The sequence below is a fragment of the Janthinobacterium sp. GW822-FHT07H11 genome, assembly GCF_058798615.1.
Genome location: NZ_CM179507.1, coordinates 1483866 through 1940054 on the forward strand (window position 1 = coordinate 1483866; position 456189 = coordinate 1940054).

General features: G+C 62.1%; 413 protein-coding genes, 4 tRNA genes, 1 other RNA gene and 3 pseudogenes (2 of these 421 running past the window's edge). 259 read left to right on the top strand and 162 right to left on the bottom strand.

The genetic code is table 11. The annotated features are described in order from the left end of the window. The 6 genes from AC3RCJ_RS06590 to tssF all read right to left on the bottom strand — a co-directional run. Positions 1–699, bottom strand: the beginning of a protein-coding gene (locus AC3RCJ_RS06590; protein ID WP_492959319.1) for a phospholipase D-like domain-containing protein. The gene continues 1254 nt to the left of window position 1, outside the view; only the first 699 of its 1953 coding nucleotides appear in the window; it begins with the start codon at positions 697–699; its stop codon lies beyond the left edge, outside the window. A gap of 31 nt (positions 700–730) precedes the next feature. Continuing rightward, entirely contained in the window at positions 731–3562 is a 2832-nt protein-coding gene (locus AC3RCJ_RS06595) for a type VI secretion system Vgr family protein (protein WP_492959317.1), read from the bottom strand. Positions 3563–3665: 103 nt separating this feature from the next. Then, positions 3666–4031, bottom strand: coding sequence for an AcrVA2 family anti-CRISPR protein (locus tag AC3RCJ_RS06600; protein WP_492965276.1), 366 nt, complete (start codon positions 4029–4031; stop codon positions 3666–3668). Then, positions 3950–4639: a hypothetical protein gene (locus AC3RCJ_RS06605; protein ID WP_492959313.1), complete on the bottom strand. Its 690-nt coding sequence runs from the start codon at positions 4637–4639 to the stop codon at positions 3950–3952. Before AC3RCJ_RS06605 ends, AC3RCJ_RS06600 begins: the two co-directional genes overlap by 82 nt. Before the next feature lie 86 nt (positions 4640–4725). Continuing rightward, a complete protein-coding gene (gene tssG, locus AC3RCJ_RS06610) occupies positions 4726–5883 on the bottom strand; it encodes a type VI secretion system baseplate subunit TssG (protein WP_492959311.1) in 1158 nt (385 codons plus the stop codon). Continuing rightward, the gene (gene tssF, locus AC3RCJ_RS06615; RefSeq protein WP_492959309.1) at positions 5847–7673 is read right to left on the bottom strand and encodes a type VI secretion system baseplate subunit TssF; all 1827 of its coding nucleotides are present in this window, start codon (positions 7671–7673) and stop codon (positions 5847–5849) included. Before tssF ends, tssG begins: the two co-directional genes overlap by 37 nt. Before the next feature lie 227 nt (positions 7674–7900). Between tssF and tssK the strand changes: the two genes are divergently transcribed. After that, positions 7901–9253, top strand: a complete 1353-nt coding sequence (tssK, locus tag AC3RCJ_RS06620) for a type VI secretion system baseplate subunit TssK (RefSeq protein ID WP_492959307.1) — start codon at positions 7901–7903, stop codon at positions 9251–9253. Between the two features lie 359 nt (positions 9254–9612). On the opposite strand, the gene AC3RCJ_RS06625 is transcribed toward tssK, so the two are convergent. Together AC3RCJ_RS06625 and AC3RCJ_RS06630 are read right to left on the bottom strand one after the other, a co-directional pair. Then, a tRNA-Pro gene (locus AC3RCJ_RS06625) sits at positions 9613–9689 on the bottom strand. Between the two features lie 54 nt (positions 9690–9743). After that, positions 9744–11837: an AsmA family protein gene (locus AC3RCJ_RS06630; protein ID WP_492959305.1), complete on the bottom strand. Its 2094-nt coding sequence runs from the start codon at positions 11835–11837 to the stop codon at positions 9744–9746. A 120-nt stretch (positions 11838–11957) separates the two neighbouring features. On the opposite strand from AC3RCJ_RS06630, the gene AC3RCJ_RS06635 reads away from it, so the two are divergent. Genes AC3RCJ_RS06635 through arsH form a run of 3 tightly spaced genes read left to right on the top strand, consistent with a single transcriptional unit; the run spans position 11958 to position 13489 of the window. Continuing rightward, on the top strand, positions 11958–12329 hold the full coding sequence (locus AC3RCJ_RS06635) for an ArsR/SmtB family transcription factor (RefSeq protein ID WP_492959303.1): 372 nt from the start codon (positions 11958–11960) through the stop codon (positions 12327–12329). Beyond that, positions 12326–12748: an arsenate reductase (glutaredoxin) gene (gene arsC, locus AC3RCJ_RS06640; protein ID WP_492959301.1), complete on the top strand. Its 423-nt coding sequence runs from the start codon at positions 12326–12328 to the stop codon at positions 12746–12748. Before AC3RCJ_RS06635 ends, arsC begins: the two co-directional genes overlap by 4 nt. Next, positions 12749–13489: an arsenical resistance protein ArsH gene (arsH, locus tag AC3RCJ_RS06645; RefSeq protein ID WP_492959299.1), complete on the top strand. Its 741-nt coding sequence runs from the start codon at positions 12749–12751 to the stop codon at positions 13487–13489. A gap of 47 nt (positions 13490–13536) precedes the next feature. On the opposite strand, the gene ispB is transcribed toward arsH, so the two are convergent. Further along, on the bottom strand, positions 13537–14526 hold the full coding sequence (gene ispB / locus AC3RCJ_RS06650; RefSeq protein WP_492959297.1) for an octaprenyl diphosphate synthase: 990 nt from the start codon (positions 14524–14526) through the stop codon (positions 13537–13539). A 292-nt stretch (positions 14527–14818) separates the two neighbouring features. Between ispB and rplU the strand changes: the two genes are divergently transcribed. From rplU to proB, 5 genes are all read left to right on the top strand, one after another. After that, positions 14819–15130 carry a 50S ribosomal protein L21 gene (gene rplU, locus AC3RCJ_RS06655; RefSeq protein ID WP_038500602.1) on the top strand — a complete coding sequence of 104 codons (312 nt, stop codon included), beginning with the start codon at positions 14819–14821 and terminating at the stop codon, positions 15128–15130. 40 nt (positions 15131–15170) lie between these two features. Continuing rightward, a complete protein-coding gene (gene rpmA / locus AC3RCJ_RS06660; RefSeq protein ID WP_070219281.1) occupies positions 15171–15443 on the top strand; it encodes a 50S ribosomal protein L27 in 273 nt (90 codons plus the stop codon). 113 nt (positions 15444–15556) lie between these two features. Beyond that, a complete protein-coding gene (gene obgE, locus AC3RCJ_RS06665) occupies positions 15557–16666 on the top strand; it encodes a GTPase ObgE (protein WP_492959294.1) in 1110 nt (369 codons plus the stop codon). A 73-nt stretch (positions 16667–16739) separates the two neighbouring features. After that, positions 16740–17090, top strand: coding sequence for a hypothetical protein (locus AC3RCJ_RS06670; protein ID WP_492959292.1), 351 nt, complete (start codon positions 16740–16742; stop codon positions 17088–17090). 17 nt (positions 17091–17107) lie between these two features. Next, the gene (gene proB, locus AC3RCJ_RS06675) at positions 17108–18226 is read left to right on the top strand and encodes a glutamate 5-kinase (RefSeq protein WP_492959290.1); all 1119 of its coding nucleotides are present in this window, start codon (positions 17108–17110) and stop codon (positions 18224–18226) included. Between the two features lie 46 nt (positions 18227–18272). Here proB and AC3RCJ_RS06680 read toward each other — a convergent pair whose 3' ends face one another. The 4 genes from AC3RCJ_RS06680 to rsxB all read right to left on the bottom strand — a co-directional run bounded on the left by AC3RCJ_RS06680 (position 18273) and on the right by rsxB (position 20591). Next, the gene (locus AC3RCJ_RS06680) at positions 18273–18590 is read right to left on the bottom strand and encodes a hypothetical protein (RefSeq protein ID WP_492959288.1); all 318 of its coding nucleotides are present in this window, start codon (positions 18588–18590) and stop codon (positions 18273–18275) included. Between the two features lie 8 nt (positions 18591–18598). Further along, positions 18599–19132, bottom strand: a complete 534-nt coding sequence (locus tag AC3RCJ_RS06685; RefSeq protein ID WP_492959286.1) for a DUF6232 family protein — start codon at positions 19130–19132, stop codon at positions 18599–18601. A gap of 80 nt (positions 19133–19212) precedes the next feature. Further along, positions 19213–19860 carry an endonuclease III gene (gene nth, locus AC3RCJ_RS06690; protein WP_492959284.1) on the bottom strand — a complete coding sequence of 216 codons (648 nt, stop codon included), beginning with the start codon at positions 19858–19860 and terminating at the stop codon, positions 19213–19215. Then, on the bottom strand, positions 19857–20591 hold the full coding sequence (gene rsxB, locus AC3RCJ_RS06695; RefSeq protein ID WP_492959282.1) for an electron transport complex subunit RsxB: 735 nt from the start codon (positions 20589–20591) through the stop codon (positions 19857–19859). The genes nth and rsxB overlap by 4 nt, the downstream gene beginning before the upstream one ends. 310 nt (positions 20592–20901) lie before the next feature. Here rsxB and AC3RCJ_RS06700 point away from each other — a divergent pair, with 310 nt between their 5' ends. From AC3RCJ_RS06700 to AC3RCJ_RS06710, 3 genes are all read left to right on the top strand, one after another. Beyond that, complete coding sequence (locus AC3RCJ_RS06700) at positions 20902–21717, top strand: substrate-binding periplasmic protein (RefSeq protein WP_492959280.1); 816 nt, start codon at positions 20902–20904, stop codon at positions 21715–21717. A gap of 128 nt (positions 21718–21845) precedes the next feature. Then, positions 21846–24407, top strand: a complete 2562-nt coding sequence (locus AC3RCJ_RS06705) for a TonB-dependent receptor plug domain-containing protein (RefSeq protein WP_492959278.1) — start codon at positions 21846–21848, stop codon at positions 24405–24407. A gap of 41 nt (positions 24408–24448) precedes the next feature. Beyond that, positions 24449–25126 carry a DOPA 4,5-dioxygenase family protein gene (locus AC3RCJ_RS06710; protein ID WP_492959276.1) on the top strand — a complete coding sequence of 226 codons (678 nt, stop codon included), beginning with the start codon at positions 24449–24451 and terminating at the stop codon, positions 25124–25126. Between the two features lie 65 nt (positions 25127–25191). Here the strand turns inward: AC3RCJ_RS06710 and AC3RCJ_RS06715 are convergent, their stop codons facing one another. From AC3RCJ_RS06715 to AC3RCJ_RS06730, 4 genes are all read right to left on the bottom strand, one after another. Next, positions 25192–26412 carry a polyhydroxyalkanoate depolymerase gene (locus AC3RCJ_RS06715; protein ID WP_070260064.1) on the bottom strand — a complete coding sequence of 407 codons (1221 nt, stop codon included), beginning with the start codon at positions 26410–26412 and terminating at the stop codon, positions 25192–25194. A gap of 292 nt (positions 26413–26704) precedes the next feature. Continuing rightward, the gene (gene fdxA / locus AC3RCJ_RS06720) at positions 26705–27028 is read right to left on the bottom strand and encodes a ferredoxin FdxA (protein ID WP_492959274.1); all 324 of its coding nucleotides are present in this window, start codon (positions 27026–27028) and stop codon (positions 26705–26707) included. Positions 27029–27357: 329 nt separating this feature from the next. Continuing rightward, a complete protein-coding gene (locus AC3RCJ_RS06725) occupies positions 27358–27645 on the bottom strand; it encodes a protealysin inhibitor emfourin (protein ID WP_492959272.1) in 288 nt (95 codons plus the stop codon). A gap of 60 nt (positions 27646–27705) precedes the next feature. Beyond that, positions 27706–29103: a hypothetical protein gene (locus tag AC3RCJ_RS06730; RefSeq protein ID WP_492959270.1), complete on the bottom strand. Its 1398-nt coding sequence runs from the start codon at positions 29101–29103 to the stop codon at positions 27706–27708. 197 nt (positions 29104–29300) lie between these two features. On the opposite strand from AC3RCJ_RS06730, the gene AC3RCJ_RS06735 reads away from it, so the two are divergent. The 4 genes from AC3RCJ_RS06735 to proX all read left to right on the top strand — a co-directional run bounded on the left by AC3RCJ_RS06735 (position 29301) and on the right by proX (position 33576). Next, positions 29301–29585 carry a polyhydroxyalkanoic acid system family protein gene (locus AC3RCJ_RS06735; RefSeq protein WP_492959268.1) on the top strand — a complete coding sequence of 95 codons (285 nt, stop codon included), beginning with the start codon at positions 29301–29303 and terminating at the stop codon, positions 29583–29585. A 590-nt stretch (positions 29586–30175) separates the two neighbouring features. Continuing rightward, positions 30176–31408 carry a glycine betaine/L-proline ABC transporter ATP-binding protein ProV gene (gene proV / locus AC3RCJ_RS06740; protein ID WP_086145175.1) on the top strand — a complete coding sequence of 411 codons (1233 nt, stop codon included), beginning with the start codon at positions 30176–30178 and terminating at the stop codon, positions 31406–31408. Then, positions 31405–32508 (top strand): glycine betaine/L-proline ABC transporter permease ProW, encoded by a 1104-nt coding sequence (gene proW / locus AC3RCJ_RS06745; protein WP_492959266.1) that lies wholly within the window; start codon positions 31405–31407, stop codon positions 32506–32508. The genes proV and proW overlap by 4 nt, the downstream gene beginning before the upstream one ends. A gap of 9 nt (positions 32509–32517) precedes the next feature. Further along, positions 32518–33576, top strand: coding sequence for a glycine betaine/L-proline ABC transporter substrate-binding protein ProX (proX, locus tag AC3RCJ_RS06750; RefSeq protein ID WP_492959264.1), 1059 nt, complete (start codon positions 32518–32520; stop codon positions 33574–33576). A 137-nt stretch (positions 33577–33713) separates the two neighbouring features. Here the strand turns inward: proX and AC3RCJ_RS06755 are convergent, their stop codons facing one another. Next, positions 33714–33968, bottom strand: a complete 255-nt coding sequence (locus AC3RCJ_RS06755; protein ID WP_071325159.1) for an acyl-CoA-binding protein — start codon at positions 33966–33968, stop codon at positions 33714–33716. Positions 33969–34168: 200 nt separating this feature from the next. After that, positions 34169–34525, bottom strand: coding sequence for an FKBP-type peptidyl-prolyl cis-trans isomerase (locus AC3RCJ_RS06760; RefSeq protein WP_034760263.1), 357 nt, complete (start codon positions 34523–34525; stop codon positions 34169–34171). 198 nt (positions 34526–34723) lie between these two features. Here AC3RCJ_RS06760 and AC3RCJ_RS06765 point away from each other — a divergent pair, with 198 nt between their 5' ends. From AC3RCJ_RS06765 to AC3RCJ_RS06795, 7 genes are all read left to right on the top strand, one after another. Further along, positions 34724–35695: a YVTN family beta-propeller repeat protein gene (locus tag AC3RCJ_RS06765; RefSeq protein WP_230538749.1), complete on the top strand. Its 972-nt coding sequence runs from the start codon at positions 34724–34726 to the stop codon at positions 35693–35695. Between the two features lie 86 nt (positions 35696–35781). Next, positions 35782–36570 carry a polysaccharide deacetylase family protein gene (locus AC3RCJ_RS06770; protein WP_492959437.1) on the top strand — a complete coding sequence of 263 codons (789 nt, stop codon included), beginning with the start codon at positions 35782–35784 and terminating at the stop codon, positions 36568–36570. Next, complete coding sequence (locus AC3RCJ_RS06775; protein ID WP_492959261.1) at positions 36567–37607, top strand: sterol desaturase family protein; 1041 nt, start codon at positions 36567–36569, stop codon at positions 37605–37607. Before AC3RCJ_RS06770 ends, AC3RCJ_RS06775 begins: the two co-directional genes overlap by 4 nt. After that, positions 37607–38434 (top strand): EI24 domain-containing protein, encoded by an 828-nt coding sequence (locus AC3RCJ_RS06780; protein WP_492959259.1) that lies wholly within the window; start codon positions 37607–37609, stop codon positions 38432–38434. Before AC3RCJ_RS06775 ends, AC3RCJ_RS06780 begins: the two co-directional genes overlap by 1 nt. Before the next feature lie 31 nt (positions 38435–38465). After that, positions 38466–39251 carry a competence/damage-inducible protein A gene (locus AC3RCJ_RS06785; RefSeq protein ID WP_492959257.1) on the top strand — a complete coding sequence of 262 codons (786 nt, stop codon included), beginning with the start codon at positions 38466–38468 and terminating at the stop codon, positions 39249–39251. 375 nt (positions 39252–39626) lie between these two features. Continuing rightward, positions 39627–42755, top strand: a complete 3129-nt coding sequence (locus AC3RCJ_RS06790; RefSeq protein ID WP_492959255.1) for a transglycosylase domain-containing protein — start codon at positions 39627–39629, stop codon at positions 42753–42755. Between the two features lie 64 nt (positions 42756–42819). Then, positions 42820–43200, top strand: coding sequence for a hypothetical protein (locus tag AC3RCJ_RS06795; protein ID WP_492959253.1), 381 nt, complete (start codon positions 42820–42822; stop codon positions 43198–43200). Here the strand turns inward: AC3RCJ_RS06795 and AC3RCJ_RS06800 are convergent. Beyond that, entirely contained in the window at positions 43197–43802 is a 606-nt protein-coding gene (locus AC3RCJ_RS06800) for a glutathione S-transferase family protein (protein WP_492959251.1), read from the bottom strand. The two genes, AC3RCJ_RS06795 and AC3RCJ_RS06800, sit on opposite strands and share 4 nt — an antisense overlap. A gap of 131 nt (positions 43803–43933) precedes the next feature. Here AC3RCJ_RS06800 and AC3RCJ_RS06805 point away from each other — a divergent pair, with 131 nt between their 5' ends. Continuing rightward, the gene (locus tag AC3RCJ_RS06805; protein ID WP_492959249.1) at positions 43934–45271 is read left to right on the top strand and encodes a TAXI family TRAP transporter solute-binding subunit; all 1338 of its coding nucleotides are present in this window, start codon (positions 43934–43936) and stop codon (positions 45269–45271) included. On the opposite strand, the gene AC3RCJ_RS06810 is transcribed toward AC3RCJ_RS06805, so the two are convergent. The 3 genes from AC3RCJ_RS06810 to AC3RCJ_RS06820 all read right to left on the bottom strand — a co-directional run bounded on the left by AC3RCJ_RS06810 (position 45268) and on the right by AC3RCJ_RS06820 (position 46530). Beyond that, the gene (locus tag AC3RCJ_RS06810) at positions 45268–45552 is read right to left on the bottom strand and encodes a helix-turn-helix domain-containing protein (protein WP_492959247.1); all 285 of its coding nucleotides are present in this window, start codon (positions 45550–45552) and stop codon (positions 45268–45270) included. The two genes, AC3RCJ_RS06805 and AC3RCJ_RS06810, sit on opposite strands and share 4 nt — an antisense overlap. Beyond that, complete coding sequence (locus tag AC3RCJ_RS06815) at positions 45549–45761, bottom strand: type II toxin-antitoxin system RelE/ParE family toxin (protein WP_492959245.1); 213 nt, start codon at positions 45759–45761, stop codon at positions 45549–45551. The genes AC3RCJ_RS06810 and AC3RCJ_RS06815 overlap by 4 nt, the downstream gene beginning before the upstream one ends. Positions 45762–46068: 307 nt before the next feature. Beyond that, positions 46069–46530, bottom strand: a complete 462-nt coding sequence (locus tag AC3RCJ_RS06820; protein ID WP_492959243.1) for a rhodanese-like domain-containing protein — start codon at positions 46528–46530, stop codon at positions 46069–46071. A 386-nt stretch (positions 46531–46916) separates the two neighbouring features. Between AC3RCJ_RS06820 and glnA the strand changes: the two genes are divergently transcribed. The 6 genes from glnA (at position 46917) to AC3RCJ_RS06850 (ending at position 54238) form a co-directional block, all read left to right on the top strand. Next, positions 46917–48332, top strand: coding sequence for a type I glutamate--ammonia ligase (glnA, locus tag AC3RCJ_RS06825; protein ID WP_076569084.1), 1416 nt, complete (start codon positions 46917–46919; stop codon positions 48330–48332). A 156-nt stretch (positions 48333–48488) separates the two neighbouring features. Continuing rightward, positions 48489–48998, top strand: a complete 510-nt coding sequence (locus tag AC3RCJ_RS06830; protein WP_492959241.1) for a DUF4124 domain-containing protein — start codon at positions 48489–48491, stop codon at positions 48996–48998. Further along, on the top strand, positions 48995–50083 hold the full coding sequence (glnL, locus tag AC3RCJ_RS06835; protein ID WP_492959239.1) for a nitrogen regulation protein NR(II): 1089 nt from the start codon (positions 48995–48997) through the stop codon (positions 50081–50083). Before AC3RCJ_RS06830 ends, glnL begins: the two co-directional genes overlap by 4 nt. 49 nt (positions 50084–50132) lie before the next feature. Beyond that, positions 50133–51623 (top strand): nitrogen regulation protein NR(I), encoded by a 1491-nt coding sequence (gene ntrC / locus AC3RCJ_RS06840; protein WP_492959237.1) that lies wholly within the window; start codon positions 50133–50135, stop codon positions 51621–51623. 147 nt (positions 51624–51770) lie between these two features. Further along, entirely contained in the window at positions 51771–52736 is a 966-nt protein-coding gene (corA, locus tag AC3RCJ_RS06845) for a magnesium/cobalt transporter CorA (RefSeq protein ID WP_076569087.1), read from the top strand. 134 nt (positions 52737–52870) lie between these two features. Then, entirely contained in the window at positions 52871–54238 is a 1368-nt protein-coding gene (locus tag AC3RCJ_RS06850; RefSeq protein WP_492959235.1) for an ATP-binding protein, read from the top strand. 18 nt (positions 54239–54256) lie between these two features. Here the strand turns inward: AC3RCJ_RS06850 and AC3RCJ_RS06855 are convergent, their stop codons facing one another. Beyond that, positions 54257–55885, bottom strand: a complete 1629-nt coding sequence (locus tag AC3RCJ_RS06855) for an NAD(P)/FAD-dependent oxidoreductase (protein WP_492959233.1) — start codon at positions 55883–55885, stop codon at positions 54257–54259. A 586-nt stretch (positions 55886–56471) separates the two neighbouring features. Between AC3RCJ_RS06855 and AC3RCJ_RS06860 the strand changes: the two genes are divergently transcribed. Further along, positions 56472–56795: a hypothetical protein gene (locus tag AC3RCJ_RS06860; protein WP_492959231.1), complete on the top strand. Its 324-nt coding sequence runs from the start codon at positions 56472–56474 to the stop codon at positions 56793–56795. A gap of 115 nt (positions 56796–56910) precedes the next feature. Here AC3RCJ_RS06860 and AC3RCJ_RS06865 read toward each other — a convergent pair whose 3' ends face one another. Beyond that, positions 56911–57645: a 16S rRNA (uracil(1498)-N(3))-methyltransferase gene (locus tag AC3RCJ_RS06865; RefSeq protein ID WP_492959229.1), complete on the bottom strand. Its 735-nt coding sequence runs from the start codon at positions 57643–57645 to the stop codon at positions 56911–56913. Positions 57646–57833: 188 nt separating this feature from the next. On the opposite strand from AC3RCJ_RS06865, the gene tkt reads away from it, so the two are divergent. Both tkt and gap read left to right on the top strand, forming a co-directional pair. After that, complete coding sequence (gene tkt, locus AC3RCJ_RS06870; RefSeq protein ID WP_492959227.1) at positions 57834–59831, top strand: transketolase; 1998 nt, start codon at positions 57834–57836, stop codon at positions 59829–59831. 78 nt (positions 59832–59909) lie between these two features. Further along, entirely contained in the window at positions 59910–60920 is a 1011-nt protein-coding gene (gap, locus tag AC3RCJ_RS06875; RefSeq protein ID WP_010395244.1) for a type I glyceraldehyde-3-phosphate dehydrogenase, read from the top strand. A 63-nt stretch (positions 60921–60983) separates the two neighbouring features. On the opposite strand, the gene AC3RCJ_RS06880 is transcribed toward gap, so the two are convergent. The 4 genes from AC3RCJ_RS06880 to glnE form a co-directional block, all read right to left on the bottom strand. Beyond that, positions 60984–61748: a YoaK family protein gene (locus AC3RCJ_RS06880; protein WP_492959225.1), complete on the bottom strand. Its 765-nt coding sequence runs from the start codon at positions 61746–61748 to the stop codon at positions 60984–60986. 104 nt (positions 61749–61852) lie between these two features. Continuing rightward, positions 61853–62233 carry a hypothetical protein gene (locus tag AC3RCJ_RS06885; protein ID WP_492959223.1) on the bottom strand — a complete coding sequence of 127 codons (381 nt, stop codon included), beginning with the start codon at positions 62231–62233 and terminating at the stop codon, positions 61853–61855. Between the two features lie 179 nt (positions 62234–62412). Next, positions 62413–65325, bottom strand: coding sequence for a TonB-dependent receptor domain-containing protein (locus AC3RCJ_RS06890; RefSeq protein WP_492965277.1), 2913 nt, complete (start codon positions 65323–65325; stop codon positions 62413–62415). Between the two features lie 947 nt (positions 65326–66272). Beyond that, entirely contained in the window at positions 66273–69026 is a 2754-nt protein-coding gene (gene glnE / locus AC3RCJ_RS06895) for a bifunctional [glutamate--ammonia ligase]-adenylyl-L-tyrosine phosphorylase/[glutamate--ammonia-ligase] adenylyltransferase (protein WP_492959219.1), read from the bottom strand. A gap of 260 nt (positions 69027–69286) precedes the next feature. On the opposite strand from glnE, the gene AC3RCJ_RS06900 reads away from it, so the two are divergent. From AC3RCJ_RS06900 to tldD, 3 genes are all read left to right on the top strand, one after another. Further along, entirely contained in the window at positions 69287–73465 is a 4179-nt protein-coding gene (locus AC3RCJ_RS06900; RefSeq protein ID WP_492959217.1) for a YhdP family protein, read from the top strand. Positions 73466–73501: 36 nt separating this feature from the next. Then, the gene (locus AC3RCJ_RS06905; RefSeq protein ID WP_492959215.1) at positions 73502–74302 is read left to right on the top strand and encodes a carbon-nitrogen hydrolase family protein; all 801 of its coding nucleotides are present in this window, start codon (positions 73502–73504) and stop codon (positions 74300–74302) included. Positions 74303–74480: 178 nt separating this feature from the next. Then, complete coding sequence (gene tldD, locus AC3RCJ_RS06910) at positions 74481–75941, top strand: metalloprotease TldD (RefSeq protein ID WP_492959213.1); 1461 nt, start codon at positions 74481–74483, stop codon at positions 75939–75941. 203 nt (positions 75942–76144) lie between these two features. Here the strand turns inward: tldD and AC3RCJ_RS06915 are convergent, their stop codons facing one another. Beyond that, positions 76145–79000, bottom strand: coding sequence for a TonB-dependent receptor (locus tag AC3RCJ_RS06915; RefSeq protein ID WP_492959211.1), 2856 nt, complete (start codon positions 78998–79000; stop codon positions 76145–76147). A 535-nt stretch (positions 79001–79535) separates the two neighbouring features. On the opposite strand from AC3RCJ_RS06915, the gene aroG reads away from it, so the two are divergent. Together aroG and AC3RCJ_RS06925 are read left to right on the top strand one after the other, a co-directional pair. Continuing rightward, positions 79536–80600: a 3-deoxy-7-phosphoheptulonate synthase AroG gene (aroG, locus tag AC3RCJ_RS06920; RefSeq protein WP_492959209.1), complete on the top strand. Its 1065-nt coding sequence runs from the start codon at positions 79536–79538 to the stop codon at positions 80598–80600. 203 nt (positions 80601–80803) lie between these two features. Continuing rightward, positions 80804–81031: a transposase gene (locus AC3RCJ_RS06925; protein WP_492959207.1), complete on the top strand. Its 228-nt coding sequence runs from the start codon at positions 80804–80806 to the stop codon at positions 81029–81031. Between the two features lie 83 nt (positions 81032–81114). Here AC3RCJ_RS06925 and AC3RCJ_RS06930 read toward each other — a convergent pair whose 3' ends face one another. Both AC3RCJ_RS06930 and AC3RCJ_RS06935 read right to left on the bottom strand, forming a co-directional pair. Further along, positions 81115–83985: a TonB-dependent receptor gene (locus tag AC3RCJ_RS06930; protein WP_492959205.1), complete on the bottom strand. Its 2871-nt coding sequence runs from the start codon at positions 83983–83985 to the stop codon at positions 81115–81117. Between the two features lie 256 nt (positions 83986–84241). Then, positions 84242–86920: a TonB-dependent receptor gene (locus tag AC3RCJ_RS06935; RefSeq protein ID WP_492959203.1), complete on the bottom strand. Its 2679-nt coding sequence runs from the start codon at positions 86918–86920 to the stop codon at positions 84242–84244. Positions 86921–87511: 591 nt separating this feature from the next. Between AC3RCJ_RS06935 and AC3RCJ_RS06940 the strand changes: the two genes are divergently transcribed. From AC3RCJ_RS06940 to AC3RCJ_RS07050, 23 genes are all read left to right on the top strand, one after another. Continuing rightward, complete coding sequence (locus AC3RCJ_RS06940; protein WP_492959201.1) at positions 87512–89350, top strand: ABC transporter substrate-binding protein; 1839 nt, start codon at positions 87512–87514, stop codon at positions 89348–89350. A gap of 40 nt (positions 89351–89390) precedes the next feature. Next, the gene (locus AC3RCJ_RS06945) at positions 89391–90329 is read left to right on the top strand and encodes an ABC transporter permease (protein WP_076569117.1); all 939 of its coding nucleotides are present in this window, start codon (positions 89391–89393) and stop codon (positions 90327–90329) included. Positions 90330–90338: 9 nt separating this feature from the next. Further along, on the top strand, positions 90339–91454 hold the full coding sequence (locus tag AC3RCJ_RS06950) for an ABC transporter permease (protein ID WP_492959198.1): 1116 nt from the start codon (positions 90339–90341) through the stop codon (positions 91452–91454). 9 nt (positions 91455–91463) lie between these two features. Continuing rightward, entirely contained in the window at positions 91464–93155 is a 1692-nt protein-coding gene (locus AC3RCJ_RS06955) for an ABC transporter ATP-binding protein (RefSeq protein ID WP_492959196.1), read from the top strand. 27 nt (positions 93156–93182) lie between these two features. Beyond that, a complete protein-coding gene (locus tag AC3RCJ_RS06960; RefSeq protein WP_492959194.1) occupies positions 93183–94145 on the top strand; it encodes a VTT domain-containing protein in 963 nt (320 codons plus the stop codon). A 363-nt stretch (positions 94146–94508) separates the two neighbouring features. After that, positions 94509–95555 carry a glucokinase gene (locus AC3RCJ_RS06965; RefSeq protein WP_492959192.1) on the top strand — a complete coding sequence of 349 codons (1047 nt, stop codon included), beginning with the start codon at positions 94509–94511 and terminating at the stop codon, positions 95553–95555. 398 nt (positions 95556–95953) lie between these two features. Further along, complete coding sequence (scpB, locus tag AC3RCJ_RS06970) at positions 95954–96742, top strand: SMC-Scp complex subunit ScpB (protein WP_492959190.1); 789 nt, start codon at positions 95954–95956, stop codon at positions 96740–96742. Next, positions 96735–98819: a 23S rRNA pseudouridine(2605) synthase RluB gene (gene rluB, locus AC3RCJ_RS06975; protein WP_492965278.1), complete on the top strand. Its 2085-nt coding sequence runs from the start codon at positions 96735–96737 to the stop codon at positions 98817–98819. Before scpB ends, rluB begins: the two co-directional genes overlap by 8 nt. A gap of 344 nt (positions 98820–99163) precedes the next feature. Continuing rightward, positions 99164–99652: a ribosome maturation factor RimP gene (rimP, locus tag AC3RCJ_RS06980; protein WP_076569239.1), complete on the top strand. Its 489-nt coding sequence runs from the start codon at positions 99164–99166 to the stop codon at positions 99650–99652. Beyond that, on the top strand, positions 99649–101214 hold the full coding sequence (gene nusA, locus AC3RCJ_RS06985; protein WP_492960258.1) for a transcription termination factor NusA: 1566 nt from the start codon (positions 99649–99651) through the stop codon (positions 101212–101214). The genes rimP and nusA overlap by 4 nt, the downstream gene beginning before the upstream one ends. A 46-nt stretch (positions 101215–101260) precedes the next feature. After that, the gene (gene infB, locus AC3RCJ_RS06990) at positions 101261–104119 is read left to right on the top strand and encodes a translation initiation factor IF-2 (protein ID WP_076569133.1); all 2859 of its coding nucleotides are present in this window, start codon (positions 101261–101263) and stop codon (positions 104117–104119) included. Between the two features lie 114 nt (positions 104120–104233). Further along, complete coding sequence (rbfA, locus tag AC3RCJ_RS06995; RefSeq protein ID WP_035825200.1) at positions 104234–104650, top strand: 30S ribosome-binding factor RbfA; 417 nt, start codon at positions 104234–104236, stop codon at positions 104648–104650. A 2-nt stretch (positions 104651–104652) separates the two neighbouring features. Further along, a complete protein-coding gene (gene truB / locus AC3RCJ_RS07000) occupies positions 104653–105588 on the top strand; it encodes a tRNA pseudouridine(55) synthase TruB (RefSeq protein ID WP_492960261.1) in 936 nt (311 codons plus the stop codon). A gap of 207 nt (positions 105589–105795) precedes the next feature. Then, the gene (gene typA / locus AC3RCJ_RS07005) at positions 105796–107628 is read left to right on the top strand and encodes a translational GTPase TypA (RefSeq protein ID WP_492960262.1); all 1833 of its coding nucleotides are present in this window, start codon (positions 105796–105798) and stop codon (positions 107626–107628) included. 187 nt (positions 107629–107815) lie between these two features. Continuing rightward, positions 107816–108481 (top strand): GNAT family N-acetyltransferase, encoded by a 666-nt coding sequence (locus AC3RCJ_RS07010; protein WP_492960264.1) that lies wholly within the window; start codon positions 107816–107818, stop codon positions 108479–108481. A 310-nt stretch (positions 108482–108791) separates the two neighbouring features. Beyond that, on the top strand, positions 108792–108983 hold the full coding sequence (locus AC3RCJ_RS07015; protein WP_492960266.1) for a helix-turn-helix domain-containing protein: 192 nt from the start codon (positions 108792–108794) through the stop codon (positions 108981–108983). 5 nt (positions 108984–108988) lie between these two features. Next, a complete protein-coding gene (gene dusA, locus AC3RCJ_RS07020) occupies positions 108989–110020 on the top strand; it encodes a tRNA dihydrouridine(20/20a) synthase DusA (RefSeq protein ID WP_492960268.1) in 1032 nt (343 codons plus the stop codon). Further along, the gene (locus AC3RCJ_RS07025; RefSeq protein WP_492960270.1) at positions 110020–110481 is read left to right on the top strand and encodes a hypothetical protein; all 462 of its coding nucleotides are present in this window, start codon (positions 110020–110022) and stop codon (positions 110479–110481) included. Before dusA ends, AC3RCJ_RS07025 begins: the two co-directional genes overlap by 1 nt. A gap of 535 nt (positions 110482–111016) precedes the next feature. After that, a complete protein-coding gene (locus AC3RCJ_RS07030) occupies positions 111017–112762 on the top strand; it encodes a methyl-accepting chemotaxis protein (RefSeq protein ID WP_492960485.1) in 1746 nt (581 codons plus the stop codon). A gap of 102 nt (positions 112763–112864) precedes the next feature. Beyond that, complete coding sequence (locus AC3RCJ_RS07035) at positions 112865–113194, top strand: energy transducer TonB (protein WP_492960272.1); 330 nt, start codon at positions 112865–112867, stop codon at positions 113192–113194. Between the two features lie 43 nt (positions 113195–113237). Continuing rightward, positions 113238–113573, top strand: a complete 336-nt coding sequence (locus AC3RCJ_RS07040; protein WP_492960487.1) for an energy transducer TonB — start codon at positions 113238–113240, stop codon at positions 113571–113573. 182 nt (positions 113574–113755) lie between these two features. After that, the gene (locus tag AC3RCJ_RS07045; RefSeq protein ID WP_492960274.1) at positions 113756–114328 is read left to right on the top strand and encodes a hypothetical protein; all 573 of its coding nucleotides are present in this window, start codon (positions 113756–113758) and stop codon (positions 114326–114328) included. Positions 114329–114479: 151 nt separating this feature from the next. Beyond that, positions 114480–114860 (top strand): hypothetical protein, encoded by a 381-nt coding sequence (locus AC3RCJ_RS07050; RefSeq protein WP_492960276.1) that lies wholly within the window; start codon positions 114480–114482, stop codon positions 114858–114860. Between the two features lie 330 nt (positions 114861–115190). Here the strand turns inward: AC3RCJ_RS07050 and AC3RCJ_RS07055 are convergent, their stop codons facing one another. The 3 genes from AC3RCJ_RS07055 to AC3RCJ_RS07065 form a co-directional block, all read right to left on the bottom strand. Further along, positions 115191–115640, bottom strand: coding sequence for a hypothetical protein (locus AC3RCJ_RS07055; RefSeq protein ID WP_492960278.1), 450 nt, complete (start codon positions 115638–115640; stop codon positions 115191–115193). A 248-nt stretch (positions 115641–115888) separates the two neighbouring features. Beyond that, positions 115889–116548 carry a DUF642 domain-containing protein gene (locus AC3RCJ_RS07060; protein ID WP_492960280.1) on the bottom strand — a complete coding sequence of 220 codons (660 nt, stop codon included), beginning with the start codon at positions 116546–116548 and terminating at the stop codon, positions 115889–115891. A gap of 319 nt (positions 116549–116867) precedes the next feature. After that, the gene (locus tag AC3RCJ_RS07065) at positions 116868–118982 is read right to left on the bottom strand and encodes a TonB-dependent receptor family protein (RefSeq protein ID WP_492960282.1); all 2115 of its coding nucleotides are present in this window, start codon (positions 118980–118982) and stop codon (positions 116868–116870) included. A gap of 289 nt (positions 118983–119271) precedes the next feature. Here AC3RCJ_RS07065 and AC3RCJ_RS07070 point away from each other — a divergent pair, with 289 nt between their 5' ends. Then, a complete protein-coding gene (locus tag AC3RCJ_RS07070; protein ID WP_492960284.1) occupies positions 119272–119718 on the top strand; it encodes a response regulator in 447 nt (148 codons plus the stop codon). 28 nt (positions 119719–119746) lie between these two features. Here the strand turns inward: AC3RCJ_RS07070 and AC3RCJ_RS07075 are convergent, their stop codons facing one another. The 6 genes from AC3RCJ_RS07075 to AC3RCJ_RS07100 all read right to left on the bottom strand — a co-directional run bounded on the left by AC3RCJ_RS07075 (position 119747) and on the right by AC3RCJ_RS07100 (position 123919). Continuing rightward, entirely contained in the window at positions 119747–120043 is a 297-nt protein-coding gene (locus AC3RCJ_RS07075) for an addiction module antidote protein (RefSeq protein WP_116743337.1), read from the bottom strand. Further along, entirely contained in the window at positions 120043–120342 is a 300-nt protein-coding gene (locus AC3RCJ_RS07080) for a type II toxin-antitoxin system RelE/ParE family toxin (protein WP_492960287.1), read from the bottom strand. The genes AC3RCJ_RS07075 and AC3RCJ_RS07080 overlap by 1 nt, the downstream gene beginning before the upstream one ends. Positions 120343–120548: 206 nt before the next feature. Continuing rightward, positions 120549–120624: transfer RNA gene (locus AC3RCJ_RS07085), tRNA-His, on the bottom strand. 142 nt (positions 120625–120766) lie between these two features. Beyond that, on the bottom strand, positions 120767–121612 hold the full coding sequence (murI, locus tag AC3RCJ_RS07090; RefSeq protein WP_492960289.1) for a glutamate racemase: 846 nt from the start codon (positions 121610–121612) through the stop codon (positions 120767–120769). Between the two features lie 67 nt (positions 121613–121679). After that, a complete protein-coding gene (locus AC3RCJ_RS07095; protein WP_086144995.1) occupies positions 121680–123221 on the bottom strand; it encodes a fumarate hydratase in 1542 nt (513 codons plus the stop codon). Between the two features lie 83 nt (positions 123222–123304). Beyond that, on the bottom strand, positions 123305–123919 hold the full coding sequence (locus AC3RCJ_RS07100) for a YqhA family protein (protein ID WP_070291168.1): 615 nt from the start codon (positions 123917–123919) through the stop codon (positions 123305–123307). A gap of 293 nt (positions 123920–124212) precedes the next feature. Here AC3RCJ_RS07100 and acs point away from each other — a divergent pair, with 293 nt between their 5' ends. The 4 genes from acs (at position 124213) to AC3RCJ_RS07120 (ending at position 128667) form a co-directional block, all read left to right on the top strand. Next, positions 124213–126219 carry an acetate--CoA ligase gene (acs, locus tag AC3RCJ_RS07105; protein WP_492960292.1) on the top strand — a complete coding sequence of 669 codons (2007 nt, stop codon included), beginning with the start codon at positions 124213–124215 and terminating at the stop codon, positions 126217–126219. Positions 126220–126432: 213 nt separating this feature from the next. Continuing rightward, positions 126433–126523, top strand: a tRNA-Ser gene (locus AC3RCJ_RS07110). Positions 126524–126743: 220 nt separating this feature from the next. After that, the gene (locus tag AC3RCJ_RS07115) at positions 126744–128033 is read left to right on the top strand and encodes a tyrosine-type recombinase/integrase (RefSeq protein WP_492960294.1); all 1290 of its coding nucleotides are present in this window, start codon (positions 126744–126746) and stop codon (positions 128031–128033) included. 10 nt (positions 128034–128043) lie between these two features. Further along, positions 128044–128667 (top strand): DUF4102 domain-containing protein, encoded by a 624-nt coding sequence (locus AC3RCJ_RS07120; RefSeq protein WP_492960296.1) that lies wholly within the window; start codon positions 128044–128046, stop codon positions 128665–128667. 38 nt (positions 128668–128705) lie between these two features. On the opposite strand, the gene AC3RCJ_RS07125 is transcribed toward AC3RCJ_RS07120, so the two are convergent. Next, complete coding sequence (locus tag AC3RCJ_RS07125) at positions 128706–129014, bottom strand: helix-turn-helix transcriptional regulator (protein ID WP_492960298.1); 309 nt, start codon at positions 129012–129014, stop codon at positions 128706–128708. Positions 129015–130111: 1097 nt separating this feature from the next. Between AC3RCJ_RS07125 and AC3RCJ_RS07130 the strand changes: the two genes are divergently transcribed. Next, positions 130112–130894, top strand: a complete 783-nt coding sequence (locus AC3RCJ_RS07130) for a hypothetical protein (protein WP_492965279.1) — start codon at positions 130112–130114, stop codon at positions 130892–130894. 25 nt (positions 130895–130919) lie between these two features. Next, the gene (locus AC3RCJ_RS07135) at positions 130920–132890 is read left to right on the top strand and encodes a patatin-like phospholipase family protein (protein WP_492960302.1); all 1971 of its coding nucleotides are present in this window, start codon (positions 130920–130922) and stop codon (positions 132888–132890) included. Positions 132891–133784: 894 nt separating this feature from the next. On the opposite strand, the gene AC3RCJ_RS07140 is transcribed toward AC3RCJ_RS07135, so the two are convergent. The 4 genes from AC3RCJ_RS07140 to AC3RCJ_RS07155 all read right to left on the bottom strand — a co-directional run bounded on the left by AC3RCJ_RS07140 (position 133785) and on the right by AC3RCJ_RS07155 (position 140194). Continuing rightward, entirely contained in the window at positions 133785–137207 is a 3423-nt protein-coding gene (locus tag AC3RCJ_RS07140; protein ID WP_492960304.1) for a TM0106 family RecB-like putative nuclease, read from the bottom strand. A gap of 91 nt (positions 137208–137298) precedes the next feature. Then, positions 137299–137628: a ubiquitination-like system serine protease family protein gene (locus AC3RCJ_RS07145; protein ID WP_080698846.1), complete on the bottom strand. Its 330-nt coding sequence runs from the start codon at positions 137626–137628 to the stop codon at positions 137299–137301. After that, positions 137625–139031 (bottom strand): ThiF family adenylyltransferase, encoded by a 1407-nt coding sequence (locus tag AC3RCJ_RS07150; protein WP_492960306.1) that lies wholly within the window; start codon positions 139029–139031, stop codon positions 137625–137627. Before AC3RCJ_RS07150 ends, AC3RCJ_RS07145 begins: the two co-directional genes overlap by 4 nt. Next, the gene (locus AC3RCJ_RS07155) at positions 139028–140194 is read right to left on the bottom strand and encodes a multiubiquitin domain-containing protein (RefSeq protein ID WP_492960308.1); all 1167 of its coding nucleotides are present in this window, start codon (positions 140192–140194) and stop codon (positions 139028–139030) included. Before AC3RCJ_RS07155 ends, AC3RCJ_RS07150 begins: the two co-directional genes overlap by 4 nt. A 308-nt stretch (positions 140195–140502) precedes the next feature. Here AC3RCJ_RS07155 and AC3RCJ_RS07160 point away from each other — a divergent pair, with 308 nt between their 5' ends. Further along, the gene (locus AC3RCJ_RS07160; protein ID WP_080698845.1) at positions 140503–141417 is read left to right on the top strand and encodes a WYL domain-containing protein; all 915 of its coding nucleotides are present in this window, start codon (positions 140503–140505) and stop codon (positions 141415–141417) included. A 109-nt stretch (positions 141418–141526) separates the two neighbouring features. Here the strand turns inward: AC3RCJ_RS07160 and AC3RCJ_RS07165 are convergent, their stop codons facing one another. Further along, positions 141527–142864, bottom strand: coding sequence for a deoxyguanosinetriphosphate triphosphohydrolase (locus AC3RCJ_RS07165; protein ID WP_492960311.1), 1338 nt, complete (start codon positions 142862–142864; stop codon positions 141527–141529). Between the two features lie 464 nt (positions 142865–143328). On the opposite strand from AC3RCJ_RS07165, the gene AC3RCJ_RS07170 reads away from it, so the two are divergent. After that, entirely contained in the window at positions 143329–143715 is a 387-nt protein-coding gene (locus tag AC3RCJ_RS07170) for a BPSL0067 family protein (protein WP_492960313.1), read from the top strand. A 10-nt stretch (positions 143716–143725) separates the two neighbouring features. Further along, positions 143726–144160, top strand: a complete 435-nt coding sequence (locus tag AC3RCJ_RS07175) for an STY0301 family protein (protein ID WP_492960315.1) — start codon at positions 143726–143728, stop codon at positions 144158–144160. A 184-nt stretch (positions 144161–144344) separates the two neighbouring features. Here AC3RCJ_RS07175 and AC3RCJ_RS07180 read toward each other — a convergent pair whose 3' ends face one another. The 3 genes from AC3RCJ_RS07180 to AC3RCJ_RS07190 all read right to left on the bottom strand — a co-directional run bounded on the left by AC3RCJ_RS07180 (position 144345) and on the right by AC3RCJ_RS07190 (position 148292). Next, positions 144345–145925: an isocitrate lyase gene (locus AC3RCJ_RS07180; protein ID WP_492960317.1), complete on the bottom strand. Its 1581-nt coding sequence runs from the start codon at positions 145923–145925 to the stop codon at positions 144345–144347. Between the two features lie 394 nt (positions 145926–146319). Continuing rightward, positions 146320–146919: a cysteine hydrolase family protein gene (locus AC3RCJ_RS07185; protein ID WP_492960319.1), complete on the bottom strand. Its 600-nt coding sequence runs from the start codon at positions 146917–146919 to the stop codon at positions 146320–146322. Positions 146920–146999: 80 nt separating this feature from the next. Then, positions 147000–148292, bottom strand: coding sequence for an MFS transporter (locus tag AC3RCJ_RS07190; RefSeq protein ID WP_492960321.1), 1293 nt, complete (start codon positions 148290–148292; stop codon positions 147000–147002). A gap of 331 nt (positions 148293–148623) precedes the next feature. On the opposite strand from AC3RCJ_RS07190, the gene AC3RCJ_RS07195 reads away from it, so the two are divergent. Beyond that, positions 148624–149367, top strand: a complete 744-nt coding sequence (locus AC3RCJ_RS07195) for a hypothetical protein (protein ID WP_492960323.1) — start codon at positions 148624–148626, stop codon at positions 149365–149367. A gap of 23 nt (positions 149368–149390) precedes the next feature. Here the strand turns inward: AC3RCJ_RS07195 and AC3RCJ_RS07200 are convergent, their stop codons facing one another. Beyond that, positions 149391–149909 carry a DUF1993 domain-containing protein gene (locus tag AC3RCJ_RS07200; RefSeq protein ID WP_492960325.1) on the bottom strand — a complete coding sequence of 173 codons (519 nt, stop codon included), beginning with the start codon at positions 149907–149909 and terminating at the stop codon, positions 149391–149393. 238 nt (positions 149910–150147) lie between these two features. Here AC3RCJ_RS07200 and AC3RCJ_RS07205 point away from each other — a divergent pair, with 238 nt between their 5' ends. The 10 genes from AC3RCJ_RS07205 (at position 150148) to AC3RCJ_RS07250 (ending at position 159804) form a co-directional block, all read left to right on the top strand. Then, on the top strand, positions 150148–150762 hold the full coding sequence (locus tag AC3RCJ_RS07205) for a hypothetical protein (protein ID WP_492960327.1): 615 nt from the start codon (positions 150148–150150) through the stop codon (positions 150760–150762). 94 nt (positions 150763–150856) lie between these two features. After that, on the top strand, positions 150857–151573 hold the full coding sequence (locus AC3RCJ_RS07210; protein WP_492960329.1) for an SDR family NAD(P)-dependent oxidoreductase: 717 nt from the start codon (positions 150857–150859) through the stop codon (positions 151571–151573). Between the two features lie 330 nt (positions 151574–151903). Then, on the top strand, positions 151904–152329 hold the full coding sequence (locus tag AC3RCJ_RS07215) for a hypothetical protein (protein ID WP_492960331.1): 426 nt from the start codon (positions 151904–151906) through the stop codon (positions 152327–152329). A gap of 75 nt (positions 152330–152404) precedes the next feature. Continuing rightward, a complete protein-coding gene (locus AC3RCJ_RS07220) occupies positions 152405–153361 on the top strand; it encodes a bifunctional helix-turn-helix transcriptional regulator/GNAT family N-acetyltransferase (RefSeq protein ID WP_492960333.1) in 957 nt (318 codons plus the stop codon). Between the two features lie 108 nt (positions 153362–153469). After that, on the top strand, positions 153470–154108 hold the full coding sequence (locus AC3RCJ_RS07225) for a TetR/AcrR family transcriptional regulator (RefSeq protein ID WP_492960335.1): 639 nt from the start codon (positions 153470–153472) through the stop codon (positions 154106–154108). 116 nt (positions 154109–154224) lie between these two features. Beyond that, positions 154225–155034: an alpha/beta fold hydrolase gene (locus AC3RCJ_RS07230; protein WP_492960337.1), complete on the top strand. Its 810-nt coding sequence runs from the start codon at positions 154225–154227 to the stop codon at positions 155032–155034. A 149-nt stretch (positions 155035–155183) separates the two neighbouring features. After that, positions 155184–157388, top strand: coding sequence for a TonB-dependent receptor (locus AC3RCJ_RS07235; protein ID WP_492960339.1), 2205 nt, complete (start codon positions 155184–155186; stop codon positions 157386–157388). A gap of 82 nt (positions 157389–157470) precedes the next feature. After that, a complete protein-coding gene (locus AC3RCJ_RS07240; protein ID WP_492960341.1) occupies positions 157471–158466 on the top strand; it encodes an extracellular catalytic domain type 1 short-chain-length polyhydroxyalkanoate depolymerase in 996 nt (331 codons plus the stop codon). Positions 158467–158680: 214 nt separating this feature from the next. After that, the gene (locus AC3RCJ_RS07245; protein WP_492960343.1) at positions 158681–159328 is read left to right on the top strand and encodes a hypothetical protein; all 648 of its coding nucleotides are present in this window, start codon (positions 158681–158683) and stop codon (positions 159326–159328) included. 41 nt (positions 159329–159369) lie between these two features. Next, positions 159370–159804 carry a DUF695 domain-containing protein gene (locus tag AC3RCJ_RS07250; RefSeq protein WP_492960344.1) on the top strand — a complete coding sequence of 145 codons (435 nt, stop codon included), beginning with the start codon at positions 159370–159372 and terminating at the stop codon, positions 159802–159804. Here the strand turns inward: AC3RCJ_RS07250 and bla are convergent, their stop codons facing one another. Both bla and AC3RCJ_RS07260 read right to left on the bottom strand, forming a co-directional pair. After that, entirely contained in the window at positions 159805–160698 is an 894-nt protein-coding gene (bla, locus tag AC3RCJ_RS07255) for a class A beta-lactamase (RefSeq protein ID WP_492960346.1), read from the bottom strand. Then, a complete protein-coding gene (locus AC3RCJ_RS07260; RefSeq protein WP_492960348.1) occupies positions 160691–163366 on the bottom strand; it encodes a hybrid sensor histidine kinase/response regulator in 2676 nt (891 codons plus the stop codon). Before AC3RCJ_RS07260 ends, bla begins: the two co-directional genes overlap by 8 nt. Before the next feature lie 515 nt (positions 163367–163881). Between AC3RCJ_RS07260 and AC3RCJ_RS07265 the strand changes: the two genes are divergently transcribed. Continuing rightward, the gene (locus tag AC3RCJ_RS07265) at positions 163882–166113 is read left to right on the top strand and encodes a TonB-dependent receptor (RefSeq protein WP_492960350.1); all 2232 of its coding nucleotides are present in this window, start codon (positions 163882–163884) and stop codon (positions 166111–166113) included. A 78-nt stretch (positions 166114–166191) separates the two neighbouring features. Here AC3RCJ_RS07265 and gluQRS read toward each other — a convergent pair whose 3' ends face one another. The 6 genes and pseudogenes from gluQRS to AC3RCJ_RS07295 all read right to left on the bottom strand — a co-directional run bounded on the left by gluQRS (position 166192) and on the right by AC3RCJ_RS07295 (position 170148). Next, positions 166192–167112 carry a tRNA glutamyl-Q(34) synthetase GluQRS gene (gene gluQRS, locus AC3RCJ_RS07270; protein WP_492960352.1) on the bottom strand — a complete coding sequence of 307 codons (921 nt, stop codon included), beginning with the start codon at positions 167110–167112 and terminating at the stop codon, positions 166192–166194. A 124-nt stretch (positions 167113–167236) separates the two neighbouring features. Next, positions 167237–167509: a hypothetical protein gene (locus AC3RCJ_RS07275; protein WP_492960354.1), complete on the bottom strand. Its 273-nt coding sequence runs from the start codon at positions 167507–167509 to the stop codon at positions 167237–167239. A 101-nt stretch (positions 167510–167610) separates the two neighbouring features. Further along, a complete protein-coding gene (locus AC3RCJ_RS07280; protein WP_492960356.1) occupies positions 167611–167862 on the bottom strand; it encodes a DUF4329 domain-containing protein in 252 nt (83 codons plus the stop codon). Then, on the bottom strand, positions 167834–168988 hold the full coding sequence (locus tag AC3RCJ_RS07285; RefSeq protein ID WP_492960357.1) for an RHS repeat-associated core domain-containing protein: 1155 nt from the start codon (positions 168986–168988) through the stop codon (positions 167834–167836). Before AC3RCJ_RS07285 ends, AC3RCJ_RS07280 begins: the two co-directional genes overlap by 29 nt. Positions 168989–169050: 62 nt before the next feature. Further along, positions 169051–169209, bottom strand: a pseudogene (locus tag AC3RCJ_RS07290) (type VI secretion system baseplate subunit TssF); the annotation flags it as partial. Between the two features lie 78 nt (positions 169210–169287). Beyond that, entirely contained in the window at positions 169288–170148 is an 861-nt protein-coding gene (locus AC3RCJ_RS07295; protein ID WP_492960489.1) for an outer envelope protein, read from the bottom strand. Positions 170149–170548: 400 nt separating this feature from the next. Here AC3RCJ_RS07295 and AC3RCJ_RS07300 point away from each other — a divergent pair, with 400 nt between their 5' ends. From AC3RCJ_RS07300 to AC3RCJ_RS07325, 6 genes are all read left to right on the top strand, one after another. Then, complete coding sequence (locus AC3RCJ_RS07300) at positions 170549–172063, top strand: ABC transporter ATP-binding protein (RefSeq protein WP_492960359.1); 1515 nt, start codon at positions 170549–170551, stop codon at positions 172061–172063. Continuing rightward, entirely contained in the window at positions 172056–173132 is a 1077-nt protein-coding gene (locus AC3RCJ_RS07305) for an ABC transporter permease (protein ID WP_492960361.1), read from the top strand. Before AC3RCJ_RS07300 ends, AC3RCJ_RS07305 begins: the two co-directional genes overlap by 8 nt. Next, positions 173125–174054, top strand: coding sequence for an ABC transporter permease (locus tag AC3RCJ_RS07310; RefSeq protein WP_492960363.1), 930 nt, complete (start codon positions 173125–173127; stop codon positions 174052–174054). The genes AC3RCJ_RS07305 and AC3RCJ_RS07310 overlap by 8 nt, the downstream gene beginning before the upstream one ends. A 21-nt stretch (positions 174055–174075) precedes the next feature. Further along, positions 174076–175152, top strand: a complete 1077-nt coding sequence (locus tag AC3RCJ_RS07315; protein ID WP_492960365.1) for a BMP family ABC transporter substrate-binding protein — start codon at positions 174076–174078, stop codon at positions 175150–175152. Between the two features lie 120 nt (positions 175153–175272). After that, positions 175273–176109: an HDOD domain-containing protein gene (locus tag AC3RCJ_RS07320; RefSeq protein WP_492960367.1), complete on the top strand. Its 837-nt coding sequence runs from the start codon at positions 175273–175275 to the stop codon at positions 176107–176109. A 137-nt stretch (positions 176110–176246) separates the two neighbouring features. After that, positions 176247–177878 (top strand): M28 family peptidase, encoded by a 1632-nt coding sequence (locus AC3RCJ_RS07325; RefSeq protein WP_492960369.1) that lies wholly within the window; start codon positions 176247–176249, stop codon positions 177876–177878. A 159-nt stretch (positions 177879–178037) separates the two neighbouring features. Here the strand turns inward: AC3RCJ_RS07325 and AC3RCJ_RS07330 are convergent, their stop codons facing one another. Continuing rightward, the gene (locus AC3RCJ_RS07330) at positions 178038–179252 is read right to left on the bottom strand and encodes an MFS transporter (RefSeq protein ID WP_492960371.1); all 1215 of its coding nucleotides are present in this window, start codon (positions 179250–179252) and stop codon (positions 178038–178040) included. Positions 179253–179459: 207 nt separating this feature from the next. Continuing rightward, positions 179460–180458, bottom strand: a complete 999-nt coding sequence (locus AC3RCJ_RS07335; protein ID WP_492960373.1) for an LLM class flavin-dependent oxidoreductase — start codon at positions 180456–180458, stop codon at positions 179460–179462. A 216-nt stretch (positions 180459–180674) separates the two neighbouring features. Here AC3RCJ_RS07335 and AC3RCJ_RS07340 point away from each other — a divergent pair, with 216 nt between their 5' ends. Next, positions 180675–182186: a dipeptidase gene (locus tag AC3RCJ_RS07340; RefSeq protein ID WP_492960375.1), complete on the top strand. Its 1512-nt coding sequence runs from the start codon at positions 180675–180677 to the stop codon at positions 182184–182186. Between the two features lie 191 nt (positions 182187–182377). Further along, positions 182378–183493: a M24 family metallopeptidase gene (locus AC3RCJ_RS07345; RefSeq protein ID WP_492960377.1), complete on the top strand. Its 1116-nt coding sequence runs from the start codon at positions 182378–182380 to the stop codon at positions 183491–183493. Positions 183494–183912: 419 nt separating this feature from the next. Here the strand turns inward: AC3RCJ_RS07345 and AC3RCJ_RS07350 are convergent, their stop codons facing one another. Then, on the bottom strand, positions 183913–184392 hold the full coding sequence (locus tag AC3RCJ_RS07350; RefSeq protein WP_492960379.1) for a hypothetical protein: 480 nt from the start codon (positions 184390–184392) through the stop codon (positions 183913–183915). A gap of 239 nt (positions 184393–184631) precedes the next feature. Between AC3RCJ_RS07350 and AC3RCJ_RS07355 the strand changes: the two genes are divergently transcribed. Beyond that, positions 184632–184928 (top strand): hypothetical protein, encoded by a 297-nt coding sequence (locus tag AC3RCJ_RS07355; protein WP_492960381.1) that lies wholly within the window; start codon positions 184632–184634, stop codon positions 184926–184928. 26 nt (positions 184929–184954) lie between these two features. Here AC3RCJ_RS07355 and AC3RCJ_RS07360 read toward each other — a convergent pair whose 3' ends face one another. The 5 genes from AC3RCJ_RS07360 to AC3RCJ_RS07380 all read right to left on the bottom strand — a co-directional run bounded on the left by AC3RCJ_RS07360 (position 184955) and on the right by AC3RCJ_RS07380 (position 188737). Further along, positions 184955–185368: a VanZ family protein gene (locus AC3RCJ_RS07360; protein ID WP_492960491.1), complete on the bottom strand. Its 414-nt coding sequence runs from the start codon at positions 185366–185368 to the stop codon at positions 184955–184957. Between the two features lie 560 nt (positions 185369–185928). Beyond that, positions 185929–186693, bottom strand: coding sequence for an SDR family NAD(P)-dependent oxidoreductase (locus tag AC3RCJ_RS07365; RefSeq protein ID WP_492960383.1), 765 nt, complete (start codon positions 186691–186693; stop codon positions 185929–185931). 70 nt (positions 186694–186763) lie between these two features. Then, positions 186764–187285 carry a TPM domain-containing protein gene (locus tag AC3RCJ_RS07370; RefSeq protein ID WP_492960385.1) on the bottom strand — a complete coding sequence of 174 codons (522 nt, stop codon included), beginning with the start codon at positions 187283–187285 and terminating at the stop codon, positions 186764–186766. Beyond that, positions 187285–188121, bottom strand: coding sequence for a TPM domain-containing protein (locus AC3RCJ_RS07375; RefSeq protein WP_492960387.1), 837 nt, complete (start codon positions 188119–188121; stop codon positions 187285–187287). The genes AC3RCJ_RS07370 and AC3RCJ_RS07375 overlap by 1 nt, the downstream gene beginning before the upstream one ends. Before the next feature lies 1 nt (position 188122). Then, positions 188123–188737, bottom strand: coding sequence for a LemA family protein (locus tag AC3RCJ_RS07380; protein ID WP_492960389.1), 615 nt, complete (start codon positions 188735–188737; stop codon positions 188123–188125). Between the two features lie 157 nt (positions 188738–188894). On the opposite strand from AC3RCJ_RS07380, the gene pyrF reads away from it, so the two are divergent. After that, a complete protein-coding gene (gene pyrF / locus AC3RCJ_RS07385) occupies positions 188895–189719 on the top strand; it encodes an orotidine-5'-phosphate decarboxylase (RefSeq protein ID WP_492960391.1) in 825 nt (274 codons plus the stop codon). Between the two features lie 109 nt (positions 189720–189828). Here pyrF and sbcB read toward each other — a convergent pair whose 3' ends face one another. Further along, entirely contained in the window at positions 189829–191271 is a 1443-nt protein-coding gene (sbcB, locus tag AC3RCJ_RS07390) for an exodeoxyribonuclease I (protein ID WP_492960393.1), read from the bottom strand. A 156-nt stretch (positions 191272–191427) separates the two neighbouring features. On the opposite strand from sbcB, the gene AC3RCJ_RS07395 reads away from it, so the two are divergent. After that, entirely contained in the window at positions 191428–192042 is a 615-nt protein-coding gene (locus tag AC3RCJ_RS07395) for a DUF5610 domain-containing protein (RefSeq protein ID WP_492960395.1), read from the top strand. Between the two features lie 32 nt (positions 192043–192074). Here AC3RCJ_RS07395 and AC3RCJ_RS07400 read toward each other — a convergent pair whose 3' ends face one another. The 5 genes from AC3RCJ_RS07400 to AC3RCJ_RS07420 form a co-directional block, all read right to left on the bottom strand. Then, positions 192075–193040 carry a GGDEF domain-containing protein gene (locus tag AC3RCJ_RS07400; RefSeq protein ID WP_492960493.1) on the bottom strand — a complete coding sequence of 322 codons (966 nt, stop codon included), beginning with the start codon at positions 193038–193040 and terminating at the stop codon, positions 192075–192077. Between the two features lie 253 nt (positions 193041–193293). Next, positions 193294–193671 carry an HPF/RaiA family ribosome-associated protein gene (locus AC3RCJ_RS07405; RefSeq protein WP_034781728.1) on the bottom strand — a complete coding sequence of 126 codons (378 nt, stop codon included), beginning with the start codon at positions 193669–193671 and terminating at the stop codon, positions 193294–193296. Between the two features lie 229 nt (positions 193672–193900). Continuing rightward, positions 193901–194566, bottom strand: a complete 666-nt coding sequence (locus tag AC3RCJ_RS07410) for a DUF1345 domain-containing protein (protein ID WP_492960397.1) — start codon at positions 194564–194566, stop codon at positions 193901–193903. Positions 194567–194606: 40 nt separating this feature from the next. Continuing rightward, positions 194607–195878, bottom strand: coding sequence for an MFS transporter (locus AC3RCJ_RS07415; RefSeq protein ID WP_492960399.1), 1272 nt, complete (start codon positions 195876–195878; stop codon positions 194607–194609). A gap of 84 nt (positions 195879–195962) precedes the next feature. Continuing rightward, positions 195963–196988, bottom strand: coding sequence for a CDP-6-deoxy-delta-3,4-glucoseen reductase (locus AC3RCJ_RS07420; protein WP_492960401.1), 1026 nt, complete (start codon positions 196986–196988; stop codon positions 195963–195965). Between the two features lie 12 nt (positions 196989–197000). Here AC3RCJ_RS07420 and AC3RCJ_RS07425 point away from each other — a divergent pair, with 12 nt between their 5' ends. The 4 genes from AC3RCJ_RS07425 to AC3RCJ_RS07440 all read left to right on the top strand — a co-directional run bounded on the left by AC3RCJ_RS07425 (position 197001) and on the right by AC3RCJ_RS07440 (position 199166). Then, the gene (locus AC3RCJ_RS07425) at positions 197001–197918 is read left to right on the top strand and encodes an SDR family oxidoreductase (RefSeq protein ID WP_492960403.1); all 918 of its coding nucleotides are present in this window, start codon (positions 197001–197003) and stop codon (positions 197916–197918) included. Between the two features lie 83 nt (positions 197919–198001). Beyond that, a complete protein-coding gene (locus tag AC3RCJ_RS07430) occupies positions 198002–198262 on the top strand; it encodes a hypothetical protein (protein ID WP_492960405.1) in 261 nt (86 codons plus the stop codon). A 176-nt stretch (positions 198263–198438) separates the two neighbouring features. After that, positions 198439–198684, top strand: a complete 246-nt coding sequence (locus AC3RCJ_RS07435; RefSeq protein WP_492960407.1) for a hypothetical protein — start codon at positions 198439–198441, stop codon at positions 198682–198684. A gap of 242 nt (positions 198685–198926) precedes the next feature. Beyond that, positions 198927–199166, top strand: coding sequence for a hypothetical protein (locus AC3RCJ_RS07440; RefSeq protein ID WP_029496207.1), 240 nt, complete (start codon positions 198927–198929; stop codon positions 199164–199166). A gap of 84 nt (positions 199167–199250) precedes the next feature. Here the strand turns inward: AC3RCJ_RS07440 and AC3RCJ_RS07445 are convergent, their stop codons facing one another. From AC3RCJ_RS07445 to AC3RCJ_RS07455, 3 genes are all read right to left on the bottom strand, one after another. Then, positions 199251–199949 carry a glycine-rich domain-containing protein gene (locus AC3RCJ_RS07445; RefSeq protein ID WP_492960409.1) on the bottom strand — a complete coding sequence of 233 codons (699 nt, stop codon included), beginning with the start codon at positions 199947–199949 and terminating at the stop codon, positions 199251–199253. A 239-nt stretch (positions 199950–200188) separates the two neighbouring features. Then, on the bottom strand, positions 200189–202036 hold the full coding sequence (locus AC3RCJ_RS07450) for a CHASE domain-containing protein (RefSeq protein WP_492960411.1): 1848 nt from the start codon (positions 202034–202036) through the stop codon (positions 200189–200191). A gap of 222 nt (positions 202037–202258) precedes the next feature. Next, the gene (locus AC3RCJ_RS07455) at positions 202259–204025 is read right to left on the bottom strand and encodes a glutamine--tRNA ligase/YqeY domain fusion protein (protein WP_492960413.1); all 1767 of its coding nucleotides are present in this window, start codon (positions 204023–204025) and stop codon (positions 202259–202261) included. A 162-nt stretch (positions 204026–204187) separates the two neighbouring features. Here AC3RCJ_RS07455 and AC3RCJ_RS07460 point away from each other — a divergent pair, with 162 nt between their 5' ends. From AC3RCJ_RS07460 to AC3RCJ_RS07475, 4 genes are all read left to right on the top strand, one after another. Next, complete coding sequence (locus AC3RCJ_RS07460; protein WP_010395442.1) at positions 204188–204481, top strand: DnaJ domain-containing protein; 294 nt, start codon at positions 204188–204190, stop codon at positions 204479–204481. 99 nt (positions 204482–204580) lie between these two features. After that, on the top strand, positions 204581–205093 hold the full coding sequence (locus tag AC3RCJ_RS07465; protein ID WP_492960415.1) for a hypothetical protein: 513 nt from the start codon (positions 204581–204583) through the stop codon (positions 205091–205093). After that, on the top strand, positions 205083–205874 hold the full coding sequence (locus tag AC3RCJ_RS07470; protein ID WP_492960417.1) for a hypothetical protein: 792 nt from the start codon (positions 205083–205085) through the stop codon (positions 205872–205874). Before AC3RCJ_RS07465 ends, AC3RCJ_RS07470 begins: the two co-directional genes overlap by 11 nt. Before the next feature lie 19 nt (positions 205875–205893). Then, positions 205894–206766, top strand: a complete 873-nt coding sequence (locus tag AC3RCJ_RS07475; RefSeq protein WP_492960419.1) for a hypothetical protein — start codon at positions 205894–205896, stop codon at positions 206764–206766. A gap of 121 nt (positions 206767–206887) precedes the next feature. Here AC3RCJ_RS07475 and AC3RCJ_RS07480 read toward each other — a convergent pair whose 3' ends face one another. Then, entirely contained in the window at positions 206888–207790 is a 903-nt protein-coding gene (locus AC3RCJ_RS07480) for a LysR family transcriptional regulator (protein WP_492960421.1), read from the bottom strand. Between the two features lie 108 nt (positions 207791–207898). Between AC3RCJ_RS07480 and AC3RCJ_RS07485 the strand changes: the two genes are divergently transcribed. After that, positions 207899–209191 (top strand): MFS transporter, encoded by a 1293-nt coding sequence (locus AC3RCJ_RS07485; RefSeq protein ID WP_492960423.1) that lies wholly within the window; start codon positions 207899–207901, stop codon positions 209189–209191. 6 nt (positions 209192–209197) lie between these two features. On the opposite strand, the gene AC3RCJ_RS07490 is transcribed toward AC3RCJ_RS07485, so the two are convergent. After that, positions 209198–209863, bottom strand: a complete 666-nt coding sequence (locus tag AC3RCJ_RS07490; RefSeq protein ID WP_492960425.1) for a hypothetical protein — start codon at positions 209861–209863, stop codon at positions 209198–209200. A 176-nt stretch (positions 209864–210039) separates the two neighbouring features. Between AC3RCJ_RS07490 and AC3RCJ_RS07495 the strand changes: the two genes are divergently transcribed. Continuing rightward, a complete protein-coding gene (locus AC3RCJ_RS07495) occupies positions 210040–210366 on the top strand; it encodes a hypothetical protein (RefSeq protein ID WP_492960427.1) in 327 nt (108 codons plus the stop codon). A 1-nt stretch (position 210367) separates the two neighbouring features. Here AC3RCJ_RS07495 and AC3RCJ_RS07500 read toward each other — a convergent pair whose 3' ends face one another. Continuing rightward, on the bottom strand, positions 210368–211213 hold the full coding sequence (locus AC3RCJ_RS07500; protein WP_492960429.1) for a LytR/AlgR family response regulator transcription factor: 846 nt from the start codon (positions 211211–211213) through the stop codon (positions 210368–210370). Beyond that, positions 211210–212313 (bottom strand): sensor histidine kinase, encoded by a 1104-nt coding sequence (locus AC3RCJ_RS07505; RefSeq protein WP_492960431.1) that lies wholly within the window; start codon positions 212311–212313, stop codon positions 211210–211212. Before AC3RCJ_RS07505 ends, AC3RCJ_RS07500 begins: the two co-directional genes overlap by 4 nt. Before the next feature lie 182 nt (positions 212314–212495). Between AC3RCJ_RS07505 and ugpQ the strand changes: the two genes are divergently transcribed. Continuing rightward, positions 212496–213239, top strand: a complete 744-nt coding sequence (gene ugpQ / locus AC3RCJ_RS07510) for a glycerophosphodiester phosphodiesterase (RefSeq protein WP_492960433.1) — start codon at positions 212496–212498, stop codon at positions 213237–213239. Positions 213240–213346: 107 nt separating this feature from the next. On the opposite strand, the gene AC3RCJ_RS07515 is transcribed toward ugpQ, so the two are convergent. Continuing rightward, positions 213347–215404: a TonB-dependent receptor domain-containing protein gene (locus tag AC3RCJ_RS07515; RefSeq protein ID WP_492960435.1), complete on the bottom strand. Its 2058-nt coding sequence runs from the start codon at positions 215402–215404 to the stop codon at positions 213347–213349. A 159-nt stretch (positions 215405–215563) separates the two neighbouring features. On the opposite strand from AC3RCJ_RS07515, the gene AC3RCJ_RS07520 reads away from it, so the two are divergent. From AC3RCJ_RS07520 to AC3RCJ_RS07545, 6 genes are all read left to right on the top strand, one after another. Then, entirely contained in the window at positions 215564–216010 is a 447-nt protein-coding gene (locus AC3RCJ_RS07520; protein WP_492960437.1) for a Fur family transcriptional regulator, read from the top strand. Positions 216011–216130: 120 nt separating this feature from the next. Then, a complete protein-coding gene (gene alaS / locus AC3RCJ_RS07525; RefSeq protein WP_492960439.1) occupies positions 216131–218743 on the top strand; it encodes an alanine--tRNA ligase in 2613 nt (870 codons plus the stop codon). A 207-nt stretch (positions 218744–218950) separates the two neighbouring features. Next, a complete protein-coding gene (locus AC3RCJ_RS07530; protein ID WP_492960495.1) occupies positions 218951–219208 on the top strand; it encodes a sulfurtransferase TusA family protein in 258 nt (85 codons plus the stop codon). A 256-nt stretch (positions 219209–219464) separates the two neighbouring features. Beyond that, on the top strand, positions 219465–220214 hold the full coding sequence (locus tag AC3RCJ_RS07535; protein ID WP_076567298.1) for an electron transfer flavoprotein subunit beta/FixA family protein: 750 nt from the start codon (positions 219465–219467) through the stop codon (positions 220212–220214). Positions 220215–220256: 42 nt separating this feature from the next. Beyond that, on the top strand, positions 220257–221189 hold the full coding sequence (locus AC3RCJ_RS07540) for an electron transfer flavoprotein subunit alpha/FixB family protein (protein ID WP_492960442.1): 933 nt from the start codon (positions 220257–220259) through the stop codon (positions 221187–221189). Positions 221190–221279: 90 nt separating this feature from the next. Next, on the top strand, positions 221280–223070 hold the full coding sequence (locus tag AC3RCJ_RS07545; RefSeq protein WP_492960444.1) for an acyl-CoA dehydrogenase: 1791 nt from the start codon (positions 221280–221282) through the stop codon (positions 223068–223070). 192 nt (positions 223071–223262) lie between these two features. Here AC3RCJ_RS07545 and AC3RCJ_RS07550 read toward each other — a convergent pair whose 3' ends face one another. Both AC3RCJ_RS07550 and AC3RCJ_RS07555 read right to left on the bottom strand, forming a co-directional pair. Continuing rightward, a complete protein-coding gene (locus AC3RCJ_RS07550; protein ID WP_492960446.1) occupies positions 223263–223889 on the bottom strand; it encodes a glycine zipper 2TM domain-containing protein in 627 nt (208 codons plus the stop codon). A 135-nt stretch (positions 223890–224024) separates the two neighbouring features. Continuing rightward, positions 224025–224459, bottom strand: a complete 435-nt coding sequence (locus AC3RCJ_RS07555; protein WP_492960448.1) for an NINE protein — start codon at positions 224457–224459, stop codon at positions 224025–224027. A gap of 277 nt (positions 224460–224736) precedes the next feature. On the opposite strand from AC3RCJ_RS07555, the gene rpsP reads away from it, so the two are divergent. The 8 genes from rpsP (at position 224737) to AC3RCJ_RS07595 (ending at position 229888) form a co-directional block, all read left to right on the top strand. Next, positions 224737–224988 carry a 30S ribosomal protein S16 gene (rpsP, locus tag AC3RCJ_RS07560; RefSeq protein ID WP_010395524.1) on the top strand — a complete coding sequence of 84 codons (252 nt, stop codon included), beginning with the start codon at positions 224737–224739 and terminating at the stop codon, positions 224986–224988. A 13-nt stretch (positions 224989–225001) separates the two neighbouring features. Continuing rightward, the gene (gene rimM, locus AC3RCJ_RS07565; RefSeq protein ID WP_492960451.1) at positions 225002–225559 is read left to right on the top strand and encodes a ribosome maturation factor RimM; all 558 of its coding nucleotides are present in this window, start codon (positions 225002–225004) and stop codon (positions 225557–225559) included. 50 nt (positions 225560–225609) lie between these two features. Then, the gene (trmD, locus tag AC3RCJ_RS07570) at positions 225610–226356 is read left to right on the top strand and encodes a tRNA (guanosine(37)-N1)-methyltransferase TrmD (RefSeq protein WP_492960453.1); all 747 of its coding nucleotides are present in this window, start codon (positions 225610–225612) and stop codon (positions 226354–226356) included. Between the two features lie 133 nt (positions 226357–226489). After that, the gene (gene rplS / locus AC3RCJ_RS07575; protein ID WP_492960455.1) at positions 226490–226873 is read left to right on the top strand and encodes a 50S ribosomal protein L19; all 384 of its coding nucleotides are present in this window, start codon (positions 226490–226492) and stop codon (positions 226871–226873) included. Positions 226874–227068: 195 nt separating this feature from the next. Next, complete coding sequence (locus AC3RCJ_RS07580; protein WP_492960457.1) at positions 227069–227728, top strand: CoA pyrophosphatase; 660 nt, start codon at positions 227069–227071, stop codon at positions 227726–227728. 97 nt (positions 227729–227825) lie between these two features. After that, positions 227826–228785 carry a CobD/CbiB family protein gene (locus tag AC3RCJ_RS07585; RefSeq protein WP_492960459.1) on the top strand — a complete coding sequence of 320 codons (960 nt, stop codon included), beginning with the start codon at positions 227826–227828 and terminating at the stop codon, positions 228783–228785. Positions 228786–229021: 236 nt separating this feature from the next. Beyond that, positions 229022–229357, top strand: coding sequence for a DUF3579 domain-containing protein (locus tag AC3RCJ_RS07590; protein ID WP_492960461.1), 336 nt, complete (start codon positions 229022–229024; stop codon positions 229355–229357). 81 nt (positions 229358–229438) lie between these two features. Next, a complete protein-coding gene (locus tag AC3RCJ_RS07595; protein WP_492960463.1) occupies positions 229439–229888 on the top strand; it encodes a CBS domain-containing protein in 450 nt (149 codons plus the stop codon). Between the two features lie 34 nt (positions 229889–229922). Here the strand turns inward: AC3RCJ_RS07595 and AC3RCJ_RS07600 are convergent, their stop codons facing one another. After that, a complete protein-coding gene (locus AC3RCJ_RS07600) occupies positions 229923–230468 on the bottom strand; it encodes a GNAT family N-acetyltransferase (protein ID WP_492960465.1) in 546 nt (181 codons plus the stop codon). A 65-nt stretch (positions 230469–230533) separates the two neighbouring features. Then, a complete protein-coding gene (locus AC3RCJ_RS07605) occupies positions 230534–231274 on the bottom strand; it encodes a GntR family transcriptional regulator (RefSeq protein WP_492960467.1) in 741 nt (246 codons plus the stop codon). Positions 231275–231696: 422 nt separating this feature from the next. Between AC3RCJ_RS07605 and AC3RCJ_RS07610 the strand changes: the two genes are divergently transcribed. The 3 genes from AC3RCJ_RS07610 (at position 231697) to AC3RCJ_RS07620 (ending at position 238455) form a co-directional block, all read left to right on the top strand. Then, positions 231697–234321 (top strand): TonB-dependent receptor, encoded by a 2625-nt coding sequence (locus AC3RCJ_RS07610; protein WP_492960469.1) that lies wholly within the window; start codon positions 231697–231699, stop codon positions 234319–234321. A 203-nt stretch (positions 234322–234524) separates the two neighbouring features. After that, entirely contained in the window at positions 234525–237224 is a 2700-nt protein-coding gene (locus AC3RCJ_RS07615) for a TonB-dependent receptor (RefSeq protein ID WP_492960471.1), read from the top strand. Between the two features lie 109 nt (positions 237225–237333). Beyond that, on the top strand, positions 237334–238455 hold the full coding sequence (locus AC3RCJ_RS07620) for an acyltransferase family protein (protein ID WP_492960473.1): 1122 nt from the start codon (positions 237334–237336) through the stop codon (positions 238453–238455). A 2-nt stretch (positions 238456–238457) separates the two neighbouring features. On the opposite strand, the gene AC3RCJ_RS07625 is transcribed toward AC3RCJ_RS07620, so the two are convergent. The 12 genes from AC3RCJ_RS07625 to AC3RCJ_RS07680 all read right to left on the bottom strand — a co-directional run bounded on the left by AC3RCJ_RS07625 (position 238458) and on the right by AC3RCJ_RS07680 (position 251656). After that, entirely contained in the window at positions 238458–239654 is a 1197-nt protein-coding gene (locus AC3RCJ_RS07625; protein ID WP_492960475.1) for a DUF5009 domain-containing protein, read from the bottom strand. Between the two features lie 85 nt (positions 239655–239739). Continuing rightward, positions 239740–241056 carry a tetratricopeptide repeat protein gene (locus tag AC3RCJ_RS07630; protein WP_492960477.1) on the bottom strand — a complete coding sequence of 439 codons (1317 nt, stop codon included), beginning with the start codon at positions 241054–241056 and terminating at the stop codon, positions 239740–239742. Between the two features lie 161 nt (positions 241057–241217). Next, the gene (locus AC3RCJ_RS07635) at positions 241218–242351 is read right to left on the bottom strand and encodes an ABC transporter ATP-binding protein (RefSeq protein WP_492960479.1); all 1134 of its coding nucleotides are present in this window, start codon (positions 242349–242351) and stop codon (positions 241218–241220) included. Positions 242352–242365: 14 nt separating this feature from the next. Then, positions 242366–243697 carry an MFS transporter gene (locus tag AC3RCJ_RS07640; protein ID WP_492960481.1) on the bottom strand — a complete coding sequence of 444 codons (1332 nt, stop codon included), beginning with the start codon at positions 243695–243697 and terminating at the stop codon, positions 242366–242368. A 48-nt stretch (positions 243698–243745) separates the two neighbouring features. Next, positions 243746–244804 (bottom strand): glycoside hydrolase family 3 N-terminal domain-containing protein, encoded by a 1059-nt coding sequence (locus AC3RCJ_RS07645; RefSeq protein ID WP_492965294.1) that lies wholly within the window; start codon positions 244802–244804, stop codon positions 243746–243748. After that, a complete protein-coding gene (locus AC3RCJ_RS07650) occupies positions 244801–245637 on the bottom strand; it encodes a carbohydrate ABC transporter permease (RefSeq protein WP_492965094.1) in 837 nt (278 codons plus the stop codon). The genes AC3RCJ_RS07645 and AC3RCJ_RS07650 overlap by 4 nt, the downstream gene beginning before the upstream one ends. Positions 245638–245650: 13 nt before the next feature. Further along, complete coding sequence (locus tag AC3RCJ_RS07655; RefSeq protein ID WP_492965095.1) at positions 245651–246520, bottom strand: carbohydrate ABC transporter permease; 870 nt, start codon at positions 246518–246520, stop codon at positions 245651–245653. A gap of 7 nt (positions 246521–246527) precedes the next feature. Beyond that, the gene (locus tag AC3RCJ_RS07660; protein WP_492965096.1) at positions 246528–247787 is read right to left on the bottom strand and encodes an ABC transporter substrate-binding protein; all 1260 of its coding nucleotides are present in this window, start codon (positions 247785–247787) and stop codon (positions 246528–246530) included. Positions 247788–247934: 147 nt separating this feature from the next. Further along, positions 247935–248948, bottom strand: a complete 1014-nt coding sequence (locus AC3RCJ_RS07665) for an SIS domain-containing protein (RefSeq protein ID WP_086148124.1) — start codon at positions 248946–248948, stop codon at positions 247935–247937. Next, the gene (gene nagA, locus AC3RCJ_RS07670) at positions 248938–250050 is read right to left on the bottom strand and encodes an N-acetylglucosamine-6-phosphate deacetylase (protein WP_492965097.1); all 1113 of its coding nucleotides are present in this window, start codon (positions 250048–250050) and stop codon (positions 248938–248940) included. The genes AC3RCJ_RS07665 and nagA overlap by 11 nt, the downstream gene beginning before the upstream one ends. Further along, entirely contained in the window at positions 250047–250781 is a 735-nt protein-coding gene (locus AC3RCJ_RS07675) for a GntR family transcriptional regulator (protein ID WP_492965098.1), read from the bottom strand. Before AC3RCJ_RS07675 ends, nagA begins: the two co-directional genes overlap by 4 nt. Before the next feature lie 2 nt (positions 250782–250783). Next, a complete protein-coding gene (locus AC3RCJ_RS07680) occupies positions 250784–251656 on the bottom strand; it encodes a glucosamine kinase nucleotide-binding domain-containing protein (RefSeq protein WP_492965099.1) in 873 nt (290 codons plus the stop codon). 348 nt (positions 251657–252004) lie between these two features. On the opposite strand from AC3RCJ_RS07680, the gene AC3RCJ_RS07685 reads away from it, so the two are divergent. Continuing rightward, a complete protein-coding gene (locus AC3RCJ_RS07685; protein ID WP_092714822.1) occupies positions 252005–252292 on the top strand; it encodes a hypothetical protein in 288 nt (95 codons plus the stop codon). A gap of 51 nt (positions 252293–252343) precedes the next feature. Here AC3RCJ_RS07685 and AC3RCJ_RS07690 read toward each other — a convergent pair whose 3' ends face one another. Continuing rightward, the gene (locus AC3RCJ_RS07690) at positions 252344–252628 is read right to left on the bottom strand and encodes a hypothetical protein (RefSeq protein ID WP_492965100.1); all 285 of its coding nucleotides are present in this window, start codon (positions 252626–252628) and stop codon (positions 252344–252346) included. Positions 252629–253044: 416 nt separating this feature from the next. On the opposite strand from AC3RCJ_RS07690, the gene AC3RCJ_RS07695 reads away from it, so the two are divergent. The 8 genes from AC3RCJ_RS07695 (at position 253045) to bufB (ending at position 260670) form a co-directional block, all read left to right on the top strand. Then, positions 253045–253566 carry a hypothetical protein gene (locus AC3RCJ_RS07695; protein ID WP_492965101.1) on the top strand — a complete coding sequence of 174 codons (522 nt, stop codon included), beginning with the start codon at positions 253045–253047 and terminating at the stop codon, positions 253564–253566. Positions 253567–253631: 65 nt separating this feature from the next. After that, a complete protein-coding gene (locus tag AC3RCJ_RS07700; protein WP_492965300.1) occupies positions 253632–255266 on the top strand; it encodes an AAA family ATPase in 1635 nt (544 codons plus the stop codon). A gap of 1 nt (position 255267) precedes the next feature. Continuing rightward, positions 255268–255975, top strand: a complete 708-nt coding sequence (locus AC3RCJ_RS07705) for a general secretion pathway protein GspB (RefSeq protein ID WP_492965301.1) — start codon at positions 255268–255270, stop codon at positions 255973–255975. Between the two features lie 113 nt (positions 255976–256088). Further along, positions 256089–257615, top strand: coding sequence for an alkaline phosphatase family protein (locus tag AC3RCJ_RS07710; RefSeq protein ID WP_492965303.1), 1527 nt, complete (start codon positions 256089–256091; stop codon positions 257613–257615). Between the two features lie 84 nt (positions 257616–257699). Then, the gene (gene mobB / locus AC3RCJ_RS07715; protein WP_492965139.1) at positions 257700–258224 is read left to right on the top strand and encodes a molybdopterin-guanine dinucleotide biosynthesis protein B; all 525 of its coding nucleotides are present in this window, start codon (positions 257700–257702) and stop codon (positions 258222–258224) included. A gap of 59 nt (positions 258225–258283) precedes the next feature. After that, on the top strand, positions 258284–258484 hold the full coding sequence (locus tag AC3RCJ_RS07720) for a YjfB family protein (RefSeq protein ID WP_492965137.1): 201 nt from the start codon (positions 258284–258286) through the stop codon (positions 258482–258484). 243 nt (positions 258485–258727) lie between these two features. Beyond that, positions 258728–259012: a BufA1 family periplasmic bufferin-type metallophore gene (locus AC3RCJ_RS07725; protein WP_492965135.1), complete on the top strand. Its 285-nt coding sequence runs from the start codon at positions 258728–258730 to the stop codon at positions 259010–259012. Between the two features lie 11 nt (positions 259013–259023). Further along, the gene (gene bufB, locus AC3RCJ_RS07730; protein ID WP_492965133.1) at positions 259024–260670 is read left to right on the top strand and encodes an MNIO family bufferin maturase; all 1647 of its coding nucleotides are present in this window, start codon (positions 259024–259026) and stop codon (positions 260668–260670) included. Here bufB and AC3RCJ_RS07735 read toward each other — a convergent pair. The 3 genes from AC3RCJ_RS07735 to fumC form a co-directional block, all read right to left on the bottom strand. Continuing rightward, positions 260667–260951, bottom strand: coding sequence for a DUF883 family protein (locus AC3RCJ_RS07735; RefSeq protein ID WP_492965131.1), 285 nt, complete (start codon positions 260949–260951; stop codon positions 260667–260669). The genes bufB and AC3RCJ_RS07735 overlap by 4 nt on opposite strands. Before the next feature lie 122 nt (positions 260952–261073). Next, on the bottom strand, positions 261074–261295 hold the full coding sequence (locus AC3RCJ_RS07740; protein WP_034781865.1) for an RNA-binding S4 domain-containing protein: 222 nt from the start codon (positions 261293–261295) through the stop codon (positions 261074–261076). A 94-nt stretch (positions 261296–261389) separates the two neighbouring features. Next, positions 261390–262784: a class II fumarate hydratase gene (fumC, locus tag AC3RCJ_RS07745; protein ID WP_492965130.1), complete on the bottom strand. Its 1395-nt coding sequence runs from the start codon at positions 262782–262784 to the stop codon at positions 261390–261392. Between the two features lie 158 nt (positions 262785–262942). On the opposite strand from fumC, the gene AC3RCJ_RS07750 reads away from it, so the two are divergent. After that, positions 262943–264013, top strand: a complete 1071-nt coding sequence (locus tag AC3RCJ_RS07750) for a type IV pilus assembly protein FimV (RefSeq protein WP_492965307.1) — start codon at positions 262943–262945, stop codon at positions 264011–264013. A 103-nt stretch (positions 264014–264116) separates the two neighbouring features. Here AC3RCJ_RS07750 and AC3RCJ_RS07755 read toward each other — a convergent pair whose 3' ends face one another. The 4 genes from AC3RCJ_RS07755 to AC3RCJ_RS07770 form a co-directional block, all read right to left on the bottom strand. Beyond that, positions 264117–264299: a hypothetical protein gene (locus AC3RCJ_RS07755; protein ID WP_492965122.1), complete on the bottom strand. Its 183-nt coding sequence runs from the start codon at positions 264297–264299 to the stop codon at positions 264117–264119. A gap of 108 nt (positions 264300–264407) precedes the next feature. Beyond that, positions 264408–264704, bottom strand: a complete 297-nt coding sequence (locus AC3RCJ_RS07760) for a flagellar protein FliT (protein WP_492965123.1) — start codon at positions 264702–264704, stop codon at positions 264408–264410. A gap of 177 nt (positions 264705–264881) precedes the next feature. Next, entirely contained in the window at positions 264882–265709 is an 828-nt protein-coding gene (locus AC3RCJ_RS07765; protein WP_492965124.1) for an HDOD domain-containing protein, read from the bottom strand. Between the two features lie 110 nt (positions 265710–265819). After that, entirely contained in the window at positions 265820–265969 is a 150-nt protein-coding gene (locus AC3RCJ_RS07770; RefSeq protein ID WP_492965125.1) for a hypothetical protein, read from the bottom strand. Between AC3RCJ_RS07770 and AC3RCJ_RS07775 the strand changes: the two genes are divergently transcribed. Beyond that, on the top strand, positions 265968–266621 hold the full coding sequence (locus AC3RCJ_RS07775; protein WP_492965126.1) for a class I SAM-dependent methyltransferase: 654 nt from the start codon (positions 265968–265970) through the stop codon (positions 266619–266621). The two genes, AC3RCJ_RS07770 and AC3RCJ_RS07775, sit on opposite strands and share 2 nt — an antisense overlap. Positions 266622–266774: 153 nt before the next feature. Beyond that, positions 266775–266960: a CsbD family protein gene (locus tag AC3RCJ_RS07780; protein ID WP_034759763.1), complete on the top strand. Its 186-nt coding sequence runs from the start codon at positions 266775–266777 to the stop codon at positions 266958–266960. Positions 266961–267035: 75 nt separating this feature from the next. On the opposite strand, the gene AC3RCJ_RS07785 is transcribed toward AC3RCJ_RS07780, so the two are convergent. The 3 genes from AC3RCJ_RS07785 to AC3RCJ_RS07795 all read right to left on the bottom strand — a co-directional run bounded on the left by AC3RCJ_RS07785 (position 267036) and on the right by AC3RCJ_RS07795 (position 271679). Then, entirely contained in the window at positions 267036–269246 is a 2211-nt protein-coding gene (locus AC3RCJ_RS07785; protein WP_492965127.1) for a S9 family peptidase, read from the bottom strand. Between the two features lie 186 nt (positions 269247–269432). Beyond that, positions 269433–270272 (bottom strand): PhzF family phenazine biosynthesis protein, encoded by an 840-nt coding sequence (locus tag AC3RCJ_RS07790; protein WP_492965311.1) that lies wholly within the window; start codon positions 270270–270272, stop codon positions 269433–269435. Positions 270273–270287: 15 nt separating this feature from the next. Continuing rightward, on the bottom strand, positions 270288–271679 hold the full coding sequence (locus AC3RCJ_RS07795) for an MATE family efflux transporter (RefSeq protein ID WP_492962472.1): 1392 nt from the start codon (positions 271677–271679) through the stop codon (positions 270288–270290). Positions 271680–271866: 187 nt separating this feature from the next. Here AC3RCJ_RS07795 and AC3RCJ_RS07800 point away from each other — a divergent pair, with 187 nt between their 5' ends. The 6 genes from AC3RCJ_RS07800 to AC3RCJ_RS07825 all read left to right on the top strand — a co-directional run bounded on the left by AC3RCJ_RS07800 (position 271867) and on the right by AC3RCJ_RS07825 (position 276334). Beyond that, entirely contained in the window at positions 271867–272532 is a 666-nt protein-coding gene (locus AC3RCJ_RS07800; protein ID WP_492962470.1) for a beta/gamma-crystallin, read from the top strand. Between the two features lie 177 nt (positions 272533–272709). Next, a complete protein-coding gene (locus AC3RCJ_RS07805; protein WP_492962468.1) occupies positions 272710–273027 on the top strand; it encodes a beta/gamma crystallin-related protein in 318 nt (105 codons plus the stop codon). A gap of 93 nt (positions 273028–273120) precedes the next feature. Next, positions 273121–274125 (top strand): beta/gamma crystallin family protein, encoded by a 1005-nt coding sequence (locus AC3RCJ_RS07810; protein ID WP_492962466.1) that lies wholly within the window; start codon positions 273121–273123, stop codon positions 274123–274125. A 170-nt stretch (positions 274126–274295) separates the two neighbouring features. Continuing rightward, positions 274296–274967: a beta/gamma crystallin-related protein gene (locus tag AC3RCJ_RS07815; RefSeq protein ID WP_492962464.1), complete on the top strand. Its 672-nt coding sequence runs from the start codon at positions 274296–274298 to the stop codon at positions 274965–274967. A 131-nt stretch (positions 274968–275098) separates the two neighbouring features. Then, positions 275099–276019: a DnaJ C-terminal domain-containing protein gene (locus tag AC3RCJ_RS07820; protein WP_492962462.1), complete on the top strand. Its 921-nt coding sequence runs from the start codon at positions 275099–275101 to the stop codon at positions 276017–276019. Between the two features lie 3 nt (positions 276020–276022). Then, positions 276023–276334, top strand: coding sequence for a chaperone modulator CbpM (locus tag AC3RCJ_RS07825; protein ID WP_492962460.1), 312 nt, complete (start codon positions 276023–276025; stop codon positions 276332–276334). Between the two features lie 7 nt (positions 276335–276341). On the opposite strand, the gene AC3RCJ_RS07830 is transcribed toward AC3RCJ_RS07825, so the two are convergent. Then, complete coding sequence (locus AC3RCJ_RS07830) at positions 276342–276569, bottom strand: hypothetical protein (RefSeq protein ID WP_492962458.1); 228 nt, start codon at positions 276567–276569, stop codon at positions 276342–276344. Positions 276570–276628: 59 nt separating this feature from the next. Then, on the bottom strand, positions 276629–277543 hold the full coding sequence (locus tag AC3RCJ_RS07835; protein ID WP_492962456.1) for a LysR family transcriptional regulator: 915 nt from the start codon (positions 277541–277543) through the stop codon (positions 276629–276631). Positions 277544–277673: 130 nt separating this feature from the next. On the opposite strand from AC3RCJ_RS07835, the gene AC3RCJ_RS07840 reads away from it, so the two are divergent. Next, positions 277674–278279, top strand: coding sequence for an FMN-dependent NADH-azoreductase (locus AC3RCJ_RS07840; protein ID WP_492962454.1), 606 nt, complete (start codon positions 277674–277676; stop codon positions 278277–278279). 114 nt (positions 278280–278393) lie between these two features. After that, entirely contained in the window at positions 278394–278948 is a 555-nt protein-coding gene (locus AC3RCJ_RS07845) for a nuclear transport factor 2 family protein (protein WP_492962452.1), read from the top strand. A gap of 17 nt (positions 278949–278965) precedes the next feature. Here the strand turns inward: AC3RCJ_RS07845 and AC3RCJ_RS07850 are convergent, their stop codons facing one another. Continuing rightward, the gene (locus AC3RCJ_RS07850; RefSeq protein ID WP_492962451.1) at positions 278966–279265 is read right to left on the bottom strand and encodes a hypothetical protein; all 300 of its coding nucleotides are present in this window, start codon (positions 279263–279265) and stop codon (positions 278966–278968) included. A gap of 187 nt (positions 279266–279452) precedes the next feature. Between AC3RCJ_RS07850 and AC3RCJ_RS07855 the strand changes: the two genes are divergently transcribed. Further along, positions 279453–279656: a hypothetical protein gene (locus AC3RCJ_RS07855; protein ID WP_492965317.1), complete on the top strand. Its 204-nt coding sequence runs from the start codon at positions 279453–279455 to the stop codon at positions 279654–279656. Here AC3RCJ_RS07855 and AC3RCJ_RS07860 read toward each other — a convergent pair. After that, positions 279638–279877: a TIGR02450 family Trp-rich protein gene (locus tag AC3RCJ_RS07860; RefSeq protein ID WP_492962447.1), complete on the bottom strand. Its 240-nt coding sequence runs from the start codon at positions 279875–279877 to the stop codon at positions 279638–279640. The two genes, AC3RCJ_RS07855 and AC3RCJ_RS07860, sit on opposite strands and share 19 nt — an antisense overlap. A gap of 72 nt (positions 279878–279949) precedes the next feature. Between AC3RCJ_RS07860 and AC3RCJ_RS07865 the strand changes: the two genes are divergently transcribed. Continuing rightward, complete coding sequence (locus AC3RCJ_RS07865; protein ID WP_492962445.1) at positions 279950–280813, top strand: cysteine hydrolase family protein; 864 nt, start codon at positions 279950–279952, stop codon at positions 280811–280813. Positions 280814–280892: 79 nt separating this feature from the next. Next, the gene (pncB, locus tag AC3RCJ_RS07870; protein ID WP_492962443.1) at positions 280893–282083 is read left to right on the top strand and encodes a nicotinate phosphoribosyltransferase; all 1191 of its coding nucleotides are present in this window, start codon (positions 280893–280895) and stop codon (positions 282081–282083) included. A 24-nt stretch (positions 282084–282107) separates the two neighbouring features. Here pncB and AC3RCJ_RS07875 read toward each other — a convergent pair whose 3' ends face one another. Then, complete coding sequence (locus AC3RCJ_RS07875) at positions 282108–282407, bottom strand: antibiotic biosynthesis monooxygenase family protein (RefSeq protein ID WP_492962441.1); 300 nt, start codon at positions 282405–282407, stop codon at positions 282108–282110. A 66-nt stretch (positions 282408–282473) separates the two neighbouring features. Further along, a complete protein-coding gene (locus tag AC3RCJ_RS07880) occupies positions 282474–282899 on the bottom strand; it encodes a hypothetical protein (RefSeq protein WP_492962439.1) in 426 nt (141 codons plus the stop codon). Positions 282900–283084: 185 nt separating this feature from the next. On the opposite strand from AC3RCJ_RS07880, the gene AC3RCJ_RS07885 reads away from it, so the two are divergent. The 4 genes from AC3RCJ_RS07885 (at position 283085) to AC3RCJ_RS07900 (ending at position 286517) form a co-directional block, all read left to right on the top strand. Beyond that, a complete protein-coding gene (locus AC3RCJ_RS07885; RefSeq protein ID WP_219133238.1) occupies positions 283085–283666 on the top strand; it encodes a DJ-1/PfpI family protein in 582 nt (193 codons plus the stop codon). Between the two features lie 69 nt (positions 283667–283735). After that, on the top strand, positions 283736–284968 hold the full coding sequence (locus AC3RCJ_RS07890) for a GAF domain-containing sensor histidine kinase (RefSeq protein ID WP_492962437.1): 1233 nt from the start codon (positions 283736–283738) through the stop codon (positions 284966–284968). 39 nt (positions 284969–285007) lie between these two features. Then, on the top strand, positions 285008–285655 hold the full coding sequence (locus AC3RCJ_RS07895) for a response regulator (protein ID WP_492962435.1): 648 nt from the start codon (positions 285008–285010) through the stop codon (positions 285653–285655). 166 nt (positions 285656–285821) lie between these two features. After that, positions 285822–286517, top strand: a complete 696-nt coding sequence (locus AC3RCJ_RS07900) for a Crp/Fnr family transcriptional regulator (protein WP_070221800.1) — start codon at positions 285822–285824, stop codon at positions 286515–286517. A gap of 3 nt (positions 286518–286520) precedes the next feature. Here AC3RCJ_RS07900 and AC3RCJ_RS07905 read toward each other — a convergent pair whose 3' ends face one another. Further along, a complete protein-coding gene (locus tag AC3RCJ_RS07905; RefSeq protein WP_492962433.1) occupies positions 286521–287708 on the bottom strand; it encodes an MFS transporter in 1188 nt (395 codons plus the stop codon). A gap of 90 nt (positions 287709–287798) precedes the next feature. Here AC3RCJ_RS07905 and AC3RCJ_RS07910 point away from each other — a divergent pair, with 90 nt between their 5' ends. Together AC3RCJ_RS07910 and AC3RCJ_RS07915 are read left to right on the top strand one after the other, a co-directional pair. After that, complete coding sequence (locus AC3RCJ_RS07910) at positions 287799–288251, top strand: winged helix-turn-helix transcriptional regulator (protein WP_492962431.1); 453 nt, start codon at positions 287799–287801, stop codon at positions 288249–288251. Continuing rightward, on the top strand, positions 288248–289483 hold the full coding sequence (locus AC3RCJ_RS07915; RefSeq protein ID WP_492962429.1) for a D-amino acid dehydrogenase: 1236 nt from the start codon (positions 288248–288250) through the stop codon (positions 289481–289483). The genes AC3RCJ_RS07910 and AC3RCJ_RS07915 overlap by 4 nt, the downstream gene beginning before the upstream one ends. Here the strand turns inward: AC3RCJ_RS07915 and AC3RCJ_RS07920 are convergent. The 3 genes from AC3RCJ_RS07920 to AC3RCJ_RS07930 form a co-directional block, all read right to left on the bottom strand. Further along, positions 289458–290537: a hypothetical protein gene (locus tag AC3RCJ_RS07920; RefSeq protein WP_492962427.1), complete on the bottom strand. Its 1080-nt coding sequence runs from the start codon at positions 290535–290537 to the stop codon at positions 289458–289460. The genes AC3RCJ_RS07915 and AC3RCJ_RS07920 overlap by 26 nt on opposite strands. A gap of 67 nt (positions 290538–290604) precedes the next feature. Further along, positions 290605–291639 (bottom strand): MerR family transcriptional regulator, encoded by a 1035-nt coding sequence (locus AC3RCJ_RS07925; protein ID WP_492962425.1) that lies wholly within the window; start codon positions 291637–291639, stop codon positions 290605–290607. Between the two features lie 69 nt (positions 291640–291708). Further along, positions 291709–292623, bottom strand: a complete 915-nt coding sequence (locus AC3RCJ_RS07930; protein ID WP_492962423.1) for a LysR family transcriptional regulator — start codon at positions 292621–292623, stop codon at positions 291709–291711. Positions 292624–292720: 97 nt separating this feature from the next. Between AC3RCJ_RS07930 and AC3RCJ_RS07935 the strand changes: the two genes are divergently transcribed. Beyond that, complete coding sequence (locus AC3RCJ_RS07935; RefSeq protein ID WP_492962421.1) at positions 292721–293788, top strand: SDR family oxidoreductase; 1068 nt, start codon at positions 292721–292723, stop codon at positions 293786–293788. A gap of 129 nt (positions 293789–293917) precedes the next feature. On the opposite strand, the gene AC3RCJ_RS07940 is transcribed toward AC3RCJ_RS07935, so the two are convergent. From AC3RCJ_RS07940 to AC3RCJ_RS07950, 3 genes are all read right to left on the bottom strand, one after another. After that, the gene (locus AC3RCJ_RS07940) at positions 293918–294862 is read right to left on the bottom strand and encodes an SMP-30/gluconolactonase/LRE family protein (RefSeq protein WP_492962419.1); all 945 of its coding nucleotides are present in this window, start codon (positions 294860–294862) and stop codon (positions 293918–293920) included. 63 nt (positions 294863–294925) lie between these two features. Next, the gene (locus tag AC3RCJ_RS07945; RefSeq protein ID WP_492962417.1) at positions 294926–295168 is read right to left on the bottom strand and encodes an Imm32 family immunity protein; all 243 of its coding nucleotides are present in this window, start codon (positions 295166–295168) and stop codon (positions 294926–294928) included. Continuing rightward, positions 295165–295953, bottom strand: a complete 789-nt coding sequence (locus AC3RCJ_RS07950; RefSeq protein WP_492962415.1) for a hypothetical protein — start codon at positions 295951–295953, stop codon at positions 295165–295167. Before AC3RCJ_RS07950 ends, AC3RCJ_RS07945 begins: the two co-directional genes overlap by 4 nt. A 221-nt stretch (positions 295954–296174) precedes the next feature. On the opposite strand from AC3RCJ_RS07950, the gene AC3RCJ_RS07955 reads away from it, so the two are divergent. Continuing rightward, complete coding sequence (locus tag AC3RCJ_RS07955) at positions 296175–296417, top strand: hypothetical protein (RefSeq protein WP_219313781.1); 243 nt, start codon at positions 296175–296177, stop codon at positions 296415–296417. A 48-nt stretch (positions 296418–296465) separates the two neighbouring features. On the opposite strand, the gene AC3RCJ_RS07960 is transcribed toward AC3RCJ_RS07955, so the two are convergent. Then, the gene (locus tag AC3RCJ_RS07960) at positions 296466–296963 is read right to left on the bottom strand and encodes a sensor histidine kinase (RefSeq protein ID WP_492962413.1); all 498 of its coding nucleotides are present in this window, start codon (positions 296961–296963) and stop codon (positions 296466–296468) included. A 73-nt stretch (positions 296964–297036) separates the two neighbouring features. Further along, positions 297037–297114: pseudogene (locus AC3RCJ_RS07965) on the bottom strand (hypothetical protein); the annotation flags it as partial. Positions 297115–297138: 24 nt separating this feature from the next. Here AC3RCJ_RS07965 and AC3RCJ_RS07970 point away from each other — a divergent pair. The 3 genes from AC3RCJ_RS07970 (at position 297139) to AC3RCJ_RS07980 (ending at position 298627) form a co-directional block, all read left to right on the top strand. After that, on the top strand, positions 297139–297639 hold the full coding sequence (locus tag AC3RCJ_RS07970; RefSeq protein WP_492962411.1) for a hypothetical protein: 501 nt from the start codon (positions 297139–297141) through the stop codon (positions 297637–297639). Positions 297640–297794: 155 nt separating this feature from the next. Next, positions 297795–298124, top strand: a complete 330-nt coding sequence (locus AC3RCJ_RS07975; protein ID WP_492962409.1) for a type II toxin-antitoxin system PrlF family antitoxin — start codon at positions 297795–297797, stop codon at positions 298122–298124. Beyond that, positions 298121–298627: a type II toxin-antitoxin system YhaV family toxin gene (locus tag AC3RCJ_RS07980; RefSeq protein ID WP_492962407.1), complete on the top strand. Its 507-nt coding sequence runs from the start codon at positions 298121–298123 to the stop codon at positions 298625–298627. The genes AC3RCJ_RS07975 and AC3RCJ_RS07980 overlap by 4 nt, the downstream gene beginning before the upstream one ends. Before the next feature lie 41 nt (positions 298628–298668). Here AC3RCJ_RS07980 and AC3RCJ_RS07985 read toward each other — a convergent pair whose 3' ends face one another. After that, positions 298669–299037 (bottom strand): hypothetical protein, encoded by a 369-nt coding sequence (locus AC3RCJ_RS07985; protein ID WP_492962406.1) that lies wholly within the window; start codon positions 299035–299037, stop codon positions 298669–298671. Between the two features lies 1 nt (position 299038). Further along, positions 299039–299503 carry a hypothetical protein gene (locus tag AC3RCJ_RS07990; protein ID WP_492962404.1) on the bottom strand — a complete coding sequence of 155 codons (465 nt, stop codon included), beginning with the start codon at positions 299501–299503 and terminating at the stop codon, positions 299039–299041. Positions 299504–299743: 240 nt separating this feature from the next. Between AC3RCJ_RS07990 and AC3RCJ_RS07995 the strand changes: the two genes are divergently transcribed. Further along, positions 299744–301345 carry a sensor domain-containing diguanylate cyclase gene (locus AC3RCJ_RS07995; protein ID WP_492962402.1) on the top strand — a complete coding sequence of 534 codons (1602 nt, stop codon included), beginning with the start codon at positions 299744–299746 and terminating at the stop codon, positions 301343–301345. A 359-nt stretch (positions 301346–301704) separates the two neighbouring features. Here the strand turns inward: AC3RCJ_RS07995 and AC3RCJ_RS08000 are convergent, their stop codons facing one another. From AC3RCJ_RS08000 to ompA, 5 genes are all read right to left on the bottom strand, one after another. Continuing rightward, positions 301705–302007: an HNH endonuclease gene (locus AC3RCJ_RS08000; protein WP_492962400.1), complete on the bottom strand. Its 303-nt coding sequence runs from the start codon at positions 302005–302007 to the stop codon at positions 301705–301707. 339 nt (positions 302008–302346) lie between these two features. Then, positions 302347–302707, bottom strand: a transfer-messenger RNA (tmRNA) gene (gene ssrA / locus AC3RCJ_RS08005). 119 nt (positions 302708–302826) lie between these two features. Beyond that, a complete protein-coding gene (locus AC3RCJ_RS08010; RefSeq protein WP_492962398.1) occupies positions 302827–303531 on the bottom strand; it encodes an HAD family hydrolase in 705 nt (234 codons plus the stop codon). A 66-nt stretch (positions 303532–303597) separates the two neighbouring features. Continuing rightward, positions 303598–304293: a bifunctional 2-polyprenyl-6-hydroxyphenol methylase/3-demethylubiquinol 3-O-methyltransferase UbiG gene (ubiG, locus tag AC3RCJ_RS08015; RefSeq protein ID WP_492962396.1), complete on the bottom strand. Its 696-nt coding sequence runs from the start codon at positions 304291–304293 to the stop codon at positions 303598–303600. 127 nt (positions 304294–304420) lie between these two features. Next, positions 304421–305131 carry an outer membrane protein OmpA gene (gene ompA / locus AC3RCJ_RS08020; RefSeq protein ID WP_492962394.1) on the bottom strand — a complete coding sequence of 237 codons (711 nt, stop codon included), beginning with the start codon at positions 305129–305131 and terminating at the stop codon, positions 304421–304423. A gap of 625 nt (positions 305132–305756) precedes the next feature. Here ompA and gyrA point away from each other — a divergent pair. From gyrA to AC3RCJ_RS08095, 15 genes are all read left to right on the top strand, one after another. Continuing rightward, complete coding sequence (gyrA, locus tag AC3RCJ_RS08025) at positions 305757–308435, top strand: DNA gyrase subunit A (protein WP_492962392.1); 2679 nt, start codon at positions 305757–305759, stop codon at positions 308433–308435. A gap of 154 nt (positions 308436–308589) precedes the next feature. After that, complete coding sequence (locus AC3RCJ_RS08030; RefSeq protein WP_492962390.1) at positions 308590–309174, top strand: DUF2059 domain-containing protein; 585 nt, start codon at positions 308590–308592, stop codon at positions 309172–309174. Between the two features lie 24 nt (positions 309175–309198). Then, the gene (serC, locus tag AC3RCJ_RS08035; RefSeq protein WP_492962388.1) at positions 309199–310290 is read left to right on the top strand and encodes a 3-phosphoserine/phosphohydroxythreonine transaminase; all 1092 of its coding nucleotides are present in this window, start codon (positions 309199–309201) and stop codon (positions 310288–310290) included. 83 nt (positions 310291–310373) lie between these two features. Beyond that, positions 310374–311444: a prephenate dehydratase gene (gene pheA, locus AC3RCJ_RS08040; protein ID WP_492962386.1), complete on the top strand. Its 1071-nt coding sequence runs from the start codon at positions 310374–310376 to the stop codon at positions 311442–311444. A gap of 130 nt (positions 311445–311574) precedes the next feature. Then, positions 311575–312681, top strand: coding sequence for a histidinol-phosphate transaminase (gene hisC / locus AC3RCJ_RS08045; RefSeq protein ID WP_492962384.1), 1107 nt, complete (start codon positions 311575–311577; stop codon positions 312679–312681). Between the two features lie 4 nt (positions 312682–312685). Then, on the top strand, positions 312686–313591 hold the full coding sequence (locus AC3RCJ_RS08050; protein ID WP_492962382.1) for a prephenate dehydrogenase: 906 nt from the start codon (positions 312686–312688) through the stop codon (positions 313589–313591). 15 nt (positions 313592–313606) lie between these two features. After that, a complete protein-coding gene (aroA, locus tag AC3RCJ_RS08055) occupies positions 313607–314962 on the top strand; it encodes a 3-phosphoshikimate 1-carboxyvinyltransferase (RefSeq protein ID WP_492962381.1) in 1356 nt (451 codons plus the stop codon). Between the two features lie 16 nt (positions 314963–314978). Continuing rightward, a complete protein-coding gene (gene cmk, locus AC3RCJ_RS08060) occupies positions 314979–315647 on the top strand; it encodes a (d)CMP kinase (protein ID WP_492962379.1) in 669 nt (222 codons plus the stop codon). Positions 315648–315766: 119 nt separating this feature from the next. Next, entirely contained in the window at positions 315767–317479 is a 1713-nt protein-coding gene (gene rpsA / locus AC3RCJ_RS08065) for a 30S ribosomal protein S1 (RefSeq protein WP_071650172.1), read from the top strand. A 20-nt stretch (positions 317480–317499) separates the two neighbouring features. Further along, entirely contained in the window at positions 317500–317805 is a 306-nt protein-coding gene (locus tag AC3RCJ_RS08070) for an integration host factor subunit beta (protein WP_492962377.1), read from the top strand. 236 nt (positions 317806–318041) lie between these two features. Further along, positions 318042–318347 (top strand): LapA family protein, encoded by a 306-nt coding sequence (locus tag AC3RCJ_RS08075; RefSeq protein WP_492962375.1) that lies wholly within the window; start codon positions 318042–318044, stop codon positions 318345–318347. A gap of 45 nt (positions 318348–318392) precedes the next feature. After that, on the top strand, positions 318393–319568 hold the full coding sequence (gene lapB, locus AC3RCJ_RS08080; RefSeq protein WP_492962373.1) for a lipopolysaccharide assembly protein LapB: 1176 nt from the start codon (positions 318393–318395) through the stop codon (positions 319566–319568). An 89-nt stretch (positions 319569–319657) separates the two neighbouring features. Beyond that, positions 319658–321025, top strand: coding sequence for a UDP-glucose dehydrogenase family protein (locus AC3RCJ_RS08085; protein WP_492962371.1), 1368 nt, complete (start codon positions 319658–319660; stop codon positions 321023–321025). Beyond that, positions 321022–321966 carry a D-glycero-beta-D-manno-heptose-7-phosphate kinase gene (gene rfaE1 / locus AC3RCJ_RS08090; protein WP_492962369.1) on the top strand — a complete coding sequence of 315 codons (945 nt, stop codon included), beginning with the start codon at positions 321022–321024 and terminating at the stop codon, positions 321964–321966. Before AC3RCJ_RS08085 ends, rfaE1 begins: the two co-directional genes overlap by 4 nt. Before the next feature lie 163 nt (positions 321967–322129). Beyond that, positions 322130–322795 carry a ComEA family DNA-binding protein gene (locus tag AC3RCJ_RS08095; RefSeq protein ID WP_492962367.1) on the top strand — a complete coding sequence of 222 codons (666 nt, stop codon included), beginning with the start codon at positions 322130–322132 and terminating at the stop codon, positions 322793–322795. Between the two features lie 128 nt (positions 322796–322923). Here the strand turns inward: AC3RCJ_RS08095 and AC3RCJ_RS08100 are convergent, their stop codons facing one another. Next, positions 322924–324489 (bottom strand): phospholipase D family protein, encoded by a 1566-nt coding sequence (locus AC3RCJ_RS08100; protein ID WP_492962365.1) that lies wholly within the window; start codon positions 324487–324489, stop codon positions 322924–322926. Between the two features lie 205 nt (positions 324490–324694). On the opposite strand from AC3RCJ_RS08100, the gene AC3RCJ_RS08105 reads away from it, so the two are divergent. Further along, the gene (locus AC3RCJ_RS08105; protein ID WP_492962363.1) at positions 324695–326050 is read left to right on the top strand and encodes a M20/M25/M40 family metallo-hydrolase; all 1356 of its coding nucleotides are present in this window, start codon (positions 324695–324697) and stop codon (positions 326048–326050) included. Here the strand turns inward: AC3RCJ_RS08105 and AC3RCJ_RS08110 are convergent. Then, entirely contained in the window at positions 326047–327816 is a 1770-nt protein-coding gene (locus AC3RCJ_RS08110) for an FAD-dependent oxidoreductase (RefSeq protein ID WP_492962361.1), read from the bottom strand. The genes AC3RCJ_RS08105 and AC3RCJ_RS08110 overlap by 4 nt on opposite strands. Positions 327817–328064: 248 nt before the next feature. Between AC3RCJ_RS08110 and cysM the strand changes: the two genes are divergently transcribed. Beyond that, a complete protein-coding gene (cysM, locus tag AC3RCJ_RS08115; protein WP_076567457.1) occupies positions 328065–328967 on the top strand; it encodes a cysteine synthase CysM in 903 nt (300 codons plus the stop codon). Between the two features lie 102 nt (positions 328968–329069). On the opposite strand, the gene AC3RCJ_RS08120 is transcribed toward cysM, so the two are convergent. The 5 genes from AC3RCJ_RS08120 to AC3RCJ_RS08140 form a co-directional block, all read right to left on the bottom strand. Then, on the bottom strand, positions 329070–329402 hold the full coding sequence (locus AC3RCJ_RS08120) for a hypothetical protein (protein WP_034751784.1): 333 nt from the start codon (positions 329400–329402) through the stop codon (positions 329070–329072). Between the two features lie 438 nt (positions 329403–329840). Continuing rightward, a complete protein-coding gene (mltB, locus tag AC3RCJ_RS08125) occupies positions 329841–331004 on the bottom strand; it encodes a lytic murein transglycosylase B (protein WP_492962358.1) in 1164 nt (387 codons plus the stop codon). Beyond that, entirely contained in the window at positions 330995–333022 is a 2028-nt protein-coding gene (locus AC3RCJ_RS08130) for a transglutaminase TgpA family protein (protein ID WP_492962356.1), read from the bottom strand. Before AC3RCJ_RS08130 ends, mltB begins: the two co-directional genes overlap by 10 nt. Next, the gene (locus AC3RCJ_RS08135) at positions 333019–333996 is read right to left on the bottom strand and encodes a DUF58 domain-containing protein (RefSeq protein WP_492962354.1); all 978 of its coding nucleotides are present in this window, start codon (positions 333994–333996) and stop codon (positions 333019–333021) included. The genes AC3RCJ_RS08130 and AC3RCJ_RS08135 overlap by 4 nt, the downstream gene beginning before the upstream one ends. A gap of 5 nt (positions 333997–334001) precedes the next feature. Beyond that, positions 334002–334910: an AAA family ATPase gene (locus AC3RCJ_RS08140; RefSeq protein ID WP_492962352.1), complete on the bottom strand. Its 909-nt coding sequence runs from the start codon at positions 334908–334910 to the stop codon at positions 334002–334004. Between the two features lie 242 nt (positions 334911–335152). Here AC3RCJ_RS08140 and AC3RCJ_RS08145 point away from each other — a divergent pair, with 242 nt between their 5' ends. Then, the gene (locus tag AC3RCJ_RS08145; RefSeq protein ID WP_492962350.1) at positions 335153–336079 is read left to right on the top strand and encodes a histone deacetylase family protein; all 927 of its coding nucleotides are present in this window, start codon (positions 335153–335155) and stop codon (positions 336077–336079) included. Between the two features lie 48 nt (positions 336080–336127). Here the strand turns inward: AC3RCJ_RS08145 and AC3RCJ_RS08150 are convergent, their stop codons facing one another. Next, positions 336128–336538: a hypothetical protein gene (locus AC3RCJ_RS08150; protein WP_492962348.1), complete on the bottom strand. Its 411-nt coding sequence runs from the start codon at positions 336536–336538 to the stop codon at positions 336128–336130. Between the two features lie 184 nt (positions 336539–336722). Further along, positions 336723–337508, bottom strand: a complete 786-nt coding sequence (locus tag AC3RCJ_RS08155; protein WP_492962346.1) for a hypothetical protein — start codon at positions 337506–337508, stop codon at positions 336723–336725. A 228-nt stretch (positions 337509–337736) separates the two neighbouring features. Between AC3RCJ_RS08155 and ylqF the strand changes: the two genes are divergently transcribed. Beyond that, positions 337737–338657 carry a ribosome biogenesis GTPase YlqF gene (ylqF, locus tag AC3RCJ_RS08160; protein ID WP_492962476.1) on the top strand — a complete coding sequence of 307 codons (921 nt, stop codon included), beginning with the start codon at positions 337737–337739 and terminating at the stop codon, positions 338655–338657. A gap of 72 nt (positions 338658–338729) precedes the next feature. Here the strand turns inward: ylqF and AC3RCJ_RS08165 are convergent, their stop codons facing one another. Beyond that, a complete protein-coding gene (locus tag AC3RCJ_RS08165; RefSeq protein ID WP_492962344.1) occupies positions 338730–339533 on the bottom strand; it encodes a DODA-type extradiol aromatic ring-opening family dioxygenase in 804 nt (267 codons plus the stop codon). 114 nt (positions 339534–339647) lie between these two features. On the opposite strand from AC3RCJ_RS08165, the gene AC3RCJ_RS08170 reads away from it, so the two are divergent. The 6 genes from AC3RCJ_RS08170 (at position 339648) to AC3RCJ_RS08195 (ending at position 344818) form a co-directional block, all read left to right on the top strand. Beyond that, positions 339648–340538 (top strand): LysR family transcriptional regulator, encoded by an 891-nt coding sequence (locus tag AC3RCJ_RS08170; RefSeq protein WP_492962342.1) that lies wholly within the window; start codon positions 339648–339650, stop codon positions 340536–340538. A 151-nt stretch (positions 340539–340689) separates the two neighbouring features. Beyond that, entirely contained in the window at positions 340690–342252 is a 1563-nt protein-coding gene (locus AC3RCJ_RS08175; RefSeq protein ID WP_492962340.1) for a TonB-dependent receptor domain-containing protein, read from the top strand. Between the two features lie 147 nt (positions 342253–342399). Beyond that, positions 342400–343071, top strand: a complete 672-nt coding sequence (locus tag AC3RCJ_RS08180) for a thiol:disulfide interchange protein DsbA/DsbL (RefSeq protein ID WP_492962338.1) — start codon at positions 342400–342402, stop codon at positions 343069–343071. A gap of 12 nt (positions 343072–343083) precedes the next feature. Then, on the top strand, positions 343084–343308 hold the full coding sequence (locus AC3RCJ_RS08185; RefSeq protein WP_492962336.1) for a hypothetical protein: 225 nt from the start codon (positions 343084–343086) through the stop codon (positions 343306–343308). A gap of 81 nt (positions 343309–343389) precedes the next feature. Beyond that, complete coding sequence (locus tag AC3RCJ_RS08190; protein WP_492962334.1) at positions 343390–344136, top strand: SDR family oxidoreductase; 747 nt, start codon at positions 343390–343392, stop codon at positions 344134–344136. Between the two features lie 139 nt (positions 344137–344275). Continuing rightward, a complete protein-coding gene (locus tag AC3RCJ_RS08195) occupies positions 344276–344818 on the top strand; it encodes an ester cyclase (protein ID WP_492962332.1) in 543 nt (180 codons plus the stop codon). A 9-nt stretch (positions 344819–344827) separates the two neighbouring features. On the opposite strand, the gene AC3RCJ_RS08200 is transcribed toward AC3RCJ_RS08195, so the two are convergent. From AC3RCJ_RS08200 to AC3RCJ_RS08230, 7 genes are all read right to left on the bottom strand, one after another. Then, complete coding sequence (locus AC3RCJ_RS08200) at positions 344828–345742, bottom strand: LysR family transcriptional regulator (RefSeq protein WP_492962330.1); 915 nt, start codon at positions 345740–345742, stop codon at positions 344828–344830. Continuing rightward, a complete protein-coding gene (locus AC3RCJ_RS08205; protein ID WP_492962328.1) occupies positions 345739–346635 on the bottom strand; it encodes an efflux RND transporter periplasmic adaptor subunit in 897 nt (298 codons plus the stop codon). The genes AC3RCJ_RS08200 and AC3RCJ_RS08205 overlap by 4 nt, the downstream gene beginning before the upstream one ends. A gap of 48 nt (positions 346636–346683) precedes the next feature. Further along, the gene (locus tag AC3RCJ_RS08210) at positions 346684–346884 is read right to left on the bottom strand and encodes a DUF1656 domain-containing protein (RefSeq protein ID WP_492962326.1); all 201 of its coding nucleotides are present in this window, start codon (positions 346882–346884) and stop codon (positions 346684–346686) included. Beyond that, positions 346874–349021, bottom strand: a complete 2148-nt coding sequence (locus AC3RCJ_RS08215) for an FUSC family protein (RefSeq protein ID WP_492962324.1) — start codon at positions 349019–349021, stop codon at positions 346874–346876. The genes AC3RCJ_RS08210 and AC3RCJ_RS08215 overlap by 11 nt, the downstream gene beginning before the upstream one ends. A gap of 10 nt (positions 349022–349031) precedes the next feature. After that, positions 349032–349538, bottom strand: coding sequence for a MarR family winged helix-turn-helix transcriptional regulator (locus AC3RCJ_RS08220; protein ID WP_070224646.1), 507 nt, complete (start codon positions 349536–349538; stop codon positions 349032–349034). A 72-nt stretch (positions 349539–349610) separates the two neighbouring features. Next, positions 349611–351023, bottom strand: coding sequence for an efflux transporter outer membrane subunit (locus AC3RCJ_RS08225; RefSeq protein WP_492962322.1), 1413 nt, complete (start codon positions 351021–351023; stop codon positions 349611–349613). 131 nt (positions 351024–351154) lie between these two features. Next, positions 351155–351472 (bottom strand): DUF4148 domain-containing protein, encoded by a 318-nt coding sequence (locus AC3RCJ_RS08230; protein WP_492962320.1) that lies wholly within the window; start codon positions 351470–351472, stop codon positions 351155–351157. Positions 351473–351758: 286 nt separating this feature from the next. Here AC3RCJ_RS08230 and AC3RCJ_RS08235 point away from each other — a divergent pair, with 286 nt between their 5' ends. From AC3RCJ_RS08235 to AC3RCJ_RS08245, 3 genes are all read left to right on the top strand, one after another. Beyond that, positions 351759–352097 (top strand): hypothetical protein, encoded by a 339-nt coding sequence (locus AC3RCJ_RS08235; protein WP_492962318.1) that lies wholly within the window; start codon positions 351759–351761, stop codon positions 352095–352097. A gap of 132 nt (positions 352098–352229) precedes the next feature. Beyond that, positions 352230–352535: a hypothetical protein gene (locus AC3RCJ_RS08240; RefSeq protein ID WP_492962316.1), complete on the top strand. Its 306-nt coding sequence runs from the start codon at positions 352230–352232 to the stop codon at positions 352533–352535. Positions 352536–352611: 76 nt separating this feature from the next. Further along, positions 352612–353100 carry a DUF2244 domain-containing protein gene (locus AC3RCJ_RS08245; RefSeq protein ID WP_492962314.1) on the top strand — a complete coding sequence of 163 codons (489 nt, stop codon included), beginning with the start codon at positions 352612–352614 and terminating at the stop codon, positions 353098–353100. 5 nt (positions 353101–353105) lie between these two features. Here the strand turns inward: AC3RCJ_RS08245 and mgrA are convergent, their stop codons facing one another. Then, positions 353106–354146: an L-glyceraldehyde 3-phosphate reductase gene (gene mgrA, locus AC3RCJ_RS08250; RefSeq protein WP_492962312.1), complete on the bottom strand. Its 1041-nt coding sequence runs from the start codon at positions 354144–354146 to the stop codon at positions 353106–353108. A gap of 130 nt (positions 354147–354276) precedes the next feature. Here mgrA and AC3RCJ_RS08255 point away from each other — a divergent pair, with 130 nt between their 5' ends. Next, complete coding sequence (locus AC3RCJ_RS08255) at positions 354277–355845, top strand: CYTH and CHAD domain-containing protein (protein ID WP_492962310.1); 1569 nt, start codon at positions 354277–354279, stop codon at positions 355843–355845. 94 nt (positions 355846–355939) lie between these two features. Here AC3RCJ_RS08255 and kdoO read toward each other — a convergent pair whose 3' ends face one another. The 4 genes from kdoO to AC3RCJ_RS08275 form a co-directional block, all read right to left on the bottom strand. Continuing rightward, a complete protein-coding gene (gene kdoO / locus AC3RCJ_RS08260) occupies positions 355940–356809 on the bottom strand; it encodes a Kdo hydroxylase KdoO (RefSeq protein WP_492962308.1) in 870 nt (289 codons plus the stop codon). A gap of 309 nt (positions 356810–357118) precedes the next feature. Beyond that, positions 357119–357697, bottom strand: a complete 579-nt coding sequence (locus tag AC3RCJ_RS08265) for a superoxide dismutase (protein WP_034751750.1) — start codon at positions 357695–357697, stop codon at positions 357119–357121. A 157-nt stretch (positions 357698–357854) separates the two neighbouring features. Beyond that, positions 357855–359216, bottom strand: coding sequence for an exodeoxyribonuclease VII large subunit (xseA, locus tag AC3RCJ_RS08270; protein ID WP_492965341.1), 1362 nt, complete (start codon positions 359214–359216; stop codon positions 357855–357857). Positions 359217–359542: 326 nt separating this feature from the next. Then, positions 359543–359686 carry a hypothetical protein gene (locus AC3RCJ_RS08275; RefSeq protein ID WP_492965343.1) on the bottom strand — a complete coding sequence of 48 codons (144 nt, stop codon included), beginning with the start codon at positions 359684–359686 and terminating at the stop codon, positions 359543–359545. A gap of 870 nt (positions 359687–360556) precedes the next feature. Here AC3RCJ_RS08275 and AC3RCJ_RS08280 point away from each other — a divergent pair. The 9 genes from AC3RCJ_RS08280 (at position 360557) to AC3RCJ_RS08320 (ending at position 367947) form a co-directional block, all read left to right on the top strand. After that, positions 360557–361162 carry a MotA/TolQ/ExbB proton channel family protein gene (locus AC3RCJ_RS08280; RefSeq protein ID WP_492961845.1) on the top strand — a complete coding sequence of 202 codons (606 nt, stop codon included), beginning with the start codon at positions 360557–360559 and terminating at the stop codon, positions 361160–361162. Continuing rightward, positions 361159–361602 (top strand): ExbD/TolR family protein, encoded by a 444-nt coding sequence (locus AC3RCJ_RS08285; RefSeq protein WP_492961843.1) that lies wholly within the window; start codon positions 361159–361161, stop codon positions 361600–361602. The genes AC3RCJ_RS08280 and AC3RCJ_RS08285 overlap by 4 nt, the downstream gene beginning before the upstream one ends. Positions 361603–361714: 112 nt before the next feature. Continuing rightward, positions 361715–362770, top strand: a complete 1056-nt coding sequence (gene lpxK, locus AC3RCJ_RS08290; protein ID WP_492961841.1) for a tetraacyldisaccharide 4'-kinase — start codon at positions 361715–361717, stop codon at positions 362768–362770. Beyond that, the gene (locus tag AC3RCJ_RS08295; RefSeq protein WP_092798445.1) at positions 362751–362927 is read left to right on the top strand and encodes a Trm112 family protein; all 177 of its coding nucleotides are present in this window, start codon (positions 362751–362753) and stop codon (positions 362925–362927) included. Before lpxK ends, AC3RCJ_RS08295 begins: the two co-directional genes overlap by 20 nt. Positions 362928–362930: 3 nt before the next feature. Further along, entirely contained in the window at positions 362931–363689 is a 759-nt protein-coding gene (kdsB, locus tag AC3RCJ_RS08300) for a 3-deoxy-manno-octulosonate cytidylyltransferase (RefSeq protein WP_492961839.1), read from the top strand. 273 nt (positions 363690–363962) lie between these two features. Beyond that, positions 363963–364619, top strand: a complete 657-nt coding sequence (gene adk, locus AC3RCJ_RS08305) for an adenylate kinase (protein ID WP_076567510.1) — start codon at positions 363963–363965, stop codon at positions 364617–364619. 194 nt (positions 364620–364813) lie between these two features. Beyond that, positions 364814–366937: a sodium-translocating pyrophosphatase gene (locus AC3RCJ_RS08310; RefSeq protein WP_492961837.1), complete on the top strand. Its 2124-nt coding sequence runs from the start codon at positions 364814–364816 to the stop codon at positions 366935–366937. 199 nt (positions 366938–367136) lie between these two features. Next, positions 367137–367544, top strand: coding sequence for a hypothetical protein (locus AC3RCJ_RS08315; protein ID WP_492961835.1), 408 nt, complete (start codon positions 367137–367139; stop codon positions 367542–367544). Between the two features lie 13 nt (positions 367545–367557). Beyond that, the gene (locus AC3RCJ_RS08320; protein ID WP_492961833.1) at positions 367558–367947 is read left to right on the top strand and encodes a glycine zipper family protein; all 390 of its coding nucleotides are present in this window, start codon (positions 367558–367560) and stop codon (positions 367945–367947) included. Here AC3RCJ_RS08320 and AC3RCJ_RS08325 read toward each other — a convergent pair. Then, entirely contained in the window at positions 367944–370019 is a 2076-nt protein-coding gene (locus AC3RCJ_RS08325; RefSeq protein WP_492961831.1) for a TonB-dependent receptor domain-containing protein, read from the bottom strand. The two genes, AC3RCJ_RS08320 and AC3RCJ_RS08325, sit on opposite strands and share 4 nt — an antisense overlap. Positions 370020–370319: 300 nt before the next feature. Here AC3RCJ_RS08325 and AC3RCJ_RS08330 point away from each other — a divergent pair, with 300 nt between their 5' ends. From AC3RCJ_RS08330 to AC3RCJ_RS08525, 40 genes and pseudogenes are all read left to right on the top strand, one after another. Then, a complete protein-coding gene (locus tag AC3RCJ_RS08330) occupies positions 370320–370745 on the top strand; it encodes a hypothetical protein (protein ID WP_492961829.1) in 426 nt (141 codons plus the stop codon). A gap of 154 nt (positions 370746–370899) precedes the next feature. Next, complete coding sequence (locus AC3RCJ_RS08335; RefSeq protein ID WP_492961827.1) at positions 370900–371658, top strand: 3-hydroxyacyl-CoA dehydrogenase; 759 nt, start codon at positions 370900–370902, stop codon at positions 371656–371658. A gap of 84 nt (positions 371659–371742) precedes the next feature. Next, on the top strand, positions 371743–373518 hold the full coding sequence (gene ggt, locus AC3RCJ_RS08340) for a gamma-glutamyltransferase (protein ID WP_492961825.1): 1776 nt from the start codon (positions 371743–371745) through the stop codon (positions 373516–373518). A 39-nt stretch (positions 373519–373557) separates the two neighbouring features. Further along, positions 373558–374727 (top strand): patatin-like phospholipase family protein, encoded by a 1170-nt coding sequence (locus tag AC3RCJ_RS08345; protein ID WP_492961823.1) that lies wholly within the window; start codon positions 373558–373560, stop codon positions 374725–374727. An 87-nt stretch (positions 374728–374814) separates the two neighbouring features. Continuing rightward, complete coding sequence (locus tag AC3RCJ_RS08350; RefSeq protein ID WP_492961821.1) at positions 374815–379044, top strand: hybrid sensor histidine kinase/response regulator; 4230 nt, start codon at positions 374815–374817, stop codon at positions 379042–379044. Positions 379045–379130: 86 nt separating this feature from the next. After that, positions 379131–379838, top strand: coding sequence for a response regulator (locus AC3RCJ_RS08355; RefSeq protein ID WP_492961819.1), 708 nt, complete (start codon positions 379131–379133; stop codon positions 379836–379838). A gap of 209 nt (positions 379839–380047) precedes the next feature. Beyond that, positions 380048–381667, top strand: a complete 1620-nt coding sequence (locus AC3RCJ_RS08360; RefSeq protein WP_492961817.1) for an AMP-binding protein — start codon at positions 380048–380050, stop codon at positions 381665–381667. Next, a complete protein-coding gene (locus AC3RCJ_RS08365) occupies positions 381664–384039 on the top strand; it encodes a bifunctional salicylyl-CoA 5-hydroxylase/oxidoreductase (protein WP_492961815.1) in 2376 nt (791 codons plus the stop codon). Before AC3RCJ_RS08360 ends, AC3RCJ_RS08365 begins: the two co-directional genes overlap by 4 nt. 1 nt (position 384040) lies before the next feature. Beyond that, the gene (locus tag AC3RCJ_RS08370) at positions 384041–384841 is read left to right on the top strand and encodes an SDR family NAD(P)-dependent oxidoreductase (RefSeq protein WP_492961813.1); all 801 of its coding nucleotides are present in this window, start codon (positions 384041–384043) and stop codon (positions 384839–384841) included. Between the two features lie 13 nt (positions 384842–384854). After that, positions 384855–385364, top strand: a complete 510-nt coding sequence (locus tag AC3RCJ_RS08375) for a MarR family winged helix-turn-helix transcriptional regulator (RefSeq protein WP_492961811.1) — start codon at positions 384855–384857, stop codon at positions 385362–385364. Positions 385365–385374: 10 nt separating this feature from the next. Then, on the top strand, positions 385375–386229 hold the full coding sequence (locus tag AC3RCJ_RS08380) for an enoyl-CoA hydratase family protein (protein ID WP_492961809.1): 855 nt from the start codon (positions 385375–385377) through the stop codon (positions 386227–386229). Position 386230: 1 nt separating this feature from the next. Continuing rightward, complete coding sequence (locus AC3RCJ_RS08385; protein WP_492961807.1) at positions 386231–387391, top strand: acyl-CoA dehydrogenase family protein; 1161 nt, start codon at positions 386231–386233, stop codon at positions 387389–387391. 26 nt (positions 387392–387417) lie between these two features. Next, entirely contained in the window at positions 387418–387807 is a 390-nt protein-coding gene (locus tag AC3RCJ_RS08390; RefSeq protein ID WP_492961853.1) for a RidA family protein, read from the top strand. A gap of 144 nt (positions 387808–387951) precedes the next feature. Then, positions 387952–388617 (top strand): PEP-CTERM sorting domain-containing protein, encoded by a 666-nt coding sequence (locus tag AC3RCJ_RS08395; RefSeq protein WP_492961805.1) that lies wholly within the window; start codon positions 387952–387954, stop codon positions 388615–388617. Positions 388618–388732: 115 nt separating this feature from the next. Next, a tRNA-Arg gene (locus tag AC3RCJ_RS08400) sits at positions 388733–388807 on the top strand. Between the two features lie 173 nt (positions 388808–388980). After that, complete coding sequence (locus AC3RCJ_RS08405) at positions 388981–390873, top strand: ATP-binding cassette domain-containing protein (RefSeq protein ID WP_492961803.1); 1893 nt, start codon at positions 388981–388983, stop codon at positions 390871–390873. A gap of 177 nt (positions 390874–391050) precedes the next feature. Continuing rightward, positions 391051–391713, top strand: coding sequence for a CAAX prenyl protease-related protein (locus AC3RCJ_RS08410; RefSeq protein WP_492961801.1), 663 nt, complete (start codon positions 391051–391053; stop codon positions 391711–391713). 41 nt (positions 391714–391754) lie between these two features. Further along, the gene (gene epsL / locus AC3RCJ_RS08415) at positions 391755–393011 is read left to right on the top strand and encodes an XrtB/PEP-CTERM-associated polysaccharide biosynthesis outer membrane protein EpsL (protein WP_492961799.1); all 1257 of its coding nucleotides are present in this window, start codon (positions 391755–391757) and stop codon (positions 393009–393011) included. A gap of 8 nt (positions 393012–393019) precedes the next feature. Further along, positions 393020–394402, top strand: a complete 1383-nt coding sequence (locus tag AC3RCJ_RS08420) for an undecaprenyl-phosphate glucose phosphotransferase (RefSeq protein ID WP_492961797.1) — start codon at positions 393020–393022, stop codon at positions 394400–394402. A 636-nt stretch (positions 394403–395038) separates the two neighbouring features. Continuing rightward, positions 395039–396031 carry an EpsD family peptidyl-prolyl cis-trans isomerase gene (locus AC3RCJ_RS08425; RefSeq protein WP_492961851.1) on the top strand — a complete coding sequence of 331 codons (993 nt, stop codon included), beginning with the start codon at positions 395039–395041 and terminating at the stop codon, positions 396029–396031. Positions 396032–396060: 29 nt separating this feature from the next. Then, entirely contained in the window at positions 396061–396849 is a 789-nt protein-coding gene (gene epsE / locus AC3RCJ_RS08430) for a polysaccharide export protein EpsE (protein ID WP_492961795.1), read from the top strand. Between the two features lie 57 nt (positions 396850–396906). After that, complete coding sequence (epsF, locus tag AC3RCJ_RS08435) at positions 396907–398316, top strand: chain length determinant protein EpsF (RefSeq protein WP_492961793.1); 1410 nt, start codon at positions 396907–396909, stop codon at positions 398314–398316. Positions 398317–398331: 15 nt separating this feature from the next. Then, complete coding sequence (epsG, locus tag AC3RCJ_RS08440) at positions 398332–399207, top strand: chain length determinant protein tyrosine kinase EpsG (protein ID WP_492961791.1); 876 nt, start codon at positions 398332–398334, stop codon at positions 399205–399207. Next, positions 399207–400124: an exosortase B gene (gene xrtB / locus AC3RCJ_RS08445; protein ID WP_492961789.1), complete on the top strand. Its 918-nt coding sequence runs from the start codon at positions 399207–399209 to the stop codon at positions 400122–400124. The genes epsG and xrtB overlap by 1 nt, the downstream gene beginning before the upstream one ends. Continuing rightward, positions 400121–400810, top strand: a complete 690-nt coding sequence (gene epsI / locus AC3RCJ_RS08450; RefSeq protein ID WP_492961787.1) for an exosortase-associated protein EpsI, B-type — start codon at positions 400121–400123, stop codon at positions 400808–400810. Before xrtB ends, epsI begins: the two co-directional genes overlap by 4 nt. Positions 400811–400949: 139 nt before the next feature. Further along, positions 400950–402458 (top strand): lipopolysaccharide biosynthesis protein, encoded by a 1509-nt coding sequence (locus AC3RCJ_RS08455; protein WP_492961785.1) that lies wholly within the window; start codon positions 400950–400952, stop codon positions 402456–402458. Then, a complete protein-coding gene (locus tag AC3RCJ_RS08460; protein ID WP_492961783.1) occupies positions 402448–403893 on the top strand; it encodes a Coenzyme F420 hydrogenase/dehydrogenase, beta subunit C-terminal domain in 1446 nt (481 codons plus the stop codon). The genes AC3RCJ_RS08455 and AC3RCJ_RS08460 overlap by 11 nt, the downstream gene beginning before the upstream one ends. Positions 403894–404018: 125 nt before the next feature. Further along, positions 404019–405593 carry a hypothetical protein gene (locus AC3RCJ_RS08465; protein WP_492961781.1) on the top strand — a complete coding sequence of 525 codons (1575 nt, stop codon included), beginning with the start codon at positions 404019–404021 and terminating at the stop codon, positions 405591–405593. 65 nt (positions 405594–405658) lie between these two features. Next, positions 405659–406897, top strand: coding sequence for a polysaccharide pyruvyl transferase family protein (locus AC3RCJ_RS08470; protein WP_492961779.1), 1239 nt, complete (start codon positions 405659–405661; stop codon positions 406895–406897). Position 406898: 1 nt separating this feature from the next. Continuing rightward, the gene (locus AC3RCJ_RS08475) at positions 406899–407903 is read left to right on the top strand and encodes a glycosyltransferase family 2 protein (protein ID WP_492961777.1); all 1005 of its coding nucleotides are present in this window, start codon (positions 406899–406901) and stop codon (positions 407901–407903) included. Between the two features lie 95 nt (positions 407904–407998). Continuing rightward, complete coding sequence (locus tag AC3RCJ_RS08480; RefSeq protein WP_492961775.1) at positions 407999–408205, top strand: hypothetical protein; 207 nt, start codon at positions 407999–408001, stop codon at positions 408203–408205. Then, positions 408142–408475 (top strand): annotated as a pseudogene (locus tag AC3RCJ_RS08485) (IS5/IS1182 family transposase); the annotation flags it as partial. The gene AC3RCJ_RS08480 and the pseudogene AC3RCJ_RS08485, both read left to right, overlap by 64 nt. A gap of 607 nt (positions 408476–409082) precedes the next feature. Then, entirely contained in the window at positions 409083–411347 is a 2265-nt protein-coding gene (locus tag AC3RCJ_RS08490; RefSeq protein WP_492961773.1) for a glycoside hydrolase family 5 protein, read from the top strand. Between the two features lie 359 nt (positions 411348–411706). After that, the gene (locus AC3RCJ_RS08495) at positions 411707–412789 is read left to right on the top strand and encodes a glycosyltransferase family 4 protein (protein ID WP_492961771.1); all 1083 of its coding nucleotides are present in this window, start codon (positions 411707–411709) and stop codon (positions 412787–412789) included. A gap of 25 nt (positions 412790–412814) precedes the next feature. Continuing rightward, a complete protein-coding gene (gene asnB, locus AC3RCJ_RS08500) occupies positions 412815–414683 on the top strand; it encodes an asparagine synthase (glutamine-hydrolyzing) (protein WP_492965359.1) in 1869 nt (622 codons plus the stop codon). 9 nt (positions 414684–414692) lie between these two features. Beyond that, complete coding sequence (locus AC3RCJ_RS08505; protein ID WP_492961767.1) at positions 414693–416687, top strand: heparinase II/III family protein; 1995 nt, start codon at positions 414693–414695, stop codon at positions 416685–416687. Between the two features lie 18 nt (positions 416688–416705). Next, positions 416706–418016, top strand: coding sequence for a nucleotide sugar dehydrogenase (locus AC3RCJ_RS08510; RefSeq protein ID WP_492961765.1), 1311 nt, complete (start codon positions 416706–416708; stop codon positions 418014–418016). Beyond that, positions 417997–419280 (top strand): glycosyltransferase family 4 protein, encoded by a 1284-nt coding sequence (locus AC3RCJ_RS08515; protein WP_492961763.1) that lies wholly within the window; start codon positions 417997–417999, stop codon positions 419278–419280. Before AC3RCJ_RS08510 ends, AC3RCJ_RS08515 begins: the two co-directional genes overlap by 20 nt. Before the next feature lie 42 nt (positions 419281–419322). After that, positions 419323–420504: a nucleotidyltransferase family protein gene (locus AC3RCJ_RS08520; RefSeq protein ID WP_492961761.1), complete on the top strand. Its 1182-nt coding sequence runs from the start codon at positions 419323–419325 to the stop codon at positions 420502–420504. Further along, positions 420501–421955 carry a mannose-1-phosphate guanylyltransferase/mannose-6-phosphate isomerase gene (locus AC3RCJ_RS08525; protein ID WP_492961759.1) on the top strand — a complete coding sequence of 485 codons (1455 nt, stop codon included), beginning with the start codon at positions 420501–420503 and terminating at the stop codon, positions 421953–421955. The genes AC3RCJ_RS08520 and AC3RCJ_RS08525 overlap by 4 nt, the downstream gene beginning before the upstream one ends. Positions 421956–421980: 25 nt before the next feature. Here AC3RCJ_RS08525 and AC3RCJ_RS08530 read toward each other — a convergent pair whose 3' ends face one another. Further along, complete coding sequence (locus tag AC3RCJ_RS08530; protein ID WP_492961757.1) at positions 421981–422364, bottom strand: serine O-acetyltransferase; 384 nt, start codon at positions 422362–422364, stop codon at positions 421981–421983. 434 nt (positions 422365–422798) lie between these two features. Between AC3RCJ_RS08530 and AC3RCJ_RS08535 the strand changes: the two genes are divergently transcribed. From AC3RCJ_RS08535 to AC3RCJ_RS08545, 3 genes are all read left to right on the top strand, one after another. Next, positions 422799–423356: an FxDxF family PEP-CTERM protein gene (locus tag AC3RCJ_RS08535; RefSeq protein WP_492961755.1), complete on the top strand. Its 558-nt coding sequence runs from the start codon at positions 422799–422801 to the stop codon at positions 423354–423356. Positions 423357–423443: 87 nt separating this feature from the next. Then, entirely contained in the window at positions 423444–424022 is a 579-nt protein-coding gene (locus AC3RCJ_RS08540) for an FxDxF family PEP-CTERM protein (protein ID WP_492961753.1), read from the top strand. A 139-nt stretch (positions 424023–424161) separates the two neighbouring features. Beyond that, a complete protein-coding gene (locus tag AC3RCJ_RS08545; RefSeq protein WP_492961751.1) occupies positions 424162–425184 on the top strand; it encodes a TIGR03790 family protein in 1023 nt (340 codons plus the stop codon). A gap of 147 nt (positions 425185–425331) precedes the next feature. Here AC3RCJ_RS08545 and AC3RCJ_RS08550 read toward each other — a convergent pair whose 3' ends face one another. Beyond that, positions 425332–426060, bottom strand: a complete 729-nt coding sequence (locus AC3RCJ_RS08550; RefSeq protein WP_492961750.1) for a PEP-CTERM sorting domain-containing protein — start codon at positions 426058–426060, stop codon at positions 425332–425334. A 444-nt stretch (positions 426061–426504) separates the two neighbouring features. Between AC3RCJ_RS08550 and AC3RCJ_RS08555 the strand changes: the two genes are divergently transcribed. From AC3RCJ_RS08555 to AC3RCJ_RS08570, 4 genes are all read left to right on the top strand, one after another. Further along, entirely contained in the window at positions 426505–429498 is a 2994-nt protein-coding gene (locus tag AC3RCJ_RS08555) for an ExeM/NucH family extracellular endonuclease (RefSeq protein ID WP_492961748.1), read from the top strand. Between the two features lie 10 nt (positions 429499–429508). Beyond that, the gene (locus tag AC3RCJ_RS08560; RefSeq protein ID WP_492961746.1) at positions 429509–430147 is read left to right on the top strand and encodes an NF038129 family PEP-CTERM protein; all 639 of its coding nucleotides are present in this window, start codon (positions 429509–429511) and stop codon (positions 430145–430147) included. A gap of 183 nt (positions 430148–430330) precedes the next feature. Then, complete coding sequence (locus AC3RCJ_RS08565; RefSeq protein ID WP_492961744.1) at positions 430331–431023, top strand: winged helix-turn-helix domain-containing protein; 693 nt, start codon at positions 430331–430333, stop codon at positions 431021–431023. Beyond that, a complete protein-coding gene (locus AC3RCJ_RS08570) occupies positions 431020–431706 on the top strand; it encodes a LuxR C-terminal-related transcriptional regulator (RefSeq protein ID WP_492961742.1) in 687 nt (228 codons plus the stop codon). The genes AC3RCJ_RS08565 and AC3RCJ_RS08570 overlap by 4 nt, the downstream gene beginning before the upstream one ends. A gap of 8 nt (positions 431707–431714) precedes the next feature. Here AC3RCJ_RS08570 and AC3RCJ_RS08575 read toward each other — a convergent pair whose 3' ends face one another. The 3 genes from AC3RCJ_RS08575 to AC3RCJ_RS08585 all read right to left on the bottom strand — a co-directional run bounded on the left by AC3RCJ_RS08575 (position 431715) and on the right by AC3RCJ_RS08585 (position 436199). Continuing rightward, positions 431715–432128 (bottom strand): protease inhibitor I9 family protein, encoded by a 414-nt coding sequence (locus AC3RCJ_RS08575; RefSeq protein ID WP_492961740.1) that lies wholly within the window; start codon positions 432126–432128, stop codon positions 431715–431717. Positions 432129–432257: 129 nt separating this feature from the next. Beyond that, a complete protein-coding gene (locus AC3RCJ_RS08580; protein WP_492961738.1) occupies positions 432258–435410 on the bottom strand; it encodes a S8 family serine peptidase in 3153 nt (1050 codons plus the stop codon). Between the two features lie 42 nt (positions 435411–435452). Further along, complete coding sequence (locus AC3RCJ_RS08585; RefSeq protein ID WP_492961736.1) at positions 435453–436199, bottom strand: NF038120 family PEP-CTERM protein; 747 nt, start codon at positions 436197–436199, stop codon at positions 435453–435455. Positions 436200–436662: 463 nt separating this feature from the next. On the opposite strand from AC3RCJ_RS08585, the gene gspG reads away from it, so the two are divergent. The 12 genes from gspG (at position 436663) to AC3RCJ_RS08645 (ending at position 446848) form a co-directional block, all read left to right on the top strand. Then, positions 436663–437106: a type II secretion system major pseudopilin GspG gene (gspG, locus tag AC3RCJ_RS08590; RefSeq protein ID WP_492961734.1), complete on the top strand. Its 444-nt coding sequence runs from the start codon at positions 436663–436665 to the stop codon at positions 437104–437106. Positions 437107–437144: 38 nt separating this feature from the next. Continuing rightward, positions 437145–438350, top strand: coding sequence for a type II secretion system F family protein (locus tag AC3RCJ_RS08595; protein WP_492961732.1), 1206 nt, complete (start codon positions 437145–437147; stop codon positions 438348–438350). After that, complete coding sequence (locus AC3RCJ_RS08600; protein ID WP_492961730.1) at positions 438347–440065, top strand: GspE/PulE family protein; 1719 nt, start codon at positions 438347–438349, stop codon at positions 440063–440065. Before AC3RCJ_RS08595 ends, AC3RCJ_RS08600 begins: the two co-directional genes overlap by 4 nt. After that, complete coding sequence (locus tag AC3RCJ_RS08605) at positions 440058–440879, top strand: hypothetical protein (protein ID WP_492961728.1); 822 nt, start codon at positions 440058–440060, stop codon at positions 440877–440879. Before AC3RCJ_RS08600 ends, AC3RCJ_RS08605 begins: the two co-directional genes overlap by 8 nt. Further along, on the top strand, positions 440876–441424 hold the full coding sequence (locus tag AC3RCJ_RS08610; RefSeq protein WP_492961726.1) for a hypothetical protein: 549 nt from the start codon (positions 440876–440878) through the stop codon (positions 441422–441424). The genes AC3RCJ_RS08605 and AC3RCJ_RS08610 overlap by 4 nt, the downstream gene beginning before the upstream one ends. Further along, positions 441421–441984 carry a hypothetical protein gene (locus tag AC3RCJ_RS08615; RefSeq protein ID WP_492961724.1) on the top strand — a complete coding sequence of 188 codons (564 nt, stop codon included), beginning with the start codon at positions 441421–441423 and terminating at the stop codon, positions 441982–441984. Before AC3RCJ_RS08610 ends, AC3RCJ_RS08615 begins: the two co-directional genes overlap by 4 nt. Continuing rightward, the gene (locus AC3RCJ_RS08620) at positions 441981–442502 is read left to right on the top strand and encodes a hypothetical protein (RefSeq protein ID WP_492961722.1); all 522 of its coding nucleotides are present in this window, start codon (positions 441981–441983) and stop codon (positions 442500–442502) included. Before AC3RCJ_RS08615 ends, AC3RCJ_RS08620 begins: the two co-directional genes overlap by 4 nt. Further along, positions 442502–444559 (top strand): secretin GspD/PilQ domain-containing protein, encoded by a 2058-nt coding sequence (locus tag AC3RCJ_RS08625; RefSeq protein ID WP_492961849.1) that lies wholly within the window; start codon positions 442502–442504, stop codon positions 444557–444559. Before AC3RCJ_RS08620 ends, AC3RCJ_RS08625 begins: the two co-directional genes overlap by 1 nt. Further along, a complete protein-coding gene (locus tag AC3RCJ_RS08630) occupies positions 444556–445050 on the top strand; it encodes a type II secretion system protein (RefSeq protein ID WP_492961720.1) in 495 nt (164 codons plus the stop codon). The genes AC3RCJ_RS08625 and AC3RCJ_RS08630 overlap by 4 nt, the downstream gene beginning before the upstream one ends. A 3-nt stretch (positions 445051–445053) precedes the next feature. Then, a complete protein-coding gene (locus AC3RCJ_RS08635) occupies positions 445054–445464 on the top strand; it encodes a type II secretion system protein (protein ID WP_492961718.1) in 411 nt (136 codons plus the stop codon). A 5-nt stretch (positions 445465–445469) separates the two neighbouring features. Next, a complete protein-coding gene (locus AC3RCJ_RS08640) occupies positions 445470–446102 on the top strand; it encodes a type II secretion system protein (protein ID WP_492961716.1) in 633 nt (210 codons plus the stop codon). 248 nt (positions 446103–446350) lie between these two features. Then, positions 446351–446848 (top strand): FxDxF family PEP-CTERM protein, encoded by a 498-nt coding sequence (locus AC3RCJ_RS08645; RefSeq protein ID WP_492961714.1) that lies wholly within the window; start codon positions 446351–446353, stop codon positions 446846–446848. A gap of 154 nt (positions 446849–447002) precedes the next feature. Here AC3RCJ_RS08645 and murJ read toward each other — a convergent pair whose 3' ends face one another. Further along, positions 447003–448550, bottom strand: a complete 1548-nt coding sequence (murJ, locus tag AC3RCJ_RS08650; protein WP_492961712.1) for a murein biosynthesis integral membrane protein MurJ — start codon at positions 448548–448550, stop codon at positions 447003–447005. Positions 448551–448847: 297 nt separating this feature from the next. Between murJ and rpsT the strand changes: the two genes are divergently transcribed. Further along, a complete protein-coding gene (rpsT, locus tag AC3RCJ_RS08655; protein ID WP_010395935.1) occupies positions 448848–449114 on the top strand; it encodes a 30S ribosomal protein S20 in 267 nt (88 codons plus the stop codon). A gap of 157 nt (positions 449115–449271) precedes the next feature. Here rpsT and AC3RCJ_RS08660 read toward each other — a convergent pair whose 3' ends face one another. Together AC3RCJ_RS08660 and AC3RCJ_RS08665 are read right to left on the bottom strand one after the other, a co-directional pair. Beyond that, positions 449272–449721, bottom strand: coding sequence for a DUF192 domain-containing protein (locus tag AC3RCJ_RS08660; RefSeq protein ID WP_492961709.1), 450 nt, complete (start codon positions 449719–449721; stop codon positions 449272–449274). A gap of 233 nt (positions 449722–449954) precedes the next feature. After that, positions 449955–450515: a pseudouridine synthase gene (locus tag AC3RCJ_RS08665; protein WP_492961707.1), complete on the bottom strand. Its 561-nt coding sequence runs from the start codon at positions 450513–450515 to the stop codon at positions 449955–449957. 313 nt (positions 450516–450828) lie between these two features. Here AC3RCJ_RS08665 and icd point away from each other — a divergent pair, with 313 nt between their 5' ends. Further along, positions 450829–452082, top strand: a complete 1254-nt coding sequence (gene icd, locus AC3RCJ_RS08670; RefSeq protein ID WP_492961705.1) for an NADP-dependent isocitrate dehydrogenase — start codon at positions 450829–450831, stop codon at positions 452080–452082. 121 nt (positions 452083–452203) lie between these two features. On the opposite strand, the gene cspE is transcribed toward icd, so the two are convergent. Continuing rightward, on the bottom strand, positions 452204–452407 hold the full coding sequence (gene cspE / locus AC3RCJ_RS08675; RefSeq protein WP_010395943.1) for a transcription antiterminator/RNA stability regulator CspE: 204 nt from the start codon (positions 452405–452407) through the stop codon (positions 452204–452206). 321 nt (positions 452408–452728) lie between these two features. Between cspE and clpS the strand changes: the two genes are divergently transcribed. The 3 genes from clpS to AC3RCJ_RS08690 all read left to right on the top strand — a co-directional run. Then, positions 452729–453031, top strand: coding sequence for an ATP-dependent Clp protease adapter ClpS (gene clpS, locus AC3RCJ_RS08680; RefSeq protein WP_034751577.1), 303 nt, complete (start codon positions 452729–452731; stop codon positions 453029–453031). Beyond that, entirely contained in the window at positions 453028–455328 is a 2301-nt protein-coding gene (clpA, locus tag AC3RCJ_RS08685; RefSeq protein WP_492961702.1) for an ATP-dependent Clp protease ATP-binding subunit ClpA, read from the top strand. Before clpS ends, clpA begins: the two co-directional genes overlap by 4 nt. 210 nt (positions 455329–455538) lie before the next feature. Continuing rightward, positions 455539–456189, top strand: partial view of a S41 family peptidase gene (locus AC3RCJ_RS08690; protein WP_492961700.1) — the 5' portion only. The gene runs 2706 nt beyond the window's last position; the window shows 651 of its 3357 coding nt (coding positions 1–651); it begins with the start codon at positions 455539–455541; its stop codon lies off the right edge, out of view.

Here is a 456189-nt window from a genome sequence, read left to right on the forward strand (position 1 = left end):
CACGTAGCCTGTCGCATTTACAGGATTTTCATAGTCAATCAGAAGCATTTTCTGGTGGTGGGCGGCATACGCTGCTGTTGCTCTCGCCATTCCTTTCGCCACCCATCCTGTCGGCTTGGGCTCACCTTCTAATGATGTTTTCAATACCGCCAGTGGCACTTCGCGTACGTGAAAGTGAATGTTTGGTATCGCATCGTCGCAAACTTGCGCATACCATTCGGCGTTATAGGCTTGATGGGATTCGCTGAAGTAACCGTGCGCGATGCCTCCAACGTTGGGAAACCGTCTGCCGTAATAGCCCGGATTACTCTTCATGAGCGTTTCGGATGCGACGTCATCGTGCCAAACCAGCAACCGGACCTTGACCGGATTGTTTGCCCGCGAAGCAATCTTTTTTAGCAAGTCTCCATAGCGTATCCCATCCTCGGGACTCTTCCCGCGCACCAGCACCATGCCGGGGTCGAATCCCCACGTGATGATATCGACACTATGCGTGGCTTTTTGCAGGTCCCTCGCGATTTTCTTAAAGACGGCCTCTCCGCAAATCAATGGTTCAATAAAACAGCGATAACGCGGCGGATGGACGGGATATGGAACATGAACAAACCAAGGCTGTGCGAGGCATTGGTAGGGCGCGTCGTTGTCGCGATAGGATAGAGTTTGCTTGTAGAGGTCTACGTTGCTGTTCATGCCACTCATGGTGCAGTCCTTAAAAAAGTCAGCGATGGCGTCATGCTTCGGATAAATCTTCGCCGTCGTCCAATGCGGGATTTGACAGCACACGACTCTGTTCCAGCGTCGCGTAGCCCTCGTTGGCAGCCCCGCCCGAATTGGTGTACCCGTGGTAGCCGATGCCAGCGCTCATTTCCTGTTTCTCGTCATGTGGGTTCGGCGCTACGGCATAGCGGTTGCCGTTGGGAAGCTCCAACTCGTAGGTGGACTGCTTTTCCAGCTCGTGCTGGAAAGTCATGTTGCCATCGTCGTCAAACACCCCTTGCTCCGTCAGCGCGCCATCCTTATAGAGTTTGTAGGGCAAGCCGGCATTGAGGGCGCCGCCCGCCGCCGGATGACTGTTCAAATGAAACGTACCCGCGCCCTTCAGTTGGGCCTGTGGCGGTTGCACCTGGGCTATCTGCATGTTCTTCGGGCCGAGCAAACTGTGGCTCACTGCGTGCGCGACAAAGGTGCCATTGCTACCTTGTTCGATGCCGCCGGCGCTGAACCTGGCGTAGCTGCCGCCGCCGTTGATGACCACTTCTTCCTTGGCGCTGATGGTGATACGGTTGGCCGTGTGCGTGATGTTGAGCTTGGCAAGGAGGTTGATGCTGTCCTTCAACGCCCGCACATCGATATCGCCGGCTGCCGCGACCAGCCGCATGCCGGCCTGCTGCACGAATAGGCGGAATGCTTGCCGCACGCTGGCGAACAGGCTGGCGCCGCTGGCGATGGACAGGTCTTGTCCGGTGGTAATGGCCGTATGCTGGTCGCTGGCCAGATGGGTGCTGCCGCGGGTCGTGGCCTCGATGCCGGCCGGGCTGGCCAGCACCAGGTGCGGCGCTGCCAGTTGGGGAAAGCTGCCCTTGGCGCCCGCGCCACCCCGGATGCTGTCGTTCTGCGCCTGGATGGCAGCCACTGCTTTGGCCTGGTCCTCGCCGTCCTGCGCACCCGATTGCTCGGCCAGCCTGGCTAGCGCCTCCTGCCGGGCATGGGCGGCGTTCAGGCGCAGCTGTGTCTCGCCCATGTCCTTGATGTGCGAGGCGCCGTTGGGACGCGCCTCGGTGGTGAGGAGCATACCCCGGTTCGCGCGCGCCACGCCCCAGGCATTGGTCGCCAGCTCCCAGCCGTCGCCGCGCGCATCCATGCGCCCGTCGGACGTGTCAATGCGGGTGATACTGCCCAGCGACAGCTGGCTGTGCTCGTGGTCGCTCTTGAGCTGGGCCTGCAGGGCACCCTTGGTATCGTCCAGCACCAGATGGTTGCTGTTGCCGTCGCCGCCGCTGTTCAATTCGCGGCTGCGCAATCCCGCCAGCGAGCGTTGCGCCGGCAAATGCCAGGGCGGCATGTTGTCGCGGTTGTAGACGACGCCGACGACGATGGGGTGGTCGATGTTCCCATCGAGGAACTGCACCACCACTTCCTGGCCGACGCGCGGCAAGCACATCTGGCCGAAGTACTGGCCAGCCATGGGCAGCATGACGCGTATCCAGGGCGAACTGGCCTGGTCGAATGTGCCCAGCCGGTCCCAGTGAAATTGCAGTTTGACCCGGGCCAGTTCATCGGTATAAATATCCTCGCCGGGCGGGCCGACGACGATGGCCGTCTGCACGCCGGGATGACCACACGGCACGCTGTTGTGCTGACGCCCCGGGCGCCACTGTATGTCGCGGCGTAGGCAGGTGAGGGTGTTGCTGTATTCCGATTTGCCGTCCGGGCCGGCGGGATAATTGTTGCTCGCGACATGTTCAACCGAGACGATGAGATAGTCGCGCGCACCGATACCCGGTTTCCTGTCTTCGCCGGGCGCCGGCGCCTTGACTTCCGCGCTGAAGTGGCCGCTCAGCTTGAACGTGCGGCCTGGCTGCGCGGCGCGGTCGTTGCCGCCCGCCTCGAAATACTGGGTGCGCTGGTCATGTTCTTCCATGCGGCGCTGCGCCAGGGTCTCGCCGTCACGCAGATTCGGGTAGCCGTAGGCGCCGGTGTTTTCGTAGAGTTCGTAGCCGTCCACGTCGCCCTGCGCGTTCAGGGAGCTGCCCTGGACCCGTTGCGGATGCGGGCTCTTATAGTTGAAACTGGCCAGTGTCAGTTTGCCGGAGCCGAGTTCCCGTACCGCTTGCCAGTCGTCAATCCCGTCCGCCTCCTCGGACCCGGCCTGGGCGCGAAACTGCATCTGGTCTGCAGCATCGGTGACATGCGCGTCGTCGATGGGCTCGGCCAGGGTGGAGTTGTCGCTGAGAATGAGCGTGTGGCCATCGGCCCGGTGCTCGTAGTGGTAATACAGTCCCGCGTCTTCCCAACGGCGATGCAGATGGTTGTAGTCCGTCTCGTTATGCTGGTTGGCGCAGGTCAGTTTTTTATCGTCGTAACCGGGGGCCAGCCTGGCCTTCCAGTCGCGCTGGCGGTAGTGCCCGAAGGTGGTTTCGGTCAGTTCGATGGTGCTGCGGTGGTGAAAGGAGACGTTGTCTTGGCGCAGCCTGGCGAAGGCCAGCCAGGGCGACAGCACCATCTGGTAATAGGCGAAGCCGCCGTCGGTGCGGACAAAACGGAAACTGCCGACGTAGCCGTTCATGTAGCGCAGGCTGCCGTTCTCACGCACCAGCGAAATGGTGACCATCCTGCCCATCATGCTTTTGAGGGGGATGCCGGTGTCATCCGACAGCACCTCGGCCTCGATGCGGAAGTCGCGCGACAACTCCTCGCGCATGCGCACCTTGTTGACCAGCATGACGGCATTCGCGGGACCGTCCGCCTGCGGGAAGTCCATGCGCATGAGCCGTTTGGCTTGCGATTGGGCGCCGAATACGGACAGCGCCGCCATGCCAGCGTCCACGATGTTGCGTATCATGCAGCCTCCGATGTGCTTCCCGCCGACGGCGGATGAGATGGGTCGTTATTGATGCTGTATCCGCCACTGTAGGTGCGTGTCGGGGGAGCCGTATTGAGGGGACTCAAGGGAGCTCATCAATAGTGAGCCGGTCCGCGCGCACTATCGTGGGGGAAATGAACATCACCTTGCGCAGCGACAGCCGCGGTCCGTGCGCCTGCATGCGGAAGTGGCCGCGCCGCCAGTGCGGCGACATCTCTCCGGACACGCCGTGCAGATGGGCCGGCAGCGTGTCCGGTCCCAATACCACGCGGTCATAGAGGCGTTCGGTCTGTCGGCGCAGCTTGGCGGCCTTTCTGGACCCCATGCCCTGCAAGCGCCGCAACGCGTCGCCATGCGGCGTCAGGCTTACATGCCGTGCCTGTTCGATGGCCCAGTACAGAAAAACCTTCGTGCAAAGCTGTGCCAGGGCCGTTTGCTGCGCCAGCAAGGAATCGGACTGTACCGTCCCCCGCACTGACGCCGGATGACGCCGAGCAGGGATTCCTGCTCGTCCTCGATGACAAAATCGAGGCTGCTGATGCCCAGGGGCTCGTCACGGCCCGCCGCATAAATCGCCACAATGGGAATGGCTCGTTTACCCTTGTACGTTGAGGCGAACACATAGCCACCTTGGATGCTATGAACGCCGGTCTCTGCGGGCAGCACGACTGCTTGCCGCATCGCCTCGCCGAATCGGATGTAGCAGGCCGCCATGCGCGGTCGCAACTGGGCGGCGGGAATGTCTTCGCCCAAGTCGGAACTCGTCAGCAGCCGCTCCAATGCCGGTGTCAACTCAATCACCACGTTGGGCCGCTGCCAGAACATCAGGGCCGCCGTGGTGAACATGGCGTCGCACTCGATGGCGTCCCGGGAAAAATTGCGAGGCGAGTGGCGCAGTAAAATATTGCGCACCAGGTCGTCGTTCTCGGCGAAGCGCAGATGCAGCCTGGCCAGCACGTCTGCGGCGCTCAACTGGGCGGCCCCGTCCTCGCGCTGCGCGGCGCATCGTTGCCATGTGTGATAAAAACCGATATTTCGCACATGCACAGGATGCACATCGTCGCCGCGCGCGGCAGACTGCTATTGCCATAAAGCAAGCCAACATGGCTGTGCTGCTTGCGTATGGAAGGGGTCTCACCGCGTTACTCCTGCTCAAAGGCCACTTGGCCGGATTGATGCATCTGTATCCCAGCCGCCTCCGGACTGTCGCCGCGTGAGCCTGCATCGATGGGCCGCAACAGGTAACCGGCCGTGTCTCTGGAAACTTTGCCATCTTGTCGCAACAGAAAGGCGTCCCAATTCAGACGCCGCCCCGCGCCGGGTTTGCTCGTCAGGATGAGGCGTTGCAGGCACGACGGCTTGAATAAAATCCGCACCTCGAATTGCAGATTGGACAGTCCGAACATCGCCAACCTTTGCGCCAGCCCCACGGAGGCGCTGCCGCGTGGGAGAAAACGCTCGGCATCGGTCTTGTCGAGGGGGCCGATGTTCAAGCGGACGCGCAGGTCCTTGCGCCGCAAGCGCCCGCCCAGCGCCGCGCCGAAACCCAGCCTGGCGACCCTTCCGCCGAGCTTGCTGCGTTTGTTTTTCGGGATGACGTCCCAGACTTCGACGAAAGGTTCGAGCTCGACCTGCACCCCGAAGTGATGTGTCAACACGCGCGAGACCGAGCTTGCCGCCACCGGCCGGGTGCGCAACAACGCGGCATAGAATCCCGTCATATCGCAGGCGGCATCGTCTGCGCCGCCGGGCAACGCGTCACGGCGAATACCCGCCAATGCCGTCAACAGCGGCAACTGGCCATCCTCGCCACCCATGTCGAGCCGGTGCTCCAGGCGATACTTGCCCCAGGCTTGAAAAAACATGGCCACCATGCGCTGGGAGAATAGGTCGATAAACGCGCGGGCGCTGTCGTCCCCGTCCCAGCGCTGCGCGGCGTTAATCCGCTCCGTGCGATGTAAAGGCAGGCCAGCGTTCACGCCAAGGAGCCCCAGGAACGCGGGGGTCAGGAATATCTTCGTGCCCAGCGCTTCCCGCATGGCCCGCAGCAATTCGATATCGGTCTCGCACGTCGCCGGCTGCGTCCCCAGTGCCTCGATTTGGCTGGCCGGAAAGCTCAGCGACAGGCTGTTCTGAAAGCGCAGTACCTGGGACAGCGCTTGCTCGTCGTCGTAAGACAGGCCGGCCTGGCGCAGCCAGCGTACCAGGATGCGCACAGCCTGGATAAAATGGAACCGCTGGGGTTCATCCATTAAACCCTGGATTACGCTAACGTCAGGTAGCCGCTTCTTGGCTTGCATCGCATGAGTTCCTTGTCGGATTGTTTGGATAGAACAACCAATTCGATGAAGCTGTTCACCTGCACATACAGGCCCAGGAACTGGTCGATGACTTCCACAAACAGCAGCAAGCCGCTGCCCACAAAAGCTTCTTCGTCGAGTGTCATGCGCATCTCGGTTCCGTGCACCAGCGCGGCGCCATGCTTGTGCCGCATCCAGGTCACCGTCGCCGCTTGTTGCAAGTCAGTGATGCCTTCTATCTGACGCCGCGAAATCGGCGAATGTGGCAAGTCGTACAGGGCCAGCATTTCGCGGAAAGCCGGCAATCCGCCTTGCGACAGTGCGTGCTGGTTCACCGTCAGATGGGAAATCAATCGCCATTGCTGGCTCCCTTTGGCAAAACGGTAAGTGCGGGTCGGCCGACGCATAAGGCGAACCGAGTAGCTGTCGGCGTCGCGCAGCGGCGTCAAGTCGCCGCCGGCCTGCCCGTATTTCAGCGCATTGGGCAAGTCCCTGTTGGTGCAGCTCAGCGCAATCGACAGGCTCGTCTTTTCGACCTCCATGGGGTTGAAGTCGCCGTCAATCAGGGTGATGCGCTTTTCATGACCGGGGCTGAGTGCAGCCAATTCGTCATCGCTGCGCAGCATCCAGTAATGCCCGTTCTTTGTGGACGCGTCCTCGCCGTGGCGCAGTGAATAAAACGGCCGGAATTCGGTCACTGCCTCCTTCTGTCCGCGCCGGCGCACCATCTTGACCGAGTCTATCGAGTACACCTCGAACGACTTGGCGTGCGCGGCATCCGCCACCACCGCATAGTCGGCGGTCAACTGCGTCACGGATATCGGCTGGCCCGGCCGCTGGAACAGGTTGACCACCGGGCTGCAACCGAGCAGCAAATTCGTCTCCGACAGGCTCGCCAGCATGCGGGCACGGGAGGAATCCGGCCGCAGGCCGGCCAAGGCCACATGGAGCGTAAAGCGACGGCATCCCTGTGGCAGCAGCGCCCGCAACGCCACCAGGTCGATGTCGAAGAAATTGAACTTTTCCGGAAAGACAAAATACTCGCTGAGCACCCGGTATGCCACGTGCGAGCGGGCGTCAAACGGGATGAGCGCCTCGTCCTCGGCGAAACCGACCGGCGCCAGTGGCACGGCCGGCAACGCCGTCCAGCGCCCCGGCTCGGTTTCCACATAGGCGCACACGGCGCGCATGAAAAGCGCGTCGCGCAGGGCTGCGCAAAACGAGGGCTCGCCATCGATGAACACGCGCAGGGCGGGGAGCTCGGCCGGCGCGGCGCCGTCGATGACGATGCTCAGTGCGGCGCTGGCAGATGTCGGCAAGGTGACGCAGGAGGGCGCGCGTACTACCGGGTCGAAGCGGGCGGCGGCCAGCGTCATCGACGAAAGCACGATGTCATAGGCGGTCTTGAAACTGCAGCGCACGCCGTCGACGGCGCTGGAGTCCATCTCGGTACCGCGCGGGATGGTCAGCATCGGTGCTTCGCCCGCTGACTTGACGGAAGGATACGTGGCGCGCACTATCGAACAGGAGGGGAAGGGTCTCAGGTAGTGCGGAAACAGCGTCTCCAGCAGAGCTTCGGTCAATTCAGGATAGCTGTCGTCGAGCCGCTTCGCCACGCGCGCGGAAAGCAGCGCGACGGACTGTATCAATTGTTCGACATGCGGGTCCGGGCAAGTGTCGTCGCCCAGCTGCAGGGCGCCTCCCACCCTCGGATAGCGCTCGTAAAATTCGCGGCCGAGGCGGCGCAGATACACCAGTTCACGCTCGAAATACGGCAGCAGGTCTTCCATCAAGCTCTCCTTGCCCCTCACGGACGAAAGCCGTGTGCAGATGTTCAAGTATCAATCAAGCGATGGTGAATATGTTGTGGTTGCGCAATACTGGTGACAGTGGCGGGTTTTGTTCGTCGTCATCGTGGCTACGGCCGGGCTTGGGACCTTTCTTGCGAAAACTCAATGAGTTTCCTAAATGCAGCGTCAAACTCTATCGACGAGCAATGCATTCCAATGGAGAGAACATGAGCATCTCATTAAAAGTCTTGTGGGCCGAAGGTCTCACGCTCGATGCGCAGCATTTCCAGCAGCTGGACCTGTATCACGAGGCCCGCTTGCGGCATATCGCCTCGGCCATCAATCCCTACACCTGGGGCGTCCAGCTTGCACGCTGGAGCATTGAAGGCGTAACGAGCAACACGTTGTATGCGCAGGCGCTGACCCTGATTTTCAAGGATGGAGAAATCTACCAGGCGCCGCTGTCCGATGAATTGCCCCTGGCGATAGACCTGGGCAAGCTGCCCGCGGATGAGCAAAGCTTTGTCTTTTACGCGGCGCTGCCTGTCGTCAAGGCACATGGCGGCAATCTGGCCAGCGGCGAGGCCCCGTACGATGACACCCGCTACGCGCCATTCGATGCACAAACGCTGGACCTCTACACCGATGCGCTCAGCACCAACGTTTCCTACATGAGAAAAAAACTGCGGCTGCTGTCGCATCTCGATATGCGTGACGCCTACGACTGCATCCCTCTCGTCAAGGTGCGTCGCAAGGAGGACAGCACCTTTGAAATCGACCCGACGTTCATGGCACCGAGCCTGTCGGTCGACGTTGACCCGGCCATGCGGGAAATGCTGCGCGGCTTGCTCGGCAAGTTGAGCGCAAAAGCCGAGGCACTCTACCGTCTGCAACGCCAGCCGCGGGGAAACGCCATCGAGGCGCACAGTGGCGACGTGTCTTCATTCTGGATGCTCAGCACTGTGAGCGCCGCGAACGCGTCCCTGGCCCATTGCGCCAAGTCGGGACGTTGCCATCCGGAGCGGCTGTTCGACAAGCTGATGGTGCTCGCGGGCGGCCTGATGGCATTTTCCCGGAAATATTCGGTAGCAGATTTGCCCTCCTACGACCACGAGTATCCGGCTCCCGGCTTCGATGCGCTCGCCGCCATCATTGGCGAACTGCTCGATACGGTAGTATCGTCGAGATACGTCGTCATTCCTCTTACTTTCGACAAGGAGTTAGGTCCCTACCATCAGGGGAAAATCGACCCTACCTTGACGGACCGGAAAGCCGGCTTGTATCTCGCCGTCACCGCCAATATGCCGGCACTCAATCTGGTCGCGGAAGTGCCTCGCCAGTTAAAAATCGCCTCACCGCACGACATCGAGGCGTTGATTCGCAGCGCCTTGCCGGGACTGCAACTGGTACACATGGCCCAGGTGCCGATGGAGGTGCCAGTCCGTCCGAACGCCTATTATTTCTCGATCGACCACCGTGGCGAGCTTTATGAGGCGATGGTGAAGGCGCAGGCGGTTGCAATTTATGCGCCAGGCACCTTCACGGAACTGCGGATGGAGTTGTTCGCCATTACCGATTAGACAGTTACATTTCGCGGATACGCATCAGATCTGGGCAAGTCCGGATGTATTTCTTTGTCCAGTTTGTCATGAGGAACAAACCTGGTTGGGGTACTTCAGCGAATCCCATCAAAGCTACAACGCCGAACGGTATGCGCAGGTGGCAGCGGGGAAGTGTCGAACATCCATATGCATGTCCACAGCGTTCCAATAACCTGTTGGAACAATCATTGGAAGGCGAAGTCGCGCCCACTGGAATCATGGCACAGGTCAATTGTATGACCTCGGCATCGCGCATGAAGACGTTTATGCAGGTGCGCAATGCGAACACAACCAGGATGTTCAGTTAAATTAGTGTCGGCTTACTCCGTTCGCGATGCTGGTCGGGGTGAGAGGATTCGAACCTCCGGCCTCTGCGTCCCGAACGCAGCGCTCTACCAGGCTGAGCCACACCCCGCTTTCCTTTATTACAGCAGATGGCGGGGCCGCTTTCAAGGGGCGGCATCAAGGTCTATTTCTTTTCCTGCTGCACCTTCTTGATGTCCGCTTCGCTGACTTTTTTTGCCGGTGCATGCGTCGCCGGCGAGCTTGGCGCCTTGCGCGTGGCGTTGGCCTGCGCCATGACGGCGGCGCAGTCCGTATCGGGAGCCTTGTCGACGTTGACCAGGGGCAGCAGGGCGGCCAGCGGGGTGACGACGGTGGCCAGGGCCACGGCGGCGCCCGCCTTCAGGGCCAGCGGGCCTTTTTGCGGACCCACGTCCGGGTTCTTGAACGTGCCTTTCGCGTACAGCGGCGTGCGCAGGGTGATGATGCGGGCGCCCTTGGTACGCGGGCGCACGTCCAGGTCCAGGGTTTCGTTTGCCAGGTTGACGTTGCCGGTGACATTTACCACGGCCGTGTCCGTGTCGAGCACGAAGCGGCGCACGTCGGCCTGGCCATTCGTGACGGCGAAGTCGCTGGCCAGGCAGTTCAGGTGCACTTGCTTGTCGCCAAAGATTTTCACGAACACGGCATTGGCCAGGTTCAGGCCGGCCAGTTCCAGCATGAACTGGCTGACGGAGCCTTCGCTGACGGTGGCCGCCAGCTCGCCATTCGCGCTGGCCAGCATCGCGGAAATGGAATTGCCATGGCCCGTCAGTGCCGCGTCGCCATACACTTCGCCGAAGCTCGCCTGCATCGATTGCAGCTTGGGAAACAGTTCGCGGATCTTGAGGTGGCGCGCCGCCACCTTCGCTTGTGCGGCGATGGTCTTTTGACGGCCGTCGAGCGTGATGTTCGAGGTGATGTCGCCGCCGGCCATGCCGAAGTTGAGCGGCGTCAAACTGAGCACCTTGTCTTTCATGTGGATGTGCGCGACGATGTCGTTGAGCGGGATATCGTGCGTGCGCACCAGTTTCTTGCCCGTGAATTTGACGTCGGCATCGAGCGCATCCCATTTCGCCGTGTTGAACTGTTCCACCGGCAAGGCTTTGTTGTCCGGTTGCACGGGGGCCTTGCCGCGCGCCTGTTTTTGCGCATTGCTGTCGGCGCCGATGGTGGGACCCAGGTCTTCCAGGCGCAGCTGCTGCGACGTCACTTCGCCGCGCAGCAGGGGGCGGGGCTGGCGCGGCAGGTATTGCAGGGTGCCGGCCAGGTCGCTCTGGCCCACGGTGCCCTTGAAATCCTGGTAGGTCCAGTGCCAGCTGGCGCCGTCCTTCTTGCCCAGCAGATGGCCTTTGGTCGCGTACTCCGGCGTTTCCGGCAACAGCACGCTCGTCAGCGGATACAGCTCGGCCATGCTGGCACCGGCCAGACTCAGCTGCAAATCGATGCCGGACAGCGAGCGCGGGTCGGTCAGGGTGCCGGCGATGCTGGCCTTGTTCTTGCCCAGTACGGCATGCGCCTGCACGGGATAGACGGTGTTGTTGTCGGTCAATGACAGCACGGCACCTGCTTTGCCGCCGCCCGTCACGGGCGCCTTGCGGTAGCTGCCGCCGAGGGTGAATTCGATGCCGTATTTCTGCACGGGCGCGTTGCCTGGCGCATCGCCCGGCGTGGCGTCGGGCGCCGTCGAGCTGACCTTGGCTTGCACGTCGAGCGCGATGCCCTCGTCCAGGTAGCGGATGGCGCCGTCGGCAAACGCCATGCGCTGGATTTCCACGTCCCATGCCGACGGGCCATTGTCTTTCAAGGTCCAGCTGTTGCTGCCGTCGGCGCGCCGCTGCAAGGCGATATTGGGTGCGTCGAGCGCCAGGTCCGTCAGCACCACGCGGTGCTGCAACAGGGGCAAGGGATGGATGGCCACGTCGATGCGTTTCGCGCTGGCCAGTTGCGGGCCGGCTGTCGCCCAGTCCGGGTTGCTCATGCGCACATCGTGCGCGCTGATGACAGGCCGCGGCACGTAGCGGCGCCAGCCCGGCTCCGTTTTGAGCCCTTGCTGCCATGTCACCTGCAGGTCGCCGCCGATGACGAAGCTGCGGCCCGTGCTTTCCGAGACCTTCTCGTTGATATAGGGGCGGGCGCGGTTCCAGTCGAAGGTCAATACGAAGAGCACGAGGAGGGCGACGAGGACCGCCAGGGCGGCCAGGCTCCAGCCGAGGATGTTGAGCGGGGTTGAGCGTGTCATGGTAAGCCAGTCGCAATGATTTTTTCATCACGGTAGACCAATAGGCCATGACGGTCGGTGCGCTGGGTTACGCAAGACGCCTTGCTTGAAATGATTCAATAATTCGACTATTATTGAAATATGGAAAATGAAAAGAGAATAGTCAACGAGGCGACGCCGCTGACGAGCGCTTCCGCCATCGCTGCCTTGGCCGCGCTGGCGCAGGAATCGCGGCTGGCCGTGTTCCGCCTGCTGGTGCAAGCGGGGCCGCAAGGCATGGCGGCGACGAAAATCGCCGACGCGCTGGCGATCGCGCCCTCGTCCCTGTCGTTCCACCTGAAGGAACTGGCACATGCCAATCTGGTGACGGCAAGCAAGGCGGGGCGCTCCATCATCTATGCGGCCAACTATGCGGGCATGAACGGCTTGCTGGCCTTTTTGACCGAGAACTGCTGCGCGGGCGCGCCTTGTTGCGTCAGCGAACCACATTTACAGAAGGACATCACGACATGACGATCACGATCTACCACAACACGGCCTGCGGCACCTCGCGCAATACCCTGGCCCTGATCCGCAACACGGGCGTCGAGCCCGTCATCATCGACTACGTCAAGAACCCGCCTTCGCGAGAGGAACTGGTCGACCTGATCCGGCGCGCGGGGCTGTCCGTGCGCGCGGCGATGCGCGACAAGGGCACCCTGTACGACGAGCTGGGCCTGGCCAATCCTGACTTGCCCGACGCGGCCCTGCTCGACGCCATGCAAGCCCACCCGATCCTGATCAATCGCCCCATCGTCGTCACGGAACTGGGCGTGCGCCTGTGCCGGCCGTCGGAAAAGGTGCTGGACATCCTGCCATTGCCGCAGCAAGGCGCGTTTGCCAAGGAAGACGGCCAGGCCGTGGTGGGCGCCGATGGCAAGCCGGTGGCCTGAATGAGTGATTTACCCAATGAGTTGCCCAACATCAGCGCCGCGCATCTGGACGTGCCGGATCTGGACAAGCTGGCACCGGTCAACGTTTCCATGCATGCGCCGCGCATCCTGCTGCTGTATGGCTCCTTGCGCGAGCGCTCGTACAGCAAGCTGCTGACCCTGGAAGCGGAACGCATCCTACGCCATTTCGGCGCCGACACGCGCGTGTTCGACCCGCACGGCTTGCCCATGGTCGACAGTGTCCCGCCCGAGCATCCGAAAGTGCAGGAGTTGCGCGAACTGTCGCTGTGGTCGGAGGGGCAAGTCTGGTGCAGCCCCGAGCGCCATGGCGCCGTCACCGGCGTCTTTAAATCGCAGATCGACTGGCTGCCGCTGGAAACGGGCAGCGTGCGCCCCACGCAAGGGCGAACTCTTGCTGTGATGCAAGTGTCGGGCGGTTCGCAATCGTTCAACGCCGTCAACGGCTTGCGCGTGCTGGGGCGCTGGATGCGCATGGTCACCATTCCGAACCAGTCCTCGGTGGCCAAGGCGTATCAGGAATTCGACGATGACGGCCGCATGAAGCCGTCGCCGTATTACGCGCGCCTGGTCGACGTGATGGAGGAGTTGTACAAATTTACCTTGCTGGTGCGCGACCGCCGCGACTACCTGGGCAGCCGCTACAGCGAGCGGCTCGAGGCCGAGCCGGCCATCGTCCAGGAATTGGCGGGCGCAGCGATGGAGCATGAGCGGCAGGAATAAAAACGGCGCCATCGGCGCCGTTGTCTTTGCTGTAACGCCCACCGTGATCAGTGATTGCGGTCCACGGCAAACGAGCACAGCTGCAGCATGGATTGCTTGTAGACACTGTCCGGCCAGCCGGCGATGGCATGGGCGGCGCGCTGGCCGGCGATTTCCGCCTGCTTGCGCGTGTAGTCGAGGGCACCGCTGCTGGTGATGGCCGTCAGGACGGCGTCGAAATGCTGCTCGTCACCCTGCTCGATGCAGCTGCGCACCAGTTCGCGTTGCTCTGGCGTACCGTTTTCCATCAGCCAGATCAGCGGCATGGTCGGCTTGCCTTCGCGCAAGTCGTCGCCCACGTTCTTGCCGATTTCGGCCGCGTCGCCGGCATAGTCGAGCACGTCGTCGATCAGCTGGAAGGCCGTGCCCAGCGAGCGGCCGTATTCGGCAGCCGCTTCGATATCGTCTTCGCTGGCGCCGGCGATCAGGGCGCCCAGTTGTGCCGACGCTTCGAACAGTTTCGCCGTCTTCGAGCGGATGACGTTCAGGTAGCTGTCCTGCGTCACGTCCGGATCATGCATGTTCAGCAACTGCAGCACTTCGCCTTCGGCGATCACGTTGGTGGCATCGGACAGGATTTGCATGACGCGCATATTGTTCAGCGATACCATCAGCTGGAACGAGCGCGAGTGCAGGAAGTCGCCCACCAGCACCGAGGCGGCATTGCCGAACAGGGCGTTGGCCGTCTGGCGTCCGCGGCGCATCGACGATTCATCGACGACGTCGTCGTGCAGCAGGGTGGCGGTATGGATGAATTCGACCACGGCGGCCAGCTCATGGTGCGCCGTGCCGCGATAGGCGTGGGCGTTCGCCACCAGCAAGATCAGCACGGGGCGGATGCGTTTGCCTCCTGCGCTGATGATGTATTCGGCGATCTGGTTGATCAGAATCACATCGGAATGCAGTTTTTGGCGGATCACCGTGTTGACTGCGTCCATATCGGCGGCAATCGTTTGCACGATGGTGTTTTGGTTAACGTGTTTGTTAGCGTCAGACAAGGCGAACCTGCAATAGATTGTGGGTGCCGCGATTATACGACATGGCTTGCGCGAACGTGACGTTTGCCTATGACTGCTGAGCAATTGATTGCCTTCATAGTCAAAGGCCGTCCATTTCTGTCGGCCTGACATCGTGTCCAGGTTGTCGACATACCACGATCGCCAAGCTTTGTGAATACTTTTTGACGCAATTTCTCAGTCCGTGTATAATCGCTGGTTCCCCCTGTTGTGTACGGCTTGCTTTGCGTGACAGTGGGGCAAATTCTTTCAACATTTGATGAGGTTTCAAATCATGTACGCGGTCATAAAAACCGGTGGCAAACAATACAAAGTTGTCGCTGGCGAAAAACTTAAAGTAGAACAGATACCGGCAGACATTGGTTCCGAAATCACCATCGATCAAGTTCTCGCAGTAGGCGCGGGCGACACCATTAAATTTGGTGCGCCATTGGTCGAAGGTGCAACGGTACTGGTTACGGTTGTGGCGCATGGTCGCCATGATAAGGTCAAAATTTTCAAGATGCGTCGTCGTAAGCACTACCAGAAGCATCAAGGCCATCGCCAGAATTTTACCGAAATCCAAATCGTTTCGATCAACGGCTAATCGCCGCTGTTTGAATTAATCAGCTATCAAGGAGTCTTAAATGGCACATAAAAAAGGCGGCGGCACAACGCGAAACGGCCGTGATTCAGAATCAAAGCGTCTGGGCGTTAAAGTCTACGGCGGCCAAGCTATCAATGCTGGCGGCATCATCATTCGTCAACGCGGCACCCCAGTGCGCGCCGGCGAAGGCGTAGGCATGGGCAAGGACCACACGTTGTTCGCGCTGATCGCGGGCAAAGTGAAGTTCGTTGTCAAAGGTGCCGGCTCGAAGCAATTCGTGACCGTTGTACCAAACGAAGCAGTACCAGCGTAATTCATCGCGGGGCGCCAGTTCGCTCCGCCATGATCGCATGATGTAAGGCGCAAGCCTTCAATCGAAAGGCTCTGCCCAAGGTAGAGCCTTTTTAGTTTTATGGCGGCAAAATTATGAAGTTTATCGACGAAGCAAAAATCGAAGTCATCGCGGGCGATGGCGGCAACGGCTGCGCATCTTTCTGCCGTGAAAAATTCCGGCCTTTCGGCGGTCCCGATGGCGGCGATGGCGGCAAGGGCGGGTCCATCTGGGCCGTCGCCGACCGCAATATCAACACGCTCGTCGATTTCCGTTTCTCCAAAATGCACAAGGCTCGCAATGGCGAGCCTGGCCGTGGCGCAGATTGCTATGGCAAGGGCGCCGATGACATCCACCTGCGCATGCCGGTCGGCACCTTGATCATCGACAACGCGAGCGGCGAAATCCTTGCCGATTTGACCGAGCACGGCCAGATCGAACTGCTGGCCAAGGGCGGCGAAGGCGGCTGGGGCAATATCCACTTCAAGTCCTCGACCAACCGCGCGCCACGCCAAAAAGGCGAGGGCAAGGAAGGCGAACGCCGCGAACTGCGCCTGGAACTGAAGGTGCTGGCCGACGTGGGCCTGCTGGGCATGCCGAACGCCGGCAAATCGACCTTCATTTCGGCTGTCTCGAACGCGCGCCCGAAAATTGCCGATTACCCATTTACCACCCTGCACCCGAACCTGGGCGTGGTGCGCGTGTCGCACGAGAAGAGCTTTGTGATCGCCGATATTCCCGGCTTGATCGAAGGCGCTTCCGAAGGCGCGGGCCTGGGCCACCAATTCCTGCGCCACTTGCAGCGCACGGGCCTGTTGCTGCACATCGTCGACCTGGCGCCGTTTGAAACCAATGTCGATCCTGTCAAGGAAGCCAAGGCGCTGGTCAAGGAACTGAAGAAGTACGACGAGTCGCTGGTCGACAAGCCGCGCTGGCTGGTGTTGAACAAGCTCGACATGGTGCCGGAAGAAGAGCGCAAGAAGATCGTCAAGGACTTCCTCAAGCGTTTCGCCTGGAAAGGTCCCGTCTTCGAGATTTCGGCGCTGAACCACCAGGGTTGCCCGGAACTGGTGAACGCGATTTACCAGCATCTGGAAGAGAAGAAACACAGCGAAAGCCGTGCCGAAGAAACGCAGATGACCGAAGAAGCACGCGGTATCTCGTCGATCGACCCGGATGATCCGCGTTTCAAGATTCTCTACTAAGCGACTTACCCTGATGTCGGTACAGGCGGACGCTGTCGCGCCAACGCGCAAGCAAGCGTGGCGGCGCCGTGTATTGCATCTGATCGCGTATGCTTACGGCTTGAGCGCGGTCGCCTGCCTGCTGTTCGCCGATGAGATGGCGGCCGGCATGGGCATCTTTCTCAATGGCGTCGATGGCTACAGCCAGTTCTACGCCAGTCATGTCGGCCTCCGGGGCGCTACCGCGCTCCTGGCGCTGTTCGCGGCACGGCACGGCGAACCGCCGGTCTTCGGCGATATCACTGCAATGTTGGTCCTGGCGCAGCCCGCCGGCCGTTTGTTCGCGGCCATCAGCTTCGGCTTGCCCCAGGGTTTTGTGTTGTTCATGTGCGTGATGGAACTGTTGGCGGGGCTGGCCCTGCTGCTGCTCCGTCCTGTGCGCTGACGGATAAAAAAGCCCCCATGGATTCCGTGATTCAAAAAGCAACCCGCATCATCATCAAAGTCGGCTCCTCGCTGGTTACCAACGATGGCCGCGGACTCGACCATGCCGCCATCGCGCGCTGGGCCGCGCAGATTTCCGGCTTGCGCGCGCTGGGCAAGGAAGTCGTGCTGGTCAGTTCCGGCGCCATCGCCGAAGGCATGCTGCGCCTCGGTTTCGAGCAGCGCCCCACCGATATCCACGAATTGCAGGCCTGCGCGGCCGTCGGCCAGATGGGCCTGGCGCAAATCTATGAAAGCAGCTTCCGCGCCCACCGCCTCGGCACGGCACAGGTGCTGCTCACGCACGCCGACCTGGCCGACCGCGAACGCTACCTGAATGCCCGCTCCACGCTGACGACCCTGCTGCGCCTGGGCGTGGTGCCCATCATCAATGAAAACGACACCGTCGTCACCGATGAAATCAAGTTCGGCGACAACGACACCCTGGGCGCCCTGGTGGCCAACCTGATCGAAGCCGATGCGCTGGTCATCCTGACCGACCAGCACGGCCTGTTCTCGGCCGATCCGCGCAAGGACCCGAGTGCCTACCTGATCACGCAAGGCGTGGCGGGCGACCCGGCCCTGGAAGCGATGGCCGGCGGCGCCGGCTCCAGCCTGGGGCGTGGCGGCATGCTGACGAAGATCCTTGCCGCCAAGCGCGCCGCCAAGTCGGGCGCCCACACCATCATCGCCTGGGGCCGCGACAGTGACGTGCTGAGCCGCCTGGCCCAGGGCGAAGCGATCGGCACCGAATTGCGCGCGCAAACGGGGCAATTGACGGCCCGCAAGCAGTGGATGGCCGATCATCTGCATACGGCCGGCGCCGTCGTGCTCGACGCAGGCGCCGTGCAAAAGCTGCGCCAGGAGGGTAAATCCCTGCTGCCGATCGGCGTGACGGGCGTGAATGGCGAATTCGGTCGCGGCGCCGTCATCACCTGCGTCGACGCGGATGGCGTGCCCGTGGCGCGCGGCCTGTCGAACTACACGAGTGGCGAAGCGCGCCGCATCATGCGCAAGCCATCCACGGAAATCGAAGCGATTCTCGGCTACATGGAAGGCCATGAACTGATCCATCGCGACAATATGGTCTTGCTGTAAGCGCCTGCTCGCCACGCCAGCGGCCTGGCGCCTGCGCGCGCTGCGCTCAGGCCTGCAGCGCGCGGGCGGCGAACACGGCCGCCGCCGGCAGTTCCAGCAGGGCCGGCAAGTATTCCAGCAATCCCTTCCACAAGGCTTTCAGCACCCCTGGCTCGGCATCCTGCCGTTCCAGTTCGCGGCTCAGTGCTTGCAGCGCCGCCTGCGCATCGCGATTGCCCGCGCGTTCGACCATGGCGATGATTTCCCGGTAGGCGTCCGCCACGGCCTGCCCATCCGTCTGCTGCAGGCGGTTCAGCGACCCTTCGATGTGCGAGCGGTTGATGATGGTGGCGCCGGCGCCGATGCCGCTGAAATGATCGCCCATATGCCCTCCTAGTGTTTTATCTCCGAGCGGTTGCTGATGTTGGTGCCGCTGCCTATATTGCTGAATTCGTCGCCAAACGTGACCTTGGACTGGTCCACATTGACATGGTAGGTGGCCGCGGTGGCGCGGTTTTCCATGACGTCGATGATGGCTTGCGCGATGGCTTCGATGCCTTTCCTGTCGCGCGACTGCAGCAGGCTGGAACTGCCTGCCGACGTTTCCACGAACAGGGTGTAGTACCTCAGTTGCGTGCGGTCCCACAGGCCATAGCAGGCGAGGGCAAACAATCCCAGGCCGGCCAGAACATACAGCCAGGCTGGCCAGCCTGGATGCCGCCCGAACCACTGCGACGCCAGGCGTTCGAGGATCAGCGGTTCTTGCAGGCACAACAGCCAGGCCAGTGCCAGGCACAGCAGGATGGCAAACAGGCTGAGGCGAGGCTGGCGCTTGCGTTCCTGCACATAGGTTTGCGTCAGGTTGTGGATGGGATAGACGCGCGCGCCATAACGCAGGGTATTGTTGGTGATTGTTAACTCGGCCATGGCGCCCCCGGCGTTCGTGCGTGTCTGCCCAGTGTGGGCCGCTAGCGGGCCGATTCTTTAATCTGGCGCAAACGGACGCGCTATACCACGGCAGGCAGCAGGGTTTTGCTCTTGTAGTCGCACAGGTCGGCGATCATGCAATTCCAGCACTGGGGCTTGCGCGCGATGCAGGTGTAGCGGCCATGCAAAATGAGCCAGTGGTGGGCGTCGAGCAGGAACTCTTTCGGCACGAATTTCAGCAGCTTTTGCTCGACGATATCGACATTCTTGCCGGGCGCGATGCCGGTGCGGTTCGCAACGCGGAAGATATGCGTGTCGACGGCGATGGTCGGTTCGCCAAACGCCGTATTCATCACCACATTGGCTGTCTTGCGGCCCACGCCGGGCAAGGCTTCCAGCGAAGCGCGGTCACGCGGCACTTCGCCGCCGTGCTGTTCCAGCAGGATCTGGCAGGTGGCGATGACGTTCTTCGCTTTCGTGCGGAACAGGCCGATGGTACGGATATAGCTGCTTAGTTCATCGACCCCCAGCGCCAGCATCTTGGCCGGCGTATTGGCGACCGGGTACAGCAGGCGGGTGGCCTTGTTGACCGAGACGTCGGTCGCTTGCGCCGACAGCAGGACGGCAATGAGCAGCTCGAACGGCGTCGTATATTCGAGTTCGGTTTTCGGGGAAGGGTTGGCGGCGCGGAAGCGCTTAAAGATTTCCAGGCGTTTGGCGGCGTTCATGCGTCTTTTTTCGGAATGGGAGGGGAGGGCTGTCCGGTCGTGGCCGGCGCATTGGCGGCCGCCTTGGCGCGCGCGCGCTCCATGGCGGCGGCGATGATGGCGCGCTTGCGCTCCTTCTCTGCCAGTTCATCTGGCGTGACGGGCACTTCCTGCGTCACTTCCTGCATCTTGGCAACGGCCTTGGCGGCCAGGCGCGCCTCGTTTTCCTCGATCTCGCGGCGCAGCCGCTGCGTGCGCAAGTCGTGGCGCGCGCGCGCGGCGTCGGCATCCATCTGGCTCCAGGCATCCCAGCCCGTGGCATCGCCGCTGACGGGGTACATGACGATGCAGTCGACGGGGCAGGGCGCCACGCACAGGTCGCAGCCCGTGCACAGGCCGCTGATCACCGTATGCATCTGCTTGGCGGCACCGACGATGGCGTCGACGGGACAGGCCTGGATGCACAGGGTACAGCCGATACACAGCGATTCGTCGATGTAAGCGACAGATCGGGGACGTTCCAGGCCATTGACGGGATTGAGCGGTATGATTTTCTTGCCCAGCAGGCCGGCCAGGCGCACGATACCTTGCGCGCCGCCCGGCGGGCACTGGTTGATGTCGGCATTGCCGGCGGCTATCGCTTCCGCATACGGGCGGCAGCCGGTGTAGCCGCATTTGGTGCATTGCGTTTGCGGCAGCAAGTCTTCGATCTGGTCTGCAAGTGAGGGAGGGGCAGGGTGCGGCACGGTCATCTTCCACGCTAAAACGTCATTATCGGCCATCCTGGCCGCGCACAACAAAAAAACCTGTGGCCCGGAAGGGAATAGAGCGCCATCGGGCGGCATAAAAGCGCGGACATTTCCCCTGGTTTTATTTCTCAATGGAACATCAAAGTGCAAATAAACAACTTTGAGAATTCTTTTTTTTGTGGGAGCATGATTTTTATCAAGAGAATCATTGAAAAAATGATCAAGTAAACCGACCGCCAGTCTGTGCGCGCGCCTGCACCGCAAGCTGCGCCAGCCATAGGAGCAGAGCATGTGTTTCCTCCGGACAGTTGGTTTGCCCTACTGTTTAGTCTTCATTTCCTCGCTTGCCGCCGCACAGGGACAGGCGGCCTCCGCCATTGCCGCACCGGCCGCCGTGCCGGGAGCGGCGGCCGCGCGCATCGTGCGTTTTGCCGCGGAAGACTGGCCGCCCTTCATTTCGCGCAGCCTGCCGGCCGACGGCATGTCGGGCGCCATGGTCAGCGCCGTCTTCGAGCGTCTCGGCGATGTGGTCAAGTATGAATACTTCCCCTGGAAGCGCGCCATGCAGCTGGGCCTCGCGAGTGCCCGCTATGCGGGTTTCCTGGCTGTCTGGCGCACGCCGGAGCGCGAAAAACTCTGCCATTTTTCTGTTCCCGTCGGCAATACGCAAGGCGTGCTGGCTTACCTGAAGGAGGATGGCGTGCCCGGCGCCGCCCTGGCCGACCTGGGCAAGCTGCGCATCGGCACCGTGGCCGGCTACTCGAATGGGGAGCAGTTCGATGGCATGGTGGCGCGTGGCGAACTGAAGACGGAGGAGGGCCTGAACGACACCACCAACTTGAAGAAACTGCTGATCAAGCGCTACCGCGTGATCGTTATCGAACGCCACGTCTTGCAGCATTTGCTGATGGGCCGCGGCTTCAGCAAGGCCGAGCGTGAGCGCATCGCCATGGTTGATACCGTGTTCAAGGAGCGCGCCGTGCATGTCTGTTTCAAGCGCGATGCCGAAGGCGCGCTGCAGCAAAAGCGCTTCAACGAGGCGGCCCGTGAAATCGACACGGCCCGCCTGGAGCGCGATTATTGGAAGCGGCTCGACCAGAGCCTGGCCAGCGCGCCTGCTGCGCCCTGAACCGCGCGCGCCACTGTTGTTCGTTGCCAAAACGAAATATCTAAATACGAAACCATTCGTTCTTGTTTGTTTGTCCCTCCTTTAGTCTGCCTCCACTGTGTTGACGACTCTTGAAAGGATGTTTTCGTATGTTAGAACTGTTTTGCAGGGAACGCGCCGCGCCGCGCTTGGGGCCGCTGGCGCAAGCCGTGTCCGCGGCCGTGCTCTTGCTGGCCATGCCTGGGGCGGCCCAAGCGCAGGCGGCAGCGGGCGACGGCGTGCTGGCCGCCGCGCCGCTGGACGCCGTCATCGTCACGGGCGCGCGCGGCACGGGACGCACGGTGGCCAACAGCGCCGCGCCGATCGACGTGATCAGCGCGCAGCAACTGGCGGCAACCGGCAAGCTGAACCTGCTCGATGCGCTGGACACGGCCTTGCCATCGTTTAACTTGCCCGCCAGGGTACAGCCCGACCTGGGCAGCATCGTGCGCGCGGGCCAGCTGCGCAACCTCGATCCCTCGCACACGCTGGTGCTGGTCAATGGCAAGCGCCGCCACACGACGGCCATCGTCAATGAAGATGGCTTTCCCGGTTCCGTCGCCACCGACCTGGCCCTGATTCCCACGGGCGCCATTGCGCGGGTGGAAATCCTGCGCGACGGCGCCTCGGCCATCTACGGCTCCGACGCCATCGCCGGCGTCATCAACATCATATTGAAAACGGATGACAAGTTCAGCTTCAGCACGCAACTCGGCTCGACCAACGAAGGCGACGGCACGAACGGTTCCGTACGCGTCGATGGCGGCACGCGCCTGGGCGAACATGGCTACGCCCATTTCGGCGCCGAAGTGCAGCGCCAGGGCATCGCCGTGCGCAACTTCGGCCTGAATCCTGGCTATCTGTCATATCCTGCCGTGCGCAACAGCGATGGCCAGCTGGTCAAATTGGGACCGAACAACAGCCTGCCGGCCGGCGCCTCGCCGAATCCGGCCGAAGCGCAGCGCAACAGCAATCCCTGGCGCAATACGGGCGTGCCGCAAAGCACGACCGCCTCGCTCAGCGCCAACCTCGGCTACGACCTGTCGAGCGAGGTGCAGCTGTACGGCTTCGGCACCTACGCGCACCGCGACGCCCGTTCGGCGCAGAATTTCCGCCTGCCCAATACTATTTTCAATAACAACAAAGGCTTGCTATCCGTATATCCCGACGGTTTCACGCCGTATGAAACGACGAGCGAAAACGATTTTTCGCTGACGGGCGGCATCAAGGGCGAAACGGCGGGCTGGGCCTGGGACCTGAGCACGACCTATGGCCGCGACGATATCGACGTGGGCGTGGAGCACTCGGCCAATTATTCGCTCACTTATCCGGGTGGCAAGACGGATTTTGACATCGGCAATCAGCGCTACAGCCGCTCGACGACGAACCTTGACGTGCGCCGTCCCGTGCTCCTGGGCCTGGCCGAAGCGGCCGACTTCAGCGCCGGCCTCGAGTATTCGCATGAAACGCAGCAGCGCAGCCCGGGCGAGCCTGCGTCGTACCAGGGCAGCGGCTCGTCGGCCCTGGCCGGCTACCTGCCCGTCGATGCATCGGACACGGCGCGCCACAGCTATGCGGCGTATGTGGGACTGGGGGCGAAACTGACGCCGCAATGGCTGCTCGACACGGCCCTGCGCGCCGAGAAATATTCTGATTTCGGCAGTAAGACGACGGGGCGTTTGTCCTCCCGTTATGACGTCACGCCCGCCGTGGCCGTGCGCGGCACCGTCAGCAATGGCTTCCATGCACCGAGCCTGGTGACGCAATCGTATTCGAACACCTCGGACCATGCGGGCGTGCCTTACACCCTGGCGCAACCGAATTCGGCCGCCGCCCGTGCCCTCGGTGCGCAAGCGTTGAAGCCGGAGAAATCGACGAACCTGTCGGCCGGGCTGACCTTCAATCCTACGCCGACCCTGCGCATGGCCGTTGACGCGTATCAAATCAAGGTCCGCGACCGCCTCGGCGTGTCGTCGAACATCGGCATCGACCGCAGCTCGGGCGTGGCGCTCGACGGTAGCGGGCGGCCCCTGACGGCGGCGCAGGCAAGCGTCATTGAAAACCTGCTGCGTTCGGCGGGCTTGACGGTGGGCAATGGCCTGGTCGCGCATTACTTTGCCAACGTGGGCGACACGCGCACGCGCGGCATCGATTTCACGGCCGAAGATGTGCTGCGCGTGGCCGACGGCAAGCTGCGCTGGACGGCGGCGGCCAATTTCAACCAGACCAGCCTGCTGGGCAAGGCCGCGCTGCCGGCCGTGCTGCAAGGCTTGCCGAACATCGGCACCCTGAGCAAATCGGCCGAGTATGACTTGCTGTACCGCGCGCCGCGCGACAAGGAAATCCTTACCCTGGCGTATGAAAAAGCTGGCTGGGCATTCAATGTACGCGAGACGCGCTACGGCAAGCTCAAGCGCCTGAACGCCATCACGGGCGGCGACTACCAGCTGAAGGCCGCCTTCGTGACGGATGTCAGCGTCGGCTACGACATCAGCAAGCGCATCAACGTGACGGTGGGCGCCAACAATGTCTTCGACCAGAAACCGAACCAGGTGCCGCGCGAGGCGCGCAGCGCCGCGAATCTGGCGCAGTACGCAGGCGCATATGACAACTCGGGGCCGCTTGGAGTTCTTGGCGCTTATTACTATGCCCGCGCCACGTTGTCATTTTGATTTGTCGCCTTCCCTCTATCATCAAGAACAGGAAATCCCCTATGTCTGACAAAGATCAACACGCGGCCATCGACCTGGAATGGGCCAATCTCCTCTCTCCGCAGCGCCGCACCGTCTTGCGCGGCGGCGGCCTGGTGGCGGCGCTGGCCGCCTCCGGCTTGGCGGGCTCGGCACTGGCGCAGGACGCGGTCGTCAAGCGCGCCAAGCCCGCTCCGGGAAAAAGTCCGTGGGGCGAGCATACGGACACGGCGCCCACGCCGCGCCCCGTCAGCGTGCGTCCCGGCGAGGCAACCTTGCCGTCGGCACCGCGCGCCTATACGGATATCGAGAGCTATCATGCGCATATCTATTTCGATGAAGATACGTACCAGAAGGCGGCATTGATACGCAAATGGGCGGCCGAGCGCTTCCAGATCGAACTGGGCGACTGGAACCTCGAGCCGCGCGGCCCGCACGTGACGCCGTCGTTCTATTTCGGTTTTACCAATGAACTGTTGCCGGTGATCGTGCCGTGGCTGCAATTGAACAGCCTGGGCCTGACGATATTGATACACCCGAATACGGAAGACCCGCGTGCCGACCATCTGTATTACGCGCTGTGGGTGAACCGCTCGCAGCCGGTGAATGGCTATGCGATGAAGAAGCCGGGGCCGGGTGAGCCGAGAGTCGAGCAGATCTTTGTCAATACGCGTCCGACGGTGAAAATCGAGCGCGCATGAAGCGGGCATGAAAAAACGGCACGCCAGGGTGACCTGGCGTGCCGTTTTGCTCGAAACAAGGCTTGTCAGCCGTGTTTTTGGATGAATTCGCCGATTTTCGGGCAAATGATCTCGCGCCAGCGGCGGCCCGAGAAGATGCCGTAGTGGCCGCATTTCGGCGCCACGAAGTCTTGCTGCATCTCGGCGGGGATGCCGGAGCACAGGTCATGTGCCGCCTGCGTCTGGCCGGCGCCGGAAATGTCGTCCAGTTCGCCTTCCACCGTGAACAGGGCCACGTTCGTGATGTCTTGCGGACGCACCAGCTGGCCGCCTACTTTCCAGGTACCCATCGGCAGGCTGAATTCCTGGAACACGGTCTTGATGGTTTCCAGGTAGTACTCGGCCGGCATGTCCAAGACGGCGTTGTACTCGTTGTAGAACTGGCGATGGCCTTCCGCCGGTTCGTCGTCGCCCGTCACCAGGTGCATGTAGAACTCGCGGTGGCTTTGTGCATGGCGGCCCGGGTTCATGGCGATGAAGCCGGCGTGCTGCAGGAAGCCCGGATAGACCTTGCGGCCAAAACCCGGGTAATTCGGCGGCACGGCGTAGATCACGGTGTTTTCAAACCACGAGAATTTCTTTTCCGTCGCCAGGTTGTTCACCTGCGTGGGCGAGCGGCGCGGATCGATGGGGCCGCCCATCATCGTCATGGTTTTCGGCATGTGCGGATCTTTTGCCGTCGCCATCAGCGAAATGGCCGCCAGCACGGGCACGGTCGGTTGACAGACGGAAATCACATGCAGGTCAGGCGCCAGCAGGCGGATGAATTCCTGCACATAATAAATGTAGTCGTCCAGGTGGAACGGGCCTTCCGTCAGCGGTACCATGCGCGCGTCCGTCCAGTCGGTGATGTAGACATCATGCTCGGCCAGCAAGCCGCGCACGGTATCGCGCAGCAGGGTCGAGTGGTGACCGGACAGGGGGGCAACCAGCAAAACTTTGGGCTGTTGCAAGCCAGTGGCTTCTTTTTTGAAGTGAATCAGGCGGCAAAACGGTTTTGTGACGACAACGTGTTCGCGGATGTCGACGCTCTCGCCCTGGACGAGAACGGATTGGATATCGAATTGCGGTTTTTCGTAGTCTTTGCCAAGGCGGTACATCAGCTCGTAGCCGGCTGCGATGCGTTGCGAAAACGGGGTGTGGGCCAGTGGAGAAACCGGGTTGGTAAATAACTTGGAGGACATGTCTGCCCATTGCATCACCGGAGTGAGGAAGGAGCGTTGCAGTTCGTGCAGTTGGTAAAGCATATAGAGTCCTTGTTTAATTCCAAGCGCCAATATCGGCTCAAATATCATAATCCAATTTTACGATATTTGTTGAGGACAAAATGTGCTTTACCGCGCACAGGGCCACAGTTTGCGCAGCTGTGTCCATCCGCGCCACACTCGCGTAGATAGATGGTTAAACATGTCTTAAAAGTAAAAAAGCAGCGTTGCCGCTGCTTTTATCGCTGCTCTTGACGGTCGCGGCGGGCCAGGGAGCGCGATGGCTTTCCCGGTCCAGGGCTCGCTTGCGACGGCGGGACGGGCGTGCGCCTGCTTAACGTACCAGCAGCTGCAGCTTGTCCTTGACGTCCTTGAATTCTTCCGCTTCAGGCAATGCCGCCTTCGTCTTGGTGATCGAGGGCCAGTTGCGGGCCAGGTCGACGTTGATCTTGATGAACGCCTGCTGGTCGCCCGGCACGTCTTCTTCCGCGAAAATCGCGTTCACCGGGCACTCTGCCACGCAGACTGCGCAGTCAATACATTCGTCCGGATCGATTGCGAGGAAGTTCGGGCCTTCCCGGAAACAATCTACCGGGCAGACATCGACGCAGTCAGTATAGCGACAGGCGATGCAGGATTCGGTGACAACGTGGGTCATAACAGTCCTATCAATATGGGGGAGGTGCTGTAGCGCTTGCAGGAATGTCAGCGGCGCATACTAAAGCAAAGCATGACATTTTAAGGCAATTCGCTATTTCTCACAAATCCGGCTTATATACAATACATATAAGCAAATTCATTTTTTGCTGGAAGCGCATGGCCGCACAGAGGAGCGTTCGGCGACTATCGACGACGTTGGCATGGAGAAGGCGTCAAGAAAACGACAGTCCGGCAAGTTGACGCGCCGTCGGGCGCGCCGGGACGCCTGTGACGTGTGCCTGTATCGTGGTGTTTTTGCTTTTTTTAAATCAAGGCTTTGGCGAAAACTCAGGCGATCGCACGTATTTGCGCCACCAGGCTTTGCCAGCGTTCATTTTCTGCACTGCCATCTTCGGCAAACGTGATCGTCCGGCGCGCGTTGGGCGCATCGACCGTGATGCGCCATTGGGCGATGTCGGCACCCACCGGGACGTGGGCGGGCGGGCTGTCGCTAAAGAAGCCGCTGCGGTTGAGTGCCGCTTCCAGCGTGCGGCCGGCTGGATGGGCCTGGGTATCGATTTCGTAATGTTCGTTCAGGCCGGCAAAGCCGCCGCTGCCGCTGGCTGAAATTTTCATGATGTTTCCTGTCGTTGCAGACGTGCTGGCGCCGGCCGGGCTGGCATGGCGCCGATGATCTTATCGGGGGCCATAGTTGCGGCACCATGCGGCCAGCGCCTGGCGCTCCGCTTCGAGCAACTGGTCCGACTCGCTGTATTCCGCATGGTTCATGGTACCGCAGCAGGCGCGCCTGTCCTGCACGGCACCTTCTTCGTCGACGACATCGGGGGCGAAGGTCATCTGGCCGTCGTCCGTCATCGCGTTCGCCTTGAACACTTCGCGCACGGTGAAGCTGTTGCGGATGAAGTCAAGATAGGCCGGCTTGCCGTCGGCCGTGGCCAGGGTCAGCATCTGTGTCGCCACATCGGCATAGGTGGCAGCCTGGTCGGGGGCGGCGACCAGGGCGCGCAAGACCAGGCCACGCAGGTAGTCGCCGCAGCGGTGCAGCACGGCCGCGTCGTCTTCGAGCTGCGGCTGGCGTTCGTGGGCGAAGATGTCGGCCAGGATATCGTAGATGGCACCTGTAAATACTTGCGAAATGGCATGCACTTCCGTGCCCGCTTCCGACAATTTGATGTCGTTGTCGGCATTGCGCAAGCCGTTGGGCCGCCCCAGCGCCAGGCCGAACTGCTCGGCCAGGTCGGCCAGGAAGGTCTTGTCGTGCAGGTCGGCTTTCGTTTGGGCGATGACGGCTTCCACCTGGTCCAGCTGTGACAGGGCCAGGAAGATGGCCGTCAGGTCGCCGAACGACTCGTGCAGGCCGCCCGTCTGCGGCGGGTTATTGCTGAGCAGCCAGTTCGGCTTCAGGCCATCGAGCACGGCATGCCCCGTTTCATGCGAGACGATGTCGAGCGAGCGGCAGGTGTAGACGCGCTCGGTGGCGCCGCTGGGGACGAAGTCGCCGAACTTGAGGGCCTTGTCGCTGCGGCTGTAAAACGCATTCATGACGTTGGGCAAGCCATGCGGAAACACGCGCAGGGGCGCCGTGTTGCTGGCGCTATTCCATTGCCATGGCAGCGGCGGCGCCGTGTCGTTGCTGGCCAGCGCGCGCTGGTACATGGTGAGCGTCATGCGCACGATGGCAAAGGTGTGGACTGCGTCGAACTGGTCGCTGTTGGGCGAGACGATGAAGTCGCCGAAGGCGTTCGGACTGACCTGGGCGATGCCCGGCTCGCCAAACGTGATGCGCGCGTCGCGCGGGCCTTGCAGGGTCAGGCCGGGCAGGAATACCTTGCGCGTGCCCAGGTCGCTGACGGACGGGTCTTGCTTCCAGATCAGCACGCGCGACCCCACGGGCGCGGCCGCCAGCGGACGCGTGGCAGCCTCGCTGAGCCGTGGTGGACCCGGCTGCAAGGTCAGCTGGACGTTCTTGCGGTGCTGGCGGTAGGGCGCCGATGGGGTGGGCACGTATCCGACAGGCAGGGACACGCATTTGGTCAGCACGGCTTCGACCGGCACGATGACTTTCTGGTCCATGGTAGCTCTCCAAGAACTCGCAACTGGAACTGAAATAGTCGGCCTGCTTGGGGAGCTTCGATTTGATGCGGCGCAAGCGATGCGTGGGCAAGGCGGTTTTTTTCCGCCTGTCGGCGCGTTTAGTGGTCGAGGTCGCCCTATGGCGGCTGGTATGATGCTGGCCGTGTTGCCCCCGTTTTTAATAAAAGGATCGTTTGATGGCGGATATAAATATAGTTCAGCAACATAAGCTGACAGCAGTAAAGGCGCGCGAAGCGGCGCAGCAAGTGGCCGACAAGCTGGCCCGGGAATACGACCTGGCCTGCGCCTGGGACGGCGACGTGCTGCGCTTCGAGCGCAGCGGCGTCGATGGCTCGCTGACCCTGGAAAAAGAGCAGGCCGAGCTCAATATCAAGCTGGGTTTCATGCTCAGCGCCTTCGCCGCCACGATCGAAGGCAAGATCGCGGAGAAGATGCGCAAGGTGTTTACCGAGCAAGCTTGATGGCCGGCCGCCGGCTTGTCCATTGCCATGTTTGGTGGTAGGGATGAGGTCCGGACGCGGGGCGGGAGAAGCGCCGAGCCAGGCTTTTTCCCGCCAGTTTTGCCCATGTTTTACGCTTGACTGTGCGTTAGCGAACATTGCTAGCACATTTCTATTTGGAAAGCTATTGGACTTTTGTGCATTTTTGCGCTATACTTGAGTCATATTTACAACAGCTTCATCGAGTTTCACCTTCTGCTTCGCAGTACTCCCACTTATTCGGTGGTGAATAATTCTTCAGGTTTTACACCTGCATCCAGTTCAAAGTACCTTGATCGTTTTTTCGGTCAAATACATTTGGTGCCATGTATTTGCATGGCGCTAGCGTTGTTAAAAGTCCTGAACCACAGCCTCTTTTAGCACGCACACGGCACCCCGGCACCGGCTTAGGCCATCCGCTGGTCACACGCGTGTCACCCCCTGTTTCCTGTCGCTCCCGTGCGCTTTTGCGCCGTGGCGTAGCCGACGCAACAGGGTTTGCTGATTCCCGCCGCAAGCTAGCAGGCTTGCTGGGTTTCATTCCATTCGTCAAATCGAGGGAGAACCACATCGTGGCAAAACAAATCATTATCGACCATGTGTTCAAAGTGTTCGGCGACAAGCCAGAAGAAGCACTTGAACTCGTCCGCCAGGGCGCCAGCAAGCAGGACATCCTGGCCAAGACCGACTGCACCATCGGCGTCTTCGACGCCACCTTTACCATCGAAGCAGGCGAGATCTTCGTCATCATGGGCCTGTCCGGTTCCGGCAAGTCGACCCTGGTGCGCATGCTGAACCGCCTGATCGAGCCGACCGCCGGCCGCATCCTGATCGACGGCAATGACATCAATACCCTGCCGGACGCCCAGCTGCGCGCCCTGCGCCGCAAGGACATCAGCATGGTGTTCCAGTCGTTCGCGCTGCTGCCGCAAATTACCGTGCTCGACAACACTGCCTTCGGCATGGAACTGGCCGGCATGCCGAAAGCCGAGCGCCATGCGCTGGCCCAGCAGGCGCTGGAGCAGGTCGGCCTGGACGGTTACGGCGCCAGCTATCCCGACGAATTGTCGGGCGGCATGCAGCAGCGCGTGGGCCTGGCCCGTGCGCTCGCTTGCGATCCATCGATTCTGCTGATGGATGAAGCGTTTTCCGCGCTCGATCCGATTATCCGTACGGAAATGCAATCGGAACTGCTGCGTTTGCAGCAGATCAAGCGCCGCACCATCGTCTTCATTTCGCATGACCTCGACGAAGCCATGCGCATCGGCGACCGCGTTGCCATCATGAAAGACGGCCATGTGGTGCAGGTGGGCACGCCGGAAGAAATCCTGCGTAAACCTGCCAACGATTACGTGCGCAATTTCGTGCGCGGCGTCGACGCGGCGGCCGTCTTCAAGGCCAGCGATATTGCCCGCAAGAGCCAGATCGTGGTGTCGGAGTCGCCAAGCCGCGGCTCGCGCGCCGCGCTGTCGATGCTGGAAGAGCAGGATCGCGCCTTCGCGTATGTCGTCAACCCGCAGCGCAAGTTCCTCGGCGTCGTCTCGGCCGATTCGCTGCGCAGTGCGCTCGACGGCCATGTCGGACCGCTGGGCCTGGCCCATGCCTATTTGCCCGACGTGCAGACCATCAATGCGGACGAGCCAGTCGCCGGCCTGTTCGGCCAGGTGGCGCAACTGCCTTACGCCGTCCCTGTGGTGGCCAATGACGGCAGCTTCCGCGGCGCCATCAGCAAGACGACCTTGCTGAAGTTCCTCGACCGCGACACGCCGGCCATTGCCGAACAACAACAGAAAGGACAAGCATGAACCCAAGCACCGTTTCCACAGTAGAAGCTGTTGTTGAACAGACTGAGCAGATCAATCCCTGGGCGCTGACGCCGCCGACCGACGCCAGCACCGCGTGGCTCGACGCCGCCGCGCCCGCCGTGCAGCCGGAACAGGCGACCGGTTTTCACCTGACGCAGATTTTCGACGGCTCGCTGCCGCTGGAAAGCTGGATCAACCAGGGCCTGGGCTGGGTCGTCGCGCATTTCCGCCCCTTCTTCCAGGCCGTGCGCGCGCCGATCGACAGCGTGCTGTCCGGCGTGGAAGGCGTGCTGCTGGCCGCGCCGTCGCTGACGGTGATCGCCATCATCGGCTTGCTGGCATGGCAATTCACGAGCCGCACGCTGGCCATCGGCACCGTGCTGGCGCTGCTGCTCGTGTCGATGCTGGGCATCTGGCCGGAAGCCATGACGACCTTGTCGCTGGTGCTGACGTCGCTGGCCTTCTGCCTGGCCATTGGCTTGCCGCTGGGTATTTTCCTCGCCAGCAGCGACCGCGCGCAGAATATCCTGCGCCCCCTGCTCGACGCCATGCAGACGACGCCCGCCTTTGTCTACCTGGTGCCGGTGGTGATGCTGTTCGGTATCGGTAATGCGCCTGGCGTGATCGTGACGATCATCTTTGCCCTGCCGCCGCTGGTGCGTCTGACCAACCTCGGCATCCGCCAGGTGCGTCCCGACCTGATCGAAGCGGCCCGCGCCTACGGCGCCTCGCCGTGGCAGTTGCTGACCCGCGTGCAGTTTCCGCTGGCCATGCCTTCCATCATGGCCGGCATCAACCAGTCGCTGATGCTGTCGCTGTCGATGGTCGTGATCGCCTCGATGATCGCCGTCGGCGGCCTGGGCCAGATGGTCTTGCGCGGCATCGGCCGCCTGGACATGGGCTTGGCAACGGTTGGCGGCCTCGGTATCGTGCTGCTGGCCATCACCCTGGACCGCTTGACGCAAGCGATGGGCCAGCCGCGCCGCGGCGTGCGCCATTGGTACCAGACGGGTCCGACCGGTTTCGTGCTGCGCCTGGTGCGCGGCAACACGGAAAAAAATAATGTTGAACAGCAAGCAACGCTGGTCAACGCACAATAAAGGAACCACATGCATCAAATCGAACATTTTAAAGTGACGCAAAAATCGCAACGCAAGTTCCAGTGGTTCTCGGCCCTGGCGATCGCCGCCATGGCGCTGACCACCAGCCTGGCCATGGCGCAGGCGCCCGCCGCGGCCGCCGATGCGCTGCCCGGCAAGGGCGTCAAGGTGCAGCCGCTGCAAAGCTCGATTGCGGAAGAAACCTTCCAGACTATGCTGGTCGACAAGGCCCTGCAAAAGCTCGGCTACGAAGTGCAGCCGATCAAGGAAGTGGAATATCCGACGGCGCATATCGCCATCGCCAACGGCGACGCCACGTTCATGGCCGTGCACTGGGACCCGATGCACAAGGATTTCTATAAGAATGCGGGCGGCGACGCCAAGCTGTCGCGCACGGGCCAGTATGCGGGGCCGGCGGCGCAAGGTTATCTGATCGATAAGGCAACTGCCGACAAGTACAACATCACGAATATCGACCAGTTGCGCGACCCCACCCTGGCCAAGCTGTTCGACCACGATGGCGACGGCAAGGCCGACTTGACGGGTTGCAACCCCGGCTGGGGCTGCGAAGCGCTGATCGAGAACCACATGGATGCGTATAAATTGCGCGAGACGGTGACGCACGTGCAGGGCAGCTATGCGGCCCTGATCGCCGACACCCTGGGCCGCTACAAGCGTGGCGAACCGATCCTGTACTACACGTGGACGCCGTACTGGGTCAGCGGCGTGCTGGTGCCGGGCAAGGACGTGGTCTGGCTGAAAGTGCCGTTCTCGGCCAATCCGGACAAGGCGAACACCCGCCTCGACAATGGCAGCGATTACGGCTTTGCCGTCAACACGGCCCGTATTGTTTCTAACAAGGAATGGGCGCAGAAAAACCCGGCGGCCGCCAAGTTGTTCGAAGTGATGCAGCTGCCCGTGGCCGACATCAATGCGCAGAACGAGCGCATGCGCCGCGGCGAAAACACGCAGGCCGATATCGCGCGCCATGCGGACGGCTGGATCAAGTACCACCAGCAAACGTTTGACGGCTGGATCGCGCAAGCGCTGGCGGCGGCAAAAAAGTAAATTACGGCTGATACCGGCGTAAAAGAGTGGCTACCGATTTGGTAGCCACTTTTGCGTTAACGGGCCGTTTGCGTGATTTTTGGTGAGTTTTCAGCCGTTTTCGGCCTGTTTCTCTGCAAAACGGCACTTGTCGCGCTTTAGTCCTTCAAGTCTTCGATCAGGTCGATGTATTGTTGTTGCGCCTCTTCCTTCGAGGTGCCGGCCAGGGCCGCCCAGGCGTCGAACTTGGCGCGGTTGACGAAGTCGGTCATGCCGGGACGCTCGCCCGTGGCGTCGCCGCTCGAGGCTTGCTTGAACAGCGCGTAAATTTTCAGCAAGGTCATATTGTCCGGACGCTCGGACAGGGTCTTGGAATCGAGCTGCGCTTGGTCGAATTGCTCTTGTAAACTCATGATGGCTCCTGTGTGCTGATGGAATCGCTGGAAAAGTGCGGCAGGCGCGGCGGAGTGGCCACCGTGCGTGCTGCAGTGCCTGACATCATAGTGAAAAAAGCGCGCCGTGCATTAGAGGACATACTCAAAACAAAAGCGCCGCCGCTGAATGAACAGGGGCGGCGCCTGGCGCAATCGCGGGATCGCAGCCTGGTCGGTTCTTATACGCCCAGCAGTTCGACGTCGAAAATCAGCGTGGCGTTCGGTGGAATCACGCCGCCGGCGCCGCGTGCGCCATAGCCCAGTGCTGCCGGGATGATCAGCTGGCGCTTGCCGCCCACTTTCATGCCTTGCACGCCTTCGTCCCAGCCTTGGATGACGCGGCCTGCGCCCAGCGGGAATTCGAACGGGTCGTTGCGGTCCTTGCTCGAGTCAAATTTCGAGCCGGCGCTGCCGTCGTCGTTTTGCAGCCAGCCCGTGTAATGCACGACAACATTGTTGCCGGCTTGCGCTTCCGCGCCTTCGCCGACGACGGTATCGATGTATTGCAGGCCGGAAGCGGTAGTGGTGGTGGTCATGATAATCCTTGTGTAGGCGATGAAAGCTTCAGATTGTAGAGCAATGAGTTGCAAAGCGCCATTCCAGGCCTGCTGCAGGGAAAATGGGGAGATTGCGGCGATGTGTGGCTGACGCTTGCATTTAAGGGGTGATTTCACACAATAAATACGGTGTTTCCACGTAAAATGCCTGTTTTGTATTTAACAGTGATTTTTGCCATGTTCCGCAGTCTACGCCGCCTTGTTTTTTCCTCGCTGTGCCTGGTTTCCGCAATATCGACGGCGCAAGCCGAAGTGGTGGTGGTACTCAATTCCCGTGATGCTACGGTGCAACTGCTGGACCAGAAAACCTACGCTCCCCTGTCTACCTTTGCCGTCGGCAAGGAGCCGCATCACCTGATGGAAACACCGGACGGCAAGTCGCTGATCGTCGCCAGTTCCGTCGGCAACGAGCTGATCTTCCTCGATCCCGTCTCGGGCCAGATCCAGCGCCGCATCAGCAACATCCTCGACCCCTACCAGATCGGCTTTTCGCCGGACCAGAAGTGGTTCATCTCGAATTCGCTGCGCCTGGACCGTATCGATCTGTACCGCTACGACGGCAAGAACCTGACCCTGGCCAAGCGCATCGCGCTGCCGAAATTGCCCAGCCACATGGCCTTCACGGCCGACAGCACCATGGCCTTTATCACCCAGCAGGGCAGCAACCAGGTCAGCGCCATCGACCTGGCCACGCAGACGGTGAAATGGACCATGCCCGTCGGCCCGGCGCCGGCCGGCATCACGATGACGCCCGACGGCAAGTATTTGCTGGTGGGCATCATGGGCAGCGATTACGTGGAAGTGATCGACTGGCGCACGCAAAAGACCGTCAAGCGCATCAAGGCGGGCGCCGGCACGCATAATTTCCGCGCGCTCGGTGACAACCGCATGACGTTCGTGTCGAACCGCGTGTCGAACACGATCAACATCATCGACCAGAAAACCCTGGAAAACGTCGGCACCATCAACGTGCCCGGTGGCCCGGACTGCATGGAAATCACGCCCGATGGCAAGACCATGTGGGTGACATTGCGCTGGATCAAGAAAGTGGCCGTGATCGATTTAACCACGCGCAAGGTGATCAAGACGATCCCCGTGGGCCGTTCGCCCCATGGCGTGTATTTCGCCACGCACTCGCCGCGCATGTGATGACGCAGGTGATGATGAAATACTTGACCATGCGCCGCCTGATTTCCCATGGCGGCGTACCCGCCATGCTGCTGTGCGCCAGCGCCATGTCCGCCCATGCGGCCACGCCTGTCGCGCCCGCTACTCCGGCCGTTCCGGCAGCCACAGCCGCATCTGCCCCGGCCGCCTGCAAGGGCACGATCTACATGACGTTCGACACGGGCAGCCAGTCGCAAGCGCAACTGATCGCCGACGTGCTGAACAAGCGCCATGTGAAGGCAACTTTCTTCCTGGCCAATGAAAAGACCACGCGCGGCGACTATTCGCTCGATCCCTCGTGGGCGCCGTACTGGAAAGCCCGGGTCGCCGAAGGCCATGCGTTCGGCACGCATACGTTCGACCACGTGTACTGGAAGAAGGATCTGGCCAACGGCTTGATCCAGGTCAAGCCCCAGTTCGGCAAGGACGGCGGCAAGCTGGCGTCATTGACGGATCAGCAATTTTGCGAGGAATTGCGCCGCGTCGATACGCGCTTCCAGGAACTGACCGGCCGCAAGCTCGACCCGTTCTGGCGCGCGCCGGGCGGCTACACGTCGCCGCGCACCCTGGCGGCCGGCAGCGCCTGCGGCTACCGGCATGCGGGCTGGGCGCCAGCGGGGTATTCCGGCGATGAACTGCCCAGCGACAAGTATCCGAACGCCATGCTGCTGAAAAAAGCGCTGGCGAACTTGCGCAGCGGCGACATTTTCATTGCCCACATGGGCATCTGGTCGCGCAAGGATGCGTGGGCGCCCGCCAACCTCGATGCCTTGATTTCCGGCTTGCAAGACAAGGGTTTCTGCTTTGCCACCTTGCGCGAACATCCAGCCTACGCGCAGAAGAAGGGCCAGCCATGATGGCCGCCGACATCGGCGCCTTCATCGCCCCCGCCATCGATGCCGTGGTCGACGCCTTTGGCGTGGCGCAAGGCTGGCTGTTCCAGACCGTGGTGAATCCCCTCGTCTACCACCTGGGCTTTGGCGAATTCACGGAAGAAGCGTTCGAGGGCACGGAATGGCTGCTGATCGGCCTGTGCGAACTGGTGCTGCTGTTTCTCGTGCTGCGCCCGCTCGAAGCCTGGATACCCGCGCAAAAGATCACCGACCCGCGCGCCCGCTGGAACGACTTTATTTACACGGTGCTGCACCGCATCGGCCTGTTTTCCGTGCTGGTCTTCTTCACGCTCGATCCGCTGATGGATGCCTTGGCGGGCGCCTTGCGTTTCGACAATATCCATCCATTGAACCTGGAGTCGCTGTTGCCCGGCATCAGTCCCTTGCTCAGCTTTATCATTTATTTTGTGATACTGGACTTCGTCGACTATTGCTATCACCGCGCTTCGCACCATTTCGGCTGGTGGTGGGGCTTGCACAGCCTGCATCACAGCCAGCAAAACATGAATTTGTGGAGCGATGACCGCAACCACCTGCTCGATGACTTCCTGCGCGACGTAGTGATGGCGCTGGTGGCGCTCGGCATCGGCGTGCCGCCGGGCCAGTATGTGCTGCTGGTGTCGATTTCGCGCATCCTGCAAAGCTTGCAGCATGCGAATGTAAGGATGCACTTCGGCCGCATCGGCGAGCGGCTGCTGATCTCGCCCCGTTTCCACCGCACGCATCACGCAATTGGCGTGGGGCACGAGTCGACGGGCAAGGGCAGCCTGGGCGGTTGCAACTTCGGCGTGGTGCTGCCGATTTGGGATATGCTGCTGGGCACCGCGAATTTCTCGGCCGGCTATGCGCGCACGGGCGTGCGCGACCAGCTGGCCCGCATCGACAGCGATGGCGTGGGCCGCCCCGGACGCGAGTATGGGCGCGGCTTCTGGCAGCAGCAATGGCTGGGCCTGCGCCGCATGGTGGAATTTGCAAGATTGAAACGAAAAGGACGCCGTTGATGCGTAATGTGCTGAATTCGTATGGCCGTGCTTTCCTGTCACAATTGCACGGCAAGATATTGCTGTTGAGCATAGCACCGTTCATCCTGTCGGTGGTGCTGTGGGGCGCCTTGCTGTATGTGGGCCTGCAGCCGCTGATCGACAGCCTGCACGCGCTGTTCACGCAATATGATTTCTTCCGCACCAGCGGCCAGGTGCTGGCCACCTTCGGCCTGGGCGTGCTGAAAGCCGTGATCGTGCCGCTGATCGCCATGTTCATGCTGCTGCCGCTGATGATCTTGACGGCGCTGATCTTCATGGGCCTGCTCGCCATGCCCGCGATTGCGCGCCACGTGGGCGGGCGGCACTTTCCGCAACTGGAAAAGCGGCATGGCGGCAGCCTGCTGGGCAGCGTCGCTACCTCGCTGGCCACCTTTTTGTTGTTCATCATCGCCTGGGTCGTCCTGCTGCCCCTGTACGCGTTCCCGCCCGCCGCTTTGGCCGGGCAAGCCGTGCTGTGGGGCTGGCTGACCTACCGCGTGATGGCGTATGACGCGATGGCCGACTATGCGAGCAAGGAAGAACGCCTGGCCATCATGCGCGAACAGCGCTGGCCGCTGCTGGCCATCGGCATGGTGTCCGGCGCGGCCGGCGCCGTGCCGGGCATGCTGTGGATGGGCGGCGTGATGTCGGTGGTGTTCTTCCCCTTCCTGGCGGCGTTTGCCATCTGGCTGTATGTGCTGATCTTTATCTTTACGGGTCTGTGGTTCCAGTATTACTGCCTGGAAGCATTGGCGCGCCTGCGGGGCCAGCGCGGCATGAGCGACGTGGCAGCCAAGGACGCCTGACCATTTTTATTGCATTCTACGAGGAAGCTTCATGGCTATCGGATTGATCATCATCGGCGACGAAATCCTGTCGGGCAAGCGCACTGACCAGCATTTCCCGAAAGTAGTGAGCATGCTCAAGCAGCGCGGCTTGCAGCTGAGCTGGGCGGAATACGTGGGCGACGAGCCCGCCCGCCTGGTCGCCTTGCTCAAGCGCAGCTTTGCCAGCGGCGACATCGTCTTCAGCTTTGGCGGCATCGGCGCCACGCCGGACGACCATACGCGCCAGGCGGCGGCCGACGCGCTGGGCTTGCCACTGGTGCTGCATCCGCAGGGCAAGCTCAATATCCAGCAACGGATCACGGAAATGGGCGCCGAGGCGGGCGTGCCGGCCGACTTGAATTCGCCGGAAAACCTGCACCGCCTGAAAATGGCGGAATTTGTCGAAGGCGCCGAGCTGATTCCGAATCCGTACAACAAGATTGCCGGTTTTGCCGTGCGCGAACATTATTTCGTGCCCGGTTTTCCCGTCATGTCCTGGCCCATGATCGAATGGGTGCTGGACACGCATTACAGCCATTTGTTCAACCAGGTGCCGCATGCGGAACAGGCCTTGCTGGTGTATGAAACGGCTGAATCGCTGCTCACGCCGCTGATGGTGCGGCTGGAAGCGCAGTATCCGCTGATCAAGGTGTTCAGCCTGCCCAGCGTGGGCGATGCGCAGACGCGCCGGCATATCGAACTGGGCGTCAAGGGTGAACCGGCGCAGGCGGCGGCCGCCTTCGCGGACATGTGTGCCGAGCTCGATGCCATGCAGGCGGAATACCATACCATCTGAACCCTGCCAGCACGGCGCCGGCGGCATTCATGCTGGCGCCCAGCCCGCCTTGCTCCTATGTTCGCGAGCGTACAGTCCAAGTCGTTGTTTTTTTGCGAAAATCTTCAATGAAGCAAGATTTTTGTGCGCGCTCGTCAGTCGTTTTCATGCCGATGTGGTGGAATGGTGAACAGGGGCGCGGCGTGTCAGACAGCTGGCTACGTGCCCGTGCGGTAATGCGTTTTTTTGATTCACCGGTCTGGACATCATGTTAAGCAAGCTTCGTTTTTCCCGGCCCCGCCTGGCCTTGGTCTTTCCTTGCGCCGATAGCGCCAGCGTGCGGTGTCGCTACCGCATTGCCGATCCCGTCCAACACCAACCTTATCCCAGCATCCCATGAAAGACACAGGCGTCAACCTGGCCGCGCAAGAGCAGCCGCAACCCGATCCCGTCCCCGCGGCGGGCGCCGACGCGCCCCTGCCGAGCGGCCCGCGCAAGAAGCGCCGCTCGAGGATCTGGCCCATCTTCCTGATCATCGTGCTGGCGCTGCTTGCCGGCGCGGCGTGGTTCATCATGCGCGAAGTGCGCACCTCGGCCCTGCAGGCGGAATTCTTTACCCGGCTTGACCGCCAGCTGACGTTCAGGGTCGAGCCCGGCCCCGCGCCGGCCGGCGCCATCCGCTATCCGCAGCATGGTCCGTATGACGAGCGGCTCGGCTATGCCAGCCTGCCCGACTTCATCACCAAGCTCAACGCGCGCGACTATGCCGTCACGGCGCAGGCGCGCATGTCGCCGAAGATGGTGCAACTGGTCGACCGGGGCATCTTTGCCACCTATCACGAGAAAAACCGGGCCGGGCTGTCCATCCTCGATTGCCGCGCCGCGCCCCTGTTTTCCGCCAGTTACCCCGAGCGCATGTTCGACGGTTTTGCCGAAGCGCCGCCGGCGCTGGTGCAAAGCCTGCTGTTCATTGAAAACCGCGAATTGCTCGACCCGGGCACGCCCGAACGCAATCCCGCCGTCGAGTGGGACCGCCTGAGCAAGGCGATTCTGGACAAGGCGCTGAACCTGTTCGGCGGCCACCGGGGCGGTGGCGGCAGCACCCTGGCCACGCAGATCGAGAAATACCGCCATTCGGAAGATGGGCGTACCAGTTCCATGCAGGATAAATTGCTGCAGATGATCTCGGCCAGCCTGCGCTCGTACCAGGACGGCGAAAACACCATGGAAGCGCGGCGCAAGATCGTCGTCAATTACCTGAACACGGTGCCGCTGTCGGCAAAGAGCGGCTTTGGCGAAGTCAACGGCATCGGCGACGGCATGTGGGTCTGGTATGGCCGTCCGTTTGCCGAAGTGAAAACCTTGCTCAGCGGGAAAATGGACCAGCCCGGCAGCGCGCTGGCCTACAAGCAGGCGCTGAGCCTCTTGATCGCGCAGCGCCGGCCTTCGCATTACCTGGTGGCGGGCGGCGCCGATCTGGAAGTGCTGACCAACAGCCATCTGCGCCTGCTGGCGCAGGCCGGCGTGATCACGCCGCAATTGCGCGACGCGGCCATCGCCGAGAAGCTGCGCCCGTCGACGGCTTCCGGCGTGCAGTCGGAGGCAGCCACCTCGTTTGTCACGCGCAAGGCCTCGAACGCCGTGCGCAACCACCTGGCCAGCATGCTCGGCGATCCGCGCTTGTACAACCTCGACCGCCTGGACCTGAAAGTGGTCAGCACGCTCGATGCGCAGGCGCAAAATGCCGTCACCAAGGTCTTGCGCGAGCTGCGCGACCCGGAAGTGGCAAAAGCAGCCGGCCTGACAGGCAAGGGCATGCTGGGCAATGGCGACCCCGCCAACGTGGTCTACAGTTTTACCCTGCTGCAAAAAGGCGACAAGGCCAATTTGCTGCGCGTACAGACCGACAATTTCGACCAGCCGCTGGACATCAACGAGGGCGCCAAGCTGGACCTCGGTTCCACGGCCAAGCTGCGCACCCTGGTGACATATCTGGACATCATCGACCAGCTGCACCAGCGCTACAGCGGCATGGGCGCCGCCGAACTGAATAAAATCGCCGTCGATCCCAAGGACATGCTGTCGCAGTGGGCGATTGCCTACCTGAAACCATTGCCGCTGGGCGAAGCGCGCAACCTGCCGGCCATGCTGGCGGCCGCCATGGAACGCAAGTATTCGGGCAACCCGGGCGAAGGCTTCTTCACGGGCGGCGGCTTGCATCACTTCGGCAACTTCTCCAAGCTCGACGACAGCCGCATCATGACGGTGCAGCAGGCGCTGCGCCAGTCGACCAACCTGGTGTTCGTGCGCCTGATGCGCGACGTGGCCCGCTACTACATGTTTTCGCGTCCCGATTCCTCGGCCTCGCTGCTGGCGGACGCGGACGATCCGCGCCGCGCCCAGTACCTGAGCCGTTTTGCCGACAAGGAAGGGCGCGAATTCTTGCACCGTTTCTACCAGAAATACCGCGGCAAGAGCGTGGACGAGCAGGAAAAGATTTTATTGGCCAGCATACGCCCGACGCCCGTGCGCCTGGCGAATATCTTCCGCACCATCAATCCGAAGGGCACGGTGGCGGAATTTGGCGATTTCCTCAACGCCAACTTGCCGTCGCAAAACGAAGTGCCGCCCGAGCGCGTGGCCAAGATGTACGAGCAGTATGCGATGGAAAACTGGTCCCTGGCCGACCGTGGCTATCTGGCCAATGTGCATCCGCTGGAACTGTGGATGGTGGCGTATCTGCGCCAGCACGAGGGGTCCACCCTGTCGCAGATGGTGGCGGCCAGCGAGAAGGAGCGCCAGGAAGTCTATAAATGGCTGTTCAATACGCATCGCAAGCATGCGCAGGACCGCCGCATCGCCAACCTGCTGGAAGTGGAAGGTTTCCTGGAAATCCACCGCCAGTGGAAGAAAATGGGCTATCCCTTCGATTCGCTGGTGCCGTCGTACGCCACCACCCTGGGCGCGTCGGCCGACCGTCCCGCCGCGCTGGCCGAGTTGATGGGCATCATCATCAATGATGGCGTGCGCAAGCCGAGCGTGCGCATCGATTCGCTGCATTTCGCGGCCAATACGCCGTACGACACCCTGGTCAAGCGGGGCGGCAAGGTGGAAGCGGAACAAGTGTTGTCGCCGGACGTGGCGCGCGCCGTCGCCAAGGCCATCCGCGAAGTGGTGTCGGACGGCACGGCGAAGCGGGCCAAGACGGCATTCGTCGGCGCCGACGGCGTGCCGATTCCCATGGGCGGCAAGACGGGGACGGGCGACCAGCGTTTCGACGTGTATGGCGCCGGCGGCCGTTTGATCGAGTCGCGCTATGTGAACCGTTCGGCCACGTTCGTGTTCAATATCGGCGAGCGCTTCTATGGCAGCATGACGGCGTATGTGCGCGGGCCGGAATCGAAGAACTACGATTTCACCAGCGCCTTGCCGGTGCAATTGCTCGTGTCGCTGGCGCCGAGTCTGATGCCGCTGATCGAGCCGCCCGCACCGGCCGAGGGCGTGGCCAGGCAGTGTACGAATTAAATCGTTGCTGCAATGAAAAGCCGGCCTGCATGGGCCGGTTTTTTTTATGGAAGAGAAAGAATCTATGGAAAGAACCCAGCAAATCTTTGCGCAATATCACCGCTTCGACGATGGCGCGCTCGTATCATGCGAGCACGTGTACGGATCGCAAGGCGTGCAAGCCGTGCGCATCGTGGTGTACGCAAGAAATCATGCGCTCGATGGCAATGTCTGGCGCAACGTCGCCATCACGGTGGGTGACGTGCGCGAAGTGTTGCTCAGGACGCCGGGCAACTTCATCAACCGCATCTGCTGCGGCGTGAAGCTGCTGCGTTTCGGCGACCTGTGGTGCGTCGACGTCGACGGCACCTACACGCACGACGATCCCTCCACGCTGGACGAAGTGCGCCGCGATGGCGACTGTTATGTCATCGGCGGCATGGTCGAGGCCATCGAACTCGATTAGCCGGCAAACACGGCCGTCTTACCTTCCAGGCGCGCGTGATACGCGGCGATGGCGGGATAGGCGGGACGCTGCATCGGCGCCATCAGCCAGCGCTTGACGGACAGGCCCAGCACGATATCGGCCACGGTGAACGCTTCGCCGCAGACAAACGCGCCCGTGCGCTGCAACTGCTGCTCCAGCACGCCCATCATCTTGTTCCATCCGGCAATACCGGCCGCCAGTTGCACCGCATCTTGGTGCGCCGGGCTGTGGCGCACCAGCGACATGAAGGCGTAGCGCCAGCTGTTGTTCAAATCGCCCATTTGCCAGTCCATCCATTTTTCCACTTCCGCGCGGGCGCGGGGATTACTCGGCAGCAAGTCGTCGCGGCCCGCCTGGGCGCACAGGTAGCGGCAAATCGTGTTCGATTCCCACAGCACCAGGTCGCCATCGAGCAGCACGGGCACCATGGCGTTCGGGTTCAGGGCCAGGAAGGCGGGGTCGTCGGTGCTGCGAAAGCCGCTGCCCCAGTCTTCGCGTTCGTAGGGCAGGTCGAGTTCCTCGCACGTCCACAGGACTTTACGGACGTTGATCGAGGCGGCTTTTCCAAGAATTTTCAGCATGCGGGACTCCAGATGGCAGGTGATCGATCTGCCACTGTAGCGGATTTGGCTACGCCGCGCCTGTGAAAGTGCCTTGCATAGTTGAGGTTTTCTTGGCATCGTAGCCACCCATGAAACCTATGCGCCACCACATGTCCAAAATCCTCGCGTTCAGCCGCTTTTCCGTGCGCGATTTCCTCGCCACCGCCGGTCCCACCCTGCTGCTGGTCGGCGCATTCTGCGCGCTCGCCTACTGGCTGGTCGACCCCGCGCCGCCGCGCCAGGTGAGCCTGTCGACAGGGCAGGACAATAGCGCGTACGAAGAATTCGGCAAGAAATACGCGGCCACCCTGGCAAAACACGGCATCAAGGTGAGCTTGCAGCCGTCGCTGGGCTCGCAGGAAAACCTGCAGCGCTTAAATGGCGGCAAGACCGATATCGCCTTCGTGCAAAGCGGCTCGACCGAACACGCCGATGCCGAGCGCCATGGCCTCATCTCCCTGGGCAGCCTGTTTACGGAACCCGTCTGGCTGTTCTTGCGCGAAGACAAGGCGGTGACGGAGCTGACGCAATTGAAGGGCATGAAGATCAACCTGGGGCCGGAAGGCACGGGCGTGCCCAGCCTGTTCCGGCAGTTGCTGTCCGTGAATGGTGTGGAAGCGAGCGAACTGACCGTCAGTGCCTTGCAAAACACGCCCGCCACGGTGGAACTGCTGGAAGGGCGCATCGACGGCCTCGTGTTCAGCTCGGCGCCGGAAGCGCCGCTGATCCAGATGCTGCTGCAAACGCCCGGCATCAAGCTGTTTGATTTTTCGCAAGCGGAAGCGTACACGCGGCGATTGCCCTTCCTCACGCATGTCGTCTTGCCGCGCGGCATCGTCGACCTGGGGCGTAACATCCCGGCGCAGGATTACCACCTGATTGCACCGACCGCCACCCTGGTCGCGCGCGAAGACTTGCATCCGGCCTTGATCGACCTGTTCGTGCAGGCGGCGGCCAGTATTCACGGCGGCACGGGCTGGTTCCAGCAGCAGGGGCAGTTCCCGTCCGCGCGCTACACGGAAATTCCCGTCGCGCCCGAAGCGCTGAAGTTCTACAAGGATGGCGCGCCCGTGCTGCAGCGCTATATGAGTTTCTGGCTGGCCAATTTTTTTGATCGCATGTGGGTGCTGGTGGTGGCGCTCGGTGCCTTGATATTGCCGCTGTCGCGCGTGGTGCCGCCGCTGTACGTGTGGCGCATCCGTTCGCGCGTGTACCGCTGGTATGGCCAGTTGCGCACGGTGGAGCAGGCGCTGGAAGACGTGCCGCCAGAGCAGCGCGCGCACGTGTATGCGGAGCAATTACAACGGCTGGACCAGATCGAGGAGATGGTCAACCAGATCTCGATACCGCTGTCGTTCGCCGATGGCTTGTATGGCTTGCGCAGCCACATCAATTTCGTGCGCAAGCGCATCTTGACCTTGATGGGCGAGCATCCCGAGGTAGTTTAGACGAGGGTGACCGACAGCTTGCGCCCGAGCAGCGCGGCGGCCCGCTCCAGGGTCGACAGGGTCACGTCGCTGCCGGGGTCGAGCAGGCGGTCGAGCTGCGAGCGGCTCGTCTGCAGCAAGGCCGCCATGCGCGTCTTCGACAGCGATTGTTCCTGCATTGCCTGTGTCAGTTGCCAGGCGATCACTTCCTTGATGGCGCGGGTTTGCGTTTGCTCAAAGATGCCTTCCTCTTTTAAAAAGTCGTCGAGGCTGCTGCCGAGGTGGGGAGCGGTGGTGTTCATGTCAGTTCCTTGTTGCGTTTGCGGGCCAGCGCCAGGTCGTCGTCCGGCGTCGTCCGGGTTTTCTTGATCAAGCCGTGCAGCGCCACCAGGCAATCGCCGTGATGGCAGATCAGCACGCGCGCGATGCGGTTGCCGGGCAAGCTGCTGCGCACTTCCGACAAGCCGTGCCCGAGAGGCCGGCACAGGGCATGCCCACGGGCCAGCGCCATTGCGCATGCATCAAGTCTTGCCCGATCACATGGCGTTCCTCGATGGGGAGCGACTTGAGCCAGTCGCGCACGGGTTCGCCGCCCTTGCCGTTCGCGTAGAACAGCAGGGTAATCTGCCGCAAGCCGGAAGCATCCATGACGCACCTCTACGTTGTACTATATAAGGTACATTTTTTCAAGGAGAATTGGCGCCGCAGTTGAAAAATCGGGCGCGCATGGAGGGTTGTAGCCGATGGCGGGCCATCGCGTGGCCCGCCAGATCAAACACTGTTCAGATAATTAAGCGGCTAGCATCAAGCGGCCAGCGTCAGGCGCCCAGCCACGGCAAGCCTGCCTTGCACCAGCCGCCGATCTGCTTGCGGTGGCCGTCCGCGTCCTTGTCGCCTTCAAAACCTTCGAGGATGTCGAAGCAGTTGACATAGCCGTGTTCGGTCGCCAGCTTGGCCGCATGGCGCGAGCGCACGCCGGAGCGGCACAGGAACAGCAGCACCTCGTCCTTGCCGGCCTGGGCGGCCAGTTGCGCGAGGAAGTCGGGATTCGGCACGCCGCCCGGGTAGGTGGCCCACTGCACCGCGCCATGCTGGGTATCGGCGATGTCGACCCGGCCGACCCAGTCGCGCTCGGCATTCGTGCGCACGTCGATCAGCTTGGCGGCAGCGTCCAGTTGCAGCAGCGCGTAGGCTTCCTGCGGCGTGACGGCGCCGGCATACGGCGTACCTTCATTGGCCCGGCTGCGGGCGGTGGTCAGGATGTCGGCGGCGGTAGTCATGGCGTCCTCGGTGAAAGTGGGCAGGTATGGTCGATTATAGTGCGCCGTCCGCGCCCCGCAAACGGGAATGCCATCGTGTACGGCCAATGCACCACAACGAGGCATTTTTCAAAAATCCGCACAGAATGCACGATAATGGTGCGTTATTCGTTTTTTGCACTTGCATAGTGCATTCTTGATTTGACGCAAACTCAGCAGGAAAATCGCGGGCAGGAAAACTTTCATTGGGATAGCCGGGTTTTGCCCCTGGCGGCCAGGTCTCTTCTGGAGCTGGCATGGAATCTGCTATGATCCTTATGAGTTTTGGTGGCACGCAATGTTTGCTTCGCTTCATCAGCCCAGACGCACTAAGGTCGGCTCACCCCACATTCATTTAGGAGATACGCATGGCAATGACAGCCGCAGAAGTCTTGAAGATGGTAGAAGAGAACGAAGTCAAATTCGTTGATTTCCGCTTTGCCGATACCCGTGGTAAAGAGCAGCACGTGACGGTTCCCGTGTCGCACTTCGACATGGACAAATTCGAGTCGGGCCACGCCTTTGACGGTTCTTCGATCGCTGGCTGGAAAGGTATTGAAGCGTCCGACATGATCTTGCTGCCGGACCCAAATACGGCCAATATCGACCCGTTCATGGAAGAAACGACCCTGTTCATGCAGTGCGACGTGATCGAACCGTCGGACGGCAAGGGCTATGACCGCGACCCGCGCTCGATCGCGAAACGCGCCGAAGCCTACCTGAAATCGTCGGGCATGGGCGACACCGCCTACTTCGGCCCTGAGCCGGAATTCTTCATCTTCGACAGCGTGCGCTGGAAGATCGACATGTCGGGCTGCTTCGTCAAGATCGGTTCGGACGAAGGTTCGTGGTCGACCGGCAAGGACATCGAAGGCGGCAACAGCGGCCATCGTCCTACCGTCAAGGGCGGCTACTTCCCCGTGCCGCCAGTGGACAGCTTCCAGGACATGCGTTCGGAAATGTGCCTGATCCTGGAGTCCTTGGGCATCCCGGTTGAGGTACATCATCACGAAGTGGCCGGCGCCGGTCAGAATGAAATCGGCACCAAGTTCTCGACCCTGGTCGAGCGCGCCGACTGGACGCAAAACATGAAGTACGTGATCTGGAACGTGGCGCACAGCTATGGCAAGACCGCCACCTTCATGCCGAAACCTATCGTTGGCGACAACGGTTCGGGCATGCACGTGCATCAATCCGTATGGAAAGATGGCAAGAACCTGTTCGCCGGCGACGGCTATGCCGGCCTGTCCGATTTCGCCCTGTACTACATCGGCGGCATCATCAAGCACGCCAAGGCACTGAATGCGATCACCAACCCGGGCACCAACTCGTACAAGCGCCTGGTACCAGGCTACGAAGCTCCAGTGAAACTGGCGTACTCGGCGAAAAACCGTTCCGCCTCGATCCGTATCCCGCACGTGGCCAATCCAAAAGGCCGCCGCGTCGAAGCGCGTTTCCCGGATCCACTGGCCAACCCGTACCTGTGCTTTGCAGCATTGCTGATGGCCGGCCTGGACGGCGTTGCCAACAAGATCCATCCGGGCGAAGCCGCCTCGAAAGATCTGTACCATCTGCCGCCAGAGGAAGATGCACTGATCCCTACCGTCTGCGCTTCGCTGGAAGAAGCCCTGGATGCCCTGGACAAGGACCGCGAGTTCCTGACCCGTGGCGGCGTGTTCAGCGATTCCATGATCGATGCTTACCTGGAACTGAAAATGCAGGACGTACAGCGCATGCGCATGACCACGCATCCGGCCGAGTTCGACATGTACTACTCGCTGTAATGGCGCCATGCCGGCAAGTTGCTGGCATTGAATAAAAAACGCGGGTGAGGCTATCGGTCTTTCCCGCGTTTTTTTATACGCTGCGCCCATGCACGCCAGTGCGATGTTGTATATTCAGCCCAGCATCGATGCGGTGCAAGCTGACAGGAGTTGAGATTGACGAAGCATTACCGGATGGCGCTGATGGCAGGATTGCTGGGCGCGGCGGCGCAAGCCCATGGGCAGCTGTATGTATGCGCCGATGCGCAGGGCCACAAGACCTACACGGACAAGCGCGACAACGCCGCGTGCAAGCTGCTCGACTTGCCAGGCGCGATGACGGCGCCACCGCGCAAGACGGCGCCGCTGGCCGCTTCGCCAGCGCGGCCGACGCTGCAGGCGGCAGGCACGCCGGCCGCCGTGGCGGGCGCGTTCCCCCGCGTCGACGGCGCCGAGCAGCGCGCGCGCGACCTGGACCGGCGCCAGATCCTGCAGGATGAATTGCGCAGCGAAGAGCAGAAGCTGGCAGCGCAGCGCCAGGAGTTCAACGAGGGCCAGCCTGAACGGCAGGGCAATGAGCGCAACTATGCGAAATACCAGGAAAGGGTGGCACAGTTGAAAGACAACATCAGCCGGACGCAGCAAAACGTCGAGGCCCTGAAACGCGAGATTGCGAATATCCGATGACCATAGACCACCACAGCAGCCGCCCCGCGCACCTGGCCGGCCTGGACCTGCTTGCTTCGGCCGTGATCGTGCTCGATGGCGACGGCCGCATCAGCTATGCCAATGCGGCGGCGGAAAACCTGCTGGAAAGCTCGCTCAAAGCCCTGTCGCGGCAAAAGCTGACGGCGCTGTTCCTCAATCCGGACGAGCTGGCCGGCATCTGCGCGCAGGCGCTCGAACATAAATTTTCCGACCTGCGCCAGGACCTGAGCCTGGAACGCCTGGGGCGCGAGCCGCTGCGCGTGCACAGCATCGTCAGCGCGCTCGACGCGCCGCGCGACGGCGTGCTGATCGAGCTGCGCGAAAACGTGCAGCAGTTGAAACTCGACCGCGAGGAGCGCATCCTCGACCAGAGCCAGGTCAACAAGGAACTGATCCGCAACCTGGCGCATGAAATCAAGAATCCGCTGGGCGGCATCCGCGGCGCGGCCCAGCTGCTGGAACTGGAGTTGCCGGCCCTGCACCTGAGCGAATTGCGCGAATACACGCAGGTCATCATCAAGGAAGCGGACCGGCTGCAAACGCTGGTCGACCGCCTGCTGGCGCCGCACCGCCGGCCGCATATCGTCGGCGACGTGAATATCCACGAAGTGTGCGAGCGCGTGCGCAGCCTGATCCTGGCCGAGTTTCCCAGCGGCCTGACCATTTCGCGCGACTACGACGCCTCGATTCCCGAGTTTCGCGGCGACAAGGAACAATTGATACAGACCGTGCTCAACATCGCGCATAACGCGGCGCAAGCGTTGTCCGAGCGCATAGAAGCGGGCGATGCGGAGCTGATTTTCAAGACGCGCGTGGCGCGCCAGGTGACCCTGGCCAAGGTCCGCTACAACCTGGCATTAGACTTGCATATCATTGACAATGGACCTGGCATCGCGCCCCAGATCCGCGACCGGATTTTCTACCCGCTGGTATCGGGCAGGGAGGGCGGCAGCGGGCTGGGGCTGACCTTGGCGCAAACCTTCGTGCAACAGCACCTGGGCGTGATCGAGTGCGAAAGCCGGCCTGGATACACCGATTTCAGGATCGTTTTACCCTTGCCATAAGCGAGGGCAGTATCCCACCCATGAAATCCATTGCGGGACGCACATACTAATGAAGCCAATCTGGATAGTTGACGACGACGAATCAATCCGCTGGGTGCTGGAAAAAGCCCTGGCGCGGGAAAATCTCGCCACCAAGAGTTTTGCCAATGCGCGCGACGCCATCGCCGCACTGGAACTGGACACGCCGCAAGTGCTCGTGTCGGACATCCGCATGCCGGGCGCGTCCGGGCTGGAATTGTTGCAGACGGTCAAGTCGCGCTTTCCCGGCTTGCCGGTCATCATCATCACGGCCTTTTCCGACCTCGACTCGGCCGTGGCGGCCTTCCAGGGCGGCGCCTTCGAATACCTGGCCAAGCCGTTCGACATCGACAAGGCGGTCGAACTGATCCGCCGCGCGCTGGAAGAAAGCCTGCGCGAGACCAGCGTCGAGTCGGGCCCGTCGGAAACGCCGGAAATCCTCGGCCAGGCACCGGCCATGCAGGAAGTCTTCCGCGCCATCGGCCGCCTGTCGCAATCGAACGTGACGGTGTTGATCACAGGGGAATCCGGTTCCGGCAAGGAACTCGTGGCGCGCGCGCTGCACAAGCACAGTCCGCGCGCGGCGCAGCCCTTCATCGCCCTGAACACGGCGGCGATACCCAAGGATCTGCTTGAGTCCGAACTGTTCGGGCATGAACGGGGCGCGTTTACGGGCGCGCAGACGACGCGCCGGGGCCGCTTCGAGCAGGCCGAGAACGGCACCTTGTTTCTCGATGAAATCGGCGACATGCCGTTCGACCTGCAGACGCGCCTCTTGCGCGTGCTGTCCGACGGGCATTTCTATCGCGTCGGCGGCCACCAGCCGATGAAGGCGAACGTGCGCGTCATTACCGCCACGCACCAGAACCTCGAGCAGCGCGTGCGCGACGGCCTGTTCCGCGAAGACTTGTATCACCGCCTCAACGTGATCCGCCTGCGCCTGCCCAGTTTGAGGGAGCGGCGCGAGGATATCCCCATCCTGGTGCGCCATTTCCTGGTGCAAAGCGCGCGCCAGCTGGGCGTGGAAGCCAAACGCATGAGCGAGCCGACGATGCAGTTCCTCAGCAGCCTGGATTTGCCCGGCAACGTGCGCCAGCTGGAAAACCTGTGCAACTGGATCACCGTCATGGCACCGGGGCAGACGGTGGAAATCAAGGACTTGCCGATCGAATTGACGCAGGGGCAGGGCGATGGCGCGGCCACTGCGGCGTCCGCTGACGTGGCGCCAGCAAATGTTGCCCATGCGCACGGCGGTCAGGTCTTCGAAGCGGCCGCGCCCGCCAACGGCGCGCCGCCGGGCTGGATCGGCCTGCTGGAATTGCAGGCGGCCGGCATGCTGGGCGCGGGACAGCAGGAAGTCATGGCCGTGCTGGGGCGGCAGTTCGAGTCGGCCCTGATCAAGACGGCGCTCAGGCATACGCACGGACGCAAGAATGACGCCGCCGTGCGCCTGGGCATCGGCCGCAACACCATCACGCGCAAGATCTCGGAGCTGGGCATCGACGGCGCCAAGGACGATTGACGCCTTGCCGGACGGGGACAACTCCCCCGTCCGCTTTTCCTCCCGGCGTCCATTGCACGCCACAATGCACACAACAAATGCAGGCGATAAGGTAAGCTGGCGCCTGCCGGACTGTTTCGTCCGGTCTTTATCTGACTGTGGAATTGTATGCTCATAAACTGCGTGGCCTACCAGGATGGCAAAAAACTGGCCGACTTGCCGATCGACGATATCAGCGACTACGTGGAGCGCCCCGACTGCTTCGTCTGGGTCGCCCTGCTCGACGCCACGCCCGATGAGCTGAAACAGATGCAGCACGAGTTTTGCCTGCACGAGCTGGCCGTCGAGGACGCGCAGCGCGGTCACCAGCGCCCGAAGATCGAGGAATATGGCGATTCCCTGTTTGCCGTCGTGAAAACCGTGGAAATGGTCGAGAATGACCTGGTGCTGGGCGAAGTCGATATCTTTGTCGGCGCCAACTATGTGCTTTCGTCGCGCAGCAACAGCTCGCAAGGCTTCCTCGGCGTGCGCGCGCGCGCCGAGCGCGAACCGCATCTGCTGCGCCAGGGCTCGGCCTTCGTGCTGTACGCGCTGATGGATGCCGTCGTCGACCGTTACTTTCCCGTGCTCGACGCGCTGGAATCGGAGCTGGAATTGATCGAGGACCGCATCTTCGACCGTGGTACCGAGCGCGACAATATCGAACGGCTATACCAGCTGAAGCGCAAGGTCATGGTCTTGCGCCACGTGGTGGCGCCGCTGATGGAGGCGGTGGGCAAGCTGCACGGCGGGCGCGTGCCGCCGCTGTGCCACGATACCCAGGAATATTTCCGCGATGTGCACGACCATCTGGCGCGCATCAATGGCACGCTCGATACCATCCGCGACACCATCAGCACGGCGATCCAGGTGAATCTGTCGATGGTGGCCATCGATGAAAGCGAAGTGAACAAGCAGTTGGCGGCCTGGGCGGCTATTTTTGCCGTCTTCACGGCCTTTGCCGGCGTGTGGGGCATGAACTTCAAGTTCATGCCGGAACTCGACTGGCAATATGGCTATCCGGTGGCCGTTGGCTTGATGAGTTGCGTCTGCGGTTATATGTACTACCTGTTCAAGCGTTCTGGCTGGCTATAAAAATTTCCTGCACATCTGTATTATTGGACAATATCCGGAGGTACAATCGCGGCAGGTCCGCTGACTCGTGCCCTTACTGAGGATCGCCGCGCCGGCAGTGTTGCCTGCGCTACCCGTGCCGTGCAGGAGCATTCATGAGTATTCCGTTGTTTGATGTGAATTCGCAAGAACCCCTGTTCGATCCCGAGCAGCGGCGCACCCTGGCGGAAGCGGCCCTGCGCTCGATCACCGCCTCGACGGCGCGCGCGCGCGGCGACGATTTCCTGCGCATCCTCGTCAAGGAACTGGCCGAAGCGCTCGACGTGCACTATGTGATTGCCGGGCGCCTGGTGCGCATGGAAGATGGCAGCGAAGGCATCCGCACCCTGGCGCTGTGGGGGGGCGACGGCTACCAGCCGAACATCGAATACAGCCTGCAGCATACGCCGTGCCAGGATGTCACCTGCCAGAGCATGTGTTTTCATGGCAGCGATATCCAGCGTCGCTTTCCATTCGATACCCTGCTGGTCGACATGCATGCGGAAAGCTATGTCGGCATGCCGCTGATCGACACCGAAGGCAAGACGCTGGGCATCCTGTCGGCCATCGACACGCGTCCCATCGATGAAAACAAGCGATTGCTGGCCTTGCTGCTGCTGTCGATCTTTTCGGCCCGCAGCGCGGCCGAACTGCAGCACCAGGAGCGTACCCGGCAGCTGGAAGAAATCGTGCGCCAGCGTACCGAGTCCTTGCTGGCGGCGCAGGCCAACCTGATCGAACAGGAGCAGATGGCAGCGCTGGGTTCGCTAGTGGCCGGCGTGTCGCATGAAGTCAACACGCCCGTGGGCGTGGCGCTGACGGCCGCGTCGAGCATGGGCAGCTATGTCGACCAGCTGGTGCAGCTGCTGGGCGGCGCCAAGGTCAGCCGTGCCGAGCTGATCGATATCGCGCAAGCCTTGAAGGGCGCGGCGGCCCTGGTCGAACGCAACCTGGCGCGCGCCGCTGAACTGATCGGCAATTTCAAGCAGCTGGCCGTGGACCAGGTCAGCGAATACGTGGCCGACCTGGTGCTGCATGAGTATGTGCATGGCCTGGTGTCGGCCCACAGCCCCGAACTGCGCAAGGCGGCCCTGAAGGTGGAACTCGACATCGCCCCCGATTGCCGGGTGCGCCTGGCGGCGGGCAAGCTGTCGCAGATCCTGTCGAACCTGTTGATGAACAGTGCGCGCCATGGCTATCCGCATGGCGGGCCAGGGCATATCGTCATCCGCGCGCGCATCGAAGCGCAGGAGGGGGACGCGCAGTGGCTGGCGCTGGAATTTTCCGATGATGGCGTGGGCCTGGCGCCGGCCGTGCGCGAGCATATGTTCGAACCGTTTTTCACGACCAAGCGGGGCCAGGGCGGCTCCGGCCTGGGCATGCATATCGTGTATACGATCGTGCAGCAGCTGGGCGGAGAGGTGCGTGCCATCGAGAGCGCGCCCGGTTGCCATATCCACATCAAGCTGCCGTTGGCGGCCTGATGTGGCGATGCCGCGGCGTCAGGCGGCGGCGATGGACAGCGCCACCGCCTCCGCCACCTTGATGCCGTCGACGGCCGCCGACAGGATGCCGCCCGCGTAGCCGGCCCCTTCGCCGGCGGGGAACAGGCCGCGCGTATTCAGGCTTTGCAGGTCGTCGTCGCGGCGCTTGATGCGGATCGGCGACGAGGTGCGCGTTTCCACGCCCGTCAGCACGGCATCGGCCTTGTAGTAGCCCTTGATCTGCTTGTTGAACGCGGGAAACGCCTCACGCAGGGCCGTGATCGCGTACTCGGGCAGCGAAGGCGCCAGGTCCGTCAGGTGCACGGCCGGCTTGTACGAGGGAATCACGCTGCCGAACTCGGTCGAGGCGCGGCCGGCGACGAAGTCGCCCACCAGTTGGCCCGGCGCATCATAGTTGCCGCCGCCGAGGGCGAAGGCGCGCTCTTCCAGTTCGCGCTGCAGCGCGATGCCGGCCAGCGGGTCGCCCGGATAGTCGGCCGGCGTGATGCCGACAACGATGGCGCTGTTGGCGTTGCGCTCGTTGCGCGAGTACTGGCTCATGCCGTTCGTCACCAGGCGGCCCGGTTCGGATGCCGCCGCCACCACCGTGCCGCCCGGGCACATGCAGAAGCTGTACACGGAACGGCCATTGCTGGCGTGGTGCACGAGCTTGTAGTCGGCCGCGCCCAGAATCGGGTGGCCGGCGCTGGGGCCGAAGCGGCAGCTGTCGATCAGCGATTGCGGGTGCTCCACGCGGAAGCCGATCGAGAACGGTTTCGCTTCGATGTACACGCCGCGGCGGTGCAGCATCTCGAAGGTGTCGCGCGCGCTGTGGCCGATGGCCAGCACCACGTGCTTGCTGGCGATGGTTTCGCCATTGGCCAGCACCACGCCGCGCACCTGGCCGCCATCGGCGCCGGGCACGATGTCGATGTCGACAACCTTGCTCTCAAAGCGGTACTCGCCGCCCAATTGCTCGATGTTCGCGCGCATGGCTTCCACCATCTTGACCAGGCGGAAGGTGCCGATGTGCGGCTTGCTGACGTACATGATTTCCTCCGGCGCGCCGGCCTTGACGAATTCCGTCAAGACCTTGCGGCCGTAGTGCTTGGGGTCCTTGATCTGGCTGTACAGCTTGCCATCAGAAAAAGTGCCTGCGCCGCCTTCGCCGAACTGCACGTTCGATTCCGGGTTCAGTTCGCGCTTGCGCCAGAAACCAAAGGTGTCGACCGTGCGCTCGCGCACCTGCTTGCCCCGTTCCAGGATAATCGGGCGCAAGCCCATCTGTGCCAGGATCAGCGCCACGAACAAGCCGCACGGCCCCGTGCCGATGACGATGGGACGCTGCTCATTGCTGTGGCCAGCCAGCTGTTCGCCGCCGGCGACGAATTTGTATTCGGTATCGGGAGCCGGCATCAGGTGCGGGTCATGCTGCAGGCGCGCCAGCACGGCTGCTTCATTCTTGACTTCCACATGCAGCGAGTAAATCAGGACCACGGCGCTGCGCTTGCGCGCGTCATAGCTGCGCTTGAAGACGGTGTAGCCCAGCAAGTCCGCAGGGGCGAGGTCGAGTCGCTTCAGAATTGCCTCGGTCAGCTCCGCTTCGGCGTGGGTCAGCGGGAGTTTTACTTCATTTAGTCGCAACATAATCCATCTTTTCAAAAAGCCGTCTATCAGCCGCTTTCGGCAGCGCACAAGGCGCTATTTTAACGTAATGGTGCGGCTGCCTGCATGGCTTGTGGTCCGGGCGGCACGCTGGCGGCCATGCGGGCCAAGGCCGGGGTGGCCGCTGTCATGGCGCGCGGATGGCTTGATCGGCAACAGGGACTGGGAAAGCATGATCGGCCGCACCGGCGGCGGCACATCGCGCCTGGGCGCTGAAATCGTGCAACTGCCGGGCGCTCCCATGGCCGTGGCATTCGGTGCTGAGTTGTGCCAGGAAAAATTTCCATCAAGTCGCTCGACAACGTGATGAGCGAGGAAATCATCGGTCTCGGTTCGCTGCGGATCGATGGCCTGCGCCGCCTGAGCGCCGCGCTCACGGAGTGAATGCGCCGGTGTTGACGTTCAACGGTGCCCTGCGCATGGACAAGACACCGGATTTCCCGGCCAATATTTTCCTCGAATGCGGATCTGACGCCGGAAACCTCGTGCAGCCTGGCCTTGGGTGTCGTGGCCGAACCGATCAAGAATTGCAGCGTGGCTGTCGATTACGTCAAGATCGAATGCAGGGATGAAATCAGCACGCGCGCCAAGCAACTGGCCCCTGGCGCCACCGGACTGGGCTGCAGATTCGTTGCACAAGAACGAGATCGCCACCGAAGCCACAAGCTGGGGCGAGGCCGGTTGCCGTACCGCACTCAAGGGTGCGGATCTGCCATGCAACGTGTCCAGCGATGTACGTACGGATGTGAACTTTGCTTACACAGGCTTCAAAAACCTGCGTCTGCTGGCCAATATCAACAACGTCTTCGACCAGGCCCGTCCGATCAACGTGCGTGACGGTTACGCGATGCGTCCGCGCACCCTGAAACTGGGTGCCGAGTACACGTTCTAATAGGAAAGAGCAGGGCGGCGCCTGAAATGGGTCGCCTGATGACTTGCTTGCGCGTAGCCGTTACGCGCAAGCTCAGGCGCAGTGCGGGTAACCGCGCTGCGCTTTTTTGTTGGTGTTATGCGTCTTGCATTCCGCCCCACAGGGCCGCCAGCGTGGCCAGCGCCGTCAGGCCCGCCGTTTCCGTGCGCAGGATGCGCGGGCCCATGGCCAGGCCGATGGCGCCGGCGGCCAGCGCCGCTTTTTCTTCCGTTTCCGAAAATCCCCCTTCCGGCCCCACCATCACAGTCACGGCCTGCGGCGGCTGGTGACGCGCCCAGTCGGCCAGCGACTGCTGCGCGCGCGGCGTTAAAATGATGCGTTTATGTAAATCCTGCTGGGCGCTCCAGCTATTAAAATCCTGCAATGGGGCCAGCTGCGCCAGGCGGTTGCGGCCGCATTGTTCCGATGCGGAAACGATAATGCCTTGCCAATGCGCGAGTTTCTTCTCGGCCCGCTCGCTGGACAGGCGCACGACGCAGCGCTGCGCCGCCAGCGGCACGATGCCGGCCGCCCCCAGTTCGATGGCTTTTTCGATGATCCAGTCCATCTTCGACGCTTCCGGCAAGGCCTGCGCCAGGGTCACGGCATATGGCAGCTCCGCCTCGCGCGCCACGTGGGCCTGTATTTCAGCCGTCACGCTGCGCTTGGCGACCGCCACCAGGCTCGCCTGCACTTCGCCGCCCTCGCCATTGAACAGGGTGATGACGTCGCCCGGTGCCAGGCGCACGACCTGGATATGGTGGGCGACGGCTTCGGGCAGGGAGACGGTGGTGCCGGCGACGAGCGGCTGTGGACAGAAAAAACGCGGCATGCAAATCCTCAACGGGGATGTAAGTGGGGTGGAAAGACATCAAAGTATAGCGATATGGCGGCAGAGTACGCTGCAATTCTAATTTGCGGCCCCCCAGTCTGGTAAAATAGTTGACTACAGAAAGCAGCCGGCTTCCCTGTCCGCGCTGTTGCAAACGAATCCCAAACTCGCGACTGACCCACACCATCATGACAACTACGCTCCCGACTACCAAAATGGCCAATGCGATCCGCGCACTGGCAATGGACGCTGTACAAAAGGCCAATTCCGGCCATCCAGGCATGCCGATGGGCATGGCCGAGATCGCAGTTGCCCTGTGGAGTGGTCACTATCGCCACAATCCCGCGAACCCGAAATGGCAAAACCGCGACCGTTTCCTGTTGTCGAACGGCCACGGCTCCATGCTGCACTACGCGCTGCTGCACCTGACCGGCTACGAGCTGTCGATGGAGGACATCAAGGCCTTCCGCCAGATGCATTCGAAAACCCCGGGCCACCCGGAAGTCGATATCACGCCCGGCGTGGAAACGACCACCGGCCCGCTGGGCCAGGGCATCGCCAACGCCGTCGGCATGGCCCTGTCGGAGCAGTTGCTGGCCGCTGAATTCAACAAGCCCGGCCACGACATCGTCAACCATTACACCTACGCCTTCGTCGGCGACGGTTGCCTGATGGAAGGTATTTCGCACGAAGTGTGCGCGCTGGCCGGCACCCTGGGCCTGAATAAACTGATCGCCCTGTACGATGACAACGGCATTTCCATCGACGGTAAAGTGGAAGGCTGGTTCACGGACGACACCCCGGCGCGCTTCGAAGCGTACGGCTGGAACGTCATCCGCTCCGTCGACGGCCATGACGTGGCCGCCGTGGCTGCCGCCATCGCCGCCGCCAAGAGCGCCAGCAAGCCAACCTTGATCTGCTGCAAGACCATCATCGGCAAGGGTTCGCCGAACCTGCAAGGCGGCGACAAGGTCCACGGCGCCGCGCTGGGCGACAAGGAAATCGCCGCCGTGCGCGAATACATCGGCTGGGATGCCGCACCGTTCGAAATGCCGGCCGACGTGTATGCCGCCTGGGATGCCAAGAAGCAAGGCGCCCTGCTGGAAGCGGACTGGAACGAGCGCTTCGCCGCCTACACCCGCGAATTCCCGCAGCAGGCCGCCGAATTGACGCGCCGCATGCAGGGCGAACTGCCACAGGCATTCGAAGCGGCCCTGAGCGCCGCCATCGCTTCCTGCGTGGAAAAGAAAGAAAACATCGCCACCCGCAAGGCCAGCCAGAACGCCATCCAGGCGCTGGCCTCGTCGCTGCCGGAATTTTTGGGCGGCTCGGCCGACCTGACCGGTTCGAACCTGACCAACTGGAAAGAATGCGTGGCCGTGCGTTCGGGCCAGCCTGGCAACCACATCAACTACGGCGTGCGCGAATTCGGCATGAGCGCCATCATGAACGGCATCACCTTGCACGGCGGCTACATCCCGTTCGGCGCCACCTTCCTGACGTTCTCCGACTACAGCCGCAATGCCCTGCGCATGGCCGCGCTGATGAAGCTGCGTTCGATCTTCGTGTTCACCCACGATTCGATCGGCCTGGGCGAAGACGGCCCGACGCACCAATCGGTCGAGCACGTCTCGTCGATGCGTCTGATCCCGAACCTGGACAACTGGCGTCCGTGCGACACCGTCGAGTCGGCAGCTGCCTGGGGCGCCGCCGTGCGCCGCAAGGATGGCCCGTCGACCCTGATCTTCTCGCGCCAGAACCTGCCGTACCAGGAGCGTAGCGCCGAACAGATCGAGAACATCTTCCGCGGCGGCTATGTGCTCAACGACGTGGTCGATGCCAAGGCGATCCTGATCGCCACCGGTTCCGAAGTGGAACTGGCCGTGGCCGCCGCCAGCGCGCTGGCCTCGGAAGGCATCAATGTGCGCGTCGTGTCGATGCCGTCGACCGACGTGTATGACCGTCAGGACGCCGCCTACAAGGCCAGCGTGCTGACGAAGGGCGTGCCGCGCGTGGCCATCGAAGCGGGCGTGACCAGCGTCTGGTACAAATACGTGGGCCTGGAAGGCGCCGTGGTCGGTATCGACACGTTCGGCGAATCGGCGCCGGCCGGCGTGCTGTTCAAGCACTTCGGTTTCACGGTCGAGAACGTCGTTGCCAAGGTGAAAGCCGTTATCGCTGGCTAATATTGATTTTGAGCAGACCCCGGCAAGGTAGTGCCGGGGGGCTGTGCTGATACCTTTTTTTTTAATCAGGAGCAGAGTATGACGATCAAAGTTGCAATCAATGGCTACGGCCGCATCGGCCGTAATGTGTTGCGCGCTTTCTACGAAGGCGGCAAGAAACAGGATATCCAGATCGTTGCCATCAACGACCTGGGCGATGCCAAATCGAACGCCCACCTGACCCGCTACGACACCGCGCACGGCAAGTTCCCGGGCACGGTTACCGTCGAAGGCGACAACATGATCGTCAATGGCGATCCGATCCGCGTATTCGCACAGCGCAACCCGGCTGAAATCCCATGGGGCGAGCTGGGCGTGGACGTCGTGCTGGAATGCACGGGCTTCTTCACCACCAAAGAAAAGGCTTCGGCTCACCTGAAGGGCGGCGCGAAGAAAGTCATCATCTCGGCACCAGGCGGCAAGGACGTCGATGCGACCGTCGTGTTCGGCGTGAACCACTCGGTGCTGAAATCGACCGACACCGTCATCTCGAACGCGTCGTGCACCACCAACTGCCTGGCACCGCTGGTCAAGCCATTGAACGACGCCATCGGCATCGAAACGGGCCTGATGACCACCGTGCACGCCTACACCAACGACCAGGTGCTGTCCGACGTGATGCATGAAGACCTGCGCCGCGCCCGTTCGGCCACCATGAGCATGATCCCGACCAAGACGGGCGCCGCTGCCGCCGTGGGCCTGGTGCTGCCTGAGCTGAATGGCAAGCTGGACGGCTTCGCCATCCGCGTGCCGACCATCAACGTGTCGCTGGTCGACCTGTCCTTCATCGCCAAGCGCGACACCACCGTGGAAGAAGTCAACGCGCTGATGAAAGCGGCGTCGGAAGGCGCGCTGGAAGGCATCCTGACGTACCAGACCGAACCGCTGGTATCGATCGACTTCAACCACAACCCGGCGTCGTCGAACTTCGATTCGACCCTGACCAAGGTGTCGGGCCGTCTGGTGAAAGTATCGTCGTGGTACGACAACGAGTGGGGTTTCTCGAACCGCATGCTGGACACCACCGTTGCACTGATGTCGGCCAAGTAATTGTTGACCGAATAAGAAAAAACGCCCAGGTAGTTGCCTGGGCGTTTTTTTTCGTCCGTATGATTAGAAACGGCGCCGGTAGAAGCGCCACAAGACGCGCAAGTCGCGCAGCACGGGCACGCCGGACAGGAAGGTCAGCGCGCAGGCGAGGATGATGGTGGCGGCCGGAAAGCCGATATGCTTGAAGGCGAGGGCGCCACTGACGCCGCCGATGAAGAAGCCGGCAATCAGCAGGCAGTGCGTTTTCAGCTTGCCCTGGTTGACCTTGACGACTCTGTCCGGCAACTGGCGCCGGTTGTAGTACGCCATCTTGCCCAGTTCGATACCGATATCGGTCGACAGGCCGGTCACGTGCGTGGTGCGGATGGTGGCCCCCGAGATCTTGGTGATGATGGCATTCTGCAAACCCATGACAAAGCACAGCAGCAAGATGGTGACGGGCCCCAGCACATCCGGCATGGTAGCGAGGTAGTTGCCCGTCAGGCCAAACAACAGGAGCAGCGCCGCTTCCAGCAGCAGGCTGGCGGCATATTGGCTGTGCAGGCGCCGGCGCCGGCCCCAGTTGACCATGATGGCCGTGACGGCCGCGCCGGAAACGAAGGCCAGCCAGGCGCCCAGCGCGGCCAGCGCTACCGTGACATTGCCCAGCGCCAAGTCATCGGCCATGCCCGAGACGATGCCCGTCATGTGCGAGGTATACCCGCCGATGGCGAGAAAGCCGCCCGCATTCACGGCGCCGGCCACCAGCGCCAGCACGCAGCCCAGTTGCAGGTTGGCGCGTTGGTCGCGCGTGGCGCCGCTCAGGCGTGACAAGTAATGCAAGGGCATGGTGAAATATATCCTCGGGCGAGACAGTGATGCTTTCATCATACGCCCCGCCGCCATGAGCTGCTTTCCAGAAAGATTTTTCCAGGCGTAATTGCCACCCTGCCTTACTGTATGCGCACTACCTTGGGCGAGCGCGAAGCACCTTCGATATCGAGGTAGATGGCGCCCAGCATGCCGCGCACCAGCGTGGCTTTCAAGTCCTTGCCAACCACCACGCCATCGCTGCCATCGACCACTTTCCAGCGCTGGCCGTTGGCCAGGGTGATGGTTTGTCCTGGCTGCCAGCCCTCGAACTTGCCCGGAATATGGCTGCTCAGGCTGGCCAGTTGTGGCGCCGCCATCGCATCGGCACGTTTTTGCCTGCCCTCCATGCCGAATGCCTGTTTTTGCTGTTCCACGGTCACGGGGGCGGCAGCCATGCCGGCCGGTGCGGCGCCCACCGGCATGGCGTCATAGCATGCCAGCCGTGCCGCTCCGTCTTGCAAGGTGCGACAGTGTAATGTCGCCGCATCGTTTGCCAGGGCGGGCCCACATACTGCCAGCAAAAGTAATAATTTATTCATATTCATTTCCCTTGTTTTCTTTTGCTGAAAAGAAAACGGCGCACCGTAGCGCGCCGTCGTTGCGAGGAGGGGAGAGCGGTGGCTCCCCATCCGGCGCGGAATTACATCGTCACGCGCATGCCGACATAGTAGCGGCGGCCGATAGGATCATACGTACCCGCGTTGGTGTTGGTGCCCGTGCTGTTGCCGGTCACTCCGCTCAGGATCGGTGCCGCCGACGTGTCGAAGGCATTGTCGATACCCAGGTACAGCTGAATTTGCTTCTTCACGTCGAAGGTGAGCTGGAAGTCCTGGTAGGTACGCGAGCCAACTTTCACCGAGTTCGCTGGCAGGTCGAATCGTCCCGACAGGAACTGGTCATCCAGCGACGAACGGCCGATATAGGTCGTGGTGCTGCTGATGCCGAAGCTGCCCCATTTGTAGGCCAGGTTCAGGTTGGCCTTGTTCTTGGCCGCACCGATTTCACCGGCAAACGGATCCTTGTCTTCACCTTTCAGCGGAATGACGTAACCCTCTTTCACGTAGGTATATTGCATTTTCGCGCTCAGGCGGCCTGGTCCGACCATATCCACCCACGAAGCGGTCAAGTCGATACCTTCGGTACCCAGGCCACCACTATTCGACGACGCCGAATCGATGTAGCTGAGCGTACCGATGTTGTTGCCGCCGCTGGTCGCCGCACGGCGCGTGATGAAGCTGCAGAATGCCGGATTGCCGCCGCCATAGCATTGGCTCAGCGCATACTGGCGCGGGGTGTCGACGATGGCATCGGAGATCTTGATGTCGAAGTAGTCCGCCGTGAAGGTGAACTTGCTCAGCATCGGGATCGAGCGCGGGGTCAGGACCACGCCGATGGTGGTCGAACGGCCTTGCTCCGACTTGAGCTCAGGATTGCCACGATCATAGCCGCTGATGCCTTGCAAGTCCGACTGCGTTTGCGAGAACACGCCATTGGCCTGGATATTGGCCAGCACGGACGGATTCGCACGGCAGCCCGCCGAGAACTCCGTGTTGGATGTCAATGTAACGCCTGAGCACGGATCGGAGATACCTGGTGGGAAGGTTTGCTTCGCCGGCGAATACAGTTCGTTGATATTCGGCGCGCGCGTCGAAATCGAACGCGTGGCGCGGAATTTCACATCCGATGTTGGCGCCCATTCCAGGCCCGTGTTCCAGCTGTTGGTGTGACCGACTGTCGAGTAGTCGCCCACGCGGTAGGCCGCGCGGAAGTCCAGCTGCTTGGCGAACGCCTTGTCTTTCAGCAGGGGTACCAAGGTTTCCAGGTATGCTTCCTTGACATTGAATTTGCCGTAGGTCGGAGGCGCGGCATTGCCGGCGTTCAAACCCGCCTGCGTCAGCGCATCAGCGACGCTGCTCGATTCCTCCTGGCGCCATTCGAAGCCACCCGACAGGCCGACTTTACCTGCGGGCAGCTGGAACAATTCGCCGCTCAAGTTACCACCAGCAATTTTTTGCGTGGTCGACGTGATCAGCGAACCTGGCGCCGCGACATATTTCGCTGCTTCAGGCGAAATCGTATTGTAGCCAAAGATGTTGATAGGTACGCAGCCTTGTGCACGTGCAATGGGGTCCGCGCACTGTACACCGCCTTTGCCGTCAGGAATTGCCAGCAGGGCATTGCGGAAGCTCATGACATTGACTTGACCGGTGGAATTCTGTGCTTCCTTGGTCTTGCCGTAAGACACGAAAGCTTCATAGTTCCAGTCCTTGATCGTGCCTTTCAGACCGGTCGCCAGACGGAAGGTATCGCGTTCCGCCGTGCTGCCGCGGGTACCGACTTCGGACAGGCGACGCGAGAACGAGTAGTCGCGAATGCCATCGCCATCGGTGTCGGTGGCGCGGTCATACAGATACTGTGGCACCAGCGGATTGCGTACGAAAGCGCCATTGACCATGGAGCCGGTTGGTACAGAGCCGTCGGGGAAAACGTTACTTGCTTGCAGGCCAAAAGGTTCCGTGCGCGACGTGACCTTGGTCGATGAATACGTACCTTCGAAGAAGGCGCTGTGGTCTTCGTTGAAGGCATGATTGCCATTAAGGGCAAACAGGAAGCGCTCGGTCGGTACGGCAATCGTACGGAATTCATTGCGGTTGAAACCAGTTGCTGCCTGGGTGGCCGAACCATTGGTATTCCATGGAATAACGTTGCCGGCCTTGTCGTAGGTAAAGTTACCCGCGGTTTTGCCACTACCGTACAGGAAGCGGCCCTGTGGGGCGAGACTCGAATAGAACGGTGCTTGCACCTTGAACAAGTCGGCCGGGTCGTTGGTGGATAAGGCCAGCGACTGGTTGTCGATGTCGGTGCCTGGACGGTTGCGCGAGTACACGGCGCCTTGCTTGGAGTAACCGAAGTGGCCCATGACATTGCTGGCGCCATCGGCGCTGTTGGTGCCGAAGGTGACTGCCAGCTTTTTCTTCGAATCGTCGTGGTAGTCGCTTTGGCCCAGCGATGCGTCGACCAGTACGCCACTGAAGTTGCGTTTCAAAATGATGTTGACGACGCCAGCCACGGCGTCCGAGCCGTAGGCCGCGGAAGCGCCACCGGTCAGCAGTTCCACGCGTTCGATGAAGTCGGTCGGGATGGTGTTCATGTCGACCGCGGATTCGCCCGGCACACCGGAGATAAAGCGGCGGCCGTTGACCAGCACCAGCGTACGCGACGTGCCCAGGTTGCGCAGGTCAACGGTGGCGACGCCGACGCTGGCCGTCTGGAAATTGGAATTGGTGCGGCTGATGCCTGGCGTCCCCAGTGTAGGGTTTTTCAACAGCAGCTCTTGCAAGTTGGTGGCACCGGAAGCGGCAATATCGGCCGAAGTCAGGATTTGCAGCGGGGATGGCGACACGGCATTTGGCGACGTCAGGCGCGAACCGGTGACTTGCACCTTGGTGACGTTTTCCTCTTGTGTCTGAGCAAATGCGGAGTGCATGGTGAGGGCGATACTGCCTGCGCATATGAGCCTGACGGAACGCGCTAGTACTGTTTCATTCAACATTGTCGATTCCCTTGTGTTGTAAGTTAATAGTTATGTTTTAAAAAACTTTACGACGGTTGACTGTACATAGGCGCTACTTTCAAGTCAATTTAATAGTTGCTATCACTAAAAATAACAACAGCTTGTCTTTGTGTTATTTCTATTTTGTAGGGCGATATTTACAAGGCGACTGACCTGAGTGGAGGCGGGCGATTTTGGCTGTCAAATTGCCTGTGACATTTTGTTTTTTAATACCATTCTACTCGGGCATATTCCTGCACAAGGAGGCCATATGTATAGACAATGTCATTCACATGCCCGTGGAATGAGTGTCTGCAATAAGGCGGGAGCATTATTTTTCCTTTATTGCAAAATGATGACAATTATATATTTCACACTATTTTTACTTGATTTTTGATGTTAATGAAGAAAAATAATGAATTTAAGATAATTTTTTCTGCCATTTCATGGTTTTAAAGTTGCATTATTGAAATATAGGTTGTCATTTTTAAATGATTTATCCTGCGTGTCACAGAGCTAGTGCCGTCGTCTGCAATGTTTGTCTCGCGCGCGAAGTCCCTGCAGGGAGGATGTAGGGGAAAATTGTTTTTCTATTGCTGGAAAAATAGGGAAAGGTGAATTGCCGTGGAAATGGAATGTGTTCCTGATTATCGCTGGCTATTTTCCGTAAATTGTATTGAGGTGTGCCGCTTGTATTGAATCTATATGGGATTGAGTTAATCGTGCTGGCCTGAATATTTTATGCCGAGCATATGCATGGGGATAAACTGGAATTGTGGGATGTATTCCCGATTACAGCATTTGGCAAGAAGTGAAAGGGCGCACCGGCGGTGTGACGCTGGCGCACCGAGCGGGCAGTTTTGTCGCTAGAATGACGAAGCTGCCAGCCTGATTTGCTGTGGTAAAGATGCTACAGCGACCTCGGGCCGGCCGCCAGATCGAACTGCTCAGCCGATGTCCTGGAACATGGTTTGCCACAGGCGCTGCACGTTTTCCGCATGCACGCGCACCCGTTCCGGCTCCACCCGTGCCAGGTCCTGCCCTTGCAGGCGCAGCTGGTGCTGCAGCTTGCGCAGCGCGCGGTAGGCGTCGGCCACCAGGGTCGCCAGTTGCGCGTCGATCAGCCCCAGTTCGCCGCACAGGCGCAGCAGGGCGATATTGCCCGAGTTGGCCGTCAGCTGCGGATAGCGGGCCGCATGCTGCAGCACCAGGTATTGCACCATGAACTCGATGTCGATCATGCCGCCCGGATCTTGTTTTAGATCAAAGCTGCCGGGGCGGGGCGGGTGCGCGTCGAGCATTTTCTTGCGCATGGCCACCACTTCGCCCTTGAGCGGGCCGTTTTCCGGGCGCTCCTTGCGCAAGATGGTGTCGCGGATGCGCTCGAAGTGCTTGCCGATGGTCACGTCGCCGGCGCAAAAGCGCGCGCGCGTGAGCGCCTGGTGCTCCCATACCCAGGCCGCGCTGCCCTGGTAGCGCTCGAACGCCTGCACGCTGGACACCAGCATGCCCGAGGCGCCATCGGGGCGCAGCGCGATGTCGATGTCGAACAGGATGCCGGCCGAAGTGTGCGAGGTCATCCAGGTGATGAAGCGTTGCGCCAGCTTGGCGTACAGGCCGGGCGCTTCCTGGTCGTCGTCGTCGAACAGGAAGATCACGTCCAGGTCGGAGACATAGCCGAGTTCCTTGCCGCCCAGCTTGCCATACGCGATGACGGCAAATTTCGGCACTTCGCGGTGGCGTGTCGGTAACGTTTGCCAGACGGCTTGCACGGTGGCGGCGACGATGATGTCGGCCAGCTGCGACAGGTAGTCGGCCAGTTTTTCCACGCTCAGGTCGCCCGCCAGGTCTTGCGCCAGGCACTGGAACAGCTGCGCGTGGTGTGTTTCGCGCAGGATATCCATCTGCCGCTCCGTGTCGCCGGGCGCGTCGTCGAGCTGGCGCTGCAGGTCCAGCGCCAGCGCGGCCGGGTCGGGCACCGTGTTGCGGATGCGTTCATCGAGCAGTTCATCGAGCAGGATCGGGTGCTGCGTGAGGAAGGTGGCGGCCCAGCCGCTGGCGCACACCATGCGCACCACACGCTCGAGCGTATGCGGGTATTCCGTCAGCAGCGATAGATAGGCCGAGCGGCGCGCGATGGCCTCTAAAAAATCGAGCAGCCGGCCCAGGGTGGCCAGCTGGCTGGCATTGCCGTTGGACACGGAGCAGTCGGTGATCAGGGGCAGGGCGGAATTGACGAGGGCCACCAGGCGCGTGCGGCTCGCTTCGGGCAGGGATTGCAGCCGCGGCGCCTGCCAGGTGGCCAGCAAACGGCGCGCGCAGGCGGCCGGCTCATGGAAACCCAGGGCGGCGAAGCGCGCTTCGATGGCTTCCTGCTGGTCGGAAGCGGCGCAGTCGTTCGAGGTCTGCGGGTCGATGCCGGTGTCGGCCGGCGGCGTGCCGCTGCTCTTGTCGCTGAACATCTCGTCGAACTGGCCGGCGACAAACACGCGGTGCGCTTCCAGCTGGGCCAGCAGGGTGGGCGTGTCGGGCAAGCCCATCATCTGCGCCACGGTCAGGCGGTCGGCCTCGTTGGCGGGCAAGGTATGGGTTTGCGCATCGTCCAGGTATTGCAGCCGGTGTTCGAGGTTGCGCAGGAAAGTGTAGGAACCGAGCAACTGTTCCACGATGGCCGGTTCCAATAGCCCCTTGTCCGCCACCGTGCACAGGGTGGCGCGCGTGGAGCGCTCGCGCAGCTCGGCGTCGCGCCCGCCCCGTATCAATTGAAACACTTGCGCAAGGAATTCGATTTCACGGATGCCGCCGCGGCCCAGCTTGACGTTGTTGCTGCGGTCCGGGTGCAGCCGCTCCTGGCGGTTGACCTCGGCGCGGATCTGGCCGTGCATGGTGCGGATGGCATCGATGACGCCGAAATCGAGGTAGCGGCGGAAGACGAAGGGGCGCACGATGGCGTCGAGCGAGGCAATGTCTTCCGCCTTGCCCGTCACGGCGCGCGCCTTGACCCAGGCATAGCGCTCCCATTCGCGGCCCTGCACGATCAGGTATTGCTCCACCATGCCCAGGCTGGCGGCCAGCGGACCCGAATTGCCGTTCGGGCGCAAGGCCATGTCCACGCGGAACGTAAAACCGTCCTGTGTGATCTCGGCCAGGGCGGCGATCAGTTTTTTGCCCATGCGAATGAAAAACTCGTGGTTGGACAGGCTGCGCTGGCCCGGCAAGGTCGCTTGCGTGTCGCCATCTTCCGGGTAGACAAAGATCAGGTCGATATCCGACGAAACATTCAGTTCGCCGCCGCCCTGCTTGCCCATGGCCAATACCATCAAGGCCTGTTCCTCGCCCGATTCCTCGCCGACAGGCATGCCGTGCAGGGCCACCATCTCGGCCATGATGAGTTCCACATGCGTGCGGATGGCGAAATCGGCAAAGCCCGTCATGGCCGTGACCACTTCATTCAAGTCTGCCTGGCCGCCAAGATCGCGCGCGATCAGGCCGCAGACGAGCAGGTTGCGCAGGCGGCGCATGGCCCGTTCGGCCGGCAGCGGCGGCGTGGCGGCGTTCGCCTGCTGGGCCAGCGCGGCGGCAAAATCGAGCCCGTCCAGCGGTGCGTGCACCAGTTGCGCTACCTGCGCGGCGCGCTCGGGGGCGGCGTCCAGCCAGCGCTGGTAGAAACGGGAGGCAAAGATCAAAGGCTGTGTGCTCATGGTATCGGTCAGGGTCTCGTGGATGCTGCGTGCATGTTCTTGTTTAACTTGGCTGCGAACGGCGGGGGATGCGGTAAAATTGTGCCGCCGACGCGAATGCCGCCGGCAGTGCGTGCCCTTCCGGACGATGGTAAGGGAGGCTTTGCTCAGACGCAAGCGCAAGGATGCAGGCGCGCACCACGAATGCAGACGATTTTTGCCATTATTTGACGCCGGGCCAGTTTATTAGCTTATTGATGCAAAAACCGCCAGAAGCAAGCGTGACAGAACATGTGCCATTGGCCCTGCGCTGGCAGCGGCTGCGTGCCGCCTATCGCATGGCCAACCTGGCCACTCACCATGTGCTGGGTTTTACCGTCAAGCTGGTCCTGCTCGCGTATTTCGCCTTTGCCGTGCTGTTTTTATTCCTGCGCTACGCCATCCTGCCGAATATCGATTACTACAAGGGCGATATCGAGCGGGCCGCCAGCCGTGCGCTGGGCAATCCCGTCAGCATCGCGCGTATTTATGCATCCTGGCATGGCGTGCGGCCGAATCTGTTCCTCGGCGACGTGACCCTGCGCGACCAGACGGGTCGCCAGGCGCTGAGCCTGCCGAGCGTGTCGGCCACCTTGTCGTGGTGGAGCGTGCTGGGCTCGGTGCGCTTTGAAACGCTGGAAATCACGCGCCCCGACCTGGACGTGCGGCGCAGCATGGACGGCAAGCTGTATGTGGCCGGCGTGCTGGTAGACAATACCCATGGCAGCGATGGCAAGGGCGCCGACTGGCTGCTGTCGCAGCACGACATCATCATCCGCGACGGCAAGGTGCGCTGGACCGACGAAGTGCGCGGCACGCCGGAGCTGGCGCTGGAGCAGGTTAATTTGCTGTTGCGCAACCGCTGGCGCAGCCATCGGCTGGGCTTGCAGGCAAAGCCGCCCGCTAGCCTGGCCGCGCCCATCGATGTGCGCGCTCACTTCACGCATCCGCCGTTCAGCACGCGCATTTCCGATGTGTCGATGTGGAAGGGCGAGCTGTATGCGGACCTGAAGAACGCCGACCTGGCCGCCTGGCGCCGCTACCTCGACTACCCGTTTGAATTGAGCCAGGGCAAGGGCGCCCTGCGCGCCTGGCTGAGCCTGGATCACGCGCGCCTGGCCGGTTTTACGGCCGACGTGGGCTTGACCGATGTGCAGGCGCGGCTGGGCGAGCATATCGCGCCGCTCGACCTGCTGTCGGTCAGCGGACGCATGTCGGCAAAAGAAGAGCTGTCGGCGCAGGTGCCCGATGGCAAGCCAACCTTTGGCGCGAATGGCCATCAGATCGCGTTGACGAATTTTGCGGTGGAAACACGCGATGGCCTTAGCCTGCCACCCACGACCTTGTCCGAACGCTACATTGCTGCCACGAAGCGCAAACCGGCGCGTACGGAGATCACGGCCAAGTCGCTCGATTTGCAAACCCTGGCCGCGCTGGCCGATAAATTGCCGCTGGGCGAGCAGCAGCGCCAGCGCCTCGACGCTCTGGCGCCGCGTGGGCGGCTGCAGGATTTTTCAGCGCAATGGGAAGGCGAGATGGCGACGCCCGCCAGCTACCGCCTGCGCGGCAAGCTCATCGATCTGGGCCTGAATGCGCAGCCGGCGCGCCTGGCCGTGGCCAAGACGGCCAGCAGTCCTGCGCAGGCGGCCGCACCGGCCATTCCCGGCTTCGACAAGCTCAGCGGCAGCATCGACGCCAGCGACAAGGGCGGCAGCATCGCCATCGATGCCCGCGACCTGGTGCTGCAATTGCCATCCTACCTGAGCGAGCCGGCCCTGCCGTTCGAACAATTCCAGATGCAGGCGCGCTGGGCTTTCGAAGCGGAGAATATGTTGCAGCTTGACCTGGACCAGCTCGATTTCGACCAGCAGGGCTTGCGCGTCGCCCTGCGCGGCACGCACCGCCTGCCGCTCGACGGCAAGAACCTGGGCCAGGTCGACTTGACGGGCACGATCGACAATTTCGAGATCAACACCATCGGCCGCTATCTGCCGCTGCAAACGCCCGAGCACCTGCGCCACTGGCTGACGGGCGCACTGGAAGGCGGCGTGGCGCGCGACGTGAGCCTGCGCCTACGCGGCGAACTCGAGCATTTCCCCTTCAAGGCCGACACCCCCGCCCAGCGCAATGCCGCCCAGCGCAACCGTGGCGACTTCCGCGTGGCCGGCAAGATCGAGAATGGCAAACTGAACTATGCTCCCGGCGAATTCGCGGACAGCGGACCGCAGGCGGGTAAGGCGCCGCTGTGGCCGCAGGCGGAAAAAATCCAGGGCAGCTTCGTCTTCGAGCGGGCGCGCATGGAAATCCGCGCCGACACGGCCACCACGGGCGGCGTGGCCTTGACGAATGTCAAAGCCGTGATCCCCGACCTGACCGTCTTCGACACCCTGCTCGATATCGAGGGCAACGCGGCCGGCCCGATGCAGGAATTCCTCAAGTACGTGACGGCCAGTCCCGTGCTGGGCTGGATCGAGCACTTCACGGATGAAACGACGGCCACCGGCAATGCCAAACTGGCGCTCAAATTGCACTTGCCGATAGAACGCATGCTCGATGCGACCGTGCAGGGCAGCTTGCAGCTGGCGGGCAACGACGTGGTGCTGTTCCGCGACATGCCGCCCGTGCTGGGCACGCAGGGCAAGATCGAATTCAACGAAAAAGGCGTCAACCTGAATGGCTTGAATGGCAGCCTGCTGGGTGGGCCGCTGGCCATCTCGGGCGGCAGCCAGCCCGACAATTCCATCCAGGTGAAGATTGCCGGCAACATGAGCATCGACGGCTTGCGCAAGACGTATCCGGCGCCCGTGCTGCAGCGCCTGGCGAAACATTTGAGCGGCGGCGCCCGCTACAGCGGCCTGATCACGGCGCGCGAGCACCAGCTCATCGTCAATGTCGAGTCGCCGTTGACGGGGCTGGGACTGGATTTCCCCGCGCCCCTGAAGAAGGCGGCCGGCGACAGCCTGCCCGTGAAATTCACGCTGACGGGCAATGCGGCCAATGGCGCCGGCCTGCGCACCGACGATATCCGCATTGCGCTGGGGTCCGGCATCACCGCCCGCTACCAGCGTCAGAAGCAGGGCAAGGATGCCTGGCGCCTGGTGCGCGGCGGCATTGGCGTCAACGTGCCGGCGCCTGAGCCGGACAGCGGCATGATGCTCAACGTCAACATGAAATCGCTGGATGTGGACAGCTGGATCGACGCCGGCAGCGCAATCGCCGGCAGCGGCGCAGGGCCGGCCGACAGCGGCGGCGCCGACGACGATGCGCCCGATATCGCGCAATATGTGGTGCCGGACATGATGGCGGCGCGTGCCAGCGAATTGATGCTGGGCGAGCGCAAGCTGGAAAACGTGGTGGTCGGTGCCACGCACCAGAAGGACGTCTGGCAAGCCAATATCGATGCGAAGCAGGTCTCCGGCTATGTGACCTGGCTGGAAACGCCGTCCGGCCTGGGCAAGATGACGGCCCGCCTGTCGTCGCTGATCATCCCGGAGTCGGCGGCCAACGACGTGAAAAATTTACTGGAGGGAAAGAGTGGCGCCCAGTCGATCCCTTCACTCGATATCGTCGCCGAGCAATTCGAACTGTTCAACAAGAAGATTGGCCGGTTGGAGTTGCAAGCCTATAACACCATGGCGGCCGGCGGGCGCGAGTGGCGCGTGGGCAAGCTGCAACTGTCGAATCCCGATGGTGCCCTGAGCGGCAATGGCAAATGGATCATCAAGGATGGGCAAAGCACGACCAGCCTGCGTTTCGGCCTCGATATCGTCGATGCGGGCAAGCTGCTCGACCGCTTCGGCTTTGCCGACACGGTGCGTCGCGGCAAGGGCCGCCTGAGCGGCGACATCGCCTGGAACGGCTTGCCGTATTCGCTCGATATTCCCACCCTGTCGGGGCAGATCGAGATGAACGTGGAATCGGGCCAGTTCCTCAAGCAGGACCCGGGCGCCGCCAAGCTGTTGGGCGTGCTGAGCCTGCAAGCCTTGCCGCGCTTGCTGAAACTCGATTTCCACGATGTGTTTTCCGAAGGCCTGGCCTTCGACGGCATCACGGCCAACGCCAGCATCAAGCGCGGCGTGGTGACCACCGACAACCTCAAGATGCATGGCGTGGCGGCCACGGTGCTGATGGATGGCACGGCCGATATCGCCAACGAGACGACCAACCTGCATGTGGTGGTGATCCCGGAATTCAACCTGGGCACGGGGCCGCTCGTGTATGCGCTGGCGGTCAATCCTGTGATCGGCCTGGGCAGTTTCCTGGCGCAACTGTTCCTGCGCGCACCCGTGATGAAGGCGCTCACCTACCATATGCAGATCGCCGGGCCATGGAAGTCGCCCGTGGTGACCAAGCTCGATGGTGGTAAATTGGAGCCTGTCGCCACGCCCGCAGCGGCGGCGAAGGATGCTGTGGCGAAATGAGTGCCATTCAGCCAGATCGACTGTACAAGAGGTGAAATGATGCACACAGTTGCAGCAATACAAATGATTTCCTCGCCTTCCGTGGCGGATAATCTGGCCACCGCGCGGCGCCTGGTGGCGCAGGCGGCGGCAGGCGGGGCCGAATTGGTGGTGCTGCCCGAATACTGGGCCATCATGGGCCAGCAGGAAACGGACAAGCTGGCCCATGCGGAACAGCCGGGCAGCGGTCCCATCCAGGATGGCATGGCACAGATGGCGCGCCAGCATGGCATCTGGCTGATCGGCGGCACCTTGCCCCTGGTCTCAGCGCAGGAAGGCAAAGTGTTGAACACCACCCTCGTGTACGACCCGCAGGGCGCGCCGGCCGGGCGCTATGACAAGATTCACCTGTTCGGCTTTACGCGCGGCGCCGAGTCCTACAATGAAGCGCGCACCATCGTGCCGGGCGCCCAGGTGCGTTCGATCGAAACACCGTTCGGCAGGGTTGGCCTGTCGATCTGCTACGACCTGCGCTTCCCCGAACTGTACCGGGCCATGGGCGATTGCGTGCTGATCGTCGTGCCGGCCGCCTTCACGCACACCACGGGCCGCGCGCACTGGGAAGTGCTGCTGCGCGCGCGGGCCATTGAAAACCAGTGCTATGTGCTGGCCTCGGCACAGGGGGGCCTGCATCCGAACGGCCGGCGCACCTGGGGTCACAGCATGCTGATCGACCCGTGGGGCGAAATCAAGGCCGTGCTGCCCGAAGGCGAGGGCGTGGTCAGCGGCGAGATCGATCCGCTGTTCCTGGCCGGCGTGCGCGAATCGCTGCCTGCCCTGGCGCACCGCACCATGTGAGGGTGCCTGACATAAGCTGCTGCGCGTCGCGCTCCGCGGCCTTGATGCCCACCGGCTCGGCAGCCCGTGCCAAGCACGGCTGCGCTTCCTGGCCACAAGGGGCGCTGCCGCTCGCTACGCTACTGTCAGGTACTGAGAATGCGTTGAATATAATTAGCTAATTAGCGAGTGCAAAGTCATGATCCCATTTGAACCGAATCTGTCCAGCCTGGCCGTGGCGCGCGAGATCCTGCTGACGCCCTTCGGCCTGGACGAAGACAAGCTGTTGAAAGCCCTGGGCACGATGTTTACGCACAAGGTCGATTATGCCGACCTGTACTTCCAGTCCACCAGGAGCGAAGGCTGGAGCCTGGAAGAGGGCATCGTCAAGACGGGCAGCTTTTCCATCGACCAGGGCGTGGGCGTGCGCGCCGTGTCCGGCGACAAGACGGCATTCTCGTATTCCGACGATATTTCGGAACGGGCGCTGCTGGAAGCGGCGGCGGCCACGCGCACCATCGCGCGCGTCGGCGCCGGCAAGGTCAAGGTGGCGGGCCGGGCCCTTGCGCAGGGCGGGCGCTCGCTGTACCTGCCCGATGATCCGCTCGCCTCGCTCGATGCCACGGCCAAGGTGCAACTGCTGGAACGCGTGGAAAAGATGGCGCGCGCGAAAGATCCCAGAGTGGTGCAGGTGATGGCGGGACTGGCCGGCGAATACGACGTGGTGCTGGTGCTGCGCAGCGATGGCGTGCTGGCGGCCGATATCCGTCCGCTGGTGCGCGTCTCGGTCACCGTGATCGCCGAGCAGAATGGTCGCCGCGAAACGGGCTCGGCCGGCGGCGGCGGGCGTTTCAGCTATGATTATTTCAGCGATGCCGTACTGGAACAGTATGCGACGGACGCCGTCAAGTCGGCGCTGGTGAACCTGGAGGCGCGCCCCGCGCCCGCAGGCCCCATGACCATCGTGCTGGGACCGGGCTGGCCCGGCATCCTGCTGCACGAAGCGATCGGCCATGGCCTGGAAGGCGATTTCAACCGCAAGGGATCGTCTGCGTTTTCCGGGCGCATCGGCGAGCGCGTGGCCGCCAAGGGCGTCACCGTGGTCGATGACGGTACCCTGGCTGGCCGCCGCGGTTCGCTCAATATCGACGACGAGGGCAACCCGACGCAGTGCACGACCCTGATCGAGGATGGCATCCTGAAGGGCTATATCCAGGACACCATGAATGCGCGCCTGATGAAGATGCCCGTGACGGGCAATGCGCGCCGCGAATCGTTCGCCCACCTGCCCATGCCGCGCATGACCAACACCTATATGCTCGGTGGCGACAGGGACCCGGGCGAAATTCTCGCTTCCGTGAAAAATGGCTTGTATGCCGTCAACTTCGGCGGCGGCCAGGTCGACATTACGAACGGCAAGTTCGTCTTCTCGGCCAGCGAGGCGTACATGATCGAGAACGGCAAGCTCAGCTACCCGGTGAAGGGCGCGACCCTGATCGGCAACGGCCCGGACGTGCTCAACCGCGTCTCGATGATCGGCAACGACATGCGCCTCGATTCAGGCGTGGGCGTGTGCGGCAAGGAGGGGCAGAGTGTGCCCGTGGGCGTGGGGCAGCCGACCTTGCGCCTCGACGGTATCACTGTTGGCGGCACGGCCTGATTTTTCTGGACACGGCGCGGCCAACACGGTTGTCGGATGACGCCCTCCGGGCTAATCCGACCTTTTCTGAGATGGCGCTCGCGTAGGTCGGGTTAGCGCAAGGCGCGTGACCCGACACCACTGCCGGCCGCGTCAACACGGTTGCCGGATGACGCGTGGCTTCGCCCCGCTAATCGGACCTATGCTTCCGCTTTTCCGATGTCTCAGAATTTGTATTTCACCCCCGCACTGATGAATCGTCCCGCCGCGCCCGCGTAGTCGAGCGGGTTGTAGCTCGTGGCGCCATAGGTCAACGGGTCCAGCGGGGCGATCTTGTCGAACAGGTTCTGGATCGAGGCAAACACTTCCAGCTTGGGCGTGGCCTGCCAGCGTCCCGTCAGGTCGATCGTCGTGAACGAGGCGATGCGGCAGCCGCGCGGCGCGTCCGTGCCATCGGCGAAATGCGTGGCGCAGCCATCGGGATCATTCTTGAACAGTACGTTGTCGAGCGGGGCGCGGTAGTTGACATTGGCCGATACGCGCCAGTTGCGGCGTTCCCAGGTGACGCCCAGGTTGACCCTGTCATCGGGCGTGCCCATGCAGTTTGATATATCGCAATTGCCATGCGTGCCGGCGAAATCGCGCTGCGTGCCATCCTGTTCCGTGCGCAGCCATTTGTACAAATGCGTCCATTTCACGTCGAACACCAGGCTGCCATAGTCGCCGCCCAGGTTGAAGCGCTGGCGGCCGTCGATGTCGATGCCGCGCACCGTCGTTTGCGCCGAATTGACATAGCTGGCCAGCACGGCCGTGATGGCGCCCGGATCGCCCGGGATGCCGGTGGCCGTCGAGGGGTCGCGCGCCACATGGCCGGCGAGTATGGCCATATCGGTCTGTTCCTGGTTGATTTCATTCTTGCGACGTATTTCCCACAGGTCGAATGAAATGCTTGTCCGCGGTAATGGATCCCAGATGGCGCCGATGGAATAGCTCTTTGAACGTTCGGGCGAGAGGTTGGGGTTACTTTTGGTAATGACCGCGATGTTGCTGGGGTCGCATGCCGCTTCGACGCCCAGCGCGCAGCGGACAGGATCGGTGCCGACAGCAAAGGCGGCCAGGCCGCCGACGCCATTTTCTGCCGCATTGGGTGCCCGGAAACCCCGGGCGAAGGTGCTGCGCAGGGCCAGTTCGCGTATCGGTGTCCATTTCACGCCCACCTTCGGCGTATAGGAATTACCGACATCGGTGAAATGGTCGGCGCGCAGGGCGCCCGACAGTTCCACTGTTTTCAGTACGGGTGCCAGCACTTCGGCATACAGGGCCGTCGCGTTGCGGCTGCCCTTGTAGGCCGAGTAGCCCAAACCGATGATGTTGCCGCGTTCGGTGCCGGTGGTTGGTTGGAGTTCTGTCGATTCGTGGCGGAACTCGGCCCCCACGGCCACGCCAAGCGTGCCTCCATCAAGCTTGCCAATATCGCGGCTGGCCTTGAAGTCGACTTGCGCGATGTGTGTCTTGCCATCACTGGAAATGCGCGGTGACAGGGCCGCATACAGCGCGGCGGAATTGAGGCCGGCATTTTCTGCGATGCGCCACACGCTACCGGGAGGCAGGGCGGCGTACGCCGGGTTGGCGCTGGCTGTCGCCACGTTGGCGGCGCTGGGGTTGAGCAGGGCGAAAGCCACGTCGCGTTGCAGATAGCCGCTGCTTTCGTTCGAGACCTTGTTGCGCGAATATAGCAGGGCGCTGTCGATATTCCAGCCCGCCAGCGTGCCCTTGATGCCGGCGGCGAAGCGGATGAAGGTCGAATCGACGTCGGATATGCGCGGGCCGACGTCGGCCGCCAGGTAGCGCAGCCGCGCGGTGCGCCCGAAATACGGGTTGTCAGGATGGTCTGCGCCGAGTGACACGCTGGCAGTGCTGATGGGGCCGCCAGGATAAATGATGGTTCCATTGATGCCTGCCGGCGTCGTGGCCGCTGTGGATGCGCTGTGGTAAACATTCAGTTCGGCATAGGTTTGCAGTTCCGGCGTCAATTGCCAGGCGCCGCGGCCGAAGAAATTGATGTGCTTTTGCCTGGGCTGGATCTGGCCGTATTGTTGTGCTGCGTCAATGAGGCAACCGCCGCCCGGGTCGCCCTGCGGATGGCTGGTGAAGTTGCCGCAGGCGGCGCCCGGGAAGGTGCGTGTGAAGCCCGCGCCGGCCAGGTTGCCGCGGTTGTAGTAGTCGAAGGTATCGGGGTTGCGGACATTGCCGTTGACGGCGCTGCCGGCCGCGTTGTTGGTGGTGATGGCGCCCGTGCCGCCGAGTGCTTCCTGGGCGCTGAAGCCCAGGTCGCGCAAGTCAGCGCGGCCGACGGCGCCGCGTCCTGCCCGGTCGCGGTTCCAGATGGCGGCCTTTTCGTTGTATTCGAGGTTCAGCAGCACGTTGTAGCGGTCCGTGTCGATGTCGCCGAAGCCGTGCGTGATGGCCGCATGCGCGTCGCGCCCGTCCCAGTCCCTGGTCTTGCCGTAGCTGCCCTTGATGGCCGTGCCCTGGTAGTCGCGCCGCAGGATCACGTTGACCACGCCGGCGATCGCGTCCGAGCCATAGATGGCCGAGGCGCCGTCCTTGAGGATTTCCACCCGTTCCACCGCTTCCAGAGGAATGATGTTCAGGTCGGCAAACACTTTCTGGCCATCGTCGGCCAGGCCATACGGCGCCACCCTGCGGCCGTTCAGCAGCACCAGGGTCGAGCTCGTGCCCAGTCCGCGCAGCGACACGCCGGAGGCACCGCTGGCAAAACCGTTGCCGAAGGTGGTGGGCACGGAGCCCTGGTTGTCGACGGCCAGGGTCTGCAGCAGTTCGGCCACGCTGGATTTGCCCGATTTTTCGATATCGGCCGCGTTCAGGGTTTGCACGGCCGATGCCGTTTCCGCCTGCGCGCGGCGGATGTTCGAGCCGGTGATTTCCACGCGCTGCAGGGGCGCGGGAGCGGCGTTGTCCTGCGCCAGGACGGGTAGGCTCAGCAATGCGCCGGCCAGGGCCAGGCCCAGGCGCGGCGGCGAAAAGGAAGCGGGGTAGACGGATGGTGTAGGGATCATGCTGTTCTCCGGAAAGGTCAGGCGGTCAAAGGTCATCGATGCGTCCTTGAGTCTTGTCCGTCCGTCCTGTCCGGGATTAGATCTTGATCAGTAGTGCGCCGCTTGGCGCCGCCAGCCTGGGCTTGCGTGGCGCGCTTGCCACGACGAACACAGCGCTAGCGTAGGTGGGCGGCAGGCTTGTGTCCGCGCCGCGGCAAGGTCGCCTGCGACGCAAACAGCGCGCAACTTTTTATGCTTTTTTGCGCACTTTGCAGTGTAAAACGGCAGCGGCATGCGGCTTTGCCGACAATTATGCTTGCCAACCCTTGCAATTTAGGTTTATAGTCGTTCATCACTTATGGATGACTCGCATGTTCGCTCGCCACTTTTTTACCGCTTATTTTTACTTTAGCAATTCCAACCCAAAGGCGGTGGAGTAGCGGTCGGTTCACGTAGCAGCAAAAAACGAGATCCCAGCAAATTCTAAAAAACCGCCACTGATGGCGGTTTTTTTTTACCCAGATGTTTTACCCTTGTTCAAATTTTGGAGAAAATGATGCCCCGCACCGATGATTTGCGTATTCGCGAAATGAAGGAATTGACTCCGCCGTCCCACCTGATCCGCGAATTTGCCTGCTCGGAACCCGCCGCCCGCACCGCGGCCGATGCCCGCATCGCCCTGCACCGCATCCTGCATGGCCAGGATGACCGCCTGATGGTGGTGATCGGGCCTTGTTCCATCCACGATACCAAGGCGGCCATGGAATATGCGCGCCTGCTGGTCAAGGAGCGCGCGCGTTTCGCCGGCGAGCTGGAAATCGTCATGCGCGTGTACTTCGAAAAGCCGCGCACCACGGTGGGCTGGAAGGGCTTGATCAACGACCCGTACATGGACAACAGCTTCCGCATCAACGACGGCTTGCGCATGGCGCGCGAACTGTTGCGCGATATCAATGAACTGGGCCTGCCTGCCGGCACGGAATTCCTCGACGTGATCAGCCCGCAATACATCGCCGACCTGATCAGCTGGGGCGCCATCGGCGCGCGCACCACGGAATCGCAGGTGCACCGCGAGCTGGCGTCCGGATTGTCGTGCCCGGTCGGCTTCAAGAATGGCACGGATGGCAATGTCAAAATCGCCGTGGAAGCCATCAAGGCCGCTTCGCAGCCGCATCATTTCCTGTCGGTCACCAAGGGCGGCCACTCGGCCATCGTCTCGACCAATGGCAACGAGGATTGCCACATCATCTTGCGCGGCGGCAAGACGCCGAACTACGACGCGGCCAGCGTCGATGAAGCGTGCAAGGCCATCGCCGCGCAGGGCCTGGCGGCGCGCCTGATGATCGACGCCTCGCATGCGAACAGTTCGAAAAAACCGGAAAACCAGATTCCCGTATGCGCCGACATCGCCAGCCAGGTGGCGGCAGGCGATGGCCGCATCGTCGGCGTGATGGTGGAATCGCACCTGGTGGCGGGCCGCCAGGATTTGATCCCGGGCAAGGAACTGCTGTACGGCCAATCCGTCACCGACGGCTGCATCGACTGGAGCGCCAGCGTGGCCGTGCTGGAAAACCTGGCGGCGGCCGTGAAGCAGCGCCGCCTGCGGGGCGACGAGGCGTAGCATCATTCTATAAGCGAAAAAAAGGTTCGTCGCGGTTGCTGGGGGAAGACTGGGGTGACGTTCTTAGCGGATGGGGGCAAGGATTCTGAATTGGTAAATTGATTGTCGCCAAACAAACGAATTGCCTTACACCCCTCGCCGCCATGCTCCTTGCTATGTCGCCCCTTCCATTTTGGGAAGGGCATTTCGTCGAATAACGATGGATGCGCCTTGCCGTCGCGAGTGAAATTGGACCGGTCATCCAATTCGCCAAACGGCTGCGAAAATATGTCCACGGCATCATCGCTTCGGCCATCTATCCCATGAATTCGTCCATCCTTGAAGGTGTCAGTAACCGGATCAAAGTCATCAAGAGGAGGGCCTATGGTTTCCGGGATTCAGCTTATTTCTTCCTAAAAATCAAGGATGTGTTTCTCGGAAAAGCGCGATGATCCAAAAAAAAGCCCCCAACGGAGTCGGGGGCTGCTGGCAAGACTGTCAACAGGGTGCCTCGGCGCCCTGTTCTTCATGCTGCTTACTTGAAGGTATAGCCCGCGCTGGCGTAGATGAAGCGGCCGCGTGGGTCATACTGGTTGATGTCATAACCCGACTGGAACTGGTTGCTGACCGGAACAAACATACTTGGTTGCTTGTCGAACAGGTTACGTACGCCAAAATTGAGCGTCAGTGCCTTCATCGGTTTGTAGCTGACGTTGGTGTCGTACAGTGCTTGCGCACCGACGAAGTTGCGTACGCCGTCGACTTGGCGATTACCGGTCTCATAGCGCGACGAGTAGTTCTGAGTCAGGGTGACAGCCCATTGACCTTGGCTCCAGGTGCCGCTCAGTGCATGCTTCCAACGCAATACCACACCGCCTTGATCTGCGCCCAATACAGGGTTGCCGTCTTTGTCAACGATGGTGCCGACCTTGTGCGAGATGTCGCCGCCAGGGCTGGTCTGGTCGTAGGTATCCATGTAGGTACCGTTCATGTTGACATCAAACCGGCCTACGCTGCTGTTCAGACGATAGTTGGCAAACAGGTCAATGCCGCGTACGGTGGCGTCGCCGGTATTGGCCAGCGTCGTGATAATGCTGTCGACGTTGTTGCCGTTCAGGGTCACCAGACCGGCATAGGCTTTGTCGCCAGCGCGGAAGCGCGACACGACTTCCTGTGCCGATGGGGTGGCCAGGATGTCCTTGATCTTGATCTGGAACCAGTCGGCACCGACGGTGAAGTTTTCGAATGGCGACAGAACCGCACCGAGCGATAATTGCTTCGATTTTTCCGGCTTCAGGTTAGGATTGCCGCCAGCCAGAGCATTGACCTGCAGCTGTGTCTGGTTCGTCGCCGGATCATTGAACAGTGCCGAATTTTGCAGCGATTGCGGGGTCCACAGGTCGGTCAGGCTAGGCGCGCGGAAGCCGGTGCCGCCCGATGCGCGCAGCAGGACTGCCTTGCTTGGCTGCCAGCGGCCGTTCAGCTTGAAGTTGGTCGAATGGCCGACATCGTCGTAGCGGTCATGGCGCACGGCCAAGCCCATGTCCAGCGTTTTCATCAGTGGTACATTGGTTTCGCCGAAGATCGATTTGATGACGCGATCACGATCCACCGGTGGCACGCCGCCGCCCAGGCCGGCAATGTCGCCCGATTCCAGGGCAGGGCTAGGCGAGGTCGTGTAGGTTTCCTTGCGTGCTTGCACGCCCACCGCGTATTGTGCCGTAATGCCGGCAATTTCCGGCAGGTCGCCGGCCAGCTTGGCATCGAAGATGGTGTTCTTGGATTTGGCGACCAGCGTATCGCCAGTGTACAGCGCGCTTTTCAGCTTATCGGCCAGGGCGCCCGTCTGCATGCCGCCATTGGCCCATGGGTTCCAATTGTTGCTAGGATCATTGATGATTTTCGCATACGCCACTTGCGAGAAATAGCCGCCCGGAACGGTACCATGCGTTTTGCTTTCGTTACTGGTCAGTGCAACTTCATAGTCTTGCTTGCCGATCGTGCCCTTGGCGCCCAAGACCAGGCGCGATTGGGTTGCTTCATCTTCGCTGATGCGGTTGCCGTAGTCAAACACGCGGCTGGTGATGGCCAGCGGCTTGCCGATCAGATCGTTATGGCCCTGGCTGGTCAAGTAAGGTACGGCGATCGATTGGTACACGGGGTTGCTTGGGTACAAGATCAAGCCTGGATAGACTCCCTGCTTGTCGAATTCGGCATCGGTGGTCAGGAAGCTGCGGCGCAGGGGGCTGCCTTGGAACGATTGGGTTACCGTACTCTTAGAATACAGCATGTCCGCGAACAGTTCGGTGGTCGAGTTCAGCTTGTACGTCGCATTGCCGGTGAAGTTGTTCAGCTTGCGTTTCGGGATCAGGCCGACAAAGGCATTGCTATCGAAGGCGCAATATGGCGAGCCGTGGGTGGTATTGCTGTCGTTCTTCACCATGTTGACCGTAGCGCAATTATTGCTGGCTGCCAGAGGGTTGCCGTAACCTGCGCCCGGGTTGTCGCCGAAGCCTGGCAGGCGATCATTGGGATACTTGCTTGGATCTATGCCGCCTTCGATATTGCCCTGGCCAGTGGCGCCAGCCGTGTAGTATGGTGACCTGTCGCCGGAAGCGGCGTACTTACGGTCTTTGGAGAACAGTGCTTTTTCATTTTCGGTCGAAGCCGACAGGACGACCGAGTAGCCATCCGACTCCAGGTTGCCGAAGCCGCCCGTGACCGACAATTTGTTGTTCTGTCCGCCGCCGCTGCTGCTTGGGCTGCCGTAGCCTGCGTTGACTTCGATACCCTGGAAGCTTTTCGACAGGATGAAGTTGACCACGCCTGCGACCGCATCCGAGCCATACACGCCGGAAGCGCCGTCTTTCAGCACTTCGACACGCTCGATGGCGGCCAGCGGAATGACGTTGACGTTGACGGCAGCGCCGCCGCCACCGGCAAAGGCGGCCAGGCGGCGGCCGTTGACCAGGATCAGGGTGCGTTCGGCGCCGAGGCCACGCAGCGAGATCGAGGACAGACCGTAGGTGGAGCTGCCTGCGCCTGTGGCGTTGGCAGTCGAACCAGACGAGGACAAGGCGGAAATCGATGTCAGCAATTCTTCCGTACTGCTGGCGCCTGTACGCGCAATTTCCGCTTTCGTCATGATCTGGACTGGCAGGGCCGTTTCGGAATCAACGCGTTTCAGCGAAGAACCTGTCACTTCGACTTTTTGCATGGCAGTCTCTTGTGCCATTGCATTGCTTGTAAATAATGCCATGCCGGCGACGACGCCGGTCGAGCAAATAATTCTGATGGAACGTGACAGCTTTTTCTCTTCGATCATTATTTTTTTCCAAAGTAGTAAGTTAATTCGGATATTGTATTGAATATCGATTTTTTGTTGGTAATTTGTCTTGAAACTCATACATTTCCATCATTATTCAAGGCGGGCTTGAATAAAATCAGGGTCTCATCAGACCACTTCTGTCTCCGCACTGTCAAGAAACTCAATTGAGCAATGAGACAAAAAAACAACAGACGTTTTTATGATTTTGCAGAAAAAAATGACAGGGAAAACCGCTTGCCAGGAATTTTGGCAAGCGGCTGCATGGATAGTTTCGACAGAATGACGGCAGCGGGGGCGTCGTTATATATCGGCTGACCAGGTGCCACGACAGGCGCTAAAAAGTATAGCTGCCGCGCAGATAATAAGCACGGCCGATCGGGTCCGTGTAGCGCGGGTCATAGCCTTTCTGGAACATCGTGCCCTGGTTCGAGAACGGCGGTTCCTTGTCCAGCAGGTTCTTCACGCCAGCCGTGAGCAGCAAGCCCTTCCACGCATAGCTGCCCGACAGGTTGAGCAGGCTGTACGACGGCACATCGTGCTTGTATTGGTCGGCAACATTGTTCTGGTCCGTATAGCCGGACTTGAACGATTGCGACAGGGTGGCGCCCCAGCTGCCCATGCGCCAGTTCAGCGCGGCCGTGTGCTTCCAGCGGAAGACGGGATTGTTGTCCGCATAGCGGCCCACGTTGGCAATGAATTCGCCGCCGCGCTCGTTCTGGTAGTCATACTTGTGGGTCCAGGTGCCGTCGACCGACAGGCTGAAATCGCCATAGGCGCTGCGTCCCAGGCGGGCATTGAAACTGACGTCGATGCCGTCCGTCTTGACTTCGCCGAGGTTGTCGTTCATGTCGAGAATCGCATACGGCGAGCCGTCGGGATTGCGCAGGAACAAGGCCTTGTATTTCTCGTAGTTGCCATAGATGGATTGCTCTGGCAGCGAGGAAATCTTGTCTTTCAGGTGGATGTTCCAGTAGTCGACGGCAACCGTGATTTCCTTGACCGGTTCGAGCACCAGGCCAAAGGCAAACGTGGTGGATTTTTCCGGCTTCAGCTTTGCATTGCCGCCTTGCAGCTTGAATTGCTGCAAGTCGCAGTCGCGCAGCGGATTGGCGCCCGGCTGGGGTACGCCGCCCGGGCACAGGATGGGGTCATTGTAGGAATCATTGGTGTCGTTTTTCGATGGCGGCGCGTTCTTTTCAAACAAGGTCGGTGCGCGGAAACCCGTGCTGGCCGAACCGCGCAGCACCAGCGTGCTGCTGGCCTGGTAGCGCAGGGCCAGCTTGGGATTGGTGGTGCTGCCCACGTCGCTGTAATGGTCGAAGCGGGCCGCCAGTTGCACTTCCAGGTCCTTGATCAGCGGCAAGTTGACTTCGCCGAAGATGGCTTCGATGTCGCGCGAGCCCGTCTTGGAGAGTGAACCGGACAGGCCGGAACTGGCAGCCTGGCCGGCGATATCGCGGTTCACGTTGAACTCGGCCTTTTCGCGCCGCAGTTCGCCGCCGAGGGCGATGGCCAGCGGGCCGCCGGCCAGTTGCATCAGCTCGCGGCTGCCCTTGATGTCGAAGCCCGTGGTGGTGACCTTGGCGTTCTGCACTTCGCCGCGCAAGGCCGTGCTGGCCAGGTAAGCCTTGCCGGCCGCATCCTGATCGCCGAAGGGATTGAGGATGCCATTGAGCACGCCGGCCGCGAACGACGCATCCTGCACATAGCCGCCCGTGAATTTTTCCGCCGACTTGCTGACCGCATGGCTCAGGCCGGTCTTGTAATCCCAGCCCGCCAACTCTCCTTCCAGCGCCAGCACCAGGCGGTCGGCCTTGCCGTCGGAATCGATCTGCCGCTGGCCCGCCTCGACGGGGCGCCAGTTGACGCTCAGCGGTTGCCCCGACAGCCCCGGCTGGGCCGGCACGCCGCCAGCATTGCCCGGATAGTATTTGCTGCTGATGGGCAGGACCAGGCCCGTTTGCGGTGGCGGCGCCGTGCGCGCCTTGACCTTGTTTTCCGAATGCAGGTATTCGAGCGTGGCCAGGTGGCCGCCGCCCAGCTTGAAGGCGCCCTTGCCGAAGAAGGCCACTTGTTCCTGTTCCGGCAGGTCGTCGATCTGGCGCGTGTAATCCTGGCGGCAAGTGCCACTGCCGGAGGGGATGGACAGCGGCGGCCTGCATCCTGCGGCAGCGTAGGGATTGCCGGCCAGGCCCTTGCCGCCATCCGCGGCCGCATCAAAGTAGTTGCCTGGGAAGGTGGTGCCGCTGGTACCTTTGGTCACGCTCACGCCCCGCTCGGGAAAGACGCCGGTTTTGGAGAACTCGCGGTCCTGCGAGGTCAGCACATTTTGCTTGTGGTAGTCGACCACGCCGAAAATATTGTAGCCGTCCGTATCGAGCTTGCCGAAGCCCGTCGACAGGTTGAGGCGGTGTTCGCCGCCCCCCTTGTGCTCGGGCGCGATGACCTCGGCCGTGATGTTGGTGACATTGACCGAGCGCTTGGTGATGAAGTTGATCACGCCGCCGATGGCGTCCGTGCCGTAGATGGCCGAGGCGCCGTCGCGCAGTACTTCGACGCGCTCCAGCGCGGCGATGGGGATGATGTTGAGGTCGACGCTGGCGCCGTCATACGGATGGTTGGCGATGCGCCGGCCGTTGAGCAGCACCAGCGTCTTGTCGCCGCCCAGGCCGCGCAGGTCGGCGCTGGCCTGGCCGCCCGTGGGCAGGCCGCTGGTGTTGCCGCCGACGGCATTGCCGCTACCCATGCTGGAGGAATTCGAGGGGATCTTGCTGAGGACTTCCTGGGCGGTGGTCAGACCCTGCTTGGCAAAGTCTTCGGCCTTGAAGATGGAGAGAGGGGTGGCTGTTTCCGATACGAGCCGCTTGATGGAGGACCCGGTGACTTCAACTCGCTGCATGCCGGCGGTGTCGCCGCTGTCTTGCGCCAGTGCCGGCTGGCTGAGGATGCCGGCGGCAAGGCCGCTGGCGCAGATCAAACGGATGGAACGGGACAGGCGTATTTCTCTAATCATGTTCAAGACTCCTGATAAAGCGGTTGGCTAAAAGGTCAAGAACGGTCGCGCCGGTAAGCGCGTCCGAGAATATTGAAGAAGCGAAATGATTTATCTCTTTTCAATTGATCGAATGTAATGATCTGTAAAACTCTTTGTCAACACTGCTTTGAACTTTGTGTTTTTAAACAACGCCTAGAAATAGGCATGTTGATTTAAAACAAACCTCCTCTGTTTTGTGATGCATTGCCTGCGCAATCCTGGTTTTTACCGCGCCGCGCAGGCCAGGGCAGTGAATGCTGTGCTGCAGCGCAGACGGCCGATTTTTGTATTTTGCCAGCGAAGTAAAAGCGCCATATTGCATCGCAGCAAATCAGGACGCGATAGCGGGCCGGGCGCGCGCAGGAAGGATTTCTCTTTGTCGGGGAGGGGGAATATGCGTTATCGTTACGCGTTTTTCAGACAGTCGGGAGCGCTCCGGCGAGCCCGGCAAACAAGGCATAGATCTTGCGAGGATGGACTGGTTTTGGCGGTGGAATCCTGTATCCCAGGGGGAAGCCAGTACAAGCGCACCAATACGGTGCGACGGATAATCGAGATGAAGGGTATTACATGAAGTCACCATGGATGCGGCGCGTGGCGCTGCTCGCCTGCCTGGCCGCCCTGCCGCTGGCCGCCACTGCCGTTGACGCTGGCCCCGCGGCCGCGCCGGTGAAAACCTTGCGCTATATCCTGCCGGCCGCCGAGACGGGCTTCGACCCGGCCACCGCGCGCGACCTGTATTCGAACCACATCACGCAGGCCGTCTTCGACACCCTGTACACGTATGATTACCTGGCCCGGCCCGTGAAGGTGGTGCCCGGCGCGGCGGCGGCCATGCCGGAAATCTCGGCCGACGGCAAGACCTATACCATCCGCCTGAAAAAAGGCATCCTGTACACGCCCGACGCCGCGTTCGGCGGCAAGCGCCGCGAACTGACGATGGCCGATTACGTGTATTCGTGGAAACGTTTGTTCGACCCGCGCCTGGCCTCGCCGCACAGCTGGCTGTTCGAAGGCAAGGTGGTGGGTCTGGACGAGCTGGCCAAGGAAGCGGCCAAGTCGAACAAGCTCGATTACAACAAGAAAGTGGCCGGGCTGGAAATCCTCGACCCCTACACCCTGCGCATCACGCTGACCAAGACCGATTTCAATTTCCCCATGATCCTCGCCTACGTGCCGACGGCCGCCGTGGCGCGCGAAGTGGTGGACAAATACGGCGACGTGAAGGGCGAGGTGGGCTCGAATCCCGTCGGCACCGGCTATTACACGCTCGGTGAATGGACGCGCGGCAACCGCATCGTCCTCAACCGCAACCCGCAGCACTTGCCGGAAACGTGGAATTTCATGGCCGGCGACGACCCGGACGACCAGCGCATCGTGCGCCAGATGCAAGGCAAGCGCATTCCCGCCATCGACCGCATTGAAATTTCCGTGATGATCGAAGACCAGTCGCGCTGGCTGTCCTTCCAGAGCGGCGGCACCGACGTGTTCTGGCTCGATGGCCCGCTGGCGCCGAAAGCCTTGCTGAACGGCAAGCTGCGTCCCGAGCTGGCGGAGAAGGGCGTGCAACTGTCGCGCCTGCTGGACCCGGAAATCAGCTATTACTACTGGAATATGGAAGACCCCACCCTCGGTGGCTTCAGCAAGGAAAAGATCGCCCTGCGCCGCGCCATTGCCATGGCGCACAATATCGACGAAGAAATCCGCATCATCTGGAATGGCCAGGCCAAGCGCCTCGACTATCCGATACCGCCCGGCGTCGTCGGCTACGATCCGCACTATAAATCCCTGCTGCAATACGATCCCGTGCTGGCGAATAAACTGCTCGATAAATTCGGCTACAAGAAGGGCGCCGACGGCTGGCGTACCTTGCCGGACGGCAAACCACTCTTGATCCGCTACGCGTCGCGCAACGAAGCCAATGGCGTGCTGCAGGCGGAAATGTGGCGCAAGACCTACAACTCGCTGGGCATCCGCATGGAAAACGACCGCATGATCTTTTCCGACATTTTAAAGACAGAAAAGCAGTGCAAGATGCAGACGCGCACGGCGCCATGGCTGGCCGACTATCCGGACGGCGACAACTTCATGCAGCTGTTCTACGGCCCCAACACGCACCAGAACAACAACGGCTGCTACCAGGACCCCGAGTACGATAAATGGTACGCGGCCAGCCAGGCCATGCCGGCCAGCCCCGAGCGCGACGAGCTGTTCCACAAGATGGCGCGTCGCCTGGAAGTCAATGCGGGCGCCCTGATCGGTTATGCGCGCTACCGCAACATGCTGGCGCAAAAGTCGGTGCAAGGCTACAAGAAGCACCCGATCCTGTTCCAGGAGTGGGCGTATATGGATATCGACAGCACGGGCGCGCCAGCGGCGCCAGCCTCTGCGGCCTCGGCGAATAAATAAGCGCGGCCGCTTATAACGCCATATACAACAAGGAATCATTATGTTTGCTTATATCCTGCGCCGCCTGTGGCAGATGCTGCCCACCATGCTGGGCGTGGTCCTGCTGGTGTTTATCCTGTTTAACTGGGTGGGCGGCGATCCTGCCTACATCCTGGCCGGCAAGATGTCTAGTGCGGAAAGCATCGCCAACATCCGCCGCCAACTGGGCGTCGACCAGCCATACTATGTGCAGTTGTGGATCTTCATCAAGCAGATCGTCACCTTTGATTTCGGCCAGAGCTGGGCCACGGGCGAAACCGTGTCGCACATCATCACGTCGCGCCTGGGCCCGTCCATGATGGTGCTCATTCCGCTGACCGTGCTGGAAACGTTCTTTGGCGTGGCGCTGGCGCTGGCCATCGCCTTCGTGCGCGGCTCGCTGACGGACCGCATGGTGATGATCGCCTGCACGGTGGGCATGTCGATTTCCATCCTCGTCTACATCATCGTCTTCCAGTACGGCTTCGCCTATAAGCTGGGCCTGTTCCCCGTGCAGGGCTGGGGCGACAGCTTCTGGGAAAACCTCTTGCGCTATTCGACCCTGCCGATCCTCATCGGCCTGGCCGTGTCGATTGCGCCGACGCTGCGCCTGTTCCGCACCTTCGTGCTGGACGAGGCGAACCAGGATTACGTGCGCACGGCGCGCGCCAAGGGCCTCAAGGAAGGCCGCATCATGTGGGTGCACGTGCTGCGCAACGCCGCCATTCCCATCATTACCTACGTGATGTCGAACTTGCCGGCCCTGCTGATCGGCGCCTTCCTGCTCGAGCGCTTCTTCGGCATCCCCGGCATCGGGCGTGAAGTGATCCTGGCCGTCGAGCGCAGCGACTTTCCGGTGATCAAGGCGATCACCGTGTATGTTGCCGCCGCCACCATGCTCTTCAACCTGCTCACCGACCTGCTGTACCAGGCGGTCGATCCTCGCGTACAACTGAAGTAGAAAGAGACGATGTCGAAACCTCATACATCGCCCGGCCTGTGGGCCCTGGCGTGGCGCCGTTTGCGCGGCGACAAGATTGCAATGGTATCGCTGGCCGTGGTCGGCGCCTTTTTCCTGCTGGTGCTGGCGTCCGCCAGCGGCCTGGTGGCGGCGAACTGGGAAGACGAAGTGGCCGTCAGCTATGCGCCGCCCACCTTTGTCGGCGCCGACAAGGATGTGGCCGGCGCCGCCGACGGCGCCATTCCCCAGTCCGACGAGCGCAGCGTGCCGACACCCATCAACGTGCTCGACCCGCTGGCCGACGATATCGCGGAACTGCGCGCGCAGATGGGCAGCAACCCCTCGGCTGGCGTCGAGATGTACGGCGTCACCGACCCGCTGGCCGACGACTTGACGGCCTTGCGCGCCGGCATGGGCAAGACGAAAAAATTGATCGCGCACAAGGCGGCGACACTGCCGTTCGGCGCCGACAAATGGGGCCACGACATCGTGCAGAAAACCATCAAGGGCGGCGAGACGTCGATCGTCGTGGGCCTGGTGGCCGCCTTGCTGGCCGTCGTGCTGGGCACCTTGTTCGGCGCCGTGTCCGGCTACTTCGGCGGCATCGTCGATGACTTTTTCAACTGGTTCTACAGCATTTTTACCTCAATTCCATCGATTTTGATGATCTTGACGGTGGCGGCCGTGCTGCAACAGAAGGGCGTGCTGACCATCGTGCTGATCCTCGGTTTGACGGGCTGGACGGGGCCGTACCGCCTGATCCGCGCCGAATACATCAAGCACAAGGCGCGCGAATACGTGATGGCGGCCGACGCCATCGGCGCTTCGCACTGGCGCAAGATGTTCTCGCACATTTTCCCCAACGTCAGTCACGTGGCCCTGGTGCAAATGTCGATTCTGGTGGTGGGTTTCATCAAGGCGGAAGTGATCCTGAGTTTCCTCGGCTTTGGCGTGCCCGTGGGCACCGTCTCGTGGGGCAGCATGCTCAACGAGGCACAAAATGAACTGATCCTGGGCAAATGGTGGCAGCTGACGGCCGCCGCCACGGCGATGGCCGTGCTGGTGACGGCGTTCTCGCTGTTTACCGATGCCTTGCGCGATGCGCTCGACCCCAAAGTGAAATAGGAGTTGCTCATGGACCAGAATAACCTGTTGGAAGTGCGTGACCTGCGCGTCACCTTCCGCCTGGACAAGAAGACCACGTTCGAAGCCGTCAAGGGCATCTCGTTCAACGTGCCGCGCAACAGCACCGTCGCCTTGGTGGGCGAATCGGGCAGCGGCAAGTCCGTCAGCTCGCTGGCCGTGATGGGCCTGTTGCCGCCGGATAACACCATCATCGACAAGCAATCGAGCATCCATTTCGGCGGGCGCGACCTGCTGCAATTATCGATCGCCGAGCGGCGCACCATGTGCGGCAAGGATATCTCGATGATCTTCCAGGAACCGATGTCGTCGCTGAACCCCGTGTTCACGGTCGGTTTCCAGATCGCCGAAGTGTTGCGCCAGCACATGGGCATGAACCGCAAGCAGGCAAGGGCCCGTACCTTGGCGCTGCTGGAAGAAGTGGGCATACCCGACCCCGCCACCAAGATCGACGCCTACCCGAGCCAGATGTCGGGCGGCCAGCAGCAGCGCGTGATGATCGCCATGGCGATTGCCTGCGAACCGAAACTGCTGATCGCCGACGAACCGACGACGGCGCTGGACGTGACGATCCAGAAGCAGATCATGGACCTGATCGCGGCGCTGCAAAAGAAACACCAGATGTCCGTGCTCTTCATTACCCACGACCTGGGCCTGGTGGGAGAGATCGCCGACCAGGTGATCGTCATGCGCCATGGCGAAGTGCGCGAAACGGGGGAAGTGCGGCAAGTGTTTGAAGCGCCGGCCGACGCCTATACCAAAGCCCTGCTGCATTGCCGTCCCTCGCTGGACCAGCGCCCGTGGCGCCTGCCCGTCATCGCTGATTACATGGACGGCAAGGCCGGCCCCGGTATCGAAATGAAGCAGCGCACGCGCGGCTATACGCCGGGCGACGAGCCCGTGCTGGTGGTCAATAAGCTCAGTAAAAGCTTTTACACGCGCGAAGGCCTGTTCGGCAAGCGCGAATTCCAGGCCGTCAAGGACGTGTCGTTCACTTTGCCACGCGGAAAAACGCTGGGCGTGGTGGGCGAATCCGGTTCCGGCAAGACGACGGTGGGCTTGACCTTGCTGCGCCTGCACCAGGCAACGAGCGGCACGGCCATGTTCCACGGCAAGGATCTGATCGCCATGCCGAACAAGGAATACCTGCCGTATAAACGCCGCATCCAGATCATCTTCCAGAATCCGTACGCCTCGCTCAATCCCCGCTTTACGGTGGGGCAGATCTTGCTCGAACCGATGCGCATCCACAAGATCGGCGCCAACGACCAGGAACGCATCGCCAAGGCCTACTGGCTGCTGGACAAGGTGGGCTTGCCGGAGCAGGCCTTCCACCGCTATCCGCACGAGTTTTCCGGCGGCCAGCGCCAGCGCATCGCCATTGCCCGCTGCCTGACCATGCAGCCGGAAATTCTGGTGTGCGACGAATCCGTGTCGGCGCTGGATGTGTCGGTGCAGGCACAGGTACTGAACCTGCTGCAGGACTTGCAGGATGAATTTGGATTGTCCTATATCTTCATCTCGCACGATTTGTCCGTCGTCAAATACATCGCCGACCAGGTGATGGTGATGCACAAGGGGCAGGTGGTGGAGCTGGCCGATTCGGATGAGCTGTACCGCAATCCCGTGCATCCGTACACGCGCACCCTGCTCAGCGCGATCCCCAAGGGCGTCCAGGTATAAGGGGATTTTTACGGTAAGATAGCGGCCATGCCCAACCTCATTTACCTGCTCGAACATTACGGTGTCCTGATTGTCTTTGGCATCGTGCTGGTGGAGCAGCTCGGCCTGCCGATTCCCGCCTTTCCCATCCTCGTGGTGGCGGGCGCGCTGGCTGTCGATGGCGACATGAATGGGGGGCTGGTGCTGGCCGCCGCGCTGGGCGCCTGCCTGATCAGCGACTTCACGTGGTTCCGCGCGGGCCGCCATTTCGGCAAGCGCATCCTGCGCCTGCTGTGCCGCATCTCGCTGTCGCCCGACTACTGCGTCAGCCAGACGGAAGACAAGTTCAAGCGCTGGGGCCCGAAAGCCCTGATCGTTTCCAAGTTCGTGCCGGGATTCAATACCGTGGCCGCGCCCATGTCCGGTGCGCTGGGCACGCCGGCGGGCCAGTTCTTCCTGTACGCGGGCCTGGGCGCCTTGCTGTGGAGCGGCACGGGCATCGCCGTCGGCGTGATTTTCCATGCCAGCGTACAGCAGGTGCTGGACTTGCTCAGCACCATGGGCAGCACGGCCTTGCTGGTGCTGGCCACCTTGCTGGGCCTGTTCCTGCTGTATAAATACCTGGAGCGCCGACGCTTCCGCCAGGCCTTGCAGATCGAGCGTATCGGCATCGACGAATTGCTCGAACTCATAGAGCAGGGCGAGGAGCCGCTGATGGTCGACGCGCGCAGCGCCACGGCGCAGGCGCTGGAGCCTGCCGTGCCGGGTGCCTTGTTCTTCAATGGCAAGGAGCCGGTGCCCGCCATGATCGCCATGGACAAGGACCGCCACATCATCGTGTATTGCAGCTGTCCCAACGACGTGACGGCCGCACAAGTGGCCAAGCTGCTGCACCAGCACGGCTTTCACCGCGCCAAGCCCCTGCACGGCGGCCTCGATGCGTGGAATGCCGCCTACCGCTCGGACCAGCCGGCGCCCGCCAGCCTGCTGGGCGAAGGCTTGCCTTCCTGATCCGCGCTGCCTCGTGCCCGCCGGACTGGCAATAAGCATCGGCAGTAAAAACCGGTAGTAATAATACGAAAGTGCCTTTCCCGGCCGGCCGGGACGGCAGCCCGCCATGGGCGCCGTCCCGTACAAAGCGGCTTTGCGCAAACTGCGGCATACTCTCCTTCAAGCGTCATTTCTGCTGCTGTGCAGCATGATTCATGCATGCATGGCGAGTGTGGGTGCTTACTATAATTCTTTAATTTCAGGCAATTTTTGCCTGGCCTGTTGCATTTGGAGTGGAACTACCAATAAAGGCCTGTTTTGATGTACTTAAACTACAAACTTTGCTTGCCTCCGGGCGCATTCATCCTTTAAGCTTGGCGTCCCATGCGTCCCACTTCATCATTTAAAATCATGAGCGCTTCGTCTTCTCCCGCACTGCCTACTTCCGCCTTCGCCGATGGACCGCGCCTGCTGGCCGACGTAGGCGGCACGAATGCCCGCTTTGCCCTGGAAGTGGCCGCCGGCCACATTACCCTGGTGGAAGTGCTGCCCTGTGCCGATTACCCGAGCCTGTCCGCCGCCCTGCAAGCCTACCTGGCCCTGCCCCACGTGGCGGCTGCGGGCGGGCAGGCCGTGCGCCATGCCATGATCGCCATCGCCAACCCGGTCGACGGCGACTTTCTCAGCATGACGAACCACCACTGGTCGTTCTCGATCCGCGCCATGCGCGAAGAGTGCGGTTTCACGACTCTGGACGTGGTCAACGATTTCACGGCCCTGGCGCGCGCCTTGCCGCAGTTGTCGAGCGAGCAAAAGCACCAGGTGGGGGCGGGCACGGCGCGCCCGAACACGGCCATCGGCCTGATCGGCGCGGGCACGGGCCTGGGCGTGTCGGGCCTGATTCCCTCGCACGGCGGCTGGATCGCCCTGCAAAGCGAAGGCGGCCACGTCAGCTTTGCGCCGTTCAATGAAACGGAAGTGAGCATCCTGCAATTTGCCTGGCGCGAATACGAGCACGTCTCGGCCGAGCGCCTGATTTCCGGCGACGGACTGGAACTGATCTACCGCGCCCTGGCCGACCGCGCGGGCGTGCCGGCCGAAGCCTTGCCGGCGGCGGAAATCACGCGCCGCGCGCTGGCCGGCGAATCCCAGTTGTGCGACGACGTCATCGAAGCGTTCTGCTGCATGCTGGGCACGGTGGCCGGCAACGTCGCCGTCACCTTGGGCGCCCTGGGCGGCATCTATATAGGCGGCGGCATCGTGCCGCGCCTGGGACAGCGCTTCGACCGCTCCGGTTTCCGCGCCCGTTTCGAGCGCAAGGGCCGCTTTGCCAACTATGTGTCGCAAGTGCCCACCTTCGTCATCACGGCACAGTATCCTGCTTTCCTGGGTGCATCGGCCATTCTCTCGGAGAAACTCGCCTCCCAGTGAGGCGCGCAGTCGCGCCCATGTGTCGCGCCATAACCGGGTAAAACATGTGTTTTGCCCGGTTTTGCGCTTTTCCGCTTTTTATCAGGTACAATTGGCATCGTTGGATGAAACGACGCCTGTCGCTTCCCTGCTTGGCTGGTCCGCCGCCACAGGAAAAGCAGCCGCTCCGGAGTTCGTTTCATTGCTGGTTATTTAAGGCCAGCACCATGGATCGCAGGACTTTCACTGCATCCGCAAGTCCCGCTTTGCGCGCATCGGCCAAGGCGTCGGAAAAACAGCCTCAACTAGTAACCCAGCACGGCGTCATCATCGATGTCTGCCATCTGTTACGTTGAAATGAACGTTTTTGATTTCTTTCTCTGCATACGAATTGCAACACACATCCGCACAGAATTGCTATGAATACAATTGAGGCTAAAAAAGTCCTCGAAACCGCGTTGCTGTGCGCTCGTGAATCGCTGTCGATCCACAGCCTGAAAAAGCTGTTCGTCGATGCGGACGAGAATGGCCGCGTGCGCGGTGTCGGCGTCGGTGCCGACACGATCAAGCAGTTGCTGGAAGAGTTGCGGCAAGAGTGGGAAGGGCGCGGCATCGAGATCGTCAGTCTGGCCTCGGGCTGGCGCTTTCAAAGCCGCCCGGAAATGAAGATGTATCTCGATCGCCTGACGCCGGAGCGGCCGCCCAAGTATTCGCGGGCGACCCTGGAGACCCTGGCCATCATCGCCTATCGCCAGCCGGTGACGCGCGGCGATATCGAGGAGATTCGCGGCGTTGCCGTCAATTCGCAGACGATCAAGATGCTGGAAGACCGCGGCTGGGTCGATGCGATCGGCTACCGCGACGTGGTGGGACGGCCGGCCCTGCTGGCCACCACCAAGCAGTTTTTGGATGACCTGGGTTTGCATTCGCTGTCCCAGCTGCCGCCTTTGCAGCAAATCAGCGAAATGCAGGGCAATGGGCTGGAAGCCCTGGAAGTGGCCCTGCAAGAAAATTTTGATAAAGCAACGAACGAAGTTGCCCTACAGCTTGGTGCAGGTAGCAATACGGCTGTGACAGATGTAACAGCAAGCCTTGATGCCGGCCCCGATGCTTCGCCCATGGACGAAGCCTTCACTCACGACCCTGCGCCAGAACTAACGGTTGACGCTGCGCCAGGTCAGCACAGCCAAGAAACGAATAATGAATAATCCGAACACTCCAGAGACAGTTACCGCCAGCGACGAAGCCATCGTTGCCAAGCCCAAGCGCCGCACCAAGGCGCAGATCGAAGCCGATGCGGCAGCCGTTGCCAGCGCGGGCGAAGCCGTCGCGGCCAAGCCGAAGCGCCGCACGAAGGCCGATGTCGCCGCCGAGGCAGTGGCCGGGGCGCCTGTCGCCGCCGCTGCCGAGGCAGCCCCTGTCGTCAAGAAAACCCGTGCCAAGCCTGCCCTGAAGGCCGTCGCCGAGGCGGCCGAAGCGGCTGCCGAGGCGGTTGCCGCCCCGGCACCGCGTCCGCCACGCGCCCGCGCCGCCGCCAAGGCCGCCGCCGCCGAGGTGGAATCCGCACCGGAAGCCGCTGCTGACAAGCCGGCCGAAGCGCGCCCGACGCGCGGTCCGCGCCAGATGCGCGGCGTGCAGGCGGAACGCGCCTTGCGCCAGCCGCCGCGCGCCGAAGCGCCGCAGGCCGCCGAAACCGCTGCTGCAGCGCCGGCCGCCGAGCAGGCTGCCGCGCCGGTCGCCGACGTGTTCGATGCCGAAGGCAATCTCGTGTCCGGCCCGCGCCTGCCGCGCGGTCCGCGCAATGACGTGCCGGGCGCCGGCAAGAATGCCGGCAAGAGCCGCAAGAAGGGCAAGGGCCGCCAGGCTGCGCCAGGCAAGCTCAGCGACGCTGATGCCGTGTTCTCGTTCGTCACCTCCGACGCCTTCGACAGCGAAGAAGGCGGCACGGGCCGCGTGCAGAAAGCGGCCGTGCGCCGCGACCTGACGTCCGACGACGACGCGCCCAAGCTGCACAAGGTGCTGGCCGAAGCCGGTCTCGGTTCGCGCCGCGACATGGAAGACCTGATCATTTCGGGCCGCGTGTCCGTCAATGGCGAGCCGGCCCACATCGGCCAGCGCATCCTGCCGAGCGACCATGTGCGAATCAACGGCAAGCTGATCCAGCGCCGCGTCAGCAAGAAGCCGCCGCGCGTGCTCGTGTACCACAAGCCGGCCGGCGAAATCGTCAGCCACAACGACCCGGACGGCCGTCCATCCGTGTTCGACCGCCTGCCGACCATGAAGGCCGGCAAGTGGCTGGCCGTGGGCCGCCTCGACTTCAACACCGAAGGCTTGCTGCTGTTTACCACCTCCGGTGACCTGGCCAACCGCCTGATGCACCCGCGCTATGGCATCGACCGCGAGTACGCCGTGCGTACCCTGGGCGAGCTGGAAGAGGGCATGCGCCAGAAGCTGCTGGCCGGCGTCGAGCTGGAAGACGGCCTGGCGCAGTTCTCGAAGATCGCCGATGGCGGCGGTGAAGGCATCAACAAGTGGTACCGCGTGGTGATCGGCGAAGGCCGCAACCGCGAAGTGCGCCGCATGTTCGAAGCGATCGGCCTGACCGTGTCGCGCCTGATCCGCACCCGCTACGGCGCCATGACCCTGCCGAGCGGCCTGAAGCGCGGCCGCTGGGAAGAAATGGATGAAAACACGGTGCGCGACCTGCTGACCGCCTACGGCATCGAAAAGAAAATGCCGGCATCGGGCGATCCCCGCGCCGCCGGTGCCGCCAAGGGCCGTGAAGCGCGCAAGGCCAGCCGCGATGACGAGCCGAATGGCAACCGCATCGATGTGAGCAACCGCAACGCCGATCCTTTCCCGGTCGCGCCGCGCCGTGGCCAGCCGCAAGGCCAGTTTGCGCGTCCGCAAGGCCAGGGCCGTCCAGGCGGCACCGGTCGCCCGGGCGAAGCGCGTGGTCCTGGTCGTGGCCAGCCGCAAGGCCCGTTCCAGGGTGGCCAGCCCCGTTCCTCGGCATCGTTCGACGGTGCGCAAGGCCAAGGCCAGGGCCGTCCGCCGCGTGCGGCAGGCCAGGGCCAGGGGCGCCCGGCCGGTGGCGAAGGCCGCGCGCCGCAGCGCGGTCCGCGCCAGCCCGATCCGCTGCAAACGGCCTTTGGCTTTGCCAACACGGGTCCGCGCCGCAATGCGGGCGGTGCCGGTGGCCAGGCGCGCTCCGGTGGCCAGCCGCGTGGCGGCATGGATCGTGGCGGCATGGATGGCATGCCGCGCCGCCGCAGCAAAGGTTAATCGGGAAGAGTTTCTTCTCGCGCGCCCGCTGATCTGCGGCGGGCGCGCGCTCTTGTAACTGTTGTAAGCCGGGCCGTTCCTCGTGTGCGGCATTGCGGCGAAGTTAATAAGAGGTTATAATCTGCAGCCTAATAAAAGTTCTCCGCAGGGTTGTTTGGTGGGGAGTGCTTTCATCTGGTTGGGGAAATACAAGAAGATGGGCAGATGCCCATTTTTTTTTTGTTGAACCGTTTGTGATGGCGCCCGCAGGGGGCCATATATGACAAGAATGCGTGTTTTTGCATGTTGCCGGCACTAAATGCAGTGCCGCGATGCCGAAAACGGGCCTTATTCTGGAGAATTTCTTGCAGCAGTTGGGATTAATTGAAAAGACAGTCACTGGCCTGGGCTACGAGCTCGTTGATGTCGAACGTGCCGAGCGCGGCCTGCTGCGCGTCTTTATTGATTTCAGCGCCGCGGATGCCGCTGAAAAAGGCCCGATCACGGTCGAAGACTGTGCCACGGTCAGTCACCAGTTATCGCATGTGTTGACGGTAGAGAACGTTCCTTACGAACGTCTCGAGATTTCTTCCCCGGGCCTGGACCGGCCGGTGCGCAAGCTGGAAGACTTTGTCCGTTTCGCAGGCCATGAAATCATCGTCAAGCTGCGCGTGGCGATGCCGGGTACGAACAACCGGAAGTCGTTCCAGGGGATTCTGCATGAACCCGTGGGCGACAATTTGTCGTTGGAATTTGAAGGTAAGGATGGTCCGGCGATGTTGGAGTTTACGCTCGCGGATGTGGATAAGGCACGCTTGGTGCCGCAGGTGGTTTTTAAGGGACGCAAAGCATGAGCCGCGAAGTTTTATTATTGGTTGACGCGCTGGCGCGCGAAAAAAACGTCGATAAAGATGTCGTCTTCGGCGCCCTCGAATTCGCGTTGGCGCAAGCCACGAAGAAACGGTATGAGGGTGAAGTAGACATCCGCGTTTCGATCGACCGCGAAACGGGCGAATTCGAATCGTTCCGCCGCTGGCACGTGGTGCCCGATGAAGCGGGCCTGCAATTGCCGGATCAGGAGATCCTGCATTTCGAGGCAAAAGAACAGATTCCCGATATCGAAGTCGATGACCACATCGAAGAACCGATCGAATCCGTCGAATTCGGCCGCCGTTTCGCCCAGGATACCAAACAGGTTGTCCTGCAGCGCGTGCGTGACGCCGAGCGCGAACAGATCCTGGTCGACTTCCTGGAACGCGGCGATTCGCTCGTCACCGGCACCATCAAGCGCATGGAACGCGGCGACGCCATCGTCGAATCGGGCAAGATCGAAGCACGTCTGCCACGCGACCAGATGATCCCGAAAGAGAATCTGCGTATCGGCGACCGTGTGCGTGCATACATCTTGCGCATCGACCGCAATATGCGCGGCCCGCAAGTGATCCTGTCGCGCACCGCGCCAGAATTCATCATGAAGCTGTTCGAGCTGGAAGTGCCGGAAATCGAGCAAGGCATGCTGGAAATCAAATCCGCCGCCCGCGATGCCGGCGTGCGCGCCAAGATCGCCGTCTACACGGCCGACAAGCGCATCGACCCTATCGGTACCTGTGTCGGCATGCGCGGTTCGCGCGTGCAGGCCGTGACCGGTGAACTGGGCGGCGAACGCGTCGACATCGTGCTGTGGTCGGAAGATCCGGCGCAGTTCGTCATCGGTGCCCTGGCGCCGGCGAACGTGTCGTCGATCATGGTCGATGAAGAAAAACACGCGATGGATGTCGTCGTCGATGAAGAAAACCTGGCAATCGCGATTGGCCGTTCCGGCCAGAACGTGCGCCTGGCCTCGGACCTGACCGGCTGGAAGATCAACATCATGACGGCCGAAGAATCGGCCGACAAAGCTGCCCAGGAAACGGCTGCCGTGCGCATCCTGTTCATGGAAAAGCTCGATGTCGACCAGGAAGTGGCCGATATTCTGGTGGAAGAAGGTTTCGCCAGTCTGGAAGAAATCGCTTACGTGCCAATTTCCGAAATGCTGGAAATCGAATCGTTTGACGAAGATACCGTCAATGAACTCCGTACCCGTGCGCGTGATGCGCTCGTGACCGAAGCGATTGCTTCGGAAGAGGGTCTGGAAGGCATGGACGAGGCGTTGGTGGGTCTGGAAGGCATGGACCGCGTCACCGCCGGCAAGCTGGGTCTGGCTGGTATCAAGACCGTTGAAGCATTTGCAGCACTGGCATATGACGAATTTGGCGCAATCCTGGCCTTGTCTGCGGACCGTGCGCGTGAACTGATTACAAGTGAATTTAAAGATGTGACCGACGATGAGATGAAGTTGGTTGACTCGAAATACGACGATCGTGCCAAGGCGCTGCAGGCCAAGGCATGGAGTCTGGCCGAATCCGCAAAGGCTTAATTTGAGTATCTTTATCATCTCCGCGACACATAGAAAAGAGGACTGAATGGCGAGTAACAACGTAGCCCAATTTGCCACCGAACTGAAGATGCCTGCAGATTTGCTGCTGACGCAGCTGCGTTCTGCCGGCGTCGAGAAAAGTTCGACGTCAGATCCATTGTCGAAAGATGATAAGGACAAGCTTTTGGATCATCTGCGCCGCACCCATGGCGCAGCGGCTGACACAGAAAAGAAGAAAATCACCGTGACCCGCAAGGAAACGACTGAAATCAAGCAAGCTGACGCCACCGGCAAGTCGCGCACCATCCAGGTGGAAGTGCGCAAGAAACGCACCTTCGTCCAGCGTGACGAAGCGGCGCCGGTCGCGGCAGAACCGGTCGCGCCTGCCGCGCCGGTGATCGATCCCGCCGACGTGGCGCGCCGTGAAGAAGAAGCCCGTAAACAGGCTGAACTGATCGCCCGCCAGGAAGCCGACCTGCGCGAAAAGCAGGAACGTCTGGCCAAGCTGGACGCGGAAAAAGAAGCCCAGGCGAAAGCCACGCAACAGGCTGAACTTGCTGCGAAGAAAGAAGCTGAAGCGGAAGCGAAGAAAGCGGCCGCCAAGGCTGCCGCCGCGCCTGTCGCCAGCGCCGCCGCGCCTGTCGTCGACGACGCCGCCGCCGAAGCGAAAAAAGCCGCTGCCGCCGAAGAAGCGAAGAAGAAAGCCGCTGCCGCTGCTGTTGCCGCCAAGGAAGCCGCCGATAAAGCGGAAGCCACCGAGCGTGCACGCAAGGCCGTTGCCGACGAAGTCGCCCAGATCAAGGCCATGATGAACGCGCCACGCCGCGCCATCAAGGCACCGGAACCCGTACCGGTTCCCGTCAAGCCGAAGGCGCCGGAAGGCACCCTGCACAAGCCTGCTGACAAGAAACCTGGCGACAAGCCGGGCGACAAGAAGCCTGCTGTTGCAGACAAGAAATCCATCAAGTCGGCCAATGTGTCGTCCACCTGGTCCGATGACGCGAAAAAACGCGGCACCACCGGTGGTCCCAAGCCACGCGGCAATAGCGGCCCGGGCGGCCGTGACAGCTGGCGCGGTGGCGCGAAGGGCCGTCGCCCGACGCACCATGACGACCGTGAATCGAACTTCCAGGCACCGACGGAAGCCGTCGTCAAGGACGTGCACGTACCGGAAACGATCACCGTGGCCGAACTGGCGCACAAAATGTCCGTCAAGGCATCCGAAGTCATCAAGCATTTGATGAAATTGGGCCAGATGTGCACGATCAACCAGGTGCTGGACCAGGAAACCGCCATGATTCTGGTGGAAGAAATGGGCCACAAGGCGTTCGCCGCCGAACTGGACGATCCGGAAGCGCTGCTGGCCGATGTGGGCGAACATGCGCACTTCGAAACCAAGCCACGCGCACCGGTGGTCACCGTCATGGGTCACGTCGACCACGGCAAGACCTCGCTGCTGGACTATATTCGTCGCGCCAAGGTTGCCTCCGGCGAAGCGGGCGGCATTACGCAGCATATCGGCGCTTACCACGTCGATACGCCACGCGGCATGATCACCTTCCTCGACACCCCGGGCCACGAAGCGTTTACCGCCATGCGTGCCCGTGGCGCCAAGGCAACCGACATCGTCATTCTGGTGGTTGCCGCCGACGATGGCGTGATGCCGCAAACGAAAGAAGCGATTGCCCATGCGAAAGCAGCCGGCGTACCGCTGGTGGTGGCGATCAACAAGGTCGACAAACCGGGCGGCAACGTTGACCGCGTGACGCAGGAACTGGTCGCCGAACAAGTCGTGCCGGAAGAATACGGTGGCGAATCGCCATTCGTGCCGGTGTCGGCCAAAACGGGCCAGGGCATCGACGACCTGCTGGAACAAGTGCTGCTGCAAGCCGAAGTGCTGGAACTGACGGCACCGGTCGATGCGCCTGCGCGCGGCCTGGTAGTCGAGGCGCGTCTGGACAAGGGCCGTGGTCCTGTCGCGACGATCCTGGTGCAGTCCGGTACCTTGCGCCGCGGCGACGTGATTTTGGCGGGCTCTTCGTATGGCCGCGTTCGCGCCATGCTGGACGAGAACGGCAAAGCCATCGCTGAAGCCGGTCCTTCGATTCCGGTCGAAATCCAGGGTCTGACGGAAGTGCCGGTTGCCGGTGAAGAAGTCGTCGTCATGGCTGACGAGCGCAAGGCGCGCGAAATCGGTCTGTTCCGTCAAGGCAAGTTCCGCGACGTGAAACTGGCGAAACAGCAAGCCGCGAAACTGGAAAACATGTTCGACCAGATGGCCGAAGGCGAAGTGAAAAACTTGCCATTGATCATCAAAACCGACGTGCAAGGTTCGCAAGAAGCGCTGGTCGGTTCGCTGCAGAAACTGTCGACCTCCGAAGTACGCGTACAAGTGGTGCACGCGGCCGTCGGCGGCATCACGGAATCGGACGTCAACCTGGCAGTCGCCTCGAAAGCGGTCATCATCGGCTTCAACGCCCGTGCCGACGCCCAGGCACGCAAGCTGGCCGAGTCGAATGGCGTGGACATTCGCTACTACAACATCATTTACGATGCGATCGACGAGATCAAATCGGCGTTGTCGGGCATGTTGGCACCAGAAAAACGCGAAACCGTCATCGGCCAGGTCGAGATCCGCCAGGTTATCCTGGTCTCGAAAGTGGGCGCGATTGCCGGTTGCCTGGTCACCGATGGCGTGGTCAAGCGTGCTTCTTCCGTCCGCCTGTTGCGCAACAACATCGTGGTGTGGAGCGGCGAGATCGACTCCCTGAAACGCTTCAAGGACGATGCGAAAGAAGTTCGCGCCGGTCTGGAGTGCGGCCTGTCGCTGAAGAACTACAACGACATTCAGGTTGGCGACACGCTGGAAGTGTTCGAAGTCCAGGAAATCGCTCGTACCCTGTAATCACAGCAGTAATGGCGCGGACATAGTGATGTCCGCGCAAACACGTGGGGCGCATTGGTCAACGGGCAACCGTTTGACCCATGCGCCCTGCGGCACTTAGGACAGCATAAAATCATGGCTAAACATAGCAAAACCATGCCGGCGCGCGGCTTGCGCGTGGCGGACCAGATCCAGCGCGATCTGGCCGAAATCGTCGCCTACGAATTGAAAGACCCGCGCGTGGGCACGATGATCACCATCACCGAAGTGCAGATCACGCCCGATTACGCGCATGCCAAGGTGTTTTTCACGATGTTGAAAGACAGCAAGGAAGCCATCAAGAACACCACCGAAGGCCTGATGGCAGCGTCCGGCTTCATCCGTGGCTTGCTGGGCAAGCGCCTGCACATCCACACCCTGCCGATGCTGCATTTCGTGCACGACAGCTCGACCTCGCGCGGCATGGAAATGTCGCTCCTGATCGACAAGGCCAACGCCACGCGCGCGGCCGACGCCGAGCCCGATGTCAAACCAGAAGCGGACGAGCAATAACAGTGGCCGGTCCGAAGAAACCGCCCGGCATCAAGCGGGTGCGCGACCTGGTCGACGGCGTCTTGCTGCTCGATAAGCCCGTGGGCTGGTCCAGCAACGACGCCCTGATCAAGGCCAAGCGCGTGTTGAACGCGAAGAAGGCGGGCCATACGGGCACGCTGGACCCGTTCGCCACGGGCTTGCTGCCGCTGTGCTTTGGCGAGGCGACGAAGTTCTCGCAGGACTTGCTGGAAGCCGACAAGACCTACGAAACCCTGGTGCACCTGGGGCAGACGACGGATACGGGCGATACCGAGGGCGAAGTGCTGGAAACGCGCGACGTGAACGTCACCACGGAGCAGATCGAAGCCGTGCTGGCGACGTTCCGCGGGCCGATTCTGCAGACGCCGCCCATGTACTCGGCCTTGAAAAGGGACGGCAAGCCCTTATATGAGTATGCAAGGGCGGGCATCACGCTGGAGCGCGAAGCGCGCCCGGTGACCATCCACAAGCTCGAGTTCCTCGGCTACGACGCCCCGTTCCTGAAATTGTCCGTGATGTGCAGCAAGGGCACGTATATCCGCGTGCTCGGTGAAGACATCGGCCATGCGCTCGGTTGCGGCGCCCACCTGAACGCCTTGCGCCGCACGCAAGTCGGCAGTTTGACACTCGATGGTGTCGTCACGCTGGACGAGCTGACGGCGCACGCCGCGCCGTTGAGCTTGCTGGCGCCCGTCGATGCCTTGCTGTCGAGCTTTCCCGCCGTCCAGCTGACGGACGAATTGGCCAAGCGCTTCCTGCATGGCCAGCGCATCGCGCTGGGCAAGGAAGACGTCGCCGTACCAGCCGAACCGGGCAGGGTGCGCGTGTATCACGATGCCAAGCTGCTGGGTACGGGCCAGTTGCAGGAATACAGCATCCTGGCGCCGGAGCGCCTGATCGCGACAGCACATCAATAAGTCACAGCAACGTCATATTACCCAGCGACACTCGTTAAACAGTGTCGCTTTTTTAAACAATCCGTCCCCGACTGCGGGAGCCGCCAGCATTTTTAGATAGCGTTGCAACGCAACATGCTATACTACGCGGTTCCGGAAATAGATTAGCATTCGGGTATCTCGTACATCTTGTACGCACTCCGCAGTTTTTCAGTAACTACTACGACCATGTCAAATACAAAACGCGCAATTCGTAATATCGCCATTATCGCCCACGTTGACCACGGCAAAACCACGCTGGTGGATCAGCTGCTGCGTCAGTCCGGCACCTTCCGTGAAAACCAAGCGGTCGACACCCGAGTCATGGACTCGAACGACCTGGAAAAGGAGCGCGGCATTACGATTCTGTCGAAGAACTGCGCCGTTGAGTACGAAGGCACCCACATCAACATCGTCGACACCCCAGGCCACGCCGACTTCGGCGGCGAAGTGGAGCGTGTCCTGTCGATGGTGGACTCGGTTCTGCTGCTGATCGATGCACAGGAAGGCCCGATGCCGCAAACCCGTTTCGTCACGCGCAAGGCGCTGGCACTGGGTCTGAAGCCTATCGTTATCGTCAACAAGATCGACCGTCCAGGCGCGCGCCCGGACTGGGCCATCAACCAGACGTTCGAACTGTTCGACAAGCTGGGTGCGACCGACGAACAACTGGATTTCCCTATCATTTACGCTTCGGGCCTGAACGGCTATGCCGGCCTGACCGAAGACGTGCGCGGCGGCGACATGAAGCCGATGTTCGACGCCATCCTGGAACACGTTCCAGTACGTGACGACAATCCTGAAGGCCCGCTGCAAATGCAGATCACCTCGCTGGACTACTCGTCGTACGTCGGCAAGATCGGCATTGGCCGCGTCAACCGCGGTACCGTGAAAGTTGGTCAAGACGTGCTGGTCATCAATGGCCCAGGCGCGACCCCGATCAAGGGCCGCATCAACCAGGTGCTGAACTTCAAGGGCCTGGAGCGCGTGCTGGTGGACGAAGCCGTCGCCGGCGACATCTGCCTGATCAACGGTATCGACGAAATCGGCATCGGTTCGACCCTGTGCGCCGTGGACACCCCGGAAGCGCTGCCGATGCTGACCGTCGACGAGCCGACCCTGACCATGAACTTCATGGTCAACAACTCGCCACTGGCTGGCCGCGAAGGCAAGTTCGTGACCTCGCGCCAGCTGCGTGACCGTCTGGAAAAAGAATTGAAAGCCAACGTTGCTCTGCGCGTAGCGCCGACCGACGACGACACGATCTTTGAAGTCTCGGGCCGCGGCGAGCTGCACCTGACGATTTTGATCGAAAACATGCGCCGCGAAGGCTTCGAGCTGGCCGTTTCGCGTCCACGCGTGGTGTTCAAGATGGTCGATGGCGTGCGCCACGAGCCGTTTGAAAACCTGTCGGTCGACGTGGAAGAAGTCAACCAGGGCGGCGTCATGGAAGAACTGGGCCGTCGTCGCGGCGACCTGCAAAACATGGAATCGGATGGCAAGGGCCGCGTGCGTCTCGAGTACCTGATCCCGGCGCGTGGCCTGATCGGCTTCCAGGGCGAATTCATGACCCTGACCCGCGGTACCGGCCTGATGAGCCACGTATTCCATGAATACGCGCCTGTCGACAACACCCGTGGCGAAATGGCTGGCCGTCGTAACGGCGTGCTGATCTCGCAAGATGACGGCGCCGCTGTTGCCTACGCTATCTGGAAACTGCAAGACCGCGGCCGCATGTTCGTATCGCACAATGACCCGGTCTACGAAGGCATGGTCATCGGCATTCACTCGCGCGACAACGACCTGGTCGTCAACCCGATCAAGGGCAAGCAGCTGACCAACGTGCGTTCGTCGGGTACCGACGAAGCAGTGCGCCTGGTACCACCTATCCAGATGTCGCTGGAATACGCAGTCGAATTCATCGAGGACGACGAACTGGTCGAAATCACGCCGAAATCGATCCGTCTGCGCAAGCGCTTCCTGAAAGAGCACGAGCGTAAAAAAGCGTCGCGCGACGCGTAATATGTAATGATGTAGTGCCAACATGGCCTGTGCGTCATGTTGCTTCCAAACCCGCTGCGCCGCATGACACTAACCGGTGATGCGCGCAGCGGGTTTGTCATTTGTGGTTTTTTTTCTTTGGATCAGATAATTTCCCTCTTTGTTTTATTTGCAGAAAGCAATTTTTAAGCTTCAATGCCAACGATATATGCATAAGCGTGATCGCATCTCTCAAAAGTTCTTTAACCAAGCAGCCATTACCTTGACGGTCGCGCCTTCTATCGACGAGGACGAGTTTGATGTCATTAACAATGTCGAGCTTCTAGCGCGTCTTGCCGGTGCGCCTGACGGAAGTCAGATCACGGTGTCACGGGGAGCCGGGGGAGCGGATACTGTCAACTTGCAAGTAAAAAATGCCTTGTTCAAGTACCCGTCAGAGTATTTCATCATCAACAGCGGTGGAGAGCTGCGTTTTGAATTGGCAGTGGACTCTATCTATGTGCGCGAAGAGTTTCAGGATCAAGGTATAGGTGTGCGTTCAGTAATGCTGAGCATTTTCCAGGCAAAAGAGTTGGGATTTCACTCCGTAACTTTATTTGCAGCTGGCAGTGCTACGAATCGTGGCATGTTTTTCGGATACCATGTATGGCCTACTTTAGGCTTTGACGCTCCCCTGACAGGTCAGATATCAGGGAAGCTTCCGCAGGCGCTGCAAGGCTGCGTCCGCCTTTCTGACATCATGCGCACAGACGAAGGACGAGATTGGTGGTACGATAATGGCGTGGCACTCGAACTATCGTTTGAGCTGGAGGGCGATAGTGTAAGCTGGCAGTTGCTGAACGAGTACGCCGAAGGAAAGGGGATCTTATTATGACAAGTAAATTTTTGCAGGCTTTGACGAAGTTAAAACCGTCTTCCCCTGGCAAGGTACATGCTGAGCGTAAAAAGTCGCCAACGAGTCCTCGTGGTGCTGTTGCTTTTCAAGCTGATGTATATCGCGGCAATGGCGTTCCTGCAGTGACGAATGTCCCAAGGGCGCCAGTCGCCGAGCATAAATGATTAAAAGCCACGCAAAACCGTGGCTTTTTTATTTGGACGTGACAAATGGAGTACTGCATGTACTCCTTCATAATAGCGGCCGCTTTTACTGCCGAGTGCGACACCTTCTCCTATGACGTGTCGAAATGCCAGGAACTTACCTGGCAGCCCAAGAGTGCGCGGTAGTGATGGCAATGTACGATGGCCAGTGCAGTATCCGAAATATTGCTCAATACCTTGGCCGTTCACCTAGTTCAATCAGCCGCGAAAGCGTTGGCAATGGCAGGCAGCCTGGTGTTCCACTGTATAATGACGACCCCATCTGTTTTTGCCACTGATCACCATGACCATCATTGACCAGCCGACCGTCGGAAGTGCCGCCGTAGCGGGAACCCTGCCTTCCCGCCGCCTCTCCGTCGCCCCCATGATGGACTGGACCGATCGCCATTGCCGCAAGTTCCACCGCGAAATCACGCGCCACACCTGGCTGTATACCGAGATGGTGACGACCGGTGCGCTGGTCTATGGTGACGTGGAGCGCCATCTGCGCTTCAACGAGGAAGAGCATCCGGTGGCGCTGCAGCTGGGCGGCAGCGATCCGACAGACCTGGCCACCAGCGCCAGGCTGGGCCAGCAGTGGGGCTATGACGAGGTCAACCTGAACTGCGGCTGCCCGTCCGAGCGCGTGCAGAAGGGCGCGTTCGGCGCCTGCCTGATGGCCGAACCGCAACTGGTGGCCGACTGCGTGAAAGCCATGCGCGACGTGGTCGACATCGACGTCACCGTGAAACACCGCATCGGCATCGATGACAGCGAGTCCTACGACTTCGTGCGCGACTTCGTCGGCACTGTGGCCGACGCCGGCTGCAAGACATTTATTGTGCATGCGCGTAACGCCATCCTGAAGGGCCTGAGTCCGAAGGAAAACCGCGAAGTGCCACCCCTCAAGTATGACTACGCCTACCGCTTGAAGCGTGATTTTCCGCAATTCGAGTTCATTATCAATGGCGGCATCAAGACCCTGGACGAAATCGACCTGCACCTGCAGCACCTGGACGGCGTCATGCTGGGCCGCGAGGCCTACCACAATCCCTATGTGATGGCGCAGTTCGACCAGCGCTATTACGGCGACGACACGCCCGTGAAGACGCGCGAGCAGGTGCTCGAGGCGATGATTCCGTATATCAGTGCGCAGCTGGCAAAGGAGGCGGGGCGATTAAAACTGAACAGCGTCACGCGCCACATGCTGGGCCTGATGCAAAACCTGCCCGGCGCGCGCGGCTTCCGCCAGACCCTGTCCGACTCGAAGAAGCTGGCCTCGGGCGATCCGCGTTTGCTGCTGGAAGCGGCGGCGCGCCTGTCGCTGCCCGCGTAATGGACGACTGCCACGGCCTTGCGCGCGTGATCGAGGGCTACCTGCTGGCCGTCAGCGCGCTCAAGGATGATGGCAGCCTCTTCGGGTGTACCTATCTGGGCGCGCAGCCGCCGCAGGCGTCCCTGGACGCGCTGTGCCGCGCGCTGAAAATAGCGCCGGACGGCTTGCGCCTGCAGCCGCTCGGGACAGTCGCGTGCAGCGGCGCCTTGTGCACGCCGCGCCAGTGGCTGCTCGAGCGCCTGAACCCGATGAGCGAGGCCGACCGCCGGCCGCTCGACGCGCGCCTGTTCGACGGTTTCCAGCGCGAACTGGCCGAACTGCTGCGCGGCGAGCCCCGCTGGTATCAACTGGTATCGTCTGGCCAGCGCAGTCTGGCCGCCCAATTGGGCGCCATCTGGAGCGTCTTTGTCTTTGGCACAGAGCGCCACGCCTATGTACTGCATTGCAGCTGGGACCGCTGACCTAAGTTGTCTATACCGCCGCCCCTGCGCACTGGTATTGTCCGTACTCCCCCTTCCTCTGAGCACCTCCCCCCAAACGATGCAATATGGCTAGGCCATGTGTTGTAAATGCGCTGTTTCGGCGCACGCCCGCACTGCCATGGGGCATTTCTATGGGGCAAGAATCGGCGTTGTTGCCATTTCCCCGAAGAAAGTTAATCTGCCCTTTATTCAGGTACTTATTGCTTGCTTTGAGGCAAAATTTACACCTATAATTGATTATAGACAAATATTTCTCATATGAATGTTTGATGTTGATCTCGCATCATCAGTGTCAAAATTTCAGCGTGCGGAACAAGTTTGCATTCGCAGTCACTGGGTTTTTCAGGGCTGGCGAAAGACCAGGAAGTACCTCGGGCTGCGTGCGGCCGGATACCGCCAGCATACCAGTGGGTAGAAGCGGAAACCGGCGTCACGCAGCCTTCGTCTTGTCGTGCCGGGCAAAATTCTTATCAATAGTTTCATTTTCCGAAGAGCCGAAATGAATTTAGCAAAAATGAAGGTTGGTACTCGCCTGGGCCTGGGATTCGCCCTGGTACTGGTTCTGCTGGTAGCGGTGACCGTCGTCGGCATCGCGCGCATGGCGCAAATCCAGGGACGTCTCGATCACGTGATCAATGTCAACAACGTCGTCACCCGCCTGGTGATCGATATGCGCGGCAATGTCAGTGATCGCATCACCTCGCTGCGCATCCTGACCCTGATGACGGATGCGGGCGACATGGAGCCGGAAATGGCGCGCATCAAGGCACAGACGAATACCTACCAGGAAACGCAGAAAAAACTCGAGGAGAAGTTCGCCATCGAGTCGACCGGCGAGGAAAAAGCCTTGCTTGCCTCGATCAAGGAATACGAGGCGGCGGCCATGCCGGCCATCGCCAAGGCGTCGGCACTGTGGATGGCCAACGATGCGGAAGGCGCCACGCGCGTGATGATCAAGGAAATCCGCCCGGTACAGAAAAAATGGATGGAAGCGCTGGAGCAACTGGCCTCGCTGGAAGACAAGCTGAACGAGCAGATGCAATCGGACGCCCGAAAGGCCTTCGACAGCGCGCGCCTGTTCATGATCATCCTCGGCGTGCTGGCCGTGGCGATGGGCGTGGCGGCGGCGCTGGTGATCACCCGCGGCCTGCTGAAGCAGCTGGGCGGCGAGCCTGACTACACGGCATCGATCGCCGGCAGCATCGCCAACGGCGACCTGTCGATCGGCATCCATACCCAGCCATCGGACAATTCCAGCCTGCTGGCGGAAATGAAGGAAATGCGCAACAGCCTGGTGGGCATCGTCGGCCAGGTGCGCGTCGGTACTGAAACCATCGGCACGGCGTCGCGCGAAATTGCCGACGGCAATATCGACTTGTCGTCACGCACGGAAATGCAGGCCAGCGCGCTGGAAAAAACCGCGTCGGCCATGGAAGAGCTGACCTCGACCGTGAAGCAGAATGCGGACAATGCGCGCGAAGCCAACAAGCTGGCCGCCACGGCCTCGGACGTGGCCCTGAAGGGCGGCTCCGTGGTGTCGCAGGTGGTTGACACCATGAGCTCGATCAATGAATCGGCGAAGAAAATTGTCGACATCATCGGCGTGATCGACGGCATCGCCTTCCAGACGAATATTCTGGCGCTGAACGCGGCCGTGGAAGCGGCACGCGCGGGCGAGCAGGGCCGCGGCTTTGCCGTGGTGGCGTCGGAAGTGCGCAACCTGGCCCAGCGCTCCGCTGGCGCGGCGAAGGAAATCAAGATCCTCATCGACGATTCGGCCGAGAAGACGGAACGCGGCACGCGCCTGGTGGGCCAGGCCGGCGTGACGATGGGCGAAGTGGTCGACAGCGTGCGCCGCGTGACCGACATCATGAGCGAGATCGCCAGTGCCAGCCAGGAACAAAGCGCCGGCATCGAACAGGTCAACCTGTCGATCATCGAGATGGATGGCATGACGCAGCAAAATGCGGCACTCGTGGAACAGGCGGCCGCCGCGGCGCAAAGCCTGCAGGACCAGGCGGCGGAACTGGCCCATGTGGTCAGCATCTTCAAGCTGGTCGAAGGCGAAGAGAAGCCGGCAGCCTACGTGCCGGCACCTGTCGCCACGGCGCCAGTGGCCGCGCGCAAGCCGGCACCGGCATTGCGCCCGGTCAAGTCGCTGACGCGCAAGACCGAGGCAGCCGCGCCCGTGGCCGCTGCGGCGCCGCGCAAGGCGGCGGCGGGCGGCGGCAGCAGCAATGACGAGTGGGAAGAGTTTTAAGGCAGGCGATGGCGGATCCGGCGGTCGCGCCTGCGGGCAGGCGTGGCCGGTTTGACGATTTTCTTTAACGTTGTTGAAAAGTGTAAAAGTGTAACTATGAATATGCGTAGTGTTATCGCAGCCGTACTCCTCTCCGGCGTGAGCGCCACGGTCCTGGCGGTGGAAGTGCCGGCGACCTTTGATGCAAAAAACTGCAAGGCCGAGTATCCGAAGGCTTCCCTGATCAATGAAGAGCAGGGCGACGTCTCGATGTCGTTCCTGGTGGCGGCCGACGGCAAGGTAGTCGAATCGAAAGTAGAAAAATCCAGCGGTTTCCGCAACCTGGACAAGGCGGCCCTGAAGGCCATCTCCGCGTGCAAGTTCAAGCCCGGCACCCGGGATGGCAGCGTGGCGCAGACCTGGACCAAGGTTGACTACGCCTGGAAGCTGTAACAACTCTGTCTGATCTAATATGGGGAAGCACATGTCTAAAAGTATGCGTTATGTGAGTGTTGCAGCAGCATTGCTGGTATCTGTCTCTTCCGCGGCGTTGGCGGCCGAGGTTCCGGCATCGTTCGATGCGAAGAACTGCAAGGCGGACTATCCGAAAGCCTCGCTGATGAACGAAGAGCAGGGCACCGTGTCGATGTCCTTCCTGGTCAATGCAGATGGCAGCGTTGCCGATTCCAAGGTCGAGAAAAGCAGCGGCTTCAAGAATCTGGACAAGGCCGCCATCAAGGCCATTTCCGCGTGCAAGTTCAAGCCGGGTACCAAGGATGGCGCCGCGGCGCAGACCTGGACCAAGGTCGACTACGCCTGGAAGCTGGACTGATCCTGCTGCGCCGGCCGCTGGCGTCCGGTACATTGCTTCACCCGCGACGGGCGGCGCTTGCAAGGGCGCTGCCCGTCCTGTTATGTGCGCCAGGCAACGTGGCATTCGCGCGCGCATCTGTTACCCTCGACCCCTATCATCACGGCACCCGCAAGCGGTCCCACCCTACAGAGAGGCCCACCATGCATTGCATCCTGAAATTGTCCACCATCGCCGCCGCCGGCATGCTGCTGTCCGCCTGCGCCTCCCTGGGCACGCCCGCCGGCCTGCAGCCGGGGCAGACCGTTGCCGTCGTCAATAGCCTGAGCTGGGATAATCCCTTGACGGGCAAGCGCGATGGCGTGCGCACCAGCTGGCCGGTCAAGCATGGCAGGATCGCCGCCGAAGACTTTCCGCTGGCGCAGCTGAAGCAGTGCGATGCCGCGGGCAGGGCGTGTGCCTGGGGCGTGATGCGCGCCCGGCGCGGCGCACCCGCGCTGGCCTACAGCGAGGCCGGCGTCGACCTGGCGCTGGCCGTGTCGATGGACGTGGCACGGCGCCAGGAAGCGCGCCAGGGAGAAGTGCAGACGGCCATGGCCATCCCGCAGGATGTGGCGGCACTGAGCGGCAAGCAAGAGCTGCAACCGAGATGGAAATTGAAGTATGGCAAGGTCGAGCAAGTCGACCTCGCGTACGGCGTGCGCTACCAGGTGTGCGTGCAGCGCTACGATGCCGCCGGCAAGGCGATCGACAAATGCGACATTCCCTTTATCTGACGGAACTGACTGTGGCGACTGCGCCACGTTTCATGTTGCGCTCTGCGTAGGGGTGTAACAATCGGTAAAAGCGCAGCAAAGCATCGCGTTATTTCTTATAGTACTTAATTAACGCAGTAGCGTAGAGAAGTGGCAGATGAGGAGAATGGCGATGAAAACCCTGTTGGCAGTACTGTCGTTGGCGGCCCTGGGGGGCTGCGCCGTGGCGCCGCCCGGCCCGGCCTATTATGGTTCGCGCGCGCCGCAGGCCGCCTACAACCCCTATGAGTGGCATACCGTGTCGTCCGAGCCGGTGCAGTCGAGCCGCGTGGTGGGCGAACCCAGGGTGGAATATACGAATGAACCGGTGTATGTGCAGCAGCCCGTGTACGTGCAGCAGCCTGTCTACGTGCCGGCGCCCGTGTATGCGCCGCAGCCGTATTATTACAACCCGCCCGTTTCGATCGGACTGGACTTCGTCTTCGGTTTCGGCCGCTATGGTGGACACCGTGGCGGCTGGGGTGGCCACGGCCGCTATCACGGCCGCCGCTGAGCTGTCCCGCCTTGGCGGCCTGTCGGCCAGGTGAATGCATCCCGTGCCGGGACAGGTTTTCAGTGGAAATAGACGGATGCCTGGTGCAGCACGTCCGCCGAGCACAGGAGATACATCGCCGCGCCTGCCAGACCTATTTGCAAGGCGCCAAAGCTGATCGGGATGAGGCGGGACATGTCGTACTCCTGGTAGCAAACTGTTAGGCGCGTGGGCGCGGTAGGTATGCTTCCATCATAGGATTATTTGGTGCTTATAGGCATCAGATGAATGTCCGCCACGGTGTAGGACAACATGCCGTCACTGGCGCCAGGCCTCGCTTTGCGGGCTATCCTAGCGATTTTTCCAGCGCACCACGGGCTCTTCCGGCGCCGTATCGAGCACATTCGAAATGGCCAGCCAGTGCGTCAGGCGTTCCGGATGCTTGATGTTGATGCCCATGCCATCGATGATGCCCACCTGTTCCAGCATGCGCGCATCGATTTTTGCCTTCGACACCGTGGGTGCGCCCATGACCATGCGGTCGTAGGCCTTGCGCGCCTTGTGCTCCCACTTGTGCAGATTGCTCTCGTCGAAGCGGTTGGCCTCGAAATAGACGGTCAGCGTGCCATCGAGGTTGCCGAAGCCGACAATGCCGGCGCCCTTGCGGATGGTGGTGGTGTTGTCGATATCGAATTCCGCGGTGGGCACGAAAATGCCGGCGCGGCCATCGATGTCGGGACGTCCCACGGGCGTTTCCTTGCCGTAGGAACTCGTTTCGGTAATGGTTTTTTCTTCAGACATGGTGCTTAGTGGGTGGTATCGCCGGGAACGGAAGCGGTCCTGGTTGCGCCAGCCATCCTGTTCAAAAAATGCGTGCTGTTGATCAAGGCGGATTCGCGGCCTTGGCGGAGCGATGCTTGGCATTGCTTGATATGGCTCTATTGTAGACCCAATTTAATTCCCTTGGGCAACATTCAGCAGGATTTTATGCCAGCGCGGGCATGAAAAAAGCCGCCCGTTTCGGGCGGCTCGACTGGGGCGGCGGCTGCCTAGGCGGCGCGCTTGCGGCGCGCCAGGCCGCCCAGCATGGCCAGGCCCAGCAGCAGCATGGCATAGGTTTCCGGTTCCGGTACGGCCGCCGTCACCGAGACATTGTCCAGGTAAGAGCCATAGGATGGCGAGGATGCGGGGCCGAGCGACTCGAAGCGCAGCGAAGTCGATGCTCCCAGCGCGGTCAGGGTCTGGCTGTACGTTTGCCAGGTACCGCCGTTATTGCCCACCAGCGCCGTTGGCGTGAGCAGGGTGGCACCCCAGTAGACATTCATCAGGCTGTTCGCGCCGCCCGGCGTGTCGGGACGGCCCGAGTAGGCGAACGACAGCGCATACGTGCCGCCAGCCGTGGTGGCGATCGTTTGCGATACCGACGTCAGGCGGTCCGTATTGAGTTCCAGGTATTGCGTGCCGCTGGCAGCGGCGGGATTGAAGCCGCCCAGGCCGCCCTGCGTGGCGCCTTTCTGGATTTCAAAGGCCGAACTGCCGCCGGCCGACGAGGTCCAGCCCGTCACGGCGCTGACGGGCGCCCATGCCGAGGCGATGGCGTCGCTTTCAAAACTGCCGTTGACCACCAGTTCGGTCGCGGCGTTGGCGTTGCCGGCGCTGACCAGGGTGGCCAGGGCGGCGATCTGCAGAAGGGTGGCAGGCGTTTTCATGAGGTGTCCAGTTTATTGTTTAAAGGATAATTTCATTTCTTGAATGACATTTAAAGAATATCACCAAAACTCACCAAAAGAACGGATGCTCGGTAAAAATAAGTGCAATTGTGAAATCATTTATGTCCATGTAGAAACTAATTTCTACCATGCATGTATTGCAATCGCATGCCAGAGTGGACGCTGCTGTTGATGCCATTGCATCACGGTATTTTTGTGACATGGGGGTGTAAAAAAACCTGCGCCATTACAACAATGACGCAGGTTTTCCATGCTGAACGTGCCTTGCGCACGATAGCGATTCGATAGGCGCTACTGATCAGAACGTCAGGCGGCCTTGCACATAGACCATGCGCGGCGCGCCCACCAGCTTGCCCAGATTGCCGTCCGAGGTGCGCGTGAAGTAGCGCTTGTCGGCCAGGTTGTTGACGCCGGCGACCAGCTCCAGGCCCTTCTGGCCCGGCACTGTCCATTTTACTTGCGTGTTCCAGGTGCGAAAGCCCGGGATGATGCCCAGGTTGCCGGCCGGGTTTTCCGCCACGGTATTGGCCTCGTCGGCGAACTGGCGGCTCTGGTGGCTGCTCGACAAATCGAAGCCCCAGGCGCCCAGCTGGTAGTGGGCGCCGACGGTATCCGTGGTGCGCGAATAGAAGGGCACGTCGTTGCCCGCGTTCGCGCCATCCTGCAGGGTCGCCTTGGTGTAAGTGTAGGTGGCGTAGGCGTTCAAGCCGGCCAGCGGGCCGGACTGGTCGAAGCGGTAGTCGACGGCCGTTTCCAGGCCACGGTGGTGCGTGGCGCCCACGTTGTAGAAGACGACGTTTTCGCCGCTGCCGATGGACTGGATCTGGTTGTCGAACTTGATGTTGAACAAGGTCGCTTCGGCCGACAGCTGGCCATTCTTCCAGCGCGCGCCCAGTTCGGCCGTTTTCGCCAGTTCCGGTTGCAGCGGGTTCTTGCTCGACTGCGCATTGAGCTGCGTATTTTGCACGGCGCCAAACGAGCTGTTGTAGTTGCCGAACAGGGTCACATTGTTGTTGAGCAAGTAGGCCACGTTCAGCGAGGGCAGGGCCTTGTTGTTGAGCAACTCGATCTGTTGGTCGACCGGCAAGTGGTTGTAGCGTTCCGTCTTGATGTGTTCATAGCGCACGCCGGGCGTGATGCGCCACGCGTCGATGGCGATCTTGTCGTCGATATACACGGCCTGGGCATCGGTCGAGTTGTTGGCAAAGCGCGTCGGCTTTTGTTGCACGCCGCTGGCGATGATCACATTGTAGATGGTTTCATCGGCCCGCTCGGCCAGGTAGCGGTAGCCGACGGTGACGTCCTGCGTGACCTTGCCGGTAATAAAACGCTGCGTATAGCGGGGCTCGATGGCCGTCGTTTCATAGTTGCGCGGCTGGTGGCCCAGATTTTTTCCGCTGATCAAGGTGCTTTCGCGCGAGCTCTTGTTGTAGTAGGCGCGCACCTCGAATTCCTGCGTGCCGGACAGGGCATTCAGGTAGCCGATGTCGAAGGCCTTGCGCTCGCCGCTCCAGAAGTCGGTCGGACGCGTGTTCTGGAACGGGTCCGCCTTGTACTGGGCGGCGGTCAGGCCGCCCGGCGTGCGCGACGTCACGTCGTAGTAGGACAGCTTGCCGTACACCTCGGCCGTGGGGCTCAGGTCGTAGCGGAATTTCAGGGCGAAGTCGTTGACCTTCTCATCGCTGCCGACGCGCCAGTCGCTGCCGCGGATGCCCGAGTACAGCACCGCCAGGCCCAGGCCGCTGTCGAGCTGGGTGCCGGCAAACACGCTCGCTTGCGTGTTGTGGCCCACTTCGCTGTACGAGTTGTAGCGCACCGTGGCGTCGCCCGTGATGCCTGGTGTGGTGGGCACGCGGCGCGTCTTGAAGTTAATGATGCCACCCACGTTCTGCGGGCCGAAGCGCACGGCGCCGCCGCCGCGCACCACGTCCACCGTCTCGACATTGGCCAGGCTGACGGGCGCGAACGACAGCTGCGGCTGGCCATACGGCGCCACCGACATCGGTATGCCATCGAGCAAGACCGTGCTGCGCGGCGAATAGCGTCCGGTCAGGCCGCGCACGCCGATGTTGAGCGACACGGCGCTGCCGGCGCTGCCCGAGTTGTCGCTGATCTGCACGCCGGGAATGCGGCGCATCACGTCGCTGACGCTGGCCGCGCCCGAGTTCTCGATGTCGTCCCTTTGCACCACCGTGCGGGCGCCCGCGAAATTCTTCGTGCTGGCGGCCATGCTGGTGCCCAGCAGATTGCCGCTGACCTGGATCGCTTCCAGGATGGGGCCGGCGCCATCGGCCGTACTGGCGTTGTTGGCGTCCTGTGCCTGCGCGGCAAGCGGGACACCCAGGCAGGCGAGGGCGATGGCCAGCGCGCATGGGCGCAGGGAAAACGGCAGGGTGAAAGGTGTGGCGGCCATGCATGGATCTCCGTAATGACAATGTTTGCGCGTTCGCTCAGGCGGCGCGACAACATCGTGGCGTAGGCATCCGGCGCAAGGGGGATAAGAATGATAATGATTCTCATTTTATCCGTCAATTGCGCACACTGCGTAGGGCAGGCTTTCTCCGCGCGGGGGTGGGGAAGTGTTGCTGGCGCGGTACAGCGGGGCGTCTGGATTGCTGCTTTGCACCATTGCTCGGGTGCGGCGGCATTGCGCGCGCTTCTTGTATACTCCCGTTTTTGCAGCCCTCAGACGTGAACGTACAATGAGCCAGACAACTGAAACGACACCAGGCAGTTCCTCCGCGGAGCGCCGCCAGGGCGACCAGCCAGCAAGTGCTGCGCGCAAACTCAATCTGCTGGTGGTCGACGACAACCAGGAAGTGGGCGAATCGCTGGCCATGCTGCTCGAAGCGCTGGGCCACCACGCGGTGGTGGTGCGCAACTGGCAGATGGCCGTCGAGCAAGTCAAGCTGTGCGTGCCCGATGCCGTCTACCTCGACATCGAAATGCCCGGCATCAGCGGCATCGAAATCGGCCGCCGCCTGCACCACAATCCCGAGACGGCCAACGCCGTGCTGATCGCCGTGACCGGCCACAGCCTGCCCATGTACATGGACGACGCGCTGGCCGTGGGCTTCCGCCACTTCCTCGTGAAACCCGTGCGCATGGAAGACCTGGCGACGACGCTGCAGTCGGTGCTGGCGGGGTAGGTTCTCCGCTGTTGTGACGGATGGGTGCTCAGGTGTTCAGCGCTGCGGCGCGAAATTGCAAGCCGAGCGCATGCGTCACCTTCAAAATGGTGTCGAAGCTCGGATTGCCTTCGCCGGACAGCGCCTTGTACAAACTTTCCCGTCCCAGTCCCGTGTCTTTGGCAAGTTGCGTCATGCCACGCGCCTTGGCAATATTGCCAAGCGCTTTGGCGATGAAGGATGCGTCGTCGCCAGCTTCTTCCAGGCAAGCTTCAAAGTAGGCGACGATATCCTCTTCGGTTTTGAGGTGCTGCGCGCTATCCCACTTGTTGAGTTTTTGTACCATCAGACCTCCTGGAGTGTTTGCGCGAGCTGCTGCGCCGTTTTGATATCTTTCGCTTGCGTTGATTTGTCGCCGCCAGCGAGAAGGATGATTATTTCCATGCCACGCTGGGTGAAATAAACGCGGTAACCTGGGCCACAATCAATTCGCATTTCCGAAACACCGCCACCGACAGGCTTGCAATCGCCGAAGTTGCCATCTTCGGCACGATCGATACGAGCCTGAATGCGGAAAAAAGCTTTCCGATCCTTCAGCTTGCTGAACCAATCATCGAACGTGGTAGTGGTATGGATGCTTTTCACGCATACAAGTGTATTCTTTGGGATACGACAAATCAAGTGTATGCATCAGGTTTCATTGTTGTGCACCGACGAGTTTCGTTCGCTGATGCGCTCGCCTGACATCTTGCTGAAAGGGGGAGGGCTGAAGCTGCCCCATGCAGGTGCGCGGAAATGAAAAAAGGGTTACAAGCCGAAGCATGTAACCCTTTTATCTACCGCTAATTCTGTGGGGTGGCTGATGGGGCTCGAACCCACGACAACAGGAATCACAATCCTGGACTCTACCAACTGAGCTACAGCCACCACTGTCTTACTTGCCTGTTTAGCTGTTTTGCTGAACAGGTGCCGAATTATACAAAGAACTCGGCAAAGTGGCAAATCTAAATGCAGTCTTTTTTCAAGAATCGAAAGATTGCATGAAAACGGCCGCTTTTGCCCGCACCGCTCACACGGACAGGTGCGCGACAGGGGGCTGCAAATCGAGCAAACCGGCGAAGGCTTGCGCCAGGGATTCGACCTTGGCCGTCGTGTAGCCCTGCAGCTGCGGGGCGTCGTTGTTGATGCGGCGCAAGCTGGCCGCGTCGAGCAAACGGGCCAGCTGGCGCGCCACGGCGTCGCCCGTGTCCACCAGGGTGATCGTTTCCTGCGTATGCGCGCGCACCGTGCGCTCGATGGCGTCCTGCACGAACGGGTAGTGCGTGCAGCCGAGCACCAGGGTATCGACGCCTTGTTCCAGCATGGGGGCGATGTAGCGATCGAGCATGGCGCTGGTGGCATCCAGCGGGTCGTGGCCCAGCTCGCACTGCTCGATGCGGTCGGCCAGGCCGATGCAGGGCTGCAGGATGAAGGTGGCGCCCGTCGCGGCGCTCACCTGTTCGCGCAGGGCCAGCAGCTTGTCGCCGCGCAAGGCGCGTTCCGTGGCCAGCACGGCGATCTTGCCGTTGCGGCTGATGGCGGCCGCCGGTTTCAGGCCCGGTTCCACGCCGACGATGGGCAAGTCCGGGTAGCGCGCGCGCAGCGCCTTGATGGCGGCGATGGTGGCCGTGTTGCACGCCACCACCAGTGCCTTCGCGCCTTGCTGCAATAGAAAGGCGGTGATCGCCAGCGAACGGGCGATGACTTGTTCTTCCGTCTTGTCGCCATACGGCGCGTAGGCGGAATCGGCAAAGTACATCAAATCTTCCTGCGGCAGCTGCGCGCGGATATGGCGCAGCACCGACAGGCCGCCCACGCCGGAGTCAAAAATGCCGATGGGCGCGTCTGGGCGGGCATTGCTTGCAATAGAAGTCATATAAAGCCGTTGAAGATAAAAAAACGCCGCGCTGGTGTTGCCGCGCGGCGTCTATGGTAGAGCTTGTTTAAGCGACCGTCACGGGAATCTTGCTGACGCTATTGAGTTGCTCGATCTTCGCCTGCCATTCTTTCGGACCCGTGTTGTGCACCGACGTGCCTTTCGCATCGACGGCCACCGTCACCGGCATGTCGACCACGTCGAATTCGTAGATCGCTTCCATGCCCATGTCGGCAAAGCCCAGCACCTTGGCGTGCTTGATGGCTTTCGACACCAGGTAGGCGGCGCCGCCCACGGCCATCAGGTAAGCCGACTGGTGCTTCTGGATCGATTCGATGGCGACCGGGCCACGTTCGGCCTTGCCGATCATGGCGATCAGGCCCGTCTTTTCCAGCATCATGTCGGTGAACTTGTCCATGCGCGTGGCCGTCGTCGGACCGGCCGGGCCGACGGCTTCGTCGCGCACGGGGTCGACCGGGCCAACGTAATAGATGACGCGGTTCTTGAAATCGACCGGCAACTCTTCACCCTTGGCCAGCATGTCCTGGATGCGCTTATGCGCGGCGTCGCGGCCCGTCAGCATCTTGCCGTTCAACAGCAAGGTCTGGCCCGGCGTCCACGAGGCGACTTCTTCTTTCGTCAGGGTGTTCAGGTCGACGCGCTTGGATTTTTCCGTGTCCGGCGTCCAGTGCACTTCCGGCCACGACGACAGCGATGGCGGCGTCATGTAGGCGGGGCCGGAGCCGTCCAGCACGAAGTGGCCGTGGCGCGTGGCGGCGCAGTTCGGGATCATGGCGACCGGCTTCGACGCGGCGTGCGTCGGGTGCATCATGATTTTCACGTCGAGCACGGTCGTCAGGCCGCCCAGGCCTTGCGCGCCGATGCCCAGCGAGTTGATCTTGTCGCACAGCTCGATGCGCAGTTCTTCCAGCTTGTTTTGCGGGCCGCGTTGCTTCAGCTCAAACATGTCGATGTCTTCCATCAACACTTCTTTTGCCATCAGCATGGCTTTCTCGGCCGTGCCGCCGATGCCGATGCCCAGCATGCCAGGCGGGCACCAGCCGGCGCCCATGGTCGGCACGGTCTTCATGACCCAGTCCACCAGCGAATCGGACGGGTTCATCATGATCATCTTCGATTTGTTTTCCGAGCCGCCGCCCTTGGCAGCGACTTTCACGTCGACGGTATTGCCTTCGACCAGTTCCATGTGGACCACGGCCGGCGTGTTGTCCTTGGTGTTCTTGCGGTCGAAATGCGGGTCGGCCACGATGGAGGCGCGCAGCTTGTTGTCGTCGAAGTTGTACGCGCGGCGCACGCCTTCATTGACGGCGTCGGTGACCGTGCCGGAGAAGCCTTCGAAGCGCACGCCCATGCCGATTTTCAGGAAGACGTTGACGATACCCGTGTCCTGGCAGATAGGACGCTTGCCTTCCGCGCACATGCGCGAATTGGTCAGGATTTGCGCGATCGCATCTTTTGCCGCCGGGCTTTGCTCGGCCGCATAGGCACGCGCCAGGTGCTCGATGTAATCAGCAGGGTGGTAGTAGCTAATGTACTGCAACGCTGCGGCGACGGATTCGATCAGGTCTTCTTGCTTTATGACAGTCATGGTGTTCTCGCGGTGGATAAGAAGGGTAGGACTTTGATGCTGTTTGCTGTTTGCTAATCAGTATAGGATAGGAGCGCCAGAACTTAGTGGGGTGCCCTGGCTTGATTCTGCGTCACCGTCATGATGCGGTCCGTGTACGCAATCGCCATCGCCGACAGGATGAAGACCATGTGGATCACCGTTTGCGCGATGATCACTTCGATCTTGTACGAGTTGGCGTTGATGAAGGTCTTCAGCAGGTGGATGGACGAGATGCCGATGATGGCCATCGCCAGCTTGGTCTTCAGCACGGACGCATTCACATGCGACAGCCATTCCGGCTGGTCCGGGTGGTCGTCGAGGTGCATGCGCGAGACAAACGTTTCGTAGCCGCCGATGATGACCATGATCAACAGGTTCGAGATCATGACCACGTCGATCAGGCCCAGCACCACCAGCATGATGGTCGCTTCATTGAGCTTGGTGGGCAGGGCGCCACCCGGTACGGCCACGGCCGTCAAGACGTGCTGCAGGGCCGCGTCATTGCCGAACACGGCGCCGATCAGGTCCGACAGTTCCACCCAGAAATGAAATACGTACACGCATTGGGCAAGTATCAGGCCCAGGTATAGCGGCAGTTGCAGCCAGCGCGACATGAAGATGAAGGCGGACAAGGGATGCAGTTTGCTATGTTTGGGCTTTTGTAAGTGGTCGATCATCTGGAGTTTCCTGGGGGTAAATACCAATTTTTGGTATGCCCGACATTTTACACTTGCTGATCCTCACTGCGCATGCCCTTGATTGCGGAAGAGGAACTTGATCGAGCGCAAACCAACACAAATTAAGTGCGAGCGGGACAAAAAAACCTGCATCATGCGTGGCCGCGCGCCGGTCGCCGACCGGCGGCCGCGAAGTTGGTTAGAATTGATGCGGTGAAAAACGCACCATGTAAGGCGTCCGTAAGACACGGGCGATATGGTGTTAGCAAACAATTACTACACTGGAGACTAGCATGGCCGGTACAGAGAACCAAGGGCAGGGCACACAGCAGCAGGGACCAGAAGAGTCGCGCGTATTCGAACCATCGGCGGCGTTTGCCGCGCAGGCAACGATTTCCGGCATGGATGCCTATCGCGCCATGGTGGCCGACGCCGAACGCGACTACGAAGGCTTCTGGGCCAAGCTGGCGCGCGAGAACCTGAGCTGGAAAAAGCCGTTCACCCGCACCCTGAACGAAGACAACGCCCCATTCTACAAATGGTTCGAGGACGGCCAGCTGAACGTGTCGTACAACTGCCTGGACCGCAACATCGAAAACGGCCTGGGCGACAAGACGGCCATCATCTTCGAAGCGGACGACGGCAGCGTCACCAAGGCCAGCTATACGGAACTGCACGCAAAAGTCTGCAAGTTCGCCAACGGCCTGAAAGCCAAGGGCATCAGCAAGGGCGATCGCGTCATCATCTATATGTCGATGTCCGTCGAAGGCGTTGCCGCCATGCAGGCCTGCGCGCGCATCGGCGCCACGCACTCCGTCGTGTTCGGTGGCTTCTCGGCGAAATCCTTGCAGGAACGCATCATTGACGCGGGCGCCGTGGCCGTCATCACGGGCGACGAGCAACTGCGCGGCGGCAAGAAGCTGCCCCTGAAAGCCATCGTCGACGAAGCGCTGGCGCTGGGCGGCTGCGATTCCGTGAAAAACGTCATCGTGTATCAACGCACGGGCAGCGACCTGCCGATGGTGGCCGGCCGCGACACCTGGCTGCACGACCTGGTCGAAGGCCAGAGCGCGCAATGCGAGCCGGAATGGGTCGATGCCGAGCACCCACTGTTTATCTTGTACACCTCCGGCTCGACGGGCACGCCGAAGGGCGTGCAGCATTCGAGCGGCGGCTACCTGCTGTGGGCCGCGCTGACAATGAAGTGGAGTTTCGACATCAAGCCGGACGACGTGTTCTGGTGCACGGCCGACATCGGCTGGGTGACGGGCCACAGCTATATCGCCTACGGCCCGATGGCCGTGGGCGCCACGCAAGTGGTGTTCGAAGGCATCCCGACCTACCCGAACGCGGGCCGTTTCTGGGAAACCATCAAGAAACACAACGTCAGCATCTTCTACACGGCGCCGACGGCCATCCGCTCGCTGATCAAGGCGGCCGACGTGGACCCGAAAGTGCATCCAAGCAACTACGACCTGAGCAGCCTGCGCCTGCTGGGCACGGTCGGCGAGCCGATCAACCCGGAAGCGTGGATGTGGTACTACAAGCACATCGGCGCCGAGAAATGCCCGATCGTCGATACCTTCTGGCAAACGGAAACGGGCGGCCACATGATCACGCCATTGCCGGGCGCCACGCCGATGGTCCCCGGTTCCTGCACCCTGCCATTACCGGGCATCATGGCCGCCATCGTCGACGAGGCGGGCCAGGACGTGCCGAACGGCCAGGGCGGCATCCTGGTGGTGAAGCGTCCATGGCCATCGATGATCCGCACGATCTGGAACAACCCCGAGCGTTTCAAGTCCAGTTATTTCCCGGAAGAACTGGGCGGCAAGATGTACCTGGCAGGCGACGGCGCCATCCGCAACAAGGAAACGGGCTACTTCACCATCACGGGCCGCATCGATGACGTCTTGAACGTGTCGGGCCACCGCATGGGCACGATGGAAATCGAATCGGCGCTGGTGGCCAACCCGCTGGTGGCCGAAGCGGCCGTGGTGGGCCGTCCGGACGACACGACAGGTGAATCGATCTGCGCCTTCGTGGTGCTCAAGCAAGCGCGTCCGACCGGCGAGGAGGCGAAGAAGCTGGCCCTGGAGCTGCGCAACTGGGTCGGCAAGGAAATCGGCCCGATCGCCAAGCCGAAGGAAATCCGTTTCGGCGACAACCTGCCGAAAACCCGCTCCGGCAAAATCATGCGCCGCCTGCTGCGCGTGCTGGCCAAGGGCGAGACGATCACGCAAGACGTCTCGACCCTGGAAAACCCGGCGATTCTGGATCAGCTGAAGGAAGCGTCTTAAGAAGGTCAGTCCCTGCGGGATCGGCCTGCGTCCCACTGGGACGCAGGCCCCCTGCAGGTCCGACCCCAGTCCTTCCGGGTTTGCTTTCGATGCCTGAATGTTTTACCCCACAGTAAATAACTTTGGCAGTCCGTAGAATCTTTGCTATAATCTGCGGCTTCGCGACAAGCGAGAAATAGTACGCAATGCGAGTAAGTAGACGCATTGCCTGCAGGAGAGGTGGATGAGTGGTTGAAGTCGCACGCCTGGAAAGCGTGTATAGGTTCATAGCCTATCGGGGGTTCGAATCCCCCTCTCTCCGCCAAGGATACAAATTGGCCAGTTCAAGGAAGTCCAAGAACGTCCACAAAAAACCGTTTTAGCCCGTGCTAAAGCGGTTTTTTTGTATTCTGGCGTCCAGTACTGTCCAGCTGCATCCAGCTCATCGGGGGGCATTACCCAGGTCGTATGCCCCCGGCTCTAGGAACCTTGCCCCCGGAAGTGGGTCAAAAGTAGTTTCCGGCATTGTGCCGAGGGAGACTACCATGGCCAAGAACAACGTTTCGCTGACCGAGATGCAGGTCAGGAATGCCAAGCCCAGGGAGAAACCGTACAAGCTATTTGATGGCGGTGGACTCTATCTTGAAGTCGCAACCAGCGGTTCGCGCATTTGGCGTTTGAAATTTCGCCAATTGGATGGCAAGGAAAATCGGCTCACCTTCGGCCCTTATCCAGAAGTCACGCTACAGGATGCGCGAGAAAAGCGCCTAGAGGCGCGCCGATTGCTGCTGAATGGAGTTGACCCCGCCAAGCACCGCGACGACATCAGGCGGCTCGCCGCCGAAAAAGCATCCAATACCTTCGAGAAAATCGCCCGCGAGTGGTACGCGAACAAGGTGCCGACATGGAGCGAGCGTACTGCCAAGAACATGCTGCAGCGCCTGGAAGCCGATATTTTTCCAAGCATCGGCGACCGGCCAATCACGGAAATCCGGCACCGCGAACTGATTGCCACGCTGCGCAAGATCGAGGAGCGCGGCGCGACCGAGATTGCACATCGGCTGAAAGCCGTCTGCTCGCAGATATTCAGCTACGCCATCCAGTGCGGCCTGGCCGACCGCAACCTGGTGGTGGACATGAAGGACGTCCTGAAGACCAAGCGCGCCTCGCACTACGCCGCCATCGACGCCGATGAATTACCCGCCTTCCTGGACACGCTGGCGCGCAACGAGGCGCGCATGTTCGAGCCGACGCGCATCGCGCTGCGCATGATGCTGCTGGTCTTCGTGCGCACCAGTGAACTGATAGAAACGCCATGGAGCGAAGTCGATCTGGAGAAGGGGGAGTGGATCATTCCCTGGCAGCGCATGAAGCGCGGCAAGCTGACCGTCAACCCCGACACGACCAATCACCACGTCTGCCTTTCGCGCCAGGCGCTGGCCTTGCTACGCCAGCTGCACACCATCACCGGCCGCGGCACGTACCTGTTTCCAAACCAGCGCGACCACGACAAGCCGCTGAGCAACAACACGCTGCTGGTGGCGCTGGCCCGCATGGGCTACAAGGGCCGCATGACGGGCCACGGCTTCCGGGCGCTGGCCATGAGCACCATCAAGGAGCGCCTGGGCTACCGCCATGAGGTGGTGGACCGCCAGCTGGCGCACGCGCCCAAGGACAAGGTGGCCAGCGCCTACGACCGCGCCCAGTTCCTGTCGGAGCGCCGCAAGATGATGCAGGAGTGGGCTGACTACCTGGAAGCCGTGGAGCGCGGTGATACGCCGCAGCCAGGCCATCATGGATCGCTGGAACTGGTGTGGCCAGCGCCGCGTCGTTAAGGAGACAGCCATGCCAAGACGAATTGAACCTCTGACTGAGCAGCAGCTGATACAGGCCGAGCCTGGAGACAAGCCATTCAAGTTATTCGACGGCTACGGCCTGTATGTTGAAGTCATGCCGACTGGCTCGAAGGTCTGGCGCATGAAATTTCGCCAGAAGGACGGCAAGGAAAATGCCCTGACATTCGGCCACTACCCGGAGGTATCGCCAACGCTTGCTCGATGCCGCCGCGCAGTCGCACGCCAGATGCTGCACGAGGGGCTGGACCCGCGCACAGAATTCGACGCGGCCCACATGCGTCCACCGAAGCCCGTCAGGCGGCATTGCCTGCTTCCAGTTGCCATGGACGATAGAAAGGTGGAGCGCTGCGTAAGCCAGGTTGGAAGGCAAGCGCTGGAGCGGTTGCACGGCCTTGTATTCCCGGCGCTGAGCCGCGTCGAGGCCGATGAAGCCGTGCGAAGCGACATGCAGGCCATGCTGGAGAAAATCCAGAAGGAGCGCAGCGTAGAGGTGATTGATTTGCTGTACGACTACTGTGCCGACATCATCTTTGGCTGCCTTGGATTGGGCATTGATGAAGATGACTTGATCGAGGCCATGAGGGATGCCAGGGTGGCGCAGCGGCGGAGGTGAGCGTCTCTATGCCGCCGGTATCTCCCGCTTCATTTGGCTCAGGCTCCTTTGTTACCGATTGGCCTGATGCTTGATGAATTGTCGATTATTGAGCATACCGTGTCTGCAGGTCTGTTGGCCTCGATACACGCTTGCATCCAGCGTAGCACCTCGCTCCTGAGCCAGGCTGAGGAGCGTCCTTGCAGCTTGACTGGGGCAGGGAATGTGCCTTCCTTGATGCCCGCATAAACGCTGCTGCGTGACTTGCCGCAGGTTGCCAGCACTTCGCCCAGGCGGATGAAGCGCTCTTCGCTCATGCGCGGTTCCACGCGGCGCTCTTTCAGGTATTCGGTTGTCGCTGCTTTCATGGCGTCCCCCTTCGTGAATCAAAAATGCCAGCGGCAGCACCGGGGCGGATGGCATATGCCGCAGACCTTACCCTGCGACCGATTCGTCCTTCGTCTAGATGCGCTCGCAATCATTATTCCGAAAACATGGGTCCAGTATCGAATGCCGTAATCGCTGGTGCAACAAGAATCGGCCTGCCATGCCACTTGGATCAAGCCTGCCGCGCACTATGTGTGAGATCAAGACTGGACACAGGAGCGGGTTCGTGGAAGCTTTAGCTGCTAAAAATTGGGCATTCGACAGCGCATTCTTCATGCGATAGATGCATTGGCGCGGCCCCGATTTTATTGGTCCTGTTTCTGTATCGCCGCCACATGTGCATGCGACTGCTGGCATCTCACGCCATCAATACCTGCCAGCAATCGTTTTGACCGCCTCCAAGGGGGCACTTTCTGTCCACGCGGAAAGGCGCAGCCATCGGAGGAGAAGTGCGCTATTGCCGTGTAGAACTCGTAAAGCAGACTATGAAAATTTGTTGCTGACATTGATCAAGGTCGGCTCAGATGCATGTCAAATGTTCCCACTTGAACGCTGCCTATTGCCGCTGATCAACCGTGCTACTTTCGGCATACATTCCTGCTAAATCTGCTCTCGTACCTGCAAAAAAATGGTTCGACCGAGGTATTACCCGGTGATTTAAGGGTTCAGTCGCTGCACGGGGCGGAACTACCGTGCTAGTTTCGGCATACATTCCTGCTAAATTTGCTCTCGTACCTGCAAAAAAATGGTTTGGTCGAAGTTGTGTCCGACGATTTTTGTGGTTTAGTCGCTGCGCGAAGCGGGGCAGGATAGGTGAAGTTAGCTAACCGGCGGTGCCGGTCAGCTAACTTCACTCCTGCCTTATTCGCACTTTGTGCTCAACGGAACAGAATTAAGGGGAGAGCCGTTGGTGCCATGATAAAAATTATTCTTGGTAAAAATGGCATTTTCGCTGTAGCCTGTGGTGTGTACACCATTTCCGCCCTAATTTTTCTTGGTTACCTCAAGAATTTCTAAAGAAAATTTAAATTAAAGTAGAATCGTGCATGGTTAAATTAATAAATTTATTTATGGAAAAATGATAACTCAACTTCCGGTTCTCCCCGTAAAGATTTTATCTTCCGATCGGCCTTTTCCTGCAAATAGAGAGTTGTCGTCGTCTTTGCTGGAGAAGTATGTCGAGTATATGCAGAATAAGTTCAATGAATTAATTTTCTCTGATCCGATTTTTTGCTTTCATATAAAAACTATGCAAAATAAGGGAATTAAGGCAGTCGTATTTGGCGGCTGGGCTCGCGATAGAATAGACGAAATAGTCAACTCCGTCATTCGTTCATCAAACGATATCGATATGGTTGCATCAGGAAGTAGTTCTATTGTAACGATATTAGGCGCGCAGGCTACGCCGACAGTATTTGGCGGCGCAGGAAGAAGGGAGTCAACTATTTATTTTGATGCTTGGGATTTACCCAATACTTATCATATTAAACGGCATTCTCTGGATGTTGATTTTAATACGCTTCCATTTACTGCGGACTATACATTTAATTCAATTATATTTAAGCCAGATCAATTTTTTGACAAGTCTGAAATATTTGAGATTGGTGCGATAGCTGCGATCCAAGATAAGGTTGTGGAATTTCAATCTGATGAAGTAATTTTGCCGCTAATTCAGGCATCTAGGGCAGTAAATCTAGCTGCAAAATTGGACTTTGAGCTTTCGGCAACAGTTAAGAATTTTTTGCGTGAGGTCTGCCAAGAGGAAGGAGCATTGGAGGATGTCTTGACTGGACTGGAAAAATATTGTCACCCAAGTCTGATTGAGGTTGCCAAAAATAAATTGGCTGATGCATTAGTATAATTAAATTATATATAATAAATTAAATATGTCTACAATATATTTTTCCCATTGCTGGGGTGTGTTTGAAGGTGGTGGGGTGCGGGCTTCGGCACACGCTGGTGCCTTTGCCGCTGCACGAAAAGCAGGAATTAATTTTGGTCGTGTTGCGGGTACATCCGGTGGTTCGATTGTAGCCGCATTGATTGCGGCTGGTTATGATGCGCCGCAGCTCAGTAAATTGATGGATGATACTGACTTTCCTTCTTTTATTATTCCTTCCGGCAAAAAAGAAGCGAACTTTTTTCGCAACTCATACTTGATTAGGACTGCTCGGTTATTTACTCGTGGGCGATGGAAGGAAGCTGCTACTATTGCGCTCAATTCTGGACTGCATAGCTCCTCAAAAATTGAATCCTGGATGGAAAAGCAATTGCGAGAAATTATTGGTCCGGAGCGTGGGTTAGGATTAGCTGGACCGATTACCTTTAAAGAACTTCGGTTGCCGCTTCACGTAGTTGCAACCGACTTGGTTTCTGGTCAACCGAAAATTTGGTCGCGGGAAACAACGCCTGACGACAGTGTCGCCTTTGCCGTCCGTTGTTCATCTACAATTCCATTTTTCTATAGGGCCGTCCCGTTTGGCTCGTCCCTACTCATTGATGGCGGCGCTGTAAGTAATCTTCCGTCTTATGTGTTTTCCACCAGGGCAGATGGCGAGTTGGATAGGGGCATTCTTTCAGAAATACTTGCGTTTAGACTTTGTGAAGAAGTTCAAGAATCAGAAAAACCAAGCAGGCTTTTGGATTTCTTGAAATCTTTGGCTAATGCTGTAATTTCGAGCGCGACTTACATTCAATCATCACTTCAACCGGATGTGTATGTTATTTCAATAAATACGGGTAATATACGGTCAACTGATTTTGACATTGATGCGAATAAAAAGAAAATTCTGCACGAGTCTGGCGAGAACTCAGTCGCTAATTTTTTGCGTAAAGAACGCTCAAAAATCCGGACTGATATTTCGACGCGAATTTATCAGGGGTATGATGAGAAGTTGTTGTTAATGATCAAATCGTTAAAGCAATGTGAAGAAAAATTCTACTTTGTTGGAGTTTCAACTTATTGGGTTGATTTTTCATTTTTAGCTATTTCGTCTGCTGCGAGGAGGGGCGTCGAAATCACATGTATTGTTTCAAAAACAAGCGATCGAAACGAATTGAGGCGAAGATCTTTGTTGAGTCAGCTTGGAGCTACGATATTTTCGGTCGATGATGAAAGTACTCTTCCGATAGATGGGTTTTTGTTCGATCTTCCATCAGCATATGGACGAGCAGTAATCAGCGATTTTCGCGGAAAAATTGGAGATGATAAAGATTATACTTCTGGTAAGTTGCGGCTGTATTCCTATGCAAATGACTCCGTTATTTTAGGTATTGTATCGAATGAAATAAGTAAATTTGTTTTTCCGAAAGAAATTAAAAAAATAAAATTCCCTTTTCTTGATTGTGCACCAGAAGAACTGTTTGATCGATTAAGAAAAATTTCATTTTATAAGAATGCTGAAATTTCTATTAAAAGCATCGATGTTTCAAGAGAAATATTGGTTCTACAAAAATCTGTTAAAGAATTTAAGGTGTTTCAAATGGAGCGGCATATTGAAGACTTAAAATCTCTTGGGTTGGATCTATTTGATTTAAAGAAGGTTTTATTAAATGATGGTTCGCACTCGATTATTTGCCCTCCAATTTTAGAGGAAATGGATGGCCAACTTATTGTGATCGACGGAAATACCAGACTCCTACATTGTTTAGTAAATAACGTAAAGAAAATTACGGTGATAGTGATTTCAGATGTTACGGCGCCGTTACCGGCATCAAATCCACGAAGCTTGTCTACACTAAATGTTGCATCGGCCACCAGAACTCTTCGATCTAATTATAAAGACATGGATGAATCGTTATTTCGACGAATCGATGAGGTAGTTCACCATCTTCCTTGGCATTTAGCTAACCCCTAGAGGTTTCTGGGGGGAGTAATTTTCGGCCTTTCTGCACAAATGCATCATGGTGCACTAAGCGGATGGAGCGCCGTGCTTTGCCACCCACTTGCCTAGAACGATGAGAACCTGCTCAATGCGGGCACGGGTTTGACGATCCGCTTGTCGTGCAATTCGCAACTGGTGTGGTGGTGCCTACCTCTCCAAGCCAGCACATCGTCCCGAACTCATACCGAAGCGCGCCTGGTGATCTTAATGTGTTAGGGGAATTCGCCGCATTTGGTGTTGACGTAGACGGTGTTGCGCCGTAAGCGTCGGCTCAGCACCGACTTCCCGTGAGCGCCGCATCTCTGAATCGCCACGGATTTCTCAGTAACGCAGGCCAGTGACAGCGGATCTACGGCTATCATTGCTGCAGAATGCTGCTTGCCATCCTTGCTCCTCGTGGGTCGAAAAGGTGTGTGAGTCACACCCCATGCACCCTGGGTAATTGGTCTCACCGCGATCAGGCTTCTAAAGGAGCGGATCGCGGCGCCATACGCGCATGCGGCGCGGGTAAGCAGTAGACGCACCCAATACACGAGCGCGGTGTCCTGAGACTTCTAAAAGACCGTCCTTGCTGCGGCAAGCACGGTGGCCAGAACACTTAACTGACTCGATCACCCCAAGTTTGATTTAAGGGTATGCGATGCCCGACTTAAGCCTTCAACTCAAGCAACTGTGCGGCCGCAATCACGATGGTACCTACGCCACGCAGTCTTGAACCACCGGACGTGGAATTAGGCGGCCGGAGAATAACAACCACTTGCCGATGCACCCGCTACTACGACAGTAAAGCTGTCGTTTTCGTTAGGAGCAGGGAACATTTAGCTTGTAGTCATACGCTCCCGTGGTGCCCTAGTCCATCATAGTTCGCTATTGCATTGCGGATAAACGAGAAAGGACATTTACCTTTTTCATCTGGCTGGGCGTCGAAACTCTAGTCGTCGCCAGTGAAGGACTCATCACAACAATAGCCAAACTCTTTGCCCTAGATATAGCAACATTGAGGCGGCGTTCGTCAAACAAAAAGTCTAACCCACGCGCAGATTCATTCGCATCGCTGCTGCACATCGATAAGAAAACTATGGCGGCCTCCTGTCCCTGAAATTTGTCAACACTTCCTACGCGAGCGGCCTCTCCACCGGGCAAACTAGCCAGCCTACTTTTGAGTTTGTTGACTTGAAAATTGTACGGGGCTACAAACAAAATATCCTCCCAAGTAACCAAACTTTCAGTCCCATCTCTCGCAATCATCGTCCGTCCAATCAACTCCTGCGTAAGAACGGCAATTTGATCAACCTCCTCGTCGCTCCCTTGAGTATTTCCGGCGTGTTCCACAGGTACGACTAGAACACCGGCCTCCAAGTTAAGAACTCCTTCGTAGCCGTTAGGGACCCGTACGACCTGACGCTCATTCCCTTCCGCTGCGGATAGTCTGCCCTCGTAAATTCCGTCTGAAATGAACTCATTCACATTAGGGTGCATGCGCCAAGTTGTTCCCAAAAAAATCCCTTGATCGTCGGGTATTGTTGCTTGCGAACCCATGTAATAGTCCAGTGCAGACATGCCGCTTTCTCCTGGGTGAGTTCCTTGCGTCGGTTGGCCAAGCTGCATTTGATCACCAATCAAAACGATGTTATTTGTTGCGCGGCTCATACCAACCAGATTCGCCACGCTTACCTGGCCCGCCTCGTCGACGAAGAGATAATCGAACTTCTTTTCCACGTCAGGACGGCAAAATCCCCACGCCGTTGTGCCAACGACAGTTGCCGGTGAAATACGATCAAGTAGTCCTTTGTTTTCGGTTACGACGACGCCTAGTTCACCTAGCCGATCATCCGTATTTGAGGTGCATGTGAAAGTTGCGGCAACTCCTTGCTTCTTACAAACCGTCGCTGCACCGATCAGCAGGTTGTTAATTGCCTTATGACTATTGCTGGTGATGCCTACCGTTTTTCCATCGCGCATCAGCTGCGCGATGACGTGCGATGCAGTGTAAGTCTTGCCAGTTCCGGGTGGACCTTGAATTGTAAGGCAAGTATTTTGCATGCCAACTACCGCAGCAATGGTTGCCTCAAGGCTATCGGTAGTCTCATCCGCTGAAAGGATAGCTTGCCCCCTTTCTATTCCAGCAATGTCCGGAGGCGTACGCTGCAGGTAATCCAAGATAGCGTCGATTCCGCCTGCAGACTGAAGATAACGCGTTGCGACATATTCGATCGCACTCGGTATAGGCAAAGGCCGCACGAATTCGTCGGGAATCAACGTGATACGTCGAGGCGGCTCTTTAGCTGACTTGACGCAAATAAGTCCAAGCGAAGTATCGATACTTACAACCTCTACCTTGTTGTCTTCCAATTGTCCAAGTATGTAGTAGGTGCCACGCTGACCCTTGCATTCTTGAGATGGGTCAAATTGATATTGGTATGTCAAGTTTCTGTCTCGAGGTCCCTGTTTAAACGGCGGAATTTCAGTACGCTCGCACCCCGAAACACAATCCAAATCATCAAACAAGTCCTCTTCATTTTTAGCCATCCGGTCGAACATTCGCCAAAACACAGGCTTGCTTTCACGGCGATGAAATTCAAGGAGCCAAGCCAGGATCTCGGCAACCCCGCCACTACCCGAGCTCGCGCTATTGTCGTTTATCGACTTGGCAAGCAACGCGTCCCTCAGCACGATGAGATTCGTAAGTTCCTCTGACTCGGGCGCCGCAACCACAACCTCTTTGCCTGAGTAGGCAATACTGTGTTGAGCCTGCTGCTCGCGGAGCCACACAACAAGCTCTTGTGTCGAATCGCAATCATCCTTGTTGTAGTCGCGTATGTTCGAAAGATCGCTTGAGGTCGTCCAAGAATCCCGAGGCGGAATTTCCCCAGGATTGTCACGGCGAAACTCTGTACGCCATCGTTCGTAGACCACCACGGAGTCCCCTCCATTGGCAACGTTAGTTGCCCGCTTCGGCCGGTAAAGACATTCGACGTTCTTGATCGAATACCGAGGCTCACCAAGCAGCAGTGCGTCTTTAACAATCCTATATAGATCAACGAATACTTCATTACGCAGCAGTTGATCAACTTCCATCTCACACACTCCATGTCGCCCCATTAGCTTCCTACATGCTGTGATCTCATAGCTTGCGTAGTGGTAGATGTGCATTGACGGGTCGGCGACCCAGCGGGCATATGCCCAAGTAATAAAATCAATGAAGCACTGCTTTTCTTGCTCGGCGTTGTGTGCCCACAAATCAAGAAATTTGCGCTCGTTGCCCTCAAAATATGCGCTACCCCATAAATATTCCAGTCCACCTTTCTCCAGCGGAAAGCCCTCGATGTCGAAGAAAATGTCATTCGGTGATGATGGCGGCAGAAGTGCAAGGCCCTGACCTGGGATTGCTCCGACGGAATAAAGCGGCTTGGGTAGCCCTTTGCTACCACACTGAATCGCCGCCTGCGCACGAAGGCGGGCTAACATCGGCCCGTTGATCCCCTTCACGTCGGCATTCGCTGGCAGCTCAGCAAGCTGAAGCATCGTTGCAATCCCAGCAGCATTTAGACGAACTATTTGGCTTCTTCGAATATTCGCGACTTGGATTAAATGGTCTCGTTCGACGAAAAGCTGGTTCGCAAAATCTGACCAATTTCCCCACGACTCCGACTTTCCTGGATCAGCATGATCGGCGCTACTAAAGTTGGCTTGGGCGTGGAGAAATTCGGCCTTGATCGCACGATAATATGACATGAAATCCAATGTCCGAAACGACTCATCAACGCCACTACCTAACGCAATGGTCAATGTTTCGGACAAGATGCCTTGCACAGCCTCAAGCATTTCGGCGTAACAGCAAGTCTGAAGTAGGTAAGTGGGCTTGACTATCGAAGAAAGCTTGGTGTCCCACACTACGTAGTGAAAGTCACCGAGCTTGGATCGGCCGGGAACTTTAACCAGAAAATCAGCGAAACCAGCAAACGGCGGCAGCGCGAGATAGGCCTGATATATAACGTCTGCACCAGAACGAAGTGCAACCTCTGTCGCGGCCAAGCGGTCTCGTGAAGAACCGCCCGTTGGTACCTCGAATATAGTGCGCCCCTCACTTCTGAACTGTTCAAGCTTAGCGCGCTCATGCTCGATTCCGCGCTCTCCAAGTAGGGTCATCAAACCATCGGGTTCGTCACGCTGGACCGCAGCCGACCGGTCCTCCAGCTCCGCACGGGCCATCCAACTGGCAAACGGGCTATCGACGAAAGTCGTCAGGTCGGTTGGTGAAACAACGAGTTCATGATCGATCTTCTGCATGGTACCGCCTCAAGTCAAATTTAAAACTGCCGTTGGGACAGATCACTCTGCGTGGTACTTTCTACGCAGAGTGATCTGCAGTGAAGAACGATTACACCCAAATTATCTTGCCACTACGAACGAAGAAATGTGAACAGCAACCTTCCCGTAACCAAATCGATGGATTCAAGGTTGGCTTTCCTCGCTTATCGAAATTGAGCTGCCAGCGAGGCCTCACCTCTTCTAGTAGCGGTAATTCGATTCGTTGCTTGCAACCACATGGACATCTCATACCGATACACCACTCCTCGCCGTGTAGACTACAAAGAACTAGATCCCGGCGGGGTAAGCATGACGGCACTTCATCCGAGTTCAACACTCGGAGCGCCCGTGTCGGAAGGACCGCGTCTTTTAGCTTAAGCCATAAGATTTTGAGATTCATCGCAGTCCCTTTTCATATCGCTGTCGGGCTGGTGCCAGTGTCGGCAGGCCAAGCAAAGGTTCGCATCCCCCGCGCGCTCGCAACTGATTAGATCCGATTAAAAAGTCTGCTTCCTTGCTGTGCTCTTCCAGTCCTTCGGCGAGCATAAATCGCGTCCGGGCATACTTTTTGTTAGGCTCATGTCGAAAAGGGTAGGCTCGTGCGATAAATTCCAGGACACATGCGCTCGCTGCTCGCATGTTCAAAGAGATAACCGATGGAGCCTGCTCAGGGATACTTTCAATGTATCCAGCACGGACCTGTACAGCGTGGGCATGTGGATCCGATTCCGCGAGGGCTTCGGCTTGTAATGTAGATGGTGTATATACCCCTCTATCAGCAAGCGTTGCACCTCCAGGCTTCACGTAATCAACCCGGCCCGTCACCTCATCAATCACGAAACGGTCTCCGGCCGCTCTTGTAGGGATTGCCACCCCGACGTCAAACAGCGGCATTAGGAATGACGATGCGATTCGATCAGCAACGGATCGTCCCCTGTGCGTGTCAACGCATGAAAAAATTACGTCTGCCTGAGATGCTGCAAGCACTGCCGTACGACTCAGTATGTTTTCGGAAATTCCCGTGACGAAGTCTTCGCTCCTAAACTGATTGGCGCGAGCCGCAAACGCGTGAGCTTTCGGGAGTCTAAGCCGTGCATCGAGATTCGTCATGTTAAGAATCCGGTTAAGATTCTTTTCCTCAACTATATCGTGGTCAATCAGGATGACCCGGCCAAAACCAAGTCGACAGACCTGCTCCGCGACAATCGATCCCGTCCCCGAAACGCCGATAACACATGCGGTTAAGCGAGAAAGCTCAGCCGTCATCGCTGAAGTAAATGCGACTGGTCGCTTGCCGGCACTTTTTAGGTCATCGTTCCACCAGAAGCGCAAATCGTCGCCAGCTATCGAGATCAGATCGACCGGGACGGTGATCCCATATTTATTGTAAAGCCGCGCCAGCATGGTGCCGTTTGGGAGGACCACGGCAGACCCATGGATATCACCTCCTGCTTCGAAGATACTCGTCATTACAGCACAATCACTCGCATCGTCCATCGCCGAAAAACTTGGATACCCAGTTGGATGTGAATGAACGAGCATTAGGCAAAGTTGCCCCTGTCCAGCTTGATCAATTGCACGCTCAATATAAGCGCCAGGCCAAGTTAATGACGATTCAGTACGGCGACCGCATTCTCCGTGGGGAACTAGGATGAGATCACGGGCCAGCAGCCGGACACGCGGCCCAGGTACGGTAGTGCAAACGAGGATTGCAGCAGCTTCTAGTCCGTCGCCCGGATACAAGTGGGCAAGAAGACGTGAGTTAGTACCCTCGTCCATGGTAAGTGTAGTTATCGGGATCATTCGCCGAACTCCCGGTCCAAGCAACTGTCGACCAGTGCCAGATGTGTAGCTACGTTATCCACAGCGGCGTCCCAAGCCGACGAACTGTTTCGGTGCCGGGACCACCCCTGAAACTCTGCACCTTTGATAGTGGCACGGACCTGTGTGCTTAGAATTGGATGCCCATCCATTCGACTCACTGCCGGCGCGAAGTAGAACATGTCAATTTGGGCGGCCGGATAGTCCTTTGGGATGTCAAGCGCGAGTGATACGAGTGCTGGTACGTAGCGCTCGCCCAGAGGGTAACCGTAGATGAGTAACCACCGACGATCTTCAGCGAGAATTGTCTCCCATTGCAACCCCAACCTGTCGAGATAAGCTGTGTCGGAATCCAGAAGCTCAAAGCCATGTACCGCCTCCGCGCTCAACCCATCTCCATTGTCCACGTTGCGTTGCATTAAGCGGATCTTTTCGATGCCGGGTGTGCGGAGGTCGATGATCGTGTCGATGGTCACCTCTTTTTTTGGCTGTCCCTCTACGATGAGAAAAATATGCCACGCTTTCGTCGGATCAAAGCCAGCACGCTTCATGGCGTCACTTACTTTGACGGAGTACTCCGTGTAATCCATAGTGACTGCTTGAACACGCAGCTTCCAGCTCCGCAGCTTCGTGTTTAGTACTTCAGTTCCAGGGAGATCTAAATCCACTAAATCACTGTCTGTCACAATTTCCAGCTTATCAGCAGAGCGCGTTAGAACAATGTCCCGCTCAACGCCAATCCGTCCCAGTGTCCGAATTGCATACCCGGAAATCAAGCGATGGGGCCATTCCAACTTTACCCCGTCGATGGTGAAGTAGTAGCTGCGGTCTGATCGAACGACCAAGAACTTGTTGCTAACTTCTAATGTTGGACTTTCTTGGAGACGAATGCCCTCCAATTCCCCGGTCGGTAACAGTTGAAGCAACACGGCATCTGAAAAAATAGATCCGACGGAAGCGATGAGAATTTGCTCGCCAGTTGGGCGGGTCGCTTCGACCTGAATTTCCTTGAAATCTAGACTCTCATCAGCGACGAGAACGGTACGCCAGGCATTGTGAGCTAGAGACTCTTTTGTGGAAGAAACGTTGTGCTCTGGCACAGTATTGAGGTGGTCAAGATTGACCGGTATGTTAAGTGATGTCATGGTGAGGATTTTCCTAGTTCGAATTTACATATCGACGTCCAAATAGCCGAACGGCGAGCCAACAACTTTGTTCGAAAACTTGACAAGGCAACCCAACGAAGACACACTCACGGTTCTCACACCCGAATCTGGCTTAACGCTAGGCTCACTCAGGGCAAGCTTTTTAGCTTGCCCTGTTTTATTTTTGCTGCATCATTTTTGCTCCTCTCAAATCGCTGTCATTGATGAGTATGGTATCGAATCATTTTGATTAGGTCAACCGATTTTTTCTGTTTGACGCAAGCTCTATCTTGTACGATACTAGCGAGATGCAAATTTCCTCCACTGACAAAAGCGCCGAACTGGCGCAGTTTTCTCACAATCAGCGCGAGCGCCTCGCGTACATCGAATTCAAACTGTATTTTTTTGGGCGTGTTGGGCGGCAAGACGTAATGGATCGCTTTGGAGTTGCCTCGGCTGGTGCGACGAGAGATTTCGCTTTTTATAAAGAGTTGGCCCCGAACAACATCGTTTTTGACAATGTCGAAAAGGCCTATGCAATCCGTGATGAATTCACGCCGATTTTCGAACATGTTCCAGAACGTGTCATAACCGCGCTCTCGCAAGGATTTGGCGACGGGATCAATCCTGTTGAGGGACCTTTGATGCCGTGTGAGCTCCCCCCAGCATTGAATCGCATAAAAATATCAATCCTAGCCCCAATCACACGAGCGATTTTCTTGGGCAAAGTTGTTGCAATAAAATATTTCTCAGCGACGAGTGGCGCCTCAGAACGCGAGATTGTTCCATTTGCCTTAGCGACGGACGGGCTCCGTTGGCACGTCCGTGCGTATGATCGCAAGCAAGAGAGGTTCCTTGATTTCGTCATCAGTCGAGTCGATCACGCTGGCTTGGTTGATTCCAGCGCGCCACAAAAATTGGAACAACCTTCACAGGATCATCAATGGAATCGTATCGTCGAATTGGATCTTGTACCTCATCCCGATCGTAAATACCCTGAAATCGTGAAAAGAGATTTCTCTATGGCGGATGGCGTACTTCATTTGAAGGTTCGCGCCGCCATGGCTGGTTACATCTTGCGTCAGCTACATGTTGATTGCTCCGCCGATCATAGTCTAGACGATGACGTATATCGCTTATGGCTCAAAGATCCGTTGGTGTTGTACGGAGTTGGGAGTGCTCAGCTCGCACCTGGTTACAAAACACAATCAGCAGCCTCGTAGCGTGTAGGTCCAGCTTTGCCGAGGCGTGGAAATTTAAATTTCCGCCAAGAGTAGGCTTCGAAGTCTGCTGAAGGTTTTTTGAGCAAGGAGGTGACACTGAATTGATCGGTCAGATTGAATTACCTGGAAGTTCAATCCCGTTTAGCCGGCGGAATAAGGTGAGCGCGAATGAATCAGTCATCCCCGAAATGTAGTCCGTAACTCCGAGTAGTTTTTCGTATGGCGTTCCGTCAACAGCAAACTGTTTGGGAACGATTTGCACCAGTTTTTTGTGGGCTGCTGTCCGTTCGGTTTTTGGCGTTAATAGAGCAGGAACGAACTTCCCCAGGAGGCCGCCAAGAATTTCGAAACCAGCGGCTTCAATTTGTAGCACCGCAGGCGTTGTGTAAATTTGCGTTTGAGAGAGTAGTGAAATTTTTTCAAGATCCGAGGAAAACGTACATTGACTAACTAAGCTTTTTTCAAATCGTCCTTCCATAATTTCATCGTAATTTGATTTGAAAACTTCTACAGTTGCAAGAATCAAATTTCCAATTGATCGCGCACGTAAGTATTCAATTTGGCCGGCTTTGTCTTCGATCAATTTATACGACGAACTAGGTTTTTGCTCCCCCGGAAATGCAATCGGCGACAACAGGTCGCACGCATCGGAAAAAGTGACCCGACCCAGTCGGTGGCCATCTTCGAGATCGACGATACCGTAGCAAATATCATCAGCGGCCTCCATCAGGAACGCCAGTGGGTGCCGTCCATAGGTACCTTCAGACTTCTTGTTTAGCCCTGTCTCGCTCGCGATTGCCTTGAAATTTTCTGCATCATGGGTGCAATATCCGAATTTTTTCTCGCTGACATATCCTTCTGTACGTTTCAATATTGTTGAGCCTCTGGGATATTTCGTATACGCAGCAAGTACGGCGTAGGTAAGCTGGAAGCCACCCCGATTTATAGAGCTTTGCAACCGTGTGATGAGTCGAAATCCTTGAGCATTGCCTTCAAACTTAAGGAAATCCAGTTTTTCGGAGGGCAACAACTCCAACAAGAATTCGTTGCCGTGAAGTGCAAACCACGACTGAATTGCATCCTCCCCCGAATGACCAAAAGGGGGATTTCCAATATCGTGCGCAAGGCATGCCGCTGCTACGATACTTCCGAAATCATGTGGCGCCATTTCTAATCTAGGAACCTTCTGCAAAATAAATTCACCACATAACGTTCCCAGAGATCGTCCTACAGACGAAACTTCGATGCTATGTGTCAGTCGCGTGCGCACGTAGTCGCTTTCGGATAAAGGAAAAACCTGAGTCTTATCCTGTAAGCGTCGGAAAGCGCTTGAATACACAATCCGGTCCCAATCGCGAAGATATTCGGATCGCGTGTCAGCGGCGCTAGGCGTAGATTCACGACCCAACCTTTTGGTTGATGTCAACAAGTTCCAGTCCATTGTCATTATTTATCTCTTTCGCGTAGTAATTCGTGAATCTAATTGCCAATATAGCATGATTTAAACTACATTAATACCTTGATGGAATGAATTGTCGGGAGTAAACGTATGTGAATGTGCCGCCCTCTGCCTATGAACAGAAAATGGCCGAAAGCGAACCTCTCGCTTGTGTCAGAAATTACTTAACCAGCGCCATTTTGACGTCTCTGCTTTGAGTCAGCTAGGGAGCTTAAGGCGAAGGGGCATATTTGGGGGCATGTACCAGGCAGAGTTATGTTGGTATGGAGGGGATTAAGGCGGAACCTCGATGATAGGAGTCCCCCTCTCCCATTTTTGAGCGGAACTCGGCGCTTCAGCGCAATATCCTAGTCCGCCGCCCCGAGTACCAAGCCCCCCAAACCTTATCCCACCTCAACCCCCTCACAGTTTCCCCCATGTATCGTCAGCCTCTCCCCCCCCCGGAGAGTCCCATGTCCTACACGTGCACCCAAGTCGACGACCTGGAAAAAACCGCCATGGTCGGCAACCATCAATGCGTGGCGCTGGTTCGCCATTACGGGGGGGGCCCAGCCACCCTGGCGTGGAAGCAGGGCGAGGCAGTGCTCGGTAACCGTTTGCTGCGCAAGGGCACGGCCATTGCCACTTTCGTCAACGGCAAGTATGCGAATCAGCAACATGGCAATCACGCGGCCCTGTATATGGGGCAGGCGCTGGACGGGATCCTTGTCATGGATCAGTGGAAGGACAAACGGCCCGCTCTCGTGACGTCGCGCACCTTGCGCTCCAAAGGCCAGTACAAGAATGGCTTGTATATCGATCCCAGCAACAATGCCGATGCCTTTTTGGTCATCGAATAGGGGAGCATCGATGCAACATCAACGTTGGTTGAGCGGCATCGCCTGCTGCCTGTTTCCTGTGTTCGCGCAGGCTGCGATGCCCGCCGCGCATGCTTGCCCGGAGAACGTGCCTGCGTCAACGATCAGCCTGAACGCCGTACCGGCCGGCTGGACGCCGTATATCGGCGGCCCGCTCTACCTGAGCGCCGCCGCGCCGATCGATGGCGCGCCGCAGCGTAGAGGGCAACTCGTGCCCAGCGGGCAGCGCACGAAGCAAGGGAAAACGACGCTCAGCTATCGGCTGGAAGGCCGTTATCCAGACGGCAAGTGGCTGCAATGCAGTTATGGCGTGCATGGCGAAGTCACGCTGTCGCGGAGGATGGACGACAGCGTCAGCCAGTGCGAGTTCACCTACAGGAAAGGCCGCAAGGCCGGGCAGAACGAGATCGATATCGATTGCCGGTAGTGAGTTTGGTAACCGCGCTATTGCCAGGGGGATCGCAGGCCGCAGCGCCCGATGCGCCTGCGCCTGTGCATGGTCGGCTTACGCGTTCCGCCAAGCCGACCTACGCAACTGCCGCCCGCCGGCGGCGCAGATGCAAAAAAGCCCGCCGAAGCGGGCTTGGTCACTCTACCGTCAAGCCAAAAGCTCAGAACTGGTTCATGGTGTTGTCTTTGCCGGCAGCTTTCAATGCCGCTTCGCCGCTGAAGTAATCCTTGTGGTCGTCGCCGATGTCCGAGCCGGACATGTTTTGATGTTTCACGCAGGCGATGCCCTGGCGGATTTCCTTGCGCTGCACGCCGGCCACGTAGCCCAGCATGCCCTGGTCGCCGAAGTATTCCTTGGCCAGGTTGTCGGTCGACAAGGCGGCCGTGTGGTAGGTCGGCAGGGTGATCAGGTGGTGGAAGATGCCGGCTTCGCGGGCCGAGTCGGCCTGGAAGGTGCGGATCTTTTCATCGGCCTGGGCCGCCAGTTCCGTCTGGTCGTATTCCACGCTCATCAGCTGGGCGCGGTCGTAGGCGGACACGTCTTTGCCTGCCGCTTTCATCGCGTCGAAGATTTGCTGGCGGAAGTTCAGGGTCCAGTTGAACGACGGGCTGTTGTTGTACACCAGCTTGGCGTTCGGGATGACCTTGCGGATTTCACTGACCATGCCGCCGATTTGCGCGATATGCGGTTTTTCCGTTTCGATCCACAGCAGGTCGGCGCCGTTTTGCAGCGAGGTGATGCAATCGAGGACGCAGCGCTCTTCGCCGGAACCGGCGCGGAACTGGAACAAGTTGCTTGGCAGGCGTTTTGGACGCAGCAGCTTGCCTTCGCGCTTGATGATGACGTCGCCATTGCCCAGCGCGTCGGCCGACACTTCTTCGCAGTCGAGGAAGGAGTTGTATTGGTCGCCCAGGTCGCCCGGTTCATTGGTGACGGCGATCTGCTTGGTCAGGCCGGCGCCGAGCGAATCGGTACGGGCGACGATGATGCCGTCGTCCACGCCCAGTTCCAGGAAGGCGTAGCGGATGGCGCGGATCTTGGCCAGGAAGTCTTCGTGCGGCACCGTGACCTTGCCGTCCTGGTGGCCGCATTGTTTCTCGTCGGATACCTGGTTTTCGATCTGGATGCAGCAGGCGCCCGCTTCGATGAACTGTTTCGCCAGCAGGTAGGTCGCTTCGGCATTGCCGAAACCGGCGTCGATGTCGGCGATGATGGGCACGACGTGGGTCACGTGGCCGTCGATCTTGGCCTGGATCGCTTGCTTCTCAGCACCTTGGGCCGCGTCCAGCTGGCGGAACAGGCCGCCCAGTTCGCGGGCATCGGCCTGGCGCAGGAAGGTATACAGTTCCTTGATCAGTGCCGAGACGGCGGTCTTTTCATGCATCGACTGGTCCGGCAGCGGGCCGAATTCGGAGCGCAGGGCGGCGACCATCCAGCCGGACAGGTAGAGGTAGCGGCGGTCGGTGCTGTTGAAGTGCTTCTTGATCGAGATCATCTTCTGTTGACCGATGAAGCCGTGCCAGCAGCCGAGCGACTGGGTGTATTTGGATGGGTCCGCATCGTAGGCAGCCATGTCGTTGCGCATGATCTTGGCCGTGTACTTGGCGATGTCCAGGCCCGTCTTGAACTTGTTCTGGGCGCGCATGCGGGCGGCGGACTCGGGATTGATGGCGTTCCAGGCGCTACCTTGTTGGTCTTTCAAACCGGCAACAGCCTTGATGTCGTCTTGATATTGGGACATGTGAATCTCCTAAAAAGAAAAGCTATGTTTGAGAAAATCGCCGAGTGCGCCACAACGTCTTGTCGAAGCAAACTGCATGACTAAATAGTAGGCTGATTCGCGCTGATCTTCAAGTCTTATATAAGACATATAACTTAAATTAAGTCTTTGTTTTTCAAAGGCTTAATTATTGTTTTTCATGATGTGGAATGAATTTTCAAAAAGTGAGAGGATTCATGGCTGAGTCTGCCGTTCGAAATTCCGCGATGTGAAATGTCTTTTCAGAATTTGGTGCAGCGCGACAAATCGGACGAAAAAAAACCGCCCTAAGGCGGCGCAGGCTTGTGTGTGCTTGCTGGCAAGGTGCCGAAGACCCGGTTGGCGATGCTTTTTCAGCGCCACTGTCGTGTGTTTGCTATCGCTTGGCGGGCAAGCTGGCATGCTGCTGCTGGGCAAGGGCCGCCAGTGCATCGATCACGTCCGCCGTGACCACGACTTGCGCATACTCGCCGTGCAAATTGGCCAGCGCCATCGCGTGCACCTCGTCCGCCGTTCTCGATGTGCCCGCATAATCGACTTGAGCAAACGCAAAACACGCATCGGCGACGACTTGCGTGTCAAAGCCCAGGTTGCCCGCCGTGCGCGCGCTTGACTCGACGGAATTGTTGGTGCTGACGCCCGCGATGACCAGCTTGCCGATGCCGCGCACGCGCAGCCAGCGTTCCAGTCCCGAGTGGATGAAGGCATCGGGCACATTTTTCTCCACGACATGCTCTTCGGGCAAGGGCGCCAACGCTGCCTGAAATTCCACGCCGGGCTGGCCGGGCCAGAACGGCGAGCCTGGCGTTCTGGACATGTGGCGCACATGCACGACGGTGGCGTCCGCTGCGCGCCAGGCTTGCAGCAGGGTGGCGATCCGGCGTTCCGCGGCGGGATTGTTGCGCTTGCCGGCGGCGGGACTGGCCATGCCTTGTTGCATGTCAATGATGATCAGTGCGCGATGTTGGACATGCATGCCGGTAGCCTGGGAGGGATGGCAGGCGCAACGGGCGCCTGCCTGGGGGAAGATTGCTGCAGTGATTGCCGCAGGGGGCGCTAGCGTCCCACGGTCTGCCGCTGATCCTTGATGAACAGCGCCGTCAGCATGCCGATCACGCACACGCCGATCACGTAATAGGCGGGACCCAGCACGTTGTTTTTCAGCATCAGTGTCACGACAACGGGCGTCAGGCCGCCGAAAATCGCATACGACAAGTTGTAGGAAAACGACAGTCCCGAGAAGCGCACTTGCGCCGGAAACGCTTGCACCAGCACATACGGCACGGCGCCGACGACGCCGACGCACAGGCCCGTCATCGCATACAGGGGCAGCAGCAGGTCGGGGCGGCTGCCGATGGTGGTGTAGAAGATATAGGTACTGATGGCCAGCAGCACGGAACCGGTGAAGATCACGCGCTTGCCGCCCAGGCGGTCGGCCAGCATGCCGGCGATGATGCAGCCGAAGGCCAGGCACAGGGTGGCCACGGTATTGGCGACCAAGGTGGTGCGCGGGGCGATGTGGTGGATCTTTTGCAGCAGGGCCGGTGTCATCAGGATGACGACGACGATGCCGGCCGACAGCATCCAGGTCAGCAGCATCGACACGGAGACGGCGCCGCGGTGGCTGCGCAGCACGGATTTCAAGGGCATTTCCGTGGCCAGCGCCTTGCGCTGCTGCATTTCCGCAAAGACAGGGGTTTCATGCAGCCAGCGGCGCAGATACATGGCGCCGAAGCCGAAGATGCCGCCCAGCAGGAAGGGATAGCGCCAGGCGCCATCGCTGATTTCTTGCGGCGTGTAGACGGTGTTCAGACCGGTCGCCACGAGCGAGCCGAGCAGGATGCCTACCGTCAGGCCGGCCGTCAGCACGCCGCAGGCAAAGCCCGTGTAGCGGCTGGGCACATGCTCGGAAACGAAGACCCAGGCGCCCGGCACTTCGCCGCCCACGGCCGCGCCCTGGAAGACGCGCATCAAGAGCAGCAGCAGCGGGGCCGCCAGGCCGATGCTGGCGTAGGTGGGCAGCAGGCCGATCAGCAAGGTCGGCACGGCCATCATCAGGATGGAGAGCGTAAACATGCGCTTGCGGCCGAGCAAGTCGCCAAAGTGGGCCATGACGATGCCGCCCAGCGGGCGCACCACGTAGCCGGCGGCGAAGATGCCGAAGGTTTGCAGCAAACGCAGCCAGTCCGGCATTTCCGGTGGAAAGAACAGCTGGCCGATGGCGTTGGCAAAGAAGACGAAGATGATGAAGTCGTAGAATTCCAGCGCGCCGCCGAGGGCGGCCAGCGACAGCGTCTTGTAGTCTTGTTGGGTCAGGGGGCGTGCCGCAGCATGATCGAAGGTAGGCATGAGTCTCGTTTATTTGTTTTATGGAAGAAAACTGCTTTACGCAGCATACGCATTTCCCTCCTTCGAGTAAACGTTGCCGGCACCGGCCGCTTTCGGAGCGCGCGGCCAGCGCCTGGTGCGCGGGCGCCGCGTTCGCATGCCGTCGCGTCGCGCGGTTTGCCAGGTGGAAAAGCGCCGCTTTGACAGAGGACAAGGCGGGTTTTTCTTGCATACAGCGCAGCTTGATACATGCGATAATCAGGCGATAATCCCAATCATGGCAAGTCTTGCCTGTGTTTTCGCGCAGATTTGACCACTGGCATCGCTAGCATAAAGTTAAACGTCTCTATCAATGAAATCCATCATATTTTGTACCAGCTACATCAAAGACCGCCAGGCATGGGATGACCGCTATCAGCGATGGCTCGATTACTACAATAATGAAAAGCCGATCAAGGCCGACAAGAAATTCATGATCGACGACGGCTCGCCATTCATGCCGCCGGAAACGATCATCAAGTCGGTGCCGCACGATGCGCCCTTGTCACTCGATGGCGATGACAACCTGATCATCCGCTTCAACGGCAACCTGGGCCGGCAAAATGTCTCGACTTATCCAGGATGGTGGCGCAGTTTCCTGCACTCCATCGAGATGGCCAAGGCCCTGGGCGTGGACAAGATCATCCACATCGAATCGGATGCGTATATCCTGAGCCAGCGCCTGGCGGACTTCATCAACGGGGTCGAGTCAGGCTGGCACGTGCTGTGGACGCAGCGCTATCGTTTTCCGGAAACGGCGATCCAGGTGATTTGCCGCGATCAGTTCGCCGCGTTTGAGAAATTCAAGGCCGATCATGCCGACATGGTGTTTCCGGACCTGGCCGAACGGCTGCTGCCGTTCACCTCGGTCGACCAGCAATTCAAGGGCGACCGCTACAGCGAGTTCAGGAAAAACAGGGGCATCTTCCGCTCCAAGAAATTCGACCGCTTTGCCATCTTCCAGCGCGATTTCTTCTGCGAACCGATTCCCGCCGATGCCGACTTCGTCACCCAGCTCCTGCCGCACCAGAAGATCGCGTTTCGCCGCAAGGGCTAGCTGCGGCCGGTAGGCGTGACCCGCTAGCGCCGCAGGTAGGCGAACATATGCTGCACATATTCGGCCTTTCCTAGCGGCACGCCGTTGTGGCGCAAGATGTTGTAGGCCGTGACCAGGTGAAAGTAGAACTGCGGCGTGGCCCAGTTCGCGGCGTATTCGTCGCCGCTCATGTCGAACGTCATGCCGTCCGGCAGCGCGATGGAGACTTGCCGCGCCGCCCCGCTGTCGATCTGCGCGCGATCCGCGCCGGCAAGGATGGCCAGGGTGCGCTCGATCAAGGCCCTGGCATCGTCCATGCTGGCCGGCGTGGCGAGCCGCGGCAGCGGCTGCCGCGTGAGCCGGCAGACGGCTTCCTGCGCCTGCGTGCAGCTAAATTCCACCTGTCTGGCCAGCGTATGCATGTCCGGTGCCAGCCGCGCATCGAGCAGGTTTTGGGCATCGAAGCCGCGTGCGCGGGCGTGCTCTTCTCCCTTGGCCAGCAGCGTGGTCAACGATCGCAGCATCTGTGCGAAACAGGGCAGGGTGACGGCGTACAGCGACATGCTCGATCCTTGTCGGACGGCTTGGGAAGGACTGGAATATTATCATGCTGGCACTTGGGGCCTGCCCCGGTGGATGAATGCATCTCCCGCTGGCGCGCCTCAGAAGCGGGGACTGCGTTGAGCGTCGTCGCCTGGCTCGTCACGTGTCCTGCCCACGCCTTGTCCGCGCTCCTGATGTGCTGCCAGCAGAAGACGCTCGCTACTGGGATGGACTCTTATTATTAATTGATAATATTGCGTGATCATGGTAAAGCTGGCCCTGCGCCACGCCTTCCATCCACGCACCGTCACCGACAGGATTTCCATGCACGCCTTTCCCGCCACCGTCGCCATCGCCATCCTGTCCCTCTGCATGGCGCCGCGCGCCGCGCAGGCGCAGGATGCGCGCGATCAATTCCTGGCCACCTTGAAAAGCCTGTGCGGCCAGCAATTTGAAGGCACACTCACGTATCCGGCGGACGCCGGCCATGATTTTGCCGGCAAGCGCCTGCTTGCCGATGTCGCCGTCTGCAGCGAGACCCAGGTCCGGGTGCCGTTTCACGTGGGCGCAGACCGCTCGCGTACCTGGATCATCAGCCGCACGCCATCCGGCCTGGCATTGCAGCATGAGCACCGCCACGCGGATGGCACGCCCGATGCCGTGACCATGTATGGCGGCATGGCAAGCGCCACGGGCTCGGCGCTGTCGCAATCCTTCCTTGCCGACGCTTACACGGCCGAACTGGTCAAGGGCGCGGCCACCAATGTATGGACGCTGAGCGTGAGCGCCGATGGCGGCACGCTGACCTATCACCTGGAGCGCGATGCCAGGCCGCGCGCCACCGTGGTGCTCAAGCGCCGCCTGCCCGGTTGAGCGCGCGCCTGCCTATCCGGCCTCAGCTTTCCTTAACAATGCGCCGCTATCATCGTTCCCGGGACAACTCGTGGAACACAGTGAAAGGGACGGCATGAAGATCATGATTATCGGCGCCAGCCGGGGACTGGGGCGGGCCTTCGTCGATGGCCTGAGCGCTGACGGCATGAGCGTCATCGGCGTGTCGCGCAAGCGGCCCGCCGACCTGGCTGCTGCCGATGGCGCCGCCGTGCAGTGGATCGAGGCGGACATGGCCTCGCCTGCGGACGCCGTCGAGCGCATTGCGCGCGAAGCGCCGGACCATCTCGACGCCGTGATCTACAACCTGGGCGTGTGGGAGGAAAAAGCCTTCAGCGACGAGTATGCTTTCCTCGAGGATGCGGACGAGGCCATCGCCGAGATGATCAATATCAACATCACGGCCACCATCCTGCTGCTCAAGCGCCTGGTGCCCAGATTGCTGAGCAGTAGCAAGCCCCAGCTGATATTGACGGGTTCTACTTCGGGCCTGCGCCAGAGCGGGCGCCCGGAAGTGACCTTCAGCGCATCGAAATTCGCGCTGAACGGCATCGCCGACGCCTTGCGCGAAGGCTTCAGGGAGCAGCGGCTGGCGGTGACCTCGCTGCAGCTGGGCTACCTGAATACGCGCGACCCGCTATCCGTGCCGCTGGCCGAGGCCGCGCAATGGGGCGAGGGCGAACTGGTGCCCGTGCACGATGTCGTCGCCGTCGTGCGCACCCTGTTGCAGCTGTCGCATGCCGCGTTCGTGCGGGAGCTGGTGATGCCGGCGATACGCGACGAACGCTTCTAGGCGTCCCGCATGGCTGCCCATACGCCCCCGGCAGAGATATCGGACCATCCCAGCCGCTCTTCCAGCCATGCGTCCACTTCGGACGAGTCCATCTGCAGCAAGAGCGCGGCCAGGCGCAGCCTGCCCCTGGCGCTGGCGGATGGTGCTTGCGCTGGCGCTCCCGTTCGAGCAGGGCAACTCGTCGGGCTGCCGGTAGCCGCCTTCCGGGCTGGGCCAGATGGGGTCAGGCTTGCCGTGGCGATTGTCCGGCAGGCCCGGGCAATGCGCGAGCCAGCCCGTGCTACAGTCCGCCATTGCCGCCTGTCGCGGCGCCTGCCTGGACCACTACCCATGCCCACCTGGACCTCTCCCCCGCAACTCGTCGCGCTGGCCGCCTTCTACGACGCCGCCCGTGCCCATCCTGACAGCGTCCCCGATGCGGCCTTCATCGCGGCCGTCGAACGCGCGCACTGGCCCACCAACTGCTGGAATTATGCCGAAGCATCGTTTGCCATCATTGCGCCCGCCTGCCTGATGCGGCCGCACCTGGCGCAGACCTTGATCGCCTTTCCCATCGACGCCATGATCGCCGGCGGCCTCGAAGATGCGGGGCAGGTCATCGCCCAAGGCGTGGCGTGCGCCACCCGCGACCGGCCTTACGTGGAGCCTAGCGCAGAAGGCAAGCTGTGGCTGACGCGGGAATGGCCGCGGCTGGGCGCGCTGGTCGATGCGGTGTTCCAGGCCAGGTGGCAGGCCTTGACGGCCGGGGATGACTGACGGGGCCGTGGTGCTTGACGGGGAAACATGGTTTACGTTAGGGTATACGTAACTACTTACATATATCCATCAGACATGTCTTCCAATCTGCAAACCTACGGCTCGCTGATGCTGGCCAGCCGCCTGCGCCGCCTTTCCGATCAACTGTATGCCGGCGTCGATGCCAGCTATGTGGCGGCGGGCGTCGAGCTGACCTCGCGTTGTTTTCCCTTGTTATTGCTGCTGCGCGACAACGGCCCCACGGCCATCACGGCGCTGGCCGCGCAGATCGGGCAGACGCACCCGGTGGTGGTGCAGTTGGGGCGCAAGCTGCTCGACGCGGGCGTGGTGGCGGAGTTGCCGGACGCCAGGGATGAGCGGCGCCGCCTGCTGGCGCTGTCGGAGTCCGGACTGGCCTTGCTGCGCAATATGGCGCCCTTGTGGGACGACGTGCGCGCCGCCGTCGACGCCGTCTTCGAGCAGGGCACGCCGCAACTGATGGCCAGCCTGGACCGGGCCGAAGCGCGCTTGCAGGCGCAGGGTTTCGGCGAAACGATCGCCGCCTGCCGCCGCCAGCGCGAACGGGCCGCCGTGGAGATCATCGACTACGACGCCGATTACGCGGCCGACTTCAAGCGCCTGAATATCGACTGGCTGGAACGCTATTTTTATGTCGAGGCGCTGGACGACAAGGTGCTGTCCGATCCGCAACGCTCGATCCTCGACGATGGCGGGCGGATTTTCCTCGCGCGTTTGGACGGCAAGATCGTCGGCACCTGCGCGCTGATCCGCGCCGCTGACACCAGCATCGAGCTGTCGAAGATGGCCGTCACGCCCGCATGCCAGGGGCTGGGCATCGCCCGCCGCCTGATCGAGCGGGCCTTCGACGCCTTCGAGGCCAGCGGCGCGCCGCTGTTGTTCCTGGAGTCGAACAGCAAGCTGCAGCCGGCCATCCGCCTGTACGAAAGCAGCGGTTTTACGCACGTGGCGCGCCCGGCCGGCGAGGCGCATTACCAGCGCGCCGATGTCTACATGGAATGGCAGGGCAGGTAGCACCCGCGAGGCTTGCCACGCGGCGCTCCCCATCGGCCGTCTCCCGCGTTACAATACGCGCACCCCATAACGGAACTTAGGTTCCACTATTCGAGACGCCGACGCCGCATGCCTTCCTTCCCGATGCCCTTCCCGCAAATGATCGTTCCTCCCGAGCCCACCCAGGCGCGCAGCAAGCAGGCCTTCGAACGCCTGCTGCAAGTGGGCGAACAATTGCTGGCGGAAAACCGTTTCGATGAAATCGGCGTGGCCGACCTGGCCAGGCTGGCGGAAACCTCGGTGGGCACCTTCTACCGCCTGCTGGGCGACAAGGACACCCTGAGCCGTTTGCTGCTGCAGCGCTTTTTTTCCGACATGGTGGAAAAGGTCGAGGCCCTGACGGAGCTGCGCCAGTGGGAATCGCGCAGCCTGGAAGAGTTCATCCGCGCCATGGTGGCCATGTTCGTGGCCGTGAATGGCGGGCGCAGCGGCGTGCTGCGCGCCTTGATCACGCGCGCCTCGCAGGATGCGCAGTTCCGCGACAGGGTGCACCAGATCAATCACCTGATCTCGCAGCGCACGGTGGCCGTGCTGGCCAGCAAGTCGGCCAGCATCGGCCACCCGAACCCCACGCAGGCGATGATGGTCGTGCCGCCCGTGCTGCTGGGCATCCTGAACCAGCATACCTTGACCGGTTCGCTGTCCTTCCTGTCGGGCGCGGCACTGGAAGATGAACTGGTGCGTGTTGCTTTAAATTACCTGAGCTGAGATATTTTTCGAATTAACTTGAAATCGGAATTCGGATTCCGTATTATGTTTTCCAACAGCAGGAAAACTTATTCCTGCACCTGAACACACAGCATGTTCAACAGCAAGGAGACAGAATGCGGCGTCACACGACATCCGATGTTCCATTGCATTACCTCGACCTCGGCAAGGGGCAGGGCGATCCCGCGCAGTCAGAGCCTATTTTTCTGCTGCACGGCCTCGGTTCCTGCGCCGCAGACTGGCGCCCGCAGATCGATGCCCTGGGCAGCAGCTACCGCCTGATCGTGCCCGATATGCGCGGCCATGGCGCCAGTCCCGCGCCTGGCGGCGACTGGCAGATCGGCGACTTCGCCAACGATCTCTTCAACCTGATGGACCAGCTCGACGTGCCGCGCGCGCACATCGTCGGCTTTTCCCTGGGCGGCATGGTAGGCCTGGAAATGGCCAACCGCGCGCCCGGCAGGGTGGCCAGTTTGTGCCTGATCAACTCGCAACCGTTCCAGGGCAGCAAGCCGGCGTCGCTGCTGTTTGCCTACTGGCTGCGCCGCACGGTGATCGCCACCGTGGGCTTGAAGCCCATGGGCAAGATCATCGGCAAGAAACTGTTTCCCGATCCGGCACAGCAGCCCCTGGTCGAGCGCTTCGCCACGCAGATGGCGGGCATGGACAAGCGCGCCTACCTGGCGGCGCTCGACGCCATCTTTCACTGGGATATAGAGCCCCATTTTGACGCCTTGGCCATGCCGCTCCTGATCATGGCGGCCGACCAGGATTACACGCCCGTCGAGAGCAAGCGGGCCTTTGCCGCACAGTTTCAGCATTGCGCGTTCGAAGTCATCGCGAACTCGCGCCACGCCACGCCCCTGGACCAGGCGCAGCGTGTGAATACCTTGTTGCAGTCCTTCCTCACTACCAACTCAAAATAAACAGGCCACTTGCCGCACGGGCAGGGGGCCGGAATGCAGTCGTCGCAGGGCAGGTGCTCGCTGGCAGCGCGCGGGTACCGTCACGTCTTGCGATCCTGGAAACCGGCCGTCCGTCTTGGTGGCAGGCAAGCCTGAAAACTGGAGACGCTATGAAACTTGCTTTGAAATTGATGCCCGCCGCCCTCGCCGTTGCCGGCGCCTTTGCCACCCAGGCCCAGGCGCAGGAGGCCGCTCCGGCCACTGCTGTCAGCGCCCAGGAAGCCAGCGACGCCAAGGAACGCATGGAAACCGTCACCGTTTCCGCCCGCCGCCGCGAAGAGCGGCTGCAGGACGTGCCGCTGGCCGTCACGGCGTTTTCCGCCAAGGCCCTGGAGCGGGCGAATATCCAGAACCTGGCCGACTTGCAGGAGCGCGTGCCGAACCTGACCGTGTACGCCTCGCGCGGCACCAATACCACCCTGACCGCGTTTATCCGCGGCGTGGGCCAGGCCGACCCCGTCTGGGGCGTGGACCCGGGCGTGGGCATTTATTTCGACGACGTCTACATGGCCCGCCCGCAAGGCGCGCTGCTCGACGTGTTTGACGTGCAGCGCATCGAGGTGCTGCGCGGCCCGCAAGGCACTTTATATGGCAAGAACACCATCGGCGGCGCCATCAAGTACATATCGCGTCCGCTGGCGAAGGAAAACGGCGCCTCGGCGGAAGTGGGCCTCGGCAATTACAATCAGCGCAACTTCAAGGCCGCCTTCAATGTGGCCAACGAGAGCGGCACCTGGCGCGCGCGCCTGGCCGCCGCCAAGCTGGACCGCGACGGTTTCGGCCGCAACACGTTTAACGGCGAACAGGTCAGCGACCAGGACAGCGCGGCCGCGCGCCTGTCCGTCGGCTACTTTCCGCAGGACATACCGCTCACCGTCGTGCTGAGCCTGGACGCCACGGACGACAAGTCGGGCGTGCGCGGCTTCCAGCGCATGGGCGTGAGCGCATTTGACCCGCTCAAGCGGCCCGCCAGCACCAGCGCCTACGATATCCAGAGCGGCATGCCTGGCAACAACTTCACGCACAACCGCGGCGGTTCGCTGGTGGCCAATTACACCTTGTCGAACGACTGGTCCGTGAAGGTGATCGGCGCCAAGCGGCGCAGCACGTCCGAGCAGACCATCGACTTCGACGGCTTGCCGCAGCCGATTGCCGACGTGTTTGGCGATTCGCGCGACGAGCAGAAGAGCCTGGAATTGCAGGCCTCGTACAGCGGCGACTATGGCGCCGGCGTGATCGGCCTGTACCGCTTCGAAGGCACGGCCGGTGGCGGCATCTACAACAACTTCCTGGGGCGCCAGTTCCAGGCCGCCGTCAGCACGGTGGAGACGGACAGCACGGCGCTGTACACGGACTGGACCTGGCCGGTGGGCAAGGCGTGGAGCATCAATGCGGGCTTGCGCCACACGCGCGAGGAAAAGCGCGCCATCGTGCTCAACCGCGCCTTTGCCGATGCCAGCTTTACGCGGCCCATCCAGACGGCGGCCGACTTCGACAAGTCCCTGTCGGTCAGCAATACCTCGCCGAAACTGTCCGTGCGCTATGAAGCGTCGAAGACGACGAATTTCTACAGCAACCTGTCGCGCGGCTTCAAGTCCGGCGGCTACAACGTGCGCGCCAACAACCTGGTGGTGCCCGATTCCGCGCGCCCCTACAAGGATGAAAAGCTCGACGCGCTGGAAGTGGGCATGAAGTACGCGGCGCCGGACGATACGTTTGACGCCAACGTGGCCCTGTTCTACAACCGCTACAAGGACATTCAATTGTCCGTCTTCACCAGCTACGTGCAGCCGGGCGGCCTGCCCGGCTTCTATGGCGACTTCACGAACGCGGGCAAGGCGACCGTGAAAGGCGCCGAGTTCGAATTCTCGTGGCGGCCCAACCGCCAGTGGGAAGTCAACGGTTTCCTGGCCCTGCTCAATGCCAGCTATGACGAGTTCATGAGCGGCGGCAAGAACATTGCGGATACGCAAAAGTTCAGCAATACGCCCGCCCGGCAAGTGGGCTTGAACGTGACGCGCACGGACCGCGACGTCTTCGGCGGCGCCTTGCGCAGCATGCTCGGCTACGGCTACCGCAGCAAGGTGTATCCGACCACGGACTTGAGCGAAACCCTGGCGCAGGGCGGCTACAGCATCTGGACGGCCGGTGTGGTCTGGGAAGCGCCGAAGAACTGGACCTTCAGCTTGCACGGCAGCAACCTGGGCAACAAGCGCTACCGCACGGATGGCTACAACATTCCGGCCGTGTTCATCCTCGACGGTTTCTACGGTCCGCCGCGCCAGATCATCGCCAAGGCTGCTTACAAGTTTTAAGGGTGTAGAAGTGCCGGCTTGACGGGCGTCAAGCCGGGTCGTTGTCGCTGTTTTCGTCGTGAATAATCATCAGGAGACTGGCATGGCACATCTGCATCAGCAACTGCGTCACTTATTCTCTGCACTGATCGCCGCCTGCGGCCTGCTGGCCGCGCTGCCGGCGGCGGCCGGGCAGTGGGACTTCGGCCTGTACGCAAGCCTGTGGGGCTCGCGCGAATACCAGGTCTGGCTGCCGAGCAATTACAACGCGAATACCCCGCTGCCCGTCGTGCTGATGCTGCATGGCTGCGGTTCCGAGCCCAACAGCATGGCCGCCGTCAGCCGCTACAACCAGCTGGCCGACAGCGAGAATTTCATCGTCGTCTATCCGCGCCAGAACGTCACGGCCAACCCCATGCGCTGCTGGAATTTCATGTTGCCGCTGAACCAGGAGCGTGGCACGGGCGAGCCGGCCGTGCTGATGGGCATCTTGAACAAGGTCAAGAGCAAATATGCGGTGCAGGACAGCCGCGTGTATGTGACGGGCATCTCGGCCGGCGGCGCCATGGCGTCCATCATGGCCGCCTGTTATTCCGACGTGTTCGCCGCCGTGATGGTGCATTCGGGCGGCATGTACAAGGGCGCCACCGGCCTGGTCACGGCGGCCGACTCGCTGTTCAACGGCAGCTCGTTCGACCCGAAAGTACGGGGCAAGGATGCCTGGCGCTGCTCCGGCTCGCCGCGCCGGCTGATGCCGACGATGGTGTTCCACGGCACTTCCGACATCGTCGTCAACCCCGTCAATGGCGAGCAGACCATCGAACAGTTCGTGCAGACGAGCGACTATGGCGACGATGGCCTCGACAATGACAGCGTGCGCTACCGTGCCGACAGCATCGTGCGCCAGACCGTGCCGTACGGCCGCAGCTATTCCATCGACACCTATTTGCACAACGGCGCCGTCATCGCGCAAAAGTACACGGTCGAGGGCATGAACCACGCCTGGAGCGGCGGTCCTCCCGGCTGGCCCTTCAGCGACGAGCTGGGCCCGGATGCCACCGTCATCAGCTGGAACTTCTTCAAGCATTACCAGCGCTGAGGCGTTGAGGGAATTGCAGCTTGTGCAATGGGGCGCAGCGATGGCGCCCCACTTTTATACTGGAACGTGGGCGATGCCCCGTCGCGCCCAAGGATGCCAGCTTGCGCACGTCCTGACGGCCGTCCGCCTGGCATTTCCTGGTAACTATATAATCGGCGCTTGGGCGATACCCGCCCTTGACTCCGATTGAAGGAATGCCATGCCAGGATATTTCATGCGCCCTGTCGCGCTCTTTGCCGTATCGGCCGTGTGTGCCATTGCCACTGCCGCCGATGGCGTGGCGGTGGATGCGCAGCAGCGCGCGTCCTTGCTGGAGTTTTATGCGCAGCAATATCCGGGCGAGGCGGCCGCGCGCACCGTGTTCGAGAGCGTGCGCGTGGTGGGGGGGCGTGGCAGCGAAGTCGTCGGCAGCGTGGAAGCGCCATCCTACCGTGGCCATGGCGCGCTGTGCCGTACGCAGCGGACCAAGTTCGTGCTGCACGGCGAGGGCCAGCGGGCGCGCTGGCAAGAGGCGGGCATGGAATATTTCGCCTGGCTCGACCGTGGTACCTGCCGTCCCGTGGCCGAACCCGTGCGCTTGCTGCAGCGCATCCCCGATGCGGAGTTGGAAGGCATTTTGCTGTACCAGAAACCCTTGCTGGCGCGGGCGCGCTTGCTGATGGCGGGCAATACGGCCTGCGCGCCGCTGCGCGCGCTGCCGTTCTCGCTGGCGGCCGTCGACGTGGGCGCGGCCGCACCGCGTGCCGAAGAGCGCTATGCGCTGGTGTTCAAGAGCGACCGCGACAGCTATGCCCGCGTCTGGCTGCGCAAGAGCGGCGCCCAGTTTGACGCCTGGAATGTGACTTGTCCCCCGGTGTTGTAAACTGCCTGCCCTTTGCCGATTCTTTTTTGACTGTTGCAACCATGAACCAGAATTCCACTTCCGCCCGCAGCTGGGGCACGATTGTCACGCATAGCGACGAGATGGCCATCATCTACCGTTATGTCGACGCCTTCCATGACGACTGGGACCTGTCGTCGCAGCCGGACCGGATCATCATCGCCTGGCGTTACGAAGACGAAACGGGCATGCCCGCGCCGAACGAGCGCGAGCATATGGAAGAGCTGGAAGCGGCGCTGGCGCCCGTGGTGGAAGCGGATGGCTTTGCCACCCTGGCGCTGGTATCGACGGGTGAAAACCTGCGCGAATGGATTTATTACACGCAGTCGGGCGAAGAATTCTTCAATCGCCTCAACACGACGCTGGCGCCGCATCCAAAATTTCCGATCGAAATCCGCAGCGCGGCCGACCCCGCCTGGTCGACGTACAGCGGCTTCATGGCCGCCCTGCCGAGGTAATCACGCCAGCGCGGCCATCACGATGCGCGTGGCGGCCGCGGTGATGTCCTGATTCGTGTCCGCGTTTTTCTGTTCGCGCGTGTAATACACGGCGATGACCAGCGGCGCGCCGCTGGCCGGGTAGGCCACGCCGATATCGTTGACGCTGCCGTAGGCGCCCGAGCCCGTTTTATCGGCCACCTGCCAGCCGGCAGGCACGCCGGCGCGGATGCGCTTGTCGCCTGTCGTGTTGCCGAGCATCCAGGCGTCCAGCTGCTGGCGCTGCGGGGCCGGCAAACTATTTCCCAATAATAAGTGCTGCAGGCTGTGCGCCATCGAGGCGGGGCTGGCCGTGTCGCGCACCTCGCCTGGAATGGCGCTGTTCAATTCCGTTTCCCAGCGTTCCAGCTGGAACATGGTGTTGCCGATGCTGCGCGCATACGCGGTCACGGCCTGCGGGCCGCCGAGGATTTTCATGAGGAAATTGGCTGCACTGTTGTCGCTGTATTGCAAGGTGGCGGCGCACAGCTCGGCCACGCTCATGCCGTCCGCCACATGTTTTTCCGTAATCGGCGAATACGTGACCAGTTCCTTTGCTGCATAGCGCACGCGCTTGCCCAGCATGTCCTTGTCGCTGGTGCTGCGCGCCAGCACGGCGGCCGCCAGCATGGCCTTGAAGGTGCTGCACAGGGGAAAGCGCTCGTCGGCGCGATAGGCGATGCGCAGTTCGCTGTCCTGGCGCCAGGCGGCAACGCCGAGGCGTCCGCCGGCGGCCTGTTCCAGCGCGGCCAGTTGCGCTGCGGCGTTAGCGGGGGAAACGGCAGGCGCGGCAAACAGCGGCGGCGCCGGGCACAGCAGGGCGGCGCCGCCTGCCAGCAGGAGGTGGCGGCGGACGGGGTTCGGGGAATCAGTCATGGTCTGGGTGTGTTGTTGGCGTGGAAAGGGCGGCCAGCAGTTCGCCGATGGCGAGCAGGTTGGCCGGTTTGGTCAGATGGTGGTCGAAGCCGGCCGCGCTCGATTGGCTGCGGTCGTTTTCGGCGCCCCAGCCTGTCAATGCGACGAGCACGGCGGCGGCGCCGGCCGCCGTCTGGCGCAGCGCGCGCGCCACTTCGTAGCCGTTCATGCCGGGCAGGCCGATGTCGAGAAAGATGACGTCAGGCAGGAATTGCGGCGCCACGGCCAATGCCCGCGCGCCATCGTGGGCCACGTGCGTGGCATGGCCCATCATGTCGAGCACGGCGGCCAGGGTGTCGGCGGCATCGACATTGTCGTCCACCACCAGCACGCGAAAATGGCGGCCAGTTGCGGTGGCGGCGGCGGGGCTGGTCTCGGCCGCGATGGCTGGCGCCTGCGCCAGCAGCGGCAGGCGCACGCTGAAGGTGCTGCCCAGGCCGGCGCCAGGGCTGGCCGCCGTGGCGCTGCCGCCATGCAGCTCGGCCAGGCGCCGCACCAGCGACAGGCCGATGCCCAGCCCGCCCTGGGCGCGGCCCATGTTCTGTCCCACCTGCGTAAACATGTCGAACACGGTGGCGATCGATTCGGCGGGGATGCCCACGCCGCTATCCTTGACCTCGATCAAGGCTTCATTGCCATCGCGTAGGGCGCGCAAGGCGATGTGGCCGCCGGCCGGCGTGTATTTGGCGGCGTTGTTGAGCAAATTGCCCAGCACTTGCGCCAGGCGCGTGGGGTCGGCGTCGAGCGGCAGCGGCTCTTCAGCGAGTTGCACCTGCAACTGGTGGCGGCTTGCCTCGATCAGCGGCATGCTCGTTTCCACGGCGCCGGCGATGATGCTTTTCAAGTCCGTGCGTTCCAGCCTCAGTTCGATCTGCCCCCGCGTGATGCGGGCCACGTCCAGCAAGTCGTTGACCAGGTGCACCATCTGGTTGACTTGCCGCTCCATCACGTCGCGCACTCTCGCCACGGTGGCGGGCTTGTCGGCGGCCAGGCGCATGATCTGCAAGCCGTTGCGGATGGGCGCGAGCGGGTTGCGCAGTTCGTGCGCCAGGGTGGCCAAAAATTCCGTCTTGCGCCTGTCCATTTCGGACAGGTTGTCGGCCAGCTGGCGCAGTTGCTGTTCCGAGCGCTTGCGCTCGCTGACGTCGCTGAACAGCACCGTCAGCAGGCGGCTGCCGGGGCCGCCCAGGCGCGCGGCGAAGACTTCGAACCAGCGCTCCATGGCCACGGCCTCGTTTTCGTAGCGCACGGGCTCGCCGGTCTTGACGACGTGGTCGTACAGGTCGAACCAGTGCTGGTCATGGTCGGGCACGAAGCTGCGGATGGTCTTGCCGATGGCATTGTCCAGCCCCGACTGCTTGACGAAGGCGGGGTTGCTTTCCAGGTAGCGGAAATCCACGGGCCGGCCTTGCTCGTCGTACAGCATTTCAATGACGCAAAAAGCCTGGTCCATCAGTTCGATCAGCGTGCTGTAGCGTTCCTCGCTGCTGCGCAGCGCGTCTTCCACCTGTTTCTGGCGCGTGATGTCGAGCAGGACGCCCGGCAATTGCAAGGGCGTGCCGTCCGGCGCATACTCCACGCGCCCCCGCGCGATGACCGAGCGGTAGCGACCGTCATGGTCGCCGACGCGGTAGCTGGCTTCGAAGGGCGCATGCGCTTGCACGGCCTGGGCAATCTGCGCGCTGACTTGCTCGCGGTCATCGGGGTGGATGATGTCCAGGTAGCGCGCCAGCGGCGCCGCCGTGGCCGCTCCGGTATTGACGGGGAACAAGCGCGCCATGTTGTTGTCGGCCGTGACGCGGTCGGCGACGATATCCCAGTTCCAGGTGGCCACTTCGCCGGCCGCCAGGGTCAGGCGCAGGGTTTCCTCGTTCTGCTTGCTGGCTGTCAGGTCGAGCGAGATGCCGGACAGGGCGATCACGTTGCCGGCGCCATCGCTGGCGCAAGTGCCACGCATGTGCGCCCAGTGCAGCGAACCATCGGACCAGCGCACGCGCAGGTCGATCTCGAAATCGCTGGCGTTGGCGATGGCGTCGTGCACCACCGCCTGCCATTGCTGCAGGTCGCCGTCGAGCATGGCCCCCGTCAGTTGCGCGTAATTAATGTTGCTGGCAGCTGGCCAGCCCAGATTGGCCTTGAATGCGTCGGAGCAGGTCATGCTGCCGCTGCCCAGGTCGATTTCCCACGTGCCCATGCGGCCGCCCTGCATGGCCAGGCGCAGGCGCTGTTCCGTCTGGCGCTGCAGGGTCACGTCGCAATGCGAACCGAGCCATTCAACGATGCTGCCGTCGGGGGCCAGCACGGGCAGCATGCGCACGATCACATTGCGGTAGGCGCCGCTGACGTGACGCAGCCGGTATTCCGCTTCGAACACGGTCGTCAGATGCGATGGCATGACGTAAGGCAAGTTGCGGTCGTCCGGATGCAGGGCATTGAGCCAGCCGCGGCCCAGCAGTTCGGCTTCCGTCTGGCCCGTGAAGGCGCGCCAGGACGGCTGGTCGGTATCGAACTGGCCGAAGGTTTTCGTGCTCCAGATGATGTCGCAATGGGCGCCCAGCAATAAATGCGCGGCCTGGGCTGCGGCGGGGGACGTGGGCAAGTCGTGGCTATGCAGGCTGGGTTCTGGCATGGATAGGGTGTAATGGTGCAATGGTGCGGTGCGCCGCCGCACCGGGATGTGGCAGCACGGCTGGGTCAGGTACGGCGATATTACAGTCAAAAGCCCATCCGGGGGTGTCCTTCAGGGGGCGCGTCACCGCTTTGCGGAAATGCCGGCCTCCAGGCTGGAAAACGGCAAAAAAGCACACTCATGCCTATATTGTGGCTGAATAACCACTAGTCAGCCTTGAATATTGGTGAATAAATATTTTACATAACAATATTCTTGCCGCGCATAAGCCGCTTGAATTAAATTGGCGCCTTGCTAAAAAGTTGGCGCTCATCAGACATCCCCTAGATGCGGCCGCTACCGCTGTCCGCTTGCGCGGCAGCCAGGGCAGAGCCAGGACGCCAAGAGCGGGGGAACATCCGCTCGCGCTGCCGCACCGTGATGGTGCAAACCATAGTCCAGCGCCGTATATAACCCGGAGACAGCTTGCAAGAAAGACAGATTTCGCAATTCTTTTTAAACTTCTGGGAAACCACATGATCAAGATGTCCAAGATGCACCAGCGTTTGTGCGCCAAAAGCGCCGCCATGCTGGCACTGTCCGCTGCCTTGCCTATCGGCTCGGCTTACGCTGATGAAGTCGCTGCTGATACGGCTCCCGCCGCCAGTCAGCTGGAAACCGTGACCGTCACGGCACAGCGCCGCAAGGAAAATATCCGCGACGTGCCCGTCTCCGTGTCGCTGCTGCGCGACGAGAAGCTCGACGTGCTGGTCTCCGGCGGACAAGACATCCGCGTGCTGGCCGGCAAGGTACCGAGCCTGAACGTGGAATCGTCGAATGGCCGCACCTTCCCCCGCTTCTACATCCGCGGCTATGGCAATACCGACTTCAACATCTTTGCATCGCAACCTGTTTCCCTGATTTACGACGACGTGGTGCAGGAAAACCCTATCCTCAAGGGCTATCCGATTTTCGACGTGGCTGGCGTGGAAGTCTTGCGCGGCCCGCAAGGCACCTTGTTCGGCCGCAACACGCCTGCCGGCGTGGTCAAGTTCGAATCCGTCAAGCCCAAGCTGGACAAGGTGGAAGGCTATTACAACGTCTCCACCGCCACGCACAACACCAGCAACTTCGACGGTGCCGTCAACGTGCCGCTGAGCAAGGAATGGGCGCTGCGCTTCTCGACCCTGCGCCAGCACCGCGACGATTACGTCGACAACACGTTTACGGGCCAGAAGAATGCGCTGGACGGCTACAACGAACACGCCGAACGCGTGCAACTGCTGTATGCGCCGAATACCACCTTCAACGCCCTTTTCAATGTGCACCAGCGCAATACGACGGGCAGCGCGCGCGTCTTTTACGCCAACCTGATCAAGCAGGGCACGAACGATATCGTCGATGGTTTCGACCCGAACAAGTCGTTCACGAACGCGCGCAATTTCCAGCGCCTGCGCACCAACGGCGCCAGCGCCCGCCTGAGCTGGGACCTGGACGGCGTCAAGCTGTACTCGATCACCGGCTTTGAACAGGTCGGCAATTACGTGTCGCATGGCGACATCGACGGCGGCACGCCGACGGGTCCGGGCGAGATTCCCTTCCAGGTTGAAACGGCTGACGGCATCAGCAGCGTGAAACAATACTCGCAAGAATTCCGTGTCGAGTCGAAAAATGCCGGCCCGCTGAACTGGCAGGCTGGCGTGTACTACTTCAACGAAAACGCCAACGGCTTCGCCGACAACTTCGATACCGACACGCACGTGCTGGCCACGCACCTGGCCAGCCGCCAGAAAAATAGTGCATGGGCCACCTTCGGTTCCGTGAACTACGCCGTCAACGACGATTTCATGCTGCGTGCCGGCTTGCGCTACACCAAGGACAAGAAGGATTTTGACACGGTATCGGTCTACAACATCGATCAAAAGAATCCGACCAGCGCCGATGTCAGCAAGTCCAAGGTCAACTGGGACTTGAGCGGCACCTACAAGTACAACAAGGACGTGAACTTCTACGCGCGTATCGCCACCGGTTTCCGCGCGCCAAGTATCGCTCCGGCCAGCGACAGGGTAGCCGTGACGGTGGCCGATGCGGAAACCATCACCTCGTACGAAGCCGGCGTCAAGGCCGACCTGTTCAACCGCCGCGCCCGCGTCGCCTTCAGCGTGTATGACTACCAGGTGAAAAACCAGCAATTGACGGTGGTGGGCGGCACGTCGAACGTGACGCGCCTGATCAACGCGGCCAAGACGAATGGCCGCGGCGCGGAACTGGAACTGGAAGGTTTCGTCACGCCGAGCCTGAAGATGTCCGTGGGCGGCAGCTACAACTTCACGGAAATCAAGGACCCGAGCCTGTCGATCGCTACGTGCGACAAAGCGCGCTGCACCGTGACCGATCCGATTAACGCCGCCGGCAACGCCATCATCAATGGCAACCCCCTGCCGCAAGCGCCGAAGTGGACCATCACGGCCACGGGCCGCTATTCGATCCCGATGGAAAACGGCGAATTCTTCGTCTTCACGGACTGGGCTTACCGCAGCAAGATCAACTTCTTCCTGTACGAGACAGCCGAGTTTACCGGCAAGCCGATGGTCGAAGGCGGCTTGCGCGTGGGTTATACCTGGGATGCCGGCAAGTATGAAGTGGCCGCGTTTGGCCGCAACATCACCGATACCCAGCGTATCACGGGCGCCATCGACTTCAACAACCGCACGGGCTTCATCAATGAGCCACGTCAATTTGGGGTGCAATTCAAGGGCAACTTCTAATTGCCTGATGCCTGGCGCCGGCCCTTGCGACTGGCGCCTGCTGCAACCCGCCGACGGCTCGCGCCGCGGCGGGTTTTTTTATGCGCGTTCGGGCAGGCGCGCCAGCCGCTGCGCCCAGGCGGGAATGGCTTGCCGCCAGAAGTCTTCCACGTTGTCGGCGCACACGTCGAGACCGAGGAAGCGGGCGGCCGGCAGCAGCGCCGACGCCAGCAGTTCGGCCGCATGGGTGCCCGTGTCGAAGGCGAGGGCGCCCGTCTGCTTCGACAGTTTCTCGCCGCTGGCATTGACGACGACGGGCACGTGCAAAAAGCCCGGATGGGGCAAGCCCAGCACGTCCTGCAGATACAGCTGGCGCGGCGTGGAATCGAGCAAATCCGCCCCGCGCACCACCTGCGTGATGCCCTGCGCGCCATCGTCGACCACCACGGCCAGCTGGTAGGCCCAAAAGCCGTCGCCACGCAGCACGATGAAGTCGCCCACGTCGCCGGCCAGGTCTTGCCGCTGCGGACCAGCCCAGCGGTCGCTAAAGCCGTACACGGCTTGCGGCCCCTGCGGTACGCGCAACCGCCAGGCCCGCGCCGCCTTGCCCGGCGCCAAGCCATGGCGGCAGGTGCCCGGATACACGGCGACGCCCCCCTTGGGCGCGCCCGCCTGCAGCACTGAATCCTGGATCTCCTTGCGCGAACAGCCGCACGCATACACGAGGCCATCGTCCTGCAACTGTTTCAGCGCCGCCTCGTACAGCGGCAGCCGCCGGCTCTGCCACGTCGCCTCGCCATCCCAGTGCATGCCGCAGCGCTGCAGGCTGGCCAGGATACCCAGATCGGCACCCTCGACATTGCGGTCATAGTCCAGATCCTCGATGCGCAGCAGCCAGGTGCCCTGATGTACCTTGGCATCGAGATAACTGGCCATGGCGGCAACGAGCGAGCCCATGTGCAGGGGGCCGGAGGGGGAGGGGGCAAAGCGGCCGATGTAGGGGGCGGTGGGGGAGGGCATGCGTGGATGTTTTATTTGGATATGATGTGCTGATTGTGTCGCTGAATGGCCTATCCTAAGGCAGTCAAAGCGAAGTATCGTTCAGCTTGAAAATCAAGTCAAACAGTTAAGAATTTTTCTGATGTCATCTATGATAATTTGACTTGATAATTTCTTTCGTTTTTTTTGAAATGGTGTAGGTGATGGATCTTCCCAATGATGTTTTTCCACCTAGTATTTTTTCGCCGGGCGCAAAATTTGGTGCGAATGTTATTTTAATATCTTCGCTGTTGTCCTGAATGTATATTTCAAAATCATAAATATTTTTTTGTTCTTTTTTGAATTCATTAAAAGCTATTAGTATTATTTCAAATTTTTTTCCGGAGATTTTTTCTTCTGAATTTTCTGTATTGGTCATATATTTTCTCGCATTTGTGTTGGGGGTGGAAAGATCTCTGGGAATACTTTTCTGGCTGATGAAAAATAGGCTGATCGAAAAAATACAAGATAGGATTTTTTTCATAATTCATAAGTGATTCCATTTTTTGAATTATATTCTTTAAATACTCCACTTGGAGTACCTACATATCCTCGATACTCTGTTTTTCCTTGGCCGCTTAATTTTGCCGCATTTTTATCATCAGGGGAAAAATCGTTGCTATTGAAGTAGTCATTTTCTTTTGTTGTTGGTGTTCCATCTCTTTTTGAATAATTTCCGTGTGTGTGCCAATATCCTGTTTCTTCACAGTTCTTGGCAATTTTTTTTGCCACTCCAAGGATCTACTCCATCAAGGTTGCCTCGCGTTGCTTTTGTGAAATCGTACTTCCCATTCTTTCCTTTGTAAATTAATCCGCCATATTCAAGGTTATCTCGAATTGATTTTGAGTTGTAGCGGATTAATGCTGCGCGAGCTGCACTGTCAGCACTTGAAAAACGCCCACCGAGGCAACATGTTCCACATTTTTTTTGTAGCCCAAGTGGATCAATCCACATTGTAGGATTTGGTGCATAGGAATATAAATTCATACCACCAGACAGCCCGGAAGGATCTTGATTTAGATATCTCGATGCGTCAGGATCATAGTAGCGATATCGGTTGTAAAACAGCCCCGTTTCCCCATCCTCATACTGCCCCTGAAACCGCAGCGGCTGCTCGATTTCCCCTTCCACATGCAGCAAACGCCCCCAGGCTTTGTAGCGCCCGCTCCAGACCACGTTTCCTAGCGCATCCGTCAGTTCGCGCGGCGTGCCCAAGTGGTCGCAGTGGTAGTGGGTGATACGGTCGTGTAGTGCCGCGTCATCGGCTACTGCTTGGGTACGCTGCCATGCCGACGCATGCCACACTTCGGTGTCCGCTTGTTCTTGCGCAATCGCTGCCTGCAGTTCGGCGTCGTCCCGGGTGGCGGGTAAATCCCATTGCGTCAGGCGCGGCAGATGTACCGCGCTTGCCTGGCGACAGGCTGGCGAAGCGATCCTGGCCAGCGGCACGAAGCTGTCCGGCTCGTACAGGTATGTGACTGTCTCTTCGTGTCCAAGTTCCTGCGCCAGCGTGTCGCCGTCCCAGACGAAGACGGTGGTGGTGGCGCTCGTGCGGGCGGGCTGGTCTTTGCTGATGTCTTGTTGCTTGCTCCAGCGTGCTTCTTCTACCCGCTTGGCGATGCGGCGGCTGAAGGCGTCATAAAAGTAGCTGGCGCGGTGGCGTGACTGGCGTTGCGTCCTGGTGGCCTGGTTGAGGCGGTTTTCGGCGTCGTATTGCAGCTCCAGCTCGCTCCAGGTCGACTCCCTGTCCGGCGGATGGAAGCGCTTGGCAGTGGCGTTGCCTTGCTCGTCGTAGGCGTAGTCGGTATCGTCGTGGTTGTGCAGGACGTTGCCGGGCGCGGGCGCCTTGTCGGGCAACTGGCCGCGCTGGTCGTGGCGGTAGCGCGTGACGTGGCCCAGGGCATTGGTGATGCTGACGGGGCGGCCCGCCGCATCAGCCGCTCGACGTGCGGGTCTTCGCAGGTGTCGCCGGCGATCAGCAGGCGGCCGGCCGCCTTGGGGAAGCGGCTGGAAAACTCGCGCGTGTACTGGCGGAACAGGCCCAGTTCGCGCTCGTAATACGGCAGTAATTGTTCCACGGTCGCGCTCTCCGCCAGCAGGAAAGCTTCATGCTGGCATCAGGCGCGCGCGTGGATGTTGATGTGTGACAATGATTCTTAGAAATGGTACTCGGCGCGTATCATCGGCGTCTTCGCCGTCTGGCCCACGTTGCCCGTGGTGGCGGCCGAGTTGCCGAACTTGTTCTTCCAGTACTGGTATTCCAGGCCCACGCGGAAGGTGTTCTTGGCGCTGCCCAGGGCCGCGCCCGCGTCGAACATCAGTTGCATGTCGATATTCGTTTCCACGGCCGTGTCGCGTCCCACTTCATCCTTGCCCTTGGCGTCGATCAGATTGAAATAGCCCTCGAACGAGAACAGCGGCGACAGCGGAATGCCCCAGGCGCCCGTCAGCATGGCATGCGTCTTGTACGTATAGCGGCCCGTCACTTGCGAGATGGGCGGGAAGGCGCCGCTGGGGGCATTGCTTTCGCGCAGCAACAGCAGGCTGGTATTGAAGAAGCCGGGCACGTCCCACATCAGGGTGGGGCCGGCCACCAGCATGCGCTTGCGCGAGTTGTAGCCGACATCGTTCTTGGTATTGACGTCAAAGCCCAGGGTCACGCCCACGCCGCGCACGGGGCCGAACTTGATGTCGCTGCCGCGCACCTTGCCGATGTCGATGGTGTTGCGGTACACCAGGTAGGCTTCCTGCGCGCCGGAAGTCTTGCCGAGTGCGCCAGGGTCCTTGCTGTCGGAAAGCAAAAAGTCCAGGTTGACGAAGTTGCTGCCGTATTTGTAGCCGCTGGCATGCGTGATGGCAAAGATGTTTTTCTTGATGTCATCGGGGTTGAACGGCTCGCGGTAGTCGTTGCCGGCGCGCCAGCTCAGCGCGGTATCGCTCCATTCGGCGGCCTGGGCGCTCGCTCCCAGGCCGAGGGTCGTGGCAAGGCACAGGCAAGGTAACAGACACGATATGATTTTTGGCACTTTCGGCTCCTGGTGACGGGTGTTGGAAAACGGATACAAAGGATGGCAGGGCGCGTAAAGCGCATGAAGCGCTGCGTTGCGACAGAATGCGCGCCGTTCAATCCATGATGCGAGAAGCGCCGTGCCGGACAATATGTGGTTTTTACATACTTACTATCATTTCCTGCATATAATCATCGCATCTTCCCGCCCTCCCGGGGCAAGGAGGGCGCCGCAAAGCGGCGAATTTTTTTCAAAATTGTATACAGGTGTTGTTTTTTTGCGGAAATAGAAACGGGCTGCCTAACGCCAGCCCCCAAGCATCCGCGGATGCCGATACGATAGCTATCGCGATGGCCTGGTGCCGCGCCGATCGATAGACGGACAACTTGTAGCGAGGCATATAAAAACAATGACGGCACGCCTGGAATTACACGACATCAGCAAGCGCTATCCGTCCGTGGTGGCCAATGACGGCATCCGCCTCACGGTCGAGCCTGGACAGATCCACGCCGTGCTCGGCGAAAACGGCGCCGGCAAGTCAACCTTGATGAAGATCATCTATGGCGCGGTGCAGCCCGATGGCGGCCGCATCGTGTGGAATGGCCGCGAGGTCGATATCGCCAATCCGGCGGCTGCGCGCGCGCTCGGCATCGCCATGGTGTTCCAGCATTTTTCCCTGTTCGACACCTTGACCGTGACGGAAAACATCGCCCTCGGTTTGCCCAGCGGCACCGACATGGCGGAACTGGCGCAGCGCATCGAAGACACGGCGCGCCAGTATGGCCTGGACCTCGAGCCGCAGCGCCACGTGCACACGCTTTCCGTGGGCGAATGCCAGCGCGTGGAAATCGTGCGCGCCTTGCTGGCCAAGCCGCAACTGCTGATCCTCGATGAACCGACGTCCGTGCTGACGCCGGGCGCCGTGGAAAAACTGTTTATGACCTTGCGCCAGCTGGCGGCCGAAGGCTGCAGCATCCTGTACATCAGCCACAAGCTCGACGAAATCCGCGCCCTGTGCCATACCTGCACGGTGGTACGCGCCGGCAAGAATGCGGGCGTGTGCGACCCGACCGAGGAATCGGCGGCCAGCCTGTCGCGCATGATGATAGGCGCCGAGCCGCCCGCCATTACGCGCGTGGCGCGCGCGCCCGGCGCCGCCATGCTGAGCGTGCGGCAGCTGGACTTGCCGAAGAGCCATCCGTTCGCCACGCAGTTGACGGATATCCATTTCGACGTGCGCGCGGGCGAGATCGTCGGCATCGCTGGCGTGTCCGGCAATGGCCAGCAGGAATTGCTGGCCGCCCTGTCGGGCGAGGACATGCGCGCCGCCGCCGCCAGCATCGTCCTCAACGGCACCGAGGCGGGACGCTTGCCGCCGGGACGCCGGCGCGCCCTGGGCTTCGGCTTCGTGCCGGAAGAACGGCTGGGACGGGGCGCCGTGCCCGATATGACGCTGGCCGACAATGTTTTACTCAGCTTGCAGACGCCGGCCACCATCCGCCACGGCTTCCTGCGCCACACGGTCATCGCACAGCGGGCGGCCGCCATCATCGCGCGCTTCCAGGTGAAGGCGGGCGGGCCGCAGGCGCTGGCGCGCAGCCTGTCGGGTGGCAACTTGCAGAAATACATAGTCGGGCGCGAAGTCTTGCGCGAACCCACGGTGCTGGTCGTGGCGCAGCCGACCTGGGGCGTGGACGTGGGCGCGGCCGCGCAAATCCGCGCCGAACTGCTGGCGCTGCGCGACGCGGGCTGCGCCTTGCTCCTTGTGTCGGAGGAACTCGATGAATTGTTTGAAATCAGCGACCGTTTGCTGGTGATGGCGAAAGGAAAGATATCGCCGTCCCTGGACGTGGGCGAGGCTAGCGTGGACCTCGTGGGGCAGTGGATGAGCGGGCTGTGGCCGCAGGAGCTTGCCCATGGCTAAGTTCGCCTTGCGCCTGGAAGCCCGGCCCACACCGTCGCGCCTGATGTCGTGGCTGTCGCCCGTGCTGGCCGTGCTGCTCACCGTGCTGTGCGGCGCGCTGCTGTTTGTTGCACTGGGCCATGACCCGCTGGCGGGACTGGCCGTCTTTTTTGTGGAACCCTTGCGCGACGCGCACGGCTGGTCCGAGCTGGGCCTCAAGGTGGCGCCGCTGCTCTTGATCGCCGTGGGCCTGGCCATCTGCTTTCGCGCCAACATCTACAACATCGGCGCGGAAGGGCAGCTGACCCTGGGCGCCATCTGCGGCGGCGCGGCGGCCCTGTACCTCGATGACGGAATCGGTGGCGCGGCCCTCATCGGCGTGTCCCTGCTGGCCGGCATGGCGGGCGGCATGGCCTGGGCGGGCCTGGTGGCGTGGCTGCGCGACCGCTACAACGCCAGCGAAATCCTCGTCTCGCTGATGCTGGTGTATATCGCGCAATTGCTGCTCAGCTATCTTGTGTACGGCGTGCTGCGCGACCCGGAAGGCTTCAACTTCCCTCAGTCGAAACTGCTGTCGGACGGCTTGCTGTTGCCGATGATTGTGACGGATACGCGCTTGCACGTGGGCATCGTGTTTGCCTTGCTGGCCTCGCTGGGCGGCTGGCTGTACCTGTCGCGCAGCATTGCCGGCTTCCGCCTGCGCGTGGGCGGCATGGCGCCGGCCGCCGCCCGGTACGCGGGCTTTTCCTCGCGCAAGACCTTATGGTCGTCGCTGCTGATCTGCGGCGCCCTGTCCGGCCTGGCGGGCGCCTGCGAAGTGCTGGGGCCGATGGGGCAGCTCACGCCCACCGTGTCGCCCGGCTACGGCTTTGCCGCCATCATCGTCGCCTTCGTCGGGCGCCTGCATCCGGTCGGCGTACTCTTTTCCAGCTTCGTCATGGCCCTGTTCTATATCGGTGGCGAACTGGCGCAATCGCGCCTGGGTCTGCCCAGCGCGATCACGGGCGTGTTCCAGGGCATCTTGCTGTTCGCCTTGCTCGCTTGCGACGTGTTGATCCAATACAAACTGCGCTGGAGGAAACATGGATAACCTGGCCCTGACGATAGCGCCCTTGATTGCCGCCAGCATCAACGCGGGCACGCCGCTGATGCTCGCCGCGCTCGGTTTGCTCGTCAATGAAAAGGCGGGCGTGGTGAACCTGGGCGCGGAAGGCATGATGCTGGTCTCGGCCATCACGGGCTTTGCCGTGGCCGTCAACACGGGCAGCCCCGCCCTGGGTTTCCTGGCGGGGGCGGGCGCCAGCATGGTGCTGTCCGGTTTCTTTGCCTGGCTGACCGTGTGGCTGGGCACGAACCAGTACGCGACGGGCCTGGCTTTGTCGCTGTTCGGCGCGGGCGCGTCCACCTACATCGGTTTGAAGTACGTGGGCAACAGCCTGCAGAACGGCCGCTTCGGCATCCCTTTCCTGGAAGATATTCCCGTGCTGGGGCCGGCCCTGTTCCGCCAGCATCCGATGGTGTATCTGTCGCTCCTGCTGTGCCTGGCCATCGCCTGGTTCTTGTACCGCACGCGGGCCGGACTCGTGCTGCGCGCCGTGGGCGAGTCGCCGGCGTCCGCACATGCGCTCGGCTATCCCGTGCGGCGCATCCGCCTGGCGGCCGTGCTGTTCGGCGGCGCCTGCTGCGGCCTGGCCGGCGCCTTTTTGTCGCTCGTGTACACGCCGCTGTGGGTGGAAGGCATGGTGGCGGGACGCGGCTGGATCGCGCTGGCGCTGACCACCTTTGCCACCTGGCGCCCGGCGCGCGTGGTGGGCGGCGCCTACCTGTTCGGCGGCATCACGATTCTGACCTTCCATGCGCAGGCGCTGGGCGTGCCCATCGCTTCGCAGCTGCTGTCGATGCTGCCGTATGTTGCGGCCATCGTCGTGCTGGTGCTCATTTCCAGCAATGCGAATTACATCAAGCTCAACATGCCCGCTTCGCTGGGGAAAAATTTCAATCCCGGAAATTAATCACTCACCACAAGGAAAACCATGTCCAAGAAATTATTGTGCGCCGCCGTCTGCAGTGCCATTTTGATGCCTGCCATGGCCGCCGCACCGGCCGCCGCCCCGCTGAACGTCGGTTTTGTTTACATCAGCCCCATCGGCGACGCGGGCTGGACCACCCAGCACGACCAGGCGCGCAAGGAAATGGAAAAGGCGCTGGGCAACAAGATCACCACCAAGTTTGTGGAAAACGTGCCGGAAAGCGCCGATGCGGAAAGGGTGATCCGCGACCTGGCGCAAACGGGCAGCAAGCTGGTCATCACGACTTCGTTCGGTTACATGAATCCCACCTTGAAAGTGGCGAAGCAATTTCCTAATGTGAAGTTCATCCACCTGACCGGCTACAAGACGGCCGCCAACGTGGCCAACACGAATGCGCGTTTCTACGAAGGCCGCTACCTGGCGGGCGTGTTGGCGGGCAAGATGAGCAAGACGCACGTGGCCGGTTATGTGGCGGCGTTTCCCATCCCGGAAGTGCTGCAGGGCGTGAATGCCTTCACGCGCGGCATGCGCAGCGTCGACCCGAAGGCGGAAGTGAAAGTGGTGTGGGTCAATAGCTGGTTCGATCCGGGCAAGGAGCGCGACGCGGCCATCACCCTGATCGGCCAGGGCGCGGACGTGGTCACCCACCATACGGACTCGACAGCCGTGGTGCAGGCGGCGGAAGAGAAGGGCAAGTATGCGATCGCCTACCACTCGGACATGAAAAAGTACGGGCCGAAGGCGCAGCTGGCCGCCGTCACCCACCATTGGGGCGAGTACTATACGAAGCAGGCGCAGGCCGTGCTGGACGGCACCTGGAAGTCCAGCAGCACCTGGGGCGGCATCAAGGATGGCATGGTCAAGCTGGAAGGCATCAATGCCGCCGTGCCTGCCGACGTGAAACAGTTTGTATTGGCACGCGAGAAAGACTTGGTGGCTGGCAAGCTCAATCCTTTCAGCGCCCCGATCAAGGATAACGACGGCAAGGTGCGCCTGGACAAAGGCGTGCTCGACGATGCGGCATTGACGAAGATGGATTATTTCGTGGAAGGCGTGGCTGGAAAAGTTTCCGGAAAGTAATGCGGCTGGATCTGGACTTGCTGTAATATTGCCGGAAACGGGAGCCGGGTCGGGAGCAGTGCGCGTTCCCGGCCCGTCCACACAGCAGAGCCTGCATAGGCCCGTACCGGAGATAGACTCATGGAAAGATTGGAAGTATTCAAGATTATCGCCTTGCAGGCCAGCAAGGGCGAGCTGACCTTCCCCGCCAACGTCAAGGCCACCTTGAAGTTGCAGGAAGCGCTGGACGACCCCGATTGCCATATCGAGGCCGCCGCCCGCATGGTCATGGCCGAGCCGCTGCTGTCGGCGCGGGTCGTGGCGCTGGCCAACTCGGCCGCCTACAACCGCTCCGGCAATGAGATCGCCAATGTGCGCGCTGCCGTTTCGCGCCTGGGCTTTGCCACCCTGAAGTCGCTGGTGGCGTCCGTCATCGTGCGCCAGCTGGGCAGCCAGATCACGGACCCGCAACTGCGCGCCAAGGCGGCCAGGCTGTGGGAACACACGGCCCATGTGGCCGCGCTGAGCCAGGTCATCGCCAGGAAAGTCACGCACGTGGATGTGGAAACGGCGATGTTTGCCGCCATCGTGCACGAAGTGGGCGGTTTCTATTTGCTGTCGCGCGCCGAGGAGTATCCGGGTTTGCTCGACGACAATACCGAAGACTGGATCGAATACGGCGAAAAACTGATCGGCCGCGGCGTGCTGCGCCAGCTGCAAGTGCCCGACATGGTCTTGCAGGCCGTGGAAGGCATGTGGCACGGCGGCAGCCCGTTCCCGCCCCGCACCCTGGGCGCGACCCTGGTGCTGGCCAACGACCTGTCGCCCGTCGGTTCGCCCCTGCATCCGCCGGAAAGCGCCGCGCGGCGCCAGGCGGCCGCGAAGATCGACTTCGGCATTGGCGGCAGCACCCTGCACACGATACTCGAGGAATCGGCCGAAGAGATCGAATCCCTGGCGGCCGCCCTGCTCGTGTAAATTACTCGTTAATGCAATCCCCGCCCTGGCCGCGGGGATTTTTTTCGTCCGCATTTTGATGCATTTTTCTCCATGGCATACAATCGCCGGCCCGGCTATCCGCCGGACTGAATGTCTCCTCTTACCCAAAGGATCTTATGCAGAAGCTGTTTTCTTCCCGCGCCTTGACGGCGCTCGCTTCCGGCCTGGCGCTGGCCTTTCCCGCTTATGCTGCGAATGACTTGCCCGTGGTGCAGGAAGCGCCCCTGCGCGCCCACCTGGCTTTCCTGTCCAACGACTTATTGGAAGGCCGGGGCACGGGCCAGCGCGGCGCCGACCTGACGGTGGCCTACCTGGAAACCCAGGCGCAGATGGCCGGACTGCAACCCGTGCGCGGCAACAGCTATCGCCAGCGCGTGCAGATCGCCGGCGTGAAATCCTTGCCGCAAGACAGCAGCCTGCAGGCGGTGGCCGGTGGCAAGCCGTTGCCGCTGGCGTTTGGCCCGGACTGGGTCTGGGCCACGGGCGACTCCGTTGCCACGCACACATTCGACGCGCCGCTGGTGTTCGTCGGCTACGGCATCACGGCGCCGGAAGAAGGCTGGAACGATTTCAAGGGCGCCGATGTCAAAAACAAGATCGTCGTCATGATGGTCAACGACCCGCAGCCGACCGCGCTTGATCCGAACCGCTTTGCCGGCAAGGCGCTGACCTATTACGGCCGCTGGACCTACAAATTCGAGGAAGCCAAGCGCCAGGGCGCGGCGGGCGTGCTGCTGATCCACACGAAACCGTCGGCCTCCTACGACTGGAGCGTCGTGCAGAACAGCTGGAGCGGCAGCGAACGTTTTCAATTGGCCGACCGCACGGCCGGCACGCCGCTGCAGGGCTGGATCGCGGAAGACGCGGCGCGCCGCCTGTTTGCTGCCGGCGGGCAAGACCTGGATGCCTTGCGCGCCAAGGCGGAAAGCAAGGATTTCCAGGCCGTCGCCCTGAACGCCAAGCTGTCGGGCGAGATGAAGTCCATCGTGCGCAAGGTGGAGCAATTCAATATCGCCGGCATGGTGCCGGGCACCGACCCGACATTGAAAGATGAAGCCGTCATCTACAGCGGCCACTGGGACCACCTGGGCAAGCAGGGTAATTCGGGCGACACCATCTACAACGGCGCCGTCGACAACGCCTCGGGCACGGCCGGCTTGCTGGCCATGGCGCAGGAAGCCGTGAAAAAGCCGGCGAAGCGCACGCAGATCTTCCTGTGGGTGGCGGCCGAAGAGCAGGGGCTATTGGGCAGCGCCGCCTACGCGGCCGACCCGCTGTGGCCCTTGAACAAGACAGCCGCCGCGCTGAACCTCGACAGCCTCAATTTCGTGGGCGCCACGCACGACATCGGCGCGCAGGGCAGCGAGCGCACGGAGCTGGGGGGCATGGCGGCGGCAACGGCCCAAGCCATGGGCATGCACATTGCTGCCGCGCGTCCCGACCTGGCCGGCGGTTATTTCCGCAGCGACCATTTCAGCTTTGCCAAGGCGGGCGTGCCCGCGTTTTCCATCAATGGCGGACGCGAGTACATCAAGGACGTGGCCGCATCGAAAGCCAAGGCGGCCGCCTACGGCCCACGCTACCATCAGGTGACCGACGAGTACGACGCCAGCTGGGATTTGTCGGGCATGACGCAGCAGGCGCAATTCACCCTGAACCTGGGGCAGGCCGTGGCCAACGCCGCGAAAATGCCGGCCTGGAAGGCGGGCGATGCGTTCGGCAAGGCGCGTGAGCAAGCCGCGAAATAAGACGTGGTCCGTGCATGTTTTGTCGGGTTACGCGCTGGCGCGCTAACCCGACCTACGCACTTGCTCCAAGCGAACAGGCGTAGGTCGGATTAGCGGGGCCGCCGAGGCGCGGCGAGGCCGCGCGTAATCCGACAACACGGTTGGCGCCGCAGCGCCGGATCAAGCCGACCGTTCCAGCTTGCGCTGCGCGTGGCGGTACTTGCTCCACACCAGCAACAGCAGCAGCGGCATGGCGCCGCCGACCATGCACAGGGCGGGCCAGCCGCCGGCGGCAAAGCTGGCGCTGGCCAGGGCCGAGCCAGCCGAGGCGCCGATGAAGCCGCCCGCGATGAAGACGGTGGTCACGCGCGCGCGCGCATGCGGCGCCAGCTTATAGATGATGGACTGGTGCGTCACCTGCAAGCCCATCACGCCCATGTCCAGCAGGACGATACCGATCAACAATAGCACGAGCGAATGGGCGCCAAAGCCGATCAGGGCCCAGCCCGCGATCGAGGCGACGGCCAGCAGCCACGTGGCCTGGCGCGCATAGCCGCGGTCGGCCATGCGGCCTGCCGTGTTGGCGGCCAAGGCGCCCGTGGCGCCCGCCAGGCCGAACAGGCCGATCTGCATTTCCGAATAGTGGTACGGCGCGCCGCTGAGCAAGAAGGTCAGGCCCGTCCAGAACACGCTGAAGGTACCCAGGCCCAGGCCCGAGAACAGGGCGCGCTGGCGCAGCAAGGGTTCCTGGCGGATGATCTCGGCCAAGGAGGCCATCAGCTTGCCGTATTGCAGCTTGCCACGCGGCGCCTCGTTCGGCAGGATGCGGCGCAGCATGACGAGCAGGGCGGCCACGACGATGGCGGCCAGCACGTAGACGCTGCGCCAGCCGCCGCTGATCTGCGACACGGTGCCGGAGACGGTACGCGCCAGCAAGATGCCCAATAATAAACCCGTCATGACGGTGCCCACCATGCGGCCCCGGCTGTGGTCGGGCGCATACGAGGCCACCATGGCCGTGACGACCATCAAGGCGCTGGCCGTGATCCCCATCAAGACGCTGGCGATGGCAAAGACGATAATATTCTGGCTGGTGGCGGCCAGCAGCAGGGCGCCGATCTTGGCGACCAGCATCCACGTCAGCAACTGGCGGCGGTTCAGCACGTCGCTGAGGGGCACCAGGAACACGATGCCCAGCACATAGCCGATCTGCGTGGCCGTCACCAGGTAGCCCGCCTGCGGCACGCTGACGCCAAACGAGGCGGCCAGCATGGACGTGAGCGGCTGCACGTAGTACAGGCTGGCGACGAGCACGCCGGCGGACAGGGCGAACAGCAGGATGCGGGTGGAACTGAGCAGGGCGCTGGCGTCGATGGAAGAAGGGGCGGATTTCATGCGATACAACTTTCTTGGAATGATGCTTTTGGATCAGCATGATAGCGGGGCTGCGTCGTTCTTGCCGGGCGCGGCCGATTTTGCGGCGTGGCGAGGGCAACACAGCAGGCAGCAGAGCCGGCAAAACGGCAGGCAAAAAAATCCCGGCGATCGTTGCCGACGGCCGGGAAAAGGGTATTTGGGGAAATACCGAGGAAGACAGTGAAGTTACTGCGCGCGCGCCAGTTCCGCATGCACCTGCGCCGTGATTTCATACGAGCGCAGCCGGTGCTGGTGCTCGAAGATCTGCGAGGTGATCATCAGTTCGTCGGCGCCCGTCTCGGCGATGAAGGCAGCCATCTTCGCCTTCACCGTGTCCGGCGCGCCGATGGCCGTGCACGACAGCACGGAGTCGAGCATGGCGCGCTCTTGCGGACCCAGTTGCTCCAGATAGCCGGGCACGGGCGGCTGCAGACGCGACGGGCGGCCCGTGCGCAGGTTGACGAACGCTTGCTGCATCGACGTGGCGCGCAGGTGCGCCTCGGCATCCGTATCGGCGGCGAACACATTAAAACCCAGCATCACGTACGGTTTTGCCAATTGTTTCGACGGCTTGAAGTGTTCGCGGTAATACGCCACGGCTTGCAGCATCATCTGCGGCGCGAAGTGCGAGGCAAACGCATACGGCAAGCCCAGGTGGGCGGCCAGCTGGGCGCCGAACAGGCTCGAGCCGAGTATCCACACGGGCACCTTCGCGCCCTTGCCGGGCACGGCCAGCACGCGCTGGCGCGGCTCGTCGGACATGTAGTCGATCAATTCCAGTACGTCCTGCGGAAACTGCTCGGCGTCGGACTGCAGCTCGCGGCGCAGCGCGCGCGCCGTCGTTTGGTCGGAGCCTGGCGCGCGGCCCAGGCCCAGGTCGATGCGGCCCGGGTGCAGCGCTTCCAGCGTACCGAACTGCTCCGCGATGACGAGCGGCGAGTGGTTCGGCAGCATGACGCCGCCCGCGCCCACGCGGATGGTCTTGGTGCCGGCCGCCACATGGGCGATCACGACGGCCGTGGCGGCGCTGGCGATGCCGGGCATGCCGTGGTGTTCGGCCAGCCAGTAGCGGTTATAGCCCCAGCGTTCGCCGTGCTGCGCCAGGTCCAGCGTGTTCTTGAACGACTGGCTGGCGTTGCTGCCTTCGGCGATGGGCGCCAGGTCGAGTATGGAAAATGGAATCATGGTAGCGATATCGGGACGTGGTGGAAAATCACAATGGACGATTTGTCTATCCCCTGACGCTGGCAGGGTCACCCATGACGGCGTGGCGGGGAAGACAGGCTGGACACATGATAATGCGAATCGGGAATTTGCGTACTGATCGGTAAAAAACTCATGTTGATTGGAAAGCGGGCAGGGCAATGCTAGAGTGGACTTCCCTATTTCATGTGCCGCCCCATGTTCAAGAAACTTGCCCGCCTGTCCCTGCTCAGCTTATTGATCCCCGCCGCTTTCTCCGTTCACGCCGCGTCCGTCAGCCCGCAGGCGCAGGACACGGCCCGCTACGCGCTGGCCACCTATCCCGAAGCGCTGATCGCCAGCCTGGCGCAGATGGTCAGTTTCAACACGGTGGCCGACCCGGCCGTGCCGTTTGCCGACAATCCCCAGCACACGGGTTTTAAACGCTACCTGGCGGCCGAGGCGCAGCGCCTCGGTTTCGATTTCCACGATCACGGCCACGTGGTGATCATCGGCATGGGCAAGGGCAGCGAGCGCGTGGGCGTGATCACGCACGGCGACGTGCAGCCCGTCAATCCCGCCAAGTGGGCCCGCTCGCCGTTCGAGCTGGACCGCAGCAGCGAACCGGGAAAACTGCTGGGGCGGGGCACGGAAGACGACAAGGGCCCGATCGCCACGGCCCTGTATGCGATGAAAGCCATCCAGGACCAGCAGTTGCCGTTGAGCAAGCGCATCGAGCTCTATGTCTACATGGCCGAGGAATCGGACTGGGAACCGTTGAAGCAGTTCCTCAAGACGCACACGCCGCCGCAGGTGAACATCACCCTCGATGCGGAATACCCGGTGGTGACGGCCGAGAAGGGCTATGGTTCCATCAAGCTGACCTTGCCGCCGCGCACGGCCTTGCCGGCCAGCGGCGGCCCCGTGCTCAAGAGCCTGAAGGGCGGCTTTTTCGCCAGCCAGATCCCGGAAGACGCCACGGCCGTCATTGAGCATGCGCCGGCCGCGCTGGAAGCGGCCATCCGCACCCGCGCGCAGCGGCAACAGGGCATGCGCTACAGCTACGCGCGCGATGGCGGTACCTTGACGGTGTCGGCGCTGGGCGTGTCGGCCCACTCGTCGAAGCCGGAAGACGGCGTCAACGCCATCGGCATGCTGGCCGACGCCCTGGCCGTGCAGCCGTGGCGGGGCACGCAAGCGGCAGACATGTTGTCATTCCTGAATGAACTGGTGGGTACCGGCATTTACGGCGAGCGCTTCGGCCAGATCGCCTACCGCGACGGTTTCATGGGGCCGATGACGGTGGCGCTAACCGTGCTCAAGCAGCAACGCGGCGAACTGGAACTCAATATCAATGTGCGCCGTCCGCAAGGCAAGACGGCGGCCGTGCTGCGCCAGCAGGTGACGGCCGCCTTCGATGGCTGGAAGGCGCGGCGCCAGGTGCCGGCCGCGCTGCAGGTGCAGATCGGCGAGCCGTGGCTGCAGACGGACGCGCCGCAGATTCCCACTTTGTTATCCGTTTTCGAGCACTACACGGGCATGGCGCAGCCGCAACCGGTCGCCATCGGCGGCGGCACCAATTCGCGCCTGTTCCCGAACGCCGTCAGCTTCGGCCCGGCCATGCCGCACACGGTGTACACGGGGCATTCCGAGCATGAGTTCATCACGGAAAAACAGCTGCTGCTGAACTTGCAGATGTACACGGCCGTGCTGATCGAACTGGCGCAATAAGGCTTGAAAAAGTAAACGGAAGTCATAGACTGCAACCCTGGGACAGCGCCGGGCGCCGAACTTTTCTTGCGCGCACGAGTCTTATGTCTCCATGTATGGGAGGGGGCAGTTATGCATAGCAAGCAAGGAGCCTGGCGGGCGGCAGGCAAGGCGGGACTGTGGTCGAGCCTGCTTCATGGCGGGGAGTGGCCATGAACTGGCCGCTGGAATTGGAAGTTGCGCACAAGCTGGCGCAAATGCGTGGCTGGCTGGAAGACCAGCATGCGGGCGCCGTGCGCCTGCGCGGCGTGGACTGGTTTGCCTGGGCCACGGCAGGGGCGTCGAACAGCCATTGCCATGCGGCCGAGAGCGGATGTGCGGAGGTACTGGTCACGCGCGATGCGGCGTATGTATTGACCGATGAGGCCGAGGCGCTCCGCCTGCGTGAAGAGGAAGTGCGCGGGCCGTGGACGTGGCAGGTGACGCCATGGATGCAGCCGCAGCAGTATGAATTGCGCGAGCATTTCGTGCAGCACGCGGCCGGTGGCGCGCCCATCCTGTCCGACCGGCCTGGCTTGCTCGAGCGCAGCCTGCCCGTCGCCTTGCGCGAAGAGCGGCTGGTCTTGCTGGAGTCGGAACAGCAGCGCTATCGCCAGGTGGGGCAGCTGGCGGCCAGCGCTGCCGCCGACGCCATGCGCCTTGCCCGGCCGGACTGGAGCGAACTGGAGCTGGCCGCTGCCTGCGTGCGCGCACTGTGGCTGCGCGGCTTGCAGCCCGTGCACGTGCTGGTGGCCGGCCTCGATCGCCAGCTGCGGTATCGCCGGGCGCCGCCAGCCCAGGCGGTTCTGGGAGGCCAGGTCGTGCTGGCGCTGTGCGCGCGGCGCTTCGGGCTGTGCGCCAGCTTGAGCCGTCAACGCTGCTTCAGCCCCGCGCCACGCGTGGGCAACAGGATGGGGGAAGCCGATGCCGCCATGCTGGCGCTGGAAGCGGTGGCGCTCGATGTGTGCGAGGCAGGCCATGCGCTGAGCATGGTGTATCACGCGCTCGACAGTGCTTATGCCTATGCGGGCCAGCCCGATACCGTGCGCACGTGCCGGCAAGGTGGCATCCATGGCTACCTGGCGCCCGAAGTGACGGCCGGCGCGCACACGGAAATCATCCTCAGGCGGGGCATGGCGCTGGCATTCCACCCCAGCTTGCCCGGCAGCATGGTGGAAGACACTTTCCTGCTGGACGGCAATCAATTGCACAATCTGACCCATGACCCGGCCTGGCCCTCGGCCGTGGTGCAGGGGCGCAGGCGCCCGCTGACCCTGGCACTGGATTAGCGTGGATTAGCGTGGATTAGCACAGTAGCCATCCCATCTGAGCGCAGTAGCCATCCCATCCGCCCCTCTGGCGAGGCCCCAAAGGCCAGGCACGGCATGCGACGCGCCAGCGGCGGCTCCGGACCACTGCCTCCAGCCACTGCGGACACTGCGCTCGCTACCTCCGTGGGGAGCTCCGTGCCATGTCCGCAGGCCGGCCCGGCCAGCATGACGCGGGCGTTGCCATGGCCCTTGGCGTGCGGCCGTCACTGCGTCACTGCGTCACTGCGGTACGCCGCGAACCAGGCCGGGTGGACCAGGCTGGCCCGCCGCACCGGGCATGGCGGCATGGTGCGCAGCACGACCGCCTGGCACGCGGTCCGGAGAGTCTCGGACCGGCGCCCGCCGTCACTGCCGCCGGCCGACGCCAGTAGTTGCCATCAATACTTCTGCATCACGCCTTTCTGCACGCTGACCCGGTCGCCGATCTGGAACGCGGGCTGGCTGTTCTGGACGAAGGTGCGCGTCGTGCCATCATCCAGGCGCAAGGTCACGCGGTAGATGACATTCGCCGAAGTGCTGCCCGCCGTGCCCGAGGTGCCCGCCTGCATGTCGCCCGTGCCTTGATCCATGCTGCGCGGTACGGCCTCTATCGATTGCACGGTGGCCGAGCTGATGTTCAGGCTGGCCTGGCCTGTGTCGCTGCTCATGGTGCTGCTCATGTTGCTACTCATGTTGGCATTCGTCTCGCTGCTGGCCGCGGTACTGGCCGGCATGGCGCTTTGCGGCGTGGTGCCCGCAGGCGCGGCATAGTTTTCACCGCTACTGCTGCGGGCCAGGCTGTTGCTGTCCGTGGAGTGGCAGGCGGCGAGCAATGCACACATCAGGCCCGCCAACAGCAGGGTTTTTTTTGAGTTCATCTTGGTCTCCTCATGGTCGAACACTAGGGGCAAACGATAGGGGCAAGCGCGGGGGGGACTGCGCACCGGCATGCGGCAACTACTGCATGTAAGAGCACGGCGGGCAGAGGATGTTCGCCGCCTGTCATGGCCCATTGAGCTATATCAAGCAGCTCAATTCTTGTGCTTGGTATAAGTAGATGCTTGCAGAAAACATTCCGTGCGCTCGCACGTTTCCTCACTGTTAAACAGGAGAAAAAATGTCATCAGGCCCTACCGAAAAAGTGATCGACGAATTGGTGTGCGCCGTCTTTGGCAGTACGCACGATGCGCGCGCGCGCCATGTGCTGGGCCAGGCCTTGCATGGCCTGGTGCGGCTGGCACGATCGGAGCAGTTGCTGGAGATGCAGCGCGATGCGGCGCGCGCCATGGGGGCCGGCAGCCGGCGCGAGATGCGCGCGCTGTTGCGGCGCATGGGCATGCGCGGCGGCCGCGAGGCGCCGGGACAGGGCCAGTTGCCGCTGGAGTTGCTTGGCAGCGAAAACGACCGGGCTTGACCGCCGTTGCGCCGCCGGCTGCGCGTCTATTGCGCCGTTCTGCCCAGGGCGGCGGCGGTCATCCTGGGCCAGAGGAAATACAAGGGCAGCACCACCGCCACGGCGGCCGTGATGTCGACCAGCCAGTCGCTCACGGCGCCATGGCGGTAGGGCAGGAAACTCTGGATGCCTTCATCGAGCGCGCCCATCGCCGCCACCATCAGCAGCGACAGCAGTGCGCGGCGGGCCATGCCGCCGCGTGTGCCGCTGAACAGGATCAAGGTCAGCACGCCGTAGCCAAACGAGTGCAGCACCCCTCCCGATGCATACTGGCCGACATCGGCGCGCACGCCGGGTATGTCGCCGATCAATATCACCAGCAGGTACAGCAGCAGTGCCGTGCGGTAGCGCAGGCGTTCGTATCGTTCGGAGAAGCACAGTTGGAGCAGGGCGGCGGGCATGGTCGGCAAGATCGTATCAAAGTAGGCAAAGAGGCAACCATAACATGTTGCGCACCGGGCGCACATGTTACTGCGCAATACGGATGGCCGGGACAAAAAAAGGCCCGCTGGAGAGCGGGCCAAAAACCCAAAAGGGTTCAAGAGTGATGCAATCTGCCTGTGTCGTGGCCACGCCGGGCCTTCGCCGCGCAGCGGGCCACGCCACAGTGCTGAAACGGAGTGGTGCGCCGGATGCGGCACACCGGTCTGTAGTCACGCATATCGGTTGCGTGTACTGCAGATGAAGCAAGTATAGGGGGCGAACATGACCGGCCTATGACACGGCGCAACATATTTGGGCGCAGCGTGAAAAACCGGTGCAATCACGGCGGGCATGGCCGGAACAGGAGGCGCGCCCAGGCGCAGGATAAAAAAAAGCCCGCTGGTGAAAGCGGGCTTAAAACTATTTTCTTGGAGGAGAATAGTGGAGACAGGTGCATTATGCTGCGTCGCACGATATGTGTCTAATGGTATTTTCAGATATCTATTATTGATTTTTGATATAACTCGAATGCGGCCGGCTATTCTTTCACGGGCACCGTGTAGTTGAGCGCCATGCGCCCGCCATCGACATAGATGGTCTGGCCCGTCATGTAGCTGGCGTCGTCGCTGGCCAGGAAGGCGGCGATGCCGGCCACTTCTTCCGGTTCGCCGCAGCGGCCCAGCGGCGTGCGCGACAAAATCGTGTGGCGCGCCTGCGGGCTCGACAACACCGCCTGCCTGGCCAGTTCCGTCAGGATGGTGCCAGGGCCGATGCCGTTGACGCGCACGCCGTGTGGCGCCAGGTTCAGGGCCATGACCTTGGTCAGCTGGTTGATGGCGCCTTTCGATACCACGTAGGGCACCTGGTTCGGAATGGCCAGCTCCGCATTCACGCTGGACATATTGATGATGCAGCCGCTGCCGCGCTTGACCATCTCGCGCGCCACGGCCTGGCCGCACAGGAACATCGATTTCAGGTTGATGCGCATGACGCGGTCGAAATCGTCTTCGCACACGTCGAGGAAATCGGCCGCGTGCGTCACGCCCGCATTGTTGACGAGGATATCGATATGGCCGAAGCGGGCCAGGGTTTCCTTCAGCATGGCGTCGACGTCCGCCTTCTGGCTGACGTCGGCGCAAAAGAAGTGCGCCTGCGGGCCGAGGGCGGCGGCCGCCTGCGCGCCTTCTTCCTTGATGTCGACCAGCATCACTTGCGCGCCCTCGGCGATCAGGCGGCTGGCGCAGGCCAGGCCGATGCCTTGCGTGGCGCCCGTGACGATGGCGGTTTTATCGGTCAGTCTCATGTTTTCTCCTCGGCGGGTGGGGGCGCCGCCATGCTGCGGGGCCATGGCGGATTTTAATCCCTGAACGCCATCAGAGGAGGATCGGTTCGTTTGGCAACTGGTTGCCGCGCGTGCCATCGGCCGGGAAGTGGCTTTGCAGCAAATCGTTCAGTTGCGCCAGGGCCTGCAAGGTGCTGTCATGGAAATTGCCGTCGGCAAAACCCGCCGTCATGGTGCGGCACACGGCTTGCCATTGCGCCGGCGTGACGCGCCGCCCCGCATTGCGGTCGGCCACGATATCGACCTGGTGCTCGGCCAGATTGATATAGATCAGCACGCCCACGTTGTCTTCCGTATCCCATACGCCATACTGGGCGAACAGTTCGCGCGCCCGCTCGCGGTTGCTCACGCCTTGATAGGCCATGCCCGGCGTCAGGGCCGCCTCGACGATCAGGCGCACTTCCGCCTGGTGTTTCTTTTCGCCGTCGGCAATCGCCGTTTCGATGGCTTTCAGTGTGCGTTCCGGAAACGCCTGGCGCGCCGTCGCCGGCGTGCCCCGCAAATGTTTCAGGGCGCGTCCGCAGCGTTGTCCGAATGTCAGTTGTTTCGTCATTACCAATCTCCCGAGGCGCCGCCGCCGTCAAAACCGCCGCCGCCGCCACCGAAACCACCGCCGCCACCGCCACCGCCAAATCCGCCGCCGCCGCCGAAGCCTCCTCCGCCACCGCGGTTGTTGAGTGCCTGGCTGAGGATGCTGCCCAGCACGACGCCCGTGGCGCCGCTGGACCAGTTGCTGCCGCGCTGCAGGCGCGTGGGGCCGCCGCGCGAGCGGAACAGGGTCAGCACGACGAGAAAGCCGAAGAACAGCAGCGGCAGCCAGAAGCTCAGGCCGCCCGCTTCCACGGTGGCCGGCGCTTTCTGCTGTGCGGGAGCGGGGAACTGCTCCTGGTTCAGCAAGGTGGCAATCGCCCCCACGCCAGCCACCAGGCCGCCGTAATAGTCGTTTTGCTTGAAATGCGGGGCGATCACGTCCTGCAGGATGCGTTTCGACTGCGCATCCGTCAGCACGCCCTGCACGCCGCGGCCCGCCTCGATGCGCAGGCGGCGCAACGCCGAGGGATTGTCCTTCGCCACCATCAGCAGCACGCCGTCGTCGACGCCCTTGCGGCCCAGCTTCCAGGCATCCGTCACGCGGATGCTGTATTGCTCGATGGCTTCCGGTTCCGTGCTCTTGACCAGCAGCACGGCGATCTGGCTGCCCGTCCTGGCTTCATAGTCGGCCAGCACGGCTTCCAGCGACGCTTTCTGCTTGGCATCGAGCATGGCGGCGTTGTCCGTCACGCGCGCGGCCAGCGGCGGCACGGGCTGCAAGCCCTGCGCGCCGGCCGGCGGCATCGTCCACAGCAGCAGGGCCGTCGCCAGCGCCGCGAGGTAGGACCAGGCTTTCATCTTATTTGCCGAAGTTGACGGTCGGCGCGGTCGAGATGGCTTTTTCGTTTTCCACCGTGAACGAGGGCTTGACCTTGTAGCCGAAGACCATGGCCGTCAGGTTGTTCGGGAAGCTGCGCGCATGCACGTTGTAATCCTGCACGGCGGCAATGTAGCGCTGGCGCGCCACGGTGATGCGGTTTTCCGTGCCTTCGAGCTGCGACTGCAGGTCGCGGAAGCTGGTGTCGGCCTTCAGGTCAGGATATTTCTCGGACACCACCATCAGGCGCGACAGGGCCGACGACAGCTGCCCCTGCACTTGCTGGAACTTTTCAAACGCGGCCGGGTCGTTCAGCACCTCGGGCGTGATCTGGAAACTGGTGGCGGCGGCGCGCGCCTTGGTTACCGCTTCCAGCGTTTCCTTTTCATGCGTCGCATAGCCCTTGACGGTGTTCACCAGGTTGGGGATCAGGTCGGCGCGGCGCTGGTACTGGTTGACCACTTCGCCCCAGGCGGCCTTGGTGGCTTCGTCCTTGCTCTGGAAATCGTTGTAGCCGCAGCCCGTCAGGATGCCGGCCAGGACGGTGACGCTCAGGGCCAGGCGCAGCCATTTGGTGAATTGATTGGTGATTTGCATGATGGGTTCCGTGCAGAGTAAAAGGGATGAGGCAAATATACCTGAAACGGCCCGCCATGTCGGTTTAATAAGCGCGGGCGGCTATCCGTGGCCGCCTTGCCGTGCCCGCGCCGCGTTACAATACGGGGTTTGCAACTGAATATAGAGAAGGTGTGCCGTGAATTTCATCAATAAATTATCCGCCGCATGGACGGCCAATAATTCCCTGCTGTGCGTGGGACTGGACCCCGACCTGGCGAAACTGCCGGCCGAACTGCGCGACTTGCCTGATGGAATCACCACCTTTTGCACGCGCATCATCGACGCCACGGCCGACCTGGCCTGCGCCTTCAAGCCGCAGATCGCCTACTTTGCCGCGCTGGGCGCGGAACAGCAGCTGGAAGACATTTGCCGCTACGTGCGCGAAAACTATCCGCACATCCCGCTGATCCTCGACGCGAAGCGGGGCGACATCGGCGCCACGGCCACGCAATACGCGCGCGAAGCGTTCGAGCGCTACGGCGCCGACGCCGTCACCGTCAATCCGTACATGGGCGAGGATTCGCTCGACCCCTACCTGGCGTGGGCGGACCGCGGCGTGATCATCCTGTGCCGCACCTCGAACCCGGGCGGCTCGGACCTGCAATTCCTGAATACGGACGGCGAACCGCTGTACCAGCGCGTGGCGCGCCTGGTGGCCGGGAAATGGAACAAGAACGGCCAGTGCGCGCTCGTCGTCGGCGCCACCTTCCCTGAAGAACTGGCGCAGGTGCGCGCCATCGTCGGCGACATGCCGCTGCTGGTGCCAGGCATCGGCGCCCAGGGCGGAGATATTGCCGCCACCGTCGGCGCGGGCCAGACGGCGAACGGCATGGGCATGATGATCAGCTCCTCGCGCGCCATCATCTACGCCACGCCGCAGGACGGCGAAGACTGGGCCGACGCGGCGCGCCGCGTGGCCATCGAGACGCGCGATGCGATCAATCAGCACCGTGCAGCGTAGGTCGGATTAGCGGCGACGCCGCGTAATCCGACAACACCAGTAACGTCAACAATGTTGTCGGATTACGCGGGGCCTTGCCCCGCTAATCCGACCTACCCAGCCTGGTCCTTCAGTCGCGCATGGGCGCCACCATCTCCGCATAATCGTAGAGTTCGCCAAGAATCTCTTCCCCCCGCTCATCGACCGATTCCGACAGCACGTCGATTTCCGTAAACAGCATTTCGATGGTGCGGGCGCCGCCGTCGCCGTCGAACAATCGGGCGGCGCGGTGCTGTTCCCAGCGCAGGCTTTCCGCTTCGCTCAGGGTTTGCGGGAAATTGCGGGCGCGGTAGCGGAACAGCAGTTCCTGCAGGCGCTCGTCGGCAAATGAGGGGCGGGCCGTGGCCAGCCTGGCCGGCGTGTCGCGGCGCAGCGATTCGAGCAGGCGGCGGTCGTCGTTGCTGACGAAACCATTGTACAAATCCTCATCCACGTCCAGCGCGGTGCTCGCGCCCGGGCGCTGGAACACTTCGGCCCAGATGGCGTCCATGTTCGGCGCCGCGGCCGCCAGCTGCGCGTTGGCGCGCGCCGCCTCCACGTCGATGCCCCACTGCGCTGCCATGGCCGGCGACAGGGTCTTTAAATTGCCCACCAGCATGGGTGACTTGTTCAAATGCACGCTTTTCACGGGCAGGCGCGTCATGCCTTCAGGCATGGCGTCGTTGCGCGTAAACAGGCGCGTGCGGATGGTGTCGGCGTCCAGGGTGAACAGTTCGCGCGGGTCGTAGGCGCAATCCCAGACGAGGATTTCATTTTTATTGCTCGGGTGGCTGGCCAGCGGCCAGACGATGCCCAGGCAACCGCGTTCAGCCGGGAACATGCCCGATACGTGCAGGAAGGGCTGGCGCTCGCTGGCGGCCAGGTGCATGCCCATCTCGCTGGCGACCCTGTCCTTCTTGTGCAGGGCCAGGCAAAACTCGAACAGTTTCGGCTGTTTCTGTTTGATCAGGCGGGCCAGGGCGATGGTGGCGCGCACGTCGGACAGCGCATCGTGCGCCGCTTCGTGCACCAGGCCATTGGCCTTGCTCAGGTGTTCCAGTTTAAAGCTGGTCTGGCCATCGTCGCGCTTCGGCCATTGCATGCCTTCCGGGCGCAGCGCGTGCGTCATGCGCACCACGTCGAGGATGTCCCAGCGGCCGCAATGGTTTTTCCATTCGCGCGCGTACGGATCGATCAGGTTGCGCCAGAACAGGAAACGCGTGACTTCATCGTCGAAACGGATGGTGTTGTAGCCCACGCCGATGGTGCCCGGTTCCGAAAAGGCCGCTTCGATGGTGGCGGCGAACTGGTGCTCGGGCACGCCCAGCTGCAAACACTGCTGCGGCGTGATGCCCGTGATCAGGCACGATTGCGGGTCTGGCAGGAAATCATTGGCAGGCTGGCAATACAGCATGATGGGTTCGCCGATCTCGTTGAGTTCGGCATCGGTGCGGATGGCGGCGAACTGGGCCGGTCGGTCGCGGCGCGGCTGGGCGCCAAAGGTTTCGTAATCGTGCCAGAGAAAAGTTGTCATTGATGATAGGTGCTTAATGTTCGTGTAGTGGCTGTCCGGCCTGCTTAAAAAGTCGCCGCTTCAGTTTTCAGAATACCTGCCGATACTCTAGGGGAGGATCGGCGTTGCTGCGATTCTCGCATGGTGTCATACATTGCCCGTTCAAGGAGGCCTATCGTGTCAATTCCCATCGCCGCTGGCGGCAATTCCGCCCCTTCCGTGAGCTCCGTCAGTAGCGGCGCCGCCAATAGTGTTGCCAACAAGGACGACAAGGTCCAGCAGGGCGGCGCTGCCCAGATGAGCGTCAACGACAAATCGCGGCTGCAACTGAACGCGGCCATCCTGCAGGCATCGCTGAATGTCTCGCTCAGTTCACAGAACGATCCGCTGGCGCTGGTCTACAAATCGGCCATCACCGGCATCAACGAGGCGCTGCAGGCGGACTTTGGCGACAATGCCGTGCAAAACGCGGCCGCGCAGGACAATAGCGCGGAAGCGACGGCGAGCCGCATTGTATCGCTGTCGACGGGGTTTTTTGAAGCCTTCAAGCAGCAAAATCCCGGCATGGACAATGATGCCGCGCTGGAAAAATTCATGAGCACCATCAGTGGCGGCATGGAAAAGGGATTTACGGAAGCGCGCGACATCTTGAAAGGCTTGAATGTGCTGCAGGGCGATATCGCCGGCAATATCGACAAGACCTATGCGCTGGTGCAGAAGGGCTATGCCGATTTCGTGGCGGCCCACAGCAGCAAGCCGGCCGAGGCGCCAGCCGATGGCAAGGCGGCCTGAAACCGGCGCCTGGCAGGGCAGTCAGGCATTCCTCAGGTACTGACCCGGTTGCGGCCGGCTGCCTTGGCGCGGTACAGGGCGGCATCGGCGGCGGCGATCAAGCCGTGCTCATCCTGTCCGGGCGCCAGGCTGGCCACGCCGAAGGAACCCGTGATGTGCGGCAGCGCGCTGCGCATGTCGTTGAAGATGACGGCTTGCTGCATGCGTTCGCACAGCCGTTCGGCCACCAGCATGGCCACTTTTTCGCTCGTGTCGGGCAAAATCACCATCATTTCCTCGCCGCCATAGCGCACCGCAAAGTCCGTGGGCCGCAGGGCCGCGCCCAGCACCTGCGCCGCGACGCGCAAGGCCTGGTCGCCGGCCTGGTGGCCGTGCGTATCGTTGAAGCGCTTGAAGTGGTCGAGATCGATCATCACCAGCGACAGCGGCGCGCTGCCGCCATGCGCCGTGACGATCATGTTCGGCAGCAGATCGGTCAGCCAGGCGCGGTTGTACAAGCCCGTCAGGCTGTCGACCATCGACAGCTGGCGGTAGAATTCGCCCAGTTTCTGGCGCCGGCGCAGCAGGGCATTCGCGGCGCGGATGCGGAAGGACAGCAAGCGCAGCAGGTTGCGCGCCAGGCCGTTGGACTGGTCGATCAATTCCCACACGAGGGCGGCATCGATCACCAGCAAGTCGGTTTCTTCGAGGGCGGAAATGGCGGCCAGGTTGCTCGCTTCGTCGAGCACCGATTGCTCGCCCACGCTTTCGCCGGGCAAGACCTTGCTGACGGTACCGTCATCCATGCCCGTGTGGGTGTCGGCGGCCACGGCCAGCGAACCGCGCAGCACGATGTACAGGCTGGCGCCGCGCGTGTCGGCAATGGCTTCGCCCGCTTCCAGGCGCATGACGGGACAGGGCGCCAGCATGGCTGCCGTCCGGCTGTCCGCAGCATCGCTAAATAGCTGTAAATCGCCGATGTTGCAGCCTGAAGCACCGAAGTTGCCGATCTGTTCCACAGTCATACTTTCAAAAATCCGGCGCGCGCAAGCAGCGGGCCAGTATCTTCATGATAGCGTAAAGCGGTCTTGACTGTAACGGCAAAGGCTTGCCGGAGGTCACTTTCTGTGAGAAATACGACAATTATTTCGTTGTCGCGTCAATAAGATTGAATGCTTGTCGCTTTGCCTGCATCGGGTGCGGCAGAAAAGCCGGCCCAGAAATGCAAAGGCAGCCTTGATCGGCTGCCAGTGTCTCTGGAAAACGGGTGGATTACTCGGCGGTTTCTTCCGCTTCGGCCGTATCGATCACGGCATTCTTGCCGGTGGCGTGGCGCTTGCTGTCCTGCAGGCGGCCCAGGGCGCTATCGATGGCGCGTTTCAGCTTGTCGGTGGCGCCGGCAACGGATTGATGCACGGTGGCGTTCTGTTCGGTCACGGCAATCGGTTGATAGCCAGCAACGCGTGCTTCCATGACGCAGCGGATATCGTCGGCGCCGCCTTTCGGGCCATTCGTGTCGCTGATGTGGACTTCGATGCGGGTCAGGTTGTCGCGGAAGCGGTTCAGTGCGCTTTCAAGTACGGATTGCACATGTTCGTTCAGTCCAGCGGTGTTGGCGATGGTGCTGTCGGTATGAATATTGATTTGCATATGCTTACTCCTGTCAATTCAAAAAAAACCCATCACAGGTGCCGCTCGCGGCAACGGCGAAACCCGCTGCCAGGGCGCGTCGGCGCCTGCTTCCTGCCTCGTGCACTCAATCTCTGTGCATGACTTATCTTACTCCAGTTTCCACAATTTCAAGGGGTCTGCACGATTAAGATGGGCTTAACCCTACACGCAGGTCAAGTTTCCCTATGGAATTCTTTTTCCCTGCCGCTTATCCATTGATCAGTCCGGCAGCGATATTGATGGACAGCCCCAGCACGACCAGGTTGAAGAAAAAGCTCAGCACGGATTGCCCCAGCACGATCTGCCGCATCAGGCGCGTCTGCACGGCAACGTCTGACGTTTGCACGGCCACGGCGATGGTGAAGGCGAAATACAGGAAATCCCAGTAGTCGGGGTTTTGTTCGTCGTCGGGAAACTTCAGGGGGCGTAGCGTGGGGTCGGCCTGGTAATACAGGTGGGCGTAATGGAAGCAGAACAGGGTGCCGACGAGAAACCAGGAGCCGACCAGGGTCAGGATCGTCAAGCCGTAGTGCAGTACGCGCTCGTCCGGCGTCATGTCCTTCATGGCCGACAGTTGCGAGACGATGGCGACCAGGCTCATCACGGACGCCACCGACAGGGCCGACAGGACGGTGGTTGCCCGCTCGTCCTGGCGCGCGGCCATCGCCTTGACCTTGTGATGGTTGGCACGCATCATCATCCAGGCCATGGTGGCCAGGTAGAACCAGACGGCGACGTTCCACGCCGTCAGCAAACGCGTCATCTGTTGCCAGGACGGCGGCAGCAGCAGCCCGGCCGCCACGCCGATGGCCGTGGCCATGCTCAGGTGGGGTCGGCTGCGGATGAAGCTGTGAAGGGGGAGCGTGATTTTCATGGTGCCAGGAAACGTCAATGGGAATAGCGCATCTTAGCCCTTAAGTTGCCGTCGCGGTGGCGGCCCTGGCCGCCGTTTCCTTGGCATGGTGGGGAAAGCGGTCCATGCGCGACAGGACGGGGAACAGCACGGCCCAGATACCCGTCACGGCCAGCGTGGCGGCGCCGCCGAAGAGCACGGCGCGCACCAGGCCGAACCAGCCGGCCGTCAGGCCCGATTCGAACTCGCCCAGTTCGTTCGAGGCGCCGATGAAGACGGCATTCACGGCGCTGACCCGGCCGCGGATGGCGTCGGGCGTCTCGAACTGCACCAGCAGGTGGCGGATGTAGACGCTGACCATGTCGCCGGCGCCCATCAGGAACAGCGCCGCCAGCGCCAGCGGAAAATGGCTGGTGCTGCCCAGTACCAGGGTGCCCAGGCCGAAGACGGCCACGCCGCCGAACATCCAGGCGCCCACGCGGCGCGTGATGGGGAAGAAGGCCAGCGCGATCGAGCACAGGGCGGCCCCGGCGCCGGGCGCCGTGCGCAGCAGGCCCAGGCCGCCGGGGCCGGTGTGCAGCACGTCATGCGCCAGCGCCGGTAGCAGGGCCGTGGCGCCGCCGAACAGCACGGCGAACAGGTCCAGCGAAATGGCGCCCAGCACGATGGGTTTCGACCAGACGAAGCGCAAGCCTTCGAGCAGGGTGTGCCAGCTGACGGGCTCGCGCTTGATCACTTGCGGCGCCGGCGTGGTGGCGCGCATCAGCAGCACGGACAGCACCAGCAGCGCCGACGAGGCCAGGTACACGACCTTGGGGCCGAAGTAGTACAGCAGGCCGCCCACGGTAGGACCCAGGATGATGGCGACGTGCGAGCTCGACGAGCTGAGCGCGACGGCGCGGCTGAAGTGTTGCGTCGGCACCATGTTCACCAGCACGGCCTGCGTGGCCGGCATCATGAAGGCGCGCGCGCTGCCGAACAGCACCAGCACGGCAAACACGGGCCAGACGATGGAAAGATTGCTTAACGTAAATCCCAGCAAGGCCAGCGCGCACGCCAGCTGGGCCGCCAGGCACCAGGCGATGATGTTGCGGCGGTTATGGCGGTCGGCCGCGTGGCCGGCGGGCAGGATCAGCAGCAAAAAGGGGGCGAATTGCGCCAGGCCGATCAGGCCCAGGTCGAACAGGCTGCCCGTGATCTGGTACACCTGCCAGCCGATGGCCACGCTTTGCATCTGCACGGCCACGGTGCCCAGCACGCGGGCCGACAGGTAACAGGCGAAATTGCGGTGGCGCAAGAGACTGAAGCCGTTGCCGGCGGAGGCGAGAGACATGACATTTCCAGGGAGCAGCGGGGTGGCAGGGAGGCAAACGCAGCGGAGGCCGCCACAGCAGCGCCCGCTGTCTGGATGGGGCGCTTACTGGGCCAGGTCGGCTTCGGTGGTGAAGGCGTCCGCGTAGAACTCGTCTTCGGGCAGGCCGCATTGCTGCACGAAATCGCGCCTGGCCGAATCGACCATCACGGGCGCGCCGCAGGCATACACCTGGTGGCCGGACAGGTCGGGCAGGTCGGCGATGACGGCCTGGTGCACGAAGCCCGTGCGGCCGCTCCAGGCGTCTTCCGGCAGGGCATCCGAAACGACGGGCACATAGGTGAACTGCGGCAAGTCGGCGGCCCACTGGCGGCACAGCGCGTCCATGTACAGGTCGTGCGGGCGGCGGCCGCCCCAGTACAGGGTGATCGGGCGCGCCGACTGTTCGTGGAGCATGTGCTCGACGATGGCTTTCAAGGGGGCGAAGCCCGTGCCCGAGGCCAGCAGCACGACGGGCTTGTCGCTGTCCTCGCGCAGGAAGAAGGTGCCCATCGGGCCTTCGAAGCGCAGGATGTCGCGCTCCTTCAGCGTCGTAAATACCTGGTCGGTGAACAGGCCGCCGGGCAGGTGGCGGATGTGCAGGGTCACGGGGCCGCCGTCCTGCGGCGCATTGGCCATGCTGTACGAGCGGCGCTTGCCATCGCGCAGCATGAATTCGATATACTGTCCGGCGCGGTAGTTCAGGCGCTCGCTGGCGGGCAGCTGCAGGGTCAGCACGACGACGTCGGGGGCGACTTTGTCGATCGTGGTCACGCGCGACGGCATTTTCTTGATCGGGTAGTCGCTGCTGCCCGCCACTTCGCGCGCCTCGATGACGAGGTCGGCACTGGCCGTGGCGCAGCAGAACAGGGAAAAGCCGGCCGCTTCCTCGTCCGGCGTCAGGGCGCGCTGCTGGTGCGCCTTGTGCTGGACCGTGCCGGCCACGATCTTGCCCTTGCAGGAGCCGCAGGCGCCATTCTTGCAGCCATACGGCAAGCCCACGCCGGCGCGGATGGCCGCCGCCAGCACGGTTTCGTCCGCTTCGCAGCTGAATTGGTGGCCGCTGGGCTGAACAGTAACTTGAAAAGTCATACAATCCTTGAGATGAAAAATATGTTAATGCACTCTTTGCGCAAGCCGGTGGGCCTGCCGCGCCTGCTGATCCTCGGCTGCGGCGATGTCGGCATGCGGCTGCTGCCCCTGCTGCGCGCGCGCTTTCGCGTCTTTGCCGTCACCAGCCAGCCAGGCCGCCGCGCGGAACTGCGCGCGGCCGGCGCCGTGCCCATCGTGGCCGACCTCGACGACCGCGCCAGCCTGCGGCGGCTGGCCGGACTGGCGCCCTACGTGGTGCACCTGGCGCCGCCCCAGTCGGCGGGCTTGCTGGACCGGCGCACGCGCCATCTGGCCGCCATTTTACCCGAGCATGCGCGCCTGGTGTATGTGAGCACCAGCGGCGTGTACGGCGATTGCGGCGGCGCCAGGATAGCCGAAACGCGGACTGTGGCGCCCAGCAATGCGCGCGCCCGGCGTCGCGTGGACGCCGAGCAAGTCTTGCGCGCCTGGAGCGCGCGCAGCCAGGGGCGCCTGGCCATCCTGCGCGTGCCTGGCATCTACGCGGACGACCGCCTGCCCCTGAAGCGCCTGCGCGAGGGCACGCCGGCGCTGGCGGCCGGCGACGACGTGTACACCAACCACATCCACGCCGATGACCTGGCGCGCCTCATCGAGCGCGCGCTGTGGCGGGCCAGGCCCGGTCGCGTGTACCACGCCAGCGACGACAGCGAACTGAAAATGGCCGAGTATTTCGATGCCGTCGCCGACGCCTTCAAGCTGCCGCGTCCGCCGCGCCTGCCGCGCGAAGAGTTGCAAAAAGTGGTCACGCCGATGCTGCTGTCGTTCATGTCCGAGTCGCGCCGCATGGACAATGGCCGCATCAAGCGCGAGCTGGGCGCGCGCCTGCGCTACCCGCGCGTGGCCGATGCATTGCAATCGTTGCCAGACGACAAGGCCGGCTTCAGTTAAAATGGCCGGTTATTTCCGCATATTTCAGCGGCCGGCGCGCCTCGCGCCCGCCCGCCGCGCATGACTCATTAAAGGATTACTCCATGACCACCCTGACATACGAAGAATATCTGGACGAGGTCACGACCGTTCTCACCGAGCTGTATGACCTTGAAGACGAAGCGGCCATCAAGCTGGTGGTCGGCGCCCAGGATGCCGAATTCTTTGTCCCGCACGACGCCCACGAAGCGATGCGTACCATGGAGCAGGCGAAGAAGGATGCCGTGACCCTGTTCGAGCGCAAGCAGAACCGCCAGCAGACGCAGGAAAAGCAGCAGCAACGGGTGCGCCAGAAGAAGGTGTAGGCGGAAGGGCGTGGCTGGCGTGGCCCGCATGGCGCGCGACTGCCCGTTCCGATTGATGCAGCGCAAACGGGTCATGATGGCCTGGCGATATGGTGAGCAATGTCGTCACGCCTTTCGGAAAGTTAAGGCTGGCTGGGCTGTAGGCGCGACGAATGCCCGGCCGTCAGGAGCATGCGATGCATCACATTACCCATCCCAGCAAGGAACAGGTGCGCGCCTATATGCGGCGCCGCGAGCATGCGGTGCAACCGCCGCCGCCGCCCCACGAGATCCGCCGGCAACTGGCCTGGCGCCGCCTCGACGCCATGCCGCCCAGCGTGGCCGCGCAGGGCTGGCAATTATCCGCCGACATGACACGCCTCGGTGCGCTGATGCTCATAGTCTGGCTGATGCGCAGCGGTGTTGCTCATCGTAAAAATTGATGACTTGCAGCAAATTTTTCCATTTTGAGTTATCCTCTAGCACATTCCAAGTGCGTCAATTCTCTTCAATTATCACAATTTTGCTTTAAGTTACGCAAAAATCAACAATAGCGTGTATTATATTGTTTGCGGGAATTAAACCGCATAAGTGATGGCGATTTTTAGTGTGTTTACCCTGAATTATTGCAAACGAGACTTTGGTGTTTTATTTTGCATTAATACAACAAGTACGGATTTTGATCATGTCTCTCAAACAAATTACCTCTTTGCCCACCTACAACCCGAATCGCGTCCTCGATGCGATCATCGACAAGCTGCAGCTGAAAAATGATGCCGCCCTGTCGCGTGCACTGGAAGTGGCGCCACCCGTCATCAGCAAGATTCGTCATAACACCTTGCCGATCGGCGCCACGATCCTCATCCGCATGCATGAAATCAGCGATTTCAGCATCCGTGAACTGCGCGAGCTGATGGCCGCCTAAGAGCGCCTGACGGGCGGCAAGTTGAGAGATGCCGCCTGGTTGGATCAGGCTTGCCGCGTGCGGCAGCCACACAGTGTCTTCCGCTTACGCTTGCGTCTCCGGACTCAGCGATGGGCGATCGACATAGAAACGACTCGCTTCCCCGTTCGACAACGCTGAAGCCTCCACCGCCGTGGCGCGCGAGCCCGGTGCGCTGGAAAATGCCGTTACGGCACTGCCTGTCGCCCTTCCCGAATATGCCGCTGCCGGCTGCGCCTGGACTGCCGCGCTGGAAAATGCCGTCGCCTGTACCGCTGCGCTGGAAAACGCCGTCTGCCTGGCGGGTGCGCTGGAAAACGCCGTCGCCTGCACCGCCGCGCTGGAGAATGCCGTGGCCTGCACCGCCGCGCTGGAAAACGCGGCTTGCGCGGCCCGTCCCGAATACGCGGTTTCCGCGCGGAGGTAATCCTCGCCGAAAGTCTGCTCGTACAACTGTTTCATGCGTTCGCCGACACGGTGGTGTGCCGCTTCATCGTCTTCGCCGCGCAGGCCGATGTAGGGGAAGTGATGCAGGAAATAGCCAAACACCTGCTGGCAATCGGCCGCATATTTCAAGGTGTCGAGGATGTGATAGTGCCAGAAGGTGTCCACATCCATCAGTGGCGCCGTTTCTTCCTGCGGATACTGCTTCATCAGGATCAGGAAGCGGCGATACTCGAATTCCACCGCGTTGGCCTTTTCCAGGCTCCATCCTTCACCGGATTCCCGGTGCATCAGCTTGACCTTGATTGCGTCCAAATTCAAATCTGCAATTGCCTTGAAACTGTCGTTCGTATCCATGAGTGTCCTTGGGTAAAAGAGCGTGACGGGAAAGACTGTAAAGGAAGAAGGGGGGCTGGCTGGTGGCGTGTACTCCTGGCGAGTGGGATGGAATGCCTGGCCATTGCTGGCAGGCGCGAAAAAAGTTGTGCTACATCAATATTGCATTAAATCATGAAATATGCAAGCTTTGCATGTTGCTAACTATCGTGCGCCAGGCCGTGTCAGGCGCTGGCCTTGCTGTCTTCCTGGTAGGGAAAACGGGTGGCGTCGGCTCCCAGCGGTACGCTGACGTGCACGCTCATGCCGGCGCCGGGACTGCTTTCGATATGCAAGGTGCCGCCCAGCAACTTGATGCGCTCCTCGATGCCGACCAGGCCGAAGGAACCCTGCTTGTTGCGCCCGTCGGCGGCGGCGCCCACGCCGTTGTCGCACACGCTCATCGACACCGTGTCGCTGCACTTTTCCAGCTTGACCTGTACCCGGCTGGCGTTCGCATGCTGCGAGATATTGCTCAGCGATTCCTGCAGGATGCGGAACAGGGCCGTGGCGCACTGGTCGCTCAGGCAAATATCGTCGTGGCTTTCGCTTACCTCGCAGGCGATGCCTGTGCGCAGGCGGAATTGCGCCACTTGCCATTCCACGGCGGCATTCACCCCGAGGTCGAGCACGGTCGGGCGCAAGTCGTTGATGATCTGGCGCACGCTCTTGATCGTGGCATCGATCTGCTCCAGGGTGGAGCGGGCGCGGGCATTGAGGCGCGGGTGGCGACGCTGCGTGCGCGAGGCCAGCATGTCGGCATCGATGCGCAGCACCAGCAGGTTCTGCCCCAGGTCGTCGTGGATTTCGCGCGCGATGCGCTTGCGCTCTTCTTCCTTGATCTGGTCGGCGTGGGCTGCCAGGCGGCGTAGTTTCTGGTGCGACACTTGCAGGCGGATCTGGCTGGCCCGCAATTCTTCCGTCATGCCCGTGGCCATCTGGATCGCGCGCCGGCGCGACGACGACAAGGTGTAAAACAGGGTGTACAGCAGCATGGCGCTGGTAAAGCCCACCAGCAGGGCCAGCCAGGGCAGGAAGGCGTCGAAGCGCGTATACAGGTCGCTCTTGCGCACGCTGAACAGCGCTTGCCATATGCGGCCGTTGTAATCGATCAGCATGGTGCTGCTCAGGTATTTCCCCGAGTTGCCGGGCTGCCACCAGGGCGAGTGCATGCCCGCCACCGTGCTGTCGAAGATGGGCCGCATGTCGTGCGGCAGATCCAGCGGCGCCATCGCTTGCGGGCCGATGTCGAACAGGGTCAGGCGGACGTTGCGCACCGGCATGTCCGCCAGCACGCTGCGCATCATCGCGGCCAGGTCGAAGCCGATGCCGACCGAACCCTGGTAGGCGGCGCGCCGCTGTGCCACCGTGTCGATCGGCATGCCGATGCGATACACGGGCAGGCGCATGGCCATGCCCGTCAGTTGCGGCCGGCCTTCCATCGGCACGGGGATGCCGGAATTGCTGATGCGGCCAGAATCGCGCGACTGCTCCAGCGTTTCGGCGATCAGGGGCCGCGAAGCGATGTCATGGCCATACTTGTCCACGGCGCTGGCGATGGGTTCCAGGTAGACGAGCACGGAATAGTGGCTGGCCGGTCCTGGCGGCTCGATGGCAAACGCGGGATAGCCGTCGCGCCCGGGCGGATAGTCGCGCCGCATGGCCGCTTCGAATGCGGGCCGCTGCGCCTCGCTCAATTCGTGCGCGTAATTGATATTCATCACGCCGGGAAAGTTCTGCTTCAGTTCCATGTGCGTGGCATAGCGGTGGAACTGCTCGCGGCTCACATGCTCGCTGGCGCGGAACAGGCTGGCCGCGCCGCGCAGCAGGTCGGCGTACGACTTGACGCGGGTTTCGATGTTTTGGCGGGTATTGCGCGCCAGGTTGTTGAACAGCTCGCTGGCATCGTTTTCGATCGATAGCGAGGCCGCCATATAGAACAGCAAGCCCACCATCAGCGAAAGCGCGAAGCCGAGCAGCCAGAGAGGCTTCTTTTCCGAAAATAACTGTTTCTCGCCGGCAGGAGAAGACATCGCCATCCGCATCATGAAGAGGAATCGGTGCCGCCTGTGTGGTGGCTTTGTTCAGTTGCGCAAACGCTATTGGAATTGCAAATTGCTCAATAGCTGCACAATATACAAAACTATCGTCCGTGTAGTCAACAGGCAATGTTATGCAGCAAGGGGAGGTCGGCAAGTGCCTGCCGAAAACGAAAAAAAACCGCCGCAGCGGTTTTTTCATGTGCCGTCCAGCCCTTATTTCGCGGGCTGCCAGCTGTCCTTCAGGGTGACGATGCGGTTGAAGACGGGCTTGCCAGGCTGGCTGTCGACGCGGTCGGCCGCGAAATAGCCGTGGCGCTCGAACTGGAAGCGCTGTTCCGGCTGGGCCAGTTCCGCGCCCGGTTCCAGCCAGGCCTGCACCACTTCCTTGGCCAGCGGATTCAGGGCCAGCTTGAAGTCCTTGCCGCCCGCGTCCGGCTGCGGATCGGTGAACAGGCGGTCGTACAGGCGTACTTCGGCGGGAATCGCCGTCGGCGCGCTGACCCAGTGCATATTGCCCTTGACCTTGTAGTTGGCGCTGCCTTCCGTGCCCGACTTGCTGTCCGGGAAATACGTGCAATGCACGGCGATGACCTTGCCGTTTTCATCCTTGTCGTAGCCCGTGCATTCGATCACATAGCCGTAGCGCAGGCGTACCTTGCTGCCCGGCTTGTCGTCGATCGGCGGATACAAACGGAAATAGCCCTTGTTCGGCACTTCCATGAAGTCGTCTTCCTCGATCCACAGCTCGCGCGAGATGGGGAAGGTGCGCAAGCCCCGTTCCGGGAAGTGCGGATGCACGGGCGCCGTGCACTCGACGCTCTCGTTTTCGGGGAAGTTGTCGATAATCAACTTCAACGGACGCAGCACGGCCACCGTGCGCGGCGCCTTCGGGTCCAGGTCTTCGCGCAGGCAGCCTTCGAGCACGCTGTAGTCGATCCAGCCGTCGGACTTGGTCACGCCCGTGCGTTCGCACATCAATTGGATCGCTTCCGGCGTGTAGCCGCGGCGGCGCATGCCCACCAGGGTCGGCATGCGCGGGTCGTCCCAGCCGTCGACGATGTGTTCTTCCACCAGCTGGCGCAGCTTGCGCTTGCTGGTGACGATATACGTCAGGTTCAGGCGCGAGAATTCGAACTGGTGCGGTACCGGTTGCTGGAAGAAGCCGCCGGCGGCCAGGGTTTCCAGCAGCCAGTCGTAGAACGGGCGGTGGTCCTGGAATTCCAGCGTGCAGATCGAATGCGTGATGTTTTCCAGCGCGTCCGAGATCGGATGCGTGTAGTCGTACATCGGATAGATGCACCAGGCGTCGCCCGTGCGGTGGTGGTGCGCATGGCGGATGCGGTAGATGGCCGGGTCGCGCAAGTTCATGTTCGGCGAACTCATGGCATCTTCGCTCATCTTCGCGCGCAGGATGTGCTCGCCATCCTTGAACTCGCCCGCCTTCATGGCGCGGAACAGGGCCAGCGATTCCTCGCGCGGACGGTCGCGGAACGGCGAATTCTTGCCGGCCTGGCCGAAATTGCCCCGGTTGGCGGCCATGTCTTCGGCGCTCTGGCTGTCCACGTAGGCAAAACCGGCCGTGATCAGGTACTCGGCCATCGCGTACAGCTGGTCGAAATAGTCGCTCGCGTAGTGCAGGTGGCTGTGGCCATCGGCAGTCTTCGGTTCCCAGTCAAAGCCCAGCCATTTCACGCTGTCCATGATGGTGTCGACATATTCCTGCTCTTCCTTGGCCGGATTGGTGTCGTCGAAGCGCAGGTTGCACTGGCCGGCGTAATCGCGCGCCAGGCCGAAGTTGACGCAGATCGACTTGGCATGGCCCACGTGCAGGTAGCCGTTCGGTTCCGGCGGAAAACGCGTGATCACCTGGGGCAGGCCGGGGCGCACGTGGGTGCCGGCAGCCAGGTCGGCTTCGATGATGTTACGCAAGAAATTGGGCGCCAGCGCTGGCGCGGCGGTATTCGGTTTATCGTTGCTCATTGATCAATGCGGAAGAGTGACAGTAAAGAGCATTTTACCGTACCGCAAGCGCTTTATAAGCACGTATTTGCCCCCATTTCCCAGCATGCAAGCGACGCGGGCGCCGTTCTATAGGATAATTCGCCTTTAATTAGCAAACAAAACGTGACCCCGGAGCCATTTATGGAAAATTTGTATAACGTCCTCGGTGTCGCGCCCAATGCCAGCGACGATGAAATCAAGAAGGTTTACCGTTCGCTGGCCATGCGCTTCCACCCCGACCGCAACCAGGCCCCCGGCGCCGAGGCGCGCTTCAAGAGCGTCACCAAGGCGTATGAAATCCTGGCCGACCCGGCCAAGCGCGCCGAATACGACCAGAGCGTGAACCACCGCATCATCATCGATCCGGAAGCGGAAGCCTATGCCCTGTGGTGCGGCGTGTTCCGCCTTCACGGCACGGTACTGCCGGCCGACTAAGCACGCTGGCGGCCGTCCGGTCAGCCTGAATGATTTTAAAAACAACAACAACGGCGCTTTTAACGTAATAGCGCCGCGCATCACATTGGAAAGCACAGCATGAGAAGAGTACACCCTGAATTCGCGTACCAGTCGCGCGAGCTGGAAGGCCAGATCGACGGCATCCTCGGCGACCCGCCGAACCGCAAGAACTATAAAAGCATGGTCGACGCGCTGGTGAGCGAGTACGCCAGCGGCGGCGGCATCGAAGACGTGAACATGCTGGCCTTCGCGCTGGTCGACCACATCACCTTCAGCGACCCGAAAGGCTTGCTGGCCGAAAGCGAAGACTACGAGTTCGGCGACCCGTCCCGCGTGTTCTCCATGGCCGCCTGCGCCGCGCCGGAAGCGGCGAAGATGTACGCCGCCATCGAAGACAGCTTCCCCGACCTGGCGCGCCAGGCCATCATCACGGCCTTCCTGCACAAGAATCCGCGCCTGTGGGACGACGACGACCAGTCGCTCGACCAGCTGGCCGCCAATGACGACGGCGACGACGAGCACGATGAAGATGCCGCCACCGACGATTTCGCCCAGATGTTTGACCAGGATGGAGATGACCATGGCCGATAACAAGGATGAACAAAAAAGCAATCTTCCCGCGCTGACGAAGCAGGTCACGGAATTGGTGCTGTCCGGTTCGCTGGGCCACGCCGAGCAGGCGTTTGCCGACGCGGCCGACCAGTACGGCGACCTGGCCGTGGTGGAAGTGCTCAATGCCATCCCGCCGCAGGTGACGGCCCTGCACCTGGCCGGCTTCGACGGCGGCAAGATGTCGCTGGCCACCCTGCTGGTGCCGCCGAAAGCCTGGGCCGACAGCCTGGCCTTCATCGCCGCCACCTGGAGCGACGACCAGATCGAGGACGATCCGGAACGCATCGCCGAAGCCCTGTTCGCGCACATCCACGGCGTGGTGTTTTCCACCGACGACGCCGAGCGCCGCCGCGAGCTGCTGCTCGAAGCGTCCGCCACCGACTGGGGCGCCACGGCGTTCGCCATCCTGTTCTCGATGGCGCCGAAGGAAATCCTCGAAGTGGCGGGCGAGATCGTCATCAAGGGACCGTACGTGACGGGCGTGACCTCGTCCGACAACGACGTCGTGCCGCTGGCCATCGAGCTGGCGCAAGCCAATGAAGACGGCTGGGACCGCTCGCTGTTCGAACTCTTCCCCGATTTCCGCCACAGCGCCGACCTGGCCGACGCCGAATACTCGGACGATCCGGACGAAGAGCCGACCATGTTGCAGCGCAGTACCAAGGAATTGCTGTACCGCCTGCGCAAGCAAGTGCCGAGCACGCGCAGCGCGCCGCGTTCCAGCACGCGCCGCAGCCTGGGCACGGGCATTTTCTCGTAATGAAAGCAGGGAATTACTAATGCTGCCAGCAATTGTTGTAGAGAATCTTCCGCGCCTCGTGCGCGCCATCAAACTGTTGCCGGGCGACCCGCGCGAAGACGCGGCGCTGAACCTGGCCGACGAATTGACGGGCATCACGGCCATGGTGGCCGAAAAGTTCACGAACGAGCGCACGGCCGACGGCATCCAGAAGGCGCTGTACCTGACGGTGGGCGGCGTCTCGCTGGGCCTGGAACAGGCCGTCACGCATGAAGGCGACCAGGCCGCCCTCGACTTCCTCGTCGAGCACGGCGCCGAGCACGCGTTCCAGGTGGGTTTCCGCCTGATCAAGGAACTGTCGCAGCTGCCCGAAGACGCCCTCGTCGGCGAGTACGACCAGGACCCCGTGTATTTGCAGCGCCGTTTGCGCGAACTGTTCATCGATATTTGCCAGGCCGACCCGAACCAGAACTGGGCCGGCTATGAAAAATATGCGTTGCAGTTGCAACAGCGCAAGGAAGTGCAAGCCGTCGTGCGCCTGGCCGGCTGGCTGCGCCGCCACCACGACAACGGCCCCGTCAGCGACAGCGACCTGAATGCCGAAGGCGTCATCGCCCTGGCCATCATCTTCGCCATCGAAGGCGGCGGGCGCATCGTGGCGCGCACGGGCCAGAAGGAGTTCGAGCGTTTCGTGCGTTCCGTGCGCAAGAACAAGCCCGACTTCGAGGAAGGCTGGGCCGCCCTGGTGGCCAAGGTGCCTGTGCAGCATCACCCGGTCTTGCTCGACCGCATCGATGCCTACCGCCGCAGCTGCACCGTGGTGCAGAAGATCCTCACGCGGGCCAGCATGAAGAGCTTGTTCGAGGACCTGGAGAATTACGCGGGTTCCGAGCTGGATGCGGATTATTCGTGACCGCTGGTGTCGGATTACGCGGCGGCTTCGCCACCGCTAATCCGACCTACGCCTGCGACGGCGCGCGTCCCGTAGGTCGGCTTAGCTGCGGCGCGGCCGCAGCGTAAGCCGACACGCCGGCCTACGCTCCCCCTTCCATGGCCGCTTCCTCGGCCAGCTTGACGAATGCCGCCACCAGCGGCGACGTCTCTTCCTCCCTTTGTGCCAGTAACAGGCTGGTGGTCGCCTGCGGGTCGGCGATGGGGCGGTAGCACACGCCATCCATGCGGATGCGGTCGAACGAGGCGGGCAGCACGGATATGCCGCAGCCGGCCGCCACCAGGCCGATGATGGTCGACGCTTCGCCCGCTTCCTGCGTGACTTGGGGCACGAAGCCGGCCGCCTTGCACAGGCGAAAGATCTGCGGATAAATCCCCGTGCCCGCATCCCTGGGGTACATGACAAAACCTTCGCCCGCCATGTCGGCAATCGCGATGCTGTCCTTGGCCGCTAGCGCGTGGGCGACGGGCAGCACGAGGAACAGCGGGTCCTGGCGCAATTCGGTGAGGCGGATGTCGTCCGGGTACGTCGTTTCCGGCGGGCGCACGAAGCCCAGGTCCATCGTCCTGCCCGAGATCGCTTCCAGCTGATGCAAGGTCGCCATCTCGTGCAGGGTCAAGGTGACGTGGGGAAACTGCTGGCGGTAGCGGTTGATGACGGTGGCAAAATACGGCGTAAACGGCGTGGAAAAGGTAAAGCCGATGCGCAATTCGCCCGCTTCGCCCCGCTGGGCCCGGCGCGCCGTCACGGCCGCCTGTTCCGACAGGGCCAGGATGCGCCGCGCATCGTCGAGGAACAGCGTGCCCGCCTGCGTCAGGCGCACGGAGCGCTTGTTGCGCTCGAACAACTGCGCCCCGAGTTCCCCCTCCAGCGCCTGGATCTGCTGGCTCAGCGGCGGCTGGCCGATGTGCAGGCGCTCGGCCGCGCGCGTGAAGTGCAGCTCTTCGGCGACGGCGACGAAGTAACGCAGGTGGCGCAGTTCCATATTCGTCCAGTAATCGTTTTAAAGTATGAGTTGGGCCTTGAATATATATTGGACGATATGAGTTGGCAATCCTAAGATGAAGACTCGCTTCCTTTCCGAAACACGGCCATGTCTGATTCATCGCTTGCCTTTGCCCCCGCCACCTCGTCTGCCATCCCGGTTTCCGCGCCCGGTTCCGCTCCCGCTCCCGCTCCCCGCTCGGCTATCGCCAAGGGGTCCATCGAATTCAAGCGCAGCAACCGCGCCCTGTTCTTTGGCGGCTTTTCCACCTTCAGTTTGCTGTACTGTATCCAGCCGCTGTTCCCGCTGCTGTCGCAGCAGTTTCATCTGACGCCCGCGCAAAGCAGCTGGTCGCTGTCCGTGTCGAGCGGCTTGCTGGCCATCTCGCTGGTGCTGCTCAGCGCCGTCTCGGACCGGGTGGGGCGCAAGCCCTTGATGGTGGCGTCGATGTTTTCCGCCGCGATATTGACGATCCTGTCCGCCTTCGCGCAGGATTATGCGCAGCTGCTGGCCATCCGCGCCGCGCTGGGCGTCGCCCTGGGCGGCATGCCGGCCGTGGCCATGGCTTACCTGGGCGAGGAGATCGAGGGGCCGTCGCTGGGCTTGTCGATGGGCTTGTATATTGCGGGCAGCGCGTTTGGCGGCATGTCGGGGCGCTTGATCGCTTCCATGCTCAGCGATTTCCTGTCGTGGCGCTGGGCCTTGGGCGTGCTGGGCGTGGCCGGCGTGCTGGCGGCGGCGGAATTCTGGCGCAGCCTGCCCGCATCAAAAAACTTCGTGCCCAGTACCAAGGGTTGGAACGCCTTGCCGCATGCCATCAAGCAGCATTTTTCCGACCGGGGCTTGCCGTGGCTGTTTTGCCTGGCGTTCGTGCTGATGGGGTGTTTCGTCAGCCTGTACAACTACATCGGCTACCGCTTGCTGGCCGCGCCATTTGGCTTGCGCCAGAGCACGGTCGGCTTGCTGGCCTTTTTGTATCTGATCGGCATCTTCAGTTCCGTCTGGGCGGGACGCCTGGTGGACCGCCTGGGACGGCGGGGCGTGCTGTGGATCATGCTGTCGCTGATGCTGTCCGGCATAGTATTGACCCTGTTCGACTCGCTGCCGCTGATCGTCATCGGCATGGCGCTGGCTACCTTCGGTTTCTTTGCCTCGCATTCGATCGCCAGCAGCTGGGTCAGCCGCCGCGCCCGCGCGCCGCAGGCACTGGCCTCGGCCTTCTACCTGCTGTTCTATTACCTGGGATCGAGCCTGATCGGTTCCGCCTCGGGCATGATGTGGGGCTTCGACGGCTGGACGGGCGTCATCATCATGCTGGGCCTGTGCCTGGGCGGCGGCGTGCTGATCGCCTTGCGCCTGCGCCATCTGCAGCCGCTGGGCGCGCGCGAGGCGGCGGCTTGAAGCCCGCTATTTGGGGCACATGCCGATCATCGTTTCCCCCTGCTTGCCGGCGCGCGTGGTCACGCACAGGGTGCCCAGCGCGCTGGTGATTTTATACGTGCGGCTGCCCCTGGCCTCATTCGCGCCCACTTCCTCGATCTTTGACGCCTCGTACCATTTCGGCGGCACGGCCGCGTAGGCTTCGGCAAAGCCCTGCTGCATGCGCTTGAAGCCCGTGTCCTCGAGTTTTTGTTCTCCGCGCCGGGGAAATTCCTTGCGTAAATCCTTGTCGATCTTGCCCACGTCGCGCTTGGCTTGCGCCAGGATATCGGCGGCGCTCGGCGCTGGCGGCGCCGTGATCGCTTCCGGCGCTGCCGGTGCCGGCGCCGGCTCGATGGCCGGTGGCGGCAAGGGGCGGCTGGCGGGCGCCGGGACGGGCAGACTCGGCAGACGCGGCACGCTTTCAGCGTTCGGTTTTGCGCTGGGTAATGGTACGCGTACGGGTACGGGTACGGGCCTGGGCGGCGCAGGGGCCGTGTAGCGCAGCCAGGCGATGGCCGGGCCCTGCGGCAGGTGCTCGTCAGCGGCAAGGCGGGGCCGCGACTGCAGCACGACATAGGCCAGCCCCGCGTGCAGCAGGACGATCAGCAGCAGGCCGGGAGCGCGGCGGGGCAGGGGTGGCAGCGAGGTCATGGTTGGCTTGGTGGTTCAGGTACGCCAATGTAGCTGAGGTATTTGATCATTGTCTAAAATGTCACAAGCGCTTACAAAAAAGTGCCTCATGGAAATTTCAATGCCCTGGCCGCTGGCGGGGAACCCTGCGCCGGCCTGGCGATCCAACCCGGATACCATGCGAACAGGAGGTCATCATGATGCAGGCAAAGGAAGTGGCACGGCGCTTTGGCGCCATCGAACATGCGATCGGCCAGGCGGCCCAGCTGTGCGGCAGGCAGCAGGGCATGCCGATGGACTTGAAGGATTGCATCGACCAGCTGGACCAGCAAAAGAGCGCCGTGCGCCAGGCCATCGACACGCAAGACGATGCGCGTATCCGGCAAGCCGTCGACCAGATGGAATCGCTGGGCGACCGCGCCAAGCGGGCCTGCGGCACGGCGGCCAGCCTGACGCCGGAAATGAAGAGTGCCGTGCAGAAAGTCCACGATGAACTGTCGGACCTGAAGCACCAGTTGCACTAGCTTACATCTGGCGGAACAGATGCGCATATAAGGGACTGACGCGCAGTTGCGCCGGATGCTGGCGCAGGGTCAGCGACAGCTTGCCCGCCTCGTCGCGGATGGCCGTGGCGATGGCACTCGCATTGACGATGGTGCCGCGGTGGATTTGCCAGAACTGTTGCGGGTCCAGCTGGGGCAGCAGCTCCTTCAGGCTCGTGCGTATCAGCGCTTCGCTGTCCTGGCACACGACGTTGATGTATTTGTCCAGCGCCTCGAAATACACGACGTCGGCCAGCGCGATCATGCGCACGCTGTTGCCGACGGCCGCCCGTATCATCTGCAGGCGCGGCGCGGGCGGCAGCATGGCTTGCAGCTGGGCCAGCAGGCGGGCCAGGTTGTCGTCGCCGGCGGACGCGGTGACGGTCGCCGTCGCTGGCGCCGCCGTGGCGGCGGCTGTTGCCGTACCGCCAGCGCTGTCGCGCAAGCGCTGCTGCAGGCGTTCCACCGTCTTGCCCAGGCGCGCATCATTGACCGGTTTTAAGACGTAATCGGCGGCCGCGTGCTCGAAGGCGGCCAGCGCGTATTCATCGTAGGCGGTGACGAACACGATGTGGGGAAACGCGACGCCGTCCGGCCACTGTTCCGCCAGTTCCTCGGCCGCTTCCAGGCCCGTCTTGCCCGGCATTTTGATGTCGAGAAATAGTATGTCGGGCTGCAGGGCCAGGCCTTGCCGCAGGGCTTCCACGCCGTTGGGGCAGGTGGCGACGATGTCGAGTTCCGGCCACAGCCGGCGCAGGGCATGCGCGAGGGCGGCGGCGAGTATGGGTTCGTCTTCGGCGATCAGGGCGCGCGGGGTGGGGCTGCTCATGGCGTGGGGCTCGCGGTGGTGGAGTGGATCGGTAATTGAAGGCGGGCGACGACGCCTGCCGGCGTGTTGGCGGCCAGCGCCAGGCTGGCGGTCTCGCCATGCATGCCGTGCAGGCGTTCGCGGATGTTCGCCACGCCCAGCTGCGTGCCCTTGGATAGGCCCGGATGATCGAGGCCCAGGCCATCGTCGGCAACCGTCAGGATCAGCATGCCGCCATCGGCGGCTGCCCGCACGTGGACGTGGCCGCCTTCGATCTTCGGCTCCAGGCCGTGCTGGATGGCGTTTTCCACCAGCGGCTGCAGCAGCATGGGCGGCACCTTGATCTGGCGCAAGGCCTCGGGCAAGTCCAGCGTAAAGCTCAGGCGCGCGCCCATGCGGATCGACATCAGGCCCAGGTAGGCTTGCATGAGGGAGAACTCCTGCGCCAGGGTGGTGGACTCGGCGCGCGAGGAAGACAGGGTGGCGCGCAAGTACTGGATCAATTGATCGAGCAGCAGCTGGGCGCGGTCCGGATCAAAGCTGATCAGTCCCTGCAGGTTGGCCAGGGTATTGAACAGCATGTGCGGCTCGATCTGCGCCTGCAGCAGTTGCAGCTGCGCCTGCATGGCCTGGCGCGCCACGGATTCGGCGCGGGCTTTTTCCTGGGCGGCTTGCGCCTGCAGGCGATTGATCTTGTCGCGGCTGGCAAAGAAGAGGATGGCCGCCCCCGCCGCCGCCAGCGTGAAAACCGTCATGCCGATATTGCGCGGCGACATGGCGATGGGTGCGGGAACGTCGATCTGCGCCAGCCAGCCGAACAGCATCGTGCCGGCCACCTGCGCCACGGCGGCGCTGGCGACGACGAGGATGGTGAAAGGCAGCAATGGGGCACGCTGCTGCTCGCCCCACCATGCCAGGCGGATGCCGTCGATCAGCAGGAAGACGATGCCGCCGATGCACATCGAGGCCAGCAGGTTGAGCCAGAAACTTTGTCCGCCGCTCAGCACGTAGGTAACGAACAGCGCACACAGCACATTGAGCAGCAGCGCATAGCGCGCATCGGCCAGCAGGCGCCGGTAGGGAAAGCCCGTCTTGCGCGGGACGGTATCGGTGGTGGGCATGCGGGACGGCTTTCAGCGTGGTGCTCCGGTTGATAATGCGGCAATTATCGGCGCCCCCGCATGCGGACGCAATGGCGCTGCGACGAAACGGGGCGCAGGTGGCGCCAATCGCATGACGGCATCCTTTACACCGCCGCTGCGGCACGAGATGATGGCAAGACAATCGCGAGAGAGGAAATACCATGTGGCCCTATCCACGCACCCTGGCGCACCGCGGCGGCGGCACCCTGGCGCCTGAAAACACCCTGGCCGCCCTGCGCTGCGGCCTGGCCTACGGCTACCGCGCCGTGGAATTCGACGTCATGCTGGCGTCCGACGGCGTGCCCGTCGTCGTGCACGACCCGGAACTGGGCCGCACCGTGGCCGGCAGCGGCGCCGTCAGCGACTACACGGCCGCGCAGCTGGGGGCCATGGAGGCGGGCGCCTGGTTCGGTCCCGCCTTCACGGGCGAGGGCGTGCCCACGTTCGCTGCCGTGGTGGCGTATTGCAAGGCGCAGCACATCTGGATGAATATCGAAATCAAGCCGGCACCCGGCTTCGACGTGGCCACGGGCGAGGCGGTGGCGCGGGCCACGCGCGATTATTTCGCGCAGGAAATTGCTGCAGGAGAGTTATTGCCGCTGCTCTCGTCGTTCAGCGTCGACGCCTTGCAGGCGGCGCGCCAGGCGGCGCCGGAACTGCCACGCGGCTGGCTGGTCGAACAGATACCGGATGGCTGGGCGAAAAAGGCAGAGGAACTGGGCGTGGTGGCGATTCATTGCGACCACCAGCAGCTGACGCCGGAACTGGCGCGAGAGGTCAAGGAGGCGGGATACGGACTGTTCTGCTACACCGTCAACACGCCGGAACGGGCCAGCGAACTGCTGGCCTGGGGCGTGGATGGGTTTTGCACGGACAGGATCGATATTATTCCATCCATGGCGTAGGTCGGATTAACGGGGCAAAGCCCCGCGTAATCCGACAACATTGTTGACGTTATTGGTGTTGTCGGCTTACGCGCTTGCGCGCTAAGCCGACCTACGTTTCAAACAGCTTAGAAAGTCACGCGCATGCCAACGGTGACATTGCGTCCCATCAAAGGCGCCGCGTTCTTGATGAACGAGGTATGGCTGTACGCCAGTTCATTCGTCAAATTGTTGGCCTTGATGTAGAACTGGGCCGGCGTGGTGCCGATGCGCGTGTCGTAGTTGGCGGACAGGTTCAGCATGTTGTAGCCCGGGGTTGCCGTTTCGAACGCGGCCACCTTGTCTTGCTTGCCCACGCGGTAGAACTCGGCCACGCCGCTCCACGCCTGCCAGTTGGCGTCGACCTTCACGCCGAAGCGCTGGGCCGGGATACGCGGCAAGTTGCCACCATCATTGGCCAGCTTGGCCCGCACATAGTCGCCGAACACGCTGGCGCCGAACATGGGGTTCAATTGCTGGCGCACTTGCCCTTCGACACCCGTAAACGTGGCGTCGCGCTGGGCGTACTGGATCAGCTGGAAGCCTTCGTGGCTGTCCAGGGTGGAGCCGAAGATGTAGTTGTCGACCTTGTTGCGGTAGGCGCTGGCCGAGAAGGTCGTGGCGCCCGCATATTTGCGCAGGGTCAAGTCGATATTGTTCGACGTTTCCTTGCCCAGGTTTTGATTGCCCAGTTCATACGTGGCCGTGGCCATGTGCACGCCGTGCGCATACAGTTCCTCGGCGCTCGGCAGGCGGTGCGTGCGGGAAATGGTCGAACCGAGCGAATACTGCGGTGCGAATTTCCACACGGCGCCCAGCGAGACCGACGTGCCCCTGGCGCTGCGGTCCTGCAAGGTGGCGCTGTCGACCGCAATGTCTTGCCATTCGTGGCGCAAGCCCGCCTCGAAGCGCCATTGGTCCAGCTTGTATTCTTCGACCAGGAAGGCCGCATGCTTTTTCGTGACGGTGGGTGCCACATACGCTTCCTCGCCCAGGGCCGAGAAATCGCGCTTCGACGTTTGCAGGCCGACCACGCCGCGCCAGCCGAAGACGGGGTGGTGTTCCATTTCCAGGCGCGCGTCGTGGCCCTTGTTTTTAAATGTGGTGGCCACTTCCGTGCCTTCGATTTCATCGTGCTTGTAATCGGTGAACGAAGCGCGCAGGCGCAGCTTGGCGAAGCCGGGCACGGGATCGCGCAATTCGCCGCGCACGTCCCAGCGCTCGCTTTTCAGCTTCACGTAGGGCACGGCGCCATTTTCGTGGTCGTGGTCATGCTCGTCTTCATCGCCATGGTCGTGGCCCTCGTGGCCGCCGCAGTGCAGGTGCGCGCCGTGCGGGTGGCAGCTTTCGAATTCGTGGTTGTGGCCAGGCAAGCCGTATTCCGTGTGCTGGCTGGTGAAGGCCAGGCCCAGGAAGCCGCGTTGCCCCACCCACGACACGCCCACGCTGCCCGTGTCCGTCTTGTTGTAGCTGCCGCCGACTTTCGAGCCGCCTTCCCAGCCGTTGCCGACCTTGTATTCCTTCGCGTCGCGCTTGACGCCTTCCGTGTGGAAGGCGATATTGCCGGAGCCGCCAGTGACTTCAAAGGCGCCCGCCTTTTCGCGCGCCGCCGAGTTGGCGCGCACTTCCGCGCTGCCTTCAAATCCTTTTGCCGGCACGCGCGTGGGGATTTTCTTGTCGATCACATTGACCACGCCGCCGACGGCGCCGCCGCCATAGGCCAGCGCGGACGGGCCGCGCAAGACTTCAATCTGTTCCGACAGCATCGGTTCGGCCGCGACGGCATGGTCGGGGCTGATGGTCGACGCGTCCTGCACTTCGGCGCCATCGGACAGCACCTTGACGCGCGGACCATCCATGCCGCGGATGATGGGACGGCTGGCGCCGGCGCCGAAATGGCTGGACGTGATGCCGGGCTGGCCGGCCAGGGTTTCGCCGAGGGTCGCTGACCTTGCCAGCACCAGTGCCTCGCCTTCCAGCACGGTCACTGGGGTGCTCATGTCGTCGCTGCCCAGGGCCAGGGCGCTGGCCGAGACGGTCACGGCAGGCAAGGTGGCGGCCTGTTGCGCCAGCGCGCTGGCAGGGGCGGCAAAGGCCAGCATGATGGCCAGCGCGAGGGGAGTCGGTTGTTGAGGGCGGACGGACATGGGCAAGAATTCCTTTATCGGCTATCGGTGTGTGCGGGGTTCGGGCAGCACGGTGCGGGTTGAATGGCTGCCTTGAGTTGATAATGATAACCCATTATCATTACTGTGTGACAGTTTTTCCGGGCGGTAGATACAGACGGATGGTGTATTCTGTCGGCTATGGAACGCACAACACGCCAAAAAACCGCCATTCAAGCCGCCATCGAGTCGGCCCAGCGCCCCCTGTCGGCGCAGGAAATCCTCGAACAGGCCAGCTTGCAGGTGACGCAGCTGGGCATCGCCACCGTTTACCGCAATCTGAAATCGCTGGTGCTGGAAGAAAAGGTGCATGTGGTGACCTTGCCGGGTGAAAACCCGCGCTATGAGTCGAACACGGCCGCCAACCACCACCACCATCATTTCCAGTGCACCAGTTGCCAGCGCGTATTCGACGTGCATGATTGCCCCGGTGACTTGAAGCGCATGGCGCCGCAAGGCTTTGTCGTCGAGCGCCACGAGCTGACCCTGTACGGCCGCTGCGCCGACTGCAATGTGGCCGTCGCTGGGGCCGAGGCGGCTGCCGTGCCGGCGCCGCACGCCTGCGCCAGCCATCCCGAGCCAGGCTGACGGCAGGCTGTTCATTCGCGCAACATTTCAGCGCGCATGCCCTGGCCCGTGATAATTCCGGGCAGCCATATCACGTATAATCAATCCTTTAAAGCTGCCGCCATCTTTTGCCAAAAAAACATGAAATCAACTGAAATCCGCGACAAATTCCTCAAGTTTTTCGAGTCCAAGGGCCATTCCATCGTCCGTTCCAGTTCCCTGGTGCCAGGCAACGATCCGACCTTGCTGTTGACCAACAGCGGCATGGTGCAATTCAAGGACGTGTTTACGGGCACGGACAGCCGTCCGTACACGCGCGCCACCTCGGTGCAGCGCTGCGTGCGCGCCGGCGGCAAGCACAATGACCTGGAAAACGTCGGCTACACGGCGCGCCACCATACTTTCTTTGAAATGCTGGGCAACTTCAGCTTCGGCGACTATTTCAAGCGCGATGCAATTCAATACGCGTGGGAACTGCTGACCAAGGTATATGGCTTGCCGGCCGACAAGCTGACCGTCACCGTGTACATCGAAGATGACGAAGCGTACGACATCTGGGCCAAGGAAATCGGCGTGCCTGTCGAGCGCATCATCCGCATCGGCGACAACAAGGGTGCGCGCTACGCGTCCGACAATTTCTGGCAGATGGCGGACACGGGCCCATGCGGTCCGTGCACGGAAATCTTCTATGACCACGGCGCCGACATTCCTGGTGGCCCGCCGGGCTCGCCTGACGAAGACGGTGACCGCTTCATTGAAATCTGGAACCTGGTGTTCATGCAGTTCAACCGCGACGAAGCGGGTGTCATGCACAAGCTGCCGAAGCCGTGCGTCGACACGGGCATGGGCATGGAGCGCCTGGCCGCCGTGCTGCAGCACGTGCATTCGAACTATGAAATCGACCTGTTCCAGCACCTGATCAAGGCTGCCGCGCGCGAAACGGGCGCCACGGACCTGGAAAACAAGTCGCTGCGCGTGATCGCCGACCATATCCGCGCCGCCGCCTTCATGATCGTTGACGGCATCATTCCCGGCAGCGAAGGCCGCGCCTATGTATTGCGCCGCATCATCCGCCGCGCCTTGCGCCATGGCCACAAGCTGGGCCAGACGAAACCGTTCTTCTACAAACTGGTGGCCGATCTGGCCATCGAGATGGGCGGCGCCTATCCGGAGCTGGAAGAAGCGAAAGACAACGTCGCCAACATGCTGAAAGCCGAGGAAGAGCGTTTCGGCGAAACGCTGGAAACGGGCATGAAAGTGTTGGAAGCGCAGCTGGCCAAGGATGCCACGGGCATCGACGGCGCCACCGCTTTTACCTTGTACGAAACCTACGGCTTCCCGCCGGACCTGACGGCCGACATCTGCCGCGAACGCGACATCAGTTTCGACCAGGTGGGCTACGACGCAGCCCTGAAGGAAAGCCAGGAACTGTCGCGCAAGGGCGGCAAGACACACAAGGACAGCAAGGTCGAGTACACGGGCGAGAAAAACAAATTCGTCGGCTACGATCAATTGACGTTCAGCAGCAAGGTCGTCGCGCTGTACGCGGCCGGCACGCAGGTAGCTGAACTCAAGGCCGGTGACACGGGCATCGTCGTGCTCGACACCACGCCGTTCTACGCGGAATCGGGCGGCCAGGTGGGCGACCAGGGCGTGATCGCCTCGGGCGCCGGCAGCTTTGCCGTCAGCGACACCCTGAAAATCCAGGCCGATGTGTTCGGCCACCACGGCGTGCTCGAATCGGGCGTATTGAAGGTGGGCGACGCCGTCTCGGCCGAAGTCGACACGGCCAAGCGCGCGCGCACCATCCGCAACCACTCGGCCACGCACCTGATGCACAAGGCCTTGCGCGAAGTGCTGGGCAGCCACGTGGCGCAAAAGGGTTCGCTGGTCGATCCGGACAAGACCCGTTTCGACTTCAGCCACCATGCGCCGATGACGGCCGAGCAGATCGCCGCCGTGGAAACCATTGTCAATAAAGAGATCCTGGAAAACCGCGCCACGCAAGCCCATTTGATGTCGTTTGACGATGCCGTCAAGCATGGCGCGATGGCCCTGTTCGGCGAGAAATACGGCGACGAAGTGCGCGTGCTCGATATCGGCAGCTCGAAAGAGCTGTGCGGCGGCGTCCACGTGCAGCGCACGGGCGACATCGGCCTGTTCAAGATCATCGGCGAAAGCGGCGTGGCCGCCGGCATCCGCCGCGTGGAAGCGGTGACGGGCGAGGGCGCGCTGGCGCTGGTGCAAACCATCAACCGCCGCCTCGTCGAAGCGGCCAACGCCCTGAAGGCGCAGCCGGAAGAATTGACGGCCCGCATCGGCCAGGTGCAGGACCATGTGAAGGCGCTGGAGAAGGAACTGGCCGCGCTGAAATCGAAACTGGCCTCGGGCCAGGGCGATGAGCTGGTCACGCAAGCCGTCGATGTCAACGGCATCAAGGTGCTGGCCGCCGTGCTCGATGGCGCCGACGTGGCCCGTCTGCGCGAAACCATGGACAAGCTGAAGGACAAGCTGAAAACGGCCGCCATCGTGCTGGCCAGCGTGGCCGACGGCAAGGTCAGCCTGATCGCCGGCGTGACGGCGGACGCGACTTCCAAGGTCAAGGCGGGCGAGCTGGTGAACTTCGTTGCACAGCAAGTGGGCGGAAAAGGCGGCGGACGCCCCGATATGGCGCAGGCTGGCGGCACCGATGCCAGCGGCCTGGCGAACGCCCTGGCCGGCGTGCCGGCCTGGGTCGGCGAACGCGCCAAATAAGGCGTAAGCTAGCAGGCATGCGGGGTTTTCGCCCCACCAGCCCTTGAAAACGGCCCGCAGACGGTGTTTGCGGGCCGTTTTGCCGTGTGGAATCTCGTTGTGACACCACAACAGCCGATGAACTATTTTGGTGCAGCGCGTCAATGCCCCTGATTTAGAGTAGTATGTCGAAAATCAGTACAACAAAACAATGGTGGGATATTGATGATGAGCGACACACTACTTGATACCGAGATTATGGAATTTCACAAAGAACTCGATGCGCGGGGCTTGAATTGCCCCTTGCCGATTCTGAAGGCGAAAAAGGCTTTGTCAGAGCTGCAGAGCGGGGAAGTGCTGCGCATCATGGCAACCGATCCCGGTTCCGTGCGCGACTTCCAGGCTTTCGCCAAGCAAACGGGCAATGCCCTGCTGTCGCATGTGCAGATGGGCACCGAGTTTGTCTTTCTGATGCAACGCAAGTAATTCTGCCGGCCTGGGCCGCCGTGGCGCGGCCTGCCTGATACCTTGCCGCGTGCGTCACTTTTGCGCCATTTTGCTGCCCTGCAGCGTAGCGGCAGAGTCCCCTGAAATCCTGGCAAGCTGACAATTTAGATGGATTGCTCTAACAAAAAATCGCACGATCGTGCTTAAATTCGGTTCAGGATTCAAATTTCTCTTATAATCGAAGTCACAATCAGCACTTGATCCGTCATTTTTATAATTTCCCAAAGGCATAGCTATGAAAGTCTTGGTACCCGTCAAACGCGTGGTCGACTATAACGTCAAAGTCCGCGTCAAGAGCGACGGCACTGGCGTCGATACCGCCAACGTCAAAATGTCGATGAACCCTTTCGATGAGATCGCGCTGGAAGAGGCGATGCGCCTGAAGGAAGCCGGCAAGGTCACCGAAGTGGTCGCCATCTCCTGCGGCGTGACGCAGTGCCAGGAAACCCTGCGCACGGCCATGGCCATCGGCGCCGACCGCGGCATCCTGGTGGAAACGACGACCGAACTGGAACCGCTGGCCGTGGCCAAGCTGGTGAAATCCCTGGCCGAGAAAGAACAGCCGCAACTGATCATCCTGGGCAAGCAGGCGATCGATGACGACAGCAACCAGACCGGCCAGATGCTCGCTGCCCTGCTGGGTTGGCCGCAAGCCACGTTCGCCTCGAAAGTCGTGCTGGAAGACGGCAAAGTCACCGTCACGCGCGAAGTCGACGGCGGCCTGGAAACCCTGGCATTGACCTTGCCAGCAATCATCACCACCGACCTGCGTCTGAACGAGCCACGCTATGTGACCTTGCCGAACATCATGAAGGCGAAGAAAAAGCCGCTCGAGACCGTCAAGCCGGAAGACCTGGGCGTCGACGTCGCGCCACGCCTGAAGACCCTGAAAGTCGTCGAGCCAGCCAAGCGCTCGGCCGGCATCAAGGTAGCAGACGTGGCCACGCTGGTCGCCAAGCTGCGTACCGAAGCCAAAGTCATCTAAGCGCGGCCTCGCCGTTTATCCAGAACAATTACAGGACACATCATGGTCGCATTAGTTATTGCTGAACACGACAACGCTACCTTAAAGGGCAGCACCCACCACACCGTGACCGCGGCTGCCCAGTGCGGCGGCGACGTGCACGTACTGGTCGCAGGTTCGAACGCCTCGGCTGCCGCCGCTGCCGCCACGCAAATCGCCGGCGTGACGAAAGTCATCGTCGCCGACGCGCCATACTTTGCCGACGGCCTGGCCGAGAACGTGGCCGAGCAAGTGCTGGCCATCGCCGGCAACTACAGCCACATCCTGGCGCCAGCCACCGCCTACGGCAAGAACATCCTGCCGCGCGTGGCCGCCAAGCTGGACGTGGCGCAAATCTCGGAAATCACCAAGGTTGACTCGCCTGACACCTTCGAGCGCCCGATCTACGCCGGTAACGCCATTGCCACCGTGCAATCTGGCGACAAGATCAAGGTCATCACCGTGCGCACCACCGGTTTCGACGCCGCTGCCGCCACCGGCGGTTCGGCTGCCACCGAAACCGTCGCCGCCGTCGCCGACAATGGCAAATCGGCCTTCGTGGGCCGCGAACTGGCCAAGTCCGACCGTCCTGAACTGACCGCCGCGAAAATCATCGTGTCGGGCGGTCGTGGCATGGGTTCGGCCGAGAACTTCCACATCCTCGAGCCGCTGGCCGACAAGCTGGGCGCCGCCATGGGTGCTTCGCGCGCCGCCGTCGACGCCGGCTTCGTGCCGAACGACTGGCAAGTGGGCCAGACGGGCAAGATCGTCGCGCCATCGCTGTACATCGCCGTCGGCATCTCGGGCGCGATCCAGCATCTGGCCGGCATGAAAGACTCGAAGACCATCGTCGCCATCAACAAGGATCCGGAAGCGCCGATCTTTGCCGTGGCCGACTACGGTATCGTGGGCGATCTGTTCGAGATCGTGCCGCAACTGGTCAAAGAACTGGGTTAAGTCACACCCCTTCCGGTTTTGTTACTGACAAAGCCACGCCGGCCCGCCCCACACGGCGAGCCGCGCGTGGCTTTTTTCTTGGAGAAATAGATGAGCTATCAAGCCCCGCTGAAAGACATGTTGTTCGTGATGAACGAACTGGCCGGCCTGGCCGAAATCCACACTTTGCCTGGCTGCGAAGACGCCACGCCCGATACGGCCGAAGCCGTGCTGGAAGAAAACGCCAAGTTCTGCGGTGGCGTGGTGGCCCCCCTGAACGGCCCCAGCGACAAGGAGCCTAGCTTCTGGCACGACGGGCAAGTGACGACCTCGAAGGGCTTCAAGGAAGCCTTCAAGGCCTACGGCGAAGCGGGCTGGCAGGGCGTGCAGCATCCGACCGAGTTCGGCGGCCAGGGCTTGCCCAAGCTGCTGGCGACGCCCTGCATCGAAATGCTCAATTCGGCCAGCATCTCGTTCGCCCTGGTCGCCCTGCTGTCGGACGGCGCCATCGAAGCGCTGCTGACGGCCGGCAGCGACGCGCAAAAGGCGGTCTACCTGGAAAACCTGGTGTCGGGCAAGTGGACCGGCACCATGAACCTGACGGAGCCGCAGGCCGGCTCCGACCTGGCCGCCGTGCGCACGCGCGCCGTGCCGCAGGATGACGGCACCTATAAAGTCTTCGGCACGAAGATCTTCATCACCTACGGCGAGCACGACATGGCGGAAAACATCGTCCACCTGGTGCTGGCCCGCACGCCGGATGCACCGGCCGGGGTGAAAGGCATTTCGCTGTTCATCGTGCCGAAATTCCTCGTCAATGCGGACGGCAGCCTCGGTGCGCGCAACGACGCCCATTGCGTGTCCATCGAACACAAGCTGGGCATCAAGGCCAGCCCGACGGCCGTATTGCAGTTCGGCGACCACGGCGGCGCCATCGGCACCCTGGTGGGCGAGGAAAACCGCGGCCTCGAATACATGTTCATCATGATGAACGCGGCCCGCTTCGGCGTGGGCTTGCAGGGCATCGGCCTGGCCGAGCGCGCCTACCAGCAAGCCGTGGCGTTCGCCAAGGACCGCGTGCAGTCGCGCGACCTGGCGGGCTCGCCTGGCCCGGTCTCCATCATCCACCACCCGGACGTGCGCCGCATGCTGATGTCGATGCGCTCGCAGACGGAGGCGGCGCGCGCGCTGGCCTATGTGGGCGCGGCCATCAGCGACGTGGCGCACCACCATCCGGACGCCGGGGTGCGCGCGGAAAGCCTGGCGACGTATGAATATCTGGTGCCCGTGATCAAGGGGTGGTCCACGGAAATGTCGCAGGACGTCACGCGCGACGGCGTGCAGGTGCATGGCGGCATGGGTTTCATTGAGGAAACTGGCGCCGCCCAGCATTACCGCGACGCCAAGATCCTGACGATCTACGAAGGCACGACGGCCATCCAGGCCAACGACCTCGTGGGCCGCAAGACGGTGCGCGACGGCGGTGCCGTAGCCAAGGCCATCATCGCCCAGGTGCGCGCCACGGAAGCCCTGCTGGGCGAGCTGACCGGCGCCGATTTCCAGGCCATGCAGCGCCACCTGGCCGAAGGCAGCGCTGCGCTGGAAGCCGTCGTCGAGTATGTGGTGGCGAACATGAAGACGGACATCAAGGCCGTTTTCGCGGGCAGCGTGCCCTATTTGAAACTGGCCGGCATCGTGCTGGGCGGCTGGCAAATGGCGCGCGCGGCCATCGTGGCGCAGCAAAAGCTGGGCGAGGGCAGCGGCGACGCGGCGTTCTACAAGGCGAAGATCGCCACGGCCCGCTTCTTTGCCGACCACATCCTGTCGCAGGCGCCAGGACTGCGCGCCACCATCATCGACGGCAGCGCCGGCGTGATGGCGCTGTCGGAAGAGCAGTTTTAAGTTGAAACTTGGCCAGCGCAAGCTGGCTGAATGGAAAAAAAGCGCTGGAGATCACTCTCCAGCGCTTTTTTATTTCTGTCAAGAATGCTTGGGAAAGCGTTCAGGGCAAGGCGCCTTGTCGCAGACAGCACCTTAGTACGGCAATGTCGGCCAGACTCGGGCAACGCCGCCATGGACGCTTTCCCTGCATTTTTACCGGCGGGCGATGCCGTTGCCCGAATTGCGAACCAGATCGCCAGCCGCCAGGCCTGGGTCCTGGTCAAACGCGAAATCGGCCTTGGCGCCCGTTTCGTATTGCACGGTGACGGTCCAGGTCTTGGCGTTCTTCATGTGGCCTTCGACTTGCTTGCCGGCATACGCGCCGCCGGCGGCGCCGGCCAGGGTGGCCAGGTCCTTGCCGCGTCCGCCGCCCACCTGGCGGCCCAGCAGGGCGCCGGCCACGCCGCCGCCTATCATGCCCAGCGCGCCGCCTTCGCCCGCTTTTTCAGTGACGTTGACTGCCAGCACCTTGCCGCAGTCGGCGCAGATTTTCTGCTGTGCCGGCTTGCTGTTCTGGCCGGCGTAGGAATTGCCGGCCTTTTGCGCGGCCTTGGCGTTGATGATGGCCTGGTCGTATTCGCCCTTGGCGTCGCGCAGGCATTGCATGCGGGCTTTCGAGCTGCTTTCTTCTGCGCACAACTTCTTGTCGTCCGCATAGCGTGTGTTGGCCTGCTTCGTGTCGTAGGCGTATTGCGCCTTCGGCGACAGGTTTTGCGCGAAGGCGGAGGTGCTGAACAGGGCGGTAATGGCCACTGCGATGAGGTATGGGCGACGAATCATGATCTTCTCCTGTGGGTGTTGAATGTGCCAGTCATGCCGGCATTGTGTATGCAGTATAGAGGAAAATCATGATTGCTTACCAACACTTACATGTGCGCGCGGCGCGCGGCATGTGATGTCATTTCCATATGGAAATTAACCGTAGGCGCCGCCCGTGTACAGCAGGTCGAACAGGCGTGCCATGGTGGCGATCAGCACGCCTGCGCCCAGCATCAAGGTAGCGACCAGCACCACGGCCAGCGGCCAGCCCGTGTCCGACCGCTGGCTTGATGCGGCGTTGTAGCGGGCATCCCACTTGTCGTCCGGCATCAAGCCCAGCACCAGCGCTTCGAGGAAGCCGGCCAGCGCGGACAGGGTCAGCGGCAGGATCTGGTAAAACCAGTCGGCGTCGGGAAAGGCCTGGCGCAGGGCCAGGCTGGCGGGCAGGGCGGCCAGGTGTAGCCAGCCCCAGCGGTCTTTGGCGCCGTGCAGGTAGAAGCGGTGCGCGCCCAGCATGCCCAGCAGGAAGGCCAGCAAGGATGTGAAGGCCTTGTTCTTGTGCGACTGTTGCAAAATGGTGGCGGTGGTCATGGGACTCCAGAGTTGCTCATCGGTAAAGATTGCCAGTATCGGCCATTGTCTCGCACAACGATAGCACTTTCCTGTGGCGTTTATGCAATGATTTCGCGTGATTTCAAGCCATGGCCGGCACGATAGGCGCAGACGCCTATTGCGTCTTCGGCGATGTCTGGTCATAATGTTTGATTAGCCCAAATTACACGCCCGTCATCATAACGCTTGCTGCCTGGCGGTAAAGCGCGCTATAATTTGCGGCTTTTTCCGCCTCAGCACACTTTTTGGAAATATTATGGTCGTTATTCGTTTAGCTCGTGGAGGCGCCAAGAAGCGCCCGTTCTTCAACATCGTCGCTACTGATTCGCGCAATCGCCGCGATGGTCGCTTCATTGAGCGTATCGGTTTTTACAACCCGATGGCGCAAGGTGGCGAAGTTCCACTGCGTATCACCGCAGACCGTCTGGCCTACTGGCAAGGCGTTGGCGCACAATTGTCGCCAACCGTTGCTCGCCTGGTTGCCAGCAACAACAAAGCAGCAGCTTAATTAGATCACTGGTTTGACGGTCAAGACTGCATCCGGGGTGAAAATCCCCGATGACCTGGTACAGGTAGGCTATGTCTCCGGTGCTTATGGCATTGCTGGCGGAGTCAGGATCACTCCTTTCTCCGACGACGCGGATGCATTATTAAGCGTCAAGACCTGGTGGTTTGATAAACCGACCTTGCATGACGTTCAAGTCAGGCAGGCGAAGTTACACGGCGGCGACGTCGTGGCCCAGCTGGTGGGTGTGGTCGGGCGGGATGCCGCAGAAGCGCTGAAAGGCGTCTCTGTGCAAATTCCGCGTAGCCATTTCCCGACGCTGACGGCCGATGAATTCTATTGGTCCGACCTGATCGGACTGACAGTCGAGAATTTGCAAGGCGAGTGCCTCGGCACAGTGCACGACATGATGAGCAATGGTCCGCAGTCGATCTTGCGCATTACGCCCGTCGCCACTGCCGATGAGACCGTTGAAAAGGCGCCTGAGCGCCTGATCCCGTTTGTTGGCCAGTTTGTCATCAATGTTGACAAGGCTGCCAACAAGATCACGGTCGACTGGGGCCTCGATTATTAAACCGCCTGCGCATAACTTTGCGCCAGGCAATGTTTTCAGGAGGGCGAGCGATGCAATTTGATGTCGTGACCCTGTTCCCGGAAATGTTTGCCGCGCTGACGCAGTCGGGTGTGACCCGGCGTGCCTTCGAGCAGGGGAAATGTGGCTTGTCCTTGTGGAATCCCCGTGATTTCACGACCGACAATCACCGCACCGTGGATGACCGCCCGTATGGCGGCGGCCCCGGCATGGTGATGATGGCGCGTCCCCTCGAAGCGACAATTCATGCCGCGAAGCAACGCCAGACCGAATTGGGACTGGCCCCGCCGCGCGTGGTGTTCATGTCGCCGCAAGGCCGTCCGCTGACGCACGCGCGTGTCACGCAGTTGAAAGCCGAGCCTGGTCTCGTCATCCTGTGCGGCCGCTATGAAGCCGTGGACCAGCGTTTGCTGGACCGTTGCGTCGACGAGGAAATCAGCGTCGGCGACTTCGTTTTGTCGGGCGGCGAGCTGCCCGCCATGGCGCTGATGGACGCGGTGATCCGCCTGCTGCCCGGTGTCCTGAACACCGAGGCGTCGGCCATCGAGGACAGCTTCGTCAATGGCTTGCTCGATTCGCCGCACTATACGCGACCGGAAATGTATGAAGGCATGGCCGTGCCGCCCGTCTTGATGGGTGGTAATCATGCCGAGATCGTCAAGTGGCGCCGCCAGCGCATGCTGGAAGCGACCGCGACAAAGCGGCCTGACCTGCTGCTCAGTGCGCGCGCCGCCGGCTTGCTCAGCAAGACCGACGAAAAATTCCTGGCCAGCCTGTAAGCCGTCTCCGGACGGCAGGCAGGGTGGCTTTGCAGTGCCGGGCATGTTGCCCAAATTGGTAATACCCATCCTCTACCGGGCGGATAGCACGCTATCCACAGTGCGCCGGCATGATGGTTTTCGGAGTTATAAAATGGACTTGATTCAACAATTAGAGCAGGAAGAAATTGCCCGTCTGGGTAAGACCATTCCTGATTTCGCACCAGGCGATACCGTTATCGTCAGCGTCAACGTGGTCGAAGGCACGCGCAAGCGCGCCCAGGCTTACGAAGGCGTCGTTATCTCCCGTCGTAACCGTGGCCTGAACTCGAACTTCATCGTTCGCAAGATCTCGTCCGGCGAAGGCGTCGAGCGTACGTTCCAGCTGTACTCGCCGCTGATCGCTTCGATCGAAGTGAAACGCCGTGGTGATGTTCGCCGCGCCAAGCTGTACTATCTGCGTGAGCGTTCGGGTAAATCGGCGCGTATCAAAGAAAAATTGCCAAACCGTCGCGTTGCGGCGAAAGCAAGCGCGTAATATCAGCGTCTGCGTTGGAAAGAAAGGGCGCCTCAGGGTGCCCTTTTTTTATGGTGACAGCTGGCCCAAGCTGCTGCGCGTCGGCATGGGTAGCCTGCGATGCCCCCGTACTGGAGTACGGTTGCGCATCCCGGCCACCTCTTCCTTGCGCTCGCGACGCTGTTGCCAGATGATGTTAATCATGAGGGAGGGGCAATGGCCACTATCGCATTTGATCCCAAGCAGCTCGCCATCGATTCGATCGCCGGCGAGGCGGCGCTGGACGCCGTGCGCCTGACGCCGGACTGGCTGCGCCGGCGCCTGGCCGAGCAGCCCGACTGGCAGCCCGAGATTACCCAGGATTTCCTCTCCGCCCGCGCCGTGCCCGTGCGCGCCGCCGTGCTCATTCCCCTGGTGCAGCGGCCGGATGGCTTGACCATCCTGCTGACCATGCGCACGGACCACCTGAGCAGCCATGCGGGCCAGGTCAGCTTTCCCGGCGGGCGCAGCGAGCCGTTCGACGTGTCGCCCGTGGCCACGGCCCTGCGCGAAACGGAAGAAGAGGTGGGCCTGGCGCGCGAGCATGTCGAAGTGCTGGGCCGCCTGCCCGATTACCTGACGGGCACCGGCTACCGGGTCACGCCCGTGGTGGGCCTGGTGACGCCGCCGTTCGAACTGCGCGCCGACCCGTCCGAGGTGGCGGAAATCTTCGAAGTGCCGCTGGCCTTCCTCATGGATGGCCTCAACCACCAGCGCCTGTCGGTGGAATTGCCGGGCGGACGCCGCTCGTTCTACGCCATGCCCTATGAGCGCTTCTACATCTGGGGCGCCACCGCCGGCATGCTGCGCAATCTGTTTCACCTCTTGCGCGCGTAAAATGCTGCCTTGCACGTAATAAGTTTGATTCCAGCACTGCACTGCGCTATCGTAGCGGGCATTGCGGTATTGCTGAAAAAGACAAAAAGGACGTTTGATGACATTTCTCTCCATACTTTGCGCATTACTGATCGAACAGCTCAAACCTTTGCGCGCGGACAATCCGATCTACGCCGAGATCAAGAGCCTGGCGATGCGCATGGAGACCTGGTTCAATGCCGGCCACGCCAGCCATGGCCGCATGGGCTGGTTCCTCATGATCGGCGGGCTGATGGTGCCGACGGCAGGCGTGTACTGGCTCCTGCAGCATTACCAGCTGCCCCTGGTGGCCTTTGCCTGGAATATCCTCATCGTCTACCTGACCCTGGGCTTCCGCCATTACAGCCATTACTTCACGTCCATCCAGCTGGCCCTGAGCGCCGGCGACGAGGCCTCCGCGCGCACCTTGCTGGGCGAATGGACCAAGATCGATACGGTGGGCATGGAGGCGAGTGAAATTTCGCGCATCGCCGTGGAAAAAGCCCTGATCACCACGCATCGCAATGTCTTTGGCGTGTTCTTCTGGTTCCTCATGCCGCTCGGCCCGGCCTGTGCCGTGATGTACCGCGTGGCCGAATACCTGGCGCGCGCCTGGAATGAACCGGAACACATGCGCAACGAGGCGTTCGGCCAGTTCGCCGCGCGCGCCTTCTATTGGATCGACTGGATCCCCGTGCGCCTGACGGCCGTCGCCTTTGCCGTGGTCGGCAATTTCGAGGATGCCATCTACGCCTGGCGCAATTTCGCCCAGCGCTGGCAGGATGAGGCGATCGGCATCATCCTGACGGCGGGCGGCGGCGCCATGGGCGTGCGCCTGGGCACGCCGGCGGAAACGGCGGCCCGCGTGGTCGTCACGCCCGACATGGCCGTCGATGACAGCGACAGCGAAACGGACATCCTGCCCGGCGAGGAGCCGGGCGCGCGCGCTTTGCAGAGCACGGTGGGCCTGGTGTGGCGCGCGCTGCTGCTGTGGATGCTGCTGCTCTTGCTGCTGTCGGGCGCCGTCTGGCTCGGCTGATGCGACTGGCCGGGCTGGCGCACAGCGCCTGTCCATGCGCCTTGCGCGCTGAACAAGGGTAAAATGGGGGCTGGCGCGGGATCCGCGGCGGCCCCTGTCTGTTCCTGCAGGGCAGATCGAGGTAGAACCCAAGTCTTCTATAAGATATAATACTGGCTTACCGCAGCAAACGTAGTTGACTACCAGCCCGGCTTACCCGCCGGGGCCATTCACGCAATCCAGTCCCGACAAGCCACATGGCCGAGTTATCTCAAAAAACAGGGGAACTCTCAGACGAGTTCTTCATCCTAGGTCTCACCAGCAATGGCAAGCAATTCCGACCCAGCGATTGGGCCGAGCGCCTTTGCGGAGTGATGTCCTGTTTCAATCCCGAAGGCGGCGGGCGCAATGCGCACCTGCAGTATTCGCCCTACGTGCGCCCGACCGTGGTCAACGGCGTCAAGTCGGTGGTGGTCAATACCAAGCTGCGGCAGATCGAACCGATGGCGTTTCACTTCGTGCGCGAATTTGCCAAGGATAACGACCTGCAGATCGTCGAAGCCTGCTTCCTGCCACCGCCCGAAGAAAAGTAAGACTTGTTTCATTGAGTTGCCTCAAGCCCGCTCCTGCGGGCTGGCGTAGCGTGGACACTCCCGCAGACTTGGAGTGGCGACATGCGTATCGGCGATATCTGCACCCTGCACACCATCCATTGCCAGCGTGACATGAGCGTACAGCAGGCGGCGCTGCTGATGCGCCAGCACCACGTGGGCGACCTGATCGTGGCCGAACAGCCGAACGGCGAACGCGTGCCCGTCGGCATCCTCACCGACCGCGATATCGTCATTTCCGTCATCGCCCTCGGCCTCGACCCGGCCAGCCTGCTGGTGGGCGATATCATGAGCGAACAATTGCTGACGGCCGCCGAAGACGAAGACGTGTATGACATCATCGAACGCATGCGCGTCAACGGCATCCGCCGCTTGCCCGTGGTCAATAGCCTGGGCGGCTTGAGCGGCATCGTCAGCATCGACGACCTGCTGGCCTTCCTTGCCGCCGAAATGGCGGAGCTGGCCCGCATCAGCAGCGGGCAGCTCGCGCATGAAAAGCGGGCCCGCAAATAGCCGGCCGCCATTGCCTGCCTGGCAGGCGCGGCGCCTACAGGACGGCGGCGTGCGCCACGCGCGCGTACATGAAGAAATCGCCCGGCGTGCCGCGTACCACGCGGTAGGAGCGCAGCCAGCCTTCGCGCTCGAATCCCGCCTTTTCCAGCACCCGCACGGAGGCCGCGTTCGTGTCGAGCACGACGGCCTGCACGCGCACCCAGCGCTGGGTGCGCAGCGCCCAGTCGCAGGCGGCCTGGCACAGGGCGGTGGCGATGCCGCGGCCCCACCAGGCGGGCGCCAGGTCGTAGGCCAGTTCCGCCTGGCGGTGCTGCATGGACAGGTGGTTGAAGCCCAGCGTGCCCACCAGGCGTCCCGTGGCCCGCTCCGCGATGGCGAAGCGCAGCGGGGTGTCGGGCGCATCGTCCTGGTAGCCGTTGTAGAGCACGTACAAGTCATTGATGTCGCGCAAATTCCAGCTGGTGTGGCGTATCACTTCCGGTTCGCGCAGGTAGGCGTACCAGTCCGCGACATCGTCCGGGCGCAGCGGGCGCAGTTCGACCAGCGGATGGTCGCACGGTGGCAGGGCAGGTTGTTTCATGTCGTATGCTCGTCATGCGGGCCGATCAACATAGCTGGCGTCCGTGCTCTGCCGCCTGCCCGCGGTTAATTGGTACTCAATTCCGCCACAAAATCATACATGTCGCCGCGGAAATACGAGCGGCAGAATTCCACCGCGCGGCCATCGCGCAAAAAGCCCAGGCGCTCCACCGACAGGCCCGCATCGCCTTCCTCCGCTTGCAGCAGGCTGGCCTGATCGCCAGTCAGCAGCAGCGCGCTCAGGCGCTGCAGCGCGCGCACGGGGCGGTTGCCCGCCTGTTCCAGCGCGTCATACATGGAAATATCGACGGCTTCCAGCGACGGCAGGCAACTGGCTACGATGGTAGCGTATTCCAGGCACATCGGTACTTCGTCGGCGTAGCGGATGCGGTGAAATCGATACACGGGCGCGCCGGGCGACAGCCGCAGGCGCAATGCCTCTTCCGGCGTGACCGTCCCTTCCGAGCGCTTGAGCCAGACGCTGCGCGGCGTGCGGCCGCGCGCGCGCATGTCCTCGGAAAACGAGGTCAGCTTGGCGAAGTTCTTTTCGATACGGGTATTGATGAAATTGCCCGAACCGGGGCGGCGCACCAGCAAGCCTTCATTGACCAGGCCATCGATGGCCTTGCGCACGGTGATGCGCGAGACGGCCAGGTCGCTGGCCAGCTGGCGTTCGGCCGGCAGGGCTTCGTCCGGACCCAGGATGCGTTTGTCGATCGCTTCGCGCAGCGCGCGTTGCAGTTGCTGGTACAGGGGCAGGCTACTCGTCTGCCCCAGGCCTTGCATGATGTGAGCCAGGGTTGTCATACGCTGAGGGTCTCCGTTACGGCGCGTTGCAGACGCGCTCTGTATCTGTTTTTGTGTCGCTGGATAATACCAAAAAAGGCCGTTGTAAAACCAATTTCAATTATCAAGCCAGCAATTTTTGCGTTTTACCGTCTGGTATGGCGGGCTGTCATACGGGTAACAGCAGGATTCTTTCGAAGTGGTCTGTGTGATTCAAACAACGTTATAAAAAAAATGTAGCAACTGGTAGTGCTCTGGTATTGGATAGTAGTATATTGGCGTTGAATTGGTTTTGTAAGTGGTTGTGCCGAAGGGTCTGCAGGCAACCGGCGAGAGCGGGGGACTGGAAAGAAGACCTACGTTAAAAATGAAAAGGTTCCAATCCTGGAGCCAAAATCAAGGGGGAGTACATGAAACGCAATTTGACACTTGCAGCTGCCGTAGTGAAATCCGGATCGCGTAGCCGTACGCCGATCGCCACGGCCGTTGCCGTGCTGGTCGCTGGTCTGGCTTTTTCGGCGCAGGCGCAAGAAGCACCGGCCGAGGATGTCGCCACCGTGACGGTGACGGGCGTGCGTGCATCGCTGGAGAAATCGCTGCGGCAAAAGCGCAATGCCGATTCCGTGGTGGAAGTGGTGACCGCCGAAGATATCGGCAAGATGCCTGACCGTAACGTGGCCGACGCGATCCAGCGCCTGCCAGGCGTGAATACCCAATCGTCGGCCGGCGGCGAAGGCGGCTTCGGCGAAAACGACCGCGTCAGCCTGCGCGGCACCAGCCCGAGCTTGCAGCAAACCCTGTTCAACGGCCACGCCATCAGCACCGGCGACTGGTTCGTGCTGAACCAGTTTGGCGGCAACGTGGGCCGCAGCAGCAGTTTTTCCCTGCTGCCATCTGAGCTGGTGAGCTCGGTGGTGGTGAAAAAGAGCGCCACTGCCGATCTGGTGGAAGGCGGCGTTTCCGGTGCGATCGACGTGATTACCCGCCGTCCGCTGGACTTCAAGAACAAGCTGACCGCCGAAGGCTCGATTCAGGCCAACTACAATGACCTGTCGGAGAAAACCCAGCCGCAATTCTCCGGTATGGTGAACTGGAAAAACGACGACAATACCTTGGGGATCATGGTTCAGGGCTTCTCGCAAAAATCGGAAGTGCGTCGTGATGGCCAGGAAATCCTCGGTTACACGGCGATTGCCGCCGACAAGGCTGCCGCCAAGGCGCATCCTGACCTGGTGGGCGTCCTGGCTCCGACCTTCATCGGCGCGAGTTTCTTCCAGCAAAAGAAAACCCGCGAAGGCGGTGCATTTGACATCGAGTTCAAGCCGAACAAGGATCTGACGCTGGATTTGAATGGCTTCTATTCGCAATTGAAGGCGCCGCATTCGAACACCAACCATCTGGCCGCGCCGAGTGGCTCGATTAACGCGGGCATGGTGCCGACTTCCTACACGGTGCGCAATAACACGCTCGTGGCGGCGAACTTCAAGCAGAATGCCGGCGAGGTCGATAATATTTATCGTCCTGACGCAGGCGGTGAAACGTACTACCTCGATTTCAACTTCAAGTACCGTGCCAGCAAGGACCTGACCTTTACAGGCAAGCTGGGCAAGACCCACGGCGTGGGCTACGACCGTGACGATGTGTACTACCAAAACAAGGTCGATGGCGGCATGAACTATGCGCTCAATGGCATGAGCCCGGCTACCGTTTCCTACCCGGGCGGCACGACTACCGCGCCATTGGGCACGGCATGGATCGGTGGCGGGGAATCGCAGTCGGTCGACAAGGAACTGTATACCCAGATCGATGGCGAATTACGCCTGTCAAACGGCATATGGGATTCCATCAAGTTTGGCGCGCGCTTCACTGACCATAAACGTACCGCCGAGCATCCGTTTGAAACGGGTCCTGGCGCGACGGGCTTGAACAGTGCCGGCCCGATCTGGAACGGTACGCAGTATCCGAGCAATTTCGGGTCCAACCTGGGCGGTAATTTGCCGACCAACTATTTCCGCTATGACGGTGATGCCTTGGCAAAATGGGCGGCGATTCCGGGCAACCGCAATCCTGACCGCGTAGCGCGCCACAACTGGCGCGATGAATTCAAGCTGCAGGAAAAAACCCAGGCGGTCTATGGCATGGCCAATTTGGCTGGCGATGACTGGAGCGGTAACTTCGGCGTGCGCGCAGTCCATACCAAGCAGTCCACCACTGTCAATTCCAGCGGTGGTCCGATCACGGGTTCCGCGTTTGGCGCCTACTCGCAAAACACCTTCGAGCGCACCTATAACGACTTCCTGCCGAGCGCCAACATCAAGTTTGATGTCAACCGCGATCTCGTTGTGCGCGCGGCCTTGGCCAAGACCATTGCGCGTCCCGACTATAGCGCGCTGGGCGGTGCGGTATCGCTGAACGAGGATTCCCTGAGTGGTACCAAGGGCAACATCAACCTCAATCCTGTGCGTTCGAACAATGCCGAAGTCAGCGCCGAGTGGTATTTCGCGCCAAAATCGGCGGTCTCGGCCGGTATTTTCTACATGGACTTGACTTCGATCGTGGCGCAACGTAACGTCAACGCGACCTATTTCAATACCAAGGTCGGTGCTGACAGGGTCTTCCAGGTGACCGAGTCCTACAATACCAAGGGCAAGAACAAGGGTATCGAGTTGAGCTATCAGCAACCGGTGCTGGGTGACTTCGGCGTACTGGCCAACTACACCTATGCCGATGGCAAGCTGAACGATGGCAGCGAATTGCTGAACGCGTCGAAAAACACCTATAACCTGACCGCTTTCTACGAAGCACACGGTTTTAGCGCGCGCCTGGCTTACAACTATCGTTCGGCTTACAAGGCGGGCGTGGACCGTGGCGCCAGCCAGCACGTCGACGACAGCAGCACCCTGGCAGGTTCGCTCAACTACAAGATCAACGAGCACTTCACGATCACGTTCGATGCGCTTAACCTGACCAATGAAACCATCAAGATGTACGCCGAAAACAAGGATCAGCCACGCGCTTTCTACAGCAATGGCCGTACCTTCTACCTTGGCCTGCGCGGCAAGTTGTAAGCAAGACGATCTGGCCTGACGCGTCCGCGTCAGGCACGGTCTTCCTCGGTCTTTTCAAGGCAAGTCCCGGTACCCGGGGGCTTGCCTTTTTTTTCGGCGCCGCTGCCGGTCGCTGTCCCGTTCTGCCTCACCCCGTCGTTTGCCGTCTGTACTCATCCATAAAACCGTCGCCCAGCGCGGCGGGCACCTATAACGAGGAGTCTATGAACAGTCGTTTGCATCCCGTATTACATCCCATCGCCGCCGCTGCCGCTTTGTTGTCCATCAATATGGCGGCACAGGCGCAGCAAGCCCCCATGCAGGAAGTCGTCGTCACCGGCATCCGCGCCTCGCTCGAGCAGTCACTGAGCCAGAAGCGCAACAGCGATTCCGTGATCGATGTCGTCAGCGCGGAAGACATCGGCAAGCTGCCCGACAAGAACGTCGCCGATGCCGTGCAGCGCGTGCCGGGCGTCAACATTTCCTCGTCGGCCGGCGGCGAAGGCGGCTTCTCGGAAAATGACCGGGTGAGCATCCGCGGCACCAGCCCCAGCCTGACGCAAACCCTGATCAACGGCCACGCCGTGGGCACCGGCGACTGGTTCGTCACGGACCAGGTGGGCACGGTGGGACGCAGCGTCAGCTTCGCCTTGCTGCCGTCGGAAATCGTCAGCCGCGTCACCGTGCAAAAAAGTGCGCAGGCGGACCTGGTGGAGGGCGGCGTGGCCGGCTCCATCAATATCGAGACGCGCAAGCCCCTGAGCTTCAAGCAGCCGTTTACGGCCGAGCTGGCCGTGCAGGCCATCTATGCGGACTTGCCGGGCAAGACGGATCCGCAAATGAATGCCCTGTTCAACTGGAAGAACGAGGCGAAGACCATGGGCGTGCTGTTCCAGGTGTTTTCCGAGAAGCGCCACGAGCGCCGCGACGGCCAGGAATTCTTCGGCTATGGCGCCATCGACGCCAACAGCCCGGCCGCGCAAAAGCATCCGCAACTGGCCGGCGTGCTGGCGCCGCTGGGCATCAACTCGGCCCTGTTCGAGCAGGTGCGCAAGCGCCAGGGCGGCAGCCTGGACCTGCAATTCAAGCCCAGCGCTGATTTGATGCTTGATGTTAACGGTTTTTATTCGAAACTGGATGCGGCCAATTACAACCGCAGTTTTTATAACCAGCCGGGCGCCAACCTGAATGCCGTCGACAATGACGGCAAGCACGTGGGCGTGATTCCCAGCACGTTTACCATCAAGAACAACACGCTGGTGGCGGCCGATTTTCCCGCGTCGCAGTTTCCTGCGGCCAATGCCAGCACGCCGTACAACGGCCAGCTGTATCCGGCCCTGGTCGACCAGATCTACCGCCCCGGCTCGAACTCGTCGACCGCGTATGTCGATGTCAACGGCAGTTACCGCGCCAGCGAGCGCCTGCGCATCACGGGCAGCCTCGGCTACACGCGCGGCATCGGCGAAACGCCCGTCGACCTCGGCTACGAGGCGGGCCTGACGGGCGTGGGCGTGTCCTACCAGCTCAACGGCCTGTCGCCGGCCAGGCTGCAGTTCCCCGGCCTCGACATTTCCAGGCTATCGAATGCGGTGACCGCCTCGGCCTGGGGCTCGCACGTGGAAACCCTGGATACGGAAAAATACGGCCAGGCCGATGGCGAATTGAGCATGGATTATGGCGTGCTCGAATCGCTGAAGTTCGGCGCCCGCTACGCGGAGCACCATCGCAACGTGTCGTGGCCGGAAAACCGCAGCTGCGCCGTGTGCGACGGCACGACGAAGGCACCCTTGCCAAAGTGGAATGGCGGCACCTATCCCGGCGATTACGGCAAGGGACTGGGCGGCAATGCCCAGGGCCGCTACTGGCAGCTCGATCCGGCCGATCTGGTGGCGTGGGCTAATAAATACGACAATTCGGGCGGGCCGAACTCGCGCAACTGGCCGGCCGAGCTGGACGTGAAGGAAAAGGATAGCGCGGCCTACATCATGGCCAACCTGGCGGGCAACAAGTGGCGCGGCAATGTGGGCGTGCGCGTCGTGCGCACGCAGCAGACGACGGTGACGAACGTGCCGGGCGGCGAAAAGCCCATCGGCCAGGAGAATATCTTCGGCACGTATACGCCCACCACCGTCCGGCATAGCTATACGGACGTGCTGCCCAGCGCCAACATCAAGTTTGACTTGAGCAAGGACCTGGTGGCCCGCGCGGCCGTGGCGAAAACCATGGCGCGCGCCGACTACAGCGCCCTGGTGGGGGCCGTCAACCTGAACGACCAGTTGCTGACAGGCACGGGCGGCAATCCGGACCTGAAACCGATACGTTCGACCAACTACGACGCCACGCTGGAATGGTATTTCGCGCCGAAGGCCATGCTGTCCGTGGGGGCGTTTTTCATGGACATGAAATCGTACGTGACGTTCGGCACGGCGCCCGTGAGCTATTACAATAATACCTTCAAGAAATTCAACACCTATGTGATCCAGTCGCCGACGAATATCGGCGCCAGGAACAAGGGCGTGGAACTCAGTTACCAGCAGGGCTTGTGGGGCGGTTTCGGCGTGGTGGGCAATTACACCTATACGAATGGCAAGGCGGACGATGGCGCGGCCGTGGTGGGCAGCTCGCGCGGCACCTACAACCTGGAAGGCTATTACGAGGACGAGCGCCTCAGCGCGCGCCTGGCCTATACCTACCGTTCCAGCTTCCTGGCCGGTCTGTTCAGCAGCTCGCCCCAGTATGTGCATGGCGTGGGCAACCTGGCCGCCTCGCTCAACTACAAGATCGACGAACGCTATTCGCTGACCTTCGACGTGCTGAACCTGAATAATCCGGTGCTCAAGTATTACGGCGCCAACCAGGACCAGCCGACGGCCCTGTATTCGAATGGCCGCCAGTTTTACCTTGGCCTGCGCGCCAAGCTGTAGTGGCTAAGGCCTGACCCAAGCTGCTGCGACGGTTTTGTCAGGCGTCGTCGTTTTTCAGGCCTTCCGCCACAAGCGGCGGGCCTGCTTTTTTTATTTGGAATTGTTGGACATGACTATTGCACCTCAACGCTACCTCGCCCTCGACGTCCTGCGCGGCCTGACCGTCGCCCTGATGATCGTCGTCAATACCCCGGGCGACTGGGGCGCCGTGTATGCGCCGTTTTTGCATGCTGAATGGCATGGATTTACCCTCACGGACCTGGTGTTCCCCAGCTTTCTGTTTGTCGTCGGCAATGCGCTGGCCTTTGCGCTGGGCAAGTATGAACACCTGGGGCACGGCGCCGTGCTGGCCAGGCTGTGCCGGCGCAGCGCCCTGATCTTTCTATTGGGCTTTTTGCTGTACTGGTTCCCCTTCTTCAAGATCGACGACGCGGGCCAGTTCGCCTGGTCGCCGCTGTCGCACACGCGCATCCCCGGCGTGCTGCAGCGCATCGCCGTGTGCTACCTGGCCGCCGCCCTGATCCTCCATTACTGGAAGACGCGCGGCGCGCTGCTCTTCAGCGCCGGCGCCTTGCTCGGCTACTGGGCCATCCTGGCGACCTGGGGCGACTATACGCTGCACGGCAATGCGCCGGCCAAGCTCGACCTGTTCCTGCTGGGCGACAGCCATCTGTACCATGGCGAAGGCATTGCCTTCGATCCGGAAGGCGTGCTCGGCACCTTGCCGGCCATTGTCAATGTGATCGCCGGCTACCTGGCGGGCAGCTTTGTGCGCCAGGCGGCGCCGGCGCGGCTGCGCTCCAGCCTGGTTCAGCTGGCCGTGGTCGGCGCCATTTGCGTGGCCGTGGCCCTGTGCTGGAACGAGGTGTTTCCAATCAACAAGAAGCTGTGGACCAGCTCCTACGTGATGCTGGGCATCGGCCTGGACTTGCTGCTGCTGGCGTTGCTGATGTTCATCATTGACGTGCGTCAAATGACGGGCTGGACCTACTTCTTTGAAGTCTTCGGCAAGAACACCCTGTTCATTTACCTGGTGTCGGAAGTGCTGGTGATCATCGCGTTTACCGTGCGCACCGGCAGCGGCAATCTGTACCAGTGGCTGTACCGGCACTGGTTCACGGGCTGGGCGCCGCCCCGCGTGGGCTCGCTGCTGTTTGCCGTCAGCTTCATGCTGCTGTGCTGGCTGATCGCCTGCGCCATGGACAGGCGCAAGATCTACATCAAGGTGTAACGCTAGAACTTCAGTGTCAGGCCATGGCGCGTGGCCAGCGCGGTCAAGACCATCATCAGGGCGGTGACGGCGGCCGCATTCCACAGGCCGGCCGCGCCGCCCGTCGCCAGATAAGGCCACCAGAAGCGCGGCAGGTGCAGCACGGCCGCCAGCTGTTCCCACAGGTCGGGCACGATGTAGGCGAACAGGGCATTGGTGCCGGCCGGTAACAGCAGCACGGCCCAGGCGCGCCAGCGCCACACGTCGATGACGATGTAAAACATGAGGAACAGGGCCAGGATGAGGGCGCTGGACACGAGGGTGTAGGCTTCCGTCGCCGCGATCTTGTTGATGTGGTGATACGGCCGCAGCAGCAGGCCGGCCGCCAGCAGGCCCAGCGCGAACCAGGCCATGAAGCCGATGCGCTGGCCATGGCCCAGGGCGGCGCCGCGCAGGAACAGCCGGCCCACCAGGGTACCGGCCAGCACATTGGCCGCCGTCGAACCGAGCACCTGCGGCACGTTGACGACGGCGCGGATGCCTGCCGGCAGAAAATCCAGGCTGCCGGCCGTGCCGCCCATGTACAGCACGATCAGCAGGGAAAACACGCCCATCAGCGCCGTGCCGTTGCCGCCGCAGGCCAGGTACAGCAGGCTGCACAGCAGGTAAGCCCAGCCTATCATGCCCAGGATGCCCCACCACGACGGCTGCAGCCAGGTGCTGGAAAACTCGCTGTTCAATTCCCCGCGAAAAGTTGCCAACAGGAACAGCATCAGCGCGCCGCCCATGGCCAGTTCCCGCTTGCCGGCGCCCTGGCGCCACAGCAGCATCATGGCCACATAAAACAGCAGGAAATACGGCGCGCGCGGCAGCAGCGCCGCCTGCGCATCGTAGCGGTAGGCATTCGCCAGCACCACGCCGGCCAACATCAGGCTGGCGGAGCGCCACAGCAGGCGTCCCAGCAGGGCGGGCGTGACGTGGCCGCAATGGCGCTGCAAGGCCAGCGGAATGGCCATGCCGAGCATGAACAGGAAGCCGGGAAAGACCAGGTCGGGCACGGTGATGCCGTCGGCGCGCGGCCCCGCATGTTCGAGCCACCAGGCGATGCCGGGCATGCCCGCGATGTAGTTGACCCAGATCATGGCCAGTATCACGCAGCCGCGAAAGGCATCCAGGCTGGTCAGGCGCTCGTGCGCGCTCGGGGTCACGGTGGTGGGCATGGCGTGCGGGGGGGAAAGTGGTCGAAAAAAAAGCGGTCCCGACCAGTGCCGGGAACCGCTTGCGTCTGCGCTGGGCAGGCTGGAATTATTTTGCCGCTGCGGCAGGCGCGGCCGCTGCCGTCGCCGGGCGGTTCAGCCACATGATCCAGTAGCGGGCCAGGTCGCCGACGCCGTCGCCGCCCTTGACCGTTTCCAGTACCTTGATCGCTTCATCCTTCTTGCCGGCCATGGCGTAGGAATAGCCGAGGCGCAGCTTGGCATCTTCCGGACGCTTCAGGCCGCCCTTCGCGATGCCCTTCTGGATCAGGTCGATACCTTTGTCGAACTGGTCCATCGTCACATAGGCGTAGCCCAGGTTGATCAAGCCCGTGCCATCCTTGCTTTTCGTGGCCGATGCTTCGCCGCTGGCGATGTTCTTCACGTCATCGGCGGCGGCCTTGTTGGCCTGGTCGCGCAGTTTCTTGTGCTTGGCGGCATTCGCGCCCGTGCCCAGCACGCCCTTGGCATAACCGGCGTCCAGGACTTTTTTCGCTTCCGTGGGGAAGGCATTGACCAGGGCGATTTCCGCCATGTCGCTATAGTCTTCCGGCGACATGGTGCTCACGGCCTGGTTTTGCAGGCGCAGGACATCGAGCGCGAAGCGGTCGGAATAGCCGGCCTTGCCTTGCACGCGGCCCAGCAGGTCGGTCCAGTAGTCGTCGGACGGGTAGTAGCGCACCAGGTTTTCCATGGCGACCAGGTAGGTGGCCGGGTCCTTGCTCTTCGAGCCCGTATTGGCCAGCAATTGCAACTCTTCCAGGGTCGGCTTCTGGCCGGCTTGCTGCTTGGCGTTCAGGTCCGTCGTCAGTTCCTGCTTCGCGCGCGCGAAATCGTTGCTGAAGTAATAGGCGCGGATGATGTAGGGGCGCACGGTGGCCACGTCGCCCGTTTCCGTCTGGTAGCGGGTGAACCATTTGATCGCGTTCGGGTAGTCCTTGGCGTTGTAGTGGTAGTTGGCCAGCGCCTGGATGAAATCGCCCTGCGATTTTTTATCCAGCTTGCCCGATTCGATCACCGCTTCGAGCGCCGTCATGGCCATGGCCGCATTGTTGGTGGTGGAGGCCAGCGCCACGCGCAGGCGGTTGATCACGAACAACTCATAAGGCGTCAGCGCCGGCGTGGCGGCGGCCTGGTCGATGCGGCTTTGCACGTCGGCATAGTTTTTCGCATCCATCGACGCCTTCACGGCCGTCGGGTCAAGCAGCTTGAAGATTTCAGGGCGCACCGTATCGGCAGGGGCGGCGGCAGGCGCGCCGGCGGCGGCCGCAGGTTTCGCGTCCTGGGCGTGCGACAGGGCAGGCAGGACGTTCAGGCCGATGGCGGCCAGGATCAGGCTAAGACGGGCAAGACGGAATTGGGACATGGTCAATCCTTCAATCAATAACAAAGATACACACCGACACTGGCTGCCGCGGCATGGTATGGGCGGCGTCGCAAGGGGGGCAGGGAGTCAAAAAAAACACACATTCTGCCATTCTGCCCGCACAAGTCAAAGGGCGGCAGCATGGTAAACAGCGGCTATTGTCACATAAACGGCTGGGCCGGGGCGCCAACCGTGCGCGGCAGCGCCTGCCCGGCCGCATCGAACAGCAGGCAGCGCGGCGGCGGCAGGTGCAGGCACAGCGCATCGCCGGCCTGGCGCAGCCCGTCCTCGGCCGGCAGCTTGACGGCCAGCATCTCGGACACGCCCGCCACGCTGGCGTAGACGATGGCCACGTCGCCCAGGTATTCGACATGGCTGACGGCCGCAGCGACGACGTTGCCGCCATCGGCCCCAGCGGCGTGCAGGGCCACATGCTCGGCGCGCACGCCCAGGGTCAGCGGGTCGCCGGGCGCCGCGGCCTGGCCATTGGCCGCCACCTCGATCATGGCGCCGCCGGGCAGGCGCACGGCCACCGTGGCGGCGCCGCAGGCGACGGCGACGCAAGGCATGAAGTTCATCTTCGGCGCACCCAGGAAGCCGGCCACGAACAGGTTGCCGGGATTGTTATACAGCTCGTGCGGGCTGCCCACCTGTTCGATGCGCCCGCCGTTGAAGACGACGATGCGCTCGCCCAGGGTCATTGCCTCGACCTGGTCGTGCGTGACGTAGACCATGGTGGTCTTCAGTTCCTGGTGCAGGCGCGAGATTTCCACGCGCATCTGCACGCGCAGCGAGGCATCGAGGTTCGACAGCGGCTCGTCGAACAGGAAGACCTGCGGCTTGCGCACGATGGCGCGGCCGATCGCCACGCGCTGGCGCTGGCCGCCCGACAGGTCCTTCGGCTTGCGCTTGAGCAAAGGCGCGATTTGCAGGATGTCGGCGGCGCGCTCGACGGCGGCGCGCACCTCGGCCTTGCTATGCCCGGCCAGGGAGAGGGCGAAGGCCATGTTCTCGTACACCGTCATGTGCGGATACAGCGCGTAGCTCTGGAAGACCATGGCCAGGCCCCGCTCGGCCGGCGCGATGTCGTTGGCCAGCCTGCCGCCGATATGCAGTTCGCCGCCCGTGATGTCTTCCAGGCCGGCGATCATGCGCAGCAGGGTTGATTTGCCGCAACCGGACGGTCCCACGAAGACGACGAATTCGCCGTCGCCGATATCGAGGTCGATGCCGTGGATGACCGGGTGCTTGTCGTCATACAGCTTGACGATATTCTTTAAAACGATATGTGCCATGAAGTGGTTCTATCCTAGCTGGCGCTGGCTGGCGCTGGTGGGGACTCGGCCTTGGTCAGGTCGGGTTGGTCGGCGGCTTCCTTCGGGCCGATGCGCATGAAGCGCGACAGGACCAGCACGGGCACGGCCGACACCAGCACCCACAGGAAAAACGTCTTGTAGCCGAGCGCCGTCTGGATGTCGCCGCTGATCATCTTGAACAGCACGAAGCCCAGCTGCATTACGCCGGTGGCGAACGCGTAATGGGCCGTCTGGTACTTGCCGACCGAGACCACCTGCATCATGAACAGGATCAGGCCGACGAAGCCGAAGCCGTAGCCGAACATCTCGATGCTCAGCGCGGCCGTGATCAGGGTCAGGTCGGAGGGCATGCTGTGGCTCAGGTAATAGAACACCAGGTTCGGCAAGTTCATGGCCAGTATCAGGAAGAACATGGCGCGCTTCAGGCCCAGCCAGGAGGTGAAGTAGCCGCCGCCCACGCTGCCCAGCAAAAAGGCGACGGTGCCGGCCGTGCCATACACGGCGCCCACTTCCGTCGTCGACAGTCCCAGGCCGCCCAGCTCGCGCGCTTCGCGCAGGAACAGCGGGCCGATGGTCTGCACCTGCGCCTCGCCGGCGCGGAACAGGATGATGAAGGCGATCATGCCCCAGATGCCGGGCTTTTTCAGGAAGTCCACCAGCACGTCCCACAGGGTGCGGCTGATGCCGGCCACGCTCTTGTCGGCCACGGCCGCGTTGCGCACCTGCGGCAGCGACCACAGGTGGTAGGTCGCCAGCGACAGCATGATGGCGCCGATGATCAGGAAGATCACGGACCAGGCGGGCTTGACGCCGATATGCTTTTCCAGGTAGCCGGCCAGGATCACCAGGCCGCCCAGCGAGATGAACTTGCCCGCATTGAAGAAGGCGCCCTGCCAGCCCGCGTAGGCCGCCTGCTGCTTGTCGGACAGGCTGGCGATGTACAGGCCGTCGCAGACGATGTCGTGCGTGGACGAGGCCAGCGCGGCGACGAACAGCACGGCGATGCAGGCGGCGAACCACAGCGGCGTCTGCAGGGCCAGGGCGATCAGGCCCAGGCTCAGGCCACCGGCGAACTGGAACAGCACCACCATGGTCTTCTTGCTGGGCGCCAGCTCGAGGAAGGGGCTCCACAGCGACTTGAAGACCCAGGCAAAGCCGATCAGGCCCGTCCAGCGCGCGATCTGGTCGTTCGGCACGCCCAGGCTCTTGAACATCAGGCCGGCCACCAGGGCCACCGCGTAAAAGGGCAGGCCCTGGGCGAAGTACAAGGTGGGCACCCAGGTGATCGGGCTGCGGGTGCTGTTGCTGCTGCTCTTGTCGTTCATGATGCGTCCTCGGGTGATGGCTGTTGCCGGGCGTGTTGAAAGTGCGGGTTAATGTCGGAACTGGCGCGCTGGCGCCGCAAACTGGCAGCGGCGCCTTGCCTCGGCCATGATGATGCGGTCGGCCGCCTCCTGCGCGTACACGCCGGTGCCGCCCGGATAGCGTGCGGCCAGCGCCGCCAGGCGCTGCAGGCGCTGGCCCACGGCCTGCAGCGGCACGGTGGCGTCGGCCAGCGCGGCGCCGATGGCATCGAGGGCGCGCGCCACGCTGCCGGCATCGGGCAGCACGACCATGTCGGCACCGGCGGCCAGCGCCTGCGCGGCGACATTGCCGCCATGGCCATCGATGCCATGCGTGAGCAGCACGCCGTCGTAGCCCCATTGCGTGCGCAGCAGGCCTTGCAGCACCCTGGCGGACAGGCTGACGGGCAGCGTCGCATCGAGGGCCGGATAGAACACGTGCGCGCTCATCATCGAGGCCGCATGCGCGGCGGCCTGGCGGAAGGGCACGAAGTCGTGCTCCTCCAGCTGCGAGCGCGTCTTGTCGACGCTGGGCAGGACGGCGCCGGTGCCCGGCTCGGGCAGCCACAGCCTGGCGCAGCACGCCACGCCCTCGGCCTGGCTGCCGGCCATCCAGGCCAGCGCCATGGCGGCCGCTTGCGCCGGGTCGCCGCCGAAGGCCTGCGCCGCGCCCGGTGCATCGCCGCTGGCGCCGGCCGGGTCGAGCAGCGGCGCGAACAGCCAGTTGATGCCCAGCGCGCGCAGGCCGCGCGCCGCCGCCGCCCCCGTGCCATGGGCCAGTTCGGCGTCGCCGGCCGCGCACAGCGCCATGGCCGTCGGCGGGACGGGCAGCCAGGCCGGATAGGCCGATGGCGTGCCGGCCGCGTCGATGGCCACCAGCGCCGCCGGCCCCAGGATGCGGTGCAGCGCGCCGGTCAGGCCCGCCAGTTGCGCGCCGTCGCCGATATTGTGCGCGCGCAGACATACGGCGCGGATGCCGTTTTCCCGCAGCCACAGCGCGGTGGCCGTATCGAGCGCGGTGCCGGGGATGCCGGCCATCAGCAGCTGCCCGGCCAGCAGGCGCAGGTCGGAGGCGATCGATGTCTTCATTTGACGGCGCCGTCCATGCCGCGCATGAAAAAGCGCTGGGTAAACAGGAATGCCAGCAGGGTCGGCACGATGGTGATCAAGGTGCCGGCGGCGATCACGCGCGTGCTGCTGCCAAACGTGCCGCGCAAATACAGCACGCCCACCGACAGGGGGAATTCATCGGGCTTGCTCATGACGATGGAGGGCCAGATGTATTCATTCCACGATTCGACGGCCGTCAGGATGCCGACGGTGGCCAGCCATGGCGTGATCAGCGGCAGCATGATGCGGCTGAAGATGACCCACTCGGAGGCGCCATCGACGCGCGCGGCGTCGATCAGGTCTTGCGGCACTTCCTCGAACGCCTGCTTGAGCAGCAAGATGGCCACGGCCGTCACCACGTTGGGCAGGATCACGCCCGTGTAGGTGTCGACCAGGCTCATTTGCGTGATGGTGATGAAGTTGACGAGGAAGTTCACTTCCGACGGCAGCACCAGGGTGGCCAGGATCAGGCCGAACACCAGCTTGCGGCCGCGAAATTTCAGGCGTGCCAGCGGATACGCGGCCAGTGAGCACAGCAGCAGCTTCCAGAACACGGTCAACACGGCGATCAGCACCGAGTTCTTGAAGAACGACCAGATCGGAATGGCCTGGAACACTTCGATGAAGTTCTCGAACGACGGCGCCTTCGGCCAGAACGTGGGCGGGAAGGCGAAGATATTGCCTTCCGTGGAAATGGCCGTCACCAGCGTCCACCAGAACGGGAAGACGCAGACGACGGCGATGGCGCACAGCACGGCGTAGTGGCCCAGCATGTGCAGGCGCGTTTTCAGGGGGCGGGAACGGGTTGTCATGGTCATTCCCCTGTCAGCGGTGCTTGGGTTTGAGGTAGCGCAGGCACAGCAGGGCGATGCCGATGCAAAATAGCGAGACGACGAAGCTGGCCGCCAGCGCGCGCGGCAGCTTCAAGTGCTTGAGGCCCTGGTCGTAGGCGTAGTACAGCGCCGTGAAGGTGGAATTCATCGGGCCGCCCTGGGTCAGCACGTCGACTTCCTGGTACGCCTTCAGGGCCGCCAGCACGGACAGGATGGAGCACAGCATGATGGTCGGGCGCAGCATCGGCACGGTGATCTTCCAGAAGCGCTGCCAGCGGTTGGCGCCATCGAGCATGGCCGCTTCCTGCATGTCCGACGGGATCGATTGCAGCGCCGCCAGGTACATCACCATGTACCAGCCCAGGCCGCGCCACAAGGTGACGAACATCACGGCGAACAGGGCCAGGCTGTCGTTCGACAGCCAGCCCACGGGCGCGTTCACGAGCTTTAACGTCAGCATCACGTAATTGAGCGCGCCCTGTTCGTGGAACATGAAGCCCCACATGATGCCGACCACGGACACGGTGGTTACCACGGGCACGTAGAAGGCGGCGCGGAACAAACGGATGCCGGGCAGGCGGTTGTTGACCAGCACGGCCAGGGTGATGGCGCCCACCTGCACGAAGGGCACCATCAGCAAAAACATCAGCGAGTTCTTCAGGCCCGAGACGAACATCTCGTTGTTGAAGATGTAGCGGAAGTTGTCGAGGCCGACGAAGCGCGTCTCGCGTATCAGGCTGTAGTCGGTGAAGGCCAGCACGGAGCCATAGCCGACGGGCCAGAACGAAAAGGCGGCCAGTAGCAGCAGGGCCGGGGCGAGGAACAGCCAGGCTTGCAGGGTGTGGCGGTGGGCAAGTTTCATGGTGTCCTTAGTGGCGCGGCATGCTGGCCAGCTTCTTGTTCCAGATGGCGACGGCCTGGTCCAGCGCCTGTCTGACGTCCTGTTTGCCCGTCACGCCCGCCTCGACGGCTTTCACCAGCGAGCGGCGCAGCTCGTCGTAGTCGTCGACGCCGGCCACGTACAGGGTGCGCGAGTGGTGCATCGACAGGGCGCCGGCGGCCACCGCCTTGGCAGCGGCGCCCGCGTTCGTCGGCGTGGACAGAAAAAACGGGTCGGCTGCCGCCTTGACGGTGGTGGGAAAGACGCTGGCCTGGCGCGCGAAGGCCAGCTGGTTGTCGTCATTCGTCAGGAAGCGCGCGAACTTGCCCACCGATGGCAGCAGGCGCATCGACACGCCCTTGGGAATGGCGAAGTGCACCAGCCAGCCGCCATCGGCGATGCCGGTCGGTCCCAGCGGCGCGGGCGCCACGTCGGTGATGGCATAGATGTCTTTCGCGTCGCTGCGGATGCGCTGCATCGCCGTCGGCGGCGCCAGCAGCATGCCCAGGCGGCCGCCCTTGTAGGCGTCGATGACGGCCGGGAAATTATCCTCGGCGAACAGGCTTTCCTTCAGCAGGCCGCCCGCCTTGTAGGTATCGGCCAGTTTTTGCACCAGCGCCACGTGCTGCGGCGAATTGAAGACGGCCTGGTTGTTGGCGATGACGGCCAGGCCCTGCTGCATGAACAGGCCGTCGATCTTCGACAGCGCCGGGGCGATGCCGGCCTTGCCCGTGCGTTGCGCGATCTGCCGCGCAAACGCCAGTTGCTCGTCGAGGCTGGCGGGGCCGCGCGACAGGCCCGCCTGCCTGAAAATGGCCGTATTGAAGGCGATCACGGCGACATTGCTGTACATGGGGAAGCCGTAGGTGCGGCCCTTGAAGCGCAGGTCTTCCAGGGCGCTGGGCAGGTAGCTGGCGCGTGCCTCGCCAAGCAGCGCATCGACCGGCATGAGCAGGCCGTCGCGCGCATATTCGTCGGCCCAGGGCACGTTCAGGCTGACCAGCGCGGGCGGCGTGCCGGCCACGATGCGCGTGACCAGCTTGGTCTGGATCACGTCCCACGGGAAGTCGATCCATTCGATCTTGACGTCGGGATTCTGCGCCTCATAGCGTGCCACCACCGCATTGAAATACGGCGTGAACTTGGGCTTCATGCTGAAGGTCCAGAATTCGATTTTCTCGACAGCGCATGCCTGCGGCGCGAACAGGCTCGCGCAAGCAAATACTGCCAACAGTCTCTTGATCGTCATTTTTATCCTGGAGCGCGAAGCTCCAATGTCCATGAGTCTGCGGCGCGGGTACATGCCCTTGCCGTCGCTTATTGGTGCGGCTGGTGTTCGTGGCAATCCCGCCCCGTGCCGGGGGCGGGGTTGCCGGTGCTGCCTGCTGCGGACTGCTTAATTGGTCTTCGTGACCTTGCTCAGGTGGCGCGGCGCATCCGGGTCCATGCCGCGCGCCGCCGACAGCTTGGCCGCCATCACGTAGAAGGACTGGATGGCGACGATGGGGTCGAGATCCGGCGTGGCCGCCACGGGCAGGGTCAGGTCGCGCTCGGCCACGTCGGCGGGCGCCGCCAGCAGGACCTTGGCGCCGCGGCCGCGCATTTCCGTGGCCAGCTGCAGGAGGCCGGCCTGCGTCGGGCCGCGCGTGGCGAAAATCAGCAGCGGGTAGCCGTCTTCGATCAGCGCCATCGGGCCGTGCTTGATTTCGGCGCCGCTGAAGGCTTCCGCCTGCAGGGCCGAGGTTTCCTTGAATTTCAGTGCCGATTCCAGCGCCACGGGGAAGCTGATGCCGCGTCCGACGACCATGATGTTGCGCGCCGGCGCCAGCACGTCGATGGCGGGCGACCAGTCGACGCGGGTCGCTTCGAGCAGCGCCTCGGGCAGCGCTTCCAGGCCTGCCTGCAGCTCGGGGTCGTTCTGCCACTGGGCCACCATGCGCGCGCCGGCGACCAGGCTGGTGATGAAGCTCTTGGTGGCGGCGACGCTTTGTTCCTTGCCGGCGCGCAGGGGCATGGCCCATTCGGCGGCGTGCGCCAGCGGCGACTCGATATCGTTGACCAGGGCCACGGTGGTGGCGCCGCCGTCGCGGAAGTAGCGGATCGGCTCGACCACGTCCGGGCTCTGGCCCGATTGCGAGATCGAGATGGCCAGGGTGTCGCGCGTCACCAGCGGCGACTTGTTCAGGGTCACCAGCGACATCGGCAAGGATGCCACGACGCGGCCCAGGCGCGCCATGATCAGGTAGGCGACGTAGTTGCAGGCGTGGTCGGAGCTGCCGCGCGCGATGGTCAGCGCGGTCGAGAACGAGGTGCTCCTCAATTTGCGGCCCAGTTCCGCGTAGCGTTCCGTGTCGCTGGCCAGTTGCAGGGCGACGCATTCGGCGGCGGAAACGGCTTCTTTAAGCATCATTGAGGTCACAGATTTCTCCTTCTATATACACAGCTTTGAGTTTGAGGTCGCGATCGAGTACCACCAGATCGGCGTAAGTGCCGGGGGCCAGCCGGCCGCGTTCTTCCAGGCCCAGGTAATCGGCGGCATTGGTCGAGACGCGCTTGGACGCGTCGGCCAGGTCCAGTCCCAGTCCCACCAGGTTGCGCAGCGCCTGGTCCAGGGTCAGGGTGCTGCCCGCCAGCGTGCCGTCGGGCAGGCGCACGCCGCCCATGCATTTCTGCACGGCGTGGCGGCCCAGCATGTATTCGCCGTCCGGCATGCCGGTGGCGGCGGTCGAATCGGTGACGCAGTACAGGCGCGGGATGGCGCGCAGGGCCACCTTGATGGCGCCCGGGTGCACATGCAGCAGGTCGGGTATGAGTTCGGCGTATTCGGCGTGCGCCAGGGCGGCGCCGACCATGCCCGGTTCGCGGTGATGCAGGCCGCTCATGGCGTTGAACAGGTGCGTGAAGCCGACCGCGCCGTGTTCCAGCGCGGCCACCCCGTCTTCATAGGAGCCGAGGGTATGGCCGATCTGCACGCGCACGCCGGCGTCGGCCAGCGCGCGCACCAGTTCCAGGTGGCCGGCGATTTCCGGCGCCACGGTGATGACGCGCAGCTTGGCCAGGGTTTGCAGGCGTTCGATTTCGGCCAGGGTGGCGGCGCGCGCGTAGTTGGGCTGCGCGCCGAGCTTGCCGGAATTGATGTACGGGCCTTCCAGGTGGGCGCCCAGCACGCGCGCCGTATTCGGCCGCCGGTGCCTGGTCGCCTCGCCGATGGCGCTCAAGGCCATGTCGATGTCTTCGGGCGGCGCCGTCATGGTGGTGGCCAGCAGGCTGGTGGTGCCGTGGCGCGCATGGATGGCGGCGATGGCGTAGACGGCGTCGCCGCCTTCCATGATGTCCTTGCCGGCGCCGCCATGCACGTGCAGGTCGATGAAGCCCGGCAGGATGTAGTCGTCGCTGTTGTCTGAGGGGTGGCGGGAATCGCCCGTGATGCTGTCGACGCGCTCGCCGAAGGCGATGGCGCCGTGGATCCAGCCGCCGGGGGTAAGGATATTGCCTTTGATAGTGCTGCTCATCTGCGCGACTCCGCTACGAATTCATAATAATCACTGCGGCAATACGAGTGGGTCAGTTCCACCGCTGCGCCGTTGTCGAGATAACTGACACGGGTGATGTGCAGCATGGCCTCACCCGTCTTGATATTGGCCAGCTTGGCCTGTTCCGCCGTGGCGTTGACGGCGCGGATATGCTGCAGCGCGCGCATCGGGATGGTGCCGCGCGACTCCAGGTAGCCGTACAGGGAATCGGTCACCTGCTGCGGGTCCGGCATGTACAGCACGGGGATGGTGGTCGTCTCGATCGCCATCACCACTTCGTCGGCCGTGCGCAGGCGGCGCAGGCGCGCCACCGGCATGTGCGGCGACAGGCCCAGCGACAGCAGTTCCAGCGGCGCGGCCGCGCCGATGTCGCGCTGCAGCCAGCGCGAGCCGGCCGTAAAGCCCCGCTGGCGCAATTCCTCCGAAAAGCTCGTCAGGCGCGACAGCGGCTGTTCCAGCTTGGGCGTGATGTAGGTGCCCGAGCCGCGCTTGCGCGTCAGCATGCCACGGTCGCACAGCATGTCGATCGCCTTGCGCGCCGTCACGCGCGAGATTTCCAGGATGTCCGACAGCACGCGCTCCGAGGGCAAGGCCTGGTTGGCGCGCCAGTCGCCGCTGGCGATGCCGTCCGACAGCATGTTCGCCAGCTGCATGTAGAGCGGCGTGTCGCTGGCCGGATTGGGCTTGAAGGCGGACAGTTTGGCCAGCATGGTCATTGCTCCTGCAAGTGCTTGCGTATCAGGCGCAGGCCGCCCGCGGCCGAGTCGCCCTGTGCCGGCACGACCAGTTGCAACAGTGCCGCCGGCAGGTAGGCCGACAGCGGTGCCGCCAGCCCGCCGCACAGGGCCACGGGCAGGGTGCCGGCCGGGTCCAGCGCCCTGGCGATGAGGGCGATCTGCTGGCCCGCATCGGTCAGGATGGCGCGCGCCACCGCGTTGGTGGCCGCATGTTCGAGCACCAGCCGCGCCAGTTGCGCGAACGTGGTCTGGCTGGCGGCGGCCAGCCACACCTGCATGGCGTCGCGCTGGCCGCCGCAGGCATCGATGACGGCCGTGGCGAAGGCGCTGCCGGGCACGCGGCCATCGACCACTTGCTGCGCGTGGTTGACGGCGCGCATGCCGATCCAGGCGCCGCCCGCTTCGTCGCCGGAGGGAAAGCCCCAGCCGCCCACTTCGTGGCGGCTGCCGTCCGCATGCAGCACTTCGCCCACGCTGCCGGTGCCGATGGCGACGATGACGCCGGGCTGGCCCGCGTGCGCGCCCAGCAGGGTGGTCAGCGCATCCGATTCGAGTGCAACAGAGGCATAGCCGGGATTGTGTTCGATGAAGCTGGCGGCCCACTGCTTGTTGTGCACGCCGGCCAGGCCCAGGCCGATGGCCATGCGCTGCAGCGAGGGCTGGTCCAGGCCGGCGGCGCGGAAGGCCAGCGTGACGGCATGCGCCACGGACGTCCAGGCACGGTCTATGCCCAGTCCCAGGCCGGACGGGCCGCTTTGTCCCTGCGCCAGCTCCTGGCCGTCCAGGCGCGCCAGGCGTACGCGGGTGCCGCTGCCCCCGCCGTCGACGCCGATTATGTATTCGATCATGTTATGCAGTCCCGCGTTTGGTTGAGTGCGCCGGTCTCGGTTCTTTTATTTGTCGGGCGGCGAAAAAGCTGAAGGCACTATATTGTCGCCTCGATGGCTTGTCAACAGGTATTTAAGTGGTATTAACAAATGCGCGGAGCAATGCCGTGCCGTGCCCGAAAGAAATATTGCAAGTCATTGTTAATAAAGGAATTTGTATCTTTCGTGAATGGTATTGAAATTGGCCTTGTTTAATGCCAATTTTTCACGAGTGGTCTGTGCCGCGCGTTGCGGTGTTGCTTGTTTGCATGCTTGGCAAGGGGCGCCATGAAGAGTACAGTCCGCCTTTTACATCCGGGTTGGAAGAGCATGATGAACGACAAGGCAGCAAAGAGCGAGTACTGGGACGACTGGCAGCAAGAGGCGCTGGCCGCCGGCGTATCGGCGCCGCTGGCCGCGCTGGGCATGGAAATGATGCGCACGCACCGCAAGAACCGCTGGCCGAAGGATTTCCTGGGCCGCGAAAGCGATGGTCCGGTCATGATCGAGATGTGCCTGGAAGATGAGGCGGAAACGGAATTGTTCTTTATCGAAAACCTGTATCCCTACGATACGGCATTGATCGAGAAGACGCGCCGCCGCCTGTGCCTGCACTGAGCGGGCGCTGACGCCTGACTGGAACGGCCGCCTTGCGCGGCCGTTTTGACGTCAGTGGCTGAATTTTTCGCTGGGGGCGCGCGCGCGCATGCGCAGTCCCAGCAGGCCGATGGCGACCAGCAGCAGCGAGTAGGTGCTCGGTTCGTGCTGGATGCGCGCGCGCAGCGAAACGCGCGGCGTCTGGAAACTGGCACGGTGCACGGCCGGCCGCGCCGGCATCGCCTGCGCGGCCACCTGCAGGTCGGCCTGGCGCACGGCTTGCCGTGCGTCTGCCGCTTGCGCGCTGCTGGCCGTGCCCAGCAGCAGCGCGCCCAGCAAGATCATAGTTCTCATCATGTTGTGTCCCTGCCCAAGGCTGCAATCTGATTACGCATGGCCGGCCACATGCCGGCCCATGTCCTGTCTCCAGTTTGTATGCTTGTCTCCGGCGGGTCATTGCCTGCTGGAAAAGATATCTTTTTATAAAGTGCGTGTATTTAAACACAATAAAATAAAAAAACAAACGTATTTTTTCAAATACGGATAGGCGGGCGCCGGTTTCGCCTGGCGCCGCGATGCCCTTGCAAGGGGGAAATGACGTGGCATTTTCATGGGGGAGTGTCATAATGGCTGCGGCATCCCCGCCCAGGCATGGAGTAGAAAATGAGCAAGGCACAGGACAGCAAGAAGGAAAGCAAGAAGGAACCGGCAAAGTCCATGAAGGAAAAGAAGGAAGCCAAGAAGGTCAAGAAAGAAGAGCGCAAGCGCTGATCATGCGCGCGTGCCGCCTGCCGTTGCCGCGCTGGCGCTTCCTGCCCAGGCCGCCGGGGGCCGTTTTGCTGGTCGCCATCGTAGCGGCCGGCGGCGCGCTGGCGCAGAAGGCGCCGCCGTCCACGTTCGGCCAGGTGGTGGGCAACGCGGTGCTGTGCGTCGACCATATCGACAACAAGGCTTTCTATTCCTATCTGCTGGGCGCCTTCGGGCCCGCCTACAAGCATGAAGGGGGCGCTTACTGGTTCCGCACGGAAGCGACCCTGTGGGGGGCGCCCATCACGGATGTGATCGTCAGCGACGACAGCAGTGCGCTGGTGTTCATGGGCGTGGTTGCCGATGCCACGCCGGAAAAAATCGAACCGGCCATCCGTGCCGCGTCGGGCATGCGCTTCAGCAAGCTGGATAATTCCGCCTTTCCCGTCCGCGGTTCCGTTCCTGGCAGTAAAATCGTGTACTTCCGTAGCAAGGCAAAAGTCTATTGCGCCAAGTACAAGCCCCTGCCGCCCGCCCAAACCCGGTGAGCGCGCCGGCTTGCCGCAGCGTATGCTGAGCGGCGCATTTTGATCGTTCCATCCGCAGGGTCTCCATGTACACGCATTATTTCCAGCTCAAGCAATCGCCGTTTTCGATCGCCCCCGATCCCCGCTACCTGTTCATGAGCGAACGCCACCGCGAAGCGCTGGCGCACCTGCTGTATGGCGTGGGCAGCGGCGGCGGCTTCGTGCTGCTGACGGGCGAGATCGGCGCCGGCAAGACCACCGTCTGCCGCTGCTTCATGGAGCAGATCCCGGTCAATTGCCAGCTCGCCTATATTTTCAACCCCAAGCTGTCGGTCGAGGAGTTGCTGCACTCGATCTGCGAGGAGTTCGGCATCGCGCTGGCGCCCGGCGTGGCCAGCGTGAAAGGCTATGTCGACGCCATCAATGCGTATCTGCTGGCCAGCCATGCGCAAGGCAAGAACAATGTGCTGATCATTGATGAAGCGCAAAACCTGTCCGCCGCCGTGCTGGAACAGCTGCGTTTGCTGACCAACCTGGAGACGAGCGAGCGCAAGCTGCTGCAGATCATCCTCATCGGCCAGCCCGAATTGCGCGCCATGCTGGCCCGCCCCGAACTGGAGCAGCTGGCGCAGCGCGTGATCGCCCGCTATCACCTCGGCTCGCTGTCTGCGGACGAGACGGCCAGCTACATCCATCACCGGCTGGCGGTGGCCGGCTGCGTGGCGCACGCGCCGTTCGCGGCGCGCCTGATGGCGCAGATCCATGCCATGAGCCACGGCGTGCCGCGCCGCATCAACCTGCTGTGCGACCGCGCGCTGCTGGGCGCCTACGTGGAAAACCAGCCGCAGGTGACGCGCCGGATACTGCGCCGGGCGGGCGCTGAAGTGTTCGCGCAGGCCGGTGCCGGCCCGCTGGCGCCGCCGGTTTGCTGGCGCTGGCCGCAGGTGGCGGCCGGCGTGCTGGGCGGCGCGTTGCTCACGGCGGCGCTGGCCTGGCACTTCATGCCCGTGCGCCCCGCGCCCGCCGCACCGGCCAGCGCGCCCTCCGTGGCGGCGGCACCGGCGGCCGCCGCCGCCCCGGTCGCCGCGCCCGTCAGCGGTCCCGGCCGCGATGCCGTGCTGCGCCAGCTGGCGGCCCTGTGGGGCGAGCGCTTGCCGCCGGACGGCGACGCTTGCCAGGCGGCCGCCAGGGCCGGCTTGCGCTGCCTGCACAGCCGTGGCGGCATTGCCGAGCTGCGCGTGCTCGACCGACCCGCCATGCTGGCCTTGCGCGATGCGGCCGGCGCGGAACGGCCGGCCTTGCTGGCGCAGGTGCAGGGCGAGACGGCCAGGCTGCAGCTTGATGGCAAGTCGCAAACCTTGCCGCTGGCCGAACTGGCGCAGCGCAGCGACGGCGGTTTCACGACATTCTGGCGTGCCCCGCGCAGCTGGCGCGATGAAGTGCCGCCCGGCGCCCGCGGCCCCGACGTCGATTGGCTGGCGCAGCGCCTGGCCCGGTTGCACGGCTTGCCGCCGCCCGCTGACAATGTGCCGCTTGATGCGGCGATGCAGGCGTCGCTGCGCGCATTCCAGCAGAGCCAGAACCTGAAGGCCGATGGCCTGGCGGGACCGAAAACGTTCATTCGTCTCATGCAATTGGGCGACAACTCGGAGCCGCGCCTGTCCGGTGCTGCTCCTGCCGTGGCGCGGCCCGCCGCGGCGGCGATAGTGGCGGGAAAATAAGATGTCTTACATACTGGAAGCACTGAAAAAATCGCAGGCCGAACGCCAGCTCGGCGAATTGCCGTCGATCCACGCCGCGCAGCTGTCGCTGCATGGCGCACCGGCGTCCGGCGGCAGGCGGCGCCTGTCCGCCTGGCTGGCGCTGGGCGCGGTGACGGCGGCCGTGGCCGGCGCGCTGCTGCTGTGGCAGCCATGGCAGGCCGCCGCGCAGCCGCCTGCGACCGTCCCCGCCGTGCTGGCCCAGGCCGTCCCGGCACCCGTTCCCGCGCCGGGATCGGCCGCCGCGCCCGCCCCGGCGGCGGCGCCCGTGCCTGCGCCCGCGCCGGCCGCGCCGCCAGCGGCCACCGCCGCGCCCGTACACCATGCCGTGGCCGTGCCGGAGCCGCAGCAGGAGACGCCTGGCCAGGCCGCGCCGCCCGTGGCCGTCAACGCTGCGGTGCCGCCGCCCGCGCCCGCCGTGCCCGTTCCCGCGGCCGAGGAAGCCGTGCCCGGCTTGCGCGACTTGCCCGAGCCGATACAGCGCCAGATTCCCCCGCTTGCCATCGGCGGCTATATCTATTCGAAGAATCCGGCCGACCGCCTGCTGTTGATCGATAAGGTGCTGCGCCACGAGGGCGAGGAACTGGCGCCTGGCCTGGTGCTGGAAAAACTGCAGCCAAAGGCGGCCGTGTTCAATTTCAAGGGCTACCGCTACCGCGTTCCCTATTGAGGTAAGCTCAGCAGTTGTGGCATATCAAGGCCAGGCGACGACAGGTGAACCTCTCCGGCCGGGGCCGGTCGAACCAGGGTTGCCGCGACCGTGCGCGCGGCGGGGGAGTTCCGATGACCGCTGTCGATGCCGTTAATCCACTTGCCGATCCGCTGGACCATCTTGCGCGCATCGCGCATATCGTCGTGCTGATGATGGAAAACCGCTCGTTCGACCACATGCTGGGATACCTGAGCCTGGAAGGCGGGCGGGCCGACATCGATGGCTTGCGGGCCGGCCACGTCAACTTGCATGCCGGCAAGGCCTATCCGGTGCACCACTTGCTGCGCACGGCCTTCGGTCCGGGACAGGACCCGTCGCATACGGGCGCATCCGTCAGCGTGCAGTTGCAAAATAATAACGGCGGCTTTGTCGACGACTATGCGCAGACCCATCCCGGCGACCCCGATATCGACCTGGTGATGGGGTATTACAATGGGGCCGACCTGCCCATGTACGATTTTCTGGCGCGGCACTTTTGCGTGTGCGACCGCTGCTACAGTTCCGTGCCTGGCGCGACCTGGCCCAACCGCCTGTACGCCATCAGCGGCAGGGCGGCCGGCAGCCGGGACAGCAAGCGCGTGCCCCTGTATGCGAACAAATCGTTCGTGCGCCACCTGGACCGCGCCCAGGTCGGCTGGAAGTTTTATTCGGCCTGGAAGCCGTGGAGCCTGGCCTTGACGGACGACCATTACCGTTCGTCCGAGTTCTATGAACCGTTCGGCTCCAGCCAGCGCCGCTATGGCTTCATCGGCGACGCGCTGGCCGGCACCTTGCCGGCGCTCAGCTGGATCGACCCGCATTTCTTCGAAAACGACGACCATCCGCCGGCCGACGTGCGCGCCGGGCAGGCGCTGGTGGCGCAGGTGTACCAGGCGCTGTCGCGCGGTCCCGCCTGGCAGCGTACCTTGCTCATCATCAGCTACGACGAGCATGGCGGCTTTTTCGACCACGTGCCGCCGCCGCCCGCCGTGGACGACGACCCCGCCTTCCGCCAGTACGGCGTGCGCGTGCCCATGCTGCTGGTGTCGCCGCTGGTCGCGCCGGGCAGCGTCTGCCACCAGGTGTTCGATCACGCGTCCATCATCAAGACCATCCTGCAGCGCTTTTGCCGCGGCGCCGATGGCGCCTTGCCCGACATGGGCGCGCGCGTGGCGGCCGCCAACAGCCTGGCCACGGCGCTGGCGCAGCCGCAGGCGTCGCCTGCGCCGCTCGTGCCCGGCAGCGTGCAGCTGCAGCGTGCGCAATGGGAGGCGGACCTGCGCGCCGCGGACTTTGCCGTGCCAGCCGTTCCGGCCGCCAGCGCGGACGGCCATGCCGCCGTCGATGGCGGCGTTGGCGTGCCGGCCTTGTCCGACGCCGAGGCGGGGGCGCTGGCGGCGCACCGGCAACTGGCCCGCAGCGCGAGGAATGCGCTGGCGGCAAACGGCCGCGCGGTGCCACATGCGGGCGGACGGCGCCGGCGCGGCAAGGACCTTGCGCCTGGCACGGCTGACGCCGCCGCCGACGCGGCGCCAGCCGGCAAGCCGCCCGGCAAGCGCCGCCGCAAGGCCCCGCCTGCGCGCCAGGGGCCGGCTGCGGATGGCGATGGCGGAGCCTGAGGCGGGCGCGCGGCTGTTGCCGGATTGCATGAAGAGAGGGCGCGATTGCGTATAATGGTGATCTTTCTATGAAGGAAGATGACGATGCAAGTAGCGATGCCCGCGCACCCGGTACTGGGCGTGATAGGCCGTTCCGGCAGTGGCAAGACGACCCTGCTGGAATTTGTGGTGAAGGAAATGGCCGCGCGCGGCTTGCGGGTCAACCTGGTCAAGCACAGCCATCACGACCTGGCGCTGGAGCCGCCGCAAAAAGACAGCGCGCGCCTGCGCGCGGCCGGCGCGGCGGAAGTGCTGGTGGCGTCGCCGTATCGTTTTGCCATCGTGCACGAATTGCGTGGCGCACCCGAACCCGGCCTGGCGCAGCAGCTGGCCCGCATGGGGCCGGCGGACCTGACCCTGGTGGAGGGGTTCAAGACGGACCCGATTCCCAAGCTGGAAGTGTACCGCCGCGCAGTGGGGCAGGCGCCGCTGTATCCGCAGGATCCGCACGTGATCGCCGTGGCGTCCGACAGCCCGGCGCCCGCCGATCTGCGCGCAGGCGTGACCTGGCTGGACTTGAATGCGCGCGAAGCCGTGCTGGCCTGGCTGTTGCTGCAGGCGGGCAAATAAACGCTAAAGTATTGCCGTGGCGATCCGTTAATACGGGTAGACCCTCTTTGGAGAAACGTATGGACGTCGCAAGCATTGCCCAACTGTCAACCACGATGGCGGAAACGGGAACCCGGCAAGCCGTCGGCGTGGCTGTCCTGAAAAAGGCCCAGGATATCCAGAGCTCGACTGCCGCAGCCTTGCTGGAAGCCTTGCCGCCAGTGCCGTCGGCACCCAGCCTGCCGTCGCACCTGGGCAACCGCATCAACACGACAGCCTGAGCCTGGCCGCCGGCGCATGGCGCCGTGCCTGGCTGAGCCCCAGCCGCATCCCGCCGTGTGCAGCGGCGGGGGCAGGGCGCCTGCGTGCCCGCGCCTTGTCCTGTCCTCCCGCCCGTCCCCCTCCAGAAAAACGCGCATTGTTCGCCATGGCGCCGCTAATTGCGTAGAATCGCCGTGTTGTTGCCGCAGCTGGCCCGTGCTTGCTGCCGTGCCTGCCGATCAATACTTATCAGAGGATCACCCATGAATAAACGTCTAGCCCTCGTTGCCGCCGCCCTGGCCGGCATTTGTGCCACCACCGGCGCGGCCGCGCATGAGGCGCCCGCCGGCGACAAGGAAAAATGCTATGGCGTGGCGAAAGCGGGGCAAAACGATTGCGCCTCGTCCGATGGCGCGCATTCCTGCGCCGGCCAGGCGGCCACGGACAATATGCCCACCGAATGGACCTATGTTGCCAAGGGAACATGCGAAAAAACGGGCGGCGCCCTGAAGCCGGTGAAGGCCGCCAAGCCAGCCGCGCAGTCATAAGCGGGGCCGCCATGCCGCCGTCCATTCCCGCGCTCGCTGGCGTGGGCGTCGGCCTGCGCGCGCCCCACTACCGCGATTTCCTCGAGTGCCGGCCCCGCGTGGACTGGCTGGAAGTGCATACCGAAAATTATCTGCAGCCGTCGGGCTGGGACTGGCATGTGCTGCAAGCCTTGCGCCGCGATTATCCGCTGAGCCTGCATGGCGTGGGCCTGGGCCTGGGATCGGCGCGCGGTTTTTCCGAGACGCATTTGCAGCGCGTGCGCGCGCTGGTCGAGCGCATCGCACCGGCCATGGTGTCGGAACACCTGTGCTGGGGCGCCGTGGCGCGGCAGCAACTCAACGATCTGCTGCCGCTGGCCCTGGATGGCGCGGCCCTGGACTTGCTGTGCGCGCGCGTCGGCCGGGTGCAGGATGCGCTGAAAAGACCGATCTTGCTGGAGAATGTCGCCACCTGGCTGCGTTTTGCCGACGATGCCATGAGCGAGGCGCAATTCCTCGCCGAGCTGGCGCGCCGCAGCGGCTGCGGCCTGCTGCTCGATATCAATAACCTGTATGTGAATCAGTGCAACCACGGCGAGGATGCCCTGGCCGCCCTGCAGGCGATCGCGCCCGGCAGCGTGGGCGAGCTGCACCTGGCCGGCCACCTCGTCACGCCGCACGCCGTGATCGACCACCATGGCGCCGCTGTCGCCGATCCCGTCTGGGAATTGTATCGGGCCGCCTTGCTGCGCTTTGGCGCCGTGCCGACCCTGGTCGAATGGGATACGGACTTGCCGCCGCTGGAGGTCCTGCTGGGCGAGGCGGACAAGGCGCAAGGCATGCTGGCGCGCCATGCGCCGCCTTTGCCGTGGCAAGGGGCGATCATGGCGGCGCCGCCGCCCGTGCCGGCTGACGGGCTGGCGCTCAAGCAGCAGGCCTTTGCCACGGCCCTGGTCGATCCCGCGCACGCTGCGGCAGTCCTGCGCCTGTGCCGGGAGCCGGCGTCGGCCGAACGCCTCGGCCTGTATCGCGGGAATTTGACGGCTACCTGGCGCCGTACCCTGGGCCACGCCTATCCCGTCGTGCTGGCGCTGGTGGGCGAGGAATTCTTCGCCGGCCTGGCGCGCGCCTATGGCCGGCAATCTCCATCGGCCAGCCCTGACCTGAACCGGTTTGGCGACGGCTTTGCCGCCTTTCTCGCCGCTTTCCCGCCGGTGGCCGGACTGCCCTACCTGCCGGACATGGCGCGCCTGGAATGGGCCTTGCACCTGGCCCATTACGCGCCCGATGCGCAGGGCGTGGTGCCCGGGACGCTGGCCGCCCTGCATCCGCAGCAGCTGGAAGAGAGCCGCTGGACGCTGCATCCTGCCTGTTTCCTGCTGGCGTCGGACTGGCAAGTGCCGGCCCTGTGGCAGGCGCACCAGGAGGAGGAGGGCCAGGCAGTGTTTCCGCAAGACATGCAGGTGGCCAGCCATGCGCTGGTCTGCCGTCCACGCTGGAAGGGGCAAGTGCTGCCGCTGGATGGGGCCGGGCATGCGGCCTTGCTGGCGCTGCAGCAAGGCGGGACGTTTGGCGCCGCGCTCGACGCGGCGTTCGGGCTCGATGACGATTTCGACCTGGGCCGGCAGCTAAGCCTGTGGCTGGCGCATGGCGTGCTGGCAGAGCAGATGCCCGGCTAATCGAAGGCGCGCAGCACGCGCGCTTCGCCCGTCTGGTCGCGATACAGGCAATTTGCGGCCAGCGTGGCGTCCATCATGCGCGCCACCTGCTCTTCCTCGAAGCGAGCAAGCTCGGCAGTAGCCGCCACCAGCGCCGCTTCCAGCCTGGCGCGCGCGTTCTGGTACAAGCCGCTCGTGTATTTTTCGGTGTTGCGGAGCAGTTCTTCCGCATTTTCTATGACCTGGCGCAAGTCGCCTATCAGGCGTTCCTGGCTGCGCGTGCCTTGTTCGGGATGGTCCATGGCGCTTCCCTTCCGCAATCGTTAGATATGTGGCAATAGCGAATAGTTGGGCTTGATGTAAGCAGCCGGGCACGCGGGAGGCCGGGCTGGAGGCAGGGGCCGCTCGCGCGCCCCATGCGGGATCAGGCGGGGCCGACGACCGTGATACGGATATCGCCCACGCTGACCACCTGGCCGGCGCGGATCTTGGCGGTCTTGCGCAATTCCTTCTTGCCATCGACCTTCACCACGCCGCTATCGACCATGACCTTGCCCGCGCCACCGCTGTCGCACAGGCCGACCAGCTTGAGCAGCTGGTTCAGCTCGACGAACTCGGATGTTAAATCAAAGCTTACTTTTTGCATTGTATCCCTTATTGCAATGATGTGTTTTCTACACTTGATGACGACCTCAACTAAGCCATAGTTTAGCTGAAGCCGCCAGGGATGCGGGTGAGAATCAGCTTTTGTTGGGCCGCGTCATTTCCAGCGGGACGATCCACGCGCCAAATTGCTCTTCCGTCACGAAGCCCAGTTCCAGCGCCGCCTGCTTCAAGGTCGTGCCTTCATGCTGGGCCTGCTTGGCGATTTGCGCCGCCTTGTCATAGCCGATATGCGGCGCCAGCGCCGTGACCAGCATCAGGGAACGCTCCATCAGTTCGGCGATGCGTGCACGGTTCGGTGCGATGCCGTGCGCGCAATGCTCGTCGAAGCTGCGCATGCCGTCGCCGAGCAGGCGCGCGCTTTGCAGGAAGTTGTGCGCGATCAAGGGCTTGAAGACATTCAGCTCGAAATTGCCCGAGGCGCCGCCCACGGTGATGGCGACGTCGTTGCCGAACACCTGGCAGCACAGCATGGTCAGCGCTTCGCACTGGGTGGGATTGACCTTGCCCGGCATGATGGAGCTGCCCGGCTCGTTTTCGGGGATGGTGATTTCACCGAGGCCGGAGCGGGGGCCGGACGCCATCCAGCGCACGTCGTTGGCGATCTTCATCAGGGCCGTGGCCAGGGTTTTCAAGGCGCCATGGGCGGCGACCAAGGCATCGTGGGCGGCCAGGGCGGCAAACTTGTTGCTGGCCGTTTCGAACGGCTGGCCCGTCAGCCGCGCCAGTTCAAAGGCGATGCGGCCGGCAAATTCCACGTGCGCATTCAAGCCCGTGCCGACGGCCGTGCCGCCGGCGGCCAGCTGCAGCAGCGGCGGCAACGCTGCGGTAATGATGTGTTCGGCGAAGTCCAGTTGCGCCACGTAGCCGGAAAATTCCTGGCCCAGGGTCAAGGGCGTGGCATCCTGCAGATGGGTGCGGCCGATCTTGACGATGTCGGTAAATTCCGTCGCTTTCGCGTCGAGCGTGGCGCGCAGCTGGCGCAGCGGCGGCAGGACCGTGTTGGCCACGGCCAGGGCGGCCGCCACGTGGATGGCGGTGGGGAAGATGTCGTTCGAGGACTGGCCCAGGTTGACGTCGTCGTTCGGGTGCAGCAGCCGCTCGGCGCCGCGCAAGCCGCCGATCAGCTCGGAACCGCGGTTGGCCAGCACTTCGTTCATGTTCATATTGCTTTGCGTACCGGACCCCGTCTGCCAGACGGCCAGCGGAAACTCGGCGTCGTGCTTGCCGGCCAGTACTTCATCGGCGGCCTGCGTGATGGCGATGGCTTTCTTGCCATCCAATAAGCCCAGGTCCAGGTTGACGTGGGCGGCCGCGCGCTTGACGGTGGCCAGGGCGGCGATCAGTTCGGGCGGCATCTTTTCCGTGGAGATATGGAAATGCTCGAGCGAGCGCTGTGTCTGCGCTCCCCAAAGCCGGTCGGCGGGTACGTCGATCGGGCCGAAACTGTCGCGTTCGATTCTGCTGCTCATGGCATCCCTTTCATCGATTGTGGTGGTTCGAGTGTACTCCAGGCGTCAAAAAGACACAGGATGATGCTGTATTGCATCATTCTTCCTACACTTCCGCGATTTCCTGCCGTTAATGACAGACGAGTTCCCCTTATTTTAGTTGTCAAAGCGATCACTCCATGCATAGCAGTGTCTTTCCCCGCTGGCCCCTGGCCGCCTGTCTCGCCGCCTGCCTGTCCGTGCCGCCCGCTGCCGCCGCCGAACTGGGCGACATGACGGTGCTGTCGCACGTGGGCCAGCCTTTGTCGGCCGAGATAGAACTGACGGCGCTGGCGCCCGATGAGGCCGGCGGCGTGCCCGTGCGCCTGGCATCGCCCGATGTGTACCGGGGCGGCGGCATCGCCATGGATGCGGCCCTGCAGGGCTTGGCTGTCAGCGCGTTCGAGCGGGGCGGGCGGCGCTATGTGCGCGTCAGTACGCAGCAGGCGATCCAGGCAGGCCACCTGCATTTGTACTTACTGTTGGGAAATGGCAGTCGCGCCATCGTGCGCCTGGCCACGCTCTGGCTGACGCCGGCGCCAGCGGCCGCGCCGCCGCCTAAGGCAGTCGTGCCCCCCGCGCCCGTGGTACTGGCGCCGCCGCCGGATGCCGCCGCGCTGGCGGCACGCGCGCGCGCCGAGGGCATGCTGCGTCCGCCCGCCGTCTTCAGCGCGCCGCGCGCCGCCCCGCGGGCTGACGCCGTGGCGCGCCCGCCTGTTGCGGCCCGTCCCGCGCCACCGCCGCGCCGCGCCGCCGTGCCCGCGGCCGCCTGCGCGCCGCAAGCGGCCGCCCAGGCTGAAGCCTGCGTGGCGCTGGACCAGAAAAATGCGGCGTTGAATGAAAAGCTGGGCGAACTGGAGGGCAAGATCGGCGCGCTGCAAAAGGCGCTGGCGCTGCCGGCGGCACCGGCGGCGGCCGCTGCCGTGGCGGGGCCGCCGCATGCCAAGCCCAAGCTCCCGCCGGCGCAGGAGACGCAGAAGAAGGCGGGCGGCAACGGCTTGATATGGCTGGGCGTCGGCACGCTCGTATTCCTGCTGCTGACGGCCGCCGCCGTGTATGTCGTGCGCAAGCGCAAGCGGGCGCCAGGGACGGCAGCGCCATCGAAATACTGGGTCTTGCTGCGCAAGCCATTCCGGCGCAAGCGCATCCCCGTCCTGACCGAAGCGCCGGAAGAGGTGGCAGTGGCCGAGGCGGAGCCATTTTCGCGCTAGCATTTGACATGAAAAAAGATATTGCAAAAAGATGCGCGCGCATGTGCCAATAGCGTTGCCTATTTTTCAAAGATGGCTTTATAATTAACTCAGTGGACTTGCTCTACTGACAAAACAGTCCCAGCCTGTCGCAGCCACCAACGATAGTGTGGCGCGGCAAACAGGTGTAGCGTTGCATAAACGCCTGGGCCTGGAAGCGGTCTGCGATGCCGACGATGTGCTCGCGGACGCCGGATGCAACCGGCAGCGAGGCGACGCCAGGAGATACCTGGGGTTCGCCTTCCATATTCCTCTCTCGCCGCCGCCCGCCGCCGCTTGCCGGCACCGCCAAGCGGCGGCGGGGCAGACGTAAAAAAAGCGCCGATGGCGCTTTTTTATTTTGGTGGCAACAGGCTTACATGCCGGCGCGCGGCGCCGGCATCACCTTGGCCAGCTGCGTCATCCACGGCTCGGTGATGGTGCGGATTTCGCGGTCATTTGCCAGGATTTGCTTGAGCAGGTCGATCTTGCGCATGCGCGCCGTGCCGGACAGCGCGGGCACGGCACCGGCCATGGCGGCGCCAGCTTCGCCGGTGCACTGGTTTTCCAGGGTCTGCAAACCGTCCCAGTCGCTCGAACGTGCGGCCACGACCATTTTGTTGGTCATTCCTGCAATATTTTCATACATCGAGAGAACGTCGTTGGAGGTCATGAGCACACCCGTAGCTAGTGAAAGGATTACCGCCTGTCTAGATTAACGGCGGCCTGCACGGGAACTTGAGGGTTTTTTTGAAAAAAATGAAAATAATCTCAAAAGCGGGCGTTCACCTGCCGGCATCGCCCGCCAAGCCGCATGGATGCTGGCTATGGCGTTACCGGGCGAGAGCATTCAGTTGATCAGTTCCTCCAGGCCGGCGCTCAATTCGGCCGGCGGCGGCATTTTGTCGACCAGCGCCGCGGGCGGCAAGCCCAGCGCCCCGGCCACCGCGTTCGGGTAGCAGGCGATGATTTCTTCATCGCTCAGGTGGTTTTCATCGATGCGGGCGCGCCAGGCGGCCAGGTGGACGATGGCGCCCAGGCGGTTCAGCGGCGGCCGCGCCAGCGGATCGGGAAACGCGGCGATGGCTTCGGCAAAGGCGGTGGGGAATTTCCAGCGGCGCGCCAGTTCCGCGCCCACTTCCGCATAGCTGTAGCCCAGCGATACCCGTTCCGCATCAAGGCGGCGCGCATCGAACGGCGGGGCGATCTTGTCGAGCTGCATGGCTTGCTCCGGCATGGCGGCATGGATCACCAGCTGGCCGATCGCATGCATCATGCCGATGGTGAACGCCAGGTCCTGGTTGTCGCCCGTTTGCCTGGCGATCCAGCGGGCCGACACGGCACTGTGCAGGCTGTAGCGCCAGAACTGCGGCAGGTTCAATCCTGGCACGGCCTTGAAGCCGCTGACCAGGCCCGAGCTGATGACCAGCGTGCGCACGGTCACAAAACCGAGCATCAGCACGGCGTCTTCCACCGTGCCGATGCTGCGCGAGACGTGATAATAGGCCGAGTTGGCCAGGCGCAGCAGCTTGGCGCTCAGGGCCGGGTCTGCGCCCAGCTTGTTGGCAATCTCCTCGGTGGAAATGGCCGGATTGTCGAAGCTGCGCACCAGTTCGTCGACAATTTTCGGCGCGGCAGGCAGGGCATGGGGATGCTGGAACAGCGCTTCAAGTTGCATGGCAATCTCCTTGGCGTTCGCGCGGCACGGTGGAAGTGTCGTGAAACTATATGCCGATTTTTTATCTCCATGCAAAAAACTTCGCGCGCGTGTCCGGCGCTGGAAACAGGCTATGATTTCAGCCATTTCAATACAGGAAAGCCATGCCCGTCTTCCCGTCCTTGCGGCGCAAGGCGGCTATCGAAGCGAAAGGCGGGCTGCCGCTCAGGCGGCTTGCGCGCCGCTACCGTAAAATGCGCGATCACCGACAGGAGCAGCATGAAGCCGACGAATCGAGCGCAAGACCAGCAAGATCCCATCCACGCCATCACCGACCGCACCCTGGCCCATTACGACGCCAGCGCCGAGCAGTTTTTCGAAGGCACGCGCGACCACGACGTCAGCCAGAACATCGGCGCGCTGCTGGCCGCCATCGGCAGGCCCGCGCCTTTGGAGATTCTCGACCTCGGTTGCGGCCCGGGCCGCGACCTGAAGGCCTTCACGGCCCTGGGCCACCATGCCACGGGCGTGGACGGCAGCGCGCGCTTCGTCGAGATGGCGCGCGCCTACAGCGGCTGCACCGTGTGGCAGCAGGATTTCGTCGACCTCGACCTGCCTGCCGCGCACTTCGACGGCGTGTTCGCCAATGCCGTGCTGTTCCACGTGCCCAGCGCCGCCTTGCCGGGCGTGCTGCGCGCTTTGTACGCGTGCCTGAAGCCGGGTGGCGTCTTTTTCAGCTCGAATCCGCGTGGGCAGAACCAGGAAGGCTGGCATGGCGCGCGCTACGGCAGCTACCACGACGAAGCGACGTGGGCCGCGTACGTGCAGGCGGCCGGTTTTACCCTGGTCGAGCAGTACTACCGTCCGCCGGGCTTGCCGCGCGAGCAGCAGCCGTGGCTGGCCACCGTCTGGCGCAAGGATTTGACGGCCTGATCGACGATGTAGGCACTGTGTTAGGAACCGTACAGAGCCTTTGATCCCCGCTGCGTACTATGGACACATCGACACGCAACAAGCAGCGTGTGAGCCGCAGTACCGGCCCTTTGGGCTGGACAACAGATGTACCAACTACAGTGAGGATCCATCATGAACAAAGATCAAGTCGAAGGTAAACTGAAGGAAGTCGGCGGTAAAATCCAGGAAGCCGCTGGCAAAGTCGTCGGCAGCGAAGAACAGCAAGCCAAGGGCCTGGCCAACCAGGTCGAAGGCAAAGTGCAGAAGAAGGTTGGCGATGTGAAGGACGCGGTGGAAACCGTTACCCGCAAGCCATAATTTCTGCTCCAGCATAAAAAAACCGCCGCCTGTCGCAAGACAGGCGGCGGTTTTTTTATGTGATGCAGATCAAGCTTACTGTGCCGGCTTCATCAGGTTCTGCTTGAAGAACAGCTCGATTTTCTTGTACACGTGGCGCTGGCCCGCGCGCGACGAGATGCCGTGCTTGGCGCCCGGATACGTCATCAGGTCGAATTGCACGCCGCGGTTGACCAGCGCGTCGATCAGGCGCGTGCTGTTGCTGAACAAGACGTTGTCGTCGGCCATGCCGTGCACCAGCAGCAGCGGAGATTGCAGGCCGTCGAGGTGGGCGAACACGGTGCTGGCCTTGTAGCCATCCACGTTTTCCTTCGGCATGCCGAGGAATTGCTCCGTGTAATGGGTGTCGTACAGCGACCAGTCGGTCACGGGCGCCACCGACACGCCCATGGCGATCTTGTCGGACGCTGCCGACAGCAAACGCAGGGTCATGAAGCCGCCGTAGCTCCAGCCGAACACGCCGATGCGTTTGGCATCGACGAAGCTTTGCTTGCCCAGCCAGGCTATGCCCACCAGTTGATCGGCCACTTCGGCCGCGCCCAGCTTGTGATAAATCGCATCCGTGAACGCGCGCTCGCGGCGCGAGGAGCCCCGGTTATCGAGGCGGAAAACGACAAAGCCCTGCTGCGCCATGTACTGGTCGAAGTTGTTGCCCCAGCGCCGAGCCACGTGCTGCGAGTGCGGGCCGCCGTATGTCGACAGGTAGACGGGATAGCGTTTGGCCGGGTCGAAATTCGACGGCTTGACGATCGAATAGTGCAGGGTCTGGCCATCGTCGGCCTTCAGGGTGCCGTATTCGGTCGGCAGGTGATCGGCCTTGTACTTGAAATACGGGTGGCCGGCGTTCAGCGCGTTTTCTTCCAGCCAGCCCACCATGGCGCCGTCCGGGCGGCGGATGCTCACTTGCGGCGGCGTGGCCGGATCGGAATACGTGTCGACGAAGACTTCGCCGTTGCGCGAGAAGGTCGTGTCGTGCCAGCCGTCCGCTTTCGTCACGCGCTGCGGCTTGTCGGCCGTGCTGCCATCGAGGGCCAGCGCGTAGGTCTGCTTGTCGATGACGGCGTCGCGGTTCGACGACACGAATACTTTACCGGTCTTCTGGTTCACGGCCAGCACGCTGTCGATGCCCCACTCGCCGGACGTGACCGGGTGCAGCAGCTTGCCGCCCATGTCGTACAAATACAGGTGATTGCGGCCCGTGCGCTCGGACGACCACAGGAACTGGCCGTTGGCCAGGAAGCGCAGGTCGTCATGGATGCTGACCCAGGTCTTGGACGTTTCCGTCAGCAGGGTGCGCTGCGCCAGGGTGGCCGCGTCGACGGCGACCAGGTCCAGCGTCTTCTGGTCGCGCGACTGGCGCTGGTAGACGAGCGACTTGCTGTCCGCGCTCCAGTCGGCGCGCACCAGGTAGATGTCCGGGTTCGTGCCCAGGTCCACCTGGCGCTGCGCGCCCGTTTCCGGCGAGACGATCAGCAGTTGCACCAGCACGTTCGGGTCGCCGGCGGCAGGGTAGCGCTGCTCGACGACGTCGGTGCGGTCGGCGAAGATTTCAAAGCGGCGCACGACGGGCACGGGCGCTTCGTCATAGCGTTTATAGGCGATGGCGGAATCGTCGGGCGCCCAGTAGTAGCCGGTGCGCTGGCCCATTTCTTCCTGCGCCACGAATTCGGCCTCGCCGTTACGTATCGTGCCCTTGCCGTCGGTCGTCAGCTGGCGTTCCTTGTCCGTCTTGAGGTCGATCACATAGATGTTCTGGTCGCGCACAAACGACACGTAGCGGCCCTTCGGCGAGATCTTCGGATCGAGCACATTGCCCTTGGCGACCAGGCGCGCCTTGTCCGGGTGGGCCGCGTCGACCAGGTACAGATTGCCGGCCAGCGGCACCAGCAGCTGCTTGCCGTCCGGCGACCAGCTGTAGCTGAGGATGCCGTTCAGGCTGGCCGTGCGCTCGCGTTCGCGGCGCGCCTGCTCTTCGGGCGAAATCGTTTCATGCGGCACCAGCGCCTTCGAGTCGACCAGGCGGTGCGTGCTCTTGTCTTTCAGCTTGAATTCCCACAGGTCGAGCTGGAACTGGTTGTCGGCGCGGCCGCGCAGGAAGGTGACGCGCTCGCCATCGGGCGAGACCTTCAGGTTGCGCACGCCGGGGCCGGCCAGCGCCGGATCGGCGTGGATGCGTTCCAGGGTCAGCTTTTCAGCCGATGCGGGAACGCTGGCCATCGCGGCCAGAAAACAAAGAATAAAACGCATGGATGTCTCGGTAGTTGGAAGGAAGGGCACTGCATGTAAGGCGAGCTTGAGCGTTGCCTAAGCGTAAGACGATACCAGAGCGTGCCTGTTTATGCGATAGCGCAGGCCACGGAATAAGCGCCTCCTGGCCGTATTTCCTTCGTCAAAAATATCCAACAGCCGCCCATTCCATGGCGCTTGGCCCGTTCAGGCCAATATCGTGCCTTCGATCACCGTCACGCACGCGCCGCCTATCCAGGCCTGGCCAGCGCGGAAAGTCACGGACACGCGGCCGTCGCGCTGCAGGCAGGTGCCCTGGCGGACCGTGTAGTCGCTGCCCGCCAGCAGCTGCGCGATGCAGGCGTTGGCGCTGCCCGTGACGGGGTCTTCGACCAGCGCGCCGTGCTCGCTGAGCAGGGCGCGCACTTCGTAGTCGGCCGGCCCGCCGGCGGCGTGCGGGCCGTACAGCGCCAGGCCGTCGGCGCCGGCGGCGGCCAGCAAGGGCGTCAGCGCGGCGATGTCGGCGCGCACGGCCAGGCAGGCGGCGGCGCTGGCCAGCGGCACGCACAGCCAGCGGATGCCCATGTCGGCGACGGTGGCGCCAGCGGCCAGTTCTCCGCCCAGCGCCGTGTGCAGCAGCGGCAGCAGCGCGGGATCGAGCGCGCGCGTGCTGCTGGGCGGCGCCTGGAAGGCCAGCACGCCGCCGGCGCACCGTTCTATCGGCACCAGGCCGACGCCGCATTCCTGCACGATGCGCGCGCCTTTCGGCTGCAGGCCCGCCTCGAGCAGGGCGTGCGCCGTGCCCAGGGTCGGGTGGCCGGCGAACGGGAACTCCGTCTCGGGCGAAAAAATCCGCACGCGGTAATCGGCGGCCGGGTCGCGCGGCGCCAGCACGAAGGTGGTTTCCGACAGGCCCGTCCAGCGCGCGATGGCCTGCATCTGCGCGGCGTCGAGGCCATTCGCGTCGAGCACCACGGCCAGCGGATTGCCGAGGAACGGCGCGCTGCTGAAGACGTCGACCTGCCTGAAGGGGCGTGGTTGCGGCATGGGGCGCTCCTGGTCTCAGGCGGCGCGCAGGCGCTGCAGCGACAATCGGTTCAAGTACCAGGTCAGCAGCACGGCGGCCACCGTCAGGCCCGTCACCAGGCCGATCCAGAAGCCGGCGGCGGCCATCGGCTCGGCCGGCGACCAGATGAAGCCTTGCGGCGCCAGGCCCAGCACATAGCCGATGGGCAGCGAGAAGCCCCAGAAGGCCAGCAGCTGGATCAGCATCGGCTGGCGCGTCACCTTGTAGCCGCGGATGGCGCAGGAAGTGGCCACCTGCGTCGCGTCGGACAGCTGGAACAAGGCGGCGAACAGCAGCAGCTGCGCGCACAGGGCCTGCACCTGCGGGTCGGAGGTATACGCTTGCGCGATCTGGTGGCGGAAGACGGTGATCAGGGTGGCCGAGACGATGGCCGCCGTCAGCGACATGGCCACGCCCACCCAGGAAATGAAGCGCGCCTTGCGTAAATTGGCTTCGCCCACGGCGTGGCCCACGCGCGTGACGAGCGCAATGCCGAAGGTGAGCGGCACCATGAAGACGACGGACGAGAAATTGAGGGCGATCTGGTGCGCCGACACCTGGATCACGCCGAAGCGGGCCACCAGCAGGCTGATGACGCCAAAGGCGCTCACTTCGGCAAAATACGTGACGCCGATGGGCAGGCCCAGGCGCAGCATGGGACCGATGGACGACGGCTGCGGCCATTCCCAGTGCGTGAATGGATACGTGGCGCGGTAGGCGGGCGCGAACCTGATCCAGGCCAGCATGGCCAGCAGCATCATCCACACGCAGCAGGTGGTGGCCACGGCGCAGCCCACGCCGCCCAGCTTCGGCATGCCCCAGTGGCCGTAGATCAGCAGGTAGTTGACGAAAATATTCAGCGCCAGCGCGGCCAGCGCGATGACCATCACGGGCTTGGTCTGGTTGATGCTGGTGCTGTAGCCGTACAGCGCGCGGTAGGCGGCGAACGGCGGCAGCGCGCAGCTGATGATGTGCACGAACAGCTTGGCCTTGGCGGCCACCGCCGGTTCGAGCATCAGGTGGTCGAACACCAGCGCCGCCATGTTCGTCAGCAGGCAAGCCACCAGGCCGACCAGCAGCGCCTTCCACAGCGCCTGGCGCACGATGTGCGGCACCTGGTCGTGGCGCGCGGCGCCGATTTCATGCGCCACCAGGGTATTGATCGCCATCATGATGCCGCTCACGGTGACGAGCACGATGGACCAGATGGCCGCGCCCAGCGACACGGCCGCCAGTTCCTCGGGATTCGTATGCCCCGTCATGGCCACGTCGGCCGCGCCCATGCCGACGGTGGCCAACTGGCCGATCAGGATGGGCCAGGCCAGCTTCCACAGCGAGGAAACTTCATTGCGGATGGCGGGCAGGGTGAACGAGGTCGTGTGTGGCATGGGCGGCAAGCTTGACTAAAGACAAGATTCTACCGGCATTCGCCGCGCTTGTCCGCGCGGTGCCCCCGGCGCCCGCCACGGTAATCATTTGTTACAGCTAAGAACCGCAGTCGCGGCTAGACTGCGCGTTCTATTTGGCAAGATGACCAAATAGTCAACCGTAATACCCTGACTATGGAGCATGACCATGCTGAAACACACCCTGAGATGCGCCCTGTTGCTGGGCGCCGCCATGACGGCCGAACTGGCCGGCGCCGGCGAACTGACCCTGTATTCGCGTGACGATTTTCACGGCCGCTCGCACACCGTGCGCGACGCCGTCGCCGACCTGGAGGACGCGCGCTTCAACGACACGACGCAAAGCATCCGCGTGCGCTCGGGCCGCTGGGAGGCGTGCGAGGACGCCGACTTCCGCGGCGCCTGCTTTTTGCTCGAGGCGGGAGAATATCCGTCGCTGGACGCCCAGGCCAACAAGATCACGTCGCTGCGCGAAGTGCGCGGCGGCTGGGATGGCCATCCGGGCCGCGACCGCGACCGGGGGCGCGACTGGGACGGCCGCCGTGACCGTGACCGCGAGCGCGGTCATTTGCCGGGGCGTTCGCTCGGCGGCGAGCTGACCTTGTATACGCGCGACGATTTCGCCGGCCGCAGCTTGAGCGTGAGCAATGCTTCAGCCGACTTGCGCGAACGCGACTTCAACGACACGGTGCAAAGCGTGCGCGTGCGCTCCGGCTATTGGGAAGTGTGCGAAGACGTGGGCTTCCGTGGCCGCTGCCGCACTTTGGCGCCGGGCGAGTACGCGAGCCTGGAGCGCATGAGCAACCGCATCTCGTCGGTGCGCGAAGTGCGCTGACGCGGGGCAGATAGTAGCCAAGTGGCAATAACAGGCTCGCGCAGGGCCTGTTATTGCTTTTGGTAACAATTTATTGTGCTTTTCTCATACTTTGTTACACCGTTTTTTCTGTGGATGGCTACACTGATTCAGTTGTCATGTCGATCACTTACCTTTGCCGCCACCGGAGACCGCCCCATGAATCGCCCGTTCGCCTTTGCTCTGCTGTGTGCCGGTTCGCTGTGCGTCCATCTCGCGGCGCAGGCCGGCGAGATCCGCCTGTACACCGATGATCATTTCGGCGGCAGGACGGTCGTCCTGCGCGACACGACGGACGACCTGTCGCGCGTCAATTTCAATGACGCCGTATCGAGCATCAAGGTCGAGTCGGGCAGCTGGGACGTATGCACGCATGCCCGCTTCGGCGGCACGTGCGAGCGCATGGGACCGGGCGAGTACAAAGTCCTGAGCAATGGCATGGAAGGCCGCCTGTCGTCGCTGCGACGCCTGTATTGATGGCGGCGTCGGCGGCCGCATTTGTTACACTAGCGACCTGGCTTGCGGGCCAGGCGAATCACCACTTAATAAGAACGAAGAATGGAGTTAATCATGACCGGTCCTTTCAAGCGCGCGCTCTTGTGCGCGGCGACGCTGACGCTGTACATGGGGGCGCACGCGGCGGCGCGCGCCGGCGAAATCACCCTGTTCCAGGACGATAATTTCAAGGGCCGCGCGGTGACCGTGCGCGAAACCACCGATGACCTGTCGCGCCTGGGCTTCAACGACAAGACGTCCAGCATCAGCGTGCGTTCGGGCACCTGGGAAGTGTGCAGCGACGGCGGTTTCCACGGCAATTGCAAGGTGCTCGAGCCGGGCGACTATCCGTCGATGCCTGGCATGAACGACGCCATTTCCTCGGTGCGCGAAGTAGGCCGCGGCAATGGCGGCCGCCCGGGGCGTTATCCGGGCAATGACGATGGCCGCTATCCGGGACGCGACCCCGATCGTGGCAACGGCGGCTATGGCCGCGGCGCCGCGCTGGAAGTGTATTCGGGCGCGGGCCAGAATGGCGGCTCGGCGCGCCTGAACCGCGACACGAACGATTTCGTCAGCATCGGCTTCAACGACCGCACCACCAGCATCGTCATCTACAACGGCTACTGGCAGCTGTGCAGCGACGCCAACTACAACGGCGTATGCCGCATCTTCGGCCCCGGGCGCCATGACGACCTGGGTCGCGGCCTCGATGGAAGAGTTTCGTCGGCGCGCATGGTCGACGAGCGCGAGGCGCGCCGCCAGCAGCAATATGAGCAGCAATATCCGCAACAGCCGCAATATCCGCAGCAACCGCAATATCCGCAGCAGCGCGGCGCCATCCTGCTGTTCCCCGATGCCGGCATGCGTGGCGAACCGCTGGCGCTGGACCGCAATGCGGAAGACCTGGTGCGCTACCATTTCAACGACCGCGCCGGGTCCATCGTCGTCAACGAAGGCCAGTGGGAAGTGTGCAGCGATGCCAATTTCAGCGGCCGCTGCGAAATCATCGGGCCGGGCGAATATGCGCGCCTGAACCAGCTCGACGACAGGATATCGTCGCTGCGCCGCGTGCGCTAGGCGTGCCGGTGGCGTAGCGCCATCGGCGCAGACAGGCCGCCTGCCGGGAGCTTCCCGCCAGGCGGCTTTTACATTCCCTGCCGTGTGCTGACATTTGCTTGCCCTTTGTTACACTCGCCGCCGGTCGCCTGGTCTACACTGGCGAAAATGTAATCTGTATTGGAGTTGTCATGGTTCGATCTTTCCGCCCCGCGCTGCTGTGCGCCGCCACTTTCCTTGCTCCCTTTGCCGCGCAAGCCGGTGAACTGACCCTGTTCCAGGATGCCGATTTCCGCGGCCGTTCCGTCACCTTGCGCTCGGAAACGGGCGACCTGTCGCGCATGGGATTCAACGACAAGACCTCCAGCATCATCGTGCGTTCGGGAACCTGGGAAGTGTGCAAGGACGCCAATTACAGGGGCAACTGCCGTACCCTGGGACCGGGCCGCTATCACACCATGCCTGGCATGAACGATGCCGTGTCCTCGGTGCGCGAAGTGGGGCGTCCCGGCCATGGCGACGGCGGCCACCGCCCGTATCCGCCGCGCCCGCCCCGTCCGGAGCCGGAACGCCCTTACCCCGGCCATGGCGGCGGCCACCGTCCCGACGCGAATGGCGCCGTGCTGCTGTTCCCCGATGCGGGCATGCATGGCCGGCCCGTGCGCCTGGACCGCGAAGTGCGCGACTTGAGCCGCTATGGCTTCAATGACCGCGCCGAGTCCATCGTCGTCAATTACGGCCGCTGGGAATTCTGCGTCGACGCCAACTTCCGCGGCCGCTGCGTGGTCATGGGGCCGGGCAGCTACGGCCGCCTGCATGGCGGCCTCGATCGCCGCATTTCCTCGGTGCGCCGCGTGCGCTAGGCGTTGTAGCCTTCCTGCCCAGCGCCCGCGCAAGCCTTGCTGCGCGGGCGCTGTTGTATTGTGCGCACGCTCTGTCGCGGCCAATTCGTGTACTCTTCCCACAGGCAGTTCAACCATGGGGAGCCAGCACGGTGGAATACAAGGACTACTACAAGGAACTCGGCGTCGAGAAGACGGCCACCGAGGCCGAAATCAAGAAGGCGTACCGCAAGCTGGTGCGCAAATACCATCCCGACGTGAGCAAGGAACCGGACGCCGACAAGCGCACCAAGGCCCTCAACGAAGCCTACGGCGTGCTGGGCGACGCGGAAAAGCGCGCCGCCTACGATGAACTGGGGCGTAACCAGGGCGCGCAGGGCCAGCCCTTCCGGCCGCCGCCGGACTGGGGCGCGGGCTACGAATCGTCGGGCGTCGACGACAGCGACTTCTTTGCCGACCTGTTTGCCCACGTGGGCGGCCGGCGCCGCGCCGGCGGCAGTTTCCAGATGCAGGGCGAGGACAGCCACGCCGCCATCACCATCGATTTGCAGGACAGCTACCAGGGCGCCAAGCGCCACATCGTCATGCGCGTGCCCGAAGCGGATGCGCAAGGCCACGTGGTGACGCGCGAGCGCACCCTGGAAGTGACGATACCGAAAGGCGTCACGGAGGGCCAGCAGCTGCGCATGAAGGGGCAGGGCAACCCGGGCAGCGGCGGCGCGCCCGCCGGCGACCTGTACCTGGAAATCCGCTTCCAGCCCGATGCGCGCTACAGGGTGGAAGGGCGCGACGTGTTCGAGACCGTGCCCGTCACGCCGTGGGAGGCGGCGCTGGGCGGCGAGATCGACGTGCCCACGCCATCGGGCACGGTGTCCGTCACCGTGCCGCCCAATTCGCAGACGGGGCGCAAGCTGCGCCTGAAAGGGCGCGGCATTCCCGCCGCCCAGCCGGGCGACTTGTACCTGCTGCTGGAAGTGGTGCTGCCGCCGGCGAACGACGACAAGGCGCGCGAACTGTATGCAACCATGGCGCGCGAGATGGCTTTCAATCCGCGCCAGAAGCTGGGAGGGTAAATCATGACAAACAAGGTAATTGGCGAATTGCTCGAAGATCGTGCCCTGAGCCTGGAGGAACTGGCGCGCGCCTGCGCCGTGGAGCCGGACTGGGTGGTGCGGCACGTGCAGACGGGCGTGCTGCTGCAGGATGGTCCGCCGCCGGGCCAATGGACGGCCTGGCGCTTCACCAGCCTGGACCTGGTGCGCGCGCGGCGCCTGCACGAAATCGAATCCGTGTTCGACGCGAATGCCGAACTGGCCGCGCTGGTGGTCGATCTGTCGGAAGAAGTGGCGCGCCTGCGCCGCCGCCTGCACGTGCTGGGCGTCGAGTAGCTTTTATTTACTCAGGCTCGCTGTGGCGTGCCACGGTGAGCCGCGCAATATAGAACTGCCCGTCGACGACCACCCGGTGCGGGATGCCGGCCACGTCGAAGCCGGGGCCGCCGTCTTCCATCCATTCCTGTGCCAGCGAGTCGAACTGCTGCGGCGTCATGCGCAGCATCTGCGCCGTGATGACGAAGCGCGCGCCTGGTTTTTGCTTGTTGACGAAGTCGTCGATGCCGGCCATGGTGTTTCCTTTTGATACTGATCAATGTATGCGCGCATGATACCCGTCCGCGCGCGCATCTAAAAGACTTGTTCCAGCAGCGGCAGCTGCTCCGCAAAGCGCTCGGTCAGCCACTTGCCCGCCTGGCCCGGCGGCGTATCGGCGCGCTGGATCAGGTAGATCGGGTAATTCTCGCCGTTGTCGACGGCCAGCGGCAGGTGCACCAGCCGTCCCTGCGTCAAGTCGTCGCGCACCATCGCCTCGGGCATGTTGCCCCAGCCCAGGCCCGCGCGCAGCAGCGCGTGTTTTGACCCCAGGTCGCCCAGGCGCCAGTTGCGCAGTCCCAGCACGCCGAAATCCTGGCCCTCCGTCAGCGCGCTGCGGTCGCTGAGCACCAGCTGCACGTGTTCGCGCGCCAGGGAGGAGGAAATCGGCCCTGCCAGCTGCGCCAGCGCGTGGCTGGGCGCGGCCACGGGAATCAGGCGCACGTGGCCGACGGCCAGGCGCTCGAAGACGCTGGCCGTGGCCGTCATCCAGCCGCCCAGGCCGATGTGGCAGCTGCCATCCATCACCAGCTGCGCCACGGCGCCCATGGCTTCGATGCGCAGGCGCAGGGCGACCGTGGGGAACTGCGCCTGGAACGCCTCGAGCACGCGCACCAGCACGCAGGTGGGAAACATCACGTCGACCACCAGCGACACTTCCGCCTCCAGCCCGCCGGCCAGCGCCTTGGCGCGCGCGCGCATCGCATCGACCTTCAGGGCCACGGCGCGCGCGTCGGCCAGCAGGGCGCGGCCCGCGTCCGTCAGGGTGGGCTTGCGCTTGCCGCGGTCGAGCAGCACCACGTTCAGCTGTTCTTCCAGGTTGGCGATGGTGTAGCTGATCACCGATTGCGTGCGGTGCAGCTGGCGCGCCGCGTGGGCGAAGCCGCCCGCGTCGATGACGGCGACGAATACGCGCAACTGGTCGAGCGAAGGCTGGCCCGGTTCTCTCATGCTGCAATCCTATCCATAAATTCGATGCTAATCATTGATATTTACACGGTTTTATCGATGTTAAACCCGAACTATGATGTGTGCAAGGGCCGCGATGCGGCATTCATTATCCGTTTCGAAGGAGCGATTCATGGCCAAGGTATTGCACATCAATAGCAGCGTGCGCAGCAGCGGTTCCCTGTCGCGCCAATTGTCGGGCGAATTCGTCGCCAGACTGGCCGCGCAAGGCAACGCCATCGTCGAACGCGACCTGGCGCAAGACCCCGTGCCGCACCTGACGGAAGAGGTGATGGGCGCCTTCTTCACGCCGGCCGACCAGCGCGGCGCGCAGGCGGCGGCCGCCGTGCAGCTGTCCGACACCCTGGTCGACGAATTGCTGGCAGCCGACGTGCTGGTGCTGGCCGCGCCCATGTACAACTTTTCCGTGCCATCGACCCTGAAGGCGTGGATCGACCACGTGGCGCGCGCGGGCCGCACTTTCCAGTACACGGCCACGGGCCCGGTCGGCCTGGCCACGGGCAAGAAGGCGGTGATCTTCACGGCCAGCGGCGGCGTCTACAGCGAAGGCCCGGGCGCCGCGTATGACTACCTGAGCACCTACCTGCGCACGGCGCTGGGTTTCATCGGCATCACCGAGATCGAGTTCGTGCGGGCCGAAGGCGTGGCCATGGGCGAGGACGCCGTCGCCAGCGCAGTCGCCAAGGGCCGCGCCTCGATCGCGGCCCTGGCGGCCTGAGTCTGGCCCCGCTCTAGTTCCAAAGGGGGATTGCCAATCTGCCATGGTTGACATAAGCTTGCCAGCGGCACGCCCCGTGCCAGGCCGGCGAGCCGTTCGTCATGAAAGTCCTCCATGTACCAGTTGGCAAGCGCAGTACTGTTCGGATGGTCCCTGTTTTCAGCAGGCATGGCGCTGGCGCAGACCGCGCCCGCCGCACCCGTTGCGCCACCCCACGTGGGCCGCCACGCCGCCACGCCCGAAGATCTCCGCGCCATCGAGCAAGTCGTCGCCGACTTCCAGGCGGCCCTGATCGCCAAGGACGTCAGGCTGCTGTCGTCGCTGATGCTGCACACCAACATCCTGTTCACTTCGCCGGCCGACGACGGTTTCATCAAGAAAATGCGCGACACGACGGACGTCCACTTCGACGGCGTCGCGGCGGGCGGCTATGCCGCTTTCGCCAACTTCATCAAGCGCGAACCGCAGCGCACGGAAGAAAAATTCTACAACGTCAAGATCACCCAGGACCGCCATGTGGCGTGGGTCAACTTCGACTACGAATTCCTCGTCGGCGGCAAATTGTCGAACTATGGCGTGGAAGCATGGCAGATGGTCAAGCGCGACGGCGCATGGAAAATCCTCAGCGTCGTCTGGTCCATGCATCCCGCGGCCGAGGCGGGGAAATAGCCGCCAGCCATGCCGTGTCAGTCGCGCGGCAGCGCGCGGATTTCCACCGTGCCCCCCGCGTTCAGTACGGGGTTTCCTATTAACAATTTTTTTGCATCGTCTATACTTTCAGCTTGCACACGCAGATAGCCTGACAAGTGTGGCGTGACCGCTCTGGCCTGGCCTGAACGGTGCACGCAGATGCCGGGCCCGATGGAGCTGCCACCGCAGAAGCGGCCACTGGCCCTGAGCATGGTGAAGTAGTCTTCCCATGCGGACGTGGTGACGTCCATCGGTGTTTCCGTGTCGTCATGCATGAAGATGATGTAGTCATTCATCCTTTTTCCCCTGTGCCGCGTGATAAAAAGAGAGCTGAATTGAGTATCCTGAGCAATCGCGAGCGCATGGTTTTACCCTCACCGCGTCAGTCCGTAGAGACAAGCTGTCCGGCCATGTCATTTTGGAGCGCACATCGTGCCGATAAAGTATGTTGATTTTTATGAGGTAAATTACACGGCAGAGCGCTTGCGGGGCTGCAAGCTATGGGGCGCCTACGTCGCCATCTATGCCCCTTCGCCCAACCCCATGCACCGGGTGAACCTGGTGAAAAAGCGCCGGGTGTCGGCCGACCACCAGTTTACAACGGAAGCCGATGCCATGGCGGAAGCGGGCGAGGCGGCCGTCAAACTGGTCGAGCGGCGCCGGCGCCGTTATGTCTTCCACCCCTGATGCCACTGCGCGGTATCCTGCAGCGCGCGCCAGGGCAGGATCTGCACGCGACCCGTATGCACGGCTTCCAGTTCCACGTGCGTGACGGCTTCATCGGGCGTGGCCGCGGCGCACAGCTTGATGACGAGAAAATGTTTTTCCTTGTTGACGGGCGTGACGGCGGTCCATTTGCTGTTGATTAACTTGTTCGGGCGCAAGTTATTGCGATTGGCATGGTGCATGGCGGGCTCCGGATTGGCGTGATGGCGATGTTGCCATTATCATGCAAGTTCCTGCCACGCCCGAGGATCGCCATGAAACGCCAGCTGCACCTGCTCGTCATCGACCCGCAAAACGATTTTTGCGATTTGCCTGCCACCTGGCTGCCGCCCGATGCGGCGCCGACGCTGGCCGTGCCCGGCGCCCATGCGGACATGCTGCGCGTGGCGCAGCTGATCCGCGAAGGGGGGAGCGGCTTGACGCGGATCAGCGTGACGCTCGACGCCCACCACCGCTACGATATCGCCCACCCCGCCTTCTGGCGCACGGGCGATGGCGGCCCCGTCGCGCCGTTTACGCAGATCAGCGCGCAGCAGGTGCGCGACCGATTGTTCCTGCCCGCCGCCAGCGGCGCCTTGCCGCGCGCGCTGGCCTACCTCGATGCGCTGGAGCGGGCCGCACGCTACCGGCTGATGGTGTGGCCCGTGCATTGCGAGATCGGCAGCTGGGGCCAGAATATCCATGCGGCCGTGCGCGCCGCCTACAACGGCTGGGAAGTGGATCACCTGCAAGTGGTCGCCAAGCTGAGCAAGGGTTCCAACCCCTGGACCGAGCATTACTCGGCCGTCATGGCCGAAGTGCCCGACGCGCAGGATGCTGCCACCCAGCTTAACCGCGCTTTCCTCGACACCTTGCTGCCGGCGCAGCAACTGTATATCTGCGGCGAGGCGGGCAGCCACTGCGTGAAGGCCAGCACCGAGCACATCGCCGACTACCTGCAAGCGCAGCAGGGCAAGGCGGCCCTGTCGCGCCTGGTCTTGCTGACCGACTGCATGAGCCCCGTCACGGGCTTCGAGGCGCAGCAGCGCGACTTCCTTGCCGCCATGCAGGCACGCGGCGCGCGGCTGGCCACGGCTGCCGACGTCGTGCCTGAACTGCTGGCCAACGCAGAGGATTGAGGCCATCCTGCAAGCGTGCCCTGCTGAAATGCTTGCGGTGGCGTACTATTCTGGCTTCAGGAAGTTGGAGAAAACACACATGACCCCGATAGTGCGCAGTTTGCTGGAAACCGATCTGTATAAATTTACAATGTGGCAAGCCTTGCTGCACGGTCATCCGAATACCCATACCGAATACGAGTTTGTTTGCCGTAATAAAACGGCGTTTCCGCTGGCCGAACTGAAGGGCGAGCTGGAAGAACAGCTCGACCATTTATGCGCGATGTCGTTCGCCGACGACGAGCTGGCCTATCTGCGCACCCTGCGCTTCATGAAGAGCGATTTCGTCGACTTTTTGACGGTGTTCCGCTTCCAGAGAAAATTCATCGATGTCAGCACGGACGGCGATACCCTGCTCGTGCATGCGGCCGGGCCGCAAGTGCATGTGATGGGCTTCGAGATTTTCGTGCTGTACATCATCAACGAACTGTATTTCCGCCGCTTCGACCTCGATGCGGCCATGCGCGAAGGACGCCACCGCCTGGGCTTGAAAGTGGCGGCCGTCAAGGAATTCGGCAAGCTGCCACGGCGCAAGCATCCGTTCGAATTCTCCGATTTCGGCGTGCGCCGGCGTTTTTCCGGCGCCTGGCATGACGAAGTGGTGCAGCGCCTGGCGCGCGAAGTGCCCGAATACTTCAAGGGCACGTCGAATGTCTACCTGGCGAAAAAGCTGGGCATCGTGCCGATCGGCACCATGGCGCATGAATACATGCAGTCGTTCCAGTCCTTCGGCGTGCGCCTGCGCGACTTTCAAAAGGCGGCACTGGAAGACTGGGTGCAGGAATACCGGGGCGACCTGGGCATCGCCCTGACGGACGTGGTCGGCATGGATGCCTTTTTGGCCGATTTTGACCTGTATTTCGCCAAGCTGTTCGACGGCCTGCGCCACGATTCGGGCGACCCGGTCGAATGGGGCGAAAAGGCGCTGGCCCACTACGCGGCCCTGCGCATCGACGCCAATACCAAGCGCCTCGTGTTTTCGGACGGCCTGGACCTGGACAAGGCGTTTGCCCTGTACCAGCACTTCGCCGACCGCATCATGACGGGTTTCGGCATCGGCACCAATCTCACCAACGACGTGGGTTTGACGCCGCTCAACATCGTCATGAAACTGGTGCGCTGCAATGGCCAGTCCGTGGCGAAATTGTCGGATTCGCCGGGCAAGACCCTGTGCAAGGATGAAACCTTCCTCGCGTATTTGCGGCAAGTGTTCCATCACCCCGCGGCATAAGGCGGCAGGGCAGGCGCTGTCCGCTTAAAAACCCGTCAGTACGGTGTTCATGTGCTCGACCTGCGGCGGGGCGGCGAAGAATTCGCCGACCAGGCCGCGCCAGGCCTGGAAGTCCTCGCTGCCACGGAAATGCACGGTATGGTCTTCCAGGGTGCTCCAGCCCACCACCAGGCGATACGCGTCGCCGTTCTCGATCGAGCGCTCCAGGCGCATCGACTCGCAGCCGCGCGCGCGCTGGAACAGGGGCACGGCTTGCGTCACGGCCGCCTCGAAGGCGTCGTGTGTGGCTGGTTTGATCTGGATGTGGGCAATTTCATAAATCATGGCAAGTTCCGCTGTGGAATGAAGGAACACTGATCTTGCCATAATTTTGCCGTGCAGGGGAGGGCGTCAGCCCGCCAGCGCGGGCGTGCCTGCGTCAGCGCGTCGGCCGCCCGCGTGGCTGGCCGTGCGCTGTTCGATGTCGCAGCCATTGCATGCCTGCACGATGGCGTGGGCCCGCACCTGCTCCTGCGGATCGCTGACGGCGACGATGAGGCGGAACATGCCGCGAAATGCCGTGGTGCCATAGTTGCGGCGGTACATATGGTTGTCGCCGCCAAACACGGCGTTGATGGCCCGCTCGAGGCGGCCCGTGAAGGTGTCGCGATTGCCGACAGTAAAATTGCCCTGCACGGGACCGGCTTCGTCGTCGCCCGCGTCCAGTTGCACCGCATGGGGGAAGAAACCGTCGGCCAGCAGGGCGTCGCGGGCGCGCTCCGCATCGGCAAAATGGTCGAAGACGCGGATCAGCGTGCCGCCGCGGGGAGTGCTCATGGTGGTACTCATGGCCGGGCTTTCAAAGAGAGGGTCGTCTGGATTTGACCTGTGAGCCTTGAAATAATTCTGGCTCAGCCTCCAAATGCCTGCATTAAGTGGCAAAAGTTTGACAAATATCCAGTATGGCTGCCAAGTCGCGCTAAGATACGCCCTGCGGGATCAATCTTTCATAGGAGAACTAAATGGCAGCGAAGAAAATTCTGTTTTTGACCGGCGATTTTGCAGAAGATTATGAAACGATGGTGCCTTTCCAGGCCTTGCTGATGCTGGGCCACACCGTGCATGCCGTGTGTCCCGGCAAGAAGAGCGGCGAGACGATCAAGACGGCCATCCACGATTTCGAGGGCGACCAGACCTACACGGAAAAGCCCGGCCATTTGTTCACCCTGAATGCCAGCTTCGACGAGATCGACCCGGCCGACTACGACGCCGTGATGATCGCCGGCGGCCGCGCGCCCGAATACCTGCGCCTGAACGAGAAGGTGATCGCCGCCGTGCGCCATTTCGCCGACGCGGGCAAGCCTGTCGCGGCCGTCTGCCATGGCGCGCAATTGCTGGCCGCCGCCGACGTCATCCGTGGCAAGCGCATTTCCGCCTATCCGGCCTGCGCGCCGGAAGTCAAGTTGGCGGGCGGCACGTATGCCGACATCGCCGTCACGGACGCCGTCACCGATGGCCAGTTCGTCACGGCGCCGGCCTGGCCCGCCCATCCGGCGTGGCTGGCGCAGTTCGTCAAGCTGCTCGGTACCGAGATCCATTTGTAACGCTAGACTTGCCCGCCGCGCTGCACCCCAGCGTGGCGGGTGTTTCCCCTTTTTTGATTCGAGTTCTTCATGCATGCGCCGCGCAGTCATCCTTCCCGCAAACAACTTCCAGCCTCGCGCTGGCGCCAGCGCCGCCAGGCACAGTCCGCAACGGGCTTGAGCGCCGCGCAGGAGCGCCAGCTGGCCACCCTGCACGATATTTCCACCTTGCTGGCGGGCCAGCATGCGATCGATGCGCTGTGCCGTGGCTTTTTGCGCCATGTGATGCAGTTCGCGCAGGCCGAAGGCGGCACCGTGCGCATCCTCGACCCGCAAAACGACACGGTGCACATCATCGTGCACGAAGGCATTTCCGACGCCATGGTCGAAGAGGAACATTGCATCCGTAATAACGACTGCCTGTGCGGCGCGGCCGTGGCGCAGGGTGTGATCCAGATCCGCGATTTCCGCCAGGTCGAAGCGCTGCAGCGCTTCCGCTGCCAGGAGGAAGGCTTTGTCGCCATCGCCGTGTTTCCCATCCTCGCGCGCGAGCAGGTGGTGGGCAGTTTTTCGCTGCATTTTGCGCAGCCGCAAGCGAAGCATACGCAGCAGCAGGGCTGGCTGGAAACCCTGGGCCAGAGCCTGGGCATTGCCATTGAAAACCAGCGCCTGATCGCGCGCGAAAAGGAATTTGCCGTGGCGCGCGAGCGCAGCCTGCTGGCCGAGGGCTTGCATGACAGTATCGCGCAAAGCCTCAATTTCATCAGCCTGCAAGTGCAGATGCTCGACGATTCCGTGCGCCGGGGCCAGCTCGACGAGGCGGCCGAAGTGCTGCCGCTGATGCGTATGGGTGTCGAGCAAAGCTACCAGGATGTGCGAGAATTGCTGGTCAATTTCCGCACGCGCTGGCATGGCAGCGACCTCGAAGGCAAGCTCGCTGAAGTGCTGGCCAAGTTCGAGCTGCAGACGGGCGTCATTGGCACGCTGGAAATGTACGGCAACGGCGCGCCGCTGGCGCCCGAGCAGCAGTTGCAGATCCTGTTCATCGTGCAGGAAGCGCTGTCGAACATCCGCAAGCACGCGCAGGCCAGCAATGTGGCGGTGCGCGTGGAAAACGGGCGCGATTTTGCATTGCAGGTGCGCGACGATGGCGAGGGTTTCGCGGCCCATTTGCGCGACAAGAAAACGGAGTTGCAGATCGGCCTGCGTATCATGCAGGAACGGGCCGAGCGGCTCGGCGCGCAGTTTTCCATCGACAGCACGCCCGGCGGCGGCACGACGATTTCGCTGGCCCTGCCGGCGGCGCGGCGCCAGGCCGCGTAACAGTACACAGATTCCTACCAGGTAGAAGATACAAACATAGTGAACGCTCCAATCAAAATCCTGCTGGTCGATGACCACACCCTGCTGCGCAGCGGCGTCAAGCTGCTGTTGCAGCGCAACCCTGAATTCCAGGTGGTCGGCGAGGCATCGAACGGGCTCGACGGCGTCAGGCTGGCGGCTGAATTGCTGCCCGACGTGGTGCTGATGGACTTGAACATGCCCGGCGTGTCCGGCGTGGAAGCGTTGCAGCTGATCTTGCAGGAACTGCCGCAGATGGTGGTGCTGATGCTGACCGTGTCGGAAAACGCGGCGGACCTGGGCGCGGCCCTGCGCGCGGGCGCGCGCGGCTACTTGCTGAAGAATATAGAAGCCGAGCAGCTGGGCCAGGCCATCTGCCGCGCCGCCGCCGGTGAATCCGTGATCGCCGACGCCATGACGGCCAAGCTCGTGTCGCAGTTCCGCGCGGGGCAGAACGCGCCCCAGGCCGACTATGACAAACTGACGCCGCGCGAACGCGAAGCCATGGCCTGCCTGGCGCAAGGGCTGAGCAACAAGGAAATCGCGCGCCAGCTGGACGTGGCCGAAAGCACGGTGAAAATCCACGTGCAAAACATCCTCAAAAAGCTCAAGCTCAGCAGCCGCGTGCAGATCGCCGTGTATGCGGTCGAGCGCGAACTCGGTAAATAAAGATCAAGCAAAGCGCAAATACCGTGCCAAAAAGCCACAAGGAATGCGCGATTGTTTGATCTGCATGGCGTTACGGCCTAGACAACCCTAGTTCCTTTGACGTATGGCCTTGACCGTGCCTGCGCATTACACTCTTAGTCATTCGCTAATCTAATAAGAGAGTGTCATGCATAAGGTCAACGTCGACGGCTTGCTATCGAGCCAGGCTCTGTTCCGCCATATTTCCCCTTCGCAATTAGAGCAATTGCGCCAGGATGTAGTGCGCGTGGAAGTGGAAAAAGGCAAGGTCCTGTTCCGCAAGGGTGAAGTGGCGGAAGGCGCCTATGTGGTGGTCTTCGGCCTCGTCAAGCTGAGCGTGTTTTCCATGGAAGGGACCGACAAGGTCCTGGAACTGATCCGTCCGGGCCAGAGCTTCGGCGAAGCCATGATTTTCCTCGATGAACCATATCCGTTCTGCGCCGAAGCGCTCGAGCATTGCCTGCTGCTGCGCATTCCGCCGCACGCGCTGTTGCGCTTGCTGGACCAGTCGCCCCGCATCGCGCGCCAGATGATGAACAGCCTGTCGCACCACCTGATGGGTTTTATCCGCAACGTGGAACGCTGCTCCGTGCAGAATGCCACCCAGCGCGTGGTCGAGTATCTGCTGCAGGCATCGGACCAGCAGCGCTCGAACGAAGTCAAGCTGGACCTGAAGAAAAGTCTGTTGGCATCGTTCCTGAACCTGGCGCCCGCCACGCTGTCGCGCGTGCTGCACCAGTTGACGGACTTGCATTTGATTAAAGTCAGCGGTTCGCTGATCCAGATCCAGCCTGATGCACTGAAGACGTATCGCCACGGCTCCGCCGCCGCGATGCTGAATTAAGTCCTATTTTTCGATAGGCAAGGTCAGCCGCCAGAACAGCAGGGCGAGCAAGCTGACCGCCGCGCCCAGCGCGCACACGCCATGCCAGCCCGCCAGCGCATACACGCTGGTGGCGGCAATCGCCCCCGCACCGCTTCCCACCGCATAAAACAGCATGTAGCACGCCACCAGGCGGCTGTGCGCGTCGCTGTCGTCCTTGAAGATCAGGCTCTGGTTCGTCACGTGGATGGCCTGGCCCGCCAGGTCCAGCGCGATGATGCCGACGAGCAGGGGCCACAGGGCCGTACCGGCAAAACTGAGCGGCAGCCACGCGGCCAGCAGCAGCAATAGTGCCGCGCCCGTCGTCCACTGGGCGCGGCCCTTGTCGGCCAGCGCACCGGCCCGCGCCGCGCCCAGCGCGCCGATCACGCCCACTAACCCGAAAGCGCCGATGGCCGCATGGCCATAGCCTTGCGCCGTCAGGGGCAGCACGAGGGCGCTCCAGAAAATATTGAAGACGGCAAACATCAGCAGGGCCAGCATGCCGCGCACGCGCAGCACCTTGTTGTGCATCAACATGTCCAGCATGGAAGCGAGCAGGGCGCCGTAAGCCAGCCGTTGCCTGCTCGGCTGCGCCGGCGGCAGCTTGCGCCACAGCAGCAGCAACAGGGCGCAGGCGATGGCGGCCGAGACAACATACACGGCGCGCCAGTCGGCGATATCTGCCACCACGCCGGACAGGGTGCGCGCCAGCAGCAGGCCGATCACCACGCCGCTCTGCGCCATGCCGACGACCCTGCCCCGCTCGTGGCTGGCCGCCGCGCTGGCCGCGTAGGCGATCAAGCCCTGCGTCATGGCCGTGCCCAGCAAGCCCACCAGCAGCATGCCGCCCAGCAAGGCGGCCGTGGAGCGGGCGCAGCCCAGCGCCGCCAGGGAGACGGCAAGCAAGCCCAGCTGGAACAGGGTCAGCCGGCGCCGGTTCAGCATGTCGCCCAGGGGAACCAGCAGCAGCAGGGCCAGCGCGCAGCCGAGCTGCGTGGCCGTGATGACCATGCCGCTGGCCGCCTCCGTCATGCCGAACTCGTGCGCCAGGGTGGCGAGCAAGGGCTGGGCGTAATACACATTGGCCACGCTGAGGCCGGCCGCCGTGGCAAACAGCCAGACGAGAGAAGGGGGAAGTGTGCTGGTGAGGGGAGTCGTTGTATCGCGCATGGGCTTGTATGTAAGTGGTTTCAAATTAAAACCAGTTGGAGTCTACGGTGATTAGTTTTAAAATGCAACCACTCAATCAAGGAGAGACCCGTGGCCAAGCGCAAGAGCCTGAAAACCGACCCCTGTCCCGTGGCGCGCGCGCTCGACGTGATCGGCGAGCGCTGGTCGCTCTTGATCGTGCGCGACGCCTTCGACGGCCTGCGCCGGTTCGGGGAATTCCAGAAAAGCCTGGGCGTGGCGAAGAACATCCTGGCCGATCGCCTGCACACCCTGGTGGAAGAGGGCATCTTTACGGTCGCGCCCGCTTCGGACGGCACGGCCTACCAGGAATACGTGTTGACGGCCAAGGGGCTGGCCCTGTTCCCCGTCGTGGTCGGCCTGCGCCAGTGGAGCGAGGCGCAATTATTCGAGTCGGGCGAGGCGCATTCGACCCTGCTGCAACGCGGTTCAGGCTTGCCCGTGCGCCGCATGGACGTGCTGGCCGACGATGGCCGCGTCCTGCAGGCGGGCGATACCGTCGTGCACAAGCTAGGGGCGCCATGAGCCGCACGGTGGCCGTCATCGGCGGCGGCATCACGGGCGTCACCACGGCGTACGCGCTGGCGCAACGGGGCGTGCACGTGACCCTGATCGAGCGCCACCGCTATGCCGCCATGGAAACGTCGTATGCGAATGGCGGGCAATTGTCGGCCTCGCACGCGGAAGTGTGGAACCACAAGGCGACGATCTGGAACGCCGTGAAATGGATGGCGCGGCGCGATGCGCCCTTGCTGCTGCATCCCTGGCCCAGCTGGCACAAGCTGAGCTGGTTTGCCGAGTTTCTCGCCGCCATGCCGGGTTACGAGCGCAACACCATCGCCACGGCGCGCATGGCGATTGCCGCGCGCGCACATCTGTTTGCGTGGGCGCAGGCAGAAAACATTGATTTTGATCACCGCCGCGCCGGCATCCTGCACGTGTACCGTGACAAAGCCGGCTTCGAGCGGGCGGCCGGCGTGTCGCGCCTGCTGGCGCAGGCAGGGCTGGAGCGGCGCGCCGTCACGCCGCAAGACATGCGCGCCATCGAACCGGCCCTGCACGGCGACTTTTACGGCGGCTATTACACGGACAGCGATTCCACGGGCGACATCCACAAGTTCACCAGCGGCCTGGCCGACGCCTGCGCCCGCCTGGGCGTGGCCTGCCGCTACGGCACGCAGGTGACGGCGCTGGCGCGCGAGCACGGCAAGGTGCGCATCAGCGTGGGTGAGAGCGTGGGCGAGGACAGCGCCGTGTTCGACGCCGTCGTCATCTGCGCGGGCACGGCCAGCCGCGCCATGGCGGCCATGCTGGGCGACCACGTGAATGTGTATCCCGTGAAAGGCTATTCGATCACCGTGCAGCTCGATGACGGCGCCAGCCGCGCGGCCGCGCCCCAGGTCAGCCTGCTCGACGACGCGACCAAGCTGGTCAGCAGCCGCTTGGGCGAAGACCGGCTGCGCGTGGCGGGCACGGCGGAATTCAACGGCGTCAATCACGACATCCGCGCCGACCGCATCCGCCCGCTATTGCAGTGGGTGCAGCAGTGCTTTCCTGAAGTCAATACGCGCAAAGTGATCCCGTGGGCCGGCCTGCGTCCCATGCTGCCGGCCATGCTGCCGAAAGTGGGGCCGGGCAAGGCGCCGGGCGTCTACTACAACACGGGCCACGGCCACCTGGGCTGGACCCTGGCGGCCGCCACGGCGGAGATGGTTGCCGAGGCGATCGCGCCTAGTTCTTCGGCAGCAGATCGCTGAGCGCGGCGCGGCCCTTGACGGTGAGGAAGGGGCCGACCTTGCTGTAGGGCAGTAAAAAATCGTTTTCGCAGCCGCTGCCGTTCGAGTCTTCCCAGAACGATACGCCTTCCGGCTTCAAGGACAGGTGGAAGCGGCCACGGCCGTCGTAATCCGTGCCCTTGCATTCGGCGTCGATTGTCACATCCTTGAACAGGGCCTGGCGCAATCGGTCCGGCAATTCGGCCTTGTCGTCGCCATCGCTGGCGCTGGCGCCAAACCAGTTCCACACGTCCGTCTCCTGGCCCGTTTTGACGTCCCAGGTGCGGAAGCGGATGGAGATGCCGCTGGCGCCATAGCCGGCCGCCCAGCGGTAGAATTTGACCGTCACCCAGCGCGGCGACCAGTAGGTGGGCTCGGCATACACTTCGTCTTCCGTCGTGAAACCGTTGCGGCCCAGGTATTCGCGGCGCGTGGCATAGAAGTCTTCCAGGTCTTTTTTACTTTTTGCCAGCACGGCGCGCAGCTGCGCGTTGATTTTCGCGATGCCGTCGCCAGGCGCCATCAGTTCCACGGTGATGGTGTCGCCCACTTGCAGGTTGCGGTATTGCTTGCCTTCGAAGGTAAGGGGTTTGCTGACCTTGGTGCCGGGAAAGTCTTCCAGCGCCAGGTTGTAGGCATCGCTGGCGCAGGATGGATGGTCGCGGTCGCCCGCCGCTTCCAGCAAGGTCAAGGCCAGCGGCAGGGTCTTGCCGCTTTTCGGCTCCGTCCAGGTGCCGCTGAGCTTGCCGCCCTGCGGCGCTTTCAACGACCACGTGCCCGTCGTGTCGCCCTTGGCGTCGGACTCGCTCCAGTCGCTCTTGCCGTTCGGCATGGACAGCATGATGGGCGTCTTGTAGCGCGTGTAGTAATAGTTGCCGCTGCGGTCAGATCCTTGCGTGGGACTGGGCTGGTTGAAGCAGGCGACGATATTCGCCTTGCCCAGGGTGCCCTGCCACACGCCTTGCACGGGCGTATCGCCAGCCATGGCGATATGGCAGGCGGGCAGGGTCAGGCAGGCAAGCAGAAAGCGGCGCATCGGTGGTTCCTCTCGTGGGCGATGGCCGATTCTACATGGCCGCGCCCACGAGATGCCACACGTCAACTTATTTGGCCGGACGCTCCTGCGCCACCACGGCCATCGCCGCGCCCAGGTATTGCAGCATGGCGGCGTCGACGAAGCTGCCTTGCATCAAGCGCGGTTCCTGCTGGTGCGCCTGGCGGAACTTCAGCTGCGTGGCCGGGTCAGTGCCCGCATACGAGCGGAACAGATCCAGCCACTGCCGCGCCAGCTGCAGCACGGCCGGGTCCGTGGGCGGCGTGCGCGCATCGATGGCGGCGCGCACGGCGGCGATCAGGGCCGGCCACTCGCCCGAGCGCCTGCCGTAGTTGGCGAGTAAATACGCATATTCCTGCTCATCGAGGAAAGGCCGATATAGCGCAATGCGCGAAGCGTTGAAGGCGGCGAGGATGAACTGCATCAATTCCGCATCGATGCTGGTCGTCGCTTGCATCGATGGTTCCTGCGCGTGCATGCTGTTCAGGCGCGCGAACAGGCCCGGGTGGGCGCCCGTGTCGCGCACCAGCTTGACCATCCATTCCGTGGCCAGCGCCTGCGCCCGCGCATCGTCCGGGCTGGCGCCCGCATCCCTGGCGGCGCGCACGCGCGTCACCAGTGCCTTCCATTCCTGTTCCACGGCGCTATCTGTCAGCAGCGGCATCCGTTGCAGTTCTTCCTCGGTAAAATATTTGTCGTACATGGTCATCAACTCCATTGTGGTGAGCCACTCGGCCAGTTCCGGCGCCTGCCCCTGCGCCAGTTGCGCCTGCAGGGTGCGCAGGCGCTCGCGCAGGGTGGAAGCCTGCGCGATCTGGCGCTCGAGCATGGCGATCTGCTGCGCCACGATGGCGCTCAAGGGCAGGTCCGGGCCGGCGAGTGCGTTGGCGATATCGGCCAGCGACAGCCCGAACTTGCGCAGCGCCATGATCCGGTGCAGCCGGTCCATGTCGCCGTGCTGGTACAGGCGGTAGCCAGCTTGCGTGCGCGCCGAAGGCGAGAGCAGGCCGATGCTGTCGTAGTGGTGCAGGGTGCGGATGCTCAAGCCTGTCATCTTGGCCAGTTCACCGATTTTCAACAGCATCGTTTGCTCCTTTCCTGGTGCGTACGGACAGCATCGTGCCTGACGTTACGTCAGGGTCAAGCCCTATTGTTAGCTGATTGTCAGCCGCTGCCGCAATTCCTGCAGCAGGGTGCCTGTTTTCGGCGTCAGCTGGCGCGCCAGCGGCCACGCCAGGTACAGGGGCAGGCCTGGCGTGGCCAGTTCCGGCAGCACGGCCACGATGGCGCCCGTGGCCAGGTGTTCCTGCACCAGCCAGGTGGCCAGCTGGGCCACGCCCAGTCCCGCCAGCACGGCGGCCGTGCGCGCCTCCGCGTCGCCCACCGTCATGCGGGGAGATGCCAGGCGGTATTCCAGCTGGCCGCCCTTGTCCTCGTCCGGGAACAGCCACGGCATGGGCGAGCCGTCGCCGCGCCCGTAGGCGATGCAGTCGTGGCCGTCCAGGTCCGCGATGGAGGCGGGCCTGCCGCGCCGCGCCAGGTAGGCAGGCGCCGCGCACAGGATCAGCTGCTCGTCGCCCAGGTGCATCTGCCCTAGCGCTGCCGGCCACTGCGATGGCGCGCCGATGCGCACGGCGATATCGATGCGCTCCTCGAACAGGTCGACGAAGAGGTCGCTGAAGGCAATCGACGGCTGCAGGCGCGGATACTGCGCGCACAGCGCCAGCAGGGCAGGCATCACGCGCAGCCGGCCATACGCGGCGGGCACGCCGATGCGCACCTTGCCCGCCAGTTCCGTCGCATGTTCTGCCAGCACGTCTTCCGCGTCCGCCAGTTCCTGCAGCACGCGCTTGCAGGTGGCGTAATAGGCGCGGCCCGCATCGCTCAGTGTCAGCCTGCGCGTGCTGCGCTCGAACAACAGCACGCCCAGCCGCTCTTCCAGCCGCGCCACGCTCTTGCTGACGGCCGAGCTGCTCAGGTGCAGCCGCTCGGCCGCCTTCGTAAAACTGCCCGCGTCGGCCGTGGCGAGAAAGGGCGTGAGGCCCTTCAAATGTTCTGATGAAAACATGATCCGCGAATTTTATTCATGAATAGGGTGAAATAGTATCGCGGATAAGAATTTGCGTCGCGGATATGATGGATTTTTCTTTCGGAGCTACTCTCTCATGCACAAACACGCCCTCATCATCGGCGCCAGCGGCGTCATCGGCAGCAAGCTGGCCACGCATCTGCTCGGCGAAGGCTGGCAGGTGACGGGCGTTTCGCGCGGCCGCACGCCAGTTCCCGCCGGCTGCACCGCCCTGCAATTGGACGCGACGGACGGCGCCGCCGTCGCCGCCGCGCTGGCGGACTTCGACGCCAGCCACGTCTTTTTTACAGCCTGGGCGCGCCAGGAAAACGAGCAGGAAAACATCCGCGTCAACGGCGCCATGGTGGCCAAGGTGCTGGCCGCGCTGGGGCCGAAAGGCCACCTGCGCCACGCGGCCCTGGTGACGGGCCTCAAGCATTACCTGGGACCGTTCGACGCGTATGGCCAGGGCGCCGTGCCCGTCACGCCATTCCGCGAAGAGCAGGGTCGCCAGCCCGTCGAGAATTTTTATTACGCGCAGGAAGACCGCCTGTTTGAAGCGGCCGCACAGTACGGCTTCACGTGGAGCGTGCACCGCCCGCACACCATCATCGGCTATGCGCCGGGCAATGCCATGAACATGGGCCAGACCCTGGCCGTGTATGCGCATTTGTGCAAGGCCAGCGGCCAGCCCTTCGTCTTCCCCGGTTCGCCCGCGCAGTGGCACGGTTTGTCCGACATGACGGACGCGGGCCAGATCGCGCGCCACCTGGCGTGGGCGGCCGACAGCCCTTGCGCGCGCAACGAAGATTTTAATATCGTCAATGGCGACGTGTTCCGCTGGAAGTGGCTGTGGCCGCGCCTGGCCGCCTACTTCGGCATCGAAGCGGCGGACTTGCCGCAGGCCATGGCGCCGCTGGCCGGCCGCATGCACGACGCGCCCGCCCGGTGGCGCGCCATCGCACAGCAGCATGGCTTGGCGGAACCCGACATCGGCCGCCTGGCCTCGTGGTGGCATACGGATGCCGACCTGGGCCGGCCGATGGAAGTGATGACGGACATGGGCAAGAGCCGCAAGGCGGGTTTTCTTGATTACCAGGATACGCAGGACGCTTTTTTCAATCTGTTCGAGCGCCTGAAGGCGCAGCGCATCATTCCCCGCTGACCTGGCTGCGGCCAACGATGTTGTCGGCTTACGCCGTTCCGGCTAAGCCGACCTACCAGACTGCGCGTGCATGGTGGCGCAGCGTAGGTCGGCTTAGCGCGCAAGCGCGTAAGCCGACGTCCCGACATGCTATTCGGGCTTGCGCCGCTCCTGCGCCCGCTGCCATTCGAGCCCCGGGCGGTCGACGCGAAATTGCAGCAGCCGGCCTTGCACCACTTCCGTCACGTAGGCCGTGCGGCCATCGGGGCCGCCGAAGGTGATGTTGCTGGGCTTGGCGCCGGGCACGCTGATCTCGCGCAAGATGCGGCCCTGCGGCGACAGTTTGACCACGCTGCCCTTGCCGTAGCGCGTCACGTACAGGTTGCCGTCAACGTCCACGCGCATGCCATCCATGCCGAAATCGTCGAATTGGATCAGCAGGCGCTTGCCGCTCAGGCTGCCGTCCGCGGCGATGTCATACATCCAGATATTGCGCTGCACGCTTTCATTCACGTACAAGATCTTGCCGTCGGGGCTGACCTCGATGCCGTTGGCCGTGCCCATGGTGTCGAGCGCCAGCGTTACCGTGCCGTCTTGCGCGATGCGCCACACGCGGCCCGTGTTTTCTTTCCAGTTCGGGTCGCTCGCATACAGCACGTCGTCGGCCGTAATGGCGATGTCGTTCGGCTGCGTCATGCGCGGTTCGCGCGCGTGGATGGTGAGCGCGCGCGTGGCCGGGTCGACCAGGTAGATCGTGTGCTCCATATAGTCGGCCAGGTACATCTGTCCCCGGCTGCCGAAGCGGATGCCGTTGGCGATGCTGGTGCCGGGCAGGGTCAGGTAGACCTCGCCCGTGCCGCCGGGGCTGACCTTGCCGATGGTTTGCTGGCGCGCAAAGTTGACGGCATAGATATTGCCATCCGCATCGACGGCCGGCCCTTCGATGCCCTTGGTAAAGGAATGCGCGGGCGTGAGGGTGGTCGTGAGGAACAGCGTTTCGTGCGCGGGCGGACTGGCGCAGGCGGACAGGCTGGCCAGCGCGGCGGCCAGCACGGCGGCGCGCAGCGACGCCAGGGCGTATCGGGTAGGGGGCATCAAGGTTCTCTGTATGGCAACGGTGGCGTATGTTACCCGAGGCGCACAGACGGAGGCGCCAGTCTATGCCGCCACGACGACGAGGTCGGGGAAATCGTCCTGCCAGCCGTCCCATGCATCCTGCAGGTGCGCGTGCATGCCGGCGCGGTCTTGCGCCTGATCAAAGGTGTCCGCGCTGGCCAGCAGAAAATGGGCAATGGCGCGCAAGGTGGCCGGGTCGGCCTCGATGGTCACGTCGGAACAGGGCAGCGGACGTTCTGCGGCCTCGTCTTGCAGGTAGCAGTGCAGCGATAAATGTGTGCTCATGAGCTTCGGTGGTTGATGTAGGCGCCCAGCATGGCGTGTGCGTTCAGTGCGGCGCGGGCCGCTTCCAGTTCTTCGGGCTGCAGGTACCAGAAGAGCCAGCCGGCATGGTCCTCACAGCGGCCATGGGCTTGCATCGCAGCGCGCAGCGCTTGCCGGCGCTCGGGCGGCAGCGCATCGAGTCTGGCTTGCGTGAAACCGTTGATGGGATAGACATCGCGCAGGTGCGCATCTTGCAGCCCGCGCCGCTTGATGGCAGCCCAGTTATTTGCGGGGCAAGGCGTGCCAAAGGTCATCGGATGGGCCTCATCGAGCTGCCGGTAGCCGAGTGCGTAGCCGGTGCCATAGCCCTGCGTTTCAGCGTAGCAATATACATATTCGCAATGCTCAAACAGGCCGGGTATGGCCCGTGCACCATCGAACAGCGGCGCCAGCGCAAGCTTGCTGGCGCATATGGACAGAATCAGCTCCGAGTCCGACGAATACATGGCTTGCGCGTCGCAGTTGACGGCCTCGTAAGCTTCGTCGGGCGGCACGATACGCGGCGAAAGCAGTCCGATGCTGTTGGTCTCTGGCGCGAACAGCATCGTCTCGTAATTTCGCTGTGAGAACTTGACGATCTTGCCGCGCTTGTTGCCGTAGCGCTCGACGGGTTCGCCGATGTGCGCGAACCAGGCAAACAGTTGCGCGCTGGCCGTGGCGGGAATAAAGGGGCTATTTTTCTTGAATTCGCCGACGAGGAAATGAAATTGGTCCATGTGTCGTTGGAGTGGATGGGCAACGCGCATGATGCCATGCGCGGGCAGCTGGCGCCAGCGCGCGCACCGCAGGGATGGCGCCGGAAGGGCGCGAGGGAAAAAGATGCACGGCAGGACGGTGCAATGGCCGGCTTGAGGCGTATGATGGAAATACGGATGTGGCTGCCGCAAGGCAGTGCGACCGGCACGGGCCAGCACATCTTGCAGGTTTTTTTTCGTGTTTTTGGCAGCAATGACAACGAGGAGACATCATGGACAAACCCGAATTCATCCTGGCCGCCAAGGCCATGGAAACGCTTGAGATGTATCAAACGTTTTACGGCCATTCGCAGGAATACCAGGCGCACCAGCAGGAAGTGCTGAAACTGCTGCGCCACAAGGGCGCCTCCTTGCTGGTGTCCGAACATGGCCCGGCGAAATTTTTATTGGCGTTTGCCGATGCGCTGGAGGTGGCCAGCTTGCCGGGCGAGTATGTGCCGCTCAGCCGCAGGTAGGCCGAGCCCGCCCCCGCAGGGGCAGCGTCTTCTGCGTGGGAGCCGCGCCTAGCCGCCGTTCGCTCCCTCGTTCAGCCACACCCGGGGCAGGCGCACGGTAAATGCCGTGCCGGATTCCAGGCTCGACTCGGCGCCGATGGTGCCGCCGTGCGCGCTGGCGATTTCACGCGCGATAAACAGACCCAGGCCGATACTGGTGGCGTTGGGGGCCTTGTGATCGTCGGAAATGGCCAGTTGCACCAAGGGGTCGAAAATGCTCTTCAGCGACTCCGCCGGGATCTGGCGGCCGAAATTCTTCACCTGCACCACGGCCGTATCGGCATCGCCGCAGGCTGTGATGCTCACCGGCTGGTCGTCGGTGCGATATTGCGCGGCATTGTTGAGCAAATTGGAAAACAGCTGGGCCAGCCGCGGGGCATCGAAGTCGCCGATCATCTCGCCCGTGGTGCTCAGTTCGAATTTGCACTGCGGGTGGGCGGCCGAGGCATCCTCGACGGCCGTCTTGCAGATTTCCCCCAGATCGCCCAAGCTGGGCGAAATGGGCATGCGCCCCCCCCAGCTGCGTCCTGGCAAATTCCAGCAGGTCGTTCACCATGGTTGTCATGGTCGCTGCGCTGCGGGCCACCCGCGCACCGATCTGCACCGTGGAAGCAGAGCTCGCGCTCGGCCTGCTCAGCAGCGCACCGGCCATCGTCATCGTGCTCAGCGGACTGCGCAGATCGTGGCTGAGGATGGCGAGAAAGGTATTGCGGGTCCGGTCGCTCTGCTGCGAATAGCGTATGGCCGATTCCTGCAGCGCCTGGTCTATCGCTTCATTGAAGCGCAAGATGTCTTGCGTCGCCGTTTTCGTCGTCACCGACACCTGTGCCATCCACAGGCGCAGGACGCTGGCCCGCATCGCGCGAAATTCCGCCGTCAGCTGCGGCAGCGTGAAGCCGATCTGCTGGCGCAGCGAGCCATGCGTGGCCGCTGCCGTTTCCTTGCCCGTGATTTCCGACACACCCGTGGTCGATTTCTTCTTTCGCTGCGCCGCGCTCTCGATGATATCCATGTCGCGCACGATGGTTTCCAGCATCTGCTTTGCATGATCGCGCAATTCGGCTTTCGAGATGGCGTTGCCGGGAATGGGGAGCGACCTGGCGAAGAGTTCCCACTCTTCCAGGATAGGCTCCAGATGGCTGGTAATAAAGCGCGAGAGTTTCACTGTGGACCAATGCGTTAATGGAAGAGGAACCAGTGTACGCTGTCGAGGTGAGGGATGGGGGACTGGGTTCTGCTCCGGGTGGCATAGTGGCAATTCTTGGTACGTGACTGCATTGACTTGGTAATGCAATCGCATTACCATGCAAGTATTCCTAATTTTGACCGGAGAGCAGCATGTCCGCTACCCACGACATCGAATCCACGCTGACCGACCGTTACCAGACCACTGTGCCGGAAACCGTGCGTCGCGCCTTGCGGTTGGGCAAGCGGGACAAGATTCACTACTCCGTTCGCCCGAATGGCGAAGTGGTCATGACGCGTGCCGGGCCTTCCGCAAGCGATGATCCGGTGCTGGGGCAGTTCCTGGGTTTCCTCGCACGCGACCTCGCGAGCCATCCGGAGCGCTTGCTGGCCGTGGATACTGCTCTCATCCAGCGCCTGCGGTCACTGGTTGGTGATGTCGAGGTCGAGCTCGATGCTGCCTTGCCGGCAGACGATGAATGAGCACGGACAAGACTGCGCCGCTGGTCATTCATGGATGGACAGTCTTTGTCCATCCTCTATTCCTTGCGCAGATTGAGGCGCTGGTTTTGCAGGTTGAGTCGCTCAGGCAGAAGGATCCGGTCGGTTACGTAAAGAAGAACGCCAGCAAGCGGCTGGCGGCTATCACCAAGTTGGCGTTCGATGTCATTCCACAAGATCCCGCACGCCCCGAGTATCGGCAAGGCGGTGCTCTCGGCGACGCGCATAAACACTGGTTTCGGGCAAAGTTTTTCCAGCAATACAGACTGTTCTTTCGCTATCATGCGGCTGCCAGGGTACTCGTGTTTGCATGGGTTAACGACGACGATAGCAAGCGTGCATATGAGAGCAGCGATGACGCTTACCGGGTGTTCCGCAAGATGCTGGAGGGCGGGCACCCGCCCGATGATTGGGATATGTTGCTGGCGGAGGCCAGGGCGGAGGATGCCCGTCTGCGGAGACTGCTTGCAGGGACTGGGGAGTAGTGCAGGATTGGCTGGGCTAAGGCCCGCTCACCCCAGGCAACCTAGCAAATCGATCCACCTATGCTTTTGCCATTGCGCAAGTTAAAGCCGAAGTAGCACCTATAGCCGTCATGATCCCGGACACAGGAAACATTTTCCTTATCGCGCTGCCGATAGCCTTTCTCCAAACTGCAGCGTTCTGTCGAATCCGGAGCCATGGAGTCGAACATGTCCTTGGCAACGGCCCCCGTGACCATGAAAGAAATCTTGCGGTCATGCGGTGTGGGCGGCTGTTGCTCGCCCAAGGTATTCGAATAAATCAGATAAGAACCCTTGAACTGTTTGTCTGCGCCCCAGTCGCTGTTGCCACCTGCATAGGCCGGTGAAAACAGGGTGAGGGCGCTCAGTGCCATAGGCCATAGTGTTTTCATATCAGGCTCTCAGTTCCAGATGAAAGTGATGGTCGTGATTTTTGAATGGCGTCACGAATGGAATGTGGGTATCGTTAAACAGCACCCTGCGCACACTGGCATGGGCGCGAAAAAGTGCGATGAGCTTTGCCGTCGCGGCTTGATCGTAGCCTTTGTCATACCAATACACGGGAATATGAAGGCCGTCCTTGCGCAGCGGGCGAATGTCCACCTCCAGGCCGGATTTGTGGCTTGAGTGCTGGCCATAGGCGGTGCCGTTAGCCAGACTGATATTGCCAATGCCAAATTGCCGGTCATCGACCGCTTGCCATTCGCGCTCCACATACAGGAGTGCCATCATCATATTCGGATGCGCATATTGACCCGCGCCCCTGCCAGGGGTGCCATAGACATAGTATCCGGCATCCTCTGGTGCCTGAGGCAGGATGAAAAATCCGCGCTTGTCCCTGGGCTGTACTTCAAGCATGCTCGACTCCGTTATATGCAACGCTGGGGGAGTTGGCATTGTTTCGCAGTCCATTCCATCTGTGATTGCGCTTCCGCAAACAGTTGCGAACTGGCACAGGGTTCACCGCCGCCATGGCGCAAAGGACATGTCACGCGGCAAGTCACATGATGAATTTTTCATATTTTTCGTGACGATGTGTGAGTATGTTGCTGCCTATTTCATGCACACTTTGCTAAATATCAAAATGGGAGTGTCGCCATGACCAGGTCGCATAGCCTGCCGCCACGATTGTTGGGCACTCGCTTCCGTGGTTTCTCCTTGTTGCCGCTGGCTATCTCCTTTGTCGTGCTGGTGTGTCTGTCGCTGCTGGCGATCCAGTTATGGATGACCTTGCGCGCGCGGGAAGTGCAGCTCAATGAAGCGGCCCGCGAAAGCGCCAACCTGGCGCAGGCTGTCGCCCAGCATGCCTATGACACCATCAAGGAAGCCGATACGGTGCTGGTCGGACTGGTGGAGCGGGTGGAGGCGGACGTCGCCTCCGGCACGGAACTGGAGCGTATCCATAAATTGCTGGTCGCCCGTGTCGCCGAGCTGCCGCAGCTGCACGGCATCTTCGTCTATGCCAAGGATGGCAGCTGGCTGGTGAACTCCCAGAAGACGCTGTTGAGCCATCTGAACAATTCTGATCGGGAGTATTTCAACTACCATCGAACGCATGGCGATCGCGGGCCCTATGTCGGCCCGCCCGTGCGCAGCAAATCGACGGGGGACTGGGTCGTCACGGTATCGCGGCGTATCAATATGCCTGATGGCAGCTTTGGCGGCGTGGCGCTGGCGACCATCGACATGCATTATTTCAGGCAGTTTTACGAACGGTTTTCGATAGGCGAAAAGGGCGCCATTTTCATTGCGAACGGCAAGGGCATTCTTTTGTTGAGACGGCCGTTCGATGAACGCTTGCTGGGGCGCGATCTTTCGCAGTTTCCCGTCTTTCATGATTATTTGCCAAAAGGTCCCGTTGGCACGGCCGTGATCAAATCACGGGTCGATGGCGTGACGCGCATCTACAGCTATCGAAGAATCGAGGAATACCCGCTGGTGGTCTCTGCCGCACTGGCGCAGGATGAGGTCCTCGCTGCGTGGCGCCTCGATACGGTGATGCAACACGCCGTGGGCGGGGTGTTGATGTTGCTGATTGCCTTCATCGGCTACCGCGGGGTGCGGCAAATCGATTTGCGGGTAAAAAGCGAGGCGCGGCTGGTCGAGGCGCGCAACGAGCTGGAATTGATCAATGAAACCCTGGCCCGCCTTGCCAGCCAGGATGGATTGACGGGGCTGGCGAACCGGCGCCACTTCGACCAGTCGCTGCTTGCCGAGTTCAGTCGGGCGCAGCGGGAAGATGGCCCGCTTGGGCTGGTGTTGATCGATGTCGACTTCTTCAAGCAATACAACGACCTGTATGGCCATGTGGCCGGCGACGAATGCCTGAGAAAAATCGGCAAAGTGGTGGCCTACAGCATGCGCCGGCCGGGCGACCTTGCGGCGCGCTACGGCGGCGAGGAAATGGTCATTTTGTTGCCCGGTACGGATTTGCCGGGCGCCTTGGCGGTGGCGGAAGGCATACGCCATGCCGTGCAATCGCTGGGAATCGAGCATCGGGGCAATCCCCCTGGCGTGGTCACGGCCAGTGTCGGCGTGGCGGCTTTTATGCCGAGGCATCTGGAAAACCAGCCAGTCGAGCTCATCGAACTCGCTGACCAGGCCTTGTACGAGGCCAAGTCATCCGGGAGAAACCAGGTTCGCCATGCATCGTCGCGCGACAGTGCCGGACGGATAGCGAGCCTTCTTGCGTTTCGCTAGCCATGCTTGTCCCCGGCTGCGGGCGATGCCAAGGTCGCGTTTCGCTTGACGGGAGCCGCTGTAAAAGACCTGCTCGACGCCATCGTGACGGATTGCTGTTCAGGCATCGTCTCAGGGAGGGTTGCCGCTGTGGTTACGCTCTGAGCATTGGGGGAGCGGTGGGGAGCGGCAGGTCCGCCATGCGTGGACATCGCGCCACTTTTTTGTATGCAGCGCGCTTACTGGCGGTTGCTGCTGCCTGTGCGACGTTCATCAATCAGGTTCATGCTGCAGGGATGAGCGAGGCCCGGGAGTGCAATTGGCGAGGTCACAGGCAAACCCGCCGGCTGAATCGCCGCCGCTAGCCCAAGGCGGCGATTTTAGCGCGGCAATTTATACCGTACCAGCAGCGCAGGTCCTTTGCCGCCGGGTGGCGTCAGCAGTACCTCGTCGCCCGGCTGCATCTCTTCATGCATGACGGTGCAACAGGTTGGCATCGAGTGGCCGCGCGCGGGATAGACGCCAACGTCGGTGTGCAGGGTCGCGGCGCGTACATCCACGCTGGACTTGCCGGCCTTTGCTTCTTCTTGCAGCAACTTGCGCAGTGCGGTGACGAAGTCCCCTTTGCTGAGTCTGGCCGGTGTCTGGCTTGCTTGCGGGCGAGCGCTTGTGTCGTTTTTCATGGTAGTTTCCTTCAGTGACTATCTATATTTCCGCCACTATATCATTGGCCCCTGATGTTGCATGACGAAGCGAGGGTTGGGTCCGGCATTCGCGCATAGCCTGAGCAGCTAAGGTTGTCGTCAGGGAAAACCGCCTGCGGCGCAAGAGCTGGCCAGAAGAATCGGGAGGGTTGCGCTTGCAAGCGCAGCCCGGTTTTGCGGCGCCGAGCTGCGCTCGCCGAAGTCCCGCAAAACCCCCGCGCCCGTACCGGACGCGGATGCGCTGCCCGCGTTCTGCATGCATGGAATAAATGAAAAGGGCCTCCCCGCCAAAACGGGGAAGCCCTTTTATTTATTCAGTGGTGGAGACGGCGGGAATCGAACCCGCGTCCGCAAGCACTCCACAGACAGTTCTACATACTTAGCACTGCCATTTAATTTAACCGGTACAACGCGGACGTGCACGCTGTGTACAAGCGAGTTACCTATTATTTAGTCGAATGCTAAGTAACCCAGCATCAGACGAGTCCCTGTAAATGACTCTAGAGCTTTTGACGGCCCACCCCAGGGACGAGGTGTTCTAGAGCTAACAGCGATTAAGCTGCCAGTGCGTACGAGTTATCGTTTGCAGTTAAGTTTTTTCTGGTTGTATTTACGAGGTAGCCAGCCCTCGGTATGCCCTGCGCTGCTTTGCAACCCACGTCGAAACCAGGTCGTCCCCACAGAACCTTCATTGTAGCGCAAACTTCACACTCTTGCATGACGCATTCGTGGTATCGACGCAAGGGGGCAGACCTGTCGGGGCAGACCCCGGTTTTACGTTACGGAAAGGGATGTGCCTCAAGCGGCCAGCTGCCGCGCCTGCGCCGCCTTCAGCACGCCAGTCACTAGTTCCAGCAGCGCTTGCGGGGTGTCCAGCAAATGGTCGGCGTTCCAGTGCTGCGGCTCGACGGGGCCGCAGTAGCCCCAGGCGCAGGCCACCGTGCGCATGCCGGCGGCGCGGCCGGCCTGGATGTCGCGCAGGTCGTCGCCCACGTACCAGCAGTCTTGCGGCGCCAGGTCCAGGCGGCGCGCCGCTTCCAGCAGGGGGGCGGGGTGCGGTTTCGGGTGCGCCATCGTGTCGCCCGAGATCACGCAGCCGGCCGCGCCCAGGCCGATCTGGCCCACCAGCGGGTCGGTGAAGCGGGCGGCCTTGTTGGTGACCACGCCCCAGGCCAGGCCCAGGCGGCTCAAGCCGTCGAGTAGCACGGGGATGCCGTCGAACAAACGGCTTTCCACGGCCAGCGCCGCTTCGTAATTGTTCAGGAAGCCATCCTTCAGCGCCTCATAGCCGCTTTCGCCGGGGCCTATGCCATAGGACGCGCCTATCATGCCGCGCGCGCCGGCCGAGGCCGTGGGGCGCAGCACTTCGTAGGGGGTCGGTTCCAGGCCGGCGCGCGCGCGCAGCAGGTTGATGGCCGCCGCCAGGTCGGGCGCGGTGTCGGCCAGGGTGCCGTCGAGGTCGAACAGGATGGCGCGCGGCGCTGGCAGGTGGTCAGTGTTCATGATGGCTGAGGTGGTGAAATGGCATGAAAAATGGCGGCCGCAGCCGCCTTTTGCTGGGCGCGTGGATTACAGGGGCCGGGTGCAGGCCACCAGGTAATTGACGCTGGTATCGCTATTAAGCGAGTAAATCTTGGTCAATGGATTGTAGCCCATGCCGCGCATGCTATTGACATCGAGGCCGGCACTGCGTATGTATTGCGACAGTTCGGCCGGGGTGATGAATTTGTCGTAGTCGTGCGTGCCTTTCGGCAGCAGGCGCAGCAGGTATTCGGCGCCCAGGACGGCGAACAGGTAGGCTTTCGGGTTGCGGTTCAGGGTCGACAGGAAGACGTGGCCGCCCGGTTTCACCAGTGCCGCGCAAGCCTTGACGATGGCGGCCGGGTCCGGCACGTGCTCGAGCATTTCCATGCACGTCACGACGTCGTACTGGCCTGCTTCTTCCTCGGCCATGGCTTCGGCGGCGATCAGCTTGTAGCGCACCTTGGCGCCCGATTCCAGGCTGTGCAGGTCGGCCACTTTCAAGGCCTTCTCGGACAGGTCGATGCCCGTCACGTCGGCGCCCTTGCGGGCCATCGATTCGGCCAGGATGCCGCCGCCGCAGCCGATGTCGATCACGCGCTTGCCGGCCAGCGGCACCTTCGCGTTGATCCATTCCAGGCGCAGGGGGTTAATTTCGTGCAGGGGACGAAACTCGGAAGTGGGGTCCCACCAGCGGTGGGCCAGCTCACTGAATTTTTGGATTTCAAGAGGGTCGGCGTTCATAGGTCGAATAATAGCGGCAATTTCACAATCGGGCAGCCACGGACGAAAAAAAACCCCGCCAAGGCGGGGTTTTTCATGCTGTCCTTGACTTGCGCGATAACTTGCGGCAAGTCCGGGGGCTCAGCTATTACTTGTTGCGGGTACCAACAACTTCGATTTCCACGCGACGGTTTTTCGCACGGCCTTCGGCAGTCTTGTTGTCAGCAACAGGTTGCTTCTCGCCTTTGCCTTCGGTGTACACGCGGTTGCTTTCAACGCCTTTGGTGACCAGGTAGGCTTTGACAGCATCAGCACGACGTACCGACAGTTTTTGGTTGTAAGCATCGGTGCCGACGGAGTCGGTGTGACCCACAGCGATGATGACTTCCAGGTTGATGCCGCCCAGTTGTGCGGTCAGCTCGTCCAGCTTGGCTTTGCCTTCTGGCTTCAGCGTAGCTTTGTCGAAATCGAAGAAGGCATCAGCGGCGAAGCTGACTTTTTCCGAGGTAGGAGCAACGACGACTGGTACTGGTACGACGACGACTGGTGCCGGTGCTGGCACTGCTGGCGGAGGTGGGGCCACGCATTTGCCGTCTTGCAGGGTTTCTGGTTCTACGCACAGTGGCACGTCGCAACCTGGCACCGCGTCAGCAGGTGTCCAGTAACCGGTGCGCCAGCACAGGCCGAATGGGTCACGCACGATGACGCCGCGGGCATCTTGCACGTAAGCGCTTTTTGGGCTTGGTGCCTTGATGTCGGTGGTAACTGGCGCGAACGGTGGGGAGGTTGGGGTTTGGGCCGAAGCCGAGCCAGCAATCACTGCGGATGCAGCGAAAAACAGCGTTACAAATTTATTCATTCTTTTTTCCTTTCGGGGGGTGATATCCGCAGAACAACACTGCGCTACTGGTGCTACGTGCCAAGATTTTATCATGTAGACCATATGCGCTCGTTTCAGATTGCGAAACTAGCAATTAACTTCTCAGTCATTTTGCCACACGCATCAGGGGCGCACGACCGTGGTTAAATCAAAGCTTCCCCGATTTTAGACCGCACGTTGTTTTTGCGCAACGAAAATGCCCACTTGTAACGCGTCTGTAACAATTGATCGTCTTTTTTGCCTCTTTTTAGGGCAGAGGCCTTGAACTGGTATTGCTGTTATGCATTATCGACAGGCCGTGGCGCGCAGTGTCGGTGCAAACTGTCAATCTTGCCGGACTGGCCAATTTGTACAGCGAGCAGGGCGCGCATGCTAAAATCGTGCGCTTGACTGTTATGGGTGCTGAACAAAAAGCCCACGGCGGCACTGCATGGCCGGGACGTACCAAGGTATGGCACGCGACTGTGTAACCGTCCTGCACGTTTTGCCCGGCATCCTGCGACATGGAACCCTCCACGCCAACAGCCGCCTAGGATATGCAGTATTGCGTCATACATTGCGTAACAGATAAGTTAACCACAGCCTGAGATCAGTCGAACCGCCAATGGATCAATTCGCAAAAGAAACAATTCCTATTTCCCTCGAAGAAGAGATGCGCAAGAGCTACCTCGATTACGCCATGAGCGTGATCGTCGGGCGCGCCTTGCCGGATGCGCGCGATGGCTTGAAGCCAGTGCACCGCCGCGTCTTGTTCGCGATGCATGAAATGAACAACGTGTGGAACCGCCCTTACGTCAAGTGCGCCCGCGTGGTCGGCGAAACCATGGGTAAGTACCACCCCCACGGCGACGCGTCGATCTACGACACCTTGGTGCGCATGGCGCAAGATTTCTCGCTGCGCTACATGCTTGTCGATGGCCAGGGCAACTTCGGTTCCGTCGACGGCGACGGCGCCGCCGCCATGCGTTACACCGAGTGCCGCCTGGACAAGATCGCCAGCGAGCTGCTGGCCGATATCGACAAGGATACCGTCGACTTCCAGCCCAACTACGACGGCAAGGAAAAGGAACCGACGGTCTTGCCGACGCGTATCCCGAACCTGCTGATCAACGGCTCGTCCGGTATCGCCGTCGGCATGGCGACGAACATTCCGCCACACAACATCACCGAAGTCATCGACGGCGCGCTGCACGTGTTGCGCAATCCTGATTGCTCGATCGATGACTTGATCGAGCTCATACCCGCGCCCGATTTCCCGACCGCCGGCATCATCTATGGCGTATCGGGCGTGCGCGACGGCTACCGCACCGGCCGCGGCCGCGTGGTGATGCGCGCCAAGACCCACTTCGAGGAATACGGCAAGGATGGCGGCCGCATCGCCATCATCGTCGACGAGCTGCCATTCCAGGTCAACAAGAAATCCTTGCTGGAACGCATCGCCGAAAACGTGCGCGACAAGAAGCTCGACGGCATTTCCGACATCCGCGACGAATCCGACAAGTCGGGCATGCGCGTGGTGATCGAGCTGAAACGGGGCGAAGTGCCGGAAGTGGTGCTGAACAACCTGTACAAGCAGACCCAGCTGCAAGACACCTTCGGCATGAACATGGTGGCGCTGGTCGATGGCCAGCCCAAGCTGCTGAACCTCAAGCAGATGCTGCAATGCTTCCTGTCGCACCGCCGCGAAGTGGTCACGCGCCGCACCGTGTTCGAACTGCGCAAGGCGCGCGAACGGGGCCACGTGCTCGAAGGCCTGGCAGTCGCGCTGGCCAACATCGATGACTTCATCGCCATCATCAAGGCCGCGCCGACGCCGCCGATCGCCAAGGTCGAACTGATGGCCAAGGCCTGGGATTCGTCCGTGGTGCGCGAAATGCTGGCCCGCACGGGCGACGGCACGACGCCGGGCGGCGTGGACGCCTACCGTCCGGAAAACCTGCCGAAGCACTACGGCATGCAGGGCGATGGCCTGTACAAGCTGTCGGACGACCAGGCGCAAGAGATCCTGCAGATGCGTCTGCAGCGCCTGACGGGCCTGGAGCAGGACAAGATCGTCAACGAGTACAAGGACGTCATGGCGCACATCGCCGACTTGCTCGACATCCTGGCCAAGCCGGAGCGCGTCACCATCATCATCACCGATGAAATGAACCTGGCGAAGAACGAATACGGCGCCGGCAACAAGGACGTGCGCCGCTCGCAGATCGAACTCAACGCCACCGACCTGGAAACGGAAGACCTGATCACGCCGCAGGACATGGTCGTGACCCTGTCGCACACCGGCTACATGAAGGCGCAGCCGATTTCCGAATACCGAGCGCAGAAGCGCGGCGGCCGCGGCAAGCAGGCCATGGCGACCAAAGAGGAAGACTGGATCGACCAGCTGTTCATCGCCAATACGCACGACTACATCCTGTGCTTCTCGGACCGTGGCCGCATGTACTGGCTGAAAGTGTGGGAAGTGCCGCAAGGCTCGCGCAATTCGCGCGGCAAGCCGATCGTCAACATGTTCCCGCTGCAGGACAACGAAAAGATCACCGTGATCCTGCCGCTGTCGGGCGAGAACCGCACGTTCCCGGAAGACCATTACGTCTTCATGTCGACCAGCCTCGGTACCGTGAAAAAGACGCCGCTGAAGGACTTCAGCAATCCACGCAAGGCCGGCATCATCGCGGTCGACCTGGACGACGGCGACTTCCTGATCGGCGCGGCGCTGACCGACGGCCAGCACGACGTGATGCTGTTCTCCGATTCGGGCAAGGCGGTGCGCTTCGACGAAAACGACGTGCGTCCGATGGGCCGCACGGCGCGCGGCGTGCGCGGCATGAACCTGGAAGAGGGCCAGCACGTGATCGCCCTGCTGGTGGCCGAGAACGAGCAGCAGTCGGTGCTGACGGCCACGGAAAACGGCTATGGCAAGCGCACGCCGATTCTTGAATACACGCGCCATGGCCGTGGCACGAAAGGCATGATCGCCATCCAGACCAGCGAGCGCAACGGTAAAGTGGTTGCCGCGACCCTGGTCGATGCCAGCGATGAAATCATGCTGATCACCACCGGTGGCGTCTTGATCCGCACCCGCGTGTCGGAAATCCGCGAGATGGGCCGCGCGACGCAGGGCGTGACCCTGATCGCCGTGGAAGACGGCACCAAGCTGTCCGGCCTGCAGCGCGTGGTGGAAACGGATATCGACGAAGTCGAGCTGACGACGGAGGCGGATGCCGCGCCTGCGCCGGCAGCGGCCGAACCAGCCGATCCTGTTGACCCGGCCCAGCCGGAGTAAGATGATTGGGGCTCTTTCGGGAGCCCCAATTGCTATTGGCGTGCCTTTTCGTGGTGGCGCCAGCACAATTTCGCAGGTCGGCTTAGCCCGTCGGGCGCAAGCCGACATGCATCCGGCAGTGCCCTTTTACCCGTCATTCAACATCCCGCATGCCATGAGAAAAATCGTCGCCACCTTCTTCGCCGCGTTTTCGCTGGCCTTCCTTGCCACCCTGCCGGCCCTGGCGCAGAACGCGCAAGCGACGCCCGCCCGCCAGGCGGCGCCCAGCCCCGCCATGAAGGTGGCCGTGCGGCGCATGCTCGACGCAATGCAGTTCCCGCAGCTGACGCGCAATATCTTCGACCAGATGCTGCAATCGGTGCCGGCCATGATACGCCAGGCGGCGCAGCAGCAAATCAGCAGCGACCCCAGGCTGGACGAGCAGCGCAAGGCGCGCGCGCTGGCCAGCGCCGAGGAAGAAATCCCCTTGGCCATCGCCACCCTGACGCAGGTGCTGGCCGACCCGACCCTGATCGACGAACTGGGCGAGGAAATGGTGCCCCTGTACGCGCGTTTTTACACGGTGCCGGAAGTCGAGCAGCTGACGGCCTTCTACAAGACGCCGCTGGGCCGCAAGATGCTGGCCACCATGCCGCAACTGTCGGCCGAATCGATGGCCATCAGCCAGCGCGTGCTGATTCCGCGCGTGAACGCCGTGCTTGACCGGGTCATGCGGGCGGCCACGCAGTCGCCCCAATAATTCCATTTTACTAAGGACCGTATCGTGACCCCTATCTACAACTTCTCCGCCGGCCCCGCCGTGCTGCCCAAGGAAGTGCTGGCGCAAGCGGCCTTTGAAATGCAGGACTGGCATGGCAGCGGCATGTCGGTGATGGAAATGAGCCACCGTGGTCCCGAATTCATCTCCATCTACAAGCAGGCCGTGGCCGACCTGCGCGAGCTGCTGGCCGTGCCCGAGAACTACAAGATCCTGTTCCTGCAGGGCGGCGGCCTGGGCGAGAATGCCATCATCCCCATGAACCTGGTGGGCCTGGCCGCGCAGCAGCCGGCCACCATCGACTTCGTGCACACGGGCTCGTGGTCGGGCAAGTCGATCCAGGAAGCGGCCAAGTATGCCAACGTCAACGTGGCCGCGTCATCGAAAGCCGCGCGTTTCACGGGCGTGCCGCCCGTCGCCGAATGGCAGCTGACGCCGGGCGCCGCCTACCTGCACATCTGCACCAATGAAACCATCGATGGCGTGGAATTCCAGCAGGCGCCGAACGTGCCGGCAGGCACCACCATCGTGGCCGACATGTCCTCGCATATCCTGTCGCGTGTGATTGATGTATCGCAATATGGCGTCATTTTCGGCGGCGCGCAGAAAAATATCGGCCCGGCCGGCCTGACCCTGGTCATCGTGCGCGAAGACTTGCTGGGCAAGGCGCTGCCGATCTGCCCGTCGGCCTTCGACTGGACCATCGTGGCCGAGCATGAGTCGATGTACAACACGCCGCCCACCTACGGCATCTATATCGCCGGCCTGGTTTTCCAGTGGCTCAAGCGCCAGGGTGGCGTGGCAGCCATGGAACAGCGTAATATTGAGAAAGCGGCGCTGCTGTACGCGGCGCTCGATGCGGACGACTTTTACCAGAACAGGGTCGCCCCGGAATACCGTTCGCGCATGACCATCCCGTTCTATCTGCGCGACGAGAGCTTGAACGACGCATTCCTGGCCGGCGCCAAGCAGCGCGGCCTGCTGCAACTGAAGGGCCACAAGTCCGTCGGCGGCATGCGTGCATCGATCTATAACGCGATGCCGATCGAGGGCGTGCAAGCCCTGGTGAATTATCTGAACGAGTTTGCCGGACGCTGAGTCGCTTAACCGACCGCGCCGGCCCGCCGCCGGCGCAGGCCGCGCGGCCATGATTGAAGTACAGCTGACGAAACAAACCAACCATGACCGATAAATTGAAACCGCTGCGCGAACAGATCGATGCCATCGACGCGCAAATCCTCGAACTGCTGAACCGCCGCGCGCAGATCGCCCAGCAAGTGGGCCACGTGAAGGCCGAAACCCAGGCGCCCGTGTTCCGCCCCGAGCGCGAGGCGCAGGTGCTGCGCGGCGTGGCCGAGCGCAATCCCGGCCCCATGGGCGACCGCGAAGTGCAGACCATCTTCCGCGAAATCATGTCGTCCTGCCGCTCGCTGGAAAAACGCGTCACCGTGGCCTATCTTGGCCCGGCCGGCACCTTCAGCGAACAGGCCGTGTACCAGCAGTTCGGCAGCGCCGTCGAAGGCTTGCCGTGCGCCTCCATCGACGAAGTATTCCGTTCCGCCGAGGCGGGGACGGCGGACTTCGGCGTGGTGCCGATCGAGAATTCCTCGGAAGGCGCGGTCAACCGCACCCTGGACATGATGCTGCAGACCAGTCTCATCATCAGCGGCGAGGTGGCGATCGCCGTGCACCACAGCCTGATGACGCAGAGCGGCACGATGGATGGCGTCACCGCCATCTGCGCCCATTCGCAGGCCCTGGCGCAGTGCCAGGTATGGCTGAACCAGAACTACCCGCACATCGAGCGCCGCGCCGTGGCCTCGAATGCCGAAGCGGCCCGCCTGGCCGGTGAAGACGGCACGGTGGCGGCGATCGCCAGCGAACTGGCGGGCGCGCAGTACAAGCTGGGCGTGGTCAAGGGCCATATCCAGGACGACCCGCACAACCGCACGCGTTTTGCCATCATCGGCACCCTGCAGACGGCGCCGTCGGGCAAGGACCAGACCTCGCTGGTGCTGGCCGTGCCGAACAAGGCCGGCGCCGTGTACCAGCTGCTGGCGCCCCTGGCGAAACACGGCGTGTCGATGACGCGCTTCGAGTCGCGCCCGGCGCGCATGGGCAGCTGGGAGTATTATTTCTATGTCGACGTGGAAGGCCACGTGCATGACGCGGCCGTCGCCCAGGCGCTGGCCGAGCTGCAGGGCAACGCGGCGTTTTTCAAGGTGCTGGGGTCGTATCCGGTCAGTCTGTGACGCCGACGGTGGTGTCGGATTACGGCTTGCAGCCTAATCCGGACCTGCCGATGTATGTGAACTCGTAGGTTGGGTTAGCGAAGCGTAACCCAACACACTGCCTATCAATCACCAACTTTTAAAGAACACCATGTCTAAAAATATCGGTCCAGAATACGTCCGCGCCATCGCCCCTTACCAGAGCGGCAAGCCGATCGCGGAAGTCGCGCGCGAATTCGGCCTCGACGAGGCAGCCATCGTCAAGCTGGCGTCGAATGAAAACCCGTATGGCATGCCGGAGTCGGCCAAGCAGGCGATGATCGCCGCCATCGACGACCTGGGGCGCTACCCGGACGCCAACGGCTTTGACTTGAAGGCCGTGCTGTCGAAGCGCTACGACGTGCCGGCCGACTGGATCACCCTGGGCAACGGCAGCAACGACATCCTGGAGATCGCCGCGCACGCGTTTGTCGAGCATGGCGAATCCGTCGTCTATTCGCAGTACTCGTTTGCCGTGTACGCGCTGGCCACGCAAGGCCTGGGCGCGCGCCACCTCGTCGTGCCGGCGCAAGCCTACGGCCATGACCTCGACGCCATGGCGGCGGCGATTGCCGACGACACGCGCATGGTCTTCATCGCCAACCCGAACAATCCGACCGGCACCTTCCTGTCGGCGGCGCAGCTCGAGGCCTTCCTCAAAAAGGTGCCGGCGCACGTCGTCGTCGTGCTCGACGAGGCTTACAACGAATTCCTGTCGGCCGACGACCAGTACGAATCGACGGCCTGGGTGCGCCAGTATCCGAACCTGGTGGTCTCGCGCACGCTGTCGAAGGCGTACGGCCTGGCCGGCCTGCGCATCGGCTTTGCCATCGCCCAGCCGGCGCTGACGGACCTGATGAACCGCATCCGCCAGCCGTTCAATGTCAACTCGCTGGCGCAGGCGGCGGCGATTGCCGCCCTGAACGACAAGGCCTTCCTCGAGCAGAGCGCGCGCAACAACGCGGCCGGCTACCGGCAGTTCACGGAGGCGTTCGATGCCCTGGACCTGGAATACGTGCCGTCGCACGGCAATTTCGTGCTGGTGAAAGTGGGCGACGATGATGGGGCAGGCGCGAGAGTCAACCTGGCGCTGCTGAAACAGGGCGTGATCGTGCGCCCCGTGGGCAGCTACGGCTTGCCGCAATGGCTGCGCATTTCCATCGGCCTGCCGCAGGAAAACGCCATCTTCATCGCCGCGCTGACGAAAGCGCTGGCCTGACGATATGACGACGCCTGCACTGAAAAAAATCGTCATCTTCGGCGTAGGCCTGATCGGCGGCTCGTTCGCGCGCGCCCTGAAGCACGCGGGCGCCGTCGCCACCGTGGTCGGCATGGGCCGCTCGCCGGCCTCGATGGCGCGCGCGCTCGCACTGGGCATCATCGACGAAATCGGCGCCGACCTGGCGCAAGCCATGGCGGGCGCCGACCTGGTGCTGGTGGCCGCGCCCGTGGCGCAGACGGGCGCCATCCTGGCGTCCATCGCGCCGCATCTGCAGCCCGGCACCGTCGTCACCGACGCGGGCAGCACGAAGAGCGACGTGGTGGCGGCGGCGCGCGCGGCGCTCGGTGGCAAGGTGGCGCAATTCGTGCCCGGCCACCCGATCGCGGGACGCGAGACGAATGGCCCCGATGCGGCCATCATTGATTTATATCAAGGCAAGAAAGTGGTGCTCACGCCGCTGGCGGAAAATAGCGCCGCCGACGTGGAACGGGTGGCGGCCGCCTGGCGCGCCTGCGGCGCCATCCTGCACACCTTGAGCCCCGAAGAACATGACAAGGTATTTGCCGCCGTCAGCCATCTGCCGCATCTGCTGGCCTTTGCGCTGGTCGACGACATCGCCAACAAACCGCACGCGGGCCTGCTGTTCCAATACGCGGCCAGCGGCTTTCGCGACTTTACGCGCATCGCCGGCTCATCGCCGGAAATGTGGCGCGACATCAGCCTGGCCAACCAGCCGGCGCTGCTGCACGAACTGGACGCCTACCTGGCGCAGTTGACGACCTTGCGCGCCCACCTGGCCGCGCACGACGGCGCCGCCATCGAGGGCGTGTACGCGAACGCCCAGCACGCGCGGCAGCAATGGATAGAGGCGATCGAAACGGCGGAAGCGCCCGCGCCCACACAATAAACGAAGGATTCCAGCATGACCCAGACCAAGCACTACCCCCACCATGTCGATTTGAAGCCGGTGATGCACGTCGAAGGCACGGTGCGCCTGCCCGGCTCGAAAAGCATTTCCAACCGCGTGCTGCTGCTGGCCGCGCTGGCCAGGGGCACGACGAAGATCATCGATTTGCTCGCCTCCGACGACACCTTCGTCATGCTCACGGCCCTGACGTCGCTGGGCGTCAAATGGACGCAGGATGAATTGACGGGCGCCACGGCCACGGCGCACCAGGTGCACCACGTGGAAGGCTGCGGCGGCGTGTTCCCGCACCACGCGGCGGACCTGTTCATGGGCAACGCCGGCACGGCGATCCGCCCGCTGACGGCGGCGCTGGCCGTGATCGGCGGCGACTACACGCTGCACGGCGTGTCGCGCATGCACGAGCGCCCCATCGGCGACCTGGTCGACGCGCTCAACGCCGTCGGCACGCAGATCGAATACACGGGCGAGCAGGGCTTCCCGCCGCTGCGCATCCGCCGCGGCCACATCCACGCGCAGCGCATCGCCGTGCGCGGCAACGTGTCGAGCCAGTTCCTGACGGCCCTGTTGATGGTGGCGCCGCTGATGGCGCGCGACCATGCCGTGACCATCGATGTCACGGGCGAGCTGATTTCAAAGCCCTACATCGAGATTACCCTGAACCTGATGCGCCGTTTCGGCGTGACGGTCGAGCATGACGGCTGGCAGTCGTTCACCGTGCAGCCGGGCCAGCACTATCAAAGCCCGGGCACCATCCACGTGGAAGGCGATGCCTCGTCGGCGTCGTATTTCCTCGCGGCCGGCGCCATCGGCGGCGGTCCCGTGCGCGTGGAAGGCGTGGGGCGCGACAGCATCCAGGGCGACGTGCGCTTCGTCGAAGCCTTGCAGCAGATGGGCGCCACCATCACCATGGGCGAGAACTGGATCGAGGCGCGCTCGAACGGCCCCTTGAAAGCCGTCGACATGGACTTTAATCACATCCCCGACGCGGCCATGACGATCGCCGTGGCCGCCCTGTACGCGGACGGCACCTCGACCTTGCGCAATATCGCCAGCTGGCGGGTGAAGGAAACGGACCGCCTGGCGGCCATGGCCACCGAATTGCGTAAACTCGGCGCCGAAGTGGAAGAGGGCGCGGACTACCTGCGCGTGACGCCGCCGGCCGAAATCCGGGCAGCGACCATCGACACGTATGACGACCACCGCATGGCCATGTGCTTCTCGCTTGCCTCGCTGGACGGCGCCGCCCGTCGCGGCAACGAGATGCGCATCAACGACCCGAAATGCGTGGCCAAGACCTTCCCCGAGTATTTCGCCGCGTTTGCGGGGATTGCCAAAGATACCTTGATTTAATTGATTGTTTAATACTATGTCGACCTCCAATATCCCAGTCATCGCCATCGACGGCCCCACCGCTTCCGGCAAGGGCACGGTGGCCCATCGCGTGGCCGACAAGCTGGGCTTTCATTACCTGGACTCGGGCGCGTTGTACCGCCTGACGGCCTTGAGCGCGCTGCGCCGCGGCACGGACTTGCGCGACGAGCACGCGCTGGCCAAGCTGGCCGAACACCTGCCCTGCCACTTTGCCGGCGGCGAGATCCTGCTGGCGCAGGAAAATGTCACCGAGCAGATCCGTGCCGAAGAGGTGGGTAATACGGCGTCGAAAATTGCCGTATTGCCAACGGTGCGTCATGCGCTCGTGGGCTTGCAGCTGGGTTTTCGCAAGACGCCGGGCCTGGTGGCTGACGGGCGCGACATGGGCACGGTGATCTTCCCGCATGCCCAATTGAAGGTCTTCCTCACGGCCAGCGTCGAGGCGCGCGCGCAACGGCGCTACAAGCAATTGATAGACAAGGGTTTTTCTGCTAATATGGAAGACCTTCTGATGGATTTGCAGGCGCGGGACGAACGTGATACTCACCGTGCGATTGCGCCGCTGGTCCCCGCGGAAGGGGCGCATGTTCTCGATACGTCGGCAATGACGGCAGATGATGCCGTTGAAACCGTGTTGAAATGGTATGCAGCTGCAGCAAAATAGTGTGATTTCTATGCTATGTGGTGCCCGTTGACGGCTCCTGGCCTGTCCGGGTGTGTCAAAAACCTAACCCAGTTTAAGTCGCATCGTGCGATCTCTGCTGGATAACCTGTGTGAACCCTATGTCTACTGTTACAACTAACGAATCTACCGGTATGGAAAGTTTTGCTGCGCTCTTCGAGGAATCGTTGTCGCGTCAAGATATGCGCTCCGGCGAAGTTATTTCCGCTGAAGTCGTGCGCCTCGACCACAATTTCGTGATCGTCAACGCCGGCCTCAAATCCGAAGCATTCATCCCTGTCGAAGAATTCAAGAACGACCACGGCGAACTGGAAGTCAAAGTTGGTGACTTCGTTTCCGTGGCGATCGAATCGCTGGAAAACGGTTTCGGCGATACCATCCTGTCGCGCGATAAAGCCAAGCGTCTGGCTTCGTGGCTGGCTCTGGAAAAAGCGATGGAATCGGGCGAAATCGTCGTCGGTACCGTCAATGGTAAAGTCAAAGGCGGTCTGACCGTGTTGACCAACGGCATCCGCGCATTCCTGCCGGGCTCGCTGGTTGATACCCGTCCTGTCAAAGACACCACCCCATTCGAAGGCAAGACCCTCGAATTCAAGGTCATCAAACTGGACCGCAAGCGTAACAACGTGGTTCTGTCCCGCCGCGCCGTCATCGAAGCTTCGATGGGCGAAGAGCGTCAGAAACTGATGGAAACGCTGAAAGAAGGCACGGTCGTGACCGGCGTCGTCAAAAATATCACCGACTACGGCGCGTTCGTGGATCTGGGCGGTATCGATGGCTTGCTGCACATCACCGACCTGGCATGGCGCCGTGTACGTCACCCGTCGGAAGTGTTGACGGTTGGCCAGGAAATCACCGCCAAGGTCCTGAAATACGATCAAGAGAAAAACCGTGTTTCGCTGGGCGTGAAACAACTGGGCGACGATCCTTGGACTGGTCTGTCCCGTCGTTACCCACAAAGCACCCGTCTGTTCGGTAAAGTAACGAACCTGACCGACTACGGCGCATTCGTTGAAGTGGAACAGGGTATCGAAGGTCTGGTACACGTTTCCGAAATGGACTGGACGAACAAAAACGTTGCTCCTAACAAAGTTGTCCAACTGGGCGACGAAGTAGAAGTGATGGTTCTGGAAATCGACGAAGAGCGTCGTCGTATTTCGCTGGGCATGAAACAGTGCAAAGCCAATCCATGGGACGACTTCGGTGTTACCCATAAGAAAGGTGACAAAGTCCGCGGCGCGATCAAATCGATCACCGACTTCGGCGTGTTCATCGGCCTGGCCGGCAACATCGACGGTCTGGTACACCTGTCCGACCTGTCCTGGACCGAAACCGGCGAAGAAGCCGTGCGTCGCTTCAAGAAAGGTGACGAACTGGAAGCCATCGTTCTGGCCATCGACGTTGAGCGCGAGCGCGTTTCCCTGGGCGTCAAGCAACTGGAAGGTGACCCATTCAACAACTTCGCAGCCATGAACGACAAGGGCTCGCTGGTCACCGGCACCGTTAAATCGGTTGAGCCTAAAGGCGCCGTGATCCAACTGTCCGAAGAAGTCGAAGGCTACCTGCGCGCTTCCGAAATCTCGCGCGACCGCGTTGAAGATGCTGGCACGCACCTGAAAGTCGGCGACACCGTCGAAGCGATGGTACTGAACATCGACCGCAAGGCCCGTGGTATCCAACTGTCGATCAAAGCGAAAGACAACGTTGAAACCCAGGAAGCCATGCAGAAGATGGCAGCTACCGACAACAACGCAGCTTCGGGCACCACCAGCCTGGGCGCCTTGTTGAAAGCTAAGTTCGATAACAAGAACTAAGACTGCGCGGATACTGGCAGATGACAAAGTCCGAGCTGATCAACCAACTGGCCGAGCGTTATTCTCAGCTGGTGGCGAAAGATGCGGAGTATGCCGTCAAGACCATTCTCGATGCGATGACCAACGCCCTGGCGACCGGCCAACGCATCGAGATCCGCGGTTTTGGTAGTTTTTCTCTGAACAGCAGGCCCCCGCGCATCGGCCGCAACCCGAAATCCGGCGACAAGGTGATGGTGCCCGAAAAACGGGTACCCCACTTCAAGCCAGGCAAACAGTTGCGCGAGCGGGTGGACGCGATGGTCGGACAACCGATCATCGAGGATTAATCGTCTGCTGGAAGGCGACAACAAAGAGCGGCGTCCCTTGGATGCCGCTTTTTTTTGTTAATATGCTGAGAATACCTGGCATAAGCTACTGCGCGTCGCGCTTTGCGGCCTGCGATGCTCACCGTGCTCAAGCACGGTTGCGCTTCTTGGCCACAAATCACTGACGCTCGCTACGCTTCTGCCAGGCATTCCGAGGTTGTGCCATACGGCATTTTTTGTACTTTCTGGGCGTATCGATGAAAATCATCTCCACCATCGTTGGCTGTGTTCTTTTCGTCCTGTTCTTCAGTTTTGCGCTGAAGAATGCGCAGGTTGTCGACCTGCATGTTTTCCTCAATTATGAAATCCGCGGCCCCCTGGTCCTGATGCTGCTGGGCTTTTTTGTCGCTGGCGCCAGCCTGGGCGTACTGGCCCTGACGCCGACCGTGTTCCGCCACCGCCGCGAAGCGAACAAGCAAAAAACCACCATTGCCGCCTTGCAAACCGTCGGCGTGGCCAGCAATGTCCAGCCGCAACCGGACAGCGTGAGCGCGCAGCAATAAGCGCCGTCGCTCCTTTCTCTCTCTTATTCGAATAAAAACAATCGCATGGAATTTGAACTCTGGTGGCTCTTGGGTATCCCGGTGTTTTTCGCGCTGGGCTGGATCGCCGCGCGCGTTGACATCCATCAACTGGTGTCAGAATCGCGCAGCTTGCCGCGCAATTACTTCAAGGGCTTGAATTTCCTGCTCAATGAACAGCACGACAAGGCCATCGACGCCTTCATCGAAGTCGTCAAGCTGGACCCGGAATCGGCGGACATGCACTTTGCGCTGGGCAACCTGTTCCGCCGCCGCGGCGAGACGGAGCGCGCCATCCGCGTGCACCAGAACCTGCTGGCGCGCCCCGACCTGCCGGTGGAGCAGCAGGGCCATGCCGCCTATGAACTGGGCATGGATTACCTGAAGGCGGGCTTGCTGGACCGTGCCGAAGAAACCTTCAACAGCCTGGTCGATACGCCATACGCGGTGCAGGCGCGCCGCGCGCTGCTGGAAATCTACCAGCGTGAAAAGGAATGGCCGCGCGCCATCGAGGCGGCCGTGGGCCTGCAGGAATCGGGCGCCGGCGCGCGGCAGAAGGAAATCGCGCAATTCTATTGCGAGCTGGCGCATGACGCGCTGGTGCACCTGAAGCCGGACGAAGCCATGCCATTGCTGGAAAAAGCCCTGCAGACGGACCGCAAGAGCGTGCGCGCCACCATCCTCACGGGCGACGTGCTGCTGGCGCGCGGCGACGTGGAAGGCGCGCTGACGACGTGGCGCCGCGTGGAGCAGCAAAGCGTGCCGCACGTGGCCCTGGTGGCGCAGCGCCTGATGGATGGCTACGCCAAGGTGGGGCGCGCGCAGGAAGGCGTCAACCTGCTGCGCTCCTACCTGGAAGAGGCGTCGTCGATCGACCTGATCGAAGTGGTGTTCAAGGCCGTCATCGAACTCGACGGCGTGGAAGCGGCCAAGCAGCTGGTCAGCGCGGAACTGCGCCGCACGCCCACCTTGCTGGGCCTGGACAAGCTGCTCGAGGCGCGCATGATGGACGCACCGGCCGCCATCTGGTCGGAACTGTCGATGGTGAAAAACCTCGTGCACGGCTATACGCAAAAGCTGGCACGCTACCAGTGCAGCCATTGCGGCTTCAAGGCGCGCCAGTTCTACTGGCACTGCCCGGGCTGCAACAAGTGGGAAACGTATCCGCCGCGCCGCACAGAAGAATTAAATGTCATGAATTGATCCATCGTACACGCCACCTTGCCCCGCGCAATGTGGCGTGTACTTGTATGTAGTACCCGAAATTTACAAATAAGAAATACGGCACAACCATGAAAATCACCATTATCGGCACCGGCTATGTTGGCCTGGTGACCGGCGCTTGCCTGGCGGAACTGGGCAATGACGTCTTTTGCCTCGACCTCGACACACAAAAGGTGGCCCTGCTCAACAGCGGCGGCATCCCCATCCATGAGCCGGGCCTGGAAGAAGTCGTGGCGCGCAACCGCGCGGCCGGCCGCCTGACGTTTTCCACCGATATCGAAGCGGCCGCCGCGCATGGCGTGATGCAATTCATCGCCGTCGGCACGCCGCCCGATGAAGACGGTTCGGCCGACCTGCAATATGTGCTGGCCGCCGCGCGCGGCATCGGCCGCTACATGAACGAGTACAAGGTCATCGTCGACAAGTCGACCGTGCCCGTCGGCACGGCTGAAAAAGTGCGCGCCGCCATCCAGGGCGAACTCGACGCGCGCGGCGCGGCCGCCACGTTCTCGGTGGCGTCGAATCCGGAATTCCTCAAGGAAGGCGCGGCCGTCGAAGATTTCATGCGCCCGGACCGCATCGTCATCGGCGTCGACGCCACGCCGGAAGGCGAGCGCGCGCGCGAACTGCTGAAAAGCCTGTACGCGCCGTTCAACCGCAACCATGAGCGCACCTACTGGATGGACGTGCGTTCGGCTGAATTCACGAAGTATGCGGCGAACGCCATGCTGGCCACGCGCATTTCCTTCATGAATGAACTGGCCAACCTGGCCGACAAGGTGGGCGTCGATATCGAGGCTGTGCGCCACGGCATCGGTTCCGACCCGCGCATCGGCCACAGCTTCCTGTATGCGGGCTGCGGCTACGGCGGTTCCTGCTTCCCGAAGGACGTGCAGGCGCTCGAGCGCACGGCGCGCGGCCACGGCCAGGAATTGCTGATCCTGCGCGCCGTGGAAGCGGTGAATGACCGGCAAAAGATGGTGCTGGGCGGAAAAGTAGTCACTCGCTTCGGCGAAGATCTGACGGGCCGGCATTTCGCCGTATGGGGCCTGGCCTTCAAGCCGAACACGGACGACATGCGCGAAGCGTCGGCCCGCGTGCTGCTGGCCGACTTGCTGGGACGCGGCGCCACGGTGGCCGTGTACGACCCCGTCGCCATGGCCGAGGCGCGCCGCGTGCTGCAACTGGACTTGACGCCGGAGCAATTGGCGAAGGTGCGCTTTGCCGACAGTCCGAAGGATGCGCTGACGGATGCCGATGCGCTGGTCATCGTGACCGAATGGAAAGCCTTCCGCAGCCCCGACTTCGAGCAGGTCAAGGCACGCCTGAAGCAAGCCGTGATCTTTGACGGGCGCAACCTGTTCGAGCCGGCCGTCATGGCCGAGAATGGCATCGAATACCACGGGATCGGTCGCTCGATCCTCACGCGCGCATGAGCGCCCGCGACATGCTGGCGCCGGCGGCACTGACCGGCGTGCGCCTGCTGGTGGTAGGCGACGTGATGCTGGACCGCTACTGGTTTGGCGACGTCAGCCGTATCTCGCCGGAAGCGCCCGTGCCCATCGTGCGCATCGAGAAGCGCGAGGAGCGCCTGGGCGGCGCGGCCAACGTGGCGCGCAACGCGGCCGCGCTGGGGCCACAGACGAGCTTGCTGGGCGTGGTGGGTGACGACGAGGCGGGCAGCCAGGTCGAGCGCCTGCTCGAAGGCAGCGGCATCCACAGCTACCTGCAGCGCGATGCGGCCATTTCCACCATCATCAAGCTGCGCGTAATCGGCCGCCAGCAGCAGATGCTGCGCATCGATTTCGAGGATGCGCCCAGCGATACGGTGCTGCGCGACAAGCTGGCGCAGTTTAACGCCCTCTTGCCGCAATACGACGTGGTGATTTTGTCCGACTATGCGAAGGGCAGCCTGGTGAACGTGGCCGAGATGATCAAGGCGGCCAGGGCCGCCGGCAAGATCGTCATGGTCGACCCGAAAGGCGACGATTTCCTGCGCTACAAGGGAGCGTCAGTACTCACTCCGAATAAGTCCGAGTTGCGCCGCGTGATCGGCAACTGGAGTACGGAAGAGCAATTGACGGAGCGCGCGCAGCAGATGCGCGCGCAGCTGGAGCTCGACGCCTTGCTGCTGACCCGTTCGGAAGAGGGCATGAGCCTGTACACGGCCGACGAGGTGCTGCACATGCCCACCGATGCGCGCGAAGTGTTCGACGTGTCCGGCGCCGGCGACACGGTGATCGCCACCATGGCCGCCATGCTGGGCGCCGGCATGAGCCTGGGCGACGCCGTGCGCACGGCCAACCGGGCCGGCGGCATCGTCGTCGGCAAGCTGGGCACGGCCACCGTCACGCGCGAAGAACTGTTCCCGCAATAAGCTGCCGTATCGTCTGCGCCATATCGCTTGATCTGGCGCAGACCCCGCTTGCCGCCACTCTCCTGTCTTGTCAACCATATCACGTCACGGCCGTTAAAGCCGTTAAGGCGCTGTCCTCCCTTGCGTTCGAGTCATCTTGAAACCACACCACGGAGAGATACATATGTTCAAAAAAATACTGCTGGCCATCGTTACCCTGATCGCGACGATGGGCTTTGCGTTTGCCCAGGTCGACGTCAACAAGGCGGACCAGGCCACGCTCGACAGCGTCAAGGGCATCGGTCCCGTCACCTCGAAAGCCATCGTCGACGAGCGTGCCAAGGGCGGCGCCTTCAAGGACTGGGCCGATTTCGAAAGCCGCGTGAAGGGCATCGGCCCGAAAAGCGCCGTCAAACTGTCGGCAGCGGGCTTGCAGGTGAATGGCCAGGCCAAGTCCGGCGCGCCGGCGGCGCCCGCCCCGGCGGCGAAGGCTGCCCCGGCAAAAAAGGAAGCTGCTGTGAAGGAAGTTGCAGCGAAAGAAGCCGCACCGAAGCCAGCTGCTGCGACCGACACCGCTGCGGCACCGGCCAAGACAGCCGCTGAAGCGAAAAAAGAAGCTGCTGCCGCCAAGAAAGAAGCCAAGGCCGCCGCCGCTGCCGCCAAGAAAGAAGCCGCCGCCGCGCCTGCCGCCGCCGCAGCCGATGGCGCCGCGCCCGTGAAGACGGCCGCCGAAGCGAAGAAGGAAGCTGCCGCTGCCAAGAAAGAAGCCAAGGCGGCCGCCGCTGCCGCGAAGAAAGAAGCGAAACTGGCTGCCGCCGAGGCGAAGAAAGCGGAAGCCGAGAAAAAATAAGCGTTTTGTTGTAAAGCATGCTGAGTGGTGGTGCCGCGCAGCATGCAAGAAAACCCCGCGTGGTACCGGCCGCGCGGGGTTTTTTTATGCGCGCGCCGCCTTGTTTGGCCCGCCGCTGGCCGGCGCGCCTACAGCTGCGACTCGATCGGCAGCCAGCGCATCACGGACACCAGCGCGCGGCGCCAGAAGCCCGTCTCCGGGTCCTGCGTCCACACCTTGGCGGGCTCTTCGGTGGCGTCCGACCAGCGCAGCGCGCCATTGTCGAGGAACAAGCGGTAGCTGGTGTCGCTCGACGTCGAATGCCGGAACAGCGCGCGCATGTCGGCCGCCAGCGCGGCATCGTCGAACAGCACGCCCATTTCCGTGTTCAGCTGGGCCGAGCGGGGGTCGAGGTTGAAGGAGCCGACGAAACCACGCCGGCCATCGACCACCACGGCCTTGGTGTGCAGGCTGGCGCGGCTGGACCCCATCAGGCTGATGCGCTTGCGGTGCTGGGTCTTCAATTCATACAGGTCGACGCCGCCATCGAGCAGCAACTGGCGGTAGCGCGCATAGCCCGCATGCACGAGGGCCACGTCGGTGGCCGCCAGCGAGTTGGTCAGTACCTTGACCTGGACGCCGGCCGCGACCTTGTCGGCCAGCAGCGCGCTCAGGGCCGTGCCGGGCACGAAGTAGGGCGAGGTCAGCAGTGCTTCTTCGCGCGCCTGCGTCAGCAGGGGCAGCAAGCTGTGCATCAGCCAGTGCTCGCTGCGCTGCAAACTGGCCACGGGCGCGGCCTTTTCCGGCGGGTCCGACACGACGCGCACCTGGCTGCTCCAGTGCAGGCGCAGCCGCCCGTCCAGGTGGGCTTGCAACTGGCCCGCATCGGTCAGCTGCCGCAGGTAGGGCGAGGCGCCCAGTTCGCCGCTCAGTGCCTCGAGGCGGGCCCGCACAGCCTGCAGTTCCGGCGCGCCCGCGTCCTTGCCGGCATGCAGGGCGTGGATGGGCAGCACGGCGCGGCTGTTCCAGAAGCGGTCGAAGATGTCGCTCGTCTGCCGCACGGCGGGACCCACGAGCAGCAAGTCGGCGTCCTGGAAGTTGACTTGCTCGGCAGCATCGAAGTATTCGTCGCCGATATTGCGCCCGCCGACCAGGGCCACCCTGCCATCGACGATCCAGGCCTTGTTGTGCATGCGCCGGTTCAAGCTCAGTGCGCGCAAGGCCATTTCCACGGCGCGCAACCAGATGCCGTCGCGGTTGCGGCTGGGGTTGAAGATGCGCACCTCGATCAGCGGGTGGCTGTCGAGCGCCAGGATGGCGGCGTCCTGGCCGCGCGCGTTGATGTCGTCAAGCAATACGCGCACGCGCACGCCGCGGTCGGCCGCGCGCAGCAGTTCGCGCACCAGCAGGCGCCCCGTGACGTCGTTATGCCAGATGTAATATTGCAGGTCGATGCTGCGGCCCGCCTCGCGCGCGCTCAGGGCGCGCAGGGCGAACGCTTCCAGGTTGTCGTCGATCAGGGCCGCGCCGCTGTGCCCGGGGCGTTGTTGCAGCTGCGGCGCCAGTACCCGGTCGAGTTCCGTGGCGTCGGCCGCCACGGCCAGCGCTTGCCCTGGCGCGCCCAGCGAACGTTCCGCGAAGCGGCCAAAGCTGTACAGGGCACCGACGCTGAGCGTGGCGAAAAGGGCCGCGTACAGCAGCAGCTTGACGAGCATGCGGCGCACCGTCAGCGGCGCGCGCGCAGGCTGCGGCGCGCGGGAAGGTGGGCGGACTGGCGCATGCTGGGTACTTTCATGGTCTGGACGGGAAGGGACGATTGTAGCAGTTTCTATAATGCATGATTTTGACGTCCCAGCGTCCGCGCGCGGCGCCAAAGGTGCGAGAATGCCCCGTCAAATCAAAAAAACAGGAGATGCAAGCATGTTAAGGATTTTTACGGGAGTGACGGCCGCCATGCTGTCGGCGGGCGTCATCGCGGCGCCGGCCGGCGACAGCATGCAGCCGCAGATCGCGCAGCTCGTGGCGGACATTTCGCCGCAGCGTATCGAAGCGCACGTGCGCAAGCTGGTGGCTTTCCAGACGCGCCACACCATGTCCGACACCGCGTCCGACACGCAGGGCATCGGCGCGGCGCGGCGCTGGATCAAGGCCGAACTGGAGCGCTGCGGCGCGCAGGCGGGCGGACGGCTGCAGGTGGCGTTCGACAGCCATGTGGCGCCCGTGTCGAAGCGCATTGCGCGGCCGACGGAAATCGTCAACGTGGTGGCGACCCTGCCCGGCAGCCAGCCGCAGTCGGCCGAACGCATCTACGTCGTCAGCGGCCACTACGACTCGCGCGCCACCGACGTGATGGATGCGCAGGGCGATGCGCCCGGCGCCAACGACGACGCGTCGGGCACGGCGGCCGTGATCGAGATGGCCTGCGTGATGGCGCGCCACCGGTTCGACGCCACCCTCGTCTTCATGGCCGTGGCGGCCGAGGAGCAGGGACTATTGGGCTCCGGTCACTGGGCGCAGCAGGCGAAGCTGAAAAAGCTCAATATCGCCGGCATGCTCAACAACGACATCATCGGCAGTTCGCGCGCCGACGACGGCACCGTCGATGGCGGCCAGGTGCGCCTGTTTGCCGAAGGCATCCCGGCCGTCAAGGAAATGAGCGATGGCGTGCGCGCCCTGGTGGCGACGGGCGGCGAAAACGATTCCATCTCGCGCCAGCTGGCGCGCCATGTGAAGCAGGTGGGCGAGCGCTATGTGCCCGGTTTCCAGGTCAACGTGATCCAGCGCGCCGACCGCTACCTGCGCGGCGGCGACCATATTCCCTTCCTGGCGCAAGGCTATGCGGCGCTGCGCTTCACGGAACCGCACGAGGATTTTGCCCACCAGCACCAGGATGTGCGCGTGGAGAACGGGGTGCAGTACGGCGACCTGCCGCAATTCGTCGATTATGACTACGTGGCGAAGGTGGCGCGCGTGAATGCGGCCGCGCTGGCCTCGCTGGCGCTGGCGCCGGCCGCGCCGGTCCAGGTGCAGGTGCGCACGGCCCAGCTGGAAAACGACACCTCGCTCGTGTGGCTGCCGAACGCGGAACCGGATCTGGCCGGCTACCGCGTCGTCTGGCGCGCCACCACGGCCGACCAGTGGCAGGGCGCGCTGGACGTGGGCAATGTCACGCAGGCGAAGCTGAAATTATCGAAAGATAATTATTTCTTTGGCGTCCAGGCCATCGACAAGGAGGGCAATGTCAGCGTGGCCACGTACCCGACACCACTGCGCTAGGCGCTGTTGGCGGGCAATCTAGCCAGGAAGCCGTGGATCTGCGACACCACGGCGGCGCCTTCGCCCACGGCGGCGGCCACGCGCTTGGTCGAGCCGGCGCGCACGTCGCCGATGGCGAACACGCCGGGCACGCTCGTTTCCAGCGCGGCCCGCTCCGGCAGGTCGGGCGGCGGGGCGGCCAACAGCGCGGCATGGCCCTGGGCGCGGCATTCGGCGCGCGTGACGTCGAAACCCGTGCGGATGAAACCCTGTTCGTCGACGGCCACGGCGCAGTCGTGCAGCCAGTCCGTGTTCGGATCGGCGCCCACAAACAGAAACACGCGGCGCACGGCGCAGTCGCATTCTTCACCGCTGACATTGTTGCGCCAGCGGGCGCCCGTCAAGCCCTCGTCGTCGCCTTCGAGGGCGATGATTTCCGTGTGCGCGTGCACGGTGATGTTGGGCGTGGCGGCGATGCGCTCGATCAGGTAGCTCGACATGCTGGCCGCCAGCCCTTCGCCGCGGATCACCATGTGGACCTTGGCAGCATGGCCGGACAGAAACACGGCCGCCTGGCCCGCCGAGTTGCCGCCGCCGACCAAAATGATCTCTTCCTGCTTGCACAGCTTGGCTTCGATGGGCGAGGCCCAGTAATACACGCCGCGTCCCTCATAGGTTTTCAGATTCGCCAGCGAGGGGCGGCGGTAGCGCGCGCCGCAGGACAGCACCACCGTGCGGGCGCGCACCTGGGTGCCGTCGCACAGGCTGACGCGCAGGGGCCAAGTGTCGCACAGCAGGCTGGCGGCGCTGGCCGGGGTGGCGATCTCGACGCCGAATTTTTGCGCCTGCACATAGGCGCGGCCGGCCAGGGCGCGGCCGGAAATGCCGGTGGGAAAGCCCAGGTAATTCTCGATGCGCGCGCTGGCGCCCGCCTGGCCGCCATATGCGCGCTGTTCCAGCGCCAGCACGCTCAAGCCTTCGGAGGCCGCATACACGGCCGTGGCCAGGCCGGCAGGGCCGGCGCCCACCACCAGCACGTCGAAGATTTTGTCGCCGGACAAGTCGGGCAGCATGCCCAGGCAACGGCCCAGCTCCGCATTGCCGGGATTCTTCATGACCTTGCCGTCGGGGCACACCACCAGCGGCCATTCCTGTGGCGCGGGCTGGTAGCGCTGGGCCAGCGCGGCGGCGGCCGCATCCGTGGCCGGGTCGAGCACCGTGTGCGGGTGGCCATTGCTCGACAAAAAGCTTTGCAGCTGGAACAGATTGCCGTTGCCGCGCGGTCCCACCAGCACGGGACCGCCCGAATTGACTTCGATCAAGGCCACGCGGCGCAGGATCAGGGCGCGCACGATGCGCTCGCCCATTTCCGCTTCCGCCACGATCAGCGCGCGCAGCGATTCCGAGCTGATCACGAGCACCTCCACGTCGCCCACGGCATGGCCGTTGACGAGGGCAGGACGGCCCGACAGCTGTGCCACTTCGGCGATGAAGTGGCCGGGGCCGATTTCACGCATCAGCGAGGTGCGGCCCAGTCCCTCATGGCGCGTGACGGCCACGTGGCCCGACACGATGACCAGCATGCCGAAGCTGCTGCTGCCCGCCTCGAACAGGGTGGCGCCGGCGGCGTAGCGGCAGAGCTTGCCATAGCGCTGCAGGCGCCGCAGTTCGGCCTCGCTGAAGACCGGGGAAATCTGGTGCATGCGGCCCTGTATGTCGAGGCTGCTGGCCTGGACGGGATCGTCCTGCGTGGTTTCTGGGATGAATTCGGGAACGGTGCTGGCCATGACTGATCCATTGAGTGAATAAGCAAATTACTAAAATAACTAACCGCCACGAGTCTAGCGCATGCGCGCGCGGGGCGCTGGCACGCCGCGCGCGCAGGCCCCGGCCGGGCGCCAAGCCAGGCGCCGTGCGGCCTGGCGCTCTAGCGGCCGGGGTCTGCGCCGTCCGGCCGGGCATGGGTTTTTAGCCATACGCCGTCCAGCATCTCATATTAGAATGGGTCTTTGTTGAAATTACTCAAACCGACACGATGGCTTACAAGACACTGGAAGATACGATAGGCAATACCCCGCTGGTGCAGCTGACGCGCTTGCCGGGCGCCGATGCGCTTGCGCGCAACAACGTCATCCTCGGCAAGCTCGAAGGTAACAACCCGGCCGGTTCCGTGAAGGACCGCGCCGCCATGTCCATGCTCAAGCGCGCGGAAGAACGTGGCGTCATCAAGCCGGGCGACACCCTGATCGAAGCGACCAGCGGCAACACGGGCATCGCGCTGGCCATGGCCGCCGCCCTGCGCGGCTACAAGATGCTGTTGTTGATGCCGGATAATCTCAGCGTCGAGCGCCGCCAGAGCATGGCCGCCTACGGTGCCGACATTTTATTGACGCCGAAGACGGGCGGCATGGAGTATGCGCGCGACCTGGCCGAGCAGATGCAGAAGGATGGCCGCGGCGTCATCCTCGACCAGTTCGCCAACGAAGACAATTCGCGCGCCCACTATGAAACGACGGGACCGGAAATCTGGCGCGATACCAACGGCCAGGTCACGCACTTCGTCAGCGCCATGGGGACCACGGGCACCATCATGGGTGTGTCGCGTTACCTGAAAGAACAGAATCCCGCCATCCAGATCATCGGCGCCCAGCCCGAGGAAGGTTCGCAGATTCCCGGCATCCGCAAGTGGCCGGAGGCCTACCTGCCGAAAATCTACGACAAGAGCCGCGTCGATCAGGTGGAATACGTGAGCCAGGGCGTGGCCGAGCGCATGGCGCGCAGCCTGGCGGCGGAAGAGGGCTTGTTCTGTGGCATTTCGGCGGCGGGCGCGTGCGAAATCGCGCTGCGCATTTCGCAGACCGTGGAAAATGCGACCATCGTGTTTGTCGTCTGTGACCGCGGCGACAGGTATCTGTCCACAGGTGTTTTCCCTGCGTAAGGGCTAAAGCATAGTGTAGTGATATTGGCCAGAACGGCCTGAGAACTGCTGGAAATACCCCCTCCCCATGGCGGGGAGGGAAAACCTGCATGACTGGCAGGATCAGCCTTGTGGCGTTTCGCCTTCTTTTGGCTTGAATTGCTTGTCGCTGATGCGGAATTTGTTGCGACGGTCACCCATCAGGTAACGCAGGTCACGGATGCTCAGGTCGCTGACTTCGTGCATGCGGATCAACAGCGATGCGCCGACCGGCAGGCGGTGGTGGCGGATCTTGCTGATGACGGGTGGCGCCACTTCCAGCGCGCGCGACAGGGCTGCGTCATTCTTCAGGCGCAGGTTTTCGATCAGGGTATCGAGCAATCTGTTTGGGTTGTACTGCAGCAGATCGTCGGAGTCCGAATCGCTGTTCATATCAATGCCGACTTGGTTTGTCATGATGTTATTGTTCCTTCTGTAGTTGCACTGCAAAGTAAAAACACTCGGAGCTCGCTCTTGCTGCGTTCATGTTCATTCTTTACTAAAAGGAACGAATTCACACATGGTACGATCCGGGATACAGTTTTTTCGTAATATATACACAATTGTACAGCAGGATTCAATTTCAGGCTGGAAAGCACTGCAATCTTGCTTTGCACAAAATAAGTGTTGTCTTGTTGCAACACCTATTTATTCTTTATTATGCTCATGATAGAACAAAAATTGTACTTTGACAAAAGTTAAGTATAAGACCATTCTGTATTCCGCGCCGCACAAACGCTGAACGAGCACAGCAAGCACGATGTTATCGACTCCACCATAGACTTGTTTGGAAGTCGCTTCAACCTTGCTTACGCTTTCTTACAAGTAATATTATAACTTTACACTGACTTTTGGTTAGTGTGCGCGCACTTGGCTGATGGCCTTGCCCAAGTCGATGACCGACATGGCATAAAAATAACTTCTGTTGTACTGAGTTATAGCAAAGAAGTTATTGGTTGCCAAGCTATACTCAGTTGCTTCTGAGCCATTTTGTAAATCGATCAAGCCGAACAGCATGTTTTGTGGCACGCTCGCCACGGTGCCCACGCCGGCCGCCTGCAGCTCTTCCAGGCGGTATTTGGCTTCCAGGCCCTGGCCGATGAATTTTTCCCAGGCGTGGTTGGCCGAGACCGTCACCGGATACACGCTGGTGGCCGGATCGTCGCGGCGCCAGCCATGTTCGACGAGAAAGTGCGCGACGCTGCCGATGGCATCGGCCCGCGAATTGCGCAAGTCGATATGGCCATCGCCGTCGAAGTCCACCGCATATTTCATGATGCTGCTCGGCATGAACTGGGGCAGGCCGATGGCGCCCGCGTACGAGCCGAGCAGGGTCAAGGGGTCGATGCCATCCTTGCGCGCGAACAGCAGCGCGTTTTCCAGTTCCCCCTTGAAAAATTCCATGCGGGCGGCCCGGTTCGGGCTGTCTGGATAGGAAAACGCCAGGGTGGTCAGCGCATCGAGCACGCGGAAGCGGCCCGTGTTGCGGCCATAGACGGTTTCCACGCCGATGATGCCGACGATGATCTCGGCCGGCACGCCATATTCGCGTTCCGCGCGCGCCAGGGCGTCGGCGTTCTCATCCCAGAATTTTACGCCGGCATTGATGCGCACCGGTTCGATGAAGCGGGCGCTGTAGGCCTGCCAGTTTTTCGGCTTGCCTGGCGGTGCCGGTTTCATCAGCTGCACCGTTGTTTCCACATAGCGCACCTTGCCGATCAGGGCGTCGAGCGCGGCGCGGTCGAAGCCATGCCTGGCCGCCATGTCGTCGAGGAAGGCGCGCACTTCCTTCCAGTTGGCATAGTCGACAAATTCCCCCTCGAAGTCGAATTTCGCCGGCGCCTTTTTTGCCGCCGGCTTGGCGGGCGGCGCCTTGGCTGCGCGCACGGCGCGCGCGCGCTCGGCGGCCGAAATATGGCTGTTTTCGGCGGCATGCGCGCCAGCCAGGCACAGGGGGAGGGAAAGGAGCAGGGACAGGGCGGAGGTTTTGATCGGTAACAAGGAGCGTCTCATCGGCATTGGGTTAGCAGGCGGCGCAAGCTGCGCCGCGCGCGGGTGTGTTCGTCTGGGCTGGCATTACCATACTTCATCGCGGCATAGATTGCCAGAAACTGTGCGATGGCGCCGTGCGCCTCGGGTGTGGCCTTGCCGGCAGCCAGGCGCGCAGCATAACCGTGCGGCCCTTCATGTGGCGCACGGCTGTAGCCGCGCCGTGCCTGCTGGCGGCAAAATTGCGCATACAGGGCGTCGAGTGGATCGCCTTGCCGGGCCTGGCGCCACCAGACCAGTGCGCCCGCCACGGCGGACAGCAGCGCCAGCACGGCGCAAGCCAGCGCCAGGTTGTGGGCCGGAAGGTGTTTCAAGCCGTCGAGCAGGGCGCGCTGGCGCTGCGGCGAGGTGTCGAGCACCCAGCGGCTCCAGGCGTGCTCGGCCTGCTGCCATTGCTGGCGCCAGGCGGCAAGCGCGGCACCGCGGCCGCCGTCCAGTCCCGCCAGCGCGCGCCAGGCCGTCAAGGCAGACGGCGCGGAGGCGGGCGGCAGGGCGGCGTCCAGGTTGCGCTGCGTGCGCAGCGGGGCCACGGCGCTGGTGGGGTCGACGCGCACCCAGCCCCGGCCGGCCAGCCACACTTCGCTCCACGCGTGGGCGTCGGACTGGCGCACCGTCAGGCTGGCGCCGTCACCGTTGCGTGCGCCGCCCTGGTAACCGGTGACGACGCGCGCGGGGATGCCCATGGCGCGCATCAGCACGACGAAGCTGCCCGCGTAATGTTCGCAAAAGCCCGCCTGCGTGGTAAACAGGAAGTCGTCGACGCCATGCTTGCCCAGCAGCGGCGGCTGCAGGGTGTAGCGGAACGGCGCGCGGCGCAAGTGCCCGAGCACGGCGGCGATGGCGTCGGCAGGCGCCAGCATCTGCGCACCGCTGCCGCGCAGCTGGCGGGCCCAGGCCACGCTGCGCGGATTGCTGCCGGCTGGCAAGGCCAGCCATGGTTGCTGTTGCACTGTGGACAGGCCCGCCTGCAGCCGGTAGCGCGGCTGGGAAGTGGCGCGGTAGCGCACGGTCGACGTCATCGGCTGTACGGTCAGCACTTCCAGCGCGGACGAGACGACATACGGGTTGCCCGGCAGGCGTTCGATGCTGCGCGGCACATCGAGCGCGAAGATGCGCCGCTGGCCGCTCGCCTGCAAGGTCACTTCATATTGGCTGGGCTGGCCTTCGAGCGCGATGTCGATGCGGCTGTCGCCGGCAGGCGCGCGCCCCTTCGCGCCCAGGCGCGTCCAGGTGGCGCCGTCGTAGTCGCCCAGCACCACGCCGCGCCAATACAGCTGCGCTTGCGGCGGAACCGGCGTGGAAAAGCGGGCCGTGAAGACGGCTGCGCCGGACAGGGCCAGCGAGGCGATGGCGCCCGGCTGCATGCTGTCGGACAGGCCCGAGCGCGCCTGCGTGCCCTCGTGCGGCGCGCCCCACAGGGGACCGCCGGGGCGCGGCAGGGCAAAAAACAGCAGCGCCGCCAGGGGCACGGCCAGCGCCAGCATGCGGCCCAGCAGGCGCAGCCTTTGCGACAGACGCGGCTGCACGGCGCCATACTGGGCCGACAGCAGGCTGGCCAGCAGCACGAGGACGGTGGCCAGCGTCCAGGCGGCGCCGAGCATGCCTTGCGTATGAAAAAAGTTAGCCAACAGCAAGAAAAAACTGAGGAAAACGACCACGAAGATGTCGCGCCGGCCATGCATTTCCAGCGACTTCAGGGCCAGCAGCAGGGCCAGCATGGCCACGCCCGCATCGCGTCCCAGCAAGCTGCCGTAGCTGGCGTAGACGCCGGCGATGCCCAGCAGGGCCAGCGGCGCGAGGACGGCCAGCGGCGGCTGGCGCCGGCCCCGCACGGTAATAAAAGCGCGCCACAGCAGCGGCGCGGCGGCGGCGGCCGACAGCCACAGCGGCAGGTGCGGCGCATGCGGCGCCAGCGCCATGGCGGCGGCCAGCAACAGCAGCAGAATATCGGCCTTGTCGCGCGGCAATCTGCCCAGCCCAGCCCTCATGGCGCCGCCTGGTCGTGTGGCAGATCATGCAGGGCCAGCGCCCGCAGGCAGGCGTCGCGCTGGCGCGCGCCCAGGCCCGGCGCGAGGAACACCGCGCCCAGGCGCAAGCCATACGGCAGGCCCATTTGTTCCGCCTGCAGTACCCAGGCGGCCAGGCGCGACAGGCGTGCTTCCGGCGCCAGCGCGTGCAGGGCCGCATGCGCGAGCACGATGCCGCCGTGCGCCGCGCCGGTCTGAGGGGCGGTTTCAGGCTGGAATTGCTTGCTGAATACATGCTCGCCGTCATGGCGGGCGATCTGGCGCCAGGCCAGGCGCCGCAACGGGTCGCCCGGCCGGTAGGCGCGCACGCCGGCCAGTTCCAGGGCGCCGCCGGGCGAGTCTGGCTGCCGTGCCTGCCGTACCGCGCCGGCAGGCAAGGGCAGCGGCGGTGCGCCCTGTTCCGCACGCGGATACACGAGTACGCGTGCCTCGGGCCGCCAATGGCACCAGGCCACAAACAAGCCCAGCGGAAAACTGCCCGACAGGCGCACGGGCGGGGCGGCGACCCAACCGCGTTGCGGCGCCATCACGCCGACCACGACAGCCGTTTCCGCCTGGGCCCCGATATCGGCCAGCTGGGGCGCTGCATTCGAGTTCTCCAAGGCAACGTGGATCGCATGGCGCGCACGCCTGCTGCGGTTGATCAGGCGCAAGGTAAACAAGGCATGGCTGCCCGCGAAGACGGGGTTGCCCGGCGTGGCGGCCAGCGCCAGGCCCGCCAGGTTGCGGCTTGTAAACAGCATGTCGGCGATGGCGCAGGCGGCCGCGAAATACGTGAGCGCGTAGCCCAGGCCCAGGCGGAAATTGACGGCCGCGATCCAGAGCGCCAGCAGCAGGGCGGCAAACGCCAGTCCCGCGCGCGAAGGACGGATATGCACGCGCTGCGCGCCCAGCCAGGGGCGCGCCGGCAGCCAGGAAATATTGCGCCAGCGCATGCCGGTCAGACGGGAGTGTTCAAGAGCAATTGCTGCAGCAGGGCGCGGCTATCGCTCGCTCCTTGCGCCGCATGCAGGCGGTGCGCGCAGACGGGCAGCAGCACGGCTTGCACGTCGTCGGGCGTGACATGGTCGCGTCCGGCCAGCGCGGCCCAGGCGCGCGCCGCCTGCAGCAGGGCCAGCGCGGCGCGCGGACTGAGGCCGTCGGCAAAGACGCCGGGCGCGCGCGTCGCATGCACGAGCGCCAGCACATAGTCGGCCAGCGCGGGCGCGACGTGGATGGCGCGCAGGCCCGCCTGCGCCTGCAGTAATTCTTCCGCATCCATCACGGAGGGCAGGCTGCCCAGCATGGCGCGGCGGTCGGCCCCCAGCAGCAGCGCCCGCTCGGCGGCCGGGTCCGGGTAGCCGAGGGTGAGGCACATGAGGAAACGGTCGAGCTGGGATTCGGGCAGGGGAAAGGTGCCCAGCTGGTGCGCGCAGTTTTGCGTGGCGATCACGAAGAATGGCTGCGGCAGCGCGCGCGTGATGCCATCGAGCGTCACTTGCCGCTCCTCCATCGCTTCAAGCAGGCCCGATTGCGTCTTGGGCGTGGCGCGGTTGATCTCGTCGGCCAGCAGCACTTGCGTAAACAGGGGGCCGGGGTGGAAGACGAAGCTGCCGCTGCCCCGCTCGTACACGGACATGCCGGCCACGTCGGACGGCAGCAGGTCGCTGGTGAATTGCTGGCGCTTCCATTGCAGGCCCAGCGAGATGGCCAGCGCGTGCGCCAGCGTGGTCTTGCCCACGCCGGGCACGTCCTCGATCAGCAGGTGGCCGCCGGCCAGCATGCAGGCGAGGGCTTGGCGAATCTGCAAGTCTTTGCCGACGAGGACTTCGCCGATCTGGCGCGCGGCCTGGTGTATTTTCGAAAACATGCTATTTATATCACAGTGCGGCGGATTATTTAATTTACAATCGCTTTGGCCAGATCAAACCGCGCCGCCCGCCGTCGCGGCGCACGTGGTAGATTAGGGCTGGGCTGAACGGGCGGCAGCAACGGCCAGCCAATGATTTTATGCGAGAACGCGCATGCCAGGCAGAATGATGTGTAGCGTTCCCAGTGTGGATAGAGTCCGGCTCGCATGCCGGATTGAGACAGAGGTAACGAGTACAGCACATGAGTACAGCCATTTATACCCACCCCGATTGCCTGCGCCATGAAATGGGCGACTGGCATCCCGAGTCGCCGGCCCGCTTGCAGGCCATTAACGATCAGCTGATCCTTGCGCATATCAGCGACCTGGTCGAACACCGCGACGGCGCGCGCGCGCAGTTGTCCGATATCGAGCGCAACCACAGTGCCACGGCCATCGGCCTGGTGCGCGACAACGTGCCGCCGGCCGGTGACTATTACCCGCTCGACGGCGACACCCTGCTCAACACGCATAGCTATAACGCGGCGCTGGCCGCCGCCGGTTCCGCCGTGGCCGCCACGGACGCCGTCATCGATGGCGAGATCAGCAATGCCTTTTGCTCGATACGCCCGCCGGGCCACCATGCGCGGCCCAGCGAGCCGATGGGCTTCTGCCTGTTCAACAATATCGCCATCGCCGCCAAGCATGCGCTCGACGTGCGCGGGCTGGAGCGGGTGGCCATCGTCGACTTCGACGTGCATCACGGCAATGGCACGGCCGAATCCGTGGCGCAGGACCCGCGCATCCTGATGGTCAGCTTTTTCCAGCACCCGTTCTATCCGTACAGCGACGTGGAGTCGTACACGGAGACGCGCGTCAACGTGCCCGTGCCCGCCCGTTCGAAGGGCGACGTGGTGCGCCAGCTGGTGCTCGACCACTGGCTGCCGGCGCTGCACCGGCAGCAGCCGCAGATGATCTTCATTTCCGCCGGTTTCGATGCGCACCGCGAAGACGACGTGGGCGGCATGGGACTGGTGGAGGCGGACTACACGTGGATGACGCAGCAGATGATGGCCGTCGCCAGGCAGTACGGCCAGGGCCGCATCGTCAGCTGCCTCGAGGGCGGCTACAACCTGTCGTCTCTGGGCCGCAGCGTGGCGGCGCACGTGAAGGCGCTGGCCGAGCTGTGATGCGCGGCCGCCGCTTCCCGGCGGCGGGCGCGGTTACGGCGGCGCGCCTTAGAACAGCGGCAAGCGGCTGCGCGAACTGGTATGGCGGTGCGTCTGGTAGTCGAGCGCGTGGCCCGTCATGAAGCGGCGCCACGCCTGCGAATAGATGGCGGCCGACTTGTCGGCATCGAAGCTGTCGAGTTGCAGCATGTCGCGGTGGTGCTTGATTTCATTGACCAGTTGGTCATACAGCGCCTGCAGGCCGCAAGTGTCCGCGCTCTGGCGCTTCAGCTGGGCTTCCAGCGTCGTCAATTTCTGCTGCAATTGCCGGCACGCCTTTTTCAGGCGCGCCACGCGGCCGTTGCGCGGCGCGCGCTTGGCGGGATTGCGCTTGCGCGGACGCCAGCGCAATCCCGCCGGCGCGCCGGCACGCTCTCCCGTCTCCGCCGCTGACAGCGCACCCGTCTGTTCCATCATCATCTTGCCCGTATCCCTTCACCTGTCTTCCCTGCAGGCCACGGCCGGCAGGGAAAATAATTGCTTTTCATTTAAGAGGCGATATTAGAGCATACTTTTTTATTGCTGAAAATAAATAAAAAAATCCTTGTGGAAATATTTCACAAGCTTGCCTGTGCGTGCATTGCGGGCCGGGCCGGGCCAGGTGCTACTGCGTGACGGCGTCGGCGGAGGGCGTGCCGGCGACCTTGGCGTCGTCGCCATAGCTCAAGGTCAGCACCGTATCGTCGTTCCAGCTCTGGTCATGCAGCGGCGGCACGTAGCGCAGGCGGTCGCCCGTCACGAGGATGTCCAGCGTGCGTTCGCCCGAACGGGCCTGCACGGATGCCAGCGGGCGGAAGGCGGAGAAGGGTACGTGCACCAGCGAGGAGTGGCAGGGTCCGCCCGCCAGCTTGAACAGGTTGCGCTTGACGAATGACAACTGATCCTGTTCCACGGCCCAGCGCACTTCGCACTCCAGGCGCAAGTCGCCCAGCCGGCGCACGTTCGGCGGCAGGCCCGGCGTATGGATGTCGGGCCGCCAGCCCAGGCTGTCGCGTCGCTTGTTGCTGACCAGGTCGGCATTTGCGTCGTAGGCCGTCTTGTCGCGCGCCAGCATGAAGGTGCCGTCCTGCGCCAGCGGGATGGGGATGGACAGGTTCTCCGCCGACAGGTGCAGGGTCACGCCATCGAGCTTGGCCGAGGGCGCTTTGGCAAACAGCCTGAAGCGCAGTGGCGCGCCCGGCGCCAGCTGCCCATGGTCGGCATATGCGTCCAGTCCCTTGAGCATGGTACGGTACGGACGCAAGTCGGGGTCGCGCGCGCTTTGCACGTCGACGATTTGCTGCATTTCCCCGCTTGCCGCGCCGGCTTCCGGCGCGGCCTGTTCCTGGGCTAGGGCGGGCAGCAGGCAGGCGGCCAGGGTGGCAAAGAGGGAGGAGCGGATAAAAAGCATGAGGAGCGTGCCCGGGTAGCGTTGCGGTGGATGGGATACTGCCAGGAGGCGGAATCGTGGATATTATCATTCAGGTAACTGCAAAATTATCACCAATTGTCTCGTTCGCGTCGCACGGCTGGCGCCGGCGGCGGAAAATGCGACGCTGCGGCGGCAACCACGTAAAATAGCGGATTGACTGAACGAACTGAAAGCAAGAGCATGGCGATACAATGGTACCCGGGACACATGAACGCGGCCCGCAAGAAAGCGGCCGAGACCATGGAAAACACCGACCTGGTGATTGAAGTGGTCGACGCGCGCCTGCCGGCAGCCAGCTGCAATCCCATGGTGGATGAGCTGCGCCTGTTCCGCCAGCGTCCCTGCCTGAAAATCCTCAACAAGACCGACCTGGCCGATCCGGCCGCCACGGCCGCCTGGGTCGCGTATTTCAACGCCCAGGAAGGCGTGACCGCGTATGCGATGACGACCAAGAAGCCGGGCGACGTGGCGCGCATCCCGGAGCTGGCGAAATCGCTGGCGCCGCACCGCGGCGTGCCGACGAAACCGCTGCGCATCATGATCATGGGCATTCCCAACGTGGGCAAGTCGACCCTGATGAACGCGCTGCTGAAAAAGCGCGTGGCCAAGGTGGGCGACGAGCCGGCCGTGACCAAAATGCAGCAAAAGCTGTACCTGGACAAGAACACCATTCTGGTCGACACGCCCGGCATGCTGTGGCCGAAGATCGCCATCCCCAGCGACGGCCTGATGCTGGCCGCCAGCCACGCCATCGGCTCGAACGCGCTGATCGAAGAGGAAGTGGCCGTGTTCCTGGCCGAGGAGTTGCTCAAGCGCTATCCGGACCTGCTGGCAACCCGCTACGGCACCAAGGTCGGTGAAGTCGACGCCATCGGCGTGGTCGAGGGCATCGCCGCCAAGCGCGGCTTCCGCATCAAGGGCGGCGACTACGATTTCGAGAAAGCCTCGCATACCCTGCTGCTCGACTACCGCAGCGGCATCCTCGGCCGTATCTCGCTGGAAACGCCGGAGACGCGCGCGGCCCTGCTGGCCCAGCACGCGGCCGAGATGGCGGAAAAAGCGGCCAAGGCAGCGGAGATCGCCGCCGAAAAGGCGAAGAATGCGGCGCGCGGCAAGCGCGGCACCTGATTCAAGTTATACCCTCCATGTAAAAAGCGCCGCGACATCACTGTCGCGGCGCTTTTTTTCTGCGCTGGCGGATTATCCGAATCTGAAACTGGTCACCGCCAGCGCGCCAAAGAAATCCTCCTCGTGATACACGACCTGCGCCGCTTCCTGCTCGGCGGCGCCGAGCGCCACCATCAGCGGCAGCAGATGGTCTTCCTGCGGATGGGCCTGGCGCGCGCCCGGTGCCTGGTCCCAGGCCAGCAACTGTGCCAGCCGCTGTGCTGGCGGCAAGGCCATGGTCTGGCGCAGCCAGGCGTCGAACTGGTGCGAGGCGACGGCGCCCGCCTGGCCGAACTGGCGCAGGTTGTGATAACTGAGGCCGCTGCCGACGATCAGCACGCCCTGGCGGCGCAGGCCGGCCAGCGCGCGGCCCACCTCGACGTGTGTCAGCGGGTCATAGCCGTGCTTGAGCGACAGCTGCACCAGCGGCATGTCCGCCTGCGGGTAGATGGGGAACAGGGCGCTGAAGGTGCCGTGGTCGAACCCGCGCTCGTGGTCGAGGCGGGCCGGGTGGCCGGCCGCATCGAGCAGCTGCTTGACTTGCGCCGCCAGCTCGGGCGCGCCCGGTGCCGGATATTGTATTTGATACGTGTGCGGCGGAAAGCCCGAATAGTCATAGATCATGCCCGGCCGCGGGCTGGCCGAGACGAGGAACTGCGGCCCTTCCCAGTGCGCCGTGACGACCAGCACGGCTTTCGGACGCGCGCCGATCTGGCGCGGGATGTCTTGCAACGACGCTTCGAGCGCGTCGTAGCGGCCGCCGAACTGGTCTTTCATGAACGGCCACGGGCCGCCGCCGTGCGACAGGAAGTAAGTAGGGAAAGTGTGCTCTTGCATGGCGGCTCCTGAGGGGAATGGCTGATGATGGAACGATGATAGTCATGCGCGGTCAGTTGATCAAGATCAGTATTATTGATGTATCATTTCCATTTTGTTGATGATGGGGTGGGCATGGATACCTTGCGCAGCATGCGCGTGTTTCGCGCCGTGGTGGAACTGGACAGTTTCGTGCGCGCCAGCGAGCGCCTGGCCCTGTCGCCTGCCATGGTCAGCAAGCACGTGATGCACCTGGAGCGCCACCTGGGCGCGCGCTTGCTGAACCGCAGCAGCCGCCACCTGAGCCTGACGGAAATCGGCAAGGTGTACTTCGAACAGTGCCGCGACATGCTCGACAACCTCGACGAGGTGGAGGCGACCGTGGGCCGCACGACGGTGGTGCCGCGCGGCATGCTGCGCCTGAGCGCCCCCGTCTGGTTCGCCAACGCCATCTTTACGCGCACCCTGGCGGCCTACCGCGAGCGCTTTCCGGAAGTGACGTTCGACATCGACCTCAGCGGAAGAGTCGTCAACCTGGTGGAAGAGGGCTTCGACCTGGCCCTGCGCGTGAGCCAGGCGCCATCGCCGAGCCTGATTGCGCGACCCATCGGCAGCATCGCCTTTCATCTGGTGGCGGCGCCCGCCTACCTGGCGCGCGCGGGCCAGCCGCAAGCGCCGCAGGATCTGGCGCGGCACGCCATGATCAGCTATTCATTGTTATCGAACGGCAATGAATTGGCCTTCGACGGCCCGCAGGGGGGCGAGACGGTGAAGTTCTCGCCCGTGCTGCAATGCAATAACGAAAGCCTGCTGCACGCGGCCGCGCTCGACGGCATGGGCATCGCCCTGCTGCCGTCGTGGCAAACGGATGCGGACCTGGCGGCGGGGCGGCTGGTGCGCCTCTTCGACGGTTTCAAGCTGGCGGGCGGCAGCGTGTACGCCGTCTACACGAGCCGCCGCTACCTGTCGTCGAAGGTGCGCACCTTTATCGATTTCCTCGCGGGCGAAGGGCGGCTCGGGCATTGACGCTGCCGGGATCGTCCATGGCGCCGGCCGGGCGCGCGTGCCCCGCCGGCTGTTGCGGCCCCGTGCGCCGTGCGTATAATGGGGCGCTTTTGCTGTCCCATCCGTCCTAACAGCCGCGCCGCGTCGCGATTTTGCACTCAAGCCTGCCGCCATGATGCCTGTTTCCCCTGCTCCTGCCGTTATCCTGTGCGCCTTGCTGCTGTGCGCACTGGCCCTGCCGGCGCAGGCGCAGCAGGAAGTTACCCGGCAAGTCGGCCAGGAAGCCGGGCGCGAGGCGGCGGTCGACGCCACCCATGGCGACCTGTCGGTTGACGTGGCGCAAGGAGGGCAGCACAGTGCGCGCGGCGCCCTGTCGCGCGACCAGGGCGGCCTGTCGCTCGACGCCGCCGTCGATGAGCACCGCAACGGCAATTACCGCGATGGCAGCGTGTTCCATCAGCGCGGCTTCAGCGGCGGCGCGGAATGGAAATCGAAACGGGGACGCTTCGGCTTGAGCGCCGACCAGTTGAACCAGGATACCCGCTACCCGGCGCCCGAGGCGCCGTTCCTGGCGCTGCTGGCGGCGCGGCCGGAAGACCTGTACCGCTACCAGGTGCAGCGCAGCAGTGCCTTCGTGCAGCGCTACATGGACAACGTGGAGCTGGGCGTGGAACTGTCGCTGCGCGAAAAGCGCGCCACGGCCAGGTATGCGGGCGAGTCGGGCAGCAGCGAATCGACCTACCGCAGCCGCCAGTGGCAGCTGGCGCCGCGCCTGCGCCATTACGGCAGGGCGGGCACGGTGGTCACGGACACGGAAGTGGGCATCGACCTGATGCAATGGGTGCGGCGTTCGGGACGCGACGGCGATGCGCGGCGGCGCCAGCAGTCGCGCGCGCTGCTGCTGCGCGAAGAGCTGGCGTTTGGCGGCCCGCATGCGCCGCGCGTGCTGCTGGGACTGCGCCATGAACAGTTCCAGCTCGACCCGGCGGACTTGCCGCCCGGCGGCAGCGACTGGGAAAACCAGAATGCCTGGGATGTGCAGGGCAGCTTCCTGCTGCGGCCCCAGGTGAGCGTGTACGCCAAGGCGGCCCGCAGTTACCGCATCGATGACGATGGCTATACGCGCGCCGGTTACCGTCCGCTGGCCGGGCAGCTGCGGCGCGAGATGGAAGTGGGCGCCACCCTGGGCGATGCCGCGCGCAACGCCTCGGTGCGCCTGTTCAGCGAACGCCTGAACAACCAGATCGTGTTCGACCAGAGCCTGGGCCAGCTGGGTTTTGCCAGTAACCTGGAGCCTTCGCGGCGCGACGGCATCGCCATCGAGGCCAGCGTGGCCCTGGCGCGCGACTGGCGCCTCGACGGGCAGTTGCGCCAGGTGCATGCGCGCTACGACGATTATGCCTATGACGGCCCGGATATCGCGCTGGTGCCCAAGACGCTGGCGAGCCTGCGCCTGCATTGGACGGGGCAGGGCGGCGGCAGCGCGGAGCTGGGCGTGCAATGGCTGCGCGCGCTGCGCTACGGCCAGGACTTCGCCGGCAGCTGCCTGGCGCAGGCGCCGGCCTTCGCCACCGTGGATGGCCGCTATGCGCACAAGCTGGGCGCCTGGGAGCTGGAACTGGCCGGCAGCAACCTGGCCAACCGCCGCCATTACGGCGATGCGCCGGGCTGCCTGTCGAGCATTTACCAGAACGATGCGCGCCAGCTGCGCGTGTCCGCGCGCTACCATTTCTGAGGCAGACGCGCGGCGGCGCTTAAGAGCGGCTTAATCGGGCGCAAACGGAGCGGCTAAAAGTCGCTTTTTTCCGCCAGAGCTACGATGGACGAGGCAAAAAGTGGTAATCTCGCCCCGTTCACGACCACTTTATGATGAAGGATTATTATGCGTTTTCTGCGTTTCTTGCGGCCCCTGCTCGCCGCTGTCACCCTGGTAGCAGCCACCGGCGGCGCCATGGCGGCCGATACCGGCTTTACCACGCTTCCGACGCCAGTACGCACGGACACGGGCAAGAAGGTGGAAGTGGTCGAATACTTCATGTATTCGTGCCCGCATTGCTACGCGCTCGATCCGCTGATGCACGACTGGGTCAAGAAGCAGGGCGACAAGGTCGCCTTCCGCCGCATCCACCTGGCCTTCTCCGGTCCGAAGGACCCGCAGGCGCACGCCTATGCCACCCTGGAAGCGATGGGCCAGCTGGAGCAGTTCCACGACAAGATCTTCCGCGCCATCCACGTCGAGCGCAACCGCCTGAACCGCGATGACGCCATCCTCGACCTGCTGGTCAAGAACGGCATCGACAAGGCGAAATACCTGGAGATGTTCAATTCCTTCGGCGTGCAGACCAAGCTGAAACGCAACGAACAACTGATTACCGCCAGCAAGATCGACAGCGCACCGACCATCGTCATCGACGGCCGCTTCGTGACGTCGCCGTCGCAGCTGTCGCGTCCCGGCCAGTCCGAGCCGCAGACCCAGGCCGCGACCCTGCGCGTGATGGATGAACTGGTGGCGCGCGTGCTGAAAGAGCGCGCCCCGGCGCCGGCGAAGAAGTAAGCGCAGCGCGTCATGAAACAGCTGCCCTGGACCTTGTGCGCGCTGGCTCTCGCCCTCGTGGCCTGGCTGGCGATCGCCGTCGTCAGCGTGGAAAACCAGCGCAATGCGCTGCTCACCAAGGCTTGCGCGGACCCCGCGTTCAAGGGCCAGGTCGACGCGAAGTGCCTGGCGGCCGTGCAGACGCGCGAGCACTGGTGGCAGCACCTGACTTACGCCATGACGCATGTCAGCAATTGAATGCGCCTGCCCGAAAAACCCGCCTTGCGCGGGTTTTTTTTCGTCCGCGTATGATGGGGCCACAACCATCCTGGAGGGGCAATGAAGGAAGTGATCCTGATTACGGGCAGCAGCCGCGGCATCGGCGCGGCGACGGCCCTGCTGGCGGCGCGCCAGGGGTATGCCGTGTGCGTCAACTATCTGCGCGCTGCGCCGGCGGCCGAAGCGCTGTGCGCGCGCATCGTCGCCGAGGGCGGCGAAGCCATCGCCGTGCAGGCCGACGTCAGCGTGGAAGCGGACGTGGAACGGCTGTTCGATGAAGTCGATGCGCGCCTGGGCACGCTCACGGCGCTGGTCAACAATGTGGGCGTGCTGGAGCAGAAATGCCGGCTCGTCGACATTTCCGCGCAGCGCCTCGAGCGCGTGCTGCGCACCAATGTGATCAGCTATTTTTTGTGCTGCCGGCAGGCCGTGCGGCGCATGTCCACGGCGAATGGCGGGCGGGGCGGGCGCATCGTGAATGTCTCGTCGGCGGCGGCGCGCATCGGCTCCCCGGGCGAATACATCGATTACGCGGCCTCGAAAGGCGCCGTCGATACGCTCACCCTGGGCCTGGCGAAGGAAGTGGCGGCCGAGGGCATCCGCGTCAACGGCGTGCGCCCCGGCATCATCCATACGGACATCCACGCTTCCGGCGGCGAGCCGGAACGGGTGGCGCGCCTGGCGCCCGGCGTGCCCATGCAGCGCGGCGGCCAGCCGGAAGAAATCGCCGACGCCATCCTGTACCTGCTGGGGCCGGGCGCGACCTATGTGACGGGCAGCATCCTCGACGTGGCGGGCGGGCGTTGATTGTGAGCGCATTGTCAATATTTTCAACTTGTTTTCAAGCCTGGCAAGCAATTGCTTCAAGCGCCAGGCCAATTATCAAGCGGGGCAAGCGAGTCCAGAATGGCGGTGTGCGACGTGCACGCCGATCAACTTACCTGGAATGACCATGCCTGCTTCCCCTTTTGCTCCCGCCATCCTGGCCCTGTCCCTGCTGGCCGCCTTGCCCGCCGATGCCGCCACCAAGCTGCCCATGCCGGCCCACCTGTCCGGCGCGCACGCCGATGCCGCGGTGGTGCTGGCGGCGCGCCGCTATGCCGCGTTCTGGCAGAGCGGCGACCCGGCCCTGGCGCGGCTGGCGCTGGCCGACGATTTCACCGACCGCACCCTGCCCGCCGGCCGTCCGCAGGGACTGGCCGGTCCGCTGCAGGCGTCGCAAGTGTTCCACGCGGCCGTGCCGGATTTGCAGGTGGCCATCGAGGACATGCTGGTGGCGGGCGACCGGGTCAGCCTGCGCCTGCATTTCACGGGCCGCTTCACGGGCGTCTTCCCCACGCCGCAGGGCCAATTGCGCGGACAGGGGCAAGCCATCGATTTCCATGCGTTTGATTGGTACCAGGTCGATGCGCAGGGGCGCATCAGCGACAACTGGCACCTGGAAGATAATTTGACGCTGCTGCGCCAGCTGGGCGTGCTGCCGCAGTGATGGCGGCCCTCAGGCTGGCAGCGCGGCGAAGCGGCGCACGAGGAACTCGGCCAGCAGGGCGATGCGCGGCGGCTGGAAGCGCGCGCGCCGGTACAGCAGGTTCAGCGGCGCGCTGTCGGTGAAGTACTCGTCAAGCACCGTCTGCAGGCGTCCCGCGCGCAGGTCGTCGCCGATGTCGAGCAGCGATTTGTAGGCGTAGCCATGGCCGGCCACGGCCCAGCGGCGGATGATCTCGCCGTCGTTGCTGTGCCAGCCGCCCTGCATGCGCAGGCTGTGGCGCCTGCCGTTGTCGCGGTAGCGCCATTCCTGCGGCGCGCCGTCGCCCGTGGTCAGCACCAGGGCCGGCAGGGACGCCAGGTCGTGCGGCGTGGCGGGCAGGCCCACTTTGGCCGCCAGCGCGGGCGCCACGCAGACCACGCGCCGGCTCGGGTGCAGCAGGCGCGCCACCATCTCGCTGTCGGGCAGCTCGCCGTAGCGGATGGCCAGGTCGATATCGTCCTGCAGCAGCCTGGCCGTGGCGTCCGTCAGGGTCAGCGCAAGGCGCAGCTGCGGGTGCAGCGCCGCAAAGTCATCGAGCAGCGGCAGCAGCACCTGGCGGCCGATATCGGACGGCGCGGAAATGCGCACCACGCCGCGCAGCGCATCGCTGCCCGCGTGCAGGCCGTCTTCGGCCTGGGCCAGCAGGTCCAGCGCCTGCTCGCTGTACTGGCGGTAGTGCTGGCCTTCTTCCGTCAGGCGCAGCTGGCGCGTGGTGCGCTCGAACAGGGTGGTGCGCAGCGCTGCTTCCAGGCGCGCGATGGCGGCGCTGGCGGCGGCTGGCGACAGGCCCTGCTTGCGGCCGGCTGCGGAAAAGCTGCCCAGCGCGGCGGCGTCGAGGAACAGCGCGATTTCCGCCAGGCGCCCGGCGCCGCCGGCGCGGCTCATGCCGGGTGCGCGGCGGCCGGCTTCGGCGCGGGCGCGGAATGGGGCGTGATCACCACGGTGCAGGTGGTGCCGGCCACCAGGACCTGCTCCTTCGGCTGCTCGTCGATGTGGATGCGCACGGGCACGCGCTGCGCCAGGCGCACCCAGTTGAACGTCGGGTTGACGTCGGCCAGCAGTTCGCGCCCCGTGGCGGCGTCGCGGTCGGTGATGCCGCGCGCGATGCTCTCGATGTGGCCGTGCAGGGTGCCGCCGCTCATCAGATTCATTTCCGCCCTGTCGTCCTGCGCCAGCATGCCCAGCTTGGTTTCCTCGAAGTAGCCGACGACATAATACGAGGCGCTGTCGATGACGGCCAGCTTGGCCGCGCCGACGGCGGCAAAATCGCCCTTGTGCACGTTCAGGTTCGTCACGTAGCCGCTGACGGGGGCGCGCACGGTGGTGCGCTCCAAATTCAGTTGCGCCAGCGCGCGGGCGGCCAGCGCCGCCTGCACCTGCGAGGTGGCCGACGTGGCGGCAAAGGCGGCGCTTTCGCGGCTTTCCGTCGAGATGATGCTGGCGTCCAGATTGGCGCGGCGCTGCGCTTCCTTGCCGCGGCGGCCCAGCTCCGTCCTTTGCGCCGCCAGCATGGCGTCGGCCTGGGCCAGCGCGCTGACGTAGCGTTCCTTGTCGACGACGAACAGCACGTCGCCCTTGCGCACCACCTGGTTGTCGCGCACCAGCACCTCCGTGACGGTGCCGGCCACGTCGGCGCTGATATTGATGATGTCGGCCTTGATGCGGCCGTCGCGCGTCCACGGCGATTCCATGTAGCGGTCCCAGACGGTCTTGCCTATCCACAGGGCGGCGGCCAGCAGCAGCAAGGTGATGGCATAACGGGTCAGTTTGCTTACCATGTCGGCAGCCTTTCCTTGATCAGATTGAACATTTTTTTTATTCGAAGGTTATTTGTAAAGCGATAAAGCCAGCGCGCCGAAGATGGCGACGAAGATGCACAGGCGCGCCAGCGACGGGTGCCACACCATGCGGTACACGCCCAGCCAGCCCAGCGCGCGGTCGAGCAGGGTTTGCAGGCCTATGCTGAGCAGGAACAGCGGCAGCAGGGTGGGAATCAGTATTCCGAACAGGGCGAATTCACGCGGCATGGTGGTCTCCGGCGCCAGGCGCCATATGGTCGAGCAAGGAGGTGTAGATCGAGTGCAGGTCGACCAGCGCCGTCTGCAGGCGCAAGCCCCGTTCCGGCGCCATGTCGCCCGCTGCCTGGGCGGCGCGCACCACGGCGCCCGCCTGCAGGGTCGCTTCCAGGGCCGCCTGCAGCTGCGATGCTTCGCGCGTGCGCAGCCAGGCGGCGATGCTGTCCACGCAGCGCTGCAGGGCGGTGCGCGCGGGACTGTTGCCCGAGGCGCTGGCGATCAGTTCGCGCAGCTCGATCACGGAATGGCCGATTTCCAGCAGGGTCAAGGCCTGGCGCACGACGGCGCGCGTGGCCTCGCCCGGCGCCGGGCCGGCCGCCGCGTTGAGCTGGCTGAGCAGGTCGCGCACGCGGTTGTCGAAGCGGTGCTTGACGCGGCGCACGGGCGCCGTGCACGCATGCCGCGCCTCGCGCCACAGGGCCGGGCCGATATGGTCCTTGTGGCCCATGGTGTGCTCGGGCAGCAGCACGGCAAACACGAGGGCGGCCAGCATCAGGCCGACGATCAGCGCCATGCCCGTATTGAGAAAGGCGGCGCCATCGACATGCATCAGATTCGTCGGCGCCATCTGCGTGATGAAGGTCGACACGCCCAGCCCGACGCCCAGCTTGGCGGGATTGGTCATCAGGTACAGGCCGACGGCCAGGAAGGGCGCGAAACTGAGCACCAGCATGGGGAAGCCGTCGCCGTGCACCAGCACGAAATATACGCAGACGAGCGACAGCGGCATGGCGATCAAAAAGCCCGTCAGCACTTGCCGGATCATCATGATGGGGCGCGGCGAGGACGAGGCCAGCGCGCAGAACACGGCCGCCATCAGCATCGCCGTGCTGGCATAGGGCCAGGCCAGGAAGTAGGCGCCCAGCGCCAGCAGGGCCAGGCTGATGGCCGCGCGCGCGCCGCTGGCCAGCACCAGCGCGGGCGGCGTCTTCGGCGCATACGCCTGCGGCGTGCTGATGTCCAGGGGCGTGTCGTGCGCCAGGCTGAAATACACTTCGTGAAAGCGGCTCATGTCGCGCGCGAAGCGCTCGAGCAGTTCGCAGACGGTGTCGAAATCGATCTGCTGCGCATGCACGATGGCCGCGCTGTCGATGTCCGCGCGCGCCTGTGCCAGCGCCGCCTGCAGATGCCGCTGCATGGTGTCGAGCGAGTCTTGCGATGGCGTCGTTTGCAGCGCTTCGGCGACGATGGCGTACAGCGGCGCGCACGCCTGCATGACCAGGGTCTCGCCGTCGCGCTGCAGGCGGTCGAACAGGCGGTGGAAGGTATAGAAGGTGGTCAGCGCCGTCATGAAGGTGGCGTTGAAGGCGTGCAGCTTGCGGTTTTGCGCGCGCACGTGGCTCACCTTGCTGGTGACTTCGAACAGGGCGGCCGAGCGGCCCAGTTCCAGCGCCGCCACGTCGGCGGCAAACTGCAGATGCGTCAGTTCCACCTGCGCCGGCGTGAGCTTTTGCTGCAGCACGTTCTGGCAGAAGGCGAGGAACTTGGCGTAGCGCGCCTGCACCGTGCGCATCACCTGCGTGCCCTGGTGGCGCGGCAGCAGCACGCTGGAGACTCCCGCCGAGCAGATGATGCCCAGGCCGACTTCGGCCATGCGCGTGACGGCCAGCGAAAACACCTGCGTCGGCTGCTCGATGGCGGGCAGCACGATCATGCAGGCCGTGTAGCCGGCCAGCACGTATACATATGACTGGGCGTTGCGGTGCAGCGCCGAGCCGCTCGTGCACAGGCCCGCCCACAGGGCCAGGCCGGCGAACAGCAGCACCGGCTGCTGCGGGAACAGACCGATCAGGGTCAGCGCGGCCAGGCAGCCGAGTACGGTGCCGCACAGGCGGTAAAAGCTTTTTTCCAGCACCATGCCGCTGCTGGGCAGGGCCAGGATGATGGTGGTGGTCATGGCCGTGCTGGGCGAATCGAGGCCCAGGCGGTAGGCCAGCCACAGCGCGCAGAAGGCGGCGATCAGGGTCTTGCCGACATAGATCCAGCGTTCGCCTTCCGTCGTGCGCCAGTCCTGCAGCGCCAGCGCCAGCCAGCGGGCCGCCCGGGTCAGGGGGCCATAGGGGTTTTTTGTTGCTGTGGCTGGCGTCATCGATAGGCTATCAGTTCTGGTTGTTGAGATTGTTGAGGTTGCGCAACTGGCGCATGTACAGCTTGTCGAGCACTTGCAGCTCTTCTTCCGTGAACCCGTCGTACAGGGCCGAGGTTTCCTGGTACACGTCGGGCAGCGCCGTTTCGATCAGCGCGCGGCCCTTGTCGGTGAGCGAAATCATCACGGAGCGGCGGTCGCCGGGGCGCGTGCCGCGGTGGATCAGGCCGCGCGTTTCCAGGTCGTTGCACACGCGCGTCAGGTTGGCCGGCTTTTCATGGCAGGCCATGCCCAGGGTGCAGGCGTTCGAGGTTTCATCGTCCGTGCCGTACAGCACGGCCAGCACCATATAGCTGGCATCGACCAGGTCGTGCTTCTTCAGCGCGGCATTGGTCAAGTCCTTCATGCCTTTCTGGATGTGGTACGTCATGCGCAACAGGCGCATCAGTTCCATGGGGAAGCCTGGCATGCGCGTGCGGATATTTTGCAGCCGCTTGGAGGTGGCGTCAAAAGCGGTCATGTCATTTCCTTCATGTGTAAATAAAGCGACGATTGTATCTTGTTGGGCTATGGCAATGCGAGCATTGGAGGTCTAGATGCCGCCTCCCAGTGCATTCATCAAGGAAACATACAGATCGAGCTCGCGTGCCCCATTCTGCGCCTGCTGCTGTTCTTCCGCCAGCAGCGCCACCTGCGTGTTGAGCATGTTGATGGCGTCGCTCATGCCGGCCTTGTAGGCCTTTTCCGCCAGGTCGCGCGCGCGCTGCGCCGTGGCCAGCGCCTGCACGGTCAGCTGGTGCTGCTTTTCCAGCGACTGGGCGCGGGTGACGGCGTTGGCCACGTCCGACATGGCGCTGATGACGGTGGCGTTGTACTGCTCCACGGCGCCGTCGTACACGGCCGTCTGGCTGCCCAGCTGGGCGCGCAGGCGGGCGCCCGCGAAAATCGGCAGGCTCAGCGCGGGCGAGGCGCCACGGATGTCCGAGTTGGCGTCCAGAAAATGGCTGAAGCCGAAGGCCTGGAAGCCGGCAAACGCCACCAGGTTGACGTTCGGGTAGAACTCGGCCTTGGCCACGTCGATGCGGCGCGCCGCCGCTTCCACTCTCCAGCGCTGGGCGGCGATGTCGGGACGGCGGCCGATCAGCTCGGCCGGCAGGGCCTGCGGAATGGCCAGCGGCTGGTCCAGGCGCAGCACGGGGCGCGTGAGCGCCGCGCCCGCTGCCGGGCCCTTGCCGGCCAGCGCGGCCAGCTGGTTGCGCAGCAGGGCCAGCGACTCGGCCGATTGCTCCAGCTGGCGGCGTCCGGCCGGCAAGGTGGTTTCGATCTGCGCCACGTCGACTTCGGTGCCGATGCCGGCCGCCTTGCGCTGGCGCGTGATGTCGAGGATGCGCGCGCGCTGCGCCAGGCTGCGCTCGATCACGTCCTGCAGCGTGAATTCATACGACAGCTGGATGTAGGTGCGCACCAGCGCCGTTTCCAGGGCCAGGCGGGCCATCTGCGATTCGGCCGAGGCCATCTGCACGTCGCCCAGGGCGGCGGCCAGCGCTTCGCGGTTGCGGCCCCACAGGTCCAGGTCGTACGACGCCGTGACGGTGGCCTGGTTGCGCCACGCATAGTTGCCGGCCAGCGGCGCCGGCGTGCTGCCGTGCCGCGAATACAGTTCGCGGTTGATGGAGACGTTGGCGTCGGCCTGCGGGCGCGTCTTGTCCTCGGCTGCGCCGGCCAGCGCCTCGGCCTGGCGCACGCGCGCCTGGGCGCCGCGCAGGGTGGGGCTGTCGGCCAGCGCCTGGTCCATCAGGCGGTTCAATTGGGGGTCGTGCAAGTCTTGCCACCACTGGGCGCGCGGCCATTGTATGGCGGCGCTGGCGGCCGCATCCATGGCCTGGCTCGCCTGCAGGGCGTTCGCGTCCAGCATGGCCGATTGCGGCGCGATATGGCCCATGTCGGCGCAAGCGCTCAAGGCAAGGGTCAGGCTGGCGGCAAGCAGGCGGCGGTACAGGGACATGCAGGAACTCCGGGAGCGATATGTTGGGGGTGCTGCTGGGGTATCACAGCTCGCCGCGGGGAGCTTCGGGAGTGGCCCGAGTGCTGCGCCGCAACTGAGTTGTTACTGACTGAAACCGGCTGACTGGTTTCTTATTTCACGACGTGCTTGGTCGTTTGCGCGACATCAAAGTCCGCTTCCGTTTGCGGGATCAGGCCAGCCTTGCGGGCGGCGTAGAACTCGGCCATGACTTGCTCGCGCGTCACCTGGCTGGCGGCGCTGGCAGGTGTTTTCGGGTAGTCGACTTCGCTGGTGGCGATTTCGCCGGCGTTGCGGGCACGGACGTATTCGGCCGTGACTTGCTCGCGCGTCAGTTGCTGGCCGCTGGTGGCCGGCGCGGCGCTCTGGGCGAAGGCCGACGATGCGGCGGAAAGGGCAAACAATGCTGCGATCAGTGATTTGGCTTGCATGATGAAACTCCAATATGTGCATGATGGCTGGGTGGATGGGCCGGCTCGCCACTTACCGGTCGGTTCGGCAGGACGCGGCGTCTGGCCTTGTCCTGCCGATGAAGCGGGCTTCTGGATGAGAAACATGCTTACTTGAATGAACTATATCAATGAATAGTACATTTGTGAAGTAAATTTTAAAAATAATTGTGCGCCGCCGCATTTCCCTGGAAAAACAGGGGAGCAGCCGTGCGCCGTCGTGCCGGCAAGCGGAGTACCATGGTTTTTTTGTTAACGGGAGTCAATCATGAGCGGCAGCAGCCTCGATCCGGACAATTTGCCCGTCACCCCCGACCGCGTGCTGGGCAGCGGCCACGGCAAGGGCGCGCTGGGGCCCAGCGACAGCTCCGACAGCGGCAGCGACATGCAGGGCGTGCCTGGCCAGGATACGGAAGCGCTGGAAAACGACAGCGATGCGGCCGGCACGGGAGAGCGGGCCGGCGTGGAGCCTCGGAATACGGCGCCCGACGGCGGCGATATCGATGTCGACCACGTGGAGCGCCTGGCGCCCGCGCCCGCCGAAGGCGCGGACGACGAGGCCGAGGCGCAGGCGTCGTCCGCCGCGACTGTGGCGGCGCGGCGCTGATCCTGGCCAGGGCCGGCCGCGCGAATTGCCGCCGGCCTGCCGCCATCAGCGTAAAATGCCGGCATGGCCGCATGTGCGCGGCCATGGCCAGCCGGCCGGCACAGGATAGGATGTCATAGGATGCAAACGCAGATGTCGGAAGACAAAGAAAAAGACTTGATGTCGATGTACCGCGAGACGCGGCCACGCGAGTTTTTTGGCGAGAAGAGCAATATCAATCACCTGGCCTGGAGCTTGCTGGTGGTCTTGCTGGCGCTGGCGTTCTGGCTCGTCGTGGCCCTGGCGGCGGCGGAAAACCAGCGTTATGCCTTGCAAACGAAGGCGTGCCAGGACCGCGTGTTCCCGACGGAAATCGATACGGCGTGTTTGACGCAAATCAAGTCGCGTGCGCACTGGTGGCAGCACGTGGGCCATGCGCTGGTGCACCTGGGCAGCTGACAGCGCCGCCCGGCCAGGGGCTGGCAGCGGCGGCGCCCTGTCGCTTTGATTGCTGGAGTTGATTGCTGGAGGCGCCATGCCACGCGATTGCTCAAGAGAACAACCCGAATGGCTGTTTGTGCGCCATCGTGCCTTGACGACGCGCCAGTTGCTGCGCGCCTATGGCTTGCTGTGCCTGTTATCTCTGACGATTGCCGCCGCCTTTGCGCTGCGCGGCCTCTGGACCATTCCCGTCTTTTCGTTCGCCGAACTGGGCCTGGTGGCCATCGCCTTGCTGCATTACCTGCGCCATGCGCGCGACTACGAACACATCGCCCTGCGCGATGGCGAGCTGATCATCGAACAGGTCAGCGCCGGCCACTGCCGGCGCCACCACTTTTCGCCATGGCGCACGCGCGTCGAAGTGCCGTGCTGGCCGCGCCAGTTGATACGCATCAATGATATCGGCCATGGCGGCGCGCAGGTGGACGTCGGCGTCTTCGCCACGCCCGAACGGCGCCGGCAAGTGGCGCAGGAGCTATGCGCGCTGCTGCCAACGCCCCTGTCGCCGCCAGCGCCGCCCTGAACGCCTTATCCGGCCCGCGACGGTCCTTCCCACAGGTTGATATGCCCTTCGCGCGCCTGCACGTCGATGGCGGCCAATTCTTCGGCCGTAAACGACAGTTGCTGCAATGCGGCCACGTTTTCGCGGATTTGCGCGCTGCTGCTGGCGCCGATCAGGGTCGAGGTGACGCGCGCATCGCGCAACACCCAGGCCAGCGCCATCTGCGCCAGTGTCTGGCCCCGCTGCGCGGCGATGTCATTGAGCGCGCGCACGCGCGCCAGGTTTTCCGCGCTCAGGTGCTTTTGCAGCAGCGAGCCGCCGCCGGGGCGGTTGACGCGCGCATCCTGCGGCACGCCGTCCAGGTATTTGTCGCTGAGCAAACCCTGCGCCAGTGCCGTGAACGTGATGCAGCCCATGCCTTGCTCCTGCAAGGTGTCGAGCAAGCCGTCTTCCTCGATCCAGCGGTTGAGCATGTTGTAGGACGGCTGGTGGATCAGGCATGGCACTTTCCACTCTTTCAGCAGGGCGGCCGCCTCGGCCGTCTTCTGCGGCGAATACGAGGACAGGCCCACGTACAGTGCCTTGCCCTGCTGCACGGCGGTGGCCAGCGCGCCCATGGTTTCTTCCAGCGGCGTGTCGGCGTCGTAGCGGTGCGAATAAAAGATGTCGACGTAGTCGAGGCCCAGGCGCCGCAGGCTCTGGTCCAGGCTGGCCAGCACGTATTTGCGCGAGCCGCCGCCCTGGCCATACGGTCCCGGCCACATGTCCCAGCCCGCCTTGGTGGAAATGATCAGTTCATCGCGGTACGGTAAAAAATCGTCGCGCAGCAGCTTGCCGAAATTGCTTTCCGCGCTGCCGTACGGCGGGCCGTAATTATTGGCCAGGTCGAAATGCGTGATGCCCAGGTCGAAGGCCGTGCGCAGCATGTCGCGCTGCGCGGCGAGGCTGTTGCTGTCGCCAAAGTTGTGCCACAGTCCCAGCGACAGCAGCGGCAGTTTCAGCCCGCTGCGTCCGCACGTGCGGTATTGCATCTGTTCATAGCGATTCTCGGCGGCGTGGTAGCTCATGGTGTCTCCTGGAGATGAATCGCCTATTTTCGCGCAAAATCAAGGAGTGCGTGCGCGTCGGCCCGCGTGCCGCTTGCGCCGTCGCCCGCGCGCCTTACAATGAGCGCTGGGAGTCTTGCAAGGAGCGATCATGGAAGTCGAATTGAAATTGCTGCTGGCGCCAGAAGAGGTGCCGCGCCTGCGCGCCCATCCCTTGCTGGCGCAGTATGGCGCGGGCGCGCCGCAGGTGCTGGCCATGCACGATATCTATGTCGATACGCCCGACCTGCAACTGTGCCGCCACCAGGCCGGCTTGCGCGTGCGCCAGGTGGACGGGGCCTGGGTGCAGACCTTGAAGGCGGGCGGCCAGGCCAGCGGCGGCCTGCACAGTCGCCACGAATGGGAAACGGACGTCAGCGGTCCCGCTCCCGACCTGGACGCGCTCGACGCGGCCATCGGCGGCAAGCAGCCGATCCGCGCGCTGCTGCGCCAGGACGCCATCCGCGCGGAACTGCGCGCAGTGTTTACCACGCGCATCGAGCGTACGGTGTGGCAGCTGCGCACGCCGCAGGGCGATGCGATCGAATGCGTGCTGGACCAGGGCGTGATCGACTGCGGCAGCGGTCCCGACCTGCGCAGCGTGCCGGTCAGCGAAATCGAGCTGGAATTGAAGCAAGGCCAGGCGGCCAGCCTGTTCGACGTGGCGCTGGCCCTGCTGCAGGAAGTGCCCTTGCAGCTGGGGCACATGAGCAAGGCGGAACGCGGCTACCGGCTGGTGGCGCCGCAACCGTTGACAGCGGTCAAGGCGCAGCCGCTGGCGCTGCATGCATCGATGACGGTGGAGCAGGCTTTCCTGGCCATCGCCGGCAATTGCCTGGAGCAAGTCAGCGCGAACGCGGATGGCGTGGCGGCGGGCGAGGATGTGGAAAGCGTGCACCAGATGCGCGTCGGCTTGCGCCGCCTGCGCTCGGCGCTGGCCATGTTCAAGCCCCTGCTGGCCCTGCCCGGGCACTTGCAGGACGAACTGGCCTGGCTGGGCGAGGCGCTGGGCGAGGCGCGCGACTGGGATGTGCTGGCCGGCGGCACGCTGGCGCGCATCGATGGCGCCGTGCATGACGGCGACGGCGGCGAAGGCGCGCTGGCGCTGGCGCAGCTGACGCAGGCGGCGCAGGCGCAGGCGCGCGAAAAACATGCGCAGGCGGCGCAGGCGATCGTCTCGCAACGGCATACGGCGCTGATGCTGGGCTTGCAGCGCTGGCTGCAGGCGCGGGCCTGGCGCGCTGGCTGCTCGCCGCGCCTGCTGCGCCGGCTCGATGCCGGCGTGCACCGCTTTGCGCGGCAAACCCTGCAACGCGATCAGCGCCGCCTGGTCAAGCGCGGCAAGCGTCTGCCGCATGCGACGGCGCAGCAGCGCCACCGGGTGCGCATCGCCGCCAAGAAGACACGCTATGCGACGGAGTTCTTTGCCTCGCTGTTTGGCGCCGGCCGGGTGAAGCCATATGTCGGGCGGCTGTCCGTCTTGCAGGATGAACTGGGCTGGCTGAACGATGTACAGGTGGCCGACCGGCTGCTGCAAGCCTTGCCTGACGGCCAGCCCGATTTGCAGCTGCACGCGGCGTTCATCCGCGGCTATCTGACGGCGCGCGCGCAGTCGCCGGAAGAGGCGGGCCGCATGAACAAGGCCTGGCGGCGCTTCAAGGGGGCGCGCCTGCCCGCCTGAGACAGGGCTTGTGCCTGTTGCTCCTTTGCCTGTCGGCGCGTCGCGCCCGGTGCGCCGTCCCGGGGCGCGCCTGCCGCGGCTAGGCCAGCGGGCGTTAGGCCAGCGGGCGTTGCAACTGGCGCTCAAGGATGGCCAGCGGCGACTTGGCCGGATCGGCCATGGCGGCCACCGGCAGCAGCCACGTTTGTTCCAGCGCATGCTGGCCGCGCAGGGCCGCGTGCGATACCGCGTCGGAAAACACGATCCAGCTCTGGCCCGGCAGGAATGCATGCGTGTATTGCTCGACCTGTGCCTGGTAGGCGAGATCGGCCTTCATGGCATCGTGCAACTGCAGCATGTAGTGGTCGTAGGGCGTGCGCAGGCTCTTGGTGACGTTCAGCCATTGCAGCAGGGCCGCCGTCACGGGCCTGGGCCGCGGCGCGGCGGGCAGGAAGCGCTGCGCCACCTGCTCGAACGGGGCGCCCAGCTTCCATACGCGCGGCGCATCATGGGGATGGATGTTGCTAAACACGCGCAAGATGCGCTTGCCCTGCGTGGGCGAGGCGGGGAAACTGTCGATGTGCAGGCGCGTATCGTCCTTGCGCCAGGACGTGGCGCGGCCGGCGATTTCCACGGGGCGAAAACTGGTGCGGCCTTGCTGCAGTTGCGGCAGGTAGGCGGGCAGCAGGCTGGCCAGCAGGCTGCGCGACTGTTGCGCGTAGCGGTGCATCAGCGCCGCCAGCAAGGCCGCGTCGCGCGCCTCGCCCTGGCCGCGCACGCCGCGCACGGGGTCCCAGCTGATGTTCTTGGCATTGCCCGTCGCCACGCCGTTGAGCAGCGGATACTCGGTTTTCTGCAGGTCGAAGCCCAGACGCGGCAGCAAGACCACCTGCCCGTCTTCCAGCGCCTGCCGTACCGTGGCTTGCCGTGCCGGGTCGCCACTGCCATCCCATTGTTTGACGGAGACTTCAATAAGCTTGCTCATGGACAAAACGCCAGGAAGGAATCGGGTTTGTCAGTATGCGCGGGAGCGGCGCGCCGGCCTTTGCGCTAGCGCATAGTCAGGTCACGGTTTGCTGTTCCGGCAAGCGCCACTCGCGCAGGCGGTCCCGCGGCGGCAAGTTCCTGCCGATCGTGCAATATCCGGCGTACTGTGGCGTGTGCGCGGCGGGCGGCGGCGCGCATGCCGTGCCCCCCAAAAAAAGAAGCCCGCGCAGGTGCGCAGGCTTCTTTTCATGCCGCCCGCGCGGCTATCGTGGCGGGCGGCTGCGTTTTACGTTGACAGGAACGGCGCTCAGGCGAAGTTCTTGGCAACGAAGTCCCAGTTGACCAGGCCCCAGAACGTTTCCACGTACTTGGCGCGCAGGTTGCGGTAGTCGATGTAGTAGGCGTGTTCCCAGACGTCGCAGGTCAGCAGCGGCTTGTCGCCGGTGGTCAAAGGGCAGCCGGCGTTCGAGGTGTTGACGATGTCGACGGAGCCGTCGGCCTTTTGCACCAGCCAGGTCCAGCCCGAACCGAAGTTGCCCACGCACGACTTGGTGAATTCTTCCTTGAACTTGTCGAACGACGACCATTTGGCGTTGATCGCGTCAGCCACGGCACCGGCAGGGGCGCCGCCGCCGGCCGGCTTCATGCCGTTCCAGTAGAAGGTGTGGTTCCACACTTGCGCCGCATTGTTGAAGATGCCGCCCGACGATTTCTTGATGATCTCTTCCAGCGACAGGTTCTCGAACTCGGTACCCTTGATCAGGTTGTTCAAGTTGGTGACATACGCCTGGTGATGCTTGGCATAGTGGTATTCCAGGGTTTCTTTCGAAATATGCGGCGCCAGAGCGTCCATTTCATACGGCAGTGGTGGCAGAGTATGTTCCATGTGATGTCCCTTTGTGGTGAGTGTTCGGAGTCTTCCGGCCCGGGGCCGGAGGGTTGAGCCATGCATGCTTGAAGCAAGCATTCTTGCTGAACGAGCCACTATTGTAAAGCGGATGCGCCATTGCTGCAGATTTGCCCACGCAGGGCGTGCCCGCAGGCTATTCCAGCGTTGCCTGCACGCTGGCGATGCCGATTTGCGCGCTGCCTTCGGCCAGGCGCACATCGACGTTCTGGCGCGCCTGCAGCTGCGCCGGCGAGCGCACGATGACGCCTTTTTCATCGCGCACAATCGCATAGCCGCGTTCCAGGGTGCGCTGCGGATTCAACAGTTCCAGCTGCGCCGCCAGGCCGGCCAGGCGCTGACGCCGCTGCGTCAGCTGCTGCGCCATGGCCGCGCCGCCGCGCCGCTGCGCTTCCGCCAGGCGGGCGCGCGGCGCCGCGACGTCGGGCCGCAAGGCTGCCCAGCGCGAACGCAGGCGTTCCAGCGCGTATTGCGATTGGTTCACGGGGGCGCGCGCCGCGTGCGTCATGGCCGTCGACAGGGCCAGCAGCTGCAGGCGCTGCTGCCGCAGCTGCGCCTTCGGGTTGAGCAGGCGCCGGCTGTGGCGGTCCAGCGTCTGCGCCGCGTCGTCGAGGCGGCGGCGCATGGCGCGGCGCAGGTCCGCCGCGTCGGCGCGCAGCGAGGCCAGCCAGTCGGCGCGCGGCGTGGCCGCCAGTTCGGCCGCCGCCGTCGGCGTGGCCGCGCGCAGGTCGGCCGCGAAGTCGGCGATGGTGAAATCGGTTTCGTGGCCCACGCCGCTGATCACCGGCATGGCGCAATCGGCGATCGCGTGCGCCACGGCTTCATCGTTGAACGACCATAAGTCCTCGATGCTGCCGCCGCCGCGGCAGACCAGCAGCACGTCGCACTCGGCCCTGGTGGATGCCGTGCGGATGGCCAGGGCGATTTTTTCCGGCGCCTGCTGGCCCTGCACGGGCGTCGGATACAGAATGATGTTGACATGCGGCGCGCGGCGCTTGAGCGCGATCAAGACGTCGCGCAGGGCGGCCGCCTGCGGGCTGGTGACGATGCCGATGCTGCGCGCGAACATGGGAATGGCGCGCTTGCGCTCCTGGTCGAACAGGCCCTGCGCTGCCAGCTTTTCCTTCAGGCGCTGGAACGCTTCGTACAAGGCGCCCACGCCGGCGCGGCGGATGGCTTCCACGTTGATCTGGTAGTCGCCGCGCGCGCCATACAGGGTGACCAGGGCGCGCACTTCGACCTTGTCGCCTTCGCGCGGCGTGAAGCCGGCGTACTGGGCGCGGCCGCGGAACATCACGGCGCGCACCTGGGCGCCATCGTCCTTCAAGGTGAAATACCAGTGGCCGGAAGCGGCACGCGTGAAGTTGGATATCTCGCCGGCGATCCAGGTCAGGGGAAACGAGCGCTCGAGCAGGCGCGCGACGGCCTGGTTCAGGGCGCTGACGCTCAGCACGGGCGGTGCGGCAAAGCCGCTGTCAGTCGGGGTGTCGGTCATCATGAAGCGGGGGAGGGGAGGAAACTGTCCACATATTATCGGCGAGGTCATGCTTATGTCATATATCGTGCAAAACAACAAGTTCTATTTCTAAGTATTTGATTTCATGCAGAATTCCTGCATGCCTGATTTGCGTGCACAGGGAAAAAATCCTTTAATATCAAGCACATCAGTGCAGCCCCGGCCACTTACGCACAAAGTTATCCACAGAAAGTGTGCGGAACTTTTTGCCTTGGACAAACGTTGCCGGATCCGCCCCCATGGCAGCCCCGTTCGGCGAGCAGGCTGTCTTGCTACATTTTTGCGCACGGAAATAAAGTGCATATGAATCAAGCGCTTAGTATGCCATGCCTGGCCTTGCGCACAATCTTATCCACAAAAAATGTGCAGAACTCGCGCACAGCACCGGATTTATCCACCGGAATGCCCATAGCATGGCTTGCCTGAATTTTACGCAGCATAAAAATAGCCATATAAATCAATGCGTTATGTTTCAGTCGTGGCCCTTGCTCACAATCTTATCCACAGAATGTGTGCAAAACTGCATAAACCGTTACGCCGTTTACCTGGCTTTTCCACCGCGCCAGCAGGGTAAGGTTCTGCCTCATTTTTAAGCAATGAGAAAAACTCCTTTAAAATCAATGCTCTTGCATGGAGTCAATCCGCTTGCTCACAATCTTATCCACATTTTATGTGCGGAACTGCCGTCGCGGTGGAAAAGTACGCTTTTGCAGCGCAATCGGGCCGATAACACGCCGCTTTCCAGTGCTTGCCACATTTTTGCGCATGGAAATAAAAACGATATAAATCAATGTACTTGGCGCATATTCGTACGCTTGCACACAATCTTGTCCACAGATTGTGTGCAGAACTTTCGGTAACATTATCTTGATTCGACTCAACGTTCTGCCACATTTTTACGCATCGATATATTTTTGTTTGAAATCAATGACTTGGAAGCATTCCGCCGCCTTGCGCACAATCTTGTCCACAGTAAATGTGCAGAACTTTTGTTTTCTTAATTATCTGACATTGACTCCTGGCGATCTGCTGCTATGCCTGTATTTTGCGCAGCAGGATAATAATCTTATAGATCAATGGCTTAGGGCTGAGTCTTCAGGCTTGCTCACAATCTTATCCACACAAAGTGTGCAAAACTGTGCTGTTCCGGCGGCGCTTGCGGGCGCGCCGTGCATAACGCTGTAGTCAGGCGCCCCTTGCCGCCGGCGCGGCAACGCGCTACATTGCGCCATTCCTGCGCCGCCGTGCAATCGCCCGTCGGCGCTCGGTACAATACAGGCTGTCCGGGCGGTAAATCGCCTCCCCTTTACCAGGAGTTTCTTTTGTTCGCTATATTCCAGGCCGCTGGCTGGCCCATCTGGCTGTTGTTGATCGCTTCCATCGTCGCCCTGGCCCTGATCATCGAGCGCCTGCTGTATTTGCGCCGCAGCAAGATACTGCCCCGCAAGCTGTTCGATGAAGTGGTGCAGGTGTATCGCAACGGCAAGATCACGCCGGATACGGTCGCCAAGCTGGAAGACAATTCGCCGCTGGGCGTGGTGCTGGCCGCCGCGCTGCGCAACGTCGACGCGCCGCGCGAGGTGATGAAGGAATCGATCGAAGAGGCGGGCAGCGGCGTGGCCCACGTGCTGGAGCGCTACCTGACGACACTGGGGACGATCGCCACCCTGGCGCCATTGATGGGCCTGTTCGGCACGGTGGTGGGCATGATCGAGATTTTCGGCTCGCAAAACGCCAGCGGCTCGAATCCCGCCCAGCTGGCGCACGGCATTTCGGTGGCCCTGTACAACACGGGTTTCGGCCTGGCCATCGCCATGCCGACCCTGGTCTTCTACCGCCATTTCCGCGCCCTGGTCGACAGCTTCGTCATCGACATGGAGCAGCAGGCGGTGAAGTTCGTCGATATCGTCCACAGTGGCCGCAAATGAATTTCCGCAAAGGCAAGGGGCGTGAAGACCCCGAAATCAACCTGATCCCGTTCATCGACGTGTTGCTGGTGATCCTGATCTTCCTCATGGTCAGCACCACCTACAGCAAGTTTACGGAACTGCAGATCACCTTGCCGACGGCCGACGCCGAGCAGGCCCGGGACAAGCCGCAGCAGATCGATGTCACCGTCGATGCCAAGGGTAATTACACGGTCAACCGCCAGCCCGTCTCGTTCCGCGACGTGGCCGGCCTGGCTGGCGCCTTGCAGGACGCGGCGAAGGCGGCCAACGGCGGCAAGGCCCCGGCGCAAACGCCCGTGGTGGTGGTCAACGCCGACCAGTTCGCCATGCACCAGATGGTCATCCACGTCATGGAAGCGGCGCGCCTGGCCGGCTATGAAAAGCTGACGTTCGCGGCGCAGGCGGGCGGCAGCAAGTAGGTCGGCTTAGCCGGAACGGCGTAAGCCGACACAAGCCGCAGCCGAGCATGTCGGATTACGCTGCGCCTGGCGGCGCGGCTAATCCGGCCTACACCATTTTAGGTCTTCCTTCATGCCCACATCCTCCCCCGCCAAGCTTGAAACCACTCTCACCCGCGCCTGGCTGACGCGCGGCCCGCTGGCGTGCGCGCTGTGGCCCGTTTCCGTGCTGTTCGGCGCCCTGAGCGCCGTGCGGCGCGTTTTGTATCGCGCCAACATCCTGAAATCGGCGCGCCTGCCCGTGCCCGTCGTCGTCGTCGGCAATATCTTTATCGGCGGCACGGGCAAGACGCCGCTGACGATCTGGCTGGTGCAAGCCTTGCGCGATGCGGGCATGCGCCCGGGCGTCATTTCGCGCGGCCATGGCAGCGCCGACCGCCTGCCGCGCGCCGTCACGGCCGCTTCCACGCCGCAGCAGGTGGGCGACGAGCCGCTGCTGATCTTCCAGCGCGGCGGCTGCCCCGTGATGGTGGGGCGCGACCGCGCGCAAGCGGGCAGGGCGCTGCTGGCGGCGCATCCGGACGTCGACGTGCTGGTGACGGACGACGGCTTGCAGCATTACGCGCTGCGGCGCGACGTGGAAATCGTGCTGTTCGACGGCCGCGGCGCCGGCAATGGCTGGCTGCTGCCGGCGGGACCGTTGCGCGAATCGCCGCGCCGCCGGCGCGACGTCACGGTGATCAATGCGGCCGCGCTGGCGCCGCGCCTGGTGGCCGCCGTGGCGCCGCATGGCGGCGTGGTGGCGCAGATGCTGCTGGCCGGCGGCGTGGCCGAACGCCTGGTCGACCGCAGCGAACGCCTGGCGCTGGGCGACCTGGCCAGCGGCGGCCAGCGCATCGTGGCGGCGGCCGGCATCGGCAATCCGCAGCGCTTTTTCAGCATGCTGCGCGATGCCGGCCTGCGTTTTGACGAGCTGCCCTTGCCCGACCATCACGATTTCCTCGACCAGCCGTTTGCCGCCCTCGATACCGATGTGATCTTGATCACCGAGAAGGATGCAGTAAAATGTGCGCAAATTGAACATCTCAAAGACGACCCGAGACTGTGGGTCGTCCCCGTCAGCGCGCGCATCGATGGCGCGCTGGCCCAACAAATTGTGGAGAAATGTCGTGGACGCTCGACTGCTTGATATCCTGGTCTGCCCTGTTTGCAAGGGTCCGCTTGAACACGATAAGAAGGCGCAGGAACTGATCTGCCGCGCCGACCGCCTCGCCTATCCTATCCGTGACGGCATCCCCATCATGTGGGCCGACGAAGCGCGCACCTTGCTCGACGCCGTGGAATAGGCGATGTCGTTCATCGTCATCATCCCGGCCCGCCTGGCCTCGACGCGCCTGCCGAACAAGCCGCTGGCCGACCTGGGCGGCAAGCCCATGGTGGTGCGCGTGGCCGAGCAGGCGCGCCTCTCGGGCGCCGCGCGCGTCATCGTCGCCACCGACCATGACAGCATCGGCGCCGCCTGCGCCGCGCATGGCGTGGAAGTGTGCATGACGCGCGCCGACCATCCGTCGGGCACGGACCGCATCGCCGAAGTGGCGCGCGCGCTCGCTTTGCCGCCGGACGCCGTCGTCGTCAACCTGCAGGGCGACGAGCCGCTGATCGATCCGGCCCTGCTGGCCGCCTGCGCGGCGCAGATCGGCGCAGCCGTGCCGATGGCCACCTGCGCCCATCCGCTGCACGAGGTGGCCGATGCCTTCAACCCGAACGTGGTCAAGGTCGTGCTGGACAAGCATGGCCGTGCCTTGTATTTCTCGCGCGCGACGATTCCGTGGCACCGCGACGGCTTCGCGCAGTCGAAAGACAGCTTGCCGGCCGGCTACGTGCCCTTGCGCCATATCGGCCTGTATGCGTACAGCAATGCGTTCTTGCAGGAGTATCCGCAATTGTCCGTGTCGCCGCTGGAAGCGATCGAGGCGCTGGAGCAGTTGCGCGTGTTGTGGCACGGCTATCCCATCGCCGTGCATGTGACCGATTCGGCCCCGGCCGCCGGCGTCGACACGCCGGAAGATCTTGCCAGGGTGCAGGCGCACTACCGCCACGCCACCTGAGAAAACGTCCATGGCTGCGTTGCCCTGAACGTTTTTCGGGCGCCGTGCGTGCGCGTGAAAAACTTTATGCGGGGCTTGCCACAAAAAACCACATTTTGAAACGCCTGCTGCGATATTTTCTGGCTTTGATCAATCAGGGCATGGCAATTCGACAGCAAACTGGCGTTCCAGTGATTTTTTGTGGTAAGTTTCGTAGGGAAAGATAGTCATTGCAACACCATCTAAAAAAAATTACACATACCACCATCCAAAATCTGCTTTTTAGGAAATTTCATGCGTCTGATACTGTTAGGAGCACCCGGTGCCGGCAAGGGCACTCAAGCTAATTTCATCAAAGAAAAATACAATATTCCACAAATCTCCACGGGCGACATGCTGCGCGCGGCGATCAAGGAGGGCACCGAACTGGGCCTGGCCGCGAAAAAAGTCATGGATGCGGGCGGCCTGGTGTCGGACGACATCATGATCGGCCTGGTCAAGAATCGCCTGCAGGAAGCCGATTGCGCGAATGGCTACCTGTTCGACGGCTTTCCGCGCACCATCGCGCAGGCCGATGCCATGAAGGACGCCGGCATCAATGTCGACTACGTGCTGGAAATCGACGTGCCCGACGAATCGATCATCGAGCGCATGGATGGCCGCCGCAGCCACCCGGGTTCGGGCCGTGTCTACCACGTCAAGTTCAATCCGCCCAAGGTCGACGGCATCGACGACATCACGGGCGAACCGCTGATCCAGCGCGACGACGACAAGGCGGAAACCGTCAAGAAACGCCTGGACGTGTACCACAACCAGACCAAGGTCCTGCTCGGCTACTACAACGACTGGGCCAAGTCCGGCCTGCCGGGCGCGCCGAAATACCGCCGCATCGCCGGCGTCGGTCCGGTCGAGCAAATCCGCGACAGCGCCTTTGCCGCCCTGGCGGACTAAGCAGCATTCAAAAGCGGACCTCGGTGTCCGCTTTTTTTTCGCCCGCTTTTCAGGCAGACTGTCAACATGGCTTGATGCTGAACGTTTTCGTGGTTGAAGTTTTTTGCAGGTCGTATTTTCCTGGCTGCGCACGCCTATCCGGCGTGGTCGGCAGCTGTCGGCAATGACGTCGGATAAAAACAGAAGGGAACGATATGGCAGCCAGTTTGTGGTTTGCGGTAGCCTGCGGCGTGGTCGCAGTCATTTACGGTTTGGTGTCGCGCAGCTGGATCCTGCGGCAAGACCCCGGCAACGCGCGCATGCAGGAAATCGCGCTGGCCATCCAGCAGGGCGCGGCCGCCTACCTGGCGCGCCAGTATCGCACCATCGCCATCGTCGGCGTGGCGCTGCTGGTCGCCATCTACATCTTGCTGGGCCTGCACACGGCGCTGGGCTTCCTGGTCGGCGCCGTGCTGTCGGGCGCCTGCGGCTTCATCGGCATGAATGTCTCGGTGCGGGCCAATGTGCGCACGGCGCAGGCGGCCACCGTGGGCATCAACCAGGCCTTGAACGTGGCCTTCAAGGGCGGCGCGATCACCGGCATGCTGGTGGTTGGCCTGGGCTTGCTGGGCGTGACCCTGTTCTACTGGCTGCTGGCGACGACGGGCGCGCCCGGCCTCACGCAGCATGACGTGATCAAGCCCCTGATCGGCCTGGCCTTCGGCGCCTCGCTCATTTCCATCTTCGCGCGCCTGGGCGGCGGCATCTTCACCAAGGGCGCCGACGTGGGCGCGGACCTGGTGGGCAAGGTCGAGGCGGGCATACCCGAGGACGATCCGCGCAACCCGGCCGTCATCGCCGACAACGTGGGCGATAACGTGGGCGACTGCGCCGGCATGGCGGCCGACCTGTTCGAAACCTATGTCGTGACCCTGATCGCCACCATGCTGCTGGGCGCACTGCTGATGGCCGAGGCCAGCAGCACGGCCATCATCTATCCGCTGCTGCTGGGCGCCGTCTCCATCCTCGCCTCCATCGTCGGCTGTTCGATGGTCAAGACGGCCCCCGGCAAGAAGATCATGTCGGCCCTGTACACGGGCCTGTGGTGGGCCGCCGGCCTGTCGCTGGTGGGCTTTGCCGTGGTGACGTGGCTGCTGTGGCCGGACGACGCCATGCGCTACAAGATGCTGGGCGCCACCGTCGTCGGCATCGTGCTCACGGGCCTGATGGTCTACATCACCGAGTACTACACGGGCACGGACTTCAAGCCCGTGCGCCATATCGCCGAAGCGTCGACGACGGGCCACGGCACGAATATCATCGCCGGCCTGGGCGTGTCGATGAAGTCCACCGCGTATCCGGTGCTGGCCGTCTGCGTCGCCATCCTCGTCTCGTACCAACTGGCCGGCCTGTACGGCATTGCCATCGCCGCCACGGCCATGCTGTCGATGGCGGGCATCATCGTCGCGCTCGACGCGTACGGCCCCATCACGGACAATGCGGGCGGCATCGCGGAAATGTCGGGCCTGCCCGACTCCGTGCGCGCCATCACCGATCCGCTCGACGCCGTCGGCAACACCACCAAGGCCGTCACCAAGGGTTACGCCATCGGCTCGGCGGGCCTGGCCGCGCTGGTGCTGTTCGCCGACTACACGCATGCGCTCGAATCGGTGGGCCAGCACATCACGTTCGACCTGTCGAACCCGATGGTCATCGTCGGCCTGTTCATCGGCGGCCTGATACCGTATCTGTTCGGCGCCATGGCGATGGAAGCCGTGGGCCGCGCGGCCGGCGCCGTGGTGGTCGAGGTGCGGCGGCAGTTCCGCGACATCAAGGGCATCATGGAAGGCACGGCGCGGCCCGAGTACGACAAGGCCGTCGACATGCTGACGGCGTCGGCCATCCGCGAAATGATCGTGCCGTCCTTGCTGCCCGTCGTCGTGCCCATCGTCGTCGGCATGCTGCTGGGGCCGGCGGCGCTGGGCGGGCTCTTGATGGGGACGATTGTGACGGGCCTGTTCGTGGCCATTTCCATGACCACGGGCGGCGGCGCCTGGGACAATGCCAAGAAATACATCGAGGATGGCCACTTCGGCGGCAAGGGTTCGGACGCGCACAAGGCGGCCGTCACGGGCGATACGGTGGGCGACCCGTACAAGGATACGGCAGGACCGGCCGTCAATCCCTTGATCAAGATCATCAATATCGTGGCCCTGCTGCTGGTGCCGCTGCTGCCGGCCACGGGCTGGCTGGCGGTCGCCGCGCCGGCGCCCGTCCACGCGCCCGTGCCGCCCATCCTGGCGCCGGCGACACCGGTGCAAAGCTTGCCCGCGCAATAAGAAGGCGCCTTTCCCGCAGCCCTGTGGCCCGCGCTGCGGGGCTGTGTGCGTTGTGTGCAGGTGAAAATTTCCTACCGTCCATATCCTCGACGTATCAAAAGTGAGCAATTGTTACGGCGCCTTTGCTTGTGCCGGCCCGCTGCCAATAATGGGTGAAGGAATGCGCTTTACAGTCTGGCAGGCAAGGCGGGAGGATGTCATGGACAGCATTCACAGGAAGGGCGGCGCGTTGCTGGCGTTGCTGATATTGACCGGCGCTGCCGGCCTGGCCCGGGCGGAACCGGGCCGGCACGGCGGTTTCCACGGCGGCCACGTCCATCACGGCCACTTGCATGGTCATGCGCACGCGGGCATCCGGGTAGGTTCGCCATGGTGGTATGGCTACGGGCCTGGCTGGTATGGCGACCCGTGGTATGGCTATCCTTATCCGTATGGACGCACGATGGTCGTGCAGCCGCCGCCCGTCGTGCCTCCCGTTTACATCGAGCAGGGCGGCGTGCCGACGGCGCAGATGTGGTATTACTGCGCGCGGCCGCAAGGCTATTATCCCTATGTGAAAAATTGCAGTACGGCATGGCGTGCCGTGCTGCCGACCAGCGTGCGCTGACGGGGAGAGCAATATGAACACGAGCGCGTTGAGGGGGCGTGCCGGCGTGCTGGCGCCCCTGCTGCTGGCCGCCTGCACGGTGCTGCCCGACGGGCCGTCGGCCATGGCCCTGCCCGGCACGGGCAAGAGTTTCGAACAGTTCCGCCGCGATGACGGCAGTTGCCGCGCCTATGTGCAAGGACGGTTGGGCGATGCATCGGTGCAGCAGGCCGGTGTCGACAGCGGCGTGCGCGGCGCGGCGGCGGACAACTCCGCGTACGGCATGCAGCGCCGTTACGATAATTCATATCAGCAATGCATGTATGCGAGCGGCCACAAGGTGCCCGTCGCCGGGCAGATGCTGAGCAGCGTCCCGGCGAATGCCGCCACGCCGCCGCCCGATACGCCGCCGCCCCGTTATTAGAACCTTGAGGTCAGGCCCACGAACATGCGCCGTCCCGGCACGTAGTAGGTGACCAGGCCGTCGTTCGCCGGTCCCTTCTTGAGCAGGTTTTCCACGCCGCCGCGCACGGTCCAGTTTGGCGTGACCTTGTACGACACGACGGCATCGACGATGGTATAGGCCTTGTTGGGCTTGCGGCGCGTGGAGGAGCGCGATTCGGCGTCCAGTTCCTTGCCCGTGTACTGGGCCGACACTTCGCCGTACAGCTGGTCATTGACTTGCCAGCCCAGCGCCGAATACAGCGACACCTTCGGTGTCGACAGCAGGTTGACGCCTGTCGTCAGGTTTTTCGCTTCCGCCATATAGGTCAGGTTGTTGCGCCAATTCACATTTTTCGTCAGCGGGACGGTCAAAGTGCCTTCCAGCCCGCTGGTGCGCGCCTTCTGGATATTCGTCATCTTGGTCCACCATTGTCCCTGGAAGAAGCCCAGTGGCGTGTAGTCGATCTTGTTCTTGAAATCCGTGCGGAAATAGGTCAGCCCGGCATCCCAGCCGTTGTGCTCATACGCCACGCCGATTTCGGCCGCCGTGCTCGTTTCCGGTTTCAAGTCCGCATTGCCGGCCATGTAGCAGCCGCCCGTGATGTAACCCATGGGACGCAGGCCGTTGCAGCCGTTGCCGCCCGACTGGGTGGCGGCACCCGGCGCGTTTTCCTTCAGGCTCGGTGCGCGGAAGCCTTGCGACACGCCGCCCTTGACGGTCCAGGCCGGTAATGGGTGGTACACCAGGTACAGGCGCGGGCTGTAGTGGTTGCCGAACTTGCTGTGGTGGTCGAGGCGCAGGCCGGCCGTGGCCGTCAAGTCCTCGCGCAGGAACAGCTGATCTTCCGCAAACAGGGCCGAGGTGGTGCCGGACAGGGTCGCGCCGCTCACGGGATTGCCCAGGTAATCGGTGGGCACGGTGCCGATGGTGTCCGTATTCGTCAGTTCCTGGTGCTTCCATTGGCCGCCCATCACCAGCATCTGTTCGATGCCGCCCCAGCCGACGCGTTTTTCCAGGCTGGCGTCGAGGGTGCTGTCCTTGGATTTCGCCACCGTGCCGATGAACTGGTTGTCGTAATCGTTGTGGTACAGGTTGACCGTGGTCTTGCCGAAGTCCCAGCGGCCTTCGTAGCCGAGGCTGGCGCTCTTGCGTATCAGCTTGCTGGCGCCCCAGGCGCCGAACAGCGGGTAGCCGTCCGCGTCGACGGTGGGCGAATCGCTCGCTTCCTGGCGGCCGTAGCTGGCGTCCAGCGACAGGTTGTGCTTGTTATTCAGCGCCCAGTTCAGCTGGCCGGTAACGGTCTGGTTGCGCTCGCCGCCAATGCCGCCCGCCTTGCCGCTGCTGCGCTCATCGGGATTTTGCTTCGATTGCGCCACGCCGATGCGCATGCCCACCGTGTCCGACAGGGGGCCGGCCAGGTTCACACCCAACTGGTGCGCCGTGCCGCGGCCGCTGTCCTGCGGCTGCGTGTAGTTGGCCGTGGCCGAGCCGTTCCACTTGCCCGGCACCTTGCGCGTGATGATGTTGATTACGCCGCCCATGGCGTCCGAGCCATACAGCGAGGACATGGGGCCGCGCACCACTTCGATGCGCTCGATCATCTCGGGCGAGATCCAGTTCAAGTCCTGGCGCCCCAGGTCGGGACGGTAGGCCGTGTCGGCCGAACTGCCCATGCGCTTGCCGTCGACCAGGATCAAGGTGTATTTGTCGGGCAGGCCGCGCAGCTTGATCTTCGACTCCTCGCCCACGGGGCTGGTGCCGCCCGTCACGCCGGGGATGCGGCGCAGCAGGGTATTCAAGTCATACACGGGCTGGCGCTCGATTTCCTCGCGCGTGATGACGCTGATGCTGGCCGGCGCATCCTTGATATCGATGGCCGTGCCGGATGCGGTGACGACCACCGTATTCATGGTGGGATCGGCAGCCACGTTGCCTTCGGCCCAGGCGCTGCCGACGGCCAGCGACAGCAGGCAGGGCAGGAGCAGGGTGGCGCAATGGCCGGCAGGGGCGGGAGTGCGGGGATGAATGAAGGCGGGACTGCGCTTGGTCATGGTGAACTTTCCGGATGTTGTTTTTTCCTGGCTGCCTTCCGGGTGGCTCGGGTATGAATGAAAAGATAAGAAACTGCGCTCCAATTCCACTAATGAGAATAAGAATCGTTCTTATTGTAATGCCATCCTGGCAAGAAGGAAAGTGCTGAAAGGAAATAAAACACCGTTGCCGCATGCGCATCAGCGATCGGCGATCGGCGACCTGCGGCACGCGCAAGCGCGAGAGGGGTGGCGTGGCTGGCATCTGGCGCGGCGCGTGCTAATAATGAAGGTGGCATACTGCATGCCGGGGGAGGCGAGATGAAGAGGATGATAAAGACCATACCGGCGCTGGCCGGTGCCATGCTGTTGTGCGCTGCTGCCCATGCCGGCGCGCAAGAGCCGGCGGCACCCGTGCCATTGCCCGAGTGCCGGCTCGATCCGCGCGACAGCGGCAAGCTGGCGGTGGAACCGTGCCGCCCGGCGCCGCCCGTGCGGCCGCGCCGTTCCGTGGCGCAGGTGATCGGCCGCATGCCGGCACCGCCTGCACCGCCCGTCGTGCCCATGGCGCCCTTGCCACCCGGCCCGGCCGTGCCCATGCCCGGCGCGCCGCAGCCCATCGGTGCCTGTGACACTGGCGGCTGCCGCGATGCGGCCGGCGCGCGCTACAACGGCGCCGGCAATGCCACGCTCGATGCCAACGGGCGCATCTGCCACCGCAACGGGGCTTTCTTGCAGTGTTTCTAGCGCTTGCATCATTGCTGTGCAAGTTTTCGCTGGACCTTCATAAAATTGGCTACAATTGTCGTCGACGTTACGTTTACGTAAACGTAACTGTGGCATCATGCGACACGCAGCCATCTGGCGCCGGCCATACGGCCAACCTATTTCAGGAGACTTCATGCAGATTCAAGACAATGTATTCATCATCACGGGCGGCGCATCGGGCCTGGGCGCGGCGACGGCGCGCATGCTGACGGCGGCCGGCGGCAAGGTCGTGCTGGCCGACGTGCAGACCGAGGCGGGCCAGGCGCTGGCCGCCGAACTGAACGGCGTGTTCGTGCAGTGCGACGTGACGTCGGAAGAAGACGGCATGGCCGTGGTCGCGGCGGCAGGCAAGCTGGGCACCTTGCGCGGCCTGGTCAACTGCGCCGGCGTGGCGCCGGCCGTGAAAACCGTGGGCAAGGACGGTCCGCATCCGCTGGCCCTGTTCCAGAAAGTCGTCAACATCAACCTGGTGGGCACCTTCAATATGTGCCGCCTGGCGGCCGACGCCATGGCCAAACAGGACGCGACGGCCGAAGGCGAGCGCGGCATCATCATCAACACGGCGTCCGTGGCGGCCTACGATGGCCAGATCGGCCAGGCCGCCTACGCCTCGTCGAAGGCGGCCGTGGTCGGACTGACCCTGCCGATGGCGCGCGACCTGTCGCGCAACGGCATCCGCGTGATGACGGTGGCCCCTGGCATTTTCGAGACGCCGATGCTGCTGGGCATGCCGGCCGAAGTGCAGGATGCGCTGGGCAAGATGGTGCCGTTCCCTTCGCGCCTGGGCAAGCCCGGCGAATACGCGCAGCTGGTGCAAGCCATCGTGGAAAACGTCATGCTCAATGGCGAAACGATACGCCTGGACGGCGCCATCCGCATGCAGCCAAAGTAAGCTTGGCATGATTTGATGTAGGATACCCCCGTATGGGGCGTACAGCCTTGCTCGGCTGTGCGCCCTTTTTTTATCGGAGAATCCATGATCACATTGAAGCCGCTGGCGCTGAGCCTGACCTTGCTGGGCGCCCTGGCCGCCAGCCCCGTATTTGCCGAAGTGCCGCAGAAGGCGCCGGAAATCGCCACCGCGTATGCGGAAAAAAGTGGCTGGACGGCGCAGAAATTCATGGTTGCCGCCGCCAATCCGCTGGCGGCCGATGCCGGCTACCAGATGCTGAAACAGGGGGGCAGCGCCATCGACGCGGCCATCGCCACGCAGCTGGTGCTGACCCTGGTCGAGCCGCAATCGTCGGGCATCGGCGGCGGCGCCTTTTTGCTGTACTCCAGCGCCAAGGGCGTGCAGGCCTTCGACGGGCGCGAAACGGCGCCCGCGGCCGCCGACGAACACCTGTTCCAGAACGCGGACGGCAGCCCCGTCTCGCGCGCCACGGGCGTGGTGGGCGGGCGTTCCGTGGGCGCGCCCGGCGTGCTGCGCATGCTGGAACTGGCGCACAAGGAGCACGGCAAGCTGGCCTGGGCGACCTTGTTCGGTCCCGCCATCCGGCTGGCGCACGGCGGCTTTCCCGTCAGCCAGCGCCTCAATGGCCTGTTAAGCTGGGACCAGGCCCTCAAGCGCGACCCTGTCGCCGCCGCGTATTTCTATGACGGCGAGGGCAAGGCCTGGCCTGTCGGCCACGTGCTGAAAAACCCGCAACTGGCGCGCACCCTGCGCGAGATCGCCCGCGGCGGCGCCGACGCTTTTTATAACGGCCGCATCGCGCGCGACATCGCCGCCAAGGTGGCGTCGCACCCGAGCAATCCGGGCAAGCTGACGGCGCAGGACATCGCCGGCTATCGCGCCAAGGTGCGCGAACCGGTGTGCAGCGATTACAAGGCCTGGACCGTGTGCGGCATGCCGCCGCCGTCGGCGGGCGGCATCGCCATCGCGCAGATGCTGGGCATGCTGGAAATCAAGGATATCCGCCCGTATGCGCCCGTCGGCGGCGTGCTCGATGCGCAGGCGATCCATTTGTTTTCGGAAGCGGGGCGCCTGGCCTACGCGGACCGCAACCGCTACGTGGCCGACACGGACTTCGTGCCGCTGCCGGGCAACGGTATCGCCTCGATGCTCGATAAAAGCTACCTGGCGCAGCGCGCCTCCTTGATCGGCGACAAATCCATGGGGCAGGCCAAGCCCGGCACGCCGCCCGGCATGCAGGTGGCGTGGGGCATCGATAACGCGCTGCAGCGCCCCTCGACCTCGCACCTGGTGGCCGTCGATGCTTTTGGCGGCGGCCTGTCGATGACCACCAGCGTGGAAGACGCATTCGGCTCGCGCCAGATGGTCGACGGCTTCCTGCTGAATAACCAGCTGACGGATTTCTCGTTCGATTCGCGCGATGCGGACGGCCCCATCGCCAACCGGGTCGAAGCGGGCAAGCGCCCGCGCAGCGCCATGTCGCCCACGCTGGTGTTCGAGAAGGGCACGCACAAGCTGGTGCTGGCCACCGGGTCGCCCGGCGGCTCGTCCATCATCAATTATGTCGCCAAGGTGCTGGTCGGCACCATGGACTGGGGCTTGAACGTGCAGCAGGCGATCAGCCTGCCGAACTTCGGCAGCCGCAATGGCCCGACGGAGCTGGAAAAGGGCCGCGCGCCCGCCGCCCAGGTCGAGGCGCTGCAGGCCATGGGCCACGAGGTGCGCGTGATCGAACAGAATTCCGGCCTGCAGGGCATCATGCGCCTGAATGCGCACGGCAAGGATTTCTGGTTTGGCGGCGCCGATCCGCGCAGGGAAGGCATGGTGCGCGGCGACTGAAATTTCCACAAAGTATCAAGACCCTGCTAATCTGCCGGCATGGGAATGCAAAATAAAACAGGCTTGATACTCACGGGAGGGGGTGCCCGTGCCGCCTACCAGGTGGGCGTGCTGCAGGCGATCTCGGCGATTTTGTGGGAAGCGGGCTGGGCACCGGCGCGCAACCCCTTCGACATCATCTGCGGCACCTCGGCCGGGGCCATCAACGCCACGGCGCTGGCTTGTCGCGCGGATAACTTCGGCGAAGGCGTGCAAAAACTGCTCGACGTATGGCAGCACATCCAGGTCGAACAAGTCTACCGCGCCGATTCGCTGGGCGTGATCCGCTCGGGCGCGCGCTGGCTGTCCTTGCTGTCGTTCGGCTGGCTGCTGCGCCAGTGGCATGCGTCGCCGCCCAATTCCCTGCTCGACAATACTCCGCTGGTCAGCCTGCTGCACCGCATGCTCGACCTGCCGCGCCTCGACGCGGCGCTGGCCGACGGCCTGCTGCATGCGCTGGCAGTGACGGCGTCGTCGTATTCGGGCAGCCGCCACATGACGTTCTACCAGACGGCCGAGGATATCGCGCCGTGGGTGCGCACGCAGCGCCTGGCCTTGCCCGACCAGATCGGCGTGGAGCATTTGCTCGCTTCGGCCGCCATTCCCTTCATCTTCCCCGCCGTGCCCCTGTATGTGGGCGGCCAGCGCGAATACTGCGGCGATGGCTCGATGCGCCAGCTGGCGCCGATTTCCCCGGCCATTCACCTGGGCGCGAACAAGGTGCTGGTGGTGGGGGCGGGGCGCATGACGGAACCGGCGCCCGGCCCGGCCGACGCGGCGCGCTACCCCAGCCTGGCGCAGATCGCCGGCCATGCGCTGTCGTCGATCTTCCTCGACGGCCTGGCCGTCGACATCGAACGCCTGAACCGCATCAACCTGACCCTGTCGATGCTGCCGCCCGAATTGCTGGGCAAGACGGCCCTGAAGCCGGTGGAGCTGCTGGTCATCGCGCCATCCGAGCGGCTCGACGCCATCGCCAGCCGGCATATCGGCAGTCTGCCCCGTCCGATACGCACCATGTTGTCGGGCATCGGCGCGGCCGAGGCCCGCGGCGCGGCGCTGGCATCGTATTTGTTGTTCGAATCGACGTATACTAACGAGCTGATCCGTCTTGGACAGCGCGATACGCAGGCCCGCAAGGATGATGTACTGGCGTTTTTTGGTTCCTGAGACGGCCTCCTCGAGCGGTTTCTGCAGTTTTCGCGGTTTTTTGACAGGACGATTGTGCTGGTATTTCGACGTGCTTGCGATGTGTTTTTGCTATTGTTTTTGCTGCTGGGGAACTGGTCCTGGGCGGCGCCTGCGCGCACGCTGCGTTTCGACCAGCTCAGCGTCGAGCATGGCCTGGCGCAGGAATCGGTGCTGGCCATCGCGCAGGACCGGCAAGGCTATATGTGGTTTGGCAGCCAGTCTGGCTTGAGCCGCTACGATGGCTACCGCGTCGTCGTCTACAAGAACATCGAGGGCGACCGCGGCAGCCTGGCCGACAACTGGGTCGGCGTGCTGCATGTCGACAGCCAGGGGCAGCTGTGGGTCGGCACCGACAATGGCCTGGACCGTTTCGACTCCGCCAGCCAGACGTTCATCCATTACCTGCCGAAGGAAAAAAGCAGGCGCGGCAACGGCAACCGGCATATCCACGCCATCCTCGACGACGGCGCGCGCGGCTTCTGGATCGCCACCTCGGACGGCCTGCAGCATTTCGATACGGCCACGGGCACCTTCCGCAGCTGGCATCATGAGGAAGGCAACCCGCACAGCCTGGGCGACAACGAGATCAAGGCGCTGGCGCTCGATGCGCAACGGCGCCTGTGGATAGGCACCGTCACGGGACTGGACATGCTGGCGCCGGGCAGCGAGCGCTTCGAGCACTTTGCCATCGACGCGCTGCCCGGCTCGAAGTACAACGTCATCCACTCGCTGCTGGTGGACCGCCAGCAAAACCTGTGGATCGGTACCATGGCCGGTGCCGAGCGCTGGCGCCTGGGTGCGGCGGGCCAGGCGCCGCAGGCGCGCCTGCGCCTCGGCGAGAAAAATGGCTTTTCCGCCATCCGCGTCTCCAGCCTGTATCAGGATATCGATGCCACGGTCTGGGTGGGCAGCAATGCCGACGGCCTGTTGCGCTGGCAGCCCGAGAGCGATACCTTTTTGCAGTACCGGCACCAGACGGGCGACCGCAACAGCGTCGCCGACAACCAGCTGGCGTCGCTGTTCCGCGACCGCGCCGGCACTTTCTGGGCCGGTTCCTGGTATAACGGCGTCAGCCGGGTGGACCTGGGCAGCGGCGGTTTTTCGCGCATGGTGCGCGCGCCGGGCGACGTGGCTGCGCTGGCCGACAAGAAAGTGCGCGCGCTGGCCGACGCGGGAGGCGGCAAGTTGTGGCTGGCCACCAGCAGCGGCCTGAAACTGTACGACACGCGCGATGGCACCTCGCAGCTGTTCGACCTGCGCGCGTCGCCCGGCATGGCGCGCGACGAGCAGGTGTCGACCTTGTATGCCGCGCCCGACGGCGTGCTGTGGGTGGGGGGGCGCACTGGCCTGCACCGCTTCGACCTGGCCACGCGGCGCTTTTCCACCACGCGCTTTGCGCTGGGCGATCCGAACAGCGATACCATCCGCAACGTCGCCGGCGACCGCAGCGGCATGCTGTGGGTGTCCTCGCGCGGCGGCTTGCACCGTTTCGATCCCGTCAGCAGGCAGTTCACCACGTTCCGGCATGATCCGGCCGATGCGGGCAGCCTGTCCGACAACATGGTGCGGCCGGTGCTGGAGGACCGCAAGGGACAGCTGTGGATCGGCACCTTTCATGGCCTGGACCTGCTCGATCGCGCCAGCGGCCATTTCCGCCATTTCCGCCACGATCCGCAAAACCCGCATAGCCTCAGCCATGACGAAGTGCATTTCCTGCATGAGGACAAGCACGGCGTGCTGTGGGTAGGCACGGCCAATGGCCTGAACCGCATGGATGTCGACGCCAGGGGCGAGATCCGCTTCCGCCGCTACCTGCGCAAGGATGGCATGGCCGACGATGCCGTCGCCAGCATACTCGGCGACGACGACGAGCAGCTCTGGCTGAGCACGAATAGCGGCATCACCCGGCTCGACATGCGCAGCGGGCTGTTTCGCAACTACGACAGCGCCGACGGCACCGTCGAAGGGTCCTACTTCGATGGCGCCGCCTTGCGCGCCGCCGACGGCACCATGTATTTTGGCGGCTTCAACGGCATGACGGCGTTTGCGCCGCCGGATATCCACGATAACCGCGTGCCGCCGCTGGTGGCCATCACGCAGCTGCAGATCTTCAACAAGCCCGTGGCCGTCGGCCGCGGCGAATTCGGGCAGGTGCTGCAGGCGGCGATCGACCATACCCGCAAGCTGAGCCTGACCAGCCGCGAGAGCGTCTTTTCGCTGGAATTCGCGGCCCTGCACTTCGCCGCACCGCAACGCAATATGTTCGCCTACCGGCTTGAGGGCTTCGACCAGGACTGGGTCATGACGGATGCGGGCCGGCGCTTCGCCACCTACACCAATCTCGATCCCGGCAACTATGTGTTTCGCGTCAAGGCGGCCAACAAGGACGGCGTGTGGAACGAGAGCGGCGCCACCCTGGCCATCACCATCCTGCCGCCGTACTGGAAGACCTGGTGGTTCCGCACGCTGGTCGCGGCCCTGCTGCTGGGAGCCATCTACGGCGCCTACCGCCAGCGCATGCGCACCTTGCGGCGCCAGCAAGGCGAGCTGGAAAAGCAGGTGACCGAGCGCACGGCCGAGGTGTACCAGAAGAACGTCGAATTGCAGAGCAAGGAAATCGAGGTGCGCGCCCAGTCCGACACGCTGGCGCTGGTCAACAGCAGCTTGAAGCAGAATGAGGAAAGCCTGCGCCAGGCCAAGCGCAAGGCCGAGGATGCGACGCGCCAGAAGTCCGAATTCCTGGCCAATATGAGCCACGAGATGCGCACCCCGCTGGCCGGCGTGATCGGCATGCTCGGTTTTGCCCTGCGCGACGAGCAGCTGCACGATGCGACGCGCGAGCAGATCCTGCGCGGCCAGGCCAATGCCCAGTCGCTGCTGGTGATCATCAACGACTTGCTGGACTTTTCCAAGATCGAGGCGGGCAAGCTGAGCATCGAGAATATCGACTTTGCCCTCGGCGCGGCGATGGAAAACGTGGTCAGCCTGTTCGAGGAGCAGGCGGCCGCGCGCAGCATCGGTTTCGCCATCGACTTCGCGCCGGACCTGCCATCCTTCGTGGTGGGTGACCCGACCCGCTTGCGCCAGGTGCTGGTCAACCTGGTCGGCAATGCCTTCAAGTTCACCCAGCACGGCGGGGTCACCGTGCGCGTGGAGCGCGCCGGCGTGGCGCCGCTGGCGGCGCGAAACGGCGGACGGCAGGTGAACATGATCCGCTTCATCGTCAGCGACAGCGGCATCGGCATCGATGCGGAAGCGATGGCGCGCCTGTTCCAGAAGTTCGAACAGGCCGATGCCAGCACTACGCGCCGCTATGGCGGCACCGGGCTGGGGCTGGCGATCTGCCGCCAGCTGGTCGACCTGATGGAGGGCCGCATCGAGGTGGCCAGCACGCCGGGGCAGGGCAGCGTCTTCACGGTGACCTTGCCGCTGGCCGACGGCGTGGCGCCGCCGCTGGTGCCGCAGGTGGCGCTGGCGCCGCACAGCCACCAGTTGCGCGTGCTCTGCGCGGAAGATTTCCCGACCAACCAGATCATCATCCGCGTCATGCTCGAGGAGCTGGGACACAAGGTCGACGTGGTGGCCAATGGCGTGCTGGCCGTGGCGGCCTGCGTGCATACGCGCTATGACCTGGTGCTGATGGATGGGCGCATGCCGGAGATGGACGGCGCCACGGCGACGCGCCTGATCCGCCTGGGCGGCTGGCCGGACCAGCCCGTGCGCGACCAGGAATTGATGATCGTGGCCCTGACGGCGAATGCCAGCGACGAAGACCGCAGCCGCTACCTGGGTGTCGGCATGGATGATTTCCTCAGCAAGCCGGTGGATGAAGTGGCGCTGCATTGCCTGTTGGCGCGCGCCATCGAGCGCCAGCTGCAGCGCGGCCTCATCCTGCCACGCATGCCATTCATCGCGCCGCGCGCCGCGCCGCGCGGCCAGGCCGAACTCGATGCGCTGTTCGGCCTGGCCCCGGCGGCCGGCGCCCTGCCGCCGCCGGCCCAGGGCGACCGCGGCGGGGAATTGCGGCGCCGTATCCGTACCGCCTTCGTGGCCGACCTCGAAGGACGCCTGCAGGAACTCGATGCGGCCATGGCGGCGCGGGACGGCGAAGGCGCCGGGCGCCTGCTGCACGGCTTGAAGGGCAGCGCCGCCTATCTTGACGAGACCGAGCTGCACATGCTGTGCACGGAAATGGAGGAGGCGGCCGATGCCGGCCTTTGGCCGCAAGTGGCCTTGCGCCTGCCGCGCCTGCACGCGCTGCTGTCGAAAATCGCCGCATCCGGCGGAAAAATGTAAAATACACAAGAACATCGAGGGGAGACAGCCCGAAACTGGGTAGAATACGGGCAGGCGCCCTGATACCGCCGGCAATGGAGAATGGAATGAAAGTACTGGTGGTTGACGATGATGTCGTCTCGCGCATGGTGTTGATGCACCTGATCGACAGCTGCGGCGTGCACGATATCGTGGAAGCCGAGGATGGCGCGGCCGCGTGGGAGCAGCTCGAGGGCGGGCTGCGCCCGGCGCTGTGCTTTTGCGACCTGCGCATGCCGCGCCTGTCGGGCATGGAGCTGCTGCAACGGATACGCGCCGACAGCGCGCTCGACGCCATGCCGCTGGTACTCGTCTCCTCGGCCACCGATCATGAAACCGTGCGCGATGCGGTGCAGGCCGGTGCCGCCGGCTATATCGTCAAGCCCTTCCAGCCGGAGCAGGTGCGCCAGCATATCGACGCCTGCTTCGACCTGCCGCCGCTGCAGGCCGAGATGCCGCAGGCGACGGCACAGCGGCTCGGCATCGATGCCGGGCGCCTGCAGGCTTACCTGACAGGTTTCCAGGGACAGGTGGGCGCCGCCGGCGAACAGGTCGATGCGTTGCTGGCACGCGGCGAACCGGCCCAGGCGCGCCAGCAGCTCGAGCGCCTGCACCTCGGATGCACGACCCTGGGACTGCATGGCGATGCGGACAACCTGGCCGCGCTGCTGTCGGCGCCCACGCTCGACGGCATGCAGCTCGAGGCGGTCCTGGCGGGCCTGGCGCGCACCGTGGCACAGCAGCTACGCCTGTTGCGCCAGCAGGACGACGCCTGATTTCCTTGTTTTCCGCTTGATGGAAAAATACTTTAGGTTTAAAGTATCTGCTTCCGGGCCTTGTCTTGCCGGAGAAAACCGTAGCGTGCGCAAGGCCATGATGGTCGGGCAGCGGCACTGCACGCAGTGACAGCGGGCATCGCCTCCCACCGATGCCGGCGCGCACCAGGTTTGCTCCGCCAGGACACCCGCAACCAGCCAGGACCACCATGAGCAGCGATCTCTCGGGTTCCACCGCCTCACCGCACGACGATTTTGCGCGCACGCACCTGCCGCCGCGCGCACTCTGGCCGCAGCTGCGTTTCGACTTGCCCGAGCTGCAGTATCCGGCGCGCCTCAATTGCGTTGCCGCGCTGCTCGACGCGGCCGTGGCCAGCGGCGGCGGCGAGCGCACCGCCATCCTTGCCGAGGGCCAGCGCTGGACGTATGCGCAACTGGCGCGGCAAGTCGACCGCATCGCCCACGTGCTGCGCGCCGACCTGCGCCTGATTCCCGGCAACCGGGTGCTGCTGCGGGGCGCGAACACGCCGATGATGGCCGCCTGCCTGCTGGCGGTGCTGAAGGCCGGCTGCATCGCCGTGCCCACCATGCCGCTGCTGCGCGCGCGCGAATTGTCCACCATCCTGGCCAAGGCCGAGGTCAACGCCGTGCTGTGCGCGCAAGGCTTGCGCGCGGAGCTCGATGCGCTGCCCGGCCTGCCGCCCATGCTGTGCTTTGGCAGCGCCGACGACGCGCTCGAGCATCGCATGCAGGCGCATGCCGCGCCGTTCGCCGCGCACGATACGGCGGCCGACGATGTCTGCCTGATCAGTTTCACCTCGGGCACGACGGGCGTCCCCAAAGGCACCATGCACATGCACCGCGACCTGCTGGCCATCTGCGACTGCTTTCCCCGTTCCATCCTGCAGGCGCGCGCCGACGACATCTTCATCGGCACGCCGCCGCTGGCGTTTACCTTCGGCCTGGGCGGCCTGTTGCTGTTCCCCCTGCGCTTTGGCGCTTGCGCCGTGCTGCTGGAAAAACTCACGCCCGAAGGCCTGCTGCGCGCCATCGCCGCCTATCGGGCGACGATCTGCTTCACGGCGCCCACGTTTTACCGGCAAATGGCGCCGCTGGCGGCCAGCCACGATGTGCGCAGCCTGCGCCTGTGCGTATCGGCCGGCGAGGCGCTGCCGCTGGCCACGCGCGACGCCTGGCAGGCGGCGACGGGACTGGCCATGACGGACGGCATCGGCGCCACCGAAATGCTGCACATCTTCATTTCCGCCACGGGCGAGGGCATCCGTCGCGGCGCCATCGGCAAGGCCATTCCCGGCTACCAGGCATGCATCGTCGACGACGCCGGCGTGCCGCAGAGCGCCGGCGTGACGGGGCGCCTGGCCGTGAAGGGGCCGACCGGCTGCCGCTACCTGGCCGACCCGCGCCAGCGCGAGTACGTGCTCGATGGCTGGAACCTGACGGGCGATACCTTCGAGATGGACGGCGACGGCTATTTCTATTACCGCTCGCGCAGCGACGACATGATCGTCTCGGCCGGCTACAACATCGCCGGCCCCGAAGTGGAAGAAGCGCTGCTGCGCCACCCGGCCGTGGCCGAATGCGGCGTGGTCGGGCGCGCCGATGCCGAGCGTGGCCAGATCGTCGAGGCGCACGTGGTGCTGAAAGATGGTTTCCAGGCCGGCGAGGCGCTGGCGGCCGAGCTGCAGGCATTCTGCCGCCAGCAGATCGCCCCGTACAAATATCCACGCGCCATCCGCTTCCTGCCGGCGCTGCCGCGCACGGAAACGGGCAAGCTGCAGCGCTTCAAACTTCGCACGGACACCCCATGAATATCGTCTGCATCGGCGGCGGCCCCGCCGGCCTGTATTTCAGCCTGCTCATGAAAAAGCAGAACCCGGAGCACCGCATCACCGTCATCGAGCGCAACCGCCCGTACGACACCTTTGGCTGGGGCGTGGTGTTTTCCGACCAGACCCTGGGCAACCTGGCCAACGCGGACGAGCCGACGGCGCGCGCCATCCTGCAGGCGTTCAACCACTGGGACGACATCGAAATCCACTTCAAGGGCCAGACAGTGCGCTCGGGCGGCCATGGCTTTTGCGGCATCGGCCGCAAGCGCCTGCTCAATATCCTGCAGGCGCGCTGCCAGGAACTCGGCGTGCAGCTGGTGTTCGAGACCGAGGTGCAGGACGACCAGGCCATCGCGCGCCAGTACGGCGCCGACCTGGTCATCGCCAGCGACGGCTTGAACAGCCGCATCCGCACGCGCTACGCGGCCAGCTACCAGCCCGAGATCGAGCAGCGCCATTGCCGCTTCGTCTGGCTGGGCACGCGCAAGAAATTCGCGGCATTCACGTTTGCCTTCCGCCAGACGGAATTTGGCTGGTTCCAGGCGCATATCTACCAATACGACGGCGAGACCTCGACCTTCATCGTCGAAACGCCCGAACACGTGTGGCGCGCGGCGGGACTGGACGCCATGAGCCAGGAAGAGGGCATCGCCTTTTGCGAAGCGCTGTTCGCCGAGGAACTCGACGGCCATGGTTTGCTGAGCAATTCGCCGCACTTGCGCGGCTCGGCGCAGTGGATCACCTTCCCCCGCATCGTCTGCCGGCAATGGGTGCATCACCAGGACGGCGTGCCCGTCGTGCTGATGGGCGACGCGGCCCATACGGCGCATTACTCGATCGGCTCGGGCACCAAGCTGGCGCTGGAAGATGCGATCGAGCTGGCGCGCTGCTTTGGCCAGCATGCCGGGGCGCCTGAGGCGCTGGCCGCCTACCAGCAGCTGCGCGCCGTCGAGGTGCTTAAAATCCAGAGCGCGGCGCGCAATTCCATGGAATGGTTTGAAAACGTCGCGCGCTACAGCGCCATGCAAGCGCCGCAGTTCGCCTATTCCATGCTCACGCGCAGCCAGCGCATTTCGCACGAAAACCTGCGCCTGCGCGATCCCGCCTACGTGGCCGATTACGAACGCTGGCTGGCGCGGCGCGCGGGCGCACAGGCCGGCGTGGCAGTGCCGGACGAGGCCATGCCGCCCATGCTGACGCCGTTCAGGCTGCGCGGCCTGCTGCTGAAGAACCGCATCGCCGTCTCGCCCATGGCGCAGTACAGCGCCGTCGATGGCGTGGCGGGCGACTACCACCTGATGCACCTGGGCGCGCGCGCCATGGGCGGCGCCGGGCTGGTGTTCGCCGAGATGACATGCGTGTCGGCAGACGCGCGCATCACGCCCGCCTGCCCTGGCATGTACAGCGAAGCGCACACCGCGGCATGGCAGCGCATCGTCGGCTTCGTGCATGCCAGCAGCGACGCGAAGATCGCGCTGCAGCTGGGCCATGCGGGCGCGAAAGGCTCGACGCGCCCCATGTGGGACGGCATCGACCTGCCCCTGAAGGACGGCAACTGGCCGCTGATTTCCGCCTCCGAGCAGCAGTACCTGGCGGGCGTGTCGCAGCTGGCGCGCGCGGCCGACGAAGACGACCTGGCGCGCGTGGAGCGGGACTTCGTGCGCGCCACGCGGGCGGCCGCGGTCGCCGGTTTCGACTGGCTGGAACTGCATTGCGCGCACGGCTATCTGCTGTCGAGTTTTATCTCGCCGCTGACCAACCGCCGCACGGACGAATATGGCGGCAGCCTGGAAAACCGCTGCCGCTATCCGCTGCGCGTGTTCCGCGCCATGCGCGCCGCCTGGCCGCAGGATAAACCGATGAGCGTGCGCATTTCGGCCCACGACTGGGTCGAAGGCGGCATCACGCCCGACGATGCGGTGCGCATCGCGCGCCTGTTCAAGCAGGCCGGCGCGGACCTGATCGATTGCTCCTCGGGACAGGTCAGCAAGCTGGAACAGCCCGTGTACGGGCGCATGTTCCAGGCGCCGTTCGCCGACCGCGTGCGCAACGAGGCGGGCATCGCCAGCATGGCCGTCGGCGCCATCTTCGAGGCCGACCACGCCAACAGCATCATCGCCGCCGGGCGCGCCGACCTGTGCGCCGTGGGCCGGCCGCACCTGGCCAACCCGGCCTGGACCCTGACGGAAACGGCGCGCATCGGCTATGCCGGCGCGGGCGTGGCCTGGCCGAAACAGTACCGGCCGGCCAGGCTGCAGCTGGAACGCAATCTGCAGCGCGAACGGCAACTGGCCGCCGCGAACACGGGCTTGAACCCGCAACAGGTGGCCGCGCGGCTGCTGGAAGGGTGATATGAGCAAGGAAGCATTGACAGGTGCGTTATCAGGAAAGCATGCGTTGGTGACGGGGGCCGGCAGCGGCATCGGCCTGGCCTGCGCGCGCGCCCTGCTCGACGCCGGCGCCAGGGTCACGCTGGCCGGACGCGACGGCGCGCGGCTGGCGCGCGCGCGCCTGCAGCTGGAGGAGGGCGGCCATGCGGGCAGGGTGGCCCTGTGCGTGCTCGACGTGAGCGTGGAAGCGTCCGTGCAGGCGGGCTTTGCGCAGGCGGGCGCGCATTTCGGCCGCATCGACATATTGATCAATAACGCGGGCCAGGCGCATGCCGCGCCCTTCGGCAAGACCGACGCCGCCATCTGGCAGCAGATGCTGGCCGTGAACCTGACGGGAGTCTTCCACTGCTGCCAGGCGGCCATGCCGGCCATGCTGGAAGCGGGCTGGGGGCGCATCGTCAACGTGGCGTCGACGGCGGGCCTGAAAGGCTATCGCTATGTCAGCGCGTATGTCGCCGCCAAGCACGGCGTGATCGGCCTGACGCGCGCGCTGGCGCTGGAAGTGGCGCCGCGCGGCGTGACCGTCAACGCCGTCTGCCCCGGTTACACGGAAACGGAGATGGTGGCGCGGGCCGTGCAGAATATCGTGCGCAAGACGGGGCGCGGCGAAGACGCGGCGCGCGCGGAACTGGCGGCTGGCAATCCGCAGCAGCGCCTGGTGCAGCCGCAGGAAGTGGCCGATGCGGTGGCCTGGCTCTGCCTGCCCGCGTCGGCCGCCATGAATGGACAATCGATCGCCGTCGCCGGCGGCGAAGTGACGTAACTGACTGAAGACTATGGACAAAGAACACGAAGGCGCCGTTGATGAACCCGTGCTGGACCTGGCCAGCCGGCTGACGCAGGACCACCACCAGTCGCTCAAGCTGTGGCTGCGCATGCTGTCATGCACGGTGAGCATTGAAAACGAGGTGCGCACGCGCTTGCGCGCCAGCTTCGGCATCACCTTGCCCCGCTTCGATCTGATGGCGCAGCTCGAGCGTTTTCCCGATGGCTTGCGCATGGGCGAACTGTCCAAGCGCATGATGGTCACCGGCGGCAATATCACGGGCATCACCGACCAGCTGGAACAGGAAAAACTGGTGCTGCGCGTGGTTGACCCGAAGGACCGGCGCTCGTACAGCGTCAAGCTGACGCCGGCCGGCCGGCGGGCGTTCTCCGAGATGGCCAAGGTGCACGAAGGCTGGATCGCCGAACTGCTGCAAGGCGTGACGCCGGACGACAAGGCCCATTTGATTACCCTGCTGTCGCACATGAAGCAGCAGCTCAATGACAGTACCGACAAGTAAAGGATAGACCATGCGCCACCTTCCCGGCCTGCCGCAAGACCTGCCCGGCAACCGCGCCAGCCTGGCCGGCTATGCGGCGCGGCATTTCCTGTTCGCGGTGAGCGACGGCGTCGCCACCTTGACCCTGCACCGCCCCGAGCGCAAGAATCCGCTCACCTTCGATTCCTACGCGGAGTTGCGCGAGCTGTTCCGCGCGCTGGCCCATGCGGACGACGTCAAGGCCGTGGTGATTACGGGCAGCGGCGGCAATTTCTGCTCGGGCGGCGACGTGCACGACATCATCGGCCCCCTGACGCAGCTCGACATGCCCGGCCTGCTGGCGTTTACGCGCATGACGGGCGACGTGGTGAAGGCCATGCGCGCCTGCCCGCAGCCCATCATCGCCGCCATCGACGGCATCTGTGCCGGCGCCGGCGCCATGCTGGCGCTGGCGTCCGATATCCGCCTCGGCACGGCGCGCAGCAAGACGGCCTTTTTGTTTACCCGCGTGGGCCTGGCCGGCTGCGACATGGGCGCCTGCGCCTTGCTGCCGCGCGTGATCGGCCAGGGCCGCGCCGCCGAGCTGCTGTACACGGGGCGCTCGCTGCCGGGGCCGGAGGCCGAGCGCTGGGGCTGGCTCAACCGCCTGGTCGAGCCGGAAGAACTGGCCGAGGCGGCGCAGCTGTTCGCAGCCGGCCTGGCCAGCGGCCCCACGTTCGCGCACGGCATGACGAAGAAAATGCTGCAGCAGGAGTGGAACATGGGCGTCGATGAAGCCATCGAGGCGGAAGCGCAGGCGCAGGCCATCTGCATGGCCACCAACGATTTTCACCGCGCCTATCACGCCTTCGTGGCGAAGGAAAAACCCCAGTTCGAGGGCGACTGACATGAACAATACACGCGATATGTCTTACCTGGAGTGGCCGTTTTTCGAAGCGCGCCACGCCGAACTTGAACGGAACCTCGATGCCTGGGCGACGCAGCACCTGGACGACGGGCACGGCGCCGATGTCGATGCGGCCTGCCGCGCGCTGGTGGCGCAGCTGGGCCAGGGAGGCTGGCTGGCGCATGCCACGGGCATCGACGGCCACGTCGACACGCGTGCCATTTGCCTGATCCGCGAAACCCTGGCGCGCCACAATGGCCTGGCCGATTTCGCCTTTGCCATGCAGGGCCTGGGCTCGGGTGCCATCGGCCTGTTCGGCAGCGCGCAAAACAAGGCGCACTACCTGCCCGACGTGGCCAGCGGCAGGCGCATCGCGGCGTTTGCCCTGTCCGAGCCGCAGGCGGGATCGGACGTGGCGGCCATGGCGTGCGCGGCGCGCCTGGACGGTGACGCGTATGTGCTCGACGGCGAAAAGACGTGGATCTCGAACGGCGGCATCGCCGACTTTTACGTGGTGTTCGCCCGCACGGGCGAGGCGCCTGGCGCGCGCGGCATCAGCGCCTTCATCGTCGACGCCGACAATCCCGGGCTGGAAATCGCCGAGCGCATCGCGGTGATCGCGCCGCATCCGCTGGCCCGGCTGCGTTTCGCCAACTGCCGCGTGCCCGTGTCGCAACGCTTGGGCGAGGCGGGGCAGGGCTTCAAGGTGGCGATGGCGACCTTGGATATTTTCCGCACGTCGGTGGCCGCCGCGGCGCTGGGCTTTGCGCGGCGCGCCTTCGACGAAGCGCTGCGCCACGCGACAAAGCGCCAGATGTTCGGCCAGACGCTGGCCGATTTTCAACTGACGCAGGCCAGGCTGGCGCAGATGGCGACCGGCATCGATGCGGCCGCGCTGCTCACCTACCGCGCCGCCTGGCAGCGCGACCAGGGACGCAAGGTGACGAAGCAAGCGGCCATGGCCAAATTGACGGCCACCGAGACGGCGCAGCAGGTGATCGATGCGGCGGTGCAGCTGTTCGGCGGCCTGGGCGTGGTCAGCGGGCATCCGGTCGAGTGCCTGTACCGCGAAATCCGCGCCTTGCGCATCTATGAAGGCGCCAGCGAGGTGCAGCAATTGATCATCGCGCGCGAGCTGCTGCGCGAGGCGGAACAGGCATGAAGCGCATGGACAACAAGGAAAGCAATATGCAAGTGTTACAACCGCCCGGCTGGGCAAGACCGCGCGGCTATGCAAACGGCGTGGCCGCCAGCGGGCGCACCGTATACGTGAGCGGCATGATAGGCTGGGATGCAGAAGGGCAGTTCCATACGGATGATTTTGCGGGACAGGTACGCCAGGCCCTGCAGAATATCGTTGCCGTGCTGGCCGAGGCGGGCGCCCTGCCCGAACATATCGTGCGCATGAACTGGTATGTGCTGGACAAGAAGGAATATGTGGCGGCATATCCACACATTGGTGTTGCTTACAGAGAAATTATCGGCAAACATTTTCCGGCCATGACGGCCGTGCAGGTGGCGGGGCTGATCGAGGACAGGGCGAGGGTGGAGATCGAGGTGACGGCGGTGCTGCCTTAATATTGTCAAATGTAACAGTGTAAATTTTCTAAAAAATGAATATTAAAAATATACTATTTGTGTTTTACTTGGCAACCGATATCATGCCTGTGTAATTGCAAAAATGATATTTATTTAAAGAAAATATTACGAAAGAGGTTACATATGTACTTGCGCACAAGTTTAATTGCGCTGTTTTCACTGGCAATGGCAAGTAATGCAGGCGCAGCCATGTCAAATGATGGTTTTGAGAAAGGAAATCTCTCCTCATTTTCAGTGGGAAGCAATTCAGAGGTTCATGTCAGGACCTCTTTTCAGGGTTTTACTGCGTCCGAAGGGCGATATTTCGCACATCTCAATAACGTTGGACTGGAAGACTTGAGCCGGTTTGGCGGGACGATAGGCTCATATATGAGCAAGACGATCACGTTGGCGCCAGGTCAGGGTTTTTCGTTCAAGTGGGCTTTTCTAACCACCGAGACGGGGCCGTCCCCCTACAACGATTTCGCCCTGTTCGTGCATGACAAGGCAATCAAGCTATCTGACGTGGCGGCGGTGGGGGCGGGTGGACGGACGGGATGGAACACCTATAACTGGCTCAATGCCGAAGCCTTTACTGGCACGGTTACCTGGTTTGTTGCCAATGAACAGGATGAGCTTTCGTCGTCCCATCTGCTTATCGATGATATCCGGATGAATGTGAGTACCGTGCCAGAACCTGATATGGTGGTGATGCTGCTTGTCGGGCTGGGTGTGTCGGGCGTCATGGCCAGGCGAAAAAGAAAGAGTGTCAGGAAAGAGTGTCGGGTAGATGGCCTGGAGCCATGCTAGGCGCAAGTAGGGCATGCATGCCAAGTAAAATGGCGCTTGGCAAGAGCCTGTGTTCCGTATGTATTTATGCTGTTCGCTTTACATATCTGGCTGTACAATAGCGGCGATTTCGCGTGTCGCCATCGTACAATGGATAGTACAAGGTCCTCCTAAGACTTAAATGCAGGTTCGATTCCTGCTGGCGACACCAGTTTTCCACGCAGCGCGCGTCGGCGGCCTGTCTCCATGCGGGCGGCAATTTACTGGTCGATGGCGATTGAAGTCCGAGTTATCGGTACAATGCGTGCTTCATTCATCCAATCGGCGGCTGTTTTGCGCACCACGCGGTGTGCAGGAGACGGCGCCCGAGCACCTCTACTCATTATGGCTGTCATTTCTCTTTCATCGGCGCAACTTGCGTTCGGTCACGTCGCGCTGCTTGATCACGCGGAATTCTCACTGGAAACTTCGGAACGGGTCGGCTTGATTGGCCGCAACGGCACGGGCAAATCGTCCTTGCTGAAGGTTATCTCGGGCAAGTTCAAGCTCGACGATGGCTTGTTGGTGATGCAACAGGGCATCAAGATCGCCTATGTGGAGCAGGAACCGCAATTCGATCCGGAGATGTCCGTGTTCGACGCCGTCGCTTCCGGCATGGGCGAGTCGCAGGCGTGGCTGAAGGAATATGACGCGCTGACGGGCCAGTTTGGCCAGGGCAATGACGACGAATTGATGGAGCGCATGCACGACATCCAGGTCAAGCTCGATGCGGCCGATGCGTGGAGCTTGCCGAACAAGGTGGAAACCGTGCTCGACCGTTTGAACCTGACGGGCGACATGCTGATGAAAACCCTGTCGGGCGGGATGCAGAAGCGCGTGGCGCTGGCGCGCGCGCTGGTCTCTGCGCCCGACGTGCTGCTGCTCGACGAACCGACCAACCATCTGGATTTCACGTCCATCCTGTGGCTGGAAGGCTTGCTGCGCGACTTCAAGGGCAGCGTACTGTTCATTACCCATGACCGCTCCTTCCTCGACAACGTTGCCACGCGCATCATCGAGCTCGACCGCGGCCGTTTACTGTCGTATCCGGGCAACTTCACCGCCTATCAGACCCGCAAGGCCGAGCAGCTGGAAATCGAAGAGGTGGAAAACGCCAAGTTCGACAAATTCCTGGCGCAGGAAGAGGTGTGGATACGCAAGGGCGTCAAGGCACGCCGCGTGCGCGACGAAGGCCGCGTGCGCCGCCTGGAAGCGCTGCGCCTGACGCGCAATGCGCGCCGCGAACAGCAGGGACAGGTCAAGCTGGACGTGTCGGCCGGCGAACGCTCGGGCAAGATCGTGGCGGACCTGGAAAATGTCTCGAAGATCTATGGCGACAAGGTCATCGTCAAGGATTTCAGCGCGACCATCTTGCGCGGCGACAAGGTTGGCCTGATCGGTGCCAACGGCGCCGGCAAGACCACCTTGCTGAAAATGATACTGGGGCAGGAGGAGTCCGACACGGGCAGCATCCGCCTGGGCACCAAGCTGCAGGTCGCGTATTTCGACCAGATGCGCACGCAGCTGAACGAAGAGGCGAACCTGATGGAAACCATCGCGCCAGGCAGCGACTGGGTCGAGATCAATGGCCAGCGCCGTCACGTGATGACCTACCTGAACGATTTCCTGTTCGCGCCCGAGCGCGCGCGGTCGCCCGTCAAGTCGCTGTCCGGCGGCGAGCGTAACCGTTTGCTGCTGGCGCGCCTGTTCGCCAAGCCGGCCAACGTGCTGGTGCTCGATGAGCCAACCAATGACTTGGACATCGATACCCTGGAATTGCTGGAAGAGTTGCTGGAAGAGTACACCGGCACCGTCTTCCTCGTCAGCCATGACCGTACCTTCCTCGACAACGTCGTCACGCAGGTGATCGTCGCCGAAGGCGAAGGCAAGTGGCGCGAATTCGTCGGCGGCTATACGGACTGGGAGCGCGTGCGCACCTTGCCGGTGGCTACCGCTCCGGCCAGCAAGCCGGCCGTCAAGGCCGAGGCTGCCGCACCTGTTGCCAAGCAGAAAAAGCTCAGCTACAAGGAGCAGCGCGAACTCGAGGAATTGCCAAAGTTGATCGCCCAACTGGAAGACGAGCAAGCCGTGCTGGCGGCCGAACTGTCGCATCCGGACTTTTACAAGAAAACGCCGGCCGAAGGCAAGCGCCTGAACGCGCGCGTGGCGGAAATCGAAAACGAGCTGCTCGAAGCGCTGGAAAAATGGGAACAGATCGAGGCGCGCAACAACGCCTGATTGGTTTCTCACCTTCCCTGTTGTAATTAAGTTAGGATTACTTGCCACGGCAACGGTTCAGCTTGATATAATTATATAATTATATTTTTTACATCGGGGGATGCATGTTTGTTATGAAAAACACGCCGCCCGGACCAGTGCGTCCGGCGCGCGGACTTGTCCCGGGCGCGCGGCAACATGTTTGACCGCGCTGCCTTGCCCCGCGTAGCGCCGTTCCTGGCCTACCTCTCCTTCATTTTTATCGCTGACATGCTGGGCCGGCTCGGCTTTGCCGCGCAGGATTTGCGCTGGCTGTACGCCGTCAAGATCGGCGTCGTGCTGGGCATGCTGTTGTACTGGCGCCGCAGTTATACGGAACTGGCCTGGACGGGACTGGGCGCGCGCGCCACTGCCGTGGCCATCGCCGCCGGACTTGTTGTTTTTTTGCTGTGGATTAATTTGAATGCGGGCTGGATGAGCATCGGCAGCGCCGACGGCTTCGATCCGCGCAACGACGGCCGCATCGAGTGGAGCCTGGTAGTGCTGCGCATCGCGGGCGCGGCGCTGGTGGTGCCCGTGATGGAAGAGCTGTTCTGGCGCTCCTTCCTGCTGCGCTGGATAGACGCCCCGGACTTTCTTAAATTCAACCCGCGCCTGGCCAGCATCAAGGCTTTCGGCATCAGCGTGGTGCTGTTCGGCTTCGAGCACAATTTATGGCTGGCCGGCATCGTTGCCGGTGCCGCCTATAGCCTGTTGTACATGCGTAGCCAGTCCTTGTGGTCGCCGATTCTTGCGCACGGCGTGACGAATGGTGTACTGGGCCTCTGGATTATTTCCGGTGGACACTGGACTTACTGGTAATATTACCAACTAACTGTTGTTCTCTCAAAAGACGATATCCCATGTTGAAATCCCCGCGAAAAAGTCAGCTTAGCTATCTGGGTCTGCCATTCGGGATGCCGCCCCTGTTTACGCTGCGCGCTGCCTGTGTGCTGGTGCTCGGCGGCATGGCCACGGCGCCTGCCATGGCAGCGCTGAGCGATACCATTTTTCCATTTTTGGCCACGTCGTATTCGTATGACGACAATTTGCTTCGCCTGGATGATACAACTCCCGGCTACAACGGCCCGCGATCCGATACGTCGCGCCAGATACAAGCCGGTGTGTTATTTAACCGGCCCATTGGTCGTCAGATTTTATCGGGCCAGGCCAAGTGGTCGCGGGTTGCGTTCCAGAATTTTGACAGGCTCGACTATAACGGCAAGGATTTCCAGGCGGATCTGGAATGGCATATCGCCAATCACTTGCAGGGCCATCTGGGTGCCACTTACAGCCAGACCCTGACGCCATTCAGTGATTTCCAGAGCACGGAGCGAAATTTGCGCGTGCGCCGCCGCGAGTATGTCGACGGCGCCTGGCGCTTTCATCCCAGCTGGCGCGTGCGTGGCGGCCTGAGCCGCGAGCGCTATGCCTACGATTTGCCTGCCATGCGCCTGTCGAATCGCGTCGAGGATGCGAGTGAGTTGGGCATCGATTATCTCGCGTCGACCGGTAGCGTGATCGGCATTCAGTTGAGGCACCTTAGCGGCGACTACCCGAATCGAGCAAACAGCGGCCAATTTGGCTTGGACGATGGTTATACCCAGGATGAGGTCAAGGCGAATATTTATTGGCGCTATAGCGAAATTACCCAGGTGCAGCTGTTGGCGGGCTGGGTACGGCGTGGCCACACCTTTTACACGGGCCGTGATTCCAGCGGCACCAATGGAAGAGTGATCGTGAATTGGGCGCCGCTGGGCAAGGTGCGCTTTACCGGCAATTTATGGCATGAATTTGGCACGGTGGAAAATGCCCTCATTTCCAGCAGCCTGAATAACGGCGCAAGTCTTGCCGCCACCTGGGATATCACTGCCAAAGTGCGCATGGATGCCCAGGTACGACGTGAAAAGCGGAATTTCTCCGCCGCCAGTGGAAGGGTATTTCCTATTGATATTGCTGACACGACGCGTACAGAATCGCTGGGTGTGACTTATCTGCCTCAGCCAAATATCCAGTTGGGATTGAATGCGTTTCGTGACAAGCGTACGGGCGCTCCCATCATCAATACGAGTACATACCGCGCCAAAGGCGTCTCTTTTAGTGCCAGTGTGCAGTTCTGAAGAGCATCATGACTGTTAATGATATACCCCTGATTTCGTTTTTCCAGCGCGTTCTTGATCCCGTGATCATCATGGGAACGCTATATTTGCTGTCAGTAGTATCGGGCACGCCATTTACTGGTTATTCGCTGGTGCTGATGATATTGGCATTTTTCATTTCCTCGTCGGTATTTCAGTATGTTGATCCGTACCGTACCTGGCGCAGTGGCCGCATGCTTGCCTATGCCCGTGATGTATTCGTCGGCTGGGCGATCACTGCGCTGATCCTGGTATTTCTTGGCTCCGCCACGGGGCTGGCATTTCATTACAGCCGCGATCTGGTCATCGCCTGGTTCCTGCTGACGCCGTTCGTGCTGCTGGTCAGCCACCTTGCGGCGCGCAGCCTCGTCGCTGATCCGGGGCGTGACAGTGAGGTGCGCTCCGTGGTGATCATCGGTGCCAACGATGCCAGTTTGAAATTTGCCGCGACCGTGGAGCGCAATCCGAATTTGTTCATGCAGGTGCGAGGATTCTTTGATGACCGTACCGATGACCGTTGGCCAGAGAAGATGCGCGAACCCATGCTGGGGAAGATGGTCGATATTGCCGCGTACGTGCGCGAACACAATATCAAGATGATATTTATCAGCCAGCCCATTTCCGCTCAACCACGTATCCGCAAGATGCTCGATGAACTGCAGGATACGACGGCATCCGTGTATTTCTTGCCGGATATTTATATCTTCGACCTGATGCAAGCGCGCTTCGACAACGTCGGTGGCATGCCGGTGATCGCCATACGGGAATCGCCATTTACAGGCTTTAACAGCATGGTCAAGCGCGGCAGCGATATCGTGCTGGGCTTGTTGATCCAGATATTGCTGCTGCCGCTGATGCTGGTCATCGCGATCGCGGTCAAGGCGACCTCGAAAGGACCGATCATTTTCCGTCAGCGGCGCTACGGCCTGTATGGAGAGGAAATCATTGTCTATAAATTCCGATCCATGACCGTCAGCGAAGATGGGGCAACCGTGACTCAGGCAACCAAGAATGACCAGCGCGTCACGCGCATTGGCGGCTTCTTGCGCCGTAGCTCGCTCGATGAGTTGCCGCAGTTTATCAACGTGCTACAAGGACGCATGAGCATTGTTGGTCCGCGGCCACATGCTGTGGCACATAATGAGCAATATCGCAAGTTGATCAAAGGCTATATGTTGCGCCACAAGGTCAAGCCGGGGATCACGGGCTGGGCGCAAGTGAACGGCTTGCGTGGTGAGACCGAGACCCTGGACAAGATGGAGGCACGCATTCATTTTGATCTCGATTATTTGCGCAACTGGTCCTTGTGGCTGGATATCTGGATCATTGTCCGCACGATCAAGGTGGTGCTGGCACGTGAGAATGCACACTGATACTCTTCGTTTCGGACTATGTTTTGCGGAGTGTTGATACGCATTAAAATGACTGCAGGAATCGTGTTCTCCGCGTTGCAGTTTCGAATGGCCTGCCGGTCCGCTGGCGCCGGCTTGCGCAAGTGCCGGTGAAGTCCCCCGCGGAGCCGGCAGCGTCATGGTTAAGCTGCAAGTAGTGCGGCTTTGTCGTTTGTACTACTTCGTAGGACCCAGGAAGTTGCTGCGTATGAAGAAAGATTTTCCTTTTGGCGCGCTCTGTCGCATGTCAGCCCTGCTTCTGTCCTGCAGCTTCCTGGGCGAAATGGTTGACAGTCATCGACGCTGTGCTGCGCACCTCTGCTTTTTAAAAAGTGCTATTCTGTTAATTATTTCTGCCATAATACAGCCAGACTATTATATGATCACCTTGGAAACAGTTGTTTTATAGCCTTCTTAATGGATTTTTAAGCAAATAGTTTCCAAGATGACTTGTAAAATGTGTATCATATTTATAATATTGACAATTGCTTGACCAAGTCCCATAATTTTGACAGAAATCTATTTTTTTGAACAACAATGTTGCTTTTTGGTTCAGTGATTTTGCTGGCTGCAACGGTGTCGTCCTTAACAGATTTCCCGACCTGAATCCAAGGAGTAATCTTGAATCATTCTCATGACGCAGTGTTGATCCATCACCAACCCGTTCCCCTTCGCCGCCTCAAGTGTGCGGCCTTGGTGCTGCTGGTGGTAGCCGGCTTGTCCGCCTGCGGAGATAAAGAGAAGAAGCCAGGCCAGACACTGGCCAGTGTTAATGGCGAAGAAATTACGGTTATGCAACTGAATGAGGAGATGCAGCGTGCGAATGTGCAGGCTGCGCAGCAAGAGGCCGCCAGCAAACAACTGCTGGAATCGCTGATCGATCGCCAGTTGCTGTTGAACGAATCCGTCAAGGAAAAGGTGGATCGCGATCCGAAAGTCGTGCAAGCCATTGAGCGGGCGAAGGCATTGATCATTGCGCAAGCCTACATGCAAAAGAAAATTGGCACCGTCACCCGGCCGGAAAAGGCCGAGATCGAAGCGTATTTCACCAAGAACCCGCAATTTTTCTCGCAGCGCAAGCAGTTCGATATGCGTGAACTGATTATTGCAACAACCGATATGAATGACGGCCTGAAAGCGGCAATGGATAGTGCCAAATCGCTTGAAGAGGTCGCGGCATGGATGGATGCGAACAAGGTGAAGTATGCCCGCACCCAGTTGTCGCGCACCAGCGCCGACCTGGCACCTGAACTGAGCGGCAAGTTGTTGACGATGCCGAAAGGCCAATTGTTCATCGTCCGTGAAGGCGATCGTACCTTGCTGATTTCGCTGGCGGAGATCAAGGACAGCCCCGTCACCCTGGCTCAGGCGGCACCCCAGATCGAGCAGTTCCTGTTCAACAAAAAGAACAAGGATGCTGCCGATGCGGAACTGGCCCGCCTGCGTGCCACGGCCAAGATCGAATACATGAACAAGACCGGGCAAAAAAACTCGCCTGCCACGGCATCGGCTGTGACGAATGCCAGCACTCCGGTCGCCCCTGCTGTGCCGGTTGCACCAGCGGCAACCGACCATGATGTCAATGCCCGCGGTGTTGCTGGCCTGAAGTAATTTAATTGATGTATTTATTAGGACTGATCATGAAACGACTCGTACTTTGGATGACGGCGCTGTTGATGGCAGGGGTACTGAACGTTGCCGGTGCGGCAGATGTTCTGTTGGGCCCTGGGGATGTATTGAAAGTCTCGGTGTACGGCAGCCCTGACTTGGCCCTGGAAACGCGTGTCAGCGAGGCGGGCGATATTACGTTTCCGCTGATCGGTCCCGTGCATGTCGGTGGCCTGTCCACTTCGGTAGCCGAGAAGAAAATCGGCAGCTTGCTGGAAAGCGGCGGTTTTTTACGCAAGGCCCAGGTCAACATCATCGTGACAGTCCTGCAAAGCCAGCAAGTGTCCGTGCTGGGCCAGGTCAACCGTCCGGGGCGTTACCCGATCGAAGGCAAGCGCAGTGTCATGGACATGCTGGCGGTAGCCGGTGGCATGAGTGCCGATGGCGGCGATACGATCAGCTTGATCCGCAAACGCAACGGCAGTACCACGCGTGAAGTGGTCGACATCATCAAGATGGTGCAGAGTGGTGAGCTGTCCCAGGATTACGATGTGTCGGGAAATGACGTGATTTTCGTCGAGCGTGCTCCCCGCTTTTATATCTATGGTGAAGTGCAGCGCCCCGGTGCCTTCAGGCTTGAGCGCGACATGACGGTGCTGCAGGCCTTGTCCGTAGGCGGTGGCTTGACACAGCGCGGTACGGAGCGCGGTGTGCGGATCAAACGTCGTGACGCCAATGGCTTGTTGCAAGTACTTGATGCCAAGCACGATGACTTGCTTAAAGTTGACGACGTCGTATATGTGAAGGAAAGTCTGTTCTGATTTTTCACTGATACTTTTGTCATACGAAACCATTTTTCTTCGGTTTGAAAGCACCAAATGAATTTAGCCCAATTTTTACTTATCTTGCGAGCACGCAAGAAAATTGTCCTGCTAACCCTGCTGTTTACAGTCGCGGTTACTTTGGGCGTCAGTCTGATACTGCCCAAGTCGTATCGGGGTACCAGTTCACTGGTGCTGAACTACAAAGGTGTTGATCCCCTGACTGGCCTGACCTTGCCAGGTCAGCTACTGCCTGGATATATGGCAACGCAGATTGATATCATCAGCAGCAAGAATGTCGCTCTGCGGGTGGTCGACTCCCTCGGCTTGGCGAAGAGTCCAGCCGTCGTGGCGCAGTTCAACGAGGATACGGAAGGCAAGGGCAATATTCGCGACTGGCTGGCCGACCTGTTGCTGAAAAAGCTGGAAATCGTGCCGTCACGCGAGAGCAGTGTGGTCGACGTGAGCTTCAAGGGCGCCGATCCGCAATTCGTGGCCGCCGTGGCGAATGCGTTTGTGGACGAGTATCAAAAGATCAATATCCAGCTGAAAGTGGAGCCGATGCAAAAGGCGTCCGCTTACTTTAACGATCAGATCAAGCTGTTGCGCGACAATGTCGAGGTGACGCAAAGTCGCCTGTCGAAATACCAGCAGGAGCATGGCATTGTCAGCGTCGATAACCGCCTGGACGTCGAATCGAATCGCCTGAATGATCTGTCTGCACAATTGGTCGCGGCGCAGGGACAGTTGATGGAAGCGAGTTCGCGCCAGCGCATGGCGCAAGGTGCGAATGCGGCCAACTCGCCCGATGTCACCACCAATCCGCTGATCCAGAACCTGAAAATCGGCCTGGGCAGCGCCGAGGGCAAATTGGCCGAACTGGGGCAGCGCCTGAGCCCGAATCATCCGCAATACCAGAGCGCAAGGGCTGAAGTGGAGAAGCTGCGTAATGACTTGCGCGAGCAGATGCAGGCGACATCTTCCAGCGTTGGCAATAATGCGGAAATCCTGCAACAGCGCGAGTCGGCCGTGCGCGCGGCATTGGCCGCACAGAAATCCAAGGTGCTCGAATTGAACCGGACGCGTGATGAAATGGGCGTGCTGGCGAAGGATGTCGAGAGTGCGCAACGCGCATTCGATGTGGCATCGCAGCGCTTTTCGCAAACGCGTATCGAAGGCCAGTCCGATCAATCCGACGTCGCGGTCTTGAACCCGGCCACGCCGCCGATCGAACCTGCCTCGCCGAAAATCCTGTTGAACGTGGTGTTGTCCTTGTTCCTGGGCACCATGCTGGGCGTCGGTTTTGCCCTGGTGATGGAAATGCTTGATCGCCGAGTCCGCTCTGAAGCCGATTTGCATGATGCGATTGATGTGCCTGTGCTCGGTGTGCTTGAATGGAAGGCGCCAAAGCGCCGTCGATTTGGCATGTTCAAACGCGCAGTGCCGCGTCAGCTTGGTCTTAACTAAATCATGGACTCGACAATGAATCAACTTATCCACCCTGTCGGCACGCCGGTCCCTCCACGTGGTGCCGATTCCAGTATCGGTGGCTTGCTATTAGAGTCAGGCAAAATCACCCCGGAAGGCGCCGAACGTATCCTGCGCATGCAAAAGGAGTTGGGCATACGCTTCGGAGAGGCGGCACAACGACTGGGCTTGATCACCGAAGCGGACATCCAGCAAGTACTGGCGCGCCAGTTTGATTACCCCTATTTACAACCGGGCGAGCGACAGTATTCGGACAAACTGGTGGCGGCATATCAGCCTTTTAGTCCGCAAGTAGAGGTTCTGCGTGCAATACGCAGTCAATTGATGTTGCGATGGTTTGCACGTGGCCGCAAGTCCTTGGTTATCGTGGGAATCGACGCCGGCGATGGTGCCAGTTTATTCACGGCTAACCTGGCAGTGGTATTTTCTCAACTGGGAGAACATACCTTGCTGGTGGATGCGAACTTACGCAAGCCGACGCAGCACGAGATTTTTGATGTCAAGGGCCGCCAAGGGCTGTCTGACATGCTCGCTGGGCGTGCTGAGATCGATATTATTGAGAAGGTTGAGGCGTTTGTCTCGTTATCCGTGCTCCCAGCCGGTACCTTGCCGCCGAATCCGCAGGAGCTGTTAAGCCGTAGTTCGTTTGCCAGCTTGAATCAGCAGTTGGAAAGTGGTTACGACGTGGTGCTCTACGATGTCGCCTCGTATTCTCATGGTTCCGATGCCCTGGCTATCGCCGGCCGGGCTGGTGGTGTCTTGCTGGTCGCGCGCAAGAATAGTACTCAGTTGGAGGCAATTGGCGCGATGGCGGAGCAAATGAAAAATAATGGTGCCGAGATCGTTGGCTCAGTGCTGGTTGATTTCTGATGGCAACGCTGATAAAGCAAGATCTACCTGCATCTGGGTTGCCTATTTTTAAGCAACCATTGCTTAATTGGCTGCCCATGTTGATCGGCTTGCTTGTTTTGTACGTGCCAACGTTGTACGACCTGATGACCGGTATATGGACCAGTGAGGAACAGGCACATGGTCCGATTATCCTTGCTTTGTCGGGATGGTTGCTTTACAGGCAATGGCCTGCTGTCCGGGATACCTATGATCAATCCGGCGGCAGTGCCTTGGGCTGGCCTGTAATGGTATTGGCATTGTTTCTGTATGTTATAGGACGCTCCCAAGGTATTATTAGTTTTGAAATCAGCTCCTTCATATTGGTGCTTGCCTCTTTATTGTTATTGCGTTATGGAACAGGAGCGCTTTATCGTTTGTGGTTTCCATTTTTCTTCATGCTTTTCATGGTCCCGTTACCGAATAGCATTGTAAGTATGCTGACCATGCCGATGAAAATGGCGGTTTCATATGTCACTGAACATATACTTTTTTTCCTGGGTTATCCTATTGCTCGCAGTGGCGTAATTTTACAAATCGGGCAATATCAACTTTTGGTCGCTGATGCCTGTGCTGGTTTGCAGACCTTGCTCACGTTGGAATCGCTAGGCTTGTTCTATCTGAATGTAGTGCGGCATACCTCTGCGGTTCGCAATATTGTATTGGCATTACTGATTATTCCGATTTCCTTCACCGCAAATGTTATCCGTGTCGTGACATTAACCCTGATCACCTATTATTTCGGTGACGCTGCGGGGCAAGGATTCTTGCACGGCTTTGCTGGCATGGTGTTGTTTATCAGCGCCTTGATGCTGATATTGCTCGTTGATACAGCCCTGCAATTTTTTGTTGGGCGAAAGAACTCGGCATCAATATCGGCTACGGGAGGTGCTAAATGAAAAAAAGAGCGATAGTCAGTATTTTTGTTCTCGGGTTAATGCTAAGTGCGGCGGTCGCAGCCAAGCTATTTACGCCAACTATCTATCTTTCAAAGACTCAGGCCCAATTGGATTTGGATGTGCTGATTCCAGAGAAATTCGGCGAGTGGCGGGAAGAAAAGAATATGGCCGGCTCAGTAATTAATCCGGAAGCACAGGCCATGCTGAAGAAAATTTATACACAAACTTTATCTCGTACTTATGTAAATGAAGTTGGTGAAAGAGTGATGTTGTCTATTGCATACGGAAGTGATCAGCGAGACGGTATGCAAGTGCATTACCCTGAGGTGTGCTATCCCGCCCAGGGTTTTCAACTCGATGGCATGCGCCAGGATACGGTGAGTACCAAGTATGGAAACATACCTGTTAAACGTCTTGAAACCAGTATGGCAGGTCAACGTTATGAGCCAGTGACCTATTGGACCACAGTGGGAAGTAAGGCCGTTTCCGGGAGTATGGCAAAGAAAATGGCAGAAATTTCGTATGCCATTCACGGAGAAATTCCAGATGGACTGTTGTTCCGCGTTTCACTTATTGATCGAGATACGCAGCATAGTTTTTCTGTGCAGGACAGGTTTATTCGTGACTTGATTCAGGCAATCCCTTTTGGTACGCGACAGCGCATTGCAGGTTTATCAGGAAGTTAATTGTCTATACGGAAATAAATCCATATCATTTCTTTTCCTTCTATTAACGAGGAGTGGTTTTGAAGCGTGGGTCTTTTCTTTGCTTATTAAATAGTCTGCCATGTCAAAGAAAAAAACTTCGCAACGCGTTAAGCAGAGCATGTTGTCAACCCTCCTGGGGCGTTCATTATCGGCATTTGGTGGTCTTTTTTTACTGATTTTGCTGTCCAGAAAATTGTCGCCAAACGAGTACGGTCTATTTTTTACGATATGGGCAATGGCGGAAATTGCCATTCTCATCAGCAATTTTGGCCTCATTCATGCGGTGTATCGTTATGTGAGTGCCGATGAACACCATAATGGAAAAATACAGGCATTTGGTCCGATTTGGCAGTTGGTAGGATTGCGTTGTTTGAGTTTGTTACCAGTGAGTCTAGGGTTATTGACCTTTCCGAAAATTACCGGAATGCTCGGTGCCAAAATTCTGACTGAAGAGATGATTTATTATCTGGCGATCATAATTTTTTGCGAGGGCATATCTCGTTTCTATGAAGCTATTTTTGACTCGATGATGTGCCAAGGGCGTAGCCAATTTACACTTGTCATACGCACCGTGTTCAGATTGGGGGGGTATTGTTATTTTTTGTATGCTGGGGATTTCCATATCCAGAAAGTATTATGGGTGGAAGTCGCCGCCGGCATTAGTGGCGCCTTGCTGGGCTCATCGATGTTGCTGCATGCGTTGGTTATCGCGCGCCACAATGGCAGCGGAGATGGAGCTTTAAATATTGAGCCGCTGCCATCCAATAAGTCCATATTTATATTTGTTTTTCCTGCCTATCTTGCGCAAGTGCTGACCCTTACTTACGGGCCAGATGCGTTGAAATTGATTCTTTCCTCAGCTGCCGGTGCGGCGGCGATGGCGACTTTTGGTTTTGCATATTCGCTGGCTGGAGTGATTCAACGTTATATGCCAATTAATCTGCTTGCTGGCGTTTTTCGTCCTGTTTTCGTTGCTGCCGCGAAGAAAGATGAGACTGGGTCGATGTTGTCTACTCTTGTGGGAATGTGCGTAAAGATCAATTGGATGATGATTTTGCCAATACTGTGTTTTTTTTGTGGAGGAGGCGGTGCACTTCTTTCACTAATTTCAGGCGGTAACTATTTGGATGCTGGTTCGATTGTCATTGTTATCGTGGCAGCATTGCTGATGATGGCCATTCATCTTACATTTTCCATGTATTGCCTGGCGCAGGCTGTATCTTGGCCGGTTTTGTTGGCAACGGGTGTCAGTTCCATCTGTTTTCCTGTTGCCTTTGTGTTGGCGAAAAATTACGGCGCTATAGGTATTTCAATAGTTTTTCTTTTGAGTGAAACCTTGTGGTGCATGGTCTGCTATGGCGCCATATATTGGCATAGTAAAGGCAAGTTGAAGCTGGATTGGATTGGGTTTCTCAGAATACTAGGTATTGCTGTCGTCGCAGTAATATCCGGAGAATGCATGAAATTACTGGGCTTGGCTTGGTACGTGGCTGCCCCGCTAGAGTGCGCCCTGTTTGTTGGTATAATATTGTTTTTTATGCCATTCTCAAAGCAAGAGAAAACCTGGCTATTGTCGATATTGCCCGTTTCACGATTCATAAGGTCAAAAGCTGCACATGAAGCATAATCAAATCAGCCCCTCAGCCTCCGGCAATGTCTCCGCAATTAAAATATTTCCGAAATGTAAATCCCTGATTGAGAAGGTTGTCGAGGGTGGTTACTGTATCGGGTGCGGAGCATGTACCGTCGTAGATCGACGTATTATCATTCAGGAAAATACATATGGTGATCTGGTGGCCATCATTCCACCTGAGTCCATCGGTGATCCGCTGAAGGCTTCCGAAGTATGTCCCTTTGCCACGGCAAGGGACGAGAGCCAAATTGCCTCACAGGTCTTTCTAAATGCCAGTCAAAAAAGCCGGATTGCTGGATGGTTTGAAACACTGTATAAGGGATATTCAAACTCCTATCGTGAGTTTGGTTCCTCTGGCGGTATTGGCACACACATATTGTCGCGTTATTTATTGTCGCATAAAATTGATGGCGTGATTTGTGTCGGCCCTTCTGATGAACAGCTCGTGCAGTTTCAGGTAGTTAACGATACAGCTGAATTGCTAGCCTGCTCAACTTCATTTTACTATCCTGTCACGTTGGCATCCGCTCTGCAATTTGTGCAGGAAAATCCCGGACGATATGCATTTACCGGCGTTCCCTGTTTCCATAAGGCGCTGCGCTTGTTAAAAGAGCAGGATGTAGTGCTGCGCGAACGAATTGTGCTGCAGGTTGGACTGGTATGTGGCCAGATGAAAAGTAGTCATTATGCGGATTACATGGCCCGACGCACCGGCATGCCTGAAGGTGCCGAGTTACGACGTATTTCATTTCGCAGTAAAAAAAATACTCCCCGCGCCGATGATTATAATTTCGTCGCCAATTGGGCGCTTCCTGACGGCGGAGAAGGAAGCGGAACCCTGGCTGCCCATGCCATCGGGTTCCACTGGGGCATGAGTTATTTCAAACCCAAGGCTTGTGATTATTGTGACGATGTTTATGCGGAGTGCGCGGATATTTCAATTATGGATGCCTGGTTACCAGGTGATGTGGAAGATGCACGTGGTACCAGTATTGTCATTGCCAGATCTAAAGTGGTTAGCAATTTTCTTGATAAGGAAGTCCAGGACGGGCATGTGACTTTGAATTCCTGCACCTTGGAGCAGGTGATTCAATCCCAAGAGGGAGGGCTGCGGCATCGTCGGCAGGGTTTGCGTTTTCGCTTGTGGTTGGCGAATCTTCGCGGTGGTTGGTTTCCCCGCAAGAGGGTGGAAAAAAGATTTAGTGTGGGATTTTTTGTCGGAATAGAAATGATTTTCAGAATGCTGCTGCGTGCCACGTCACGTGGCGCCTACAAATTGCAACTGCACAGTAATGCCGGCTTGACTGTATTTAGGACCATTATGCTTGGGCCAGAGTTTGGCTATAAAGTTTTTTCAAAGATTCGACGTATTTGTGAAAGAAAAATGGGAAAGAAATCCAATCAACGTTTCTTTGAAATTGATTCCTGATTTTTCTTTTGATGATCTTGATGGTTTTCCTGAAGAAAGAATGTGATGGTTTCATTGACGTATGATTTTTTTTCGATTGATTTATTGCTGGTTATAATCAATGCTGAAATGTATGCAGGGGTAATATGAAAAGTAAAAATTTCGGCGCCATGGCAGGAAAATTTGCAATAATTGCGCTCGCAACGATATTGACTTTTTTCCTGGCTGCATTTGTCGCATTGGCCGGACCGAGTAAGTTGACCTTTTTAATGGTCGGCGCTTTGGCTGCCTTGTTTTTGTTTTTATTTGACAACCAGCGTCTTATTTTTTTGATGGGTATTCTTGTGTTTCTGGTTATCGGGCAATTGATGTATTTTGCCAGAATAAACCAGGCATTATGGCTGCCCTATGGTTTGGCCGCCTTGCTTTTTTTGCGTATCCCTTCCACTTATTTGCTTAGTCCATTTTTAAAATTGCGCTTGCCATTTCCATTGCAATTTCCGTTGGGTATTTTTTTTCTGGCTGTGTTTTTTTCAATAGCCATTAATATGCCACCATTTCTTCAAGTGGTCGTCGGCGGAAAAAATATGATTATGCTGTGGAGCGTTTTTCTATTGCTTGCCATGTTTGCAATACCCTTCAAAAAAATGGAGAAAATGCTCTCCATGCTGCTCTTGATGGTTTTTCTGCAGATTCCATTTGTTTTGTATCAATATTTTATTGTTGTTCCTACGCGTAGCACTGCCGGTGGGAAACGTGGGGTTGCTTGGGATGCAGTCGTCGGTTCAATGGGCGGGGATCCAGACTCCGGTGGTGCCAGCGGATCGATGGCATTTATTATTATCCTGGGTATGATCATGGCGATTAGTTTGTGGCGATACAAACAAATTCGCTTGCGTACGGTTTTGGCAATATGGCTGGCTGGATTCTTGTGTATCGGACTTGCTGAAGTGAAAGTGGTGGTGGTTCTTTTGCCTATTGGTATGGCGATATTGTATCGAAAGGATTTATTAAAACGTCCTTTGAAGGCTGTCTTGGGTGCCATTGTCGTTCTTTCTCTGGCAACAGGTATTCTGGCAGTTTACAGCATGATGTATTCGGCCGGATCCAAGAAGCCACACGATCTGTCGCAATTACTCGATCAGTCTTTTGGCTATAGTGTGGATACACATTTTATCAATTTTGAAACAGGTGAAATGGGGCGCAATGCCGCCTTGGTATTTTGGTGGGAACAAGGTTTTGAGCCGGATCCGTTACGTGGGTTCTTGGGATATGGTCCGGGTGCGAGCCGTAGTTCAAGTACGCTTGCCGTTGGCGAGATAGCCGCCAAATACAAATTCAGTATTGATCGATCGACGGCAGCACAACTGTTATGGGAAATCGGTCTTGCAGGATTCGTGGCATATGTTTTTATCATCGCAGGAGCGGCCTTGATCGCCATGCGTAGTGTTTCGTCATTCGCCTCCGCTACTACCAGAGCCATGTTGGAAGCCACCGCAGCCGGTTTGGCAATGATGCTCGTGATGTTGCCATATGGTCGCGATGTTTTGGAGGTGCCGGCATTGACATTTACTTTGATGTGCATGTTGGGCTATGTCGCTCAAGCGCAAACATTGCGGCAACTGAGTGGGAAAAAGAGCGGGTATTTCAGGCAGATATCCGGTGCTGAATCACCACCGCTTATTACAGATGATGACACCATAAAACTGCTGAAGATATAGTGAATTTCCTGCTGATGTTCATCATCTATGCCTGAAATCATGAGAAACACTTATATGGATAATGTATGACAAAAATTTTTTTTGCTGGACATAATAATTTCGGTAATCGAGGTTGCGAAGCATTGGTGCGTTCAGTTTCCGGATTGATTCGGCAGCGGGTCGATAGTATGCGTTTTATTACGCCATCATTGGCGCCGGAGCGCGACCTTCGCCAATGGACGACAGGACCGAAAAATGGCATTGATTTCGTACCCGCCTCCAGCGTAGCAAGCGGTTTGCGCTGGTGGAGCCGCGCCAACCGTGTGCTTCCATTTGTCGAAAAAGTTGGACGTCCTATTTTTCGCTCCGATGCCTTGCTGGAGAAGCAAATTGCCGAAGCGAATTTATTGATCATGACAGGCGGCGATACAATTTCACTTGACTATGGTCTGGTATCTCTTTACCAACATACTGCAACAGTTGATACAGCAAAAAAGCTTGGTATCCCAGCTGTGTTGTGGGGGGCTTCGGTGGGCCCGTTCAGCCGTAAACCGCATGTGGAAAAATTTATGCGTGGACATCTTGCCGATTATGCTGCTATTACCGTGCGCGAATCGGAGACTGCGCGTTACCTGAAGAAAATCGGTGTAGAGAATGTTATTCAGGTAACTGATCCGGCGTTTACGTTGCAGCCAGAAGAATTCGATGTTTCTGAGATATTGCCTGCTGCTCCGGAAGGCATTATTGGTATAAATGTGAGTCCATTGGTAAGAGGGTATCTTGCCGATAATAATGCACGCGAAAAACTAGATAGTGACGTGGCATTGTTTATCCGGGAATTGGTTGAGAAGCGTGGTTTCGGCGTTGTGCTGCTTCCGCATGTCGGGCCGCTCGATGGCGGCACCTGGGCCAGCGATTATCATTATTTGCTCAATTTGGTTGACAAGTATAAGTTGCAACATTCACGTATTCGTCTGGCTCCACCGATGTTGAATGCTGCGCAATTGAAATTTTTAATTTCCCGTTTTCGGTTTTTTATCGGCGCACGGACACATGCTACGATTGCGGCTTTTTCGACAGGCGTACCGACTATCTCCATTGCCTATAGCGTCAAAGCCAAAGGCATCAACCGGGATTTATTTGGCGATACCAATCTTGTAGTAGATACTCCCGCTGTGACGATTGACAGTTTGCGGTTGTATTTGAATAAACTCGTGACTCAGGAGAGTGATATTAAAGCATTGCTGGCCGAAAGGATTCCAGAATGGCGACGACGTGCGGCTATTCCTGTCGAATCGGTATTGCAGCTTATCGGGAGCCGCTGAGATGTCTGGAGTACCTGTCAGTATTGTCATCAAGGCATTGAACGAAGAGCGTAATATTGCACGTGCAATCGAAAGTGCATTACGTGCAGTTGAGCGTGTTGGTGGGGAAGTCATTCTTGCTGACTCGGCATCCACTGATAGAACGGTAGAGATTGCATCTGCCTATCCGATTTTAATCGTGCAATTGCTTAATGCTGAAGAGCGTTGTTGCGGTATTGGTGCGCAATTGGGGTTTCAGCATGCGAAGGGGGATTTCGTTTATATCCTGGATGGCGACATGGAAATGCATGAGGGATTTCTGGAGCAAGCATTGGCTTGTCTGGCATCCCATCCGGACGTCGCCGGGGTTGGCGGAATTATTCGCGAAAAAAATACACAAAGCTTGGAGTATCAGGCGCGAGCCGAGCGGGCTCCCGCGAACCTCCAGCCAGGTCAGGTGGATAGACTCGACATGGGGGGATTGTATCGGCGCGAGGCAATAGCCGAGATTGGATACCTGACTGATCGTAATCTGCACAGTTATGAAGAATTCGATTTGGGAATCCGCTTGCGCGCAGCCGGGTGGACCTTGCGCCGTATTCCGGTCGACGCAATCGATCATTACGGACACACCACGGAGGCAATTAAGCTGCTATGGCGACGCTGGAAGACTCGTTATATCTGGGGAATCGGTGAGGTATTGAGGGCTTCTTTTGGCAAGCCGCATATGCGTTTGCTGGTGCGTGAACTTCGAGACTTTTATCTTGGTATGGCCGTTCTCGGGTGGTGGGCTAGCCTGCTCTTGCTGTCCTTCCTCCCTGTTACCTGGAGCCTGAAGGTTGTCCTGCTGGTCCTGGATCTGCTTTTTCCTTGGCTGGTGATGTCAGTCAAAAAACGCTCATTTGTGCGCGGGGCATATGCGATTCTAACGTGGTGCGTGAGCACTGGAGGATTGATCCGTGGGGTATGCATGCGTCGCCGGGCACCGGCGGAACGGATTGAGGTCAGGTGCATAGACGTGCGGTAAACACCAGCGAAGCACTGACTTATTTATCTGGCACCGTTCCCTGCGGCAGGTCCAACCTGAGACAATATCGGTATCGCCACCGTCCGCCATCGACCATGCAAAAGAGATACTCTGACCTTGAGTACGCCGCCAAGAAGAAGCTGACGCGGCGCGACCACATCCTGGCCGAAATCGATAGCGTGACCCCGTGGGGCAAGCCGCATAAAACCGTCGAGCCGTTCTATCCGAAGGTCGAAGGGCCTTCGGCGACGCCGGCTACGAAGGTGTGGAAAAGCGGCCCGAAAATATCGGTAAATCGGTAAATTGGTGACGTGGCAGGCGGACATGAAGCGCGCTAAACGCAAGGCGCTGCCCAAAAGCAAACTGGGGGGGGCATGCCGGAAAAGCTGGCACACCACCGGAGGGCCAGCGTTCGTGCGAAAGTTGAGTATCCGCTTCATGTCGTCAAGACCCTGTCCCGTCATCGTGAAACGCGCTATCGCGGCCTGGCCAAAAACCCCGCTCAACTCTTTACGTTGATCGCTTTCGCCAATCTGCCGCTGGCAGGCAGGCGTTTTACGATCACCGAATCCTCCTGGTACGTCACGATGATAAAAAAACATGAGGCATTGCGTCGAATTGAACGAAAAACGGGCTTGAGTGGCTCGCCGGCCGGCCATTTGGCGCGCCACCTTGCTATGAAAGCAAATTGATTGGTGCTTCGCTAAGGCATGAATTGATTCAATAAAATAAATATTTTATTTTTAATTCCGTGCCTGAGTAAAATTTTCGATGATCTATTCCATGGATAATATTCGATATTTATCAATGTTGATTATTCGGGAAAAGTTGATTTTCGAAGCAGTAATTCTTATGGCAATATTATCGAGGAAGATTAATTCTAGTGTTGTACGTCATAAAAAAATAATGCAGTCTTTGCCTTGAAATGACTTGCCACTCAAGTGAAGATGCTAAAATAGATGCCAGATTAAATTGTCTTATGGCAATAAATAGATCGCTTTTCGGGCTAACTAATTTTTCTTCGTTCATCTTCTCGGTGATCCTCAATCGCCTGTTGGCGACGACCCTTTGCGACACTTCCTGACGAGAGCCTTGGTATGAAAGTTGTTGATCTGCGCGGTGCAATCTTTTTTTACATGACAATTTTATAAATTGTAGCTATTTTTCGAAACGGGGGGCGTGATGCTTAAACAATATGCAACTTGTGGGCGTGTGGCGAAATTCTTGATGTTCCTGGGCTTGTCCGGACTCGCAACGCTCAATGTGCACGCGGCTGAATGGAATACCATTCAGGATACCAGCCTGGTGATTCGAGAGGGCGGTCCACTTGATTTCAGCAAATGGCTACCGGCGGGTGTCGCCGGTGCACAGGGACGAGTGATCGTCGGTCCTCAGGGACGTTTTGCCTTCGCCAACAAGCCTGAGACTCCGGCCAAGTTAAATTGTGTTTCGTTGGCGTGGAGCCCAGCTACTGGCGGATATCCCGATAAGACGATGGCGGACCTCTTCGCCCGGCAAGTCAAAGTGCATGGCTATAATCTGGTTCGCATTCACTATGCAGAAGCCTTGCTGATGTCCAATCGGGTGGGGGACTTTGATTTCGATCCCGTTCAACTCGATCGCTTTTATTACTTTCTCTCTGCATTGAAACGTGAAGGCGTGTATTGGGTAATCGATGCCATGACTTCCGAAAATGGCGCATATGGTAACGTCATGCCTCATCGCTGGATTCAGCAATACAACCTGAAATATATGGTCCATGTGGATGATAAAGCCAAGGCGCATTGGCGTATGCTGATCGATAAGCTCTATGTACCTAAGAATCCGTACACCGGGATCAGCGTTTTGGCTGACCCTGCGTTGGCTGGCATGGTGCTGCTGAATGAGGGGGGCATGAATTTCCTTGCAGCCACGCGCGAAGGCGGTATCTGGCGAGCGGAGCTCCAGCCTCTTTTTGTCGCATTCCTGAAACGCCGTTATCCGAACGATTCGGAGTGGAGCAAGGCGTGGGGCGATGTGCGTGGAACGGAGTCGCTTGCGAGAGGGACGGTGATTTTGCCGGAAGTGCTACGCAAATATTCGCCACGGATGGCTGATTTTCAGCGTTTTCTGACAGAGCTTGAAACTGATACCGGACGGTGGATGACGAGCCACTTGCGTGAGCGGGGCTACGTTGGACCATTGACGTCGTATGATAACTGGCTTTCAACGCAGAGTAATGCCACCAGGTCTTCTTTCAACTGGATTGACATGCATGCCTACCATGACGAATCCCTGGGTTTTTCGCCGGGTACGACCATTGCACAAACCAGTTCGACCGTCACTGCCGCGCGATATGCCCGTTGGCTTGCAACATCTCGTCAGTCTGGCAAGCCGTTTTCCGTCACCGAGTATGGGCAACCATTCTGGAATCGTTTTCGTTTTGAGGCAGGTGCCATTGTTCCCGCGATGGCTGCGTTTCAGGGATGGGATTTTGCGTGTTTACATGGTGAGGGGGGCATTGATCTGACCTTCTATAGCAGCGCGAGCCGAAAATCAGCAATTCATCCATATGGTGTCGGCATTGATCCTGTCAGCCGGGCAGGTGAGACGTTGTCTGCTCTCTTGTACATGCGTGGTGACGTCAGTCCGGCAATCAATAGAATTGCCGTTAATTATCAGAATGATGCTGCATTCAAGGGAAATTATCTGGATGGCATTTCAGAGGACATTGGAATGTTGTCGTGGGTAACGGGTGTCGAGTTGCTGCATCCAGGTGAAAAGTCGACGGTGCCTATCAAGCAAACCCTTTTGCCGCTGAATACAACTGAGCTGACGTGGGGCTTGACTCGAACGGCGGCGCAGGTACCTATGACGCTGAACGATTTTGCCCTAGACACTCGTCTGAGCAGCTTACGTAAAGTAGGCGTGATCGATGCGACAAACCGGAGTAACGTGACTGCAGGCGTGTATGAAAGCGACACCAAGCAGTTGTTGATGGATATGAAAACTAACAGGTTCACCGTCATCACACCACGTACCGAGGCAGTAACGCTGGGTACTGCGGCAAGTAATGTTGCATTGAAAAATTTAAAGGTAATCGCCACTACCTCGCCAGGATTGGTATCAGCGAGCGCCTTGGATGATTTTCCCTTGGCGCAGAGCAAGAAAATATTGTTAATTTTTGCTACCGATGCCCAAAATACTGGTATGAAGTTCGCTGACAGTGAGCGGCGCGAATTAGTTTCGCTGGGTACGATCCCGGTGCAGTTGCAGCGTAGTGTGGTGAATCTGAGCTTGGCGTTGGGCCATGCTGCGGAAATGAAGCTGACCGCGCTAACATTGAATGGAGAGTTGGGAGATAGCATTCCTTTGACGCGTTCAGGAAATACCTGGACGATGAAACTGGACTCCGTGGCATCGACGAAAGGCCCGACGACCTTCTTCTTACTTGATGTAAAGTAAACTCACTTTTCCCCCTATGCAAACTGGCGTCATTTCCTGACGCCAGTTTGCCGTCATCTTGCATTTCTGCCATTGGTAGCATGCATTGTCTGTATCTACTCCCTTGACTGCACCGGTTTATAGGAATTTTCCTGATTCCTATGGGCCAGTTTTTGCTTCCGACGATATACCTTGCCGGGCAGTTGTCGTACCGATGAAGTCCGCAGCAACTTTTCTGTGCTCTCATGGCTCAAGATGCCAGAATGGGAGGCTTCGGCACCTCCGCCGAGGGGAAACGCTTGCGCGGGCTGCCAGCGAAAGGATCTTTGCACACCCAGCACATGTTTAGTTGACTAGATTATAAAAAAATAATTTATAATATGAAAATGACTACTGTAATGCTGTTAGGGCCTTCGCTGAGCGCAGTCAGCGGTGTGAGTACCCACTTAAATCAGATGTACCGATCCAGCTTGTCTCATGATTTCGATCTTGTGCATTTTCAGGTCGGTAGCGAAGGGCGTGGCGAGTCGGCGGCGGGAAAGCTGCTACGGCTCCTGATCAGTCCGTTTCAATTTGCGAGCGCGCTTGTTCGGGTGCGGCCCGACATTGTTCACGTGAACACGTCGATGGAGCAAAAGAGTTACTGGCGCGATATAGTCTATGTGCTAATTGCCAAGCTGGCTGGCAGGCGAGTCTTGTACCAAGTACACGGCGGCGCATTGCCAGAAGTGTTTTTCGGTAATCGTCCTGTGCCCACTGGTTTGTTGCGCAGGGTGTTGCGCTCGGTGGACGCGATCGTGTTGTTGGCGCAGCGGGAGTTGCACGCTTATCGGCAGTTCGACCAAGCACTGCCGCTGAAGGTGATCCCGAATGCAATCGATATGGTCGCTGATCCACAGGGCAAACAGGTGCATGCACGACCCTTGTTGCTGGTATATGTGGGGCGGCTGGCCGAAAGCAAGGGGGTGTTTGAATTGCTGGCAGCGTTGGCCTTGGTTCGTTCCGCTGGCGTGAGGGTGATCTTGAGAATAGCTGGCAGCGGACCTGCCGAGGCTGACTTGAGGGCACAGGTGGTCCAACTGGCTTTGCAGGATAGCGTCACTTTCCTGGGGCCAGTGTTTGGTCAGGAAAAAGACCAGCTATGGGAGTGCGCTGATGTGTTCGGTTTCCCCACACATCATGAGGGATTGCCATATGCTTTACTGGAAAGCATGGCCGCTCGTACGCCAGCTGTGGTATGTCCTGTAGGCGCAATTCCTGATGTGATGCAGGATGGCGTGCATGGCCTGTTTGTGGCACCGCACGATCCCCATGCACTGGCACAAGCTATCTTGCGTCTGGATAATGACCGCGAGTTGCTGAAACGCATGGGCCAAGCATGCCGCCAGCGCATCGAGAGTTATTATTCTCTTGAGCGGCTGGCGCAAGACTTCCGTGATACCTATGGCGCTTTGCGTCGCTAAGACTACTTTCAAGAGGTTGTTATTCATGTGTGGTATTGCTGGTTTCCTTCTTCCTGCATCCTTTCCCGGACAGCGTGACATCATGACGGCGATGGGCGCAGCGATTGCCCATCGGGGGCCCGACGACACCGGCATACTCGATGTTGCCAGCAGCGACGGGCGGTATCGGGTTGGCCTCGTGCACAGGCGCCTGTCGATTATCGATATCGCCACCGGCCACCAGCCGCTGGGGAACGAGGATGGCCAGGTGCAAGTCGTCTTCAATGGCGAGATCTACAATTTCCAGCCGCTGCGCGAGCAATTAATGGCGTTGGGCCATACTTTCCGTACGGCATCCGATACGGAAACCATCGTGCATGCCTATGAACAATGGGGCGAGGACTGCGTGCGGCATTTCCGCGGCATGTTTGCCTTCGCAATCTGGGATGCGCGTCACGACCGCCTGTTCATCGCGCGCGACCCGTTCGGCAAAAAACCCGTGTTCCTGTCCGAACATGAGGGCGGCTTGCTGTTCGCCTCGGAAATCAAGGCCGTGCTGGCCTTTCCTGGCGTCGTGGCCGAGGCCAACGAAGCGGCCATCTGGGACTATTTTGCCTACCGCTATGTACCAGGTCCGGCGACCCTGTTCAAGAACATACGCAAGCTCGCGCCCGGCTCCACCTTGACATGGGAAAATGGCGTGCTGCGCGAACAAGTGTATTTCACGCCAGCCGACAGCCGTGTCCGCGCAGACCTACCATTGCCTGCCGATCCCGTCGCCGCCTTCCTCGACAAGCTTGACGAATCGGTACGCATCCGCATGATTTCCGATGTGCCGTTTGGCGCCTTCCTGTCGGGTGGAATCGATTCTTCCGCCGTGGTAGCGCTGATGTCGCGCCATACGGAGATGCCCGTCAAGACGTTCTCCGTCGGCTTCAAGGAGGGCGGCTTCAGCGAACTGGCATATGCGGCCGATATCGCGCGCCAGTTCAAGACCGATCACCATGAGCTGGAAGTGTCGGTTGACCAGGTGATCGAGTTGCTGCCACAGCTCGTGCGTTTCCGCGACGCTCCCGTGGCAGAGCCTTCCGATATTCCCATCTTCCTGCTGGCGCAAGAGTCGCGCAAAACGGTCAAGATGGTCTTGACGGGGGAAGGTTCCGATGAAATCCTGGGCGGCTATCCGAAGCACGTGTATGAACGCTATGCCGGAAGCTATCAACAATTGCCTGGCTTGCTGCGGCGCGGCGTGATCGAGCCGGCCATCGGCGCCTTGCCATATCGCTTCCGCCGCGCCAAGACGGCCATCGTCAACCTGGGCCTGGAGGCGTTCGACGAACGTATGCCGCGCTGGTTTGGCATGATGTCCGATCAGGAGCGCGCGCGCCTGGTGGCCATGCCGGCGCCAGTGCGCGCGCGCGATGCCACCCTGGGCTGTGGCAGCGCCGGCAACAGCGCCTTGCGCCGTATCCTCTGCTTCGATCAGTTGAGTTGGCTTCCCGACAATCTGCTGGAACGGGGCGATCGCATGACCATGGCCGCGTCGCTGGAAGCGCGCATGCCCTTCATGGACCACGAACTGGCGGCCTTTGTCTCCAGCCTGCCCGATGATTACCGCGTGCGTGGCCGCACCACCAAATGGATATTGCGCGAGGCGATGAAGCAGTTGTTGCCGCAGGCTATACTGGAACGGCCCAAGGTGGGCTTCCGCGTGCCCGTGAATGAATGGTTTCGCGGCCCGATGAAAGATTACCTGTACGAGCACCTGACGGGCGCTGCTTCGCGCACGCGCCACTATTATCATCCGGCGGCGCTGCAGCAGGTGCTGGCCGAGCATGTGGGCGGACGGCAGAACCACGAGAAGTTGTTGTGGAGCTTGCTGACCCTGGAAATCTGGCATCGCCAGTATCTGTGAGATGCGGCCATGCTGAGTAATTTGTCCTGGAAGCTGAACCGCCTGCGTGCCATGGGGGCGCCGGAGGTGGCGCACCGCGTACGTGATGCCGTGCAGCAGCGCTTGCAGGCGCGCGGCTTTGGCCTCGCGCATGCGCCAGCGCCACCTTCGCGTCAGCGTTTTGGCGCGTCATGGCTGGGCTTGCCAGCAGACGGCTCGCCGTACCTGGCTGCCGCCGAGCGTATCCTGTCCGGCCGTTTCGACGTGTTCGCCTTGCGTGATGTCAACCTGGGTTTTCCGCCTGAATGGAACCGTGATCCGAAGACGGGCACACTGGCGCCACTCGGTTTTGGCAAGACGCTTAATTATCGCGATGAAGCGGTGGTGGGCGATATCAAATGCCTGTGGGAGCCGAACCGCCATCTGGCGCTGACGGATCTGGCGATGGCCTATCGGCTGAGTGGCGAACTGCGCTACGCGCAGGCTGTGCAGGCTTTGCTGGAATCGTGGTGGCAGCAATGCCCATATCCGCTGGGGCCCAACTGGAGCAGCGCGCTGGAATTGGCCTTGCGCCTGGTCAGCTGGTCGCATGCCTGGCATTTGTTGGGCGGACCCGACAGTCCCCTGTTCCAGGGAACCGCGGGGCAAGCCTTCCTGCAGCGCTGGCTCGACAGTATCTACCAGCATTGCCATTTTATCGCCGGGCATTTCTCGCGCCACTCGTCGGCCAACAACCATTTGTTCGGCGAATTGACGGGTTTGCATGTGGCGGCCCTGACGTGGCCTTGCTGGCCGGAAAGTGCCGCCTGGCTGGCACAGACGGAAGCGGAGCTGGAAGCGGAGGCGCTGAAACAGAATGGCCCAGACGGCGTCAATCGTGAACAGGCCATTTACTACCAGCATACGGTGGCCGACGAGATGCTGCTGTGCTTGTTGGTAGGCAGGGCTAATGGCCGGCCCCGCTCGGGTGCATTCGAGCAGCGCCTGGAAGTCATGCTGGAATTTATTGCCGCCATGATGAACGTGGCTGGCCAGTTGCCGATGATAGGCGATGCCGACGATGCGCAACTGGCAAATTGGGACAAGACCGGCAAGGCCAACCCGTACGCCTCGCTGCTGGCCAGCGGCGCGGCGCTGTTTGGGCGCGCCGACTTCAAGCGCAAGGCCGACTTCTTTGACGACAAGAGTGCCTGGTTGCTGGGCGATGCGGGGCGCCGCGCATTCGACGCCCTGCCCGATGGCGCGGCTGTGGCATTGCCGCGCTGTTTTCCTGACGGCGGGTACTACCTGATGGGCAGCGGCTTCGACACGCGTACCGAAATACGCCTGATTGCCGATGCGGGGCCGCTCGGCTATCTGGGAATCGCCGCGCATGGCCATGCCGACGCCCTGGCGCTGACCTTGTCCATTGCCGGCCAGGCGGTACTGGTCGATCCGGGTACGTATGCCTATCACACGCAAAAACAGTGGCGTGATTATTTCCGCGGTACCAGTGCGCACAATACGGTGCGCATCGATGGTGTCGATCAGTCTGAATCGGGCGGCAATTTCCTCTGGCTGCGCAAGGCCCGGGCGCGCTGCCTCGATTGGCGCGAGGATGCCGATGGCCAGTACTGGAGTGCCAGTCACGACGGTTACATGGGCTTGAAAGATCCGGTGTCGCACCGGCGCGATGTTCGCGTGTCTCACGCGGCGGTCAGTATCGTGGTGGAAGACGTGCTCGAGTGTCATGGCACGCATGAGGTTGAGTTGTTCTGGCATTTCGATCCGCAATGCCAGCTGCATCTGGAAGGGAATGGGCTGCGGGTGCTGGGCACGGCTTTCGAGATTGCCATGCAGTTGCCAGACTTGCCACTTGCTTCGGCGCAATTGGTGAGTGGCAGCGAACGGCCGCCTATGGGATGGATTGCGCATCACTTCGATAAAAAACAGGCTTCGCCCACCTTGGTCTGGCGCGGGCAGCTGCACGGAACGACCACGCTGCGCACGGTATTTCGCGTGGTATTGAATACTCCTGATCTGTAAGAAAATGAAGAGGAAAGCATGAAAATTAGCATATTTGGTTTGGGTTATGTAGGTGCCGTCTCGGCAGGTTGCCTGGCAACGGATGGGCATGAAGTGATCGGCGTCGACCCGAACAAGACCAAGGTCGACCTGATCAACCAGGGCACGACGCCCATCATCGAGAAAGACATCGGCGAGATGATCGCCGCCACCGTGAAAAGCGGCCATCTGCGCGCCACGGCGGACGTGCGCGATGCCGTTTTCGGCTCGGACATGTCGCTCATCTGCGTGGGCACGCCGTCGCAGCTCAATGGCAACCTGGACCTGAGCCACGTGCGCAAGGTGTGCCAGGAAATCGGCGCCGCCATCCGCGAAAAGGACAGCTTCCACGTCGTCGTGGCGCGTTCGACCATGCTGCCCGGCTCCATGCGCTCGCTGGTGATTCCGACCCTGGAGGCGGCGTCGGGCAAGGTGGCAGGCGTCGATTTCGGCGTGTGCAACAACCCGGAATTCCTGCGCGAGGGCACGGCCGTCTACGATTACTACAACCCGCCGAAGACGGTGATCGGTGAATCGGACGAGAAGGCGGGCGCGCTGCTGGTGCAGCTGTATGCCAAGATGGATGCGCCGCTGGTGCGCACGGACGTCGAGACGGCCGAGATGGTCAAGTACACCGACAACACCTGGCATGCCGTGAAGGTGGCGTTTGCCAACGAGATCGGCAATATCTGCAAGGCCGTCGGCATCGATGGCCACAAGGTCATGGAGATCTTCTGCCAGGACACCAAGCTGAACCTGTCGTCGTACTACATGAAGCCGGGCTTCGCTTTTGGCGGCTCGTGCCTGCCGAAGGACGTGCGCGCGCTGACCTACAAGGCGCGCAGCCTGGACTTGGACTTGCCGCTGCTTAACTCTATCCTGCCGTCGAACCAGCGGCAAGTGGAAAAGGGCGTCAAGATGATCGTCGACAAGGGCGCCCGCAAGGTGGGTATCCTGGGTTTCTCGTTCAAGGCCGGCACGGACGACCTGCGCGAGTCGCCGCTGGTCGATGTCATCGAGTATCTGCTGGGCAAGGGCTACGAGCTGAAACTGTACGACAAGAACGTCAACCTGGCCGCCTTGACGGGCGCCAACCAGGATTACATCCTGAACCACATTCCGCACATTTCCAAGCTGATGGTTACCTCGATGCAGGAAGTGCTGGACTTTGCCGACACCATCGTCATCGGCAATGGCGCGGCGGAATTCAAGACCGTACCAGACAGCCTCAAGCCGCACCAGCACATCGTCGACCTGGTGCGCATCAGCAAGGAACAAAGTGGAGAGCAATATGACGGCATCTGCTGGTAAGGCTGGCAGTGCTGGCGGCACGCCGCGGCGCGTCCTGATCCTGGTGGAAAACCTGCCTTCGCCGTTCGACCGGCGCGTGTGGCAGGAGGCGACCACCTTGCATGCGAATGGCTATGACGTGTCGATCATCTGTCCTACGGGCAAGGGTTACGAGTCGCGCTACGAAGCCATCGACGGCATCCATATCTACCGCTACCACCTGCCGCTGGAAGCGGAAGGGGCCAAGGGGTATCTGGTGGAGTATTCGCTGGCGCTGTTCCACACCTTCCGCCTGGCGTGGAAAGTGCATTTCGCGCGCGGCTTCGACGTGATTCACGCCTGCAATCCGCCCGACCTGCTGTTCCTCATCGGCGGCTTCTTCAAGCTGACGATGGGCAAGCGTTTCCTGTTCGACCACCACGACATCAACCCGGAACTCTACGAAGCCAAGTTCGGCCGGCGCGATTTCTTCTACAAGCTGATGGTGCTGTTCGAGCGCTGGTCGTTCCAGAGCGCCGACGTGTCGATCGCCACCAACGAGTCGTACAAGAAGATTGCCATCGAACGGGGCGGCATGAAGCCCGAGGATGTCTACGTGGTGCGCAGCGGACCCAAGCTGGACCGCCTGCGCGTGCTGCCGCCCGTGCCGGAACTCAAGAAAGGTCGTGCCTACCTGGTCGGCTACGTGGGCGTGATGGGCGCGCAGGAAGGCATCGACCTGCTGCTGCAGGCGGCGCAATACATCGTGCAGACCTTGAAACGCGAGGACGTGCAGTTCGGCCTGGTCGGCGGCGGCACCTCGCTCGAGCAGATGAAGCAGATGGCGCAGGACCTGGGCATCGCCGACTACGTGACCTTCACGGGACGCGTGCCGGACCAGCAATTGCTGGAAATGCTCAATACCTCCGATGTCTGCGTGAACCCGGACGTGGCCAACGACATGAACGACAAGTCGACCATGAACAAGATCATGGAATACATGGCCCTGGGCAAGCCGATCGTGCAGTTCGACCTGGTCGAGGGCAAGGTCTCGGCGCAGCAGGCATCGCTGTATGCACTGAAGAACGACCCCATTGACATGGCGCGCAAGATCGTCGAACTGCTCGATGACCCGGCCCGCCGCGAGCAGATGGGCGCCTTTGGCCGCCATCGCGTGGTCAACGAACTGGAGTGGGAGTACGAGGCGCCGAAGCTGCTGGCGGCCTATGCGCGCCTGTTTCCCGGCGTCGTCCCGGCCAGTGCCGCATCGGGCACGCCCGTGACCTTGCGCAAGGATGGCCAGTAACTTGCTGCTTGACCACCCATAACCAATCCTGACGGAGCGACGATGAAAGCAATGATTTTAGCTGCAGGCAAGGGCACGCGCGTGCGGCCGCTGACCTATGATTTGCCCAAGCCGATGATCCCCATCCTGGGCAAGCCCGTGATGGCTTACCTGGTGGAGCACCTGGCCCGTTATGGCGTGACTGAAATCATGGTCAACGTCAGTTATTTGCATGAAAAGATCGAAGAGTATTTCGGCGAAGGCCACCAGTTCGGCGTGCAGATCGGCTATTCGTTCGAAGGCTATACCAACGATGCGGGCGAGGTCGTGCCGGAACCGCTGGGGTCGGCAGGTGGCATGAAGAAGATCCAGGAATTTGGCGGTTTCTTCGATGAGACGACCATCGTGCTGTGCGGCGACGCCCTGATCGATCTGGATCTGAAATCGGCCTTGTTCGAGCATCGACGCAAGGGCGCGCTGGCCTCGGTGATCACGCTGGAAGTGCCGTGGGAAAAAGTATCGAGCTATGGCGTGGTGGTCAGCGATGCGGACGGCCGCGTCCGCGCCTTCCAGGAAAAGCCGGAGCAGGCCGATGCGCTGTCGAATTGCGTCAGCACCGGCATCTACATTTTCGAGCCGGAAGTGCTGGCGCTGATTCCCAACGACCGTCCGTTCGATATCGGTTCCGAGTTGTTCCCGCTGCTGGTGGAAAAGGGCTTGCCGTTCTATGCGCAAAAGCGCAACTACAACTGGATCGACATCGGCAGCGTCAAGGATTACTGGGAAGTGCTGCAAAGCGTGCTGATGGGGGAGGTGGCCCAGCTCGACGTGCCCGGCATCCAGATCGATGACGGCCTGTGGGTCGGCTTGAACACCAGCATCGACTGGAGTGGCGGCACGCGCATCGAAGGCCCCGTCTACATCGGCTCGGGCAGTCGCATCGAAGCGGGCTCTACCATTATCGGGCCTACCTGGATCGGCCATGGCAGCCATGTGTGCAGCGGCGCCGAAGTGGTGCGTAGCGTCTTGTTCGAATACACGCGCGTGCTGCCTGGCGTCGTGCTCGATGAGATGATCGTCTTCAAGGATTACAGCGTCGACCGGGCCGGCGAGATGCGCCACGTGTCCGACTACGACCCTGATGCCTGGGGCAATGCGCGCGACCGGCGCAACCGGCGTCGCGTCGAAGCCTCTGTTGCGCTGTATGCCAGTAAATTCAACGTCGAAGAAGAATTGAACATATGAAAATCTATCCCGTAATCCTCTCCGGTGGTTCCGGCACCCGGCTGTGGCCGCTGTCGCGCGCCGTGTTGCCCAAGCAATTGCTGCCGCTGGTCACGGACCGTACCATGCTGCAGGAGACGGCGCTGCGCGTGCAAAGCTTGCCGAACCGCCGCGCCGGCGATGGCGCCGTGGCTGCGTTCGAAGTCATGCCACCGCTGGTGGTGTGCGGCAATGATCACCGCTTCATGGTGGCGGAGCAGCTGCGCGAGATCGGCCTGGCGCCGCTGGGCATCCTGCTCGAACCGGTGGGGCGCAATACGGCGCCGGCCGTGGCGGTGGCGGCGCAATACCTGCAGGCCATCGATGCACAGGCATTGATGCTGGTCTTGCCGGCCGACCATGTCATCACCGATGTTGCGGCGTTTCACCATGCCATCACGGAGGCGGCGGTGCTGGCCGTGGACGGTGCCCTGGCCACCTTCGGCATCGTGCCGACGGGACCTGAAACCGGCTATGGCTATATCCGCAGCGGCGCGCCGGTGGCCGCCGGTGCGCCAGGCTGCCGCGTCGAGCGTTTCGTGGAAAAGCCGGATCTGGCGACGGCGCAATCGTTTGTTGCGGCTGGGAATTATTTTTGGAACAGCGGCATGTTCATGTTCCGTGCCGAACGCTACTTGAGCGAACTGGGTCAATTCCAGCCAGCCATGCTGGCCGCTTGCGAGGAGGCCGTGCGCAACGGTTACCGCGACCTCGATTTTTGTCGCCTGGAAGAAAAGGCCTTTGCCGCCTGTCCTTCCGATTCGATCGATTATGCCGTCATGGAGCATACCGCGCATGCGGTGGTGCTGCCGGCATCCATAGGCTGGAGCGATGTCGGTTCCTGGTCGGCCCTGTGGGAAGTGCAGCAGCGCGATGCCGGCGGCAATGCGGTGCGCGGCGACGTGTATCTCGATGGCGCCAGCAATTGCCTGGTGCGCGCGGAAAGCCGCATCGTGGCCGTGCTGGGCGTGCAGGACCTGATCGTGGTGGAGACGGACGACGCCGTGCTGGTGGCGCACAAGGACCAGGTGCAGCGCGTCAAGCAGGTGGTCGACCATTTGAAGCAGCAGGGGCGCAGCGAGCACGTGCAGCACCGCAAGGTATACCGCCCTTGGGGCAGCTACGAGGGTATCGACATTGGCGAGCGTTTCCAGGTCAAGCGCATCACCGTCAATCCGGGTGGCAAGTTGTCGCTGCAAATGCACCACCACCGCGCGGAACACTGGGTGGTCGTCAGCGGCACGGCCAGCGTCACCTGCGGCGACAAGGTGAGCTTGCTGACGGAAAACGAATCGACCTATATTCCGATCGGCATGACGCACCGGCTGGAAAACCCGGGCAAGCTGCCGCTGCATCTGATTGAAGTGCAGTCGGGCAGCTATCTTGGGGAGGACGACATCGTGCGGCTGGAGGATGTCTACCGGCGCGTCTGATGTGCGTCCGGGGCTGTGCGGTGCACTACTCGTCAAGCGGAGCCGGATGCATGACGTCGGCAACGCAGTCGCTCTTGACGATTTTTCCAGGATTTCCTGCAACGATGGAGTGGGGCGGGACGTTTTCGCTGACGACGGCGCCGCCCGCGATGCGGCTGCCGCGCCCGATTGTGATGCCGCCCGTGATGATCGCATGCGGACCGACCCATACTTCATCTTCCAGTATCGGGTAACCCGTGACGCGCTGTCCATCTGCGCTGATGCGGTCACGCCGCCCAAGCGTTACGCCATGAAATAACGTTACATTTCGGCCAATGATCGCGCCCTGGCTCATGACCATCCCCCAGCCATGATTCAGGGCAAAGCCGGCGCCAATTTTTGTTTGCCAGGGGAAATCCACCCCTGCCATTGATGCTGCGCACCGATGCAGCAGTTTGCATGCTGGCAGCAATAGCTTCCCGACGCCTCCAGCGCTGTGCGCCCTCTGGCATAGCCGGGCCGTCGCCAAAACGCGAAATGGTCTATTGCGTATTGTTGCCTGAAGCGTCAACAGGGTACTGCTCCGGCCATATTGCCGATAGGTATCTGCCTTCAGTTCCATCCATGCTGACATGTGAGCTCCATGTATTAAAATACATTATTAAAATTCTAATAATTATAACCTTGTCCATAGTGTTATGGTGGTAAAACAGCATTTCAAGTCTACCAAAGGTGATGCCGTAAGAATATTTTTAATTAGAAATAGTACAATAAAGAATTACTTTATGCTATTATGATGCTCGGTTTGATAAGATAAATTCATGTGGGTGCAGCGTCATCCGCAATCACATTCGGTGGGATCGCATGAAGAAAAATATTTGCTCGGTGCTCGCAACGCTGGCGTTTGCCGGTTCAGCTGTATTCTCGCAGGCGGCTTTTGCCGCGCCGGTGGACATCAGTTCGCTGCCAGGTGCCGTGAAGATGTCAGCCGGCGGTTCGCTGACGTTTAGCGACAAGTTCAAGAATAATCAGAAAAACAATTTCTTCAATGATTTGTTTTCATTTGATGTGACGCACGCAAGCGATCTGAGCGTGGTCTTGACGTCGCGCAGCAGCAGCGCCCTGAATGGCCTGAACCTGACGGGCTTTGGCTTGTACAGCAGCGTGAATAATACGCAATTGCTGGGCGGCGATCAGCTGCTGAGCGGCATTGACGACAAGTGGACCTTGTCATACGCCAATCTGGCCGCCGGCTCCTACTACCTGAAAGTCAGCGGCAATGTGGTGTCGAACACGGGTGCCGCCTTCAGCGCCAATGGCAGCCTGGTATCGGCCGTGCCTGAGCCAGGCACCTATGCCATGCTGCTTGCCGGCTTGGGCCTGCTGGGCTTCATGGCGCGCCGCCGGCAGAATGCCAGCTGAGCACGGCAAACGACGTCCGCTTGCCTTTCCATTTGCATTTTATCCCGCGGCCAGCCTGAGCTGGCCGCAGCACTCTTGGTGAAAAGTATGAAAAAATTTCTTCAATCCCTGTTCGTGGCAGCCATGTTCGCCGGCAGCAGCCTGGCGGCCTATGCCGCCCCGGTCGATATCAGCCATGCGCCGTTAGATCTGACGCAAGACTTGCTCGACTATTCGAGCGCTGAGCTGCTGGGTTCCTTCTCGCTGGCGCCTGGCCAGTTGGCTGGCGCGCAAAACAACTTTTTCAGCGATAAATATACCTTTAGCGTGACGGGTTTCAATGACTTGAGCGCACTGGCGACGTCGCTCAAGCCGAGCGCCAATTCCGGCCTGACCTTGACCGGTTTCAGTTTGCGCAATGCCGGCGGCGTTCTGTTTCAGGGCACCCTCGATCTGATTAACTACACGGCGCAAGACCAGGCGTGGAGCCTGGCATCGGGCGGTACGCCGCTGGCTGCAGGTATTTACTTCCTGCAGATCGATGGCTATGTGGCTTCGAGCGCGGGTGGCAGCTATAGCGGCAATCTGGCAGTGACGCCGGTACCTGAGCCGGAAACCTATGGCATGTTGCTGGCAGGTCTGAGCCTGGTGGGCTTCGCGGTGCGCCGCCGCAAGCTGCAAGCCTGAGCGCGCACTTGAATACAAGAAATGGGGGCTGCGGCCTCCATTTTTTTCGCCTGTCCATTACATGGCGCTATAATCAGCCGGCATAGCTGGCACTGCCATGTGGCGGCTTCGATTCCACCTCACCGGACGATACTCACCATTGCGTAACTTTCTCTGTTTTTCGCTGATGCTGGCCGCCGGACTCGCGCATGCCGATGCGCCGCCCGTGGCGCCAGGATTGCAGCCGTCGCAATTGGCCATCGTCATCAACGATGCCGAGCCGAACAGCATTGAAGTCGGCGAGTACTATCGCCATGCGCATGCCATTCCCGTGGCGAATGTGATACACGTCAATATACCCAACCGTCCCCGCAAGCTCAGTGCGGAGCAGTTTTCGCAGCTGAAGGAACGTATTGACGGTCAATTAAAGCCAGGCATCCAGGCCGTGCTGATGGTGTGGAGCGCGCCGTATGCTGTCGAATGCAACTCCATTACCGCCGCCTTTACACTGGGCTATGATGCGGGGCAGTGCGCGAAGACCTGCGGCGCTGGCAAGCCCAGTACGTATTTCAACAGCAATGTGCAGCAGCCGTTCGCGCAGATGGGCATGCGTCTGTCGATGCTGTTGCCCATCGATTTTGTGGAAGAGGCCAAGGCAGTGGTGGACCGTGGCACGGCCAGCGGTTTTTCCGTGCCTGTCGCCAGCGCCTATTACCTGACGACCAGCGAAGGGGCACGCAACAGCCGCGCCGGATTTTTTCCGCCGCCCGGCGTTGTGCATCAGCGCAAGCTGACCATCAAGAACCTGAAGGCGGACAGCCTGGAGGGGGCGCAGGATATCATGGTGTACCAGACGGGCATGGCGAAGGTTGCCAAACTCGATACCTTGCGTTTTCTGCCCGGCGCCCTGGCTGATCACCTGACTTCGTTTGGCGGGGATTTGCAGGGGGCGGCGCAGATGAGCAGCCAGCGTTGGCTGGAGGCGGGGGCCACGGCCAGTTACGGCACCGTCAGCGAACCGTGCAATTACTGGCAGAAATTTCCCAATTCAACGGTGCTTCTACGCCGTTACCTGGCGGGCATGACGGCGTTGGAAGCATATTGGGGGAGTGTGGCGTGGCCGGCGCAAGGCTTGTTCATCGGAGATCCCCTCGCGGCGCCGTATGCGGCCTTCCGGCGCTGAGATGGTGTTGATGGGGGAATGAAAAGGTGCTGGCCGGTGCGGCTGCTGTAAGCCGCACCTGTCAACGTTCGCCAGCAAGATGGGTGGTTACTGCTGCGCACTGCGCGCAAGGAAAAAATGTATTTGCCCAGCACGGTGCCGGCATTCTCAAAGTGTTTTTTTTGCGCGCTTCCGGCGTGCCGCAAAGCCCATCAGCGCGAGTCCTGCAACGATCATGGCATAGCTTGAGGGCTCCGGGACGGCAGGGATCGTCGGGACATTCGGAATGGCGCCACTGCCGCCACTATCGAGGCCGCCACCTGCGCCACCGCCACCCGCGCCACCTTCTGTGTAACCGCTATCGGAGCCTGTTTCCGGCGAGCGGCGCAACAGCGATGCATATTCCGGAGCCGCTCTGGACGCGAGCTGGCCGCCGCGATAGCCGCCGGCTTCCGGCAACAGGTTTTCATCTTCTGGCTGGGCTATGAAATCGCGCGCGCCGAAGTTCGGAGAGGCATAGGCTCGCAGTCGTCGACCGTTGCCGCCGCTGGCTACGGTGTTGCTATCATCATAGGGATTGCTCAGTTGATGATTGGAATTATCGAATTGCGGCTTGCGCAGGCTGGGCGTCGCATTATCCTTGTCGAAGCCGGGATTTTCGCTGTTGCCTGTGTTCGGACGGCTCGCATAGCCGATCTTGCCATTCACCAGGCGGCACGCGTTATACGTGCCATCCATGTCGGCGTTCTTGCCCGCCAGATTGTCGTTATTGGTTGCCTGGCACCTGCTGTCATCCTGTGCCTCATGGTTTTGTGCCTGCAGCAAGCCGCTGCACAACATCAAAGTCACGCCGAGCACCACAGTGCGAGGATGGAATGGGCTTACACGTTTTAACATGGCGTATCTCTTGGTCGAGTCTCCCGCTGCATGCGTATGCGCATACGGAAGGCGATTAGCGCCGGCGTCAGGCATGCAAATGTTGTGAGCATGAATGAACCGGCATTTCAAGAGCGAGGCGTGAATGGGGCCTGCCCTGCGATTTCTGTCTCACTGGCAATATTGATTACTTATCAGGAGAAAAACTTATTTGCATGAAATATATCACATTTCCCTTGGGCGTGCCTGCAAGAGTTGTGCTGATTACTTTTTTGTTGCTTAAAAGCTACGTACAAATCAGGGAGTGTAAAGGGGATTTACTCCGTTCGGCTTAATCAAATGTCATCAAGTCGTCATCCCGGGCCTTTAATATGCAAATAACAAGTTTGAAATAATTTTGTTAATTGCGCTGCGCCGGCCCATGCCGTTGGGGCTGGCGTTGTTTCTTTACCGACCAGGATATTCATGCACACCCCATACTTCACCCTGCGTACGCCCCTGCGCCTGACCGTCATGGCCACCTTGCTGGCCAGCCTGACCGTGCCGGCCCTGGCCGCTTCCGATATCGTCATCAGCCAGGTATATGGCGGCGGCGGCAACAATGGCGCGCTGTACCGCAACGATTTCATTGAAATCTTCAACCGCGGCAGCAGCCCCGTGAACCTGAGCAACTGGAGCGTGCAGTATGGCGCGGCCGGCAATACCAGCTGGGCCGTGACGGCCTTGCCCGCTATCGATTTGCAACCTGGCCAGTATTTGCTGGTGCAGGAAGCCAAGGGCGCGGGCGGCACGCTCGACTTGCCTGCGCCGGACGCCACGGGCGGCCTGACCATGTCGGGCACGACGGGCAAGGTGTTGTTGAGCAATAGTAAGACGGCACAGGTGGGGGCCGCGCCGACAGGCGCCGCCGTCATCGACCTGGTCGGTTTTGGCACGGCCAATGGCTTTGAAGGCAGCGTGGCGCCCGCGCCGTCGAATACCCTGTCCATCTTGCGCGCGCATGGCGGCTGCAGCGATACGGACGACAATGGCGCCGATTTTGCCGCCGGCAGCGTGACGCCGCGCAATACGGCGTCCGAGCGCCACGTCTGCGGCGGTCCCGTCGTGCAGCAGATCGTCACCGCGTGCCCCGCCAGCCTGGCGCTGGCGGCGGGCAATGGCGGCAACGCCGTGCTGCGCGCCTCCGACGCGGATGGCGTCGTCAATGCCGCCGTCCTGACCTCGCCTGCCGTGGCCGGCATCAGCCTGGCCAGCTTCAGCGCCGCCGGCGTGGCCGGCGAGAGCGCCAGCGTCAGCCTGCAGGTGGCGGCGGGCGTGCCGGTAGGCAATTATCCTGTCATCGTCCGTTTCAGCAACGACCAGCAGCAAACCGCCTCGTGCCAGGTCGATGTCGCCGTGCAGGGCCTCGCGGCCATCAGCCACACGATCCCGCAAATCCAGGGCGCCGGTGCCAGCAGCCCCTACGCCAATTCCGTGCAGACGACGCAAGGCGTGGTGACCCTGAAAGTGGGCACCGGCTTCTTTATCCAGGATGCGGCCGGCGACGGCGACCCGTCGACGTCGGACGGCATCTTTGTCTACACGGGCGCGAGCGCCACGACCGTGCAGCCGGGCGAACTGGTGCGCGTGACGGGCACGGTGTTCGAATACACGCCATCGGGCGCCAGGAATTCGTATACGGAATTGAAGGACGTCACGGCCATCCTCACGCAAAGCGCGGGCCACAGCATCGTGCCGACGAATGTGACCTTGCCGAACGAGAACCTGGCTGCCGTCGAAGGCATGCTGGTGCGTTTCACGCAGCCGTTGACCGTGTCGCAAAACGCCTACCTGGGCGCGCGCGGCGAGCTGACCTTGTCGGCGGGCCGGCGCGAAGTGCCGACCAACCGCCATCCGGCGCGCTCCGCCGAGGCGCAAGCCTTGATCGCGGCCAATGCAAACAATCTGATCGTGCTCGATGATGGCATCTTCGTCAAGCCGTCGACGATACCGTATATCGGCCAGGATGGCACCGTGCGCAGCGGCGACACGGTGTCCGACCTGACGGGCGTGGTGGACTTCGGCGCCATCGGCGGCGGCGGCGCCGCATATAAGCTGCAGCCGACGCAAGCGCCACAGTTTTCGCGCGACAACCCGCGCACGGCAGGGCCGGACCTGCCACCAGGCAACGTCAAGGTGGCCAGCGCCAACGTGCTGAATTTCTTTACGACCTTTACCAATGGCAACAACGTCTTTGGCCAGACGGGGCAGGGCTGCACCGTGGGTTCGTCGACCAGCAAGAGCAATTGCCGCGGCGCCGACAACCTGGCCGAATTCGTGCGCCAGCGCGACAAGATCGTGGCCGAGCTGAAAGCCATCGACGCGGACGTGGTGGGCTTGATGGAGATCCAGAACAATGGCGAGACGGCCGTCACCTACCTGGTCGAGCAGCTCAACGCGGCCATCGGCGGCGTCACGTACGCGGTGGTGCCGAAGCCAGCCGCCACGGGCACGGATGCCATCCGCGTGGCCATGATCTACAAGCCATCCAAGCTCGGTCTTGTCGGCGGCGCCTTGTCGGACGCCAACGCCATCAACAACCGTCCGCCGATGGCGCAGACCTTCCGCGCCGCGAATGGCGAGAAATTCTCGCTGGTCGTCAACCACCTGAAATCGAAGGGCAGCTGCCCGTCCGGCGGCGTCGATGCGGACCAGAACGATAGCCAGAGCTGCTGGAACGCCACCCGCGTGCAGCAGGCGCAGCGCCTGGTGGGCAGCTTCGTGCCGCAGGTGGCCGCCGCCGCCGGCGACGCGGACGTGCTGGTCATCGGCGACTTGAACTCGTATGGCGCGGAAGATCCGATCCAGGTCATCACGGGTGCCGGTTTCGTCAATGAACTCGAGCGTTTCGTGCGTCCGTCCGGCATGCCGTACTCGTACGTGTTCGGCGGCCAGAGCGGCTACCTCGACCATGCGCTGGCCAGCGCCTCGCTGAGCCCGCAAGTGGTCGGCGTTGCCGAATGGCATGTGAACGCGGACGAGCCGGAAGTGATCGACTACAACATCGATGCGGCCAAGCCGCAGGATCTGTATAACGCCTTGCCCTACCGCGCCTCGGACCATGACCCGGTCGTCATCAGCCTGGACTTGCAGCCCGCCTACCGCGACATCACGGCCGCCGTCTCGGTCGCCAGCTCGGGCCTGACGTACAACCGCGCGACGCAAAAGTACACGGGCACGTTTGCCTTCACCAACACGGGCAGCAGCGCCTTGAGCGGGCCGTTCCAGGTGCTGTTCGGCGGCTTGCCGGCCGGCGTGACCCTGGCCAATGCCAGCGGCAGCCATGCGGGTGCCGCGTACGTCAGCGTCAACGCGGCCAGCCTGGCGCCGGGCGCGACGGCCTCGTTTGCCGTCAGCTTCAGCAATCCGTCCAAAGTGACGATCCACTATTCCGCCAGCATCTTCGCCGGCAATTTCTAAGGACACGACCATGTTGACAACGACACTCAATCCCACCCTGCGCCGCGCCGTGCTGGCCGCCTTGCTCGCCGCGAGTTCCAGCCTGGCGCTGGCTGGCCCGCTCAGCTACCACGTGGAAATCGACACCAGCCAGTTTTCGGGTGCCGGCTTCCTCGACTTTGCCTTTATCGCCGGCAACAGCCCGGCACCGGGGGCCACCGCCACCTTGAGCCAGTTCACGGGCGCGTTTGGCGCGCTGGAATCGCAGGAAGGCAATGTCAGCGGCAGCCTGCCCGGCACCTTGACCTTCGGCAATGGCGGTGGCTACAACGACTGGTTTCATAACGTGACCCTGGGCGGCAAGTTCGGCTTCAACATCGTCTTTGGCGGCGACTTCCTGCATACGGCGGGCAACGCGGGCACGACGTTCGGCGTGGGCCTGCTCGACGCCACGGCAGCGTCCTACCTGGGCAACGTCAATGGCAACCTGGTGCAGTTCGAGCTCACGCCCGTCACCGGCGGCCTGCCTGGCGCGATCGCCGGCAGCACCTATGCCGGCATCGCATCGATCTCGGCCGTGCCGGAAGCGTCGGAGTGGATGATGCTCACGGGCGGCCTGGCGCTGATCGGCTTTGCCCTGCGCCGCCGCCAGACTCTGCCGGCAGCGTAAGCACGGGCGTTTTTCCTCAAGACACAGCGGACTTCGGTTCGCTGTGTTTTTTCTTGCGCATTTATTCGCCATAGCTATAAATCAGGAAACTAAAATGTATTGGTCAGCGGTTTACGCTTGATGCATAGTCAAAAACTTGTCGGCAAGTCTAGTCTTGCCGCCAACTTTTTTGAGGATGCCCCGATGCCAGCCCATATTCTCGTACTTGAAGATGCGCCAGCCATGCAGGCGCTGATGGCGCACAACCTGACGCTCGCGGGCCACCGCGTCAGTTGTGCCCGCGATGCGCGCAGCGCGCTGTCCCTGATGGCGCTGCAGGCGCCGGACATGCTGATGCTGGCATGGGATTTGCCGGACCTGTCCGGCATCGCGCTGCTGCGCCAGCTGCGCCTCGATGGCGTGCTGTGCGACTTGCCCATCATCATGAGCAGCACGCGCAACAGTGAACAGGACAAGGTGCAGGCGCTGGAAAGCGGCGCCGATGACTATATCTGCCAGCCGTTCGCTCCCCGCGAAATGCTGGCCCGCGTGCATGCGCTGCTGCGCCGGCGCCTGCCATCGGCGCTGCGCGGCGCGCTTGCCGCGCCGGCTTTGCGGCTCGACCCGCACACCTTGCGCGTGATGGCCGGCGGCATGCCGCTCAGCCTGGGCCGCGTGGAATTCAAGCTGCTGCACGTGCTGATGGGCCATCCGGGCCGCGTGCACAGCCGCGCGCAGCTGCTGGACCAGGTGTGGGGGCAGGGCGCCTATCTCGATGAACGCACGGTCGATGCCCATGTGGGCCGCTTGCGCCACGCCTTGCAGCCGGGCGGCTGCGGCCACCATATCGAGACGGTGCGCGGCAGCGGCTACCGCTACCAGGCGGCGGGGGCATGATCCTGCTGAACGGGCGGGAACAGGAATACCTGTTGCATGCCATCACTGCCGCGCACGGCATCGCCGCGCCCAGCGATTTCTTCCTGTGGAGCCAGGGGCCATTGCAAGCCCTGTTGCCGCACGCCATACTGGTCTGCGCGCAGCTGGGGCACGATGGCGCGGTGCTGCGCAGCGAGGCGTGGCATAGCGCCGTGCTCGATCGTGCCGCCCTGTACCGCCTCTGCGACCCGCGCCAGGGCCAGGTGGCGCATCTGGCGCGGGCCTGGCGCGCGGACGGGCAAAAGGCCGCCATCATCGGCGATGTCCTGGTACACGGCAGTGCGACGACGGGCGCGGATGGCAGTTTTTTTGCGCTGTTCTCGACGCCGCTGCCGGACCCGGCACGCCAGGCGTATGTGCTGGAATTGCTGTTGCCGTATCTGCACCTGCACTGGCTGGCGCTGCACGGCAAGGAGCGGGCGCTGCCGCCCGGCGCCTCGGTGGCGCGCACGGCCAGCGCGCGCGAGCTGGAAATCCTGCATTGGGTGCGTGAAGGAAAAAGTAACGAGGAAGTGGGACAGATCCTCGGCATCAGCGGCTGGACCGTGAAAAGCCATTTGCAGCGCATCTACAAATTACTCGGCGTGAGCAACCGCACGCAAGCCGTTTCGCGCGGCATCGCGCTGCGCCTGCTGGCCGGCTGACGCAAGCGCTATCGCTGATTCTCGGGCACCGCCGCTTTCCCGGCGCCCCCCGCATGCAACTGTTCTTCCTTGCCCGGCGTCACCTGGGTCACCAGCGGGCTGGCGCGCAGGCGCGCCGCTTCGGCGGCGGTCAGCATGGCGGCAAAGCCGTTCAGGGTGGCCGTGTAGCGGTATTGCACGGTGGCGTCCGGCACCAGCGCCAGCACGCTGCGCTGCTGTTCTTCCAGCTGGGCCGTGTAGCGCCGCGCCGCGTCGCTGTTCGTATCGAGTCCATGCACGCCGTCGGCCAGCGAGGCCAGCGGCGGGGCGCTCAATTGCACCAGATAGGACTGGCGCGCCGCGGCGGCCTGCGCCGCGACAGGCAGCGCAGGGATGGTGGCCGTGCCGGCCAGGATGGCAAGACTGAGGCGAAGTGCGGACATGCAAGCTCCTTTGGCGCGCGGCGGCGGCAAGCCGCCCATGCGCCGATTGTACGCGCAGCGCGCAGCGCGCGTCGCGCAAAAAAAACGCGCCCCGGAGGGCGCGCCATGTTTCCGGTACGAAGCCCGTGCTTACAGTTTGGCGTCCACTTTCACACTGCGCTGGCTAGGCGCGGCCAGCGGCAACGGGCTGTTGGTTTCCACCGACAGCACGGTGGTCGCGGCCACGGCATTGCTGGCATCGAGGAAGGCCACGCCGCCCAGGTAGCGTTTGCCGGTATCGAGCGCGGACCAGCTGACGCCGGCCGTGGCGCTGCCGCCCACATACACTTTGCTTGGCAGGGTGACTTTCAGGTTGCCGCCCTTGTCGGCCGTCGTCACGACGGCCGTGGACAGGCCGAAGCCGGTCGATACGCCATTCGCGATCTCGTAGCCTATCGTGCACACCTTGTAGGTGCCCGCAGCCGGGGTGACCAGGGTGACGGACTCGTTCGAGCCGGCAGTGGCCGAGGTGGCGACGGTGGTGCCGGCACCGTTGAGTACCAGCAAGTCGAGGTCATTGCCCGCGCCTTCGGTGGTGTCGCGGTCGAACGTCTCGAAGCGCGCCACCACGGTATTGACGGGAATGGCCACGCTGACGACGCGCACGCCGCTGATGCCTGCCTTGCAAGCGGCGGCCATCTGCGCCAGCGTGTCGACGCTGCCCGCCGCGGCCTGGCTCACCGACTGCTGGCTGCGCGCGACTTCCTTCAGGCCGGCCGTGGCCGCCCCTACCTTGCCGGCAAAGCCGGTGGACAGGGTCACCGAGCGCAGGCCGCTGACGCGGTCCGCCTGCAGCAGCGCCGGTGCCTGCACCGAGCGGCCCGAGCGTGCCGTGACGGGGCTGCGCACGGTATGCACGCCATCGGTCCACACGAGGGCGCCGTATTGCCATGCATTGTCCGGCGCCGTGGTGCGCGTCAGGGTCACGGTGAACGACTTGGTTTCGCCCGGTGCCAGCACCAGGGTGGAAGGCGCTACCGCCACGCTGTAGCCGCTGATCGAGGCGCTGGCCGTATAGGTGGCGCTGCTGCTGCCCACGTTGGTGACGCGGCGCGTGACAACTTGCGTGCCCAGCACGTTGGCAATGGTGATCGACGGCAAGTTCAAGTTGTAGCCGGCGATGGTGCCGCCAGCGCATTCGGCCGTCATGCCGACGCCGCACATGTACTTCTTGTAGTCGGCCAGGTTGGCGTCATACACGAGGCCAGGATCGGCCGCCTTGTTCGGCGTCACGTGGCCGGCTCCCTGGCCCCATGGCAGGATGCCGCGCGCCTCGCCCACCTGGATATCGGGCAGGGTGGTGCTGCCGGTGGTCATCAGGGCCGACTTGATGGCGGCAGGGCTCCAGTCCGGATGCTGCTGGCGCAGCAGGGCGGCCAGGCCGGCCACGTGCGGGCTGGCCATCGAGGTGCCTTGCAGGAAGATATAGGCTTGCGGGGGCACCAGCGCGCCATCCTGCACGGAATCGCGCTGGGCGCGCGACAGGGCCGGCGTGCCGCCGGCGAGAATGTCCACGCCGGGTGCGGTGACATCGGGCTTGAGCAGGTTGGCATCGAACAGGTTCGGGCCGCGCGACGAGAAGTCGGCCACCACGGGCGCGGCGGGGCCGTTGCCATTGGTGACGAAGCGCGAGATGGCGGCCGTGGCCGCGCCCGTTTGCGCCTGGGCATTGATCAGCGCGCCATCGGCGGCGCTGACGTGCACGGCCGGCAGCACGTGCGGGTCGGACACCAGGCCGATGCCCGTGTCGACCAGCACCATGCCGGCACCGCCCGCTTCCAGCACGGCCACGCCCTTGTCGGTGCGCGCCGTGGTGCCGCGCAGGCAGCTGACGACCTTGCCGGCAACCTTGGCAGGATCCAGCAAGGCCACGCCGCCGTTGTCGCCGGCGCGGTAGCACAGTGCCAGTTTTTGCGCATCGGCGCCGGGCAGGCCCGCGTCCTGGGCGCGGATCAAGGTGGTGGCCGGCAGCGGGTTGTAGTTGAGCGACGCGCCCGTGTACTTGGCGCCATTGCCGAGCGTGACGGTGGCCTGGTTGGCGCGGTTATGGGTCGACGCCGCGACAGTGGTGATCCATGGGCTGACGTGCGCCACGGTGTTCGCCGGACCGGCGTTGCCGGCGGACGCGGCGACGAAGACGCCGGCATTCGAGGCGTGCAGGAATGCCTGCTCGACCGGATCGTTGACGACGGTGCCGCCGCTGATCGAATAGTTGATGACATGCACGCCATCCTTGACGGCTTTTTCAATCGCCGCCACGCTGTCGCCGCCGTAGCAGCCGTTCTTGGCGCCCGTTGGCTGGGTCGCCAGGTTGTACGACCAGCAGACCTTGTAGACGGACAGGCGGGCGCGCGGCGCGATGCCGGAAATGGCGCCCAGCGGCGAGCCGCTCACGGTGACCGGTACGCCTGCATTGCCGCCCGCCGTGGACGAGGTGTGGGTGCCGTGGCCGCCTTCGCCATTCGGGTCGCCGATCGAATCGCGGGGCGAGGTGAATTCGCTCCAGTGCTGGATCTTGTCCGTTTCGGTCAGGCGCACCGCGTTGAAGTACTGCGCGCCCAGCAATTTGTTGTTGCAGTGGGCTTCCGTAAAGCCTTCACCGGTCTGGCAAGTGCCTTTCCAGCTGGCTGGCGCGGCGCCATAGGCCTGGGTGGCGTTCGGATCGAAGGTCGGCACGCCATTGGCGTCGACCTTGTCCGCATACGACAGGTTTTCCGGCCACACGCCGCCATCGACGATGCCGATGATGATGTCTTCGCCCGCATGCTGCTTGCCACCGAGCTGGCTCCACAGGCCGCCCGGCTGGTCCAGGCCCAGGAAGGTGGGCGTGTAGTTCGTCTGCAGCGCGCGCGGTTCGTCGGGGGCGATGCTGGCCACTTCGCCGCTTGCCTGCAGTTGGCGCACTTCGGCGTCGGTCAGCAGGGCGGAGAAACCGTTGAGCACGATCTTGTACTGGTATTGCACGGGAGCGGCGGCGACGATGGCTTGCACGCGCGCCTGCTTTTGTTCCAGGTAGTCGCCATACAGCTGCACTTCCGTGCTGGCCAGGTCGAGGCGGCCGCCAGCGGCCGGTTGGGTGGCATTCAGGCCTTGCACCGAGCCCGTGTAGGAGGCGATCGGCTTATCGGTCAGCTGGACGATGTAGGGGCGGCGCAGGTCGTCGGCATGGGCGTGGATGCTCAAGCTTGCAAGCAGGCTCAGGACGGCGAGCGAAATAGGGCGCAAAACGGGACGGAATGTCATGAAGGGTTCCTGTATCGGTAGCGGAATCAAAAAGGGCGGCAATCAGGCTTGCTTGCTGCGGCGGCGCGCAGCGAAGCCGACACCGGCCAGGCCCAGCAGCATCATGGCGTAGGTCGAGGGTTCGGGTACCGAGGCAACGATGTTGTCGAGTGCGAACTGGCCCTTGTTGGTGCTGAAGGCGCTGCAACTGCCGGCCGTGTTGCAAGTGAAACCGAAGAAGGCCAGCGAGGCAAACTGCTGGCTGCCGAATGCGCTGCTGGTATTGAAATGCTGGAACTGGAAGTTGCCGCCGACGGGGCCGCCCAGCTGGTAGGTTTCATAGGCGCTGGTGCCGTCGGCATAGAAGCCTTGCACGCGCAGCAGGCCGGCGATGGCCGGGTAGGATACGCCCTGGGCATAGCCGATGAAGCTGGCGTCGAAGCCCTGCAGGCTCACGCTGCCGCCCGTCCGCAAGGGGTCGAGGTAGACGACGCCGTCGTTCAGGGAAGCGTAGTAGTTGCTCGTATTGTTGGTGGGGCAGGCCATGCCGCACGCGGCCGGGTCGGTGCCGTCGAATACGGCGCCAACCAGGTCGCCGTAATTGGCGCCGACAGCGTTGGAGGCGCCCGTCAGCACGAACTGGCCGACCTCGAACGCGTCGCCATGTCCGACGAACTGGCTGTCGAAATTGTCAAAGTTGATGACGGCGGCCATGGCGGATGGCGTATAGCCAGCGCACACTGCCACGAGGGACGCCGCTGCCAATATCTTGGCGGAGCTTGCTGCCTTGGAATGCACAATACGAGTCATGGATCTTCCCTTGGTAGTTTTTGAGGATGCAATATGCTTTGCGTCTTGAGTGAATCTTTCACCAATAGCCGGATAAGACCAATCGGTGAAAAATTGACTTTTACTATAGCAAAATGTGCAATTCCATTGTGCAATAATATTTCAAATATAATTTGAAAGTTACAATTATTGAATGAATAAAATTCATCTTTCACTATGGCGCAACTACCAATAGTTACGTGTTTGTGGCGCGAAAATAGTTGATTTACGGCTAATGAGCGGCGTTTGCCGGCAGATACCTGTCGGCCGCGTCCTGGATGGTTTCCTGCGCAATTTGTTGTTCACAGTACAAAGAAAAGATTGTATTAACCATAACCGGCATGGTAGGCTGATAAGCATCAGGCAAGCGCGCGTCGCCTGTGGGCCGCCATCAGCGGCGCGCAGGCGCGCAATGTATTGAAGCTAGGCATTAAGGAGCGACCGGATGCACGCAGTACACAGGCAGAACTTGGCGGCGGCGCGCGGCGCGCGCGGCTTCACATTGCTCGAATTGTTGGTGGTCATCGTGATCATCGGCTTGCTGGCAGCCTATGTGGGACCGAAATACTTTGCCCAGTTGGGCAAGTCGGAAGTCACGGTGGCCAAGGCGCAGATCGAGGCGTTCGAAAAGTCGCTCGACACCTATCGCCTCGACGTGGGACGCTACCCCACCACGGAAGAGGGCCTGGCCGCGTTGCTGGTCGCGCCACCGGCCGCCGGCACGCGCTGGAACGGCCCCTACCTGAAAAAAAGCGTGCCGCTCGACCCTTGGGGCCACGCCTACCAATACCGCGCGCCCGGCAGCAAGGGCGAATATGACATCGTCTCCATGGGCAAGGATGGCCAGCCGGGCGGCAGCGGCGAAAATGCCGACATCAGCTCGCAATAACGCCAGCGCCACCTTTCCTTTTTCACGGACACGCCATCATGCAGTTTGAAGTGCGCGCGCTTTCCACGGACCAGGCGGTATCGACCCTGTTGACGTGCGTAATCGATGGCCGCGACGAAGCCGATGCGCGGCGCCAGGCCGAGGCGCGGGGCCTGTTCGTCAGCGCCATCCGGCCGCTGCGCGCCACGCCGTTCAGCGCCGCGGGGCGCCAGCGCGCAAGGGCCTTGCCCTTGCTGCTGTTCAGCCAGGAATTGCTGGCCTTGCTCAATGCGGGCCTGGGCATCGTCGAAGCGCTCGAAGCGCTGCTGGAAAAGGAAGCGGCGCCGGCCACGCGCAGCGTCCTCACGCGCCTGCTGGAAGGGCTGCGGGAAGGCAAGCGCTTTTCCGCCGTGCTGGGCGAGCAGGCCGAACTCTTTCCCCCCTTGTATATCGGCATCGTCAAGGCGGCCGAGGGCACGAGCGACCTGCCGCGCGCGCTGTCGCGCTACATCGATTACCAGCAGCGCATCGACGCGGTGCGCGCGAAGATCGTCAGCGCCGCCATCTACCCGGCCATCCTGCTGGCCGTGGGCGGCGGCGTCAGCGCCTTCCTGATCAGCTATGTGGTGCCGCGCTTCGCGGAGGTGTACCAGGGCGCCGGACGCAACCTGCCATGGATGTCGCAAGTGATGCTCAGCTGGGGCCAGTTCGTCACCGCGCATGGCTTGCCGCTGCTGGCCGGCGTGGCCGTCGTCGGCAGCGTGCTGGTCGCCGCCGTGCGGCGCGTGCTGCGCAATGGCGGCGTGGCGCGCCTGCTGGCGAAATTGCCCGGCATCGGCGAGCGCGTGCGCATCTATGAACTGTCGCGCCTGTACCTGACGCTGGGCATGCTGTCCGAGGGCGGCATCACCATCGTGCAGGCGATTGCCACGGTGCAGGCGATGGTCTCGCCGCGCATGCAGGCGTCGCTGCAGGCGGCGCGCGGCGCCGTCGAGTCGGGCCAGCCGCTGTCGTCCGCCTTCGAGCAGCACCAGCTGACGACGCCGATTTCCCTGCGCATGCTGCGCGTGGGCGAGCGCACGGGCGACATGGGGCCGATGCTGACGCAGTCGGCGGCCTTTTATGACGGCGAGATCAGCCGCTGGATCGACCGCTTCACGCGCACCTTCGAACCGTTGCTGATGGCCGGCATCGGCCTGATCGTCGGCGCCATCGTGATCCTGCTGTACATGCCCATCTTCGACCTTGCCGGCGACATTTCATGAACCAGACTTCTTCCGTACCCATGGCGCCGCCCGCTGTCGCCATTGACAGTGCGCTGATGCAGCGCGCGCGCGTCCTGTGCCGGCAATCGAAACGCAGCCTGGTCGAGGAATTGCAGCAGCTGAGCGGCATCGATGCGCGGCAGGTGGTGCAGGAATTGGCGCGCCCGTTCGGCCTGGCCGTGCTGGAGACGGCCGACATGCTGGCCTTCGCGCCCGCTTTCGACCTGCTGCCGCTGTCGCAGGCGCTGGCGCGCCACAGCGTGCTGCTGCGCGCCGGCGATGGCCAGCTGGTGGGCGTGATCGCCGACCCGTTCGACCTCGACCTGCAAACCTGGCTGGGCGCGCGCGCCGGCCGGGGCGGGCACGCGCCGCTGGCCATGCGCCTGGCGCTGCAGGCCGACATCGGCGCCTACCTGTCGAAGCAGGAAGAGTCGGCGCGCGCCGTCGACAGCCTGCTGCCCGGCGCGGCCAGCGATGCGCGGCGCGACGGCAAGACGGCCGCCATCCTCTCCTTTGCCAGTGTCTCGGAAGCGGCCAGCCCTGCGGTGAAACTGGTCAACTCGACGCTGTACGACGCGCTCAAGGCGGGCGCCTCGGACATCCACCTGGAAAGCACGGCCGGCGGCCTGGCCGTCAAGTACCGCGTCGACGGCGTGCTCGACCACGCCACCTCCGTCAACGGCATCGAAGTGGCCGAACACATCATCTCGCGCCTGAAGGTGCTGGCCGAACTCGATATCGCCGAGCGCCGCGTGCCGCAGGACGGCAGTTTCCGCGTCGAGGCGGGCGGGCGCGAAATCGACTTGCGCGTCTCCATCATGCCCAGCATCCATGGCGAGGATGCCGTCATCCGCATCCTCGACAAGCGCGCCATGATCGAGGCCTACGGCGCGCTGACGCTCGAGGCGCTGGGCTTTGATGCGCCGTCGCTGGCGGCCCTGCGCACGCTGGCGCAGGAAGCCTATGGCATGCTGCTCGTCACCGGCCCCACGGGCTCGGGCAAGACCACGACCCTGTATGCGGCGCTGACGGAAATCCACAACGGGCGCGAAAAGATCATCACCATCGAAGACCCGGTCGAATACCAGCTGCCCGGCATTTTGCAGATACCCGTGAATGAAAAGAAGGGGCTGACGTTTGCCAAGGGCCTGCGCTCGATCCTGCGCCACGACCCGGACAAGATCATGGTGGGCGAGATCCGCGACCGCGAGACGGCGGAAATCGCGGTGCAGTCGGCATTGACCGGCCACCTGGTGCTCACCACCGTGCATGCGAACAATGTGTTTGACGTGTTCGGCCGTTTTACCCACATGGGCATCGACCCGTACGCGTTCGTCTCGGCCCTGAACGGCATCTGGGCGCAGCGCCTGATCCGCACCAACTGCCCCCATTGCGCCGCCGAGTACACGCCCGACGACCAGGAACTGGCCAGCGTCGGCCTGGCGCGCGCCGACGTCTACGAATACCAGTTCAAGCAGGGCAAGGGTTGCGGCGACTGCCGCGGCACCGGCTACAAGGGGCGCCGCTCGATCGCCGAGATCCTGGTACTGAACGATGAAATCCGCGAACTGATCGTCGACAAGAAACCGATCCGCCAGATCAAGGCGGCCGCGTATGCGAACGGCACGCGCAGCCTGCGCCTGGCGGCGCTGGAACTGGTGAAGCGGGGCGCCACCACCATCACCGAAATCAAGAGGGTCACCCTGCATGCGTAGAGGCATAGGACATGGATTGCGCCTGGGCGTGGGGCCGGACGGCCTGAGTTTGTGGCGCGCCAGCCGCTGGCGCGCCCCGGCCTGGACCCTGCTGGGCGAACAGGCGTATGCGCCGCAGGAAGACCTGGGCCTGCACGGCGATTTTGCCGCGCTGGGGCAGGCGCTGGAACAGCTGCTGCCGCCGGGCGTGTATGGCGGCTGGCCGCTGTCGGTGGTGCTCGACGACGCACTGGCGCGCCTGTGGCAGGTGGACCTGCCGCAAGGCGCCGCGCGCCTGGCCGATATCGAAGCGGCCGCCGCGCTGCGCTTCCAGTCGCTGTACGGCGATCCTCCCGGCCTGTGGCAAAGCAGCCGCGCCTGGGATGCGCGCGCGCCGTTTTTTTGCGCCGCGCCGCGCGCGCTGCTGGCGCAGATCGTGCGCGTGGCCGGCGAGCGCAAGCTGGCGCTGCTGTTCATCACGCCGCAATTCGTGCGCAACTGGAACCGCTGGCAGGGCGCGCTCAAGCCGGGGGCCTGGCTTGGCCAGCTGCAGGCGCAGATGCTGACCCTGGGCGTGGTGCACGACGGCCGCCTGAGCGCCGTGCGCACGCTGGCCGTGCCGCATGGCGCGCAGCGCTACTGGCTGGAGCAGGCGCTGGCGCGCGAAGCGCTGCTGCAAGGCCTGCCGCCGCCGTCGCTGCTGCAACTGAGCGGCGCGGCGCCGGCCGATTGGCTGGCGCCGCGCGCGGCCGGTGAATTTTCCTGCGGCGTCTTCGTGCCGGCTGGCGCGCTGTCGCCGGCTGCGCTGCTGGCGCAGAGCGGGGGACCGGCATGACGCGCCTGGATATCGATTTCGCGCCGCCCAGCCTGCGGCGCAGCCTGCACCGCGTGCCCGCATCGGCCTGGCTGGCCGGCACGCTGGGACTGGCCCTGTGCGTGACGGCCGCCTGCTACGGCAACGCCGCGCTGCAGCGCCAGCACGCGCGCGAGGCACAGCTGCTGCGCGCCCAGCAGCGCGTGGCGGCCAGCATGCAGGGACCGGCGCCGGTGGCGCAAACACCGATCGCGCCGGCGCAGGCGGCGGCCGTGAACGCCGCCATCCTGCAATTGAATCTGCCGTGGCGCGACCTGCAGGATGCGCTGGCCAGCGCCACGCCGCCCGAGATCGCCTTGCTGGCGCTGGAACCTGACGCGCGCAAGCGGGTATTGAAGATCACGGCCGAGACGAAGGACAGCGACGCCATGATCGCCTATATCGCACAGCTGAAGCAGCAGGAGCTGTTCGGCACCCGCGTGCAGCTGCTGCGCCATGAAATCAACGAGCTGGATCCGAACAAGCCCCTGCGCTTCCAGGTCGAGGCCAGCTGGAGCACGCCATGAATGAATTTGACATGAATGCGCTGCGCCTGCGCGCGCACTTGCTGCTGCGCCGGGCGGGCGCGCCTGTCTGCATCGCCGCGGCGCTCTGCCTGCTGGGCGCGGCCGCCTGGGCGTGGGCATGGCAGCAGCGCGGCGTGGCGGCGCAGCTCGAAGCGCGCGCGCTGCCCATGGCGTCGGTGAGCGTGGCGGCGGTGGCGCCGCCGGCGACGGCGAACGACAACCTGGCCCTGTTCTATGCGACGCTGGGCCAGCAGCGCCATGCGGAGCAGCAGGTCAAGGTCCTGTTCGACCTGGCCGCGAAGAACGGCCTGGTGCTGGCGCAGGGTGAATACAAGGGCGGCTACGACAAGGCCAGCCGGGTCGCCACCTACCAGGTGAGCTTGCCGCTCAAGGGCAGCTACCCGGCCGTGTGGCAGTTCGCGCTGCAAGCGCTGCGCGCCGTGCCGTTCGCGTCGCTCGATGAACTGAGCTTTCGCCGCGAGCAGATCGCCGACCCCAATCTGGAAGCGCGCCTGCGCCTGACGCTGTACCTGGCCGACGGCAGCGGAGGCGCGCCATGACGCCGCGTCATCTGCTGATGCTGGCCGGCTTGCTGGGCGCGGGCGCCTTGCTGCTGTTCGGCGAACGCCAGCCCGCGTCCGAGGTGGCCGAGGCGGTGGAGCGGGCGGTGAGGCCGGCCAGCCGGCCGGCAGGCAAGCCGGCGACGGCGCAGCCGGCCATCCTGGCCCTGCTGCCGCGCGCCGAGGTGGCGGGCGAGGGCGGCGACACCTTCGGCGGCGCCGACGGCGTCTTCCAGAGCCACAGCTGGACGCCGCCACCGCCGAAGATGGCGCCGGTCGCCGCGCCCCCGCCGCCTGCGCCGGTGGCGCCGCCGCTGCCGTTTGTCTATCTGGGCAAGGCGGCCGCCGATGGCGCGTGGGAAGTGTTTTTATCGCGCGCCGACAAGACCTACATCGTGCGCGCCAATACCGTCATCGATGGCGCCTACCGCGTCGTGGCGATCGCGCCGCCTGTCATGACGCTCAACTACCTGCCGTTGAACCAGGTTCAGCAGCTCAACATTGGAGTACTCGAGTGATGCCTCGTTCCTTTTCCACGGTGCCGTTCCTGCGGCGCGCCCGGCTGGCGTCTCCGCTGCTGTTACTGCTGCTGGCCGGTTGTGCCGGACACATGGCATACCGCGACGGCCGCGAACTGATCGCGCAAAACCAGGTGCCGGCCGGCTTGCAGAAATTGCAGGAAGCGCTGCAGCAGGACCCCGGTAATGCGCAATACCGCAGCGCCTACCTGCAGGCGCGCGAACGCGCCACGGGCAGCCGCCTGCAGCAGGCCGAGCGCCAGGCGCAGGCGGGCCAGGGCGAGCTGGCGCGCGCGGGCTTTGCCAGCGTGCTGGAAATCGATGCGCAGAACGAGCGCGCACTGAGCGGCCTGCGCGCGCTCGAGCGCGAGCAGCGCCAGGGCAAGCTGCTGTTGGAGGTGCAGCAGGACATCACGGCCAAGCGCTACGATCCCGCGCGCCAGCGCCTCAATGCCATCCTCACCGAGCAGCCGGGCCACGCCAGGGCGCGCGAACTGCTGCGCGAGGTCGATGAAAGGACGGCGCCCCCGATCGTCGAATCGGGCCTGGCCAGGTCGTACAAGCAGCCGATCACGATCGAATTCCGCGATGCCCCCTTAAAGCAGGTGTTCGAGCTGATCGCGCGCCGCTCCGGACTCAATTTCGTCTTCGACAAGGACGTCAAGGCCGATGCGAAGACCTCGATCTTCCTGAAGAACAGCACGGTGGAATCGGCCGTCTACTTCCTGCTGGTGACGAACCAGCTGGAGCAGCAGGTGATGGATGCGAACACGATTTTGATCTATCCCAATGTGGCGGCGAAATTGAAGGAGTACCAGGAGGTGCTGGTGAAGACCTTCTTCCTGGCGAACGCCGACGCCAAGCAGGTGGCCAACACGCTCAAGACCATCCTCAAGACGCGCGACGTGGTGGCCGATGAAAAGCTCAACCTGGTGATCGTGCGCGACACGCCCGAGGCGATCCGCCTGGCCGAGCGCCTGATCGCGCTGCAGGACGTGCCCGAGGCGGAAGTGGTGCTGGAACTGGAAATCCTCGAGGTCAAGCGCAGCCGCCTGCTGGAACTGGGCGTGGCCTGGCCATCGAGCCTGACCCTGACGCCATTGAGCACCTCGGGCGGCGCGGGGCTGACCATCAATGACTTGAACAATTTGAACCAGCGCAGCATCGGCGTGAGCGACCTGTCGGTGACGGCGAATGCCAAGAAGACGGATGGCGACGCGAATATCCTGGCCAATCCGCGCATCCGCGTGCGCAACCGGGAAAAGGCCAAGTTCGTCATCGGCGACAAGGTCCCGGTGATCACCACCACCATTTCGCCGGGCACGGGCGGTTTCGCCTCCGAGTCGATCAGCTACCTGGACGTGGGCCTGACGGTCAACGCCGAGCCGACCATCTACCTGAATAACGAGGTGGGTATCCGCATCTCGCTCGAAGTGAGCAACCTGGGCGCGGCCACCGTCACCAAGAGCGGTTCGACCCTGTACCAGATCGGCACGCGCCAGGCCTCGACCATGCTGCAGCTGAAGGATGGCGAAAACCAGGTGCTGGCGGGCCTGATCAACAACGAAGAGCGCAGCTCGGGCAACAAGGTGCCTGGCCTGGGCGACATTCCCGTGCTGGGACGCCTGTTCGGCAGCAGCAAGGATGACAGCCAGAAGACGGAAATCGTGCTGTCGGTCACGCCGCACCTGGTGCGCACGGTGCAGCGTCCGGAGGCGAAGGAGTCGGAGTTTTCCGCCGGGACCGAGGGCAGCTTCCGCCGCCGTCCCGACATGGCCGCCAAGGCGCCCACGCAGATGCCGGGCACGGTGATCGTGCGTTCCGGCGCGCCCGCCGTCGGCATGCAGCCGGCGCCGCCGCAACCGATGATGGTGCCGGGCCAGTTGCCGCAGGCGCTGCCGCAGACCGTGCCGTCGCCCGAAGTGGCGCCGTCGCCCGAGACGCCTTCCGCCTCGCCGCTGCCGATATCTTCCGGCCAGCCCGTGCCGCTGCAGACGGCACCGTTGCCGCTGTCGTCGGGCCAGCCGGTGCCGGTGGCGCCGCCGCCCGCCAAATGACACCGGCGCGCGCGCGCGGCGGTGGCCGGCGGGGCTTCACCCTGATCGAACTGCTGGTGACCCTGGCCATCCTGGGCGTGCTGGGCACGTTGGTGCTGCCCGTCACGCAGGTGACCGTGCAGCGGCGCCAGGAACAGGAGCTGCGGCGCGCGCTGCGCGATATCCGGCAGGGCATCGACGCCTACAAGCGCGCCGGCGACGAGGGCCGCCTCGTGCGCTCGCCCGATGCCAGCGGCTACCCGAAAAGCCTGGAACTGCTGGTCGAGGGCGTGCCGGACCAGCGCAATCCCAAGCGCAGCAAGATGTATTTCCTGCGCCGCGTGCCGCGCGACCCCTTCAATCTTGACGCCGGCCTGACGGATGCGCAAACCTGGGGCCGGCGCAGCTATGCCAGCGAGGCCGAAGACCCGCGCGAAGGCGACGACGTGTACGATGTGTATTCCACCTCGAACAGGGTCGGCCTGAATAACGTGCCTTACCGAAAATGGTGAACCATGCCCGCTCCTGACCGCGCCAACCGTCCGTCCGCCGCCGCGCGCGCGCGCGGCTTTACCCTGATCGAACTGCTGGTGGTGCTGGGCATCGTGGCCTTGCTGCTGACCCTGGCCGTGCCCCGCTATTTCCCCAGCCTCGACAAGGCCAGGGAAACGGTGTTGCTGGACAATTTGCGCAATCTGCGCGCCACCATCGACCAGTTCCATGGCGATACGGGACGCTATCCGGAGTCGCTGGAGCAACTGGTGGAAAAAAGGTATCTGCGCGCCATGCCCGTCGATCCCATCACGGACAGCGATGCCAGCTGGGTCATCGTGCCGCCGCCGGACGACACGCCGGGCCAGGTCTATGACGTCAAGAGCGGCGCGCCGGGCAAGGACCGCAGCGGCACGCCGTTTGCCGACTGGTAGCGGCGATGCGCCGTCCCCTGGCCATCGCGCGCCGCCGCCAGCGCGGCTTCACTTATCTCGGCTTGATCATCCTGGTGGCCATCCTGGGCCTGGTGGGCGCGGCCGGCCTGAAAATGGGCGCGCTGTTGCAGCGCCAGGCGGCCGAGCAGGAATTGCTCGACATCGGCGCGCAGTTTTCCGATGCCCTGTATAGCTATGCCGCCGCCACACCGCCGGGCCAGCCGCAACAGCCGCCCAGCCTGGCCGCCTTGCTGCGCGACCCGCGTGCGCCCCAGGTGCGGCGCCACTTGCGCAAGCTGTTCGTCGACCCCCTCACGGGGCGTGCCGAATGGGGCTTGCTGTACCAGCCCGGCAGCAACGGCATCATCGGCGTGCATAGCCTGTCGAAGGCGGCGCCTTTGAAGGTTGGCAACTTCGAAGCGCGGTTTGCCGGTTTCGAAGGCAAGTCGCATATGTCTGAGTGGCAATTCATGATGACCGCCCAGTCCGCACCTGCGCCGACTCCGGCGCCGGCAGGCGATGCGGTGGATGCCGCTCCCGCCACCGCGCCGCCGCCGTTGTTTTCTGTTCCTATTTCCCCGACGCAAGAAACACCGTCAAACGGACCAGCCGAAGCTGTCGAGCCTCCGGCAGAGTAGCGAAATTCACGCTTTCATCTTAAAAGTGGCGCAAAAACGATAGGTGCAAAGGGAACTATTCTTGCATGGAAAGTAATCGACTCGCGCAACTATTGCACAGTAAAAATAGTTATCTGGCATGAAACTTAGATAAAATATTTATAAGTAATTTGATGCATTTATGCTACCATCCTCATCAGTACTTCCGGTACTAAAACTATTGGTGGCCTGCATATTGCAGCCATAAATTACTTTTTAAGGGATAAACTATGAAATTGAAATTTATCGCTGCAGGCATCATGGCAGCAGCATCGTTCAGCGCGTCGGCAGCAACGTATGACCTGGGCATCCTGGATCCAAGTGGCTCCGACACCTTGTCGGCCATCACGACCAAATTTGCCGCCAACACCGTGGTTGATGATTTCTGGACCTTCAAGCTGGTGACGCCATCGTCCGCATCGTTCGGCGCGCTGCAAACGTTCTCCGTGATCGACGGCGCGATCAAGAATTTCTCGGCCACGCTGCTCGGCCACGGCAACTTGAGCTACAGCGTCGGTGGCGGCACCCAGAGCCTGAGCTGGGATGGCCAACTGGCTGCTGGCAGCTACACGGTGCATGTGACGGGCCTGACCGGTCTGAAAAATGGCGCTTACCTGGGTTCCGTCTCGGCCCTGCCAGTACCAGAACCAGAAACCTACGGCATGCTGCTGGGTGGCCTGGCGCTGGTTGGCGCCGTGGCACGTCGCCGCGCCAAGAAAGTTGCCTGAGTTTTCGCCGCAACGAAAAAAACCCGCTTCGGCGGGTTTTTTTTCGTCTCGACGCGCCGGGCGAGATGCCGGCGCCATCGGCAGGGCCGGGCGCCAGGCCGCAGGCCGTGCGTCAGGACGGCGTAGCGCCGGCGGCAACGCCCCGCGCTTCCTGTCAGGCGCTGCGCTTGAAGTCGCGGAAACGGAAGCCTACCAAAAAGAGCGTGGCAAAGTAGGCCACGCCGCACAGGCTCACGAGCAGGGCCAGGGCGCCGGCCCGCAGTAGCGGATGGGCTTGCATGCCTATCCAGTCGATGCGCATGGCGCCGAAGGCGGCCACGCCGCCCATGACGATGAGGGCCGGCAGCAGGCGCAGGAAGAACTTGGTCCAGCCCGGTTTCGGCTGGTAGATGCCGCGCTTGCGCAAGCCCCAGTACAGGAAGCTGGCGTTCAGGCAGGCGCCCAGGCCGATCGACAGGGCCAGGCCGGCCACGGCGATGTAGGGCACGAACAGCATGTTCATCAGCTGCGTGGCGATCAGGACGCCGATGGCGATTTTCACGGGGGTGCGGATGTCCTGGCGCGCGTAAAACGCCGGCGCGAGGGTCTTCACCAGGATGATGCCGATCAGGCCCAGGCTGTAGGCCACCAGCGGCTGCGTCGACATGGTCACGGATTCGGCCGTAAACTTGCCGTAGTGGAAGAGCGTGGCGATCAGCGGCGTGGCCAGGGTCGCCATGCCGACGGCGGCGGGCAGGGCCAGCAGGAAGGTCAGGCGCAAGCCCCAGTCCAGCAGGGCCGAATACTCCACCTTGTCGCCGTCCACGTTCGCCTTCGACAGGCTGGGCAGCAAGATGGTGCCCAGGGCTACGCCCAGCATGGCAGTGGGAAACTCCATCAGCCGGTCCGCATACGACAGCCAGGAAATGCTGCCTTCGCTCAGGCGCGACGCGATGCTGGTATTGATCATCAGGCTGATCTGCGCCGCCGAGACGGCGAACACGGCCGGTCCCATTTTCTTCAGCACGCGGCGCACGCCGCCGTCGGACAGGCCGATGGCGGGATTGATCGACAGGCGCGGCAGCATGCCGATCTTGATCAGCGCGGGAATCTGGATGGCCACCTGCAGCAGGCCGCCTGCGAACACGGCGATGGCCATGGCGTAGATCGGCTGGTTTAAATAGGGCGCGAGGAACAGCGAGGCGGCAATGAAGGACAGGTTCAGCAGCACGGGGGTGAACGCGGGAATCTTGAATTCGCGCCAGGTATTTAAAATGCCGCCCGCCAGGGCCACGAAGGACATGCAAGTAATATAAGGGAACATCAGCCGCGTCATCCACACGGCCGCATCAAATGCGCCCGGGTCCTTGGACAGGCCCGTGGCAATCACGTAGACGAACCACGGTGCGCCGACGATGCCGATGGCCGACACCAGCAGGGTGGCCCAGACGAGGGTGGTGGCCACATGGTCGGCCAGTTGCTTGCTGGCTTCCTGGCCATGCTGGTTCTTGTACTCCGACAAGATCGGCACGAAGGCTTGCGAGAACGCACCCTCGGCAAACAGGCGGCGCAGCAGATTGGGGATGCGGAAGGCAACGATGAAGGCGTCCGTGTAGGCGCCGGCGCCAAAGGCGCGCGCGAACAGGCTTTCGCGCAATAAACCGGTTACACGGGACAGCATGGTCATGCTGGAGATGGCGGCGAGGGTTTTAAGCAAGTTCATGGGGGCAGATTATAGCCGGGCACGAGCCCTGCAAACGGTTAAAATATGGTAACAATTACCGCTGATTCGCCCATGCCAGGCCCATTTCCAGGTGTTTTTGGGGTCGCACACGGTTTTTTGATTTGCCCCCGCTTGAAAATATCGCTATAATCGAAGGCTGTACAGAATTCTGTTACGCAGACACTAATGTTTGACAGGCACTGGTTTGGCACACATGGTTCGGCAGACGCACAGAACGCACCGGTTGGCAAACACTAATGTTTGCAAACGCACTTTGACCCTGTTTTAGGAAATTCCATGGCAAATACCGCACAAGCGCGCAAACGCGCTCGTCAAGCAGTTAAGCAAAACGCACACAATTCGTCCCAACGTTCGACCTTGCGCACGGCTATCAAAGCTGCTCGCAAAGCGATCCAGGGCGGCGACAAGGCAGCTGCTGCTGCAATCTTCCAGGCATCCGTGTCGACCATCGACCGTATCGCTGACAAGAAGATCATCCACAAAAACAAGGCAGCTCGCCATAAGAGCCGTCTGGCAGCCGCTTTGAAAGCACTGTCCGCTTAATATTCGCCAGCAGGCAAGCCACCCTGGTGGCCTTGCCTGTGCCGGTACGCCGGCACTGGTTGAAAAGCAAAAACCCGCAGACTCGTTCTGGCGGGTTTTTTCGCGTGGCCGCCCGGTTTTCAGGCGGCGCGCCGTGCGCGGGGCGCGTGCCTGGCGATCAGCGCGGCGCGGGCAGGTTGCCGATGCTCATCCCGGGCTTGATATTGCGCTGCTTGAACCAGCCCAGGTGCATTTCCAGTGCGTACAGCACGGGCACGGCCCTGGTCGAGCAGTGGCTGTCCAGCGTGTGCGGCGGCATGTCCTCGATATTGACGATCCTGCCTGCGGCATCGATGAAGGCCACCGATAGCGGCAGCGGCGTGTCTTTCATCCACATGCACTGCGTGGCCGGCGTGCCGAAGACAAACAGCATGCCGCCATTGGCCGACATTTTTTCGCGGTACATCAGGCCCTGTTCGCGCTGTTCTTGCGTGGCGGCCACTTCCGCCTGGATCAGATGCATGCCGGCCGAGAGCTGCATGGTCTTGCCCGGCGCCTGCGCCACGGCGCTGCCGGCACCGGCCGCGAAGAAGAGGGACAGGCTGAAACAGGTAAGCGGTTTCTTCATGAAGTGGCGGCGTGGGCGGTGGCAAGGGAAGCGGCGATTAAGCCATGCTGGCGGGCGCGAGGTCAAGCGGTGCGCCTTGCCAACGGCAAAGCGTGGGGTCATGACAACACGAGCGGGGTGGCCCGACGGCGGCCGCCTGGGCGCCCGCTTGCGCCAGCGCGGCAGCGGCCGGCAGGCTTGATTGATCAATTCCAGCGGAGAAAGTTGTCGTGCAGGCGTTTTGCTGCCCGTCCTTATTTTCCGATGGCGTCGGCGGGCACTTCGCACCATTCGCCGGGCAGCAGCGGGTGGCTGGCCAGCGAGAAGGGGCCGATGGCGCTGCGCACGAGACGCAGGGTCGGCAGGCCGACGGCCGCCGTCATGCGCCGCACCTGGCGATTCTTACCCTCTTTCAAGGTGATCGCCAGCCAGGCGGTGGGCTTGTCGGCGCGCGCGCGGATGGGGGGATTGCGCGGCCACAGCCAGTCCGGCTCGGCGATGCGCACGGCCTGGCATGGCTTGGTGATGAAGTCGCCCAGGTCCAGCGGCGCCTGCAGGCGCGCCAGGCTGGCGGCGTCGGGCACGCCATCGACCTGCACCAGGTAGGTTTTCGCTTCCTTGCGGTCCGGGTGGCTGATCTCGTGCTGCAGCCGGCCGTCGTCGGTGAGCAGCAGCAAGCCTTCGCTGTCCGCGTCGAGCCTGCCGGCAGGATAGATGCCGGGGATGGCGACGTGGTCGGCCAGGGTGGCGCGGCCCGCTTGCGGGGAGAATTGGCACAGGACCTGGAACGGTTTGTTGAAGAGGATGAGTGGCATGCTGGTGTGGGCTAAATCGGTGTGTAGGGTTGCGGGCGGCTGCCAGCCTTGCAAAAGCGTGGCGCCTTGTAAAATACTAGTGCATAATATGAAACGCCTGTCTTATGTCTTATAGAAGACTTGGGTGCTGGCGTTGCGATAAGGTTCTTTGGCGCTGCGGCCGGCACGGCGATGCCGATGGCCTGGGTGTTCTTTCCCTGCTAAAGTGCGTTGTTGCCGCCATGTTCGGATTTGTTTTGTAAACTCTGCAACCGCAGAGCGCGTCGCCGGGCCGTGTATGCTGCCCGCGGTGCGTCCCACTTCGGAGATCACGATGTATCAACATATCACTGTACCTGCTGACGGCCAAAAAATCACCGTCAACGCCGATTTTTCGCTGAATGTACCAGATAATCCCATCGTTCCCTTCATCGAGGGCGATGGCACGGGCATCGATATCAGCCCGGTCATGATCAAGGTGATCGACGCGGCCGTGGCCAAGGCCTACGGCGGCGCGCGCAAGATCAGCTGGATGGAAATCTACGCCGGCGAAAAATCGACGAATGTGTACGGCCCCGACGTGTGGCTGCCGGAAGAAACCCTGCAAGTACTGAAAGATTACGTCGTCTCGATCAAGGGGCCTTTGACCACGCCCGTCGGCGGCGGCATCCGCTCGCTGAACGTGGCCCTGCGCCAGCAGCTCGACCTGTACGTCTGCCTGCGCCCCGTGCGCTACTTCACGGGCGTGCCGTCGCCCGTGAAAGAGCCGGAAAAGACCGACATGGTGATTTTCCGCGAAAACTCGGAAGATATCTATGCCGGCATCGAATACCAGCAAGGCTCGCCCGAAGCCAAGAAGCTGATGGATTTCCTGGTCAAGGAAATGGGCGTCACCAAGATCCGCTTCCCCGCCACCTCGGGCCTGGGCATCAAGCCGGTATCGATCGAAGGCACGCAGCGCCTGGTGCGCAAGGCGATCCAGTATGCGATCGACAATGACAAGCCGTCCGTGACGATCGTGCACAAAGGTAACATCATGAAGTACACGGAAGGCGGCTTCCGCGATTGGGCGTATGCGCTGGCGCAAAAGGAATTCGGCGCCGAGCTGATCGATGGCGGCCCCTGGTGCAAGTTCAAGAATCCGAAGACGGGCAAGGACATCATCGTCAAGGATTCCATCGCTGACGCGTTCCTGCAACAAATCCTGCTGCGCCCGGCCGAATACAGCGTCATCGCCACCTTGAACCTGAATGGCGATTACATTTCCGACGCGCTGGCGGCGCAGGTGGGCGGCATCGGCATCGCGCCGGGCGCCAACCTGTCCGATTCCGTGGCCATGTTCGAAGCGACGCACGGCACGGCGCCGAAGTACGCGGGCAAGGACTATGTGAACCCCGGTTCGCTGATCCTGTCGGCGGAAATGATGTTGCGCCACATGGGCTGGCTGGAAGCGGCCGACCTGGTCATTTCCTCGATGCAAAAATCGATCGCCTCGAAGCGCGTCACCTACGATTTCGCGCGCCTGATGGAAGGTGCGACGCAAGTGTCGTGCTCCGGCTTCGGCGACGTGATGATCGAGCATATGTAATACTGTCGCCTGCCGGTGAAGCGTCAGCGTCCCCGGCAGGCATGCCGGGGCATGGCGGGAGGACGAAAAAAAACCCCGCTTCATGGAAACGGGGTTTTTCACATCTGAGGGCCGGAGATGCTTAGGCTGCCTGGATGTTGGAAGCTTGCTTGCCTTTAGGGCCTTGCGTGACTTCGAATTGAACTTTTTGACCTTCTTTGAGGGTCTTGAAACCGTTCATGTTGATTGCGGAGAAATGAGCAAACAAATCTTCGCCGCCATCATCTGGAGTGATGAAGCCAAAACCTTTGGAATCATTGAACCACTTAACTGTACCTGTTGCCATAAAAAGAACTTTCAAAATTAAAACAAATCACACGAGCCATAAAAGCAAGAAGCTTCTTGCCCCCTCCTCGACGTCTCACTTCTTATCAAGCTGTACATTACTGCAACAGTCGATACAGCATTGTTGGCGGAATAAATAATGAAGTCAAGCGCTTTTCCATCGATATTGACAAATTCTTCACGAGGACCAAAAAAGCAACTCTTGATTTTGAAGGCAAGGTCGCCATCTGCGCAGTATTAAGAAAACGCGTAAGATTGAAAACAATTGGAAACGCGCAGATATTGCGCATGACAACCACTGTGAAAGCATTAGAATAAGCGTATGGCAACCAAGCACGACACAGAAACCCTGCTGGAGCGGCAAGTGCTGAAACCGCCGCCGCTGTACCAGGTGGCCTTGCTCAATGACGACTACACCCCGATGGAATTTGTGGTGGCCATCATTCAGGAGTATTTTAACAAGGACCGTGAAACGGCGACGCAGATCATGCTCAGTGTTCATCGCTACGGCAAAGGAGTGTGCGGCGTGTTCTCTAAAGATATAGCGTGTACCAAAGTGGAGTTCGTTTTAACGCATGCGCGCAAGGCGGGGCATCCCCTGCAGTGCGTGATGGAGGAAGTATGATTGCGCAGGAATTAGAAGTAAGTTTGCACATGGCGTTTGTCGAAGCTCGGCAGGCACGGCACGAATTCATTACGGTTGAGCATTTACTGCTGGCACTGCTGGACAATCCCTCCGCAGCTGAGGTATTGCGTGCCTGCGCGGTCAATATTGAAGACCTGCGCAAGACCCTCACCAATTTCATCGGCGATAACACGCCGACCGTGCCTGGCACGGGCGAAGTCGACACCCAGCCGACGCTTGGTTTCCAGCGCGTGATCCAGCGCGCCATCATGCATGTCCAGTCCGCCTCGAACGGCAAGAAGGAAGTCACCGGCGCCAATGTGCTCGTGGCCATCTTCGGCGAAAAGGATTCGCACGCGGTTTATTACCTGCACCAGCAGGGCGTGACGCGCCTGGACGTGGTCAACTTCATCTCGCACGGCGTGCGCAAGGACCAGTCGACGGAAAGCGCGAAAGCTTCCGAAGGCGTGGAAGAGGCGCCCGTCGATGGCCAGCCCAAGGAAAGCCCGCTCGACCAGTTCACGCAAAACCTGAACAAGGCCGCCGCCGAAGGCAAGATCGACCCGCTGATCGGCCGCGAGGACGAAGTCGACCGCGTGATCCAGATCCTGTGCCGCCGCCGCAAGAACAATCCGCTGCTGGTCGGCGAGGCGGGCGTGGGCAAGACGGCCATCGCCGAAGGCCTGGCCTACCGCATCACGCAAAGCGACGTGCCGGAAATCCTGCAGAATGCCGTCGTGTATTCGCTGGACATGGGCGCCTTGCTGGCCGGCACCAAATACCGCGGCGACTTCGAGCAGCGCCTGAAAGCCGTGCTCAAGCAACTGAAGGACAATCCGAACGGCATCCTGTTCATCGACGAGATCCACACCATCATCGGTGCGGGCTCGGCCTCGGGCGGCACGCTGGACGCGTCCAACCTGCTGAAACCGGCACTGGCGAATGGTCAGCTGAAATGCATCGGCGCGACCACGTACACGGAATTCCGCGGCGTGTTCGAGAAAGACCATGCGCTCTCGCGCCGCTTCCAGAAAGTGGACGTCAACGAACCGACCGTCGAGCAAACCGTGCAGATCTTGCGCGGCCTCAAGTCGCGCTTCGAAGAGCACCATGGCGTCAAATACTCGGCCTCGGCCCTGTCGACGGCGGCCGAACTGGCGGCGCGCTTCATCAACGACCGCCATCTGCCCGACAAGGCGATCGACGTCATCGATGAAGCGGGCGCGGCGCAGCGCATCTTGCCGAAGTCGAAGCAAAAGAAAACCATCGGCAAGGCCGAGATCGAGGACATCATCGCCAAGATCGCCCGGATTCCGCCGCAAACGGTCAACCAGGACGACCGCAGCAAGCTGCAGACCATCGACCGCGACTTGCGCAATGTTGTGTTCGGGCAAGATCCGGCCATCGACGCGCTGGCCTCGGCCATCAAGATGGCGCGTGCCGGCCTGGGCAAGACGGACAAGCCGATCGGCTCCTTCCTGTTCTCCGGTCCGACCGGCGTCGGCAAGACCGAGGTGGCGAAACAGCTGGCCTTCATCCTCGGCATCGAGCTGATCCGTTTCGACATGTCGGAATACATGGAACGCCACGCCGTCAGCCGCCTGATCGGCGCGCCGCCGGGCTACGTCGGTTTCGACCAGGGCGGTTTGCTGACGGAAGCGATCACCAAGAAGCCGCATGCGGTCTTGCTGCTCGATGAAATTGAAAAAGCCCATCCGGACATTTTCAATATCCTGCTGCAAGTGATGGATCACGGCACCTTGACGGACAACAATGGCCGCAAAGCCGATTTCCGCAACGTGATCATCATCATGACGACGAATGCGGGCGCGGAAAGCTTGCAAAAGACGTCGATCGGCTTCACCAATTCGAAGCAGGCCGGCGACGAGATGGCCGACATCAAGCGCATGTTCACGCCGGAGTTCCGCAACCGCATCGACGCGACCATCAGCTTCCGCGCGCTGGACCAGGAAATCATCCTGCGCGTGGTCGACAAGTTCCTGATGCAGCTGGAAGAGCAGTTGCACGAGAAAAAGGTCGAAGCCGTGTTTACCGAGAAGCTGCGCACCTTCCTCGGCAAGAAGGGTTTCGATCCGCTGATGGGCGCGCGGCCGATGGCGCGCTTGATCCAGGACATGATCCGCAAGGCCCTGGCCGACGAGCTGCTGTTCGGCCGCCTGGTCACGGGCGGACGGGTCACCGTCGACCTCGACGACAAGGATCAGGTCTTGCTGGAATTCCCGGAACCGCCCGACGCGGCGCCGACGGCAGCGCCGGAAACGGTGGAAGTCGAATAATCGTCCCCGTCGCTGCCGCGCGATCAAAAAACCCGCCCACGCAAGTGGCGCGGGTTTTTTTACGTCCTGGCTGTATAAGTGGAAACTGTTGCGTAAATATCCTTGTTTAAAAATAAGTATTGCTTTTGCGTAAGCTATGCAAGAATCAGGATCCCGATGTTGGCCATGCCCCGCATCGTTCCGTTTCCCTGGCTCTTGAAAGATTGCTTAATGAAAATTTCCCGCACTCTCGCCTTCCTCCTGTTGTCCGCCGGCTTGCTGGGCAACGCCGCCGCTGCCTCCGCCTCCACCGCCAGCTATTTCCGTTTTCCCGCCGTGCGCGGCGATACCGTCGTCTTCACGGCCGAAGGCGACCTGTGGAAAAGCAATCTACGCGGCGGTGCGGCGCAGCGGCTGACCACGCATCCGGGCTATGAAACGAACGCGGCGATCTCGCGCGACGGCCAGTGGCTGGCCTTTTCCGCCGCCTACGAGGGGGCGCAGGAAGCGTATGTGATGCCGCTGGCGGGCGGCTTGCCACGCCGTATTTCCTTTGACAACGGCGGCGTGCTGGTGCTGGGCTGGACGGCGCAGGGCGAAGTGCTGGTGAGCACGCAAAATACGGACGGTCCCGCCTCGCGCCGCATCGTCGCCGCCATCGATCCCGTCAAGCAGACGCGGCGCGTGTTTCCCGTGGCCGACGCCAATGACGCCGTGCTCGACGACGCTGGCAAGACGCTGTTCTTCACGCGTTTCGGCCTGGCCGTGACCAACGATAATGTGCGCAACTACCGGGGCGGCGCGCATGCCACGCTGTGGCGCTATGCACTCGATGGCAAGGCTGAGGCCGTGCCCATGCACACGGATGCCAGCGTGTTGGCG

Bases quoted from the DNA above. Each gene is read 5' to 3' on its own strand.
- AC3RCJ_RS06595 (WP_492959317.1), bottom strand. From the start codon at position 3,562: ATGATACGCAACATCGTGGACGCTGGCATGGCGGCGCTGTCCGTATTC.
- tssG (WP_492959311.1), bottom strand. From the start codon at position 5,883: ATGCAAGCCAAGAAGCGGCTACCTGACGTTAGCGTAATCCAGGGTTTA.
- tssF (WP_492959309.1), bottom strand. From the start codon at position 7,673: ATGGAAGACCTGCTGCCGTATTTCGAGCGTGAACTGGTGTATCTGCGC.
- tssK (WP_492959307.1), top strand. From the start codon at position 7,901: ATGAGCATCTCATTAAAAGTCTTGTGGGCCGAAGGTCTCACGCTCGAT.
- AC3RCJ_RS06630 (WP_492959305.1), bottom strand. From the start codon at position 11,837: ATGACACGCTCAACCCCGCTCAACATCCTCGGCTGGAGCCTGGCCGCC.
- AC3RCJ_RS06635 (WP_492959303.1), top strand. From the start codon at position 11,958: ATGGAAAATGAAAAGAGAATAGTCAACGAGGCGACGCCGCTGACGAGC.
- arsC (WP_492959301.1), top strand. From the start codon at position 12,326: ATGACGATCACGATCTACCACAACACGGCCTGCGGCACCTCGCGCAAT.
- arsH (WP_492959299.1), top strand. From the start codon at position 12,749: ATGAGTGATTTACCCAATGAGTTGCCCAACATCAGCGCCGCGCATCTG.
- rplU (WP_038500602.1), top strand. From the start codon at position 14,819: ATGTACGCGGTCATAAAAACCGGTGGCAAACAATACAAAGTTGTCGCT.
- rpmA (WP_070219281.1), top strand. From the start codon at position 15,171: ATGGCACATAAAAAAGGCGGCGGCACAACGCGAAACGGCCGTGATTCA.
- obgE (WP_492959294.1), top strand. From the start codon at position 15,557: ATGAAGTTTATCGACGAAGCAAAAATCGAAGTCATCGCGGGCGATGGC.
- proB (WP_492959290.1), top strand. From the start codon at position 17,108: ATGGATTCCGTGATTCAAAAAGCAACCCGCATCATCATCAAAGTCGGC.
- AC3RCJ_RS06680 (WP_492959288.1), bottom strand. From the start codon at position 18,590: ATGGGCGATCATTTCAGCGGCATCGGCGCCGGCGCCACCATCATCAAC.
- AC3RCJ_RS06685 (WP_492959286.1), bottom strand. From the start codon at position 19,132: ATGGCCGAGTTAACAATCACCAACAATACCCTGCGTTATGGCGCGCGC.
- nth (WP_492959284.1), bottom strand. From the start codon at position 19,860: ATGAACGCCGCCAAACGCCTGGAAATCTTTAAGCGCTTCCGCGCCGCC.
- rsxB (WP_492959282.1), bottom strand. From the start codon at position 20,591: ATGACCGTGCCGCACCCTGCCCCTCCCTCACTTGCAGACCAGATCGAA.
- AC3RCJ_RS06705 (WP_492959278.1), top strand. From the start codon at position 21,846: ATGTTAGAACTGTTTTGCAGGGAACGCGCCGCGCCGCGCTTGGGGCCG.
- AC3RCJ_RS06710 (WP_492959276.1), top strand. From the start codon at position 24,449: ATGTCTGACAAAGATCAACACGCGGCCATCGACCTGGAATGGGCCAAT.
- AC3RCJ_RS06715 (WP_070260064.1), bottom strand. From the start codon at position 26,412: ATGCTTTACCAACTGCACGAACTGCAACGCTCCTTCCTCACTCCGGTG.
- fdxA (WP_492959274.1), bottom strand. From the start codon at position 27,028: ATGACCCACGTTGTCACCGAATCCTGCATCGCCTGTCGCTATACTGAC.
- AC3RCJ_RS06725 (WP_492959272.1), bottom strand. From the start codon at position 27,645: ATGAAAATTTCAGCCAGCGGCAGCGGCGGCTTTGCCGGCCTGAACGAA.
- AC3RCJ_RS06730 (WP_492959270.1), bottom strand. From the start codon at position 29,103: ATGGACCAGAAAGTCATCGTGCCGGTCGAAGCCGTGCTGACCAAATGC.
- AC3RCJ_RS06735 (WP_492959268.1), top strand. From the start codon at position 29,301: ATGGCGGATATAAATATAGTTCAGCAACATAAGCTGACAGCAGTAAAG.
- proW (WP_492959266.1), top strand. From the start codon at position 31,405: ATGAACCCAAGCACCGTTTCCACAGTAGAAGCTGTTGTTGAACAGACT.
- proX (WP_492959264.1), top strand. From the start codon at position 32,518: ATGCATCAAATCGAACATTTTAAAGTGACGCAAAAATCGCAACGCAAG.
- AC3RCJ_RS06755 (WP_071325159.1), bottom strand. From the start codon at position 33,968: ATGAGTTTACAAGAGCAATTCGACCAAGCGCAGCTCGATTCCAAGACC.
- AC3RCJ_RS06760 (WP_034760263.1), bottom strand. From the start codon at position 34,525: ATGACCACCACCACTACCGCTTCCGGCCTGCAATACATCGATACCGTC.
- AC3RCJ_RS06765 (WP_230538749.1), top strand. From the start codon at position 34,724: ATGTTCCGCAGTCTACGCCGCCTTGTTTTTTCCTCGCTGTGCCTGGTT.
- AC3RCJ_RS06770 (WP_492959437.1), top strand. From the start codon at position 35,782: ATGTCCGCCCATGCGGCCACGCCTGTCGCGCCCGCTACTCCGGCCGTT.
- AC3RCJ_RS06775 (WP_492959261.1), top strand. From the start codon at position 36,567: ATGATGGCCGCCGACATCGGCGCCTTCATCGCCCCCGCCATCGATGCC.
- AC3RCJ_RS06780 (WP_492959259.1), top strand. From the start codon at position 37,607: ATGCGTAATGTGCTGAATTCGTATGGCCGTGCTTTCCTGTCACAATTG.
- AC3RCJ_RS06785 (WP_492959257.1), top strand. From the start codon at position 38,466: ATGGCTATCGGATTGATCATCATCGGCGACGAAATCCTGTCGGGCAAG.
- AC3RCJ_RS06790 (WP_492959255.1), top strand. From the start codon at position 39,627: ATGAAAGACACAGGCGTCAACCTGGCCGCGCAAGAGCAGCCGCAACCC.
- AC3RCJ_RS06795 (WP_492959253.1), top strand. From the start codon at position 42,820: ATGGAAAGAACCCAGCAAATCTTTGCGCAATATCACCGCTTCGACGAT.
- AC3RCJ_RS06800 (WP_492959251.1), bottom strand. From the start codon at position 43,802: ATGCTGAAAATTCTTGGAAAAGCCGCCTCGATCAACGTCCGTAAAGTC.
- AC3RCJ_RS06805 (WP_492959249.1), top strand. From the start codon at position 43,934: ATGTCCAAAATCCTCGCGTTCAGCCGCTTTTCCGTGCGCGATTTCCTC.
- AC3RCJ_RS06810 (WP_492959247.1), bottom strand. From the start codon at position 45,552: ATGAACACCACCGCTCCCCACCTCGGCAGCAGCCTCGACGACTTTTTA.
- AC3RCJ_RS06815 (WP_492959245.1), bottom strand. From the start codon at position 45,761: ATGGCGCTGGCCCGTGGGCATGCCCTGTGCCGGCCTCTCGGGCACGGC.
- AC3RCJ_RS06820 (WP_492959243.1), bottom strand. From the start codon at position 46,530: ATGACTACCGCCGCCGACATCCTGACCACCGCCCGCAGCCGGGCCAAT.
- glnA (WP_076569084.1), top strand. From the start codon at position 46,917: ATGGCAATGACAGCCGCAGAAGTCTTGAAGATGGTAGAAGAGAACGAA.
- glnL (WP_492959239.1), top strand. From the start codon at position 48,995: ATGACCATAGACCACCACAGCAGCCGCCCCGCGCACCTGGCCGGCCTG.
- ntrC (WP_492959237.1), top strand. From the start codon at position 50,133: ATGAAGCCAATCTGGATAGTTGACGACGACGAATCAATCCGCTGGGTG.
- corA (WP_076569087.1), top strand. From the start codon at position 51,771: ATGCTCATAAACTGCGTGGCCTACCAGGATGGCAAAAAACTGGCCGAC.
- AC3RCJ_RS06850 (WP_492959235.1), top strand. From the start codon at position 52,871: ATGAGTATTCCGTTGTTTGATGTGAATTCGCAAGAACCCCTGTTCGAT.
- AC3RCJ_RS06855 (WP_492959233.1), bottom strand. From the start codon at position 55,885: ATGTTGCGACTAAATGAAGTAAAACTCCCGCTGACCCACGCCGAAGCG.
- AC3RCJ_RS06860 (WP_492959231.1), top strand. From the start codon at position 56,472: ATGAAATCAGCACGCGCGCCAAGCAACTGGCCCCTGGCGCCACCGGAC.
- AC3RCJ_RS06865 (WP_492959229.1), bottom strand. From the start codon at position 57,645: ATGCCGCGTTTTTTCTGTCCACAGCCGCTCGTCGCCGGCACCACCGTC.
- tkt (WP_492959227.1), top strand. From the start codon at position 57,834: ATGACAACTACGCTCCCGACTACCAAAATGGCCAATGCGATCCGCGCA.
- gap (WP_010395244.1), top strand. From the start codon at position 59,910: ATGACGATCAAAGTTGCAATCAATGGCTACGGCCGCATCGGCCGTAAT.
- AC3RCJ_RS06880 (WP_492959225.1), bottom strand. From the start codon at position 61,748: ATGCCCTTGCATTACTTGTCACGCCTGAGCGGCGCCACGCGCGACCAA.
- AC3RCJ_RS06890 (WP_492965277.1), bottom strand. From the start codon at position 65,325: ATGTTGAATGAAACAGTACTAGCGCGTTCCGTCAGGCTCATATGCGCA.
- glnE (WP_492959219.1), bottom strand. From the start codon at position 69,026: ATGAGCACACAGCCTTTGATCTTTGCCTCCCGTTTCTACCAGCGCTGG.
- AC3RCJ_RS06905 (WP_492959215.1), top strand. From the start codon at position 73,502: ATGATGCACACAGTTGCAGCAATACAAATGATTTCCTCGCCTTCCGTG.
- tldD (WP_492959213.1), top strand. From the start codon at position 74,481: ATGATCCCATTTGAACCGAATCTGTCCAGCCTGGCCGTGGCGCGCGAG.
- AC3RCJ_RS06915 (WP_492959211.1), bottom strand. From the start codon at position 79,000: ATGATCCCTACACCATCCGTCTACCCCGCTTCCTTTTCGCCGCCGCGC.
- aroG (WP_492959209.1), top strand. From the start codon at position 79,536: ATGCCCCGCACCGATGATTTGCGTATTCGCGAAATGAAGGAATTGACT.
- AC3RCJ_RS06925 (WP_492959207.1), top strand. From the start codon at position 80,804: ATGCGCCTTGCCGTCGCGAGTGAAATTGGACCGGTCATCCAATTCGCC.
- AC3RCJ_RS06930 (WP_492959205.1), bottom strand. From the start codon at position 83,985: ATGAGTTTCAAGACAAATTACCAACAAAAAATCGATATTCAATACAAT.
- AC3RCJ_RS06935 (WP_492959203.1), bottom strand. From the start codon at position 86,920: ATGATTAGAGAAATACGCCTGTCCCGTTCCATCCGTTTGATCTGCGCC.
- AC3RCJ_RS06940 (WP_492959201.1), top strand. From the start codon at position 87,512: ATGAAGTCACCATGGATGCGGCGCGTGGCGCTGCTCGCCTGCCTGGCC.
- AC3RCJ_RS06945 (WP_076569117.1), top strand. From the start codon at position 89,391: ATGTTTGCTTATATCCTGCGCCGCCTGTGGCAGATGCTGCCCACCATG.
- AC3RCJ_RS06950 (WP_492959198.1), top strand. From the start codon at position 90,339: ATGTCGAAACCTCATACATCGCCCGGCCTGTGGGCCCTGGCGTGGCGC.
- AC3RCJ_RS06955 (WP_492959196.1), top strand. From the start codon at position 91,464: ATGGACCAGAATAACCTGTTGGAAGTGCGTGACCTGCGCGTCACCTTC.
- AC3RCJ_RS06960 (WP_492959194.1), top strand. From the start codon at position 93,183: ATGCCCAACCTCATTTACCTGCTCGAACATTACGGTGTCCTGATTGTC.
- AC3RCJ_RS06965 (WP_492959192.1), top strand. From the start codon at position 94,509: ATGCGTCCCACTTCATCATTTAAAATCATGAGCGCTTCGTCTTCTCCC.
- scpB (WP_492959190.1), top strand. From the start codon at position 95,954: ATGAATACAATTGAGGCTAAAAAAGTCCTCGAAACCGCGTTGCTGTGC.
- rluB (WP_492965278.1), top strand. From the start codon at position 96,735: ATGAATAATCCGAACACTCCAGAGACAGTTACCGCCAGCGACGAAGCC.
- nusA (WP_492960258.1), top strand. From the start codon at position 99,649: ATGAGCCGCGAAGTTTTATTATTGGTTGACGCGCTGGCGCGCGAAAAA.
- infB (WP_076569133.1), top strand. From the start codon at position 101,261: ATGGCGAGTAACAACGTAGCCCAATTTGCCACCGAACTGAAGATGCCT.
- rbfA (WP_035825200.1), top strand. From the start codon at position 104,234: ATGGCTAAACATAGCAAAACCATGCCGGCGCGCGGCTTGCGCGTGGCG.
- typA (WP_492960262.1), top strand. From the start codon at position 105,796: ATGTCAAATACAAAACGCGCAATTCGTAATATCGCCATTATCGCCCAC.
- AC3RCJ_RS07010 (WP_492960264.1), top strand. From the start codon at position 107,816: ATGCATAAGCGTGATCGCATCTCTCAAAAGTTCTTTAACCAAGCAGCC.
- AC3RCJ_RS07015 (WP_492960266.1), top strand. From the start codon at position 108,792: ATGCCAGGAACTTACCTGGCAGCCCAAGAGTGCGCGGTAGTGATGGCA.
- dusA (WP_492960268.1), top strand. From the start codon at position 108,989: ATGACCATCATTGACCAGCCGACCGTCGGAAGTGCCGCCGTAGCGGGA.
- AC3RCJ_RS07025 (WP_492960270.1), top strand. From the start codon at position 110,020: ATGGACGACTGCCACGGCCTTGCGCGCGTGATCGAGGGCTACCTGCTG.
- AC3RCJ_RS07030 (WP_492960485.1), top strand. From the start codon at position 111,017: ATGAAGGTTGGTACTCGCCTGGGCCTGGGATTCGCCCTGGTACTGGTT.
- AC3RCJ_RS07035 (WP_492960272.1), top strand. From the start codon at position 112,865: ATGCGTAGTGTTATCGCAGCCGTACTCCTCTCCGGCGTGAGCGCCACG.
- AC3RCJ_RS07040 (WP_492960487.1), top strand. From the start codon at position 113,238: ATGCGTTATGTGAGTGTTGCAGCAGCATTGCTGGTATCTGTCTCTTCC.
- AC3RCJ_RS07045 (WP_492960274.1), top strand. From the start codon at position 113,756: ATGCATTGCATCCTGAAATTGTCCACCATCGCCGCCGCCGGCATGCTG.
- AC3RCJ_RS07050 (WP_492960276.1), top strand. From the start codon at position 114,480: ATGAAAACCCTGTTGGCAGTACTGTCGTTGGCGGCCCTGGGGGGCTGC.
- AC3RCJ_RS07055 (WP_492960278.1), bottom strand. From the start codon at position 115,640: ATGTCTGAAGAAAAAACCATTACCGAAACGAGTTCCTACGGCAAGGAA.
- AC3RCJ_RS07060 (WP_492960280.1), bottom strand. From the start codon at position 116,548: ATGAAAACGCCTGCCACCCTTCTGCAGATCGCCGCCCTGGCCACCCTG.
- AC3RCJ_RS07065 (WP_492960282.1), bottom strand. From the start codon at position 118,982: ATGGCCGCCACACCTTTCACCCTGCCGTTTTCCCTGCGCCCATGCGCG.
- AC3RCJ_RS07070 (WP_492960284.1), top strand. From the start codon at position 119,272: ATGAGCCAGACAACTGAAACGACACCAGGCAGTTCCTCCGCGGAGCGC.
- AC3RCJ_RS07075 (WP_116743337.1), bottom strand. From the start codon at position 120,043: ATGGTACAAAAACTCAACAAGTGGGATAGCGCGCAGCACCTCAAAACC.
- murI (WP_492960289.1), bottom strand. From the start codon at position 121,612: ATGACTTCTATTGCAAGCAATGCCCGCCCAGACGCGCCCATCGGCATT.
- AC3RCJ_RS07095 (WP_086144995.1), bottom strand. From the start codon at position 123,221: ATGACTGTCATAAAGCAAGAAGACCTGATCGAATCCGTCGCCGCAGCG.
- AC3RCJ_RS07100 (WP_070291168.1), bottom strand. From the start codon at position 123,919: ATGATCGACCACTTACAAAAGCCCAAACATAGCAAACTGCATCCCTTG.
- acs (WP_492960292.1), top strand. From the start codon at position 124,213: ATGGCCGGTACAGAGAACCAAGGGCAGGGCACACAGCAGCAGGGACCA.
- AC3RCJ_RS07115 (WP_492960294.1), top strand. From the start codon at position 126,744: ATGGCCAAGAACAACGTTTCGCTGACCGAGATGCAGGTCAGGAATGCC.
- AC3RCJ_RS07120 (WP_492960296.1), top strand. From the start codon at position 128,044: ATGCCAAGACGAATTGAACCTCTGACTGAGCAGCAGCTGATACAGGCC.
- AC3RCJ_RS07125 (WP_492960298.1), bottom strand. From the start codon at position 129,014: ATGAAAGCAGCGACAACCGAATACCTGAAAGAGCGCCGCGTGGAACCG.
- AC3RCJ_RS07130 (WP_492965279.1), top strand. From the start codon at position 130,112: ATGATAACTCAACTTCCGGTTCTCCCCGTAAAGATTTTATCTTCCGAT.
- AC3RCJ_RS07135 (WP_492960302.1), top strand. From the start codon at position 130,920: ATGTCTACAATATATTTTTCCCATTGCTGGGGTGTGTTTGAAGGTGGT.
- AC3RCJ_RS07140 (WP_492960304.1), bottom strand. From the start codon at position 137,207: ATGCAGAAGATCGATCATGAACTCGTTGTTTCACCAACCGACCTGACG.
- AC3RCJ_RS07145 (WP_080698846.1), bottom strand. From the start codon at position 137,628: ATGAATCTCAAAATCTTATGGCTTAAGCTAAAAGACGCGGTCCTTCCG.
- AC3RCJ_RS07150 (WP_492960306.1), bottom strand. From the start codon at position 139,031: ATGATCCCGATAACTACACTTACCATGGACGAGGGTACTAACTCACGT.
- AC3RCJ_RS07155 (WP_492960308.1), bottom strand. From the start codon at position 140,194: ATGACATCACTTAACATACCGGTCAATCTTGACCACCTCAATACTGTG.
- AC3RCJ_RS07160 (WP_080698845.1), top strand. From the start codon at position 140,503: ATGCAAATTTCCTCCACTGACAAAAGCGCCGAACTGGCGCAGTTTTCT.
- AC3RCJ_RS07165 (WP_492960311.1), bottom strand. From the start codon at position 142,864: ATGACAATGGACTGGAACTTGTTGACATCAACCAAAAGGTTGGGTCGT.
- AC3RCJ_RS07170 (WP_492960313.1), top strand. From the start codon at position 143,329: ATGTCCTACACGTGCACCCAAGTCGACGACCTGGAAAAAACCGCCATG.
- AC3RCJ_RS07175 (WP_492960315.1), top strand. From the start codon at position 143,726: ATGCAACATCAACGTTGGTTGAGCGGCATCGCCTGCTGCCTGTTTCCT.
- AC3RCJ_RS07180 (WP_492960317.1), bottom strand. From the start codon at position 145,925: ATGTCCCAATATCAAGACGACATCAAGGCTGTTGCCGGTTTGAAAGAC.
- AC3RCJ_RS07185 (WP_492960319.1), bottom strand. From the start codon at position 146,919: ATGCATGTCCAACATCGCGCACTGATCATCATTGACATGCAACAAGGC.
- AC3RCJ_RS07190 (WP_492960321.1), bottom strand. From the start codon at position 148,292: ATGCCTACCTTCGATCATGCTGCGGCACGCCCCCTGACCCAACAAGAC.
- AC3RCJ_RS07195 (WP_492960323.1), top strand. From the start codon at position 148,624: ATGAAATCCATCATATTTTGTACCAGCTACATCAAAGACCGCCAGGCA.
- AC3RCJ_RS07200 (WP_492960325.1), bottom strand. From the start codon at position 149,909: ATGTCGCTGTACGCCGTCACCCTGCCCTGTTTCGCACAGATGCTGCGA.
- AC3RCJ_RS07210 (WP_492960329.1), top strand. From the start codon at position 150,857: ATGAAGATCATGATTATCGGCGCCAGCCGGGGACTGGGGCGGGCCTTC.
- AC3RCJ_RS07215 (WP_492960331.1), top strand. From the start codon at position 151,904: ATGCCCACCTGGACCTCTCCCCCGCAACTCGTCGCGCTGGCCGCCTTC.
- AC3RCJ_RS07220 (WP_492960333.1), top strand. From the start codon at position 152,405: ATGTCTTCCAATCTGCAAACCTACGGCTCGCTGATGCTGGCCAGCCGC.
- AC3RCJ_RS07225 (WP_492960335.1), top strand. From the start codon at position 153,470: ATGCCTTCCTTCCCGATGCCCTTCCCGCAAATGATCGTTCCTCCCGAG.
- AC3RCJ_RS07230 (WP_492960337.1), top strand. From the start codon at position 154,225: ATGCGGCGTCACACGACATCCGATGTTCCATTGCATTACCTCGACCTC.
- AC3RCJ_RS07235 (WP_492960339.1), top strand. From the start codon at position 155,184: ATGAAACTTGCTTTGAAATTGATGCCCGCCGCCCTCGCCGTTGCCGGC.
- AC3RCJ_RS07240 (WP_492960341.1), top strand. From the start codon at position 157,471: ATGGCACATCTGCATCAGCAACTGCGTCACTTATTCTCTGCACTGATC.
- AC3RCJ_RS07245 (WP_492960343.1), top strand. From the start codon at position 158,681: ATGCGCCCTGTCGCGCTCTTTGCCGTATCGGCCGTGTGTGCCATTGCC.
- AC3RCJ_RS07250 (WP_492960344.1), top strand. From the start codon at position 159,370: ATGAACCAGAATTCCACTTCCGCCCGCAGCTGGGGCACGATTGTCACG.
- bla (WP_492960346.1), bottom strand. From the start codon at position 160,698: ATGACTGATTCCCCGAACCCCGTCCGCCGCCACCTCCTGCTGGCAGGC.
- AC3RCJ_RS07260 (WP_492960348.1), bottom strand. From the start codon at position 163,366: ATGCCAGAACCCAGCCTGCATAGCCACGACTTGCCCACGTCCCCCGCC.
- AC3RCJ_RS07265 (WP_492960350.1), top strand. From the start codon at position 163,882: ATGATCAAGATGTCCAAGATGCACCAGCGTTTGTGCGCCAAAAGCGCC.
- gluQRS (WP_492960352.1), bottom strand. From the start codon at position 167,112: ATGCCCTCCCCCACCGCCCCCTACATCGGCCGCTTTGCCCCCTCCCCC.
- AC3RCJ_RS07275 (WP_492960354.1), bottom strand. From the start codon at position 167,509: ATGACCAATACAGAAAATTCAGAAGAAAAAATCTCCGGAAAAAAATTT.
- AC3RCJ_RS07300 (WP_492960359.1), top strand. From the start codon at position 170,549: ATGACGGCACGCCTGGAATTACACGACATCAGCAAGCGCTATCCGTCC.
- AC3RCJ_RS07305 (WP_492960361.1), top strand. From the start codon at position 172,056: ATGGCTAAGTTCGCCTTGCGCCTGGAAGCCCGGCCCACACCGTCGCGC.
- AC3RCJ_RS07310 (WP_492960363.1), top strand. From the start codon at position 173,125: ATGGATAACCTGGCCCTGACGATAGCGCCCTTGATTGCCGCCAGCATC.
- AC3RCJ_RS07315 (WP_492960365.1), top strand. From the start codon at position 174,076: ATGTCCAAGAAATTATTGTGCGCCGCCGTCTGCAGTGCCATTTTGATG.
- AC3RCJ_RS07320 (WP_492960367.1), top strand. From the start codon at position 175,273: ATGGAAAGATTGGAAGTATTCAAGATTATCGCCTTGCAGGCCAGCAAG.
- AC3RCJ_RS07325 (WP_492960369.1), top strand. From the start codon at position 176,247: ATGCAGAAGCTGTTTTCTTCCCGCGCCTTGACGGCGCTCGCTTCCGGC.
- AC3RCJ_RS07330 (WP_492960371.1), bottom strand. From the start codon at position 179,252: ATGAAATCCGCCCCTTCTTCCATCGACGCCAGCGCCCTGCTCAGTTCC.
- AC3RCJ_RS07335 (WP_492960373.1), bottom strand. From the start codon at position 180,458: ATGATTCCATTTTCCATACTCGACCTGGCGCCCATCGCCGAAGGCAGC.
- AC3RCJ_RS07340 (WP_492960375.1), top strand. From the start codon at position 180,675: ATGTTCAAGAAACTTGCCCGCCTGTCCCTGCTCAGCTTATTGATCCCC.
- AC3RCJ_RS07345 (WP_492960377.1), top strand. From the start codon at position 182,378: ATGAACTGGCCGCTGGAATTGGAAGTTGCGCACAAGCTGGCGCAAATG.
- AC3RCJ_RS07350 (WP_492960379.1), bottom strand. From the start codon at position 184,392: ATGAACTCAAAAAAAACCCTGCTGTTGGCGGGCCTGATGTGTGCATTG.
- AC3RCJ_RS07355 (WP_492960381.1), top strand. From the start codon at position 184,632: ATGTCATCAGGCCCTACCGAAAAAGTGATCGACGAATTGGTGTGCGCC.
- AC3RCJ_RS07360 (WP_492960491.1), bottom strand. From the start codon at position 185,368: ATGCCCGCCGCCCTGCTCCAACTGTGCTTCTCCGAACGATACGAACGC.
- AC3RCJ_RS07365 (WP_492960383.1), bottom strand. From the start codon at position 186,693: ATGAGACTGACCGATAAAACCGCCATCGTCACGGGCGCCACGCAAGGC.
- AC3RCJ_RS07370 (WP_492960385.1), bottom strand. From the start codon at position 187,285: ATGACGAAACAACTGACATTCGGACAACGCTGCGGACGCGCCCTGAAA.
- AC3RCJ_RS07375 (WP_492960387.1), bottom strand. From the start codon at position 188,121: ATGAAAGCCTGGTCCTACCTCGCGGCGCTGGCGACGGCCCTGCTGCTG.
- AC3RCJ_RS07380 (WP_492960389.1), bottom strand. From the start codon at position 188,737: ATGCAAATCACCAATCAATTCACCAAATGGCTGCGCCTGGCCCTGAGC.
- sbcB (WP_492960393.1), bottom strand. From the start codon at position 191,271: ATGACAACTTTTCTCTGGCACGATTACGAAACCTTTGGCGCCCAGCCG.
- AC3RCJ_RS07405 (WP_034781728.1), bottom strand. From the start codon at position 193,671: ATGCAAATCAATATTCATACCGACAGCACCATCGCCAACACCGCTGGA.
- AC3RCJ_RS07410 (WP_492960397.1), bottom strand. From the start codon at position 194,566: ATGAAAATCACGCTCCCCCTTCACAGCTTCATCCGCAGCCGACCCCAC.
- AC3RCJ_RS07415 (WP_492960399.1), bottom strand. From the start codon at position 195,878: ATGTCTCTCGCCTCCGCCGGCAACGGCTTCAGTCTCTTGCGCCACCGC.
- AC3RCJ_RS07420 (WP_492960401.1), bottom strand. From the start codon at position 196,988: ATGACTTTTCAAGTTACTGTTCAGCCCAGCGGCCACCAATTCAGCTGC.
- AC3RCJ_RS07425 (WP_492960403.1), top strand. From the start codon at position 197,001: ATGAAAAATATGTTAATGCACTCTTTGCGCAAGCCGGTGGGCCTGCCG.
- AC3RCJ_RS07430 (WP_492960405.1), top strand. From the start codon at position 198,002: ATGACCACCCTGACATACGAAGAATATCTGGACGAGGTCACGACCGTT.
- AC3RCJ_RS07435 (WP_492960407.1), top strand. From the start codon at position 198,439: ATGCATCACATTACCCATCCCAGCAAGGAACAGGTGCGCGCCTATATG.
- AC3RCJ_RS07440 (WP_029496207.1), top strand. From the start codon at position 198,927: ATGTCTCTCAAACAAATTACCTCTTTGCCCACCTACAACCCGAATCGC.
- AC3RCJ_RS07450 (WP_492960411.1), bottom strand. From the start codon at position 202,036: ATGTCTTCTCCTGCCGGCGAGAAACAGTTATTTTCGGAAAAGAAGCCT.
- AC3RCJ_RS07455 (WP_492960413.1), bottom strand. From the start codon at position 204,025: ATGAGCAACGATAAACCGAATACCGCCGCGCCAGCGCTGGCGCCCAAT.
- AC3RCJ_RS07460 (WP_010395442.1), top strand. From the start codon at position 204,188: ATGGAAAATTTGTATAACGTCCTCGGTGTCGCGCCCAATGCCAGCGAC.
- AC3RCJ_RS07465 (WP_492960415.1), top strand. From the start codon at position 204,581: ATGAGAAGAGTACACCCTGAATTCGCGTACCAGTCGCGCGAGCTGGAA.
- AC3RCJ_RS07470 (WP_492960417.1), top strand. From the start codon at position 205,083: ATGGCCGATAACAAGGATGAACAAAAAAGCAATCTTCCCGCGCTGACG.
- AC3RCJ_RS07475 (WP_492960419.1), top strand. From the start codon at position 205,894: ATGCTGCCAGCAATTGTTGTAGAGAATCTTCCGCGCCTCGTGCGCGCC.
- AC3RCJ_RS07480 (WP_492960421.1), bottom strand. From the start codon at position 207,790: ATGGAACTGCGCCACCTGCGTTACTTCGTCGCCGTCGCCGAAGAGCTG.
- AC3RCJ_RS07485 (WP_492960423.1), top strand. From the start codon at position 207,899: ATGTCTGATTCATCGCTTGCCTTTGCCCCCGCCACCTCGTCTGCCATC.
- AC3RCJ_RS07490 (WP_492960425.1), bottom strand. From the start codon at position 209,863: ATGACCTCGCTGCCACCCCTGCCCCGCCGCGCTCCCGGCCTGCTGCTG.
- AC3RCJ_RS07495 (WP_492960427.1), top strand. From the start codon at position 210,040: ATGATGCAGGCAAAGGAAGTGGCACGGCGCTTTGGCGCCATCGAACAT.
- AC3RCJ_RS07500 (WP_492960429.1), bottom strand. From the start codon at position 211,213: ATGAGCAGCCCCACCCCGCGCGCCCTGATCGCCGAAGACGAACCCATA.
- AC3RCJ_RS07505 (WP_492960431.1), bottom strand. From the start codon at position 212,313: ATGCCCACCACCGATACCGTCCCGCGCAAGACGGGCTTTCCCTACCGG.
- ugpQ (WP_492960433.1), top strand. From the start codon at position 212,496: ATGTGGCCCTATCCACGCACCCTGGCGCACCGCGGCGGCGGCACCCTG.
- AC3RCJ_RS07515 (WP_492960435.1), bottom strand. From the start codon at position 215,404: ATGTCCGTCCGCCCTCAACAACCGACTCCCCTCGCGCTGGCCATCATG.
- AC3RCJ_RS07520 (WP_492960437.1), top strand. From the start codon at position 215,564: ATGGAACGCACAACACGCCAAAAAACCGCCATTCAAGCCGCCATCGAG.
- alaS (WP_492960439.1), top strand. From the start codon at position 216,131: ATGAAATCAACTGAAATCCGCGACAAATTCCTCAAGTTTTTCGAGTCC.
- AC3RCJ_RS07530 (WP_492960495.1), top strand. From the start codon at position 218,951: ATGAGCGACACACTACTTGATACCGAGATTATGGAATTTCACAAAGAA.
- AC3RCJ_RS07535 (WP_076567298.1), top strand. From the start codon at position 219,465: ATGAAAGTCTTGGTACCCGTCAAACGCGTGGTCGACTATAACGTCAAA.
- AC3RCJ_RS07540 (WP_492960442.1), top strand. From the start codon at position 220,257: ATGGTCGCATTAGTTATTGCTGAACACGACAACGCTACCTTAAAGGGC.
- AC3RCJ_RS07545 (WP_492960444.1), top strand. From the start codon at position 221,280: ATGAGCTATCAAGCCCCGCTGAAAGACATGTTGTTCGTGATGAACGAA.
- AC3RCJ_RS07550 (WP_492960446.1), bottom strand. From the start codon at position 223,889: ATGATTCGTCGCCCATACCTCATCGCAGTGGCCATTACCGCCCTGTTC.
- AC3RCJ_RS07555 (WP_492960448.1), bottom strand. From the start codon at position 224,459: ATGACCACCGCCACCATTTTGCAACAGTCGCACAAGAACAAGGCCTTC.
- rpsP (WP_010395524.1), top strand. From the start codon at position 224,737: ATGGTCGTTATTCGTTTAGCTCGTGGAGGCGCCAAGAAGCGCCCGTTC.
- trmD (WP_492960453.1), top strand. From the start codon at position 225,610: ATGCAATTTGATGTCGTGACCCTGTTCCCGGAAATGTTTGCCGCGCTG.
- rplS (WP_492960455.1), top strand. From the start codon at position 226,490: ATGGACTTGATTCAACAATTAGAGCAGGAAGAAATTGCCCGTCTGGGT.
- AC3RCJ_RS07580 (WP_492960457.1), top strand. From the start codon at position 227,069: ATGGCCACTATCGCATTTGATCCCAAGCAGCTCGCCATCGATTCGATC.
- AC3RCJ_RS07585 (WP_492960459.1), top strand. From the start codon at position 227,826: ATGACATTTCTCTCCATACTTTGCGCATTACTGATCGAACAGCTCAAA.
- AC3RCJ_RS07590 (WP_492960461.1), top strand. From the start codon at position 229,022: ATGGCCGAGTTATCTCAAAAAACAGGGGAACTCTCAGACGAGTTCTTC.
- AC3RCJ_RS07595 (WP_492960463.1), top strand. From the start codon at position 229,439: ATGCGTATCGGCGATATCTGCACCCTGCACACCATCCATTGCCAGCGT.
- AC3RCJ_RS07600 (WP_492960465.1), bottom strand. From the start codon at position 230,468: ATGAAACAACCTGCCCTGCCACCGTGCGACCATCCGCTGGTCGAACTG.
- AC3RCJ_RS07605 (WP_492960467.1), bottom strand. From the start codon at position 231,274: ATGACAACCCTGGCTCACATCATGCAAGGCCTGGGGCAGACGAGTAGC.
- AC3RCJ_RS07615 (WP_492960471.1), top strand. From the start codon at position 234,525: ATGAACAGTCGTTTGCATCCCGTATTACATCCCATCGCCGCCGCTGCC.
- AC3RCJ_RS07620 (WP_492960473.1), top strand. From the start codon at position 237,334: ATGACTATTGCACCTCAACGCTACCTCGCCCTCGACGTCCTGCGCGGC.
- AC3RCJ_RS07625 (WP_492960475.1), bottom strand. From the start codon at position 239,654: ATGCCCACCACCGTGACCCCGAGCGCGCACGAGCGCCTGACCAGCCTG.
- AC3RCJ_RS07630 (WP_492960477.1), bottom strand. From the start codon at position 241,056: ATGTCCCAATTCCGTCTTGCCCGTCTTAGCCTGATCCTGGCCGCCATC.
- AC3RCJ_RS07635 (WP_492960479.1), bottom strand. From the start codon at position 242,351: ATGGCACATATCGTTTTAAAGAATATCGTCAAGCTGTATGACGACAAG.
- AC3RCJ_RS07640 (WP_492960481.1), bottom strand. From the start codon at position 243,697: ATGAACGACAAGAGCAGCAGCAACAGCACCCGCAGCCCGATCACCTGG.
- AC3RCJ_RS07645 (WP_492965294.1), bottom strand. From the start codon at position 244,804: ATGAAGACATCGATCGCCTCCGACCTGCGCCTGCTGGCCGGGCAGCTG.
- AC3RCJ_RS07650 (WP_492965094.1), bottom strand. From the start codon at position 245,637: ATGACAACCCGTTCCCGCCCCCTGAAAACGCGCCTGCACATGCTGGGC.
- AC3RCJ_RS07655 (WP_492965095.1), bottom strand. From the start codon at position 246,520: ATGAAACTTGCCCACCGCCACACCCTGCAAGCCTGGCTGTTCCTCGCC.
- AC3RCJ_RS07660 (WP_492965096.1), bottom strand. From the start codon at position 247,787: ATGACGATCAAGAGACTGTTGGCAGTATTTGCTTGCGCGAGCCTGTTC.
- AC3RCJ_RS07665 (WP_086148124.1), bottom strand. From the start codon at position 248,948: ATGATGCTTAAAGAAGCCGTTTCCGCCGCCGAATGCGTCGCCCTGCAA.
- nagA (WP_492965097.1), bottom strand. From the start codon at position 250,050: ATGAGCAGCACTATCAAAGGCAATATCCTTACCCCCGGCGGCTGGATC.
- AC3RCJ_RS07675 (WP_492965098.1), bottom strand. From the start codon at position 250,781: ATGCTGGCCAAACTGTCCGCCTTCAAGCCCAATCCGGCCAGCGACACG.
- AC3RCJ_RS07680 (WP_492965099.1), bottom strand. From the start codon at position 251,656: ATGATCGAATACATAATCGGCGTCGACGGCGGGGGCAGCGGCACCCGC.
- AC3RCJ_RS07685 (WP_092714822.1), top strand. From the start codon at position 252,005: ATGATGAACGACAAGGCAGCAAAGAGCGAGTACTGGGACGACTGGCAG.
- AC3RCJ_RS07690 (WP_492965100.1), bottom strand. From the start codon at position 252,628: ATGATGAGAACTATGATCTTGCTGGGCGCGCTGCTGCTGGGCACGGCC.
- AC3RCJ_RS07695 (WP_492965101.1), top strand. From the start codon at position 253,045: ATGCGCGCGTGCCGCCTGCCGTTGCCGCGCTGGCGCTTCCTGCCCAGG.
- AC3RCJ_RS07700 (WP_492965300.1), top strand. From the start codon at position 253,632: ATGTACACGCATTATTTCCAGCTCAAGCAATCGCCGTTTTCGATCGCC.
- AC3RCJ_RS07705 (WP_492965301.1), top strand. From the start codon at position 255,268: ATGTCTTACATACTGGAAGCACTGAAAAAATCGCAGGCCGAACGCCAG.
- AC3RCJ_RS07710 (WP_492965303.1), top strand. From the start codon at position 256,089: ATGACCGCTGTCGATGCCGTTAATCCACTTGCCGATCCGCTGGACCAT.
- mobB (WP_492965139.1), top strand. From the start codon at position 257,700: ATGCAAGTAGCGATGCCCGCGCACCCGGTACTGGGCGTGATAGGCCGT.
- AC3RCJ_RS07720 (WP_492965137.1), top strand. From the start codon at position 258,284: ATGGACGTCGCAAGCATTGCCCAACTGTCAACCACGATGGCGGAAACG.
- AC3RCJ_RS07725 (WP_492965135.1), top strand. From the start codon at position 258,728: ATGAATAAACGTCTAGCCCTCGTTGCCGCCGCCCTGGCCGGCATTTGT.
- bufB (WP_492965133.1), top strand. From the start codon at position 259,024: ATGCCGCCGTCCATTCCCGCGCTCGCTGGCGTGGGCGTCGGCCTGCGC.
- AC3RCJ_RS07735 (WP_492965131.1), bottom strand. From the start codon at position 260,951: ATGGACCATCCCGAACAAGGCACGCGCAGCCAGGAACGCCTGATAGGC.
- AC3RCJ_RS07740 (WP_034781865.1), bottom strand. From the start codon at position 261,295: ATGCAAAAAGTAAGCTTTGATTTAACATCCGAGTTCGTCGAGCTGAAC.
- fumC (WP_492965130.1), bottom strand. From the start codon at position 262,784: ATGAGCAGCAGAATCGAACGCGACAGTTTCGGCCCGATCGACGTACCC.
- AC3RCJ_RS07750 (WP_492965307.1), top strand. From the start codon at position 262,943: ATGCATAGCAGTGTCTTTCCCCGCTGGCCCCTGGCCGCCTGTCTCGCC.
- AC3RCJ_RS07755 (WP_492965122.1), bottom strand. From the start codon at position 264,299: ATGGAAGGCGAACCCCAGGTATCTCCTGGCGTCGCCTCGCTGCCGGTT.
- AC3RCJ_RS07760 (WP_492965123.1), bottom strand. From the start codon at position 264,704: ATGACCTCCAACGACGTTCTCTCGATGTATGAAAATATTGCAGGAATG.
- AC3RCJ_RS07765 (WP_492965124.1), bottom strand. From the start codon at position 265,709: ATGCAACTTGAAGCGCTGTTCCAGCATCCCCATGCCCTGCCTGCCGCG.
- AC3RCJ_RS07775 (WP_492965126.1), top strand. From the start codon at position 265,968: ATGAAGCCGACGAATCGAGCGCAAGACCAGCAAGATCCCATCCACGCC.
- AC3RCJ_RS07770 (WP_492965125.1), bottom strand. From the start codon at position 265,969: ATGCTGCTCCTGTCGGTGATCGCGCATTTTACGGTAGCGGCGCGCAAG.
- AC3RCJ_RS07780 (WP_034759763.1), top strand. From the start codon at position 266,775: ATGAACAAAGATCAAGTCGAAGGTAAACTGAAGGAAGTCGGCGGTAAA.
- AC3RCJ_RS07785 (WP_492965127.1), bottom strand. From the start codon at position 269,246: ATGCGTTTTATTCTTTGTTTTCTGGCCGCGATGGCCAGCGTTCCCGCA.
- AC3RCJ_RS07790 (WP_492965311.1), bottom strand. From the start codon at position 270,272: ATGCCGCAACCACGCCCCTTCAGGCAGGTCGACGTCTTCAGCAGCGCG.
- AC3RCJ_RS07795 (WP_492962472.1), bottom strand. From the start codon at position 271,679: ATGCCACACACGACCTCGTTCACCCTGCCCGCCATCCGCAATGAAGTT.
- AC3RCJ_RS07800 (WP_492962470.1), top strand. From the start codon at position 271,867: ATGCTGAAACACACCCTGAGATGCGCCCTGTTGCTGGGCGCCGCCATG.
- AC3RCJ_RS07805 (WP_492962468.1), top strand. From the start codon at position 272,710: ATGAATCGCCCGTTCGCCTTTGCTCTGCTGTGTGCCGGTTCGCTGTGC.
- AC3RCJ_RS07810 (WP_492962466.1), top strand. From the start codon at position 273,121: ATGACCGGTCCTTTCAAGCGCGCGCTCTTGTGCGCGGCGACGCTGACG.
- AC3RCJ_RS07815 (WP_492962464.1), top strand. From the start codon at position 274,296: ATGGTTCGATCTTTCCGCCCCGCGCTGCTGTGCGCCGCCACTTTCCTT.
- AC3RCJ_RS07825 (WP_492962460.1), top strand. From the start codon at position 276,023: ATGACAAACAAGGTAATTGGCGAATTGCTCGAAGATCGTGCCCTGAGC.
- AC3RCJ_RS07830 (WP_492962458.1), bottom strand. From the start codon at position 276,569: ATGGCCGGCATCGACGACTTCGTCAACAAGCAAAAACCAGGCGCGCGC.
- AC3RCJ_RS07835 (WP_492962456.1), bottom strand. From the start codon at position 277,543: ATGAGAGAACCGGGCCAGCCTTCGCTCGACCAGTTGCGCGTATTCGTC.
- AC3RCJ_RS07840 (WP_492962454.1), top strand. From the start codon at position 277,674: ATGGCCAAGGTATTGCACATCAATAGCAGCGTGCGCAGCAGCGGTTCC.
- AC3RCJ_RS07845 (WP_492962452.1), top strand. From the start codon at position 278,394: ATGTACCAGTTGGCAAGCGCAGTACTGTTCGGATGGTCCCTGTTTTCA.
- AC3RCJ_RS07850 (WP_492962451.1), bottom strand. From the start codon at position 279,265: ATGAATGACTACATCATCTTCATGCATGACGACACGGAAACACCGATG.
- AC3RCJ_RS07860 (WP_492962447.1), bottom strand. From the start codon at position 279,877: ATGCACCATGCCAATCGCAATAACTTGCGCCCGAACAAGTTAATCAAC.
- AC3RCJ_RS07865 (WP_492962445.1), top strand. From the start codon at position 279,950: ATGAAACGCCAGCTGCACCTGCTCGTCATCGACCCGCAAAACGATTTT.
- pncB (WP_492962443.1), top strand. From the start codon at position 280,893: ATGACCCCGATAGTGCGCAGTTTGCTGGAAACCGATCTGTATAAATTT.
- AC3RCJ_RS07875 (WP_492962441.1), bottom strand. From the start codon at position 282,407: ATGATTTATGAAATTGCCCACATCCAGATCAAACCAGCCACACACGAC.
- AC3RCJ_RS07880 (WP_492962439.1), bottom strand. From the start codon at position 282,899: ATGAGCACTCCCCGCGGCGGCACGCTGATCCGCGTCTTCGACCATTTT.
- AC3RCJ_RS07885 (WP_219133238.1), top strand. From the start codon at position 283,085: ATGGCAGCGAAGAAAATTCTGTTTTTGACCGGCGATTTTGCAGAAGAT.
- AC3RCJ_RS07890 (WP_492962437.1), top strand. From the start codon at position 283,736: ATGCATGCGCCGCGCAGTCATCCTTCCCGCAAACAACTTCCAGCCTCG.
- AC3RCJ_RS07900 (WP_070221800.1), top strand. From the start codon at position 285,822: ATGCATAAGGTCAACGTCGACGGCTTGCTATCGAGCCAGGCTCTGTTC.
- AC3RCJ_RS07905 (WP_492962433.1), bottom strand. From the start codon at position 287,708: ATGCGCGATACAACGACTCCCCTCACCAGCACACTTCCCCCTTCTCTC.
- AC3RCJ_RS07915 (WP_492962429.1), top strand. From the start codon at position 288,248: ATGAGCCGCACGGTGGCCGTCATCGGCGGCGGCATCACGGGCGTCACC.
- AC3RCJ_RS07920 (WP_492962427.1), bottom strand. From the start codon at position 290,537: ATGCGCCGCTTTCTGCTTGCCTGCCTGACCCTGCCCGCCTGCCATATC.
- AC3RCJ_RS07925 (WP_492962425.1), bottom strand. From the start codon at position 291,639: ATGCTGTTGAAAATCGGTGAACTGGCCAAGATGACAGGCTTGAGCATC.
- AC3RCJ_RS07930 (WP_492962423.1), bottom strand. From the start codon at position 292,623: ATGTTTTCATCAGAACATTTGAAGGGCCTCACGCCCTTTCTCGCCACG.
- AC3RCJ_RS07935 (WP_492962421.1), top strand. From the start codon at position 292,721: ATGCACAAACACGCCCTCATCATCGGCGCCAGCGGCGTCATCGGCAGC.
- AC3RCJ_RS07940 (WP_492962419.1), bottom strand. From the start codon at position 294,862: ATGCCCCCTACCCGATACGCCCTGGCGTCGCTGCGCGCCGCCGTGCTG.
- AC3RCJ_RS07945 (WP_492962417.1), bottom strand. From the start codon at position 295,168: ATGAGCACACATTTATCGCTGCACTGCTACCTGCAAGACGAGGCCGCA.
- AC3RCJ_RS07950 (WP_492962415.1), bottom strand. From the start codon at position 295,953: ATGCGCGTTGCCCATCCACTCCAACGACACATGGACCAATTTCATTTC.
- AC3RCJ_RS07955 (WP_219313781.1), top strand. From the start codon at position 296,175: ATGGACAAACCCGAATTCATCCTGGCCGCCAAGGCCATGGAAACGCTT.
- AC3RCJ_RS07960 (WP_492962413.1), bottom strand. From the start codon at position 296,963: ATGCCCATTTCGCCCAGCTTGGGCGATCTGGGGGAAATCTGCAAGACG.
- AC3RCJ_RS07975 (WP_492962409.1), top strand. From the start codon at position 297,795: ATGTCCGCTACCCACGACATCGAATCCACGCTGACCGACCGTTACCAG.
- AC3RCJ_RS07980 (WP_492962407.1), top strand. From the start codon at position 298,121: ATGAGCACGGACAAGACTGCGCCGCTGGTCATTCATGGATGGACAGTC.
- AC3RCJ_RS07985 (WP_492962406.1), bottom strand. From the start codon at position 299,037: ATGAAAACACTATGGCCTATGGCACTGAGCGCCCTCACCCTGTTTTCA.
- AC3RCJ_RS07990 (WP_492962404.1), bottom strand. From the start codon at position 299,503: ATGCTTGAAGTACAGCCCAGGGACAAGCGCGGATTTTTCATCCTGCCT.
- AC3RCJ_RS07995 (WP_492962402.1), top strand. From the start codon at position 299,744: ATGACCAGGTCGCATAGCCTGCCGCCACGATTGTTGGGCACTCGCTTC.
- AC3RCJ_RS08000 (WP_492962400.1), bottom strand. From the start codon at position 302,007: ATGAAAAACGACACAAGCGCTCGCCCGCAAGCAAGCCAGACACCGGCC.
- AC3RCJ_RS08010 (WP_492962398.1), bottom strand. From the start codon at position 303,531: ATGAACACTGACCACCTGCCAGCGCCGCGCGCCATCCTGTTCGACCTC.
- ubiG (WP_492962396.1), bottom strand. From the start codon at position 304,293: ATGAACGCCGACCCTCTTGAAATCCAAAAATTCAGTGAGCTGGCCCAC.
- ompA (WP_492962394.1), bottom strand. From the start codon at position 305,131: ATGAATAAATTTGTAACGCTGTTTTTCGCTGCATCCGCAGTGATTGCT.
- gyrA (WP_492962392.1), top strand. From the start codon at position 305,757: ATGGATCAATTCGCAAAAGAAACAATTCCTATTTCCCTCGAAGAAGAG.
- AC3RCJ_RS08030 (WP_492962390.1), top strand. From the start codon at position 308,590: ATGAGAAAAATCGTCGCCACCTTCTTCGCCGCGTTTTCGCTGGCCTTC.
- pheA (WP_492962386.1), top strand. From the start codon at position 310,374: ATGACCGATAAATTGAAACCGCTGCGCGAACAGATCGATGCCATCGAC.
- hisC (WP_492962384.1), top strand. From the start codon at position 311,575: ATGTCTAAAAATATCGGTCCAGAATACGTCCGCGCCATCGCCCCTTAC.
- AC3RCJ_RS08050 (WP_492962382.1), top strand. From the start codon at position 312,686: ATGACGACGCCTGCACTGAAAAAAATCGTCATCTTCGGCGTAGGCCTG.
- aroA (WP_492962381.1), top strand. From the start codon at position 313,607: ATGACCCAGACCAAGCACTACCCCCACCATGTCGATTTGAAGCCGGTG.
- cmk (WP_492962379.1), top strand. From the start codon at position 314,979: ATGTCGACCTCCAATATCCCAGTCATCGCCATCGACGGCCCCACCGCT.
- rpsA (WP_071650172.1), top strand. From the start codon at position 315,767: ATGTCTACTGTTACAACTAACGAATCTACCGGTATGGAAAGTTTTGCT.
- AC3RCJ_RS08070 (WP_492962377.1), top strand. From the start codon at position 317,500: ATGACAAAGTCCGAGCTGATCAACCAACTGGCCGAGCGTTATTCTCAG.
- AC3RCJ_RS08075 (WP_492962375.1), top strand. From the start codon at position 318,042: ATGAAAATCATCTCCACCATCGTTGGCTGTGTTCTTTTCGTCCTGTTC.
- lapB (WP_492962373.1), top strand. From the start codon at position 318,393: ATGGAATTTGAACTCTGGTGGCTCTTGGGTATCCCGGTGTTTTTCGCG.
- AC3RCJ_RS08085 (WP_492962371.1), top strand. From the start codon at position 319,658: ATGAAAATCACCATTATCGGCACCGGCTATGTTGGCCTGGTGACCGGC.
- rfaE1 (WP_492962369.1), top strand. From the start codon at position 321,022: ATGAGCGCCCGCGACATGCTGGCGCCGGCGGCACTGACCGGCGTGCGC.
- AC3RCJ_RS08095 (WP_492962367.1), top strand. From the start codon at position 322,130: ATGTTCAAAAAAATACTGCTGGCCATCGTTACCCTGATCGCGACGATG.
- AC3RCJ_RS08100 (WP_492962365.1), bottom strand. From the start codon at position 324,489: ATGCTCGTCAAGCTGCTGCTGTACGCGGCCCTTTTCGCCACGCTCAGC.
- AC3RCJ_RS08105 (WP_492962363.1), top strand. From the start codon at position 324,695: ATGTTAAGGATTTTTACGGGAGTGACGGCCGCCATGCTGTCGGCGGGC.
- AC3RCJ_RS08110 (WP_492962361.1), bottom strand. From the start codon at position 327,816: ATGGCCAGCACCGTTCCCGAATTCATCCCAGAAACCACGCAGGACGAT.
- cysM (WP_076567457.1), top strand. From the start codon at position 328,065: ATGGCTTACAAGACACTGGAAGATACGATAGGCAATACCCCGCTGGTG.
- AC3RCJ_RS08120 (WP_034751784.1), bottom strand. From the start codon at position 329,402: ATGACAAACCAAGTCGGCATTGATATGAACAGCGATTCGGACTCCGAC.
- mltB (WP_492962358.1), bottom strand. From the start codon at position 331,004: ATGCCGATGAGACGCTCCTTGTTACCGATCAAAACCTCCGCCCTGTCC.
- AC3RCJ_RS08130 (WP_492962356.1), bottom strand. From the start codon at position 333,022: ATGAGGGCTGGGCTGGGCAGATTGCCGCGCGACAAGGCCGATATTCTG.
- AC3RCJ_RS08135 (WP_492962354.1), bottom strand. From the start codon at position 333,996: ATGCGCTGGCGCAATATTTCCTGGCTGCCGGCGCGCCCCTGGCTGGGC.
- AC3RCJ_RS08140 (WP_492962352.1), bottom strand. From the start codon at position 334,910: ATGTTTTCGAAAATACACCAGGCCGCGCGCCAGATCGGCGAAGTCCTC.
- AC3RCJ_RS08145 (WP_492962350.1), top strand. From the start codon at position 335,153: ATGAGTACAGCCATTTATACCCACCCCGATTGCCTGCGCCATGAAATG.
- AC3RCJ_RS08150 (WP_492962348.1), bottom strand. From the start codon at position 336,538: ATGATGATGGAACAGACGGGTGCGCTGTCAGCGGCGGAGACGGGAGAG.
- AC3RCJ_RS08155 (WP_492962346.1), bottom strand. From the start codon at position 337,508: ATGCTTTTTATCCGCTCCTCCCTCTTTGCCACCCTGGCCGCCTGCCTG.
- ylqF (WP_492962476.1), top strand. From the start codon at position 337,737: ATGAACGCGGCCCGCAAGAAAGCGGCCGAGACCATGGAAAACACCGAC.
- AC3RCJ_RS08165 (WP_492962344.1), bottom strand. From the start codon at position 339,533: ATGCAAGAGCACACTTTCCCTACTTACTTCCTGTCGCACGGCGGCGGC.
- AC3RCJ_RS08170 (WP_492962342.1), top strand. From the start codon at position 339,648: ATGGATACCTTGCGCAGCATGCGCGTGTTTCGCGCCGTGGTGGAACTG.
- AC3RCJ_RS08175 (WP_492962340.1), top strand. From the start codon at position 340,690: ATGATGCCTGTTTCCCCTGCTCCTGCCGTTATCCTGTGCGCCTTGCTG.
- AC3RCJ_RS08180 (WP_492962338.1), top strand. From the start codon at position 342,400: ATGCGTTTTCTGCGTTTCTTGCGGCCCCTGCTCGCCGCTGTCACCCTG.
- AC3RCJ_RS08185 (WP_492962336.1), top strand. From the start codon at position 343,084: ATGAAACAGCTGCCCTGGACCTTGTGCGCGCTGGCTCTCGCCCTCGTG.
- AC3RCJ_RS08190 (WP_492962334.1), top strand. From the start codon at position 343,390: ATGAAGGAAGTGATCCTGATTACGGGCAGCAGCCGCGGCATCGGCGCG.
- AC3RCJ_RS08195 (WP_492962332.1), top strand. From the start codon at position 344,276: ATGACCATGCCTGCTTCCCCTTTTGCTCCCGCCATCCTGGCCCTGTCC.
- AC3RCJ_RS08200 (WP_492962330.1), bottom strand. From the start codon at position 345,742: ATGAGCCGCGCCGGCGGCGCCGGGCGCCTGGCGGAAATCGCGCTGTTC.
- AC3RCJ_RS08205 (WP_492962328.1), bottom strand. From the start codon at position 346,635: ATGGTAAGCAAACTGACCCGTTATGCCATCACCTTGCTGCTGCTGGCC.
- AC3RCJ_RS08210 (WP_492962326.1), bottom strand. From the start codon at position 346,884: ATGCCGCGTGAATTCGCCCTGTTCGGAATACTGATTCCCACCCTGCTG.
- AC3RCJ_RS08215 (WP_492962324.1), bottom strand. From the start codon at position 349,021: ATGACGCCAGCCACAGCAACAAAAAACCCCTATGGCCCCCTGACCCGG.
- AC3RCJ_RS08220 (WP_070224646.1), bottom strand. From the start codon at position 349,538: ATGACCGCTTTTGACGCCACCTCCAAGCGGCTGCAAAATATCCGCACG.
- AC3RCJ_RS08225 (WP_492962322.1), bottom strand. From the start codon at position 351,023: ATGTCCCTGTACCGCCGCCTGCTTGCCGCCAGCCTGACCCTTGCCTTG.
- AC3RCJ_RS08230 (WP_492962320.1), bottom strand. From the start codon at position 351,472: ATGCAAGCCAAATCACTGATCGCAGCATTGTTTGCCCTTTCCGCCGCA.
- AC3RCJ_RS08235 (WP_492962318.1), top strand. From the start codon at position 351,759: ATGAGCGGCAGCAGCCTCGATCCGGACAATTTGCCCGTCACCCCCGAC.
- AC3RCJ_RS08240 (WP_492962316.1), top strand. From the start codon at position 352,230: ATGTCGGAAGACAAAGAAAAAGACTTGATGTCGATGTACCGCGAGACG.
- AC3RCJ_RS08245 (WP_492962314.1), top strand. From the start codon at position 352,612: ATGCCACGCGATTGCTCAAGAGAACAACCCGAATGGCTGTTTGTGCGC.
- mgrA (WP_492962312.1), bottom strand. From the start codon at position 354,146: ATGAGCTACCACGCCGCCGAGAATCGCTATGAACAGATGCAATACCGC.
- AC3RCJ_RS08255 (WP_492962310.1), top strand. From the start codon at position 354,277: ATGGAAGTCGAATTGAAATTGCTGCTGGCGCCAGAAGAGGTGCCGCGC.
- kdoO (WP_492962308.1), bottom strand. From the start codon at position 356,809: ATGAGCAAGCTTATTGAAGTCTCCGTCAAACAATGGGATGGCAGTGGC.
- AC3RCJ_RS08265 (WP_034751750.1), bottom strand. From the start codon at position 357,697: ATGGAACATACTCTGCCACCACTGCCGTATGAAATGGACGCTCTGGCG.
- xseA (WP_492965341.1), bottom strand. From the start codon at position 359,216: ATGATGACCGACACCCCGACTGACAGCGGCTTTGCCGCACCGCCCGTG.
- AC3RCJ_RS08275 (WP_492965343.1), bottom strand. From the start codon at position 359,686: ATGGCTATTTTTATGCTGCGTAAAATTCAGGCAAGCCATGCTATGGGC.
- AC3RCJ_RS08285 (WP_492961843.1), top strand. From the start codon at position 361,159: ATGAATTTCCGCAAAGGCAAGGGGCGTGAAGACCCCGAAATCAACCTG.
- lpxK (WP_492961841.1), top strand. From the start codon at position 361,715: ATGCCCACATCCTCCCCCGCCAAGCTTGAAACCACTCTCACCCGCGCC.
- kdsB (WP_492961839.1), top strand. From the start codon at position 362,931: ATGTCGTTCATCGTCATCATCCCGGCCCGCCTGGCCTCGACGCGCCTG.
- adk (WP_076567510.1), top strand. From the start codon at position 363,963: ATGCGTCTGATACTGTTAGGAGCACCCGGTGCCGGCAAGGGCACTCAA.
- AC3RCJ_RS08310 (WP_492961837.1), top strand. From the start codon at position 364,814: ATGGCAGCCAGTTTGTGGTTTGCGGTAGCCTGCGGCGTGGTCGCAGTC.
- AC3RCJ_RS08315 (WP_492961835.1), top strand. From the start codon at position 367,137: ATGGACAGCATTCACAGGAAGGGCGGCGCGTTGCTGGCGTTGCTGATA.
- AC3RCJ_RS08320 (WP_492961833.1), top strand. From the start codon at position 367,558: ATGAACACGAGCGCGTTGAGGGGGCGTGCCGGCGTGCTGGCGCCCCTG.
- AC3RCJ_RS08325 (WP_492961831.1), bottom strand. From the start codon at position 370,019: ATGACCAAGCGCAGTCCCGCCTTCATTCATCCCCGCACTCCCGCCCCT.
- AC3RCJ_RS08330 (WP_492961829.1), top strand. From the start codon at position 370,320: ATGAAGAGGATGATAAAGACCATACCGGCGCTGGCCGGTGCCATGCTG.
- AC3RCJ_RS08335 (WP_492961827.1), top strand. From the start codon at position 370,900: ATGCAGATTCAAGACAATGTATTCATCATCACGGGCGGCGCATCGGGC.
- ggt (WP_492961825.1), top strand. From the start codon at position 371,743: ATGATCACATTGAAGCCGCTGGCGCTGAGCCTGACCTTGCTGGGCGCC.
- AC3RCJ_RS08345 (WP_492961823.1), top strand. From the start codon at position 373,558: ATGGGAATGCAAAATAAAACAGGCTTGATACTCACGGGAGGGGGTGCC.
- AC3RCJ_RS08355 (WP_492961819.1), top strand. From the start codon at position 379,131: ATGAAAGTACTGGTGGTTGACGATGATGTCGTCTCGCGCATGGTGTTG.
- AC3RCJ_RS08360 (WP_492961817.1), top strand. From the start codon at position 380,048: ATGAGCAGCGATCTCTCGGGTTCCACCGCCTCACCGCACGACGATTTT.
- AC3RCJ_RS08365 (WP_492961815.1), top strand. From the start codon at position 381,664: ATGAATATCGTCTGCATCGGCGGCGGCCCCGCCGGCCTGTATTTCAGC.
- AC3RCJ_RS08370 (WP_492961813.1), top strand. From the start codon at position 384,041: ATGAGCAAGGAAGCATTGACAGGTGCGTTATCAGGAAAGCATGCGTTG.
- AC3RCJ_RS08375 (WP_492961811.1), top strand. From the start codon at position 384,855: ATGGACAAAGAACACGAAGGCGCCGTTGATGAACCCGTGCTGGACCTG.
- AC3RCJ_RS08380 (WP_492961809.1), top strand. From the start codon at position 385,375: ATGCGCCACCTTCCCGGCCTGCCGCAAGACCTGCCCGGCAACCGCGCC.
- AC3RCJ_RS08385 (WP_492961807.1), top strand. From the start codon at position 386,231: ATGAACAATACACGCGATATGTCTTACCTGGAGTGGCCGTTTTTCGAA.
- AC3RCJ_RS08390 (WP_492961853.1), top strand. From the start codon at position 387,418: ATGCAAGTGTTACAACCGCCCGGCTGGGCAAGACCGCGCGGCTATGCA.
- AC3RCJ_RS08395 (WP_492961805.1), top strand. From the start codon at position 387,952: ATGTACTTGCGCACAAGTTTAATTGCGCTGTTTTCACTGGCAATGGCA.
- AC3RCJ_RS08405 (WP_492961803.1), top strand. From the start codon at position 388,981: ATGGCTGTCATTTCTCTTTCATCGGCGCAACTTGCGTTCGGTCACGTC.
- AC3RCJ_RS08410 (WP_492961801.1), top strand. From the start codon at position 391,051: ATGTTTGACCGCGCTGCCTTGCCCCGCGTAGCGCCGTTCCTGGCCTAC.
- epsL (WP_492961799.1), top strand. From the start codon at position 391,755: ATGTTGAAATCCCCGCGAAAAAGTCAGCTTAGCTATCTGGGTCTGCCA.
- AC3RCJ_RS08420 (WP_492961797.1), top strand. From the start codon at position 393,020: ATGACTGTTAATGATATACCCCTGATTTCGTTTTTCCAGCGCGTTCTT.
- epsE (WP_492961795.1), top strand. From the start codon at position 396,061: ATGAAACGACTCGTACTTTGGATGACGGCGCTGTTGATGGCAGGGGTA.
- epsF (WP_492961793.1), top strand. From the start codon at position 396,907: ATGAATTTAGCCCAATTTTTACTTATCTTGCGAGCACGCAAGAAAATT.
- epsG (WP_492961791.1), top strand. From the start codon at position 398,332: ATGAATCAACTTATCCACCCTGTCGGCACGCCGGTCCCTCCACGTGGT.
- xrtB (WP_492961789.1), top strand. From the start codon at position 399,207: ATGGCAACGCTGATAAAGCAAGATCTACCTGCATCTGGGTTGCCTATT.
- epsI (WP_492961787.1), top strand. From the start codon at position 400,121: ATGAAAAAAAGAGCGATAGTCAGTATTTTTGTTCTCGGGTTAATGCTA.
- AC3RCJ_RS08455 (WP_492961785.1), top strand. From the start codon at position 400,950: ATGTTGTCAACCCTCCTGGGGCGTTCATTATCGGCATTTGGTGGTCTT.
- AC3RCJ_RS08460 (WP_492961783.1), top strand. From the start codon at position 402,448: ATGAAGCATAATCAAATCAGCCCCTCAGCCTCCGGCAATGTCTCCGCA.
- AC3RCJ_RS08465 (WP_492961781.1), top strand. From the start codon at position 404,019: ATGAAAAGTAAAAATTTCGGCGCCATGGCAGGAAAATTTGCAATAATT.
- AC3RCJ_RS08470 (WP_492961779.1), top strand. From the start codon at position 405,659: ATGACAAAAATTTTTTTTGCTGGACATAATAATTTCGGTAATCGAGGT.
- AC3RCJ_RS08475 (WP_492961777.1), top strand. From the start codon at position 406,899: ATGTCTGGAGTACCTGTCAGTATTGTCATCAAGGCATTGAACGAAGAG.
- AC3RCJ_RS08480 (WP_492961775.1), top strand. From the start codon at position 407,999: ATGCAAAAGAGATACTCTGACCTTGAGTACGCCGCCAAGAAGAAGCTG.
- AC3RCJ_RS08495 (WP_492961771.1), top strand. From the start codon at position 411,707: ATGAAAATGACTACTGTAATGCTGTTAGGGCCTTCGCTGAGCGCAGTC.
- asnB (WP_492965359.1), top strand. From the start codon at position 412,815: ATGTGTGGTATTGCTGGTTTCCTTCTTCCTGCATCCTTTCCCGGACAG.
- AC3RCJ_RS08505 (WP_492961767.1), top strand. From the start codon at position 414,693: ATGCTGAGTAATTTGTCCTGGAAGCTGAACCGCCTGCGTGCCATGGGG.
- AC3RCJ_RS08510 (WP_492961765.1), top strand. From the start codon at position 416,706: ATGAAAATTAGCATATTTGGTTTGGGTTATGTAGGTGCCGTCTCGGCA.
- AC3RCJ_RS08515 (WP_492961763.1), top strand. From the start codon at position 417,997: ATGACGGCATCTGCTGGTAAGGCTGGCAGTGCTGGCGGCACGCCGCGG.
- AC3RCJ_RS08520 (WP_492961761.1), top strand. From the start codon at position 419,323: ATGAAAGCAATGATTTTAGCTGCAGGCAAGGGCACGCGCGTGCGGCCG.
- AC3RCJ_RS08525 (WP_492961759.1), top strand. From the start codon at position 420,501: ATGAAAATCTATCCCGTAATCCTCTCCGGTGGTTCCGGCACCCGGCTG.
- AC3RCJ_RS08530 (WP_492961757.1), bottom strand. From the start codon at position 422,364: ATGGCAGGGGTGGATTTCCCCTGGCAAACAAAAATTGGCGCCGGCTTT.
- AC3RCJ_RS08535 (WP_492961755.1), top strand. From the start codon at position 422,799: ATGAAGAAAAATATTTGCTCGGTGCTCGCAACGCTGGCGTTTGCCGGT.
- AC3RCJ_RS08540 (WP_492961753.1), top strand. From the start codon at position 423,444: ATGAAAAAATTTCTTCAATCCCTGTTCGTGGCAGCCATGTTCGCCGGC.
- AC3RCJ_RS08550 (WP_492961750.1), bottom strand. From the start codon at position 426,060: ATGTTAAAACGTGTAAGCCCATTCCATCCTCGCACTGTGGTGCTCGGC.
- AC3RCJ_RS08555 (WP_492961748.1), top strand. From the start codon at position 426,505: ATGCACACCCCATACTTCACCCTGCGTACGCCCCTGCGCCTGACCGTC.
- AC3RCJ_RS08560 (WP_492961746.1), top strand. From the start codon at position 429,509: ATGTTGACAACGACACTCAATCCCACCCTGCGCCGCGCCGTGCTGGCC.
- AC3RCJ_RS08565 (WP_492961744.1), top strand. From the start codon at position 430,331: ATGCCAGCCCATATTCTCGTACTTGAAGATGCGCCAGCCATGCAGGCG.
- AC3RCJ_RS08570 (WP_492961742.1), top strand. From the start codon at position 431,020: ATGATCCTGCTGAACGGGCGGGAACAGGAATACCTGTTGCATGCCATC.
- AC3RCJ_RS08575 (WP_492961740.1), bottom strand. From the start codon at position 432,128: ATGTCCGCACTTCGCCTCAGTCTTGCCATCCTGGCCGGCACGGCCACC.
- AC3RCJ_RS08580 (WP_492961738.1), bottom strand. From the start codon at position 435,410: ATGACATTCCGTCCCGTTTTGCGCCCTATTTCGCTCGCCGTCCTGAGC.
- AC3RCJ_RS08585 (WP_492961736.1), bottom strand. From the start codon at position 436,199: ATGACTCGTATTGTGCATTCCAAGGCAGCAAGCTCCGCCAAGATATTG.
- gspG (WP_492961734.1), top strand. From the start codon at position 436,663: ATGCACGCAGTACACAGGCAGAACTTGGCGGCGGCGCGCGGCGCGCGC.
- AC3RCJ_RS08595 (WP_492961732.1), top strand. From the start codon at position 437,145: ATGCAGTTTGAAGTGCGCGCGCTTTCCACGGACCAGGCGGTATCGACC.
- AC3RCJ_RS08600 (WP_492961730.1), top strand. From the start codon at position 438,347: ATGAACCAGACTTCTTCCGTACCCATGGCGCCGCCCGCTGTCGCCATT.
- AC3RCJ_RS08605 (WP_492961728.1), top strand. From the start codon at position 440,058: ATGCGTAGAGGCATAGGACATGGATTGCGCCTGGGCGTGGGGCCGGAC.
- AC3RCJ_RS08610 (WP_492961726.1), top strand. From the start codon at position 440,876: ATGACGCGCCTGGATATCGATTTCGCGCCGCCCAGCCTGCGGCGCAGC.
- AC3RCJ_RS08615 (WP_492961724.1), top strand. From the start codon at position 441,421: ATGAATGAATTTGACATGAATGCGCTGCGCCTGCGCGCGCACTTGCTG.
- AC3RCJ_RS08620 (WP_492961722.1), top strand. From the start codon at position 441,981: ATGACGCCGCGTCATCTGCTGATGCTGGCCGGCTTGCTGGGCGCGGGC.
- AC3RCJ_RS08625 (WP_492961849.1), top strand. From the start codon at position 442,502: ATGCCTCGTTCCTTTTCCACGGTGCCGTTCCTGCGGCGCGCCCGGCTG.
- AC3RCJ_RS08630 (WP_492961720.1), top strand. From the start codon at position 444,556: ATGACACCGGCGCGCGCGCGCGGCGGTGGCCGGCGGGGCTTCACCCTG.
- AC3RCJ_RS08635 (WP_492961718.1), top strand. From the start codon at position 445,054: ATGCCCGCTCCTGACCGCGCCAACCGTCCGTCCGCCGCCGCGCGCGCG.
- AC3RCJ_RS08640 (WP_492961716.1), top strand. From the start codon at position 445,470: ATGCGCCGTCCCCTGGCCATCGCGCGCCGCCGCCAGCGCGGCTTCACT.
- AC3RCJ_RS08645 (WP_492961714.1), top strand. From the start codon at position 446,351: ATGAAATTGAAATTTATCGCTGCAGGCATCATGGCAGCAGCATCGTTC.
- murJ (WP_492961712.1), bottom strand. From the start codon at position 448,550: ATGAACTTGCTTAAAACCCTCGCCGCCATCTCCAGCATGACCATGCTG.
- rpsT (WP_010395935.1), top strand. From the start codon at position 448,848: ATGGCAAATACCGCACAAGCGCGCAAACGCGCTCGTCAAGCAGTTAAG.
- AC3RCJ_RS08660 (WP_492961709.1), bottom strand. From the start codon at position 449,721: ATGAAGAAACCGCTTACCTGTTTCAGCCTGTCCCTCTTCTTCGCGGCC.
- AC3RCJ_RS08665 (WP_492961707.1), bottom strand. From the start codon at position 450,515: ATGCCACTCATCCTCTTCAACAAACCGTTCCAGGTCCTGTGCCAATTC.
- icd (WP_492961705.1), top strand. From the start codon at position 450,829: ATGTATCAACATATCACTGTACCTGCTGACGGCCAAAAAATCACCGTC.
- cspE (WP_010395943.1), bottom strand. From the start codon at position 452,407: ATGGCAACAGGTACAGTTAAGTGGTTCAATGATTCCAAAGGTTTTGGC.
- clpS (WP_034751577.1), top strand. From the start codon at position 452,729: ATGGCAACCAAGCACGACACAGAAACCCTGCTGGAGCGGCAAGTGCTG.
- clpA (WP_492961702.1), top strand. From the start codon at position 453,028: ATGATTGCGCAGGAATTAGAAGTAAGTTTGCACATGGCGTTTGTCGAA.